The sequence below is a fragment of the Candidatus Thiodictyon syntrophicum genome (assembly GCF_002813775.1).
Lineage (GTDB): Bacteria > Pseudomonadota > Gammaproteobacteria > Chromatiales > Chromatiaceae > Thiodictyon > Thiodictyon syntrophicum.
The window spans coordinates 3,260,809-3,722,181 of the sequence record NZ_CP020370.1; the positions used below are offsets into that span (position 1 = coordinate 3,260,809).

Sequence of the window (461,373 nt, forward strand, 5' to 3'; positions counted from 1 at the left end):
GTGCGGATTCAGATCGTCCAGGAAATTCCCGCCGCCCGCCCCCGGCACCGCGACACTGCACAGCCGGTCATAGAGCCGCACCTCGCAGGGCACCCCCAAGGCGGCGGCGACCCAGTGGATGACACCCTTGACCTTGCGCCCCTCCGGGTTGCGGCCCAGGGTGTCCAGGTCCGCGGTGGCGCGCAGCTCAATGACTTGCCCGTCGGCGTCCTTGATGACCCGCTCGCAGCGGATCACATAGGCGTTGCGCAGCCGCACCTCGCCCCCCGGGACCAGGCGCTTGAACCCCTTGGGCGGCTGCTCGGCGAAGTCGTTGCGGTCGATGACGATTTCGCGTGCGAAGGGGACCTGGCGCGTCCCCAGCTCCGCGATCTTGGGGTGGTTGTCGGCCGCCATCTCCTGGACCTCAGCCTCCGGGACGTTCTCGATGACGACCGTGAGCGGGCGCAGGACCGCCATGCGCCGGGGCACACTGGCGTCCAGGTCGTCGCGGATGGCGCTCTCCAGGAGCGCCATCTCCACCCGGTTGTCGGCCTTGGTCACCCCGATCCGCTCGCAGAAGTCGCGGATGGAGGCGGGGGTGTAGCCGCGGCGGCGCAGGCCGGCGATGGTCGGCATCCGCGGGTCATCCCAGCCGTTGACGTGCCCCTCGCTGACGAGTTGGGTCAGGAGCCGCTTGCTCATCACCGTGTATTCCAGATTCAGCCGGGAGAACTCGATCTGGCGCGGTTTGCAGGGGACCGAGACGTGGTCCACGCACCAGTCGTAGAGCGGGCGATGGTCCTCGAACTCGAGCGTGCAGATGGAGTGGGTGATGCACTCCAGGGCGTCGGAGATGGGGTGGGTGTAGTCGTAGGTCGGGTACAGACACCACTCGCTGCCGGTCTGGTGATGGATCACCCCGTGGCGGATGCGGTAGAGCACCGGGTCGCGCAGGTTGATGTTGGGGGAGGCCATGTCGATGCGGGCGCGCAGGCTGCGGGCGCCGTCCGGGAACTCACCGGCGCGCATGCGCGTGAACAGATCCAGGTTCTCCGCGATCGGGCGGTCGCGCCAGGGGCTCGCCCGGCCCGGCTCGGTCAGGGTGCCGCGGTGCTGCCGGACCTCCTCCGCGTCGAGATCACAGACGTAGGCGAGCCCCTTGCCGATCAGCTCGATCGCAAAGCCGTAGAGCTGCTCGAAATAGTCCGAGGCGAAATAGAGCCGGTCCCCCCAGTCGTACCCCAGCCAGCGCACGTCCGCCTGGATACTGTCGACGAACTCCTCGTCTTCCTTGCTCGGGTTGGTGTCATCGAAGCGCAGGTTGCAGGTCCCCGGGTAGTCCTGGGCCAGGCCGAAGTTCAGACAAATCGACTTGGCGTGCCCGATGTGCAGGTACCCGTTGGGCTCCGGTGGGAAACGGGTCGCGATGCGCTGGTGGCGGCCGGCGGCCAGGTCCTCCTCAATGATCTGACGGATGAAATTGCTGCGGGGTGAATCGACGGGGTCAGTCATGATGCTCGCGGTCCGCGGGGGGAGGGGAGGGCCAAGGGGTAGTCCGGTGGACCTGTAGGCTGCCATTCTAACGCCCCGGGGCACAACGTGGGTAAGCGCGGGGCAATCCCATGGAATCCAGTGCGGCCGGCGCGACTTTGCTAGAGTAGCCGGGCGGCCGCACCGGCCGCGACCGATGATCCGGGAGGCTCCCATGCTCGTGACCTTTGAAACCCAGGCCCATGCCAACATCACCATGTTCGGCGAGGTGGCGGTCACCCTGCTGAAGCTCATGGGCTTGAGCGGCACCGTGCCCGGGGCCCTGCTGGCGGCCGACGTGCCGGCCGCCCTGGAGCGGCTGCGCCAGGCCGTCGCCGAGCAGTCGGACGTACCGCTCGACCCCGCGCGCGAGCCCGCCGCCAAGGACACCGGGGAGGAGCGCCATGTGAGCCTGGGCCACCGCGCCCTGCCGCTGATCAAACTCCTGGAAGACGCCGCGGCGGCCGGTCAGAACGTGATGTGGGACAACCCGTAGGGCGGATGCCCGCAGGGAGCGGTGATCCTAAGAAGAGCATTTAGCCGCAAATCAACGCAAATAAGCGCAAATAAATCTGCTGGTTAGCATCGTCGCGGGCGTCACCCGGACGGTGAACACGCAGTAAAGGCCAAGTCTCTGATTATTTCCGTCAATTTGCGTTCATTTGCGGCTAAACTGCTTTTTCTGTGGTGATCCGCCCCAAGGAGGCACCCCCCCATGCGCAACCAGGTCTTCATCAGCTACCGCCAGGAGACCCCCCAGCACGCCCAGGCGGTCCGGCGCCTGGGCGAACTCCTGCGTCAGGCCGGGTTGGCCGTGGCGCTGGATCAGTTCCTGCTGGAAGACCAGCCCGGCGGACCGGACCAGGGCTGGCCCAAGTGGTGCGAGGACTGCGCCCGCGACTGCGCCTGCGTGCTGGTCATCGCCTCCGCCGGTTGGTTTACCGCCTATGAGGCATCAGGCCCGCGCGGGTCTGGCCGCGGGTCGGCCGCGGAGGCGCGGCTGTTGCGGCAATACCTCTACGACGAGCCGGGCCGCAACGCCCGCATCCGCCTGGTCCTTCTCGACGACCTGGACCCGGAGGCGGTCCCGGCGGGGCTGCGCGCCTGGCATCGGTTCCGGCCGTTTGCGAGCGACACCGAGCGGGGGCAACTGGTCCGGTGGGCGGCGCAATGCCTCGCGGCCCCGGTCGCGCCTGACCCGAACCCGGCGCCGGCGACTCCAAACGCGGCGACGCCATCGACCCCATCGACCGCGAGGCCAGCCATGGACGCCGCGGCCTGGGAGCGACAGCGCTCGCCGCTGCGCGACCTGCTGGTGGCCCTGCCCGATTGGGACCTGCTGGCGGTCCGGCGGGGGTTCGTGGCCGCGGCCTTGGGCGAGCACCCCGCCGCGCGACTCACCTGGGAAGGCGACGGCTTCACCGTGGCCGGCGAACTCGTGTCGAAACTCAAGTATTACAGCGCGGCCCCCTTGCCCGACGTCCGCCATGCCGTCTGCGCCCTGTTGGCCGAGGCCCGCACGCGCAAGTGGGACCAGGCCCCGGCGATTGGTGACGCGGTGCGGCGGCTCGCGGCCGCGTTCGGGTGCGAATTGAACGCCGACGCGGCCGGGGCCGGCAATGGAATCGAGTAACGGCAGCACCGCTGGGGACGCAATGCGCACCGCCCTGCGCGACCTGTTGGTGAAACTTCCGGCCTGCTCGCCTACGACTGGGGCCGCGACCGCGAGCGCGCCCGCCTCTTCTTCGGCCGCGAGGAGGAGACCGCGGCCCTCATCGAGACCCTGCGCGACCTGGCCCCCGGCAACCTGCTGGTGGTCTCCGGCCCCTCCGGGTCCGGCAAGTCGTCACTGGTCAAGGCCGGACTCTGGCGCGCCCTGAACGAACCGCCGGACGGGAAGGATCCCATCGCCGGCTGTCGCGACTGGGCCATCAGCGCCATGACCCCGAATTTCCACGGCAACGCCTTTTTCAGCCTGGTCCAGAGCGCCCACGACTGCGGGCCGAGCGCGGCTTTCGCGTCCTGGCCGATGAGATCGGCCTGGAACGCGCCGCGGCCGAGACCCTGGCGCGAACGTCGCCTGGATGGAGGCCATGGCCTATTGCCGCTGGCTGACCGCCCGCTACCTGGCGGCGGGTATGATCGACGCGCGCTCGGTCATCCGCCTGCCCACCGAGGCCGAGTGGGAACGCGCCGCCCGGGGCACGCGGGCGCACCTCTATCCCTCGGGGGAGGACTACCGCAAGGGCTACGCCAATATCGACGAGACGCCCGCGGACCCGGATGGGCTCTGTCTGCGCGAGACCACCGCCGTGGGACTCTACCCCCGCGACGCCTCCCCGGACGGCCTGCTCGACTGCGCGGGTAATGTCTCGGAGTGGTGCCTCAACAAATTCGCGGACCCGGACGATACTGACACGACCGGTGATGCAGGCCGTTCTTTGCGCGGCGGGTCTTGGTACTACAGTCCAGCCGTCGCGCGCGCGGTCGGCCGCAACTGGAACATCCCAGTCAACCGCAACTACTCCGTTGGCTTTCGTCTGATGTGTACGTGCCCCATTCCTCTGACCACTGATCCACTGATCCACTGATCCACTGAACACTGATCTTCTGCTCACTGGCCGCCGCCTCGGGCAGGTCGAGGCCCACCGCGAAAGGCAGGCCGCCACCCGGTGGGAGCGGCTTCAGCCGCGACGCGACCTCGCGAGCCGCTGCGGCCTCGTCGCGGCTGAAGCCGCTCCCACAGCGTCGCTGCGCGACCTTCACCCCAGAAAGAGCAGTTCTCTCACAGAGACACAAAGATCACATAGATTTTCAACACGATATGTCGGTCGATGAGGTCGGCCTTGATCATAATCCCGGCCAAGCCGCACCAGCGAGCGCACGCGCTTAAGCCCGCTCGGATGCTGGGAGCGCCGCACCCCAGTGTGGCGCGGCCTCGCGAGCGACCGCAGCGTTGCGTTCTGCGGATAGGCCGCGCCGCACTGGGGTGCGGCGGTCCCAGTAGCCGCTGCGGCTCAACTCAATGGCAGTTCGTCGTTCGTAGCCTGGATGGAGCGCAGCGCAATCCAGGTCCCCGCGGCGGCCGTGATCATAACTCCGGCCACACGCCCTTGCGGCAACCCGTCGCGGCCTGGGGGCCGCTCCTACGGCGTAGGAGCGGCCCCCAGGCCGCGACAGATGTCACCCTCGAGGTGGCCGGAATAATGACCAAGGTCCCCGCGGCAACCCGCTGATTCCTCATGTATCTGCGAGGCCGGCCCCGGATTGCGCTGCGCTCCATCCGGGCTACGGGGGCGTGCTGAGGTCATTATCGGTATCGACGAACAGGCCCGGTTTCATCGTGACCGGGCGCCCAGGTATTCGTCGTGCGCAAACGAACCGTCAGGGCGGGCCGACACGACACCGATCAGGTCGTCGAACACACCCGGGTCCAGTTCCCTCTTGTCCGGTTGCTCTTCGTCCAACAGGGTGACGATCGCTCGGGCCCGCTTCACGCGCGGTATCTGTTCGAGCAGGGTCACCTTGCCGTCTTCATAGATCGCATTGACCGATAACATGCTGTACTCCGCCGATTGATCTGCATCCGCAAGGCGCCCGGGATTGAAATCCAGGCGGCGCCGGTTTGTAAAGGCCTCAGCCATCCAGGCGCCGGCCTTCGGTCAAGGCGCGATACAACAGCGACGAGCGTACCGGGTTGATCCGTTCAAGTTCGGCCCGGGTGCGCACGCGGATATCGCAGGGCACGGCAAGCCCCCGCAAGGCCCGGTGTGCGCGCACGGCACGCCGGTGGGGCGACTCGTCCGAATCGGCGAGAATGACCAGCAGATCGAGGTCGCTGTCCGCCGTCGGGGTACGCCAGGCATGGGAGCCGAACAGGATGATCTGCTCCGGAGCGAGGGCCGCGCTGATCCGTCCGGCGATCTCATCGAGCGTCTGCGGTGTCGGGAGGCTGTCCATCATGATCCCCGGTGGCGGGGGTGCGGCCTCCGAATAATGTGCCTAACCGTAGCACTCAGCCCCAAACTGGTCGATCTTCTGCCAGAACTGTGCCCATCGTCCGGTGGTCTGCGTCAGTGCGCGTAGGCTGAGCACAATCTTGGCCCCTTTGTTCTTCCAGCGCATCCCGGAGGCACATAGCCGTTGCTTGACCAAGGTCTTGCAGGCGGCCTCGGTGACGCCCGATCCGATCGGCAGTCCCGCGGCGACGAAGCCCGGGTAGTCCATTTGATGGCGATGGTTGGTGAAGTAGGTCCAAGCGCTGAGAACGTCGTCGCGCAGCGTCTGCGAGAGGGTGTGCCGCTGCGACAGGCGCGCGGCCTCGCCGATGAGCAGGTCAAGGGCGGCGGGGTCGTGCTTGAGCGTCGTGCAGTGCGCGCTCTGCCACTGCGCGCGCGGGCCCTCGGCGTGGCGCTGCGGATGGGTCGCTTGGGCGATTTTGCCCACGTATTCCGTTGCATGGAAAAAATCGATCAACTGGCGGTCGGTGTGTTGCTCGAGGAACCGCCAGTTGCTTGCCGCCCCGTCGGCGATGCCCAGGTACAGTGCCTCGGGGAGGTGCCGCTTGACGCGTTGGATCTCGCGCTCCATGCGTTGCCGGAACTCCTGCTTGCCGTACTCGGGTGCCGCAGCGAGGTAGATGGTGTGCTGGCGCTCGCCCTCGCCGTCGTAAAGCGAGAGGGTTCCGACCATGGCTTCGCGCCAGCCCGCACTGTCGGCCATGGGGATCATGGCGCCGTCGAGGCTGACCACGACGGTCGCGATGGGCGTCTCAAGCGCCGGCATCGCGTACTCCCAGTCCTCCTCTTTGGCCGTGGCGATGGTGCCTACCCACTCCGCAACATTTTGAATATACGAGGTAGCGATCGTCCGACCGTGGTTCTGCTCAAGGTCAGTCTGCACCGCGCGCACGTTGAGCTGCGCATACTTGTGGCTGAGTTGACTGGCGAATCGGGGGGTCGCCCCGCGCACGATCCGCGCCTGGTGCTCGAGCGGACAGTAGATCCGCCCGCCGCGCGAGCTTTGGTAGACATAACGCTCGACCTCGACCGGCCCGTAAGGCGTCTGGTACTCCTTCGGATCGCGCCCGCGCGCGGTCAGCTTGATCGCGCCGACACGGATCGCACTGCCGTCGGTGTCGAAACGCTGCAGCGCCTCCTCGGTGGCGCAGCGCCCCACCGCGTTGGTGGCCTCCTGGATGGCTCCTTCCATGTCCAGCAGGCTACCGCTGAGCCGCACCGTTACCTCGACCGTCACCTCGTCACCCGAGATCCTGACTACCTTCGCCACGACTGCACCTTCTCGTCTAGTCACAGAAGGTTACGAAATACTCCTCAAAGGCACATCATGTCAAGGCCGCACCCGGTGGCGGAGGGTTGAAGTTCTGGGACCGGTCCGCCGACGGGCGGTGATTCGGCAATTCGGTCCGCTTGCGCGGACGTGACGGTTAGGATTGTGCCTCTATTCGGGTCGGCAACGGTACCCGGACGGCCGGCGCCTCACCGGCTCGGGCGTTGCGCACCGGCGGTCGAGGCGCTACCGTGAAAGTCAGGCCGGGACCCGGTGGGAGCGGCTTCAGCCGCGACTGGGCCGCGACGGCTTGCGCCGCCGCGTCGCGGCTGAAGCCGCTCCCACAGCGTCGCTGCGCGACCCTCACGGTTGAGCCGCTCCCACGCGCGCCTTGCAGCCAGTCCGGCCCGGCCTGGGAGCGCCGCACCCCAGTGCGGCGCGCTCTCGCGGATAACTCCGGCGGTGCGGGCTGGGCCGAGGCCGCGCCGCACTGGGGTGCGGCGCTCCCAGTAGCCGCGGCGGCTTGACGCAATGGCAGTGACGCCGGCGGGTGGGAACGAGAAGCGGTCGAGGCCCTTGACCGAGCGCGTCCCGGGCTGTAATAGCATAAAAAAATTATGAATTGGCGCGCGGCGGCGCTTCGCGCCGCGACGACCGCCGCCGGGGGCGGCGGTCGTGAGTGAGCAGAAGGTCAGTGATCAGTGTTCAGTGGTTCAGTGGTCAGAGGAATGGGGCACGCACACACCAGACGAAAGCCCACGGAGAGGTTGCGGAAGCCTGGGTCGCTCCGGGGGCGGAAGACCGCGCGCGCGAGGGCTGGATCGTAGCGCCAAGACCCGCCGCGCAAAGAACGGCCTGCCTTGCCCGAGGTATCGGTGTCCTCCGGGGTGTCGAATTTGTTGAGGCACCACTCCCAGACATTGCCGGCGCAGTCGAGCAGCCCTGATGGGGAGACGCCCTGGGGGTAAAGACCGACCGCGGTGGTCTGCCCCAGGTGGTGTGGACCGTCTTTACGGGAAGTCTCATCAACATTGGCATGGCCGACCCGGTACCCGTCGCCCCAGGGGTATTCCCGCCCGGTCCCGGCGCGCACGGCCCCTTCCCACTCCACCTCGGTCGGCAGGCGGATCTGATCCCCGGCCGCGATCAGGCCCGCCGCCCGGCAGCGGGCGGTGAGCCAGCGGCAATAGGCCATGGCCTCGACCCAGGCGACCCAGACGCGCGGTCGGTTGGGCTGGGTCCAGGGGGCCGGCAGCGGATCGGGCGCCTTGATGCCCCGCCACCACTGCGGGCTTCCGTAGTCCGGGGCCTGGGCGAAGGCCAGGTACTGGGCGTTAGTCACCGGGTAACGGGCGATGCGCTCGACCCGGCCGATGGCACCGCGTCCGGCGCCCCTGAGCGCACGGCCGATCCGCGCCAGGAGACCGGGGGTGCGCCGGCCCGCGGAGACGCCGCCCGGCGTCTGCCACGCGGGGGTCCCCGGCGCGACCGGCACCCAGTCGATCGCCGGCAGTCCGTCCGGGCCCAGCCCGACACCGGGCCGGTCGTCGCCCAGCGCGGCCAGCAGGTCGCCGATCCCGAGCCGGCGGCGGTGCTAGCTCAGGGCGTCCTCATGGCCCAGCAGGACGAGCACCTCGGTGAGCCCGGCGCGCAGCCAGGCGGCCAACTCCGGCACTTGCCCCAAGGCCCAGTGGCCCAGGGCCTCGCTGGTCTCCCAGGTCCGCCCGGGCCTGGTCAGGTCCGCCAACAGGGGCAGCGCCGCCAAGGCCCCGGCCTGCCCATGGCGGCGAAAGGCCTCCAGCGTCAGACCGCCCAGGTCCGCCGGGTCGTCCTGGGCGAGGAACCAGGCGATGCGCTCCTCCCGGCGCAGGTCATCCCAGAGCCCGGCGGCGGCGAGCCGGGCGCGGACCTCGGCCAGCAGTTCCGGGTGGGGCAGCAGGTGGTCCGGGCGACCGCGCTCGTCCCAGCGGGCGGCGTCGCGGCGCACCTCGTCGCGGCGGATCAGGGCCTCGCGCCGGGTGCGGATCCAGACCGCCAGGCGCGGCCATTCGCGCAGCAGGGCCTCGTGGGCGACCTCCACCGTCGCCTGGCCGCCCTGTTCGCCGCAGACCAGCAGGCGCACGGCGTCGCGGGAGAAGACCTCGATCAGGCGGCGCTCGCTGCCCTGCGGCGGCCACCGGTCGAGCGGTACCCGGCGGCGGGTGGCGGCCCCGGTCTCCGCGTCCACATGGATCAACTGGCCGAAGACCCGCGGCAGGGCCGCGCGCCCCTGCGGCCACAGGAGCGCCAGGCCGCGCCGACCGCGCCGGCTGAGGACACCCTTGATACCGCCGACGGCCCGGGCATAGTGGTCGAGCCGCAGGGTCCCCTCGTCCTGGCCGGCGAGCCAGGTGTCCTGCAGGGCCGCGGCCAGTAGCGCCAGGCCGCCGGGCTCGCGGTCCGCCTCGGACACCAGTTGGGCGGTCAGGGCCGGTTCGACGGCGAGGCCGACCGCCTGGGCCGGGCCCTCGATCATGCGCGCCAGGGCGAGCGGCCCCGGGGCGCCGACATAATAGCTCCCGCCGCCGTTGAGCACCGCGCACAGCCCGGGGTGGGCGATGACCTGGGGCTGGAAGTCCGCCCGGAGGGTGGCGATGACCCGGCAGCCCGGTTCGGCCGCGGCGCGCAGCAGCAGGGCGATGAAGGCGTCGCGGTGGGCCTCGGCCCCCGGGGTGAAGACCTCCTCGAACTGGTCCAGGATCAACAGCCAGGCGGGGCGGCCGTTCAGCAGCCGGTGCAGGAAGCCGGGGAAGGCGGCCGGGTCGGTGCGCAGCCGCTCGGCCTCCTCCCGCGCGCGCAGGCGCCCGTCCTGCCAGTGGCCGGCGACGCTATTGACCAGGTCTCCGGTTCACGGCCGAAAAAGAGTTCGGCCAGGCCCGGGTCCCGGCCCCAGTCGTAGGCCATGAGACTGGGGTAGGGGGAACCCGCGCGCGTGACCCGGGGCGGCGGGTCGCAGCCGAAGAAGCGGGCCAGGACGGCGCCGCGCGCGGCCGTGTCGGGGTTGCCGTGCTCCCCGCGGGTGCGCAGTTCGCGGAGCAGGGCGCAGACGGGGTGGGTGCCGGTGGCGAGCGCCGCGTAGCCGTGATGCTGAAGGCGCGTCACCAGTTCACAGGCGACGGTCAGGGGCTGACCGTCATGCCGGAAGTCGGCCAGCGCCGGGTGGCCCGCCAGGGCGAACTCCAGCAAGGCGCGCCGGTCGCGCTCCTGCTGCCAGAGCGGGAGGCGCGCCAGCAGGTCGCGCAGGGTCTCGGCCACCGGCAGGTCGGCGTGGCCCTGGCTAGGCATGGTCGCGGCGGGTCATTGGCTCGGGATCACAGGGGGGAATCCAAGGCGTCGGCACCCGGGGAGTCTAAGGCTGCAACCCCATCGGAGTCCAAGGCTTCAGCCTTGGGGGGGTGAGCGAGGTCGAGGCTTACCGTGAAAGTCGCGCAGCGACGCTGTGGGAGCGGCTTCAGCCGCGACGCGACCGCGCAAGCCGCCGCGGCCTCGTCGGGGCTGAAGCCGCTCCCACGCACGCCTGGCGCTGTGTCGGAGGCAAAACTGGTGTAGATTCACGCGGCACCCGCGGTCGGCTCAACCCGACCGGCTGAAGCCTCGACCTCCGGTCCATCTGCGGCAGTGTCCGGGGGCCGGGCCTGCACCAGCCCGCGCGCCTGCCGCCGACCGCACCCAACACCAGGCCACCCGCGCCAGGAGCCCCATGCAGCAGATCACGCAACCCCGTCTCGCCTCCACCCCAGCGCGGTCGGCCGGACCGTCCGTCGCCGCCCTGGTCGCCTTGCTCATCGCCCACCCGGGAGTCGCCATGGCCGCCGCCGACACCAACGTGAAACCCCAGGAACAGCGCATCGACGACTCGGCCCAACGCGCCCTGGCCGTGACCATCTACAACGAGGACCTGGCCCTGGTGAAGGACCTGCGCGCCCTCACCCTGACCCAGGGCGAGAACCGGCTCGCCTGGCGCAGTGTCTCGGCCCAGATCCGCCCCGAGACCGCCCTGTTGTCGGAGACCTCCGGGGCCCTGCCGATCGGCCTCTTGGAGCAGAACTTCGACTTCGACCTGCTCACCCCGACGAGCCTGCTCAAGAAATACCTGGGGCGCAAGGTCCAGGTGATCCGTGCCAACGACGCGGGGGAGCGCACCACGGAGGACGCCACCGTCCTCGCCGCCAACGACGGCGTGGTGCTGCGCTATGCCGACCGCATCGAGACCGGCGTGGTCGGGCACCTGGCCTTCCCCGACCTGCCCGCGGACCTGCGCGACCAGCCCACGCTGGTCCTGCACCTGGAGTCGGAGAAGGCCGGCAGCGGCAACTTCGAGCTGTCCTATCTGACCGGCGGCCTGGGCTGGAGGGCCGACTATGTGGCCGACCTGGCGGCCGACGGCAAGAGCATGGATCTCAGCGGCTGGGTGACCCTGACCAACGCCAGCGGGGTGGCCTATCGGCGCGCGCAGGTGCAACTGGTGGCGGGGGAGGTCAACCAGGTCCAGCCGCTCCCGCAGGCCAGGATGATGCGGGCGGACATGGCGATGGCGGCCCCGGCCCCGATGCCGCAGGAGGAGGCCCTGGACCAATACCACCTCTATACCCTGCCGCGCCCCACCGACATCGGCAACAACCAGACCAAGCAGGTGGCGCTGCTCTCGGCCCCGCTGGTGCCGGTGACGCGCGAGCTGTTGGTGCGGGGCCAGCCCTATTTCTATCAGGCGCAGTCCAGCGACGGCTGGACCAAGCTCGCGGTCGCCTCCACCATGGGTTTCCTCAATAAGGGCGGCAGCCTGGGTATTCCCCTGCCCAAGGGCGTGGTGCGCGTCTATTCCAAGGACAGCCGCGGCAATGCCCAGTTCATCGGTGAAGACGCGATCGACCACACCCCCAAGAACGAGACCGTCACCCTCAAGCTGGGCGAGAGCTTCGACGTCACCGCCCGGCGCAAGCAGACCGAATTCAACAAGCTCTCGGGTACCGGCCCCTACAACTATGCCTATGAGGCGTCCTTCGCCATGGAGTTGAAGAACGCCAAGTCCGACCCGGTGACCGTCAAGGTGCTGGAGGAGATCCCCGGCGACTGGAAGATCGTCCAGGAGAGCCAGCCCCACACCAAAGAGGCGTCGAATCTCGCCTCCTGGCAGGTCCAGGTCCCGGCCGAGGGGGCGGTCAGTCTCACCTGGCGGACGCAGGTGCGGCGCTGAGTCGCTGTCCTTCGTTCCCAGGCGCCGAGACTCCCGTAGGATGGGCAGAGCGCAGCGATGCCCATCATCCGCCGCCGCGGTGACAGGATGGGCATCGTTCAGCCTTGGAGCCCGCCAAGGCTGAAGCCTTGGACTCCGGGCGGGACGGGGCATTCGCCCCGTCCCAGCGGTTTATTGCGTCGTCGGTCAGTGCGGCGGGTCCGCAAGTCCGGGGAAAACGTTTCGGACGGGGCGCATTCCCCGTCCGGCTGAGTGCCGACAGCGCTTAACTTGTCCCCAATCCGCCCCGCACGGACTACGCTTGGAGTGACACACGAGAAGGAGAACCGTCATGACCCCATTGCGGTCCCGCCGCTGGTTTCTGGTACCGGTGGCCTTAACCCTGCTGGCCGTTGCGGCGCTGCCCGCGTTCGCCGGGAAGGCCCCCCCGCCGGACACCCAGGTCATCGCCCTGATCGCCCCGGACCCGGGCAGCCCGGCGGCGCAGGCCGCCGCCGGGCCGCCCCTCGACAGCGCCGCGGCCGCGGCGGCGCAGCCGCGGCCGAGCGTGCCGGACCGGCTCCTGGGGGTCCTGCGTGACCCCAATGTCGCCTATGTCCTGCTCCTGCTCGGGGTTTACGGGCTGGTCTTCGAGCTGGCCAACCCGGGCACGGTGCTGCCCGGGACCCTGGGGGCCGTCAGTCTGGTGTTGGCCCTTTATGCCTTTGCACTGCTGCCGGTCAACTGGGCGGGGCTGGCCCTGATCGGGCTGGGGCTGGGGCTGATGATCGCGGAGGCCTTCACGCCCAGCTTCGGCGCCCTGGGTCTGGGGGGGATCCTGACCTTCGTGATCGGCTCGGTGATCCTGATCGACAGCGAGGCCCCCGGCGGTGCGGTCTCGCTGCCGCTGATCGCGGGGTTTGCGGTGGCGAGCGCGGTGCTTCTGGCGCTGGTGGCGGGCCTGGCGGTCCGCACCCACCGGCGCCCGGTGGTGACCGGCGGCGAGCAACTGATCGGTGCCGGCGGCACCGCCGTGGCGGGCTTTCCGGGCGCGGGCACCGTCCACCTGCATGGGGAGGTCTGGGGCGCCCGCTGTCCCCAACCCATACCCCCGGGCGCGGCCATCCGGGTCCTGGCCCGCGACGGGCTGACCCTCGTCGTCGAACCCTTATCCCAGGAGGAGCAGTCAAACCGCAAATAAACCCAGAAAAAGCAGTTTAGCCGCAAATGAACGCAAATCGACGCAAATCGACGCAAATAATCAGAGAACCGGCCTTTACTGCATCGCCACCATCCGGGTAGCGCCCGCGACGATGCTGACCAGCCGACTTATTTGCGCTTATTCGCGTTCATTTGCGGCCAAATACTCTTTTTTCGGCATCGCCGATCCCTTGAGGAGCCCAAATCATGCTTTTCGCCGGTTACCTGGTCCCGCTGATCATCCTCGCCGTCCTGCTCGTCTCCGCGGTGCGCATCCTGCGCGAATACGAGCGCGCGGTCGTCTTCACCCTGGGGCGCTTCACCGGGATCAAGGGCCCGGGGATCTTCCTGCTCATCCCGCTGGCGCAGAAGATGGTCAAGGTGGACCTGCGCGTGCAGGTCCTGGACGTGCCGAGTCAGGACGTGATCTCGCGCGACAATGTCTCGGTGAAGGTCAACGCGGTGATGTACTTCCGGGTGATGGACCCGGAGCGCGCCATCATCCAGGTGGAAGACTATCAGATGGCCACCAGCCAACTCGCCCAGACGACGCTGCGCTCGGTCCTGGGCCAGCACGACCTGGACCAGATGCTCGCCGAGCGTGACAAGCTCAACGATGCCATCCGCACCATCCTGGACGCCCAGACCGACGCCTGGGGGATCAAGGTCGCCAACGTGGAGATCAAGCGTGTGGACTTAGACGAGTCCATGGTCCGCGCCATCGCCCGCCAGGCCGAGGCGGAGCGCTCGCGCCGCGCCAAGGTGATCCACGCCGAGGGCGAGATGCAGGCCGCCGAGAAGCTCGCCGAGGCGGCCGAAATCCTGGGCCGCCAGCCCCAGGCGCTGCAATTGCGCTATCTGGAGACCCTGACCGCCATCGCCGGGGACAAGACCACGACGATCGTCTTTCCACTGCCCTTGGACCTGGTGGAGCCGCTGCTGCGGCGCCATGCGGCGGGGTGAAGGCGCGGCCTTGACCATAACGCCGACCAGCGCGTGGGCGCAGTCGGGCGGAATGCGATAGCGGTTGCGCCATTGCGGTGGGTGGGGATGGCGGGGGGATGGCGGATCGCCCCGCGGGCATCCGCCCTAAGGTGACGTTCCTGAGCCGGTCCAGGGCACCGCGTTGCGGCTTACCGCCGCCACATCGACCCAGGCCGGATCGGGGCGCCAGGCGGCCGACCAACCGGGGAGGTCGGCGGCCGGCATGGGGTGGGCGATGCCGTAGCCTTGGGCCAGCTCGCAGCCGAGTTGCAGCAGCCGCGTGCCTTGGGCCACGGTCTCCACCCCCTCGGCGATGACCTGGCGACGGAAGGCGGCGGCCAGGCCGAGCACGCCCTCCACAATGGCCAGGTCATCCGCGTCATCGAGCATGCCGCGTACAAAGCTCTGGTCGATCTTGATCCGGGCGACCCGCAGGCGCCTGAGATAGGTGAGCGAGGAATACCCCGTGCCGAAGTCATCCAGGGCGAAGGTCACCCCGAGTTCCCGGCAGGCGTCGATGGCCTGGGCGGCCCCGGCCAGTTCCAGCGCACTGGTCTCCAGCACTTCCAGTTCCAGATGGCCCGGCGGGACCGCCGGATGCGCTGCCAGAATCGTGCGCAGGCGGTCGGGAAAGCCCGCCTGCTGCAACTGCCGGGCGCCCACGTTGACGCTGACCGGCAGCGCCAGCCCGCCGGCCTGCCAGCGCTCGATCTGGGTCAGGGCGGTGTCGATCACCCACTCGCCGAGGTCGACGGCCAGCGGATGATCCTCGATCAGGGGCAGGAATACCCCCGGCGGCAGGAGCCCCCGTTGCGGGTGTTGCCACCGGACCAAGGCCTCGGCGCCGCTGACGGTCCCGCTGCGCATATTGACCTTGGGCTGGTAATACAGCACAAATTCATGTGCCATGAGGGCCTGGTGGAGACGCTCCAGGCCCTCGTGATGGCCGCGCAGGCGGCGATCATGCTCGGCGTCGAAAAAGTGGTAGCGGCCCTTGCCGGCCAGCTTGGCCTGATACATGGCCTGGTCGGCCTGGCGCAGCAGTTGCTCGGCATCGATGTCATCCGCCTGCGGATAGAAGGTGACACCGAGACTGGCCGACACCTGGAGCACCAGATCGCCGGCCTGGACCGGTTGGGCCGCGGCCGCGAGCAGTCGGGTGATCATCGGCACGCCGGCCTGGGTGTCGGCCAAATCAGGCAGCACCGCCACAAACTCGTCACCACCCAGCCGGGCAAAGGTGTCGCTTTCGCGCAGCGTCTGCCGCATGCGGGCCGCCGCGGCGATCAGAAACTGGTCCCCGGCGTCATGCCCATGAAGGTCGTTGATGACCTTGAATCCATCGAGATCAAGCAGGACCACTGCCACCGGGTGCGCGTGCCGTTGCGCCTGCGCCATGGCCTGCTGCAGGCGGTCGGCCAGCAGCACGCGGTTGGGCAGTCCGGTCAGCGCGTCATAGTGTGCGACGCGCTCCAACGCGCGTTCGTGCTCCTTGATCGGGGTGATGTCGGAGAACAAGGCCACGAACTGCTGGGGTTGGCCCTGGGCATCCGGGACGGCGCTGATGGTCTCCATCACGGCATAGACCTCGCCGTTCTTGCGGCGGTTCCAGAGTTCACCCCGCCATTGGCCGTGCGCGATCAGGTTGCGCCACAGCTCGGCGTAGAACGCCGGTCCCTGGCAGGGGTCGCTGAGCAGGCGCGGAGTCTGGCCCAGAACTTCATCACGGCGGTAACCGGTGATGTGGCTGAAGGCGTCATTGACATCGATGATGGTGCCATCGGCGGCGGTGATCATGATGCCCTCGCTGGCATGGGTGAAGACGTTTGCGGCGAGGCGCAACTGTGCCTCGGATTCCTTGAGGTCCTGGATGTCGGTGCAGGTGCCGAACCAATTGATGACCTGGCCGTTGGCTGCGTGCAGCGACGCACCCCGGATCAACCACCAGCGGTACACGCCATCGGCGCGGCGCAACCGACACTCCAGCGAGTATCGGCCATCGGTTTGGACGGCGTGCTGCCAGGCCTCCCAGGAACGCTGCTGGTCATCGGGATGGAAGGGGAGGTTCCAACCGTGGCCGTAGCTCTCCTCCAGCGTCAACCCCGTGTAATCGACCCACTGCTGATTGAAATAGATGTTCCAACCGTCGGCCCTGGTCATCCAGACAATTTGCGGCAAAGATTCGGCCAGGATGTGGAATTTTTCTTCACTGGCGTGCAGGGACTCTTCGGCCAACAGCCGTTCCAATTCCCCGGCGGCGCGCAGGGCCACCAGCTTCAATGCGGATTCGGCGAACGGGCGGTTGCGCAGCGGTTGGCGGCCGATCACGGCAATCAGGCCGATTGGTCGGCCATCGTGGCTCCATAGCGTCGTGCCGATGTAGCTCTCCGCCCCCAAGTCCTGGAGTACCTGATCACGCGGGAAGGACTGGCAGACACCGGCGGCAAAGCAGCAGACCTGTTTGCCGACGACATCGCCGCAGGGTGTGTCCTTGAGGGCATAGCTTAAGTCGTCCTCGAAATGCCCGTCGCACCACACCGCGAGGGTGCGGGCGGTCAGTCCATCCCCTTCCAGGCGATCGATGCAGACGTAAAACATGTCGAGCGTTTCAGCGAGGTAGCGCGCCAGCGCATGGAAAAATGTCTCTTCCCGAGAGCGCCCGCTGGTGCGCGCCAGAAAGGCCTGAACATCGCCGGCCTGCTTGCGCTCGGTAATGTCCAGACTGATACCGATATACTTGACAATCGTGCCGGTAACATCGCGTTGCGGCGTCGCCAGCCCTTGAACCCAGGTAATGATACCTCCGGGGGTCCGCAAGCGGTATTCCTGTTCCCAACGCTCCCCAGACGCGACCGTCCCTTGCCAGTGCGCGGCAACGGATGCGCGATCCGCCGGATGCAGTGCTGATAACCATCCGTTACCGAGCGCCTGCGTCGGGGCCATCCCCGCCATTTCACACCAGCGTTGGTTGGCATACAGGCAGTTGCCGGTGGGTGATGCCAGATAGATGCCGACCGGTGCCAGCGCCGCCAAGGTGCGGAACCGCTCCTCGCTATCGCGCAATGCCTCCTCCATCTGCTTGCGCGCACTGATGTCGATACAAATACCGATCATGCGCAGGGGCTGACCCTGCGCATCGTACGTCGTGTCGCCCCTGGCGTAGATCCAGCGCGACTTTCCCGCTCCCGGGATGATGCGATATTCGTTGACCAGTGGGACATGGTCACGAATCGCGTCGTCGATACGCGCTTCTGCCGCCGCCAGGTCCGCGGGATGCAGCGCGGACCGCCAGGTGTCGAAGCTCGCCGGCGTGGTGGCCGGATCGAGATCGAGCAGATGAAAGAATTCATCCGACCATGACAGTTTGCCGCTTACGATGTCCCAGTCCCACACGCCCGCCTGGGCGGCGCTTTGCGCCAAGGTCAGCCGCGCATTGGCCTCCCGCAGGGCAATCTCCTGCTGCTTACGGTCGGTGATGTCATGGATGACGGAAAAGAGCAGCGGCTTGCCGCTGACGCCGACCGGCGTTGAAAAGACCTCGACGTCGCGCACCTCGCCGGTTGCGATCCGGTGTCGGAAATTGAAATAATTGCGCTCCTCGCGCAGCGCCCGTTGCCGCTCCAGCGCCACCTCGTCCGGGGGCAGGGTGTTGATCGCGCTGATGAGCATGCCGACCAGGTCTTGCGGCGGGTAGCCGTAATAGCGCACCGCCGCCTGATTGGCGGCGATGATGGCTCCGCCGGCGGGATCGATGAGCAACATCACCGATGACGTCTTCTCAAAGAAGTCACGGAAGCGGGTCTCGCTCACCCTCAGACGTTCACGGCCGCGGCGCCGGGTCCAGACCCAGCTACCGAACAACATCAACATCACGCCCAGCCCGCCGCCTAGCCAGGCCGACAATTTCAGCGGGAACGGTGACGGCTCGCGGCCCAACGCGGCGGGCAGCTTCTCGGCAAGCGCCCGGTCACTGGTGAAACCCCGGTCGGCGAGGGCGTGGCGGCCGACATCCGCGGGTGGGACACCGCTTTCGGAACCGGCAGGGAGTGGGCGCGGCGCGTCGCATCTTGCGTCGGCGGGGGCAAGCAGGCAGAGCAGCGCAACACCCCAGGCGGCGATTGTCGGGACGCTACCGCGGGGTCTGCCAAGAAGTACCGACATGGGGCGGGAACTCCGACTCATGTGACGATGGTCGGCGAAACGCGCCGGCAGCATGGCATGACGATCTTCTGCAAGCCGTTCATCCGGGCGCCCGTCAACTATTTCGATCATGTCGACCTGCCGCAGGCGTACGCCTGGTTGGTCGAGGCGTAGCGCTCGCGCCGCGCCAAGGTGATCCACCCCGGGGGCGGGATGCAGGCGGCGCAGAAGCATTAAACGTAACGCGCCGATTATCGCTTGCTCGGGGGACAAGCGATCCCCGCGCCCTGAGCGCGGGCGACCGCCGCCCTTCAGGCCAGCACCGGATTCAGATTGACCCACCGCATGACGCGCGAGACCAGGTCCTTCGGGAATACGATGTCGCTCGCGCGGGCGTAGCGCCGGGACTCGGTGAGGTCGCGCTCGAACTGCTCGGCGAGCGTGACCGCCAGGGCCTCGTCCAGGATGTAATGGGCGCCTTCCACCTCGAGGCGCAGCGAGCGGGTATGGATGTTGAGGCTGGCGACCTGGCAGAATTGCCGATCCACCACCATGAACTTACTGTGCAGGGTGTCGGCGTTGCTCAAGTTGGGGTGGAGCTTGTTACGCACATAGACCTGACAGCCGTCCGGCGCGCTTCCGGCGGCCTCGGCATCAGTGAGCAGGCAATACAGACCCTTCAAGATCGGCACGACCACGACCGCCTCGTCCACCGAGTCGCCGGAGTTGGTGAGCACCCGCACGCAAACGCCGCGCTGCACCGCGTCCACCAGTGCCTTGCAAATCGCCGGGACGTCCATGAAATAGGCATTTTCGATGTCAATCGTGCGGCGTGCCGCCCGGATCGCGCGCAGCATGGCGAGCGTGACCCCTTGGCGGCTCTGGGGTCCGGGTTCGTCGATTACGGTGAGGATGCGGGCGGTCCCGCGTGCGGCCGGTACGGGCAGCGTCGCCGGCACCGCGATCGGGGTCAAGATCTGCCCGAAGGGCTCCACGGCGTTCGTGGCCGCGGCCCGCTCATTCCAGATCCCGACATAGCGCTGATAGTCATCGCGCACATTGGGGCCCGCGATGCGGACATCGGTATCGCGCCACTGCCGCCGGTTCGGGTCGGCGGCGGCGGGCGTGCCGAAGGCGTGGCTGTATTCATCCCCGATGTTCATGCCGCCGGTGATGCTGATCGGCTGGGCACCGGCGCCGTCGATGATCAGCTCCTTGTAATGGAAGCCGTCGAACGGCCGCTCGTCGTGATGATAGAGCAGCACCGGTATCCCGCCCTCGACCAGGCGGCACAACAGTGCGATCGACGTGGGATCGCCGGCGGCGATATTGCCGTCGACCATGACGCGAATCTCGATTGCGGGTTCCCGGCGGCGCCGGGCGAGCAGGGCGTCCACGGTCTTCTGTCCGGTGTGGTCGCCGTACAGCTTCCAGGTGGCGAGCAGGATGCTTGACTGGGCCGCAGCGATGAGTTCATAGCGCTGCGCGAAGGAGGCCGGACCATTGATCAAGGGCACCACGGCATTACCCGCACTGAAGCGCTCTCCCACCAGTTGTTCCAGGCCCTCGGCGAACGCGGCCTCCGAGACGCCGCTGCCGGCGGGTATCCGGGATGTCTCATCATACAGGCGGGCATTGAGCGAATCCCATTGCGGATAGCGGTTGGCCCCGCGTCCGCGGGAGATATACCCCTCGACTAGCAGCCGCGCGTAGATGCTGCGTTTGATCAGGGCGACGGTGCGCGCCTGGGTTTCGGAGAGTGGCCCCGGGGCGTGCTTGACGAGCAGGCCGAGGACCAGGTCCAGGGTCCGGTCCAGTACCTTGTAGGTCGCGCGCAGGACCGCGGGCTCGGCGCTCGTCAGCGGCCGCGTCAGACCGGACTGATGGGCCTGTGGGGTCGCCGCGGTGAGGTTTGAATATGCTGACTGATGGTCGTCTTGCGGCATGGTCACACCCTCCAAAACGTATAGAAAACGCAAACACCCGGCGGTGATCGTCGTTCCGGCCACTGGAGGTCGAGGCTTTGGCCGGTCCGGCGTGCAGGCGCCGGTGATTTCCATTGGATCGGTCGGAAACCGCCACCGGCGAAAGCCTCGACCTCCGGTTGTCGACGGACCGCCACTGGCCGAAACGATGACCAGGGTCAAGCCCCCGACCACGAGTCTAGCATCGATCCGCGCCCTTGTTGCGGATGCCGGCTCCGGCGTACCCGTTCGGGAGGCACCGGCGCGTTCGCCATCAGCGGCCACCCCGCGGCTATGATACCGCCCGCGGCACTGACGCCGCATCGACCTCTGGGGCACCCCGATGAGACGCCTGTTGTTGCTGCTCTTGCTCTGCTGTGTGACGCTGCCCGGGATGGCCCGGGACCTGGCCCACCCGCGTATCGGTCTGGTCTTGAGCGGCGGCGGAGCCCGCGGGGCGGCCCATGTGGGTGTGCTCAAGGTCCTGGAGGAGTTGCATATCCCCATCAGTGCCGTGGCCGGGACCAGCATGGGCGCCCTGGTGGGCGGGGTCTACGCCGGCGGTATGGCACCGGCGGAGATGCAGCGCCGTCTGACCGGCGTGAACTGGGCCGAACTGCTGTTGGATGACCCGCCGCGCCAGGAGTGGCCCATCCGCCGCAAACAGCGCGACGTTCAGACCCCCGTCGACCTGAGCTTCGGCGTCCGGCAGGGGAAACTCAGACTGCCGGGCGGGGCCCTCGCCGGACAGCAGGTGGAGGTCTTCTTCAGCGATCTGGTCAAGGGCGTCGAGGCGCGGCGCGGCTTCGACGACCTGCCGATCCCCTTCCGTGCGGTGGCGACCAATCTCGAGAACGGGGCCATGAAGGTCTTCGCTGCGGGACCGCTCCCGGAGGTGATGCGCGCGAGCATGTCGGTGCCCGGGGTCTTTGCCCCGGTGGAGATCGACGACCATCTCTACGTGGACGGTGGCCTGGTGCGCAACCTGCCGGTCGATGTGGCGCGACGCATGGGGGTGGATATCGTGATCGCCGTCAACCTGGGGGGTTCCTATCTCCCCCGCGATCAATTGCACTCGGTGGTCGGGGTCATGGCGCAGATGTTGGCGATCCTCACCGAACAGAACGTCGAACGCTCACTCAAGGAACTGCGCCCCCACCGGGACATCCTGATCGCGCCGGATTTGGGCACCATCGGTGCCGCCGACTTCACGCGCGTCGCCGAGGCCATCCGCGCCGGGGAGCAGGCCGCCCGCGCCGTCGCTCCGCGGCTGCGGCACCTGGGTCTGAGCCCCGCCGACTATGCCGCCTGGCGGGCGCGCCGGTCGCTGCCGGCCACCGACGAGGCTCCGGTCGCACAGGTCGAGATCAGGGGCCTGGAGCGGGTCGCCCCGGCGCTCTTCGCCCCCCTGGCGGCCCATCAGCAGGGCCACCCGCTGGAGCGCGAGCGCCTCAAGGCAGACCTGCGGACCCTCTATGCCCGCAGCGACTTCACCAACCTGAACTATGATCTGGACCCGCTGGGAAGCGCCAATCGGTTGGTCATCCGGGCCCATGAGAAGCCCTGGGGACCCGGGTATTTCAGCTTTGGGCTCGGCCTGTCGTCCGACTTCAAGGGCGACGAACGCTTCGGTCTGCGCGGGACCTATCGCCGGACCTGGGTCAATCCGCTGGGTGCCGAATGGCTCACGAGTGCCCAGTTCGGCAACGTGATGGGTCTCTATACCGAGTTTTTCCAACCCTTTGCGGTCGATCGCAGCACCTTCGTCGTGCCCAGCCTGGGCCTGGGTTCGACCCCGCTCGGGGTCTTTCGCGACGGTACCCGCATCGCGCGCTATGACGTGCTGCGCGCTAGCGCCGGCCTGGATGTCGGCGCCACCCTCTTCGGCGGCAATGCGGAACTGCGCCTGGGCCTGGCGCTGGGCACCGCCACGCCCAAACGCGATACGGGTGAACCAATTCTATTCGAGGGCACGCGCAACGAGAGCGGGCCGCGCGCCTCATTGCGCTACGACACCCTCGACAGCCCCGAGCTGCCGCGGCAGGGCAACCGGGTGGTGCTGGAACTGCGCGCCCCGGAGCCGGCCCTGGGCGCGGACCTGAGTTACCGGCGGGCACTGGGTCAGTGGATCGGTGCCTACAGTATCGGCGACCACACCCTGGTCGGCCGGGCCGAGGTCGGCCGCGGCTTCGGGGAGACCATGCCCTATTATGACCAGTTTGCGCTGGGCGGTTTCCTGCACCTGTCCGGCTACGCCAACGACGAATTGCGCGGCAATGAGGTCGCCTTCGGCGCGCTCGCCTATTACCGTCGGCTGCCCACCCTGACCCCTTCCTGGGCGCGCGGCGTCTATCTCGGCGGCTCTCTGGAGGTCGGATCGGTCACGCAGACCAACCCGCTCCTGACGCCGCCCGGCACCCGCTTCGGCAGCAGCTTGTTCCTCGGCATCGACACCCTGATCGGACCCGCCTATCTGGGCCTGGGGATGGCTGGGGACGGCGACGGCACGGGCTACCTGATGATTGGATTCCCGTAAGAGGAGCCGGGGCGTCCCGCCCCGGCGCATCGGTAAGCATGCGGTGGGACGCACGATGCGTTTCAAAGGGTTGCGGGGCGTCACACATGGCCCCCTGCGAAGGCTGGACAGGGGGGGTACCGTACAGTAGGATCGGGAAATATGCCGTGACCGTTGTCAACTCTTTAAATCAGGAGACAGGCTTTGGATTTATTCATGATTGGCTTTGTGGTTTTCGTGGTAATTATTTTCGTTGTGGGGTTATCCCGTGGCAGCCGCCGCGACGGTGGTGGTGACGGTGGTGGTGGTGGCGGTGGCGGTGGCGGTGGCGGTGGCGGCGGCGGTGGTGGTGACGGCGGTGATGGTGGCTGAGAAGCGCTGTAGCCTACGGCGGTCGGCCGGTTCGATGGGCGCCGTTTTATACGGCGCCGGGCCGCCGCGTTGATTGGTGTCGGAGACCTCAATGAATTACGGGGCAGCCTCGATCATAGGCTCGGCCGCGCGGCATCCGCGCGGCATCGTGGGGTCGACAAGCGCAGCGCAGTCCACCAACGGCAGCGCGGGATTCGGTGGACTGCGCTAGCCTTTGTCCACCCTACGGCCGAGGTGATCATCAAGACCTGCCGGGCTGGGGCGGCCCGCGCGACCTTGCTTGTACTCGCCTTGGTCCTTGGGCCGGCGAGCGCCTGTGACGCGCAGTCAGGGCCCAGTCAGGCCGCGCTGTCCGAGCGCAATTTTTCCCGCGTCGTGGACCTGGACGGCCAGCCGACACTGCGCGTCAGTTGCGAATACGTCGGCAAGACGCCGGGCGATCCCGCCGACTATATCAGCGGTCACGATTATCGCCGGGTCGATACGGATTTCTATCGGCTCACGCTGGAAAACCTGTCGGCCAATCCGCTGATCATCGAGCGTGTCGACTACCGGTTGGAAACGGGGTCGATAACAGGGGAACAGGCGGCCGATGCGACCTCGCTGCGCCGCACCTGGGGGACCAACGTCATCGCGCCGGGGGCCCGCATCAGCCGCGGCAACAATATGGTCTGGTCCAAAGCCAGTCGCAACCGCCTGTGGAAGACCTACCAATTCCGCATTGATGATGAAGATAAGTCCAATCGGACCTTTGCCGTCGCTGTCTCCCTCGTCTACCGCCGTTGAGTCCGCTGGGTTCGACGCGCGGCTCGTCATCGTGCCGCAGCACCCCAGCGGTGCCTTTCTGGTCGAGTTTGCACGCGCCTGCTACGTTGAAGGCGATTTTCGCTCGCCGGGTGGTCGGGCCAATGCCTGGTTGCTCGATTGCCGCCGACGCCTTGGTGACGGGCCGACGCTGCGGGCGGTGGCCGCCGAACTCGCGCGCCTGATCCAGGCCCAGGGGAGCGACCAGGTCGCCGGCACCGGGTTCGGCGCCTATCTACTGGTCGGCGGGATTCTGGCGTTACATACGCAGGTCGCCCGCGGCGTCCTGATTCGCCCTCAGGCCAAGCGCTATGGAACTGCAACGATGATCGAGGGCAGCCTCGACATCCGCACGCCGGTCTGTCTGGTGGACGATATCTTGAACTCCGGGGCCAGCGCGCTGGACGCCGTGAACAAGTTGCGTGCTTACGGATGCACCGACATTCGTCACCTGAGCGTGTTCTGCTTCGACTGGGGGAGCGGCCGGCGGCGCTTGAACGAGGTCGGCGTCTCGTGCGAGTGCCTCGCCGTGGTCGGCAAGGCTGGACCCGACAGGGCCCGGATGTCGCCTGCCCGGGCTGGATGCCTGTGGTTAGCCCGCTCCTGGCGTCGGGGCCTGGGACGGTTTCGTTAGTCCCTTACCCGGGAACCCCTGGACCACACAAGATGCGGTCGTCGGGTTCGGTTTGGTGCAAGCAACGACGAGCACCCGCCTGATGCAGCATCAATGCAACACCCCGCTTGGTGCCTCTCCCGACTCCGGCTCCGGCAACAGATGCACGAAGCGCCCCTGCGCCTCGGTGAAGAGCTCGAACGCGGGCTCGCCAAAGGTGCGCCGCTTCTTCGAGACGCCCTTGGGCTTGACCTGCATCTGGGCGACCCAGAGTCCGTGGCGGGTCTCCAGGGTGAAGGAGACGATGTCGACGCGGTAGGGGGAGGCGCCGATCGAGCCGTAGCGCTCCAGGATCTCCTTGTAGCGGTGCATCTTCTCGCGCGGCAGGCCCCAGGCGTCCATGATGACGAAGACGAAGTCGGCCTCATGCAGCGCGGCCAGGTGCCGGACCAGTTCGGCCGACTCGTCCTTGGCGCTCTCGGAGGCCGCGCTCATCATCACCTGATGCGTCTGCCCGTTCGTCAGGTTGCCGACGAAGGCGACCGGCACCAGGTGCTCGCCGGACTCCAGGATGCCCCGGGCGACGTCGATCAGGGGGTCGATGAGGGTGCGATAGGTGGTGGGAATCATGCTCATGGGTGCGCCTCGCTGCCTGGGTCGGCGCGGCCCGCGCCCCCCGTGGGCACCGCCGCGCCGTGCGGCGGCTAGTGTGGCAGCGTCAGCGCCGGTTCGCTAGCCGCGGACTGGACATCCGGACATTTGTGCCCTAATGTCAGGTTCGTGAAAGCCAGACAATTCATCAAGCTCCTGAAGGCTGCCGGCGCCGACATCATCAAACATCGCGGCAAGGGGGGTCACTATCTGGTGACGCTCAACGGCAGGCAGACGACCGTGCCGATGCACGGTGATGCCGACTATGATCCTGAGTTTCTGGACGACATCTGCAAGCAACTCGAGACCCGCCTGAGAGACCTGGCATGAACATGGCCTACCCCGTCACCTTCAAGACTTACGCGAACGGTCAGGTCGGCGCCTTCTTCGCTGACGTGCCGGAGGCGATCACGGTGGGCGCAACTGCGGCCCAAGCCCTCGACCGCGCCCACGACGCCCTGGTGGTTGCCCTGTCCGGATACCTGGATCACGGCCGGCCGCTCCCCGCTGCCAGTAAGGCACGACGTGGTCAGGCACTGGTGTCACTGCCGCCGCGCGTCGCACTCAAGCTGGCCATTCATGTGGCGCTAGGCGAACAGGGCTTGACCCAGGCACAACTGGGTGAGCGGATCGGCGCGGACGGGCGGCAGGTGCGGCGCATTCTCGACCTTGACTACGAATCGACACTGGCGCAACTGGATGCCGCCCTGGCGGCCCTTGGATTGCGTGCGACAGTGAGCGTGGTGAAGGCGCTGCCGGGAATGCCCCGCGTGGCGGCCTGACTGGTCCCGGGCGCCCACTTCAGGGTGCGCACCGCCTTGTGCCCTGGGTGCGCACTCGATCGAGGCGGGGTTCAGTAACGCGGCCCGGCCTCACCATAGCCCAGTCCCGCCTCCGCCCCCTGTTTGCGCACCGTGTTCCAGAGCTGGTGGTCGAGTGAGTCCTTGGCCCCCCCGGCGGCCTCCACCTTCTCCTTGAGATAGCCGGCCCGCTGGGTCGAGAGGTCCTGCACCTCCTTCTTGATGGTCTCGCGCCGGGCGGCGGTTGCGGCGACTACCTTGGCCAGCTCGGGTGCATCAAGCTTCGCCAGGGGGGCCGGCAGGGCCGCGGCCGGGAGCTTGTCGAGGTCCACCCGGCCGCTGCGCACCGCGTCCACCAGCTCCTGGTCGGCGGTCAGGCTCGCCGCGCCGCTCGGGGACGCGACGAACTCGGCACGCCGCGCCAGCGCGGCCGGGGCAGCGGCGGACTTGGCGGCGCCGGCCTTGGCCACCTCAGCGGCGCGCCGCTCCCGTTCGTCCGCGCTGCCGTAGAAGATGCGGGTGTCGTCCAACTCGGCGGAGAGTTTGGCCAGCCGGGCGTCATAGGGGGTGGCGATGGCCACGGCGCCGCCCGCCTGGTCCACCTGGAGATAGGCGCCGTTGCCGAGTTGGGCGATGCGTTGCCACTCGCCGCGGGTGTCTGCCTGGTGGCCGCACTGGATGGCGTTGACACGGATGCCGCGTTGCTGCGCCTGCGCCAGTGACTGGGCGTAGGGGACGTCGTCCTGGTAATCCAGGTGGGGCGGGGCGTCGCCCACCAGGAAGACCACCCGGTAGGCGCCCGGGTCGCGGCTCCAATTGATCCGCGTAAGCGCCTCATGGATGGCCTGGTTGACGCTCTCGGGCCCGTCCCCGCCGCCCTGCGCCTGGAGTTGGAACAACTCGGCCTGGAGCCGGTCCAGATCGGGGGAGAGGTCGACCACCCGGGTCACATAGTCGTCCCCGCGGTCGCGGTAGGCGACCAGGCCCATGCGGATAATGGGCGCCGGCTGGGCGCCGGCAAGCGTCGAGGCGATGGCCCAGATTTTGTCCTTGGCCGCCTGGATCAGCCCGCCCATGCTGCCGGTGGTGTCCAGCACGAAGACCGCCTCCACCGCCGGGCGTTGCCCCGGCGGGGGTTGGGGAACGGCGATCGCGAGCGGCTGCCCCGCGGTCTGCACCGGCAGGGGTGTCGGCGCGGATGCAGTCAGCAGGGGGTAATAGGCCACCGCGGCGGCGGTGAGTCCGAACAGGCCGAGGCCGATGAGCTTGGTGTTCATGAGAGTCTTCTCTATTGGCAATCGTGCAGTTGAACCGCGGGCGGGACGCCCGCGCTCCTATGGATGGTCGGCGATCCGGCGCAAGGCCCCCTCCGCCGCCCGGCGCGCCAGGTCGAAGGGCTCCGCCGGTGCAGTCGGCCCCAGGGTCCGGTCGGGGCCGAGCCCAGTCCGGACGGGAATGGCCGCGAACAGGGCCTGGACCAGGAACAGGCACCAGACGGCGAGGAACAGGCTGCCGCTGTGAACGGCGGCCCAGAGGGCGGCGGCGCCCCCGCCGAGGATCAGGCCCAGGTCCAGCAGGGCGGCCGTGGGTGTGCCATGGAAGTTCCAGACGCGCGCCACCCAGATGAAACCGAGCTGGATCAACACCTGGCCCCAGACCCCGGGCAGCAGGCCCAGCGCGGCGGCGCTGACCGCGATCCACGCGAGCACCAGCAGCACGCGGCCGACCCGCTCGCCGCTGCGCCCGAGCAGATACAGCAGGTACCCCAGGCCCAGGGCGGCGACCGTCAGGGCTAGGGCCGCGTCGGGCAGGAGCGCCAGGCGCAGCCCGGTGTAGAGCACCGAACCCCCGAGCGCGGCGCCGAGTGCGACCAGCGCACCCTCAAGGAAACTCGGGCGGTTCATGACCCGCCCCCCTGGCGGCGCAGCCGCAGCAGTTCCAGTTCCACCTCGGCGTCCGAGACCGCGGGGTCCGCACCGGACCAGGCAGGGCCCCAACCCTCATCGGCGGCGCCGGCCGCGGGCGCCTGCTCAGTGTCGTCGAGGTACAGGGCGGCGCGGGCGCGCAGGTCGGCGAGCCGGGCGGCCCGGGACTCCAGTTGCGCGGCCAGGCGCCCCCGCTCGCCCGCGTGCTCAGCGCGGCGGGTCTTGAGGGCGGCGCGGCGGCGACCGGTCTCCAGGCGGCGGCGGATCAGGGGCCGCGCCAGGGCCTCGCGGCCCTCCTGCAGCCCTTCCGCCAAGGCCGCGGTGGTGCCTTCCTCCTCCTCGGCCAGGGCGGTATCGCGCAGCGCCAGGCGGGCCAGTTCCCGGTCCAGCGCGGCGAGGCCGCGCCGCTCCTGGTCCAATGCCTGCTCCATCTCCCGCACCGCCTGTGCGAGCACCAACTCAGGCGCCTCCAGTCGGTCCAGGACGGCGTTGAGATCGGCGCGCACCAGTCGCGCCAGACGGGTCATCAGTGCCATGGTCGTCACCTCCAGGTTGACCGCGGTGGGTCGGTGCTTGCAGTCTAGGCAGGCGGCGGGGTGGGGCCTAGGCAGGTCTTGGTAAAACCGCAGGGCATCGTTTTACGTGCAATTTACGTCCGCGGGGCGGACTTGCGGTTAAACTGGAATTGCACCGCCTAATTCCCATCGGACGGACAATCGTTCTCGTTGTCGTTGTCGTAATCGTTGTCGTAATCGGACAAGCGATGCAATTTGAGTGCGAGAGAATCCGTGGCGCTACGATAAACCCGATTACGACAACGACAACGACAACGGTGCGAAACGTAATCTCTAATGGACTTGCGTAACTTATCAATGAACCGTGCCTAAGCGGAGTCACTGACCACGATGCCCAAACGCCCCCGCCTGCTGCTGATCGAGGACGAGGAGCCGATCCGGGTCGGGCTCACGGACCTCTTCGTCTTTCACGGCTACGAGGTCCAGGGTGCCGCGGACGGCCCGAGCGGGTTGCAGCTCGCCCTCTCCGGGACCTTCGATATCATCCTGTTGGACGTGATGCTGCCGGGCCTGGACGGCTTCACCATCTGCGACCGGATCAGGGCCGTGGACCGGGTGCAGCCCATCATCCTGCTGACCGCCCTGGGGGCGGACGAGGACATCATCCGCGGGCTCAGTCTCGGCGCGGACGACTATGTCGCCAAGCCCTTCTCGGTCGCGGAACTGGTGCTGCGCGTCCAGGCCGTGCTGCGCCGCGCCCCGGGCGGCGCGGCCCGGGCCGCGACCCTGCGGCTCGGCGATCTCACCCTCGACACCGTCAATCTGCTCGGGCGGCGCGGCGCCCTGGAGGTCCCCTTCACCCGCCGGGAGGTCGAGATCCTGCACTACCTGGCGGCCCATGCGGACCGCCCGGTCCCCCGCGACGAGCTCTTGACCAAGGTCTGGGGCTACTCCCGGGGCTGCGGCATCGAGACCCGTACCGTCGACATCCATATCGCCAAGCTGCGCCGCAAGATCGAGCCGGACCCGGCCGCCCCGCGGGTGTTGGTCACGGTGCGGGGCGTGGGGTATCGGCTCTTGGTCGGGGCTGGCGCCGTGCCGCAATGAAGGGCGAAGACGCCGATCGCGCACGCCGGCGCCTGCGCCTGTGGCTCGGGGCCTTTTTCATCGCGCTGGCCCTGCCCAGCGCGGTCCTGGTCTACCAGGCCTATGACCAGCTCAAATGGGAGTCCTTCCGGGCGCAGCAGTTGGTCGCCGAGGACTTCGCCGCCCGGGTCGATCAGCGCTTGAGTGACCTCGTGCGGGTGGAGGACGCCCGGCCGGTGGCGGACTACGCCTTTCTGGTCGGCGAGTCGGCGCCCGCGGACCATCGCTCACCGCTGGCGGAGCTGCCGGTGCGGGCCGGCCCCCCCGGTCTGATGGGCTGGTTCCAGGTGGCGGAGGACGGCCGCTTCAGCACCCCGCTGGTCCCCGAGGGCGCAGCCGCCGCGGCGATGGCGCCGGCGGATCTGGCGCAGCGCCAGGCGCTCGCCGCGCGTATCGAAGGGATATTGATCGGCAACCGGCTGGTCGAACGCGGGCGCCCCGCGGGCGGGCCGACGGGGCCGGCGCCGCCGCCCATCGCCGCGGGGTCCGACGCGGCGGCGAACCAGTCTTCGGTCGACTCGGTGGTGGGTGCGGGCGGGCAGTTGCCGTCCGGGCTGCCGCCGCAGGCCAAGTCGGCGGCCTCTGCCAAGGCGCAACTGCCCCGGGAACGCCTGTCCCAGCGCGCCTTCGAGCAACTCGGCAGCCGGCGGGCGGACCCCGCAGCGCCTGCCATGGCCGATTCCGCCGCTGACCTGGACGCGCCGGCCGTCCCGGTCCAGGGGCTCGGGCGGGTCGATGAGCTGACCCTGGACGCGGCCCTGGCCAAGCGCACCGCGCCGGTCCCGGCGACGCCCCGCGCCCAGGGGCCGGCAGCGTCGGCGCCCGCCGGGGGCGGCCGGGGCGAGGCGGCCTCAGTCCAGTCCCAACGCGGTCTCGCCGCGTCGGCCGCGCGCCCGGAGGCCCTCGCCGAGACCGCCCGCGCACCCGTGGCGGCGGACAAGACCAAGGATGAACGCGCCCGGGCGCCCCTGGCACTCTTTGCCAACCGGGTGGAGCCCTTTGAAGTGGGTTTGCTCGGCAGTGGCCATTTCGTCCTGTTCCGGGCCGTGCGGCAGGGCGGGGGGCGCATCATCCAGGGTCTCCTGATCGAGCAGGGGCCATTCCTTACTGCGGTCTTGGGCGAGCCCTTGCGGTCCAGCGCGCTCGGGCGCACCACCGACCTGATCGTCGCCTTGCGCGACACGGTCCTGACCGCGTTGCGCACCGCGTCGGGGCGCGACTATGTCGCCAGCGCCCGGGAACTGACCGGGGCCCTGCTCTATCGCACCCGGATGCGCGAACCCTTCGGCGGTCTGGAGCTCATCTTCAGCGTAGGCCGGCTGCCGGTCCCGGCGGGGGCCCTGGTGATCGGCTGGGTGGGCGGGCTGCTGGCCCTGGTGCTGGTGGCCGGGACCTGGCTCATGTACCGGCTGGGACTCAAGCAGATCGCGCTGGTGCGCCAGCAGCAGGCCTTCGTCTCCGCGGTGAGCCACGAGCTCAAGACCCCGCTGACCTCCATCCGCCTCTATGCGGAGATGCTGCGCGCCGGCTTCGCAGACGAGGACCGCCGTCAGGTCTATTACCGCTATATCCAAGAGGAGAGTGAGCGCCTCTCGCGGCTGATCGCCAATGTGCTGGCCCTGTCGCGGATCGGGCGCGACGCACTCACCGTCTCCCCCCAGGCGCTGGATCTCGCCGAGCTGATGGCCCTGGTGCGCGAGCGCCTCGCGTCCCAGGTCGAGCGGGCCGGGTTCCGGTTGGTCGTTCAGTGCCCGGCTGGCGGGACCGTCCAGGCCGATCCGGATGCCTTCGTCCAGATCCTGATCAATCTGGTGGACAACGCACTCAAGTTCGCCGCTCAGGAGGCCGAGCGGACGGTGGAGATCCGCTGCGAATGGCCCCGGGACGGCTGGGTGCGCATCGCCGTGCGCGACTTCGGCCCCGGGGTGCCGCGTGAGTTGCGCCGCCGCGTCTTCCAACTCTTCTACCGCGGCCCCGAGGCCGGGGCGCGCGCCATCCCCGGCACCGGCATCGGGCTTGCCCTCGTTGAGCGTCTGACGCTCGCCATGGGCGGGCGGGTGGAGGTGGTGGAGCGGGAGCCGGGGGCGGAGTTTCGGGTCGAGTTGCCTTCAGGGCATTCGTGCGGGTCTTGACCTCCCCTGCGCCCTGTGAGATCGCACACTCTGTCGGTCCGGCTATACTTGACTTGACGGCCGGGCGCCGTTCGTCCCGGTGTGCCAGTTGAATTGTCGCCATCGAGCGGAGGCCCCATGTCCATCCAGCCGCCTGTCATCCTCTTGGTCTGCGCCAACGATCGCATCGACCCGTCGCGCCACCTGCGCAACCTGTATGCGGAGCTCACCCAGATCCACGATGCCCTGCGGCCAGCCGAGCAGGCCGGGCTCTGCGAGGTTCTGACCGAGGCCAATGCCGACGCGGACCGGATCTTCTCGGTCTTCCAGGACGCGGGTTACCGCCACCGCATTGCCATCCTGCACTACGCCGGACACGCCGATGAGTCCCTACTGGAATTAGAGTCCGCATCCGGTGGCCATGGTCCGGCCTACGCGGCGGGCCTGGCGGCCTTCCTGCGTGAGCAAGGCGGGCTGCAACTGGTATTCCTCAACGGCTGCTCCACTGCGCCGCAGGTTCAGGGTCTGATCGATGCCAATTGTCCCGCGGTCATCGCCACCTCCCAGGCAATCGACGACGAATTGGCCCTGAACTTCGCCAAGGGCTTCTATAAGGCGCTCGCTGGCGGTGCAGGACTCAAGTCGGCCTTCCGACAGGCCGAGGCCGAAGCCAGGACCAAGTATGGCGACAGCACCCGCGGCCTCTACTGGAACGGTGCAACCGAGCGCACACAAGTCGCCCAGCCTCCGTTCCCTTGGGAGCTGGCGACCGCGCCCGACGCCGATGACTGGAAGCTCCTGAAGGATCCCCTGCTCGGCCTGCCCAAGCTGCCCGACGATATCGTTCCACCCGAGTCGGGGCCTTTTCGCCGCCTGAATTCGTTCGAGCGCTCGGACGCCCTGGTCTTCTTTGGCCGCTCCCGGGAGATCCGCGATGGTTACGACCTAATCACCGCCGCAGACAGCTCACCGATCCTCCTCCTCTACGGTCAATCCGGTGTGGGCAAGTCCTCGCTGTTGGCGGCGGGTCTGTTGCCCCGGCTGGAGTTCAGTCACGATGTGCACTATCTGCGCCGGGACCGAAGCCTGGGGCTGCTGGGCACCCTGTTGCAATACTTGCAGCCAGGGAATGATCCGCCGGAAATGGCATGGCGCCGGATCGAAGCGGCCGAGGGTCGCCCGTTGGTGCTGGTCCTGGATCAGGCGGAAGAAGCCTTTACCCGACCGGTCCCCGACCTGCCGGACGAGATCAAGATATTTGCGAACGGCTTGCGCCAGATCTTCACTCAACCGGACGCTCGGCCGCAGGGGCGCTTGATCCTGGGCTTCTGCAAGGAATGGTTGGCTGAGATCGCAACGGCGTTGAATGATCAAGGACTCCGCTGGGAGCACCAGTTCCTGAAAGCTCTGGATCGCAACGGAATCATTGATGCCGTGACCGGACCCACTAGGAGTGAGCGACTCTGCCGGAAGTACCGACTCGGGATCGAGGAGGGACTGGCCGAGGAGATTGCCGATGACCTGCTCGTGGACCCGGATTCGCCTGTCGCTCCCACCCTTCAGATCCTGCTGACCAAACTGTGGGAAGAGGCGAAAGAGCGAAATCGCGAGGACCCGCGATTCGACCGCGCGCTGTATCAGAAACTCCGCAAGGGCAGCGCACTGGGTCCCTTCATCGACGAGCAGCTTGCCGGCCTTGAGAAGGTGCGGGCCGGGGACCTGAGGTCCGGGCTGGCCCTTGATCTGCTCGCCTATCACACCACGCCCAAGGGGACCGCGGAACAACACACCGATGAGGACCTGCAGCAACACTACTGCCACATCAAGGACCGGGTCGCCGAGATCGTGCAGTGGTTCAAAGGCGGCTTTGTCCTTACGGATCTTCACACCGAACAAGCCCCCATCAAGGGTAGCCGCCTGGCTCATGATACCCTGGCGCCGTTCGTGCGGGAGCGGTTCGACAGATCGGATTGGCCTGGGCAACGGGCGCGGCGCATCCTGGAGAACAGGGCAGTCGATTGGGGCAAGGGGCAGACGGGACCGGTGCTCGACGATACGGACCTGGACCTGGTCGAGAAAGGAGCCGCGGGCATGCGGTGCCTTGAACCGGATGAAGAGCGGCTGATTGCGGCGAGCCGCCGGGCGCGCAATTGGCGACGTGCGCTGAGCGGCTTCTTCGTGGCGGCCCTCGTTGTTGCTGCGGTTTCCGTACTGTACCAGTGGCAGCAGACAGAGAGTCAGAAGCGGATAGCAATCGCCCGGCTCCAGACCTACGAGGCGGTGAAAGTAGCAGAAAAAAATCCGATCCGCGCGCTACTTCTGGCCGCAGAGGCCGTCAAGCGACCTTTTGATGCTAGTGGTATTCGGTTTGGCGACGCTGAAACCGTATTGCGCGAGCGGATCGCTGCAACCGGTGGAATACCCTTCGGCGGGGATGGGCTCGCGTTGGGTTTCGACCACCAAGGCCTTTGGCTCGCAACCGGGCGGGCCGACCACGCCGTGCTCTTGTGGGATCTTCGGAGCCTGGCATCCAAGCCCCAGGTGCGACTCGGCCATCAAGCTAGCATTCAGGCCCTGGCCTTCTCCCCCGACGGCAAATGGCTCGCCACCATTGGCTTGGACGATGTTGCCTTGCTGTGGGATATCCAGAACCCCAAGACCGAACCGCGCCGACTGGGGGGGCAGGATGGCCGGATTTCGAGCCTCGCCTTCCACCCCGCGGGTGGCTGGCTCGCCACCGGGGCTGTGGATGGGACCATCTGCGTGTTGGACTTGGGTAACCCCGACGCCAAGCCCATCCGTCGGGACGGTGACGGTATTCCGATTGCCGCTATAGCCTTCGACGGCAAGAGTCGCTGGTTGGCCGCCGGCAGTCTTAACAGCATCGTCTACCTGTGGGACTTATGGGACCCCGGATACAAAATGTATAAACTGCCGGGGTACGCCGGTCCGCTAAAGTCGCTCTCCTTCGATCCCCAAGGCCACTGGCTCGCCACCAATGAGAACGTGGTCGCGCGCCTGTGGGACCTCCAGCACCCCGAGGTTGAACCACGGGTGCTGCGCGGGCACGAGGGTTTTGTGACGAGCCTCGCCTTCGACCTCCAAGGTCGTTGGGTCGCCACCGGGAGCGACAACAGTTCCGTGTTCTTGTGGGATCTCCAGAACCCCGAGGGCGAGCCCCGTGAGGTGAAGGGACATAGGAGCTCGGTCGTGAGCCTTGCCTTCGATCCCCAGGGTCGTTGGTTTGGCTCCGGGAGCGAGGACCGGACCGCGCGTCTGTGGGACCTCCAGGACTTTGAGACCGAGCCCAGGGTTTTGCGCGGGCATGAGGGCTCAGTGCAGAGCCTTGTCTTCGACCCCGCGGGACACTGGCTTGCGACCGGTGGCAAAGAGGATACCGCGCGCCTGTGGGACCTCGACCAGCCGGAAAGCGAGCCGCGGGTGCTGATTGGGAACGAGAACCGGCTGAGACATCCTTCCTTCGATCCTCTGGGTCGCTGGCTCGCCGCCCGGAGCGACGATCGGACCATCCACCTGTGGAATCTTGAACAGCCGGGGACTCCGCCTCGGGTCCTGCATGGCCAGGAGACCGGGCTCGATGACTATGCCTTCGATCCCAGCGGCCGTTGGCTTGCCGCTCGCGGCGAGGACAGGACCGTCAGCCTGTGGGACCTCCAGCAATCAGATGCCGAGCCGCGCATTCTGAGGCTAAAAGACGGGGAGATTGGTTCCTTCGTCTTCGATCCATTCGGCCAATGGCTCGTCACTCGAACCGACAAACAGGAGGCTCGTCTCTGGAACCTTCAGCACTCCGACTCCGAACCCCGCGTGTTACCGGGAACCGACGGCTCTATACTGGATGCTCCCTTCGCCTTCGGCCTCAACGATGGCTGGCTCGCCAGCGGGGGCCGAAACAACGCTGCACTCCTGTGGGATCTCCGCCAACCGGAGGTCGGTCCCCGTCAGTTGGACGGGCATACCAAGGAGATTGATGACCTCGCCATAGACCCCCAGGGCCGATGGCTTGTGAGCGGAAGTTGGGATAAGACTGCGCGCATCTGGGACCTCCACGACCGCGAAACCACCTCGATCCAGTTGACCGTTAACGACGGCGGAATTGAATCATTCGTCTTAGCCCCTGATGGCCGCTGGCTCGTCACCTGGGCCGAGGGAAAGGATGCCCGCCTGTGGGACCTGGAACATCTGCGGGCCGAGCCTCGTGTTCTCCCGGGGCATAAACTCGGCACGTGGAGTGTAGCGTTCGATCCCAAGGGCCGCTGGGTCGCTAACGAGGGTCTTGGCGAGACCGTGCTGCTGTGGGACCTTCAGCACCCATCCCCCGCCGTCCCGTTGGGTGGGCACAATCGGGTTGGGTTACTCGTCTTTGATCCTGATGGCCGGTGGTTCGTGACGACTGATTCGGCAACTGCCCGCCTGTGGGATCTCCAACATCTCGAGAGCGGTGCTCGGGTGCTTCACGGTGGTGCGGGCGGGATGAAATCTGTCGCGTTCGATCCCGGTGGTCGCTGGCTCGCCACCGAGAGTGCAGACGGCATCGTGCGGCTCTGGCGACTGCACCTTGTTCCCCTGCTGGACTTGGCCTGCCGAACCGCCGGACGTAACTTGACCCTTGGTGAGTGGCAACAACATGTCGGTGGCATAGACTACCAGGTGACCTGCACCCAATTCCCAAGTGGTGAGATATTGGCCGAAAAGGCAGCCTCAGGGTCGCCTTGATGCGGGATGTGGATCGCCGACATCCTGTTGGCGATCACCCCAAGCACCGGCCGCGCTGATCAGGCAGAGACCGGCGCACGCTTGACCGCGATTTGCTAGCCGCCGGGCATCAGTTGACCGGCAACAGATAAGCGCGCGCAGGGACGAACGGTACATTCATTCCCGCGCGGCGAAATCGCGCAAGCATCGGCTGCCCCTTCCTGGATCGAGCACGGCGAAACTCCGAGGCAGCTTTGCAGAGAAGCGAAGAATCACGGGCCTGCACCGAAGACGTAGTTTCCACCGAGTTCCATCCAGGCTCTCATAGCCTACCAATCCAGCCCCGTGAGTGCGCGGAGCCCCGCCTCCGAGACAAAGTAATTCAGGTGATGACAGTCCACCACCTGCCGCACCGCGACCGGCTGACGCGGTTCCGGCACGCCCTCGATACTGACGGTACTCACCGCGATGTCATGCCCGGCCTCATGGTAAAGGGCATCGAACAGCGGCCCCTTGCCAAGCTTGGCGGTGAGCCGCGCGAGCAGCGGGTCGGCCCCCTCCTGGTAGCCACGGATATCCCCGGCCAGGATGCTGTAGCGCACGCCGGGGTCCTCACCCGCGTTGAGTGCGTTGATGAAGGGCGACCCCGGGTCCATCTGTTCCAGGGTGGGGGAGATCTTCTTGGAGCGTCCCAGCACCGTCAGCAGTCCGGTACCGAAGGGGGCAAAGGCCGGGAAGACATTGATGGCCCAGGTGGTCAGCAGGCCGGTAAGGCTGCGCGCGCTGTCGATCTTGCCGAAGGGCGAGCCCTGGTTGGGGGTGCCGCACATGACCAGGTGATCGACGATGCGGTTGCCGCCCTCCCGCTCGATCAGCCAGCGGGCGATCAGGCCGCCCATGGAGTGGACCAGGAGGGTCAGGCGCTTGTCATCCTGTGGGTGCAGGCCGGCGTCGCGCAGGCGGCCCTTGAGGGTCCGCGCCTTCTCTTCGATGCTGCCGCTCAGGTTCTCATAGTCGTAGGTCAGCACCAGGTCGAAGCGGGCGTCGAGACCGCGCCCGTCCCCGTCGCGGGCCAGGCGCAGGCCCTGTGCCATGCCCTCGGTGTCGCCGATGATGCCGTGGATCAGAAGAATGAGGTTGCGGGCCGCGGCGACCTTATCGACCAGGCCCTCTGCGTGACGAGCGATGGTGCCGTCCGGCCGATACTCGACCCAACAGAGCTGGTCCACGTCGGTACGCTTGAGATAGGTCTTGAAGAAATAGAGCTTGAGCGCCTTGCCGAGGCTGCGGCGGTTGTCCGGGATACCGTCCGGAATACGGTCGATGGTGACCCGCGTGCGGCCTTGCGCGTCGCGCTCCGGCTCACCCGCCAGTAGGATGTCCTCGCCGTCGAAGGTGAGCGGCAGGAGCTGCTCGTCCGCGCCGAGGCCCAGGTCGAGCGTCAGTTCCAGCGGTTGGGCCGCCAGGGACTCGGGGTTCGCAATATCCGTCAGTTCCAGGACGCAGGGGGACTCTCCGCGGGTGTCGGCAAAGCGCAGCAGTTCGAGCCCCTGACGTTCCAGGGCCAGCGAAAAGTCGGCGCCGTCGCCCGCCCCGCGGCTGGCGGCCGGGGGCGTGCCAAAACTGACGCCGGCCTGGAATGCAGGGTGCCCCTTGATGCCGATCCGCCCGCCGACCAGGCTGAGATCGCGCGTGCCCACCCGGTCGGCCCGGCGCACCAGGCGGACCCGGATGGTCTTGGTGAACCACTCGTTCTCGTGGACCAACTTGGCGCGCGGCGCGCCGAAGGTGATCCCGCGGGCCTCGCCGCCCCCGCCGCGCGTGACGCGATGGACCTTGCCGATCTCCACCGGGTCCTGCACCAGCAGGAAGTCGTCGATGCGCTCGGTGCTGACGATGAGCTTGAAGAGGTGGACGGCCTCGTCGCCTTCCTCCGGTTTCAGGTCCAGGGTGAAGGTCGATGCGCCGCCGACGATCAGGTCGAAGGGTGTGTCCGCGGGCTCGATCCGCTCGTTGTAGACGACCTGCATGGCGAAGGTGTTGGCGAGATAGGCCAGCGCGAAATGCAGCGGCTGGGCGCTGCGATTGGCGGCGCTCAGGCGGGCCTTGATGTCCCGCCAGGTAGCGCCCTCGCGGGTGATGTCGATGGTGAGGTCGTCGCCGGGGTAGACGTAGGCGTCCGGGTTGCCGGGGAGGACCTCGACGAACTGGAAGGCGACCGCGTCCTGATCCATCCGCGTGGCCCGGTTCTGCAGCGCTGCCGCCCGCTCCCAGTCGGCGATGGCCTTGAGCGCCGGGAAGAGCAGGTCGCTTGAGCAGTAGTCGGTGCCCTGGATCAGGCGGCCGGTCGCGGTTTGCGTGAGCCTGGATGAGCCACCCTGGGCACTCAGGCAGTAGGACTCGCCGCCCGCCCCCCCGGTACTGAACGCAAACCCCAGTGCCTGCCGATCCTGCGCCTTGGCCAGGGCCTCCTGGGCGGCCGCGATGCCGGCCGCGTCGCCGTCCAGGCGCACCAGCAGCGGCGGCACCGGCAGGCTGGTGACCTGGGCCTGGAAGCGCGCCGCGGGGGCGGGCGCCAGGTCCAGGAGGCGCAGTTCGCTTTTCTGGGCGCCGACCTGGGTGGTCGCGGCATGGCCGGCCAGGACCGCGGGGTCGGATTCCGGATAGAGGGCCAGTTCGACGACCTGGTCCGGGTCCGTGGGCAGCCCGTGCAAGGCGCCGCAGTTCGCCTGCCAGGCGCCCCGGTCGAAATAGACGCTGTAGCGGCCCCCGGACGGCGCCCCGGTGCCGCCCAGGAATCCGTTATAGGCATCGAACCCGGCGTAGGTCTCGAACTGCGGGGTCTGATTGTCCGCATAGCGGTGCACTGCCGCGCGTGCGCGCACGAACAGGTCCGCGTAGGCGATGCCGGGGCCGGACTGGCCGAGGACGTCGATCAGGGTACTGGTGAAGACCCCGCGGTGGTCCTTGGACTCCCAGGCCTTCTGTACCCGCTCGCAGGCGGCGAGCAGGATGTGCCGGCTGGTCGGAATTTCCAGGGGCTCACCGCGCGCCTGGCGCTCCGCGTACCAGCCGTCCAGATAGGTCTCCAGGGGGCGCTCCTCGAAGACCTCGTGGGTGTAACGGGCGCGGGCCTGGGTGAAGTCGTCGGCGCCGCGGGTGGCCGAGCCGGAATGACAGCAGTCGAGCAGCACCGCGAGGTGCGGGCCCCGGGCGGCGACCTCTTGCAGCAGCACCGCCAGTTCCTTGTCCGCCAGGTCGAAACCGCCGGGCTCCCGGCTGTCGACGCACACCAGGCCCTCGTCGCGCCCGTCCGGGTACAGGCGCTTGAAGGCGGCCGCGGAACAGGAGCGGGCGCCGTGACCCGAGTAGTGGAACAGGACGGTATCCTCCGGCCCGGCCTGGCCCAGGTGGGTGCGAAAGCGTTCAATCAGATTGCCGCGGGTCGCCTGCGCGTCCGTGAGACATTCGAGTGCGAGCCGCCCCGGGTAGGCCCGGCCGAGCCAATCCGCGACGGCCCCCACATCGTTCACGCAGCCTTGCAGCCGGCCGACCGACTGGGGATAGTCGTTGATCCCGACGAGCAGGGCATAGATTCGATTCGTGTTGTTTGGCATCGCGAATGGTCCTGTGGCTGGGTTTGGATCGGGTACCCTCAAGCATCGTTCCCGCCGGGCGTTCTTGCAAGCCGGCCGTCAAGGTGCGCCGACAGAAGCCTTTGCCGCGCCGCGGGTCGCACGCCGTGCTGCGCGATGCGGGCGGTATTCCCGCCGCTGCGCATCCTGCCGCCGCTCTCCGCCGCCATCAAGCGGCGCTTCGGCCACCGCACCGTCACTCAGCCGACAGGACGCGCAACTCTATCCAGCACCTGCCTGCAGTGTGCGGTATATTTCCCGTACCGACGCAGTAGCGCCAACCGGGGGGAGGGGCCGACCCGCATGACCGCCGTCAAAACCAATCCTTAAGGACCAGGCAACACCATGGACCACATCGCGCACCCGCTCGCGATCTCCGCATGAGCGCATCACTCGAAGATGCCAGTCCCTTGGCGATCCCACCGCACGCAACCGGTTTCGGGTTCTCGCTGCGCCGCTCGGGTGGCCACCTGTCGCGCTCGATGATGCTGCCCGAGCTGCGTCTGCTCTTTGCGGCCGTCCCTGCCACCGCCGGCCGCGCGGACTACCGTACCGCCATCCTGGAGGGCAACGTACTGGGCAAGCGCACCTTTTCCAGCCGCCAGAAGAGCGAGAAGCACCTCTACGAGTTGTACGGGCTCGCCCCCGCGCTCGCCCTGTTCCGGCTGCTGCGCCGCTTCGCCGCCGAGGCCCCCGACTCGCTTCCCCTCCTGGCCCTGACCTGCGTCTTCTGCCGTGACCCCCAACTGCGGGCCAGCTTTACCCTGATCGAGGCCCTGAAGCCGGGCGAGGTCCTGCTCCGCGCTCGGACGGAGGCACACCTGGAGTCGGTCTTCCCGGAGCGCTTCAGCCCGATCATGCTCGCTGGCTTAGCCACCCGGGTCAGCGTCACCTGGGCGGCCACCGGCCATCTGAAGGGCCGAGCGACGCGGATACGAACCCTGCCGATCCCCACCCCTGCCGCATCGACCTACGCCATGTTCGCCGGCTACCTCCTGGGCCTGCGCGGGGATTGTCTGGTGTCATCCGTCTTTGCGCGTCTGGTGGGGGCCGATCCAGCGCTCATCCTGTCACACCTCGCCCTGGGCTCGCAGCGGGGCTGGCTGCGCCTGCGCCACGGCGGCGGGGTGATCGAGATCGACTTCTCCGCCCTGTTACTGCCCGCCGAGGAGGCAATCCTGAATGGCTCGCGCTGACCAACTCCTGGCGAGCTACCGCCGCCACGTCTCCCTGACCCCGCGCACCAACCTGCCGCTGAGTCAGCGGGTGTGGTTCATCGTCTATCCCCCGGAAGACGAGCGCCGTATGGTCAACCGCATCCCCGAGTTCGAGATCGCCACCCGCGAGCACGGACTGCGCTGGCACCACCTGGACCTCAAAGGGGCCTTCGCCGACTGGATCGACACCTTCGACCCGGACGAGCGCGACGCCTGCCTGGCCGAGCCCGCCATCGTCGAGGACTACGCCGATCCCGGGCTGCTCGACTATCTGGGGGAGCGCCTGCGTACCGCCATGACCGCGGTCCCGCCGCAGATCGCCACCACCACCGTCTTCGCCGTCTCCGGGCTCATGGACCTCTACGACTTCGCCCACGTCTCCGGCGTGCTGGAAACCCTGGAGGCCGACCGGCTGCCGGGCATCCTGGCGCTCTTTTTCCCTGGCGATCGGGAGGGCAACACCTACCGCTTTCTCGGCGCCCGCACCGGCTGGAATTACCTCGCCACCCCCATCCTCACGGAAGGCTGACCATGTCCGACTCGCCCCCCTCATTCCCAAGAAATCGGGACCTCTTCGTCAAAGACCCCCTGACCTGGACCATCGCCAATGAGGGCGTCTCCAGCAACAACGTCGAAGACCTGGACACCCTGCGCTACGAGCTGACCACCTTCGTCTGCGAGGGCGAGTATCGGACCGGACTGGCCAAGATCCTCCAGGGCTTCCTGGACAATCTGGACCGAGAGCAGAAGGCGGCCTGGGTCAGCGGCTTCTATGGCTGCGGCAAATCCCATCTGGTCAAGGTTGCGCGTCACCTGTGGACCGACTCCCCGCTTCCAGGCGGCCACACCGCCCGCACCCTGGCGAACCTCCCGGACGACATCCGCGACCTGCTCCGCGAGCTATCGACCCGCGGCAAACAGGGCGCGGGGCTGCACAGCGCGGGCGGCACCATGAAGGCCGGGGCCGGCAGCGTGCGCCTGCGGCTGCTCGGCATCCTGCTCGCCTCGGTCGGTCTGCCGCCCAAGCCCTCGCGCGCCCGCCTGATCATGGACCTGCGCGACGATGGCAAGCTGGACGAGGTGCGCGGGCACATCACCGCGGCCGGCAAGGACCCAGCGCTGGAGGTGGCCCACGCCCATACGTCAAAGCCCCTCCACGAAGCCTATCTTGCCAGCTACCCGCATTACGGTAACCCGGCTCAGGCGGCCCAAGCGCTGCGGGCGGAGTATCCGAGCAAGGTCGACGACATCAGCATCGCCGATATGCTCGCCATCAGCCGCCGCGCCCTGGAGCGCGGGCGTCCCGCCCGCGATTCCCGGCCGGGACGGCCGGGCTCCTTTCTGCCCTGCACTGTCATCGTCCTGGACGAGATCCAGCAATACATCGCCAATAACGCCGACCTCGCCCACGACGTGCAGGAGGTGGTCGAGGCACTCTCCAAAGAGATGGACGGCCGCGTCCTGGTGATCGGCACCGGCCAAAGCGCCCTGACCGACACCCCCGCACTCCAACGCCTGATGGGCCGCTTCACCACCAAGGTCCACCTGAAGGACAACGACGTGGAGCGTGTGGTCCGCACCGTCGTGCTGCAGAAGAAGGAAGAGGCCAAACCGGTCATCGCCGACCTGGTGTCCAGACGCTCCGGGGAGATCGCCCGCCAGCTCAAATCCACCCGCATCGCGACCCGCGCGGACGACGATCAGGGCTATGTCCCCGACTACCCGCTCCTGCCCGTGCGGCGGCGCTTCTGGGAGCAGGTGCTGCACAGTTGCGACCCCAGCGGCACCGCCGCCCAGATGCGCACCCAACTGCGCGTCACCCATGAGGCGTGCCGCCTGGTGGCGGAGCAGCCCCTGGGAACCATCATCCCCGCCGACTTCATCTACGATCAACTCGCTAACGAACTGGTCACCACCGGCGAGTTGCAAAAGCGCTTCCAGGAGCTGGTCGAGGAGCAGAAGCGTCAACCGGACGGCCCCCTGCGCTCGCGCATCTGCGCCCTGGTCTTCCTGATCGGCAAGCTCGCGCGCGCAGGCGTCGACACCGGCGTGCGCGCCAACCCGGAGCACCTGGCCGACCTGCTCACCGAGGATCTCAGCGACTCCGCCACGCAGTTGCGAGCCAGCGTCCCCGCCCTGGTACAGGCCCTGACGGACGAGGGTGTCCTGATGGAGATCGAGGGCGAAGTCCACCTCCAGACCACCGAGGGGGCCGCCTGGGAGTCCGAATACCGCAAGCGCCGCGCCTCCCTGCTGAACAACGAGCCCCAACTCGCCGCCGAGCGCGGCCAGTTGCTCTCCAAGTCCATCCAGGCCGCGCTCGCGGGGGTCTGCGTCCTGCACGGCGCGGCCAAGGAGAAGCGTAAGGTCAGCATCCACCACGGGATGAGCCCGCCGGCCCAAGACGAGGGTCTGGTGGTCTGGGTACGCGACGGCTTCCAGGAGTCGGAGGGCGCCGTCATCCAGGACATCCAGGCCCGCAGCACCCTGGATGCCACCATCCACGTCCTCATCCCCAAGACCAAGGCGGACCCGCTCAAGAACGCCCTGGCCGCCGCCCGGGCCGCCGCGGACACCCGCAGCTTCAAGGGCGAGCCAGGCAGTGACGAGGGGCGCGCCGCCCGCGCCGCGATGACCAGCCGCCAGGCCGGGGAGGAGTCCAAGATTGCCGCGCTGATGGGCGACATCGTGCGCGGCGCCCGACTGTTTCTCTCCGGCGGCCAGGAGTTGAACATCACCAGTCTCAAGGAGGGGGTGGAAGAGGCCGCCAAATCCGTGCTCGACCGACTCTATCCCCAGTTCCACCTCGCCGACTCGCCCAACTGGCCCACGGTCTGGAAGAAGGCCAAGGAGGGCAATGCCAATGCACTGGCCGCCGTCAATTACCAGGGCGACCCCCACCGACACCCTGTCACCGCGGCCATCCTCGCCGAGGTCGGGGCCGGCAAGAAGGGGTCCGACCTGGTGTCGCGCTTCACCGCCGGTCCCTATGGATGGCCCAAGGACGCGGTGGACGCCGGCGCGGCCGTGCTGCTCGTCAGTGGCCACCTGGGCGCCCGTCTCCAGGCCCAGCCGGTGAAGATCGCCGACCTGGACCAGCGCAAGATCGGCCAGGCCGATCTGCGCGTGGAGCAACCGGTCCTCACCGCTGTCCAGAAGCTCAAAATCAAGAAGCTCTTCCAAAGCGCCGGCTACAAGTTCCAGCCCGGCGACGAGGCCGCCGTTGCCCCCGCGTTCGTCGGACTGCTCAAACAGCAGGCCCAGGCCGCCGGGGGCGAGGCTCCGGCACCGGCCGCGCCCAACCCGCCGGTACTGGCGGAGTTGCACGGCCTCTCCGGCAACGACCTACTCTACAAGCTCCACGACCGCGCCGACGACCTCACCCAATCCCTGGCGGACTGGCGGTCGGTCGCCGACAAGATCGACGACCGTGGCCCCAACTACGCCCTGGCCGGTCAACTGCTGGCCCAGGCCCGCGACCTGCCGGACATGGACGCACTGACCCAGACCCTGGAGGCCATCCGCACCAACCGCAGCCTGCTGGACGACCCGGACCCCACCGCCACCGTCCTCCAGGCCGTCAGCAGTGCCCTGCGCGGCGCCCTGGCCCAGGCCCAGACCGACCATGCCGACACCCTGGCCGCCGAGCTGGCCCGGCTCGCCGCCCATCCCGTCTGGGCCGCCCTGCGCGACACCGATCGCGCCGCCCTGCTCCGGGAAGCGGGCGCCGTGGCCCCGACCCTGCCGGCCGCCTCGACCGACACCGAACTGCTGGAGTCACTGAAGCGGCGCGACCTGCGCGGCTGGCGGGACCTCACCGACGCCCTGCCGACCCGCTGCGACCTGGCCCTGGCCGCCGCCATCAAGGCCGCCGAGCCCAAGGCCCGGCGTGTCAGCCTGCCGGGAGCCACCATCCACGACGGGACCGAACTGGACGACTGGCTCACTGAGGCCCGCGCCAAGATCGAAGCAGCGTTGGAGCAAGGGCCGGTGATTTTGTAGAACGGAGCCGGGGCGTCCCGCCCCGGCGCAACCCCAATGTAAGGCAGAGAGCATCCAGCAAGACATGGCACAGACTTTGGACCAACAGTGCAACTTCTGCGGCAACCGGAACCTCAGTGCCACGCACACCCGCTACATCCACCAACAGGATGGGGAGATGCTGATCGTCGAGGACGTACCCTGTATCGAGTGCGACTACTGCGGAGAACAGTATTTCGAGATCAAGACCTTAAAGAAGATCGAGGCCGATCACCTGGCCTTGGCCGCGCATCAGAAGCAACCTCGCCGCACTCTCAGGGTTGCAGTTGAGGATTTTCATGCACTCTGATCGATTCGGACTCGCCTCGTGTCCAGACGCCGCGAGCACGGAAATGGACCGGCCGCAGGGCGCCTGCGAGCCGGCGAACCGGACCATCCTCGACCAGCGGACGTTTCAGGTGTCCGGCGACCAGTATCAGGCACTGCTCGACCTGCTGGACCGCCCCGCCCGGGACAACCCCGGTTTGAGCGACCTGTTCTCCCGTCCCGATCCCTGGGAGCTCGGGTGAGCTGACGCTCCCGAACGCACAGAACACATCGCAAGGACCCGAACATGCCCAGCACCCTGACCAAGGACCAGCGCACGGCGCTGGAGAAGCTCACCCTCAAGGCCCGCGAGGCGGCAGAGGTCGCGGCCCGTGCCGCCCTGGATAACCTCGCCGTCCATGAAGAACGGCCGCGCGCCCACCTGGACGAGGACCAGCGCCGCCTGCGTAACCGCCTGCGCGCCCGCGGCCGGGCGTTGGGGGACCGGCTGGACCCGGGCGGCACCCAGTCCATCGACCAACTCGCCGAGGCCGCCGCCTACGAGCACTGGCACCGGCTGCTCTTCACCCGTTTCCTGGCCGATAACCACCTGCTGCACACCGGCGTCGAGCATGGCAGCGTCCCCGTCACCCTGAAAGAGTGCGACGAACTGGCCCCAGAGCTTGGCGCCCGCGACGGCTTCGATCTGGCCTGCCGCTTCGCCTCAGAGACCCTGCCCGGCATCTTCCGCCGGGATGACCCGGTGCTGGACCTGCGTCTGGCGCCCAACCACGAGGTCCAACTGCGCCGCCTGCTGGACGAACTGCCCGCCGAGACCTTCCGTACCGACGACGCACTGGGCTGGACCTACCAGTTCTGGCAGGCCAAGCGCAAAGACGAGGTGAACAAGTCCGGGGTCAAGATCGGCGCCCGCGAGTTGCCTGCGGTCACCCAGCTCTTCACCGAGGACTACATGGTGGAGTTCCTGCTCCACAACTCGCTGGGCGCCTGGTGGGCGGGAAAGGAGCGCGGGCGTCCCGCCCGCGATTGCACCACCGAGCAGGAAGCCCGCCAAGCCGCCGCGCTGCCGCCCAAAGACGGCTTACCCGGAATCGACTGGACCTACCTGCGTTTCATCGAAAGGAGCGTGGCCGTCCCGGCCGCGAACGGAAGCGCGGGCGTCTCGCCCGCGAATCCCGGCCGAGACGGCCGGGCTCCTTTCTTCGACCCTCATCGCGATATCGACATCACCGAGCACAACCTCCCCCACTGGCGCCAGGGTGAGGCTTGGATCTTCGTCACCTGGCGCTTAGCCGATTCACTCCCCGCCGACAAGCTTCGTCAATGGCAGGGAGAAAAGGCGTCGTGGCTGGTCCTTCACCCTCAGCCCTGGGATGCGGCCACCACGCGCGAATACCACGAGCGCTTTACCCAACGCATTGAAGACTGGCTCGATGCTGGTCACGGCGCCTGCATCCTGCGCGAGCCAAAGGTGCGTTGCATCGTCACGGATGCGCTGGCCTTCTTCGCTGGTAAGCGTTATGAACTTGGCGCCTGGGTCGTCATGCCCAACCACCTCCACGTGTTGTTCCGGCCCTTGGGCGAGCATCGGCTGCCCGACATCCTGCATTCCTGGAAGAGCTTCACCGCCAAGGAAATCAACAAACTCCTTGGGCACAGCGGCCCGGTTTGGCAGGAAGAGTACTGGGATCGGCTGATCCGCAACGAACGCCACCTGGACGCCTGCCAACACTACATTGCCGAGAATCCCGTAAAGGCCCATCTCCCCGATGGCGAGTGGAGCGGGAGCGTGGGCGTCCCGCCCGCGAATAGGAGCGTGGGCGTCCCGCCCGCGAATAGGAGCGTGGGCGTCCCGCCCGCGAATGAGAGCCCGACCGTTCCCGCCGGGAATCGCGGGCGGGACGCCCGCGCTCCTTTTACCCCCGCCGCCGGCACCTTCGAGGGTTGGCCCAAACACGCCGCCGAGATCCGCTTCCTGGACCCCTGCATGGGCAGCGGGCACTTCCTGGTCTTCGCCCTGCCCATCCTCGCCCGGCTGCGGATGGAGGAGGAGGGTTTGAGCGCCGCCACGGCCATCGCCGCCGCGCTGCGGGACAACCTGCATGGGTTGGAGATCGATGAGCGTTGTACTCAGATTGCGGCGTTTAATGTGGCATTGACGGCGTGGCGGTTGGGTGGGTATCAGGCGTTGCCGGTGCTGCATCTGGCCTGCTCGGGGCTTGCGCCGAATACACCAGAGGAGACCTGGATTGCCTTGGCGGGGGAGGACGATCGGTTGCAGCGCGGGATGGCTCGACTTTATGCGCTGTTTCAGGATGCGCCGGTGCTTGGGAGCCTTATCGATCCGCGGAGTATTGAGGCGGATCTCATCGACGCGGGTTTTGGCGAACTGGAGCCTTTGTTGGTGCAGGCTTTGGACGGGGGGCGCGATCAGGATGACGAGGGGCGGGAGTTGGGGGTGGTGGCGCAGGGGGTGGCGAAGGCGGCGGAACTTTTGGCGGGGCGCTATACGTTGGTGGCGACGAATGTTCCGTATTTGGGGAGGGGGAAGCAGGATGCGGTTTTGAAGGACTATAGCGAGAAGGTCTATCCGCAGGGAAAAGCCGACCTTGCCACCTGCTTCATATGTCGGTGTATAGACTTTGCCTCGCCCGGAGCTACAATCGCGCTCGTCACTCCGCAGAATTGGTGGTTTCTGGGAAGCTATTTCAAGTTAAGAAAGGCACTCCTAACAGAGAGATCCTTTAATTTTATCGCAGCTCTCGGGGAGGAAGCTTGGCGGAGTTTTGGCGACCGTGGGCCGGTTGCGTCACTTGTTGGAATTACCAATGCCGTGCTCAAGGAAGAACAGTCGATGATGGGGATTGATGCTATTTCCCTAAAGCAATTGAATGATAAGCTCTTTGAGCTGCGTGCTGGAACGGTTCGTAGGCTTAAGCAATTTGACCAATACCGCAATCCTGATTCACGACTCGTCTTGGACACTCTCGCGGCAGGAGCGTTACTTTCTCAGCTTGCCGATTATGGCAAAGGGAGCACCACCGGCGATAGGCTGAGATTCGTGCGTGGATTCTGGGAGGTCGCATCTCTGGGCTCATCTAACCAGTTATGGCTCGATTCGCCATCAACCAATGAATTGTGGGGCGGGCGTGAGCACGTGACAACCGTTTCATTAGAAGACTCGAGCCTAATAGAGCAACTGGGTTGCTGGATTCGAGGTCAAGAGGTTTTTGCTCGCGCCGGTGTCGCAGTAAACAAGATGCGCGATATGCAGCCCTTCCTCTATGCGGGCGAGGTGTTTGACGACAATATAGGTATCGTTGCCCCGAGTGATCCTAATGACGTTCTGCCGCTTTGGGCCTTTATCGAGTCAGGAAGCTATCTTCAAGAAATCCGCAAGATTGACAAGAAGCGAAATGTCACAGCCGCGACACTCGTGAAAGTCCCTTTCGACCTCGCCCACTGGCAACAAGTCGCCGCCGAACAATACCCCAACGGCCTCCCCAAACCCCACTCCGACGACCCGACACAATGGCTCTTTGATGGCTATCCGTTCCAAAGGAGCGCGGGCGTCCCGCCCGCGAATCGCGGCCAGGATGGCCGCGCTCCTGTCCGCGCTCCTTTCCACGCCCCTCTCCAAGTCGCCGTCGCACGGCTGCTCGGGTACCGCTGGCCGCGGCAGACCGGCTCTGAGTTTCCGGACTGTCCGGCCTTGGGTCCGGACGGGCTGGAGGTCCATGCGGACGCGGACGGGATCGTCTGCCTGACGGCCATCAATCGGGAACTACCCGCGGCGGTGCGGCTGCGGGCGCTGCTTGCCGGGAGCGCGGGCGTCCCGCCCGCGATTGAAGGGAGCCCGGCCGTCCCGGCCGAGACTCGCGGGCGAGACGCCCGCGCTCCTTTGGACGAACAAGCCCTGCTGGCCGCCGCCGGGGCTACGTCGAGGACCCTGGAGGATTGGCTGCGCGACGAGTTTTTCGAGCAGCACTGCAAGCTCTTCCACCACCGCCCCTTCATCTGGCACCTCTGGGACGGTCGCAAGGACGGCTTCCATGCCCTGGTAAACTACCACCGGCTGGACCGGGCCAATCTGGAGAAGCTCACCTACAGCTATCTGGGCGACTGGATTCGCCAGCAGGACGCGGACGCGAAGGCCGACAAGCCCGGCGCCGCCGAGCGCCTGGGCGCCGCCCGTGTGCTGGAGGCCGAACTCGTCGCGATCCTGGAGGGCGAACCGCCCTATGACCTCTTCATCCGTTGGAAGCCGCTCGCCGAGCAGCCCCTGGGCTGGCAGCCGGACATCAACGACGGCGTGCGCCTCAACATCCGCCCCTTCATGCAGGCCCGGGACCTGGGTAAGAAGGGCGCCGGCATCCTGCGCGCCAAGCCCAACATCAAATGGGACAAGGACCGCGGGACCGAGCCCCAGCGCGACAAGTCCGACTACCCCTGGTTTTGGCACGCCGAGGAACCCCCGCTCGCCTGCCCCGGCGGCCCCGAGTTCACCGGCAACCGCTGGAACCTTGTTCATCTGACCCTGGCCCGGAAGCGCGCAGCCCACAAGCAATCCTCGCGCCCCGGACCAACGCAAGACACGGCTGGACCCGCGGAACTTTCTTGATTGCCGGCTTTGCCGGTGCCACCATTTGTCTGCTCCGGTACGTTTTCCCGATCAGGCACAAGGAGCCAACCCAATGAGCACCTCGTCGATACTGCGAGTCAAGAGCATCCAGGTTGATGGCCTCTTTGACACATTCGATCACCGAGTCGACCTGAATCTGGACGAGCGCGTGACAATCCTGCACGGCCCCAACGGGGTTGGCAAGACCATGCTACTGCGGATGACGAATGCCATGCTCAATGGCCGGTACGGCCTGTTCCACGAAGTGCCGTTTCGCCGTTTCGCTCTGGATTTCACGGACGACACAAGCCTTGATCTGGTTGCGAGCGGCTTCGATGCTCACAATGACAAGAGCGTGGTGCCTGTATTGGATCTGAGGCTATGGCGTCAAGGCAAGCAAGCGGAAACATACAGACTTCCGCTAGATGAGATCTGGTGGCGTAAGTATTCAAACAAAGGGCGCGCCGACACTTCAAGCGCGAAAGTACCTGCTTGGGTATTGGCCGCGAGGCTGGCTGAGCGAGAGTCATTGAGCGACGGCATTAACGAAAGTCTATCGGCTGCTATCGCCAGCGCGCGGACCCTATTGAGCCAAGGCACAGAAGAGGATGAACCAGCGTGGCTCAAAGAGGCGAGAAATCGGATGCGCGTGCATGTAATCGAAGCTCAGCGTCTGCTGCGTGTTGCATTCAATGATTTCCGAAACGACGCTGCCGATCCGAAAACCACTCTGACCGTTGTCAATTACGCTAAGGATATGAGTGCCCTCGTCAAGGAGACGATGGCGCGCTATGGCCAGCAATCGCAAAGCCTTGACCAGTCTCTTCCCCAGCGATTATTGAATGCTCGGGCAGCCCCCTTTCCCCGAGAAGCCCTTAAGCAGCGTATGCGGGATCTAGATACCCGCCGTGCCGAATTGAAGGAAATCGGACTGCTCGACGAATCGGATAATCATCCGCTTGACAGTGGGGCACTTGATGGGCTGGATGAGTACCAGGAAAGCGTACTCAACCTATACGCAAACGATACCGAGCAAAAGCTCTCCGTCCTCGATGACCTTGCCAGGCGCACGCGATTGCTTTTGAATAATGTCAACCAGAAATTCCAGCATAAACATATCCGAATCGATCCGGATCGAGGGATCGTTGCACAAGGTCGCAAGGGCGAGCGCCTGGAACTTGAACAGTTGTCCTCAGGCGAGCAGCACGAGTTGGTCCTGCATTACGACCTGCTGTTTCGAGTGCGGCCAAACACCTTGGTCTTGATTGACGAGCCTGAGCTGTCACTGCATGTTGCCTGGCAGAAGCGCTTCCTCCCGGACCTCTTGGAGATCGTTGCAACCGCTCAGTTCGATGTGCTGATGGCGACTCACTCGCCCTTTATCGTGGGCGATCGATCAGACCTGATGATCGGCTTGGGCGCGGAGTCGGTATGACGCTGATCGACTACAAGGACGCCGGGGTAGTCGCCACCGAGGTCATCATGACGCGCCAACTCCACGCCGGCAGCTTCCTGATAGTGGAGGGCGAAGACGACCATAAATTCTGGAGCCCGCGTGTTTTACCTGGTCATTGCGAACTCGTCATCGGCAATGGCAAGCCGAACGTAGAGGGGGCACTGGCGCGTTTGGACAGGGACCACTTCCGCGGCGCTCTCGGCGTCGTGGACGACGATTTCGATGGTCTGGAGGGGCGTCCCCGCCCTTCGCCTAATCTGATCGGTACGGATACCCACGACCTCGAGTGCATGTTGATTCGCTCGCCCGCTTTGGAGCGCGTTCTGGCGGAGCTTGCTGCTCCTGCCAAGATCCGGGATCTGGAGGCACGGCAGGGTCATTCTGTGCGGGATGCCCTATTGGAGCGTGGCTTGGAGTTCGGCCGGCTGCGTTGGGTGGCGCAGCGTCGGGCCTGGGAGATTCCGTTTCACAAGCTCGGACCCGAACGGTTCCTCAACCGCGACACTTGGTTGGTCTCCCGGGACGATTTTCATGATGCAGCGGTAAGAACGGGCGCAGTCCCATCGATCGACGATCTGCATGCTGAGCTGGAAGCGTTACCGGCCGCCGATCCTTGGTCAATCTGCCAGGGTCACGACTTGGTGAGTATCCTGCGTATCGGTCTGACCAGGGTGTTGGGTAGTCTTAAGGCGAGCAAGGGAGTAGACGATATCGCGGCCATGTTGCGCAGCGCTTTCGACGATCAACAGCTTCACGGCGGCCATCTTGGCGCGGCGATTCGCGGCTGGGAGCAAGCGAACAAGCCTTATCTGGTGCTCTAGAGGCGAACCTGAAAACACGTCCAGTCGCTGGACGGGACTTACACACTTGGAGGTTTCGACGATGAGCACGGCGTACGAAAACGGCATGTGGCTCAAAGACCCGGACGCTCGCATCACCGTCCATTCGGACCTCTGCAACGGGCGTCCGACGATCCACGGCCTGCGGATCACCGTCGAGACGATCCTCGGATTCCTGAGCGCCGGCGAATCCCCGGATGAAATCCTACGCCAGTACCCGTCCCTTGAGTCCGCGGACCTCGACGCCTGTGTGCGGTTCGCCGCGGACTACAAGGCCCTAAGGCGCGAGGAGTCTTGACGTGACTGAGACCACATCATGAGCACGACCGTCCTTGAACAGTTGATCGACCGACTCCGCGCCGCGGCGATCTATAACCGCCACGACCTGGCTGCACCGTCCGTGGTGTTGTGGACGGACGGGGAGGGGCTCTGGTCCCGGGCCATCCCGCTGCTGCGCGACGCCATGCCTGAGCTTTTTGTGCTGGCGCCGGAGATTGTCGATGAGAGGACTGGGCCGTCGACTTGGCTCCGTTACCAGCTCGCGCGGTCGGGCGGGTACCTGGCACGCACGGGCGGGACGCCCTCGCTCCTTTATCTGCCGGGTGTGGCGCGGTCTGCCTTTCGCGGCGCCGCCGGGTTTCCGGAGGCGGCGCGGCATTTGTTCGCACTCCAGTTCCAGGGGCAGTTCTGGGGCCAGCAGAACGGGAAGGACTGGACGCCCTTTGCTTTCCTGTCGTCCAAGGAGGGTGGGCTCGGGCTCGACCTGGCCCGTGATCGGGCCACGCAGGATGCGGTCGGCGCCCAATTGACCCAGGTGCTGCGCGCGCCGGTTGCGAGCCTTACCGGCCGGCGCCTGGAGGCGGCGGACTTCCATGGGCTGGCCGCCGCTGATCCGGTGGGCCTGCTGCTGGAGTGGATGGCCACCGGCGACGGTCGCCATGGCGACTGGTCTGCCGAGCGCTGGACCGGGTTCAGGGCGCTGTGCAAGCCGACCTTCGGCCTGGACCCTGACAAGGACGGCATCATCACGGCGGTAGACAAGCTGGTGGCGGGGGGCGGGGTTTGGGATCAGGTCTGGACGCGCTACCGCCAGGCACACAAGGCCTTTGCCGGGGTGCGCAAGGCGCTGGACCTGGCACACCCCAAGGACCTGCTCGATGATGCCAACGACCGGATGCCGGTGACCAATCGCAAGCTGGAGGCTGCCTTGCGCGCTGGGCTCCTGGGGCTCCAGGCGCTCCCGCGGGCGCAGGCGCTGACGCGGCTCACGCAACTCTGCGCCCAGCACGCCCGGCGTGCCGATGCGCTGTGGGCGGATCTGGGCGAGGCGTCCCTGGCACGGGCGGCCGTGCAGTTGAAGGCTCTGGCGGAAGGTATCACCGCGGGCGTCTGCGGGCACGATTGGGACACGCTGGCCGCCGCCTACCTGGAGCGCGGCTGGACGATCGACGCCGCCGCCTGGCGCGCGTTTGCCATGGTGCGCGATGCCCCGGACCTGGAGGCCGTAACGGCGGCGCTGCGGGCCGTCTATCTCCCGTGGCTGACGGGTCTCGCGGAGCAGGTGCAGGGTTGGGCCTTGGGCTACCCCGGAGCGCGGGCGTCCCGCCCGCGAGTCAAAGGAGCCCCGCCGCCGGGGCCGGGACTCACGGGCCGGACGCCCTCGCTCCCATTCGCGGGCGGGACGCCCGCGCTCCAGACGGTCCTGGTGTTCGTCGATGGCCTGCGGTGCGACCTCGGCCTGGAGTTGGCCCGGCTGCTCCAGGCCGACGGACTCACGGTGGAGACGGCAAGGCGCTGGTCCGCCCTGCCGACGGTGACGGCGACGGCCAAACCCGCCTGGCGTCCGCTGGCAGACGCCTTGATCGGCAACAGCCTGCCGGAAGGGTTCGAGCCGCAGCTCGCCGAGACCGGCAAGAATCTTACGACTCAAGCCTTCCGAAACCTGCTGGCGACCCGGGGGTGGACCTGGCTGGAGGCGGCGTCCACCGGGGACCCGACCGGCGCCGCCTGGACCGAGATCGGCACCTTCGACCACGACGGCCACGCCCAGGGGGCGCGCCTGGCCTGGCGGCTGGACGAGGAACTGCGGGCGGTCGCCTTGCGGGTGCGGGACCTGCTCGCGGCCGGCTGGCAGCGGGCCGTCCTGGTGACGGACCATGGGTGGCTGCTGCTGCCAGGCGGCTTACCCAAGGCGGACCTGCCGGGACATCTGACCCAATCGCGCTGGCCGCGCTGCGCCGTGCCCCAGCCCGGCGCCCAACATGGGTTCCAGGAACTGCCCTGGTTCTGGGGCGGCGGCCACTCGGTGGTCTACGCCCCGGGGGTCTCGGCCTTCAAGTCCGGTGTCGAATACGCCCATGGGGGTCTGAGCCTGCAAGAGGCACTGACCCTGACACTGACGGTCACGGCCGAAGGGCAAACCACCCAGGCCGCCGTAACGATCGGCAGCGCCGACTGGAAGGGTCTGCGGCTGCGGGTGCAATTGCAGGGCGGATTCGCGGGGACCCTGCTCGACATCCGCACCAAGCCGGCGGATGCGGGGTCAAGCGTGCTCGACCCGGACCGACGGATGCAACCGCCCGACGCGGACGGCGCCGCCGCGCTGCTGGTGACCGACGACCAACACGAAGGCGCGGCGGCGGTGCTGGTGGCGGTTCGTGAGGATCAGGTCGTTGCCAAGCGGTCCTTGGTGATCGGAATGGAGCGGGGGCGTCCCGCCCCCGACACCGGGGCGGGACGCCCCGGCTCCTTTGAGGGAGATTGATCCATGCAACTCGACGCACTCGACCAGCTCGCCGCCCAGGCCTTCGATGGCTTCATCGTCCGCAAGGACCTGGTGCGCCGGTTCAAGGGCCAGTATCCGGTACCGACCTATGTGGGCGAGTTCCTGCTCGGGCGCTACTGCTCCAGCACCAACGAGGCGGAGATCCAGGAGGGCCTGGACATCGTGCAGCGCCAGCTCGCCAGCCGCACGGTGCGCGCCGGGGAGGAGGAGCTGTTCAAGGCCCGCGCCAAAGAGCAGGGCCGGGTGAAGCTGATCGACCTGATCACCGCCCGACTGGATGCCAAGAACGATTGCTTCGTGGCGGAGTTGCCGAGCCTGCGGCTCAAGGAGGTCCGCATCGACGATGCCCTGGTCCACACCCACGAGCGGATGCTCACCGGCGGCTTCTATGCCGAGCTGGATCTCAGCTACGACCCGAGTATCGCCGAGGAGAAGAACGGGCGGCCCTTCGGCATCGAGTCGCTGCGCGAGATCCAGCTCTCCAAACGCGATGCCCTGGAGACCATGGCCCGCGGGCGCGCCGCGTTCAGCTTCGAGCAGTGGCAGGCGTTTCTGCTGCGCAGTGTCGGCCTTGAACCTGAGAACTTGTCGCCGCGCACCCGCGACGTGATGTTGCTGCGCATGGTCCCCTTCGTCGAGAACAACTACAACGCGGTGGAACTGGGGCCGCGCGGGACCGGTAAGAGCCATTTGTTCCAGCAGGTGTCGCCCTACGCGCACCTGGTCTCGGGCGGCAAGGCATCGGTGGCGCGCATGTTCGTCAACAACAGCACCGGGCAACGGGGGCTGGTGTGTCAGTACGACGTGGTGTGCTTCGATGAGGTCTCGGGGATCAGCTTCGACCAGAAGGACGGGGTCAACATCATGAAGGGCTACATGGAGTCCGGCGAGTTCAGCCGCGGCAAAGAGAGCATCCGCGGCTTCGGCAGCATCGTCATGGTCGGCAACTTCGAGGTGGATGTCGTCCACCAGCAGCGCGTCGGCCACCTGTTCGGACCCATGCCGCCGGAGATGCGCGACGACACCGCCTTCATGGACCGCATCCACGCCTACATGCCGGGTTGGGACATCCCCAAGGTCAACCGTGACCAGCTCACGGACCATTTCGGCCAGCGGATCGGCTCCGCGGAGTTTCGCAACACCCACTTCAGCTTCCAGATGGGCCTGGACGGGGTGGAACAGTTCGTCTCCACCCCAGAGCTGCAAAGCGAGGACAGTATCGGGGACGACCCGCTGCCGCCCGGGCAGGTCTGGGTCCTCTCGCCCGGGGGGCTGGAAGAGCATCCGGGGCTCTATCGCCTGGACGTGACCCAGGGGCCGGGCTCCGGGGTGAAGATCCTCAACCAGCCGCCGCCCGCACCCTTCAAGGAAAGCCTGCGCTGTGCCGAGCAGAACCTCTACACGCGGGCGAAAAACCTGGTCGGTGACCGGGACCCGCGGGCGCACGAGTTCTCAGTCCAACTGCGTGCCTTCGACGCCGGCAAGTCCGGCAGCGCCACCGGGGTGGGGGCCTTACTGGCGCTGTGTTCGGCTCTGCTGGAGAAGAGCCTCAAGGGCGGACTGATCGTGGTCGGCGGGCTGAACCTGGGCGGGTCCATCGAGCCCGTCTACAACGTGGTCAGCGTGGTCGAGGCCGCCGCGGACAAGGGGGCCAAGACGATTCTCCTGCCGGTGACGACGCGCAAGCAGCTCATAGAGTTGGATGACGAGATCGCCACGCGGGTCACCGTGGTGTTCTATTCGGACGCCCGGGATGCGTTGCTCAAGGCGCTGATCGAATAAGCTATTCAACTGGCATAGCTTCCGGGTCGGGGAGGGACGCCAGGGCCTCAGGGTCAAGTGGTTTGCGCGGCCCTGTCGCGGCCGCAGGCCGCTCCCACAGTGTCGCTGCGCGGCGTTCACGGTAAAGCCGCTCCCACGGGGACTTTCATCGCCCGGGGTGGCTGGTCTTGCTGCCATGGCTTCAGTGCGCGGGCCGCCCGCTGAAGCGTCGGCCTCCAGTTGGATTCGACCTTACGGGTGCTCGGCACCCCACAACCAGGCCGCGCCGCGCACGCCGCTGGAGTCGCCGTGGACCGGGGGGAGGATGCGGGTGGCCAGACCGTCGCAGAAGAGCCAGGGGCGGATCAGGGCGGGGAGGGCCTCGTAAAGGTGGGGGAGGTTGGACAGGCCCCCGCCCAGGACGATGACCGCGGGGTCGAGCAGGTTGATGACGGTCGCGAGGCTGCGCGCCAGGCGCTCGGCGTGGCGCGCGAGTGTGGCCGCGGCGGCCGGCTCGCCGCGGGCGGCGGCGGCCCGGATCTCCGGCGGCGTGCGCGTGAGACCAGTATGGCGCTGATGGTCGGCGGCCAGTCCCGGTCCGGACAGGAAGGTCTCGATGCATCCGTGTTTGCCGCAGTAGCAGGGCGGGCCGGGCGACTCGTCGGGCTGCGGCCAGGGCAGGGGGTTGTGGCCCCATTCGCCGGCGATGGCGTTGGGTCCGGCCAGGAGTCGGCCCCCGACCACGATCCCGCCGCCGGTCCCGGTGCCGATGATGACCCCGAAGACGCAGGCAGCCCCGCGGCCGGCGCCGTCGGTGGCCTCGGAGAGGGCGAAGCAGTCGGCGTCGTTGGCCAGGCGCACCGGCCGCCCCAGGCGCTCGGCCAGGTCCAGGTCCAGGGGCCGGTCGTTGAGCCAGACGGAGTTGGCGTTGCGCAGCCGCCCGGTGAAGGGTGAGAGTGCCCCGGGGGTACCGATGCCGATGCTGCCCGGTTGACCGGCCGCCGACTCGATGGCAGCGATCAGCCCGGTGATCGCCCCCAGGGTCGCGCCGTAGTCGCCCCGGGGCGCCGCGATCCGGTGCCGGGCCAAGACCCGGCCCTCGGAGTCAAGGGCGATGGCCTCGATCTTGGTTCCGCCCAGGTCCACGCCGATACGCATCCGGTTGACTCCCACTCGAAGGCTTCAGACCGAGAAAGAGGACTTGTCCGCAAATGAACGCAAATAAACGCAAATAGGACCAAAATCCGTTCCTCTTGATTTGCGTTTATTTGCGTTCATTTGCGGACCGAATCTTCTTGCGGTGTTGGGACCTTGCCTGGACGCTCAGCCCTGGGGGCCGAAGGGGCTCTCGGAGCCGGACGGGTTGGTGAAGCGGTCATTGAGCGTCTGGACATAGGCATCGCAGTTCTGCAACACCTGCTCGACGCGCCGCCGTGCCTCGGGGCCCCAGCCGGCGGGGGTGGCGGCGAGGACGGTCCGCCAGGGCGTGGTGTTGTACGCAAAGGCGCCCGCCAGGTTGCCCTCCACATTGGACGCCGCGGCCCGCAGGCGCACCCAGTCCACCAGGCCCTTGGTGGCCAGGCGGCGGATCCCGAAGTGAGCGGCCAGGGCCAGCCCGGCCAGGATGCCGAACAGGGCCTTGGGTCCCCAACTGACCTGCTCGAGGACGGTGTACCAGGGCGGATCGTAGGTCAGACCCTGCCAGTGCCCGGCACCGATGCTCCAGAACAGAAACATGACCCCGACGATCGCCAGGAGGATCGCATCGGCGGTCAGGACCCGCCGGCGCCAGCGCGACAGGGCCTGCGTCAGGATGGGTGCGGCGCCCTCGCCGATGTCGTTGGCGGTCTTGTCCAGGGCGCCGACGATGCGGTAGGCGCGCTCCACCTCCACCGAGTGCATCCGGCCGTGGATCTCGGCCAGATCCGTGTCGCGCTTGCTTTCATAGCGGCGGCGCAGGGCTGGCTCCTCGATCGGGCTGGCCGCCTCCGGGCAATAAATGGTATAGAAGCGCCCGGCGGTCAGGCCCTCTTCCCCCAGTGCCCGTTGCCAGGCGGCCACGACGTCCTCCGGATTGTCCTCGCGGGCGGTCATGTCGATCTGGTTCAGGATGAACATGAACTTGCCGGGGTCGGCGCGGTGGATGGTCTTGCCCACCAGGTGGTGCAGGGTGTCGCGCATGGCGCCCGGCTCCGGGTGGCGGGCGTCGAAGAAGACCAGGACCAGGTCGGAGAGGTCGATGATGTGGTCGACGATGCGCAGCGTTGCGGTCCGCTGCTTGTCGGCGTCGAAGCCGGGGGAGTCGATCAGGATCTTGCCGCGCAGGACCTCGCTCGGGCAGGCCTTCAGTTGCAGATAGGCGTCGATGCGCGCCCCCTCACCGCTGGCCACCTGATTGATGCTGCTGGAGATCCGATACAGCGGGAAGCGCGGGTCCGCGTCCAGGGCAACCCCGGGCAGGGCCTGGGTGGTCGCGGCACGGCTGTAGCAGATGACGGTGAAGCGATCATCCACCGCCTGATTGCCGGTGCGCTGGACCTTCTGCCCCAGGTAGTGGTTGATGAAGGTGGACTTGCCGGAGGAGAAGGTCCCCAGGACCGAGATCAGGGGCCACCAGGGGATCTGGGTGGCGTAGGACTCGCCGGTCGGCAACAGCCCCATGGCGTGGGCGACCTTGTCCAGTTCCCGGAAGCTCTGCACGGCGCTCAGGAGCACCGGGTTTTCCTGCTCCAAATGACGTTCCAGGTTGATCAGGCGCTGGGACACGACCTCTTCTGACGGCATGGGAGATTCCTTATGAAAAGAATGAACTGCGAATGCTCAGGCGCGCCTGCCAGGGGCCGGCGGGCGAGGCCGCGTCCGCCTGCCGGCCGGGCTGCGCGAGCGGCGGCCGGCCTCGTGGTGGCGTTTTAATTGACCGCGGATGGTATACCGATCGACCTTGGCGCGGTAGTCTGGCGCTCGCCCGGGTCCCGTCCCAGGGGTAGCGGCGCCGGTCAGGGCCTTGTGCGGTCACTGGCAGGCGCGCCGGTGGTCGTGCGAGCGGCGCGGCGGGGGTTCTCGGACGCCCCCGGGGAGGTCCCGATTCCCCGCTGCTTTTTCCTCTGTTCTCCGCGCGTTGCTTGAATGCGTACGGGGCGCGCGTGCATACTGTCCGGCGAACAGTGTCGCGGCGGTCGCGGCCGCCCTCGCCGGCCGATATTTCGATCCGGACTATAGCGTTTCGTGTGCGATACGATGGGAACTATGACTAGAAGTAAGCTCGGTGCCTGTTTTCTTGTCCTTGCCGCCTGGGTCGGAGCCGGCGCTGCCGCGCCGCCGCCCGCGGACCTTGGCGAGTCGGTCGTGGTCCAGCAGGCCCAGGGGGCGCCCAGCGTCTCCTTGGGCGGGACCGTGATCCCCTACAAGGAGGTGGTCCTGTCGGCCCAGTTGCCGGGCCGGGTCGCCTATCTGGCCGGGATCGAGGGCGATAACTTCAAGGCGTCCGACCTCCTGGTGGGGATCGACGACGCCGAACTGCTCGCCAAGCGGCGCGCCATGGTCGCCCAGATGGCGAGCGCCGACGCCCAGTTGCGCAACGCCGGGGTGCAGTACAACCGGGAGATGTTCTCGCCGCGTACCAACGCCTCCCCGGGCGGCATGGGCGTGCCCAATCTGTTCGACCAGATGTTCACCCGGCCGATGGAGGGACTCGTCGGTGATCGGGAGCGCGGCGCCGAGCGCGGCGCGGACCTCTTCGCCTCCGGCATCCAGGTGCAGGAGGCCCAGAATACGATCATGCGTCTCCAGGCCGAACTCCAGGCCTTAGATACCAAGATCCGCGACGCGCGCAGCATCGCCCCCTTCGCCGGGGTCATCGTGAAGAAGCTCGTCGAGGTGGGGGACACCGTCCAGCCCGGCCAGCCGCTGCTCAACTACGCCGATGTGGAGTATCTCCAGGTGGAGGTGGACGTGCCGGCGCGCCTGCGCCCGGGGCTGCGCGAGGGCATGGTGGTCACCGCGGAGTTGGACCTGCATAACCGCCGGGTGCCGGTGCGGGTGGCCCAGATCTTCCCCGTGGCCGACAGCCAGCGCCATACGGTCAAGGTCAAGTTCGATCTGCCCCAAGGCGTCTCCGCGCCTGGCATGTATGCCAAGGTGCTGATCCCCGACAGCAGCGACAGCGGCGCCGCGGCGCGTGCCAATCCGGTGATCCCGCGCAGCGCGATCCGCTACAACGGCAGCCTGCCCGGGGTCTACGTCCTGGGTGACGGCGGCGAACCCCAGTTGCGGCTGATCCGCATCGGCGAGGACCAGAGCGACGGCTTCGTCACCGTGCTGAGCGGCCTGGCGGCGGGTGAGCGGGTGCTCGTGAACCCGGGGCCGCGCGTGACCGCGGGCTGGGCCAAAGAGGGTGTTCCGTCCCGGTAGCAGCGTCACCGCGGCTGAGAATAATTCGTAGCGAGTCACGAACAGGTTAAACGCAGTCGTTGTCGTTGTCGTTGTCGTAATCGGAGAAGCGATGCAATTTGGGGTGCGCGATCCAGTGCGCTGCGATAACCTCGATTACGACAACGACAACGACAACGACAACGACAACGACGACAATGACGTTGGCGCAAGAAACGTTCCCTAATGGACTCGTTTAACTTAACAGTGAACCGTTCCTTACCAACTGGCCGGCGCCCTTTTCCGCCAGCCTTTTCCATCCGATGTGCGGCAGCGGGCCCGCGCCCGACCTGAACGACGCCGCGCCGCAGCGGATTGACTGGAAATCTCATGAGCCAAGAAGTGACTGTTGCCCCCGACCACCAAGAGCCGCCCGTGGCCGAGGAGCACCTGGGGATCGCCGGGCGCACCGCCCGGTTTTTCATCCGCTCCCCACTCTCCCCGCTCTTCTATGTCGCCATGCTGCTCATGGGGCTCCTGGGGCTGATCCTGACGCCGCGCCAGGAGGACCCGCAGATCTCGGTGCCCATGATCGACATCATGGTGCAGTACCCGGGGGCCTCGGCCCAGCAGGTCGCCAATATGGCGATGCAGCCCCTGGAGCGGATCATGAGCGAGATCCCCGGGGTCAAGCACGTCTACTCCGCCTCCCAGCGCGGCCGGGGCTTCGTCACCGTCGAATTCGACGTGGGCCAGCCGATGGGGCCCTCGCTCGTGAAGGTGAACGACAAGCTCGCCTCCAACATGGACAAGATCCCCCCGGGGGTCCTGCCGCCGCTCGTGAAGAGCAAGGGTGTGGATGACGTGCCGATCGTTACCCTGACCCTGTGGTCCAAGGACCTGGACCAAAACGGCGCCCCGGATGTCGATGACGGGCAGTTGCGCCTGCTCGCCCAGGACGTGCTCCAGGCGATCGGTCAGGTCAAGAACACGGGGCCCGGCATGATCACCGGCGGGCGGCGCGAGCAGGTTACCGTCGATGTCTATCCGGAGCGCCTGTCCGGCTATCAGATCAGCCTGGACCAGGTGGCACAGACGCTCAAGACCGCTAATGCCGAGGCCTCCGCCGGCGGCCTGGAGACCAGTGGTTCACACTTCACCCTCACCAGCGGCTCCTTCCTGACGGGTGTGGATGACATCAACCGGCTGGTGGTCGGCACCTTCAACAAGGCGCCGGTCTATATCCGTGATCTGGCACGGGTCACCCTGGGGCCCGAGGATGCGACCCAGTTGGTGGCCTATTACACGGGGCCGGCGGCGGCGCGGCAGGACGCACCCCAGGGCCGTCCGGCGGTGACTATCGCCGTGGCCAAGAAGGAATTGACCAATGGCGTGACGGTCGCGAACGCCATCATGGACCGGGTGGAGGAGTTGAAGGGCAGCCGCATCCCCAACAATGTCGAGGTCAGCGTCACCCGCAACTACGGTCAGACGGCGGACCAAAAGGTCACAGAGCTGATCCTCAAGCTGATCAAGGCGACCTTCTTCGTCTTCGTGCTGGTGCTCTTTGCCTTCCGCGCGCTGCGCCCCGCTATCGTGGTCATGCTGGTGATCCCGGTGGTGCTCTTCATGACGGTCTTCGTGGCCTGGATCTGGGGCATCACGATCGACCGGGTGAGTCTGTTCGCGCTCATCTTCTCGATCGGCATCCTGGTGGACGATGCCATCGTCGTGATCGAGAACATCTACCGGCGCTGGCTGGCGGACGGCCGCACCGACGACGCGACCGCGGTGGACGCGGTGCGCGAGGTCGGCAATCCCACCATCCTCGCCACCTTCACCGTCATCGCCGCCCTGCTGCCCATGGGCTTCGTGAGCGGCATGATGGGGCCCTATATGGCGCCGATCCCCAAGCTCGGGTCGGTGGCGATGTTCATCTCACTGTTCGCGGCCTTTGTCTTCACCCCCTATCTCGCCATCTCCAAGTGGCTGCGTCCCTCGCTTGCGTACCTGGCCGCGGCGGAGAAGCGCGAGCACCGGGACGCCGAATATATCGAGCGCTTCTTCCGCGCCATCCTGACGCCCCTGATCGAGAGCCCGAAAAAGCGGCGCATCTTCCGCCTGGCCCTGTGGGGGAGTTTCCTGCTCGCCTGCTCCCTGTTCTATTTCCAATGGGTGGCGGTGAAGATGATGCCGCTCGACAACAAGCCCGAGTTCTCGGTCGTCATCGACATGCCCCAGGGCACGGCCCTGCCGGTGACGGCGAACCTGGCCGACACCCTGGCGCAGAAGCTGCGGGAGCTGCCCGAGGTGACCGCCCTGCAGGTCTATGCCGGGACCGCGCGTCCCTTCGACTTCAACGGCATGGTCCGGCACTATTACATGCGCACCGAGCCCTGGCAGGCGGAGATCCAGGTGCAACTCACCGACAAGCACGAGCGTCACCGCACCAGTCACGAGATCGCGGTCGCGGCGCGCGAGACCCTGGACGCCCTGGTGGCGGACCTCAAACCGGCGCTGCGGCCGACGCTCGCGGTGGTGGAGATGCCCCCCGGGCCCCCGGTCCTGCAGTCGGTGGTGGCCGAGATCCATGGGCCTACGCCCGCCCTGCGGCGGCAGTTCGCCCAGGATCTCACCGATTTTTTCCGCAAAGCGGAGAGCGCCCGCGACGTGGACAATTATCTGCGCGGTGGCTATGACTATTGGCGCTTCGATGTGGACACCGAGAAGGCGGTGCGGCGCGGCATCTCGGTGGACACGATCAACCGCAATCTGACCATGGCCCTGGGCGGGGCCCCCATCGGGGACATCAAACAGGGGGCGGGCCAGCAGAGCGGCCACGAGCCCACCCAGATCGTCCTGCAGGTCCCGCTGGCGGAGCGCTCCCGGGTCGACGCCCTGGGCGACCTGCCGATCTCATCGAACCAGGGGTTCACGGTCCCCTTGCGTGAACTGGGCCAGTTGCGTCTCGCCAAGGAAGAGGATGTTATCTACAACAAGGACTTGCGGGGGGTGGAATATGTGGTGGCGGATGTCGGCGGACGCCTCGCGGCGCCGGTCTATGCCATGTTCCAGGTGCAGGACCTGATGGCGGCGGCCGCCTACCGGGCCCCGGACGGCACCAGCCCCGCCGCCGGTGGGGGCTTGGACGACGCCTTTTACTGGCTGGGGCCCCCGCCGGCCTCCGACCGGCTGTCCCTGGCGTGGGCGGGGGAGTGGACCGTGACCTTCGAGACCTTCCGCGATATGGGCGGGGCCTTCATTGTCGCCCTGCTGCTGATCTATATCCTGGTGGTCTGGGAGTTCGGCAACTTCCGTATCCCGCTCGTGATCATGGCGCCGATCCCGCTCACCCTGCTGGGCATCATCCCGGCCCATTTCATCATGTTCGAGATGGGCCTGGGGGGGGCCTTCACGGCCACCTCGATGATCGGCTGGATCGCGCTGGCCGGTATCATCGTGCGCAACTCGATCCTGCTGGTCGATTTCTCCATCCACGAGATACGCCAAGGCACCCCGGTGGCCGAGGCCGTGATCCGCGCCTGCAAGGTCCGCACGCGGCCCATCCTCATCACCGCCCTGGCGCTGGTCGCCGGCTCCAGCGTCATCATCACCGACCCGATCTTCCAAGGCATGGCGATTTCGCTGCTGGCCGGTACCGTCGTCTCCACGGTCCTGACGCTGATCGTCATCCCCTTGGGCTGCGTGGCCAAGAGTCGCGATATGTGCGCGGTGGCCGCCGCCACGGCGCTGCATCTGCCGGCCGGCGGGCTGCCGTGCCAGGCCGAGGCGGCCGCGCTCGATGCCGCGCGGCGGGAATCCCGCACGGGCGGCGGGTCCGGGCTCCCGGCGAAGGTCGGGGAGGTCTTGATCCTGGTCTTCTACGCCGTGCGGGGCATCTTCATCCTGCTGTTCGAGTTGGCGAAAAACGCCTTCAGGCCCAAGCCGCCGCCGCGCGCGCGGACGCTGCGGCCGGGCGGCACGCCGTCGGCCGCGGCGCCTGAACGCCCGGCCGCACCGCCGCCGCGCCGCGGTATCCTGTCCGTGGTCCTGGAGAAGCTCTGGGAGGTGCTCACACTGGTCTTCTACGGGGTGCGCGGGATCTTTATCCTGCTGATCGACGTCGCGAAGAACACCTTCAGACCCAAGCCGCCGCCGCGTCCCAGGCGCCCCAGGCCGGGACCGACGGCGGCGGCCGATGGCGGTTCCGGGACGGGCGCGGCTGGGGCCGGCTCTGCCGCGCCGGCCGGTCCGCTGCCCGCGGCGCCCGCGACCATGGACGCGGCGGTGACGGCCGCCGCCGCTCCCAAACCGCGCTCCGCCCTGGTGCTGCGTCCTCCTGCCGCGGCGACACCGGACGCGGACACGCAGGACCCGACACCGCCGTCAGCGCCGGCCCCGGGGACGCACCCCGCGGCACGCCCAGCCGGGAGTGCGCCGACCCGAACCACGGCGACTGGGGCCGCGGGCAGGACCGGCAGCGCCAAGAAGACCGTCGCCAAGCCATCGACCCGGGCGGGCACGGTCGCGCCCAAGGCCGAGGCACCGAAGGCCCAACCGGCACCGACGCGCTCCCCGCGGCGCGGCATCCGGCTGAAGAAGAGCGATGACGAACCCGGCGGGGACGCGTCTTGACCCCCGGGGGTATCCCGGCCCTGGCATGGACGGCGCACTGGGACCCTGGCGGCGACCCGCGCGGCGCGGGGTCTGGCCGTCGGCCGGCGCCGCTGCTCGTTGCGGCGGGGCTTCTGGCCTATCTTCAGTTGGCGCAGGGCAATCCCTGGGGGTTGCCGGTGGACAATGAGGCCAATCAAAGCGGCAGCGCGCGGGACCAGCGCCCCCCTGGCCCCGACTGGATCCAGGGCACCAATACCCCGACCGGGGCCGCTCGCGGTGCGGGGCCGGGTGAGTTGCCCCGCGCCCGGTTTGGGCAGTCGCCGGACCCTGGTCGCGCCGCGGACCAGCCACCCGCATGGAATGGCGGCTGGTCCGGCGCCGGCGGGCCACCGCAAGGAGCGGGCGCCGGCGCCGATCGTTTTCGTTCCGATGTCGACGCGACCGATGCGTCGGCGGACCCCCGGGCCTGGCCGCCCGGGTCGGCGCCCGCCGCCGCGGGTTATCGTTATCGCGGCGACCCGCCGCAACCGGCCGGCAGTGCGGGTGGGTGGGCGGACCCCGGGGCTTACCGTTTCCGTCCCTTGACGGAACGCGAGCAGGCGCGTCAGGGGGCGCGTGGGCGCCCGCTGGACGCAGGCCAGGGAGCGCCCCACCCGTCCGGCACCCTGCCGGCCTGGCCCCCGGGCGCCGCCCCCGACGACGAGGCCGGCCCCTGGGGGTCGCGTTGATCCGGACATCCCGATGTTGTGACTGCTAGAGACAGACGAGGAAAGACGACATGAAAATCGACAAGCGCATGGTTTCGGCGGCACTGCTGGGCGCCGTGATGGTCGCCGCCGGGGCGGCCCGGGCCGATGAGGCAGGGGCCCAGTTTGCGGCGGACATGGTGCGGCGCGCCCCGGACGGTCAGGTCGTCGGGGGCAAGATGTTCGTCGGCGACGCGCGCACCCGCATGGAGATGTCCCAGAAGGGTCGGGATGTGGTGCGAATCTCCGACCAGAAGCGCGGCCAGGAATGGATCCTGTTCCCGGCGGAGAAGAGCTATCTGGAGCGCGCCACCCCCCCGGGGGCCGCGGCGCCCGTCCCGGCCGCGCCGTCCGCCGAGAGCGATCCCTGCGTCGGTATGGCGGGGCTGACCTGTCGCCGGGTCGGGATCGAGGACGTGAACGGGCGCCCCGCGGTGAAGTGGGAGATGTCCATGACCGACAAGGGTCAGACCCTGACCGCCACGCAGTGGCTGGACGTGCAGCGGGGCCTGCCCTTGAAGCATGTGCTGCCCAATGGTCAGACGATGGAACTGACGCTGCTCGGCAATGAAACCCTCGACGGCCGCGCGACCGAGAAGTGGCAGATGACGACGGCGGTGCCCAGCCAGCCGCCGGCGGTCAGTCTCCAATGGTATGACCCGCAACTGAAGCTGGCGGTACGCGAGGAGTTTCCCGGCGGCTACGTAAGCGAGCTCAAGGCCATCCGCGTCGGCCCCCAGCCCGACGACCTGTTTACGGTCCCGGCCGACTATACCAAAAAGGCCCCGCCCCAGGGGGGGCCGACCCCGGCCGACGCGCCCAAGCCGGGCGCGCAATAGCACCTGCATCGGGTAGACAAGCCGCATGATCACGCTGGTGGCCAGTCTCAAGGGCGGATCGGGCAAGAGCACGGTCGCATTCAATCTCGGGGTCTGGCTGGCGCAGGGGGCGCTCGCCTGCCGCTTGGTGGACATCGACCCCCAGGCGACCCTGACGGACGTGCTCGAGGTCCGGCGCGAGGAAGGTTACACGCCGCCCCTGCAGGTCCTTGATAAGCGGGCACTGACCCGCGAGCAACTGACCGAGGTGGAGCAGGTCGTCATCGACGCCGGCACGGCGGACATGGACAGCCTGCGCCTGGCGCTCGCCTTGTGTGATCGGGTGGTCGTGCCGGTGCAGCCGTCGCAGGCGGACATCTGGTCGGTCCAGCGCTTCATCCGCCTGGTGGCGACGGTGGCGCGGGAACGCCCCCCGGAGATCATCGGCTTCATCAACCGCGGCGACACCCATCACGCGGTGCGTGAGACCGACGAGGCCGCCGCCGCCCTGGTCGCGGCCCCCGGCATCCGTTTCATCAAGCCGCGCCTGTCGCAGCGAACCGTCTTCCGGCGCTCCTTCAGCGAGGGCCTCGCGGTCTTTGAACTGGAGTCCAAGGGCAAGGCCGCCCGCGAGTTTCTGGGCCTGGCGGCGGTGCTCTATGCCGATCTCGTGCGTTGAGGCCGGCGCGCGGGAAGGCCCGCACCAGCGCGCCGGGTCGGTAGACGGGATTATCCTAAAGAAGAGTATTTGGCCGCAAATGAACGCAAATGAGCGCAAATAGACCTGCTGGTTGGGATCGTCGCGGGCGTCGCCCGGCCGGCGAACATGCAGAAAAAACCATGTTTCTGATTATTTGCGTTAATTTGCGTTCAATTGCGGCAAAACTGTTTCCCCCGGGATTACCGGTTATCCGTCGGAGACTTGTCCGGGGGATTTTCTGTTAAGCTCCGGGGTCTAAGACCGAGCAACTTCCGAACCCTTCCGGTGATTACACATGGCGGCTCCCGAGACATCCAATGGCACGCCGACCCCTGCCGAACCGCTTCACGATGGGGGCGACGGCGTGAGCGGGCCGGTCAGCATCCCGTCGGATTTGACCGAGGCCCGGGTCAATGCCTTCGCCATCGACCGCCTGTCCCAGTCGTTCGAGGCCAGCGCCAAGCGCTGGGAACTGATCGTCTATCCCTCGCTCTTCGCCTTCATCATCCTGGCCGCCTACGGATTTTATCTGGTGTTCAGCCTGGCCAAGGACGTCCATTACCTGGCCATCAGCGTTGATTCAAACATGACGGTGCTCGCAAGCAACATGCAATCCATCTCGGAGAACATGGGGCAGATCAGCACCAATGTCCGCAACATGTCCAACAGCGTGGATTCCATGTCCCGCGACGTGAAGACCCTGGAGCCCATGCTCGCCAGTATCGTGAACATGGACAGGTCGATGCAGGAGATGACGCACAACACCGCCGTCATGCGCGACGACATGTCGAACATGAACCAGAACATCGGCCGCCCCATGCACTTCATGAACTCCTTCATGCCCTGGTAGGTTGAACGCGACGAGAGCAACGCCGCTCATGACCCCCGCGGCCCCGCCGGCGGTGCGTCTCATCGTCGCCATCTCCTCGCGCGCCCTGTTCGACTTGAGCGAGTCCCATCGCGTCTTCGAGACCGCCGGCGTCGATGCCTACCGCGCCTACCAGGTCGCCCACGAGAACGACACCCTGGAACCCGGGGTGGCCTTTCCCCTGGTCCGCAAGCTGATGAACCTCAACGCCACCCTGGGCGAGCGCGGCCGGGTGGAGGTGATCCTGCTGTCGCGCAACAGCTCCGACACGGGGCTGCGGGTGTTGACCTCCGCCCACCGCCACGGGCTCGACATCACCCGTGCCGCCTTCACCGGCGGCGCCAGCCCCTACCGCTATATCGCCGCCTTCGGGGCCCACCTCTTCCTGTCCGCCGACCCCAATGACGTGCGCCTGGCGCTGAGCGCCGGCTGTGCCGCCGCCACCGTGCTGCCGGCGGCGTCCGCCGACCGCGCGGCGGACGACGGGCAGGTGCGCATCGCCTTCGACGGCGACGCCGTACTGTTCTCCGACGATGCGGAGCGTCTCTATCGGGAGGAGGGACTGGCCGTGTTCAACGCCAGCGAGAGTGCATCCGCCTACGAGCCGCTCCCCGGCGGTCCCTTCAAGGGGCTCCTGGTCGCCATCGCGCAACTCCAGGCCCTGTTCCCCACCGACGCCTCACCGCTGCGCACCGCGCTCGTGACCGCCCGCGGCGTACCCTCCCACGAGCGTGTGGTACGGACCCTGCGCGCCTGGGACATCCGCATTGACGAGGCCCTGTTTCTAGGCGGACTCTCCAAGGCCAGCTTCCTCGCCGCCTTCGACGCCGACATCTTCTTCGACGACCAGGAGGTCCACTGCGACGAGGCCCGGCTGCATGTGGCCACCGGGCATGTGCCGCATGGGGTTGCGAATCAGTCCGCGCCGTAAACGTCGCGCACCGACACTGTGGGAGCGGCTTCAGCCGCGCCGGGCCGCGCCGGGAGCGCAGCCTTGGGTTGGCAGGACCGGTGGGAGCGTGGACTCAAGGAGATTCGGCGGATCGCCATGCGGGCATCCGCTCTGCGGTGCGTCCGACGCTGTCGGCGCCATCCGCGTCAGGTCGCCAACCTCAATGCCGATGGCTGTGCATAGTTTCACCAGGACTTCGAGGGTTACGTTCTTCTCGCTACGCTCGATCTGGCCAACGTAGCTCTGGCCGATCCCGACCAGCGCCCCGAGTTCGGTTTGCGTCAGACCCGCAAGCTTGCGCGCCCGGCGCAGGTTGCGGCCGATGAGCCGTATTTTTTCAGCGTTGTTCATGATTTAACCTCTCTGATCGCTGTGATCTCCAACCTAAGAAGCTCTTTCGGTGATTATTATAAAATACCAAAAGAGCCTTTTCCTCATGAAATCGCCAATGGTGAAAATTGAAAACCCATGTCCGAACTCAATACTACCCGTCTCCGTCTCGCCCGCGAACGGCGCGGGCTCAACCAAATCGAGCTGTCAGCCCTCCTCGGCACTGCTGCGGGACTTGCGGGGCAGTGGGAGCGCGGCAGTAAGGAGCCGTCGCTCAAGAAGCTCAAGCAACTGGCAAAAGCCCTGGAAGTCCGCATCGGCTGGTTACTCGGCGAGGGCGAGGCCGAGGGCGAAGACGAGGGCGATCCGCTCGCCGTGGTGCAGGAACAGGCGCACGGATATACGCGGCGACGAGCCGACAAGTACAACTCGCGTGATGCCGTGTTGTCCGACTACAAGGCCCCGGTTGGACTGCGCGATCTGGCGAGCGATGCGGTTTTGGTCCAGGCCCTCGGGATCACCGCCTGCGAGTGGACGGCGCTCGGCTCCTTCGAGTTCTCCGACGGGCTGACGAAAGAAGGCTACTGCGCGGTCATCATGATCCTGCGAACATGCAGCGTCGATGCGCGGCGGCGGGAACTGGACAGCAAACCAGGGCGTCATGTTGCTACCCCCGCGAATTCGGCATCCAGCGTGAACCTGTGACGCCAGTGTGACGCACTCCGGTCGTTCCCGGGTCGACGATGACATCAGGAGTCATGCGGCCCGGGTAGGGCGGAGCGCTGCCGGCGGTTCCGCCGCTATGCTCATAGCGCAGTCGCGGATTGCCCTGCGGGCATCCGCCCCACCATGCCTGCCCGTCGGCGGGCGCGCGCCCGCAAGGCGAACGCCAAGGCCGGCAGGGCGAGGGGCCAGGGGTTCGGCTCCGGCACCAGGCTGAGGTACAGGTTGTCCGGCGTCAGGGCGATTGGGCCGGTGTCGCCGCCAAGATCGCCGACACCCTGAAAGGTCCCCAGATCGTCCCGGCTGAGACCAAAGCCGGGGGTAAAGTCGATGCTGTCGCCGTCCTTGCTGCCGCTCAGGTCCAAGCCAACGAAGAGGTCCGGTTCGAGTGCGACATTGTCCCCGTAGAACCAGGCCCCTTGACCGGTCACATCGGCCACCGCAAAGAGGCTCCCGTCAAAACTGAAGTGAAAGTTCAGGAATTTGTCCAGTGCCAGGACGCCGCCGTCCACCGCGTGATCGGCGCCCCAAACGATGTCGACATCATCGAAGGCAAAGGCGCCTGATCCATAGGGACCCAGATTCAGTTCATAGTTCTGGACCGTGGCCCCGGCCGGGGCGGTCAGGATGACCGCCAGTACCAGGGCGGTTGGAAAGCAGTGACGTGGTAAGGGGCGCATGGGCCTGTACTCCGATTGTGTGGGCTATATGGGGTGGCGCGGCTTGCGGGCCGGTCGCCCGGGCCCGGCGGGGCCCGGGGACCTTTTCGCGAACCTCATCAGAAGTTGAAGTTCGCCCGCTCGCACAGGGTCGCCGACCTGACCCCCGGTCCCTTCACCAGTGCATAAACGGTCGCCGCGCCCCCGCCGGGCCCGTCCCTGTCGAGCTTCAGATAGGCCCCGCCGGTCACGGTGTCGCACAGCAGGCGGCCGTCGGCGAGTGGGTTAGCCCCGGGGTAACCCACCACGGCGAGGACGCCGCGGAGATCCAGCCGGTCTACCCCGAGCTCGAAGTCGTTGATCACGTCGCTGTCGGGGTAATAGAGCCAGACCACGACGTCACGACCGGCACCCAGGGTGATCACCTGACGCCCGGGTGCGGACAGGATGACATCGTCCCCGGCCCCGGCCAGGACGCTGGTATTGCTGCGCTGGGTTACGATGGTGTCGGCGCCGTTGGTCCCGGGGACGGTGGCCGCACTCGCCAGGGTCTGCTCATAGGCCCCCATATCGACGGTACCCTGCTGGGTGCGCGGGGCGGCGCCCAGGTCGGTGGTCGACCCGGCCCCCTGGGCGGCGGCATTGCTGCCGGCATTGACCGCCGCGGATGCGGCACTGCCCAGGCGCAGATCGCCCTTGGCCGCATCGAGATAGAGCGGGTCCGCATCGCGGTTGTTGCCGCCGTCGCCCCCGGCACTCCCGTTCCAGGCCGCGCCGCCGGACCCCTTGACCAGGCTGTAACGGAAGGTCGCGTTCCCGGCCAAGACGGCGACCTCGTTCGGGCCGTCGCCCCACAGGACCGCGTTGGCAAACTCGGCCGTGCCGCCGTCCACCACCAAGGCCCCACCCGTGTCGCTGGCATTGTTGGCCCCAAAGCTCAGATGGACGGCGGTGGCGCCGGCGCCCGTAAGGTACAGTGCCCCACCCTGGCGGGCCGCACTGCCGGCAAAGGCGCTGTCGGTAATCCGCGGCGCCCCGTCGCTCCACAGGGCGCCGCCCAAGTCGGCCCGGTTGCCGAGGAACAGCAGGTGCCCGAGTACGGGGGCACCGCCCCCGGTGTCCAGCCAGCCGCCGCCGTGCTCCCCGGCCGCGTCGCCCGCGGTGATGACGAAGCCGTCCAGCGCCGTGTAACCGTCGGCCGCCTGGGTCCGCAGCACATGGGCGCTGTTGCCCCCACGGATCTGAGCGGCAGCCTCGGCCACGCGGTTGCCATCGGCATTGGCGTCGTCCTGACGGAGGTCGCCGCTCAGCACCGTCCGGTTCAGGTACCAGTTGCGCCCGACGAGCGCGGTCTCGTCACCGGCGAAGCCGCCCCAGACCCGCACGCCGGAGGGGATGACAAAGCTGTCGGCCGGGTCGTCGGTATCAGTGCCGCCGCGCTGGTCGGGGTAGTAGACCCCCTTTGCCACCCACAGGTCGTCACCGGCGTCGGCGGTCTCCAAGGCGTCCGCCAGGCTCGCGTAGGCATTCGCCCAGTCGCTGCCGTCGCCCGTGCCGCCGACCACCGCCACGTTGACATAGAGTCGCCGCTCGCAGGCGTCGCCGACGGTATCGGCATCCGCGTCCGACTGGTTGGGATTAGCGATCAGCGGACAGTTGTCGGTGCCGTCCGCGACATCGTCGCCGTCGTCGTCCGGATCGGCGTTGTCCCCGATACCGTCATGGTCACTATCGATCTGCTCGTTCGCGTCCAGCGGGAAGGCGTCCGCGCTATCCGGCGTGCCGTCACCGTCGTCGTCCAGGTCGGCGTTATTGCCGATCCCGTCGTGGTCGGTGTCCAGCGACTCGGCGGGGTCGAGGGGGAAGGCGTCCTGGGCGTCGGCGACGCCATCGTTGTCGTCGTCGGGGTCGCAGGCGTCGCCGAGGGCGTCCGTGTCGTGGTTCGCCTGGTCGACATTGGCGATCAGCGGACAGTTGTCGGCCACATCGGGGATCGTGTCGAAGTCGGCATCGGGGTAGGCGCCCGGGATACCACGGATCATCAGTCTGCCATGGTCCGTGGTATAGACATAGCCCCCGGCGACCGCGACCTTGTCGGCAAAGACCGCGGTGTCATCGCCGCCCACGCGTACCGGGGCGGCGGGGTTGCGGATGTCGATAATCTGCACGCCGCAGTCTCCCACGAGATAGATATAGCCGTCCAAGACCGCGATGCCCCAGGGAGACCCCAACGAGGTCTCGTAGCCGCCGATCTGCACCGGGGCGGCCGGATTGCGGACATCGACCACCTGCAGGCCGACATCCGAGTCCGATTCCCAGACCGCGACATAGGCATAGCCCCCAGCGACCGCCACGGCATAGGCATAGCCATCGGTGTTGTAGCGCCCCACCCACACCGGAGCAGCCGGGTTGCTGACATTGATGATTTGAAGGCCGGAGCTGTCGTCAGCGACATAGGCATAACCCCCCATGATCGCGACGTCGTTAGCAGTCCCCGATGTGTTGAAGCCACCCACTCGCACGGGAGCGGCCGGGTTGCGGACATCGATCACCTGAAGGCCAGCGTCGTAGTCTGCCACATAGGCATAGCCGCCCACGACCGCCACGTCAAAGGCATAGCCCGACGTGTTGTAGCTACCCACCAAGACCGGCGTGGCGGGGTTGCGGACATCGATCACTTGTAAGCCAGCGTCGTCGTCCGCGACGTAGGCATAGTTTCCATCGACCGCGACGCCGGAGGCATAACCAGCGGTGTCGTAGCTCCCCACTGGAAGCGGTGCGACGGGGTTGCTGACATCAAGGATCAGCAGCCCGCCGACGCCATCCGCGATATACGCATACTTTCCAGCGATGGTAACGTCATAGGGTTCTCCTGAGCGGTCATAGCCTCCCGCGCGCACTGGGGCGGCCGTGTTGGTGACATCAATGACCTGCAGTCCCGCGTAGACGTCTGCAACATAGGCGTAGCCACCCACCACCGCAACCGCTGAGGCGTATCCGGAGGTGTCATAGCCGCCGACTCGCGCCGGGGCAGCCGGATTGGCGACATTGATGACTTGGAGGCCCGCGTCATCGTCAGCAACGTAGGCGAAACCTCCGGCAAACGCAACACCCGCCGCTTGACCGACCGTATTGTAGACACCGACCCATACCGGAGCGGCGGCATTACGGATATTGATCACCTGCAATCCGGCGGAGCCATCCGCAACATAGGCATAATCCCCCGCGACCGCGACACCATAGGCAATTCCCGCGGTATTGTAGACGCCCACCCAGACGGGAGCAGCGGGGTTGCTGACATCGATGACCTGGAGGCCGGCAGCGTCGTCTGCCACATAGGCATAGCTGCCCACAACCGCCACGTTATGGGCAAGGCCGGCCGTGTCGTAGCGACCAATCAACACCGGCGCAGCGGGATTACGGACATCAATGATCTGCAAGCCCGCAGACAAGCACGCAACGTAGGCATAGCCCCCAACGACTGCCACGCCGAGGGCTTCCCTCGAGGTGTAGTAGCCGCCTACCCGCACCGGCGCAGCAGGATTCCGGACATCAATGACCTGCAACCCAGACAAGCCATCGGCAACGTAGGCATAGCCCCCCGCGACTGCCACGCCCGTGGCGTTTCCCCCGGTGTCGTAAAGCCCTATCCGCATGGGGGACCCTGGGTCTCGAACGTCGAAAATGTCCAAACCCGTGCGGCCTGCGGCAGCGTAGGCATAGTTCCCTTCCAGCGCGATCGAGTGGTAAAGACCCGAGCCCCACTGCCCAATCGTGGTCAAGGTCTTGGGGTCCTTGCAGTCCGGAATCTGGTCGCGGTCGATGTCGAGCGTGTCATGCGCCCCGGGGCACTGATCCGCGACGTCCGGAACCCCGTCGTTGTCGTCGTCGGGGTCGGCGTTGTTGCCGATGCCGTCGCCGTCGGTGTCCAGGGTTTCGGCCGGGTCTAGGGGCAGGGCATCCGCAGCGTCCGGGGTACCGTCGCCATCGTCGTCATCGTCACAGGCATTGCCAAGGCTGTCGCCATCAGTATTCAATTGCTCCGCATTGGAGATAACCGGACAATTGTCTACTGCATCGACAATGCCGTCGTTGTCGTCGTCAGGGTCGGCGTTGTTGCCGATGGCGTCGTTGTCGGTGTCGACCGACTCGGCGGGGTCGAGGGGGAAGGCGTCCTGGGCGTCGGCTACGCCATCGTTGTCGTCGTCCGGATCGGCGTTGTTGCCGATCCCATCGTTGTCCGTGTCCACTGACTCGGCCGGGTCGAGGGGGAAGGCATCCTGGGCATCGGCAACGCCGTCGTTGTCGTCGTCCGAGTCGCAGGCATCGCCCAGGGCGTCCGTGTCGTGGTTGGCTTGGTCGGGATTAGAAACGGCGGAACAGTTATCGAAGGTGTCGGGGATGCCGTCCGCGTCGGCATCGGCATCGGCGTCGAGGTCTGGGACACCCAGGACCACCAGTCGGCCATGGGAGTCTGCGACGTAGGCATAGTCCCCCGCGACCTCAACATCGCTGCCATAACCCTCGGTGTCATAGCCCCCCACCCGCACAGGGGCAGCGGGGTTTCTGATGTCGATGACGTGCAGACCGGCGGTGTAGTCCGCGACATAGGCATAGTTACCCATGACCACGATGTCCCAGGCAGATCCCGCGGTATCGTAGCTGCCGACCCGCACCGGGGCTGAGGGGTTTCTGATGTCGATCACCTGCATGCCAGCGGTGGCATCCGCGATATACGCATAGCCCTCCGCAAGCGCGACGCCAAAGGCGTATCCCGCGGTGTTGTAACCCCCAACCCGCACCGGGGTGCCGGGGTTGCGGACATCAATGATTAAGAGGCCCGCGGTGTCGTCCGCGACGTAGGCATAGCCGCCAGCAACGGCGACGCCCCTGGCATACACGGTGTCGTAGCCTCCCGTCCGCACCGGGGCGGCGGGGTTACTGATGTCGATCACCTGAAGACCAGCGCTACCGTCCGCGACATAGGCATAGCTCCCTGATACCACGACACCAACAGCATTACCCGCAGTGCGATAACCTCCCGTCCGCACCGGGGCGGCGGGGTTGCGGACGTCGATGACCTGCAGGCCCGACCAACTGTCCGCCACATAGGCATAGCCCCCCGCGATCGCAATGCCCACGGCAGACCCCGTGGTGTCGTAGCGCCCCACCCTGACCGGGGCGGTGGGGTCGCGGACGTCGATCACCTGTAGGCCGGCGCGTTCGTCCGCGAGATAGGCATAGCCCCCCGTGACGGCAATGCCCTCGGCAAACCCCGAGATACTGTAGAATCCCACGCGCACCGGGGCAGCCGGGTTGCTGATGTCGTTGATCTGCAGGCCAGTGCTGGCAGCCGCGGTATAGGCATAGCGCCCAACGACCGCGACGCCAGAAGCAAAGTCTCCGGTATCGTAGCCCCCTACCCGCACCGGGGCGGCTGGGTTACTGATGTCGATTACCTGCTGACCACCGTAACCATCCGAAACGTAGGCAAAGCCCCCGGCGACTGCGACGTCGGAGGCAGAGTCCGCAGTGTCGTAGCTTCCCACCCGCACCGGTGCGGCCGGGTTGCTGATGTCGATCACCAGTAGGCCGCCACTGCCAGCCGCGACATAGGCATAGCTCCCCATGGTCGCGACACCGTAGTAAGAAAATTCCTGAGAGTAGTGCTGCCCTACCCGCACCGGAGCTGCGGGGTTGCTGATGGCGATAACTTGAAGGCCCGTGCTACCGTCCGCGACATAGGCATAGCCTCCCGCAACCGCAACGCCTTGGGCGTATCCGCCAGTGTTGTAGCCCCCGACCCGCGCCGGAGCGGCGGGATTGCTCAGATCAATGATCTGCAGACCGGCGTCGTAGTCCGCGACGTAGGCATAGCGTCCGGCCACGGCGACCGCATAGGCGCTCCCCACCGTGTCGTAGCCCCCAACCCGTACCGGGGTGGCGGGGTCGCTGACATCAATGATCTGTAGGCCGGAGGATCCGTCAGCGACATAGGCATAGCCCCCGATGACCGCGACGCCGCCGGCCGCCCCTGATGTGTCGTAGCCCCCAACCCGCGCCGGGGCGGTAGGATTAGAGATGTCGATAATGTCCAACCCGGTGAGACCAGCGGCGGCATAGGCATAGTTGCCATCCACTGCCACAGCATAGTAACGCCCGGAGCCCCATTTCCCGACCGGGGAAAGGGTCACATCGGCGAGTAGGTTCGCAGCGAAACAGAAGGCCAAGAGGCCCCAGACATGCGTCAGGTGTCGCAACCGACGATGGACGAGGCCGCCAGACGCCCCGTTGTCAGGTATCGCGCCCCCATGGGGCGACCGGGTCGACGCCTCAGTCAGAAGCGCCGTTCTTCGCGGGGGGGGGGGGGGGGGGGGGGGGTAACAAAAAGTGTAAAGCCGCCCCTTGGCAGGACATCGGGACCCGGCACCGCCCGCGCGAGCAGGTGCCACAGGGTTTGGACAAGCGAGCGACCGGTCATGGCGTGATCTCCTTAGCTGCAATCGGACCCAGGGACAGGCTGCCGCTTGGCTCGGGCGGGGAGACACCCCAGGGTCCGAACACGCGCGGCGGTCATTCCTTCAGCACCGCTGTGCCTGGGTGTGGTCTGAGTCACACCAGGATGGGGTCGAGGGACTTGACAATCGACTGTTTACCGGATTTCAAGCCTTACGTCAACAGAGTTTCTCGGTCGGGTTTCGTGTCCGCGCGCCTGCTCGACCGGGCTTTCCGCGGAACCAGAAAGTGACGACAGGCCGAGATCACTACCCCGTTCCGGGGCCAGACGGTTCCGGCTGGTCCGCGAGCAAGCGCTTCAGCCGCTCGTTCTCGGCCAATGCTTCGTCCTTGGCAGCCCGCTCTTGCTCCTTAGCGGCCCGCTCCTGCTCCTTCGCCGCCCGCTCCTGCTCCGCGTACGCCTGCGCCTGCTCCTTGGCGGCTCGTTCCTGCTCCGCGTCCGTCCGTGCCTGCTCCTTCGCCGCCCGCTCTTGCTCCACGTCCGCCCGCGCCTGCTCGACCTCCGCGCGCAGGTCCTCGAATTCGAGCTGGATGCTCTGCTGTTCGCGCAGATAGTCCTGCCGCGCCTGGTAGGCGTGGTAGGCGTGCTCTTTCTCGGAAAATGCCCTCAGCGTGTTCATGGCTCGCCTCATCTCTGGGGTCTGCATCCAGGCCGGCAGGGCGTCCTCGTCCAGGCACTCTGCCTCGTTGAAGAATTTCAGCCAGCGCTGCCGCTCGGTTTCGACCGTGTCGGCGGCGAACTTGCTCAGTTCCAGCAGCCAGATACCGCCGTGGTCCAGAAAGACGCGACCGTGCTGGTCGCGCAGCCGGAACTCGTGGGCATACTCCGGGTCATCCGCCAGCAGCGTCTGACCCAGCAGCCAGATGGCGTAGGTGGGGCGCAGCTTGCGGTAGCTCTCACCCTCCTTGATCTGGCTGCGATAAAGGTTCGCCCAGCCGTAGAGGATACGCGCCGGCAGGTCGCGGTGATTGAGCAGCTGGACCTCGACCTGGAACATCTGCCCGGTCGCGTCGCGGGCCTTGACATCGACGACGGTCAGCTTGTCGTCCAGGAATTCCTTCTCGTTGTAGGGGTTCTGGATCTCCACGGCGACGATCGGCCGCGGCAGGTCCGCGCCCAAGACGGCGTTGAGGAAATGGATCAACAGGTCGCGATTGGACTCGGCCCCCAGCAGGGCCTTGAAGACGCAGTCGACTTTGGGATCGATGGGATGGCGCATGTTTAAAGTGTAGGCAGGCGAAGCCGGTGCGACAAGGGGCGCGTCCCCCGGGGGAACCGCGCCCGGCGGGAGCAGGAAACCAGGGACCAGGGACCAGGAAACCAGGGGCAGGCTACAGTGCGGGCTGCGCGGCGGTGACCCAGGGATTCCGACGACAGTTTACTCAATGACTGTCGTGCGCGACTGTCATCCGGCCTCCCATGCGGAAAGACAAACGCGGTTTCTGCCCCCGGCCTTGGCCGCGTAGAGTGCATCGTCGGTCCGCTTGATCCAGGCATTATCGCTTTCGTGAGGCTGGTATTCTGCAGCGCCGATACTCACGGTGACCGCGCCGACCGCGGGGAAGGCTCGATCCGCAACGAGGGCACGCAGCCTTTCCGCCGCGCCCCGCGCCTCGTTCGCCTCGCAGTGAGGCATCAGGATCACGAATTCCTCACCGCCCCAACGGGCCAGGACGTCGACCTCCCGCAGATGGTGTGCGAGACGACGGGTAACCTCGATCAGGATCCGGTCACCGACGAGATGGCCATAGGTGTCGTTGATCGCCTTGAAGTGATCGATATCGAGCATCAGCAGCGACACTGGAGCTTTGACGCGCGCGGCGCGCGCGATCTCGGTCGCGACGGCCTCCTCGAAATAGGCCCGGTTCCAAATGCCGGTGAGGCGGTCCGTGAGGGCGAGACGCTGGAGCTCCGCGTTGGCCTTGCGGAGCGCTCTATTCGCCATTTCAGCCGCATTCCGCGCCTGATCCAACTCTGCCTCGATGCGCTTGTGCTCGCTGATGTCGACGAAGGAGCAGATCAGCCGGTCGTCGATGACCGTACCGCCGATGATGATATCCTTAACCCGTCCGTCCCGGCTTGTCACACGATATTCGTGCGGCGTCACCTGCCCCTGCTGCTCGGCTGCCTGTGCGATCGCCGCGTTCCATTCGTCGAGCACGGCGCGGCGATAGTCTTCGTTCGGGTAGGCCCGCACGAACCAATCCTCGTGGGTCGGGATCTCCTCCGGTGTCCAGCCGAAGAGCTGATCGAACTTGGTATTGCGATGAAGAATCCGTTGGTCCGGCTGCAAGCTCGCCGCCGCGATGCCGACCGGCAGATGCTGCAGCGTCTTGCGGATGCGTTCCTCGCTGCGCTTCGCCTCGCTCTGCGCCCGTTTCACGGCGGTGATGTCCCGCGACATCCCGAGTAATTCCACCGGAATCCCGTCCGCGGAGTAAACCGGCAATACGTGGACATCGCACCAGATGGTCGAGCCGTCCTTGCAGCGATATTCGAGCTCGTTGCGTGCTCGCTCCAGAGGGAGTTCGGCTTGGAGAAGACCCGCCAAGCGCGAGAAATAGTCCACTGTGATCGCCTGAGACTCGGGCGTCAGGATCTCCTCGAGTGGCTGCTGCATGGCCTCCTGCGGAGTGAATCCGCGCTGTCGCTCCACTGACGGACTGACGTAGGTGGTCCGGCCGTCCAGCGACATGGTCCAGATGACATCCGATGCGTTCTCGGCCAGCAGACGACACCGCGCTTCGGTGACCCGCAGCCGCAGTTCGGTCTGCTGCCGCGCCTGTTCGATCGACATCGGCTGGTCTTGGGTGTTGTCGAGCCCGTCCATCACACTCCCATTTCGTGCTCCCAGAACCGGGGAATCCAGCGCGAAATCCCCGGTGCCATAATATTTAAGGTGGATGCGGTGCCGTCGGGTCGATCACCGTGCACGTCGCAACGGGCGTAGTCGACGCGCCCCGCGGTTGCCGCAGTAACGCTGCGCGGGGGGGGCCGTCGCGCGGCTCGCGGCTCCGCGTGGCTCCGCGGGTTTTGCGATCAAGGCGTTAAGACTGAAGATTACGAAATTTGCGGACCGCGGGCAAGCTGTCAAGCGCCACCGCAGCCCGCGGGAGGCGAGCCGGATAGGGTCCGCTGAGCGGACCCTTTGCCGACGGAGTTGACGCGCGGGTCGGCCCGCAAAGCGGACCCTGCCCGGCTATCCCGGGAAGGTGGCGAACGCACCGTGCGAGGCGGATCGCCCGAACGAAAAGCCACCCTACGGTTCGGTGAGATAGACCTCGATGCGCCGGTTGCGTCCGCGTCCTTCCGCGGTGCCGTTGTCGGCGACCGGGCGTGCTACGCCCATCCCGCGGGACTGGATGCGCTCCGGGGCACTGCCGAGTTTGACCAAGGCCGCCTTGACCGCCTTGGCGCGCTGGGCGGAGAGGGTCAGGTTAGCCGCGGCCGTACCGCGATTGTCCGTGTAGCCCTCGATCTGGACCAAGAGACTGGGTTCCTGCGCCAAGAGGGCCGCTAAGGCGGTCAGGCCGGCGGGCAGCGGACTCGGCAGGGTGGACTTGCCGGCGCCGAATTGCAGTTCAGGCTCGCCCAGCGTGACGAGGATGCCCTGCCCGGTAAAGTGTGCACCAAGTGTTGAATATGCCAGGTGTTTCGCCTGGAGGCCGGCGACGGTCCGCTCCAGGTCTGCAATGCGCTGCCGGGCGGCGGCAAGTTCCGCGGCGGGGCTCGGCGCCGGCGCCAGGGACTTGGCGGCGGTCGGCGCGCGTGGCGCCAGGTGCGGTGGGTTGACGACATAGACGAGCAGGACGCCGGCGCCAAAGAGCAGGACCAGGCCGAAGGGGAGCAGGCGGGCGAGCATCCGGCTGGTCGCCGAGGGGACCGGCATGGGGTCGGGCATGGGGTCTGACATGGGAACTCCTGAGGCGACCCGCGGGTCGCGGACGATGGCGGTAAAGGGTGCGCTGGGGTCCGGCCCGGGAGGCTTGGATGGATGCCGACCGGGGCGGGCCGCGGCGCCCCGCCGGCCGCCCCCGGCGGGCGGCGGCGTGGCGCAGGTGGCCGCGGATCCGGTTGGCGGCTAGTCTACGGGACCCGGCGCGCGGCGGCATCGATAAACGTCGCGGTCGGACCCTCGGATATTCTCTCCTGGCTGGCTGCGTCGGCGCGCGGTTGGCCGGGTGGTTGCTTCCCTGCCGAACCCCTACAATGGGCGGCAATCCGCGGCAAGCCCTCAGTCGAACGACCCCGGCCGCCGCCTCACCACCGCATCCCGCCATCAAGTCTCCGCTATGACCGCTGACACCGATTCACCCATCCGCATTTGCATCCCGCTGCCCCGGGAGCTGGATACCCGTCTGCCTCTGGCCGTGCGCCCCTTGGCCGGCGGTCCCCGATGACCGACGACGCGGCCCGGGAACGCCACCGCCGACGCATGCAGCGTCAGAAGGAGATCGTGGACGCGCGGGTGGCCGGCGCCACGCTGGAGCGCGGGGTGCTGGTGGTCAACACCGGCAACGGCAAGGGTAAGAGTTCCGCTGCCTTCGGGATGGTGGCGCGGGCGCTCGGCCACGGTATGAAGGTGGGCGTGGTCCAGTTTATCAAAGGTAGTCATGCCACCGGTGAGGAGGCCTTCTTCCGGCGCTTCCCCGAACTCGCATACCATGTGATGGGGGAGGGCTTCACCTGGGAGACCCAGGACCCGGACCTGGATCGACGCGCCGCCCTCGCCGCCTGGGGTCAGGCGGCGGAGTTGCTGGCCGATCCCGCCTTCCAACTGGTGGTCCTGGATGAACTCAACATCGCGCTGAAGCTGGGTCTGGTGCCCCTGGACCGGGTGCTGGAGGCGCTCGAGGGTCGCCCCGCCCACCAGCACGTGGTGGTGACCGGGCGCGGCGCCCCGGCGGCGCTGATCGAGATCGCCGATACCGTGACCGAGATGCGCCCCATCAAGCACGCCTTCGACGCCGGGGTCAAGGCCCAGAAGGGCGTCGAGCTGTGAATCCAACCGTGGCGCCGCGCACTCTGGTCCTGGGCGGGGTGCGCTCCGGCAAGAGCCGGTTCGCCGAGGGGCTGGCCCGGGTCGCGGCCCTTCCCGTCACCTATATCGCCACCGCTCGGGGCGCGGACGGGGAGATGGCGCGCCGGATCGCGGACCACCAGCGCCGCCGTCCTGCCGCTTGGGACCTGGTGGAGGAACCCCTGGCCCTGGCCGCGGCGCTGGCGGCGGCGGCTGCCCCGGGGCGTTGCGTCCTGGTCGAGTGCCTGACCCTGTGGATTACCAACCTCTTGGTGGATGAGACACCGGAGCGGATCGAGCACGCGTTCGAGGCCCTGCTCGGGGTCGTGGAGCGCAGCCCGGGGCGGGTGATCCTGGTCGGCAATGAGACCAACATGGGCGTAACCCCGCTGGGGGAACTGTCGCGGCGCTACTGCGACCTGGCCGGCGGCCTGCACCAGGCGCTGGCCGAACGCTGCGACCAGGTCATCCTGGTAGTCGCCGGCCTGCCGCTGGTCCTGAAGGGGCCGGCACCGATCGCATTACCCAACTGAGTAATCAGCCAAGTACAAGCTAAACACAACACAATCGTTGCGATGCTTGCAAAGCCCGGACGGCGAAACGACGAGGTGCGAAAGAATCCTCGCGGGTATCGTAACCTCGATTACGACAACGGCGCCGACGGCATTCCCTAATTGACTTTTTGGGTGATTGGCGAACCGTTCCGAACTCCGAACTCCGAACTCCGAACTCCGAACTCCGAACTCCGAACCCCGAACCCCGAACCCCGAACCCCCGGACTCTGACCACTCGCCCATGACCGATTCGCTCGACTGGCTCGCCAACCCCTGTCCCGCCCCCTCGCACGCCGCCGCCGCGGCGGCGCGGCTGCGCCAGGACCAACTCACCAAGCCGCGGGGCGCGCTGGGCCGGCTGGAGTCCCTGGCGATCCGCCTGGCGGCCCTCCAGGACAGCCCGAGTCCGCGGGTGGACCCGGTGCAGATCTGCCTCTTTGCTGGTGATCACGGGGTGGTGGCGGAGGCCGTCTCCGCCTACCCCCAGTCGGTCACGGTGGCGATGGTGCGCAATATCGCCGGCGGCGGGGCGGCCATCTCGGTCCTGGCACGGGCCCTGGGCGCGGGGCTGGAGGTGATCGACTGCGGCACCCTGGGGGATCTGCGCGACGTACCCGGGGTGCGGTGTGAGGGCGTCGGCCCCGGCACCGCCAATCTGGCCCAGGGGCCGGCCATGACCAGGGGGCAAGTCGCCGGGGCCCTCGGGATCGGCCGGGCCGCCGCCGCCCGCGCCGCCGGGCAGGGCGTGCGCCTTCTGATCGGCGGGGAGATGGGGATCGGCAATACCACCGCCGCGGCGGCGCTCGCCTGTGCTTTGCTCGGACTGCCGGCCGCCGACCTGGTGGGTCCCGGGACCGGACTCGACGGGGCCGGTGTCCGGCACAAGGCGCAGGTGGTGGCCCGGGCCTTGGCCCTGCACGCGCAAGGGCAGGGCGATCCCCTGGTCCTCCTGGAGCGCCTCGGCGGTTTCGAGATCGCGGCCCTGGTGGGGTGTTACCTCGCGTGCGGCCAAGGGCGCATCCTGGTCCTCGTCGATGGCTTCATCGCCACCGCGGCGGCCCTGTGTGCCTGCCGGATCAATCCCGGACTGCGCGACTGGCTGCTGTTCTCCCACGGCTCGGCGGAACCGGGTCATCGCGCCCTGCTCGCCGCCCTGGACGCGGAGCCATTACTCGACCTGGGGATGCGGTTGGGGGAGGGCAGCGGCGCGGCCATGGCCCTGCCCCTGGTGCGCCTCGCCTGCGAACTGCACAACACGATGGCGACCTTCGCGGAGGCGGGGGTTGCGGGCTGACTGTCAGTGAACCCGCCGACCCCGCGCCGCCAACAGCAACCCGGGGAGCAGCAAGAGCATGATCGGCGGCTCCGGGATCAGACCGGCGAGGTCTGCCAGGGTCGCGGCGCTGGCCTGGGTGACCTTGTAGGCGAAGCCGTAGTCCAGTCGGTCCGCGGTGTCAGTGGTCTTGTGATAGTAGGGATTGGAATTGCTCCAGATATCCGTTGCGGTATCCTCGATTCCAAACAGCGAGGACGAGCCCGGATATCGACTTGAATGGAAGTAGTAATGGTCGCTGCCGTAATAGTCGCCGTACCAGGCCTGGGTCAAGAGCCCGGGCACATAGGTCGCCGCATCGGCGATGAAGCGGTCCACCAGCCACTTATCCCCCATGACCTCCAGGTCCTGCGTGGCGAGGCCGGCGGTGTAGGCGATCATGTCCAGATTCAGCATCCCGACGATCGTGTCACCCCTGACCTGGGCGGCGGCAGCATAGGCGTTGCTGCCGATCAGTCCCTGCTCCTCGGCGTTGAAGCCAATGAAACGGATGGTGGACGCGAACTGGTACTGACTCAGAACGCTTGCGATCTCCAGCATGGCGGCGGTGCCGCTGGCGTTGTCGTCCGCGCCCGGGGCATTGGTCTGCGGGTCATTGGAGGTAGAGTCGAAGTGGGCGCCGATGATGAAGATCTGGTTGGGGGTAACCAGGCCCGGCAAGGTCGCCTCCACGTTGTAGCGCGTGCCCCCGTAGTCGAAGGCGTCTTGGCGTACACTCAGGCCGAATGAGTTCAGGGTGTCGGCGAGATAGTTGGTCGCCTTGACATTACCCTGGGTGTTGAAATAACGGGTGCCGAAAGCCTGCAGGTTCCCGACATAGTCCTGGTAGTCGAACTGCGAGAGTTGCCCCAGCAGATTGGTCATCGGGCTGGCCGCGAGCCACCCGCTGAACAAGGCGAGACCAAGGGCGAGCGGCGGACGGATCAGCGATTTGCGCATGGCGGACTCCAGTTGAAGTTTGGGATGGGGCGATGGTCCGGGTGGCGGCGGGTGGCGGATCGCCCTGCGGGCATCCGCCCGACGGTCCTGCTTGCGGAGCATCGGTCCGGCGCGCGCTCTGGTCAATCAGATTGCGCCGGACGGTGGCGGTTGCAGTCGCGCCCACCGGCGCCCCATCATGTCGGGTCGGCGTCTTGCGCCCCCGGCGCGACCGCCGCCGCTGGGGTCTGCCCCTTGCGAGGCCCAGTTCAATACGCCCGCTGCTGCCCGCGTGCCTCCCCCTTCACCACACCCAGGACCCCCCATGCCGAAAAAGAAGCCAACCCCAGCCGCCGATCTCGTCGTTGCCTGTGAGCGCCCCGCGGGTTGGGCCGAGCCGCTGCGCGTCCACTTCTGGGACCAGTCGCCGGGTGGGGCAGGGAGCGCCTGGCCCGGCATCCCCATGACCCCGGACCCGGAGCACCCGGGGTGGTGGTCGTATCGCTTTCCGGCGACCCGCTCGGTGCGCCTGCTGTTCACCGACGCCGCGGGCCGCCAGACCCCGGACCTGACGCGCGAGCGCACCGGTTGGCTGGACGCCGCCGGGCACTGGCACGACCAGCGGCCCGCGCCCGGCACGGCGGCGCCCGCACCACCCCCGCCGCCGCGCCCGCGCCCGCCGGTCCCCGAACAGTTGGCACCGGTCGCGCAGCGTACGGACTTCCGGGCGGAGACCATCTATTTTTTGATCACCACCCGCTTCTATGACGGCGACCCGAGCAACAACTTTTTCTGTCGCGACCGTATCCGCTTCGACGGCAACGGCCAGGCGATCGATCCCCATTGGCGCGGCGACTTCAAGGGTCTGATGGAGCGCCTGGACTACATCCGGGACTTAGGGTTCACAGCCATCTGGATCACCCCGCCGGTGGAAAACCGCTCCGGGCTCGACTACCACGGCTATCACCCCTACGACTGGACGCGCATCGACCCGCGCCTGGAGTCCCCCGGCGCAACCTATCAGGATCTCATCGACGCCGCCCACGCCCGCGGGCTCAAAATCATCCAGGACGTGGTGGTCAACCACTCCTGCCAGTATGGCATCCGCGGCCAGGTCCACATCGACCACCTGCCGATCAAATACTATTGCCCCCAGGGTTCGGCGCCGGGCGCGGTCGATCACGGTCCCTATCAGGGCAGCCTGGGCAATTACGCCTGGCCCAACCGCGATGACATCGACAACCCCCTGGCCCCCGACTGGTGGCGGGAGCGGCACGCCCGCGACCCGGAGGGCCTCGAACCCCTGGTCGACCCCAAGACCGGGGAAACAGTTCCCAAACCCGGCTACAACCCGGGGCGCTTCTTCGGTGTCGATGCCAACCACCTGGACCCCAACTGGTACCACCAGGAGGGCTTCATCTGCGGCGGCGACTGGGAGAGCGCCTGGCCGCTCCAGCACAAGCACCTGGCCGGGGACTGCATCGATCTGGCCACGGACCGGCAGAATGTGAAGGACTATCTCATCGGCGCCATCAATCGGTATCTCGACATGGGTGTGGATGCACTGCGCATCGACACCGTCAAGCATGTGGAACGTGACAACCTGCTCGAATACGTCAACGCCTGGAAGGCGCACAAACCGGGGCTCTTCGTCTTCGGTGAAAACCTGGTCAAGGGGTACGGCTGGGGGGACTTGGGCGGCGGTGACAATGGCCCGAGCCAGATCCGGCCCTGGTGGTACACGCGCCTGGGTCATGACCCGCGCGACCCCACGTCGGGCGGTGACTCCGGTTTCTCCGTACTCGACTTCGGGCTCTTCTCCACCTTCCGCGACACGGTGAGCAAGGGCACCTATGGCGGCACCGCCCAGATCCTCTCCATGGATTGGATCTACGGCGATGCGACGCGCCTGGTGACCTTCCTGCAGAACCACGACGTAGGCCCGGACAACGACTTCAAATACCGCTTCAAGGGCGACCAATGGATGGCGGCGGCGGCCTATAATCTGATCTGGACCGCGCGCGGTATTCCCTGCCTCTATTATGGGGAGGAGATCGAATTCATGAAGGGCGCCCCCCAGGATGTCGAGGGCGAAAGGGACACCCTGGACCAGACCGGGCGCGCCTATTTCGGCGACCACCTGACCGCGGAGGCCATCGGCGCCACCCAGGCCCATCCGCTCTACCAGCACATCCGGCGTCTGAACCAGATCCGCCGCGCCGTGCCCGCCCTGCAGCAGGCCCCTATGACCCAGGTCGCGGAGTGGGGCAGCGGCATGAGCTTCGTGCGTGATCTCTCTGACCAGGGTGACTATGCCGTCATTGGTCTTGCCATCGGCTCCGATCAGCAGATCAGCGTCGGCGGCGTGCGCGACGGCACCTACCGTGACGCCGTGACCGGCCGCGAGGTCCAGGTCAGCGGCGGGCACCTGAGCTTCAGCGTGCGCGCCAACTCTGCCGGCATCTATGTCCTCGACGGTCCCGGCAAGGTGGGCGAGGACGGCGCCTATCTGCGGTAGGGTCGCCCCAAGTTGAGCCTCTTCTCGTTCCCACGCTCCGCGTGGGAATGCCGTGCGGGCGCTCCGCGTCCGGTCTTGGCACTGGACGCGGAGCGCCCGCACTGGCTCCCACGCGGGAGCCGGAAGGCGAGGCCAAGTCCGCTTGCGAGGTCGCGTCGCGGCTGAAGCCGCTCCCACCGGGTCCCAGTCGGCCGGACGGGGGCGCCATCGAGAGCCGATTACATCAATGAAACTATCGATCCGACAAATCAGAAAGGCGTTGGCCGAGAGAAGCCAGGCGCCGGGGATGCTCGAACAGCTGGGAGTGAAATACTATCGCTATCTCGGCCGCACCGCCGGCACCGCCGCGCTGCGCAACGTCACCATCGACGAATTACCCGATGATGCGACGCTGCAGGCCCTGGCCGGCAATATCACGACCTTCGCCGTAATCATCGCCTTCGCCGTCGGCGCCCTGACCACCTTTGCCACGATCTGGGTCGATGCGACCTATAGAGAGTCCATGGCGGCAGTGCCCTATTGGCTGCTGTACGGCGGTGTGCTGACCGCCATGTTGGTCATCGAAGTGGCCGCGCTGTATTGGCTGGGCCTCAAGACGGTCTACAGTCTGGCGTGCCTGACCGGCCAGCATCAGGCAGTCGAGGATTATTTTCTGCCCGTCAATGATTCTGTGCCCAATATCCTGGCCCGGGCCGCGCTGGAGGTGCCGGACCCGGTGATTCATTATCTCGGGATCGACCCGCTCAAGCACCTGTCGAAATCGCGGCTCTTCCTGGTCGCCGCCCTCTACAAGCTCAAGGTCATACTGAGCAGCCTGGTAGTCAAGTTCCTGTTGCTGCGCATGGTCGGCAAGGGCGGGTCGCGCACGGCGTTCAATTGGGTGGCCATTCCGATCACCGGCCTGTGGGACGCCGTCACCCTCCTCCGGGTCGCGCGCGATGCGCGGCTGCGGCTATTCGGGCTCAAGCTGACCGAGCATATCGTCACCGCGATTCTGACCGACGACCGGCTGGCACGGTTGAGCCCGGCCGCGCGTGAGGGCGCGGTCAGGGCGGTCGCCACCATGATGGTGCTGTCGCAACATTATCATCCCAATCTTCTGGTCCTGATCATCAGACTCTGCACGGCCTTCAACATCAGGGAAGGTCATGGATACGACAACTGGGATGATTTTCTGGCCCTGCTCGATCGGGTGTCCGCCACGGAACGGTACTTCCTGCTGGATCTCCTCAGCGTCGCCGCGGCCTTCGATGGTCAGGTCTCGCGTCTGGAGAAACACCATCTGCCGGAAGCCTTCAAGGAGTTGACCGACATCTATATGCTGCGCACCAACCGCTTGACGCGGATGCTGGCGGCCGGGCAACTGCACGCCGCGAAGGCGCTTTGTACCTTGGATTTTCAGCCGGGGTGAGTGCTCAGCGACCGGTCATTTGCTCCAGCCGTTCAGAAAAGTCCGCCGCCGACGGCGTCAGTTACTCCAATGCTTCCCTTCTTCATCCCTGACGCTGTACGGATCTCACATAGTCTTTCAGTACCTCGTCCATACGCGTCTGCCATCCTTTACCTGTCGCCTTGAAATAAGTCACCACCTCCTCGGAGAGGCGGACGGAGACGGATTGCTTGGTCGACTCTGGCTGCGGATGACTCATGGGGTGCAGGCGCTGGAGTTCTTCGTCCGACAACTCGCAAACGTCTGGATCGTCCACCATGCCCGCGCGAATCTCAGTCTCTTCGTGCGGCGTCGGCAGATCGAAGATGCGTCCGGTTCTAGATCTTACGTGCATAATCTCTCACCTCTTTCGGCAGGGCCTTGCGCAAGCTGATGATACGATAGACATCCTCATCTTCCACGAACACCACGCAATAGACTGTCCGCCCGATAGGCGCAAAGCCGACCATGCGAATTTCGCCATAGGTCTCACGTGTATCCTCCTCGGCCCGGAGCAGATCCCATTCGAGCGCCTCCGCCAGCGTCAGCGACAAACCGCGTTTGGCGATGTTCTTGGCGTCCTTGGCAGGGTCGAAGGTGATCTTCATGGACATGCCGAGCGGTTCAGTGGGGCGTGCGTCGTGCCGGCGACATTACGGAATCTCCGCCTGCGAGGCAAGGACAGCGCCACCTTCTGCCGCCCCTGGTCCCCAAGCGGAGCTTGAGGACGAGGAATTCCCCATGCGCCGGCGGCGCTCCCGTCCGGCTGAAACCTCGACCTCCAGTGCGGGCGTGGGCGCCCAGGCGGTCGAGGTTTAAGCCGGTCTTGTGCCCGCTTGCGGGTCTGCCGGCGTTGTACCAGTCGGCGACCCATTCATAGACATTGCCTGCCATGTCGTGACGGCCAGAGGGACTCTCGCCTGCGGGGTAGGTGCCCACCGGGGGTGTGCCGCGACCGCCGAGGTTGCAGCGGGTCCCGTCCCAGCGCTCGCCCCGGGGGCGCGCCGCCCGTTGGTGCCCGTGCCGCCTTCTCCCACTCGGCCTCGGTGGGCAGGCGTTTGCCGCACCGCTGGGCATAGGCGTCGGCATCCTCCCAGGAGCAATAGACGACCGGGTGCCGCTCCTTGCCGGGCTGGAAGGCCGTGCGCCAGTCGTTCCGGCTGAAAAGACCTGTCAGGACCAGCGTGCCCTAGCGGAGAGATTGTGAGAGTATTCGCCGCACGTCGGGCCGAGGAAGGAGGCCCAACTGTGCTCCAGAATCGTTGATGGGCTGAAGGTGCCCATGCCATGGCCACCCACGCCCTCATCGTCGGTATCAACTGTTACGACGCGGCTGCGCCCCTGTACCTGCCCGCGGCGGATGCGCAGGCCATCGCACAGCGCTTATCCGAGTTCGGCGAATTCCGGAAAATCAGCCGCCTACCGGAGCGGATCAGCCCGGATCGCAGCGGTCTTTGTGTCGATCCCGAGGGTCGGGTCACGGCGGTGCAACTGGAGCGGGCGATTTGCGACCTGTTCCTGCCGATTGGCGGCGGCGCGCCGGATACGGCACTGCTGTTTGTCGCCGGGCATGGTTTGCGCAAAGAGGCAGGCGTCCCGGAGAGCTTTCTGGCCGCGAGTGACACCGACGCGGCGCGGGGTAACTGGGTGCTGTCCCTGCTGTGGTTGCACCGCATCCTCGCCGCCAGCCCGGTACCCAATCAGATCGTCTGGCTCGATACCTGCCACAGTGGCGCCCTGCTCGATTTCCAACAGGTAGACCCCGGTCGCGGCACACGCTGTCTGATCGCCGCCTCCCGCCCCTTTGAATATGCCTACGAGGAGTTTGCGCGCAGCACGGCGGAACGCCCCCGGCATGGCGTCCTCACCGGCGCCCTGCTGCGCGCCCTGGACCCCGCCGGGACCCCGGACGGTCGGGTCACCAACCTGACCCTGGCCGAGCGCGTCCAGCGCGCCCTGGCGGCGGAGCCCCAGCACCCCCTGATCGCCAATTCCGGCGAGCCCATCGTACTCACCCGCGCTGCGGCCCGGTCGGCGCCGGTGGCCGCCGCCAGCGGTCGCTGCCCCTACAAAGGGCTGGCCTTCTTTCAGCGTGACAACGAAGACCCGGACGACTTCTTCGGCCGCACCCGGCTTACCGACGAGTTGCTGGAGCGGCTGCGCACCGGTGCCTTCCTCGCCCTGGTCGGGGTCTCCGGCAGCGGCAAGTCCTCGGTGGTGCGGGCCGGCCTGCTGCACCAGTTGCGGCTCGGCCAGCGTGTCGGCGGCAGCCGGGACTGGCCACAGGTCATCATGGTGCCGGGCGCCGATCCCTTTGTGAATCTGGCCGCCGCCCTGATCGAGCAGACCGCCGCGGATCGCGCCGCCGCCATCGCCGTGGGTCGTTGCGGCACAGCGCAACAGCTTGTCACACTGGTCGATGGTCTGACTGCCGACCCGCCCGGCACCCGCCTGATCCTGCTGATCGACCAATTCGAGGAACTGTTCACCCAGAGCCCGCCCGCGGTCGTCGCGCCCTTCCTTGCCACCCTGCTCGACGCCCTGGACCTGAGCCAGGGGCGGTTGACGCTCATCCTCACCCTGCGGGCGGACTTCTACGCCAAGTGCGCGGAGCAGGACTATTCGGGGCTGGCCCGCCGTATCCAGGGCGGACAAGTCATCGTCCAGCCGATGGACGGCACCGAACTGACCCAGGCCATCTGTGCCCCCGCGTAACGGGTGGGCCTCACCGTGGACCCGAACCTGCTCGGCGCGCTGCTCGCCGACGTCCGCGACGCCCCCGGCCACCTGCCGCTGCTGGAGGACTGTCTCACCGAGCTATGGACTCGCGAGCGTGACCGCCCCGACCAACGCCTGACCCTGGCCGGCTACCAGGCCCTGGGCGGCCTCCATGGGACCCTGGCGCGGCGCGCCGACGCGCTGTTCGCGACGCTGTCGATGCAAGAGCAGGCCGCCGTGCGCTGGATATTGGTGCAGCTCACCCGCATGGGCGAAGGCACCGAAGACACCCGCCGCCGCGTCGTTCAAGCCGATTTGGTCAATGACCGCTATCCAGCCGAACTGATCGCCCGCACCCTGGTCCGGCTCGCCGATGCCCGGTTGGCGGTCAGTTCCGCACTCCAGGCCCGCCGAGTGGCGACTGGCGACGGTGCGGGCGCTGCCGGTGAAGGGGAGGGCGCGGCGGCCCCGCCGGAGGCACTCACTATCCCAACGGTCGAGGTTGCACACGAAGCGCTGATCCGCCACTGGCCGCGGCTGCGCGACTGGCTGGACCGTGACCGGGCCTTTCAGACCTGGCTGCGCCGCATCCAGCCCGAGGCTCAGGACTGGGGTGGCCCGGACGGTGACCAGGACCCCGAGCGCCTGCCCCGCGGCGCCCGTCTCGCCGTCGCCTTGGAGCAGCGCGCGGCCAATCCGGGGCTGCTGGACCCAGTGACGCAGTCATTTATCGATACGGCCGTTCAGCGACGGGACCAGGAGCGTACAGCCGAACAGGAGCGGCAGGAGCGGGAGTTCTGGGAGGAAGCCGCGCGTCGGGAGGCGCAACGTCGAGCCGAGCTACAGGCGCACGAGGATCGCCAGCGGACCCGTCTCAAACGGACCCGGCTGGCCGCCGCCCTGACCTCGATTGGCCTCGTCGTCTCGATTTGGCTCGGCTACCTCATTTCCGCGGCGCGTGACCAGGCCCAAGCCGCGCGCAACCAAGCCCAGGCCGCCGCCCAGACGAGCAAGGAGGACCTGTTCGAGGCGCGCCTTACTCAGGCTGCGCTCCTCGCCCGGGAGGAGGACTACGCCGGGGCCTGGCGGGTGCTCGGACAGAGCGCCGACCTCGACCCAGCCATCCGTCCCGATCGCCGCCACGCCCGCAACCTGCTGGCGGGCCTGGTGAACCTGTATCGCGGTGTGTCGGATCAGGTCTATCGGGGGCCAGGGGCGGCCCTGATGGCACTGGCTGTCAGCCCCGATGGGCATTGGCTCGCGGCTGGCGGGGAGCGCGGCACCCTGGTGGCCTTCGATAGGACGGGCGGCGAGCAGCCCGCGCCTCTGGCGACCCATGACCCGGCGGCCGGGGCCGTTGGTGCCGTGACGGCGGTCGCGTTCTCGCCGGACGGGGGGCGTCTCTACAGTGCCGGCGAGGACGGCCGCATCCTTGCCTGGTCCGTGCCGGATTGGCAGCCGCAGGAGCTTGGGAAGACCCGGGACGGCGTGCGATCCATGGCCCTGAGCCCAAAGGGTGAGGTCCTCGCCAGCGCCGGTCAGGGCGCTGGGATCACCCTGTGGTCGACGGCCTCCGGTGCGGTGCTCGGCGAGTTGGTTGGTGAAAGCAGCGCGGTCGCGCTGGGTACGAACCTCGCATGGTTTTCCGATGGCGTTCGGCTGGTGAGTGAGGGACGCAACGGCAAGGTCGGCATTTGGGACACCGCGACCCGCAAGGAGCGACTCTTGGCCGGGGAGCATAGCCCGGCCCTGTCCGGTCTGGCCACTGGCGGTGTCGCGATCAGTCCTGGCGGGGCTCTGGTTGCCAGCGACGGGGAGGACGGTCTGATCGTGCTGGCCGACACCGTTACCGGCAAGACGGTCCGGGTACTCAAGGCGCAGGACACGGACGTCTCCAGCCTCGTATTCGATGGTTCGGACCAGCGCCTGATCGCGGTCGACAAAGACCAGAGCGTCAAGGTTTGGGACACGCCGACCGGCACGACACTGCGGGTCTATCAGGGACACGACGCCGGCATCGGGCCCATTGTGTTGCACGATGGGGTCTTCTACACCGCCTCCAATGACGGCACCGTCCAGCGCTGGCCCTTGGGGCTACCCGACCAATGGGCCTGGGACCTGGACGACGCCGTGCCCTGGTCGGTGGCCTTGGACCCTGACCGGGGCTTGGTCCTGGTGGGCCTGGCGGAGGGCTCCATCCGCGCCTATGCCTTGCCGGGGCCGGGGTCCCGCGATACCGCCGACGTCGCCGACTCATCGTCGGATACCGCCAGTGGGTCCGCGCCGAAAGGCGAAGCCAGCCGGGTGATCGACAGCCTGCGGTGGCCCTCATTGGCTACGTCGCTCCTTGGTGTCATCGCACCCGTGAATACGGCATTGGCTCAATCGTGGGTTCTTGGGCCGGAGCGGGATGCGCGGGGCGTGGAGGAGGCGCGGGTGAGGGCGCGCACGGCGGAGGATGCGCGGGTGCGGGCGCGCATGGCGCTGGAGGCGGAGCAGAAGGCGGGGGGGCCGGAGCGGGATGCGCGGAAGGCGGAGGCGGCGCGCATGACGCTGAAGGCGAAGAGGGCGGCGGAGTCGGAGCGGTCGGAACATCCTCGGCGGCCCCCGCGTTCTAACGTGTCCGGCTTCTCGGCGGGCGCTAATAAGGATCTACAGAGCGCAAAGGAGCGGCTCGGGCGGATCGAGCCGCCCGATAACCCCCCCGAGGGAATGCCGGAGCCGAGAGGGTTGGAACAGCCCGCGCATCTGATGCCCCGGAATGTCGCGGCGACACAAGGCCCCGCCCCCCAAGTGACTCTGCTGCGGCCCACACTCGGCGGCGCGTTCAGCAGCTTTGCATTGAGTCCGGACGGCCGAATCCTGGCGATTGCCGGTGACGATCATCGCGTCCGTCTCTGGGCAATCGTCGGCGCATCCGGCGATGCCCAGATCAAGCCCTTGGACCGCCCGATGAAGGACCATCAAGGTGCGGTCCGCGCGGTTGCGTTCTCACCGGACGGACGCCGGCTCGTCACGGCGAGCGATGATCGTCAGGTGGGCATCTTCGACGTAGCGAGCGGGACCGGCGAGTTCTACCCGGTCGATGAGCCTGGGCAGTTCGAGTCGGTCCAGATCGACGGCTCGGGCACGCGCGTCGTCACGGCGAATCTGGAGGAGCGTACCGTCCAACTCTGGCACCTGGACGGCCGGCGGCTCGTCAAGGGTCAACCCATCGCCACCTTTGCGGACAAGCCCCTCTGGGCCACCCTCAACCCCGATGGCCGCCAGATCGCCGCGGTCGGACGCGGCTCCAATGTCACCCTCATCGACCTGGACGCCGCGGACCGCCCCATGCATTCGCGCCGACTCCGCGGCCACCAGGATACCGTCTACCGGGCCATCTACAGCCCGGACGGCGGTCTGCTCGCCACCGTGAGCGCCGATAGGACGCTGCGCGTCTGGGACCTGAAGACCGATGCGGCCCTGTTCACCCTGCATCTGCCGGCCGAGAATCTCGACCCAGGTCCGCTCTGGGACTTCGACTTCCGCTGCACCCAAAACCAGCGCACCTGCTGGATCGCGGTGCCGCTGACCATGGGGCGCCTCGCGCTCTACCGCCTTCCTTATGCCGACCCGCCGCCCGCGATGCACTAGCCCGGGACGTCAAGGCTGGTCGTTGGAAGCTGCCGACAACCCAACCCTGAAATCATGGGCGCGGGGCGGTGCTTTTCTCGTACCCGGCGAGCGTTCCGGGGGCGCGGCCCGCGCCGCGGGCTTATACTCGCGCCCATGTCCCGACATCCCGCAGTAGCCCCCATGGAACAACCCCCAGTCCCCCGCAAACGTCCCCGCGGCATCTATCTGCTGCCCAATCTGTTCACGACCGCGGCCCTCTTCGCCGGGTTCTACGCCATCCTGGCGGCGACGCAAGGGCGCTTCGAGGCGTCGTCCATCGCCATCTTCGCGGCCATGCTGCTGGACGGGTTCGACGGGCGGGTGGCGCGCATGACCCACACCCAGACCGCCTTCGGGGCCGAGTACGACAGCCTCTCGGACATGGTCGCCTTCGGCGTGGCGCCGGCGCTGGTGGCCTATCACTGGGCCCTGGGCGGGCTCGGCAAGCTGGGCTGGCTGGTCGCCTTCGTCTACTGCGCGGCGGCGGCCCTACGTCTGGCGCGCTTCAACACCCAGGTGGGCACGGCCGACAAGCGCTTTTTCCAGGGCCTACCCAGCCCGTCGGCGGCGGCCCTGGTGGCGGGCGGGGTCTGGATCGGGGCGGATCAGGGGATAGACCCGTCCTACGTCTCCTGGATCGCCGCGGCCGTGACCGCGGGGGCCGGGTTGCTCATGGTCAGTAACTTCAGGTATTACAGCTTCAAGCAACTCGATCTGCATGGGCGGGTGCCCTTCATGCTGGCCGTGGCGGTGATGCTCGGAGTCGCCCTGATCCTGATCCAACCGCCGATCGTCCTGTTCCTGGGCTTCCTGGGCTACGCCATCTCGGGCCCGGTCTGGACCCTGATCAGCCTGCGCGACCGGCGCGCCTCCCGGCGCCGGGGCCGGACCGGCGGCGGGGTCTAGGGTTGCGCTTAGAGCTTGCCCAGTAAGACCAGGATCAGCAGGATCAACAGGACCAGCCCGACCCCGCCGCTGGGGGCATAGCCCCAGGATTGGCTATGGGGCCAGGTCGGCAGGACCCCCAGCAGGATCAGAATCAGAACGACGACCAGAATGGTACCGAGTGACATGGTGTTTCTCCGGATTGGGGCAGTGGGTCAAGGGTGGGAACTGCGCCGCGCGCGCCTGACCGGTGGGTTGGCAGGCGCGGACCGCCGCTGTCATCGGGTATTGGCTCAGGGCCAAGACCCGGCCGACAGGGCTTTCGATGGAGTAGCCGCGGGTCGGTTCGCACCTGCTCCATTACACCCGAGTCTAGCCCCGATCGTCGTGCCGTTCGGTGCGTTGGCGTACATAGCCTGGGCCTTGATCATAAACAACGGTTCACTGATAGGTTAAACAAGTCCAGCAGAGACTGCTCTTGGCGTCGTTGTCGTTGTCGTTGTCGTTGTCGTCATCAAGGTTACCATCGCGCCCCGGATTCCCTCCCACCCCAAATCGCATCGCTTCTTCGATTACGACAACGACAACGATTGCGTCTGTGTTTAACTTGTTCTTGACTCGTCACTAACTCCGGCAACACCCGTACGGCCGCGATGGCTGGGTGATGTCCCAGGTTCCCGACCGATCCAGCCGCAGGACGCGATCATGATATTGGATCAAGGTGGTGCGGTGGCCGACGCTGATGAAGCCGATACCGGAGTCCTTGAGCATTGAATAAAACCGCTCCTGATTGTCTTCATCGAGTGCACTGGTGGCCTCGTCCAGGAAGGCAAAGGCGGGGCCGTGGAGGAAGAGTCGCGCGAAGGCCACGCGCTGCTGCTCCCCGATCGAGAGTACGTTGGTCCAGTCCAGCACGCGCCCCAGATCACTGTCGACGCGCTCCAGCACGTCCGCCAGATTGACCTTGCCTACCACCGCGATGATCTGTTCGTCGCTGAGGTCGCTGGCGGGATAGGGATAGAGCAACTGATCGCGCAGATTGCCGTCGATCATGTAGGGGCGCTGGGGGAGGAACATCATGTCGCGCAGCGGCGGGCGTTCGATCGTACCGGAGCCGATAGGCCAGAGCCCGGCGATGGTGCGCAGCACCGAGCTTTTGCCCGTGCCGCTGGCGCCCATGATCAGCAGGCTCTGACGGCGGCGCAGTTCCAGGGAGAGTCCGATCACCAGGGTCTTTGCGTCATCCGGGGTGCGCACCGTGAGATTGTCCAGCTTTACCATGCGGCCGTCGTCCGCGGGTGCCGGGTCGCCCGCCGGCGCCGCGCGCTCCTCATCGGCGTCGAACTCATCCAGCTCGTCCCATAACATGCCAAGCCGCCGGACGCCCGCCAGGTAGGCGCTCAAGCGTTCAAACTGGGTAATGATCAATGAGACAGCCGCCAGCACCTGGGCGAAGGCCCCGGCCGACTGGGTGACGACGCCGAACTCGACCTTCCCGGCCATGAATAAGGGCGCCACGATCACCACCGGCAGGATGATGGCGGCATAGTTGTAGCCGGTGACGAAGAATGCCAGGTTGCGATTCCAGCCGATAATACTCAGCATGTTCAGGACCGCCGCCCCCAGACGCCCCACCAGGTCGCGCTGTTCGCGCCCCTCTCCGCGATAGAAGGCGATGGATTCGGCGTTATCGCGAACCCGCACCAGGCCATAGCGGAAATCTGCTTCCTTCTGATACTGCAAATAATTCAGCCCGATCAGGCGCCGGCCGATCAGGATGCTGAAGCCGGTGCCCGCGATGGCATAACACAACAGCACGCCCACCAGGGTTGCAGAGATCGACCACAGCACGCCGACGAAGGCGATCAAGGTTACCGTGGCGTTGAGGGTGATGAGCAGGAAGGACAAGGAGGTACCGGTAAAGTTGCGCACATCCTCACTGATACGCTGGTCCGGGTTGTCGATGCTCGATGACCCGCGCAACCGGTAGTAGGCACGGTTGTTGAAATAGCGTCGGATCAGGTGTTGTGCCATCCATTCCCGCCACAGCAGGGCGAGGCGCTCCTCCGTCCACCGGTAATAGACCCCCAGCGGGATAGCCAGCACGAAGGTGCCGAGATACCACCAGAGCCATTGCCGGTAGGCCGGCACATCCTTGTCGGCGATGGCGGTCATGAAGTATCTCGCCACATAGCTCATGAGCACCTGCACGCCGCCGACCGACAGGGCCAAGGCGAGCAGAATGACGACGAAAACAAGCGCCTTGTAGCGGATCTGCGAGCCGAAAAAGAACGCCTTGGAGATGATCCACAACTGCCGCACGAGTCCGCGGTCAGACCCCTGTCTCTCTGCGTTCTGATCGGTAGCTTTGACCATTGCTGCTCGGGGGCATAAGGCGGTGAGAAGAGGTCAGATCGACCTGAGTCCGGCAGTTGCTCACGCCAAGATTACCGTGCAGTCTAGTGCCAAGGCGCCGCGCGCTCTGTCTGTTACCGCACCGACGGGCCTGGTCCTTTCGCCTATTCTCAAGACGATGGCGGTACCCCGCTCTCGCGACGCCAAGCAATTGGTCGCCGTCCCCTGAGCGCCGGCCGCCGCTATCGCCTCCCAAATCCTGGAGATATCAAGACATGTCCATGAAATATTCGATCATTAGCGGGGCCGGGGCGATCGCCATCGCTTTGTCGGGCGTGCTCTGCGCGCAGCTCGTGGTGGATCAGGTGCCGAGTGACAGCGCCGACCAGTACAAGCAGTTGAAGGTGGACGAGGCCACCGCCGCGGATGCCAGGTATCACGCCAATCGTACCGAACCCAACCGCCAGGCCCGCGACCAGGCCGAAGCGCAGGCCGGGGCTGCGATCGAGCGGGCCAACGGGCCGGCGCCGCAACAAAGCCCGCGCTGAAAGGCTCAACCCCGGTACGACGCCGCACTCGCGACGCGGTAGCGGGCCACTAAACCTGTGAGAGAGAGAACGCAATGAACGCAATGAAATTGGTAGCAGTCGCGCTGATCGTCGCCGGCGCCCTGGGACTGGCGTATGGCCGTTTCAGCTATACCAAGGAGACGCAACAAGCCCAGATCGGGCCGCTGGAGCTGACGGTCAGCGATCAGCAGACCATCAATATCCCGGTGTGGGCCGGCGCGGCCGCCATTGCCGCGGGCCTGTTGTTGCTGGTGATACCCAAGAGCGCTTGATGGGATGGGATGGCGAGCGCCGAAACAACCTCGGGTCTTGCGGAGAACGACGCTGAACGCACCGAAAATCGTCGCCATCGCCCTGATCATCACCGGGGGGCTGGGCCTGACATCCGGCGGCCTCCCTTCATCCAGTGAGATACCCGGCACGACCTTGGGTCCGGTCGTCAAGTGTCAAGGTGCCTGTCGCATCGCCGACGACCCGGGGCCGTCGCTCCATTCATCGGCGCTATTGGGCATCAGTGCGGCAACGAACAGACCTGGCTTGTGCCTTCTGACAGACTGCTCCTGACCTCAGAAAGAGCAGTTATCCACAGATGAACACAGATGAATACAGATTAATAAATTGACTTACGCCTGGTCAGGGACTCACCTTGCCGGTGATGATGACAATAGCGATAAGCGCTTGACATTTCAAATAGCATCTGTGTTCATCTGTGTCCATCTGTGGATTGCAGGATTAGATGAAAGGCAGGAAGCCTTGCCCGCAGTCGCTCGTTTCCTCGCTTGGAGACTGAGCGGACCAACCCCAACCCGGCCAGCGGCCGGATGACCGATCAACCACCGGAGATATCAGCATGTCGACCAAAGACGACTATATTGCGAAGATGAAATCCCAACTCGACTCATGGAGCGCGGAGATCGACGCACTCGAGGCGAAGGCGAATGACGTCAGGGAGGATGCCAAGATGAAATACGCCGAGCAACTCGCCGCGCTGCGCGTCAAGCGCGAAGAGGGCGAGCAGAAGCTGGTCGAGATGCGGGAGGCCGGCGAAAGCGCCTGGGAGCAGGTGAAGGCCGAATCGGAAAAGGCCTGGGCGGCGTTCAAGGACTCGGTGCAGGCTTTTCAAGCGCACTACAAGGCCTAAGCGGCCGGCGCCCGCCGCGGTGGGCGCCGTCCCGGAACGCGCGGTCGGAGTCTGAACTCCGGTCGCCGTGAGGGTAGAGGCGGGGCGTCAATAACCCGCCGTCGTGCTCAAGCAGGTTTGTGCTTGAGGAAGCTGGCGAGCCAGATCACCAGCACGGCCCCGAGCAGCGCGGTGACGATACTGCCGACCAGCCACACGAAGTTGGCCAGATCCCCGATCAGGGCGAGCAGGATACCGCCCACGGCGCCCCCGGCCATGCCGAGGAGCACATCCCCGATGGTTCCGAAGGGCGGGTTTCCGCCGATCAGCTTGCGGGTGACCAGTCCGGCAAAGGCGCCGATCAGCATCCAGATCAGGATTGTTGTAGAGAACATAACGGGAAGCTCCGAAGGTTGCAGGGAGTCCGATGAGGGACTGCTGGACAAGGTGTGATGCGCCTGGTCGGCACGCGGTCATGCCGCCGGCGATGAGACTGGCCCCACCGCCGCCGTGACGGCGTCTCACTGGCAGGGGCACCCTACTGAAGTTTAGCCCACCCATCGCGCTGCCTCTGTTCGGTACCGCACGGCAGGCCGGGCCTGCGCCGGGCGAGAAGCCGGGACCCCTGGTGCAACCCACCGGGATCGGCGCCCGGAAACCTGGCTACCTATGTGTCTCGCCGCACCGAGTCCCGCGCGGCAGGCGGTTAGCCTGCCGCTGGAGCAATCGGGATCATCATCCCTCGTTCGCACCGGCGGCGGGCAAGGCACCCGGGTCACCGGTGCCCGGGGCTCCACGGAGTCGCGGCGCACCCCACCGGGTGCAGCCGGCGCGCCGAGCGCATTTACATAATCCAACCCAACCCAACCCAACCCAACTGAGCAATCCCAATGACGGCCGATGGCAATGGGCCCCAGGGCGCGACAAGCAGCGCGAGCAATACGCTCAATCCGTCGACCCTGGTGATCGGCAACGAGGGCAACGCGACCGGCATCGTCACCCTGCAGTGGTCCGGGATCCAAGACCTCGACTTCACCGACGGCGGCGCCTTGGGAATCTACGTGGCCTTCCTGAATCCCATCGACCACAACCTGACGATCATCTTCGACGTCGTCGATGATCTGGTGACGTCGACAGTGGCCCGAACCTTCCCGAACCTCTCCCAGGGCGGCGGCTTCTTCCCGTTCTTGAGCTTCAGCGATCCCAGCGTGTTCACGAGCGTGAACAGCGTCAAGGCGGTCTTCAGCAGCACGGCTGCCAACTGGGACGCCGGTATCGACTTCATCGAAACCACCGACGTCCCGGTCCCCGGGGTCTTGGCCCTCATGGCCCTCATGGCCCTGGGCCTGACGGGCCTGCGGGTCACCCGTCGTCGCCCGGTCTGATGTCTCAGTCCGCCGCCAGGCGTTCGGTCCCGGCGGCGGTCTCAGTGGCTGCCCCGGGCCGCCCGGCGCACTCGCGGAAGATGCGCGCGGTACAGGTGCGGCAGGTCTCCGGATCGAGGCGCGCGACCACCGTGGCGATGGCCTCGGTCTTGCCTTTGAACAGATTTTCCCGTCCGATCGCGTCGATATAACCGCCTCGGTTGAGCGGCTCGCAGACCCCGGGCTTGAGCCGGATCAGATAGAGCCCGCCCCCCTCGGCGCGGCGGCGTGTCGCCTGCTCCACCAGGAATTCGGCCCCGGCCACGTCGATGAAGTTGATGCCGGTGGCGGAGATGATCAGGTGGCGTTGCGCGGGGCGTGCCTCCTCCAGGCGGTGCAGGGTCTCGGCGACAAAGTTGACCGCGCCGAAGAAGAGTGAACCGTCGAGCCGTGCGATCTTGATCTGGGGGCACTCCGGCAGGGCCGGGTCGGTCACGAAGTCGCGCCCCGGGGTGCGTGGGTCCGGCACCCGGGAGATCAGCTTGGGGCGCGAGGTGCGATTCAGATAGAGCCCGAGCGACAGGAGCACCCCGGCCAGGATGGCGAATTCCAACTGGAGAAACAGGGTGCTGAAGAAGGTCACTCCCAGCACCGTCGTCTCCGAGCGGCTGGTGCGCAGGATGTTGCGCACGGCGTGAAAATCGATCAGTCCCCAGGCGACCAGGAACAGGATGGCCGCCATGGCGGCGTTGGGCAGATAGGCGGCCATGGGGGCGACCAGCACCACCACCCCGACCAGGAAGGCCCCGGCCAGGACCGCCGCCAGCGGCGTCTTGGCCCCGGCCTGGTAGTTGAGCCCGCTGCGGTTGAAGGACCCGGTGGCCACATAGCCGGAGAAGAAGGCGCCGCCGATGTTGGACAGCCCCTGGCCGATGAACTCCTGATTGCCGTCGATGTGCTGGTGGGCGCGCGAGCCCAGTGAGCGGGCGATGGAGACCGCCTCGGTCAGGGCGAAGAGGCTCACCGCCAGGGCTGCCGGGGCGAGCTGGCGGATGGTGTCCAGCGAGAAGTCGGGCATGGACAGGGGCGGCAGCCCGGACGGCAGGGCGCCCACGGTGCTGATGCCGGTGGTCTGCACGCCCAGCACCTGATTCAGGCCGTAGGCGATCAGGCTGCCGCCGACCATGGCCGCGATCATGTACGGGAACCTGGGGAAGAACTGCCGCACGGCCAGGCCCAGCGCCAGGGTCGCCACCGCGACCCCGGTCACGAATGGATTCACATGCTCGACATTCAGCAGCAGGGTCCCGACGACCTCGTGCAGTCCCAGGCCGCGGGCGATGTCCAGTCCGAAGAAGTTCTTCACCTGGTTGCCGGCGATCAGGAAGGCCGCCCCGGCGGTGAAGCCGACCACCACCGAGTGCGAGATGAAGTTGACCAGGGTTCCGAGCCGTGCGAGCCCCATGGCCAGTTCCAGGATGCCGACCATGAAGGTCAGGGTCAGCGCCAGGCGCACATAGTCGGCCGTGCCGGGCTCGGCGAAGACGCTGAGCGTGGAGAAGAGCACGATGGAGGCCGCCGTGGTCGGACCCGAGACCAGGTGCCAGGAGGACCCCCAGAGGGCGGCGATGACGGCCGGGACCATGCCGGCGTAGAGCCCGTATTCCGGCGGCATCCCGGCGATGGTCGCGAAGGCTACACCCTGGGGCAGCACCACCACGGCGCCGGTGAGACCGGCGATCAGGTCGAACCTGAGGGTGTGTCGGTCGACCCGCTTCCACCAGCGCAGAAAGGGGAACAGGATCAGCAGCCAGGGCGGCAGACCGGGCGGCTTGGCGTGGTGGGCGGGCAGGGCGCCCGGGGCCGGACGGGAAGACATCGTGATACCTCTGGCGGGTCTGTCGGTCCCCCGCTGACGCGGGGCGGGTCAAGCGAGCCGATCCCCATCATCCGGCGCCCGGCGCCCGGCAGGGGTGTCGCCCGAGCAGTGCGAGGCAGTGGGACAGGCCGCACTCAATGAGTCTTTAACGATATGCTAATATATTCCCCCTTCAGATTCCAGCTTTCATGCCGATTCCTGTGCGATCATAGGGGGACTTGTCAACCCGCGGAGACCCTGAACCCATGAACGCAAACCCCTCCCTGCAACGCTACAACCTGCTCTCCCAACTCTTTCACTGGTCGGTGGTGGCCCTGATGATCGGCCTCGTGGTCACCGACAAGCTGCGCGCGGGCGCCCTCAAGGACACCCCGGAGCGCCTGGAGTGGCTGAACCTGCACATGTCGCTCGGCATCCTGCTGTTTCTGATCGTGATCGCCCGCATCGTCTGGACCCGCCTGAGCCCCCAGCCGGCACCGCTGCCCGGCGCCCAGTGGACCCTGATCACCGCCACGCTGACCCACGGGCTGCTCAATCTCGCGACGCTCCTGGTCCCGATCTTCGGCTACCTGCGCGCCGCCTCCAAGCCGCGGATGAGCGACTTCTTCGGCATCCAGATCCCGTCGGTGACCGGCGAACTCCCCTGGCTCAACGACGCCATGCACATCTTCCACGGTGAGCCAATGGAAGTCTTCTTTTACGCGGTGATCGCACTGCACGTCGCCGCGGCCCTCTGGCACCAGTACTACAAGCACGACGGGGCCTTGACGCGGATGCTGCCCTGGGGGGCGAGCGACCGGACGGTTTAGCCTGCATTGATCACCAACCCGATGCGTGATCAAGGCGGGGCGCAACGACCGCCCAGCGATCCCAGGCCGGTCGAGGACCCGGCGACCGCCGCGCAACGGATTGCGCGTGAGGGCCTGGCCTTCAATCGCCTGATCCTGGACTCGGTCAGCGCCGAGATCGCCGTACTGGACGGTAACGGGGTCATCCTGGCGGTCAACCAACCCTGGCAGCGGGTCGCGCTGGAGAACGGCAGCGAGCCCGCCCAGCCGGCCGCGGGAACCGGCGTCGGCGCCAATTACCTGGCGGTCTGCTGTGCCGTGGCCGACGCCGACGCGCAATCCAATGAGGCCGCGGTCGGTGCCGGCAACGGCATCCGGGCGGTGCTGACCGGCCAGATCGCCGACTTCCAGATGGAACTGCCCTGCCATTCACCGCACCGACAGCGCTGGTTCAGCATGAGTGTCACCCCGCTGGGATGCGCCGGCGCCGGCGTGGTCGTCGCGCATACCGACATCACCAACAAGCGCAAGCAGGCGGAGATCGCGCTGCAAAAATCCAACGAACTGTTCCAGTCCGTCTTGGACAATGTGCCGGCCCGCGTCTTCTGGAAGGATCGGCAGTCGTGCTATCTTGGCTGTAACAAATTGTTTGCGAACGATGCCGGGTGCGCCGACCCGGACGCTCTGAGCGGCAGGACCGACCTCGACCTGGCGTGGGCAGATCAGGCTGAATTATATCGCGCCGACGATCAGGCGGTGATGGACTCCGGCCGTCCCAGGCTGAATTACGAGGAGCCGCAGACGACGCCGGACGGTGACCTGATCTGGCTGCGCACCTCCAAGGTGCCGATGCGTGATGAAGACCATCAGGTCATCGGCATCCTGGGGGTCTACGAGGATATCACCGACGCGAAGCGCAGCGCCGATGAACTGGATCGACATCGCCACCACCTGGAGGAACTGGTTGAGACCCGCACCTGCGACCTGGAGGCCGCCAGGACCGCGGCGGATCGAGCTAACCGCGCCAAGACTGAATTCATTTCCACGATGAGCCATGAACTGCGCAGCCCGCTCAATGCGATCCTTGGATTCGCCCAACTACTGGAGTTCGAGGCCCCCCCGCCGACCCCCACGCAGCAGGATAGCATCACCCAGATCGTGCAGGCGGGTTGGCACTTGCTGACCCTGATCAACGACATCCTCGATCTCGGGAAGGTGGAGTCCGGTCGGACGCCGCTGACGCTGACGGCGGTGCCCCTGACCGAAATTGCAGGCGAATGCTGCGACATGATCGAACCGCAGGCGCAACAGCAGGGCATCCGGGTGACCAGGCAGCGGATCAGCACACCCCAGTGGGTGCGTGCCGACCGCACCAGGGTCAAGCAGGTGCTCATCAACCTGTTGTCGAACGCGGTTAAATATAACAGCCAGCCGGGGACGATCGAGGTGGACTGTGCCGCGAGCACCGCGGGACGCATCCGCGTGAGCGTCACGGACAGCGGCGCGGGATTGTCGCCGGAGCAACTGACACAGATCTTCCAACCGTTCAATCGTCTCGGCCAGGAGAAGAGCGGTAAGGAAGGTACCGGCATCGGGCTGGTGCTGGCCAAGCGGCTGGTCGAACTGATGGGGGGCGTCGTCGGCGTGGACAGCACCGTCGGGGTGGGCAGCGTATTTTGGTTTGAACTCGTCGCGACCGATGAACCGCTGACGCTGCCGCAGCCGGCGACGGAAGATTCAAAAGAGGGCGACGACGTGCCAATCGAGGGGATTGCTGGATATTATGATTGACCAAACTGCAATTCTTGACGCACGCATTTTGATCGTTGACGATCTGGAAGTGAATGTCAAGTTGCTGGCACGCATACTGGGCTCGGCCAAGTATCGCTGCGTCAGTTCGACCATGGACCCGGGCGCGGTCTGTTCGCTTCATCGCCGGCACCGCTACGACCTCATCGTGCTCGATCTGCTGATGCCGGATATGGACGGATTCCAGGTGATGGAAGGGCTCAAGGAGATCGAGCCGGACGGCTATCTGCCGGTGCTGGTCATCAGTGCTCAACCGGGGCACAAGCTGCGGGCGCTCAAGGCCGGCGCGCGCGATTTCATCAGCAAGCCATTTGAATTGCCCGAGGTGCTGGCGCGCGTCCACAACCAACTGGAAATGCACTTGATGCACAAGGAGTTACGTGATTTCAACGGCATTCTGGAGCAACGCGTTGCGGACCGCACCAGGGCCCTGAAGGACAGCTATCTGGAGACCATCTTCACGATGACGCGCGCGGCCGAGCACAAGGACGAGGACCTCGGTTCCCATGTGCAGCGCATCAGTCATTACAGCCGCGCGCTCGCCGTGCAGCTCGGCCTGGATAAAGAGTTCGTCGACCTGATTTTTTTCGCCAGCCCGATGCACGACATCGGCAAGATCGGTATCCCCGACCAGCTCCTGCTCAAGCCGGGCGCCTTGACGCCGGACGAGTGGGAGATCATGAAGCGGCACACCACGATGGGCGCTCGGATCCTCGGCCAGGGGACCTCGCCCTATCTCAGGATGGGTGCCGAGATCGCACGCAGTCACCACGAGCGGTGGGACGGCGGTGGTTATCCGCACGGCACGCGTGGTGAGGCGATTCCACTGGCGGCGCGCATCATGAATATCTGTGACATCTACGACGCCCTGCGCAGCAAGCGACCCTATAAGCCCGCCTTCGATCATCACCAGGCGTGCGAGATCATCATTCGGGGCGATAACCGCATCCAGCCCGAACATTTCGATCCGGCGATTCTGGCGGCGTTTACGCAGCACCAGCAGGTATTCGGCGACATTTTCGAGGAATGCACCACATAGCGGTGTTGATGGACCTGCCGATGCCGCTCATGGCCGGACTCGCTAATGATCCTCAAGGCCCGGTGAAGAACCGTCTGCACCGCCGACCGCTGGTCGGTGCGTCAACTCATCGCCGGCGACACGACTCCCGACCGCTGGTCTATCAGCACCAATCTTTGCTGTGTTTCGGCGCTGACTGTTCGCAGCCATTCCCAATATTTGGGGCATCTTGCAGAATCCTTTTGGAGGACAAAAGGGGCCGGGCCGGAATGGCGCTAAGTTAATCACGCGACCACATGAAAACAGCGACTGACGCGGCCAGCCGGCTGGCCGAAACGCTCCCATACCAGGCGGAACCCGGAAGAACCCGGATGAAAGGCGCGCGTGGGAGCGGCTTCAGCCGCGACGGGGCCAGGGCGGCTTGCGCGGTCGCGTCGCGGCTAACGTGGCATTGCAACTGTGTCATCGGGGCGCCATTCAGATTCAGACCCCGAGCGGTCCCTCGTTGGTGAACAGTTGCCCCAGGCGTTCGATTTCGGCGGGGGGGACGTGGCGCGGGTGGCCGGCGAGGATGCCGGTGACGTTGCGGAAGGGGGCGCCGATATGCATGCCGGCGCCGTCGATGGTGAAGGCGCGGATGTCCTTGTCGTGGGCGGAGCCGCGCATCTTGAGCACCGTCAGGCCGCGCTTCATCTCGCCGAACATCTCCACATAGCGCAACAGGATGATGGCGTCGGTGATGGTGGAGATGTGGGTTTCGGTGACCGACTCGCCGCCCATCAGGCTGCTGGTGGTGGCGGTGAAGAGGCCGGCGATCTCCTGGTGCTTGATGAAGCTCGTGAGGCTGATCACGAACTCGCGAAAGCCCTTGATGGAGCTGACCCGCTCCAGGGCGGAGAGGCTGTCCACCGCGACCCGGTTGGGTTTGAACGACTCGATCTCGCGCTTGATGCGGATCAAATGGTCTTCCAGCCCGGCGGCCTCCGGATAGACGGCGACCACCCGCAGCAGGCCTTCGCGCTCGTAGCGGTCGAAGTCGCGGCCCCAGCCGGAGGCATTGCGGCTCAATTGGTCGCGACTCTCCTCAAACGCCATCAGCAGTGAGCGCTCGCCCTGGGCCACGCCCCCGGCGATGAATTCGGTGGAGGTCAGGGTCTTGCCGCAGCCGGTGGCCCCGGATACCAGGATGACCGAATCGCGGAAGAAGCCGCCCCCGCACATGGCGTCGAGTTCGACATTGCCGGAGGTGATGCGCGTATAGGAGGAGCGCTGGTCCAACTCGATGGCGGAGAGCGGGATCACCACGATGCCCTGGTCGGGCATGATGGTGAAGGGGTACTCGCCCTTCTGGTGGACGGTGCCGCGGAACTTCAGGACCTCCATGGTGCGGCGGCGCTTCTCGCCCTCCAGGACGTTGCGCAGGATCAGCACGTTGTCGGTGACGAATTCCTCCACCCCGTGGCGGCTGATCTCGCCGTATTCATGGGTGCGCTCGGCCGTCATCACCGAGGTGACGCCCATGGCCTTGAGCGCGGAGGCGAGCCGGAACAGCTCGGCGCGGACGATGACCTCGTTCTCGAAGCGGGAGAACACGGCCCCCAGTGAGTCGATGGCCACCCGCGTGGCCCCGACCCGGCGCACCGCCGCCTCCACCCGGACCACCAGCGCGCCCAGGTCGAAGGCCCCGCTCACCACCACCTCGTCCCCCGGCTGGGGGGCGGCATCGACAAAGGTCCACTTGCCGGCCGCCTCCCAGGCGGCGACGTCCCAGCCGAGCGAGCCGACGTTGGCGCGGATGTCCGCGCCGGACTCCTCGAAGGTGACGAAGACCCCGGACTGGTCGAATTGGCGGATGCCCTCGGCCAGGAACTGGGCGGCGAAGATGGTCTTGGCGCTCCCGGCGGTGCCGGCCACCAGGGTGGTGCGGCCGGCGGGGATGCCGCCCAGGCCGATGTGGTCGAAGCCGTCGATGCCGGTGGCCAGCTTGGTGACGGAGGGAAGCTTGCCGGGTTCAGTCATGATGGTCTCCAACCAGATCGTCCGGACCGCTGAGGTCCAGACCGACCAGTACCTTGTCTTTGTTCGAGAGGTCTCCGATGATGCGCCGCAGCGGCGGGGGCAGGGCCTTGATCAGGGTCGGGGTGGCGATGATGCGCGCGTCCTCGGCCGCCTGGGGGTCCTCGATCACGTCGATGACCTCCATCTCGTAGCGCCCCGCCAGTTCCGTCTGGCAGATGCGCTGCAGGTTGGCGATGGCCCGGTTGCCCTGGGGCGTCCGGCCGGTGATATAGAGCCTCAAGAGGTACTTACCCATGATGCGGTGCGATCCGATCGTGTGTGGCGATGATGGCGCCCATGATTGACCTGGGGTCAGCCTGGTTGCGGTTCGGCGCTGAGCGACATGCGGCTCAGATAATAGCGGCGATAGTAGCCCGCCAGATAGCCCATGAGTTCCAGGACGACGATGCGGCCCTCCAGGGCGATGTGGCGCTCCTGCGTCGGGCTGATGCGTTGGCTGAGGCGCCGCAGGGCTTCGGTGTGCAACTCAATCACGTCGCGCGGCCCGGCCCCCATGAACCCCAGCCGTTCGGCCAGGGGGCGGGCGCTGCGCTCCTCCCCCGGTCGCAGGCGGAAGACCTGGCCGGCGGCGGTTTGTTCGATCAGGCCCTGGTAGTCCGTCAGCAATTCCTCGAACAGCCCGGGGTCGCTGTCGCGCAGGTTCGCCGCCCCGTAAAGGCGCGCCGTCTCCCCGGCCCGCCCGGTTTGCGAGAGCAGGCGCCCGACCCCGCGCTGCTCGCTCTCGCGCTGGTCGACCAGGTCCGCGGCCTCCGCCCGGCGCCGCTGCTGGCCGCGCAGCCGGTGGCGCTCCACCGCGTGGCGCAGGGCGCGGGCGAGTTGTCGGGCGTCCTGGTCGGCCGGGGACAGGTAATCCTCGGCGCCCGCCGCGATCAGGGTGCGGCCCAGGGACTCGTCCTCACTGGCGCCGCAGACCAGGATCGGCAGGTCCGGCGCCAGGGCGCGCAACTCGACCAGGGTCGGCGCCCATTGCTGCGCCGGCGGCTCCAGGCTCAGCAGGATGCAGTCGAACGGCCCGGCGGCCAGGCACTCGCGCCCGGCGGCCAGGCTCGCGGCCAGGGTCAACCGGAGCAAGCCGCCGCCGGGGCCATCCAAGAGCCGCCCGAGCGCGCGGCCGCGAGCCGGATCGGCCGCGATCAGCAGGACGGCGAGGCCCGGGTCGACCAGGCCGCCAGGGCAGCACGCCGACGGCGGCAGCGCGGCGGCCGGCGCGGTCTCCAACTCGGTCATGGTGCGGGGCACTCGGGGGTCGGTGAAGGAGGCTGATCCGAGTTGCGCGGGGTCGCGTCGGTCGGTGCAGCGGCAAGGATACCCGATCGCGCGGCGGGCGCGTCGGCCCAGGCGTCATGATCATCGCCCCCGGGTTGCCCGGCAGCGCGATCGGCGTGCCGCGCCAGCCACCGCGGGAGTTCCTGCGCGGCCATCGGCCGGCCGAAGAAGTAGCCCTGGGCCAGGTCGCAGCCCATGTCGCGCAAGGCCGCGGCGGCGGCCGCCGTCTCCACCCCCTCGGCGATCACCTGTTTGCCGTTGCCGTGGGCCAGGGTCAGGATCGCGCTGACCAGGGCGGCATTGCCGGCGTCGCCGACCAGGTCGTGGATAAAGCGCCCGTCGATCTTGATGGCCGCGATCGGCAGACGCCGCAGCGCCGGCAGCGAGGAATAGCCGGTCCCGAAGTCGTCCACATGCAGTGCCACCCCCAGGTCGGCGAAGCGTTGCAGCAGCGTGGGCGCGCGGTTGGTATAGGCGAACAGGGCGCCCTCGGCGATCTCCAGCACCAGCCGCCAGGGCGGGACCCGGTAGAGATCCAGGGCGGAAGCGACCAAGGCGAACAGGTCCCCCTGGGCGGACTGGATCGGCGAGAGGTTAACCGCCAGGGTGAAGGGCTCGGCCCCAGTGTCCAACCACTCACGCAACTGGCGGCACGCCTGGTCGATCACCCAGCGCCCGACATCGACGATCAGTCCGGTGCTCTCCAGCAGGGGCAGGAAATCGGCCGGACCGACGCGTCCGCACCCCGGGCGCTCCCAGCGCAGCAGGGCCTCGAAGCCAACGCAGCGCCCGGAATCGAGCGCCACCTGGGGCTGATAGTGCAGCACCAACTCGGAGTGGAGCAGTGCCTTGCGCAGGTCCCGCTCGATCTGCAGCCGGGATTCGGCGACCTGTGCGGTATCGCGGTCGAAGACCCGGAAGGCGTTGCCGCCCTCGCGTTTGGCCTCGTACATGGCGGAGTCGGCGCGGCGCACCAGTTCGTCCGCGTCCAGTGTCCCTCCCTGAAACAGGCTGATGCCGATGCTCGGGGTCACATAGAGTTCGTGTCCCTGCGGGTTGAAGGGCAGCAGGAATGAATCCAGCAAGCGCCGCCCGACCCGCTCCGCGCCCTGTTGGTCGGCCACATCGTAGAACACGGCCGTGAACTCGTCCCCGCCCCAGCGGGCCACCGTATCGGAGGTGCGCGGCAGGGCCTGCAGGCGCTCGGCCACCGCGCGCAGCACGGCATCGCCCATCTCGTGGCCCAGGGTGTCGTTGATCTCCTTGAAATGATCCAGGTCCATGAACAAGACCGCCAGGCCCTTGTGTTCCCGGATGGCGAGGGTGCGTGCATGCGCGAGGCGGTCGAAGAACAGGTCGCGGTTGGCGAGGCCCGTCAGGCGGTCCTCGAAGGCGAGGCGCTGGATGCGGGTCTCCTCGACCTTGCGCTCGGTGACGTCATGGAGCATGACCAGAAAGGCGGACTGTCCCTGCCAGCGCGTCTCCGTGACCCCCATGGCGGCTACCCCGGCGCTGCCGTCGTGGCGCACGATGCGGATCTCGGTCTGACTGATATCAGCGGAGTCCTGGGTAACGGGGATGCCGAACGGCTGCCCGATGAGGCCGCCCGGCGCCGCGTCCAACAGCGTCTCGGCCGCCCGATTGGCGAACCGGATACTGCCCAGGGCGTCCAGGATCAGGATGCCGGTGCGGTTGTCTTGGATCAGGCTGTGGAAATTCTGGCGGGTCTCGTCCAGGTCGCGCGCCATCGCCGTGCGCTCGGTATGGTCGCGCATCAGTGCGATGGCGTGCCAGGACTGGTCCAGCCACAGCGGCAGTACCGACAGTTCCACGGCAACCCGGCTGCCGTCGTAGCGCAGGGCGGTCTGGGTGACGGTCTTACCGAGCACCTCCCCGCGGCCGTCCCGGGCGAAACTCTCCAGGCCCCGCCGACAGCGCTCCTGGAGCTCCGGCGGCGCCAGGGTGGCGTGGGCGTCGCGCCCGATCAGGGTGCCGGGGGGATAGCCGAGCAGGTGTTCCGCCGCGGGGTTGGCATAGGCGATCCGCCCCCGGTCGTCGGTCAGAAAGACCCCGTCCAGGGCGGTGTCGGCGACCGCGCGCAGGGTCCCCCGCTGGGCCTCCAGGGCGGTACCGGGGGCCGCCGTGGGTGCTGCCTGACCGACTGCGGTCGGGGTCGCCCGGTGGGCGCCGCGCAGCCGCCAGCCCAGCACGAGCCCGACTATCAGCAGGGCGACGAGGGCCAGGGCGTGCGAGCGCGCCGCGCGTGGTGCGGCGCTCGTGCCGGGCGGCAGTCCCGACGGGGCGAGGGACCGGTCCACCGGCTGGCCGGAGGTCGGGATCGTCCCGTGCGTCGGCGCCTGCGGGGCCTCTCCCGCGGCGGCCTGATCAGGGCGCGCCGCGCCCAGCGCCGCCGCGGGCGCGCAGAGCACGGCCAGGGTCAAGGTCAACAGCAGGGTCCGCGCCAGGGACCGGGTCGGTCCCAGGTCGCGCGACGGAATCGCCTCAGCCATGGTGGTCTGCGCGGGTCTTGCAGGGTGTAGGGACCATGGGTCTGACCCGCGTCGCGACAGGGTTGAAGGGGTGCCGACGCCGCATGATATGGGTGCGGCTAGGCGGCCGGTTCGAGCAAAAAAATGCGTGCATGGCGGGTGCGTCCGCCGACGCGCAGTACGGTTGTCCACCTCTCAATGGTAGCCGATTTCTCCCGGTTTTAGCACGGACCCTGGCCGCTCGATCCTGCACAATAAAAGACCCCCGATGCCGGGGGGAGGCAACGGGGGTTTCGGGCAGGTCGGGCCGCACCGGTGGAGGGGACACCAGGCACCGCTCAACCTGCTTGAAGTCTAGGCCGGCGCGGGCTCATGGCGTGTGTCCGCCGTCACAGGTTCGACACCGGCGGTCGGCGGTCGGCGGTCGCGTCGGATCGGGGCGGGCGTTAGAATCACCCGGACCCCACCACCCACGGACGCCACCCATGCCGCATCGCCCCCTCCCCACCGGCTCGCACCGCTACCGGCTTCCCGTCCTCGCGCTGGCCTGCGCGGGTGCCTTGGGCCTGCTCCAAGGTTGCGGGTCGGACACCATGCCCGCGGCCCCGGCGGCCGCCCCCCCGGCGGTGGTGGTGGTCGCGGCCAAACAGGCCCCGGTGGAAGAGCAGGTCCAGTTTATCGGTCGGGTGGTGGCGGTGGACCGCGTGGACCTCCAGGCTCGGGTGCAGGGGTTCCTGAAGGAGCGCAAATTCTCCGAGGGGCAGGACGTCAAGGTTGGTGAACTGCTCTTTGTGATCGAGCCCGAGCAGTATCAGGCGGTGGTGACCCAGCGCGAGGCGGACCTGACCAAGGCGGTGGCCGACGAGCAGAACGCCCGCGCCCAGTTGGCCCGCGGTATGGAGTTGGTCAAGCAGAAGAATATCGCCCAGTCCGAGGTGGATAAACTCCAGGCGGCCCAGTCCATCGCCAAGGCCGGTATCGCCCAGGCCCAGGCGGCCCTGGACGCGGCCAAACTGGATCTCAACTACACGCGCATCATCGCCCCCGTCGCCGGGCGTATCGGGCTCGCCAAATATAGTGTGGGCACCCTGGTGGGGCCCGCCAGCGGTACCCTCGCCACCATCGTGAGCAGCAACCCGATCGACGTGAAGTTCCCCGTGACCCAGCGCGAACTCCTGCAGGCGCGCCGCGATATCGAGGCGGGGGGCGGGGACCCGTCGAAGGTCGTGGTACTGGCGCGGCTTTCCGACGACTCGCTCTATGAGCATCAGGGCAAACTCAATTTCATCGACGTCACCACCGACCGGGGCACCGACAGCGTGACCCTGCGCGCGGTCTTCCCCAACCCCAAGGGCATCCTGGTGGACGGCCAGTATGTCGGGGTCCTGGTCCAGGACGATACCCCGACGCTGGCGATTCTGGTGCCGCAGTCGGCCCTGCAGTTGGACCAACAGGGGACCTTCGTGCTGATCGTCGCCGCGGACCAGAAGGCGCAACTGCGCCGTATCCAGACCGGCCCCTCGGTGGGCGCCGACGTGGTGGTGCGCGCGGGCCTGAGCGCGGGCGAGCTCGTGATCACCGAGGGTCTCCAGAAGGTCCGGCCCGGCATCCTGGTGACCGCGGCCCCGGCCCAGAGTGCGACCCAAGCGCCCGCGGGCCTGGTGGCGCCATGATCTCGGACGTCTTCATCGACCGCCCGCGCCTCTCGATCGTCATCTCGGTCGTCATCCTGCTCGCCGGTATCATCAGTATCGGCGCCATCCCGGTCGCCCAGCTCCCCGACATAGTCCCGCCCCAGGTGACGGTGACCGGCGCCTACCCGGGGGCCAGCGCCGCGGTGGTGGAGTCCACCGTGGCCCAGCCGGTGGAGTCCAAGGTCAACGGCGTCGACAATATGCTCTATATGGGCTCGACCAGCGGCAATGACGGCAGCTATTCGCTCAACGTCACCTTCGCCCTGGGCACGGACCCGGATCTGAATACCGTCAACGTCCAGAATCGGGTGAACCTGGCCTTGCCCCAGCTCCCGGAGGAGCTCAAGCGCACCGGGCTCACGGTGCAGAAGCAGTCCACCGCGATGCTCCAGGTGGTCTCTCTTTACTCCCCCAAGGGGACCTATGACAGCCTCTTTCTGAGCAACTACGCCACCATCAATGTGGTCGACACCCTGGCCCGGGTGCCCGGGGTGGGCCGGGTCAACCAGTTCGGTGCGCTCGATTACAGCATGCGCATCTGGCTGGACTCCGCGCGCCTGACCGCGCTCGGGATCACGCCGACGGACGTCATGGCGGCGATCAAGAGCCAGAACATCCAGGCGGCGGTCGGGCGCATCGGCGCCCAGCCCATGTCCAACGACGCCCAGTTCCAGATCACGCTCCAGACCAAGGGGCGGCTCTCGGAGGTCAAGGAGTTCGAGTCCATCGTGGTGCGTGCCAACCCGGACGGTTCCACCGTGCGGGTGAAGGATTTGGGCCGGGTCGAGTTGGGTTCCAAACAGTCCGACTCCACCAGCCGACTGGACGGGGCGCCCTGCGCCAGCGTGGCCATCTATCTCGCCCCCGGGGCCAATGCCGTGAAGGTGGCGCAGGCGATCGACAAAGCGATGGTGCGCCTGGCGGAGCGGTTCCCGGACGGCCTCACCTATGCGGTCGTCTATGACACCACCGAGTTCGTCAATGCGAGCCTGGAGAAGGTGATCCACACCCTCCTGGAGGCCTTCGTGCTGGTGATCATCGTGGTCTTTCTCTTCCTGGGCAGTTGGCGCGCCACCCTGATTCCGTTGGTCGCGGTGCCGGTGGCCCTGGTGGGCACCTTCGCCGGGCTGCTCGCCATCGGCTTTTCGGCCAATACGGTGTCACTGCTCGCGGTGGTGCTCGCCATCGGGATCGTGGTGGACGACGCCATCGTGGTGGTGGAGAACGTCGAGCGCATCATGGAAGAGGACCAACTGCCGCCGCGGGAGGCGGCCAAGAAGGCGATGGGGCAGATCACCGGGCCCATCCTCGCCATCACGCTGGTGCTGCTCTCGGTCTTTCTGCCGGTCGCCTTCATCCCCGGCATCACCGGGCAGCTCTTCCAGCAGTTCGCCGCGGTGGTTGCCTTCTCTATGCTGATCTCGGCGGTCAATGCGCTCACCCTGTCGCCGGCCCTGTGCGCGGTGCTGCTCAAACCGGGCCACCAGCGGCGCGGCCTCATGGGGCGGATGATGAACGGGATCGACGCGGTGCGCGATGGTTATGCCGGCATCGTTACGCGCCTGGTACGCATTGCGATGCTGGTGGTGGTACTGATCATCGGGATCGGCCTTGCGACCGGCTGGCTGTTCAAGACCACGCCCACGGGTTTTCTGCCGGTCGAGGACCAGGGCGCCTTCATGGCCGAGATCCAACTCCCGCAGGGGGCCTCGCTCAACCGGACGCTCGAGGTGGTCAAACAGGTCGAGACCATCATCGCGGCCGACCCCGCGGTGGCCCATGTGCTCGCCATCCCCGGCTTCAGCATCATGGACGGCGTGGTGCAGTCCAACAGCGCCTTTGCCATCGGGCGGCTCAAGCCATTCGCCGAGCGCACCACGCCGGACCTGACGGTGGACGCGGCCATCGCGCGCATTCGCGCCCAGACCAACGCCATCGCCGCCGCCATGATCATCCCCTTCAACCTCCCGCCGATCATCGGGCTCGGCACCGGCAGCGGGTTCGAGTACAAGCTCCAGGACCTGCAGGGCCGCACCCCGGAGGAACTGTCGGCGGCGATGCGCGCCCTGGTCCTGGCCGCCAATCAGGACCAGCGCCTGCAAGGCGTCTTCTCGACCTGGGCGACCAACAACCCCCAGGTCTTCCTCGACATCGACCGCGAGAAGGCGCAGACCCTAGGCGTTACGATCAGCGACCTCTTCACCGCCCTGCAGGCCACGCTCGGCGGCTACTATGTCAACGATTTCAATAAATTCGGACGCATCTGGCAGGTCAATATCCAGGGCGACACGAGTGACCGCAACCGCTTCGATGACGTCTATCGTATCCATGTGCGCAACAGCCAGGGGGATATGGTCCCGATCCGCGCCCTGATGACACCCAAACTGATCCTGGGACCCCAGTTGATCCAGCGCTACAACAACTACCGCAGTGTCACCATTCAGGGCGGACCGGCCCCCGGGCGCTCCACCGGCGAGGCCCTGGCGGCGATGGCGAGCCTCTCCGCCACCACCCTGCCGAGCGGCTTCGGCTATGAGTGGACCGGCACCGCCTTCCAGGAGTTGGAGGCGGGGGGCAAGACCACTGCCGTGCTGGGGCTCGCGGTGCTTTTCGCCTATCTCTTCCTGGTCGGGCTCTATGAGAGTTGGTCGATGCCGGCGGCGGTGCTGCTCTCGGTCATCGTCGGCGTGCTGGGCGCCATGATCGCCCTGCGCCTCACCGGCCTGCCCAATGACCTCTATGCCCAGGTGGGCCTGGTGGTATTGATCGGACTGGCGAGCAAGAATGCCATTCTCATCGTCGAATTCGCCATGGAACAGCGCCGCCACGGCAAATCCATCCTGGAGGCCGCCACCACCGCCGCCCGCCTGCGTATTCGCGCCGTCCTCATGACCAGCTTCGCCTTCATCCTCGGCCTGATCCCGCTGGTCATTGCCGATGGTGCCGGTCAGGCCAGCCAGCGGGCCGTGGGTACCGCCGTGTTCGGCGGCATGTTGGCCGCGTCCATCCTCGGCATCTTCCTCATCCCCATGCTCTATGTCGTCTTCCAGCGCCTGCGGGAACTGGTCCACGGCCAGCCCGCCGCGGCTGCCCGCAGTGCCGGTCAACCAGAGGGCGCCGGGCACCCGCCGGGCCTTTGACCCCAGAAAAAGCGGTTTAGCCGCAAATGAACGCTAATGGACGCAAATAATCAGAGACTTGGCCTTTACTGCATGTTTACCGACCGGGTGACGCCCACGACGATGCTAACCAGCAGATTTATTTGCGCTTATTTGCGTTTATTTGCGGCCAAATACTCTTTTTGGGTTGACGCGACCGGCCCGCCGGGGGGCCAGGAACCGCCGGCCCGGCGCCGGGCTGGGATCAGTGCTCGCCGAATTTCTGCCGATGTTGCAGGACGAGCGGTCGAACAGGGGCTATGATTGGTACTGCACGTTGGGGTTCTTTCCGACAGGCAATGTATGACCTGCCTGACCCCGGCGCGCGCGCCAGTGAGTCGCCCGACTCCGCCCCGAACTCGCCCTTGTCCCGCCCGCCGCGGCCCCGGTCGAGCCCGGAACACAATAATAGCGCCGCGGACCCTTGCAAATCGGTCCCGCGGCGAAATACCGGAGGATGATTACCATGCCCATGAACGTCTCGTTCGTCCCGGAGGAGGCCCTGCTCGACCTGTCCTTCGACGGCAACCTCGATCTTACCGTCACCCACGCGGTGTGCGGGGTCGTGCCCCAACTCCAAAGCCGGCTCAAGACCTGCATCATGGACCTGACCCGGGTCGATCGGGTCTTCGATTCCGGGATCGCGCTCCTGCGGATGCTGAGCCGGGACCTGCACCAGGTCGGCGCCACCGTGGTGGTCCTGGGTGATCAGCCCGAGGTCCGGCGGCAACTGTCCCTGATCCAGGGCGATGCCTCCTACCCATCGCGTCGACACCTGGCGGCCGCCGGCGCGGCCTGATCGCGCCAGAGGCAATTTCACGATCGCGGAGGTTGACGATTGGGCGCGCCCGGTCGGCGCTGGAGTGGATCATCCGCAGCGACCGACGAGCGCTGAGCTACCACCCCGCCCCATGTCCTACCTGGAAGGCCACCGGCAGCGACTCCGGGACCGCTTCAACGCAAGCGGTCTCGGGGCGTTCGAGGACCACGAGGTCCTTGAGTTGCTGCTGACCCACGAGAACCAGGTGCTGCGGGCGCTGCCGCTCCACGAGGGCAGCATCGCCAGTGCCCCCGTGTACCCGCGCCTGTTCAGCGATGCCGCCCTGCGTCACCACGCTGCAGGTGAGGCGATCCGCATGGCCCAGTCGATGGGTGGCGAGGTGGCGAGTTCAACGAACTCGTCGCCGACAAGGGCGTGCTCAACATGAACGGCAACAAGGTGAATCGTAAAGGTCCACTTAACCGAGGTGTTTCCGGACGCCGAGATTGTGGCCGCAGTGCGGCCACAATTGAGCTGGACCCACCTGCGGGAACTGATAGCGATCGAGGATCAGTTGAAGCGGAGTTTCTAGACTGAGCTCTGTCGCATCGAGCGCTGGAGCACGCGCACGCTCAAGGCCAAAATGGACGGGCTGCTGTTTGAGCGCACGGCTATCGCCAAACAGCCCACAGCCGTGGTCGCACAGACGCTTGATGCGCGGCGTGACGAGGGGCTGGTCACGCCCGACCTGGTATTCCGCGACCCCTACGTCCTCGACTTCCTGCACCTGCCCGCAGATTTCAGTGAGGCCGCTCTGGAAGCCTCGATCCTACGGGAACTTGAGACCTTCCTGCTGGAGCTGGGTTCGGGCTTCACCTTCGTCGCCCGCCAGAAACGGATGTCGATCGGCGCGGACGACTATTATCTCGATCTCCTGTTCTTCCACCGCGCGTTGCGGGCGCTGGTCGCCATCGACCTCAAGCTGGGCCGTTTCGATGCCCGCGACAAGGGGCAGATGGAGATCTATCTGCGCTGGCTGGACCGCTACGAACGCCAGCCCGGCGAGAACCCGCCGCTCGGGCTGATCCTCTGCGCCGACAAGAATGAGGAGCAGATCGAGCTGCTGGAGCTGGCCGAGGGGTCGATCCGGGTGGCCAGCTACCTCACCGAGCTGCCGCCCCGCGAGTTGCTGGAACGTAAACTGTTGGAGAGCATCGCGCACGCCCGCGCACTGAACCGTCCGTCATCTAAGCGACATCGCCGATAGTGCGGGGAACAAGCTCGTGGTCATGCCGCCCGAGCGCATGGGGGGATCGACGGCCTCCTCGATGGCTCGGTTCGCCAGTGGTGGCCTTTGGCCCCCGTTGGGGGAGGGGGGCCTTGATCATCGCTCCGGCCACCCCGGGTCGGAGTCCAAGGCTTCAGCCTTGGAGGGACAAGACCAAGGCTGAAGCCTTGGACTCCAAGAGGTGGCTGCCGGCCGGAACGACGATCAAGGCGGGGAGGGGCCACGCACCCCCAAGCACCGAGTGTTCAGCCGGTCGGGACCGCGGGCCTGACGCGGAAAACGCCGCGTCGTTCACCGTCCTCGCCCCAATCCCGGTATCCTGTGCCGATAGCGCTGCCCTGGGGCGAAAATCGCCCCTCGGAGGATCAGCCCCCGCAAGACCTGTGAGTAGAGCCCGATGTCGATCAAACACCCCATCGTCGCCGTGACCGGATCGTCCGGCGCCGGCACCAGTACCGTCAAGAATGCCCTGGAGCATATCTTCCATCGGATCGGCGCCCGCGCCGCGGTGGTCGAGGGCGACAGCTTCCATCGCTACAACCGCCGGGAAATGAAGGAAGAACTCGCCAAGGCGAAGGCCGAGGGCCGCACCCTGAGCCACTTCGGACCCGAGGGCAATCTGTTCGACAAGCAGTTGGAACTGTTCCAGAGCTACAGCCGCTCCGGCACCGGGGAGCGGCGGCACTATGTCCACGACGCGGACGAGGCGCAGCGCTACGGCCACGAGCCCGGGACCTTCACCCCCTGGGAGCCGCTCCCGCAGGACACCGACCTGCTGTTCTACGAGGGCCTGCACGGCGGCGTGGTGGCGGGCGAAATCGACCTGTCCAAGGAGGTGGACCTGCTGATCGGCGTCTGTCCCACCATCAATCTGGAGTGGGTGCAGAAGATCCACCGCGACACCCGCGAGCGCGGCTACAGCCACGAGGACGTGCAGTACACCATCTACCGGCGCATGTACGACTACATGCACTACATCCTGCCCCAGTTCTCCGCCACCCACATCAATTTCCAGCGCATCCCCCTGACCGATACCTCCAACCCCTTCTGTGTCAACAATATCCCGACCTTCGACCAGAGTCTGGTGATGATCCACTTCCTGACTCCCAAGCCCAGCGTGGAGTACAAGCTCAACCTCAAGGGCCTGATCGACGGGACCAGGATCACCGGCTTCAACACGCTCGTGATCCCCGGCGGCAAGATGATGTACGCGCTGGAGCTGATCCTGACCGAGCGCATCGTGAACCTGATGAAACGGCGCGGGCAACTGGGACCCGTGGCGGACTGAGCGGCCCCGCGGCCCGCGCCCACCGCGGCGGCGCCGCGGCGCCGATCCGGTGTAGAATCACCGGGCGACACCCAAGTCCATTCTCAGCGCGGATGGCGGAATTGGTAGACGCCCTGGATTTAGGTTCCAGTGGGGCAACCCGTGGGGGTTCGAGTCCCCCTCCGCGCACCATTTTGCCTCTGAAAGAGCAGTTATAGGGCGTAGGGTGCGCCGTGCGCACCTTCCAAGGCTGCGGTGGAACGAAACGTCGTGAGCCTGGGCCGGCGCCCCGGTGCGCGCGGCGCACCCTACGGGTACACGCTTTTTCCAAAGGTCCGGGCATTTCCGTCCGGGTGTACCAGATCAATCGGCCGCCCGTTGCGGGCGCGCAATGCCGTAGCGCTTCATCTTCTGCCACAGCGTCTTGCGGCTGACGCCCAAGGCCGCCGCGGTGGTCGCCATGGCATAGCCCTGCGCCGCGAGCTCGGCCAGGATCGCCGCGCGTTCGCCCGACTGGGCCTGGGCCTTGAGACCAGCGCTCAGAGACAGGTCCGGCCCCGGGGGTCCCAGTGCCGACTCCAGATCGAGGGCCAGCGCGTCCCCCTAGCCCATGATGCAGGCGCGCTCCAGGGCGTGGTGCAGTTCGCGCACATTGCCCGGCCAGGGGTAACGCAGCAGCCGGTCGCGGTCGGCGCCGTGCAGGGTGCGGCGCTCCTGCGGGAACCGCCGGCCATGCTCGGCAACGAAGCGCTCCGCGAGCCACAGGACGTCCTCCGGGCGCTCGCGCAGTGGCGGCAGGCGCAGATCCAGGACCCTGATCCGGTAATACAGGTCCTCCCGGAAGCGGCCGGCCCGTACCAGGGCGCCCAGATCCTGGTGCGTCGCGCAGACCACACGGGCCGGGACGCTCACGCTCTGGGTGCCGCCGATCCGGGTCAGGCTGCGCGATTGCAGCACCCGCAGCAGTCGCGATTGCAGGGCGAGCGGCATGTCGCCGATCTCGTCCAGGAACAGGATGCCCATCCCCGCGCGCTCGAAGACCCCGGCGCGGCGGCGCTCCGCGCCGGTGTAGGCGCCCTTCTCATGGCCGGCGAGATCCCCAGCGATGCCCCGCGCGCGCCCGCATCCGGCGCCGGCCCCGCCGCCGCGTCGGGCGTCTCCCGGGACCGCGCCTGATCCGTCTCCCGGACCAGGATGCGCAGCTTGTCCACCAGCGCCGTCGGGTCCAGCGGTTTGGTCAGGTAGTCCGCGGCGCCGAGCTTCAGCAGCCGCACCGTGTCCTCGATGTTCCCGCAGCCGGTGATGAAGACGCACGGCGGGGTCCGGTGCGCCTCCCGGCCGATGCGCTCGAAGAGCGTCATCCCGGAGCAGTCGGGCAGGTGGATGTCATAGCCGGAATTCGAGTCCGGGTCGGACCAGGCGAAGAGCCCGCCTTTCAGGTCTGCCAGGGGGGTGAGGCCCAAGCGCAGGGGGGGCGCTTGCCCCCGTGCCCTTGGCGGGCGCGGGCTCCACACGGACAGCCCGACCGGCACCCAAGGCGAAGAGGGCGCCGAGCAGTTCGCGACGGGAGATCATGGTCAGGCGTGTCCCTGTGTAGCGGTGAACCCCGCCCTGGAAGACAGGTTCAGGGTTTGGTGTTACCCTTTTGTAACATGGCGCCCACTCGCGTGGCTAGGAGCCCAAGCCCTATGACGCAACATTCTCCCAACGACACCGCGGGTCGGAGAAGGTGCGATCAGAACTGATGTGGTGACCGAGATCCCGGGTACGCTGTCGTTGTCGTTGTCGTAATCGAATAATCCGACCACGATTACGACAACGACAACGACAACGACGCCCGGTCCGTGAGAGCGTCCGGTAGCTGTAGGGTACGCATCGAGTACCCGGCTCCGGCGGTCGTGGCAGCTTGGCGGGTACGCGATGCGTACCCTACGACTAAGGATAGGCGGACTGTCATGGGCGGGGGTGAGCGAGCCGATCATGACCGTTGGGGTGAAGAACGAACCCCAACAGTCTCGTGGTCGTGTCTCATCTCAACCATAGACTACCAAGCTGATTTGATCGGAACGCCGGGAGTATCGCCATGCATATTCATGTTCAAGTCCCCCCCAATCTGCCGGACGCCTTGCAGTGTACGCCCGAGGCGTTCGCTCAGGAAGCCAAGATGGCTATGGCCGTCAAGCTCTATGAAATGAAGCGGCTCTCATCCGGCATGGCGGCAACGCTGGTCGGTGTCAGCCGGGTCGCCTTTCTCATGCAGTTGCACCGCTATGGTGTTGCGGTGATCGACCTGAGTCCGGAAGACCTGGCATCGGATATTGCCAATGCCTGATATAGTACATTCACTCGTCACCAATACTACGCCATTGATTGCCTTAGCGGTCGGTGTTGGCAATCTCGATATCCTGCGCACGCTTTATGACCGGGTGGTCGTGCCTCTGGAGGTCTGTGAAGAGATCGTCGGTGTCCTGATCAAGGCCCGGCAGAGTGGCTACGATGTTTCTGTTCCCGAGGCCATCGAGCGGATGCGTGAACACGGGATCTGGCTGAGTAATGAGGTCGTACGCTACGCCTTGGCTCAGCAAGTCTGACTGTCGATCCGGCCAGCAGGCCAAAGCCTCGTTACCGTTCGGTAACGCACGAAGGGACTGTCATCGACCCGCGGCGGGCAGATGGCGAGCGTCATGTACAGCGGCGAGGGGTCCTCCCGCCAGCGCCTCTCCTATCCCAAGCTCTTTACCGGCGACGACTGGGTGGAGACCAATTCGGATCATGCCCTCAAGGATGAGGATTCCGAGGTCGCCGACACCCTGTTTCGGTGCCAACGGCTACGAGACCCAGACCAACTACTTCCTCGCCCACGCCATGCCCAACATGACCGGGCTCAGTATCAAGAAGAAACAGGAATCGCGGCCCACACCAGCGGCTTCGACACGGCCCTGGCCGCCAACCGTTTGAGCCTGAAGGATTGCAGCAAGATCACCGGGGTGCCGGTCGCCGGTCTTCAGAAGGCCGCCGACTGGGCCTATGCCCCCAAGGCCGATGGCACGCGCAAGCGCACCATGCACGGAGCACCGCGGCGGGCTCTTCGTGGTCAACATCGATCTCTACCACCAAGCGGCGGCGGTTCCTGACGACCTGAGTCATCGGACCCGGCCGCCGGTCGCGGCCGGGGGTCGCCCCTACGGCGTAGGAGCGGCCCCCCGGCCGCGACGGGTTGTCGCACGGGCGCGTGGCCGCAGTTATGATCGAGGCCGGGCCGCCGCCCCGTCCGCAACGTTCAACCAGCGAGAGGCAAGTCGATGAAAAGACCAGCGCCATGACGACCGAGCCGATGACCGAACCCTTGACCGACCCCTTCGGCCGCCGGATCGCCTATCTGCGCCTCTCCGTCACCGACCGCTGCGACCTGCGCTGCGGTTACTGCCTGCCCAAAGGCTTCAAGGGCTTCGAGGAGCCCGAACACTGGCTCGATTTCGCCGAGATCACGCGCGTGGTGGGCGTCTTCACCCGGCTCGGCGTCCGCCATGTCCGCCTGACCGGCGGCGAACCCCTGGTGCGGCGCGACCTGCCGCGGCTCGCCGCGCGCCTGGCCGCCCTGCCGGGCCTGGACGATCTGTCCCTGTCCAGCAACTGCACCCGGATGGAGGCCTTGGCCGAACCCCTCTATCAGGCCGGCGTGCGGCGCCTGAATGCCAGCCTCGACAGCCTGCGGCCCGAGGTCTTTGCCCAGGTGACCGGGGGGCGGCTCGACCAGGTATTGCGCGGTCTTGCCGCCGCCCGCCGGGCGGGATTCAAGCCGATCCGCATCAACACCGTCGTCATGGCGGGGGTCAACGACGGGGAGGTCGAGCAGCTCCTAGAGTTCTGCGCCCAGCATGGCTTCACCCTGCGTCTCATCGAGACCATGCCCATGGGCAGTACCGGCCAGGCCGCCCAAAACCAGTATGTCGACCTGCGCCGGATCAAGGAACGCCTGGAGCGTCGCTACCCACTGATCCCGGACCTGCTGCCCGGCGGCGGCCCGGCACGCTATTACCGCCTCGGTGCGAGCGACACCCGCGTCGGCTTCATCACCCCGCTGTCCCAACATTTCTGCGCGACCTGCAACCGGGTCCGACTCACCGTGGACGGCACCCTGCATCTGTGCCTGGGCCAGGAGAACAGCTATCCCTTGCGGGCCCTGCTGCGCGCCGGCGTCACGGACGAGGACCTGGCCGCGCACCTGCGCGAAGCGATCACGCGCAAACCCGAGCGCCACGAATTCAATGAACGGCCCGCGCAGGTTGTTCGCTTTATGGCCCAGACCGGGGGTTGACCAATGTCGGCGGGTCGTCCCGGCGGACGGGATGCCCGGCCTCGGTCATAATCCCGACCGATCAGCCAACGGCGAGGTCTGCGGTCCGCACAGCGGACCCTACGGCCCCGCCCCCGTAGGGTCCGCTGTGCGGACCAGAGCACTCATGTACGAAGGATCGGGGCTTGTGTTTAATCGGGGAAAATCCCAAGAGAAGGTAAGCCATGAGCGAAGAGAAAGCCTCTCTATCCGACGGCTCCGACTACTCCTGCGGGTGGTGGCAAGGCGCGTCGCAGCCAGTCTTGGTCAGTGCGACGATCGATTTTGGCCAGGTCGCGGATGCTGCACGGGACGAAACCGCGTTGAAGACCTGTCGCACGCTCATCGAGCGGGCGGCTCGGCTCGCCGAGCAGGGCGATCCGGAGTCGCTCGCCGCCGCGGTGGCGGCCTACGACGAGGTGATTGTGCTGGGTGCTGTGCTCGACTTGTCGGCGCCTGAGGAGCGGCGGGAACTGGCGGTGGCCCACAACGGAAAAGGCATCGCACTCGGGAAGCTTGCGACCCCGGCCACGCTGGGGGTGGCGGTAGACGCCTATGACGAGGCGATCAGGCTGCTCCGGAGGCTCGACCTCTCGGTGGCCCAGTACCGCAACGACCTGGCCACGGCCTGCTCGAACAAGGGCACCGTGCTCGCAGCCCAGGGCACTCCGGCTGCGTTGGCGGCGGCGGTGGACGCCCATGACGAGGCGATCGGGCTGCGCCGGGGGCTTGACCTCTCGGTGGCCAAGTACCGCAACGCCCTGGCCGCGGCCTGCTCAAACAAAGGCAACGCGCTCGCAGCCCAGGGTACTCCGGCCGCGCTGGCGGCGGCGGTGGCCGCCCATGACGAGGCGATCGGGCTGCGCCGGGGGCTCGACCTCTCGGTGGCCGAGTACCGCAGCGACCTGGCCGGGGCCCACACGAACAAGGGCATCGCGCTCGCAGCCCAGGGCACCCCGGCTGCGCTGGCGGCGGCGGTGGCCGCCCATGACGAGGCGATCGGGCTCTTCCAGGGACTCGATCTCTCGGTGGCCGAGTACCGCAACGCCCTGGCCGCGGCCTACACCAACAAGGGCATCGCGCTCGCAGCCCAGGGCACCCCGGCTGCGCTGGCGGCGGCGGTGGACGCCCATAACGAGGCGATCGGCCTGCGTCGGGGGCTCGACCCGTCGGTGGCCGAGTACCACAACGCCCTGGCCACGGCCTGCTCGAACAAGGGCAACGCGCTCGCAGCCCAGGGCAGCCCGGCCGCGCTGGCGGCGGCGGTGGACGCCTATGACGAGTCGATCGGGCTGCGCCGGGGGCTCGACCTCTCGGTGGCGGAGTACCGCAACGACCTGGCCAAGGCCTGCTCGAACAAGGGCAACGCGCTCCAAGCCCAAGGCACCCCGGCCGCGCTGGCGGCGGCGGTGGACGCCCATGACGAGGCGATCGGGCTGCGCCGGGGGCTCGACCTCTCGGTGGCCGAGTACCGCAGCGACCTGGCCGCGGCCTGCTTGAACAAGGGCAACGCGCTTCGAGCCCAGGGCACCCCGGCCGCGCTGGCGGCGGCGGTGGACGTCTATGACGAGGCGATCGGGCTTGCAGCCGTTCCGGAAGATCGCCCGGAAGATGCGCTACGGATCGACCGCGCCGAGGCTGAAGCAAAGGCTTTCAACAACAAGGCCATCGCCTTGCTCCATCTCGACGACCCGATGGCCGCCCAGGACTCGGCCGACGAGGGACTGAGCCGTCTGCGTGAGCTGGAATCCCATGGGCTCTATACGCTGAGACCACTGCGCGAAATCCTGTTCGGAGTGACCCTCACCTGCTCCCTCGCCGCCCGCCAACCCCAGTTCCTCCCCGAGATCATCCTGGAGCACCTGGACCCCGACCAGCCCGGCAGCGCCCCCGCCTCGGCCGCCATGCACCGCTCCGCCGTGAACGCGCTGCAACAGGGCATGGCCCAGTATCTCCAAACCCCGCGCCAATCGCACCGCGCCGCCGAGTTGGTCCCGGCCGCCCAACGCCTCGCCGAGATCCGCGCGCTCTATTTCGGCGGCACCGCCGAGAGCGCGCGCATGCAAGCCGAGGACCTGGAGCGGCGCGGCGACCCGGACGGGGCCCGGCGCGTGCTCCAGGACTATCTCGCCGCCCGCCCGCTGGACCCCGAGGGCCGGCTTGCGTTCGCGCAGTTCCATGCCCGCCGCCGCGACTGGACTGCGGCCGGGCTCTGCCGGCAGGACGCCGCCGCGCTCCTGGTGCAGCAGGCGCCAACGGATGCCGACCGCGCTGGGATCGCCACCCGGGTCGGCTGGATCGCCGGCCTGCTGCTCGACCGCAAGCTCATGACCCTCGCGTTCGACTCGCCGCGGGGGGCGGCCGACACCCGGGGGCTGCTGGCGCAGAGCGATGCACTGCACGCCTGGCTGATGCGCGACTTCCGCGACCGGCTCTTCGCACCGATCCCGGGCGCGCCGGCCGATCCTCCCGACCGGGACGGCTGGCTTCCGGTGCTGGACGCTGAGCTTGACGCGGTCTGGGTGCCCTTCGCCGAGCACCGCCAGGGGACCCTGGACGCCTGGCTCGCCCGGGCCGACCGGCAGGCGCGCGAGCAGGCCGGGCAAGACCTCGAGTCGATGACACTCGCGATGCAGCGCACCCTGGTCGCGGGTCTGCCGGTCCGCTGGTCGGGGTTCGCCGAAGCGCTCGCCCATACCTGGACCGAGATCTGGTCTGCGCGCAGCCAAGCCTGGCGCGCGGCCGACCCCGCCGGGCGCGAGCGCATCGAGTCCGAGATCGGCACCGCGCTCGCCTACCGGGTGGCCGAGGAGAGCGGCAAGGTCGCCGACGGCGAGCTGGCCGAGGCCTGCGGCCGGCTGCGCGACCTGCTCGGGCGGGTCTGGGACCAGGCGCTCGCGGACCCGGAGCGGCGCTTCCTGGCCATGGCCCTGCGCTGTCTGGGCGAGGACGGGCTCGCGCGCTATGCCGGGCTGGAACTGGGGCTCGCGGTGGAGTGGAGCCTGGGCCACCGGCTCTTCGCGCCGCTGCGGGCGCACTGGCGGGCGGGCGCACCCGAGCGCGGCGCGGTCAAGGCCGCCGAGTATTTCGGACTGGCGCAGGCCAAGCGCGACATCGCGGTCCCGCTCCTGGGCTTTCTCGACGGCCAGCGGGGCCAGCTCGACCTGGGGCCCATGGTCGCCTGGCTCCAGAAGGCGATCACGGGCCTGTCACCGGGTGAAACCCCAGCCGAACGGCAACTGCGCGAATTCGTCCGCGGGGTCATGGCCGCGCTGCTTCCCAACCCCGCGCCCCTGCTCGCGCCCGCGCCCTTGGTCCGGGTGCCCCGCGCCCAGGCACTGGAGGATCTCAGAAAGCTGCGCAACGACTGCGCTCACCCCAACGAGGTGCCGACCCGTGAGCGGCTCGACGGTGCCTGGGCGAGCGTGGTCGCGGACGAGGCGGATGCCTTCTACCGCTATTTCGGTCTGGCACTGCTGGCCCCGGACGCCTGGGGGTAGTGCCGCCGTACCGAGGCCCTGAACCCGCTGCCATTGAGTCAAGCCGCACGCGCGGACCGCGTTCCGGCCTCGATCATAATCCCGGCCACTGGGAGCACCGCACCCCAGTGCGGCGCGATCTCGCTGGCGACCGCTGCGTTGCATGCTGCGGACAGGCCGGGCCGCACTGGGGTGCGGCGCTCCCAGTCGGTCGGCCTGAAGGCCGACCGACACACCGCGGTGGCCGGAACGCTGATCGAGGCCCGCGTTCCCGGCGACTGGAGTCCAAGGCTTCAGCCTTGGCGCCCCTCCAAGGCTGAAGCCTTGGACTCCAGGAGGTAGCGTGCGTTGCGTGCTCGAACCGCATCTGAGTGCGAACGCTGCGGTTCATTCGTCACCGCGTCCCGCGGACTCCCGTCAGGCCGCCAGTTCGATGCGAATATGCCGCCCCAACGCCTTGGCGGCCTTCTCCAGCGTCAGCAGGGTCACGGAGGTATTGTCCGGGTCCAGTAGGCGATCCAGGGCGCTGCGGCTGGTACCCATGCGCCGCGCCAGGTCGGCCTTGGTCAACTGCTGTTGCGCCATTTCCTGCTCCAGCCGGAAGGCGATGACGCGCTTGATGGCGATGGCTTCGGATTGTGCAAGCAGTTGTTCCTCGCCAAGAAAGGAATCGAGGCTGCTACCCATGTGCTCGTTCATTGATGCACCGCTTGTTCAGGGGTCAAGCGCCGCTCTGCGGTGCCTGGCCAGGTCGAGGTCACTGGCCGGGGTCTTCTGGGATTTCTTGATGAATCCATGCAGCAGAACCATGCGGCGGTCGGACACGGTAAAGATGATGCGTGCGATTCGCTGATCCAGTCGCGAACGCACCTCCCACAACCCCGGCTCAAGCTTGCGGACGACCGGCATTCCGACCGGCCAACCGAACTGGACGGTCTTCAGGTCCGCACCGATGGCACCCTTGTCGTTCCTGGATAAGCTCTTGAGCCAGTCACGCACGGGTTCCGTGCCGACGTCGGCCCGGAAAAAGACGACATCAAGGATCGGCTCAAGCGGCATGGTTGCTAGCGTACCATTTTTGGTGCGCCGTGCAAATCGGCGGCACAAGGGGCCAGGGTCGGCCGCTTTGCCTGGTTCCAGATCCGTTTCTGGAAGAGGAGGATATCTTTGCGGCCCTGGAATATGCTGCCGTTCAGACTCAACACCCGATCCTGATCGCGGCATGAGAGTGTTATCGAGATTCGCTGACTCAGGAGACGCACGCCCATGGCGGGCTAGAGGTCGCGTCGCGGCTGAAGCCGCTCCCACCGGGTCCCGGACTGACTTTCACGGTAATGCCTCGACTCCCTGTCTCCTTGCAGCCGAAACGATGCGACCGGTCGAGCTTGCGTTGCCGTCAATATTTCGATAATGTTGGAAACATGGAAAGCAACACCGCCGTCTCCGCCCTCGCCGCCCTGGCCCAGGACAGCCGCCTGGCCGTCTTCCGCCTATTGGTTCAGAACGGCCCCGAGGGACTGACCGCCGGTGTCATCGGCGAGCAACTCGGCCTGCCGGCGCCGACCCTGTCCTTTCACCTCAAGACCTTGGCGCAGGCAGGACTGGTGAGCGCGGTCCAGGAGGGCCGGTTCGTGCGCTACCGGGCCGAGGTCACCGCGATCCACGCCCTGGTCGCCTTCCTGACCGAAAACTGCTGCGGCGGCGATCTCAACCGCTGCCTCCCGAAGGAGTAATCGATGACTGACCCCGTTGCGCTCAATCTCCTGGTGCTCTGCACCGGCAATTCCGCCCGCTCGATCCTGGGCGAGGCCCTGTTCAACCACTTGGGGGCGGGGCGGGTGCGCGCCTGGTCCGCCGGCAGCCAGCCGTCCGGGCGGGTCAATCCGGTCGCCCTGGAGACGCTCGCGGCCCACGGCGTACCGCTACCGGAGGCGCGCAGCAAGTCCTGGGACGAGTTCGCCGCCCCCGATGCGCCGCAGTTCGACCTGATCATCACCGTCTGCGGCAGTGCCGCGGGCGAGACCTGCCCGGTGTGGCCCGGTCACCCGGTAACCGCCCATTGGGGCATTGACGACCCGGCCCATGTGGAGCCCATGGAGGCGCGCCGCGCCGCCTTCGAGGTCGCCTACAGCGAATTGGAATGCCGTATCCGCGCCCTGCTTGCCGAGCCATTGGAAGCCATGACCCCGGATGACCGGCGGTCCGCGGCGCGGCGCATCCATGCGGAGTGCGCCCAGTGAGCGCGCAATGTGACGGCCAGGCCCGCGCCGCGGCCGGCAAGCGGCTGAGCGTCTTCGAGCGCTATCTGACGGTCTGGGTCGCGCTCTGCATCCTGGTCGGCATCGGGCTGGGCCAGGTGTTTCCGGGCGTCTTTCAGGCCATCGGGCGTCTGGAAGTCGCTCAGGTCAATCTGCCGGTGGGCCTGCTCATCTGGGTGATGATCATCCCGATGCTGATGAAGATCGACTTCGGGGCCTTGCATCAGGTCAAGTCCCATTGGAAGGGCATCGGTGTCACCCTGTTCGTGAACTGGGCGGTCAAGCCCTTCTCCATGGCGCTGCTGGCGTGGCTCCTGATCCGCGGGGTCTTCGCCCAATGGCTGCCGGCGGAGCAACTCGACAGCTACGTGGCCGGACTCATCCTGCTGGCCGCGGCGCCCTGCACCGCGATGGTCTTCGTCTGGAGTCGGCTGTGCGATGGCGATCCCTACTTCACGCTGTCTCAGGTCGCGCTCAACGACAGCATCATGATCTTCGCCTTCGCGCCGATCGTGGCGCTGCTGCTCGGGCTCTCGGCCATCGTCGTGCCCTGGGATACCTTACTCACCTCGGTCGTGCTCTATATCGTGATCCCCGTGGCACTGGCCCAGGCGTGGCGCTGGTTTCTGCTCAAACAGGGACAGGAGCGGTTCGACCTGACCCTGGCCACCCTCGGGCACGCCTCCATCCTCGCCCTGCTCGCCACCCTGGTGCTGCTGTTCGCCTTCCAGGGCCAGGCGATTATCGAGCAACCGCTGGTGATCGCCATCCTGGCGGTGCCCATCCTGATCCAGGTCTTCTTCAATTCCGGGCTGGCCTACGGGCTCAACCGGCTGGTCGGCGAGAAGCACTCGGTCGCCGGCCCCTCGGCCCTGATCGGTGCCTCCAACTTCTTTGAATTGGCAGTGGCGGCGGCGATCAGCCTGTTCGGCTTCAAGTCCGGCGCCGCGCTGGCGACCGTGGTCGGCGTGCTGATCGAAGTGCCGGTGATGCTGCTGGTGGTCCGGGTGGTCAATGCCAGCAAGGGGTGGTACGAGGCTGACACACGAGGAAATGTTGCCGCAAATTAACGCAAATGAACGCGAATAAGAAGCCGCAACGATGATTGCGGCCGCGATGCACTTGTCGGCATCCGGATTATTTGCGTTTATTAGCGTTCATTTGCGGCTAAATTCTTAATCTGTTGAACCAGAGTGAGTTTCATGAAAAAGCTCGAAATCTACGATCCCGCCATGTGTTGTTCCACCGGCGTCTGCGGTGTCGAGGTCGATCCCGTCCTGGTCGCCTTCAATGCCGACCTGCAATGGCTGGCAGGGCAGGGGGTCGCGGTCAGCCGCCACAACCTGTCGCAGGAACCCCAGGCGTTCGCTGCGAACCCGGCGGTACTCAAGGAACTGGAGGCGGGGATGGAGCGCCTGCCGGTGACCCTGGTCGACGGCCGCGTGGTCGCCACCGGGGCCTACCTCTCGCGCGCCCAGTTGGTGCAGAAGTTGGCGCTGGACACGGCGGCCACCCAGGCGCCGACGGACCCGTTGCGCGTCCAGGTTGGCGGCGGTTGCTGCACGCCCAGCGGCGGGTGCTGCTGATGGCCCTCCCCGCGCTTGCGACCCGCCACCTGTTCTTTACCGGCAAGGGCGGGGTGGGCAAGACCTCGCTTGCCTGCGCCACCGGTCTCGCATTGGCCGACAGCGGGCGGCGCGTGCTGATCGTCAGCACCGACCCCGCGTCCAATCTCGATGAGGTCCTGGGGGTCGCGCTGGGGCAGACGCCGACGGCGGTCCCAGGTGCCGCGGGGCTCTGCGCGCTCAACATCGACCCCGAGGCGGCGGCCCACGACTACCGGGAACGCATGGTCGCCCCCTACCGCGGCCTCCTGCCGGCGGCGGCCATCGCCAGCATGGAGGAGCAATTCTCCGGCGCCTGCACGGTCGAGATCGCCGCCTTCGACGAGTTCTCGAAGCTCCTGGGTGAGCCCGCCGCGACGGTCCAGTTCGATCATGTGATCTTCGACACCGCCCCCACCGGCCATACCCTGCGCCTGCTGACCCTGCCCTCGGCTTGGAGTGAGTTCATCGACTCCTCCACCGGCGGGGCCTCCTGTCTCGGCCCGCTGGCCGGGCTGGAGAAACAGAAGGCGCTCTATGCCGCGACCGTCGCGCGCCTGGCCGACCCCGCGGAGACGACGGTGGTGCTGGTCAGCCGGCCGGATGTCTCCGCCCTGCGCGAGGCCGAACGCACCCGCGAGGAACTGGCGGCGCTCGGCGTGCGCAACCTGCAACTCGCGCTCAACGGCGTCCTGGCCGTCGCCGCGACCGATGACCCGATCGCGCGGGCGATGATGGCGCGCGGGGCCGCGGCCCTGGCCGGGATGCCGGTCGACCTGGCGGCGTTGCCGGTCAGCAGCACGCCGCTGCTCGCACTGGGGACCGTCGGGCTCAAGGCCCTGCGCCTGATGGCAGACCCCGCGCGGGCCGCGCCGCCCGCGTTGACGATCGAAACCGAAACCGCCTTGCCGGCCGGGCTCTCGACCCTGGTGGACGAGTTGGCCCAAGCCGGCCGCGGCGTCATCCTGACCATGGGCAAGGGCGGGGTGGGCAAGACCACCGTGGCGGCGGCCATCGCCGTCGCGCTCGCCCGGCGCGGGCACGCGGTGCAGTTGTCCACCACCGATCCGGCCGCCCATGTCGCCGCGGCGATCCAAGCGTCGGTCCCGGGCTTGAGCGTCGGCCGGATCGACCCGGCGGCCGAGGTCGCCCGCTACCAGGCCGAGGTGCTCGCCAAGGCCGGCCCCACCCTGGACGCCAACGGCCGGGCCATGCTGGAGGAGGACCTGCGCTCCCCCTGCACGGAGGAGATCGCCGTCTTCCGCGCCTTCGCCCGCGCCGTGGACGCCGGCCAGGACAGCTTCGTCGTGCTCGACACCGCCCCCACCGGGCACACCATCCTGCTGCTCGACGCCGCCGAGGCCTACCATCGGGAGGTCTCGCGCACCCAGGGCGAGATGCCCGAAGCGGTGCGGCAACTGCTCCCGCGGCTGCGCGACCCGGCGCTCACGCGCGTGCTCATCGTCACCCTGGCGGAGGCCACGCCGGTACACGAGGCCGAACGCCTGCAGGCCGACCTGGCGCGCGCCGGCATCGCGCCCTTCGCCTGGGTGATCAACCAGAGCCTGCTGGCCAGCGGTACCCGGCACCCGCTGTTGCGCGAACGCGGCGCCGCGGAGATCCCCTTCATCCGCCGGGTCGCCGACCAACTCAGCCCGCGTTGCGCCCTGGTCCCGTGGCTGCCCGAGGCGCCGGTGGGTGTCGACGGACTGTCGCAGTTGACACGGTGATCGCGTGTCCTGCCTGATGACCGCCTGGGGCCGGCACGAGTGCGCAACGCAAGGGCCTGACCCTGCCCGGCGCCAAGTCGCGGGTGCAGCGGGCGCGCAAACGTCTGCGCGAACACCTGTCCACCGCCTGCCAGGTGCGCCTGGACGAGACCGGGCGGGTGTGCTGCTTCGTACCGCGGCCACCGGCGGTTATCCCGCCTTGATACGGCGGGATGGCCTCGCTCCCTGCCCGAACCGCCCACCCCCGACCTCGCACCAAGACACAAAGAACACCAAAAAAACCAGATCGATGAAAGTGCAGGGCCAGCCTTGATCATCATCCCGGCCAAGCCGCACCGGCGAGCGCACGCGCTCAAGCCCGCTGGGACGCTGGGAGCGCCGCACCCCAGTGCGGCCCGGTCTCGCGAGCGACCGCCGGCCGTAGGGTGGATAAGGCGCGCCGCGCGGTGCCCCAGACTGGGCACTGCCCCCGCGCGCGCCGCATCCACCGACTCCAGCGCCGCGGTGGATGCGGCTCGCGCTTATCCACCCGCCGGTTTGGAGACCACATCCGAGAACTGGTATCGTCAGGGTATTGCGCATAACGTCCCCCCGCCGAGCCACCCGCAGGGACCCCGGAGCCGACCCGCCATGTCCAAGGTTTTTCTCTCGCACAGTTCGCACGACGACCCGACGGTGCGCGCGCTCCAGCAGGCGTTGGCCGATCTGGGCCAGGAACTGTGGATCGATTCGCGCGAGCTGCGCGGCGGCGACCCGCTGGGGCCTTCGATCCGCACCGCCATCGACTCGGCCGCCGGGTTCGCGGTGCTGGTCAGTCCCAAGGCCCTGGAATCGAAATGGGTGCTGGCCGAACTGCGCCACGCCATCCAGGTGCAGCGCGGTCGTCGGGGCGCCAAGGCCCCGGGCTGGCTGGACCGGCTGACCGCCGGTCTCGTCAAGCGCCGCGCCCAGGACCGCCCGCCGCCCGCACCCGACCCTTATCCAATAGTCCCGCTCGCACTCGACGGCACCCGGCTCGGCGCGCTGGAGACCGAACTCGGCCACGAGCCGATCTATATCCTCCTCGACAGCCGCCCGGGCGGGATCGAATCGGCCCTGAACGCGATCCTGGTCGCGCTGCACAAGCGCGCACCGGCCGACCGTCTTCCCGCGCCCCGACTCGAGACCGGCCCGCTCGAAGAACTGGTCCTGGAACTGACCGACCTGGGGTTCGACGAGTCCGAGCCGGGCGTGCGCCGGGCCAGCGCGACCGCCCGGTTGATCTACGAGCCCGCTGGGCTTGATGCTCGGGCGGATGCGCGCGAGGCCGCTGGTGGGAAGGTCCGCATAGCGGACCCTACGGCGGCACGGGCCGCGACGGCGACGCCTATGGTCCGCACAGCGGACCCTACCGGCGCGGGGCCATCCCGTAGGGTCCGCTGTGCGGACCAAACGCCGCCCGACCAAACGCCAATCGCGGCCCCAGTCACCTGGCGCCTGGTCGCCCCATTAGGCCCCATCGAGACCGAGGAACTGCGTTGGTATCTGGAGAAATACGCCGTCTGGCCGAGCACCTATTTCCAGGACCGGGCACGCCGGGTCGAGCAAAGCCTGGTCGAATGGGGCCAAGCACTCCACCAGGCCGCATTGCCGCCCGCGCAGACCCGGGAGGTCTTGCGCGCCTGGTCCGCCGCTGACCCCCATGCCGGGCGACGCTTTTCGGTAGAGGAGCGCGGGCGTCCCGCCCGCGAGGCCCCGGGGCGGGACGCCCCGGCTCCTTATACCGCCCTGCTGGCCCTCCCCTGGGAACTGCTCCACGACGGCCAAGGATTCCTCTTCCAAGGCGCCCGCCCGACCCGGGTCCGCCGCCGCCTGCCGGGCCCGCAAGACCAAGACCCGGCACCGACTGAAGGCCAGCCCCTCGCCGCCGCCCCCATCCGCATCCTGCTGATCGTCGCCCGCCCGGAAGACGAGGCCTGCGGCTATATCGACCACCGCGCGAGCAGCCTACCGCTGGTCGAGACCATGGAGCACCTGGGCGGCCTGGTCGATCTGCGCCTCCTTGAGCCCCCGACCTTCCCGGCCCTGAGCGCGGAACTCAAACGCGCCTTCGATGCGGGCACCCCCTACCACTGCGTCCATTTCGACGGCCACGGGATCTACGACCGCCGGGTGGGCCTGGGCGGTCTCTGCTTCGAGGACCCGCGCGACCGCGACCGCCCGGACGGGCGCCGGCATCTCTTGGTGCACACCGACACCCTGGGTCCGATGCTGCGCGACCACCGCATCCCGCTGGTCTTTCTGGATGCCTGCCAGAGCGCCCAGGCCCAGGACGCCTCCGAATCCGTCGCCGCGGGGCTGCTCAAGGTCGGGGTCGGCTCGGTGGTCGCCATGAGCCACTCGGTGCTGGTCGAGACCGCCAGGCGCTTCGTACACGCCTTCTACGGGGCGCTCGCCGCGGGCCGCCGGGTCGGCGACGCCATGCTGGAGGGCCAGCGCGGGCTCAAGGACGACGACTTCCGCGGCCAGGTCTTGGGCACCGGTGACCTGCGCCTCGCCGACTGGTTCGTCCCGGTCCTCTACCAGGGCCAGGCCGACCCGCCGCTCTTCGCGCCTGCCGACCTCTCGCGGCTCGCCCCCCAGGTGCGCGAGGACCTGCGGACCATCCTCAAGTCCCGACTCGGCGCGCTCCCCGAGCCGCCCGAGACCGGCTTCGTCGGGCGCAGCAGGGATCTGCTGGCCCTGGAGCGGATGCTCCGCCCGCGGGCCGCCGGCGCCTCCAAGCCGGAGCGCTGGGCCCTGATCCGCGGCCAGGGCGGGGAGGGCAAGACCGCGCTCGCCTGCGAACTCGCCCGCTGGCTGGTGCGCTCCGGCCAGATCCGCCGCACCGCCTTCGTCTCGGTCGAGACCCATAGCCACGCCGCCGCCGTGCTCGACGCCCTCGGCCGCCAACTGGCCGGCCAAGGCTATTCCGTCGCCGCCCTGGGGCCGCCGCACCCCAGTGCGGCAACCGCCCGCGACCCGCTACCGGACCTCGAGCAAGCCATCCTCCCCCTCGAACGCGCCCTGGCCGAGCAGCCGACCCCTGGTCATCGACAACCTGGAGACCATCCTGCCCCCGCCCTATCTGGCGGAGCAGACCCCGGAGGCCCTGCGCGACGACGCCCGCGACGCGCTCGCGGCCATCCTCGCCCTCTGCGACCGGCTGCTCGGGACCGGCGACACCCGGCTGATCTTCACCAGCCGCGAGACCCTGCCCGCACCCTTCGCGGCCGAGCGGCGCTGCCGGGAACTGGAGCGGCTCGCGCCCGAGGACGCGGTGCGGCTGGTCGAGCGGGCGCTGGAGGGCGCCCGCGACCACCGCCCGGGTGCCGCGGACGCAGCGACCCGCGAGTCGATCGACGCGCTGGTCGAGGCGGTCCACGGACATGCCCGCACGCTCGCCCTGCTCGCGCCCTCGCTGCGCGCGCTCGGGGTCGAGCGCACCCGCGCGCGCCTGACAGAGCTGATGGCCGAGATGGACCGCCGTTACCCGGGCAGCCGCGAGCGCTCGGTCTATGCGAGCGTCGAGCTGTCCTTGGAGCGGCTGGCGCCGGTCAACCGGGAGCGGGCGGCGGTGCTGGGCGTCTTTCATGGCGGCCTCCATCCGGCCGTGTTGCAAGTCATGACCGGCTGGGAGATGAACGACTGCCAGGCGCTCGCCGAGGACCTGTCCCGCACCGGGCTCGCCACCGCCGATCCCTACAACTATCTGACCCTGAACCCGGCGCTCTGCCCCTATCTGCGCGGACGGTTGGCGCCGGACGAGCGGGAGACGCTCGCCGGGCGCTGGGCGGAGTCGATGGGGCAGTATGTCGAGTTTCTGGTCCAGCAGAGCAGTCGGCAGGCCGCGATGGCCGCGACCCTGACGGTGATGGAGATCCCCAACCTGTTCGCGCTGCTTGATTGGGTGCAGGGGGCCGGGGATGCCGAGGCGACCATCGACCTCACCACGTCACTGTATCAATTGCTGCAATTCACCGGCCGACCGCGGCTACTCGAGCGGGTCGGGCAGGCGCGCGATGCCGCGGCGCAGGCGCTCGCGCGGCAACCAGGCGACGACTGGACCCATGCCCGGTTTCTTGCGGAGGGGCCCCGTATCGAGCAACAACGGGCCGGCGGACGGCTGCGCGAGGCGCTCGCCGGGGCCGAGGCCCTGCTGCGGCGCGCCCGGGCGGCGGGCGAGTCGGCCTATCCGGACGCCGATTACGATCTGGCCATGGCCCGCATGTTGCTGGCCCAGGTACACAACACTGATGGCGGATCTGAGCGGGCGCTGCCGCTGCTGGACGAGGCGCGGCAGCGGTTCAGGACCATCGTGCGAAATCGCCAGAGCCGCGCGGCCGATTGGATGGCGTCCGTCTGCCTCTCCGAGCGGGGCGGCTGCCTTCTGCACCTGGGTCGGCTCGACGAGTCGGCGGCGACCTACGAGGAATCCATCGCACTCGACGAGCGGCGCGGCGACGAGCGCGCTGTCGCGCTCGGTAAGTGCCAACTCGGTACGGTCCGGTTGCAGCAGCGCTGTTACCCGGAGGCGGTCGCGGCCTACGCCGTGGCCCGCGAGCGCTTCGTCCGGTTGGACGAGCCGGGCAGCGTCGCAACGAGCTGGCATCGGACCGGCATGGCCTATCAGGCGTCGGGCAATCCGGAGTCGGCCGAGGATGCCTACCGGCGATCACTGGCGCTCAACGTGCGGATCGGCGATACCGCCGCGCAAGCGGACACGTTGAATAACCAAGGTAATCTGTACCAAGATGTCCTGAGCCGCCCCGAGGACGCGGCGGCCTTCTACCGGCAGTCCGCGGACCTCTATGTCCGAACCGGCAATACGGCGGGCGAGGGCCGCGCCAGGAGCAATCTCGGCGCGACGTTGCGCTGGCTGCGGCGACTCGACGAGGCGCGCGGGGAGATCCAACGGGCGATCGAGTGCAAGGCCCAGTTCGGCGATGCCGCGGAGCCCTGGAAGACCTGGGCCATCCTCGCCGCTATCGAGACCGACGCCAACAACCCCGATGCCGCCGCCTCGGCCAGGTCCAAGGCACTCTCCGCCTATCTCGACTACCGCCGCGCCGGCGGCGAGAACCACTTTACCGACGGCCGCATCGTGCTCGCCGTCGCGGAGCGGCTGCGCGCCCGCGACCCGGCCCAGGCCCACGCACTGCTCACCGAGCTTGCCCAGGCCCCGAACCTGCCGGAGCAGTTCGGCCCATTTCTCGATGCGCTCAATGCCATCTGCACCGGCAGCCGCGACCCCGCCCTCGCCCAGACCCCGGGGCTCGACTACGCCATGTCCGGCGAGCTCCTGCTCCTGATCGAGACCCTGCCGCCTTAGGTCGGCCGCCGCGCGCGCCACGCCTTGCCGTGAAAGTCCGCCCCCGCCCCGGTGGGAGCGGCTTCAGCCGCGACAAGCCCGCGCAGATTCCCCGAGCGCCGCGGATGACCGCCGCCTGGCATCGCGGCTGACGGCCACGGCAGGAACCCCAGCCACCCCGCAAGAAAAAAGTCGCCCGTGAGAGCGGCCTCCGGCCGCGCTGCGACGCCGCGGCAACCCTCGACGCCGCGGCATTTTGCACGGCCTAGTCTCGTTCCCACGCTCCAGCGTGGGAATGCCGTGCGGGCGCTCCCGCGTCCGGTGTTGGGACTGGGCGCAGAGCGCCCGCACTTGCTCCCACGCTGGAGCGCGGGAGCCAGGAGCAAAGTCCGCCCCCACCCCGGTGGGGTGATCTGCGAGATCGCGCCGCACTGGGGTGCGGCGCGGCACTGGTTCAGTATAATTCCTGTTTACAAGACATTGAAATATATGTAATATATCTAGTTCGGCGCGGGTTTCCGTCACTTTTTGAATAAGTGAGAACTTCTTGAACGGACAATGGACATGCCCTCATTGCAATTCACAGAATTGTCGGCATCACAAGACGTATCAAACCGGTCATAACGGTACGCGTTTGCTGTGGCGATGTCAAAGTTGCAATAGGCTCTTTTCCGAGACCAAAGCCACCCTTATCGAGGGGCTCAGGAAACCGACCAGCTTCATCATTCAAGTGCTCAAAACGCGCACTGAGGGGATCGGCTTGAACGCCGCCTGCCGGGCCTTCGCGATTGCGAAGAATACGTTGCTCCTATGGGAGCGTCGCCTGGCCGATTGCAAGGATGTGCTGGTCATATATGCCCTGACGCACACCTTTATTGAGCAACTGATCGAAGGTGATGAGCTTTATACGAAAGTGAATAGGAATGTCCCCCCGGAGGATTGTGAAGGCTGGACGATCGTACTGATGGAAAGGGCAAGTCGATTTATCTGGGCGCTTCAGTGCGGGAAAAAGGATCGCAGTCTATTTTCATATGCAATACAAATACTTAGAGATGTCATTCTGCGTACTGGCGATGTCACTCTAGTCACCGACGGGGAACGTCGGTATGGCAATCTCCTGTTTGAAATTTGCCACGAAGTATTGCGAACCGGAAAACGCGGCCGCCCACCGAAAGTGCTTCGTCGCGGTGTGAAGGTGCGCCTTAAGAATAAAGGGAAAGGAACTGATAGAACGGGGCACTCGCGTCCCAAATACGAAACCCCTCATCCGGAGCATCCAGAAACCGATCAAGATGTGACGCCAGCCGATATTCATGCTAATCATTTGGAAGCATCGAACGCTTCATTTCGGCGAAAGAATTCTGCTTATCGCCGCCGAACGAATACGTACGCGAAGAGCATTTCTGGTTTGCAAAGAACATTGGATATGTTGTGGATTGTCCATAACTTTATTCGCAGCCACTTCACGACGAAACAGGTTCCTGCGGTGGCTCTGGGGATTCTCCAGCAGGGACTCTCGTGGGAGGAGGTCCTTAGAGTTCGACAGCCCAGGTTATAAAAATACTACAAAAACATAAGGATAAGGAAGAACCAAACTGAACCAGTGCCCGACAAGCCGATCCTGGACAATCTCACCCGCCCGGAGGCGGCCCGGGAGATGCGTGACGGGCTGCGCAATCTCTATTCGGTGCTCAAGGACAACGATGCCCATCTGCGTTTTGTCTTCCTGACCGGGGTCAGTAAGCCCAGCTTGGTCAGCATCTTCTCCGGGCTCAACAACCTCAACGACATTACAGTCGATGCCCGCTACTCGGCCCTGTGCGGCTACACGCAAGCCGATGTGGATCAGGTCTTCGCGCCGGAACTCCCGGGGCTCGACCGCGCCGAGGTGCGCCGCTGGTACAACGGCTACAACTGGACCGGCGAGGTGGTCTACAACCCCTTCGACCTGCTGTTGCTCTTTCAGGATCGGGTCTTCCGGTCGTACTGGTTCGAGACCGGCACCCCGACCTTCCTGGTCGACCTGCTCACCGCGCGCGGCTTCTTCACCCCGGACCTGGCCCGGCTGCACAGTTCCGAGGCACTGCTCTCGGCCTTCGACGTGGAGCACATCGCCCCCGAGGCCCTGCTGTGGCAGACCGGCTACCTGACCTTCCACGGCTCGCGGCGCACCGGGGCGCGCATCGAGCACACCCTGGGCTACCCGAACCTGGAGGTGCAGACCGCGCTCAACGACGCGCTGCTCAAGGGCCTGATGGGCGATCCCATGGCGGCCGAGCGGGCGCAGAGCCGACTCTACGACACCCTGGTCGGCGGCGATTTCGCGGCCCTGCGCGCCCATGTGCAGGCCCTGTTCGAAGCGATCCCCCACCACTGGCACGACAACAACCCCATCGCCCGGTATGAGGGCTTTTACGCGAGTGTCTTCTACAGCCACATCGCCGCGCTGGGCCTGGACCTGACGCCGGAGGACGCCACCGCGCACGGGCGCATCGACCTGACGCTGCGCTTCGAGGCCCAGGTCTGGCTGTTCGAGTTCAAGGTGGTGGAACTCGCCCCCGCGGGTCGGGCCTTGCAGCAACTCAAGGACCGCGGCTATGCCGACAAATACCGCGCCCTGAGCCAGCCGATTCATCTCATCGGCATCGAGTTCAGCCGCGAGCAACGGACCCTGGTCGGCTTCGAGGTCGAAACCCTGGCGCCGGCCTGAGTCGGCGCGGGGCGGGCTGCCCCCCGGTGGGAGCGGCTTTACCGTGACAGTGCGTAGTCAGGCCATCCTGGCCTGACGGTGTCGGGGCTGGAACAGTCAGGGCTGGAAGCCCTGACTACGCCGCCCCGCACGCTGGCCATCGAGCTAGCGGTCGAGAGGACGTTCAGGTTCCGGGGCGACGGACAGGCCTTCATGCCCGTCAGCCGCGACGCGAGGCCGCGGTGACCGGCGACGCTCGGGCAACCCGCGACGCCCCGTCGCGGCTGAAGCCGCTCCCACAGCGTCGCGGCGCGACGCGACTTGCAAAGCGCCGTCGCAACGGCTACAACCGCAAGCGCCACGCCCACCAAGGAAACCGCCATGCCCGGTCCGGATCACGCGCGCCCGTTCGAGCTCTTCATCAGCTATTCGCACCAGAGCGAAGCGGTCAAGGACCGGCTGCTGACCAACCTGCGCGTGCTGGAGCGGCTGGGGCTGGTCTCTACCTGGACCGACCGCGCCATCCCGCCCGGCGCGGCCTGGCGCGCGGAGATCGCGGCGGCCATCGAACGGGCCGACGCCGCGCTCTTCGTGGTCTGCGAGCATTTCCTCGCGTCCGGGTTCTGCATGGACACTGAGCTTGCCGCCTTCCTGCGCCGCCGGCGTGAGGACGGCGTGCTGATCCTCTTCGTGCTCGCCGACCACTGCTACTGGAAGGCGATCCCCGCCATCGCCGAGCATCAACTGGTCCCGCGCGACGCCAAGCCCATTGTCGCCCACAACCCGCGCTCCCGGGCCTATACCGCCGTGGTGCAGGAGATCCACGCAGTCCTGGACGAGCACCGCGAGAAGCACGGCCTGCGCGCCCGCGCCCCTGATCCTGATCAGGCCCAGACCCCGGACCCGTCGGACCCGTCGGTCGCGCCGCCCGACCGCACCCAGGACGCGCTCGCCGCCCTGCTCGCCGAACTCCCCGGCGCCACGCCCCGGCTCTTCGGCCGCGAGACGGAACTCGCCCGCATGGACACCCAACTCGGCGACGGCCCGGCCGGCGGCCCGGGCGGCGTCCTGCTCTGGGTCGCCCCCGGCGGTGTCGGCAAGTCCGCGCTCACCCGCCAGTGGCTCGCCGGCCGCGACTGGCCGCCCGGCACCCGCTTCATCGGCCATTCGTTCTATTCCCAGGGCAGCCGCGACCAGAGCGTCAGCGCCCGCGCCTTTCTGCTGCGCGCACTCGCGGCGCTCGGCGAGCACCCGGAGCCGACCACCGCGGACGCCGACCTGGGCCGCCTGCTCGCCCGGTGCGCGGCCGGCGCCCCCACCGTGCTCGCCCTCGACGGGCTGGAGCCGCTCCAGCAGGCCGCCGACGACCCCAAGCTCGACGGCCGGCTCAAGGACCTGGGCCTGGCCGCCCTGCTCGAAGGGCTCGGGCGCGCCCCGGGCCAGGCGGTGTGTCTCGCCAGTTCCCGACTGCCGATCCCGGACCCGCTCATCGAGTCCCAGCCGCACTATCGCCGCGTCCGGCTCGACGTGCTGCCGCGTGCGGGGTCGGTCGCGTTGCTCGAGGCCCGCGGGCTCGCCGGCACCCCGGCCGAGTTGGACGTGATGGCCGGGCGCTGCGCCGACCACCCGCTGGCCCTGGTCCTGGCCGCGGAACTGACCCATAGCTTTCTCGACAACCGGGCGGCGGTCTTCCTCGCCCGCGACTGGCCGGTGCTTGCGGGCGAGGGCCCCGACCGGCACGCGCGGACCGTCATGGGCTGGCTGGACGCGGCCCTGCGCGACGAGCACGCGGCCCTGGATCGCGCCCTGGTGCGGGTGCTCGGGCTCTTCGACCGCCCGGCGCCCTGGGCAGCCGTCCTGGCGCTCAAGGACCAGGACCCGCCGCTCGCCGGGCTCACCGAGCCGCTGCACGCGGCGGGCGAGGCGGAGCTTGAGGAATCGCTGGCGCGGCTGCGGCAGTGGGGGTTGGCGGCGCCGGTCGGGGGTGGTGGCGGCGGCTGGGCGGAGGGGGATTGCGGGCGGGACGCCCGCGCTCCTTTGGACGTCCACCCGCTGGTGCGCGAGCACTTCGGCCGCGCGCTGGAGCAGGAGTCGCCCGCGGCCTGGCGCGCGGCCCATGGTGTGCTGTTCGACTGGTTCCGGGCACAGCCCGGGGAGGCGCGGCCGGAGACGCTGGAGGGGCTGGAGCCGCTCTACCGGGCGGTCGGGCATGGGTGTCGGGCGGGGCGGTATGCGCAGGCGAAGCGCGAGGTCTACCAGGACCGCATCCTGCGCGGCGACCAGCACTACAGCCTGTTCCAACTCGGCGCCATTTCCGCGGACCTCTCGGCCCTGGCGGGCTTCTTCCCCGAGGGCTGGTCGCGGCCGCCCGTGACCGGGGACCTGAGCGAGTCCGACCGCTCCTGGCTGATCTCCGTGGTCGCCTTCTGTCTCATGTCGCTCGGCCGACTCGACGAGGCGCTCGGGCCGCGGCGGATGGAGCGCGAACGGTGGCGCGAGGCCGCAGATTGGAACAACTTCTGTATCTCCTCGAACAACCTCGTCGACCTGCTGACCCCGCTCGGGTACTGGGGCGAGGCCGAGTCCGTGGCGCGCGAGGCGGCGGAGGCAGCAGGGCGTGTCGCGGACCAGGACAAGGCCCGGCAGCGCCGACTCGCGGCCTTGGTTAGACTCGGCCGCGCGCTGCACGGGCAGGGCCGATCCGGCGATGCCGCACAGGCATTTGCCGAGGCCGAGTCCGTGTGGGCGGACCTCGCCCCGCACGTGCCGACGCTCGTGAGTCTACGCGGCTTCGACTACGCCTAACTCCTGCTGGAGCAGGCCCTGACCCGGGACGCGCGGCGCGCGGTGCTGGAGCGGGCGCGGGCGTCGTTGGCGGTGGTCGAGCCGGCAGGCCACCTGCTGTCCATCGCACTCGACCACTGCACCATCGGCCAGGCACTCGCCGAACCGGACGGAGCGGCGGCCGGGCCCGACGGCGAGGCCCGGGAGGCCGGCGCCGCGCTGGACCTGGCCATCGAGACCATGCACCGGGCCAACGGCATGGACGACCTGCCGAAGCTGTACCTCGCCCGCGCCCGCCACCGCCGCACCCGGGGCGACCCGAGCGGCGCCCGCGCCGACCTGGAGTCCGCGGAGTGCCTGGCCACCCCGTCCGGCATGAGGACTTATCTTGCCGAGTGCGCCTTGCTGGCCGGGCAACTGGATCTGGACGGGGCCCCGGCCGGGACCGGAGCCGGCCCCGCCGCGGCGCCCGGTACGCTGGACGCCATCCCCCGGGCCGCCGCCCACTGGACCCAGGCCGACGGCCTGATCCGCGAGACCGGCTACCAACGTCGCGAGGCCGAACTGCACCTGCTGGAGGCGCGCCTGCAGCACCACCAGGCCCGCCCCGCGCAGGCCCGCGCCGCCCGCGCCCGCGCCGAGTCGGCCCTACGCGCCCGCGGCCAGTGGGGCCTGTGGCCGACGCTCCGCCAGGTCGCCGCCGAGCTTGGCCTGCCCGCGCCGGACCTGGACCCCTGAGGCCGTGCCTCCGACCGGAGTCCAAGGCTTCAGCCTTGGCGCCCCTCCAAGGCTGAAGCCTTGAACTCCAGGAGGTGCTGCGGCGCTAAAGGCGAACGCCGGACAACGTTGTACCCAGCCCACAAACCGGAGGTCGAGGCTTCAGCCGGACGCGGCGCCGCCCGCGCGGCATTCCCCTGCCTGCGCGTCACTGCCATTAGGTAAAGCCTGATTTGCAGTCCGGCCCGGCCCTGGGAGCGCCGCACCCCAGTGCGGCGCGATCTCGCAGATCACCCCGCCGGTGTGGGTTGAGCAGAGGACGCGCCGCACTGGGGTGCGGCGCTCCCAGTAGCCGTTGCGGCCTAACTTAGCGGCAGTGCTGCCTCCGCGTGGGAACGAGAAGCCCCGCGGTCGGCGCTACGAATCCCGCGTCGCCGCGGCGGTGTTCGGTCCGCACAGCGGACCCTACGGCTCCCAGGGGCCAGCCGCTTTCGGTCCCGCTATTTCTTCGTTTGGTCCTTGTTGAACAAGCCCATCTCATATTCCAGGTCGTACCGGCCGAACACCAGGTTGGCCTCGCGCAGGAGCTCCTCGAAGAGACTCTGCGGGTCCTCCCCGTCGGCAATCCGCTGACCGACCAAGGTTTCGAGCGCCTCTTTGAAGCTGGTAGCCATAAATACCTCCACAGGTTTTGTCGTGCACCCACAGTATAGTCGGCCGGGTAGGCAGGACAACGCTGGCCGGCCCCTTTGTTCGCTGTCCGCAGGTCGGCGCCTTCGCCCGGTCGGGTCAGGCGCGCGCGGTACCGACGAGGTCGCGTTTTAGCTCAGCGGCTTATCGCGCGCCGTAACCCGACGACGCCGCCTGTCGGGTTACGGCGCGCGCCGACACCGCGCTCTGACGCGATACCATCGGGGCGCGCCTGACCCGACCTACCCGGCTATGGTGGCGGCATTTCGGTGCGACAACCAACAGACATGCGCACCGCTGCGCACCGAACATGAGGGATCGCTGAGCAAGCCCGGCGGATTGGCCAAGGGACGGCCGCGCCCAGCGGCTGACCTACCGGGGCCGCCCCGCAACGCACCCGCGGTTCGCCGGGGTGCATCCTTTTGCCGTCGCCTGCGTCTCCTTCCATGTCGCGGGCCATCCGCCGCTTTCCATGACCCGTGTCGAGGATGTCTCACCCATGACCGTGCTCGTCATCGCCGGGCTGCTGACCTTCGCCCTGACCACGCTCTTCAGCATGGCCGGGGTGGGTGCGGCCCTGATCCTGATCCCGGTCTTTCTGGCCTTCGGGATCGAACTGCAGACGGCCATGGCGACGGCCTTGCTGCTCAACGCGGTGGGGATGACGGTCGCCTCCGTCACCTTCGTGCGCAAGGGACTGGTGGAGTGGCGACTGGTCCTGCCGATGCTGGTGCTGGCGGTCGGGCTGTCGCCGGTCGGGGTCTGGGCCGCCCACGGCATGGACCGCAACCTGCTGCTGTGGCTGTTCGTGGGCTTTCTGGTCTTTGCCGCGGCGATGATGGTGTGGTACCAGCCCACACCGCGCGCGTCCCGCGCGTCGCTCGCGGCGACCCTGGCGCTGGGCCTGCCGGTGGGTGGGGCGGCCGGCTTCATCGGCGGTCTGCTCGGGGTGGGCGGCGGCAACATCATACTGCCGGCCCTGGTGGCGTCCGGTATGGAGCCGAAACGGGCCTCGGCCAGCGCCTCATTCGTCGTGATCTTTGCCTCCATCAGCGGCTTTCTGGCCCATGTCCAGGTCGCCCGGATCGACACGGCACTGCTCGTCGTCACCGCGCTGGCGACGATGGCCGGCGCGGCCTTGGGCGCGTGGCTGGCGACCGAACACCTGTCGGCCGCGCAGTTGAAGCGCGCCATTGCCCTGGTCCTGATCGCGGTCGCCCTCAAGACGGCGTGGGACCTGCTGCGGCCCTGATACGGCCCTGGTGCGATAGGGCATATTGACCCTTGCTCTGAACGATTCACCCCTGAATCAGGAACCCGAACATGAACGATGACCGTCAGAAGCAGATCGGCGCCTCCGCCTTCATGACCAAGCGCGGCCAGGGCAGCGAGCCGGACGACATCCCGGAGGCCGAGCAATTGGAACTGGTGGACCCGATATCGATTCGCTTGACATGACCGACAACACCGCACGTACGACCGCGCCCGCGGCGCTAACCCCCTGGCTCTGGGGCCTGCCCCTGGCCGCCGCCCTCTGGGTAGCCATCTATTGGCATCTCTCCGACCTGGCCGACCTGCTGGTGTCGGCCGTGGGCCTGTCGCGCGCCACGCACTGGGGCGAGGCGGCGCATTTCTTCCTCTACGACACCCCCAAGGTCCTGCTCCTGCTGACCGGCATCGTCTTCCTGATGGGGGTGATCCAGACCTTCTTCGCCCCGGAGCGCACCCGGGCGCTGTTGGCCGGGCGGCGGCTGGGGACCGGCAACGCCATGGCGGCGACTCTGGGTATCGTCACGCCCTTCTGCTCCTGCTCGGCGGTGCCGCTGTTCATCGGCTTTCTCTCGGCCGGGGTCCCGCTGGGAATCACCTTTTCCTTTCTGATCGCCGCGCCGATGATCAACGAGATTGCGCTCGCCCTGCTGCTGGGCCTGTTCGGCTGGAAGGTGGCGGCGTTCTATCTGGGGATGGGGCTCCTGATCGCGATCGTGGCCGGGCTCATCATCGGCCGGCTCAAGATGGAGCGCTATCTGGAGGACTGGGTGCGCGCCATTCACCAGGGTACGGCGGCGGCCCCCAGCGGCACGGCTTACACCTGGGTCGAGCGCTTCGAGGCAGGTTGGCGCCATGTGCGCGAGATCGTCGGCAAGGTCTGGCCCTATGTGCTGGTGGGCATCGGGCTCGGCGCGGCCATCCACGGCTTCGTGCCGCAAGACTTCATGGCGAGCTTCATGGGCCGCGATGTCTGGTGGGCGGTGCCGGCGGCGGTGGTGCTCGGGGTGCCCATGTACACCAATGCCGCCGGCATCCTGCCGATCGTCGAGGCCCTGATCGGCAAGGGGGCGGCGCTCGGCACCACGCTCGCCTTCATGATGAGCGTCATCGCGCTCTCGGCGCCGGAGATGCTGATCCTGCGCAAGGTGCTCAAATGGCCGCTGATCGCCACCTTCGCCGGGGTGGTGGCAGCGGGTATCCTGTTGGTCGGTTATGTCTTCAATCTCGTTCTGTGAGGGGTTCCACCATGAAAATCATCAAGGTCCTGGGTTCCGGCTGCCGCAACTGCCAGACCACGGCGCAATTGATCGCGGAGATCGCCAAGGCCAAGGGGGTCGACATCGCGTTGGAGAAGATCGAGTCGATGGCCGAGATTGCGGGCTTTGGGGTCATGTCCACCCCTGGCGTGGTGATCGATGGGCAGGTGGTCCATGCGGGCGGCGTGCCCGACCGCAAGAAGATCGAGAGTTGGCTCGGCTGATGCCCGTTGCCAACCTTTATCCACCACGCCCTTTCCACCTATCACTTTCGCGAAGCCCTGGTAGATACCGTTGTCGTAATCGGCATGATGGCCTCGACAACGACAGTGTCAGGTCATCTCGACCTCATCATGAAGTTTTCCCAGCAACCGCCCTCTGTACGATGCCGCACGGAGTGCACCCGCGCTTGTGCTTAGAGTGTCGTGGCAGTGCTGGAAGACTGCTTCTTCGCCGTGCCGCCGCCAGCCACCTTGGCGGCGCGCGGTCGCTATAACTGACCATGGCACGACCATGGCAAGACCCCGGAGTTAGACGATGACACACCCTATCCGTACCCTTTCACTCGGCGCGACCCTGGTCATGGCGTGTGCCACCTGGTCCATGGGCGGGGCGGCGCAGCCTGCGCCGCCGGGCCCCATGAGTTTCTCCGCGATGGACAAGAACGGCGACGGCGCCGTGACCGCGCCGGAGTTCGCCACCGCCCACGGCGAGCAGATGGCGGCCCGCGCGGCCCAAGGCGCCCCGATGCGCGGCGCGGCCAACGCCCCGGGCTTCGCCGACTTCGACCAGAATGGTGACGGCAAGATGACCCCGGCCGAGTTCGACGCCGGGCGTCAGACACGGATGCAGGGCCGCCCGGGGATGGGCATGGGGTCCGGCATGGGCGCTGGTCCTGGTTCAGGTAACGGCCCCGGTCGGGGTAACTAGGTCGCCCATCCGGTGCTTTGATGACCGACTCGACGAATGACACTACGCAAGGTTTGACGGCCGCCACCGCCGCCGACCGCCTCACTGCGGATGGCCCCAATGCCCTGCCCGGGGGCCAGCGGCGCAGCCTGTTGACCATCGTCTGGGAGACGGCGCGGGAGCCGATGTTTCTGCTGCTGCTCACCGCCGGTACGCTGTACCTCATCTTCGGCGAGTTGCAGGAAGGCTTGATCCTGTTCGGCTTCGTCCTGGTCACGCTCAGCCTCACCCTGTACCAGGAAGGCAAGACCGAACGGGCGATCGAGGCCTTGCGCGACCTCACCAGCCCCGCGCCTTGGTCCTACGCGATGGTACGGCCCAACGCATCGCCGGGCGTGAGGTGGTCCGCGACGATCTGGTGATGCTCGCCGAGGGCGACCGGGTGCCGGCCGACGCGGTGCTGGTCGCGGGCAGCGGGGCTACAGGTGGACGAGTCCCTGCTCACCGGCGAGGCGGTGCCGGTGACCAAGGTCATCGCCACCGGGGAGACCCCGGCCGCCCGGCCCGGCGGCGACGACACGCCCTTCGTCTATTCCGGGACGCTGGTCGTGGCGGGGCAGGGCACGGCCCGGGTCACGGCCACCGGCCCCCGCAGCGAGATCGGCCGCATCGGCACTGCCCTGGGAACGCTGAAGCCCGAGCGCTCGCCGCTGCAAAAGCAAACCGCCCGCCTGATCACCACACTGGCGCTGCTGGCGCTCGGCATGAGCCTGCTGTTGATCCTGGTCCACGGTATGATGCGCAGGGACTGGTTACAGGCGGTGTTGGCCGGCATCGCCCTGGCGATGGCCATGCTGCCGGAAGAATACCCGGTGGTCCTGACAGTGTTTCCGGCCCTGGGCGCCTGGCGGCTCTCCAAAGAGAAGGTGCTGACGCGGCGCGTCACGGCGATCGAGACCCTGGGCGCCACCTCGGTGTTGTGCGTGGACAAGACCGGCACCCTCACCGAGAACCGGATGACGGTGACCCGGCTCCTGGTCGGGGCGGACGCCTTTACGGTGGACGAGGCCGCGCCAGACGCGCCGCCCGACGCGCTGCCCGAGGTGTTTCATCTGCTGGTGGAGTTCTCGATCCTCGCCAGTGCGATCGACCCCTTCGACCCGATGGAGCAGGCCTTCCAGCGCCTGGGCCAGCGCTTTCTCGCCAATACCGAACATCTGCATCATGACTGGACTCTGGTGCAGGAATACGGCCTGACGCCCGAGCTGCGCGCCATGTCGCAGGTCTGGAAGGCCGTCGATGGCGCCGCCCACGTGGTCGCCGCCAAGGGTGCGCCGGAGGCGATCATCGATCTGTGCCATCTCGACCCGGACGCCAAGGCGCGGATCGCGGCCGATGTGGAGACCCTGGCCGCCGAGGGCCTGCGGGTGCTCGGGGTGGCCCAGGCGCAGTTTGTCGGCGAGGATTGGCCAGCGCTCGAGCACGCATTCGACTTCACCTTCATTGGCTTGCTGGGCCTCTCCGACCCCCTGCGCGCGGAGATCCCCGCGGCCGTCGCCCAATGCCGTGAGGCCGGCATCCGGGTGGTGATGATCACCGGCGATTACCCCGCCACCGCCCGCACCATCGCCCGCCAGGCCGGACTGGCGGCGGATGACCTGCTCTCCGGCGACGACCTCACGGCGCTGAGTGACGCGCAGTTGCAGGCGCGCATGAAGACGGTGAGCGTCTGCGCCCGGATTGCGCCGGAACAGAAACTGCGCATCGTCCAGGCGCTCAAGGCCGACGGTGAGATCACCGCCATGACCGGCGACGGCGTCAACGACGCCCCCGCGCTCAAGGCCGCCCACGTCGGCATCGCCATGGGCGGACGCGGCACGGACGTGGCCCGTGAGGCCGCCTCGCTGGTGCTGCTGGACGACAACTTTGCCTCCATCGTGCGCGCGGTGCGCCTGGGTCGGCGCATCTTCGAGAACATGCGCAAGTCCATGTCCTACATCCTGGCGGTCCATGTGCCGATCGCCGGCATGGCCCTGTTCCCGGTCCTGCTGGGCTATCCCGCCATGCTGTTTCCGATGCACATCGCCTTTCTCGAACCTGTGGATCGTCACCGGGCTGGCGCTGGGGTTGCTGGCCTTGGCGCTCTACCTGCCGGGTCTGTCCGGCGTCTTTCGCTTCGCGCCCTTGCCGCCGGCTGAACTGGCGATGCCCGTTGGGTTGGGACTGGCCAGCGTGCTCTGGTTCCAGTTGCTCAAGCTCGGCCCGCTCACCCCGCGCCTGGTGTGGGGCGGCGTGGCCTTCGTCGGCGCGGCGGCGGTGGTTGCGAGCCTCGCCCTGACCCCTTGGCTCAACCTGGTGCCCTGCCACCTGTGCGTCTTCCAGCGCCTGCTGTTCATGGTTATCGCCGTGTTGGCCCTCATCGCGGTCGTCCCGGCCAACGTGCGGGGGCGCTGGCTCCCGGCCGTCCTGACCCTGGCGGTCGCGGCCCTGGGTCTGGCCGTCGCCGGCTACCAGAGCTGGCTCCAGTTCCAGCCCGCGAACACCCTCTCCTGCAGCGCCGGCCAACTCTCCCGGATCGATGACCTGGTGGAATGGCTCGGCCAGCAGGTCCCGACCCTGTTCCTCGCCGGCGGTTCCAGCGACGAAACGCAATGGCTCGTCCTTGGCCTGTCGCTGGCCAATTGGGCGATGATCGCCTTCGCGGGCGGCCTGGCAGTTGGTGGCTGGGCACTGGTGCATGAGTACCGGGCGCAGCGGCTGCCCAGCGTCGGACCCCGCGACCGTCGGATCGCTGAGCGCCGCACCCATGACCGGCGGGCCCACACCGGATAGATACCACCCGCGATGGCCACGATCCTTCTGCAGGGCCGGATGCGCACGCGCACAACTCCATCGGGCTACCCGCGGAACAGGCTTGCAGGTCGGGTTAGGCGCGCGATATGCCTCTAAGCGAAAACGCGAAATCCTGGCGAACTCGCCTAACCCGACCGACCGGGTTGCGAGGCGTCGTCGCGGCTGAAGCCGCTCCCACAGCGTCGCTGCGCGACTTGCACGGTAACCCGACCGGCACCGCAGGCCTGGCCCGAGCCCTGCCAGGTACCGACGTTGGCGTGCGCCGACCGCTATACTGCGCTCGCGCGCAGTGCAACACCGGACCGCCAGGCACCGGCAATCGACCGCCGCTCGGAGTCGTCCCATGAAAACCGACTGCGAGATCTATACCCTGCTCGGTGCCGACGCCGAGACCCTGGCGATCCTCACCGACGGCATCCGGGTGCGCGGACCCTATCGTTTCGAGGCGCTGGAGGTCAAAGGTCTCGACCGGCGCACCGACGGCGTCCTGCTGCCGGAGGCGCCCGGGGAACCGATGTGGGTGATCGAGTCGCCGATCGGGAGCGTCTGCGCCGGGAGGGACCGCAAGCCCACGAGCGGATCGCCACCGCGGCGCTGCCGCAACCCGTGCGCGAGAGCCTGACTGACGTCTTTTTTTCCTGGCTGACGGTCCGCTTCAGCCACATGAGCTATCGGGAGATAGTGACCATGTTCGGCATCCAGACACCGTTCGAGCAGACCCGGGCCTGCAAGGAACTGGTAGCCATCGGCCACGGGAAAGGGCTCGAGGAGGGCCGCGAGGAGGGCCGCGAGGAGGGTCGGCAGGAGGAAGCCGCCGCCTTGCTGCTACGCCAAGCCAGGCGCCGCTTCGGTCCGCTGGCCTCGGAGCTCGAGGTCCGCCTCGATCGGTTGCCGCTTGCGCGCCTCGAAGCCCTGTCCGAGGCCATCTTCGACCTGGACAGCCAGTCGGACCTGCGGGACTGGCTGGGCCGGCCCTGAGCCTTGTCGGTCGGCGTGGGAGCGGCCTGCGGCTGCGGCCGGACGGCGTCCGCAGGTCGGGTGTCCCCCTGAAGGCCATTTTTTCTCTCTCAGGCTGCATCCTTTTGGCCGGGTCTTCGTCTCCACCTGCGAGCAACGCATTTCCAAACGGAGCAACCTATGAAAAACGTCAAGATCCTCGGCCCCGGCTGCCGCAACTGCCAGACCACGCTGACCCTGGTCGGTGAGGTCGCCCGCGCCAAGGGTGTCGAGATCCAGTTGGAAAAGGTGGATCAGATCGCGGAGATCGCGCGCTACGGAATCATGTCCACCCCCGGCGTGGTGATCGATGAGCAGGTCGTCCACGCCGGGGGCATACCGGATCGCAAGAAGGTGGAAAGCTGGTTCGCCCCGGCCGCCTGAACGCGGCGGTTCACGCCCGGCCGTTTACCGTGAAGGCCGCGCAGCGGCACTGTGGGAGCGGCTTCAGCCGCGACCGGGCCTCGCAAGCGCCCGCAACATCGCAGGTTAGCGCGGCCTCGCAGCGCCGCCGCCAGCCGCCCCCAGGCAAGCCTTGCATCGCTCGGGGTGGCTGATGTTCCTTGCCACGGCCGGCAGCCGCGACCCGAGGCCGCCGAAACCCGTGATGTTCGGACCACCCGCGACGTCCCGTCGCGGCTGAAGCCGCTCCCACAGCGTCGGTGCAGGAGATCCACAGGGTGCTGAAGGAGCACAGTCCTTCGCCGAGGCCGAGTCCGTGATGGCGGAGCGAACCCTGCACCGGCCGGTGCTCTTAGGTCTGCCCGGCTTCGATCACGCCCAACTCCTGCTGGAGCAGGCCCGCGCCCGCCACCGCCGCACCCCGGGGCGACCCGACCGGCGCCCGCGGCGACCTGGAGGCCGCGGAGTGCCTGGCCACCCTATCCGGCATGAGGACTTCTCTCGCCGAGTGCGCCTTGCTGGCCGGGCAGCTTGATTCGGACCTGGCCTTGGGGCAGTCGGCCATGGCGGATCGCTTGGCGGGGGGTGCAATGGCGGATCGCTTTGGGGGCATTCAGTGCGCGCCTGACCCGACCGACGCCACTGACAATCCAGGGTCGCCGTGTAGCCCTCTCGTTCCCACGCTCCCGCGTCACTGTCATTAAGTCAAGCCGCAGCGGCTGCTGGGAGCGCCGCACCCCAGTGCGGCGCGGCCTCTGCTAAACCCACACCGGCGGGGTGATCTGCGAGATCGCGCCGCACTGGGGTGCGGCGCTCCCAGGCCGGGCCGGACTGGACGCCCGGTCGATCGGGTTAGGCACGCACCGCACGATCTCGCGTTCTGGTTCAGAGGCTTATCGCGCGCCGTAACCCGATGGCGGTACTGACCCGACCTACCCGACTGCACTCTCAAGGTTGAGCGAAGGGACAGGGCACCGGCCCTGATCGGGCGGTCCCCCGGGAATACCCCGGAGGCCTTGATCATCGTCCCGGCCCCCCCGGGCGGGACCGTCAGGCGGACTGAAGTGGGCAGGTGCCCACCGGAAAGTTGACGGCCGCGGGTGTCCGTCTGGAACTCCTGGCGCCGCGGACGAAACAGGCAGAAGATCCGGGACACCGGTTTGGATATGGGAAGTACCTGGTCGGAAAACGATGAACGCGGCATCGAATCCTGTCTTTGGGGCGGGTGGTCGGCAGCTCGGGCTCTTTGACGTGTTCGCGGCCATCCAGTCCGGCGAGTCGTTGGAACTCACCCGCCTGCAACCACACCAGCGCGGCCCGGCGGTCATGGTCCTGGCGATCATGATGGTCGCGCTGCGGCGCTATGCCGTTGCCCCACCCCAATCGGCGGCGGACTGGGAAGGGGAATGGCTGCGGCAGGTTGGCGCCGACGCCCTGCGGCTCATTGCCCCCGAGGACGAGGTCGGGTTCTTTCAGCCCCCGCTCGACCCCGGCAAGAACCGCTCGGCGATGACCCTGAGCGACATCGATTTAACCTTTGCGAAGCTCGCCCATGCGGCCAAGCCGGTCGCCGACGGCACGGCGGAGGAGGCGGTCTTTGCACTCTGGGGCGGCCTGTGGGGATTGTCGGTCGCCAACTGGAGGCCCGGCCCTGCCACCTGGTGTCCGCCGGTCCCGGCCGCTTCGCCGGGGTCGGCCAGCACTCGGTGCCGTCCCGCCTGGCCGGCAAGGGGCACGCGGATGATCCGCAGGTCCCATCGTCGACGGCAAAGCGTTCCGCCTCTGGGCCGGGCGGGTCTGGTCGATGCGCACGCGCCACGCCATGTTGTTCGGTTCAGCAGACGTCACCCGGCCGCCGAGCATGGGGATGCCGGGCTATCGGGTCGTGCGCGTTTGCGGGCTCGGCGTCGACCAGGGCAAGACCCGCGGCTACTGGGAGGCGCTCGAAGCCGCGGGCGGCATCGGCCACAGCTACCGGACCGCGCTGGTCGGGGAGCGACTGCTGCGGCCCGCGCTGGAACAGGCGCAGCTTCCCGAGGCCGCGGCCTGGGCCGATGCCGTGATGGCCCTGTGGCGCAAGGAGGTGACGGATGCGCGCGCCGCCGACGCGGACGAGACCGCCGCACCCCTGATCGTCGGGGAGCAGGAGGTGCGTCTCTTCGTCGCCGTCGCCACGACCTGTGCCGCCGCGGGCATCGCCCCCGGCGGACTGCGTGCCCTGGTGGAGCGGAGGCCGCCGAGCGACACAGCTCCCGCGGTCGTGCAGGCGATCGAGGCACTGTGCACCACGCGCGGCTCGGTCGGCTTCGACGGCGCACTCTTCGGCCGGATGGCGACGGGAATCGCGGTGGCGACCGTGGACCGCGCGGTGCGGTTCGGCGATGCCCTGACCACCCATGCCATCACGCCGGTCGTCGACTTCTTCCTGGTCACCGATGACCTCAAGGACCGCGCGGCGGGCGAGGCCGGCGGGTCGCATATCAACACCCGGGAGGAGGCGGCCGGGCTCTTCTACCGCCATGTCCTCATCGACACCGCCCAACTGCAAAGCAACGGGGTCGCGCCGGCCGCGGTCATAGCGCCGCTGCTCGCCGTCCTGCTCACCGTCTCGCCCATCGGCAACCGGTCACCGGCGCGGGTGATCGAGACATTGGTCGAGGTCGGCGGGCAGGTCCGTTCGCTGATGGACGCCTATGCCGCGCCGGTTTCCCGGCAGGACCAGGCGGTGACGCGCCTGCGCGAGACCGCCGCGGCGGACGCGGAGACCTACGGCAGACCGGCGGCGGCACTGTGCCTCTCCGAGCAGTCGGCGCAGCCGGTATCGCGTGTGCAGTCGCTGGCCGCTGCCGCCCTGGCCGCATGGGTGAAGTGATGCAAGCCCAGGTGATGCGCTGGCGCGGACCCCTGATGTCGCTCGGCGGGTCGCGGATCGACGGCTATGCGCAGCAGATGCCGATCCCCTCGCTGACCATGGTCGCCGGGATGCTCGGCGCCGCGCTCGGGTACCGGCGCGGCGACGAGCGGTTGGGCGCGCTGGCCGAGGCCCTGCGCTATGGCGTCGTGGTCCACCGGCCGGGGACGCCGCTCGTGGACTTCCAGACCGCGGACCTGGCGGCCATCGGCATGAAGTGCGCGGTGGTGGATCGGCACGGCGCGTTACAGGTGATCAGGCGCGAGGGCAGCGGCGGCGCCAAGGAGCGTCAGATGCAGTATCGCCCGCTGCTCGCCGACGCCGATATGAGCGTGGTCGCGGCGGTCGATCCGCCCTGGACCGCGCCGCAACTCATCGAGGCACTGCGCGACCCGGTCTTTCCGCTGTGTCTCGGTCGCCAGTCGTGCCCGCCCGGCGGCCAGGTGGGTGAGCGTGTCCTTGAAGCCTCGTCGCTCGGTGATGCCTTGGACTTGGTGAAGTCGGAGCGCGGTGGAACCCTCTACCGGCCGGTGGCGGGGCTGGTCGATGGGCTGGTGGTGTCGGTGCCGTCGCGGGGGCGAGGGGCGATGCTGTTTGCGGTGGGGTGATGGTTTTGGCCGTTTTGCGATGGAGATTAAGTTGTTATGTGCGAGGTCTCTTCCCCGTGCGCGGGGGTTCACCGGCCAACATCGCACGCTGGAACGCGATGCTTACGTCGCTTCCCCGTGTGCGAGGGTTCACCCGCCAACGAGCTCGCGAAGGTCGACCAGGCCGAGTCTCTTCCCCGTCCGCGGGGGTTTACGCCCAATTGCGGCATCGTTGCGGAGAAAGCCAATGGCGAATCTCGAACACTACCGCTTCGTCCTGCTCGATTCGGTCGAGCGTTTGCGTCGCGACGCCAAGGCGCCAAGAGGACAGGGAGTCCAAGGCTTCAGCCTTGGCGCTGCCCATCCAAGGCTGAAGCCTTGGACTCCAGGTCGCGCGGCGCTCGCGAATCGATGGCGGAAACTCGCCTTGAGCGGGGTTTCTGGCTCCTACGCTCCAGCGTGGGAGCAAGTGCCGACGCTCCAGCGTCGCGTGCCTGGACGGGCCGCTGGAGCAGCCTTGATCATTATTCCGGCCACCTCGAGGGTAACATCCGTCGCGGCCTGGGGGCCGCTCCTACGGCGTAGGAGCGGCCCCCAGGCCGCGACGGGTTGCCGCAAGGGCCGCTGGCCGGGTTATCATCAAGGCCGCCGGAGCGGCCGGACCGTATTGCCACACCGCTCCTTGCTAACGAGCGAACGAGAGGAATGACCAAATGATCTGGACACTGCAAATCAAACTCCTGTCAGGGCATTGGGCGGAAAAGGACTGGGCGGCGACCATCGCCCTCGACGCCGCGACGACGCTGGAGGACCTGCACTACATCATCCAGCGAGCCGTCGCTTTCGGTGACGACCACCTCTATAGCTTCTTTATTGCCCGGACGCAGCGGAGCCGGGACCGCGTCCGCTATGATAACGACCCCGACAACGAGGCGGACGATCGTCTGTATACCACGACGCTGGAGAGCCTGTTCCCCCTGCCGAAGGGTCGAAAGCTGTTCTACCTGTTCGATTACGGTGACTACTGGATCTTCCAGATCAGCCGGACCAGGAGCAAACCATTCGCGGCGCAGCCCGGTGTCGCTTACCCCAGCCTGATCGATGAGAGCGGCGAGAAGCCCGAGCAATTCCCAGCGTTCGAGTAACGCATCCGCCACAAAAAATCTTGGCGCCTCGGCGTCTTGGCGTGAGCATTCTTCTTGCAGTGTACAGGGCTTCCCGTGACCGCTATCGCCAAGACTGACCGTAAGACCGGCGCGCGCCGTTCCCTGATCGGGCACTCGCTCGATATCGCGCTGGCGGCCGCGCGCCTGCTCGCCGCGCCGGTCCTGCGCAGTCGTCTGGAGACGACGTGCGGGCATAGGCTTACCGAGGTCCAACTCGCCAGGCTCACCTGTCTCGCCGGGCTGCACGACTGCGGCAAGGCACTGGTCGGTTTCCAGGCAAACATCTCGGTCGCGCTGGCACAGGTCAGGACGCAGGTCGCGGCCACGTCGGCCTATGACCCGATCGCCGAGATGGACGAACTGGCCGCCGAGTTGCTGCGGCGCTTTCCGACGGCGCTCGGGGAGGCGGCGCCGATCCAGTGGACCTGCTCCTTGGACCATCTCTTTGCGGGGCTCACGATGCTGGCCGACTGGCTCGGCTCCAGTCTGCCGGTGGCGGGTGACGACTGGCGGCCGTCGCGTCGCTGCTTGACTCGCTGCCCTGGTCCGGTTGGCACTCGGGGGCGCCCGCGGTCCACGGGCGCATCGCGCGGCTGGCGCGCACCCATTCGCCCGCGCTCGCGAGCCGGGTGGTGCGGGCATTGGCCGGGAATCTCGGCACGGACGGCGTCGCACGGGCAGTCTCCGGCGTGCCCGACCCGGACCAGTGGCAGCAGACCGGGTCCTGGGCCATCGCCTGCCCCAAGCGGGTGATGGCCGCGCCCATCGCGGTCGGCACCATCGATCAGGCGATGCTGTCGGTGCTGCGCACCCGGCACGCCTATCGTGAACTGCTGGCGGCCGGTGTGCCGACGATGCTGCACCACTCGCGCTACGTGGACCTGGACCGGCAGACGCTCGACGCGCTGCTGGTCGGCGTCATCGGCAAGGGCGGCACCCGGATGCCGCTCGCCATCGTCGCCACCCAGACCGCGGAGCAGTCGTTGGACATCGACGCCGACCTGCTGGTGTCCGATCCGGCGCCCGCGGACGTGCTGCTGCAACGGCGCGGGCGCTTGGGCCGGCATCGGCCGACCGAGGTCCTGCCGATGCTGGTGCTCGAACCGCAGGCGGTGGAGGAGACCGCCGCGGTCGCGCTGCGGCGGGCTCTGGGGCAACACGGCCAGATGCCGGCCGGCAGCGAGTGGGCCTATGTCTATGACGTCCTGGCGACGCTCGCGACACTGGAGGCGTTGCGCGGGAGGGACTGCATCGCGGTCCCAGACGATGTGCGGCAGTTGGTGGAGACGGCGACGCATCCCGATGCGCTTGCGGCGTTCGCCGGTCTACGAGGCTGGTCGCCGTTGTGGCAGGAGACTTGGGGCCGCCGGCTGGCCCAGCGGCAACTGGCCCAGGGCGGGTTGCTGGACTGGTCGCGACCCTATGCGGAGCAGCCGATGACCGAGGCCGTGCCGACCCGGCTGGGTGAGGGCACGGTGACGGTCGAACTGAGCGTGGCGATGGCGTCGCCATTCACAGGCTCGGCTATCCAGGCGCTGCCGGTACCGGCGCGTTGGCTGCGCGATGTCGCACCCGGGACGATTGGCGTCCCGACACCGGATGGCGCGGGCGGCTACCGGGTCGATGTCGGCGCGTGCCGACTCCGCTATGACTCGATCGGACTGCGCCGCCTTTGACGTTCTTCGCCCAAGCCGACGCTGGGCGGAACGCGATAGCGGTTCCGCTATCTCGGTGCATGGGACGATAGCAGACCGCCCTGCGGGCATCCGCCTGACCACGCTGACGGCGCTTGCCGCGAGAGAAATCTCTGTGTGATGCCGCACGGAGTGTGCCCGCGTTTGTGATTAGTGTGTCGTGGCAGTGCTGCAAGACTGCCCCTTGGCCGCGCCGCCGACTACCCTGGCGGGGCACGGTCGTCATGACTGACCATGGCTCGACCATGGCACAACCCTGGAGTTAGACGATGACATACCACATCCGTACCCTTTCACTCGGCGCAACCCTGGTCATCGCGTGTACCGCCTGGGCCGGGGTCGTGGCGGCGCAGCCCGCGCCGCCGCCGGGCCCAATGAGCTTCTCCGCGATGGACAAGAACGGCGACGGCGCCGTGACCGCGCAGGAGTTCGCCACCGGCCACGGTGAGCAGATGGCGGCCCGCGCGGCCCAGGGCGCCGCCATGCGCGGCGCGGCCACGGCCCCGAGCTTCGCCGACTTCGATCAGAATGGTGACGGCAAGATGACCCCGGCCGAATTCGACGCCGGGCGTCAGGCACGGATGCAGGACCGCCCGGGGATGGGTATGGGACCCGGCATGGGCGCGGGTCCCGGGGCGGGTCCTGGTCCCGGCAAGGGGCCAGGCGCGGGCAACTAGGGGGCAAACCATTCTGCTGGACGGAAGATCGCTGGTCCGCACAGCGGACCCTACGGGCGCGGCGCCGTAGGGTCCGCTGTGCGGACCATAGACCTCGCTGTTGGCTATGACGGTTTTCATGACCCGCCGGTACACCCACTCCACCGGCTCGGAAACAGGCTCTCGATGATGCCGGAGCGGTGCAGTATGGCGACCCCCAGGACGGCGCCGCGATAGCTCACCACCACCTGGCCCGGCGGGTTGGCGGCGGCCTGCGCGGGGGTGGGGTCGAATTGCTCCCGGCGCAGATAGCGTTCGCGCTGGTCCTGCGTCAGGGCCAGGTGGAAGCGGGTCGCGGCGGGGCCGAAGAGCAGCGCCGCGCTGGTGGTGGGCTTGGGCGGGCGGACATTGGTGCGGTGGAAGAAGAGCCCGCTGCCCTCGGCCCGGGGCAGGGCGGGGGGGCAGTGGTCGGCGGCCATCAGGTGCAGCCCGCGGCGGGTCTGACGGTGGGCGCGCAGGTGGCGGAACCAGTCGGTGGGCAGGCCGTAGTGGTCGCTCAGGTCGGGCAGCCAGTCGGCGCCGTCGGAGGGGTCCAGGGGCGCGGGCAGCGGGTCCGGCTCGGCGGCCGTGCGGGCGTCTTTTTCCAGCACGGCGATGAAGAAGCCGCCGCTGTCGTTGTGGTGGGGCCAGATGCGCAGGGCCAGGGCCAACTCGGCGGGCAGGTCGCGCCCCTCCCAGTGGGTGATGCCGGGCGTGCCGATGAGACCGGGCAGGGCGATCGGTACCAGGCGCAACTGCCCCGGGTACTCGGCCATGACCGCGGCCACCGTACACTCGTTCTCCTCCGGGGCGAAGGTACAGGTGGAATAGACGAGGCGCCCGCCGGGTTTGAGACGCTGCACCGCCTTGCGCAGCAGGGCACGCTGACGGGGCGCCAGGCGCGCCGGGCTGCCGGGGTCCAGGCGCTCCAACAGCGGCGGGCTGCGGCGTAGCGTGCCCTCGCTGGAGCAGGGGGCGTCGACCAGGATGCGGTCGAACTGGCCGGCGGCGGCGGGCCAGTTGGCCCCGTCGGTGCAGGTGGTGGAGCAGTTGAGGATGCCGAGCCGGTCCAGGTTGCCTTGCAGGGCCTTGATACGGGCGGCGGCGATGTCATTGGCGATCAAGGTGCCGCGGTTGCCCAGGGCCAGCGCGATCTGGGCGGTCTTGCCGCCGGGGGCGGCGCACAGGTCCAGCACCCGCTGACCCGGGACCAGGTCCAGCAGCAGGGCCGGGAGCTGGGACACCTCCTCCTGGGCATGGGCGAGCCCGGCGCAGTACCACCAGTGCTGGCCGGCGCGCGTCTCGACCGGCAGGCGCAGGGCCCCCGGCAGCCAGGGGATGGTCACGGCCGCGATCCCTTCCGCCGCCAGCAGTTCGATGAGGTCGGCGACCGCGATGCGGCTGGGATTGGCCCAGATGCAGGGGGCCAGCGGGCGGCACAGGGCCGCGGCGAAGGCGTCCCAGTCGTCCAGGAGGTCGCGGTAACGCCCGAGCGGCGAGGCCGCCACCTGCTGCGGGGTCGGCAAAGAGGCGGCGCTGCCGCGGGATGCGCGTGGGTTCATAGGGTCCGGTCCATTAGGCAATGCCTCTAACTCCGTCGTCGTTGTCGTTGTCGTAATCGAAAAAGCGATGCACTTTGGGGTACGAGAGAATCCGGGACACTCGAATAACCTCGATTACGACAACGACAACGACAACGACCCGCTGCGGCGACGGCTTCACCGAGTGCCGCCCAGTTCATCGATGAAGGCCGCCGCCTGGGCGCGCATCCGGTCCAATGCCTGGTCGTCCAGCGGCGGGGCGGTCAGGGCGCGGTGATCGACCTCAAGGCCGTTGAGCAGGTCATCCAGCCAGCGGGCCGCCCGCGTTGCCGCCGGGCGGTCGCCGCCGCGGGCGATGGCCGTCTCCAGGGCCTGGAGGTAGCGGTAGTCGTCGATCGCCTCGCCGAAGCGCGCCAGGTCCTGGGTCGGGATCAGGACGCCGGGTTGATCCGTGGGGAAGGCGGCGGCGAAGTCGTCCTCGCGCCCGTCCAGTGCATAGTAGGGGTCGACGTGGGTGGCGTTGAAGGCGAACTGAAAATAGCCGGCGCGGCAGCCCAGGCGGTGCAGCCGATACTGGTAGAGCCCGCGGGCATAGCGCCCGCCCAGGTTGTAGGTGCCGCACTGGCCGTCGGCCGCACGGATCTGCCCCAGGGCCCAGGCGTTGTGGTGGGTGAGAAAGACCTGATCCACCCGGCCCACCAGGGCCGCGGCGGGCGATTTCGCGTCGGTGATGCTGGTGAAGACCGAACTGCGGGCGCCGGCCGCGCGCAGCGCGTCGGCCAGGGCGGCGCTCTGGGCGATGCCGGCGCCGCTGGGCTCGTCGCCGACGGTGTAGATGGGCTCCAAACGGTCGGCGCCGGCCAGATGGGCGCGGGTGGCCGCCAGGACGCGCGCCAGGACCTCCGGGTAGGGGGCGCCGAAGGCGTGTTGGGTGTCGCCGACCTGGTAGCGCTCGAAACCGATGCCGCGCGGGGCCAGGCCGCCATAGCTGTGGGGCGGGAAGGGGAAGGGGGCGCCCTGGGTCAGTACCGCGTCCAGGGTGGAGAAGTCGATGGCGAGTCCCGACGCGCCCTTGGTCGGCAGGACGCCGCCGATGCCACCGGTGAAGGCGGTCATGCCGTGGCGGCGGACCAGTTCCAGGGCCGGGGCTATGTCGGCCGCCCGCTTGGCGGCCAGGGCGGCGGGGAAGGCGCTCTCGGTGTAGACCGGGACACTGCCGAGCCAGCCGAAGGGCTGGTTGGCGACGGGCAGGGGCCAGGGCCGCACCGTGGCGGCGACCGGCAGGCTCAGGCGGCGGCCGTCGCCAAGGGTCAGTCGCAGCGTTCCCTCATGGGTCCCGGCCGGGCAGTCCGCCTGCGGGCTGACGCTGAACCAGAGGCGCCGACTCTGTCCGGCGGGGAGTTGCAGCGGCAGGGTCAGGGGGTCGAGCAGGCGCGGGAGCATGGCATAGCGGGCGCCGTCGTCGGTGGTGCGGGTGAGCTTGTGGCGGACCTGGTAGGGGTCGGCACGCAGCCCCGGCAGGTCCAGTTCGGCGGCAGTCAGGGTCAGCCCGGCCAGGGCGTACAGGTCGAGCGTCAGGGGCTCCAACTCGCCCTGGGCGAGTGTGATCTCGATGCGCGCGACCGATTCGTCCGGGCGCGGGCGGTCGGCGGCCTTGAGGTCCTGGCCCCAATGGCGATGGAAGACGCGCAGTTCCGGGATCGGCCCCGGCGCGGGCGCCACCGTGGCGCCGGCCGCGGCGGGTGACGGCTCGCGGTCCTCCGCATACTCGTTGCGGTACTGCTCATGCAGCCGCTCCCATAGCTCCTCGATGAAGGCGCGCGCCTGCCGATCCTCCGTCATCGGCCAGATCAACAGTGCGGACAGGGTGTTGGCGAAGGTCTTGGCGGCGCCGGCGGTGAAGTCCAGGCGCAGTTGGCCGTCGGTGACGCGGACCTGGAACTCGATCGGCCGGTAGCGGCCGCGGATGTAGCGGGTCCAGATGTCGTTCCCGGGCAGGTCCTCGGTGTGCTGGTGGGCGAAGATGCGCGCGAGCAGGGACTCGGGCGTCATCCGGTCGGTGTAGACCTCGGTGCCCTGGGCCAGCACGGCGCGTCGGTCGTAGTTCTGCACATACTCCCAATAGCCTGGGTCCTCCAGCATCAGCCAGACGCCGTAGTCTCCGTCCGGCAGGTCGAAGCGCAGGCCCCCGGAGGCGATGGAGAGCCAGTCGCGCAGCAGGTTGTCCGGGTGGCGGCGGTCCTCGCTCTTGGGGATGCGCGTGGCCGGGTCGAAGCCGTAGCCGCGCCCGGGGCGATAGCCCAGGTCGGCGGTCAGGGGGCTGAAGCCGCCCATGACCGGGCTGGTCTCGGTACCGCCGTCGAGCTTGAGCAGGCGCGCGAAGTCATTGCGGTACGGCGGGTCCGAGGTCAATCGGGCGTCCATGACCTGGACCTGGCCGGCGCCGCTCACACTGATGAAGAGCCGGGTGATGGCGTCGAGTGCCAGGCGGCGGCGCTCCTTGATCACCGACTTTTCGCCGACGAAGACCTGGAGCGGGATGCGCAGCCGCTGCTCGCCCGGCAGGAAGCGGGTGTACCAGTTGACCCGGGACCAGTAGTTGGCGGTGCGCGCGTCGCGGATCTCCACCAGGCCGTCGACGGGCCGCGCGCCCGGGTTCCTGATCTGGAGGTCCAGATAGTCATAACCGGACCAGTCCGTCGGCAGGCCCTTGCCGGGGGTCAGATCCACATGACCGGCACCGTCGCCGATCGAGCGCGGCGGGTCGAAGGCGGCCAGCACCCGCGGCCCTGGGTGACGCGGCGGGATCAGGGCCGCCCGATCCGCCGCGGCCAGGCGGCGGCAGTGGGGGCGCGCGGCCTGCTCCGGGTCGGCGCAGTAGCCCGCGAGCAGCAAGTCCGCCGCGACCAGGGGCGGGGTGAAGCGCAGGGGTTCGCGGCTCGCCGCGGCCGGCTGCACGCCCGTGGGACTGGGGTCGTCGGGGGCGAGCGCGGTCAGCCGCACCTCGTCGAGCCACAGGTCCCCGGGGCCGTAGAGGAAGCAGTAGAGGGTGCTGTCGGTCTCCTTGGTTACCTCGAAGACCAGGTCCACCGGGGTCCAATCCTGATCCCCCTGGGGCAGCTTCACCATCGCCGGGCGGCTGCCCGGCAGTTCCAGGAGCAGGCGGCCGCCCAGATTGTCGCGGCCGGGGCGCAGCCCCCAGGAGGCCGCGAGCGCGCTCAGCCGGTAGCGGCCGGGCACCAGATGGAGGCGCTGATGGATGGCCGCCTTGCCCGGGGCCGTGCCGTGCAGGTGGACCGTGGTGCCCCCGGACGGGCGCGCCTCCCGATCCGGCGCCGCCTGCGCGGCGCCGTCCCAGGAGAAGAAGGTCCAGCCGGGGAAGGGGGCGCTCGCGCTGCCGCCGGCCTGCTCAAAGTCCCCGTTGACCACCAGGTCGGGGCCTTGGATAGATGCGGGGGCGGACGCGGGCGCCGCGGCGGGGCAGGGTTGGCCCAGGGCCAGCGCGATGAGGCACAGGGGGCCGAAGACCAATCGCAGGACCGGTCGTGGGACGGGGCTTGGGGCGGGCGGGGTGGGGCGCATGGGCTGGTTGCTCCTGGGGCCGCACGGCGGCGGCCAAATGGGTATCGGAACCTTAACAATTTGCGGCGCGCCAGCGTAGAATTTTGCGCGTCAACCCATCAGGTCTGATTGCACCCAAAGATAGCCCCTGGAGTAATCCCATGACCATCCTTGCGGGCATCTTCTCGCCCGGCGGCTGGACGGCGCAAGACCAGCAACTCGCCGACGAGATCCGCACCCATATCTCGCGCACCGACAGCGATGTGCGCGAGCAGTTTTTCGACGGGACCCTGTTCGCGTGCAAGGTGGACATCGGGGCCTATGGCGAACCCGCCTGGCATGACGACGAGGCCTGGTTCGCCACCCTCACCGGGCGCCCCCTGCTGGGCGGGGCCGATCGCCGGTCCGATCTCAGGTCACTGTGCGGCCCGGACCCCGGGCGGGTGATCGCCGCGGGTGGTCACGGCGTCTTCTGCGCCCTGGTCTACGACAAGGCGGCGCGGCAGTTGCGGCTCCTGACCGATCCCCTGGGACTGCGCCCCTTCTATGTGTGCGAACAGGCCGGGCGCTGGCTCTTCAGCACCAGTCTGCGCGTCATCGCGGCCCTGTCCATCGACCTCACCCTGGACCTGGACGGGGTCAGCGAGGTGGCCACACTCGGCTATTTCCTGCTCGACCACACCCCCTATGGCGAGGTCCGGGGGGCCGCGCCGGGCGCCTGCTGGACCCTGGACAGCAGCGGTCTGCAGCGGGCCTCCTACCTGCCGTGGCAGGACCTGAACGGCGAGCCGCTGGGGCTGGAGGAGGGCGCGGCGGCGGTCCACGCGGCCTTCGAGGCGGCCCTGACCGCCGGCCTTGCCGGGGGTGACGGGCGGGCCTTGATCATAAATCCGGCCAAGACCTAGCGTAGGGCTTGGTTAACCCCCACTGGAGAGCGGCAGGACCCGCGAAATTGTGTACCCTTGGAAGTGCAAACAAACCGAGGGAGAAGCACGATGTTCGAAGGTCCTGCCGGGATCGACTTTAGCGCAGACATCGGGTCGACGCCATCGGGCGTGGTCCGGCGGTCGGCCGGCGGTGGGTCGTGAAGCACCGCTCGCGCCTGGAGCGAGCCGAACAGCGCGGGGCGGCCGTGGCCCGCTTGGCGACGGGGCAGCCGCAACGCCACGTCGCCGCCGAACTGGGCGTGGCGCGCAGCACCTTGCAGGACTGGTGCAAGCCGACCCCGGTCGGCGCGGCCCCGGCGGTGTTGGCAGCCTTCGTGGCGACCCCTGAGGGCGTGCAGTGGCTGCACCAAGTGGTGGTGGCGGCGCACTTCGTCATCACGCTGCACGGCGGTGCCGGGGTGCGGATGGTGTGTGAATTCTTGAAGTTGAGTGGGTTGTCGGCGTTCGTCGGCGCGAGCTATGGCACCCACCAGGCCCTCAATGCGGCCTTGGAGGAGATGGTGGTCGCCGTGGCGCGTGAGCAACGGGCGGCGTTGGCGGTGGGCATGCCGCACCGCGCGATCACGGCGTGCGAGGATGAGACCTTTCATCCGCAGATTTTGTTGGTCATGTTGGAGCCGGTGTCGAACTTTCTGCTGCGCGAACAGTACGCCGCCGATCGCACGGCGGCCACCTGGACGCAGGCGTTGCGCGCGGGTCTGGACGGCTTGAACGTGACCGTGATCCAGGGCACCAGCGACGAGGCCACAGCGTTGCGCCGCCATATCCAGACGGATTGTGCGGCCCATCATTCCCCGGACCTGTTTCATGTGCAACAGGAGGTGTCCAAGGGCACCAGCCTACACTTGGTCCGCCACGTGAAACAGGCGGGCGCCAGCGTCGCGGCCGCCCAGACGTCGCTGGACGCTGAGCGGGCGACCGCGCAGGCCTATGACGCCCAATCCCCGCGTCCGCGCGGGCGCCCACCGGCGTTCGCGCCCCGCATTGAAGCCGCCCTGGCGGTCGTGGTGCAGGCCGAAGCCGATCAGGTACAGGCGCAAGCGCGTCAGGCCGAGGCCCGTGAACTGGTGCGTGAGTTGGGGACCCTCTATCACCCCTATGAGTTGGAGCAGGGACAGGCGCAGCCCGTGGCGCGCATCGCGCAACGCTTTGCCGACGTGTGGACGCGGCTGCAACAGCTGGCCGACGCGGCCGATCTGCCAACGCGCGCCCGTGAGCGCCTGGCCAAGGCGCAGCGCCTGACGATTCAGTTCCTTGCCACCATTACCTTTTTCTTTGCGACCGTGCAGGCCAAGGTCGAGGCGCTGAATCTGCCGCCCGCCGTGGAACTGGCGTTGCTCACGCAGCTGATTCCGGCGCTCTACCTCGAGCGCGTCGCCAATCGCAGCACGCTCGCTGAACCGCGCCACCGTCTGCACGCCCTGAGCCGGCAGTTGCTCGAACCGCTGCGCCAACGCGATCATCCGCTCCAGGCCCTCCCAGAGGCCGAGCGCGCGCGCCTCGAACAGGTGGCCGGTGACTGCGCCGACCTGTTCCAGCGCAGCAGTTCCAGCGTGGAGGGGCGCAACGGCCAACTGTCCCTACATCACCATGGCCGACATCGCCTGAGCGACCGCAAGCTCGAGGCACTGACCGCCGTACATAACTTCCACCTCCGTCGCCCCGACGGGACCACTGCCGCTGAGCGCTTCTTCGGCCGGGCCCACGAAACGCTGTTCGCGCAGGTGCTCCAGCGCATGCCGTTGCCCCCGCCGCCAGCGCGCCGACGACCGCGCCCGCCCAAGCCGCCCGCGCTCCTGCCGGTAGCGGCGTAACGGGGGTGGCCGGAACGATGATCAAGGCCAACCGGCGCGAGGCGGTCAGTCTCAGCGGGTCGCTGAACTCGCGCCTGATCGCCGTGGCGCTCAAGCAACGCGGGGTGCAGGTGGAGGGACTCGCCATCGCCGCGGCGGACCCGGTGAGCCGCTATTGCACGAGCACCTTCGCCCGCGAACAGGGTATCGCCCTGTCCCTGGTGGACGTGGAAGGCCACACCATGAGCCTGGAAGAGCGTGTCGGTCACCACTGGCGCCACGCCGGGGCCGACCTCTGCGGGGAACTGGCGCGCCCCCGGGTGGTGTGGACCGGCAAGGGCGGCAGCGTCGGCATGGGCGTGCTCCCCATCGACGAGACCGACGTGGAACTGGCGCGCTGGGGGGACGCGACCAGGCTCGCGGACCGCTTCATCCGCCGCACGGCGGTCGCCCTGCCGCCGCGGATCATCTGCAACTACCGGGTCCTGGAACAGAATCTGCGTACCAGCCTGATCGCCAGCCTGGGCGCCTTCCCGGGGCTGTCGCAGGAGCGCGCCCTGATGCTCTTTCTGACGATCCAGCACCAGCGCCGCCACTTCATCCTCCAGCGCGAGGAGGTCGACCGGCACCGGGTGGAACTGCACCTGCCCTTCTGCTCACCCCTGGTCGCCTGGGCGGCCCTGGCCCTGGCCATCGAGGATATGCGCGACTACCAGGCCTATCGGCACCTGATCGAGCGCTACTACCCGGAGGTCATGGCGAGCCCCTGGCGCAGTTCGCCCGGCCACCTGCCGTGCCCGCTGCCCATCCCGGTCAAGCTCAAGGGACGCCTGTTTCGCCGCAAGCCGGACCCCGCGCGCCGCGCCACCTTGAAGCGCGCCTGGCGCCTGGTGCGCGAGTGGCAGCTACCGGCGGGCGTGTTGGATCGCCAGGGTCTCGCCCTGACCTGTGCCCTGACCCAGGCCCGTCTGCGCGAGGGCATCTACAGCCTGCGACTGGCCGCGACCTTCGCCCGGTGGTTGCAGCGCGAATGAACCGCTCCTGAGTTTCACCAGATACCCGTCACCCCGAGGCCCGGCATGACCGCTACCCTGCTCGTGTGTACCGCTGCCGCCATCCTCGTGCTGGCCCTGCTGACGCTGGCCGCCCGCGCGCCTTGGTGGCTATCGCTGCCCGCGCTGATCCTGGGCGTGCCGAGTCTGCTGGTGATCGTTGCCGAGGGACCCCATGCCGCCGCCGAGGTCTGGGGCGAGCGGCTCGTCGGCGTGGTGGCCGCCACCCAGGAATCCGTCCGGGTCGAGTCGGCACGGGCCGGCGGCGCGCGCGCCAGTCACACGGTGGTGCGTCATCGCTTCGGGGCCATCGTCTGCTACCGCGCACCGCAGGCGCCGGGGTTGGGGGCGGGTGCCCCGATCGACCCGGCGATCCTGGCCGCGGTCGGCGAGACCGAGACGGCGGCCGACCGGCGCTGCCGCCAGGCGCCCGGCAGCGGCATCCTGCGACAGACGCAGGTGCGGCTCGATGAGGCGTCGTTCGACGCGGCGCAGCCCGGCCAGACCCTGATGCTGCGGCGGCTGCGTCCGTTCGGGCTCTTGGAATGGACCTGGCCGGTCGACGCCCCCCTGCTGCCCATGTTGCCCCGCCCCCGACTCGGCGGCGGCGGGCCGCGGGTCGCGATCCCGGCCCAGGTCACCGCCATCACCGTCGATCGGCGCGGCCGCGGCTTGCTGAGCCGCCGGGCCTATGACTATGCCGTGCCGGTCGCCTATGTCCGGCTGCGTTACGCGCCCCCCGGCTACCCCACGGGCGTGGAAGGCGTGGATACGGCCGACGCGCCCTCGGTGAGCGCGCTGGCGGTGGGCAGCCCGGCGCTCGTCTCGGTCGCGGCCCAGGCGCCGCGTCAACCGCGGCTGCTGGGCGTGGAGCGGACCTATTGGTGGCGCAACGTCCTGGTGGAGGCACTGACGCTCGTCGGGCTCATCGTGACCGTCCTGATCATCCTCGGCGTTCGGCAGCGCCGTCGTCGCGACGCGCGGCCGGGGTCGCGTTGAGGCGATGTCGGTCGACCCGGGTCAGGGGTTGGATTCTTCTGCCGAGCCGCCCGCCAGCGGCATCAGTTCCAAGGTCAGCCACTGCTCCCGCGGCGGCAACTGCGCCCGCGCCACCGCGGCGATGTGCCCGGGGGCGGGGATGCAGTGCATGACCTGCGGTACCTGGGCGCCGGGTTCGCGCGGGCGAAACAGGCCGCGTCCGTCGGCCTTGGCGTCGGCCTCCAGGGCGGTCCAGGCGCGGTAGAAGAACGCCAGCCGCTCGGCCTGGGGGGTCGCCAGCAGGGCGCGTACCTGCGCTGGGCTGAACATGCGCCGGGCAATGGCCTCGAGGTCGCGGCGCGGGCGCAGCCATTCGCAATCGATGCCGACCTCGCCCCCGCGCGAGATCGCCACCAGGGCCAGGTCCGCGGTGGTAGTGAGATTGAATTCGAGCGCACCCAGGGCCTGGGCGGCGGCCGGCTTGCCGGCGGGGCCATAGGTGAAGCCCACGGCCCGCGGCGGCAGGCCCAGATACAGCCCCAGGACCCGGCGCAGGCCGGCCTGGGCGCGGATATAGCGCTCCCGGTAGCCCTGGTGGGTCATGCCCAGGGCGCGGCGGCGCTGGCGCTCACCGAGCAGCGCCAGGGCGCTCTCAAGGTCATCGCCGCGCGCGTCCGCGTGCAGGTGCCACAGATGCAACCCGCCAGGGGCGATGGCGGGGGCGGCCGCGGCCGGGTGCCAGTGGAGCGGGGCGTCCGTCATCTGGCTGGCGCAGCCAAGGCGCAAGCCTTGCGCGCCCGCGCGCTGCCCCGGCGCTCATGCCGGCCGGCTCGCTGCGCCCCCCGGGCGAGAAATTGGTAAGCTGTACCGCTGATTTTTCACTCCTCCGCGTCTTTTTCGTTCAGTTCCAGAACGCCAATCCAAGCAGGACCGCTCGCCCCATGCAGACCATCACCCAGACCATCAGCCAGGAAATCCAGGCCCGCGCCGACCAGGTGGAGGCGGCCGTCCGGCTGTTGGACGAGGGCGCTACGGTGCCCTTTATCGCCCGCTACCGCAAGGAGGTCACCGGCGGCCTCGACGATATCCAACTGCGCCACCTGGAGGAACGCCTGGTCTATCTGCGCGACCTCAACGAGCGGCGCGCGGCGGTACTGGCGAGCATCGAGGAACAGGGCAAGCTGACCCCGGACCTGCGCGCCGCGCTGGAAGGTGCGGACACCAAGCAGCGTTTGGAAGACCTGTATCTGCCCTACAAGCCCAAGCGCCGCACCAAGGCGCAGATCGCCCGTGAGGCAGGGCTCGAACCCCTGGCCGACGGGCTGCTGGCCGATCCCACCCAGGACCCGGGCCTGCTGGCCGCGGCCTATGTCGATGCCGGCAAGGGTGTGGCCGATGTCGCCGCCGCCCTGGAGGGCGCGCGCCAGATCCTCATGGAGCGCTTCGCGGAGGACCCGGAACTCACCGGACGGCTGCGCGACCGACTCTGGGAGGAGGGCGTCCTGGCGGCCAAGGTCGTCGATGGCAAGGAGCAGGAGGGCAACAAATTCTCCGACTATTTCGACTACCGCGAGGCCATTGCGAAGGTTCCCTCGCACCGCGCCCTGGCGCTCTTTCGTGGGCGCAATGTCGGGGTCCTGAACCTGGACCTGATCCCCGGTGAGGGGGAGGAGCCGGACCTGCCCTATCGCGCCCTGATCGCGGCGCGCTTCGGCCTGCGCCATCAGGGCCGGGCGGCCGACGACTGGCTGGCCGAGACGGTGCGCAAGACCTGGCGCATCAAGCTCCTGACCCGGCTCGACCTGGATCTCAAGGGGCGGGTGATGGAGGCGGCCGAGGCCGAGGCGATCCGGGTCTTCGGGCTCAATCTCAAGGCCCTGCTGCTCGCCGCCCCCGCCGGGCGCCTGCCCACCCTGGGGCTGGACCCGGGTCTGCGCACCGGGGTCAAGGTCGCCATCGTCGATGCCACCGGGCGGGTCGCCGCCACCGATACCATCTATCCGCATCAACCCAAGAACCAGTGGGACGCATCCATCGCCCGGCTGGCGCTGCTCTGTGCCGCCCATCAGGTGCGCCTCATCAGTATCGGCAACGGCACCGCCTCGCGCGAGACCGACAAGCTCGCCCGGGAACTGATCAAACGCCATCCGGACCTGGGCCTGCGCTCACTGGTGGTGAGCGAGGCCGGGGCCTCGGTCTATTCGGCCTCCGAATTCGCCTCCAAGGAACTGCCGGATCTCGACGTATCGCTGCGCGGTGCGGTCTCTATTGCGCGCCGGCTCCAGGACCCCCTGGCGGAACTGGTCAAGATCGAGCCCAAGGCGATCGGTGTCGGTCAATACCAGCACGACGTGAACCAGGGCCGGCTCGCCCGCACCCTGGAGGCGGTGGTGGAGGACTGCGTGAACGCCGTCGGGGTCGATCTCAATACCGCCTCGGTGCCGTTGCTGACCCAGGTTTCGGGGCTCAATCGCGGTCTCGCCGAGCATATCGTCGCCTTCCGCGAGGCCAATGGCGCCTTCACCAACCGCAAGCGACTCATGGCCGTGCCGCGCTTCGGCGACAAGGCCTTCCAATTGAGCGCCGGCTTCCTGCGCGTGCCGGACGGGGACGAACCGCTGGACGCCTCCGCCGTCCATCCGGAGGCCTATCCGGTGGTGCGCCGTATCTGTGAGCGGGCGGGCAAGGGCATCCGCGACCTGATCGGCGATGTCGCCACCCTGCGTCGTCTGGAGCCCAAGGACTTCATCGATGAGTCCTTCGGGCTGCCGACCGTCCAGGATATCCTGAGTGAACTGCAGAAGCCCGGTCGCGACCCCCGCCCCGAATTCAAGGCGGCCGAGTTCAAAGAGGGCGTGGAGACGCTCAAAGACCTGGAACCCGGGATGATCCTGGAGGGCGCCGTGACCAACGTCACCAACTTCGGCGCCTTCGTCGACATCGGCGTCCACCAGGACGGCCTGGTGCACATCTCCATGCTCGCCGATCGCTTCGTAAAAGACCCCCACGAGGTGGTCAAGTCCGGCGACCTGGTCAAGGTCAAGGTGCTGGAGGTCGATTTGCCGCGCAAGCGGATTGCGCTCTCCATGCGCCTGTCGGAGCCCACGCCGCAGCGTGCCGAGGCCGGCGCCGGGGAGCGCCCGGAGCGCACCGCACCACGGCGTGATCAGCCGCGGCAGGGGGAGCAGGCGCGCCGCCCGCGCGACGACCGGCGTGCGCCGACTCAGCGTCAGCCGTTAGAGCAACAGCAGCCGCCCGCCAACAGTGCTTTCGCGGCGGCCTTTGAGAAGGCGAAGAAGGGGTGAGATTGAGGCTAACGGCGATGTGGGGTTGTCAGTCACCCCCGAAACATGAAAGCCCCCGGCGGGAGCGGCTTTCACGGTAACCCGACTTACGCGATTCTTCTCTGCGTCTCCGCGTCTCTACGTCGCGACCAGAAGCCCTGAAGGGGCGTAACATACCAGCCCAGGGCAACGCCCTGGGTTGGTCGGTTAAGGACGATCAGCCCTGAAAGGGCGTGACATTCAATGTTAATGCAGGAGTACCGTTCACCCATGCAAGTCACCACTGGTACGGTCGTAGCCGGGAAAATCGTCGTCGAGGGCCTTTGCCTTGCAGAGGGTTCCGTCGTCGCCGTCATCTCCCGAGAACCCGATGAGTCCTTTAACCTATCGGCTGAGGACGAAAATGAACTGCTCGCTGCCATGGCGGAGATTGAGCGGGGTGAATTCATTTCGCAAGACCAACTTCTTGATAGCCTGCGTAATGATCATTGATCGCGAGTTGGCGACCAAGTCCTCAAGGGAGGGCTTTCGGAATTGATCGCGGTTGCCTACGACGATGCGGTCCTTCTGGCGGCGCGCGAGACGGGGCTTGCCGAGGCCGCGTTTCCGGCCTCCTGCCCCTGGACATTTCAGGAAATGATGGACGACGGATTCCGGCCCGACCCGTCGGCTTGACTCCACCGGACCCTTAAGGCAGGTTCAGCGGTTTGACGTCGCACCCTTAAGCCATGGACCCGACCCCCCCCGATCTCCCGGCCCTCCCGCGCCCCCTGCCCGCCCTGCGTCACGATAGCGCGCGTCGGCGCCGCGTGGACCTGCGCGCCGTCGTGGCACTGGCCGCCCCGCTGTTCCTGAACAGCGGCATCCAGGCGGTGCTCAATCTGACCGACACCTGGTTCCTGGGCCGCATCTCCACCGACGCTATCGCCGCGGTTGGCGGGGTCTACTGGTTCGTCATCGTACTGATCCTGCTGTTCGGCGGGGTGGCCATCGCGGTCCAGACCCTGGTCGCCCAGGCCTACGGCGCCGGTGACCGCCTGGGGGTGGCGCAGACGGTCTGGAGCGGGCTCTGGGTCGTGCTGGCCACCAGTCCGCTCTTCGTGCTCGCGGGGTTGGCGGGCGGCTGGCTCCTGGCCCCGGTGCAACTCCCGCCGGCGGTCGAGACCCTGGCCCTGGACTTCTGGTTTCCGCGCGTCGCCGGGGCCATGGGCGGGGTGGCACTCTGGTGCATCACCAGTTTCTTCAACGGGATCGGGCGCACCGGGGTCACCCTGGCCCTGATGGTCTTAGTCGGTGTGACCAATGCCGTATTGAATCAGGTCCTGGCGCTCGGCCTCGGGTTCGGGGTGGCTGGGGTCGCCTGGGCCACCACCACGGCCCAGGTGGTCGGCTTTATCGCCGGACTCTGGATCTTCCTGGGTCCGCGTGTGCGCCGCGAATTCGCGAGCCATCGTTGCTGGCGGCCCCGGTGGGTCCCCATGGGTCGCGCCCTGGCGCTGGGGCTGCCCATGGGCCTGCTGCCGGCCGCCGACCTGATCGCCACCGGGTGCTTCCAACTCATGATGGTCGAACTGGGCTCGGTCGCCGGGGCGGCGACCCAGATCACCATCATGATGACCTCCATCGCCTACATGCCGGCGATCGGTATCGCCAGCGCGGGCACCACCCTGGTCGCCCAGTCCATCGGGGCCGGGGATCGGGACTGGGCGCGGCGCGTCGGCAACACGGCGATCGGGCTCACGGTGGCCTACATGGGCCTGATCAGCCTGGTGCTGGCCCTCGCCGGACCCTGGTCCATGCCGCTCTTCGTCAACCCGGCGGACGCCGATGCCGCGGCCGTGGTGCAGACCGCCGCCCTCCTGATCTGGCTCGGGGCCGCCTACCAGGTCTTCGACGGGCTGAACCTCGGCTGCGGCTTTGCGCTGCGCGGGGCCGGGGACGTGCGGGTGCCGGCCCTGCTGACGGTGCTCCTGTCCTGGCTCGGCTTCCTGCCGCTCGTGCATATGCTGGCCTTCGCCCCCGGCGCGGGCTGGGTGCCGGGCCTGCCCCAATTCGGCCTCGGCGCCCTGGGCGGCTGGATCGGCCTCCTGGCCTATGTCGCTGTGCTGGGCAGCATGATGGCGTGGCGCTGGCGTTCGGGGGCCTGGCGGCGCATCGAGCTGCGGTAGGTTGTGCCGCAACACAAGGGGCGAAGCCATCAAGGCGGGACGGGGCTCGAGCCGGACGGGGTATGCCCCATCCACCGCGGCGGGACGGGGCATTCGCCCCGTCCCGAACGTTTGATCCGTGGCCGACCGTTGATTGGAACCGGCAGGTTCGGAGAAAACGTTTCGGACGGGGCGAATGCCCCGTCCGGCCCATGATTGAACGTCCGTCGCCCAAGCCGGAATCCGTCCCGCCATGTGTCCAACCATCTGGCGTATCATCCCCCAAGACGTGGGCTGATACCGGGGACCTTGATCATCGTTCCGGCCTTCAGCCTCGCCGACGTTGCCCGCCGAGCCCGCCCGTGCAACACTTCGGACCAGCCCGTCCCGTCAATTCATCGGCCTGTGCGCCCCACCGCCATGCCCCGCCCCCCACGCCGACGTCCACGCCCGCGCCCCTCCGCCCGGCGGGCGCGGGCGCCGCAGGACGGCTCCTACAAACACCTGTTCTCCCACCCCGAGATGGTCGAGGGCCTGCTGCGCGACTTCGTGCAAGAGGACTGGCTGGCGCTGATCGACTTCAGCACCCTGGAGAAACAGGGCGGCAGCTATGTCACCGACGACCCGCGCGAGCGCGAGGATGACATCATCTGGCGGGTGCGCGTGGCCGGGGAATGGCTCTATGTGTACCTGCTGATCGAATTCCAGAGCCAGGTGGACCCCTGGATGGCGGTGCGGGTGATGGTCTACACCGGGTTGCTGTATCAGGACCTGATCAAGAGCGGGGCTGTGGCGGCGGGCCAACACCTGCCCCCGGTGTTCCCGCTGACGGTCTGGTTCGCGCGGGTCTTGCTGAGGCGCCTGCTGCCGGGCGAGAATTTGCCGCAACTGCACGATTTAAGGGAGGTCGAGACGATGCTTTCCGAACACGTTGATGAGTGGACGCAGAAGTGGAAGCGGGAAGGCTTGCGGGAAGGCAAGCGGGAAGGTGAGCTGACGGGCAAGCTGGAAGGCAAGCGCGATGCGCTGAAACGCCTGCTCCGGGTCCGTTTTGGTGATCTGCCGCCCTGGGCGCAGGCGCGTATCGACGCGGCGACCTTGGGCCAGTTGGACGCCTGGCTGGACGGCCTCTTCCAGGCCGCGACCCTGGATGTCCTGCTCGGCGCCCAGCCGCCGCAGTCGCGCCCACCCGCGGGTTGAGTGGTATCGGCGCGGTCTGGTCCGGTGCTTCGGGCCGGACGGGGCGAATGCCCAATGCCGTTAAGTTCAGCGCTGCCGGCTCCCAGGCTCCGGCGTCACTGCTATTGAGTTAAGCCGCAATGGCTACTGGGGGCGCCGCACCCTAGTGCGGCGCCGCCTCTGCTCAACCCACACTGGCGGGGCTGTCGGCGAGAGCGCGCCGCACTGGGGTGCGGCGCTCCCAGGCCGGGCCGCCCCGCGGGGCGGGCGGCCGGTCGGACATCACCCGTCTACCGACTCGGTCCCTGAACCATCCGGCGCCGCGGCGCGGCGCAGGCAATGGATGGTGACCTCCGGCGGGCAGTTGAAGCGTGCCGCGATGATGCTGCTGCCGGCCCCGCGGGAGGTGTAGCCCTGCATCCGGCGCCAGCGCCAGGCGCCGGCACGCACGCGCTGCGGGGCGCGGGAGTGGCTGATCAGGGCGAAACCGCCGGGCAGACAGATCTGGCCGCCGTGGGTGTGGCCGCAGAGCATGAGGGCGAACCCCAGGCTGGCCGCCGCGCGAAAGGGCTCCGGGGCATGGGCCAGCAGGATCGCGGGGGCGTCGGGCGGGATGGCGGCGGCGGCGGCCTCCAGGTTGTGGGTGCGGTAGCGGTTGGGGTCGTCGATCCCGGCGAGGAAGACCCGCTCGCCGCCGCGCTCGATGGGCAGGGACTCGTTGATCAGCAGGCGGATGCCCAGGGCCTCGATCGGCGGAACCATCTCGATGCTGTCGTTGTTGCCCAGGACGGCATAAATGGGTCCGTGCAGGTGGGGGCGCAACTGGGCCAGGGCGGCGAGGGCCGGCTCGCAGGGGCCGGCGGCCGAGGCGCAATAGTCGCCGGTCACGACGCACAGGTCATAGCTGAGGGGGCGCACGCGCGCGATGATGGCCTGGAGGATCGCCGCGTCCAGGTCGAGGTGCAGATCGGAGAGGTGCAGGATACGCAGGCCGTCAAAGGGGCCGGGCAGGGCGGCGATGGGCACCGTGCGTTCGACCAAGGCAAGCGTGGTGGCGTTACGCCGGCCGCGGGCGGACAGGCCGCTGCCGCGCACGCCCAACTCGATCAGGAGGTGGGTCAGGCGGTAGCGCTCCAGACCCAGGAAGCGGTAGCGATGCGCCCCGATGCTGTCGCGATAGTCCTGCTCCAGGCCCCGGCGCATCCTCACCAGGCAGGCGCCGAGGCGTCCGGCCAACGGGTCGGGGGCCCGGTTCGGGCCGGTCGGGGCCGGCGGATCGACCGGCGCGGCCGGCTCCGACGGATGGTGGACGGTGGCGATCGGCCCCCCCGGGGTCGTGGCCGCGGATGCTGCTCGGTTCATGGCGTGGGTCCTGTCATGGGGTCATGCACATCATTTCCCGGGCCTGCCCCAATTCGGCCTCGGCGCCCTGGGCGGCTGGATCGGTTTGCTCGCCTATGTCGCGGTGCTCGGCAGTATGATGGCATGGCGCTGGCGTTCGGGGGCCTGGCGGCGTATTGAACTGCGGTAAGTCGCGCATCGACACCCTTACCGAACGTTCCCACGGACCGAGCGTCGTTGTCGTGGTCGTGGTCGTGGTCGGATTGTTCGATAACGACAACGACAACGACAACGTACCCGGGATCTCGGTCACCACATCAGTTCTGATCGCACCCCACGAGGTGGCTACGATTGTCCAAGCAAGTTCACCGCACTACACTCTACAGGGCCTTGCCATCAGCGGTAGAGGGTGCAGCATGAAAGAAAACGGTTTCGCGGCGATGTCTTCTCCCGGCTCAGCGACCGACGTCCCCCCCCGCAACCCGCAATGAACCAGGGGCGTGCGCAGTGGGTCGTCGGCATCGGCTCATCGGCCGGCGGGCTGGAGGCGATGCGGCCGCTGGTGCGCGAACTGCGGCCGGCCGGCCTGGCGACCTACATCGTCGCCCAGCACTTTCCGCGCGCCAGCGCGGACAACCTGACCGAGATCCTCGGTCGCGACTGTCCGCTGCGGGTCAAACGGATCGAGGACGGGGAGCCGCTGCGGCCGGACCAGGTGTTCGTGACGCCCCCGGGGCGTCATGTCGAGGTTCGGGACGGACGGCTGCGTCTGTTGGAGCCGGGCGCCGACGCCGGCGTGGTGCCCTCGATCGACACCCTGTTCGAGTCTCTGGCACAAGGCTACGGTGTCCACGCGGTCGGGGTGCTCCTCTCCGGCACCGGCCATGACGGGACGCGCGGCGCCGAGGCCATTCGCCGCGCCGGGGGCCGGGTCCTGGTGCAGCGCCCGGATAGCGCCGCCCAGGGCGGCATGGCCCAATCCGCGCTCACCGCGGGCCTCGCCAACGATTCACTGGCCCCGCAAGACCTCGCCGCCTGGCTCAATACCATCGACGAGGAACCGGCGGGGGACCAACCCGCGGCGACGGCCCTGACCGAGATCGATGACCAGACCCTGAAGGAACTGCTGACGCTGGTCGCCGCGGCGAGCCAGACCGACTTCAGCCGTTACAAGGAGGCCACGCTGCGGCGACAAGTCCTGCGCCGCATGGGCGCCCTGCGTCTCGCCTGCCCGTCGGACTATCTGAGGTTCATGCGCGCCAATCCGGACGAGGCGCTGGTCCTGCGGCAGCACTTCATGATCTCGGTCAGCGCCTTCTTTCGCGACCCCGGGGTCTTTGCCGCCTTGCGCGGCGTCCTTGGTGCCCTGGTCGCGGCCGCCCGGCCGCCGGGGCCGATCCGCGTCTGGGTGCCCGGCTGCGCGGGCGGCGAGGAGGCCTATTCCATCGCGGCCATCCTGGCCGATCTGCTGGGGGAGCGTCTACCGCAGGTGGGGGCCCAGGTCTTTGCGACCGATCTCGATGCGCAGGCGATTGCGGCGGCGCGCGCCGGGGTCTATCCGCGGACCCGCCTCGAGGGCCTGGACGCCGGGCTGTGCGAGCGGTTCTTTGTCGAGGGACGCGATGCGCTGCGGGTGTCCAAGACGCTGCGCGAACTGTGTGTGTTCGCCGAGCACGACCTGCTGCGTCACCCGCCCTTCACCCACATGGACCTGGTGAGTTGCCGTAATGTACTGATCTATTTCAGTGCCGCGCTTCAGGAGGAGTTGTATGCCAAGTTTCACTATGCCCTGAACCCGGGCGGGCTGTTGCTGCTGGGCAAAGCCGAGTGCGGCGAGACCGTCAGCCGGCTGTTTGAGCCGGTGGACCTGGAGAGTCGCATCTACCGCCGGCGCGACCTACCCACGCCGCCCCTGGCGCACCGACACTGGGGCGGCGCGGCGTCCCGGTTCGCGGAGCCGTCCCGGCCCCCTGCGGAGGTGCGAACCAGGGACACCGAGGGCACGATGCACGCGCTGCTGGTGCAGCACTACGCCCCCCCCAGCGTGCTGGTCAATGAGCGCTTGCAGGCCTTGCACTTCCACGGCCAGGTCCAGCGGTATCTGAACCTGGTCCAGGGGCAGGCCGATCTATCCGTAGTAGCGCTCAGTCTGCCGGCCCTGCGCAGTGAGGTGCGCACGACGGCGCACCTTGCCCTCCTGCAGGGCGAGGGCGAGGTGCGTGGCCGACCCACGCCGGTAACAATCGACGGACAGACGGTGATGGTGCAGGTGGTGGTGCGTCGCACTGAGCCGCGGGCAGCGGTACTCACCTTGAGTTTCGAGGAGCAACCGGTACCGGGGGTCCCGGCGGCGGAGCCGAATGGGACCGGGCCGTCCATCGCCGATGAATTACTCCTCGAACTGCAGGCGACGCGCGGCCATCTGCACGCCATCATCGGCGAGTTGGAGTCGTCCAACACCGACCTGCAATCACTGAACGAGGAGCTGCAGGTCTCCACCGAGGAACTCCAGTCGACCAATGAGGAGTTGCAGGCCGGCAACGAGGAGCTCAGCACCCTCAACGACGAACTGCAGTTCAAGACCAACGAGTTGGCCAGTGTCAACGACCTCCTGGACAGCATCCAGAACTCGATTCAACTCGCGTTGGTGGTGGTGGACGAGCAGTTCCGGGTCCGACGCTTCAATGCCCTGGCCGTGCGTATCTTCGGGTTGGTGCCCGACGACCTGGGTCATAGTCTGGCCGGGATTCCGTGCACCCTCACCCTGCCGAGGCTGCGCCAACAGGTGGAGACCGTGGTCGCCGGCGGGTCGCCGCTGGTGCAGCGGGTCAGCCAGCAGGGGCGGGACTACCTGATGCAGATCGCACCCCATCTCGATGCGGCCGGTCAACGTATCGGTGCCGTCCTCACCTTCGCGGACATCTCCGAGCTGACCCGCGCCGAGGCCCAGCGGATCGAGGCCGAGGAGCGCTTCCGGCTCTTCATGGACCACAGCCCGGCGATCGCCTGGATCAAGGACGCCGACGGGCGTCACATCTATCTCAGCCGGACCTTCGAGCAGCGTTTCGGCGTCCGGTTGGAGAACTGGCGCGGCAAGACGGATGCCGAGCTCGGGACGGCGTCCGCGGCAGACACCTTGTGGCGGGCGGATCGGGAGGCGCTGGCGGCCGGTCTGCCGGTCGAGCGGGAAGACGAAACCCTGGACCCGGATGGTCGGGTCCGCATCTGGCACAGCATCAGCATCCCCTTCTGCGATGCGGCCGGGCGCTCTTACGTGGGTGGTATCGGCATCGATATGACCGAGCGCAAGCGTGCCGAGTTGGCGCTCGCCGCCAGTGAGGCCCGCTACCGTGCCCTGGTGGAGACCAGTTTCGACTGGATGTGGGAGGTCGACACGCAGGGGGTCTATACCTTTGCCAGCGGCCAGGTCGAGGAGATCCTGGGCTATGGGCCGGATGAGATCATCGGCCGCACGCCCTTCGATCTGATGCCGCCGCAAGAGGTGGCGCGCGTGCGGGAGGGCTTCGCCGGGATTGCCGCGCAGCGGGGTGCCTTCCAACGTCTGGAGAACCGCAATCTGCGCAAGGACGGCCGCGAGGTCATCATGGAATCCAGCGGGGGACCTATCTATGCCCCGGACGGCACCTGGAGCGGCTACCGCGGCTTTGACCGGGACGTGACGGCCTTGAAGGCGGCGCGCGAGGTATTGGAGCGCAGCCAACGTCAGTTGGAGGAACTGGTCGCCGCGCGCACCGCCGACCTGGCGGCAAGCGAGGACAAGCTGCGCCTGATCCTCGAATCCAGTGGGGATGGACTCATCGGCCTGGACGCCCGCGGTGCCGTGACCTTCACCAATCCCGCGGCGGAGGCGATGCTGGGTTACGCGGCCGGGGCCTTGATCGGGCAGGACCTGCACGCCGCCATTCACCAGTTCCGCGCCGACGCTACCCCAGAGCCCGCGGACCTTTGCCCGATCCTCGCGGCCCTGCGGACGGGGCTCCCCGCGCGCGTGGAAAACGACACCTTCCGGCGTGCCGACGGGACCGACCTCGCGGTCGCCTTCTCGACCCACCCCATGCGGCGCGACGCGGCCATCGTCGGGGCCGTCGTGGTCTTCTCCGATGCCACGCTACGCCGGCAGGCGGAGCAGGCCCGTGAGCAGGCGCGGGCCGAGGCGGAGCGGCTGGCGCGCATCAAGAGCGAGTTCCTGGCCAATATGAGCCATGAGATCCGCACCCCGCTCAATGGCGTGCTGGGCATGGCCCAGGTCGGCTACCGCGCGAGTCACGCCGACCCGAAGCTGCATGAGACCTTCGCGCGCATCCTCGAATCCGGCCGGCTCTTGCTCTGCGTCGTCAATGACATCCTCGACTTCTCGAGGATCGAGGCCGGGAAGCTGCGGATTGAATCGGTTCCGATCGCCCCTGGCGCCATCGCCGATGAGGTCGCAGCGACCTTCCAGGAGTCGGCCCGGACCAAGGGCATCGCCTTGCATGTGGTCAAGTCCTCGGCGCTGCCGACGACCTGCCTGGGTGACCCGGTGCGACTGTCCCAGATCCTGCATAACCTGCTTGGTAATGGAATCAAATTCACCCACCGGGGCGCCGTGACCTTGAGCGCCGGCCACGTCGGCGAGAAACTGCTGTTTACGGTCGATGACACCGGCATCGGCATGACCGAGGATCAATTGACGCGCCTGTTTACGCCCTTCGAGCAGGCCGATGCGAGTACGGTGCGCAACTTCGGCGGCACCGGGCTCGGGTTGGCCATCACCCGCCGCCTCGTGGAGCTGATGTCCGGTGACATCCGGGTAACCAGCCAGCCGGGGCAGGGCACAAGCGTCCGGGTTTGCCTCCCCGGCGCGGCAACCGGCGACGCACCCACGGTGGGCGCCGCGGCTTGGACCGCCCCGACCGGTCGGCCGCGCCTTGCCGGCCTGCGCATCCTGGTCGCGGAAGACAATGAGATCAATCGCCTGGTGTTGGAACAGATGCTGACGGCCGAGGGCGCCCAGGTCGGCCTGGCGGAAAATGGCCGCGGTGCCCTGGAGGCGGTCGGCGCCGACGGTGTCGCCTGGGATGCGGTCTTGATGGATGTGCAGATGCCGGAGATGGACGGACTGGAGGCCAGCCGACGGATCCTGGAACGGGCACCAGAGCTGCCGATCATCGGCCAAACCGCCCATGCGATGGCGGAGGAACTCGATCAATGCCGCGCTGCCGGGATGGTGGGTCAGGTGTCGAAACCGATCGCGTATGAGGACCTGGTGGCCACGGTGCTGCTCCATGCGCGGCACCGCGGCCGGGAGCCGGGAGCCCAGGCTGACACCGACGCAACCCACGGTGACTTCGGCCGGAGTGGGGCGCCGGGTGACAGTGTGGATTGGGCGGGGCTCGCGGAGCGCTATCAGGGAAGAACCGCCTTTGTCGATCGTCTCGCGGCACTTGCCATCACCAACTATAGCGGGATGCCGGCGAGCCTGCGCCAATGGGCCGCCGCCGGCAACCTGGCGGAGATCGGCGCCGCCGCGCACACCCTCAAATCCGTGGCCGGGAACCTGCGGGCAGACGCCACCGCCGCACTGGCCGAGTCGACGCAGCGGGCCGCCCGGACCGGAAATCCCGATGCCGCACTGTTGGCCCTGCAACTCGCCGACTCACTGGACTGGTTTATCGGGTCACTCGTGGCTCATCGCGCTGATCCCAAGCGGCCTTGATTTCAAGGATGCGCGGCAGACAGGTCTCCAAAGCCGCGATCAAGGCCGGATCGAACTGCTTGCCGGCACCCGCGCGCAGGGTGGCGAGCGCCCGCTCGACCGGCCAGGCCGCCTGGTCGGGCTCGGTCATGGTGAGCGCGGCCAAGGCATCGGCGATGGCGACGATGCGTGCCGCTTGCGGAATGGCCTCCCCGGCCAGCCCCATCAGGTACCCGCTGCCATCCCATCTTTCGTGATGATAGAGGGCAATCTCGGCCGCCAACTGAAAGAGGGGCGCGGCGCTGCCGGATAGGATCTCAAACCCGGCAGCACTGTGCTCCTGCATGACGGCCCACTGCCGGGCATCCAAGGCGCCGGGTTTGCGCAAGATGGTTCCGGGGATACCGATCTTGCCGGTATCGCGCATCGCCGCCGCCAGTTCGAGCAGTTCGCAACGCGCCGTTGACCAATGCCGCGCCACGGCCAGTTGGCGGGCAAAGGCGGCCATCCGCCAGATATGGGTACCGGTATCGGCATCATTGTAATGTGCGGCCCTGGCGAGCATGACCACCGCATCCCGCCAACTCGCCTCCAACGCCGTAGCCTGCACCAGCGACAGGTGATTGCGCACCCGCGCCCGCACGATCTCCGCCGACACCGGCTTGCTCAGATAATCGACACAGCCGGCCGCGAAGCCGATTCCCTCATCAGCCAGGTCCGACAGCGAGGCGATGAGAATGGGGTCGGGCATCATGGCGTCACTCCTCAATCGCAGTTGTCCGGACAGACAGCGGCGCTGTTGTCAATGACTCGGCGGCGGGAAGATCAAAATCGGTCAAAGGGTGCAGGGGCATACCCGGTGCGGCCCCATCAGGGTCATCGCCCCGCACGACGGTCCCGGTTGGGACCTGGGGTCCACGCGCACGCGCTCTGGCGCGCGCCGGCTTGAGTGTAACACCAGACCCGCCGGGCCCGCCGTCGCGTACCCAGGGTGAGGCCCTGGCTGGACGGCCTCTTCCAGGCCGCGACCCTGGATGTCCTGCTCGGCGGCCAGCCGCCGCAGTCGCGCCCACCCGCGGGTTGAGTGGTATCGGCGCGGCCTGGCCCAGTGCCGCGGGCTGGACGGGGCGAATGCTCAATGCCGTTGGGTTGAGCGCTGCCGGCTCCCAGGCTCCGCCGTCACTGCCACTAAGTTGAGCCGCAATGGCTACTGGGAGCGCCGCACCCCAGTGCGGCGCGGCCTCTGCTCAACCCACACCGGCGAGATTGTTTGCGAGAGCGCGCCGCACTGGGGTGCGGCGCTCCCAGGCCGGGCCGCCCCGCGGGGCGGGCGGCGGCCGGTCGGACATCACCCGTCTACCGACTCGGTCCCTGAACCATCCGGCGCCGCGGCGCGGCGCAGGCAATGGATGGTGACCTCCGGCGGGCAGTTGAAGCGTGCCGCGATGATGCTGCTGCCGGCCCCGCGGGAGGTGTAGCCCTGCATCCGGCGCCAGCGCCAGGCGCCGGCACGCACGCGCTGCGGGGCGCGGGAGTGGCTGATCAGGGCGAAACCGCCGGGCAGACAGATCTGGCCGCCGTGGGTGTGGCCGCAGAGCATGAGGGCGAACCCCAGGCTGGCCGCCGCGCGAAAGGGCTCCGGGGCATGGGCCAGCAGGATCGCGGGGGCGTCGGGCGGGATGGCGGCGGCGGCGGCCTCCAGGTTGTGGGTGCGGTAGCGGTTGGGGTCGTCGATCCCGGCGAGGAAGACCCGCTCGCCGCCGCGCTCGATGGGCAGGGACTCGTTGATCAGCAGGCGGATGCCCAGGGCCTCGATCGGCGGGACCATCTCGATGCTGTCGTTGTTGCCCAGGACGGCATAGACGGGTCCGTGCAGGTGGGGGCGCAACTGGGCCAGGGCGGCGAGGGCCGGCTCGCAGGGGCCGACGGCCGAGGCGCAATAGTCGCCGGTCAGGACGCACAGGTCATAGCTGAGGGGGCGCACGCGCGCGATGATGGCCTGGAGGATCGCCGCGTCCAGGTCGAGGTGCAGATCGGAGAGGTGCAGGATACGCAGGCCGTCAAAGGGGCCGGGCAGGGCGGCGATGGGCACCGTCCGTTCGACCAAGGCAAGCGTGGTGGCGTTACGCCGGCCGCGGGCGGACAGACCGCTGGCGCGCACGCCCAGTTCGATCAGGAGGTGGGTCAGGCGGCCGCGCTCCAGACCCAGGAAGCGGTAGCGATGCGCCTCAATGCTGTCGCGATAGTCCTGCTCCAGGCCCCGGCGCATCCGCACCAGGGCGGCCCCGAGGCGGCCGGCCAACGGGTCGGGCGCCCGGTCCGGGCCGGTCGGGGCCGGCGGCGCAACCGGCGCGGCCGGCTCCGACGGATGGTGGACGGTGGCGATCGGCCCCCCCGGGGTCGTGGCCGCGGATGCTGCTCGGTTCATGGCGTGGGTCCTATGATGGGGTCGGGACCCGGCCGCGCCCCGTCCGGCTCAGGACGGCGGACCTCCTGGGCCGCGACCGTCTCAGCGGCCCCGGGGTCCGCCCGGTCATCAGGGCGCCGGTCCTGCCGGTGTCACGGCCGGCGGTGCGGGCTCATGGGTCGCGGCGTCCTGATGGCGCCGTGCAATGGCGGCAAAGGCGTCGAACCCGGCGACGAAGGCATCCACCGCGTCCGGATCGAAGTGGGTGCCGCGGCCCTTGGCGATGATCTCGCGGGCCTCCGCGAAGGGCAGGGCACTCTTGTAGACCCGTGCCGAGACCAGCGCGTCGAAGACGTCGGCGAGCGCCATGAGTCGGGCCGCCAGCGGGATCTGCTCACCGCTCAGACCGTCGGGATAGCCCTGGCCGTCCCACCGCTCGTGGTGCCAGCGGGCGATCTCCCGGGCCAGGGTGAGAAACTCCAACTGCCTGGGGATACTGCGCTCGGCCCAGGCAATCGCCTCGGCACCCAGGGCGGCGTGGGTCTTCATCACCGCCCACTCCTGCGGGTCGAGCGGGCCGGGTTTGAGCAGGATCTGGTCCGGGATGCCGACCTTGCCGATGTCGTGCAGGGGCGCGGAGCGGACCAGGACCTCGATGAAGTGGTTGGTCAGCACCGCGCTGAAGCGCGGATGGTGACGCAGCCGGCCCGCCAACTCCAGCACATAGCCCTGGGTCCGCAGGATGTGGTTGCCGGTTTCCAGATCGCGAATCTCGGCCAGGTGCGCCAGGGCGCGGATGCTGACCTCCTGGATCATGGTGTTCTCCTCCATGCGCCGACTGACCTCCTGCTCCAGCCAGGTATTCTGGTCGCGCAGGCGGTCGCGCGCCCACTTCAACTCCAGGTGGGTCCGCACCCGTGCCTGCACCACCGCCGGGATGAAGGGCTTGCTGATATAGTCCACCGCCCCGGCCGTCAAGCCCTGGACCTCGGAGCGGGTGTCGTCCAGGGCGGTGACGAAGATGACCGGGATCGCCCGCGTGAGGGGGTTCGCGCGCAGGCGCTCCAGGACCTCGAAGCCGTCCATCCCGGGCATCATGATATCCAACAGCACCAGGTCCGGGCGCGGTGGCGAGGCGGCGACCCGCAGGGCCTGGAGGCCGGAGCGCGCCGCCCGCACCCGATGGTGGTCACTGAGGATCTCCGCCAACACCGCCAGGTTTTCCGGCTGGTCATCGACGATCAGCAGCGTCGCCCCCGGGGCGTCGTCGCTGCGGCGAACGGTTGCCGGGGGCGGCGGCGTGGGGTCACTCATCTGGGGTCACTCATTGAGATCGCCGCTGCCGGCGGGGCGCGCAAGGGGCCGCGTCGCGCGGCTTGATGGTCTTGATGACATGCTCCAGGGTGGTCCCGGGTGTGTGACGATGTACCATGCTGCGGGTTTTGCGTCGGCAGTTCAACGCCAGGGTGCGCGACTTGACAAGTCGCGCCGCCGCCGGTCCTGTCCCCGGGGGCGGTTGTGCACACCCGGGACCCTCGGTGAAAAACGCACCAGGCGCGGCGGTCTTTCCCGTCAAGCAATTGAAATAGGATCATAACAGATTATTATATAAGAACTTTTGCTGCCGGTTGCGGCTGCGCCCCAAGGAAAATGACGTCTGAAATGAGCGACTTGCCCGCCTGCCGCGGGCCTTCGTCCACAGAGTTATCCACAGGTTTGCCGGGCGCGCCCGGCGCTGCCGGCCACGGCCGCCGCGCAGGCTGGCGATGGCGGCCAGCCCATGGTCTAATCCGCCAGCCTTCGCGTCAGTTGCGTTGCGCGCGGACTCATTGTCGTTTCAGGCCAAGCCGAGGTGCCCGATGCCGATGGCCCTGTTCGCCACCCCCCTGGGTCCCATCGGCCTGCGCTGGACGGGGGAGACCTTGCTCGCGGTCGACCTGGAGCCGCCGTCCGCAGTGGCCGATGCGGCGGCGGTGCCGCCCGCGCTCGGCCGCCAACTCAGCGCCTACTTTGCGGACGGCGCGGCGCGCTTCGAGGTGCCCCTGCAACTGTGCGGTACGTCCTTCCAGCGGCGGGTCTGGGCGGCCATCCGGGCCATCCCGGCCGGGACGACCCGCACCTACGCCGACCTGGCGCGCGACCTGGGCAGCGCCCCGCGGGCCGTGGGTCAGGCCTGCCGGGCCAACCCTTGCCCCATCGTCGTGCCGTGCCACCGGGTGGTGGCGGTGCGCGGTCTGGGCGGCTTCGCCGGGGAGCGTGCGGGACACAAGCTCGCGCTCAAGCGTCAGTTGCTCCGGCATGAGGGGGTGGCGGTGGACGCCGGGGGTGACTGATGGCGGATGACCGCGCCGTCATCGAGGGCTTCGCCGACATCCTGTGGATGGAACGGGGCCTGAGTCAGAACACGCTGGCGGCCTATCAGTCGGACCTGCGGGCCTTCGCCGTCTGGATCGAACGCGAGCGCGGGCGCTGTCTGCTCGAGGCGCAGCGGCTCGATTTGCTCGACTACCTGGCGGTCCTGTCGGTGGCGGGGCGCAAGCCGCGTTCCGCGGCGCGCCTGCTGTCCTGTCTGCGTCAGTTCTATCAGCACCAGGTGCGACAGGGCGAGATCCAGGCGGACCCGAGCGCCCGGGTGGACGCCCCCAAGCTGGGCCGGCCCTTGCCGAAGAGCCTGACCGAGGCGGAGGTCGAGGCCCTGTTGGGGGCCCCTGACCCCACGGACGCGCGCGGCCATCGTGACCGCACCATGCTGGAGGTCCTTTATGCCGGGGGGCTGCGCGTGACCGAGCTCGTCACCCTCGGTTCCGGCCAGGTGAGCCTGACCCAAGGGGTGGTGCGGGTCGCGGGCAAGGGGGGCAAGGAGCGGTTGGTGCCGCTCGGTGAGGACGCCGTGGACTGGCTCGCGCAGTTCGTGCGTGGGCCCCGCCAGGACCTGCTGGGCGGGCGCACGAGCGACTTCCTGTTTCCTACCAGCCGCAGCGACTGCATGACCCGCCAGGCCTTTTGGCAACTGATCAAGCGTTATGCGATCCAGGCCGGGGTTGTGAAGCCACTCTCGCCCCACACCTTACGCCATGCCTTCGCGACGCACCTGTTGAACCACGGCGCGGACCTGCGCGTGGTGCAGATGTTGCTGGGCCACAGCAGCCTCTCGACCACCCAGATCTACACGCACGTCGCGCGCGAGCGCCTGAAACAACTGCACGCGCGGCATCATCCTAGGGGTTGAGCTGGCGTGACCCGGCGCCGCCCGCCGCCGGGCCGCGGCGCAGCCCTGAAGCATAACCGCGCCACCCCAGTCACGGCGCGGGCTGGCGGGGGTTAGAGAAAGTTAATGTTCGCACAAGGGGGTAGACACCGCGCGGCGACTCTGGCAGGATTAATGGCAGGGTAATCGGTCTGCCGTTCCGCCGGGGGGTGGCGATGGGTGCGATGAGTCCAGGACCGTGGGTGCACTGTGGTCGCGTCTTCAGCGTCGAGGAGATCGCCGGTATCCGCCAGACGGTGGCGTGGCTGCCGCGGTTGGGGCGGCGCGAGTTGGCGGCGACGCTGTGCGAGCATTTGCAGTGGTATACCGTGACGGGGGCGGCGAAGGTTCACGCCTGTCGGGAGTTTCTGGAACGTCTGGAGGCGGCCGGGTTGGTGGCGCTGCCCCCGTTGCAGGTCGCGCGGCGTCCCCGCCCGGTCCCCCCGGCGCCGGTGGTGGCGGCGCCGATGCCGATTCACGGCCCCTTGGCCGCGCTCGGCCCGGTGCGCCTGGCGCCGGTGCGCGCCGACGCCGCGGCGGTGGCGCAATGGAATGCGGCGGTCGCGCGTTGGCACCCCTTGGGCTACAAGGGTGCCTTCGGCTACCGGCTGCGCTACTTCATCACCGCGGGCGAGCAGCACCTGGGCTGCCTCCTGCTGGCGGGCGCGGCGCGCGCGCTGGCGGTGCGTGACCACTGGATCGGGTGGGACGCCCAGACGCGCCGGGCCAACCAGGTGCGGGTGCTCAACAACAGCCGCTTTCTGATCTTTCCCCACGTCCAGGTGCCGCACCTGGCCAGCCATGTGCTGGGACAACTGGCGCGGCGGGTGCGCGCCGATTGGCTCGAACACTGGGGGTTTGCGCCGCTGTTGCTGGAGACCTTCGTCGACCCGCGCCACTACGCCGGCACCTGTTACCGTGCCGCCGGGTGGGAACTGCTGGGGGAGACCAGCGGGAGCGGGCTGGCGCGACCGGGCCGGACCTATCACAGCGCCCCGCGCCAAGTCTGGGTCAAGCCCTTGAGTGCACAGTGGCGCGAGCGCTTGTGCGCCGCGTCCGGGGGGACGACGCCATGAGCAAACCCTGCCGCCGCCTGTCACGCGCGGCCATCAAGGAGCAACGCGCGCACAAGAAACAGCAGGAACAGGCGCTACGCCAACAGCAGCGCCAGGACGGACTGATCCCCCGCGTACCCGCGCCGTTACCCAATCGCTGCTCGGCGTACGCCACGCTCGCCGAGGAACAGCAGGCCCGCGAGGCGGCGGTCAGCGGCCAGGTGCGCGTCCTGCGCCGGGAACTGCCCGCGTTGCTCGCCGCCCTGGGACAGATTCCCGAGCCCCGCAACCCCAAGAAGTGTCGGCATCGGCTCACCGTGCTGCTGCTCTACGGGCTGCTGATGTTCGTCTTTCAGTTCGCCTCCCGGCGCGCGGTCAACCGCGAACTGACGCACCCCCAGTTCGAGGCCAACCTACGGCTCCTGTTCCCCGAACTGGAGACCCTCCCGCACGCCGACACCCTGTTTCGGCTGCTGCGCGACATCGACGTGACCCACCTCGAACAGGCGCACATCGACCTGGTACGCCGCCTGATCCGCGCCAAGACCTTCCGCCGCTACCTGATCAACCACGCCTATCCCATCGCCATCGACGGCTCCCAGAAATTCACCCGTGACCACCTCTGGGATGAGAATCTCCTGGAACGTCAGGTCGGGGCCGAGGACGCGCGCCACACCCAGTACTTCGTCTACGTCCTGGAGGCCAGTCTGGCCTTTCACAACGGGCTGGTGATCCCCTTGCTGAGCGAATTCCTCGAATATGCCAAGGGCGATACCAAGGCCGACAAACAAGACTGCGAACGGCGCGCCTTCACGCGGCTCAGCGCCCGGATCAAGACGCTGTTCCCGCGCCTGCCGATCTTGCTGTTGCTCGACGGTCTCTATGCCGACGGACCGGTGATGCAGTGCTGCCATCAGTACCACTGGCAGTTCATGATCGTTTTCAAGGACAAGGACTTGCCTACGGTCTGGGAGGAATTCCACGCGCTGCACGCGGTGCAGCCAGCGGGTTGTCAGCGCGACTGGGGGGAGCGCCACCAGCGCTTTTCCTGGGTCAACGCGATCGACTATGCCTTCTCAAACAACACGCGCCGCCACCTCAGTCTGCATGTGGTGGTCTGTGAGGAGACCTGGGAGACGATCGATGAACAAGGCGCGCGCCTGACCAAGACCGCGCGCCATGCCTGGCTCTCCAGCCAACCACTCAGCCGCGCTAATGCGCATGAGCGCTGCAACCTAGGGGCCCGTTACCGCTGGGGCATCGAGGCCGGCTTCCTGGTGGAGAAACATCAGGGTTACCACTACGAGCACGCCTTTGCCCTGAACTGGAACGCCATGAAGGGCTATCACTACCTGATGCGCCTGGCGCACCTGTTCAACACCCTGGCACGCTTTGCCCGCCATCTGCGCGAGCTTTATCGCACCCTGGGCGTGCGTGGCGCCATCGCCTTCATCCGCGCGTCCTGTGCCGGCCCCTGGCTCGACCCCGCGCGGATGCGCCGCCTGCTCGCCCAGCCGCTGCAGCTTCAGCTCGAATAACCGCCGCCGGGAACGGCGCCCGACCCCGGCACGCCGGCGACCACCGGTGCTGGCAACCGCTGGCCTGGCGAGCGTGACGCATGCCCGAGTACCGGTCCGACAACCCTCCCGGCACCTGCCAAACCTTCTGCCGCAACCCCCGGTCAGGGCCAACGCACCCCGCAGCGGCCAACGCCAGCGCCCAACGGCGCCGACGCCGCCCAATGTCAGCCGGCGGCAGGGTTATGCTTCAGGGCTGGCCGCGGCGCGTAGTCCTGGCAGCCGGGCTCGGCTTGCTTTATCGTATGCGGTTGGACGAGGTGGCTCGAGGCGCCTCGCCGGTCAGTGTCCATGCGTTCTCGAAAAATCTATTTCAAGTTCTTAATTAAGGTTTTAAGTGAATGCCTTCGTTTGACATCGTATCCGAGATCGACCTTCAGGAGGTCCGTAACGCGGTCGATCAAGCCAACCGGGAGATTGCGACCCGGTTCGACTTCAAGGGCGTCAAGGCGCATTTCGAGCTATCCGACGAACAGATCATGATGACTGCCGAGCAGGAGTTCCAACTCCAGCAGATGATGGATATTCTGCGTCAGAAGCTGGTCAAGCGCGCGGTCGACCTCAAGGCCCTGGACCCCCAGGACCCTGCGGTGACACTCAGTACCGCGCGCCAGGAGGTCCGCCTCAAACAGGGCGTGGACACTGAAACCGCCAAGTCGATGGTCAAGCGTGTCAAGGGCAGCAAACTCAAGGTCCAGGCGCAGATCCAAGGGGACCAGGTGCGGATCACCGGAAAAAACCGCGATGACCTCCAGGAGGCTATCGCCCTGTTGCGTGCAGAGGACTGGGGGTTGCCGATAAAAGTCAGCAATTTTAGAGACTGAAAGCGCGTCCCCCACGGCGACCGGCGCGACGCGGCAGCGTCCCCGGCGTCCACCGATTCCGCAGACCCGAGGAACCACCATGCACAGCCCCCGCTTGATCGTCGCCGCCGTCCTGTGGCTTGCCGCCGGCAGCCTGCTCGCCGCGCCTGAAGACAATATTCGCGCCGCCCTGACCAAGGTCATCCCCGGTATCAAGATCACGAGTATCGCGCCGTCGCCGGTGAAGGGTCTCTTCGAGGTCCTGGTCGGAACCCAGATGATGTATGTCACGGCAGACGGCCGCTATTTCGTGGACGGGCGCATCGTCGACCTCACCAGCCGGGAGGACCTAACCGAGCCCCGCCTGTCCGGCGCGCGCAAGCAACTGGTGGACGGCCTGGGCGAGTCCCAGATGGTGATCTTCGAGCCCGCGGGCGAGGCCAAGCACACGGTCACGGTCTTCACGGACATCGAGTGCGGCTACTGCCGCAAACTCCACGGTCAGATCGCGGAGTACGGCAAGGAGGGCATCCGCGTGCGCTATCTCTTCTTCCCGCGCGCCGGTAAGGGCAGCCCGGCCTACCAGGAGGCCGTCTCGGTGTGGTGTGCGGGCGATGCGGCGGCGCGCCGCGCCGCCCTGACGGACGCCAAGGCCGGCAAGAGCGTCGAAGAAAAGACCTGTGACAACCCGGTGGATGCCCACATGGCGGCGGGCGAGGAACTCGGCCTGCGCGGTACCCCGGCCATCCTCACCGACACCGGCGAATTGATTCCGGGCTATGTGGAGCCCAAGCGGCTGGCCGCGCAGTTGGCTGCCGGGCCCGCGAGCGGCGCCGGCACGGCAAGCGGCAACGTCCGCTGAGCGGGAACGGGGGCCTGGCCCACCGCACCCTGGTCTGAGGTCGACACGGAGGCGGTCGCGATGTGGGCCTATAAGCTGGAATATGCCTGGCGAACTGATCGCGGGCGCGTGCGCACGCGCAATGAAGACGCGGTCACCGTCCACGCCGACATGGGTCTGGTGGTGGTGGCCGACGGGGTCGGCGGGGCCAGCGCCGGGGAGGTCGCGAGCCGGCTCGCCGCCGACACGATTCGCGAGCGTTTCAAACGCCAGGCCCTGCCGCGGACCGATGCCGACAAGGCGCGGTTGCTGACCGAGGCGGCGGTGGAGGAGGCCAATCGGGCCGTCTGGCAATTGTCCCAGACCAAGACCGATTGTGTCGGCATGGGGACCACCGTGGTCTTGGGCTTTGCCGGTGCGGACTGGCTGGCCTATGCCAACGTGGGCGATTCGCGCCTGTACCGCCTGCGCGGTGAACGCCTGGAGCAACTCTCCCATGACCACTCGTTCATTCAGGAGGTGGTCGACCAAGGTTTCTTCCGCACCCTGGAGGACGCCCGGCACTACGGCATCGGGGACAACATCCTGACCCGCGCCCTGGGTTCGTCCGCCGAGGTCCGTGTGTACTCGGGCGTCTCGGATCTGCAGACCGGCGACATCTACCTCTTCTGCACCGACGGACTCACCGGCATGGTGCCGGTGGATTGGCTTCGGCAGATCCTGGTCGCCGCCGGCAAGAGCGAACTGGGTCCCGCCGCCGAGGCCTTGGTCCGACTCGCCAACGAGCGTGGCGGGACCGACAACATCACGCTGGCCCTGTTGCGGGTCGGCGAGCGGCCTGCTGAAGATGCGCCGGATGGCCCGGTACCGGTGGGGGCGCCTTAGAGCGAACCATTGCGCGCGGATGAGGCTTTTCCTCGATCAACATTGGTACCAAGCCGACCGTCTTGTTTGATCCCCCCAGTTAAGATTTCAGGTGCCAGATAATACGGCAATCGGGGGCTGACGAAAGGAAGGCCAAAGCGTTACCCTGGTTTCACGGCGCTGCCGCGTCCACTGACGCACCATTGCTCAACCGGTCGAAATAGTCGATACACAAATCAACTGACCGCTCCGCATCGGCCGCCGCCAACAAGGCCTGTAGCGCGGCCTCCCGCTCGTGCGTTTCCGCAAGCGCTTTGCGCTCCCAGATATTCACTTCGATATCGTGAATCAAGCGCCCGACGTACCTGAGCTTCGGGTCAGTAAGCCGGTGATGTTCAAGCAGCGTCTCGAATGTCGATTTGTTATGGTAACGCCGAAATTTCGCGTCGGGCGTGTCGAACGCAATGCCTTCGTCGATCGTCACACCGTGCGGATAAAAGCGAAAGATGGCACGCGCATCGATATGCCGCTTGATGAGCCAGATGGATGCGCACTTGTCAGGCTCCAAGGTATCCCAGGTGCTATAGACCTGGCCCGCGGCGCGCAGCGGCGCCGCAGCGGTGCACCAGACCACCAGAGCGCAGGTCAAGAATACACTTCGGCTGCAACGCACGCTTCGTACCATTTGAGCAAGTCCGGCTGAGTGAGAGAGGCAACCTGTTCCTGATTCAATGCACCCACCGCGCGACCCCGACTCATGAGCAGGATCCGATCCCCCAGTGCAAGCGCCTCGTCCAGGTTGTGTGTCACGTAGAGCACACCCAGCCCAAGGCTCGCCCGCAGGTCCTTCAATAAGCTGATCATCTGCCGCTTCAGCAAGGGATCAAGGCTGCTGAACGGCTCGTCCATCAACAGGTAAGGCGGACTCCCCGCCAGTGCCCGCGCAATGGCAAGGCGCTGGCGCTCGCCCCCCGACAGTTGGTGGGGATAACGCTTCCGGTGCCCGGACAGAGCCACCCGGTCCAGCGCCTCTGACACCGTTGCGCAGACCGCCGCACGCGACTGCCCGTGACCCTGCAGACCAAAGGCGACGTTGCCGAAGGCACTCAGGTGAGGCCATAGCGCCAGGTCCTGAAAAATCATGCTTAGGCCCCTGCGGTGGGGCTCCACCAGATGGCAGGAGGAACTCACACGGGCCCCGTTGATCGCAATCTCCCCCTCATCCGGCGCCTCCAGCCCCGCGATGAGCCGCAGCAGCGTCGACTTACCGCCGCCGGAAGGCCCCAACACAACGAGCGTCTCGGACCGGTCGAGCACGAGCGATATGCCGTCGGCCGCCGGCACTTGCCCGAACCGCTTCGTAACCGCCGCAACCCGGATCATCGGCTAGCCCCGCGCTTCCAGCCCACGACGGCAAGTGCGAGCAGACACAGGACCAGTTGCGTCGCCAGCAGGATGAGGCTCAGCGCGGCTACCGCATCTTCCGCCCCATAGTGCATCAGGTTGTAGATACGCACGGGCAAGGTCTCGACACCCGGGGGAACGACCAGCAAGGTCACGCCCAACTCCCCCATCGCCAGCACGAACACAATGAGAAAGCCCGCCGCCAGACCGCCACGGACCAAAGGCAGTATGATAAGCCGCGTAATCCGCATCCGACCGGGGATCGCCAGCCAGGCAGCCTCCTCCAGGCGCTGGTCAAACTGTTGCAGACCGGCATGGACCACGCAGATCGCAAAAGGGAGGAAGTGGGCCACATAACCCAGGACAACCATCGCGACGCTGTCATACAGCCACCCGGTTGCCGGACGATTCCACAACCCGATGAGTGCAATACCGAGCAGGATTGGCGGCACCGCAAAGGGCACCTGCGTCAGGTAGTGTAACCCTGCGCGCGGTCCCTGCCGCGCCCGCAGCAGCGAGTGGGCGATGACGAAAGCGAGCAAGGCCGTGAGACCCGCCGCCGTCAAGGCGAGGAGCAGGCTCATCCCCAGCGAACCCAGCGCCGGTTCCAGGACGCGCGCATACGTTCCCGGCGCCCCCGCGGCAATGGCCAGGGTCACAACCGGCACCAACACCGACAGGGCCAGGATCAGCCAGCAGCACAGCAGCGCCGGAAATCGGGCCTGGCCGAGTGCATAGCGCCGCACCCCGGCAACACCATGGGAAAGGCTCACGTAGGCGCGTCCCCGCATGAGCCGTGCCTGCACGCCGACGAGCACCAGGGTCGCAACCAGAAGGGGCAGCGCCAACACCACAGCGCCCCGCTGGTCGTAAAGGGCACTGAACTGGATGAAGATTTCCACCGCATAGACCCTGACACGGAGGATGTCCGGTACGCCGAAGTCGATGATCGCAAAGACGAAGACCAGGATCGCACCGGCCAAGACATGCGGTGCCACCAAGGGCAGAGTGACCCCGGCGATAGCCCGTCGCGGACCCTGACGTAGCAGAGCGGCTTCCTCCAGAGACGGGTCGACCGCCCTCAGTCCGGCCTTGGTCAGCAGGGCAACCAACGGAAACCAGGCAAGCCCGAGCACGCAGACCACGCCGGTGATGTTGAACATGCTCAAAGGCGCCGATCCCAGCCCGAGCGTCGCCTGCACCAACCGATTGACCGACCCGTTCTGCGCGAGCAGCCGCGACCACACGATAGCGTGCAGGTACGGCGGGATCAGGAGCGGGACCAGGTAGGCAAGGCCGAGGAGTCGGCGTCCCGGCAAATCCGTGCGTTCGCTGACGAACGCGAAGGGTACGCCGATGGCCACCGCCAAGCCGCTGGCACCGCCCGCGACCAGCAGGCTGTTAGCGAACAACCGTTGCTGGCTCTCGGTGAGCAACAGAGCCTGAACCGGCGCCAAGTCCCAGCTACCATCCCCACGCAGGCCGTCCCACGCGAGTTGCCCCAGCGGCAGCAGCGCCGTGAGGGCGAACGTCATCCAGGCCGCCGCAACGACCCACCGTGGCAGACGCATTCCTACCGGGCGAACAGCGCACGGCTGAAGCGAGTGGCTCGCTCCAGATTATCGGCGATCGCCCGGTAGTCCACCTCCATCGCTCGAATGGAATCGAAACCCGGCACCTGCGCAGGCTTATCAACCCCGTTGCGCACCGGAATCTGCATCGAATCCGAGAAGGCGAGCTTACTCTCGACCTCGCGCGAGAGCAGGAAGTCGATCAGGCGCCTGGCCTCCTGTGGGTGCGGCGCCCCCGCTACCAAAGCGACGGTGTTAGGGATCATCAAGGTCCCCAGTCCTTCGCGGTCCGGGAAGATCATGCCCACGGGCTTGCCTGCCTGGATGGCGACATATACGTCATCGGTGTCCGTGAACCCCAGCGGGACCTCGCCCTGTACGACGACATCCCGCGTCATCGCGTTGCCATCGACAAGGCGCACATCATTGTCCTTGAGTGCCCGCAGATAAGCCTCGGCCTGCTCCGCCCCCATGACCGCATACCAGGCTGCGACCTGCGTCGCAGTGGTCCCGAAGAGCGGATAGCCCATCGTGACCCGGCCGCGCCACGCCGGTGCCGTCAGCTCGAAGACGGACTGCGGAAGCTCGGCGGACGCCAGCAGGTCCTTGTTGTAGATAAGCACCCGCGCGCGAGCCGCAAAACCTGTCCAGTAGCCTTCCGCATCCTTGAAGCGGACCGGAATGTCCTCGGCCGACGGGGACCGGTAGGGCGCGAGTACCCCCTTATCCTTTAGTACCAGGGTCCGGCCAACCTCTGAATTCCAGAAAACATCGGCCCGCGGCCGGTCCCGCTCCGCAATGAGCCGGTTTACAAGCCCCGTCGTCTTGGATACTTCCACGTCGAAAACAGCCTTGACCTCGATGCCGGTGCGGGCCTGGAAATCCCGCAGGATCGGCTCCGAAAAGACCTGATCAAGAGACGTATAGATCACGACGTCCGCAGCCCCAGCCGCAACGCACAGCGAGAGTAGGGCGCCGAGAGCGAACAATAACTGTTGTTTCATAGATTTACCTGTCAGCCTCGCGTTATCGGTCTTGCGAAACGGTCTTGTGGCGGGGACCGATGTCCACTCGCTGTCGATCGTCATCCAACCCACCGACCGCAGGTCCACCCCACCCAGTCGTCACCTTGCGGCCCGGTTGGACTGCCCCCGACGAGCCGCCACCCGGAACCCGGGCCCCCTACGGCTGCGGCAGCATGGACTCCAGTGCTCCTCGGGCACCGCCGCGCGACTGGTGGGAAAGGTTAGCAAACTTTCTACGGCCTGCGAACCCCATCGCAACGCATCACACGCCGGATTGATCTGGATCAATATTTCGATCGAAATTTTCGGACAACGTCGATCCGGTCTGCTAGCCTAACTAAAACTGAAATTTTCCCGATTCTCCGAACGCGCCAGCGGCACCGGCGGTACGCCGCGCGTTTGCACAACATCGAGAAACCTGACTTGATCGAGCAACCGAGCTTCGGCATAACGCGCGGAAAATCGCGTCGACAGTCACTGAACGGCAGGCGCAGCCGGAGTTTGCTTTGCGTCCAGGTTATTGCATTCATGTTATCGGCTTCTGCAAGGCGGGGGAGTGATCATGAGAGCGCCGAAGGTCCGGCCGAACGTCCGATGGTTGACGATTCTATCTTTTTTATGGCTGTTCGCCGATGCTCGCCTATCGCTTGCGCAGATCGATTTCTCCAGCCTGACATCGCTCAGCGAACAACAGGTAAGCGCTGAATTTTCTAGGGCTTTTTTTGATCGTCGAACTGGGGAGCAAAGCTACACCGTAACACTGCGGAACAGGTCGGGCGCCCCGATTGGGAGCAGGGATGGCCTCATCTACCTTGCCGTTGAAGGTATCAACCCCGCGTCGATCCCCTTGGTCAACGCGCTCGATCTGAGCGTCCAGGGCATACCCTATCTCACGGCGAACGCAAACGCGCTGTCCCCCGGGACCGCGGTCGACCTGACACTGCGCTTCAGCAATCCGACCCGTGGCCGCTTCACGTTCACGGCCCGCACATACATCGCAGCGGCGCCCGCGAACAACCCACCGATCGCGAACGCGGGCCCGGATGTCAACGCCGTTTCTGCTACCCTCTTCAGGCTCAACGGCAGCGCCAGTTACGACCCTGATGCCGATCTCATTACCTACGCCTGGTCCACGCAGTCGATCCCCTCCGGCAGTGTTGCGGCACTGGCTCAAACAGACCAGTACAACCCGAGCTTTACACCAGACCAGCCCGGCAACTACATCTTTCAACTGATCACCAACGATGGCTTGCAGAATAGCTCGCCAGATTACGTCACCGTCCTGGTAACCACACCCACTGCACCTCCGAGTGCCAATGCCGGTCCGGATCGGGAAGCTCGGGTGAGCGTCCCGATCTCCTTGGACGGCAAAGCAAGCTCAGACCCCCAGGGCTCCACTCTCGCCTATCATTGGACCTTCGCGCAAAAGCCGCCCGGCAGTGTTCTCGGCGATGGAGCCATTTCCAACAGTGCGGGCGCTGTCGCCACCTTCACGCCCGACGTCGCCGGTACCTTCCTGCTGCTTCTTACGGTGAACAACGGAGTGTCCAACGGAACCGACACGACTCAGGTCGTTGTCGTCCCAAGCAATGCGAAACCGATCGCGGACGCCGGCGCCGACCAAGCCACGAGGGTGAATGTCGCCATCACTCTCGACGGAAGCCGAAGCAGCGACCCGGACACCCCAACAGGCGCACTCGTCTATCAGTGGGCATTGGTGAGCAGGCCGACCGCGAGCAACCTGACCACGGCGAATATCACCAGTGCATCAGCCGCGGTTGCCGGGCTTGCCCCGGATGCGCTCGGTCGCTACGTTTTACGGCTGACCGTGGGCGACGGCAGCCACACCGACAGCGATAACACCGTTATCCATGTGGAGAACACCCCGCCACAAGTCACCATCACCAAGCCAATCAACGGCGGCTCCGTCAATACCGCCAGGCCGGAGATAGGCGTCGTCTTCAGCGATAACGAATCGGGCATCGACACATCATCCTTCCGCGCCACCATCAATGGCGTCGATCGGACCACGGCCTTTGCCATAGACGATACCGGTGCGCTATCACAACCGACCTTCGATCTGCCCGCTGGAAATAACCGCGTCTTCGCATCCGTGAAAGACCGTGCCGGCAACCAGGGCGAACACCAGTCGAGTTTTACTGTCGGGTTTCTGAGAGCCATTGCCAGTGCCACGCCTGCCGTCGGCACCGCACCCCTGACCGTGAGGTTCACCACCGCAGGTGATGACCCCGTGGGGACCATCCAATGGTACCGTTGGGACTTCGACGGCAACGGCACCTATGACAGCAACGACACTGTTGCCAATGATTACTCGCGCACCTACACAGCCCCTGGGGTCTATAATGCGAAGCTGCATGTCGACAGCAGCACCGGAAATTCCGCGGAGACCATAGTCCCAATCACCGTCCGCAACAACCCGCCTACCGCTTCCGCCGACGTGACGCCGTCGAACGGGCCGGTCCCCCTCATCGTCACACTGAGAGGTTCGGGGTCCGACACCGATGGCAGTATTGTAAAGTACGAATGGGATTTCGAGGGCGACGGAACCTATGATTACGCGAGCACGACCACCGGCAACACCAACCACGAATACGCGTCAGTCGCGACCTACACCGCGGTCTTTCGCGTAACGGACAACTCCGGAAACACCGCAACCGCCGTCGCGACCACGACCACAGTGCGCACCGGGCCCCCAGGGTCACCGACCGCTGTCGCGACGGTCTCACCCGCCAGCGGCAACTCGCCGCTCACCGTCACACTCACCGGAGCCGCGACCGATCCGAACAACGATATCGCCCTATATGAGTGGGACTTTGAGAACGACGGGGTCTTTGATTTCTCGTCCTCAAACGGCGGCAACACCAGCCATGTGTACAGTCAAGGCGGAACCCATATCGCCACCCTGCGGGTCACCGACGCCACCGGGCTGACGGGAATCGACCAGGTATTGGTGAGGGTGAACCTGACCGCGGGCCTTGCAGTCTCACCGAATACGATCGGATTCTTTGGCGGCGTCACGGCTGCGGCGAACGCGAGCAGCGTTTACAGTGCCGGTTATCCGGCAACGCTTCTGTTTGACGGCAACACCGGCGGAACGCCCTGGTACACCGCAGCCAACCAGACCGCCGCGTCCTGGTTTGAGGTTATCTATTCCGGCCCGCGAATAGTCACAGCTGTAACAGTCTTTTGGAACAGCTATTATTATATGCAAAGCGCCACCATCGAGTTATTCGATCAAGATGGCTTACGCCTGTATCAGCAGAATGCAACCTTTACCGGGGGAGCCAGCAGGGTCCCATTGCCCAATGTCGAGAATGTCTATCGCTTGCGGGTGACGAGCATCACGGCGAATTCCGCCAGCTATGTGTCAGCTTTCGAGGTCGTCACCGAGAGCATTCCCTTCGGACCGCCAGTGCCCAGGGGTGCTAACATTCTGACCACCCTTTCTGCCGGCGCGGCAGTGACCTTGACGATCAAGGACGCTGCTGATCAGGTCGTTCGCACCCTCGTGGCGAACCAATACCGCGCGGGCGGCAGTTATGCGGACTACTGGAATGCCGCCGACGACCGTGGCGTTCCGGTCCCCGACGGCTCATATTTCGCTATCCTCGAGTACCTTGAGGACGGACAGCGAAAAGTGATCGATTACACCGATTCAACCGGCGGTACCCGCTATAGCGTGCCGACCGGGACTGCCTGCGATCAGCGCGAGACCGTACGCAGCAGCTTCAGCCCATACGCCGATGATTTACTGCCGATGGTATTCCGAAGCTGCAAGGCCTCTGAGTGGACCGTCTTTATCGGCCCTCTGAACGCAGGCGGTAGTGAGGGGCGCACACGCACCATCGTGAACCGAAAGGTTTTTCCCGCCGGGACGAACACTGTTTACTGGGATGGACTGGACGACCAAGGCAACCTAGCCCATCCGCCCGCTGGAGATGCGCTGATCACAGGCTTCTGGCGTTATGACCTTCCGACCAACGCCATGGTCATGACCGGGAGTGCCCCGACGCTCACCGGCGTCACTGCGACCCCGAACTATTTCAATCCCTTATCCAAGGTCTGCCGACCAAGCGAGTTGTCCGTCGATGTCACTTACACCGTAAATGAAGACGTCGCCGCGGTTGAACTCCGGGTGATCGACTTGAAGACCAAAGAGACTATTCACATCGTGCGGACGACCAATGTCGTGGCAGGCGCGAATGTTATCCGCTGGCGCGGCACCAATTCGGTCGGCGACTACGTGGACGCGGGTGACTATCAGTTGCAACTGTCGGCCGCCGACTCCGCGGGCAACGCGACTCCGTTAGTCTCTGCAACCCTCGTGCGAGTCTACCAGTGATCCGCACGACGCTGCAGCGGTCCTTCGGGGGCTCCGGGTACCGGCGCGGCAGGCCGTGCCTTGCCTTGCCTGATCTGATGACCTGGAGCGCACTGGGTGATCATTCGCTATTTTGTCACCACGCCGCCATATCAATCGGTCATTACCATCATCTCTGAAACGGCTGAAGGAAGAGCGAAGATGCGCAACGCTGAAACTGCAAGATACCCATTAAGTGCATTGGCCGACCTGTTAGTGGTGGGTGCATTATTGGTGTCGGCCTCCTTGTATGCCTACAACAAACCCTGGGATCAGGGACACGACGGCACCAACCCGAGCAACCCCAACAATCCCAACAATCCCCCGAATCCGCCGAACAATCCACATGGCGGCTCCGGATCCCCGGTCTATATCAAGTCCGGCAGTTTCATGCAGGTTCACATTGATCTGACTGTTCAGGCGTGCGGCAAGCCGATGAAGATCACCCGTTTCTACAACAGTGCTGACGAAAGCAGCGGCATCTTCGGTAATGGTTGGACCCTGGGCTACGGCATGCGACTCCTGCCGACTCAGGAATCAGATGGCACCGAGTATGTGCTGGCACTCATGTCCAATGGACAACGCTACCGCTTTACGCGGAACTCCGACGGCACCTTCACCCCCCCCCCGGGCACGATCTTCACCCTGACAATGGACCGTGGGGACTATGTTCTTAAAGATAACCTTGAATTGAGCTATCGCTTCGGCAGCGATGGCTTTCTAACCCACATGAGCGATCGGGGCGGCAGCACTTTGTCGTTCTCTTATCAGCTCTTTGGCGGCTGTTTCGACAAGATCAGTGACGAATCCAATCGTGTATTCCAGTTCACGTTCGGAGCGAACGGTAAGGTGGCGAGTATCTCCGATCCCGTCGGCAACAGTGTCATCTACGAATATGACCAAAGCGGAAATCTGATTGTATTCACCGACTCCGAAGGTGGACGCTGGCAATATGGATACGACGCGACGAATAAGTTGACGTCGGTCAAGAATCCCAACAATGAGACCGTTACTACGGTTACCTACGAGGCCGGGGAATTGCATCGCGTGCTGACCTACTCAGATCGCGGCGAGACCTTCAGGCTGACCTATCAGTCGGCCAACCAGACTAACAAGCAAAACAGTCTGAATCGCACCGTTCAGTACCAATTTCTTGACAACGGCCTGATCACTAAGAAGACTTCCCCATTGGGGTTCGCCATTCAGCACGGCTATGACGCGAGTTACAACTACACATCCTTTACCGATCAGAACAATCACGTCACTGCGTTCTCGTATGACGCTGCCAAGAATCTGACGGGCGTGCGGGACGCCTCTTCGGCTGCGACGACGCTGATATATGACAGCGACGGCAACGTCCTCAGCATCTCTGATCCACTAGGCCGAACAGCACAGTTTGTCTACTCTTCAACTTCCTCCGATCTGACCCAGATCGCGCGGGCCGGATCAGGCGATATCGCTATTACCTATGATGGCAAGGGGTACCTGCAGTCCATCAATTATCCGGGGGGGGAGAGCCTGGCGTTTGAGCGCGATATGATATGCAATCTCAAGCGTATCCTGTCATCCTCGGGTAAGGAGATAGCAATCGCCTATGATGGTCTCGGCAATCCGACCTCGATTACATCGCCATCCGGGACTCAGTTGATCGGATACAATAAGACCAGTCATATCACATCGGTCACAGATGGGACCGGTACGACCCACATCGGCTACGATGCGACCGGGCGTATTACCCAGGTGGTCGAACCTGATGGCACCACGTTCCAGATGAGTCACAACGGTACACTGCAAAAGATTACCCAGACCAAGTATCCCGATAACAGCACATTTTCGTATGACTATTATTCGTTTGATCGGCTCAAGACGCTTACATTCGCACCCGGTAGCGGTCCCGGCACGAGTTGGGCGAAGCAGTTTGGGTATGATGCCGATGAGCGGTTGACCACCGTTACCCTACCCTCGGCGGCAACCATTACCTATTCCTACGATCCAGCCGGCAATGTCACGGGCATCCAGGATTCCAGTCTGGGCGTCGCTATTACTCTCGGGTATAACGCGGCAAATCGGGTTTCAAGCATCGACAGCGCCAACTACACGGACTCGTTTTTTTATAACGAGATCGGTAACCGGATTAAGAAGCGCGATAACGCGGGAGTCGAGACAGTATATAACTATGACGCTCGGGATGGTTTGACCGGCGTGAGCACGCTGGGAGTCACCACAACCTTCCCGGCACCCGTGCGGAAACTGCCATCGACGATCATGCTCAGTGACGTCATCGGCTTGTACAACTCGCGTCAGAACCTGCGCCTCCTGTCTTATCTGGTTGCCTTTACGCCGGACGAATTGATCGCGATGTTGCGCTACGATCTTCAGTACCATCGTCTGGCGCTTAACGGCATTGAAGAGCGGCAGTTGACGGGCTTCCGCCACGCGGTGCTGCCCCAGGCTGACACCTTCGCAGTTCCACAGATTCTGACGATCTTCAATTTCGTCGATCAGTATCGACGCCTGGGTGCGGTTTGGCAACCATAGCGGATGAGGAGCCTACGATGATCAAACGACACCACTGGGAATTGATTGCGGTACTGGTGTTGGCAGCCGTACCGACGTCGTCACCCCTGGCCTTTGAACTCAAATACCTCGATCAAACGGGGACGGTATTGGATTATTCGCTGAAGATAACGCGAGACAATGAGGCAACGTCCGTCGATGTCCAGCGTAGAGTAGACAGTAACCAAGGTGGCGTGTTGACGATCACGACGGCGTTCGCGAATGGCCAAAGCAGTCGTGGCGGAATTGTGACGCTGATCCCGGGCATGGATGGGACGAATCTGCGAACCGTCATGGATGAGCATGGCGTGGTCAGTTCAGTTACGCCCTTGGGTGACTTCGCGGCAACCTTGAATTCGTTGAATCTGGCGGTCGATCGCGACCTCTGGCATTCGCTGGGGATCTCCAGCTTTCCGGCGGGTGATCGGGCGGTCGGTGATTCCTGGACCAAGTCGGCCAGCGGCGGCAATCTGTTTACCTATCGTATCGCGGAGGAGGGACTGAGTTTGTCCGGCTACAGTTCGGTCGTACGCATTCATATCACCTCGACCATCGAACTGGACAACCGCCAAGAGGTGTTCAAGGCGCGCAAGAGCTTTTATTCCCGTGGACGCATTGGGTTCACCGGGGACATCTATTTCGATGTCGATGTCGGGCGCATCGTTCGACAGGCGGTGTCGCTGAACACGCATGTGCTTACGGTCGTCGTCGATCTGGACGGTACCCCGCAGATATCCCACGACGAAGGTGTCACGAACGTCGAGTTAACGATTCAATAGACGGCACCCATGACGACTCCGGTGTTTACTGACAGGGCCTTGCTGCGAAAGCGGATAGGTCAACTCTTCGCGATTCACCGCTACCTTATCCCTTTTTGGGGTAAGCAGGGACTGATGCTCCTGTGCTCCCTCGGTTTTATTTCCTTCGGCCTGATCACGCCCTTCCTCTCAAAGGTCGCTATCGACTACGGGCTGAATCGGGGCGATGCGGTGGTCTTCCACGCAGTTCTCGCCGCCGGCGCTATCTCTTTTCTGTTTTCTGCGCTGATTGGAATCATTCAGAAATACCTCGGATTCCACGTCAGTGTCTTGCTCGGGCTTGCCGTGCGCATGGACTATTATGAACGACTATGTCGCCAGCCGCTCTCTTTTTTTGATTCCCATTCGCCCGGCGAATTATTTCATCGCTTGACCAACGACACTGCGTCCGTAGTAGGGTTGGTTACCGGCACGATTCCGAACGTGCTGCTGACGCTTTTCCGGCTGGTCCTCGTTGGTGTCATATGCGTAATGTTGAGCTGGCAGGTCACACTGTTCGTCGCGGGGGGCGCTTGCCTGCATTACGCGCTGAATCACTATTTCGGATTGCGCGGGCTGCGCATCACCACGGCGCTCGCGGAGAAGGGGCAGCGCATCAGTGGGCTGTGGCAGGACACGCTGTCGAGGATTGTGCTGTTCAAGGCATTCTATCGGGAGCGGCAGGGGCTCAATGCCTATCGGCGAGAGGCCCTCGCGCAGTCCCGCATCCTGGCCGAGTCCTTTTGGCTGACGGCTGCAAGTGGCGGAACGCAGCAGGCCTTGAGCAGCGGGTTCGCACTGTTGCTTTCCTTATACCTGGGAACCCTTGTAATCAGTGGGCAACTCACGCTGGGTGCGTTCGTAGCACTTGCGATGTACCTGAGCCAGCTTTCCGGACTGCTACGCTCTCTCGGCGGGGTCTATCAGGGGTTGATTTCTCAGTTCGTCTATGTGGACAGGTTTTTCGAGGTCTACGGACCGGGGGAAGGGGCGCGCGCGCAGTCCAGGCCGGGGTCGCAACCGGGGTTAAGTGACTTTTCAGAGACAAGTAGTTCAGGTCCAGCGAGGCTCCGGCCAAGAACCAACTGTCGGCACGCCGAGGAGGTACCGGTAGTGCCTGAACCTTTACCAAGTGACGTACCTGCCATTGCGTTTGAAGACGTTTCGTACAGCTACCCAAACGGCCACTTGGTACTTGAGGGCCTCAATTTGTCGGTGTGGCCTGGTGAAACACTCTTAGTCCTGGGCAACAGCGGTGTGGGTAAGAGCACCTTTGCGAAGCTGCTGATGGGACTACTGGGGCCTGCAACCGGGCGAATCGTGATTTTCGGTAGAGCCCTGGACGGGCTGAGCGACCGGGAGCGGCGTCGTACCCTGGGGATTGCCTTACAGGATAGTCCCCTGCTCAACGCGAGCATGAGGGAGAACGTCACCTTCGGTCGGCGCAGCATCGCGGAGGAAGATTATCGACAGGTCCTATCGATTTGCGGCTTGGAAGGGGTTTTCGCTGGGTCGGCATCGCGTGCGGACGCACGACTTGGAGACGCCGGTGGAACTGTATCCGTGGGTCAGCGCCAGCGAATCGCCATCGCCATGGCATTGTTGAAACAGCCGAGGATTCTCGTGTTGGACGAGGCCACCAATCAAGTGGAGACGCAACTGGAGGAGCAGATCGTCGCAAGGATTCATCGGTTTTATCCAAAGATGACGGTAATCGTTCTTTCCTGCAGGCATAGGTCTGGGTTTAGATCTGATCGTGTGCTTGAGCTTGTTGGCCTGGATCATGACCGGACCTTGGCGCCATCAACGGCCGCACCGCGATTGGCGTCGCGAATGTCGGCAGCGCTCGCGTCTGCTGCGGCGTGACAGAGGAGAGCGAAATGAACAGCGTTAGCGCCGCGAATCGCATTCACACTTGGGAATGGTGGTTTCTGCGCGTCATGCGTGACAGTCGGCTGGTCGCGCTGACCATGGTTATCTTGTTCGCCGGGCTCGGGGCCAGTCTGTGGATGCTGGCGGTCAGTACCCGGGTCGCCGAGGACTTTCCGCTCGTTGGCCGATTTGTGCTTGACGCATTTCCCGTCGAGCCAGAGGGAACTTCCAGCGATTCGCGAGACTCCTTAGTTGCAGTGCTGTCGTTCGTCCGCGATGACGCGGCTCGCGCTGCCTTGGAGCGGGTGGACCGTGCCGAGATCCGTGTGACCTCGGGCGGTCTCACCCAATCCCTTCCGCTGTCGCTCCGGGGGCCGGTGGAAATGACCGGCGACGGGACCGGGTTTCTCGGCTATCGCGTGGCGGTAGATGGGATCGGGACCGCGCCTGCGGTAGTTGCCCATGGCCAGGTCGGTCTCATGAGTTTCGTGCTGCGTGTTCGCCGGAAGACACTTTGGCAGGTCTTGCGGGGCGGGGAAGCCCGCTGATATGAACACGCCGCGACAGTGGTTAACAGGCACGCTGCCGGTCCGCGGGCTCCTTCTTCGGATCACAGCGTGTTGGTTGGGGGTAGGCATTGCAGCGGCGGGCGAGGGCGCGGCCCCCTATATGACCCGCTGCGAAGGACTTACCCGCACGTCCTTTGACTTCATCACGGCCTATGCTGATGGGGCACTTCGCGGTGATTTCCGTTACGGGCACTTGCGGTTCCGCTTTCCACCGGGGCTCGTCGCAACAGCCGACCTCCGCCAGTTGGCGCAGGAGTGTGAGTCGGCATATCAGGACATCAATCGTCGCTTTGACATGGCCTATCAGAAGGTCATCGAGATTTTCCTTTACCCGCTTGAGCATGAGGGGCGGGTCTGGTACGCACTACCCTGCCTGGGGCGCGCACACCGCGACCAGATCCATGTGGCGTATCGTAACCGGTTAGAGCACGGGCATATCCAGCACGAGATGGTGCATCTCATGGTCGAACCGTTACATCAGTTTGCGCCGCCCGACAGCATTCCCGCACTGCTCATTGAAGGCCTGGCTGAATATGTGGTCGATGCCCCCTGGGGAATCGATCTGGATGCCTGGGTCACTGGCAGCATCGCGCTCGGGCGGTTCGTCGGGTTGGACTCGCTGCTGCGGGACTCCTCCTTCCGATCGGCCAATCCGATCGTGGCTTACACGGAGGCGGGGTCATTCGTACGCTACCTCGTCACGCGCTACGGTCTCGAAGCCTTAAAGGGTCTCATGGCCAAGCCCTCTTTCTCGGCGACCTATGGGAAGACACTCGGAACGCTTGAAGCGGATTGGCTTAACGTCATCAGCGGCGCCGTTGCAAAGGGGGACCAGCAGGGTCTGATTGAGTACCGCATCGCACTGGGCGATCGAGTGCTGTCACCTGAAGCACTTGCCCGAACGCCTTGGATTGGTCTGGAATTGGCGGACGCGACAGATCATCTCGTCGTTGAGCGCGTCGCGCCGGGAAGCCCCGCGGCCGACGTCGACGTGCGGTCTGGCGACGCGGTTCTTGCCGTGAACGAAGAGCCGCTGTCCGCTGGCGACGCGTGGAAGATCGGCCGGGCTCTCGAAGACCGCGCGCCCGGAGAACGACTGTCACTTTTGGTCGGCCGGGAAGATGACATATGGCGTCTGCAACTGGTCGTGAGGACCAATCCGACTTGGGTAATACACTAATGCAAAGGCAAACAGTCCATCAGTTTCTGACCGCCCAGACCCTTTCGCTGTTTGGGCCTGGGTCTGATTCCGGAGCACCCGATCAGCCTGGTTGTCCTCTGCCCCATGGGGAACTCCGCCAGACCCTGTTTGAACGCATCGAGCGTCAGTACGGCATTTGCCTGGCCGATGCGGTCGGTGATCGAGACCTCAGCCTCGGCGAACTCAATGGTCTTGTGATCTCCGAGATCAAGCGGCGGTCGCGTCTTACGGTAGACTCCAAGACCGTGTTTGAGAATTTCATTTTTGCAGGCCGCTGCAGGAAACTGTCAAGTCCATACGAGATCAATCTCGATCTGACCTTCAGATGCAATTATAGATGCGTCTTCTGTTATGCCTCGGCAGTGGATAGCGACGACCAACACAAGGAGTTGTCCACTGACGAGGTATTTGATATTCTCGATTCCTTCGCGAGTATGAACGGAGCCTTTGTGCTGTTCGGCGGCGGTGAGCCTTTTCTGCGCGACGACTTCCTGGAGATCCTCCGGTATACCAAGAGCAAGGGACTGTGGACCTATATCATCACCAACGGCTCACTAATCACTGCGCAGGTCGCTGAGCAATATGCCCGGCTGACTGACTCGCGCCATGACAAGATTCAAGTGAGTCTCGATGGGTCCTGTGCCGCGATACATGACAAGCAGAGGGGTGTCAAAGGGGCCTTTGATATGACCCTAAAGGGGATTCGCAACCTTACCGGAAACGGCATTCGTCCATTGATCAACACGGTTGCGACCCAACTCAATTTCAGCGACATTCCCGAAATCCTGGATCTCGCAGCCCGCGAGAACGCGCTCACCTATCGCTGCCTCATGCTCCACAAGATCGGACGCGGGGCCAAGGATAAGCTTTATGCCCGCCTTGAACTCAATCAGGAGCAGAACGACTGGCTATATGGCTTTCTCGATGCCAAGCGTGATGAGCTGATGGGTCTGATCGGCATCGCCAGCGATAACGCCTGTGTGTTTCCAATGAGCACAGCGGCCATTCGCGTGCAGATTCCTCCGATGCCCGGTGCCGTCCCGAGCAGCTATTCCTGCGCTGCCGGAACCACCAAGCTGGCTATTTCGCCGGAGGGCGGAGTCGTCCCGTGTTCCTATTTCTACGATTTCCCAGGTTTCTATCTCGCGTCTCTCAGAGAGCGCAGTCTTAAGGAAATTTGGGAAGACGATACCTTGTGGCGGGATTTCCGGGAACCACTCGAACCAGAGGGAAAGTGCCGCGATTGCGATTACCTCTACACCTGCAAGACCGGATGCCGGATCATGTCCTATGTTGGATGCGGCTCCTTTGGTGGTCCGGACATCGGCTGTACCTATGATCCCAGGGAAACCATCTCGGTTGGGGACCCAAGCACCGGAGGACCAGACCGTGAACACGTTTGAACGCTGCGATCTCGAAAAGATCGATTTTGCGGGCTGCCCCTGTGCCCCTTGCGGCGCAGCCGCCTGCGCGGCTGACGCCTGTGGGGGCGCCGCCTGTGGGGGGGATGCCTGCGGCGGCGCTGCCTGCGGCGGGGATGCCTGCGCGGGCGCCGCCTGCGGACTCGCCGGATGCGGAGGCGCTGCCTGTGGCGGCGCTGCCTGCGGCGGAGCCGGCTGCGCCGTGGACGCCTGCGGCGAGGCGATTTGTGGCGGTGACGCCTGCGGCGGTGCCGCGTGCGGTCTCGACGCGTGCGGCGCCGCCGCCTGCGGCGGCGCGGCCTGTGCGGCGAACGCCACGGTTGATGGCAAGCCCTGTGGCGCTGACGCCTGTCTGGTAAACTGCCCGGTAGTGGACGCCTGCTTGGCCGACGCCTGCTTAGTCGACCTCCTCCCGATCGTCCCGGGTATCTCGACGCCGGGCTCCGGCGGCATTCCGTACTCGTTCAGTTCGACGGCGGAGAGCGGCGCGATCATTTACGGTGACGCGCTTGCAGGGACCTTTGCGCTTCTTCGCGATACGATCGAGGATTGATGCGTGGCCATTCACACCAAACAGGATGTCATAGAACGTATTGTTTATGTGAAAAAAGAAATGCCGGAGGTGCTGTTTCGTGAAGAGATCCTCAATGGCGAGTCCGTCGCGATCATTTACGATTCCATCACGAAGACGATGTTCCATGTCAAGGGAAATGGCGGCGCGATCTGGAAGCTCCTAGACGGCCGGCGCACCATACGCATGGTCAGCGAGGATCTTGCGCGCGCCAGCCCCGGCCTCGACGAGAGCGATGCCCTTGCTGACGTCACGCGGTTCGTCGTCCAGCTTGGCGAGCAACGGCTGATTCGCTTTGCCTACGAGGTTTGACAAAGGCAAGGTCGCCCATTTCTTCTACAACCTTATCCGGTGGAGAAAGACATGCCCCGCGCTACTTCTACATCCGCACTGGCAACTCTGCTGGCGCTTGTCGTGCTTACGCTTGCGGCAGTGTCGGCGTTCGGCGATGGAAAGCGTTTCTCTGAAATAGCTGAGATCAAGCTCACAGGACAAAACCTCCCGGCAGGCTGGGCGCTGGTGGAAGAGGTCATTGCAGACGAAGCGGCCCTCGCCAAGTTCAAGACGATCTATGGCGTCAAGGCCGAATCCATTGTCAACCAGATTTTCAACGCTGCGGGCCAGCGGGTGCAGCTCAACTATTGCCTGTTTTCGGATGCGCCGCTCGCCGAGTTGGCGGCGGCGAAGATCTCGGTATTCACGCGCTCGCAGAATCCCATCGTTCAATCCGGCAACAGTGTCGTAGAGATTATTACGGGTGACCCTTGGAAGAAACAATCCGTTCTGACAGCTCTCGGCCTTCCCGGATTAGAGGGGGTGCTGCTTACCGAACAAAGCACGCCTAAGGATTGGGCGCTGAGCGCCGTCGTACTCGTCGATCGCGCGCAGTTGCCGATCTTTCGCACCAAACTTGATGCCCCTGTCGAGATATTGTTCAACCAGGTGTTCAAAGTGAATGGGACCATAGTTAAAATCAATTATATCGGAATGCCGGACGAAGCGGCGGCGGAGCGTCTGCGTTCGGTTATGGCAGGCACCGCCACCGAAGGCCGCGTCGTGCTCCGGCGGGGCCAGGTAGTCATCGAGATTCTCTCAACGGATCCGGATTTGGTGAGCAGAGCTGCCGCCGCATTGGGCTGAAGCACAGATTTCCGGATCAGGGCACCCGCGGACGGGTCACGCTGGAACGAGTCTGCGGGTTATATAGGCGAACACATTGCCGCGTCTTCGCGCTGGGGGTGAAGTATGGGTGCATTGCATTGACGGACTATCGCCTGGCGTTTCGGTTACTCAACGAAGACCTGTTTGGGCTTGCCGAGCAGAAGATGGATCTGATCACTGAACTGCGGATGAACGACTCCGTGATCGATGGAAATCGCAAGATCATCTGCTTCGTTGGGCCACGTGGGGCGGGTAAGAGATCACTTGCTGCCACGCTTGCCCGCGCCTTGGGCCAGAAATTCCTCACCATAAGAATCGGCCAGGACGATGATTGCGGAGCGCCGAGATATGGCAGGAGCAAGGCGGGTGAACTTGCGGGAAATCTGCTTCACCTGATGGACCGGAACCGCGGGCAACGGCTTTTGATTCTGCTTGATGGTATTGAATACATCAACCCGATCTTTCAGAATAGGACAGTTACCAGCTTTCGTGAAGTTCTGACGATCTCTCACGAACATTCCTTGCGCCTTGGGCATATCGACCAACCGCTGAATTTCGCTGACGTGGTCTTCGTGGCGACGGCACGGGAGGCGCGGGGGATTACCCGAGAGATGCTGGACGAGCTAAAGTTGATTCAGTTCACGGGATATTGTGATGACGAAAAGGTCGAGATCGTCAAGCGCTGGATGATCCAGCCGAATCACTCAAGCAACGCGTGTTGCGGCGCGGCGCAGATCGACGATGACGGTATCTTTGATCTGATCCGGTGCTACACGAACGAACTCGGCGTTTTTGAGCTCAGGGCGGTCTTCGATCGCCTTCAGCGGCAGTTGGTCTTTGAGTCTACGGTCGCAGGAGCGGCCCCGCAACAGCGTTTGGGGCGACAGGACCTGAGTCGCTATCTGGGGCCTCCACTGTATGACGCGGCCAGCGTGCGCAACGGTCTTCAGGTCGGCGCTGTTGCTATGCTTGGCCGTTGCGACGGACGGGGAGTGATTTCAGAGATCGAAGTGCTCACTATCCCGGATCCCCGGGCGAATCTGGTCCTCACCGGCAATCTCGACGCACTGTTCAGGGAGGTCGTCATGGTGGCCCTTTCATGCCTGAGAAAGCGGAGCGCTGAGTATGGGATCTCCCCGGAGTTCCTGTCCCGGCATACGGTTCATGTTAATGCAATTCCCGGCGGCGTCCTCAAGTCCGGCGTATCGTCCGGGCTTGCGGTTCTGCTCGCCCTGTTCTCGGAGATCAAGGGTCTGCCGCTGCGCGCCGATCTCAGTGCGATCGGCGAGGTCACCCTCCGGGGCGGCATACGCAGGGTCATTGGCGTACCTGAGAAGATCCTTGGCGCTCACCGCCTCGGTATTAGGACGCTGTGCTACCCAAACGAGAACCAGGGCGATATCGATCGCTTGCCAAGGGAGTTGGTTGGGGGATTGGAACTGATCGGTGTGGATTCGGTCGATCAGGCGCTGATGGCCGTGTTCGGGGATAAGTTTCATTCTCCGACAGCGCCTCGGGCCCGATCATGAGTACCCTATCTCTCATCTGGCTTCTTATTGGACTCTCGGTTGCTGTCTTCGCCGGGGTCTTATGGGCGATTCGGCGTCAGCGGTTTCTGGTGCCGAATGACGCAGTTAATGCTGTGCAGACGCTCGCCTTCAGCACGCGCGATGTCGGTGCATGTGGCGCGACTTGTGCGCCACTCGCTATCTGGGAAGAAGTCGCGCTCCTGGATGATGACGATGGACAGCATCTTACGCTCACCTTCGGTCGGACTCCGGCGGAGGTCGTAGCGATCCGATGGTCGGATTCCGCTCGCGCTGCTGCTCAATGGAGCAACTATTACCGGCGAACTTACTATGATAAAGTTCGGCAACTGGCCCTCAGCAACACCGTGTTCAAACCCTATTTCATCGTTGGCCGATTTGGTTTGAAACCGGCGTGGGATTTAGCGGCTTGGTCGCAAGGCCGGTGGTTTTTCGCGGTCATCGTCCCAACGACAATCCCTGCTGCACATCGGGTCAGGCTGGAGATCGAGCGTCGTCTGCTGACCCACCTCGCTCATCTTGGTTGCGTGCGAGATTGACGCCGGAGGAGACTCGGATGCAAAGCGCGCTTGTCTTTCCGCCGTTCCTGGTCAGTTACCAACCTTATTCCAGCCTGCCCGCGCTTGCTGGTTTCCTCCGGGGGCAGGGCTTTACTGTCGCCCTGCTCGATGAGAATATCGAGTACCAAGCGCAGAGGCTGAGGCGGATTCATTTCGACGCCATTGAGGCCGGCGTTCAAACCCTGCGAGCGGATTGTGCGAGGCTCGACTCCGACGATGGCAGGAGCCTGGGCCGCTATCTTGACAGTTGTTTCAGGCCAGAGTACTTTGCCGCCGTCGCTGCCGGACTGGAAGATGCAATTGCGGGTTTACGTAATTCACATATCCTTGCCGATGTGTGCAAGGCCGATCAGGCACGGAGCGTCTTGAATCGCGCGCAAAATCTCGTCCACCAATTCAACAAAGTATTTGAACTCTCGGTATTGGGCTATGGAAAGAGGCAAGGCGGTCTCACCTGGCAAGACATCGCACTGCTAAGCGCACATCGCGCTAATCCCTACACATCTTTTCTGCGCAGCGAGACGATTCCCCGCCTGTCCTTGGCTCGACCTGCTCTGATCGGGATTTCGTTGGTGTTTGAAGACCAACTGGTTGCCGCCTTTACGCTTGTCCGGGAGATCAGGAGAGAGCCTGCACTTGCCGACGTTCACATTGTGATTGGCGGGCCGGTGGTCACCATCTTACAGGACGAGATCCGCAACTCGCCTGAACTCTTCGATGCGGTCGACTCATTCGTTGTATACGAGGGGGAGTGGGCCTTGGTGAATTTGCTTAGAGCGGTCGAGTCGGGCGCTCCGCTGGACGCCGTGCCGAATTTGATCTATCGCGTCGCTGACGTTGTCAAGAGTAACGACATTGCGGTCATTCCGGACCTCGATGTGCTGCCAACGCCGGATTACCACGGACTTCCACTTGAAAAGTACTTTTCGCCGCGCATGGTTCCGGTATTGCAGACAACACGCGGCTGCTATTGGGGAAAATGCACGTTCTGTAACAGCAGCTTCCTCAACGCCGGACCCCGCTATCGCAGCAGGTCGGCCGCGAAAATTTATGAGGATTTCGTAGGATTGCATGAGCGCTTCGGGCTGTCTGAATTTGCACTCTGGGAAGAGGCGGCCGTACCCAGAGTTCTGCGGGATCTTGCCGTATTGATCGCGGGCGGCGCTTATCGCTTCAAGTGGTTCGCGGAAGTGCGCCTGGACAAAGTGTTTTCTTACGATCTGCTTTCAACCCTCTATCGTGGGGGCTGTCGGGCCTTTGTCTTCGGCTTCGAGTCCGGCAGCGTCCGGGTTCAGGGTCTGATGAACAAGGGTTATGATCTGGCTGTCAGTAGCCAGGTGATCCGCGACTGCAGAAAGGTCGGGATCCGCGTCTATCTCACAAACATGGTTGGCTTCCCGTCGGAGGCTTCGCGGGATGTTTTCGATACGCTCGCGTTTCTCAAGGCCAACGCGCGCTATATTTATCACGCCGGCGTTTCGCACTTTGGTTTACGCAGGTACACCGATACCTGGCGGTTCCCCGAACGCTTCGGCATTTGCGTGGATTCGTCGGCGCCGACGCTCTCTGCGGGCGGAGATCTCTCTTATCAGGTTGACCCTGAACGCTGTATGTCGCTCAACCATTCGTTGGCCTTTTATGATCTCGTTCGCAGAGAAATCAAGCGGATGGGGCTCGAGGGGGGGGAGCCGGAGGCGCATTATCTGATCCGTTGTCATTGACGGTATCACGGGCTGCATAATCGCCGACAAGGTCGTTGGCAAGGGGTTTTATGTCAAACTCTATGGCCAGGAGATCGAGATGAAAGCAAATGATATCAGGGCTTGCGTCGGGGCGCGAAAATCCCAGGTGGTGGCGGCTATCATGGGGTTATTTTTCAGTACGGCAGTATTGGCACTTACCCCCTTCGCGTATATTCAACTAACCGCCGAGATGATGCAGCATCGCGCCCAGGAGTACGAGCGCTTTGCCGTACTTGCGGTTAGGTTTCGGGACTCTCCCGCGGGCTGGCGGACAATGGAGACTGACCTCCACAGGCAGTCGGACGCGGAGATTGGGAAGCTCTATAGCCGTTACGGAGTCGACGAGAGGGAGTTCCTCTCTTATTACTCGGCGAATCCGCAGATTGTCGGAGCCTATCTGGACGCGAATCCGGACCAGCAAGAGCGTCTCCATGGCCTCCAGGAGCGCATGGAAAAGGCTTTGGCGGATTTCGAAGCGCAGAAAGCCAAGATCGGACCCGAGGCATTGCGTTGATGGGATTCTCCGGCGCGATCGGCAACGCGATGGTCGTCCGTAAGCCATTTGCTGCAGGTCCCGGGTCCAGACCTTGGGAGGCCCACGGGTTGGCTGCGCGCCGTTGGCGGGTGCTTTGCCGGTTCTTGATCGCTTCGTTGCTCGTCGGTTCAGTTGACTGTGCCACGGCTCAGGGTCTCAGCGTCGAGCCGAACCCGGTGGATATGGGTCCGGTAGCCGCAGGATCCCGGCTTCAGGCGCGCCTTTCGGTGCGCAATGAGAGTGATCGGGTGCTCACTATCCTCGATTTGGAAAAAGGCTGCCACGTCATGGTCGATCTGCCGGACAGTGCAAAGCTCGCACCCGGAGCCGCGATGGTGCTGACCGTGACATGGGACGCGGATATGTCACTCGGGGTGAAGCAAACGCGCCTGTTCCTTCGGACTGACAGTCTCAGCGACCCGGAAGTCCCGGTGAATATAGTACACGATGTGCGAGACAGCGCTGCGCTGTTCCCGGCATCAGCGGTCCTGCGCGGCGGCGCCTGTCAGCGGGGAGAGCCCGTCTTTGTAGAACTCAGGCTGATAGGAGAAGCAGAGACGGACCTGAAAGAGATCAACGTCAGTGGGGTAGGGCTGCGGGCCTGGAGTGAGCCGTTGGACTCGCCAGGTAGACGGGGTTACCGCATCGGTGTGGCGCTTGAGAAGCTACGGTCTTTTGATGTGTCGATGGAGGTGGTCACTCTGGAGATTGTTACGGCGGCGCACCGGCACTCTCTTGACCTGCCGGTTCTGGTGCTCTGCGAATCCCGTGAGCCCAGGCGCCCCGCTATTCTGCCAGAGCGGGAGAGAGTGCCCGCTGCGAATCGAGCACTCACGGATGGCGCCGTGTCTGCCGGCCGGGGGATCACGCCATGAGTTTACCGTTGGGGGCGATGTTTCAAGCGGTTCAACATAGGTCGAGTCAGGTTCGCAAGAACGTTTTCGCAGCGGGTATGCGACGGATTGCGTTTATTCTCTTGCTCGTCTCAGGCGCGATGGCGCACGGCGAGACCAGTCAAATGCCGCTGGCCGGGCTGTTTGCGTTTACGGCCTACCCGGTGGACAACTGGGAACTGTTCGTCTGGGAACCGGCGTCACGGAAACCCCCTCGACAACTGACACACACACCGTTCGACGAGAAGTCCCCGGCGATTTCGGTTGATCGTAAACATATTGCTTTTGCAACCACGGAAGGTGAAATTTTGGTCCATGCACTGGATACCGGGGACACAGTGCGCATCTCACCACGGATGCCCGGGGCCTGGGATTCCCCGAGCTACGCCCCGGATGGCCGGCGACTGGCCGCGGTCTATCTTCCGCCCGGCAGCGCGGATCGGGCGGAGTTGGCCATTCTGTCCCTCGGGGGGGAACCGCCGCAATTTCCGCTGAAGCAGTTCGGTCCTCAGTACGCGCCGTCCTGGTCTCCCGACGGTCGACAACTCGCTTTTGGCTACGGGCACTGCTCCAATGCGTGCGGGCGTGTCATTCAAGAGCCCTGGACTTTGGACATGGTTCGCGGCAATGCCCGGCAGGTACTGCTGGGCGGGGCCTACGCTTATGATTTTAACTGGAGTCCTGACAGCAACCGGCTCGTTTTTGCCCGCAACGAAGAGCTTAGTCATATCCTGATGTACTACGATTTCACTGCTCAGAGGGTAACGCCTCTTGCCGCCGGTGATGAGCTGAGCGATTCGCCCTGCTTTAGCCCGGACGGGCGAAGCATTGCCTTTCTGTCCAGCCGTGATGGTTCCCGTGCGCTATGGGTATTCGATCTGACTTCCGGCGTCAGCGTGCGTATCACCCCCCCTCTGAACACACAGTACGGCTTTCAAGACTTCGCTTGGCGTTGATTAAGAGAGGAGACCCGATTATGTCTGCCGGCTTTACTATCTCACTGTTCGCGTCGCTGGTGTTATCAGGCTGGATGCTGAGTGCACCCGCGCCCGCCGCGTCGCAATCACTTCCTGCCGGGGATGCTGGGCAGATCTTTGGTTCCCTCAGCATCGGGAAGCCTGTTTTTAATCCCGCGGCGGGAGAGGCGATGGACCTGTCCCTAGGGCTAAAGAGATCGGGCAGAGTGACGCTGCGTGTCTTCGATGCGCAATGGCGCGAGGTTGCGGTCCCCGTCCAGGACGCTGACTTGGGGGCAGGACCACACAAGTTGTCCTGGGACGGGCACGACGCCGATGCCGCCATCGTGCCCAACGAAGCTTACTTTTTTACAGTTGAGGTTGTCGGTGCCGATGGAAGCACCGAGATCTACGACCCGACGGCCTTCTCGGGGGGGATAGAGAGCGATATCTCAGAGGCGGAGTTGGACCGCCTTCAAGGCACATTTCACTATCGGCTTCCTGGACCCGCGCGGGTCAATATCCGGATTGGGCTTGAATCTGGCCCCCTTCTACTCACTCTCGTTGACTGGGAGCCCCGGACCTCCGGGCAGATCAGCGAATATTGGGATGGGCGAGATCGAGACGGGCTGCTTGACCTGTACGAACATCCAAAACGCAAGATCATCATCACCTGTTTTACCTTGCCCGACAACAGCGTCATTACGATTGGCAACGCCGATCGCGCCGTCGTGAACGATGTCCCGGCCAGCCCCCGGGCGCTGAAGCCCGACCGGACAATCATCAATGCGCGTTCCGGAAAGGAATCGCCTCATTATCGTCTGAGTCGACAGCTCGACCGGTCCCCGAACCTGCGGGTAGAGTTCAAGAGCCTTGAGGAAGTGATAAACGGGGTGTCGGTCATCACGGGCCGCACGATCGTGAATCTGGATATGGACGAACGTAGCAAACGCGATTTCGTTAATTCAAAATTCGAGATTGTGTTCTTCTTGGACGGTCAATTCCTGGCGGAAGAAGAGGCCGGCTTTATACCCTATAATTGGACTTGGGACACGACGCAGCACGCGCCTGGCGATCACCATCTTACCGTGAACCTGTCAACCGTCACCGACCAGATCGGCGTGGCCAGCAAACGCATACGCATCGTTCGCTGATCGAAGCCGTGACGCGCGGCCTTGCTCGTACCCGGGCGTCGCCATCCGGATGCGGCGAACCCGTCGGTGCGCCGCGGTCGTGCCTGGCGGCCCCGCATTCACGGCCTTGATCATTATTCCGGCCACCTCGAGCAAGGGCCGGTGGCCGGAGTTATGATCAAGGTCGCATTCACCTCCTGGATATCCCAGTGATTTCCAGGAGTGTCGTGTCGCCGGCACGGCGCAGCTGTATACCGCGAGCATCGATACCAGTAACACGCCAGCCGGCGACCCAATCGCTCAACTCCACAGTCCAATCGCGCCCAGTCTCGGCATCATGCAGGCGCGCCTGAGCGATACCTGGAGCAACGACCACATAACGCAGCGTGATCGCCGTGGGGAAGTTCTTCAACCGAGCGTCCATGGCGCGTGTTGCAGACGCGGGCGAAGCCTCGGGGCGACGCGAGGGTGCGAACAGCGGCTTTGCTGCAACCTGTTCAAACAACTCGGCGGGAGGCATTTTCGGGAGGGACACAATGTTCGTCGCACGCGGGGGGGGCAGAAGGGTCGCCGGCATCACACAAGGCTCCGTCATCATGCGACAGGGCCATAGCCAGCATTCCGCTGCAACCAGAAGCGCCAACCATCCACAGGTGATGACGAGGGCGCGGCGGGTCATGGCTTTATCCAATAGCCGACGAGATCCATCTGGATGGCGAGCATGCGTCTTGGTTGTTCTGTCCCCGTTCCCGGTCGGCTGTCGGCAGCACTTACGATCAGGTTCTCGACCGTTACCGGGGGACTGCCCCACTCGATGCTCCTTAATATCGAGACAAGTGCCTGCTCGTCACCCCTGACGTCTGCACGCAGTACGAGCCGAAGTTGCTCCCCCTCTGCAACACTCGGAAGTGACTGGGTTCTCGTCAGCTCAGCCTGAGCGCGCAGGACAGATTGCTTCAGTGCCTCGACCAGCCAGAGCGCAGCCCCGTCCGACGTATCCGCATCAAGGAAGAGACCGCTTGCCTGCAGTCGCTTCTGTGTCTCCTGCCAGCGTTGCTCCAGATACGGCCGTTCTGCATTTATCTGCACGGCGCATGCCAATTCACTTCCCTTACTCAGGATAGCTGCACGCAACGCTGCCATTTCATCCAACCACAATAGCATCAGCCCAGCAGCAATCATCAGCGTCAAGGTGACACCGATTCGCAACATATACACCGACGGCGTAGTCCTACTCGCCCCCATGGTACTCGAAGTCGGCAATAAAATGGATACTTGAATAGGGGGAGTCACGGGTCGGTAGTAACGGCGCATATAATGATACGCGGGCGAACATTGCTGAATATTCCAAGCGGTCGCGTAGACCAAGAGGATTCCGAGCCCGCCCCTGAAGGACCAATGTGTCTCGCTGGATCGTCAGCGTCTGGAGCCAGGCATCGTCGGGAAACAGGTCAGTGAGTTCCAGCAGGGTCTCAGCGCGGGTTCGCATGGCGGAGCGCTCGATAAGCCGATTCGTAATCAGTTGTTCGCGCTCGCCGAGGCGCTTGGCGAGAGTCTGCACAGTTTGTGTCTCGGGGGCTAAGATCGCCGCCCGGGCGGATAACGCGTGGAGAGTCGACTGTAGCCGGATCAGCGGAAGCACCAAGGCGAGAACGAACAGGGAGGTGGCCAGCAACCCAAAAACGAGGTTGATTGCCCAGTCTCGGGATCGCCGCTGCGATGCACCCGGAGGTTCGGACACGCAAGGACGATTCATCAAGAACAGTGCAAACTGGTGCCGCTCAAGCCATCGCGTTACACAAGTCTGTAACGTATTGATCTAACGAGGAGATCATTACCTGGCGTGTCGTAGACAATGCTAACGGCTTACGGACTTGTGTGGCGCGATGCGTTCAAGCGGTTCGTGGTGCGCGGGCTATCAATGTCAGCGGCGGCGTGGATGACGCAGGCCGAATATCAGCCAGGGAGCAATAAGTAACCAAGGCAGTGGTGCGGGGATGGCTCGTTCTTCGGTTCGTACGTTGGCCACGGTGACGACGGAGGTGACGTCGCTATCAGCGGGTAGAGCCGCAAGTTGAAACTGCAGACCCAAGGTCAAGCCGGACAGCGAGGTTAAGTCAAACGCAATAGTACCGGACCCGGCATTCCCGGTGTAGAACTCGAAGGGTGCGCTGCTCAAACCCGTTACGGCATTAAAGACGAAGGCGCCGAATTCATCGTCGTTGCCTGAAGGCTCCGTGAACTGGTAATCGAAGACCAAGAACACCTGGTTGCCGGGGACGATCAAGTCAGGACCGCCCGTTACTGGGTCGTTGTACAGTAGAACAGGGGACAGCGACGGGTCTTCTCTCATCACGGCTGAGACTCCGCCACTTAGGATATCCACCGATGCGTCTTTGGTGAAATCGGACAGCGAGATCGGCCCAGCCACCACGCTTGGGACCAACACGAAAAGTGACGCAGCGCACACGCAACCAAGGACGGCGTCAACACCAACATTCCTTCTAGACATCACTTTGATCTCCGAAAAAATAGGCTATGTCCGCGTTGGCTATTGGTCACCAACAGCAAGTTTGAACGCTCCCAACCGGCGCCCAGCTTACGATACTCGTCAAACTCGTCGATGGCAATACTCGGCTAGGTGGAGTCGCCCCCAGGCGGGACCGGTTCACCCTGCAGCGCCGCGAGGCTCTTCAGGCGCAGGTGCAGGGCCGCCTTCGCCAGCAGGTGCGCGCTGACCGGGGCGGTGATGAAGAGGAACAGGGTAACCAACACTTCGTGCAGGCTCAGTCCCGTACCGCGGGTGCTGAACCAGAGGGCGGAGGCCAGGAGCAGGCTGCCCACACCCAGGGTAGTGGCCTTGGTGGGTGCGTGCAGGCGCGTATAGAAGTCCGGGAGACGCAGCAGCCCCAGGGCGCCGATGAAGGTGAAGAGGGCGCCGGCGAGGATCAGGATGGAGACCAGGAGTTCAATCACGTCTTGCGCACCTATTCGATGATGTCGCCGCGCAGCAGGTATTTGCACAGGGCGACGGTCCCGACGAAGCCCATCAGGGCAATCAGGATAGCGGCCTCGAAATACAATGCGCTGCCCTGCTGGATACCGAACAGCACCAGCATCGCGATGGCCGTCACGGCGAGGGTATCGAGTGCCAGGATGCGGTCCGGGGCACTGGGGCCGATCAGCAGCCGCCACAGGGTGAGGGCGAAGGCACCGCCGACCAGTGCGAAGGCGATGGGGATGGCGATGGCGATGCTCAGCATGGGTCGAATACCTGTCGCAACGGGGCCTCGTAACGGGCCTTGATGGTGGCGATCAGCGCGGCCGGGTCGTCCAGGTCCAGGGCGTGGACCAGCAGGGTGCGCCGGTCCGGGCTGAGCAGGGCGGAAACCGTGCCCGGGGTCAAGCAGATGGTGTTGGCCAACAGGCTGATGGCCAGCTCGGAGCTGAGATCGAGTGGAATTGCGACGAATCCGGGCCTCAAGCGCGTCGGCCCGCGCAGGATCAGCCAGGCCACCACCAGGTTGGCGGCGAGGATGTCATAGAGCACCAGGGCGCCGAAGCGCAGCAGGGTCAGCGGGCGGCGCATCGGCGAGCGCTCCGGCCAGAAGCGCCGACTGAAGAGCGGGATCGTAAAGCCCAGGAAGATCCCCAGCAGGACCTGACCCGGGGCCAGGCCGTTCACCAGCAGGAGCCAGACCGCGGTCAGGGTGAGGGTCAGGATGGGGTGGGGCAGGAGTCGGGGTATCACGTCAATAGACCCGCGGCTGAAACCCATCGGGGACATCGAGCGTGAAGACCTGATCCTGAATGCGTGCGACATAGAAGCCCTCGCGCAGGACCCGCTCGCGCAGCGCGGGCGTCAGGTCCACCGCCGCCAGGATGCCGTATAGCCGCTTGTCGCGATGCTCGGGAAAGAACTCGCGAAACCGCCGTAACAGGTCCCGTAACTGCGTAATCGCCTCCTCGCGCAAATGGCTCTTCACCTCGACCACATAGGCGGCATTGACGGGACCGTTGGCGTAGGCCAGGACGTCGAGTTCCAGATGTCGGCCCTCTTTGGTGACGCGCACACTCGGGCTTACGACCTCCATGCCGAAGCGTTCGTGCAGCAGCCGCTCCATCGAGGGTAACGCCAGCCCCTCGGTGAAGCTGCCGAATTTCTCGCCCAGGCCGCCGATCTGTTTGCCCAGTTCCTTGATCTGCTTGTCGGTCTTGCGCCGCTCGCGGGCGGCCTCCTGAAACAGGCGCGCCGTCTCCTGAGACCGTCGCTCGGTCTCCTGAGACCGTCGCTCGGCCTCCTGGGACCGTCGCTCGGCCTCCTGGGACCATCGCTCGGCCTCCTGGGACCTTCGTTCGGCTTCTTCTTGTGCCTTCTTTTGGGCCTCCTTTTGTGCCGCGACCAGTTCGTGCAACAAGGCCCATACGTCGTCGGGAGTCGTGACCATGGGTTGGTCCCTCCGGTGATGTCGATGACGAGAGTATAGAGGCTGCGCAACCATTGCGATGATCAAGACCGCGGTCCCATGACCGCCTGCACATAGTCAGCCGGTTGCAGCAATTGCCTGGCCACGGCGGTGGTGTAATCGCTGAGCGGCCCCGCCCAGACCGTCATGGCCACCCCCAGGGCCAGCAATCCGGCGACCAGGCCCAGGGCCGCCCCCGAGGGCGGCGGTGTCTGAGCACCGGGGTCGAACTCCTGTTCGGTCGCCCGGTAGAACAGCAGGCTGCCCCCGCGCGCGAGCGTCATCAGCGCCAGGAGCCCGCCGGCCAGCACCACCGCCAACAGGCACCAGGGTACCCAGGCGGCGAGCCCCGGGTCCAGGGCCGCCCGCAGGATGAGGAACTTGCCGATGAAGCCCGACAGCGGCGGCAGTCCGCTGATGGCGATAGCGCACAGAAAGAACAGCACCCCCAGCACCCAGTGACGCCCCATCACCGGCCCCGGCGCCAGCCGGTCGGCCAGGTCCCCGCGGCCCCGGGCGATCAGGTCCGCGAGCAGGAACAGGGCCGCCGCCGCAAAGCAACTGTGGGGCAGGTACCAGAGCCCGGCGCCGATCCCGGCGGCGGTCCCCAGTCCAAAGGCGGCGAGCAGGGTACCGACCGAGGCCAGCACCAGATAGGCGGTCTGAACCCGCAGCCGGTCGCTCCCCGCCGCCCCCAGCATCCCCAGGGCCAGGGTCAGCAGGGCGAGCGGCAGCAGCCAGTCCGCCATCAGGTCCGCCGCCGGTCCGGCCCCGGGCCCGAACACCAGGGTCGATACCCGCAGGATGGCGTAGGCCCCGACCTTGGTCATGATGGCGAAGAGCGCCGCCACTGGCGCGCTGGTGTTGGCATAGGCGGCGGGCAGCCAGAGGTAGAGCGGTACCAGGGCCGCCTTCAGGGCGAAGACGCCGAACAGCAGCAGCCCCGCCGCACGCACCAGCGGGAGGTTCTCGGGCCGGATGGCCGCCACCTTTACCGCCAGGTCCGCCAGGTTGAGGGTGCCGAGCACGCCGTAGAAGATGCCGGCCGCGATCAGGAACAGCGCCGAGCCGGCCAGATTGATGACCACATAGTGCAGCCCGGCACGGGTGCGCCGCCGCCCGCCGCCGTGCAGCAGCAGGCCATAGGAGGCGATCAGCAGGACCTCGAAGAAGACGAACAGGTTGAACAGGTCCCCGGTCAGGAAGGCCCCGCTGAGACCGAACAGTTCCAGTTGAAAGAGGACATGGAAGTGCCGCCCCTCGCGGTCCGTTCCCAGGCAGGCATAGGCAAGGGCGAAGAGTGCGAGGACGGCCGTGGCAACTAGCATCCAGGCGGCCAGCCGGTCCGCTGCCAGGACGATGCCGAAGGGCGCCGGCCAGTGCCCCAGCGCATAGACCAGGATGGTCCCGTCCGCCACCGCCCGGGTCAGCACCAGGGCCAGCGCGATCTGCCCGACCACCGAGACCAATGCCAGACCCCGCCGCCACCGGAGATCCAGGCCGCGGAACAAGAGCAGGACAATGCCCGTCAGCAGGGGCACCAGGACCGGGGCAATCACCAGCTCATTCATCCACATTTGCGTTTACTTGCCGACCGCTCCAGGTCATCGTTACCCATAGGAAGAGTCTCACGCAAAGACGCAAAGACGCAAAGGGGATAAGCACTTGGTCTTCTTTGCGTCTTTGCGTCTTTGCGTGAAATCTCTTCAAGACATGGTTCAAGGCTCATGGGTACCGTCCACATGGTCGTTACCCAATTCCGCCCTGGCCTTGAGCGCCAGCATGATGACGAACGCGGTCATGGCGAAGCCGATGACGATGGCGGTGAGCACCAGGGCCTGGGGCAGGGGATCGGTATAGCCCGCCGCGCCCGGGGTGATGATCGGTGCGCGACCGATCGCGAGCCGCCCCATGGCGAACAGAAAGAGATTGACCGCGTAGGACAGCAGGCTCAGGCCCAGCACCACCGGGAAGGTCCGGGCGCGCAGCAGCAGATAGATACCGCAGGCGGTGAGCAGGCCGATGATCAGGCTGAGCAGGGCCTCCATCAGCCGTGTTCCCGCTCGCGCGTGGGTTCGGCGTCGTCGCTCACGTCATGAACCAATCCCAGGTGGATCAGGATCAGGAGTGTCGCGCCCACCACCACCAGATAGACCCCCAGGTCGAAGGCCATCGCCGAGGCCAGTTCAATGTCGCCCACCAGCGGCCAATGGAAATGGCCGAAGGCGGAGGTCAGGAAGGGGAAGCCGAAGGCCAGGCTGCCCAGGCCCGTCAGGGTGGCGATCAGCAGCCCCGCGCCGATCAGCGGGTGCAGGTCCCGGGGCAGTCGCGCCTGGGTCCAGGCGACCCCGTTGGCCAGGTATTGCATGATGAGCGCGACCGCCGTGACCAGCCCGGCGATGAAGCCGCCGCCGGGCAGTTGATGACCGCGCAGCAGCAGATAGACCGCCACCAGCAGGGCCAGCGGCAGCAGCAGCCGCACCAGGGAGGCCATGATCAGCGGGTGGCTGTCCGGGTCCCAGGCCCGCCCCTCCGCCCGGGGCGCGGTGAGCCGAAGCCCCTCGAGCATGGCATAGATGCCCAGGGCCGCCAGGGCCAGCACCGTGATCTCGCCCAGGGTGTCGTAGCCGCGAAAATCCACCAGGATCACGTTCACCACATTGGCCCCGCCGCCGCCCGGCAGGCTCTGCGTCAGAAACCAGTCGGCGATGGACTCATAGGGCCGGGTCAGCACCGCCCAGGCCAGGGTCCCGACCCCACCGCCGGCCGCCGCCGCCAGGCTGAGATCCCGGATTTGGCGCCCGCGGCTCGACTCGGCCGGGGTCGTCTGGGGCAGGAAAAAGAGCGCCAGGAGCAGCAGGACGATGGTCACCACCTCCACCGACAACTGGGTGAGCGCCAAATCCGGGGCGGAGAACTTGACGAAGATCAGTGCGACGATCAGCCCGACCGCCCCCAGCAGCATCACTGCGGTGAGACGCTGGCGGTGCATCACGACCACGAACACCGCGCAGACCATCAGCCCCAGCGCGGCCAGCCCGCTCATCGGGTCCACCGGCAGCAAGGCACGCGGACCGGTCAGCGGCACCTGCTCCGACCAGAGCCCGGCCACCCCAAGCACCAGGGTCCAGAGGACGAAGAGCGCCAGCATCCGCTGGAGCGAGCCCCGATCCAGCCCCGCCGTGACCCAGCGCGCCGCGGCAAAGACCATGGCCGCCAGCCGGTCGTAGACCCGGCGCGCCTCCCAGCGGCCCTCCCAGCGCGCCGCCAGAGCGAACAGCGGCCGCCGCCCCAGATAGATGAGCCCGCCCCCGGTGAGCGCGCCCAGGCTCATCCACAAGGCCGGGGTGACACCGTGCCAGATGGCGATACTGTGTTCCGGCAGCGGCCCTTGCAGGACCCCGGTCGCCGCCGCGGCCAGCAGCGGCTCCACCGTCAGGGCCGGCAGCATCCCCACCAGCAGGCACAGGGCCACCAGGACCTCGACCGGGACCTTCATCCAGCGCGGCGGCTCGTGCGGGGTGCGCGGCAGGTCGACCGCTTCCCCGTTGAAGAAGACGTCGTGGATGAAACGAATCGAATAGGCGACCGCGAAGGCACCCGCCACCGTGACCGCGAACGGCACCAGCCAGCCGAAGCGATAGCGCGTGACCAGTTCCACCGTCTCGGCAAAGAACAGCTCCTTGGACAGGAAGCCGTTGAACAGCGGCACCCCCGCCATGGCCGCCGCCGCCACCATGGCGAGCGTGGCCGTATAGGGCATGGCACCGAAGAGCCCGTTGATGCGGCGCATGTCGCGGGTGCCGGTCTCGTGGTCGATGATGCCCGCGGCCATGAAGAGCGAGGCCTTGAAGGTGGCGTGATTGATGATGTGGAAGACCCCCGCCAGCGCGGCCAAGGGGGTGCCGATGCCGAACAGCAGGGTGATCAGCCCCAGGTGGCTGATGGTCGAATAGGCCAGCAGCCCCTTGAGATCGTGCTTGAAAAGCGCAAAGACGGCGCCGATCAGGAGCGTCGTGAGCCCGGTCAGGCCCACCAGCCAGGACCATTCCGGGGTCCCGGACAGGGCCGGGAAGAGCCGCGCCAGGAGAAAGACCCCGGCCTTCACCATGGTCGCCGAGTGCAGATAGGCCGACACCGGGGTGGGCGCCGCCATGGCATTGGGCAGCCAGAAATGAAAGGGAAACTGCGCCGACTTGGTGAAGGCCCCGAGCAGGATCAGGATCAGCGTCGGCAGATAGAGCGGGTGGGCGCGGATCGCATCCCCGGCGGCCAGGACCACATTCAGGTCATAACTGCCGGTGATCTCACCGAGCAGCAGGATACCCCCGAGCAGCGCCAGCCCCCCCATCCCGGTCACGGTCAGGGCCATCCGCGCCCCCAGGCGCGCCTCCTCGCGCTGCTGCCAATAGCTGATGAGCAGAAAGGACGACAGGCTGGTCAGTTCCCAGAAGATCAGCAGTTGGATCAGGTTCTGCGACAGCACCACCCCCAGCATCGAGCCCATGAAGAGCATCATGCAGGAGTAAAAACGCCCCAGCGGGTCGCGCTCGGAGAAATACCAGCGGGCATAAAGGACCACCAGGAGCCCGATCCCCAGGATCATCAACGCGAACAGCAGGCCCAGGCCGTCCAGCCGGAAGCTGAGATCCAGCCCCTGATGCGGCATCCAGGCGTGCCGCTCGAGCGCCGTCGCCCCGCCGAAGGTCGCCCCGACCAGCGGCGCCAGCCAGCCGCCGGCCGCGAGCGTCACCGCGCCCGCCGCCCAGGCCGAGGCCCGGGTCCCCAGGCGCGGGGCCCAGGCGACCAGGGCGGCGCCCAGGAAGGGCGTGATGACGCACAGCAGCAGATTCATGGGCGACCAGGGTTCGGGACCGAGCCCGCATTGTGCGCGATGATCCCGGCGCGGTCACTAGCCGCTGCCCCCGGTCGCGCGGCGACGCTGTGGGAGCGGCTTCAGCCGCGACGAGGCCGCGCCGGCGCCCCGGCCTCGTCGCGGCTGACGGCTATGAAGCAAAATCCGGCAATTGCTCTCACAAAGACACAGAGACACAAAAAAATTGCTCTCACAAAGACACAAAGACACAAAGAAAAACAGATCATTCAAGCCGTTGGGCCGATCAGCGCCCAGGTGACCTCCGCGACCGACATATCGCTTTGAAAATCTTTGTGATCTTTGTGTCTCTGTGAGAGAACTGTCTTTTCGAGGGTTAGCCGGTCCCGCACCGGGCGCGATCGAAACTGATCAGAAATAACAATCTTTGCTACTATCTGTTACCAGTAACCGCTGCAGAGGCCCCAAGACCATGAATATCTCCCTGACCCCCCATCTCGAAAACCTGGTGAAGGGCAAGGTCGAGAGCGGACGCTACAATTCCGCGAGCGAGGTGATGCGCGACGCGCTGCGTCTCCTGGAGGAACGCGACCAGTTGCGCGACCTGCGGCTTGAGGAACTGAGGCGCGAGATTCAGCAAGGAATCGACAGCGGTGCGGCAACCCCCCTGGATATCCGGGAAATCAAGGCGCGCGGCCGTCGGCGGCTTGCCGCCCAAGACGGGCAGGGATGATCGAGCGATGGCGCTGGTACTGAAACGGTCGGCGGCCGAAGGCGACCTCGACGACATCTGGTGGTATATCGCGCAGGACAGTCCGCAGAATGCCGACCGGTTTCTCGATCGTATCGAGCGACTCTTTTAGTCTCGACCTCCGGTTCGGGCGAGTGCAGTCCGCGGCCTGCCCCATCCAAGGCACAAGCCCGGGACCGCTTCCGCCGCCGCCGGTCTTCGGTTAACCTGTACCGAAGCAACACCGGGAATCAGGGATATGCCGTCCACCACCGCGCCCGTCGGCCACCCGCCGCCGCCCCATCCGTTCCGGATCTTCCTCGCCTCGCCCGGCGACGTAGGCCATGAGCGCACGATCGTGCGCGAGGTCGTCGAGCAGGTGCGCGCCTATGGCCGCTTCCGCGGCCGGCTGGCCCTGGAATTGATCGGCTGGGACCAGCCGGGCGCCGCCGTCGCCATGCAGGCTGGCCTGACCCCGCAGGAGGCGATCGACCGCGGGCTGCCGCGGCCCTGCGACTGCGACCTGGTCATCGCCGTCTTCTGGGGGCGGATGGGCACGCCCCTGCCGCCCGAGTATCACAAACCCGACGGTTCGCCCTATGCCTCCGGCAGCGAATGGGAGTACCGCAACGCGCTGGACGGCTTCCACGCGAACGGTCGGCCCGCGGTGTGGCTGTTCCGCCGGACTGAGCAGCCGAGCGTCCCACTCGGCGACCCCAACCTGGAGCGGCACCTGGACCAGTGGCGCGCGGTCGAGCGCTTCCTTGCCGCGGAATGCGACAACCCGGACGGCTCCATCGCCAGCGGCATCAACCAGTACCGCGCCCCCGACGACTTTCGGGTCCAACTCGAAGGGTTGCTGCGCGAGCACCTGGAACGCCTGGTCATCAGGCTCGATCAGGCCGCGCCGGCCGTCCGGGAGGACCCGCCCGCCCCCGACGCACCGGCCGCACCGCCCGCGCAACCGGCCTACCGCGGCGACCCCTACCCGGGCCTGGCCGCCTTCACCCCGGAGCAGGCGCCCATCTACTTCGGCCGCGGCCCGGAGATCGACCAACTCCTCGCCCTGTTCACGGACCCGCGGACCCGCTTCGCCGCCGTCGTCGGGCTGTCCGGGGCCGGCAAGTCGTCCCTGGTCGCGGCGGGCCTGATCCCGCGGCTGCGCGAGGGGCTGATCGGCGGCGCGCCCTGGCTGGACTGCCGCTGCACCCCGGCGGAGCGCGGACCCGACCCCTTCCTCGCGCTCGCCACCGTGCTCAAGGGGCTGCTGCCGGGCGACGGCGGCACCGTCGCCGACCTGGCGCGCGACCTGCAAACCGACCCGAACCGCTTCGGCGCCGCCGCTGCCGCCCTGCTCGCGGGCCGCCCGGCGGGGGCCGAACTGCTGCTTTATATCGACCAGTTGGAAGAGCTGTTCGTCCAGACCGACCCCGCACTCACCCCGGGGTTCGTCGCCCTCCTGGCCCGCGCCGCGGACACCCCGCGGGTGCGCTGCCTGGCGACCCTGCGCGGGGACTTCTACGCCGCCGCCTGTGAGCAACCCGGACTGGCCTTCCTGCTGCGCCGCGACCGCGGCACCCTGCCGCTCGACCCACCGGGCCGCCCGGCCATGGCGCGGATGATCGCGGGCCCCGCCCGCGCGGTCGGGCTCGACCTGGAGGAGGGCTTGAGCGATCGCATCCTGGAGGACGCCGGCGGGTCCGCGGCCGGTCCCGGGACCCTGGCCCTGACCGCCTTCGCACTCAATGAGCTGTATCGACTGGGCGGGGCCGCCGGGCGCCTGACCCTGGCCGACTACCGCGCCATTGGCGGCATCGACGGCGCCGTCTGTCGGCGCGCGGAGGAGACCCTCAGGCGCCTGGGCCCGGGTCCGGGCCAGTCCCCGGACGCGGCCCTGGGCGATCTCTTCGAGCGCCTGGTGGAGGTCGATGAACAAGAGGTCGCCGCCCGCCGCCGCGCCGCCTGGTCCGACCTGCCGCCCGGCTCCCGGCCCCTGGCCGCTGAACTGACCAAGGCGCGCCTGCTCACCGCCGGTCATGGCGCGGATGAGGCACCGACGCTGGAACTCGCCCACGAGAGCCTGCTGCGCGCCTGGCCGCGCCTCGCCGACTGGGTGCGGGACCACGCCGAGGCCCTGCGCGCCCGCCGTGATCTCCAGCGCGCCGCCGCCGAGTGGCAGGCCGCCGGCCGCCCCGCCGCCGCCCTGCGGGTCGGTCCCTTACTCAAACGCTACCGGGCCGCCCCGCCGCCGCGCTCCGACCTGGCCGCGGACTATCTGCGCGCCTGCGGCCGGCGGGTCTGGCGCGGCCGGGCGCTCGGGGCCATGGGGCTCATGCTGCTCGCCCTGGTGGGCTGGGTCTGGAACCGCATCAACCAGCCTACCGGCTATCCGCCCGTCCTGATGGCGAAGGGCCTGGCCGTCGAACTCGGACTGGGGCGCCTGCCCGGGCCCCTGCGCCTCCTGCACGAGCCGGACCTGGTGCCCATCCCAGGGGGGCGCTTTCAGATGGGCGACAGCGTCGGCGACGGCTACGACGATGAACGGCCGGTCCACGAGCGTACCATCGCCCCCTTCGAACTCGGCCGCACCGAGGTCACCTTCGACGACTACGACCTGTTCGCCGCCGCCACCGGCCGCCCCCGGCCGGGCGACGAGGGCTGGGGCCGCGGTCAACGGCCGGTGATCAACGTCTCCTGGGAGGAGGCGAGCGCCTATGCCGCCTGGCTCGCCAGGATCACCGACCGCCCCTGGCGGCTGCCGAGCGAGGCCGAGTGGGAGTATGCCGCCCGGGCCGGGACCACGACGGCCCGCTGGTATGAGGAGACCGAAGGGGCGGATATGGAACCTTGTCGGTACATGAACGGGCAGGATCAAAGCCTCGATCGCTCGAGCTATTTCACCGAGGGCACCAAGAAGGCATACGCGAGTCAGGGTCTGTGGAAGCCGTTTGAGTGCGACGACCATTTCGTCTACACCGCCCCGGTCGGCAGCTTCCCGCCCAATCCCTGGGGGCTGCACGACATGCTGGGCAATGTCTGGGAATGGGTGGCCGACTGCCAGTACGGGTACGCGGAGGCCCCCAAAGACGGCACGGCGGTTACGGAGGATAGCGTTTCTATTAGCAAGAAATGTGCCACCCGGGTGTTGCGCGGCGGGTCTTGGCTCAACGACGGCCGTTTCCTGCGCGCCGCGGTCCGTTTCAGGCCCGCGCCGGCCTACCGGCTCAACAATCTCGGTCTGCGTCTCGCCAGATCACTTTGACTTTTTTCTCTTGACTTTTTTCACTTTTCATCTTTCTCTTTTTTCTTCGTTTCCACGCTCTGACACTCTTAATTCCCGGCGCGCCTTCGGAGCCGGTCCGGCTGAAGCCTCGACCTCCAGTTTGGGCGTAATCGCCCACGAGATCGAGGCTTACCGTGACGGTCGCGCAGCGACGCTGTGGGAGCGGCTTCAGCCGCGACGGGACCGCGCAAGCCGTCGTGGCCTCGTCGCGGCTGAAGCCGCTCCCACGGGGGACTTGCCCGCACCGCCCCTGCGGCGCAAGGCCCCACTGCCCAGCGCCGCGCGCCCGCGCCATGAGCTAAGCTGCAAGGCACGGACATCGATCCGCGCGCTGTCGTCCCTGCCCCCCCAGGAGCCACCATGGCCCAGCCCACCAACACCCTCCCATCCGCCGTCCAGCGCTGCCACGAACTGCTCGCCTGGTTGATCCCACTGCTCGATCAATTTCCCCGCAGCCGCCGCTTCACCCTGGGTGAACGGTTGGAAAGCGGGCTGCTGTTCGTGCTCGAAAACCTGGTGGACGCGACCTATTCCCGCGACAAGCGCGAGGCCCTGGCCCGCGCCAACCGGCGCTTGGCCGTTACGCGGCACCTGTGGCGTCTGTGTCTGGAACTGGAGGTCATCGGGCTCAAGCGCTACGAGTACGGGGCCAAGCTGATGTTGGCGCTGGGCGGGGAGATCGGCGCCTGGCTGCGCGCGCGCAGCGCGCCGCCGCCGCCCGCGGAGTCCGGTCCGGCCGGCGCACCGACGGCACCGGCATGAAGCGTCTCGGGGACCTGTGGCCGCGGCTCGTGGCCTTCGAGAACCTCTGGTTCGCCTGGCGGCGCGCCCGCCGCGGCAAGTCGCGCTCCCAGGGCACCGCGCTCTTCGAACTGGATCTGGAGCACAACCTGGTCGGGCTGCAGCGCGAACTCACGCAGGGCACCTGGACCCCGGGTCCCTTTCGGCTCTTCACCATCTACGAGCAGAAGGCGCGGCTGATCGCGGCGGCGCCCTTCCGCGACCGCGTGGTCCATCACGCGGTGATGCGGGTCATCGAGCCGCCGCTGGACGCCCGCTTCATCTCCGACAGCTATGCCTGCCGCCGCGGCAAGGGTACCCATCGGGCGGTGGCGCGCTACCAGGAATGGGCGCGCCGCTACCGCTACGCGATGAAGCTCGATGTCCGGCGCTACTTTCCGTCCATCGACCGGCTACTGCTGCGGGATTGTCTGGCGCGCCGAATCAAGGATCGGCGGGTCCTGGCCCTGCTCGAGCAGATCATCGATTCGGGACCTGACTACAGCGAGCGGCCCGCGCCCTTTCCCGGCGATGACCTGTTGACCCCGCTGGAGCGCCCGCTCGGCATCCCGATCGGGAATCTCACCAGCCAGTTTTTCGCCAACCTGTACCTGGATGATTTCGACCACTGGGTCAAGGAGTCCCTGCGCTGTCCCGCCTATCTGCGCTATGTCGATGACATGGTGCTGCTGGCCGATGACAAGCAGCAACTGGCGGACTGGCGCGCGGCCATCGGTGAGCGGATGGCGGCGCTGCGCCTGCGTCTGCATCCCGAGCGCGGGCAGATCGAGCGCACCGCCGACGGCTTCACCCTCTTGGGTTACCGGGTGTTCCCCGGCTTTTGCCGACTGCGCAGCGAAAACCCCATTCGCTGCGGGCGCCGCCTGCGGGGTCTGGCCGCGGCCCTGGCCGCGGGGCGGATCGGCTGGGAGCCGATCGACGCCTCGATCCACGCCTGGGTCGGTCATGCCTGCCAGGCCGATACGCTCGGACTGCGCACGGCGGTGCTGGGTAGGCTAGTATTCAGTCGTGGGGGCGGCGCCTGAGCGCACCCGGGTGTTGCGCGGCGGGTCTTGGAACAACGACGGCCGTAACCTGCGCGCCGCGGTCCGTAACAGGAACGCGCCGGACAACCGGAACAACAATCTCGGTCTGCGTCTCGCCAGCCCGCCCGTGCGTCCCAGGGCCGCCATGTCTCAGTCGAGGGAGCGCGGATATGGCGGGTGCGGCGACGGGTGATCATGAGCGCCGTTCCGGGTTCGGCAGGGTCGCCGGGCCGAACAGCTTGCCAAGGTCGGCGGAAACGGGGGTGAGTAGCCCACGCGCGAAAGTCCCCGTTTCACTTCTGCAACCGGTCGCTCGCCGACTCCCGCGACTGCCGTGCCCGGGACCGGGCTGGTGTCCATTCACCCCGCGTCCGCTGTAAGCCTCGACCGCCGGTCGCGCAGCGACGCTGTGGGAGCGGCTTCAGCCGCGACGAGTCCGCGGGAACTTGCGCGGTCCCGCGCTAACCCGCGCGTGGCCTTCACGCGAAGGGCACGGCAGTGTGCGAGGTCGCGTCGCGGCTGAAGCCGCTCCCACGGGGGGTCAAACGGCCGGAGTCCAAGGCTTCAGCCTTGGCGCCCGCTCCAAGGCGTAAGCCTGGGACTCCGGCAAGGAACCCGAGCGGCGCGGCCTCAGCCGGTCATGCCGAAGAACCAGGCCCGATGGTCCATGCGGGCGGTCTGCTTGGCACGGCTGTGGGCGATGCGGCCCCGGTCGAGTGCGTGCAGGCAGGGGCCTACCGGGTGCTTGAGTGAGCGGAAACCGCGCAGATCCGCGCTGGTGCGGATACCGGCTGAGGTCTGTACCCTGATCATGTTGTGATACCTCTAACGATGAAGAACGGCCTTGGATACGGCCGGGACCGGGGGAGGGCATACCACACCCCGCGGCGTCCGACCACACCCGATAGCATACGCCATCGGGGCGCGAATGCTGTGATCCGATGCCGGGCAGGGGTGCGATCAGAACTGATGCCGTGACCGAGATCCCGGGCACGCCGTCCGGGTCGTTGTCGTTGTCGTTGTCGTTGTCGTGATCGGATTGTTCGATTTCGACAACGACAACGACAACGATGCCCGGTTCCTGAGAAGCTCCGGTCGCTGTAGGGTACGCATCGCGTGCCCGGCCCCAGAGGCTGCCGTGGCTCGGTGGGTAAGCGTCGCTGCGCGACCTTTACCGTAGCGGCTCAGTCCCCATCCGCCGCCTGGTCACGAAATTGCAGCGAGGCGAGCCGCGCATAGAGCCCACCCTGGCCCATCAGGTCCTCGTGGGTGCCGCTCGCGACCAGGTGCCCGTGTTCCAGGACCAGGATGCGGTCGACCTTGCGCACCGTGGCCAGGCGGTGGGCGATGACGATGCTGGTGCGGCCCTTCATCAATTCCTCCAGGGCGAGTTGCACCAGCCGCTCGCTCTCGGCGTCCAGGGCGCTGGTCGCCTCGTCCAGCAGCAGCAGGGCGGGGTCGCGCAGGATGGCGCGGGCGATGGCGATGCGCTGGCGCTGGCCGCCCGACAGCCGTACCCCGCGCTCGCCCAGGAAGGTATCGAACCCCTGCGGCAGGCGGTCCAGGAACTCGGTGGCGTGGGCGGCCTGCGCGGCGTCGCGCACCTGTGCATCGGTCACCCCGGTCAGGCCATAGCGGATGTTCTCCCAGGCGTCGGCACCGAAGATCACCGGGTCTTGCGGAACCACGGCGATGTTCCCGCGCAGTTGCCGCGGGTCCAGGTCGCGCAGGTCGATGCCGTCGAAACGGATGGCGCCCCGTTGCGGGTCATAGAAGCGCAGCAGCAGTTGGAACAGGGTGGTCTTGCCGGCACCCGAGGGGCCGACCAGTGCGACCTTCTCGCCCGGTTCGATCACCAGCGCCAGGTCACTGAGGACCGGGATCTCGGGATGGGCGGGGTAGGCGAAGCCGAGGTCCTGGAATTGGATCTGACCGCGTACCGGCTCGGGCAGGGGCAGCGGGTGCGCGGGCGGGCTGATCAGGGTCGGCGTGGCGAGCAGTTCCATCAGCCGCTCGCTGGCCCCGGCCCCGCGCAGCAGTTCGCCGACGATCTCGCTTAAGCTGCCCACGGAACTGGCGACCAGCACCGCATAGAACAGAAAGGCGGACAGCTCCCCGCCGGTGAGACGCCCCGCCAGCACCTCGCGGCCCCCGACCCACAGGACCACGCCGATGGCGCCGAAGGTCAGGGCCGTGGCGATGGACCCCAGGGCCGCGCTCAGCCGGGCGCGGCGCCGCGCGGTCTCGAAGGCGGCCTCCACCCGCTCCCCGTAGCGCGCCCGGTCGATCGCCTCGTGGCAGAACGACTGGACGGTGCGGATGGCGTGCAGCACCTCGTCCACATAGGCCCCGACATCGGCGATGCGGTCCTGGCTGGCGCGCGCCAGGCGCCGCAGCCGGTAGCCGATCAGCCACAGCGGCAGGACCACGACCGGCACGCCCAGCAGCACCAGGCCGGTCAGGTGGGGGCTGGTCAGGGCCAGCATGATGAGGCCCCCGAGCACCAGCAGCGAGGTGCGCAGGGCCATCGCCAGGGTCGAGCCCACCACCGTCTGGAGCAGCGTCGTGTCCGAGGTCAGGCGCGAGATGATTTCACCGGTGCGGGTGGTCTCGAAGAAGCCCACGTCCAGGCCCAGGACCCGGCTGAAGACCGCCGTACGCACGTCGGCGACGACCCGCTCACCGATCCAGGCGAGCAGATAGGAGCGCATCAGGATGGCCCCGGCCATCGCCAGGACCACCACCAGGAACAGCAGGAGCGAGCGGTTGAGCGCGGCCTCCGACCCGGTCTTGAGCCCGGAGTCGACCACCTCCCGGATCACCTGCCCGAAGGCGAGCACTGCCCCCGCCGCGACCATCAGGGCCAGGGCGGCGAGCAGCACACGCCCCAGGTAGGGCCGCACGAACCCGAGCAGCCGCAGCAGCGGTCCCAGGTTGCGGGTGGTCGGGCGTTGGGAGGGTGGAGGCGGGGTAGGGCGCATTAAGTTCTCGGCTTAACCTCAGGAAAAGAATCTGTCCGCAAATGAACGCAAATAAGAAATAAATCTGAAATCCACAGATGAACACAGATGAACACAGATGTTCTTCAAATTGTCATACGCTTATCGCTGATGCCGCAATCACCGGCAAGATGAGTTCCGGCCACGCGTAAGTCAATGAATAATTTGTTTTCATCTGTGTTCATCTGTGTTCATCTGTGGACAAATCTTCTTTATCTGCCTCAGATATCCGACGCCGCCGCGGGCTCCCGCGGTACCGCCTTACGCCGCACCTTGCGGGGCTTGAGATCCGCCGGCGGCCCGCCCGCAGCGCGGCCCCGCGGCGGCTTGGCGGGACGCCCCGGCGCGCCGTCCGAGATCGCCAGCAACAGCCCGCTGGCCGCAAAGGCGGTGAGCAGGCTGGCGCCGCCGTGGCTGATGAAGGGCAGGGTGGTGCCGGTCAACGGGATCGACTTGGTGACGCCGCCGATATTGAGCAGCGTCTGCACGGCCAGCACGGTGGTGAGCCCGGCCGCGAGCAGCCGGCCGAAGAGGGGGCGCCCCGGACCGGCGAGCGCGATCCCGCGGCTCAACAGGATCAGGAAGAAGAGCACCAGCACCACGCAGCCGAGAAACCCCAGTTCCTCCCCGATCACCGAATAGATGAAGTCGGCGGCGGCGATCGGCGTGTACTCGGGGCTGCCGATGCCGAAGCCCTCGCCCCAGAGCCCCCCGGCGTACATGCCGGAGAGGCCCTGGAGGATCTGCCAGCCCTCGCCGGTCGGGTCCTGGAAGGGGTCCAGCCAGGCGTCGAGGCGGCGCTGTCCGTGCTCGAAGACGGTCAGCAGCAGGGCCCCCAGCCCGGCCCCGGCCAGGAGTCCGTACACCAGATAGCCGATCCGCCCGGTGCCGCTCGCCAGCACCACCAGGCCGGCCAGGCCCAGGATCAGCATCATCCCCAGGTCCCGTTGCAGCGCCAGGAGCCCGATCAGCACCGCAAAGAAGGCGAGCAGCGGCCAGAGGGCGCGCCAGGGCGGCAGCGGCAGGCGCGGGTGCCAGCGCGCCAGCGCCTGTCCCTGACGTTCCAGGTAGGCGGCCAGGGCCAGGGGGATCGTGACCTTCAGCACCTCGGTCGGTGTCGTGAAGCCCAGGGCGTAGACGGCGCCGCGAAAGCGCTGTCCGGTCAGGAGCAACACGACGACCAGGACCAGCGAGAGCCCGGCCCAGACCCACAGGCCCCGGGCCAGCACCCGGTAACGCCCGTTGGCGAAGGCCAGGGCGCCGACCGTCATGACGAGGAATCCCGCCGGTACCAGTCCCAAGGTCAGGGCCCCGGGGCCATTATGAAAGTCCCCCATCCGATATTGGGCCAGCAGGCCGAAGCCGGAGAGGAAGGCGACCGTCGCCGTCAGGACCTGGTCGCCGCGAAAACCAGCGGCGACCAGGGACAGATGCACCCCGGCCAGCGCGAGCGCGTAGAGCGCCAGCGGCAGCAGGTCCAGGGCGCCGAGTTGCCGCCCCGACGCCGCGTCCGCCCCCAGGATCAGCACGAACCCCAGGGCCATGCAGCCCAGACAGCCCAGCAGCAGTTCACGCTCGGCCCGGCGCCGGAGCCAGGCCGCGGCGAAGCCGGTGTCGGCGGACGCGGCGCTCAAGGTCCCGCCCCCAGTTCCAGGGCCTTCACCAGCAGGTCGCGGGCGATGGGCGCCGCCACGCTCGACCCGAAGCCGCCGTGCTCCACCAGCACCGCCACCGCGAGCTTGGGGTCCGCGGCCGGCGCAAAACCGATGAACCAGCTATGGGCCGCCCCGCGCGGGTTCTCCGCGGTGCCGGTCTTGCCGGCGATGGCCAGTCCCGCGTCATTGATGCCGCGGCCGGTCCCCTGCGTGACCACCTTGCGCATCATTCCCGCCAGACGGGCGGCGGTCGGCGCTGTCATGTATTGGCCCAGGGGTGCGGCGGGTTCCTGCACGAGCAGGCGCGGGCGCATGGCGAGCCCCCGGTTGGCCACCGCCGCGGCGATGGTCGCCAGGTGCGTGGGGGAGGCGAGCACCCGCCCCTGGCCGATGGACGCCTGGGCCAGCCCGTACTGATCCGAGGCGGCCAGGCGCGGCAGGCGTCCGGTACTCAGGCTCCCGTACCGGTCGGTCCCCGGATAGAGCCGCACCTGGCGGTCGAAGGCGAAGCGCTCCCCGGTGCGGGCAAAGGCGTCCCGGCCGTAGCGCACCCCGAGTTGGGCGAAGAACACATTGGACGACTCGGCAAAGGCGGTCGTCAGGTCCAGATTGCCGAAGCCGGCCCAGGCACGCCCGGCCTTCTGGGCGCTGTAATAGTCGTGGTCGCGGATCGGCGGGTAGCGGCGCGAGGTGGTAAAGCCCCCCGCCGGGCAGTGCAGGGTGCCGCTGAAGCCGGCCTCGATCGCCTGCGCGGCCATCACTATCTTGAACACCGAGCCGGGCGGATAGAGCCCCTGGGTCGCCCGGTTCAGGAGCGGCGTGCCCGGCGCCGGCCCGCGGAACAGCTCCGGCCCCAGGCGGTTGGGGTCGAAGGCCGGGCTGGTCGCCAGCACCAGCACCGCGCCGTCCTGGGGCCGCAGCAGCACCACGGCCCCCCGGCGCTCGCCCAACTGCTGCAAGGCCAGCAGTTGCAGGTCGCTGTCGAGCGTCAGCGTCAGGTCCTGACCGCGCGGCTGCTTGGTCTTGGTCAGCAGTTGCCGGCCCAGTTCACCCCAGGACGCCAGCGTCTGCGGTGTGGCCCCGTTGAGCTGGGCGTTGGCCGCCGCCTCGGCCCCGATCGCCCCGAACCGCGGATCACTGTAGCCCACCGTGTGGGCGAAGGCCGGACCGAAGGGATAGACCCGCCGGACCCGCCCCTCGATCTCCCGGCTCTGCGCCAGCACCCGGCCGCGCCGGTCGAGGATGCGCCCGCGCAGGATGCGGTGGGCCGGGTTGAACTCGCGCCGGTCGTGCGACTGCATGAAGGCGACGAACCGCGGCCGAAAGAGCCCGGTCAACTGCCAACTCGCCTGGTAGCCCAGCACCGCCAGGAAGGCCGCCGCCAGGACCAGCAGCGGCCACGGGAACCAGCCGCCCGCGCCCACCGCCGACCGTGGCTCGGTGAGGCGCAGCCAGGCCCAGGCGCGCCACAGGACCACACAGGCGGCGAGAAAAAAGGCCAGGTGCAGGACCAGGCGCAGCGCCGGCCAGGCGGCGGAACCGACCAGGGAACCGAAGAGGTGCAGCGGATCGACAGCGGTCACCCTGGGGGCGGTCCTGGTTGGGGAGGAGACGGCCATTATCCAGGAAAATGCGGCGGGGCGTCCCGTTCCGACAGGTCGGCGGTCCGCGCGGCCCCCGCGCCCGTAGGGTCCGCTGTGCGGACCAGCGACCTACCGCCCAGCAGGTGGCCGGAGTTATGATCGAGACCGCCGCTTGACGTCCGGGGCGCGCCCGACTCCGGCCCACGATATCCAGCACCTTCGCCAACTGGCGGCCCGACCCTGAGACCAGCCGATGCACGCACCCGCACGTCCCTGCCCCAGCCTCTACGACCAGCTCGAAGCCTTACCCCAAGGGTTGACGGGGGAGATCCTCGACGGCCGACTCTATGTCCATCCGCGCCCGAGCGGGCCCCATGGGTTTACCTCCTCGGCGCTCGGCTACGACTTGATCGGACCCTTCCAACGGGGGCGCGACGGCCCCGGCGGCTGGTGGATCATCGACGAACCGGAACTGCACTTCATCCGCAACGCCGAGGTCGATGTCCCCGACCTGGCCGGTTGGCGACGCGAACGGATGCCGCTTATTCCGCAGGAACACCGCTATACCGTGGTCCCCGATTGGGTGTGCGAGGTCCTGTCGAAGTCGAGCGCGGACACCGACCGGAATGTGAAGATGCCGATCTACGCGCGCTTCGGCGTGGCCTATGCCTGGTTGATCGATCCGCAGGCGCACACCCTGGAGGCCTATGCCCTGGAAGCCGGCGCCTGGCGCGCGCTCGGGCGCTTCGCCGGCGCCGCGCCGGTCTGCGTCGCACCCTTCAATGCCGTGACCATCCAATTGGACGATCTGTGGGCGCCGACGGCATAGCGACTGGGAGTGAGTTTTCACTCAACCTCAAGGGTGGGAGCGGCTTTAGCCGCGACCAGCCTCGATCAGAATCCCGGCCTATCAGCCAACGGTGAGGTCTGCGGTCCGCACAGCGGACCCTAGGGCCCCGCGCCCGTAGGGTCCGCTGTGCGGACCAGCGACCTCCCGTTTAGCAGGATGGCCAGCGAGCTTAATGCATGTGGCAATTCGGATGAACAATCTTTACGAGGCCGATTTCGCGCAATGGGCACAAGAACAGGCCGAGCTGTGCCGCCAAGGCCGCTATAGCGAATTGGATGTCGAGCATCTGTCGGAGGAACTGGAAGGCATGAGCGCGCGTGAACGCCGCGAACTCGTCAGCCGCCTGGGCATTCTGCTGGCGCATCTGCTGAAATGGCAGTACCAGCCGCAGCGACGCGGCAACCGTTGGCGTCTGACCATCAAGATTCAGCGGTTCGATGTTGCAGCGCTGCTACACCAGAACCCCAGTCTGCGGGCACGCTTTGAAGAGTTCCTGAGCGATGCCTATGCGCGAGCCATCCTGCAGGCCGCTGGTGAAACCGGCCTGGACGAAAACGTATTTCCTGAGGCTTGTCCCTTTTCCGCCGGGCAGGTGCTTGGCGATCATTGGCCGGACGCGGTTTCCTAGAAGAATCATCGCTTGGGGTTGGATCACCGCCGCCGCGGGGTCGCGGCGGCGGCTGGGCCTTACTCGCAGAGGCCGTGGGGGTTGGAGGCGGTGGCGCCGACCATCAGGCCGACGGGGTTGCCACTGATGTCGGTGCTGGACTGCCAGAAGGTCGCATTGCCCGGCGACGGTGTGGTGGCGCTCGTGTCGATGGCGGGGCCGCCCAGGTAGTTCGGGATGCAGGCGCAGCCGATGTCGAACTCCGCCCCGTTGCCGTCGTCGCTCGCGGGTGCCTTGGTCAGCGCGACGATCACGCCGCCGGTGGCCTCAAGGTCGTTGGTACACAGGGAGTAGGGCATCGCGGGCGGCCCTTGCTCACATCCGAGCACGCCGACGGCCTTCTCGGCGGTCTGCCCCCCCATCGGATACAGGTACAGGTTCGCGGCGGAGCCCTCGGCACAGGTCGTAAGATCGAGACTGAGCCCGCTAACGGCATTGCTGAACGTCCGGTTGGTTGGGGCCGCGCTGGTGCCCGAGGAGTTGTCGTAACCCTGGTAGCCGGTCACCGTGAGCAAGCCCGTGCTGGCGTCGTAGCCGATATGCTCGGCGGCCGGTGGCGCAAAGCCGATACCGTGGTTCGGCGGGATCGCACTCGCCAGCACAAGGTTCACCGCTGGTCTGGCCGCCGGGGCGATGCCGCCAGCGCCGCCGACCAGCCTGCCGCCGCCCGTATCGCAGGATAGGGCGCCTTCCATCGTGTCGAAGCCGGTGGGGGTGGCGGTGATCACTACCGTAGCCCCGGCTAAACACTGCTTGGTGTCAAGGGTTTGCGGGCCATTGTCGAACGCCTGGCCGTAGGCTCCCCAAGTACCTCCGTTTGGAGACGGTCCTGACCCGATCCAGATGCCGTTGACGGTGACGACCCCCGTTGTGGCGTTGTAGGCCCATTGGCCGACTGTAGCAGTGCCGCCCGTAACGTACTGTGGGACTTGGACCGGCGGCTTCGCCCATTCGGTTACGCTCCAGTCACCCGCCTGCTCCAGGTCCAGGTTTGGTGCATAGAGGGACGGCGTCGATACCCCAGTGCCACTCACTGAATAGCCCGCGACGGCTATCATCCCGGTGTCCTGCGCAAAGCCGGGGTTGACCTGGCCCACGTGGTTTACGCCGACCCGGTTTATGATCTGTGTGGGTGGTAGGAAGGCGGAGACCGGGGAGCCTACCTGCGGGTAACCACTCTGTGCGCTGACGTCGGCTCCAGTCAGGATCGCGCTCCAGATGTTGAGTTGGGAGTTGCTGTAGGATTGCGGATACAGGCTCAGCACGTTGTCGTAGGTCGGTGCCGTCCCGGATTTCGGGCCGCAGCCCAGATCCTTGGCGAACAGATTGCTGCTGAGGGTGATGTTGCTGCAGGTGGTTGCAGTGTGGAGCGAGTAGTTCGAGTACAGCGCAAGGCCGCTCGGATTACCCAGGCCCATTTGGTTGTTGATCTCGGCCTGCAGGAAGCTGTTGTTCAGGAGCATTCCGAACAGGTTCGACGCCGTATAGGTCATGTTGCTCGACGGGGGAGCGTTCTGGGAGACGGGCGCGGGCTCGCTTACCGTGTTTGTGAAGCCTGTGTCGATGGCAGATACCGCCATCTTGGCGAGGCCGCCAAACGCTTCGTTGGAAACGGTGCCGGTAACCACCTTGGCCGCTGCGCCTGTTACGCCATACAAACCTGGGACGGCCATGCCAATTGCCTTGAGCATCGTTCTGTCGATAACGTCAAACACGTGGCCCCAAATAGATTCCTTCTCGATCGGCTTGCTCGCCGCTTCGTTCATCGCGTTGATGGCAGTGACCGCATTGGCCGGCGAGTCCATGAGCCAGCGCGCGTACTTGCTGGAGGTGGAGGAGGCAACGAAGACGCCGTCCGCGCCGGCTGGTGCGATGCGGTCCCTGATGTCATCGAGGTCCTGGGTGCTCAGGCTGTCGTTGCTCAGGCCGTAACCGATGTCGGTGACCAGATGCCAGAGCATCTTGGCGGCGTAACTGTTGATCAGGAAGGGGTCGCCGATGGCGAGCGTGAAGTGGCCGCCATAGATCGGCGCCGCGGTCTGACTGCCGGACTTGGGGTTGCTCACGACATACGCGGACAGGTTCACCGGATACATCGGAAGGTTCACGGTGTCGACTGCGAGTCCTTGGGGGTTGAGGTTATTCAACCCCATCCAAAGTCCCCCGGTCGCGACATAGCCGGAATCAGTATGGCTGATGTTGAAGTTGAGAGAGTTGGCGGTAAAACCGGGTGCCAGGGGGTTCTTGTCCTGGGTGCTCACACCGCTGACGGGGCTTGTCACCTGATCGCTTGAGACCAATCCCGTCGGCTCGATGTCGGCGTTGAACCAGAGTCCTTTCTTTGTCCCGCAGTACGGGTAGGCTTCGGCACTGCTGCCATCGCCGTTTACGCCCGAGATGAACATGTTCGACGCCGAGGCGAGCGCAGAAAGCACGATTAGGTTTCCGCTGTCCGACGAGTAGAGTTGCCAACTGTCGCCCAGCGCCGCCGGGTTCAAGTGCGAGCTGAATGAGCTGCTGTACTCGATCTGAGTGCCGGAGTTGCTGGTGCCAGGTGGCAACGTAAACGCGCTGTTGGGAATGACCGGGTCACCATCCTCGTTGTAGAAGACGTAGTTGTCCTTCACCTGGTCGGATGGCTTGTTGCAGCTCCCCCCCGAGATGTTTACGTTGTTGAAGAACCCAACGTAACCGCTTGCGTTTCCCCAACCGGTAACCTCGGACGGATTCCAGTGCCCGGCAGGATTGGCGTCGCCACCAAAGGGTATCATCTCGTACGAGCTGTCGCTGAGGTTAAAGAATTGATAAGACAGGGCGCCGGTCTTCGGCTGATACTCGTAGCCCCAGGCGACCGGGGCCGCGGCGAGCAGGACGAGGGCGGTGATGGTGCGGTTCATCGTTACTTACCCCGCAGGTTGAAGCTGGCGTTGCGGACGACGACGGGGCTGTTGATGGCGTGCCCCGCCATGCCGGTCTTGGTGTGGAGGTTGTCGAGCCCGAAGTAGGTGCCGGCGTTGAGGCGGAAGCCGGTCAGGGTGCCGGCTGGGTCGAATTGACACTGCGACAGCAACAGCCGCGGCGGGATGCCTTCAACGTGGAGCGAGACGCCGCAGTCGGCGCCGCTGCCGACCTTGAACGGGAACACGAAATGGAAGCCGGGCGGCCCTGAGAGCACCAGCCCGCTGACGCGCGCAGAGCTTGGCATGTGGATGCCCTGGTAGGACTGGAAGCGCGGCAAGATGCCGATGGAGGTGACGTTGAAGAGTTGCGGGTCCACGGAGGTCAGCGCGGCCCCGCCGGAGCGATAGGTGTAGGTGTTGGCGGGGGTCAGTGGGCTTTCGACCGCGGTGCCGGTGCGTAGCGTGAGCCCCTCGCCCGGGCCGGCGAAGAACGCCACGCCGCCGCGCTCGCAGGTGGGTGGGTCTTCCTCAGCGGAGGCGACCAGGGTGGCCTGGTAGAGGCCGGGCAGCAGGGCATGCACGCCGGCGTTGCCGATCTCGGCCTCGCAGCCGGCGCCGTCGATGCCATCGGTACTCTGCCAGTGTTGGAGCTTGATCAAGCGACCGGGGCCATTCTGAAACTTGACCGTCGTGGTCTGGACGGTCGTGATCTTGCCCGCGGTGACGGTGAAATAGTGGGGGCGATAGCGGTCCAGGCCACTCTGCTGGTAGAGGATGTAGTCGCCGGGCGCCAGCGCGATGTTGGTGTTGAGCGGCACCGGGGGGTCATCCTCGGCGGGGGCGCCGGCACCGACCCGGAAGTCGCCAATGGCCGCGGGCCGGGTGGCGCCGAGCAGGCACAGGCCGGTGACGGCCGCGCCCGCGCAGGCGGTCGGATAGGTGGCGAGGAACTGGTCGGCGAAGACGCGGGACTCGGCCGCGGCGCCCGGCGCGAAGCCGGCCAGACCGAGCGCGACCAGCAACGCGCCGGCGGCCGGCGCGGTTGTCAACGCGGTGTTCGGTTTCATCGGATGATTCTCTTGGCTGAGGTTGCGAGTGTTCATGCGGAGCCCCCTACCCGCTGCCGACGGAGCCCGAGCAGGCCCGCGGCCAGTAGCGCAAGGGTCGCGGGGACGGGCACGTCGCCGTGGTGCACGGCCCAGGCGACGAAGAGCGAATCGTCCTGATAGGCGAGCTGGCTGCCGTCGTAGAAGTCGAAGCTCCAGGCGTAGCCGGGGTTGGCGTCGTCGGGCGTGGCGGTCCAGTAAAGGACGTCGCCGAGGTTCAGGAACAGGTCGAAGGAGGCGTTGTGGCTGGCGGTGATGGGGGTACCATAGGTGCCGCCCAGGCCGGTGTAGAACAGGCTGCCCAGCTCCGCGGTCGGGCACGCGTCGCCGGCGCAGGTCGGGTCCGCCGTCGGCAGGCGCCAGCCCTCGGCACCGGCAAAGATCAGGGCCTCGGCCCAGGCCTTGGCGTCGGCCCAGTCGAACAGGCCGCCGTCGGCGCCCGCGCTGCCGCCGCCGGCGCTGTACTGGGTGGCCGCGTAGTTGGCATCGGCGAGCCAGGTGAGGTTCTGGTCGCTGTCGTAGACGAGGCCGCCGGGGCGGGCGAACAGGCCGGCCTCGGCGGCGCCGGTGAAGCTCAGCGCCGCGAGCAGCACCGCCGGGAGAACAGGTTTGTGCATCGAATACCTCCGCTGGTGAACGCGGCGGGCCACGGACCGGGCCGAACCCGCGACAGACCGCAGGTTTGAGGATAGGGGAGAAGCCCGCGGGCGATGCTCTCAAATGCTCTCAAAACGAGAGCAAAGGAGCGGCGGGTGCGCACCGGCGCGGTGGGTGGCAGCCTGAGACCGGTCGCGGCGGCGGCCGGCGGGTCAGGGTGCCGTGGCGTCGGGGTCGGCGGGGGGCGGCACGAGGGGCAGGCGCAGCAGGAACACCGCGCCCTGTGGCTGATGGTCCTGCACCAGCAGATCGCCGCCGTGCAGACGCGCGATGCGCCGGGCGATGGACAGCCCGAGGCCGCTGCTGCGGCTGCCTGCGCCGTGTTCGAAGCGCTCGAAGATGCGCGCCTTGTCGGCGTCCGCGACGCCGACGCCGGTATCGGCCACGGCCAGCTCCAGCAGGGCGCCGTCCCGGCGCAGCCGCAGTTGCGGCGGCTGCTCGCCGGCACCGTGGACCAGGGCGTTGTCGATCAGGTTCTGCAGCAGGATGCGCAGCAGGTCGGTGTCTGCCGGCAGCGGCGGCAGCCCTGACGGGACCACGCAGGGCACCGGCGGGGTGTAGGCGCCGGCGACCTCGGCGGCGAGGGCGCCCAGGTCCAGCGGCAGGCAGCGCAGCGTAAGACTCGGGGCGCTGAGCCGATCCCGACAGAGCAACACCGTGGCCAGGCGCGACAGGCGGCGGGCGGCCAGCGCGATGTTGTCGAGGCGGGTGGCGACCGCCGGGGGAATGTCGTCGCGCAGATAGCGCAGCGAGTCGAGCGAGGCCTGGATCATCGCCGCCGGGGTGCGGAACTCGTGCGAGGCCATCGACAGCAGATTGCGCTGCTCGGCCTCGGCGGCGGCGGTGCGGGCGTGGGCACGCGCCAGGCGCACGTCCTCCTGCTGCAAGGCGATCAGCAGGAAGCCATAGCCATTGAGCACGACGATGACGACGGCGGTGAGCCACAGCGCGGTGGTCGGCAGCGTCGGCGAGACCGGATCGAGCCCGCCGACCAGGGCGCCCCAGACGGCGCGGGCCAGGAACACCGCGGCGAGGATCAGGTTGGTCGTGCCGACCAGCCGCAGCAACAGGCTGGGATGGGGCTGGCGCAGCAGCACACCCCCCATCGCCGCGTACAGGCCGCCCATCGCGGACGAAAAGTACACCGGTGCCAGGCCCGGCGGCAGCCCGAGCGGGTGCCACGCCAGGCGGATCAGCAACAACAGGGCGGTGACCAGTGCCAGTGGGCGGCGCCAGCCCTGCGTCCCGAGCAACGCGGCGAAGGCGGCGAGTTCCAGCGCGCTGCCGGCGAGCATCAGCAGGTGGGACAGCGTCGGCAGCCCGGTGACCGGCAGCAGCGAACGCGCCCAGATCAGCAACAGCCCGATGCCGACCAGGGCGCGGCCCCACCACCAGAACGCCAGCGCCGGGTTGGGCTTGGGCGCGGTGGTGAAATACACTGTGGCCGCCGCGGCCAGCGCCAGGTCGGTCAACCCTAAAACCAGCGCAACCGTTGGGATGTCAATCATGCACGAACCTTCCACCGACATGTCGCGGGACCCGACCGCGACGATTGCGATCGTCGAGGACGAGCCCGTGCTGCGTACCGAGCTGGCGTTCCAGCTCGAACGCCAGGGCTTTGCCGTTGCGACGTTCGAGAACGCGGAGCAATTCTACCGGCACCTCGCGGTGCAGCCGGTGCAGATCGCGTTGCTCGATATCGGCCTTACCGGCGAGGATGGGTTGTCGATCTGCCGGCACCTGCGGTCGCACGATCCGCGCTTCGGCATTGTCTTTATGACCGCCCGCGCGATGCGCGATGATCGGCTCGCGGGACTGCAGGCCGGCGGCGACGCCTATCTGGTCAAACCGGTGGACCTGGACGAGCTGGTGCTGATCCTAAACCGATTGATCGAGCGCATCATGCCGCCGCCGCAGGCGCGCGTGGAGACCCGCAACGACTGGCGCCTGGAGCCGGACCGCGGCTTGCTGCTGAGCCCGGCGGGGCAGCGCCTGCACCTGTCCGCCGGTGAAATCCAGGTCCTGGGGGTGTTGCTGCGCGAAGGCGACCGGGCCTGTTCTCACGGCACGCTGGCCGTGGCCATGGGGCTGATGCCCCAGGAGTACAACAGGCACCGCGTGGAGGTGATCCTGAGTCGGTTGCGGGCGCGGGTGCTGCGCGAGACCGGACAGGCACTGCCGATCGTCGCGGTGCGTGGTTACGGCTACCGGTTCGGGTGTTGATGCCGCGTCGGCGTGGGCGCGTGAGCCGGATCAGACCGGGCGGAAGCCGTCCGCCGTGGAAGTCACCCGCGCGGTGATCGGCCCAACACCGTGCCTACTTGAAGGCACGGGCTCGATCGTCGTGATTGTCGCCGGCGGGTCACTGCCATTAAGTCAAACCGCAACGACTACTGGGAGCGCCGCACCCCAGTGCGGCGCGGCCTCCGCTCAACCCATGAAACCCAAATCGTCCGCGGCAAAGCGGGCGATGTTGGGGGCGACATAGTCGAGGCCGTCGGTACCGACGCCGAACCACAGGGCCAGGGTCGCGGCGACCTGGTCCACCGCGGTGGTGGGGATGAAGCGGCCCTGGTTGCCCATGTCGTCCGGGCCGCCGAGGGTCTGGTCCGGCATGGTTCCGTAGAGACCGCCCGCGACGGCCCCGCCGAGCACGAACTGGACGCCGCCCCAGGCGTGGTCGGTCCCCTGGTTGCCGTTCATGGCGAAGGTCCGGGCGAACTCCGAGGCGGTGAAGGTGGTGACCTGTTCGGCCATCCCGGCCGCCCCGGCGTGCTGGTGGAAGCTGGCCATGGCCTCGGCCAGGGTGCGCAGCAGGCCGGGGTGGCTGTCGTTCTGGTCGGAGTGGGTGTCGAAGCCGCCCATGGAGCAGAAGAAGGTCTGGCGCCGGATGCCGAGCGTCGGGGCCACCGCCATGACCTGGGCCACGGTCTGGAGCTGGCGCCCCAGATCGCTGTTCGGGAAACCGGGCGGCGGGGCCGTCCCGGCCAGGGCCTCGGCCAGCGCGGCGTTGCCGGCCAGGGCGCGCTCCTTGGTCTCGCCGTAGGCGCGGGCCAGGACGTGGGGGGAGGCATAGAGCGCGCGCAGGACCCCGCGGCGCAGCCGGGCCTCCAGATCGCCGCCCGCGTAGCGGCTGACGGGCAGGTCCAGGTTGCCCTGGTTGTCGACGGTGTAGGGCCGCACGCTTTGGCCGACCTGGATGAAGTTGCCGCCCGCGAGCGAGACGTTGGCGAAGGTGGAGAGCCCGCCGTTAGCGGCCTCGAAGAGGTCGGCGGCGCGGCCGTGCCAGCCGGTGTAGCCGGGCTCCTGCTCGAAGATGCCGCAGGTCTGGGTCTGGAACTGCTGATCGGAGTGCGACTCCAGGCTCGGCGGGCGCGGGACCGAGCCGTCGCGCAACTGCGCCTTGGTCAGGGGGGCGACCAGGGGGCCGACGTTGAAGGTGACGGCGAGTCGCCGTTCGGTCTCGAAGATGCCGTGCAGCGCGGACATTGCCGGATTGAGGCCGAAGCCCCGGCCCAGGGGGTCCTGGTGGGCCGGGTCGGTCAAGGGCAACAGGGCCGCCCGCGGGACCGCGAGCCCGCGGCGTGCCAGTGCATAGGTGTCGTAGCCGGCCGTATCGGCAGGGATCACACAGTTGTAGGAGTCGTTGCCGCCGAACAGGAAGATGCACACCATCGCCTTGTAGTCGGACGGCAGTTCGGCGGCGGCCGCGACCCGGCTCCAGTCGAGCAACCCCAGGGTGTAGCCGGCGCCGCCGAGACCGGCGACACCCCCGATGCTGCCCAGTTGCTCGAGGAAGCGACGCCGCGAGGCATTGATGAGGCTGGTCATGGCGCTTTACCTCTGGGTCTGGAATTCGGGTGAGGTGAGGATCAGATAGACCGCGCCCAGGGCGCGCTCCGTCTGCCGCTGGTCGCCGACCGCGCAGGTCCCGCCGCCGCCGCTGCCGAGGAGTTCGTCCTTGAGGGTCTGACGCAGGATTTCGCTCATGCGCCCGCCGAGGAACAGGAGATTCAGGTGGTCGGCCGCCTTGTCGCCGCCGGCGGCGGTGAAGGCGAGTTCCATGGTCAGGTCATAGTGCGCGGCGGCGCCCAGGGTCCAGTCGTCGATGACGGTGGCGGCCCCGATCACCTGCTTCTCGTCGATCGCCTCGAACTCCGGTGAATAGAGCCCCAGGTCCGCGATCTCGCCCGGGTGCTGATGATCGGGCTTGAAGAAGTTGAAGACCGAGGGCGCGGACAGGGGCACCTGGCCGAGCGGGGTGAGCTGGTCGAGCCGCAGCCGGATGGCGGCAGGATCAATCCCGAGCCCGCGCCAGAGCGCGGTGAGTGCGAGCAGCGGCTCGCGCACCTTGCCGTAGGCGGGGCCGGGCGAGGCCAGTTCGGGGTTGGCGGCGGCCAGGCCGTCGAGCGGGTCCGGCGTGCCGTCGCGGGCCTCCGGGTCCAGCAGCAGGGTCCGGAGCGTCTCGCCCAGGTTGCCGCCGCTGTCCGCGAAGGCCGCGGCCACCCGTCCGACATAGGCCGGGCTCGGGTTGCTGGTCACCAGCCGCTGGATCAGTTGGCGGGCGATGAAGGGCGGCAGGTTGGGGTGGGCGGCGATGTTGTCGAGCGCCTGTTCCAGGTCCGCGGCCCCGCCCTGCGCCGCCGGCAGCGACTCGCCGCCGAGCAGGGTCTTGGGCCCGTCCTCGTGCTGCGCCGGGTCGAGGACCAAGGGCCGCCGGTACTTATCGGCACCAGACTGGACGGCGAAGTCCCACCCGGTGAAGACCCGGGCGAACTGCATCACCTCGGCCTGGGTGTAGCTCGGGACCGGGTTGCCCTCGGCGTCCAGGACCCGGGTGCCGTCCGGCCCCAGTTGCCAGAGCCCGAGGGCGAAGAGCTGGAGGATCTCGCGGGCGAAGTTTTCGTCCGGGACCGTGCCCAGGACCGGATCGGCCTTGCGGTTGCCGGCCATGTTGAGGTACTGGCCCATGACCGGGTGCAGGGTGACCGCACCCAGCAGGTCGCGGTAGGTCCCGAAGGCCCCGCGCACCAGGAGGTCGTAATAATCGACCAGGCCGAGCTCGCCCTCGTTGGTGGCGAGCGCGGGCTGGGTGTCGGAGACCACGAGGATCTCCGAGAGCGCGAAGGCGACCCGCTGGCGGAGCTGGTCGGGCGCCGTCACCGCCCGGTCGAGCCAGGCGCGCACACGCAGTTCGCGGTTGCCGGGGGTTCCAGAGGCACCGCGCACGGTCGCGAGCGCGTCCGCATGGGTGGTCGGCGCGGCCCCGAGCTGGGCGTCGATCCAGGCCGTCTGGCCTTGCAGCATCACCTGGGCCAGGTCCGGCTTGGTCGGCCCGAAGGTCGCCTGGGTCAGCAGCCGCACGGCCTCGGCCGCACTGGTCCGCGGGGCGGCACCGGCGCCCACCTGCACCACCAACTCGCCCTGGCCGACACCGCCGCGGCGGTCGCTCAGGCTGTAGGTCACCCGGTCCTCGCCGACGAAGCCGAGCGGCGGGACATAGACCAGACGCCCGCCGGCCGCATCCGTGAGCACGGCACCCGTGGCACCGGCCGCGCCGGCGCCGGCGAGCACCAGGATGTCTCCATCCGGGTCGGTATCGTTACCCAGGACCGCGACCGCGACCGACTGACCGGCGCCGATGCCGGTGCCGGCCGTGTCGGTGCCGGCCACCGGGGCCCGATTGGCGGCCGGGTCGGTCGGCCCCTCCGGTGCCCCCGGGTCGCCGGGGTCGCCGTTGCCGGCGGGATCGAGCCGGAACAGGACCGCGGGCGTGACCGGGGTGCGGCCGAAGCGCGGACCGGCGTAGTGCACGCTGAGGGTGTCATCGCCGTCGCGCTCGAAGAAGTCCACCTGGATCTGATGCCGGCCGCGCTCCAGCCCGATGCGCCCGGAACGCTCGCGGGCACTGTGCAGGCCGTCGTTGTCGACCACCACCCGGCCGCCGATCGAGAGCCGGCTGCCGTCGTCCGAGGTGGTGTAGAAGCTGTAGTAACCGTACTCGGGGATGTCGATGTAGCCGCTGAAGCGGAAGGCGTAGCGGTCGTTGCGCCGCCGCGGCTCCAGGGTGAAGCCGGGGAGGGTGCCGGTCGCGACCGGGGTCAGGGACCCGAAGTCAGGCAGCACCTTGAAGGCACCCTCGTAATAGGCGTACTGGATACCGCCGACCAGGGCGCCGCGGGCGGCATCGGCGGGCTCCAGGGTCGGCAGGACGGCCGGGTCATAGACCAGGGCCGCGGCCGGGACCGGGACCCGTAGCCCGTCGGGGCCGCGCCAGGTAAGTTCCAGGACGGCGTCGCCCCAGCGTTCAAAATAGTCCACCCGCAGCGGGTGCCAGCCGGCGGCGAGCCCGATATTGCCGGCCCTGTCCTCGGCGCCGTGCAGCCCGTCGTGGTCCGTCACCAGCCGGTCGCCGATCCAGAGCCGACTGCCGTCGTCCGAACGCAGCCCCAGGTCGTAGAAGCCGTCGGCCGGGACCTGGACATACCCCTGGAAGGAGAAACCGAAGTTGTCGGCGGCGGCGGCGCGCTCCAGCCCGAGGGCGGTGACGGCCCCGAGTCCGACCGGGGTCAGGGCAGGGAAGTCCGGGAGTCGCGACCAGGCGCCCTCGTAGTAGCGGTAGGCGAGCCCGGAGCGGGCCCCGGCGGGCGGGGTCACGGCGGGCTCCAGGGCCGGCAACTGGCCGGCGGTGTGACTGAGATCGCCCGCCGCGAGCGGGGTACGCCGGCCCTGCGGGTCCTCGATCAGGAGTTCGAACGGCTGGTCGCCCCAGCCCTGGAAGTACTCGATGCGGATCGGCTGGGGTCCGGCCGCGAGCCCGAGCGCGCCGAAATAGGTCTGCCAGGAGCGGCCGGGGTTCTCGACCACCAGGGTGTCGCCGATGTAGAGCCGGGTCGCGCCGCCGGTGCGCAACTGGACGCGGTAGAAGCCGGGCTCACGGATATTCAGATAGCCGTCCAGGCGCAGGGCGAACTTGTAGTTGCGCCGGGCCGGGGCCAGGCTGGCCTGCGGCGTCACGCCGTGGGCGAGGGCCGTCAGGGCCCCGAAGTCCGGGAAGGCGCTGAAGGACCCTTCGTAATAGGCATAGGCGAGCCCCGGGAGCGTCGGCGCACCCGGGTCGGCGGGCGCGGCGAGCGGCGGCAACTGGTCCTGGGTATGGTGCAGGGCCGCGCTCTGGACCTCGACCTGAGCCCCATCCGGAGAGCGGTAGCCGACGCGCAGGATCTGGTCGCTGCCGCGGTCGAAATAGGCGACCCGGATGGGGTGCAGACCGGCCTTGAGACCAATGCTCCCGTAGGCGGTCCGCAGGGCGTGCTGGCCGTCGTTATCGACCACCAGGGTGTCGCCGATCCAGAGGCGGCTGCCGTCGTCCGAGGCGCTCTGGAAGCGGTAGAGACCGTCCTCGAAGACCTCGATGTAACCGCGATAGTCGAAGCCGAAGCGGTCCTCGCGCGCCCGCGGGGCCAGGTCGAAGCCGGCCGTCTCGCCATGGGCGCGCGGGGCCGTCGCCAGCATGGCGTCGAGGGTGCCGAAGTCGCCCTCGTGATAGGCATAGGCGAGCCCGCCTTTGAGCGGGGCCGCGGGCGCCGTCGGCGCACGCAGGGCCGGGAGCTGGTCGGCGGTGTGGAAGAGATCCGCGACCGGGACGGCGCCGGTCTCACCCGTCGGGGTGCGGTACTCGAGCGCGAGCACCGGGCTGCCCCAGCGCAGGAAATAGTCCGCGCGCACCGCGTGGAGCCCGGCCTTGAGTGCCACCGCCCCCATGGCCCGCCGCACCCCGCGCTCGCCGTCGTTGTCCACCACCAGGGTATCCCCGATCCACAGGCGGCTGCCGTCGTCCGAAGTGGTGTAGAAGCGGTAGATGCCGTCGGTCGGGACGCGCAGATACCCCTTGAAGCTGAACCCGAAGCGGTCTCCGCGGATCGCCTGCGTCAGATCGAATCCCGCTGCAACGCCTTGCGTCGCCGGGGTCAGGGTGTCGAAGTCCGGCAGGGCGCGCCAGTCGCCAAGGTAGTGACGGAAGGCGAGCCCGGGATTGGTCGCACCCGCGGGGAGGTCCGGCTCCTTGAGCGGCGGGAGCAGGTCGAGCGTATGGGTCAGGCGCTCCGCGGGGATCGCGGTGCGTGCGAGGTCCGGGCCGGACCAGTCGAGCACCAGCCGGTCCTCGCCGGTCTTCTGGAAGAAGGTCAGCGTGACGCGATGAGTCCCGGCGCGCAGCGCGGCCATGCCGGCGCGCTCACGCATGGCGTGCAGGCCGTCGTTGTCCACGACCTTGCGGTCACCGATGAAGAGCGCGGCACCGTCGTCCGAGCCCAGATGGAAGGTATAGACCCCGTCCTGCGGGACCTCCAGATAGCCCTGGAAGCGGAAGGCGTAGCGGTCATCGCGCAGGCGCTCGGTGAGCGTGAAGCCATCCGCGACCCCCTCGAAGAGCGGCGTCAGGCCGTCGAAGGCGGGGAGGGCGGACCAGTCGCCCTGGTGGTATTCGTAGGCGAGGCCGGCGTAGACGGCCCCGGTGGGTTGGTCCGGGTCGCGCGGCTCCGGGAGCAGGTCGGGGTCATAGGCGAGCGCGGCGGGCGCAATCGGCCTCAGGGTGCCGGCCGGGTCCCGATACCCGACGTCCAGCAGCCGCGAGCCGCCGCGCTGGAAGAACTCCACCCGCAGCGCATGGGTCCCGGGCGTCAGGGTGACATTACCCCAGCGGGTGGCGGCGCCGTGCAGCCCGTCGTTCGCCACGACCCGCTGGTCGTCGACGTAGAGCGCGCTGCCGTCGTCCGAGCGGGTGTAGAACCGGTACTGGCCGCCGACGGGGACCTCGATCCAACCCCGATAGCGCACCGCGAAGTCCTGCTGCGCGGGCACCGGGTCCAGGACCGGACCGGGGGCGATCCCGGTCCCGGCCGGGATCAGGGTCTCGAAGTCGGGGAGTTGGTTCCACTCACCCGTGTAAAGATCGAAGACCAGGCCCCCGGGTACCGCCGCCCGTGCGCCGGCCGCCGAGAGCGCCAGGACCAGGGCGAAGCCCAGGCCGCCCAACCACCGAGTCGATCCGGATCGCCGCACTGCCAGCCCTCCCCAAGAGTCTGGATGGAACCTATCGGCGGATTATGACTGAAATCGCGATCCATCGCCTGGCGCACAACTGCCTTGATCTGGAGCGCAGGCTCAAGGGCCAGGATCCGGACCATCGGCTCCGAGAGCCCCGCGACCTTTCCCAGCGGTCCGGCCAGGGTCGCCACCCGCTCCATCGGTCCCGCTAGCGCCCCGAGGCTGACCATCGGTACCTCGAGACTCGCGACCTGCGCCAAGGGCCCTGACAGGTCCGCGACCCGCACCAGCGGACCCGAGAGCTCCGCGACCTTCGCACGAATCCTTCGCTGCGCAACATGGCCGAGAGCCGACGGCGCTGTCCACGCCGCCGCTTGCAGGTTCTTCCCGGCGCCCGCCGACGGCCCCTCCCGCGGCGATGCCCCATCCGTATGCGTATCGGCAGGAAACCGAAGAGCGTATAGACCACAACGCGCCCACGCCACTCCCCGGCCTTCTTCAACACGACGATCAGGTCGACGGGGATCGCCAGACACAGGATCAGCAGGATCAGCAGGATCAGGAGGGCGGCAATGAGCACCAACATGCCGCCCCGGTCACTTGTCGGCGTTACTGAGCTTGCTCTCGACCAAGCGTGTATTCACCCAGGGTCACCGGATCGCCGACGACGCTCTTCGCGTGCAGCAGTGTCTCGATCCCGTCCAGTGCCGACTTGATCATGGCGTCGAGGTCTTGGGTCATAGTCCTGAACCGGTTGTTTACGATCGATGGAAAATTAAGTTCGCAGGGTGGATAAGCGTAGCGCATCCACCGGAAATTCGCTGCCTTCTCACGACCTCTCAGACGGCCCGCCGTCACCGCGGATCAGGCCGCATCGGCAACCCCGCGAGCCCGCGCGCATTGAAGCTCCGGGCCGCGAGCACGCCGCAATAGACGAAGCCCAGGTCATGGTCCATGGTCTGCAAGGGCATACCCGGCAGACCGGTAACGGCACCATCGAAGCCGAGCCAGGCGACCTGCCGGCGGTCGAGCCCGCGCGCACGCATCCGCCGCACCAGGTTCTCGGCATTGCCCGCGCCATAGGGTGGGGGGACGGTGCCATAGCCGGCGGGGAGCGGGTAGCCGCGTGAAGCGAAGGGCACCACGGCATCCTGGATGACCCCCAGCACATAGATCGGGGCCTTCGGCGTCCAGTCCAGGTTGTCGTTGTCGGCCCACAGGCGGATGGTCGGATCGCTGCGGTCGCCGGTCGTGAGCGCGTCGAGGAACGCCGGCTGCATCAGCCGCCGCGGTTGCGGGGCCAGGTCGGGCAGGCGCAGGTAGTCCATGTCGAGGATGGCCGCACCGAGCAGCTGGGCCTCGACGGCTTCGTCGGAGTCCGGGTTGGCCAGGGCGGCGGTGGTCTCGTGGGCGAACTCGGGCCGCAGCATGGTCGCGAGCGGCCGGCCGGTGACCCCGGCGGCGCCCACCGCCGCGAAGCCGATGAAGAAGGGTTTGTCGATCAGGTTGTCGACATAGGCCGGCTGGGGTTCCAGGAAGGAGTGCGCGGTGGCCCCGGTGATGTCGTAGGGGCCGGACATGGCGGTGATGAGGGTCGGGCGCAGGGTCGGGTCGCCGGTCTCCTCCAGGAAGCGACCGAGCCAGAGTGCATTGCCGCCGCCCTCGCTGTAGCCGGTCACGTACAGGGCCGGTCCTGCGGTGCGTCCGAGCCGGGTCAGCAGTTCACGGGTGGCGAGGATCAGGTCCCGCCCCGCCGGGGCATTCAGCCGGCCCAGGGCGAAGGGGTGGGTGTCGCGGTTCACGCCGTAGCCGAGATAGTCCGGCATCGCCAGGACCCGGTTGCCGCCCGCGAAGAGGGTCAGGGCGCCCTGGGCCTCGAGCGAGCCGTTGGCACTCGGGGGGTTGCGGCGCTCCGCGGTGGTCGCGTGCATGTAAACGACGAGGCCACCGGCGGCGTCGGACGCCGGCACCGCCACCAGCCCGCTGACCTGGGTGGGCCGCCCGGCCGCGTTCACCGAGCGGTAGACGACCCGGTAGAGGTCCGCCCCCTGGGTAGGCGCCGGCAACCCCGCGAGGGTCGACCCGTCCGGCAGGCGAGTGGGGCTCGCCAGCAGAACGGCGTTGACCAGGTCCCGGGAGGAGGCAAAGCGGTCGCGGTCGACACCCTCGATGAGCGCACTCGATACGAGCACGTGCGTGTCCGCGTAGGCCTGCGCCGGCTCGGCGTGAACGCGCGCCGCACCGTGCCAGGCCGGCGCCCAAGGGCTTGAGCGCTCCTTCGCCGTGGCGGCGTTGCCGGCCGCGAGCCCGAGACCGATGACGATGAGACCGAAGAGGAGGGTGTTGGTGCGCGTCAGGACCATGGCGTTCTCTCCACGAACAGGCCGGGTGTGCTCGACCGAAGGCCGCGGGGCGGCGGGACTCTGGGGGGCGCCGATCCACCCGCGGCAGGATCATTGTAGACCGCGCGCTCGGTGCCGTATGCCATCGCCTTAGTCCCCGACCCTGCACGGGCTGCCGGTGGGCAAGGATAGGGACGGGCGGGCCTTGGTGCAGGCGCCGGCGGCCCCCCATGTGTCGGCGCCGATCCCGTCCTGGGACCAGGAACCCGGCGAGGATGGGCGCCACCCCAAGGATGTGCGCATCGCCCCGGTGGATGAAGTGAATCCGCGACCGCGGTTCACGGCAGTGCAGGGCGGCGTTGATGAACAGCACGTCATCGGGCTTCTTGCATTTCTTCAGCACCAGGATGCACACCGGGATGCCGGTGGAGAAAAACAGGTTCGCGGGCAGGCCGATGACGGTGTCGATGTTCCCGTCTTTCAGCAGCTTGGTGCGGATGCGCTCCTCCGCGCCGCCGCGGAACAGCACGCCGTGGGGCAGGATGATGGCCATCACGCCCTCGGACTTCAGGTAATGAAAGCCGTGCAGCAGAAAGGCGAAGTCGGCGGCGGACTTGGGCGCCAAGCCATAGTTCTTGAAGCGCATGTCCTGGCTTAAGCTTTCGGTCGGCTCCCAGCGGTAGCTGAACGGCGGGTTGGCCACCACGGCATCGAACCTGGGGCTGCGGGCCGGGTTCATCTCGCGCAGCATGTCCCAGTCGTTGGTCAGGGTGTCGCCGTGATGAATCGCGAACTCGGAGTCCTTCACCCCGTGCAGCAGCATATTCATGCGCGCCAGGTTGTAGGTGGTGATGTTCTTTTCCTGGCCGTAGATCTTGCCGATGCCGTGCGAACCCATGCGCTGGCGCACATTGAGCAGCAGCGAGCCCGAGCCGCAGGCAAAGTCGAGCACGCTTTCCAGTTGCCTCTTCCTGCCGGTGGCGGGTTCCTGACTGTCCAGCGTGACCAGACCTGACAAGATGCTGGAAATCTGTTGCGGCGTGTAGAACTCGCCCGCCTTCTTGCCGCTGCCCGCCGCGAACTGGCCGATCAGGTATTCATAGGCGTCGCCCAGCGTGTCCTTGTCGGTGGAGAACTTCTCCAGTCCCTCGGCAATCGCCTTGATTACGGTGCAGAGCTTGGCATTGCGCGCCCGGTAGTCCTTGCCCAGTTTGTCCGAATTCAGGTTGATCTCGGAGAAGAGCCCGCCGAAGGTGCTGGCGAATGATTCATTCTCGATGTAGTCGAAGCCTTTTTGCAGGGTGTGCAGCAATCCCCCGTTCTGGGTCCGCGCCAGCTCCGCGATGCTGCCCCAGAGATAGTCCGGCTCGATCACGTAATGCGTCTTGCGGCGCATCTGCTGTTCAAATTCGACAGTGTCGTTCGGGTTCTGCGCGTACCACACCGCCAGCGGCGTGCGACGGTCGCCCGCGGCCAGCTTCGGGTAATCCGGCCCCAGTTCCTTGTGCGCGGCCGTCTCGTAGTTGTCCGACAGATAGCGCAGGAACAGGAAGGACAGCATGTAATCGCGGAAGTCGTCCGCGTTCATCGCCCCGCGCAGTTGGTCGGCAATGCCCCAGAGGGTGGTGCCCAGTTGTTTTTGATCTTGTTCGGTCATTTTTGTCTTATTTGCTTACATGAACTGCCGAGTGCGCATGATCAGACGCAAGTGGCTCCAGCTTAAATCTCTACACGCTGTGTAGAGAATCGCCTGGTCGGGGAAGGTCAAGTAGAACTGGCGGCAGTTGTACAGATTGGCATAAGAAAAGCCCTTGCCGAGATCAACCGTCAATGCTGTAGAAAGGTCTTCAATCAGGCGGACGCCGTATTCCGCTTTGTGCTTCCCGCGCTGCTCTTCTTCAACAATCCGCCGACCAATCAACCAGTAGGCTTCGACCATGGCGGAATTCACCGCTGAACGCGCTTTGCTGCGTGCCTGTTCGAGAATGTCTTTAATGTCCGCGTGAAATGAGGTCAATGCGCTCATGCCGACACCTCATCCAGCACGGGGAAAAGCTGCTGCATCAAGCCTTTCTTTTGGGTTCTTAGGACGGCGAGTTGCTGGGTTTGGGCGGTAATGAGGTTATCAAGGGAAGTGACGCAATCGGCGATGCGCTGTTGTTCCTCTCTTTTCTGAGGAACGTAAAGTAAACATTCCAGAACACTCCCTTTGCTAAGGTGCGTCTGACTGAGGCCGTCATCAAATGCTAAAAGATGGGGATTACGGTTGAGTATGTAGAAGAGAAACTTTGCATCGACTCTATCTGCTTTGAGTCTGCAAACCCGCTGATTTACCCCATATCTCTCATTAACTTCAACAAAGTAGCATTTCGCCAGAGCTTTGCCTTTCGGCAGGTCACTCAGGACCATTAAAACATCCCCAGCTTCCGCAATAAGATATTCAGCATTTGTATATTTCCGTACAGAACCATCGGTGGAAATGAATCGCGAATTCACGACAATATATTTTCCGTTATCCGTGATGTCCTGTTCGTAAGCTTTGCCGTTTTCGTAACTGGAGAGTTTTCCTAAAGGTTCCTCCACCCACTCCCCCGCATCCCGAAACTCGGGGAAGCGCAGTTTGGGCAGGGTTTCGCCTTCGGCGGGGAAAAGCTGCTGCATCAGCCCTTTTTTATGGGTCTTGAGCGTGTCGAGCTTTTGCGACTCCAGGGCGATCAGTTCATCAAGGGAAGCAAGGCAGTCGGCAATTTTATGTTGTTCAGCGGAATTTGGGATGGCAATTGGTATATCAGCCAAGTCTGACGAGTTGATTGCGGGGTAGTTTGAACCCGTGCACTTTGCAATGACGCGCTCGACAAAATCGTCAGTGTGAACTATTTGAAACAGAAAATCCGCTGATTCATTTGCTCTAAGTTGCGCATAGCCGGTCGATGCGACGTAGTAAACGTCCCCGTCGATTTTGAAGTGAAAATTATTGCGTTGGTATGGACGAACAATCTGAAAAATCACGTCACCATGACGCAATAACCTTTGCGCTCTACTCGGCGCCTCGTCTCGATTGATGATCTTGCGCGCCTTTAGCTCCCCAGCTTCGACTGACTCCAAATCGATATACGCAAATTTCTCCGGGAGCTCAGAGTTCAATGGATTTACGTCGCAACCATCATTCAGCTTCATCGCAATCCACTCGCCCGCCTCCCGAAACTCAGGAAAGCGCAGCTTGGGCGCCAACTTCTGCTTTTCCCTCATTTCAACAAGCTCCTTCCCTTGTCAGTCAGCCGGTATTGCTGCAAGCGGCTGTTGGGTTTATCGGGGATAGTTGGCTCAATCCATCCTTGCTCCAAGGCGGGCAGCAAGTAGGCTTTGCGGAAGTGCTCGCGATCGGCAAGACCCAGCAGGGCTTGCAGCTCTTGCCGTGCGTGCTCCCCTGACATGGCGCGCAGCAGTTGCCTAACTTGCGGGGTAACTTGCGGGATGACTTGCGGGGTGACTTGCGGGGTGACTTGCCCTGTGACTGGCGCCTCGACTTGCCCTGTGACCGGATCGGTGACACCTTCCCACTGCGGCGCTGGCCGCCACACCTGGGCGGTAAACTGATTGCCGCGAACGTCGTCGATAAATTCAATCTGCGGCCATTCCTCCAGCGCACGCGGTATGCCGCTGCCAAGCCCACGGTAGGGCAGCACCTTGAAAGCGTGCTCGGTCAACGTGGGGTTGCGTCGGTTGGTCTTGCCCTGCCGCACATCCTCGACGCTCAGGCTGTCCGGCAGATGGCCGGGGCTGATGATCTCGATGCGGTCGGTAAAAATCAGGATGCGAATGGAGGCGCTGGTGAAGTAATCGCGGTGTATCAGGGCGTTGACCAGCAACTCCTGCAAGACCACTTCGGGCACTTCCAGCACGCCGAGCGAGTTGAACCCCTGGTCGCCCTGCACCCGGTGCAGGTTGCGCTTGAGAAAGGCCAGCGCTTCGGTGTATTGGCTGGGCAGGGGGCCGCTGATGTCCTGACTGTCCAGATAGCGGCTGTCGGCAATGCTGGTGCCGGGAAAGGCCACGGCCTTGATCGAAAACGCGGGCCGCCAGCGCTGCGGGTTACGGCCAAAGAGCATGAGACCGGCAAGATTAAGTTCGCGCCCGTCACCTAGCCCCAGGTTTTGCAAAATCGCGTCCAAAGGACGCTCGGCATAGGGACTGTCGGCGCCGTAACGCTGCTCGAAGTAGCGGCGAAATGCGGCTTCATCCAGATCGTCGCTGGTGGTATCGGCAACCGGAACGACATCGGCATAGACCAGCCCCGCGCGCTGGAACATGCGCTGCATTTCTTCGCGGGCCGTGACATGGCGCTTGTCGGCTCCCTGCTTGACCCAGATGCGACCCTGATGATCCAGATAGGGTTTGGAGAGTCCATCCGGAATGCTGACCACGATCACCAACCCATGTTGGGTATGAACATTTTCGGTGAGCGGATGCACTGGCGGGCGCAGATGCTGGGAGGCGGCGTTGCTCAGCAGTTGGTTGATGCGGCGCACTTCGATGGCATTGAGCCCGGCGATCGAGCCATCGTCATTGACGCCAATCAAGAGGGTGCCGCCGCCGCTGTTGGAAAAGGCCACCAATTCGGCGGCCAAGGCATCCGGGTGGTTGACGGTGCGCTTGAATTGGTGGCGGCTGTCTTCGCCCAGGGCAATTTGCTGCAAAAGCTCCGATTCCGTCATGCCTTTATTGCTCATACGCCCCCAGCCCCGAAATCTCCCGCCCCTGGGCGAGTTTGTGCAGCAGCGGAATCAGGTCTTCCATCAGCGCCAGTTCCGCCTTGGTACGCGCCTTCCAGCCCAGTTGCAGCGGGGCCAACAGGTCATTGAGCAGCTCGCCGTCGAAGATCATGCGGCGCAGGATGGCGTCCACAAAGCCCTGCAGGGCGGCGGCGGACAGGCCGTGCCTCTTGGCCAGGTCAGCGATGGCCTGGGCGGTCTTGGCGACCTTGTATTGGGCGTATTGCTCACGCACACCTTCGACGGTGTGGGGCTTGCCGGTGTCGAGGCTATCGATGTAGTCGGTGAGGGCGTCCCGATCATCGATGAGTTTGGCATCGGAGTGAATCAGGCCTATCAACTCGGCACGGCTCATCCTCTGCTTGCCCGGCGCCTGGCCGGCGTAGCGGGTAATCAGCGCCATGATGTAGTCGTAGTCGATGAGGCTCGATGCGAACAGCACGAACTCGAAATCGAGCTGTTGGACTGCGGGATCGATCTTCTCGCCGCCCTTGTCCTGTTTCGCCTTCAGGCGCTGGGCGGTGTCCAGATAGACGCCCTTGAAGCCCAGCAACTGGTCCTTGGGCAGGATCTGTTCGATGGCTTGGCGGTTGTCGTCGGTGAGGTCGGTGTATTGGTCGAGCTGGGTCTTGAGGCGTTGTACCTCCTTGAACAGGTTGATGAACTGGCCGCGCGCGGCGTCGCCCTTGAGGTTGGGCACCGCGTCGGGGGTGTTGGCCAGGCCTTGCGACTGCATGAAGTCGCTTAAGTTTTGGACGGCGGCTTGCAGCTTGTCGATGACCACTGGGGCCTTGTCCACCAGCCAGATTTCGCGGGCCTGCTTGCCGGTCTGGCCGGAGAAGAGGCCGATGGCGGTGTCCACGGCGTCTTGTTGCTGGCGAAAGTCGAGGATGTTGCCGTAGGGCTTGGTGTCGTTGAGCACGTGGTTGGTGCGCGAAAACGCCTGGATCAGGCCGTGGTGTTTGAGGTTCTTATCGACGTAGAGGGTGTTCAGATACTTGGAATCGAAGCCGGTGAGCAGCATGTCCACCACCAGGGTGATGTCGATCTTCTGCGCGTGGGGGACGTCGGCATTGGGGTATTGCTGGTCCTTGATGCGCTTTTGGATGTCCTGATAGTAGAGATCGAACTCGCCGATGCTATGATTGCTGCCGTACTGGGCGTTGTAGTCGGCGATGATAAACTTGAGGGCCTCCTTCTTCTTGTCGGGTTCCTGTTGATTGTCGGCCTTTTCCTGCGGCAGGTCCTCCTGAATCTGCTGCACGTCCTTGTTGCCCTCGGCTGGCGGGGAGAAGACGCAGGCGATGTTGAGCGGCTGGAAGTCGGCGTCCGCTGCCTGTTGCTCGCTCAGCTTTTGGGCCTGAACGGCTTTGAACAGCGCGTGGTATTCGATGGCGTCGTTGATGGAGGCGGTGGCCAGCAGGGCATTGAACTTGCGCCCGTTGGTCGCGGCCTCGTGTTTGGCCAGAATCGCCTCGATGATGGCCCTTTTCGCCAGCGCCTCACCCGGCTTGGGCTGCTTCTGGCCATCGGCCTTGTAGTAGTCCACATGGAAGCGCAGCACGTTGCGGTCTTCGATGGCGTGGGTGATGGTGTAGGCGTGCAATTGCTGCTGGAAGATGTCGGCCGTGGTGCGGTAGGACGCCTGTTGGCCTTGGATCTGCTGGTAGCCGGCGTTCTGCTCGAAGATGGGCGTGCCGGTGAAGCCGAATAGTTGCGCCTTGGGGAAGAACTCCTTGATGGCCTGGTGGTTCTCACCGAATTGCGAGCGGTGGCATTCGTCGAAGATGAAGACCATGCGTTGGCGGCGCAGCGGTTCAAGACGTTCTTTGTAGTTACGTTTGTTCGTTCCATCCAGCGCCAGGCCGAGCTTCTGGATGGTGGTGACGATGACCTTGTCGGCGTAGTCGTCGGAGAGCAGCCGGCGCACCAGGGTTTCGGTGTTGGTGTTCTCCTCGACGCAGCCTTCCTGGAACTTGTTGAATTCCTCCCGCGTCTGCCGGTCCAGGTCTTTTCGATCCACCACGAACAGGCACTTGTCGATATCCGGATTGTCCTTGAGCAGGGTGGCTGCCTTGAATGAGGTGAGCGTCTTGCCGCTGCCGGTGGTATGCCAGACGTAGCCGTTGCCGCAGTGCTGGTGGATGGAATCGACGATCGCCTTGACGGCGTAGATTTGATAGGGCTGCATCATCAGGAGCTTCTGCTCGCCGGCGACCAGCACCATGTAACGGCTGATCATCTCGGCAAGCTGGCACTTGGCGAGGAAGGCGTCGGCGAAGCTGTCCAGATGGGTGATCTTGGTGTTGTCGACGTCCGCGAACTGGTACAGCGGCAGGAAGCGCTCGTCGGCGTTGAAGCTGAAGTGGCGGCTGTTGTTGTTGGCGAAGTACCAGGTGTCGCTGCGGTTGCTGACGATGAAGATCTGCAGGAAACAGAGCAGCGTCCTGGTGTAGCCGTTGCCGGGGTCGTTCTTGTAATCGACGATCTGCTGCATGGCCCGGCGTGGGCTTAGGCCCAAGGTCTTCAGCTCGATCTGGACGGCTGGGATGCCGTTGATGACCAGGATCGTGTCGTAACGGTGATGGCTGTAATCAGTGCTGATCCGCAACTGATTGACCACCTCGAAACTGTTCTTGCACCAGTCGTTGAGGTTGACCAGGGTGTAGTAGAGCGGGGTGCCGTCATCGCGTTCGAAGCTGTTACGGCTGCGCAGGTGGCGGGCGGCGGCGAAGACGTCGGAGGTAATAATCGAGTCCAGCAGGCGGTGGAACTCGCCGTCGGTCAGATGGACGCGGTTCAGGGTCTCGAACTTCTCGCGGAAGTTCTGCTCCAGTGCGGCACGGTCGCGGATGTCGGGGCGGTAGCTGTATTTCAGATCGCCCAGTTTCTCGATCAGGGCCTGCTCGATTTCTTTTTCTGTCATCGATGATGCTCGTGCGATTCTGAACTAAGGCTAACTCATCAATGCGGCTCGCCGAAGATATCGTCGAGCCTGTCGGCGGTCAGGACGCGCCCGCACCAATGCGACAGGGTCTCGATGTCGGCGGATTCCATCCGCGCGCGCAGTGCCGCGGAAGGTGGGCCGAGTTTGGCGGAAAGAAGTTGAGCGAGGATCTCGATCGAGGCTTGCCGACGGCCTTCCTCCCGTCCCTCCTCTCGCCCTTCCTCTCGCCCCTCGCCGAAGACCTCCTGATAAAAGCGGGTCTTCGTAAGCTCTGTTTCGGGCAGGTGCAACATAACTCTAACCTCCTCGCGGGTGAGGGCCGGAAATTTGTAGACCAAGATGGTCTCGACCAGGTCCAGGATCTCCAGCCGGTCCTCGGCCGGATCGGGATTGCACACCAGGTCGCGCGCCTCGGCAGGTGTCGCCGCAGGCTCCATGACGATCAGGCGCAACAGCCTCAGATCGAGGCTTAGTCCCTTCAAATGCCTTCATCCGGTAGTCCGCGGTCTCGGGCTCTCCGACCCCGGCGAGCGCGAGCGCGAGCCGCGGGCGCTCTTGGAAGAGCCGATACATCAGGGTATCGGTCTGCATGGATTGGACTCCCGGAGCCGGGGCGACGGCTCCAGTGTAGCGAGGAAACCTGAGGAGTTCCGGAGACAGTTCTGGCGATGCTCGAACAGTAGCGGTCGTGGAGGGTAGCCGAGCTCGTCCATGACTGGGCAGGCTAATGCGTCTGCGTTCGTGGGGCAAGTGCCTCAGGCATCGGCTGCGCGATGCCCGCAGCGTACCGGTGGCCAGTCGCCGCGGCCCGACGCCCTCCGAACCCATGGCCGTATTTGCCGATAATGTATATTATGTAAAGTCATGCCAGGCGGGACACCTGGTGCACTGGGATTCTTGTTCGTTCGGACACTTTGCACTATCCGAACTGGCCTTCTGGGGTCAGTCACTCCAAGGGACCCGGCGACGCGCCGCGGACGGCCGCAGTTGCGGACACCAGGTCGCGGACACTGTCCGGTTGGGCTAAGCTACCTGACCGACCACCGACCACCGATGCGGGTCTTGATGATAATTCCGGCCATCGGGAGCGCCGCACCCCAGTGCGGCGCGGCGTATCCGCAGAACGCAACGCTGCGGTCGCTCGCGAGGCCGCGCCGCACTGGGGTGCGGCGCTCCCATCGTCCGAGCGGGCTTAAGCGCGTGCGCTCGCCGGTGCGGCTTGGCCGGAGTTATGATCAAGGCCCGCCAAGTCAACCAAGTCCATTCGCGAACGCTGTTGCGCCGTTGTCGTGGTCGTGGTCGTAATCGAGGTTATCGTAGTGCCCCGGATTCTCTCGCACCCCGGATTGCATCGCTTTTTCGATTACGACAACGACAACGACAACGATTAGGTTTTTGAGCGACCCCGGGAAACAGGACATGGCAAAGGCGGACACCATGAGGCTCACCGGTCGGCGGGACCCCTGGCGGGCACACCGGCCCGCGGCCGCGGCCTTGGTCCTGGGCCTGCTGGTCAGCATCACGGCCTGGTGGCTGGTCCGCGGCTGGGAGGCCCGGCAGCGGGCGCCGCAGGTCAGTGAGCAGGTCGCGGTGAGCGCGCACGCGCTGGCGAAGACGCTTGCGCACCTGGTGGACGATGTGCAGGTGCTGGCCCAGTTCTGTGACGCCGCGGACGCGGTGAGCGCGGACGCCTTCGCCCGTTTCACCCATCCGTTTCTGGCACGGCATCCGGGCCTGCAGGCACTGGAATGGGTGCCGCGGGTGCAGGAGCGCGAGCGCGACGCCTTCGAGGCCCAGGTGCGGGCCGAGGGGCTCGCGGGGTTCAGGATACTGGAACGGGTCGGCGGGGAACCGCGGCCGGCGGGCGCGCGCCCCGAGTGGTTCCCGGTGTTGCGGGTCGCACCCCTGCCCGGCAATGCCGCGGCGCTGGGACTCGACCAGGGCGCGGACCCGCTGCGGCGGCCGGCCTTAGAGCAGGCGCGTGACACCGGGCAGCCGGCGGCCAGCGCGCCCTTGATCCTGGCGCGGGAGACCGCCGGTCAGCACAGCCTGCTCGTCTATGTGCCCCAGGGTCCGGCGCGCGTCCCGGGCGAGACCCCACAGGCCCGGCGGGACCGGGTGCGCGGCTTTGCCGTAGGCGTGCTGCGCCTGGGCGACCTCATGGGCGGGGTGATCGCCCAACTGCCGCCGAACACCGTCGATCTGGTCCTGTTGGACCCGCACACCCCCGGCGTCGCCGGGGTGCTGGAGACCCATCCCGCCCGCGCGCGGCCGGCCGGGGCGCCCACCCTGGACCCGGCGGCCGTCATCCGCGACCCCCTGGGCCAGGAGGTCCCGATCAGCGTCGCCGGACGCACCCTGGTGCTGCGCGGCGCTCCCGCGCCCGGGACCACACCCACTCCCCTGCTGTCACTCACCCTGCTGGGCGGCGGACTGATCATCAGTCTCGGCCTGGCCTGGCTCGTCGGCTACCGGCGGACGGCGCAGACCCGGTTGCGCAAGAGCGAGAAGCGGCTGCGCTTGGCCCTGGAGGCCGGCCATCTGGGCATCTATGACTGGGATACCACGGACAACCGTATCGTCTGGACCCGCGAACACGAGCGCCTCTGGGGCTTCGCGCCCGGCGAATTCGACGGCACCTATGCGTCCTTTCAAAGCCGCGTCCATCCGGACGATCTGGCGCAGATCGATGCCGGGCTGGCGCGTGCCATGGCACGACGTGACCCTTATGCCGCTGAATTTCGGGTGGTCTGGCCCGACGGCAGCGTCCATTGGGTGGCCGGCCGCGGTGAGTTCATCTTCGACGCAACGGATCGCCAGGCGCGTATGTACGGTACCGTTACTGAAATCACCGAACGCAAACGGACCGAGGCCGCACTGCGGGAGAGCGAGGCCCGCCTGCGCCTGGTGATCGAACACGCCCCGGCAGCACTGGCCGTGTTCGACCGGGAGCTGCGCTATATCGCCGCCAGCCGCCGTTGGCTCGCGGACTACGGACTGAGCGGGCGCGAGCTGACCGGCCTGTCCCACTATGCCGTCTTCCCCGAGATCACGGATGCCTTGAAGGCTGTCCACCGCCGCGCACTGGCCGGCGAGTCGGTGCGCGCGGAGGAGGACCGCTTCGAGCGCGCGGACGGTTCGGTACAGTGGTTGCGCTGGGAGGTCTGTCCGTGGCACGACGACCAGGACCAGGTGGGCGGCATCGGCATCTTTTCCGAGGACATCACCGCCTACAAAGAGGCGGAACTCGCCCTGCGCGCCCAGCACGCCCGGCTCGAGGCCGTTTTTGCGGCCATCCCCGATGTCGTCATCGAATACGACGCGCAGTTGCGGCTGGTGCGCTGTAACGCCGCCGCGCTGCGGATTCTCGGGCAGACGAGCACGGACTTCACCCGGGATCAGGCGAGCAGCGGGTTGAACTTCAGGCCCCTGGAAGGGGGCGCGCTGCCGACTGAACGCCTGCCGACCAGCCGGGCCCTGCGGGGTGAGCTGGTCACCGGTGAGCTCTTCGTGATGACGACGGCCGCGGGTGAGGAGCGCGTGGTCTCGGCCTATGCCGTCCCCCTCTGCCACGGCGAGCGGATCGATGGGGTGCTCGCCCTCTCGCACGACATGACGGAACGCTACCGGGCGGAGCGGGCACTGCGCCGCTATCGGCAGATCGTCGAGACCTCCAGCGAAATGCTGATCTTTCTGGACCGCGAACTGTGCCTGCAGGTGGTCAATCCGGCCTATGCCGCCTTCTACGGTAAGACCCCCGAGGAACTGCAAGGCCGGCGTGTTCAGGATGTGGTAGGTCCGGCAGTCTGGTCGCGGATCGCCGCGCACCTGCATGCGAGTCTGGCGGGTGAGATACAGCGCTTGACGCTTGACGGGACCAATCCGCAGGGCCGGCGGTGGTGGCTCGCGGCCGAGCAGCGGCCATTCCACGAGGGCGGCGCCGTGCAGGGCATCGTGGTGAGTCTCCATGACCTCACCGGCATTCGCGAGGCGCAGGCGGCCCTGGAGGCCGAGCGGGCGCTCCTGGAGGAGCGGGTCATGGCACGGACCGCCGATCTGCACGCCTCGCAGGCGAAGCTGCGCACCATCTACGACCTGGTGCCGGTCGGCATCTCCATCACTGACCCCGCGGGCCGCCTGATCGACTGCAACCGGGCCTCCGAAAGCCTCCTGGGCCTGACGCGGGACGCGCAACTGCAGCGGACCTATGACGACCCGCAATGGCCGCTGGTGCGCCCGGACGGGACACCCATGCCGCCGGACGAATTCGCCAGCGTGCGCGCCATGCGCGAAGGCCAGCCGGTGCAGGAGGTGGAAATGGGCGTGGTGCGCCCCGACGGGACCACCTGGCTCTCGGTCAGTGCCATGCCGGCGCGGCACCCCGATTACGGTGTGGTCATCGCCTTTGTGGACATCACCGAGCGCCGACGGGCCGCGCAGGCCTTACAGACCCTCACCGACCGGCTGCAACTGGCCACCGAGGCCGGCGGTATCGGGGTCTGGGAGTGGGACTTGGCCGACAGCCGGCTCACCTGGGACGAACGGATGTATCGCCTGTATGGGCAGCCGCCACGCGCCGGCGCCCTCTCTTACGCGGATTGGACCGCGGCGATCGCTCCTGCGGACCTGCCCAGGATTCAGGCGGTCCTCGCAGCGATCATGACCGGGCATGAAACGACTTTTCGCGACAGCTTCCAGGTACTCTGGCCGGGCGGCTCACTGCACTATATCGCCTCTTCCGGCAGGGTTATCCGGGATGCCGCCGGGGCGGCCCAGCGCCTGATCGGGGTCAATTGGGACATCACGGCCGAACGTCAGGCGCACTTGGCCCTGGAGGCCAGCGAGGCCCGCGCCCGGGCGGTGATCGACGCCTCGCCGGTACCCCTGGTGCTCGCACATGAAACCGGCACCGTGACCTATATCAATGCCGCCTTTACCGAGGCCTTCGGCTACACCCTGGCCGATATCCCCACCTGGACGGACTTGGGACTGAAGGCCGCACCGGACCCCGCGTATCGGCAATGGGTGCTGGAGACCCGCCGGGAACGCCTGGACCAGGCCAGACGCGACGGTGGACTGTTCGAGCCCATGGAGGTCAACATCTGCTGCAAGGACGGCACGACTCGCACCGTCATGGCACGCGCTACGCCCCTGGCGGGGGATGAGTGCCTCAACACCGTCTACGACATCACCGACCTCAAGCAGGCGCGGGAACAGGCAGAACAGGCGGCACGCAGCAAGGCCGAGTTTCTCGCCCACATGAGCCACGAGATCCGCACGCCGATGAACGGGATCATCGGTCTGTCCGAACTGGCGCTGCGGCTAGGATGTTCAATCTGACCCAAAAAGGCGCTGAAAAGCCCATGCAAGAAGCGTGTTGCCGGGAAGGCCCGGCTGTCGGTTCTGTGCTCGGGTGGGTACGATGACGGTGCGACACTAGCTCATGCCCAGCCCTTGACAAACGGCGAACGGTTGGCCAGCCTACTGGCGCGGTGATCTGACCGCCTTGCCGGAGCGCGCACGACGTGATGAACGCATTCAAGAGCCCAGTGAGCCGTCTGGCCAACCTGTTCCAGCGGTCACGTGATGCCTGGAAGGCGAAAGCGTTGGAGCGGCAGCAGCGCCTGCGGGCCGCGGAGGTCAAGATTCGGGATCTGGAGCACAGCCGCGCGCAGTGGAAGGCGCGTGCGCTAAAGGCGGAGCGTGGGCGAACGGGCGCCGAAGAGGCCGCGGCGCCGGCGGCTGACGAACCAGTGGATGAGCCACCACAGCTTGCGCTGTCCCCGCCGGTCGGCCATCACTATTCGGTCATGGTCATGCAGTTGACCATGCGGCTGTATCTGCACGCGGGGCTTGGCAGTCGCGGCGTGGCGCGGGTCTTGAATCTGTTCGGCGCGACATTCCCGGTGGCGGCGCCAGCCCACACCACGGTGCTGAACTGGATCTATCGCTGCGGTCTCGCGATCCTCAATCGCCAACCGGAATGGCGCACGGATTGGATCTACGTCGCTGATCATACCATCGCCTTGGGGGCATCCAAGTGCCTGGTAATCCTGGGTATTCCGGTGAATGCACTGGCTCGGAGCGGTTACAGTCCGGGTCACGGCGCCATGCAGGTGCTGGCCGTGGAGATCACCACACACAGCACGGGGGCGTGGGTCGCGAACGTGCTCAGGCGCGTTGCGCAACGCACCGGTCCCCCGGTCCAGATCGTTGCCGACCACGGCAGCGACCTGCGCAAGGGCATCGCCTTGTTTCAGGAGCACGCCACTGCCTGCGTCTATACTTATGATATTTCTCATCTGATCGCGACGCTGCTCAAGGCCGAGATGGGCCGGGACGCGCGCTGGGAGTCCTTGCTGGCGCACTGTCGCAACGCCTGGTCAGCCTTGCAGCAGACCGATCTGGCCTTCTTGCTGCCGCCTCGGCAGCGCCTCAAGGCGCGTTTCATGAATCTGGATGTCCAGGTGCGGTGGGCACAACGGCTCCTCGCCTACCATGATCGCGGCGACTTCAGCGCGATCCGCGCGCAATACGTCCTGAAGTGGCCGGCATGGGAGCACCTGTGCGCGCGGTTCGGCGCCGCCCGGGCGCACCCATTGCGGGCCATCGTCGGCATTCGCTATCCCGACCGGGCGGCTTTTTGCCAGGCACTGCAGACACACTCAGACCTCGAGAGTGATACGCTCGACGATGTGTTCTGGCAGCAAGCGGACGCTGGGTACAGCCGCTTCCTTGACGGCTTTGCCTGGCTACTGTCCTACCGGGATGACCTGGTGGATTACGCGCAAATGATGGCGCAATCCAAGCTGATTCAGTCGCACCTCAAATCCAAGGGCCTCCAGCGGGGCTCCCAGGAATCACTCCAGGCCACGCTGCCACCGCAGTCAACGCTCACCCCACGCACGGCGGCCTTTACCCAACAGATGCTCGCGAAGGTGGCAGTGGAAGCCGCCAAGATCCCGACTGATAATGTCTGGCTGGCATCCTCCGATATCATCGAATCGGTCTTCGGGAAATACAAATGCTTCACCGCCAGGGGGCCACTCAAGGAGATCGGCAAGCTGCTGCTTGCGATTCCTGCCTTCATCGCCGACCTGGCGACTCCGTTGATTCGGGAGGCGATGGAATCGGTGCGTACGATTGATGTCGAGCACTGGGCGCAAGCGCATATCGGTGCGTCGATGCTGGCCCGGCGTCGGCATGCTCTCATTGATTCGTTATCAAACACTAAAACTGTATGAAGATAATTTGTGAAATAGGTCCGATATTGAACACCCTACGCTGCGGCAATCCCTGGACCCGCAGTCGCGCGATTACCTGGAGAAGCTCAATCAGTCCGGCCGCAGCCTGCTGCGGATATTGAACGACATCCTGGACCACTCCCGGATCGAAGCGGGACACCTGAGCCTCAACATCGCCCCCTTTGAACTGGCCGACCTGCTGGCGACCATGCACACCCTGTTCGCCCACGCCGCGCAGATCCAGGGGCTCGGGTTTACGATCGAGACCGGCGCGCAGGTGCCCCGCTACCTGCTGGGGGATGCGCTGCGGCTGCAGCAGGTCTTGTCCAACCTGCTGGGCAACGCACTCAAATTCACCCACCAGGGCCAGGTCCGGCTGCAAGTCGATTGTCTCGGGTACGAAGGGTCCTGGGCACGGCTGCGCTGGACGGTGCAGGACACCGGGATCGGGATGGATGCGGCGACCCGCGCCCGCCTGTTCGAGCCCTTCGTCCAGGGTGACGCCTCGATTGCCCGGCGCTATGGGGGCTCGGGGCTGGGGCTGGCCATCAGCCGGAACCTGGCGCAGTTGATGGGCGGGCACCTGGACGTGGAGAGCACCGCGGGGGCGGGGAGCACCTTCACCCTCGACCTGCGCCTGCAGGTGGCGGCAACCGCGCCCGAGGCGAGCGGGACGGCCCCGCGGCCCGGCGCCCGCCTGGTTGGGGCCCGGGTCCTGGTCGCGGAGGACCAGCCGATCAACCGGCAGGTGATCGGCGACATGCTGCGCCTGCTGGGGGTGCGCGTCACCTTGGCAGCCGACGGCCGCGAGGCACTGGGGCACCTGGCCGAGGCGGACTTCGACGCCGTGCTGATGGATATCCAGATGCCCGAGATGGACGGCCTGACCGCCACCCGGCTGATCCGCGAAAACCCGGCCTGGGTGGACCTGCCGGTCATCGCCCTGACCGCCGGGGTGACCGTGGACGAGCGCGCCCGGATCACGGACAGCGGGATGACCGACCTGCTGCCCAAGCCGGTGACCCTGGAGACCCTCGGGGCCACGTTGGGGCGCTGGATCGACCTGCCGGGCGCGGATACCCTGCCCGCCCCGCCGGGGCCGGCCCCCGATAACTGGGAGCGCGGCGCCGCGCCGGTGGAGTCCCTGACGGTCCCCGGTTTCGACTTGGGTTCGCTCCTGCAAACCGGGGGCGGCCAGGCCGAGGTGATCGAACTGCTGCACCGGTTCGCCGTCGCGGTCCGCAACGATGCCCAGGTCATCGCCGCCGCCCTGGCCGGCGGCGACCGCGCCCAGGCGGACCGGGCGATCCACCGCCTTAAAGGGATTGCGGGTAATCTCGGGGCCGTCGACCTGCACCGGGCCGCCGCCCGGCTGGAGGCCGAGCTGCGGGCCGGACATGATCCGGCACCGGCCCTGGAGTTGTTGTCGGAGGCCCACGGCCGCGCCCTGGACCGGATCGCGGAACTCCCGCCGACTGCCGCCGCGCGGCCCGTGACCGCCGCCGACCCCGCGGCCGTGCGCGAGCTGCTGACCGAGATCCAGGCCCTGCTCGTCAAGGGACTGGTGGTTCCGCGCAGCCTGTCGGACGACTTGCAGGCGGCGCTGTCCGCCGCCGATCAGGCACTGTATCTCGCCCTGAAAGACCGGCTCGACCGCTTCGACTACCCGGCCGCCGCACGTTTGCTGGAACCGTACCTGTCCGCATCCCCTGCCCCTCCCCTACTCCCACCACCCACCCAGGTATCTGACGATGAACGATGATCGCCCTGTCGTATTGATCGTGGACGATGAGCCGCTCAATCTCCAGGTCCTGGCCGACGCCCTGCAGGCCGACTACCGGATCAAGGTGGCCACCAAGGGGCCGGCCGCGCTGGAACTGGCGCGCCGGGACCCCTATCCCGACCTGATTCTGCTCGACGTCATGATGCCGGGCATGGACGGCTATGCGGTCTGTGCCGCCCTGAAGCGCGAGGCACTCACGGCCGCGATCCCGGTCATCTTCATCACCGCGCGCACCGACCCGGAGAGCGAGGCACTGGCCCTGACCGGCGGCGCGGTGGATTTCATCCACAAGCCGGTCAATCCGCCGGTGGTCCGCTCCCGGGTGCGCCTGCACCACGAACTGGCGCAGCACCGCAACCGCCTGGAAGACCTGGTGCAGTCCCGGACGCTGGAACTGGCCCAGGCGCGCGATGCGGCGGAGAGCGCCAACCGCGCCAAGGACGCCTTTCTAGCCAATATCAGCCACGAATTTCGCACCCCGCTCAACGGCATCACGGGGATGGCCTATCTGCTGCACAAGGAGGTCCAAGGTGAGCGGGGCCGCGGTTTTCTCGCCAGGATCGACGAGTCGGCGCGGCGCCTGCTGGACCTCGTCAACGATGTCATCGACCTCTCCCGGCTGGAGGCGGGTTCAATCGAGATCGCGATGCAGGAGTTCGACCTGGGGCAGATGCTCCAGCAGTTCGTGCAGGACAGTGGAAGCCTCGCCACCGCCAAGGGGCTGACCCTGGTCCCGGAGATCGCCGCGGGTCTGCCCGCCGTCGTCGCCGCAGACCCCGCCCGCCTGCGCCAGGTCCTGGGCCAACTCCTGAGCAATGCGCTCAAGTTCTCCGAGCGGGGGTCAGTGACGCTGCGGGTCCAACCCGTCGCGACTCAGGGCGGGCAACGCTGGGTGCGCTTCGAGGTGCAGGACCAGGGGATCGGTATCACCCCCGAGGTCCAGTCCGGGCTCTTTGCCTTGTTCAACCAGGGCGACAACTCGCCCGCCCGCCGCTACGGCGGCACCGGCCTGGGGCTGGCGCTCTGCCTCCGCCTGGTGGCCGCGATGGGAGGCGAGATCGATCTCAAAAGCACCCCGGGCCAGGGCACCACCATCGGCTTCCAGGTGCCCATGAGCGTTCGCCCGGCACCGCAGACCGGCGCTTTACCCTGAGAGTCGCGCAGCGACGCTGCCTGGAGTCCAAGGCTTCAGCCTGGCACGCTCCAAGGCTGAAGCCTTGGACTCCAGGCGCTTGGGCTGCCGCGCTTAACCTCACGGCAGTAACCTCCGGGCTGCGGCGACGTGACAGGTGCGAACGGCGCACCAGAAGCGCCAGAGCCCCGAAGGGGCGTGACATACCAGCCCAGGGCAACGCCCTGGGACAGGTCCGTTCAACCGGTTAGCCCTGAAAGGGCGTGACATGAGGTGCCCCGCGATATGTCATGCCCTTTCAGGGCCGGGCTATACTAACCCAAGGCGTTGCCCTGGGCTGGTCTGTCCGACCCCGTTGGGGTCAGAATGCATGACCAAGGCGGAACTGGGGGGCGGAATGACACCCGGGCGCGGCGGTACGCGACGGGTGCGATCCAGACCGATGTGGTCACGCGCACGCCGTGGATGGGCAAAGCCCGCGCGCAATGGTCCGGATCTGTCGTCGCGTCGCTCGGGCGTGCCCATCCGGGCCGCGTCGAGGTCTGGGGGGTGGGCACGCTGTGCTTTGCCGATCCTACGCTCGACGATCACGTCTGGAGGATGGGCACGCTGCGCTTTGCCCATCCTACCCTCTGCTCAGCGCACGTTTCGACACCGCCCTGGCGTCAGGCGCGGGCCTGTCGGCCTACTGCAAAAATGGCCAAAGTCGAATGTTACTGATATCCTCATTATTTCGCTATGGTGTGACCTCATGACAACTCGCCTCAGCACCCTGGCTCTGACCTCCTGCCTCGTGTCGATGTTATTCGCTCCAGGCGCGAATGCATCCCGCTTCGGCATGATGCATATGAGCGACGCTCAGGAGCGGGAACTCGCCACCTGGGTGGAAAGCCTGGAGCTTTACGCTGCCCCGACTGCCTATGCTCCGGTTACTGGTTCGGTCTCGGTGCTCGATCATTTTCATTACACGCCGGAGCTGCGCGATCAGACCCCGACCGGCACCTGTTGGATCTGGGCCAGTACTGCCATAATGTCGATGTATTTCGACAAGCAGTTCAGCGGCAACCCGGTACTGCAAGACGGCCTGTCGGTTCAATTCCTGGCATCAAACGCCTGGATGGTCGGTTCGAACCTGAACGCCGGCGGTCATTTCGGAATGACCAAGGCATTTTACGACATGATCGGGTATGCCATTCCTTACTCGAATATCGGCGCGGCCTGGGATACGACCTTCAGCGTCGGCGAGGTACGCCCATCGCTGATTGCATCCGGAACCTCGTGGAGCGCCTCCGGCAACACGGCATTTCCTATCGCCGGCATTGACATATCCAAGGTAGACACATGGGACATCAGTCAGGCCGATGCAATCCGTAACCTCAAGAGCGTGCTCGATGCCGGGTATCCAGTCGGCCTGCTCTACTTCCTGCCGACAACAGCGGACTGGGATATCTTCGACGCCTTTTGGGCGAATGAACCGGCGACCAGCATCATCAACATGGACTATGCCAAGGACCATACCTGGGATAAAGGCGGATGCGGTCACTGGACAGTACTCGTGGGTTACAACGATACGGACAGCGATCCGGCCAAGCATTATTGGACCATGCTCAATACCCACGGCACGGTGGACGGCACGCGGCCGGACGTCACGTTCCGGATGGCGATGAATATCGACTACAGCGCCCAGTTCACGGGAAACCCCGATCCGATTCCCTACCTGTATTCTTGGTTCGTCATGGACACCACCTTCGCCCCGAAGAACAGTCCACTTCCAGCCAAGGGACTGGAGAGTGTGGCGCTGACCGTCGATAACTCGCTGTCCTCGGCCATGAGCAGCGCAGTCGTCAGCGGCGTGGGTTTCTCCGCGGTGCCTGCCGCGATTGTGTTGGGTAAGCTCACGCTGAATCTCCTTGAGATACCTGTTAATGCAGACACCGGGTCCTGGGGCCAGACCTCATCCGAGTTCCGCTTCGTCTCAAAGAGCGGGGCGGACCCCTACGTCACCCTCTCGATCAACAGGCTCACCAGGAAGTGGTCGGCATCGGTGCGGGGCACAACCCTTGCACGCAAGATCAACTCCTCCGACGGATTGGTCGCCAAGTTCGAGTATGCGGTCGCCCCTGGGGGCGACTTTACCCTGCTCAGCCAGAGCGCGGCTGTCGCCGATCAGGTGAAGACCAAGGCGAGCGCCGCCGTCAAGGGTCCCTAGAGGCTCTCAGGCCCTCTACGAATTATCGCGAAGGCCGGGCGACCCCCACGACCCCTGATATCCCGAGCATTGCCGATCCATGAGCAAGACGCACTATTACCTCCTCGCCTCGGTGCTCGCCATCGCACCGGGCGTCCGCGCCGCGCAAACCACCTGGCAGGGCGACGTGTTTGCCACCGACTGGAGCACGCCGGCAAATTGGTCGAACGGCGTGCCCGACAGCACCACGGATGTGATCATCCCAGATGTTCCCAGCGGCATCCTGGTGATCGGGTCAGATACAAATGCACTTTCGATCACGGTGCAGCCTGACGCCTCACCACTTTCGATTATGGCATCCAGCGACGCGCTGAATCTCTACGGAGACTTCACCAACTCCGCCACAACTGGCATCGATGTTTCAGCAGACGTGAACTTCAAGCACTCGATGACGCTTAATGGGCAGGGGGCACCAATCACTTTCCGCGGGGTCTCAAGTACGGTACTCAACACCGTTATCATCCAAGGATTGATCAATTTCGGAAACACGATCGTCTTGGGATTGGACTCCGCCGCCGCTTACGGCCGCTTTCTTGTGGATTCCGCCGCGTCATTGGACCTGTCCGGAGTCACCACGATTGCCTTCTCGGCCTCACCTTATACTGGGGCAAACAACAATCGATTCCAGCTTTTTGACCTCACCGACGGCTTCTGGACCGGCGCATCGGTATTGAGTATCGACCAGAACACCCTGCCAACCCTCACCGGAGGGCTTGCCTGGGACCTGACGCGGTTTGAAATCGACGGTTCGATTTCCGTAGTCCCCGGACCTTCGACGATCACCTTACTTTCGATAGGTGCCGCGCTGGCTAGCCTGGTCCGGCGCAGAAACAGACGCGGTACGCTCCCCGTCGCGCCTTGAGCGTGTAGCCAGACATGTGTACGACAAGTTTCTGAAAAGATGACGAGAATTCATTGTCGGTCGCTATCGCCCACCTCCGCCAACGACGGACCTTCAGTCCCGCACCCCCCGCGCCATCGACCCGAAGAACAACACCGTCAGGACCAGCAAGGCCGCGAGCGCGGTCGTGACACTGCTGCGATAGACCAGGCGCCAGCCGGTGTTGGCCTTGCGCGTGATCTCGAAGGCCTCAAGGTAGACGGTCTCGCAGGCGCCGTTGCCCTGATCGGTGCGGCTGGTGCTGGTGCCGCGCTGGAAGCCGCCGGCATGGGAGTAGCGCGCCAGTTTGCCGCGCAAGCGCACCTGGTCGCCGAGCTCGGCGGACTTGAGCGCCCGCCGGATCAGTGGGTCCTGCGTCAGCAGGTGGTTGTTGGAGAGTTGATCCGTGGCGAAGGCCGCCGCGGACCCGGTGCCGCGGCTCGCGACCCAGCAGGTCCAGGTGGTGTTGTGGTAGGACATGGCACGGAAGGCCCCGGCCTGCGCCTCGGACAGCTTGAGTGCCGCGGCCAGCGCCGCAACTGCGGCCGTCCGCTCGGCGCCCGGCAGCAGGTCACCGGTGAGCGTCAGGCAGTAATGCTTCATCGGACCTGGCGTCCATCTGCCCCATGATGCGGTCCAATAGATAGGGAAAGAACGGATTGGACGACATCCGGATCAGCGCGTCGAGGCTGACGATCAGGATGCCCCGCTCGCCGCGCACCGCCATAGCGCCCAGGTGAACGCCGAAGTCTTCGGAGCGGTCAGGCTCCATCCCGTAGAGCGAATCGGTCACGGGGAATGGCAGCGCCACATGGGAGAGTGAAAACACATCGCTGGGATAGGTCAATCCCAGGGGGCGCACCACCTCGGTCGTCGCCCCCGCCGCGATCGTGCGTTCCACCACGTCCGCGGAGCGGTCATCGCGGTTGGTGATGATCGTGGTGCGATAGTTGCGCGGGGGCTGCGGCAGCAGCCGGGCGAGCATGGTCTCGGTACTGGGGCGCAGCAAGGGACCGAATTCGGTGTGACGATTGAGGTCGAAGAGGACCAGTTCGCTGCCGTTCGCCGGCAACCGGGCATAGAGGGCGTTGACGATCGCCGCGGTGCTGACGGTGAAATCGGTGAGCGATTGGAAGGTGAGGATGGGCGGCAGGGTGCCCAGCCGACCCTCGCGCGCAAAGCGGGCCAGCCGCGGCTGCAGGGCGCGGGTCAAGAGCGAGGATTGGCGCGCGGCGTTGACGGGGAAGGAATTGTACTTGAATGGATTGAATTCCGGCAGAATCGAGAGCCAGGCGGCCTTGGCGAAACGGGGGAAGAGGGCCGGCAGACCGGCGAACCCGGCGAAGCGCGCCAAATCCGTGACGCCGATCATGGGCGAGATCAGGATGATCCGTTCGGCGCGCGGCAGCCCGGGGTCGTCGATGGCATCCAGGGCATATTTCATCGCGAGTGCCCCGCCGTTGGAGTATCCCACGATGTGCAGGGGCAGGTCCGGGCCGACCCGCCGCCGCGCCTCGCGCACCGCCAGGCGGGTGGCGGCGGTCCAGTCCTCCCAATGGACCGCCGCGAGCCCGGCGGGCACGCTGCCGTGACCCGGCAACCGCGGTGCGACGGCCACAAAGCCGCGCTCCTGATAGCGTTGGGCGATATGGCGCATGCTATAGGGTGAATCGGTCAGGCCGTGGAGCAGGACGACGACGCCGACCGGGGGGCCGGCGGGCTCCAGGGTATAGGAACGATTCCAGTCCTTGACGAAGCGCCCGGGGTAGACCGGGCTGCCCTCGAAATAGCGGTTGGCGGGGATTCGCTCATCCGCGTCCAGGCGCCGCGTGACGTGCTCGCGGATCTCCTCGAAGATGGCCTTTTCCGCCTCGAGATACCGGCCCCAGTCGGCGCGCTCCAGTTCATCGGCCGACAATTCATGGGGAACGAAGGTATGCCAGGGCTCCAGCGGCGCACCGCGTTGCGACTCGAAGGCCCGTACGCCGAGGAAGGTCACGGCGCCGCCCAGGATCAGCAGGGCGGCGACTTTCAATAACTTGATCAATTTGGAACCCATTGCACCGCCCTCCCCTGTTGCCCTGGTCTACAGTCACCGCTACCGACACAATCGTTGTCGTTGTCGTGGTCGTAATCGAGGTTATCGTCGCGCCCCGGAGTCTCTCGCACCCCACAGTGCATCGCTGCTCCGACTACGATCACGACAACGATAACGACAACGAGGTGGACCGGCGTAGCCCAGTCCTTTCTACGCGGCTACGCGGACTCGGGGAACTCGCCCGCGCACTGCGAGGTACGGAACATGAGCCAGAGACCGAGCACCAGGGTGATCACCTCGGCGGCGAGCGTCAGCAGCAGGGCCATCAGGCTGACCAGATCGACCGCGGAGACCCAACTGGCGGTGGTGCCGACGGTCGTCGTCTGCAGGGTCGGGATGCCCGCCTGGGGCGCGGAGAGGAAATAGAACAGGAGTTGCGCCACGTCCAACAGCATGACCAGCATAGCAAACAGGATGCCCAGACTGCTTGCGACCAGACCGGTCCAGACGGTCGCGATGACCGCCGACTCGGTCGGGCGCGTCTGGGGGTCGGCGATCCGCTTGCCGAGACCGACGTAGCGATAAAACCAGACGATGGTGAACAGGAGCACCAGCAGATTGGCCGTGCTCAGGAACTCCACGATCGGCAGGCCGTTGCGCGGGCCTGATAAACTGCCAGAAAAGACAAAGATATAGAACATCAGCACGACCGGAATCGACCCCAGCAGCAACTGGAGCCAAAAACCGCTCCACCCCAGGCGGGTGAAGGTCCTGGCCAGCCCCTCGATCTTGGACCCATGCAGGCCGTCAACAATATTCTTTAGTATACTCATCTACTTAACCTCTATAGCACGGTGCGGTCAGGCGGGCGGGGTGGGCGCAGCGGGGCCGGGAGGCACCGCTGCGGGTGACGGCAGGGCCATGGTCGAGCGCTCGTCGCGCGGGCAACAACCATGATATGACATGGGGTTAAGGATAGCCCAGTCACCGGCCGACGGCAAGGACTCCCGCAGTCGCCATCGGCATGGTGATCGGCAGCCTGCTCGCACTGCCGGCGGTCATCGGCCTGGGGTTCGCCTTCGGGTCCTTCCAGACAACGAGTACCATCGTTGTCGTTGTCGTTGTCGTTGTCGTAATCGGATACGATAATCTCGACAACGACAACGACCACGACGCTGACACCAGTCCCCGATGGACTTGCTTAACCTATTAGCGAACCCGCGTTTATGTGCGGCCGAACTGCCCTTTCCGGAATACCGGCATCTCAGATGGCATACCGCAGAATCGCGGCCAGCGGCTGGCCCCGGGGGATGTCCCCCTGGCGCACGCTCAGCACCTGGCCGCCGGACAGGAGCACCCGGCGGGCGATCTCGTCCACTACGCCATAGGTGCTCGCGCCGGCACCATCTGCCAGGGTAAGGGTCCCGTCGGTCTCGTCGATCGTGCCGGGTATCACCTGGTCCATGTCCACCAGCAGGCTCTGCACGGCGCCGAAGGTCGCCGCCCGCGCCACCTGGGCGAGGTCGGTGCCGGCGCGGCCCTCGTTGGCGCGTTGGTTGAAGAGCGCGGTCCACTTGGCGATCTGATCGCGGTAGAGACCATCGAGCACCGTGCGTGCGGCCGTCGCCAGTTCCGCCTCGCTCTGTTCCTCCGGACTGCCGGTGATCCCCTGGTCGGCCAGGTGCGGATAGGTGTTGACCGAGCGGTAGATGGCGGCCAGGCCCTGGACCGCGGCCAGCACCAGCGGGATATCGCTGCCCGCGAGCAGACCGCGCAGGGCGCTGTCGACCTGGCGGGCATACTGCCGCAGCAGGACCTTCTGCCCCTCGCTGCCGACCAGCCGCCCGCTGTGGGAGCGATCCGCGATGCTCGCCTTGCCGACCGCGGAGGCGACATCCTTCGGCATCCCGATCACCTTCACCTCGCCCGCCGGCAGATCGGCCGAGACCTCGATCAGACGCACGCCGCCCTCGGCCAGCGCCAGCACATAGCAGGCGTTGCAGAAGGTGATCGAGCGCAGCAGGGGCTTGAGATGAAAGCGGTCGGACACCTCCACCAACGGCTCCAGGGCGTTGGGCACCCGGAAGGTCCGCAGGTTGTCCGGGGTGGCGTAGATGGCCAGACCATGGGCCTGATAGCGCCAGAACTCGCCGTCGTCGATCAGGTCGTCCAGTTCCTCGGCCAGGGCGCCGATCCGGCGCTTGTCCGCACCCGCCGCCTCCAACTGCGCCACGGCCTCCTTGGCCAGGTTTTTCAGCGCAATCCGGTCTGCATCGGTCTCGGTGCTGATGGGCGTCGTCGGCAGAAAAATCGATACGGCGATGTCCGTGCGCGCGGTGGCGAGGTCGAGGAGTTCGGCGCTGGTGGGGAGGTCGAGATGGAGCATGGATGGACTCGCTGCGATGGTTGTGGGGTGCGATCGGAACTGATGTAGTGACCGGGATCCCGGGTACGCTGTCGTTGTCGTTGTCGCTGTCGTTGTCGTAATCGAATAATCCGACCACGATTACGACAACCACAACGACGCCCGGTCCGTGAGAACTTCCGGTAGCTGTCGCTGGTGGAAACCGGGTTCTGCGGCCCGGACGATCAGGCGCGGGGTGCCACGATTGTAGCGGACCCGGCCGGCGCAGAGCCGCAAGAGATGGGGTTCAGGCTCGAGAAATACCAAACCGGCCGTCGCCGTGACGCGGAATTCGGGTGCGTTTGCGAACAAGATATCTTCTGCGGATGGTCCAAAGAGGAGTATTTGGCCGCAAATGAACGCTAATAAGCGCAAATAATTCTCTGGTTAACGTCGTCGCGAACGTCACCCGGACGGTGAACATGCAGGAAAGGCCAGGTCTCTGATTATTTGCGTTAATTTGCGTTCATTTGCGGCTAAACTTCTGTTTCCAGATGATCGGTTGACGCCATGCCCACACTGAAGATTACGCGGATCGAAGCGATCCGCCAACGCCTGCGTGACCACGGCGCCAAGCCCTGTCACGAACAGCGCGTGCTGCAGGCTTGGGCGCGGGTGCAGTCCGTGGACACGCGCCGCCGCCGGGCCGAGGACTTCCTGCCCCTGCGGGTGCGCGCACTGCTGCCGGCCCTGACCGCGGAGCTTGGCGCACTGGCGCGCCTGCGCGCCGAACACCCCGGCGCGGATGGCTCCGCGCGCCTCCTGGTCGAGCTGGCCGACGGCCAGACGGTGGAGAGCGTGCTGCTGCCCCAAGGCGGACTCTGCGTCTCCACCCAGGTCGGCTGCGCGGTGGGCTGCGTCTTCTGCATGACCGGGCGCACCGGCCTGCGGCGCCAACTCGGCAGCGCCGAGATCGTCGCCCAGGTGGTGTTGGCCCGTGGCCTGCGCGCCGTCGCGCGGGTGGTGTTCATGGGAATGGGCGAGCCGGCCCATAATCTAACAAACGTGCTCGCGGCCATCGAACTGCTCGGCACCAGCGGCGCCATCGGGCACAAGGACCTGGTCGTCTCCACCGTCGGCGACCGCCGGGTCTTCGAGCGCCTGCCGCTCGGCCCCGTCAAGCCGGCGCTCGCCATCTCCCTGCACAGCACCAGGGCGCAACTGCGCGCCCAGTTGCTGCCCCGGGCGCCGCGCATCGACCCCGCGGAACTGGTCGAACTGGGCGAGCGCTACGCCCGCGCCACCGGCTATCCGATCCAATACCAATGGACCCTGCTGGCCGGCATCAACGACACCGATGCCGAATTGGACGGCATCGCGAGCCTCCTTGCCGGCAAATACGCGATGATGAATTTCATCCCCTACAACAGCAATGACGGGCTCCCCTTCACCCGCACCGCCCGGGAGCGCGCCGCCGCGCTGGCCGGCGCCTTGCAGCGGCGCGGCATCGTCACCCGGCTGCGCAACTCCGCCGGGCAGGACATCGACGGCGGCTGCGGTCAGTTGCGGGCGCGCGCGCTGCCGCCGGACGCCGCTTGAGTCCGTCGGCCCACCGCGGCGCTTTACAGTCGCGTCGCCACGGGGTAGTTTTCCATCGCCCCGGGGCTGCGTTACGGCCGCACGCGGGCAGTTCACCGACTGCGCTGCCCACGCTGGGCAGACACCGGTGCCGGGGGCCCGCCGCGGCGTTCCGGTGCGCTGAGGTCGACCCGCGGCCGCTGCGCTACTTCAACACCCATTACCGAGGTCACCCCATGGCTGTCCTGCGTAACAAACCGATCCTGCAAGGCTTAGGGTCCGCCGTGGCCTCGGCCCTGGCCGTGTTGGTCCTCACCGCCGGGTCCGCTGCCGCCGCCGATGCGGCGCTCGAGCAGGCGCGTGCGGATTGGCAGGCGGGGCGCCTTATTCCCGCCGCCACGGCACTCAAGGGCCTGCTCCAGCGGGACCCGTCCGCGGGCGAGGCGCGCGCCTTGCTCGCCCAGGTCTATCTGGACGGCAACGACCCTGTCGCGGCCGAGCAGGAGGCCGATCGGGCGCTCCGGCAGGGCGTGGCGCGGCTGGCGCTGCTGGAGGTCCGGGGACGGGCGCTGGTGGCTGAAGGCAAGTTCGATCGGGTCATCGCCGAACTGATCCCGGACGCCGACCAGCCGGCCGAGCTCCGGGCCGAGGTGCTGGCCCTGCGCGGGGACGCCTACCTGGGGCGCGATGAGCCGCAGGCCGCCGATGAGGCTTACACCCAAGCCCTGGAGGCGAGCCCAACCAACAGCCGCGCCCTGATCGGCCAGGCCAGGCGCGCGACGGCGCGCGGCGATCTTGCTGCCGCGCGGCAACTCCTGACCAGCGCCGCCACTGCGGGCAGCGACCCGGGCGCAGCCTGGCTGGCCTTGGGGTTCCTGGAGTACCGGCAACACCGCTATGCCGAGGCGCAGGCCGCGTATACGCGCGCGGCCGAGTCCTCCGCGGGCCGCTGGCAGGCCTACCTGCGGCGTGCCGAGGCCCGGCTCGACGGCGGCGACCCGCAGGGCGCCCGGGCCGACGTCGCGGCTGCCCGCGAGCTGTTTCCCGCGAGTGCGGAACTCGACTATCTGGAGGGCCTCATCGCCTTCCAGGCCGGCGACTACCCTAAGGCCAAGGACCTCCTGGAGGCCTATGTGCACCGCCAGCCCACCCAGGGCCGGGCGCTGTACTGCCTGGGGGCCATCTCCTACCAGTTGGGCGAGTACCAACGGGCCGAGGAGTACCTCGACGCCTATCTCAAATCCGATCCGCAGGCCTTGATGGCGGTCAAGGTCCTGGCCGCGGCCCGGCTCGCGCGCGGCAGTAACCAGGCGGCCGCGGACCTGCTGGCGCCCTGGGTGGGGCCCGAGCAGCAGGACCGCGAGGTGCTCGAGCTGCAGGCCCGCGCCCTCATCGGGCTGGATCAGCAGGCCGCCGCCCTCGAGCAGTTGCGCATCGCCGCGCGGCTCGCGGGGACGGACGTGCCGACGGCGATGCGGTTGGCCGCGCTGATGATCCAGGCACAGGGGCCGGCGGCGGCACAGGAGACCCTGCGCCAGACCCTGGCCGCCGCGCCCGACCGGCTGGAGGTCCGGTTGCAGCTGATCGACGCCTATCTCACCGATGGGCAGGCCGCGGCCGCACTGCGCGAGGCGCAGGAGGCGGTGACCCAGGCCCCGCGGGACCCGCGGGCCGCCGCGGCGCAGGGGCTCGCACACCTGGCGGCCAAGCAGCCGGAGGCGGCCCAGGCCGCCTTCCGCAAGGCACTGGAGTTGCAGCCCGGGTTCCCGGGCGCTGCCCTGAACCTCGGCCGGTTGATCGCGGCGGGAGGCGATCCGGCGGGGGCGCGTCGGCTGTATGAGCAGGCGCTCGTGGCCGAGCCCGGCAACACCCAGGCGCTTCTGCTCCTGGCCCAACTCGACGCCGATGCCGGTGCGACCGCGGCGGCGCTTGAGCGCCTGCGGGCGGGGCTGGCCGCCGCCCCGGCCAATGCGGCGCTGCGCGCGGCACTGGCGCGGCTCCTGATCCTCACCAAAGACCCCGGTGCGGCGCTCCACCTGTTGCAGGAGGCCCCGCCGGGGGGCAACGCGGACCCCAACCTGCTCTTGGTCCGCGGCCAGGCGGAGCTGGCCTCCGGGCAGGCCTATACCGCCGTGGAGACGCTCCAGGACCTGGTCGCTGCGCAACCCCAGTCCGCGGCGGCGCACCTACTGTTGGCGCAGGCGGCACTGGCGGCGAAGGACACCAGCACCATGGTGGAACATGCGGCGCGGGGCCTGGAGCTCGAGCCTGGGCGTCCGCAGGCCCTGGCGACCGCCCTGCTGGTCCTGGCGGCCGTCTCGGACCCAACCACCAAAGCGACCCTCGTGGCCAGGCTCCAGGCGGTGGCGCCGGACAACGTGGAACTCGCCGTGGCCGCGGCGCAGACCCTGGGTGTCGGCGGCGATCCGGAGGCCGAACGGCGGCGCCTGGTGGACCTGCATCGGGACCTCCCGACCAACCAAGCCGCCTACCGTGCCCTCGTGTTGGCCGAAGAGAAGGTGGGGAACCTGCCGGAGGCGACGCGCATCATCCGGGAATGGTTGGTCGCACACCCGGACGAGGTCGAGTCGATGATGATGCTGGCGCAGCTCTACCGGCAAGCGTCACGCCCGGACGAGGAGCGCCAAGCCTACGTCGAGGTCCTCGCCAGGCAGCCACAGCACCGCGCGGCGCTCAACAATCTGGCCTGGCTGCTGCGCCAGAGCGACCCGGCGACGGCGCTGCGCTATGCGGAGCAGGCGCTTGCCCTGGACCCGCAGGATGCGGCGGCAACCGACACCCTGGGCGTCTTGCTGCTCGCCAAGGGCGAGCGCGCACGGGCACTGGAACTGCTCGGTAAGGCAAGCGCCGCCCTGCCGGACGACGCGAGCATCGCCTTCCACTACGCCTCGGCCCAGGCCGCCGCCGGGGACCGGGGCGCGGCGCGGGGCACGCTACGCCCGCTCCTGCAGCGATCCTTCCCCGAGCAAAACGAGGCGTGGGCGTTGTTCCAGTCCCTTGCGCCCTGAAGCGGGAGGCGGCGGATCAGTCGCCGCCCCGACCCACGCTCACCCCATCAGCGCCCGCATCTTCTCCAGCGTCGGCGCCAGCACCACCCCCCGCTCGGTGACGATGGCATCGACCAGGGCGGCGGGGGTCACGTCGAACACCGGGTTACGGGCGGCGCAGCCGGCCGGGGCCAGGCGCCGGCCGCCGCAGGACAGCAGTTCCTCCGGGTCGCGCTCCTCGATGGGGATGTCGCCACCGCAGCTCAGGTCCATGTCCACCGTCGAGGTGGGTGCGGCGACCATCACCTTGACCCCGTGATAGCGGGCCAGGATCGCGAGCCCATAGGTACCGATCTTGTTGGCCACGTCCCCGTTGGCGGCGATGCGGTCCGAGCCGACGATCACCCACCCTACCCCGCCGCCCGCCATCAGGCTGGCCGCGGCGCCGTCCGCCTGCAGGGTCACAGGAATCCCTGAGTCCATCAGCTCCCAGGCGGTGAGGCGCGCACCCTGCATCCAGGGGCGGGTCTCGTCGGCGTAGACGCGGCGGACCTTCCCGACGGCGTAGGCACTGCGGATCACCCCCAGGGCGGTCCCGTAGCCGCCGGTCGCGATGGCGCCGGCGTTACAGTGGGTAATGACATCGGTCGGCCCGGTGATCAACCCGGCGCCGAGATCGCCCATGCGGCGGTTGGCGGCCCGATCTTCCGCGTGGATCGACAGGGCCTCTGCCAGCAGGGCCGGTTCCGGGTCGGCGGCGTCCAGACGCGCGATGAGCCCCGCCATCCGCCGCACCGCCCAGGCCAGATTGACGGCGGTGGGCCGCGCCTGGGCGAGCAGGTCCAGGTCGGGGGTGATCGCGTCGTGCCAGGCCGGGCCGGCCGCACGGTAGGCGGTCCGGGCGGCCAAGACCACCCCGTAGGCGGCGGCGACCCCGATGGCCGGGGCCCCGCGTACCACCATGGCGCGGATCGCCTCGGCCACTCCCGGCGCGTCATCCAGGGCCAGGAACTCGGCCCGGTCGGGCAGCAGCCGTTGATCGGCCAGATAGAGTCGGCCACCGTGCCACAGGGCGGCGTCGTCCGGGGTAGGGACAGCGGGAAGCGTGGTTTGCATGGGGGGCTCCGGGTGGGAAAATGGCCATCCAATGATATCATTTTATGATACCATTTTCCTTGATGAAAGCGAAGCACACGAAAACCTTGCACGCCATCTTTGCCTTGCCGACAGGGGCATCCATCCCTTTTGGCGAGATCGAAGCCCTGCTGACTGCGCTGGGCGTGGACAGGACCGAGCGCGAGGGTTCGCGAGTGAAGTTCACCCTGCGCGGCGTGGAGTGGCACGCCCATCGTCCGCACCCTGCCAAGGAGGCGAAAAAGTATCAAGTCGAACAGGTGCGCGAGTTCCTGCTCAAGCTGGAGATCAAGCCATGAACATCATGACCTACAAAGGCTATACGGCCCGTATCGAATTCGACGAGCGCGACAATCTCTTTGTGGGGCGCGTACTGGGGGTAAAGGCCATTATCGGCTTTCACGGCGAAACCGTGGCCGAATTGCGCACCGACTTTGAAGCCGCCATCGACTTCATGATCGAGGATTGCAGAATCCGTGGCGAAACGCCCGCCAGACCCTATTCCGGAAAGCTGATGTTGCGCCTGCCGCCGGACGTCCATGCCCATGCCGCGATGATGGCCGAAGTCCATGGCAAGAGTTTGAACCAGTGGGCGGCAGAGGTGCTGGAAAGTGCCCGTTGACAGCGTGGCCCTACCCTGGCCGTGAGCGGGACGGCCTGGACGATGATCTTAACCGTTCGGCCGTCCGCCCAACCTCATGAAACGCGCAGATGGCGGAGACTATGATCGACGCCGATCACTTCCGGCACCACCCACGACCGGTTGCTCCATCTCTGTCAGGCGCGTGATCGATTGTTCCAATCGCTGGTCTTCATGCTGCAGCGCGTTGAGGGTCTGTTCGTATTGCGCCCGCTGCGGCGCGGCCAGCTTGCCCGCAAGCTCCCGGCGATCCGCCATGGCGCGCTGTACCGCCTGACGGTTCTGTCTGGCCTCCTTCAACTTGGCGCTCGCGATCTGTCCACGCATGGCCTTATCCTTGCTTTTCAAACCCGCAATCTCCCGCTCGAGCTGCTGGTTGTATTGAGCCACCGCCTGGTTGCGTTGCTGGGCAGTCTGCAACAGGGCCGCGAGGCGCCGATTGTCCATCTGGTAGTCATGGAGAGTCCGGACCTGCGCCTCGGCCGTCATCCGCCCAATGATAGCCCCAGCAACTGCACCGGCGAGCCCACCAACCAGCGCCCCCGTCGCACGACGCCCTTTTCCAGCCACGGCGTATCCGGCGGCAGCACCGACCCCGGCACCCACCGCAGCCCCGGCCATCATTGCCTGAATAAAGATCTCGCGCTCCGGGTTGTTTCTACCTCCCGCCGGTAGCGTAGCGCAACCCGTGAGGATCGCGGCAACCAGGACGGCAGTGACGACAGGACGAATGCGATTCATCATCATGTTCCCCTCCTCAAAGCTTCTCGTTAAGATATTTCAGGCGATTCTCCTTCTCGTCGATCTGGCGTCGCGCCTGGTCGATCTTGGATTGAATCCGTGTCAACTTCACTTGCTCGCCGGAGGTGCGGTGAGCCGCCGGAACCATGGCGATTTTCGCGCGCCTCACCTCCAGCGAGGACAGCGTCCGCTTGTGCGCTGCGAGCGTGCGGCGCAGACCGTCCCGCTCATCCTGCAAAGCGGGCGTCTTGCTCTGTTCACTTTGTACCGCGGCGTTCGTCAACGCCAACTCTTGGTTCATCGCCGAACGATTTGCCTCGGCCTTCGCCATTTCCCTGGTATAGGCACAACCGTTGACATTGATGGCGGCGACCAGCACACTGGTCGCGATGTTTAGCAGAGAACCTGGGGTGCGCATGGCTTGAGCCTCCAAGGCTTAGGTCGAAAAAATGGCGGGTCTAATTCATCTCGGGAGCGTTGGAAAAGGACTTGACCAGCTCCTCCAGGCGCAGCGGGCGGCCGGTGCGGAGCTCATGCAGATGACGCTCCAAAAGGTCCAGGGTCTTGCGCTGCTGGGGCTTGTCGCGAGCTAGGAGCCAGGCGGATAATTCTGCCTTCACTTCCGGAAAGAGCTCGGGCATCGTCTCGTCGGCGAGCTGTTGGACCAGCGTCAGATAATCGGCGACATAGCGTTCCCCGGCGTCGAAAACCTGCCGCTTCAGTACGGGATCACGGCGGTCGCTCGCGGTATATTCATGATTCCAGCGAGCAAGCCTTTCCCAACCAAAGGACGCGTTCGCGCTGGCCTGACGCATCAGGGCCTCGATATAGCGCTTCTCGACAGCCCGGACCCGTCCCGCGTTTTTCGCGAGCTCGTGGTCGAATTGCAGGATGCGCCGCCGCAGATCGGCGATTTCTTCCTCCTTGCGGTTGGCATCACCCTCGGAAACCGGGCACTTGGCGGGTGGGATGTCCCGGGCTTCAAGCACCGCGACCCGCGCCATAAGCGTCTGTCGTTCGGCCGTGGCGCGATCCAGATCGAGGCGCGCGTTGCGCTCACGATCATTGATACTCGTCAAGTCGAGCTGACAGCGCGTCAGACCCTCTGCGCATTGGCGACCGGTCGCACTGCTATCAACAAACCTTTTCTGGTCGGAAACACAGCGGTCGGTCTCGGCCCGCAGTTCCTTCGCTCTGACCGCGAGCGCAATCCCGCTGACTTCCAACTCACGGTTACGTGCCTCCAGCCCCGCGAGGCGCTGCGCCGACTCGGTGCTGACCCGGGTATCGTCGGCCGCGAGTGATTTCAGTTCAGCCGTGCAGCGCTCAAAGTCCGATTCCAGGCGACGGCCCTGGTCGCTCAGAAATTGGCACTTGTCCTGCTCGGCCTGGGTCGCTGGACTGTTCTGTCCGACGAGGCCGGGGCGGGTCAAGGCGCTGCGCCCCTGATAGTCGCTGAACTCCCGGTCCAACTCATCCGGGGTCGCCCGCACCGAGGAGATGCGCGTGGTCAAGGCGAGTCGTAGCCCAACCTTCGCGGGACGCACCAGGTGCCCCTGATCATCGTGGGAGATGGCCTCGGTGCGCAGTGCGGCGGAGAGATCGGACGCTTTGACGCTGAAATTGCCGCCGCAGATAGCCAACTGTCCGAAGCGCCCCTGTTGGTACTCCGGACCGAACAGGCTCAAGGTGAGTTCCTCGGCATTGCCGATGAGGTCATAGAGCCCTAAGGCGTTCGGCTTAAGGCTGCCGGCGTCCTGCAGGCGATTGCCCGCGGTCTCGCGGTACCATTCATGATTGCTCAGGGTGTCGGCATAGGGGTGGGGGCGGTCGAAGACATCAGGGTTGTTCTCCAGGGTGGGCAGACCGCCCCTGGCCGCAAAGACCCACTCCGCCTCGGTGGGGAGGCGGGCGAATGCGTCAGCGCCGCGCCAGCGTGGCAGTTGCGCCCGCTCATTGGTCAGCATCCAGGTGTTGAGGGCCTCAATGAACTGCTGGACCTCGGCCAGGGTGACGGCGGTCTTGGGCAGCTTGGATATCACCGCGGGTCGCGGGGGCCTTTGCTCCTGCTGATCCAGCCAGCGCATCACGACGCTCCACTGCCCTTCGGTCACCTCGGTTTCGGCCAGATAATAGAACCAATCCGGCTTAGCGTTCCGGCTGCCGACGAACCCCCCGGAGAGCAGGGTCTCGACCAGACGCTCCTTGTATTTCGGACTCGGCTCCCGCGAACCGAGTTTGATCGTGCGAGCGGCGAACAGATGGCCGCCGTCAATCCCGAGCCAAACGGCGCGAAACGCCATCGCCTGACCCTCGGGCAGGCGCAGTTCAAACCGTTCCGGGACCTGGTCTGGTGCGGGCGCGGCAGCGACTGCACCGCCGCAGATGGCCGCCAGGCAAAGCAGGCACCGCGACAACCATCCCGCACGCCGGCTCGCGCGCGGCAATGAAGACTTGGCAACGCTGGGGATTTTCATTCGCGCAGGTACTCCGCCGGATCAATCCGGGCAATCGCCGCCGCCGCGAGCACGGAGGCCGCCGCGGCGGCACCAAGGATGCCGGACACCAGCCACAGGGCGTCGTAAACGCCAAGCCGGGTGAGCGCACCAGCGGTGCCCCCCCCCAGACCAGCGAACAGAGACCCTGAGGCAAAGGCGAAGGCGGCATAGGCGCACAGCGCCGCGACCAAGCCGCCGGCCACCAGGATCAGACTCTTGAGCGTGGTAATGAACAACAGGGTCCCGCGGCGCAGACCAAGGAGTTGGAGATAGGCAAGGTCGCGGCGCTTGCGCTGCACGCCGGCATAGACATTCGCGGCGATGGCGAAGAAGCCTGATACCCCGGTGACGGCAACGATCAGGACATACAGGGTCTGCATGTGCCGGCTCAAGGTGCGAACTTGACGGACCTCGGCCTCCCGCGACACCGGTTCCTTCAGGCCCGGATCGCCGGTGGCCTCCCCGCGCTGCCGCAGCCAGGTCGCAAGCCCCTCGACGGCGTCGATCGAGGGGGCATAGGCGCGGAAGAAGCGGTCGCCGTCGGGGGCGGGGAAGACCTCGCCGGTTGCGGGATCGAAGACCGCGGCCTGTCGGCGGGCGGCGTTCATCTTCCCTGCCAGGACTTTGGGAACCGCTGCAAATCCGGCGTGCAACGCCTTCGTGGGGACCGGCCTCACGGGAATCTCGATCGCGCTGCCGCTGACTGAAGTGAAGCTGAGCTTCGCAGGTTCCGCGGTGGAGACTGCCTCGTCGGTGGATACCCAGACCGGCGGCAGGCCATCCGACCCGGCCTCGCCGGGGCCTGCAATCGGCTCCTCGGGCAGCACCACGAGGTTGAGCGCCACAGAGTGTTGCCCGGACTCCAGGCTCAAGCGGAAGCGGTCGAGGTAGGGGATGACCTCGGCTTCGTATCCGCGTTCGAGGTGACGATTACGCAGCTTGGGTCGATCGTCCTCAAAGACCCTGCTGTTGACGGGCGACCAGAGCCGCGCCCTCAGGCCAGTTGGCAAGTCCCAGCCGAGGGCGTCGATTGCTTGAGGCATTTGGCTGAAGCCGCCTCTGCCGGTCAGCATCCGGCGATAATCCCCATCCGACGGAACCCGCGCGAGAAGGGTCACGAACCCGTCGTATTCCGGCACGAGGCCGCCCCCCGCCCCGGCCAACCCCAGCGCCGGGACCGGCAGGCCCCGCCGCCAATCGCTGAACCACCGGAAGACGCTGTCGGGTATCCAGAGCTTCGGCTCGACACCGATCGACTGCGGCAGGACCCCGGCGACCGGCAATCCCACCGCAACCTCCTGCCCTTGAGGCGTCGAGCGCTTGAGCACGACCGACAGGACATCCCCCGGGCCCTTGCCGGTGTCCTGTGCCAGGCGCGCAGAGAGCACGACCCAAGGCCCCGCGGTTGGCAGGGTCAAGCCGTGACCGCGCAGCAGTGGGTCCGCAACGGCGGTGGGAAGCGCGTTGAGCGGCTCTTTCAGGCCCTCGATGTCCAAGAGCAAGAAGGGGACCGGCGATTGGATCAAGACCTCTGATCGCGCCTTGAGCGCGGCCACAAATGCATGGTCGAGGGGCGCCTGTAAGGGGTATTTGGGCATGATCAAACGGCTCAAGGGGTCCTGGTCGAGCCGATCGAGCATGGTCCCGATGATCCCCACCCGCAGTCCGAGCAGGATGAAGAGGGGGGCGAAGACGGCCCCCAACGCCAAGACCATGCACAGGGACAGGATCCATTCATAGCGCAGATCCGCCCAGGCCAGGTCCACCGTATGCCGCCAGTCGCCGATCGGCATCAGGGGGCTCTACCATCAGCTCAGAACGGACGCGAACCCAGGATGGGGTATCATCGCCGCTACGTCGTACTGTGGTACAGGCTCCTGATGAACCGCAATGCCTGTGGTAATGTCGGTCGCAGACCGCTTGGGCGTGCGGTCCGCATGGGGCGATCTCGACTCCAGCGTGGAAACGGAAACCCCATGACCAGCTGGTCGGCTTACAAAGCGATAAATCGCATCCGCCCGGCCATGCACCAATGCCTCGTCATGGGTCACCATGAGTACACTGGTGGCATAGCTCCGCGCCAGTTCCCGAAAGGCATCCAGCACAATGCGAGCGCTTGCGGAATCGAGGTCCGCGGTAGGCTCGTCGGCGAGTAGAATCCGTGGCTCCTGTACCAGTGCCCGGGCCAGGGCGGCGCGCCGCCGCTGCCCACCGGAGACCTGTCCCGGATGCATGGCGAGCAGGCCCTGGAGGCCCAGGCTGGCCGTCACCTCGTCAATCCGGCGCGGCGACTTGCCGCTCAAACGGGCGGCGAAGCGGATGTTCTCGCCAACGGTGAGAAAGTCCAGGAGACCGCCGGTCTGCAGGACATAGGCAAAGTAACGCCGCCGGATCAGTGCCCCCTGCTGGCGGGAAACCGCGCACAGATTGAGCGTACGCTCGCCGTCATAGAGGTCGAAGCGGTCCACGCGATCCGATGACAGGATCAGCGCCAGCATGTCGAACAGGGTGCTCTTGCCGCTGCCGTTGGGACCAAGAACGACCGCCAGGCTGCCGTGCTGGAGACGAAGCTCCGGGACCCGGATCTGGACCTCCTGCCCGAGCCCCTTACGTCGCAGATGCATTTCCTGCACCCACAGCCGCAGACCACCAGTCCCCAATCCATTCGCAATGCCCTCGGTTGTCATGGGAGGTGATTGAGTTCAACGCCGACCACGCGCTCCTTGGCGCCAGTGCTCAAGCGCCGCCAGACCTGCGGATCGCCGCGGGCGCGGCGCAAGTCTTCATAGGTGGCGAGCTTGGTCTTCAGTGATGCCACGAAGCCTTGGACCCGGTCCGGGTTCTGGAACTCGTCCCGGGTCATGGACATGATGTCACTGTCGTAGGGGAGTTGGTCGATGCCGAGGGGAATGGCAAAGGCATCGCGGAAGTTGACCGCCGTCGGGTCGACCATGGTGATACGGGTGTTGCGCGCCACCAAGTCGAAAAAGTCCAGGGTCGTGCCACTCTCGCCGCGCAGGGCGATCTCCCCGACGTCCTTTAACTCCCGCACCCGCGCTTCGAGTTCGTCGAGTTCGGCCTCGGTGAATAGCACCATCGGTGCCAGTGCCTCCTGACCCGGATTCGTGAGCACCTTGTCCGAAACCCAGCCGCGTACTTCGTTACGAGGCATGTTCGGACCCGCGAGGGTTAGGGCTGCATGCTGAAAAATCAGTTCAGACAGGGTGCCGGACTGAACGCTCTGGAGGCATTCGGACCCCTGACCACCCGCGGCGCAACGCCGGGCCTGCGCAATGGCCGTCTCCCCCTCATGTAAGCGATCAAGGACGAGTTGTTTGAATCCCTTGGACTCCGCATCGACGGCGTAGACATAGCTGGTCTCGCCGCTCGTCCCAAAGGAGCCCTGGTAGGCCGAGGCGAGTTCGCGGTACTGCCGTTCCGTGACCTGATCTAATCCCTTGGATATTTTTGAGTTCTTGATGGGGAAGGCAACCAGTTTCACCCGAGCGACATCGGCCTTGCGGCGCAGCGCCTCGATCGTATACAGGGTGTCCTTGCCCGGGGCATCCCCCACCAGAAATAGCAGCTTCAGGGCCTCGGGGCGCCACTGCTCGCTCTTGATCGCGAGTTGCAGACCCTCGAACACGGACTCAGGGATGTCGTCGCCGCTCACCGCGACCGGCTGTGCTCGGATTCCCTTAAGCGTGCGGACGAAGTCCCTCGCCGACTGCATTGCGCTGGTAAACTCGCGCGCCTGATACTCGAAGCGCGGGTCCAGGTCCCGATAACCGACGAAGCCAAACCGCAGGCTGTCGTCGGGACTGGAGACGGCGAACGCTTCCACTGCCGCCAGGACCTCGCGCAGATAGGGCCCCATCGACTCGGTCGTATCCATGACGAACAGGATATCGACGGGCGCAACGGTACCCCCGGCCGCCCCATCTGTTCCGGTGCGGGCAGCGACCTCAAGGACCCGTGCCGTCTTGCCGTCGATACGCAGGTCGGCATTGCGACCACGGCCGTAGAAGTCCAAGACCGGATACATCACGGCACGATCCTGGTTTGGGTTCACCCGCGGCTCGACGGCAATCACGTCGCCGCCACCCGTGCGGCGTTCGACCGCGGCACTCAGGTCCGCGACCCGGTTCCGGCGTTGCGCCGGGTCCAAGTCCATGAGGGCCAGGAGGGGCTCCGGCTTGGCGAACAAGAGTGACTGTTCGCGCTGTAGCGGATTGGTGAAGCGCATGACCACGGCACGTCGCCACGGGATACACTCGTCCTGCGCAATCCAGCCCAGGCCCTTGGGCGACCAGTCCGGCGGCTTGACCTTGGGAACATGGTCCTCGGTGATCTGATACCACAAGCGTCCTTGGCCGTCTTTGGTGCTATCAACCACGCCGAAGGACTCATATTGTTGGACATTATCCCGGGTGACCGCGCTTAGCGGGTCCGCTCGTTCGTGGATCCGCGCGCCCTGAAGGGCCAGGACGCGGGCGACTGGGGTCTTGCGCGGATCCGGCGGGCGGCCATCCCACCAAGTGGTCTCATCCTCTGAGAGACGCACCTCGCGCAGCACCCCCGGGCGATAGCGCTCCACGTAACGCACGGCGCGCTGCCGCCCGATCTCATCCGGCGCGAGATTCAGATCCCGTCCCATCAGCCCGTGCAAAGCCGTGCGGTTGCGGTTCTCGTCCTCCGCCAATGCGCGTGCCTCGGGTGGGCAGTTGTGATTGATCTCCAAGAGCCCATCCAGGCGCTCACCGAGACAATGGCGCGGCTGACCCAGTTCGGACTCCAGGCCGGTCTGACGCCCCTGCATGGAGACCAGGATACTCTGATAGTCGTCCGGCCCCGGGGACGGGGCGGCACCGGCGAGTGAAGACCACAGCAGCAAGCCGACGGCCCCGGCGATGGCAACTGGCAATATCGCGCGAGATCCGATCATGGCTTCTTCGACAGGATGGTCGAGGTGGATTCCAGGCGATCATAGACCCACCAGGGATCGCGGCTCACCATCAGCAGAACCTTCCTGGGGGAGTTTGAATCATTACTGCGTAGTGTCAGGGTCCCCTCGCCGGGGCTCGCTGGGCCGGCGGCATAGTGGATGGTCACATCAGTTGATTCCCCCGGAGGGATGCGCGAAGTCGGCAGCGGGGCGGTAAAGCTCGCCGGACTTAGGTCGATCCCCGCGATGTTCAAATCCCCGCTCCCGTCATTGCGGATACGCAGGGTACCAATGGTTTCTTCCGAACCACCCTGGGAGAAAACAACGGGCTCGCTGACGATGACCAACCGCGGCTCGTCAGCCGTGAATAGCCAAATCGCCGCGGCCCCCAAGGCGAGGACCCCGAGTGCGGCGCCGCCGAATATAGCGATCCGCGCCCAGGGCCAGCCCTGCTTCAATGGGAAGGGACCGACCAGCGGTTTGCCGCAGGTGGCCCCGGACAAGGTCTTCCCCGGGCACTTGGGAATCCCACCGTCCAATGCTGGTGGGAGATCTTGCTCGGCAATAACTCGGTTGCCCCGCGCAAATTCGCAGGGGTCCGATCCGAACTCGTTCTCGCAACGGTAGCAGCGCTTGGCCATGGCTTAGACCGACGACCGATCCGCCAAGCGCCGGGCCAACTCCCCGGCCTCCTTCGCCTTCTGGTCGAAGAACTTGTAGGTCGCGTCGTCCTCCCGGCGGCCGGAAAGCAAAAAGCACTGTCCGCTCATATCGCCGAAGCGCGCCAGGACCCGGGTCAGGTCGAGCCCGCGGTCTTGTTGGACCTTGTCGGTAACGAGCTTGGAAACCGCCGCCAGACTGTCTTCGGTGAAACGATCCAGATACAAGAGATAGAGCACAATCACGTCCACCGGGATGGCGTGACCGAACCGGCTTTCGCTCTCGGCCGCGGTTTCGCGGACGGCGGCGGTCATGACCATGCCGGTCTCGACCTTCTGCTGAACACGCCCAAAGGTATCGACGACCCCAAACAGGACTTGCTCCCCGTCTTGCTTTGGGACGACCATCAGATCCAGCGCCGTGGCGAGCAGGATGGGCGCAAGGTGCTGTCGGCGTACTTCCCGCACGTCCGACTTCATCAGATCCGGCAGGGGCGGTTCGTGACTCTCCGTATGAACCTCGAAACAGGCGCGCCGCGATTCACGATCATCCTTATGGGTCAGCCGCTTGCGGTATTCTGTCCGCAGCCCGTGGGCGACCCGGGTGGTACGGGCCGAGAAAAAGAAGGCGACCGAGATGACGACGATCTCCCCGGGGTTGCGATCCTCGGGTACGTCAAGATAGAGGGTTTCCGCCGTCTTACAGCCGCCCCGCGCACCGGTGATGGACTCGATCCTGTTGCGCAATTGCTGGGCGAACTCAGCGGGGACCGCCTTGCAGCGGGGAACGAAGACACAGCGCCTGAGGACAGGTCCGCTTACGCCCGGCAGGTCCATGGGCTCTTCGTTGGGATCGAAGGAGATCATCGGCATGGACTTGTCGATGAGCTCACGAAGCCAGATCTCGAGGTCGCCATCGGCACGCCCGCCATAATCCGTATAGAGCTTGCGAACGATATTGTGCCCCAGGATGCCCTCGAAATTGGCATCGTCCTCGCCCATCTTTCGGTGGGCCTCCACGGCGTTATGCTCGGCGACCCGGCGCAATTCGTCCAAGAGGCCCCCACCCACCCGATCGGTTTCTCCGACCGGCATCCGCTCATTGTAGGCTGAAAATTCGATACGATCACCGCGTAACGGCACCAGTGCGGCGATAGCGGCATTGGCCTGACGATCTTGAATCGACTTGTCGCTCTCAAAGCGTTTGGCAATGCTCTCGTTCACGTAGCGAGCATCAACCAGGTATAGCGTATCCTCGGCCCCGTCCTTCGGAGCGACCTCCTGGATGCGGGCGGCGATCTCCTCGTCGAAACTCTTGGCGAGGAGTTTGAGACGGGTATCGAAGAGGCTGACCTCCTGTTGGAGACCCTTGAGTTCGGCGATCAGGACGGCACAGAGGTCCTGGCCATATTCCGCCGCCAACTGGATCGTTCGCCAGTAATAGGTCCGGACGCAGGCATCGCGATAATTCTGGAAGATCCGGTCCTGTTTGCGCTTCGCCAACCATCCGCATTTCGCATACTCATTGCGCATCTCATCGCGCAGGTGATCCGTCTCTTCGATCTGCTGCACCGCTTCCGGGGCCTGCCTGCCGAACGCGATCCGATCGTCTTCGATGCGTGCGATGAGAAACTCGACCGCGGCCGGCAGATAGTGCAGCGGGTAGTCGAGGTTCAATCGTTCAAGGTTCGTCAGCAGATCCCGCTCGACATTGGCACGGATCGCCTTGGCCCGCTGGCGGATCTCCACCGGCTCGCGGCGTATGCGGAAATAGTCGCTGCCGCCCCCACCCTCGCCGCGGGAGCGAAAACCGCTCTCCCAGTAGCGTGCAACCCGTCGGTCAAGATCCGCCAGCCACTCCTTCCGCCCGGCGACTTCATCTCCGAGCTGCTGGCGGACGCGATCCGCCTGGCGCCGGACCTCCTCGCGCCAATCAGTCTCGTAATTCGCAAATCCCGGCTGTCCGCTCGCGTCATCGACGAGGTCCAGGCACAGATGGTCACGGGTGATATGCCACAGGCCCCGGCGGCTATCGACAAAGCCATCACGGGCGAACGACCGCGGGCTCTCCCGGTAGCGACTGTCCCAGTTATGATAGAGGACCTTCAGAACGAATTGGCGCGCGAAGGAGTAGGATAGCTTCTCCCGGATCTCACGCTCCGGAATCGCCACCCGCTGCACACCGTAGCCGATGAAGGCAGTCGATCGGCTCCCGCCGTTGACATCAGCAGGATGAGGACGGTCTTCCAGCGTAAGGGCGTCGCGTAGCGGCTTCGGCACATCGCCCAGCTGCCGCACCGCGAGTTGGAACAGAAACTCAGCGGCATTCTCGACCTGCTGCGACAATGGGACGTCACGCCCGCCCTCAGTGGTATCCGAAATCAAGGCCACTGATTTAAAGGTTCCCTGCAGGTCTCCGGTGGGTTCCCCGGTGCGCGGTACCGCCAGGCGCCGCGCACCGCCTCCCGCGGTCGGAGCAATATCCCAGGGGGAGTAAATTGCCAGGCGGAAGGCATTCAGTTCCAACAGTGCCGCGTATTGATTGGCGTAAAAGTTACCGGCATTGACACTCCCGACGTCCTTGGCGGTGACGAAGCCGTGAATAAAGAGGTTGAAGGTGCCTGGTTGACTGCGCAAATGGCGCTGGACCTGGCTGACGACATCAATGAGTGAACCGCTGCCGGTACCCGCGGCGAGGGTGCATGCCAAGTGGATCTCGGCGCCGACCTGCCCGCCCCGGCTCAGTTCCTGTAGGCGATTGGCCACTGCCGCGACGACATTGGTGATCCCGTTGCCGTTGGCCAGGGCGAGCCGACCCATACGGCGGATCTGATTGCACCCCTTGGGCTCGGTGCTGCCGCGGGTGATGTCAGTGACGAAGTCGAGTTCATGGCGAATCCATGGCTCGATGCCGGGGTAGCGCTCCACGCTGGAGAGGATGCGACCGATCCCGCTGGGATCAAGGAGTACCTTTTCCCGATCCCCCAGGCGCAACGTATCGCCAAACACCCGCCAGCCGCGCAGTCTCTCCCCGGCACCCTCCAGGTCATCTCTATTAGAGTCGATGCTGAGGGTGGCAATCCTGGACTCGATACGCTCCCCGGCCACGGTGTCCATAAAGGGGTAGATTTCGGGATAGGGGCCGCTATTTCCCCGGGAGCGCCACTCGATATAGAGGCGCTTCTTCAACTCCCGAACGACGGCACAACCAGTGCCGCCCAGCCCAATGAGCAGATAGTTGTGCTGGGACATGTCAGCGACCTCCGCGGGGTGGTGCCGCCCGCCGGACCTTGATATCGGCAAGCGCGGCGTGGATCAGCAGGAAGAAGGTGATTCCCTGGACAATCAGGAAGGCGATCACCAAGGCGATGCGGGACAACAGGACGATCCTTGGAACCTGCTGCTCGAGGCCTCGGCGTATCTCCCCGCCGGCCAGGCGAGCCGCATCCTTTGCGTCATAATTCGGACTGCCGGCGCCGAAGACGCGATGCATGTCGGCGTAAATCTCATCCTGCGCAATCTTTGGCCGCGCCCACAAGATCTTGCTCAGCACCGGGTGCTGGATGCGGAAATGGGTGACAGCGGCCTCGGCATAGATATCGGCGGCCTTGAGCTTCGAGGCTTCCTGAGTTGTGGGAATCGAGGTCGGCAGCCCGGTTTTCGGGTCCGGCCGCTTGGAAAAGTCCTCCAATGGTTTGCCCATTGGAGTGTGCAGCGCGCGGACGCCCTCGTAGGCGCGCTGGAAGGTGTCGTCGGCCCATGGCTGGTCGACCTGGATGCCGACTTCCCAAGCGGACACCATTACCTTAGCCACGTCTGCGGTATAGTGCAGAGCAAAAAAGACGATGGAAAAAAAGAAGGTAACTGTCGCAGCTACGCCACAGTAGAAATAGTGCTCGGGGCGAAAGGAAAACTGGCGATTGAAACTGAAGGAGACAAAATACGCGAGCCACCACGAAAAGGCAGCCAGGATGATGCCGACCGCAGCGGCGGCGAAGAATTCGCCACGACTGTTCAGCCAGAGTTCGGTTATGAGCCCGGCGAGCAGCGATACGAGATCAAGCAATGCGTCCATAACAAGCAACCCGCCTGAAGATTTTTTTATTTAGTGCGAGCACAACGTCCGCAGCCCGGTGGAGACCAAATCCAAAGGGGCCAGGAACCCGGAAAGGCCTAGTCCCAGCGGTTGAGAAAACCGCCACGGCCCTCGCTCAAGGATATTGAACGACAGCGATGTCGGCGGCGACGTTTTGTGCAAAATGGCGAGCCGGACGGCCTGCCGATCCGCCTACGTGCGACTGCCGAAGGTCTCCTGCAACTCCATAAACTTGCGGCGAAACTCAATGGGATTCGAGATGCCGGGCACCGGCGCCTGCGGATTCCCCGCGCCGGCGACAATGACTGAGCCATAGTCGAGCATACGGCCGACAAGGGATTGATTGACCTGAATACTCTCGACCTTCGGCAGCAGCAATTCAATGGTGTGGCGCGAGATGAATCCGAACTTTGCCACGATTTTCTTATTTGTAATGACCAGCTCGGTGCTGATGTAGCGCAGATAGGCGACAACCCAGAAGAGTACGCCGATACCATACAGGGGTAGCAGGACGAGGCCGAGGACGAACAGCGGCAGCATCGCCCAGAGGCTCACGCTGGCAGTGTATTCAACCTTTTCATTGGCACTCAGAACACTTTCGACATAGGATGACATTCTTATCTATCTCCGATCATCTGTGCTTCGGGAAGGCAATGCCGGCAACTGGCATTACCCGACAATCCAGCGGACTTGCGGTCAGGTCGGCGCCGTGGCGGCGCTCACAATGGCCCATACCCATACGATGAAAACAATTGGCACCCCGATAATACCCCCAATGCCGGTCCATGCCAGGATGACCCCGATCGCCCCGAGCACGATCTGAAAAAATGCCTGCCACCACTTCTTAACCAGCAGGGTACCGATGCCGGGAAAGAAGACGTTGACGATGATTGCGAGTGCCTTCATGTGAGTATTCTTCTCTTCCATTAATTCAAGATGGCCACCGTGGCACGCGATTGATAGTGCAGTTGCTATATCGTCACGGACGTCCGTCCCGGTGCGGAAAACGAGCCAACCTCACGGCCGCTCACATAGATTTTCGCTGTGCCTTTTGATGAGTGCGAGATCTCCGCGCACCCAGAACTGTCGGTAACCGCGTCGGCCATTCCACCACCCGATATTGAGATCGCGACCCGCTTGTGCTGCACGGGTTTCCCATCTCGATTATACAGGCATACAGTGCTGTTCATTCATTTCACCGTTGAGTTCAATGCAGACAGCGCATGCGGAAAAACCCACGCCGACTGAAAGGCGATAAAGAATATAACTTTTTTCCTCTGTGCTTGAAATGTAGCCGTTCAGAGACCCAGCATTGGAGCCGGCAGCGGAGCGGCGGCGCGACCGGCGCGGCGCTCAGCGATCACGCCGGCCAGATAGGACCACGGCACATGGCCGCGCTGGCGACAGGTTTCAATCACGCTGGCGAGCAGGGTGAAGGTGCGCGACCCGGCATCACAACGCGTGCCCATCATGATCCGCCGCGCGATTACCCAATGGCGCAGCGCCCGCTCGGCGGCGTTGTTGGTGAGCGGCCACTGGGGATTCTCCAGCACCCGAAAGATGGCGTCCCAGTCGTTCCACAACTCGACGGCCAAGGCGCGCGTCTTGACGTGCCGGTGCCCGAGCAGCTGCACGCAGGCCGCATGCAACTCGGCCAGCAACTTGGCGTGGATGTGCGGCAGCTCGGCCGGCGGCCCCGCGCGCGCCGCATGGATGGCGCCAATCAGGGTGTCGAAAGTGGTTTGGACTTGGTGCCCAAAGGCTTGCCCCTCGCGATCGAAACTCTCGATCAACCCCTGCGCCTTGCGCGTGAGGTGTGCCCAACAGCGCAGCCGTTGCGGCAGGTGGCGATACGCCTGCCAGCCGTCGCTCATCAGCCAGCCGGCGAAGCCCGGCAGGAGGCGATCAAGCACCTCACGCCCGCGCTTGGCCACCACGAACAAGGTGACGGTGGCACTGGTGAACACCCACAGCCACAGCAAGTCGGCGCCTTGCGGCCAGGAGGTTTCATCGGCGTGCAGCAGGTCGCTGGCCACCACCGCCGCGATCAATTCTTGTTCCAGCGGGAGCGCCGCGGCGGCGGCCTCGCGTAGGGTGCGATCCAGGGTGCCGACGCTCAGGCTCAACCCCAGCCAGTCGTGCAGAAACTCCCGTATCCGTCGGTACGACATCCGAAAGCGCAGATGCAGCGCCACGATCAGGGTCGCCAGCCCCGCCCCGACCACCCGCCATTCGCTCAAGGCCACCGGATCTAACGTTGAGTCATCCACCAGACCTTCGCCGGGACGCGCGCGCGTGTGATGACCGCAGCCGCACAGACTGTCATAAAAACGATGGTCGGTGACCCGCAGGTGCAGGCCCGGTTGCGCGGGATCACCCCACACCAGATCGACCGACTGGAAGCCGGCGTAGGCGACACTGGGCGCGTCTCCCGCCAGCGCTTGGGCGCAGGCCGCACAGGCGCTGGGACGGTGGTGGAGCGTCTCCTGCGCCTTGAACACCTGGGTGCGCCCGCAGCCTGGCGCGCCGGGTTGCTTGCCGGCGTTGCGTTTAGGCTTCTCGGTCGCGCGCCCAGCGCGCGCTGGCGCGGGCGTCTCGGGGGTGCCGGGCGAATCTTCCGGGGGCGTGCTCGCCTCGTCCGGCGACTCGTCGTCCTGCCTCGCCGTGAGCGCGTCGGCGTCCGCCGCCTCGATCGCCTCCGCGTCCCCCGCCGACGGGCGCTCCCAGGGCGCACGGCTGCTGGGCGGACGAGAACTGTTGGTCGGATTCTGCCGCAACCGCTCGCGCGCTTCCTTCAGATCCTCCAACAGCCGCAGCGACAGACCACGCAACGCACCCTCGTCCAGGGTCTGGACATAGGCTTCGTCAAGCTGGTCAAGGCTGTGGTCGCTCAGGTGCATCGGTCAGTGGCGCGGTATCATCGGGCAACGTAGGGGGACATCCTGATCGGGCTGGAGGCAGCGGTCAAGGGGTCTCTGAACGGCTACCTTGAAATTTAGTTTCGCAAAAAAAAAAAAAGATAAATCAAGGACAATTTTCGTTGATTTTGCGAGGATCATCACAACTCTTGTCGGACGGTTTCCCTATGGAAGGCAGATACTTTGGGCGTCGACCGGACCCGGCCGTTAGGGCGAGGTTGTCGGCCCGCGTTGGAGACCCCGTGATCTTGGGGCCACGGCGTCGCGGCCGGGGCGTGGCGGGTTACCGCGGCCTCGCAGTGCGGCTGCGAGCCGCTCCTGCGCAGCCGTTCATTGTCCGGGTGACTGACGGTCCCACCATGGCCGTTAGCCTTGTGCGACCTGCGCCAAGGCTGAAGCCTTGGACTCCAGGAACGACTCAGAGATTGCGGAACTCGAAGTACAGGGTCCCGGCGGCGTTCTTGTAGAGGGTCGAGAAGCGGACCCGGGTTTCCTGCTCGGTGCTCAGCGGCTCCCATTGATTGTCGGCATCCAGATAGAGCACGGTGTTGCCCGCCAAGGCCTGGATGAAGACCCCGAGCCGGTCGGCGCGCAGCCGGGCCAGGGCGCCGCCGGCGGCGCGGCGTAACTGGAAGTCGCTGGTGATATGGATGCGGGCGTCGCGGTAGAAGCCGCTGCGTGCGCCCTTTTGGGAGCGGATGTTGAATGGATAGCCCTCGTCCATGTCGGCCTCCGGGGAGAGGATCACGGCCAGGGGACGCGGGAAGCGGGCCGGTCGCAGGATGCCGTAGAGGATGAATGCGCCCAGCAGTGCCAGCAGGATGGCGACGATGACCGGCCACCAGCAGCGCAGCCAGTGGTCCGGAATGATCTCCACCCGGATCGGGACCGCGGCCCGCAGCGTCTGGCCGTGACCGTCCAGTGTCTCTACTACCAGGGACCCGGCCTGGTCCGGGCGGCAGGCCGCCGGACAGGCAGCGACCCGCAGCCGCACCGGATAGCGCTGCTGCCCGCTGCCGTCGAAGCCAAGGACCAGCGGGCGCCCGCCCAGTTGCTTGTAGCCTTCCCCCAGGTCGATTTCCAGTACGGCGCCGGACTGTGCGAAGTCGCTCGTGAGCTTCAGATCGAAGCGGCCCCGGGCCTGGATGAAACCCAGATCGAGCGGTGCCTCGCCCTGGGAGCGGCCGGTGAGTCGCCCATAGTCCAGCACCCCGGGCGGTCCAAAGGCGATGGTGCCCTTGACGTCCACCGGCCCCTGGGCGGTGGCGGAGTCGGTGCCCCCCTCGGCCCGGTACTCGACCATCAGGACCCCGACCTGCCCCGGCGTCCAGTCACGGGCATAGACACCGTCCCCGGCCGTTCGATCGCCATCGCGGCCGTCGTCGCGCAGCGCCAGGGTGCGGCCGTCGGGGAGTTTTGCACTCACCCGCTCCGGCGTGCGCAGCGCCTGGCGCGCGCCCAGGGCCTTGAGCCGGACGGCGACGGCGATGGTATCGCCGATGAAGGCCTGGCTCGGGGTCTGTACCTCGAGCACCCAGGCGGCCGGCGCGACCTGGATCTGTTGGCGCTGCTCGTCCTGGAGATAGCGGCTCGCCAGCCGCACCGGGAAGGTTACGGGCCCGGTCCCCATGAAGCGCACCCGGGCGGTCATGAGCCCGTCGTCGGCACTCTGGTCGCCCTCCTGGCCGTCATCGCGAAAGGCGATCTCCTTGCCATCCACCAGGGCCGTCACCGCGAGCCCCGGGATCTCCCCGGGCCGCTCGATGCGTTGCCCGGTCCGGTCGTCGATCAACTGCGCCGTCACCAGGGTGTCCTCCCCTTGCGCCGCCTTGGCGGGTGTGACGACCCGCAGACTGATCGAGAAGTCCTGGATCAGGTACCAGCCGGCCTCCCCCGTCAGGCCGGTCACCTCGAAGCGCCAGGTGCCGGCCTGCGGTCGGCGCAGGCGCAGGATGCGATAGCCGCGCGTCAGGTCGTCGATACCGCGGGTCTCGCCGGCGCGATAGTCGGGCTCGAGCGCCTCCGCGGCCGGGTTGCCCGCGGCGGGCGCGATGCCGCCTACCGGACCCTGCGCCGCGACCAGCAGGAAGGCCTCGTCCACGAAGGGGGCGAGCCTGGTCTCGATCAGGGTGGAGGTCGGCGACAGTTGACCGGAGTCCGGGGCCTTGGCGCCCAGGAAGCGCTGGTAGATCTCGCCGATGGCGGACAGCAGTTCGGTGGGGTTCTGTGCCGCGGTGTGGATGTCGTATTCGCTGTGGACCGGCCGCCCCCGATTGCCAAGGCCAACGATCGCGGTATGGACCCCGGCGGCGCGCAACTCGCCCAGGACCCGGTTGCTGTCCCCCCGGCACAGGTCACGGCCGGCATCGGAGATGACGATCAGCAGCCGCTCCTTCCCCGTGGCGCCGTCCAGCGCCTCCTTGACGGTCAAGAGGGGTACGATGAAATTGGTCGGTGCGCCATAGAGCGCCCGCTGATCCACCGCCTGTTTGAAGCCGGCGAGATCCCCCGCGTCGCGGTCCAGGCGCCGCCCCGGGTCCGGCTGCAGGACGCACTCCGGACTGTCCGGCATCCAGGCCAGCGTCAGGTCATCCGCGGGGCCGAGCAGGTCGGCCAGGATCTTGATGGCCTGGATGGCGAGGCGCGGCTGATCGTTCTCGGGGGCCCGCATCGAGGTGGAGGTGTCCAGGACTACCGCGACGTGGCGCGGGGGGCGTGCCAGGGGGGCGGACTGGGGCTCGGGCGCGGCTTGAATGGGGAGCGACACCAGGATCGCCAGGTAGAGCAACGTCGGCGGCAGGGGATGAAAGGCCTGTGCCAGGGGTGCGAGCGCCTTGACGAATGCGCGGGCGGCGGTCCGCGCAGCGGCCTCGATCATAATCCCGGCCACTGGGAGCGCCGCACCCCAGTGCGGCGCGATCTCGCGAGCGACCGCGGCGTTGCGTGCTGCGGACAGGGCGGGCCGCACTGGGGTGCGGCGCTCCCAGTAGGTCGGCCTGAAGGCCGACCGACACACCGCGATGGCCGGAACGATGATCCAGGCCCGCGCAGCGGACCCGACGTTCGGGTTGATGTTCATAGGAATTGCATCCGCAACCAGAGGTGGTCCTCGCCGCTGCTCAGGCGATAGGGTTTGTGGACTTCGAGCAGCAACAAGCCGGCGGCGGTGGGCTCGATCTCGCCCCCGTCACGGTCGCACAGTGTGACACCGCGCGCCAGCCGCAGGGCATAGAGGGTCTCCCCTTGCGGCCGGACCCAGCCCAGCAGGGCGCCCTGGTTATCGACCACCTGGCGCTCCGCCCGGCGCGAGAAGAGCCGCCGCAGGGGTGAGGCGGGCGGCAGGGCCCGGGCGGTGAAGCGATGCGGCTGGGCGCTGCCCGCCACGCCATAGCCCAGGTCGCGCGGCAAGGCGGCGCGGGCGCGCAGCAGCAGCAGCGCCAGGGGCAGCCCCAGCAGTAACAGGACCAGGGGCAGCAACGACCACCAACGCAGGCCCGGGGCGCGGGCCACCAGCACCTCCGCCTGGAGGGATTTGACCACGTCGAAGTGGTCGTAGGGCGGGTGATCGAGGATGAACTTCACCCGCAGGGCCGGCGGTGTGAGCGGGTCCCCGTCCGCATAGGGGCCGAGGGTCACGCAGAGTTCATGCCGGCCGCCGGTCCCGTTGCGCTGCACCAACTCGTCAAGCCGCCGCTGCTTGCCCTTGGACCACTCCGGCCCCGGTTGAGAGGCCGGTTGCGATGGGTCGGACTGGAAACCGATGCTCTCACCATCCAGGCGGAAGCGGGCGTCGCGCAAAGGTCCGGCGAGCGCCTGACGATCCGCGATCAGGAAGGCCCTGACATTGATGCCCGCGCCGCCCTGGCTCCCCTGCGCACTCTCCAACCGGGTCCCGAAGTCCTCGGTCAGGGTGAAGGCGGTGCAGGCCTCCTGTCGGCGCCCCAGTGCCCCGCTGGTGGGATTCATGATCTTGACGGCCGGCGGCTGCGGCGACAGGCCGAGCCGTGGATAGACCAGGGCCACGAATGGATCGTCGGCGCCGCGCACCGCGACGGTCCGGTTCTCCAGATCGACCTTCACCGTCACATGCGCCTGATAGGGGGTATCCGCACCATCGGGCAACTGGTTTTTGGTGAACTGCGTTTGCGAGTAATAGCGCCGCCCGCCCGCGGCCAGGTCCTCCCAATTGTGCGTATCGGCAATACCGGCGCCATCGGCATCATTGATGTTCCAATAGCCGGCGGCGCCCGGCCGCGGCTGTTTGATCCAATAGCGCAGCGTCAACTTGGGCGGTATGCCGGCGGTACCGGCGGCCGAGGCCACGAGAAAATCCAGCCGACAGGGCCGATCCGCCATGGTCACCAGTGATCCCGGGGCGAAACAGGACGGCACCGCGTCCTGCCGCGTACCCCCGCCGGGCGGCTCCTGATGCTCACGCAGGGCGACCGTGAGGTTGGTCGGGCGCAGGACGAAGACCGACTCGTCGCTCCCCTGGTCGATGCGCAATGAATAGTCGCCGGGCGAGGGTTTCAGTTCCCAGCGCAGCGAAAAGCTTCCGCCCGGCTCGCGCCCCTCCAGCAGGTGTTGGAGGTTGACACTGCCGCCGGCGGGCGGGGAGAGTGTCAGCTTGGGCGCCGCGGGGGTGGAGCGCCGCCCCGGGTCCAGCCGCAGGGCCACGATCGCCGCCTCCGTCGGGCCCACGCCCCGGTGCAGATCGAGCCCGAGCGCGCCGGTGCCGACCCGGTCCTTGCGGTCGTCGGGCAGGTGCAGATACCCGAAGCCCTGCGAGAACAGCCGGATCATGGTGGCGGGCAGTTCCTCGCCGGTACGCACGATGAAGAAATCGGGAAAGACGTGCTGCGCATACCTGCCGGCGCGCACATTGGCCGCGTCGGCCGCCTTGATGTCGGCAAAGAAGGCCTCGCCGCGGCTCGTTGCATCCGGACCGAACAGGATCGCATAGAGGCGCGTCTGTTTGGCCGCGAGCGCGGGCAGGAGTTGCGTCTCGATATAGGCCTGGTCGGCCTGCGGATTGACCGAGAGCCCGTCGGTAATGAGGACGATGGTTCTGGTCATCGCCGCGCTGTCCGTGCCCGACAAGGGGGGCAGGTCCGCCAGGGCCTGGATGATGCCCGGTGAATAATAGGTATTCATCACATCCAGGGGCAGTTGCGCCGGGCTCAACGCGGTGATGAACTGTGCCCGCGCGGCCATCCCCTTGGCCCGCCGGGGCGTCACCGTGGCGGGCGGCGGCAGCTCGGCGGTCCATTTCGCGTGGTCGAACGGGATCACCGCGAAGCTGTCCGGATTCTCCGCCTTGTTGGGGTCTGGCTTGAGCAGATCGTGCAGCAGCAGCGTCGACAGGACCGCCAGTCGGCCCGGATCATTCGGCGGGTCCTGCCAGCCGCAGGCGGCGCCGCACATGGACTTGGAGGTATCCAGGATCACGCGCACATGGTCCCCGGTGGAGCCCAGATCCAGCGCGGCCGGGCGGGCGGCGCCGGCCGCGAGCAGGAGGGCGCAGATGAGGGCCCCCCGGGTCCGCAGCGCGTTCCGACTGAGGAGACGCTCAGGCAAAGACGTAACTGCCAACTGTCTTACCGCTGGACCGGGTCAGGCACCGGCACTGACTCGACCTGCACCGTCAACACCACTGGGGTGCCCACCGGCGGACAGACCGCGGGATCTCCCCCAACCGCTCCCCAGTGTCCAAGCCCCAGCCCGGTGCGGTGCTCGATGATGCTCGCCGGGGAGTGGACGAAGCCGATCAGGGTCCCGTCGAGCGCGGCCAGATAGCGGCGGTCCGGCAAGAAGACCGAACCCGTATAGACCCATTCCGGGGCCTCGACGGGTTGCCCCTCCAGCCGCAACAGGCGCGAGGCCTCGACCTCCTGGTCCTTGCCGTCGACCTGCCAACGAACCCGCACCCCCACCCGATCGCCCCCGACCGGGGATTTCTCCGATTGGAAGGCCGGATGGGTCGCCTGGTTTTGGGTCAGGCCGATGAGGATGCACGCCGTATTGAACTCGACCGCGGTGGCGTCCAACTCGATCAGGCTCTCGTAGCCCTTGTCGCCGTTGCGCTTGATGGCCAGGAACTCGAGCGGGGGGTCCAGGCGGATCACCTTACCCGGGACTTCGAGCCGGTGCGCCCGGCGGTCCACCAGAACCCGGCCGATGCGCGCCTCATGCTCGCTGATCCGCTCGACCGTCGGCGCCGCCTCCGCATACTCACTGTTCCGGACCCCCGCCGGCGGCGCCGGCTGCGACGGCGGACCCTCGGCGGTGGTGGGCAGGGCGATGAGCGTCAGCAGCAGGGCCAGCCAGACGCCCGGCCCGGTGGGACTGGTCTCGGTCAACGTTGTCAATTGAACCTCCGAAGGTGTCATTCACCGCTCTGGTCGGCCAGCCAACGCTCCCCACGCGCTCCCCCGACCTGTGCCAGGGCGCGCGCATAGGCCGCGAGCTGGTCGGGCGCCTGGGCCTTGGCACAGGCGGCGATGATCTCGTCGGCGGTCCCAGACTGCAAGTCGAGAGGAATCCTGTTGATCGTGTCTATTTTTGAAGCGCACGGCCATGCTCGATATGGTATCAGGATCTGCGATACTAGCCCCCCTAAGGGGTCGGGTCAGACTCCCGCGGTCAGCCTCCCCGAGGCGGCGCCGCACCCGCGCAATCTTCCGGTTACCCCAGGACAATGAGTATCCAGCGCCGCTTTCTCGCCCCCCTGCTCGTGGTCGTCGCCGCCACCGCCCTGTGCGCCTGGGCGCTGGGCAATGGCCTCTACTCGGGCATCCTGGAGCAGCGCCTGCAGGCGCAGCTTGGACGCGCCGTGTACTGGCGGCTCCCGGAGCCGGCCCCGGGACGCCGCGACCGGGCACTGGTCCTGATCGCCGACCTGTCCGACCTGACCGCCGCCTCGCGTCGCGCCGCGGTCTCGCTCGCCAGGGTCGCGACCCTGGGCAGTCTGTAAATTATATTAATCTCGTCATCTGTCCCGATCTTAACGCCTTGGCATGACCAGTGCTCTATACTATCCAGCACCGCCCCCTCCCGGTGCCCCGGGGAGCGCCCCCTCAGCGACTCCCCACGGCGGATCGAGTGCCCGCTTGGCACCGGTCCAGACTCCCGACGCGTCCGCGGTGTGATCCAATGGCCGACCCCGATTACCCATGACACCCACTGAGGCCGCGCCCATCGGCGTCTGGATCATCGGCGCCCGCGGCGACATTGCCGCAACCCTGATGGTGGGTGCACGCGCCCTGACCCGCGCTCTGGTGTCGGACACCGGGCTGATCACGGCGCGCGCGCCGCTCGCGCGCTTGCCGCTGGCGGCCCCCGCCGCGCTGCGCTTCGGCGGCATCGACACCGGTACCCGCCGCCTGACCGAGGCGGCCCTGTCGCTCTACCGGGTTTCCCGGACGATCAGTCGCGAGACGCTGGACGCCGTCAGTGCGGACCTCGACGCCATCGACGAGGACATCGCCCTGGGGTCGGATATGGCTTGGGACCCGGGCGAGCCTGATGCCGCCCTACCCCCCCTGGACCTGCTGGTGGAGCGATTGCGCGGCCATTTGCGAGGCTTTCGCCAACGCCACGACCTGAGTCGCGTCGTGGTGGTGAATCTCATGTCCTGCCTGCCGGGGCCAGCCCCGTCCCCGTTGCGCGACGACCTGGCCGGCCTGGAGCGGATGATCGCCGACGACCGCAAGGACCTGATGAGCCCCGCCGCCTGCTACGCCTGGGCGGCCATCTCAGAGGGCTGCCCCTACATCAATTTCACGCCCAACGCGGGCTGTGATTGGGGCGGGATCGGCGCGCTCGCCGCCGCCCGCCAGGTGCCCTTTTACGGCGATGACGGCAAGACCGGAGAGACCCTGCTCAAGACGGCACTCGCCCACCTGTTCGCCTACCGCAACCTGCAAGTCCTCAGCTGGGAAGGCGTCAACCTGCTCGGCAACAATGACGGGCGCGCACTCGCTGACCCGCGCAACCGCGCGGCCAAGCTCGGCAACAAGGAACGGGTGCTCACTGACATCCTGGGCTATGCACCCCACGCGGGGGTGACCATCAACTATGTCCCCTCGCTCGGGGACTGGAAGACCGCCTGGGACCTGATCCACTTCACGGGCTTTCTGGATGTCCCCATGACCATGCAGTTCACCTGGCAGGGCTGTGACTCCATCCTTGCGGCCCCGCTGGTGCTGGACCTGGTGAGGCTTGCCGACCTCGCCCAGCGCCGCGGCGAGAGCGGGCCCATGACCCACCTTGCGGGTTTCTTCAAGAACCCGCTCGGGGTGCGGGAGATGGATTTCCACCGTCAGTTCGAGGCCTTGCTCGGCTATGCCGAAGCCTGTCTGACAGACCTGGGGCAGGCCGACGCGCGATGAGACGGGGCAGGCAACGATCGGCAGTGGGCCGGGTGAACCGGCACCAGCCCAACCCATCCATCATCACCGCTGCCGGCGGCCGCGGCGCGCGCGGGCCTCGTGGCTAGTCCGCAAGACCCGCGGGCGCGCCTGGTCCGCCCGCCCGCGCCTTGGCGAGGCCCGGCCCTGGCGGCGGTCCTGAGCCTGCCGCTGGCCTACCTGATTGCCGGACGCCTCGAATCGCTCGCGAGCCGCGGTCTGGTGCCGCTGACCGATCGCGCGGCGGCCCTGATCGCCGTCTGCCTGCTGGTGCTGCCGACGGCTCTGGCCGCGGGCCCGCGCCCCTTGCGCGGGGTGGTCCTGGCGACGGCGGCGGCCGGGCTCGCGGCCCTGGCGCTGCCGGTTCTCCTGGGCCGGCCCGCCCCGATCGCCCAGGGCCTGCTGGCCGGGGCCCTGATGGTGGCGGTCTCGACCTTCGTGATCGGCGCGTGCGCCGGGCTCCTGATGCGGTTTACCCGGGACCCGTCAAGCGCCCTGGGTTGGGTACTCGCGGTGGTCCTGGTGCTGGCCGCCGCCCCCCTGTGGCTGGCCGGCCCCCTGGACCGGGGGGCGCCGCTTGCCGGGTGGCTGGTCGCGGTGAACCCGCTGACCGCCCTGGGGCTCGCCGGGGCCGTCGACTATCCGCGCGACGACTGGCTCTATCGGCAGTCGCCCCTGGGCAGCATCCGCTACACGTACCCCTCACTGGCGGTCCTGTGCCTGGCCTACCTGTCCATCGGCAGCGCCGCGCTCGCCGCCGCCCACCGGCTGGGTGATCGCGCGCGCCGGGCGGCGACCGGGCCGGATTCATCCCTTGCCAACCAATTGGAGTCCCCCGCATGAGCCCTGTCTCCGGCCCAGTCCGTCATCGTTCCCGCCGCCTCCTGGTAGTGGCGGCGCTCGCGGCCCTGATGGTCGCAAGCCCTCTGACACGCGGGGCCGATCAACCGGCCGCCGCGGTCCCGGCTGCGCTACCGACAGCCGACGCCGCGCAGCCCCCCGCGGCGGCGCCGACGGCGCAGACACCGGCCAAGCCCGTCGCCGCGACCGGGCTCGATCCCGCCCTGGTCGAGCCCGCCAGGCGCGCCGTCGACGAGGGACTCCACTACCTGCGCGGCACCCAGGCACAGGACGGCTCCTGGTCCAAGTCGGTGGGGATCACCGCGCTGGCCGTGCGCGCCTATCTCGAGAGCTATCGCCACTACACCGAGGCCGACGGGGCCTTCATCACCCGCCCGATCAAGTTCCTGCTCGATCACGTCAATGCCGATGGATCGATCAGCGAGAGCAACCAAAACCGCGCCTACAACACCGCGGTCGCCATGCAGGCGCTCAAGGCGACCGGGGAGCCGGCCCACGCCAGGATCATCGCCAACGCCCAACAGTTCCTCAAGGGTCATCAGATCGATGCGGGTGAGGGCTACGACCCCGGCCATCCCTACTACGGCGGCATCGGTTACGGCGGGGACGAGCGCCCGGACCTCTCCAACCTCTATATGTCGGTGGAGGCCCTGCACGCCACCGATTTCGACCCCAAGGACCCGCTGTGGGACAAGGCCCTGACCTTCATCTCGCGCTGCCAGAACAACAGCGAGACCAATGACCAGACCTGGGCGGCCAATGACGGCGGCTTCGCCTACATGCCCGGGTCCAGTCCCCACGGGGGCGCGGTGTCCTACGGCAGTATGACCAGCGCCGGGCTCCTGAGCCTGCTGTTCTCCGGCGCCGATAAGAACGACCCGCGGGTCCAGGCTGCCCACGACTGGATCCGTGCCAATTACTCGGTGGAGAAGAACCCCGGGGCCAAGGACAATCAGGGGCTCTTCTATTATTACGACGTCTTCGCCAAGGCCATGGCGGCCTATGGCGAGCCCACCCTGACCGACACCCAAGGTACCCCCCACAACTGGCGCGACGACCTGACGCGTCAGCTCATCAGCCTGAAGCGGCCGGACGGCTCCTGGATCAACACCGAGTCCAGCCGCTGGTGGGAGGGCGACCCCAATCTGGTCACCGCCTGGAGCGTCATCGCCCTGGATCGGGTCCTGCGCAAGGACTGACGACAAGCCCCTGACACGTGGTGCGTTTGAGCCGGACCCGGCCCGCGGCGCCGGGAGCAGTGAGCCGGGTGCAGAGTGAAATGAAAAGGGGGCATCGTCACGGCTTACCCTTCACCCTTCACCCTTCACCCTGGCGATCCCCGGCGCTGTCCGCCCTATGCCTGATGCTGATGTCGGCACTGGGCTGGCCGGGCGGGGCGGCGGTGGCCGGTCTCCCGGACGCGCCTGCGTTCACCGCCCGGCCACTCTGGGGGGGGCTGTTCGTCCCCGGCGGGACCACCGAGATCCGCATCGCGCTGCGCAGCGAGACGGGCGGCGGCGCTCAGGTGAGTATCCACAGCGGGACTTTCAGCCTGACCGCCGAGGTCGAGGTCCCGGCTGAGCGGACCCGCACCCTCGCCCTGCCCCTGCGCCCCGCCCCCGACGGCCGAGTGACCCTGTCCGCCCGGTGGCCGGACGGCACATCGGTGCGGGCGTCTCTGACACTGCGCCCGGTTCCCGCTCGGGCGCCCCTGATGGCATCGTCCCGACCGGACCGGTCAGACCTGGGGCCAACGACAGCGATCTTTGATACTGCAGACCTGCCGCGGACAACCGACGGTTACGGCCCGATCGGCGCCCTGAGACTCTCGCCGGGGGACTTGGCGAGCCTCGACCCGGCGCAGACCCAGGCCCTGGCCCTGTATCTGGGCGAATGCCGCCCACTTCACCTGTTCGAGGCCGTGGAGCGGGACCGCGACCGTATCCGCGCCGCCAGCGGGTGCGGCGGACGAGGCGTAACCGCCGACCCGGATCAGGTGGGTAGTCCGCGCGACGCACCCTCAGTCGATTGGCCCGATGCTGCACTCCAGATCGGGCGGGTCTGGCCCCTCAGGGACGGCCAAGACAGCGAGCGAGGCCGGGCGGGACTGCTCCTGCTGCCTTACGCGATGCTGCTGACTGGCCTGCTCCTGATGCGCCGCCCCGGTTCCTGGGTGCTCGCCGTTCCCGGCGCCGCCACGGTCCTGGTGTGGCTCACCCTGCCCCAAGTCCTGGGCCCCGCCCGGTCGCTGACCTGGGTGGAATCGGAGTCGGGGGACCCGGTCGCGCGGTTCGTGACCCTCATCCAGACCCGCGGGCAGGGCCGCACGCCTGAGCCGATCCGGCTGTCGGCAGGCGCTGCCATCCCAACGGCCCTGGATGAGGGGCCGATGCAATTGCACCTGACCGAGGCCGGGACTACCCTGCCGGGCTCCGGCCCTCTGTTTCAACGCCGGCGTTACCTCCTGCGCGGGGTCGCCCGAGCACCGCTGGACCTGGGACTGCGCGTCACCGAGCGCGGCTACGCAATCCGCAAGCCCGGCGACGTGACGCCGACCGGGGTCTGGCTGCTCGACCGCGGCTGTGCCTGGCCCGTGAGGGGTCTCCCAATCGGCGAGGCCCACTGGGACGCGCCGACCGGGACCCCACCGAACCCCAGGCGGCCAGGCGATCCGGTCCCATTCTGCCCGGCGCCACCGTCGTTCTCCCCCCCGGCGGGCTCGACCCCCGCCCTGTTGGTCAACCTGACACCCGACCTCTGGCCCGCCCTGGTGGCGAGCGCGCCGGGTCCAGCCTGGTTGGTGATCCGTCCTGCCGCGAGGGCGCCATGACCGGCCCGCGGGTCGGGATCGCCGCCGGATTGCTGTATGGCATCCCGTTCACGTTCTGGCTGCTCGGACAGGCACAACCCGGCACCCTGGCCCCGGACCTGTCCGCCGTGGTGCCGGTGCTGGCCGGTTGTCAAGCGCTGATCCTCCTGGTCCTCATGCCCATGGGCGGGTGCGCGGACACCCCTGGGTATCGTCTGAGTCAGGCACTCGCCGCCGCGGCCATGCTGATCATGGTGCCCTGGCCCGTCCCGCTCCTGGCCCTGGGTACCGGCACCGTCAACTTGACCGAGTTGGGCTGGACGCAGGCGGCAGTCGCCCTGTGGGCGCTGCTGTTGGAGGGGACCGGTCGGCTGACCCGGCGCCTCCCCGACTCCCTGAGTCCAAGCGCGGTCGCGACCTTGCGGGGGCTGGCCCTACTGGTCCTGCTCGCCCTGTTCGACCTGTACCGAACCCTCCCGGGCGACGCGTCCCCACCATTCGCGTCGGGGTCCTGACCATGGACGGACCCGTGCGCATCCTGGGACTGGTAGCGCGGGTGCGTGCCCGTCTGTGGCGCCAGGAGTCGGTGCGCCTGCTGCGGCTTGGGCTCTATGGGTCGGCCGCAGTGCTGTCCGTCGGTGGCGGGCTGCGCCTCTGGCTGGGCAGCCCTGTTGCCGGCTATGGTCTGGGGGCCATCATGCCCTGGCTGCCGGGGCTGCTCGGCACCGCTGCGGTGCTCGCGGCGGGGGCACTGGCCGCGCGCCGCCGCCCGAGTGCCGCGATGGCCGCCCGCACCGCGGACGCCTGGGCGCACGCCGCGCAACTCTTGATCACCGCTTGGGAGATCGTCCACCGGGGGGAGCCAGCGACCGCGGCCGGGCTGATCGTGGTCCGCCAGGCCGAACGGGCGCTGCCGCAATGGGAGGCCCGGGTGCGCGCCCGGCACCCCCAACCGACCCCCGTCGGTCTGCTGCCGCCCCTGCTGCTCTGCGGGGCGACCATCCTCTGGTGCATCCTGTCTGCGTCCGCGGGACAGGCCCCCCGAGCCGCCAACACCGCGTCGCCCCCGCCCATCGAAGCCGCGCCGGGAGTCGGGCTGGCCGCGGCCATTGCTGACCTGAGCCCACCGGCCGACTCCGCCACGGCCCCCGTGGCGCCCGTGGCGCCAGGTTCCAAGTTCCCGCGAGGCGATCAGACCGGGCACGGGCGATTAGAGTCGATCCGGGATGAGGACCGCGACGGGGGACCGACAAGCGCCGCTGACCTGGGACCCGGGGCCGTCGTCCCCAACCACCCCGCGTCCGTGCAACCAACCGGGAGCGCCCAGGCCGGGGCACCGCAGGGTCGGCCGGTCACGCCGGTGACAGACGCCGGGACCAGCCCAAGCACCCAGGCGGGCGGGGCGGCCGGCGCCCAGGGTGCCGGGACCCAGGTCGCCCCCCGCCACGAGGACCATGCGGCAGCGGATCAAGGGGTAGCCCCGGCGATACCGTCAGTTGCCTTCGGTCGCCAGCCCCTGGATCGGACCGGCGCCCCCAGCGCCGATCCCAGGCGGGCGGGACACCCATTCGACCCGGTAGCCCCCGGCCTGGCCGCTGCTCCCGCACCAAGCCCGGCACGGACGGCACCGGCCGCCGCACCGGCACCCCGGCTCGACGCGGGTCTGGGGGCCGCCCAACGCGCCCTGCTCGCCCGCTATCGAACTGAACTCTCTTCGCGCTCAATGACGGGTGAATAGCCATTACACGATGACCACCTTGACATCCCTATCCACTGAGCAGGCCTTAGCCGACGCCGCCGCCCTGCTCGGCCAACTGGATCGCTCGATTCAGTCGGCCATCGTGGGCCAGCCGACCCTGGTCGGCGAGGTCTTGTGGGCCCTGCTGGCGGGCGGGCATGTCCTGCTGGAGGGCCTGCCGGGGCTCGGCAAGACCCATCTGGTCAAGGCACTGGCCCGGGTCCTGGGGGTGGACCTCTCACGCGTACAATGCACACCGGACCTGATGCCGTCGGACATCACCGGCAGCGAGATCCTGCTGCATGAGGACACCGGCGGCGATCACCCCGGTGCCCAGCGGGGCCGACTGGTCTTCATGCCTGGCCCCGTCTTCGGCAACCTGGTGCTGGTCGACGAGCTCAACCGCGCTACCCCCAAGACCCAGTCGGCCCTGCTCGAAGCGATGCAGGAGCGCCAGGTGACCCAGGGGGGGCGCACCCACCCCTTGCCACGGCCATTCTGGGTGATCGCTACCCAAAATCCCATCGAGGTGGAGGGAACTTACCCGCTCCCCGAGGCCCAACTCGACCGGTTCTCAATGAAGCTCCGCGTGGGATTTCCGGACGCGGCCGGGCTGCTCGCCATGGTCGACCTGACCCTGGACGGCGAGCCGTCCGAGCATTTGCAGCCCCTGCTGGACGCAACCGGGGTCGAGCGGTTGATGCACCTCGCCGGCCAGGTGGTGATCGCCGATCATCTGAAGCGCGCAGCGGTGGACCTGGTGCTCGCCACCCACCCGGATCATGCTGATCCGCAGACCCGCGGGTTGGTCCGGTACGGCGCCAGCCCGCGAGCCCTCCAGGCCCTGTTGCGGACCGCCCGGGTCCGTGCCCTGGCCCGGACCCGCGCCCATGTGACGCTGGACGACCTGGCGGCGGTCGCCCCCGGCTGCCTGCGACATCGCGTCCTCTTGAGTATGGACGCTGAACTGGCGGGCGAGGACCCGGAGGCATTGATCGGCCGCATCCTGACCGGTTGGCGGAAACGCTGGTGACGGAGCGCCACCAGCCTGATCGCTCCACCGGGCCGATTCCGGGCCTCGACCTCGGGCGTCTGGAGCGACTCACGCGGGCGGTAGCTGCCATCCGGGGCGGTAAGCCGCTGGCCCATGGGGGGGGGCTGCACCATCCGCGGGCGGTGGCCGATGGGCTGGAATTTCAGGAGCACCGCCCCTTGCTGCCGGGGGACGACCCGCGTCGGGTGGACTGGCGTGCCAGCGCCCGCTCCCGTCACCCGCTGGTGCGGCGCTACCGTGACGAGCGCGCCGGCGAGTGGGTGATTTGCCTGGACCGCAGCGCTTCCATGGCGCTGGTACCCGACCTGTGGCCGCGGGCGCTCCAACTCGCAGCGGGTCTCGCCTACCTGATCATGCACTTTGAGCATCGGGTGGGGCTCGCCCTGTTCAGCGCGCGGCTGGACCACCTGGTCCAGCCCGGACGCGGCCAACACGCGTTTCTGGCCTTGGTCCGGGCCCTGGGTCAGGCCCAACCGGAGGGTGCAGGTGGCGCCTCTGAACCGGAGCGCTGTCGGCCGCTCCTGGACCCTGGGCGGCGGGCCATCCTGATCAGCGATTACCTGCGTCCGGACGGGATGATCCCCGCCCTGAACCAGTTGAGCGCCACCAGCGGCGGGGTAGAGGTACTGCACCTGGCGCCCGCCCCGCCGACCTTGCCACTGGGGGAGCAGGTCATCGCCGACGTGGAGGACGGCGGGCGACGGCCCCTGATCGTCACCGTCGAGTCCAGGGCGGCAGCGCTCGCTCGGTGGCAAGCGCTCAACCGGGACCTGGAGCGCCACTGCCGGGCTCGCCACATCCCTTATACCCGGTGGAACCTCGGCACGGGGCTCGTTGGGAACCGTGCGAATGGGGCGAATGGGACCGCTGAGGGTTGGGAGCGGACACTGCTGCGGCACCTGACCGGGCGGGCGGAAGCGCTTGATTGAGATCGTCTCACCCGCCTGGCTCGCGGGGCTGACCCTGGTCCCGCTGATCCGCGTTCTGCACCAGTGGCGCGGCGCCGGCCCATTGCGGGTCGTACCCGCGGCCTTTCTGTGGCGGGATACACCGATACGCGGTGAGACCGGGGCGCGGTTTGGCCCGCCGGACCCGGCCTGGCGCCGGCGCGCCCTGGCCGCCGCACTCCTGATCTTGACCCTGGCCGACCCGGGGTGGCGGACGCGCGACCTGAGGCCCGTAGAGGTCGTGGTGGACAACCGCCCCAGTCTGCTGACCCAGGAGGCTAACGGTCAACGGCGGGTCGACCAGGCGGCACTGGCGCTACACCAGGCATTGGTTCTCGAGCAAGACCCCCGGATGCGGTTGATCCCAGCCGCCGGGCACGACCCGCCGCCGGACCTGGACGCCAGGGACCTGGCTGGTTTGACCCGCGCATTGGAGCAATTGGCGGTCGAGGCGCTGGACGCGGGGGCGGCCCTGGCGCCATTGCCGGGGTCCTCCGGCCCCCGACGCTGGTTGGTCAGCGATGGCAGCGCGGATTCGGCCGGACTTGCGGGTTTGGGTCCATTCGAGCGGGTCTTCCGACTCGGCCGCGTCACCGAAAACCAGGGGATCACGCGGCTCGCGGCGCGCCCGGCCCTGGATGCGTTGGCGAGTCTGGACACCCTGGTGACGGTCGTCAACCGCGGAGAACAGGCCGCCGAGCGCACCCTCACGCTGATCGCGGGGGGACGCACCCTGGGACAGGCAGTGCTGCAAGTCCCAGCCGGGGCGACGGTCAGCCGCACCTGGCGAGTCCCGTGGAGCGGACCAGGTACACTGGCGGCGAACCTGACACCGGCGGATGCCCTGGCTTCCGACGACCGGCTCCTGGTTGACCTGGACCCACTGGTACCGCTCCGGGTCCAGGTCGCGGGGCCGTGCGCGACCACCGTCATGGCCTTGCTCGTCGCCCACCCGGCACTGCGACCAGACCCCGCCCAAGACCCTCAGGAACCCGCCGCGTTGCGGGCCTGGTGCCGGGCGGAGGAGCCTCCGACACCAGGCCCACCAACCCTTTGGTTGCCGCCGGGCCAGTTGATCGAGGCCCCGGCCGGGTCGGTTCGCTGGTCGGTCCCCGGTCCCCATCCCCAACTTCCGGCGGCGGAGCCTTGGTCCCCGCTGGTCCTGGACCCTGGCCCGGCCGGGACCATCCTGCTCGCCGCGGGCGGATACCCGCTGATCATCGAACAGCCCGCGGCGCACCGCCTGGTCGGCCTGTTCGACACCCGGCCAGACGCCGTCGGGGCGGGTGGGCTACCCCTGCTACTCGACTGGATGCTGGCGCGGTTGAGTGGGCGCGACCTCCTTGATCCGGTCGCCAGCGTCGTCCGACCGCCGGCGGCGGTGCGGGTCGCGCCGGGTCCGCTCCCGCCGGCCACCCCGGTGGTCCACCGGGACTCCAGCCAGGCCCCGCCCAGGCCCCTGTGGCCCTTAGCCCTGATCGCCGCCATCGCCCTGCTGGGGCTCGATGTGCCGCGCCTGGGGTCCCGGCGCCCAGGGGCCCGGGAACTGGCAGTAGCCCCGCATATGAACGCCAATAGACCAGGATGAAGCACTGGTCTGCACCATTGCCGGTCCGGTCCGGGGTCTGGTTTCGGCTCGCCGCCATCGCGTTGGCCATAGGGGCCTTGATCACCGCCTATCTGCCTGCGATCAGGGGGCCGGTCCACCTGCTGGTACTACTCGACGAGTCGGCGAGTATGCCGCGTGCCTGGATGGATGAGGCCTGGTCGGACCTCATCCCCAGGCTCGCCGAACTGCCCCCGGACAGCCGCCTGTCGGTCGTCCGCATCGGCTCCAGGCCGGTGGTGGAGATCCGGGGGCGGGCGCTCGATCGGGTGGGGCCGCTGTCCGGCGATCACACCGAACGGTTGCCGCGCCATCTCCCGCTGAACGACACGGGCACGGCCATTGCCGCGGCACTGACCCAGGCCCGGGAACTGCTGGGCCGCGGGGAGTCGGGGTTGGTACTCCTGATCTCCGACGGACGTGAGACCCTGGGCCATGCCGCGCCGGTCCTGCGCCGGTTTGTGCCAGCGGGGATCCCGGTCTTATGGTGGGACCCCAGCCGCGGCCGGACGCTTACCGACGCCGGCGTCACCTCACTGGAGGTCAAATCGGGAACCGACGGGGTCATCGTCGCTACAGTCGGCATCTCGGCTGGCACCCTGCAGGACGCCCAGGTCCTTGTAATGCGCGACGGTCGCCCTGCGCTGCAACGCCAGGTCGCGCTGGAGCAGGATCAGATTCGTCTCGTTGAGCTGGGTCTGGGGCACGACCGACTAGCCCCCGGGTTCCATCAGGTGACGGCGCAGGTGCGCGCCACCGGGGACCTGCTTGCCGGCAACGACCGCCGTGGCCTGATCTTGAACGTGGCGGGCCCGCCGCGCCTGGGGTTGGTGGCACGACGCCCCGCGGAGTCCCCCGTCACGCGCTCATTGACGGCCGGCGGCTGGGCGGTCGAGGTGACTGACGCGGCCGGGTTCGACCCCAAGCGCCTGGACTCGCTCGGCGTCCTGATCCTGGAGGGCATCAGTCCCGCCGAACTGAGCCCCGCGGCCTGGACGAGCATTGAACGGGCGGTCACCCGCGGCGGCACCGGCCTGATCCTGCTTGGCGGACCCGGCACCTTCGGCGCCGGCGGTTACCGGCACTCGACCCTGGAGGCGCTGCTCCCGGTCACCGCGCAGGCCCCGGATCGGACCCCCGCCGCCGCGGTGATCTACGCGGTCGACACGTCCGGCAGTATGGCCCAGCCGACCCGGCTTGGGACCACCCGTCTGGAGTTGGCACGCGCGGCCGTGGCTGCCTCCGTTGGCGAGTTGGGGAGCAAGGACCAGAGCGCCGTCCTGGTCTTCGATGTCCAGGCCAGAGTCGTGTTGCCACTCGCCGTCCGCGGGGCGGGCACGCGGGACGTGGCCGAGGCTTGGCACCCCAGCCCTGGGGGCGGCACCCGGCTCGCCCCGGTGATCGACCGGACCCTGGGCCTGCTCGCCGCGCCGGTCCCGGATCAACGGCTCCTGGTGCTGGTGAGCGACGGCCAGGTCACCGATCCAGAGCGCGCCGTTGACCTCGGCGGTCGGATCAAGACGGCCGGGGTCAAACTCAGCGTCCTGGCGGTGGGAGATGCGGCGGCGGGCGCGAACCTGCGCGCACTGGCCCAGGCCGCGGGGGGGCGCTACCAGGAGGTGGCCGATCTCCTGGAACTGCCGCGCCTCATGGAGGCCGAGGTGGAGCGGCGACGCGACCCGATCGAGTCAGGCCCGATCCGGCCGCAGGCCCTGGAGCCCCTGCCGTTCGCCGCCGCGCCGGTGGCCCCCTGGCCGGAGCTCGCGGCCTATCCCGTGACCCGCGCGCGGGAGGGGGCGCGGGTCTATCTGGCAGCGCCCAATGGCGACCCCCTGCTCGCCGCCCATCGCGCCGGGGCTGGCTGGGTCCTGGCCCTACCGGCCGGGCTCGGCGACTGGGCGCCCGATTGGCCAACCTGGTCACATTGGGGGACCGTCCTGGGCGGTCTGGTCGACTGGGCGGCCGGCGGCGGTGAGCCCATGGCGGCCCGGCTGGACCTGCAACCGGATGGCAGTCGTCGGCTCCAGATCGACCGGGTTGAACCGGCGGGCACTTGGTCCCCGGCCACACCCCTGGCACTGCGGGTCCAGGACCCGGAAGGACGTGAGATCCAGGTCCAGGCTGAGCCCGCGGCCCCTGGTCGTTACACCGCCCGGCTGCCCGATGGGCCGGTCGGACACTATCGCATCCTGGCGACCGAGGCCGGGGCTGGGGCCGCGGACCTGTGGTATCAGCCAGACCTGGAATTCACCCCCGGTCACGGCCTGGGTGAAGGACCGGGGGGCGCCGTCGCGGCCGGGCTCCTGGTACCCTGGTCGGCCCAGGACGGGGGCCTTCCCCTGCCCCGCCTGACCGGCCGCCTGCCGCGCGCACTGGTGCTCGCCGCACTCCTGGTGTTCCTCGCTGGGCTGTTCTGCGAGCGATTCCCCTTCTCCCGTATCGCTGCCACCGATAGGCCGACAGCGCCGACGTGCATCGGTCGGGGACCGGGATGCCGCCGTGAACGACGGTTCCGCCGCGGCTGGGGCAGCGCCATACCGCTGCGATGAACGTCGGCACGACAGCTGAAATTCGATGGAAAGCTGTCCTGGACATGGGGTTCACTTTATGTCAGGCTAATGCGCGTGAAAAAAATCAACCTTCGATCCTGTGGGGCTGAGACCGACTAACACCGCGGTGCGTTTTTGATCAGCGGGCAACTGTGCCCGGAAGCTGTCAGCTTTTTTTACACTTGCTCTCCGTCATCTATCCGTCGTGTTGTGCAACTATTTGAGAAATAATAGAAATATCTAATCTTCGAGTAAGGGTACGAGATTTGCTTAGCTCCTAGATAAAGCGTATAGACCTGGGGTTGACGTGATGAAGGCGAAGGCTAGATGCGTGGTGGCGGCGATCACCCTGTTGCTCGCGAGCCGATGGGCGACGGCAGCCACGGTCGATCTGGCCGACTGGGCGCTGAAGAAAGATGCCGATCTCTACGGCATCGGCGGTACCCTCCCCGCCAACGTTATGACCACTGGGTTCGATTTCGGAACCGGGCTCGGAACCTTGACAACCATCATAACCGGCGCCGGTGACCATTTTGTTGGCTGGTTTCTGGACCACGAGATCGATGAGTTGGCAAATCTTTGGTACAACGAAACGGGCAGTGCCTCCGGCAGTCCCTCAGTCGGCCAGACCTGGGAGATCGATGAACCGGGCTTCGGCCAAAGTGGCGGCTCCGGACCTTACGTTGGCGATATCTACAACCATTTGGAGCTATCGGACCCCCACGATAGCCTACTCGACAACCTTGTATTCACGAGTGGGAACGACACCATCACCGGCCCGGACGACGTTTCGATGGCCTTGGGCTGGCGTTTCCTCCTCGGCACTGGGGATGAGGCGTCGATCAGCCTGACGGTCAGCGCGGTGCGGCCAGCGGATGGATTCTATCTGACCCAAACTGACCCGGACTCGAACGCAAGTATCTTCATGTACGGGATTTTGAGCAGTCGTGGCGTCACGGTGCCCACCCCGGCGCCCCTGCTGCTGATCGCCCCGGTATTACTTGGTTTCAGCAGGATCGCGCGGCAGACGCAGCGGATGCGCGTTGCTAAAGACGATGCCGATCTGCGGCAGATCTTTGCCAAAAGATGACTTGACGCGCGGTATGTGGGTGCCTGTGTTTTAGACTCTCGGAAGCGAATATACTTCGGTGGTCTGCCGTGAGCCTTCACGGGTATTTTCGCAACCGTTCAAGCACGGGTACAGGTTGATAGTCTAGGGTAATAGTCAGGGTGAGAGGCCCGTTGCAATTCCTGGAGGTGGCCGCGTGCAGTTCGGTTCACGATGCCGATTTGTGCGCAGCCCCCCGGATGCCGGATCCTCCCACCCACGTCAAGTGGAGGGGGTGGAACGTGGATACGCGACTGAGAAGCTGCTGGCGCCGTCTTTCCTACCCTGCACTGGCCATCCTGTTTTTGGCTGTCCCTTTATCGGTTGCCGCATTCGAGGACCAAAGCCCGACACGACTCCCCGCTGCCATCGACGACAGTTACGTCCTGGCTCAAGGCGATGTCGATCATGACGGCGATGCGGACCTCATCGTCGGCAACGGCGGATCGCCCCTCATGCTGCTTAACGATGCCGCGAACGGCGGCGACGGCGCCTTTACCGCAAGCGCCGGTCTGCCTGCTTTGGATTCCAGGACCCTGGGCGTCGTGCTGGCCGACCTGGATGGAGACGGGGATCTCGACCTCTTCCTTGCGAACGCATCGGGGCAGGACCGCCTCCTTATCAATAATGGCACCGGCGCCTACCTGGACGCCACCGCCTCCCGCCTGCCACCGGATGCCGATATCGGCACGGCCGCCGTCGCCGCCGACCTCGACGACGATGACGACCTCGATCTTGTCGTCGCCAACCGGGGCACGCGCAACCGCCTCCTGTTCAATGACGGCAGCGGCCATTTCACCGACCTGAGCGACGGGCGCCTGGCCGCCGATACCGATCCCACCACGTCGGTGGCCGTGGCCGATATCAACGGCGACGGCGCGGTCGATCTCTTCTTCGCCAACGACGACGCCCAAAATCGCCTGCATCGTAACAACGGTCTGGGCTTTTTCTCCGACGCGACCGCGGGCAGCCTGCCGACAGTCATCAGCGAGAGTTTGGGTGCGTTCTTCGCGGACCTGGACGGCGACGGGGATGCGGACCTGGTGCTGGCCAACGGTTCCGCGGGTCCGGCCGTCCTGCTGAACAACGGCGGCCTGTTCACGAACGAGAGCGCAGCACGGCTCCCGGCCGGTGCGCAATACGCCATCGGCGTCGCCGTCGGCGACATCGATTTCAATGGTTCTATCGACCTGGTCATCGCCAATGCCGGCCAGGACGACCTGTTGCTGAACAACGGCAGTGGCACCTTCTCTGCCTCCACACTCCCGGCGGACCTGAGACGCAGCTTCGCGGCGCTCCTGGTGGACGCCGACCGCGATTTCGACCTGGACCTGGTCCTGGCCACCCCGGCCGGGCAAAACCGGTTTTTAGTCAACGACCTCGCGTTCCCCCGCATCCGCCTGAGCTGGGCGCCTACCTACGTTGAGGTCACCGACCCGGTGACCTTTGCCGTCGAGGTCTTCGACGAGGACGGGGTGGCGGCTACCGAGATGAAGATCCGCAAACCGGACACATCTGAAGAAACGCTCAGCCTATCCGGTGGCTCAGCCAGCTTCGTACCCACGTTGGCCGGTGTCCATCTGGCGACGGTAACGGCACAGGACTCGCTCGGCAATGTCGGGACGCGCAGTGTTCCTTTCACGGTGCTGGTGCAGGACACCACGGCCCCATCGGTGACGACGACCGTCACCCCCACCGCGATCCTGGTCGGGCAGTCCGTGCAGATCCAGGTTGCGGCGACAGACAATCGCGGCGTCATGGACCGGCGGCTCGAGGTCGGCGGGGTTCCGGTCCCGCTGGACACGACCGGACGGGCCACCTATGTCGCGGTCGCAACGGGTCTACAGACGGCCATCGGCTATGCTGCCGACGCCGCCGGCAACGAGGGTACTGCCTCGGCTACGTTCACGGTCTCGCCTGATACGGTGGCGCCGACCGTCGCCCTCTCCCTCTCGGCAGGCACCGTCGATCTCCTCAACCCAGTCACCATCACCGCCAGTGCGACCGACAACGTGGCCGTTTCCGGCCTCACCCTGACAGTCACCGGCCCGACCGACCCGGGCGGCACCGTCCTGAGGCTGGACGCCGCCGGTCAGGCGTCCTACACGCCTTATGTGCCCGGCACCCATACCGTCACGGCGCGGGCGACCGACCCCGCCGGCAATCTGACTACCCGGACTGCCTCATTCGAGGCGGTCGGCACACCGGATACGACTCCGCCTACGGTGACGCTCACGGTCGCACCCCGCACGGTGGTCATTGGCAATACGGTGACCATCACCGTGGCGGCGACGGATGCCGTGGCCGTGGCGACGCGCGGCCTGACCGTCAATGGCACGCCGCTGCCCTTGAACGCGGCCGGCACGGCGACCTATCTGCCACCGCTCATCGGCACCTATACAGCCGTGGCCCGGGTCACTGATCCCACCGGGAACGAGACCGTCGAGACCACCAGCTTCCGCGCCATCGACCCCGCGAGCGACAACACCCCGCCGACGGTGTCGATCACCGCCCCCACGGACAGCGCCGAGGTCTCCGGTACCGTCACCATCACGGGTACGGCAGACGACCCGACGCTGGTGCAGTACAGCCTGGCCTTCGCCCCGCTGGAATCCAGCACCTTCACGACCTTCGCAACCGGCGATGCCGCGGTCGTCGGCGCTACTCTGGGTACACTCGACACCAGCCTGTTGCAGAACGGCTACTACCAGGTCCGGCTGGCGGCGTCGGATGCCAATGGCCGCACCGCCAGCGTGACCACCCTGATCAACGTGGTCGGCCAACTCAAACTTGGGGTATTCACGGTGTCCTTCCAGGACAAGACGATCCCCGTCGGCAAGCTGCCGGTCTCGGTGACCCGCACCTATGACAGTCGCAAGCGCGGTACGGTTGGCGACTTCGGCTATGGTTGGAGCGTTGAACTGAGCCGGGCCGAGTTGGTCGCCAACCGGATCGGCGGCACGGCTTGGGAGCAAGTCTCCTTAGGCGGCTTCATCCCCAGTTATCAGTTGGTGCCAACTCAACCTCATTTCGTAACCATCCGGCTTGGGGATAACAAAGAGGTCAAGTTCAGCGCCAGACCGGACCCGCAGACCCGGCAACTCTACCCGTTTACCACCTACGGACCGACTGGCATGCGCTACGAGCCGGTGGGCGACTCCGATGTCGGCACCTTGACCCCGAGCGGCAAGGACCCCCTCTGGTTCCTCGGGGACGAGATCCTGGATGAAGACTTCGATGTCTATAACCCGTCTGGCTTTAGCTATCGGGCGCCCGATGGCTATCAGTACAACTTCACCAGCACCCAGCAGGCGTCGGTGCGCTACAAGCTCACCAGTGTGATCGATCCCTCGGGGCTGCGAATCGATATCACCCCCAGCGGCTTCACCCGCTCCGATGGGCTTGGCGTGACCTTCGTCCGCGACGGCCAGAACCGGATCACGTCGATCACCGACGCCGCCGGGCGCACCGTCACCTACCAGTATGACTCGGCAGGGAATCTCGCCGCCGTGATCGACGCGGAGAACAACCGCGCCGAGATCGCCTATAACGCCCAGCATTACCTCACCGAGATCCGCGATCCGGCAGGGAACCCCGTTCAGCGCAACGAGTACGACGACGACGGTCGTTTGACCGCGATCACCGATGCGGCCGGGAACCGGATTGCGATGGAGTATGATCTCGACGCCAATACGCAAATTACCCGCGATCGGCGTAACAACCCGACGATCCACCGTTACGACAATGCGGGTAATGTGGTCGCCGAGACCCGTTTCCCGAGCGTCAACGGCGTGGTGCAGGCCGCGGTGACCCTACGCCAGTTCGATGCCAACCAACAGGTCACGCGCGAGACGCTGCCAGATGGGACCGTCAATACGTTCGAGTATGACCGTTTCGGCAATGTCACCCGGGAGGTCAAGGATCTCGGCGGCCTGAATCTGACCACGACCTCGACCTACAATACCAGCGGCAAACTGCTGACCCAACAGGATGCCCGCGGGAATACCGCGAGTTTCACCTACGACCTCCAGGGTCACCGCGACTCCGCCACCGATCATGAAGGCAAGATCACGCTGTATGCCTACAGCGCTGGCCGGCTGGCAAAACAGACCGACCCAACGGGCGATTACACCCTCTTTGAGTACGATGGCGTCGGTAATCTGGTCGCCGAGGCGCGCTGGAACGGCAACCAGACCGTCAACACGTCGGACGACACCCTGGTGCGGCGCACCGAGTATGACTACGACACGGTCGGCAACAAGCTCGCCGAGACGGTCCTGGTCGATGTCGGTGGGGCCTTCGAGGACGCAACCACCAGCTTCACCTATGACAAGAACGCCCGCGTGCTGACCGAGACCGACCCCGTCGGCAACGTCAAACGCTTCGTCTACGACCGGGTCGGCCAACGGACGGCCGAGATCGACGCGCTGGGCAATCGTACCGCCTATACGCATGACGCGCTCGGCAACCTGATCCGCGTCGATTATCCCGACGGCGGCTTCAAACTCATCGGTTACGATGCGGATGGCAACCGCAACGCGGTTACCGATGAAAACGGACACACGGTCCGCTATACCTTCGACGCGCTCAACCGGGCAATCGCCATCCAGTTCCCCGACGCGACACTCCCCGACGGGGGCACCCAGACCAGCAGTCGGGTGAACCTCTATGACGCGGTCGGCAACCTGATCGGCGAGATCGACGAGCTCGGCAACCGCACCGACCACCAATATGACCGCGTCGGCCGCCGCATCGCCACGCAGCAGCCAGAGGTCTTCAATGCGGCCACCGGCGCCATGGTTCGGCCGATGACGGCCTACGGCTACGACGGTAACGGTAACCGGACCACGGTCATGGATGCCAATGGGCATCGAACCGATTACGTCTTCGACAAGGAAAACCGCCCGGTCCAGACGCAGTTTGCAGACGGCCGGTCAACCAGTCGCGGCTATGATGCACTGGGGCGGGAGACTTCGCGGACCGATGCCGCCGGTCAGACCACCCGCTTCAGCTACGACGCACTCGGCCGTCAGACCAAGGTCTCGTTACCACCAACCACGGTTGGCAACCCACGCCCGGAGACCCTGTTCACCTATAACGAACTGGGCAAGGTGCTGACGCAGACCGATGCCAACGGCCACCAGACCAGTTTCACCTATGATCTGGCGGGTAACCGGTTGTCGCACACCTTGCCGGGGCTGGAGACCGAGACCTTCGGGTACGACGCGGCCAACCGCATGGTGAGCCACACCGACTTCAACGGCGTCACCACTGGATTCGTCTATGACGCCATGGGCCGCCGCGTGCGGGAGAACTATCCCGGCGGCACCCATACCGACACCGCCTGGTTCCCCGGTGGTCAGCGCTTGAGCGTCACCGATGCCACGGGCACCACCAGCTTCGTCTATGACGAGCGTGATCGGTTGGTCCGCCGCACTGACGCCGACGGGCTTACAATCACTTACGGTTACACGGCAACCGGCAAGGTAGGCACGGTGACGACCGCCTCAGGTGCGACCACCTACACCTACGATGCGCTTGACCGGCTGTCCAGTGTGACCGACCCCGATGGCAATGCCGCGACCCACGGCTACGACCTGGTGGGCAACCTGGCCGATGTGGATCACGCCAACGGCACCCGCACCCACTATAGCTATAACAGCCGCAACCAGTTGACGGCCGTCGAGCAGTTTGAGATCGGCGGGAACCGGTTTGCCATGCAGGCCTATACGCTCGACGCGAATGGCCTGCGCACCCGGATCGACGAACTGTCGATGGGCAATGCAGTCAACTTCGTCTATGACGGCAACGCCCGCCTGGTGCGCGAGACGCGCCTGGGGTCCACACCCTATGACATTCAATATGCCTATGACCCGGTGGGGAACCGGATTCGGATGGATCGCAATGGTGTCGTCACCACCTATGTCTACGACAGCAACGACCGTCTGAACAGTTCCGGTGCCGGCGTTTACAGCTACGACGACAATGGGAACCTCACCCGCGTCGCGGCCGGTACCCAAGTGACCACGCTCGCCTACGACGCCAATAACCGCCTGGTGCGTAGTGTCGGGCCCGCGGGCACCAACAACTACGGCTACGACGCGGACGGCAACCGGATACTCAAGTCCGGGGCGGGCGGTCAAGTCCGCTACTTGCTCGATATCCGCAACAACACCGGCCTGGTCCAGGTACTGGAGGAACGTGGCGACAGCGGTTTGCTGGCCCGCTATACCTATGGCCTGAGCCGCCTGACGCAGGACCGGGCCGGCGCACTCAGTCACTACCACCCCGACGGCCTGGGCAGCATCCGCGCCCTGACCGACGCCTACGGGGCGCTGACCGATACCTATGTCTACGATGGCTACGGTAACGAGATCGCCAGTACGGGCTCGACCGAGAACCCCTACCGTTTCGCGGGCGAGCCGTTTGATCCGAATCTGGGCTTCTACTACCTGCGTGCGCGCTATTATGACCCGGCGACCGGGCGGTTCATCTCGATGGACCCGGCGGCCGGCGATCCACAGAGCCCGCAGAGCCTGCACCGGTATCTGTACGCCAACGACAACCCGATCAACTTCGTTGACCCGACCGGGCAGTTCACCCTGATCGAGATCAATATCAGCATTTCCATCCAGAGTACGATCCAGTCCGCCTACACCAGCAACCTGGTGAAGTTCTTCTTCACCGCGGCCAAGATCGCCTTCTGTACGATTGAACCGGCATACCGGATGCAGGACATCGGGCTGGATATGATGTTCAAGGGGCTGCCCGGCGGGGAGTTGCTGATCGAGCAATCGCGAGACCAGATTGCCGCGGGATACAAGGCGATCGGCCAGGCAGCGCAACAGGTCTATATCGACACCTTTAACGATGTCGTCGACTTCAAGATCGAGTTCAAGGGCGTCCTGAAAGATGTCTACGACTGGGCCAGCGGGGACGGCGACATCTCCTCCTTGGTGCCGATTCCCGATGAGGTCGCTAAGGTAATGGAGTTCTACGATGAACTGTCCGGTTGGTTCGACAAGTTCGAGAATGCCTACCGGAAGGTAAAGGATGGCTACGGTGCAGCAACGAGCGGCGATCCCTGCCAGCAATTCACCTTCCTGGAGGAGAATGCCGACACCATCCTGGGCCTCATGCCGGACTTCTGATCGGGGTGCGCAGAGATGAACATCCGCAGGCACGTAAGCCAACTGATCGCCCCAACAACGGCATCGGACGGTTCTGGCAGGCACGACGGGGGTGGCCAAATGATTCGGCAGACGGAATCGCGGCAGGCGCGGGGTTTTACTAAACCGGTAGATCCGTCTCCAGCGTCGGACCGGCGCGCACCGGTCTGGCGGGCGCTGGGATTGCTGGCATTCGGCTGGTTGGGCGCGGTGAGCGGCGGGGGGGCACTGGCAGCCACCTCCACCATCGGTGGCGCCGACGGCAGTTTCGAGACCGGACTGACCGGCACCGTGACTGCCGGTGTGGTCAGGCTGGTGCCGCGCGTCGGTGTCTTGACCCCGACCCAGGGCGTCCAGGCCTTGCTGATGACCACGGAGCCGGATTCGGGCTCGCAACCCGCGGATGCGAATCAGGCCAGCCTGCGGATCGAGAATTTCGCGATCCCGGCCGGCACCGGGAGCCTGCGGCTCGATTACAGCTTTCTCACCGACGAGACAGTCCCCAGCCGCACGAATGATCGGTTCACCGTCACACTGGTACTGATCAGCGCCGGGGGTCAGGAAACCCTGCTCGCCCAGGACACCTTTGATTCCTTCTACCCTGCACCCTGGACCGGCTACACGCAGCAGACCGGCTTGCGCAAACTGGTTGCTGACGTCTCGGCCCATGCCGGTACAACGGGCCGCTTCACCCTGGAACTTCGCGTCAAGGACACCGGTGACGGCCGCGCCGATTCGGCGGTCTTCGTGGACAATCTGCTCTTCGCCAATGCCGGAGAGCCCGTCGCCAAGGTCGCTACGCCCTATCTGCACGTCCCGCTCGGCCAAGAGGTCGGACTGGATGGATCGGGTTCGAGCGATAACGGCAGCATCACCGAGTACCGGTGGGACCTGGGGAATGGTTGGTCCGGTATCGGACCGATCATCCCATACACCTACACGGAAGAAGGCGTCCATCGGGCGCGACTGCAAGTCAAGGACGATGCAGGAAACACCAGTACCCAGGACGTGACCATCATCGTCGGGGACCTGAACCACGGCCCCACCATCGTCACCGCCCCCGTCACCGCCGCCGCCCAGAACGTCGCTTACCGCTATCAGGTCCGCGCCGATGACCCCGAGTTGGTCTATGGCGATGTGCTGTCCTACGCATTGGTCGCGGGACCGGCCAGTATGACCATCGACCCCGCGTCGGGACTCATCGCCTGGGTGCCGACCGAGACCGATCCGCGCAAATCCGCTGTCACCGTGCGCGTCACGGACAGCGAGGGGCTGTTCACCACCCAGAATTTCTCCGTAACCATCGGTCCGGAGAGCTATGTCATCGCGACCCAGGACAACGGCTGGGTCTACTATTCGCGCAGTTTCGGCGACGGCACCTGGACCCCGCCCAAGCTGATCGATGACCTGGGCGAAAATACCCGCGGTGTGGCCATTGCGGACTTCGACGGCGATGGCGACTTCGACTTCGTGTCCGGCCACTACATCTCCAGCACCGTGCTTGGACTCGATTATTACGAGCGCCAAGGCAATCTGTTCCAGCCCCCGGTCACCATCGGTACCATCGGTGATTCCGCATTCAGCGCGGGTAGTTGGCTGGAAGACCTGGCGGCGGAGGACTTCGACAATGACGGTGCCATGGACTTCGCGGTCAATGGCGACAGCGCCCATACCTGGGTCTTCATGAACCGGGGTCGCCTGCAGTTTGAGGCGACACGGCTGCTCCGGACAGACTTCGAGGACGGCGCTGCTGACGGCTGGGCCTCAGCGGTGGGCGGTACCACCGTGTCCGTTGACGCAGGCACATCCAATCCGGTCTCGGGCAGTACCAAATCACTCAGGATTGCCGCGACCGTCAATAACAACCGGCTCTCTGCGCGCTTGAACGCCAGCGGGTGGGACCTGGCTGCCGGACCGACCCTGCGCTTCGCTTACAAGGTCCCCGCGGGCGTGCCGGTCGGAGTCTATGTCTATGTCAACGGCAAGGGCTGGCTCTACCTTGGCGGCAGCCCCACGGCTATCCCGGACGCATCGACCCCCAACGACGTCATCGATCTGATCGCCGACGGCACCTGGCGCACGCTGGAACTGGATCTCTACCATGCGGTGAAAGACATCTGGGCGGATGCGCGCGGACCCATTACCCAAGTCCTGTTCTGGACCAAAGATAATGCCCAGAATGGCCAAGCCTTCTGGATCGACGACTTTGAGACCGTGGGGCGTCAGTATATCTCCGGCTTCGAGATGCGCCGGTTGCCCAGCACCGGCGGCAACGGGCGAGGGATGGATGCGGGCGACGTGAACGGCGACGGTGACCAGGATTTGGTGCGGGCACGCTACAGCGACGGCTTGATCTATCTCTACACCAACGACGGGAAGGCTAACTTCACCCCGTCGAGCGCCGGTGTCGCCGACCCGGGGAACGATCCCTACGGTGTACTTATGGCGGACTTCGACAACGACGCTGCGACCGATATCATCGCCAACTACGCCAGCAATGGCGACAGCTCTTTCTTTAAGGGCAACCGCAGCGGCAGTTTCCTGTCCGGGATCGCGATCCCCTCGCTGGACACCGGTACCTACGCATCGTTCGGCGCCTACGACTTCAATAACGACGGCAACCAGGATGTCGTTGCCGCCAATTATACGTCGCGCCAGATGCTCTACTACCCGGGCAATGGCAACGCCACCTTCGCCTCGCCGGTCGTCATCGGCAACACGGCAAGCAACGCTCTGGCAATTGCCGCGCCCGCCGGTCGTGTGATCGGCCAGCCCTTCGCGGCTGTGCAGGCCGACACCGAGGCCATTGCCGTCGACGGAACCGTCAACTTCGATGCCTCGGCATCTTTTGACGATGGTGTGATCGCAGAGTACCGATGGGACTTCGGTGACGGCACCACGGCAACCGGCGTGGCGCCCAGTCACACCTACACCCGGGAAGGCGACTTCACGGTGATCGTCACTGCCGTCGATAACGAGGCCAAGATCGACCGCCGCCCCATCCACGTCAAGGTCACCGGTGCCCCCCCGGTCGCGGTAGCGGGCGACTACGCGCTTGAAGAGGGCAGCGCCCTGAACGGCAAGTGGCATGGGTTCCTGAATGGCGGCGGATCGACCGACGACAGCGTGATCGTGCTCTACGAGTGGGATCTCGACGCATCCGACGGTTTGGACCCGCAGCCAATGGGCCAGACCCCGTCGGTTTCATACACCGCACCAGGCCACTACACTGTCACCCTAAGGGTCACCGACAGCGTCGGCCAAACAGCAACCGGCACGGGCACGGTGACTGTCAGTGCCGCTGGCCAGCCCAGGGCCGCCCTGACCGGACCGGGGGCGCTCGACGAGACCGCGGCCAGCCAGGGCGATTGGACCGGATGGTATGACGCGGCCGGCTCCTCCGACGATCTGAGCATTGCCGCCTATACCGTTGCCTGGGGCGACGGCACGACCTTCAGCATTGCGCCACTGGCGGACGACTTCGATGACGGTAATTTTACCGGCTGGACCGTCAATGGCGGCAGTTGGAGTGTCGTCAATGGGGTGGTTCAGCAGTCTGACCTGGGGGAGAATTGGCGCTGGCTGCAAGACCTGACCCGAAGCTACCGTGACTTCATGCTGGAAGTGGATTTCCGGGGCATCGAGGGCCCGAGCGACGGCTATGTCGGCATCGCGTTCCGCAATGCCAACGGTGCCGGCAGCACCGATAGCTTCCTGCTCTATTCCCGCGCCAGTTGGAATCTTTGGAGCTTCTACGATTGGAGCACCAATACCACGCTCGGCCAAGGTGGTTCGGGGTGGGACTTCAATACCTGGTATCACCTGAAGCTCGTCGTCGTCGGCGACCGGGTGCGCCTGTGGGTCACGCCCCAAGGGCAGCCGGAGTCGGTCAATCCGATACTGGATATGTCCAACGCCGCGCATCCGCGGGGCGGCATCGGACTGCTCTCCTGGGGCCAGCAAACCTATTTCGATAACGTCAAGGTTACGCCGCTGGACGCAAACTGGACCTGGAGCGGCGCCGGACTACACGACCTGGCGCATACCTTTGGCACGGTTGGTGAGTACGGTATCGGCCTGACCACCACCGACCATGCGGGCCAGCAAGCCCTGTTCACCCTGCCCGTCTCGGTCAGCTCCGGCGCGGCGCCAGTTGCCAGCGCGGGCGGCCCCTATGTGCTCGGCGAGCGCGACGCCTGGGACGGCCGCTGGGATTTCATCGCCAATTTCACGGCGTCCACGGATGACACCGCCATCGAACGCTTCCGCATCGACTTCGGCGATGGCACCAGCTATACGACGAGTGCCGCAAGCGGTGCCGCGACCGGCTATTTTATGACCGGCACGGACCTGTACGGCTACGCTGTGCCAAACGCCACATTGCAACGGATCATCGCGACTGAGGATGGTACCAAGGTCGATCTCGTCAATCTCGCCACCATGCAGATCATCGCGTCCACCACACTCAATCGCCTGCAGAGTTGGAATGGCGTGTCCCCCGGCGACGGGGTCTTTTTCAAGGTCAAGGCCAGCAAGCCGGTGGTTGCCTATCTGACCAACCTCGCAAACCATTCCGCCTTCATGCCGTCGCTCGATGGCCAACCGGTCGGCAAGGAGTTTGTCATCCATCGGGATGTCAACCAGGGATTCTATGTCTTCGCCTATGAAGACGCCCGGGTGAGTTTCTATGCGACCAACGGCACCTTGGCGGCCGAGCGCTATGTCCATGCCGGAACCTACTGGTCGACCGGCAGCCCGCTCGGCGACACCACCTACCGGGTGCTCTCCACCGGCCGTATCGCCATGCAGACCGACGGCGCCAACGGCTACACGACGGTACCGTCGGACAACGGCAGTCCGGTGGGTCGGCTCTTTTATGGCGCGACCTATACCCACTCCACTGCGGCCTTTGCCGTGTTTGCCTATGACCTCCCCGCCAATGTGCAGGTGTATGACCTGGACAGCGGTGCGCTGCTGTATAACAAGTTGCTCACGGAGGAGATGTGGTACCAGAACGAGGTCGGCACCCGCCGCATCCGCGTGGTCAGCGACGCCGATATGGAGCTATGGGCGGGCGGCACCGAGTACAGCACCGGCATCGTCGATCTGGGCGACGATATCTCGGAGACGACGGGCCGCAATGGTACCGAGTTTGTGCTCCATGAACTGCGCGACGGCATCGTCATCTTCTCGCCGAACGAGGGGACGACCATCGACATCGATGGCGGACTGTTGAACCGCACGCTGCACCGCGATGGCTACCTGCTGCTCACACCGAGCGACCTGCAGCCGCTCGACGTGCATCGCATCACCGCGAGCAAACCGGTCGTGATCCAGACGCTGGGCCGTGCCAATGCATTCAACGACCTGGGCACCTATCTGGGCGGGGTCTCGGCACGCAACTGGTACAAGGCACCGGGAACCTATACCCTCAGCCTTACCGCGATCGACCGCGCCGGGCAAGAGAGTGCGCCCGCGACCACGACGGTGCAGGTCACCCAGGGCGATCCGCCGGTGCCCGTCATCGTGGCCCCGCCCGAGGCCGGCGAGGCAGTCGCCCATGGCGGACGCTGGCCCGTCCACTTCGACGCCACCGCGTCGACCGACGATTCCGAGATCATCCGCTACGAGTGGACCTTTGGCGACGGCGACAGCGCGACCGGTGCGGTGGTGGACCATGACTATGACGCCGTTGGCGAGTATGAGGTCACGCTGACCACGACCGACCGCGCCGGCCAGCGCACAAGCACGACTTGGACCGTGAATGTCACGCAAGGATCGCCGCCGGTCGCGGATACGGGCGGACCCTATACCTTCGGAGAAGAATCGGCCAGCTATGGGGTCTGGACGGCCCCCATCGACGCGACCGGCTCAACCGATGACGCGGCGATCTACGACTATCTCTGGACGCTCGATCCGATCACACTTGGTGGTCTCGGGGGCGCCGAGATCGATAGCGCCATCTGGCAATACCAAAACGTCACCGTCAGTGGCGGTGTTGCAACCGTGTCACCCACCAGCAGTTGGGGCAGCACCTATCTGGTGACCAATCAGGCCTATCGCCGTGGACCCGGAACCCGCTTTACCGCGGTTATCAGGTCGAACAACACCGGCGAGAACCTGATGTGGGGCCTGAAGAACCTTGGCGCCAACGCCTCCTATACCCAATTCCCCTATGCGATCTATTTCGCTGGCGGCACCTTCCACATCTATGAAAATGGCACGAGCCGCGGCTCCTTCGGTAGCTATAACAGGAACCAGGACTACGAGGTCCGGATCGATCTCAAGCAGCCCGCGGGCGCCATCTATTACGTCCGGGTGCTCGGCGCGGCGGACTGGACCAAGTTGTACGAGTCGTCGAACGCCTCCGACCCCTACCTGCGGGTTGGACTGACCGGCTACAGCGGAATCTTTCAAGCCAGTCGGTTCGTGGTTCAACAGACCGACGAGCGGCCCATCACCAGCCTCTCCTTCAAACAGCCGGGGGTCTATAACCTGACGCTGCGGGTGCGCGACAACGCGCTGCAAGAGGGTATCGAGACCACCACGCTGACGATCAGCGACGGCGCCGCTCCAGTCGCCAAGGCCGGCGGCAGCTACCAGACCGAGGTGGGGTCTATGCTCACCCTCAACGGCAGCGCCTCCACTGACGACGTTGCGATCCAATCCTTTGACTGGGTATTCGGCGACAGCACCGTCGGTCCAGCCGTCCTGCCCTACACCGGCAAGGGGGCGCGGACACAGCACGTCTACCGTGAGGAAGGGACCTACACCGCAGAGCTCACCGTGACGGACAACACGGGCAAGCGCGCGACCGATACGGCTGAGGTAACGGTCGTCACCGGCGCTGCTCCGGTCGCCGACGCGGGTGGCCCCTATGTGGGCGGCGTCAACGGACCGCCCGTCTATTTCGACGGCACGGCATCGACCGATGACTTCGGCATCGTCGAGTACCGTTGGGACCTCGATTCGTCCGTTGACCGGGACGGCGATGGCAATCCGACGAACGACATCGACGCGGTGGGACCGCGGCCCATCTACAGCTATCCCTACGCAACTGGCTTGGTCGGTTTGTTGGATGATTTCCAGGCGGCGCAAATCAATTCCGGACTGTGGACGGTCGCGCGGGCGGTGCAGCAAAACGGGGTATTGACCGTGTCCGGCACCAACTCTTGGGCCAGCGGCTATGCCTTTGCGGTTCCCATCAAACGCGACGGGCAGTCCATTCAGGGCCGCTTCCGGGTGCCCGCCGGGCAGGGCGAGAATGCGATGTGGGGGGTCAAGAATACCAGTACCGACTTCAGCTACACCCAGATGCCCCATGCGATCTACTTGGCCAACGGGCGCTTCAATGTCTATGAGGGGGGAAGCTACCGCGGGCAATTCCAGACATATTCCGAGGGTGTCTGGTACGATCTGCGCATCGACCTGAAGGGCACCGGTGCAACCTACTATTACCGGCAAACGGGGGCCGCGGGTTGGACGCAGATGTACGATTCTGCCTATTCCTCCGAGGCCGCCTTGCGTATTGGCATGAGCCTCAACTCCGGCTCGGTGGAATTTGACGATGTGACGATCATTGGCGGCTCGGCTGACCCGATTCTCACGACCTTGACCGTCGAGGATGGCGCTGGCCAGACGGCGACGGCGACGGTACCCGTCTCGGTGGCGGTCAATCTGGCCCCGGACGTGATTACTGTACCCTGGGTTGCCGGCGACCTGCTGACCCCCCACGAGACCTACAACGGCAAGCAGATCCATCTGAAGGGTATCGTGCGCGACGGCAACCCGACGGAGTTCGAGTGGGACTTCGGCGACGGGACCAAATCCGGGCGCCTGCCGGTCACGAACCCCTATGACCTGTCGGTCACCCATACCTATCCGGACTCACCGGACAAGACGCCCTTCACGGCGACCCTGACCGTCTGGGATTCGGCGGGACTGAGCGGACAGGACCTCTACCGTGTCATCGTCAAGCGCAAGAACCTGACCGTCGAGATCAATGTCGCCATCGACGAGGGCCTGTGGTTCCTGCACCAGCGCCAGACCCGCACCACCAGCGACGGCTACCCGTCCGGTTGGTGGCAAACCACCACCTATGCCGGCTACTATGCCAGCCCGACCGCCTCGGCGCTCCAAGCGTTTGAGATTAACGGCCATTTCGAACATGGCGACAACAGTACCAATCCCTACGCGGAAACGGTGGGCCGAGGTTTGAAATACCTGTTTACGCAAGTCAACAAGAACACGATCACCGCCCAGACCTATGGCGAGCCCGACACGAACGGCAATGGCATCGGTATTACGGTAAGCAGCGGTAGACCAATTTACGAGGGCGGACCGGTGATGGATGCGATCGCCTCCAGCCGCACCCCCTTGGCCCGAACACTGACCGGCAGCGACCAAATCAAGCGCCGTAGCTATTACGACATCCTCACCGATATGGCCGACCAGTATGCCTGGGGTCAGTACGATAACGCATCGGTCGGCGGCGGATGGCGGTACAACTGGAACGAGCATCCGGATAACTCGGCCGCCCAATGGGGCGCCATCGGGCTGCAAGCGGCGGAGGAGACCTTCGGCATCCCCTTACCGCCTTGGGTCAAGGAGCGCAATAACCTCTGGCTCAACTACAGCCACGATGGAACCGGCTTTGGCTATTCCGGCGCGGGCAACGGACCGGCGACGACGCCATCGGGGATGGTCCAACTCGCCTTCGACGACAAGTTGATGGATGATCCACGCTGGCAGATGGCCGAGGCCTACATCGCTGGCCAGTGGTCACGCACCGACACCGACAGCGTGATCTACGAGTGGTCTTGCAGCGTACCCAATGCCGGCACCGAAACCTGCCGCGACTACTATTCCATGTACGCACTCACCAAGGCGATGCGCCTGGCGCTGCCGAGCCAGGTGGTCACCTTCCAGTCGACCGGTCTGGACTGGTTCGATGATCCGGAGAATGGCATCGCGCGGGTGCTGATCGGCGACCAACTCGCGACCGGACGCTTCCAGGGAGCCAATTGGACGAGTTGGGATATGCGCTCCGCCTGGGCGGTCATCATGCTCTCGCGCACGCTGTTCGTGGAGCGGCCGGTGGCCGACGCGGGCGATGGTGGTGTTTGGGCCGTGAACGTGCCCTACACCTTCGATGGCTCCAACTCCTACCACCCGGACCCGTTCCGCAGCATTGTTCGTTATGAGTGGGACTTCGACGGTGACGGTGCCTTCGACTACTCCAGCAGCGAACCGACGGCGCAGCACACCTTTGCGGACCCGGTGGACCAACTGCCCAAGACCTATACGGCCACCCTGCGCGTGACGGATAACAACATTCCGTCCATGACGGCCACCGATACGGTCCAGTTGACGCTGAGTATCCCGCCGCGCCCGCCCATCGCCGATGCCGGCGGACCCTATGTGTGTACTCAAGGGGTCCCCTGTCGGCTGGATGGGTCCCGCTCCCATGACTTGGACGAACCCTTCGACCAGATCACCACCTACGGCTGGGAGTTGGATTTCGCGGAGTTCCCGCGCGACTTCAACGATGCCGTCGGGGCGCAACCGACCTATATCTTCTCCGCGCTCGGCTCCTTCGATGTGGGCCTCACGGTCTGGGACAACGGTTTCCTCAACGATCTCAACGGCGACGGCGTGGCGGACGCGGACGAGCGCAAGACCGGGCAGGACTTTTCCCGGGTGCGCGTCGTACAGAATGGGCCGCCCGGCGCATCGGTCAACGGCCCCTTCACCATCAACGAGGGCGACCAGGTCACTGTCGATGGCTCCGGCTCGTCGGACCCGAACGGCGATGGGCTCACCCTCCTGTGGGACCTGAATGGCGATGGCATCTATGACGATGGTACCGGTCCAACCGTCAGTTTCACCGGCGCCGACAACGGGCTCTATCGCATCAGCCTCAAGGCGACCGACAGTGTGCTGGAAGGAACGGCAGGCACCACGGTCACCGTCAGTAATGTCGCACCGGCGGTCAACGCCGGCGCCGACCAGGGTGTGGTCGAGGGCGGGACCTTCAGCGGCCTCGGCGGCTTCACCGATCCGGGTGCGGACACCTGGGGCGCGACGGTCGACTACGGGGACGGCAGCGGCGTGCGGCCCCTGGTTCTCAACGCCGACAAGAGCTTCGCGCTCAGCCACGCCTTCACGGCGAACGGCAGCTATACCGTCAAGGTCACCGTGACCGACGACGACGGTGGCGTGGGCCTCGATACCCTGCGGGTTATCGTCACCGACGGCGCGCCCACCGCCCGCCTGAGTGGTGATGCGAGCCGCACCGAGGGCCAAACCGGGGCCTATGACGCCAGTGCGTCCACCTCCAGCCCCGATGCCATCGCCGGCTACGAATGGGATTGGGGCTACGACGGCAGCTTCGACCCGTCGGGCGACACCGGTGCCGCCGCAAGCCATACCTGGGTCCAGAACGGCACCGCTACCGTGGCGGTCCGCGTCACCGACAGCGACGGCAGCGCGGCCATCGCCACTCTCCAGGTGACGGTCGCCAACCTCGCCCCGGTGGTTGCGGCCGGACCCGACCAGAGTGCGGGTACCGGCCAGACCGTCGCCTTGGCCCCCGCGACCTTCAGCGATGCCGGCATTGCGGACCGCCACAGTGCCGGCATCGACTGGGGCGACGGCAGTCCAGTCCAGACGGGAATAGTCAGTGAGGCCAACGGGAGCGGCAGCGTGGCCGGCAGTCACGGGTACGCCGTGCCTGGGTCCTACACCGTCACTATCACGGTCACGGACGATGCGGGTGGCAGCGGACAAGACAGCCTCCAGGTCCAGGTGACCGCGGGCAACCTCGCCCCCATCGCCGACCCTGGCGGGCCCTACAGCGTCGCTGAAGGCACGCCGCTCACGCTGGACGGCAGTGGCTCCCGTGACCCGGATAGCGCGCCCTCACCGCTCAGCTACGCCTGGGACCTCGATCAGGATGGCGCGTACGACGATGCCACCGGCGCCACGGTCAATTTCCCGACCGCCGATGATCGTCAATTGAGTGTCGGGTTGAGGGTCAGCGATGGAGTGCTTGCCAACAGCGCCGCCACGACGGTCACCGTCAGCAATGTCGCGCCCGTAGTCGAGGCTGGATCCAACCAGACCACCGACCTGGGTCAGAGTGTTGCCCTGACCCCAGCGACCTTCAGCGACGCCGGAACCGGGGATACCCACGGTGCCATTATCGACTGGGGCGATGGGACCGTTGCCGCGGGCACCGTCAGTGAGGCCAACGGCAGCGGTAGCGTGGCCGGCAGCCATGCTTACGCCGCCGCCGGCACCTACACCGTCACTGTCACGCTCACCGACGACGATGGCGGGATCGGCAGCGACAGCCTGACCGTGCAGGTCCAGGCAACGGCGCCGGAGCAGACCATCTTCGACCTCAGTGCTGCCGTCAAGAGCGGCAAGGTGGGGCTGAGCTGGCACTCGGTAGTGGGCGTCAGTAGCTACACGATCTACCGTGCCACCGTCGCAGGAGGCCCCTACGACCGCCTTGCCACGGGCCATCGCTGCGCCGCCAACCCCTGCGTCTACCTCGACGGGGCAATCACCAATGGCCGAACCTACTATTATGTGGTGACCTCGGTCAACGGCGGGGTGGAGTCGCTACGCTCTAACGAGGTGCGCTCCACCCCAACCGTGAGGCGCTAGATGGGTCACAGCAACCAGGGGCGATTGGCTTGTGTCGGCGGGGTGCGATCAGCAGTGATGAGGCTTATTGGGAGCCGACTGATCAGGTGGATGGGCACAGCGAGGGCGATGCCCATCCCCAAGCGTCGCGGTGGCCGGATGGGCATCACCCCTCGGCCCTGCCAATTCTGCGTACTGCTGGTGACGCTCACCTGCGCCCTGTTCAGCGCCGGTTGTGGGCAGGGATCGCCGACTGATCCCAAGGGCCAAGCGGCGGGGGGTCGGGAGCGATCAGCCGGCCCGACCACGGCTGATCAGTTCGCCGGTATCGACGCCGCAAAAGTCCCCGCGATCCGCCGGGTCGAGGACCCCGCGATGGCAGGCGCAGCGTCCGGACAAGTGCTCGCGGACGGGGTGGCTCGCGAAGGCGTCCCGGAGCCGCGGACGGCCCCGCCGGGGGAGGTGTTGGTGGCCGTCCCGGTGCCCGAGCCCTCGACCTTTACCATCGACGCCACCACCCAGCGGGTCTTTCTCCCTGGGCGTGGTTGGAAGACGGCAGCGGAGTTCTGGGACCTTTACTATAACCGCCCCCAGGAACTCCCCGGGAATATCGATCATCACGCATTGGCGACGCTCAAGCAGGGGCCGAGGTAGCCCCGGTTCGGCACCTGCCGCACGGACCCTGAACGACCAGGTTGCACTGCCATGCCGCTCGCCTACAGCACCAACGCCTATACCCGCCACGGTCTCGCGGAGGCGATCGAGAGCATCGCCGCACTGGGTTTCGACGGTGTAGAGATCCTCTGCGACCAACCCCACTGGTTCCTGGATCGTGACCTGGGGGAGGAGGCGCGGCACCTGCGTGCCCGATTGGACCGGCTGGGCCTGGCGGTCAGCAACCTCAACTGCAATACCGCTAACGGCTTTTTCGACCCCCGGCCCCCGGAGAACGTCTTCGAGCCGTCCCTCGCCAGCGCGAACCCCGATTGGCGGCGCTGGCGCCTGGACTACAGCCGCCGCGCCCTGGACCTGGCCCGCATCCTGGGCGCCGGCAACATCAGCGTGACCTCCGGGCGCCCCGACACGGGCGGCACCCCGCAACAGAGTCAGGACCTGCTGGTGGACAGCCTGTGCCGCCTGTGCGAGTCGGCGCAGCGGTATGGGGTGCGGGTGGGGGTGGAGTATGAGCCGGGCCTGCTGGTGGAGCGGGCGGACGAATTGGCGGAGGTCATCACCCGCGTCGGGTCCCCGCTGCTCGGCGCGAACCTGGACCTCGGGCACTCCTGGCTGGACGGCGAGTCGCCGGAACACGCGGTCTCGCGGCTCGCCGGGCGGATCTGGAACACCCATGTCGAGGACATCCAGGGGCGCAAGCACTACCATTTGATCCCGGGCGAGGGCGAGTTGCCGTTTCAGCGCTATTTCGACGCCCTGACGGCATCCGGCTACAGCGGCTTCCACACCGTCGAACTCTATACCTATCCGCACATGGCGCAGGAGGCGGGGCGCCGCTCGCTCACCTACCTGCGTGACCTGATCGGGGGGCCGCGGTGAGGAGCGCTTCGTGCGTCAGGGACTATCTGCAACTGGTGCGGCTGCCGGCAACCTTCTCGGCCTGGTCCAATATCATCGCCGCCCACCTGATCGCGACCGGGGCCCAGCCCCAGTGGCGGGTGCTGTGGCTGCAACTCGCCGCGAGCACGGCGCTCTACTGGTCCGGTATGATCCTCAATGACTGCTTCGACCTGGCCCTGGATCGCCGGGAACGACCGCACCGCCCACTGCCCGCGGGACGGATCCCGGTGCGGCGCGCCTGGGTCTTGGGCGGCGGGCTCATGGTTGCGGGCCTCGGGCTCGCCGCCCGCATCGGCGCGCCGGCCTTCCTGGTCGCGCTGGCCCTGGCGCTGGCCATCCTGGCCTACGACGGACTGCTCAAGGGCGGCGGCCTCGGACCCCTCACCATGGGCACCTGCCGGGCGCTGAACTGGCTGCTGGGGCTGTCCGTGGTGCCGATGGCGGCGGGCAGCGCCGCGTTGGTGCTGCCGGTCTTGCTCTACACGATGGCGGTGACCGTCCTGTCGGGCAGCGAGGCGCGCGGCGCCGATGCGCGGACCAACGGGATCACAGCCGCGCTGCTGGGGTTGGTGGCCCTCTCGTTCATCGCGCTGGTGGGCGCCGGGCGCCTGGGCGAGCCGCTGGTTCTGGCCGCACTCGCCCTTGCTGTGGTCCCGCTGGCCGGGCGGCTGCGGCGGATGGCCGAGGACGGCAGCCCGGCGGCGGTGCAGCGCATGATGCGGTTCCTGCTGCTCGGTATGATCCCCCTGGACGCCCTGTTGCTGCTGGGCAGCGGGCATTGGCCGCTGGCCGCGGCCCTGCTGTTGTTGCTGGTACCCGGGCGCCTGCTGGCGCGCCGACTCTATGTCACCTGAGGCCGTCGGCCCGTCATTCTCACCCCCGGAGTCCAGGCGACCATGAGCGAACCCTCCACGGCCACCGCGGCACTCCTCGCCCTGGGTGCGCTCCTGCGCATCCGCTGCCCCGGCGCCCCCGTCGCCTGGCTCGACCAGGCGATCGAGCGCATCCAGACCGCCGCACGGCCCCAGGCGCCGCTGGCGCAGTCCTTCGCCGCCGCCGCCCGCCACCTGGGCATGGACCCCCTGGGTGCAGCAGCCGCCCGGTTCGACACCCCCTGCGGACCGCTGGACGCCAGCCGTTGGCAACCGGGCGACGCGGGTCGGGCCCTGCTGTTGGCGGCGGCGATCCGGCAGGTTGGGGACGCCTGGGTCGACCTGATCGAGGCCCTGTATCGCGACGGCGACGAGGGGGAGCGGGCCTCCCTGGTCCGTGCCCTGTGTCTGACGCCGCAGCCGTGCCGCCTGCTGGAGCTGGCCCGCGCGGCCGGGCGCATCACCAGCCTGCGCCTCTATGCCGCACTCGCCCTGGACAACCCCTTTCCCGCCGCCTGTTACCCGGAGCACGACTTCAACGGGATGGTCGTCAAGTGCCTGTTCAACGGCCTGCCAGTCGGGCGGATCAGCGGACTCGCCGGGCGCGCCAATCCGGACCTCTCGCGGATGTGCGAGGATTATCGTGAGGAGCGTCGGCTGGCCGCACGCGCAATCCCCGCGGATATCTGGCTGCCCCTGGTCCCCTACGCGAGCCCCGGCGGACTCGTCCTGGCCCTGGAGCAGACCGGCTGCGCCGACCCGGAGCACCGCTACTACGCGGTCCTGGCCCTGTCGGCCCGGCGCTCCGAGCCGCGGATCGCGCAGGCCCTGGCGGCCCGACGCGGGGTCGAACCCGACCCGCGGGTCGCCGCGCTGCTGCACCCGGCTTAGACGATGGCGACGAGTTCCCGGGTCCGCAGGACCTTATGGAACGGTTCACCAATTCTTGATTCGCTACCGAACCCCTTGGAGACCGATTCCCCATGCGCCTCTTCGACTCCCACATCCACATGCTGTCGCGTACCACGGACGACTACGAACGCATGGCCGCGGCCGGCATCGTCGGCGTCGTGGAACCCTCCTTCTGGCAGGGACAACCACGTACCCAGGTCGGCAGCTTCATCGACTATTTCAATAGTATGATCGGCTGGGAGCGCTTCCGCGCCAGCCAGTTCGGCATCCGTCACTACTGCACCATCGGCCTGGACCCCAAGGAGGCCAACGACGTACCCATGGCCGAGGAGGTCATGCAACTGCTCCCGCGCTTTCTGGAAAAGGACGGGGTGGTGGCGGTCGGGGAGATGGGCTACGACGACATCACCCCGGCCGAGGAGCGCTTCTTCGCCGCTCAACTGGAACTCGCCAAGGCGCTGCAACTGCCGGCCCTGGTCCACACCCCCCACCGGGACAAGCTGTCCGGCACCAAACGCACCTTGGCACTGGTGAAGGAGGTGGGGATCGATGAGGGTCTGGTGGTGGTGGACCACTTGAACGAGCAGACCCTGCCCCTGGTGATGGAGACCGGCTGCTGGCGCGGCCACTCGATCTATCCCGACACCAAGATGACTGAAGAGCGGATGGTCGCCCTGCTGCGTCAATACGGCACCGAGCGCATGATCGTCAACAGTGCGGCGGACTGGGGCCGCAGCGACCCCCTCAAGGTGCCCAAGACCGCGGCGGCAATGCTGGCGGGGGGCTTCTCCGCGGCCGATGTGGATCTGGTCCTGTTCGTCAACCCGATCACGTACTACGCGCAGAGCGGGCGCATTTCCCTGGACGAGATGACCCGCCCGCGCGTCGACCAGACCCGGTTGTGGGAAGACAACTCGGTGCTGCGTGGACAGACCCCCGTCGTCGAGGGCTGACGGGAGCGGGCCGTCCCGCTGGGCGCGCGCCGACCTGGCCTATTGCAGCAACGTCCACCCCGGCGCCGACCTGGAGTCGGTCCTCGGCCACCTGGCGGGACCAGTACGGGCGGTGCGGGAGCGGCGCGGGATCGACCGGATGGGCGCCGGGCTCTGGCTCAGCGCCCAGGCCGCCGCCCGCCTGGACGGGGCCTGCCGACCCTTGGCCGCGGCACTCGCCGCCGCCGGCATCGAACTCTTCACACTCAACGGCTTCCCCCACGGGGACTTCCACCATGCACGGGTCAAGGAGGGGGTCTACGCCCCCGCCTGGGACGCCCCGGAGCGCCTGCGCTATACGCTCAGCCTCGCGCGCATCCTCACCGATTGCCTGGCGCCGGGGGCCGCGTGCGGGACCATCTCCACCCTGCCGCTGGGCTTCGCACCCACTTGGAATGCCGTGCGCCAGGCGCGCGCACTGACCCAATTGTGTTTGCTGGCCGAGGGGTTGGCGCGGCTCGCCGCGCACAGCGGGCGCGCGATCCGCGTCTGTCTCGAGCCGGAACCCGGGTGCGTGCTGGAGTCCACCACGGACGCCCTGACCCTGTTCGAGCGCGACCTGCCCGCGGCTGCCCGTGCGGCCGGCGTCGCGCGCGAGGCGATCGGCAACCACCTGGGTCTGTGCTACGACATCTGTCATCAGGCGGTACAATTCGAGGATTGCGCAGGGTCACTGGCGCGGCTGGCGGACGCGGGGGTGAAGGTGGGCAAGATCCAGGTCTCCTGCGCCCTCCAGATCGACCACCCGAGTCCGGCGGTCCTGGCCGGGGTCGCGCGTGACTTTTCCGAGCCGCGTTATCTGCACCAGGTGCGCACGCTGGTCCCGGCCGGGTCCGGACCCGCGGCCCTGACCGGCCGGATGGACCTGCCGGAGGCCCTGGGGGACCCTGGCTTCCCGCGCACCCACCCGTGGCGGGTCCATTTCCATGTGCCGATCAACACCCGGGCCCTGGCCCAGCCCGGCCTCTCCACCACCCAGGCCGCCATCGGCGCCGCACTCGACTGGTTGGCCGGGACCACTGGACCAGGACCCCACCTGGAGGTGGAGACCTATACCTGGCAGGTCCTGCCCGCGGGGCTGCGCCCGAGCGACCCCGCGGCCCTGACCGGGGGCCTCGTCGCGGAGCTGCAATGGCTGGAGGCGCAATTGCACCGGCGCGGGATGCTCTCCTGACACTTGAGGTCGGCCTTCGGGCCGATCCGACCGGCAACCACTCCAACCAGGACGCCCCATGACTGCAACGCCAACCAGACCCCTGGTGATCATCGACGTGGTGGGCCTGACCCCGGCCCTGCTCGGTGTCCACACCCCCAACCTCAACCGGCTCGCTGCGGATGGATTCCTGGCCACCATGGACGGCGTCTTTCCGGCGCTCACCACCACCGCCCAGGCCTCCATGCTCACCGGCACCCAACCGACCCGGCACGGCATCGTCGGCAATGGCTGGTATTTCCGTGACTTCGCCGAGGTCTTTTTCTGGCGCCAGTCCAACCAACTGGTGCTGGGCGAGAAGGTCTGGGAGGGGTTGCGGCGCGAGCGCCCCGGCTTCACCTGCGCCAAGCTCTTCTGGTGGTACAACATGTACTCCAGCGCGGATTGGTCGGTCACCCCCAGGCCCATCTATCCCGCCGACGGGCGCAAGATCCCCGCCCTCTACTCCCATCCGCTGGACCTGGACCGCGAACTGGAAGAGACGCTGGGCAAGTTCCCCTTTTTCAACTTCTGGGGACCCAAGGCGGATCTGCGTTCCTCCGCCTGGATCGGCCGCGCCGCGGCCGAGGTCTTTCGCCGCCGGCGACCGGACCTGAGCCTGGTCTATCTCCCGCACCTGGATTACAACCTGCAACGGCTGGGACCGGACGCCCCGGCCATCTGGACGGATGTCGCCGCCATCGACCGGGTGGCGGGCACCCTGATCGATCAGGTACGGGGGGCGGGGGCCGAGGTCCTGGTGGTGTCCGAATATGGCGTTACCCAAGCCCGGCACCCGGTCCATATCAACCGGGTCCTGCGCGAGCAGGGGCTGCTCGCGGTCCGCGAAACGCTGGGCTGGGAGCTCCTGGACCCGGGCGCCAGCCGCGCCTTCGCGGTCGCCGACCATCAGGTCGCCCATGTCTATGTGGCGGACCCGGCGGACCTGGCCATGGTGGCGCGCCTGTTGGGCAGGACGCAGGGGGTCGGCGAGGTATTGGACCAGGCGGGCAAGGCCGCCTGGGGGGTCGACCACCCCCGCAGCGGTGACCTGGTGGCCGTGGCCGAGCCCGGCGCCTGGTTCACCTACTATTACTGGTTGGACGAGGCCCGGGCGCCGGACTTCGCCCGCACCGTCGATATCCACCGCAAGCCTGGCTATGACCCGGTCGAACTCTTTATCGACCCGCGCCTGCGCCTGCCGCAACTCAAGGTCGCCTGGCGGCTGCTGCAAAAGCATCTGGGCCAGCGGATGCTGATGGACCTGATCCCCTTGCGGCCCGACCTGGTGCGCGGGACCCATGGGCGCCCCGCAGCCAACCCGGAGCAAGGCCCGCTGGTCATCGGCTCAAACCGGGCGCTCGCCCGTGATCGCCTGGCCATGACCGACCTCGCCGAATTGATCCGGCGCCACTGCGGTGGCGCGGCGGCTTGAATTGCGCAGTCCGGCGAAGGCCGCGCTGCTACGGCTGGAAGTTCCCCGAGGTCGTGACCGCGCCGCCGGCGGGGGTCACCAGGATGTTGTTGTTCCCCGGCTGCCAGACGACCGGCTGGGCCCCGCCCTCCGGACGCTTCAGACACTTCCAGGCGAGTTGCTTGCCCGCGGGCAGGTTGGCGAGGGTGCCGGTCCAGCGCGGGTAGGTCGTGGGGCTGAGCTTGACCGCCTTGCTCGGGTCCCAGTTGCCGAGGCGGTCGCCGGCGCCCGCGACATAGACCGACTGGCCCCAGGTGGTGGTGCCGTTGTCGCACACGAAGTTGGCCGCTACCGGGCTCGGACCGCCCTTGAAGTCGCCGCTGGTCACCCCGGCATCGCCGACCGCCGGGGTCTGGAGCGTATTGTTGTCACCCGGTTGCCAGAGGTCGACCTGGCTGATGTCGCCGGTCTCGGCGCGCTTGATACATTTCCATTCGACGTTGGTGCCGGGCGGCAGCGTGACCTTACCGCTGGTCCAGACCGGATAGGGGCCGTTGGGGGTGAGCGCCAGGGCCTGGGCGGCATTCCAGTTGCCCAGGGCCGGGACATTGCCGACCGCATAGACCGACTGGCGCCAGACGGTGGTGCCGTTGCGGCACTGGAAGGCGGCCGTGACCTCCTCCGGCGCGGGCTTGAGGGCGAAGACGAAGGTCCTGGCCGCCGTGACCGGGCCGGACCCGGACTTGGCGAGGATCAGGTTGCCGCCGGCATTGACCCAACCGCTCGCGGCCGTGTCCAGCGCGGCGGGTGTAGCCAGGGCCGGCAGCGGGCTGCCGTTGAGGCTGACACCGGTGGCCTGCTGCCCGTGGGTCACCAGTTCCACGACCGCGGCGCGCGCCTCCGGGGCGCCCTGGTAGTTGCCCTCAGCGGCGGCGATGGTCACCGCGGCGCTGCTGCCGTCGGCGGCGAGCTGCTGCGACAGCCTGGTGGTGCGCACCGCCCCGCCGAGATAGGCCTGGGTCTGCCCGTCGTCCTCGTAGAGCGTGAAGCCGCTCGGCAGGGGCGCCGCATAGGCGCGCAGGATCAGCTCGTCACGGGTCGAGCCGTCACTGCGTTTGCCGAAGACGTTCATGGTCTTCTCGTCCACGTACATCTTCGGGATCAGGGCCCCGGCGCGGGCGAAGACGGGCAGGCTGAAGACCCCGTTGTGCATCAGCGGGCGTTTGGTGAAGGTCTCGCCGGTGCTGTGGAGCCACTCGTTGGTCCGGTAGTCGACCCAGTCCCCGGCCGGCAGATAGACATCGCGGGTCTGGGGCGCGCTGCGGTCGGCCACCAGCGCGACCAGCAGGTCGCGCCCGAGCATCTTCTCGCTGCCCAGACGCCGCACGTTCGGGTCCGCCTGGTAGTAGTAGACGAGCGGCGGGACCACCGGCTCACCGGCCAGCCAGGCGCGGTGCGCCAGCGAATACAGGTAGGGGCTCATCGCATAGCGCTGGCGCAGGTTCGCGAGGTTGCTCGCCCGGTCCCCGACCCGGTCGGGCACCGTCTCATGGCAGTTGCCGGACGGCTGGCCCTGGCCATAGGGGCAAGCGCTGTTGTTGGCATGGGGCCGGGCCGGGATATCGGTCAGCAGGCCGTCGGCGAACCACTGGGTATAGACCATGCCCAGGTCCTCGCCGTTGAGTGCGCTGCGATGAAAGCCGCCGATGTCCGAACCGAAATAGTCGAGCCCCGAGAGCGACATGTGCAGTTGGGCGTTCATGTGGGCGGCGAGGTTCTCCAGATTCGAGCCGATGTCGGCGGACCACATGCTGGTGCCGAAGCGCTGGATACCGGAGGCCCCGGAGCGGGCCATCATGAAGGGCCGGCGGACCACATTGTTGCGCTCATAGCCGCGGGCGATGCTCTGCGCCCACTTGAAGTTATAGAGGTTGTGATACTCGGCATGGGCGTGCTTGCCCGGCACCACCCCGGCGGTCCAATCGGGCTGGCCGAACTGAAGGCTATATTGCTCCGGCTCGCCCAAGTCGATCCAGTGGCCGATGACCCCGTCCGCGATCAGGGGTTGACGCTTCTCGTCGTGCCAGTAGTCGCCGGCCAGGTCCTGGGTCCAGTCGAGCATACCGCCGGTGCCCCACCAGGGGTTCTGGCTCAGGAAGACCGGCGGGCACACCGCCGCCGGGCAGGGCTGGGTCGCCTCGCAGGCCCCGCCCACGCCGTTCTTGCACTGCTTGACCAGGAACTCGCGCGTCGCCAGGTCCGTGTGCTCCGGCAGGCTCTTGTCGATATAGGACTCCTCGATCGTCATGACACCGAGGCCCTGGTCCGCATACTGCGCGAGCTTCTTGGCGGGGTCCGGGAACTTGCCCAGGTCCCAGGTCAGGCTCCCCATGCGGCTGGGGTTGGTGCCGATGGCCGGGACCCCGCCGAACCACTGAAGGTCCAGCACGAAGCCGTCCACCGGAAAGCCGCCGCCGCGCAGGGCCGCGAGTTTGTCGTCGATCTCCTGCCAGTTGTCGAAGCCGTATTCCGAGACCCAGAGACCGAACATCTTCTTCGGCGGCACCGGCGGGCGGCCGGTCAGTTCCATATAGTCCTGGCGCAGATTGGGCAGGTCGGCACCGGTCATGAGATAGCCGCGGAGCTGGTCGCCCCAGGTCTCGACCTGCCAGGGGTTGCCGGAGAAGTCCCAGCGCTGTTTGTAGACCTGGTCCAGGAACAGCGCATAGTTCGCACTCCCGGCCCCCAGGGCATAGAGGATCGGGAACTGGGCATTGCCGGCCGCGCCGCCGTTGAAGCCGATCATCTGATTGCCGTAGTTGTCCCCCGGCTGGCGGACCTGATGATTGGCCGTGGTCCAATTACCGTCGGGATTGCCGGGGGTGATCAACTGCTCACCCAGGCCGTAGGCATCCTGCATACTGCCGGGGGCCAGCGTCAGCCCCTTCCAGTCCTGGGCGAGATTGAGCGGGCACAGGGTGGTCAGGGCCAGCCCCCGGACCTTGTCGGTCACGGCCAGACAGAGGTTGCCCGGGTCCACGACGACCTTCATCTCGGCCGTGTTGAGGGTCGTGCCGCCGGGCCCCGACTTGGTGAAGCTCGCGGGACCCGCGTAATTGGTCTTGGCGACCTGGGGCGAGGTCGCGAGCGCCGTCGCGGCGTCGGGTCCCGGTCCCTTGGCCGAGACCTCGAAGTGGACCAGGTCATCGCGCAGGAACTCCAGGATCAGATACTGGTTCCCGGACTGGAACTTGACCCGCTCGACCGCCGCAAGGGCGCTCGAGGGCAGGCACCAGGCCAGGGCCAGCAGGGCGGTGCCGGCGGCGGCCTGGGGCAGTTTGAAACGCTCGGGTCGCCGGTTGGTCGGCCGGGTTTGCGTGGCGGATGGTTGCGGGCGCGGCGCGGGCCGCGGCCGATGGCGCCGGTCGGGCCGGTCGCCGGGGGCAGGAATTTTCATGTCGTCAGCTCCTCGTCGGGCGCACGGGCGCCCCGTCTTGGGTCGATGGCAAGACCACGCGGGATGCGTCGTCTGCGGGTTCCGTGCGGCCAGCAACCGCGTCCATGACTGCAATCGCGGCGCCCTCATGGCGGGCGCCGGTTCTTTGACTTCCCTGGGCGGGGGCGGCGTCCCGGCACCGGATACCGGAGCGGGACGGCGCGCCCTGGGGGTGACTATCGCAGCCTCGGTTGCGCCTGAAAATACGCTGAGGCACCCGGGCGTCTGTCGGATTTTTCTCAAGCTGTTGCCGGGGGTGCTGATCGTTGTCCACGGGCCAAGGCGGCGCAGGGCCTCGATCATTATTCCGGCCGCCTCTGAGGGCGATATCCGTCGCGGCCTGGGGGCCGCTCCTACGCCGTAGGAGCGGCCCCCAGGCCGCGACGGGTTGCCGCAAGGCCGTGTGGCCGGCGTTATGATCAAGGCCGCGGCGCAGTGCAGACGGGCCTATAGGTAGTAGAGCCTTTCGTCTTCTTTTGTGCGATCCCCAAGCCCCGAAGGGGCGCGACATACCAGCCCAGGGCAACGCCCTGGGATAGCGTTGTTTATTCGGCCTGGCCCTGAAAGGGCGTGACATCAGGAGCCATGCCGTTATGTCACGCCCTTTCAGGGCTAAGCTCCGCGGATAACCCATACCCAGGGCGTTGCCCTGGGCTGGTATGTCCGACCCCGTTGGGGTCAGTCGCCAAGAAGCTGGAGGCGGCCGGGCTTCCGACACCCCAGGCCGAGGCCATCGCCGACGCCTTCCGCGAGGCCACCAGTGAGGAAGTGGTGACGCGCGACTACCTCGACGCCCGCCTGGAGGCCGCCAAGGGGGACCTCATCAAATGGGTGGCCGGGCTACTGATGGCCCAGGCGGTCTTGATTGCGGCCCTGGTCAAGCTGCTCTGAGGCTTGACTTACAGGCAGGGAGGCGGCGTGTGGGACCGGTGAAAGCCTCGCGCGCCCATGCAGAGGACTCCCGCTACGCGCCCCTTGACCTTCACGCCAAGCGGTCGGACCATGCCGGAAAGCGTTATTGGAGCCCACCATGCCGCCGCTCGCCGAACCGATCCCCGCGGGACGCGACTCCCGCACCGCGCGCGTGCCTGCAATTGAAGCCGCGATGATCCGCGAAGTGACGGGTCGGCTGGTCGCCGCCCTGGCGCCGGAACGGGTGCTGCTGTTTGGCTCCTACGCCTGGGGCTCGCCCGATGCGGACAGCGACCTGGACCTGTACCTGATCGTTGCCGACGATGCGGAACCCGCCCACCGGATCGCCCGGCGCGGGCATCTGGCGCTACGCGGCCTGAAGGTACCGGTTGACCTGATCGTGCGCACGCACTCGGAATCGGCGCGCAACGCACTGGCCGTCTCCAGTCTCGACTACGAGGTGTTGCAGCGCGGAGTTCCGCTCTATGGTTGACCCGGGGGCAGATCGGGGGGCTGAACCGGCCGCGTTGTTGTCCGTGCAGTGGATGGAGAAGGCGCGGCGCGACCTGGCGTCCGCCATTCGATTGCTCGACGGTGAGCCCCCTTACCTCGATACCGCCGTTTACCACTGTCAGCAGGCCGCCGAGAAGGCGCTCAAGGGCTACCTGGCCGGGCGGGGCCAGCCGCTGCGCCGGGTGCATGATTTGATCCTTCTGCTGGACGAATGCACGGGGCTCGATCCGTCGTTCGATCGACTGGCCGATGGGGCGGCCATGCTCACCCCGTACGGGACCGCATTTCGGTATCCAGGCAATGTTAAGGAGCCGACCCTGTCCGAGGCGCGAGAGGCGGTGGAGGCGGCGCGATCGATCCTCGATCTGGCTGCGCTGCGGATGGTCCGGTAGACGACCTAAACCGTCCCGCGGATTGCCGCGGTGTTACCCCCTCGTGACACCGTTGTGCGGTGTCACGAGAGGACGAGAGGAAGGTGGTCGGCGCTCCTCAGTGCGCATAGCTGAACACGCGGAACGCCAAGGCGACGGCGAGCCCCGCGTACAGCAGGCCAATCAAGGTATCTCGCGTCTGGCGGGACAGCACCAGCGCCGGCCACAGGTGCAGCAAGTGCATCAGGGCCAGAAGGGCGTGACAAACGATCTCGTAGGCGATCAGAATAAGGGTTAGCGACAACATGGTAGACCTCGGCGGTTGGGGTTGGATGCGTCTCCAGTGTGGACGTCTGCGGTCGCTAAGATCACGGCACATATAGAGTTTTCTGGAAGGCCGAATAGCTGCGGCCGGGGGCATTTTCGGGGCGTTTTGGCGGCGCCGTGCCGCCGACCGGGCAGTCCGGGGGCAACGGCAGGGCATTGGCCCGACAGTCCCGCTTTCTGCGGCATTCCGGAATCCGTTCGGTCGCGATGACCGATGCACGACGGCCAACCGCGAGGCCCATTGGTGCCGCGAGTCCGCCAGTCCGCGCAGCGGACCCTACGGGCGGCCCGCGCAGGGTCCGGCGTGCGGACCGGGGTCCGGGGGTTGGCCGCGTAGGTCCGCGCAGCGGACCCTACGGGCGGCCTGCACAGGGTCCGGTGTACGGACCGGGGTCCAGGGGCTGGCCGCGTAGGGTCCGCTGCGCGGACCGGCGTCGGCTCAGGTTCGCGGCTTAGCCGCTCATTAGGGAAGGCACATGACCCACGAGGCGCGGTTCAATCTCGACTTGTTCAAGCGCCTGCTGAAGCGTAAGGGCTGGTCTATGGACCAATTCGTCCAAGCGTTCCCTTCTGACGAAAAGTTCGATCGACGCAATCTCGGCCGCATTTGCAGCGGCAAGCAACGGCCGCACCCGTCCACGTTCGCGCGCATGGTCAAAGTCTTAGCCATTGATGGGCTCCGGGCCGACGATCTCTGGGAGTTCCCCGACGCCCCGACCGGCGTCCTGGCCCAGCCGGACCCGACGCTCCCATCGACCGGGACCCTAGCCAATCTGCTCGATCCGGAGGCCACCCACCCCTTCGACCCCTGGGCCATCGCCCTGCCGCCGGTCTTTGTCGGGCGCACCGCCGCCCTGCGCGACCTGGAGCGGGCGGCCTGGGACGGGCGCGGGGTGTCGCTGCTCGGGGAGTGGCGGATCGGCAAGACCTCGCTCCTGCACACTTGGGGCCAGCGGGCGCGGGAACTGGGGTTTGCGGTGCGGCTGCTGTCCGGTCAGGGGCGGGAGCGGCAGGGGCATCGGGCCTTGGTCGACGCGGTGATCGACGCGGCGCCGGCGGACTCCCGGACGGCGGCGACCGGGACCGCGACGGGTGCGGCCGGCGAGTCGGCGGCGCCCGAATCCCCCGACGCCGCCGCGGATCGGCTCGGCGACTGGTGCAGGGCGCAGCGCCAGACGTGCGGCGGGCTGCCGCCGCTCCTGCTGCTCGATGAGGCCGAGGGCCTACTCGAACACTGCGAGCCGGGCTTTCTGGAGCGGCTGCGGGGCTTGCTGACCCAGCGCCGGCTGTCGCTGGTCTTCGCCACCCGCCGCACCCTGCCCGAGGTCTACGCCGACCTGGGCCGCGTCTCGCCCTTCGCGAACATGCTGGAATCGGTGCGGATCGGGCTCCTGGAGCCCGGCGCTGCGGCGGCCCTGCTCGCCCGCGGCGCGGCGGGGCTGGCGCCGGACGACCCGGCGTGGCTCTTGGACCAGGCCGGCCGGCACCCGTTCTTTCTCACTCTGCTCGCGCAGCGCCTGTTCGATGCCCGCGCGGACGGGCTGGACCCGGACGGGGGCGACCCCCGCGCCCAGGCGCTCGCGCGGTTTCGCGACGAGGCCGGGCAGCAGTTTGAACTCTGGTGGGCGGGGCTCGCCGAGCGCGACCGCCAACGGCTGCGCCGCGCCGTCGCCGGGGGGACGGCGACCGACGCGGACCACGACGATGACAACCTGTGCCGACGCGGGCTGCTCACCGACGACCACCAACCCTTTGCGCGGGTGCTGAGCGAATGGCTGAACCGGAAGGATTGACGGGCGGTACGCCTGGCCCGGGGCAGGAGCCGACGCCGGGTGCCGCACCGGACCCGGCATCGGGGACGGTGGCGGAGCGGCTGGCTCAACTGCCTGGGACCTGGGAACTGGGCTGGCGGATGCTGATGCGGCCGATCAGTCTGCATCGTCGGCTGTGCGCGATCGGTATCGACACCCGCGCGCCCGGATGGCGACTGTGGCGGGGCGATGCGGTAAACAGGGCCTGTCTGTCGCGGATGGCGCTGCTGTTACTGATGGCGGCGCCCGCCATCGCGGCCGCGGTCGGGTTGGTGCTCGCGATGGTTGGTGCTAATGTCGATTGGATGCACTTGGCCGTCGGTGTTGCCCTCGGTATGGCCTGGGGCGTTGCCGTTGGCGTGGCCGGGATAGTTGCCCTCGGCGCGGCCGTCTGCGTGGCAAGCGGCGCGACCTGGGGCGTTCTCTGGGACCTGGCATTCGGCGCCGCTGCCGGCATGGCCAGCGCTGTGGCCGTGGGCACTGTCTGCGGCGCTGTCTATGGCGCTGCCATTAGCTCGTTCCTCAGCGCGGTTGTCGGGGTGACCCTCAGCGTGGTCGTCAGCGTGGTCTTCAGCGTCACTTTCGGCGCAACTCTCGGCCTGGTCGTCGGCGTGATAAGTGGCGTGAGCAACGGCGTGGCTATGGGGGCGGCGCTCATCGCGGTTAGCGGCGCGACGTTCTTGAGGGTCCCGCTCTACCTATTCGAGTACCCCTGGCAGATTATCGCGTTCACCATCCAACGCAGCACCGCCCGCATCACACTCGCCGCCAGCCCGGTCCTGCACCACGAACTGAGCTATCTCCCGCTGCCGACCCTTGCTGCGCACATCCACGACACCGCCGCCCGCGACCCAGCCCTGGCCCGCCGCGCCCTGGCCGCCTGCGCCATCGCCCCCGGTCAGCGCCGCGCCGGCCGTCGCGCACTGGCCCTGCTGCGTGCCGACGAGCTGGCGACCCTCGCCCACACCCGCCGCTTCCAAGCCCTGCGCGACCTGAGCGGCGAATGGCTCCCGGACCCGGCCAGCGCCGACGGCACCTTCGCCGCCCTGCAACAGATCGGCCGCTATCTGCGCGCCGCCGAACTGACCCTGATCGCCCGCCAGCGCCAGGAGCTATTGACCGCCGCCGCGGACCGCCTGCGCGGGCTCGACAACGCCTTGCTCGGCAGCCGCGACCTGGAGGCGCCCATCTATCGCGCCGCCCTCCCCGACTGGCAGCGCCTGGTCGCCGACTGGCTCGCCCAGACCAAAACCGCAGCGGCGCAGGAGGTCCCGAACCCCTTCCGCCCGCTGGTCCCGCTGGAGCCCGAATTCGGCCGCGAGGTCTTCCGCGGGCGCGAGCCCTTGGTGGCGGAGATCGAGTCCATCCTGGGCGACCCGGGCCAGGGGGCGGCGCTCGCCCTGATCGGGCCGCGGCGCTGCGGCAAGACCTCGCTGCTCAACATGCTGCCGCTGAAGCTGCCGGATGCGCTGGTGGTCTTCTTCGACACCCAGAACAATCCGATCGACTCCACCGGGTCGCTGGTCAAGGCGCTGGTCGGGCAGGCGCAGGAACAGGCACGGCGGGAGCGCCGACTGACCCTGCCGGACGCCCCGCCGGGGCCGCCGATGGAGGCCCTGGCTGCCTGGTTCGAGCGGTTGGAGCGGGTGACGGAGGTCGGGCGGATTTTGTTGTGCATCGACGAGTTCGAGCGCTGGGAGGGGCTCTTCCCCGGCGACCGGCGGGCGCTGCTGCAACTCTTGGGGCTCTTGCGCGCCACCATCCAGCACCGCCGCCGGCTGCGGGTGCTGATCGCCGGGGCCGCCTATATGGACGAGTTGGACCCGATGTGGGCCGACCATCTGGTGAACCTGCGGGAACTGGCCATCGGTCCGCTGACCCGACCGGTGACGCTCGATCTGCTGATGCGCCCGAGCGACGACTTCCCGCCCGACGCCATCCCGCCCGCGGTGGCGGAGGCGGTCTGGTCCCGCACCCTGGGCCAGCCCTATCTGACCCAACTGTACGGCTCGCTGCTGGTGACACATCTCAACGATGGCCTGATTGATACGGGGCGGCGCCAGGCGACAGTGGCGGACTGCGCGGCGCTCGACCCGGCGGTGCTGGACAAGGCCAACACCTATCTGACCAACCTGGTGCAGGCGACCCCGGCCGCGGCGCTGGCGGTCCTGGAGCGGCTTGCCCGCGGCGAGGCGGTGGACCTGACCGCCCAGGACCGCGCGACGCGGCGCTATCTGCGCCGCCGGGGCCTGGTGAGCGCGGACGGGGGCTTAGGCGTTCCGGTGCTTGGGGGCTTTTTGCGGCGGGAGGCCTAGGGTGCGGTCAGGAACGAACCGCACCGCGCGCGGATGACATTGAGATTGCTCGTTCCGACGCTCCGGCGTCACTGCCGTTAAGTTTAGCCGCAACGGCTACTGGGAGCGCCGCACCCCAGTGCGGCGCGGCCTCTGCTCAACCCGCACCGTCGGGGTTGTCGGCGAGACCGCGCCGCACTGGGGTGCGGCGCTCCCAGGCGCGCTTGGCGCCTTGGCGTGATCATTCCTTGTCTTCTTTTCTTCTCCGTGTCTTTGTGCCTTTGTGAGAGCATTCTTATACTTCCTCGCGTCTTGGTGTGATCGTGACCGCGATCGTGGTGGGCGCCGGCCGTCACCCCGGGCCGCACATCGGCCAACACAGGGGTGACACCGCCGCAGCGGTGTCACCAGCGGGTCCTCTGCGTGGGAGCCGGAAGATCGCGGGACCGACGCCCAAAGGGGCGATCGAGCGGCATTGAGTGCCGGCGGTTTTCGGCGTATCGTGTCTACAAAGTAGATACCAGAGGGACTGCCATGCGCGTCGTAGTGAAGAAATGGGGCAACAGCGCGGCCGTGCGCATCCCGGTCGGGGTCATGGCCGCCGCGCGGGTGAGCCTGGATGAGGAGGTGGACATTCGCGAGGAAGGCGGGCGGATCCTGATCGAGCCGATCCGGTCGCACGCCTACGACCTGGCGGAACTGCTGTCCGGGATCACGCCGGAGAATCGGCACGCCGAGGTGGATTTCGGTACCCCGGTCGGGCGTGAGGCGCTGTGACCGTGCCGCGGTATGTGCCGGACGCCGGCGACATCGTGTGGCTGCATTTCGACCCTCAGGCCGGTCATGAGCAGGCCGGTCACCGACCAGCCCTGGTCATCAGCCCGGCGGCCTACAACGGTAAGACCGATTTGATGCTGTGTTGTCCGATGACGACGCACATCAAAGGCTATCCGTTCGAGGTCCCCATTGTCGGCGACCGCCCCGGCGCGGTGCTCGCCGATCAGGTGAAGAGCCTGGATTGGGTGGCCCGCAAGGCGCTCCGCAAGGGTCGCGTCACCACCGCTGAATTGGCGCAAGTGCAGGGAAAGATCCTGGCCCTGATCGGCCCCTGACGGCCTGCCGCACCCTACCTGGCCGAGCGCGGATAGACCCAACCGGCAATCCGACCGCCGTCCGCGTTCTTGACCTGCGTCGGCGAGACATCGATGAGCGTATAACGGCCGCCGACCTCGAACAGGCGAATCCGGCGTGCATGATCGGTGGGGTCTTCCCAAGGGGCATTGCTGTAGTTCTGCTCGGCGAGCGAGACGCTGCCGCGTTCCTGATCGACGCCGATCACCACGGCGACATGCCCCCAGCGCCACTCGGGGTCCTGGCGGTCCGGATAATAGACGACCAGATCGCCCCGCCGCGGCGGGCGTTGCGCCGCGCCATTGATCGAGCGGGCCAGCGCAATGGACTGGTGGGTGCGGATATCCTCTGCGGTGGTCAGATAGATGATATCGACGGCGCCGGGGACGTCACCGAAGGCGATACCCAGGTTCTTCATCCACCACCGGCGCGCGTATTCGACACACTGATAGATGAGGCCGACATAGCGCAGATTCGGTTGTTGCGGGTCCCGGGCCTGGACTGAGATCGCCCCGGTATCCAAATCGAGATACGAATACTCCGGGTGAATACAGGTGGGAGTACAATTGGACTGAGCAGGGACGCCATCCGCTGCGCCGAGCACAGTCCCGAAGCTGGTCGCACAACCGACGGTACAGGCATCCTTGCCGATGGAAAAATAGTGCTTGATATCCGCCAGCTCGAAGGCCGGCGGTTGGCGCAGCAGGCCGTCGCCGTCGGTATCGGGCAGGGGCCTGGCCAAGGCGGGCGCCGGCGCCTGAGACGGCGGTTCGGTCGCCGTGGCCCTGTCCTGCGCAGTCCAGGCGAGGCCGACGGCCGTTTGGCACAGCAGCCCTATCAGCACCAATATCGGGACCCATGAATGGCGGACCCGGCGTGAAACGGCAAGAGCAGCCGAAAACATCAGGGTTAGGGAGACTGCCAGGACCGGGCGAGTACCCTGCTGCTCGTGCCCCGCCGTCGGGTCGAGCGACACGAGCCGGAGATCGCCGCGCTCCATTACAATCACTCGCGGCCGACCGGGCGGTCGTCGAGCCAGGCGCGATCCTCGTCGCCGGCCTCGGCCGATGGGTTGCATTGGGCCAACAACTGGTCCAGGCTGGAGCGCGGGGTCCGGGTCGGCTCGATCACCAGAGGACCGCCATCGACGGTCACGCCGACGGTCTCGCCGGCCCGCAGGTGCAGCAGCCCCAGGATGGCGGGGGGCACGGTCGACATGACCGAACCGCCGACCTTGCGCAGCGTCGTCGTCAGCATGGTGTCTCTCGATGGGGCTTGGGTCATACCGAAGTATAACGTCGGCGGCCCGCCATTGTCCTGATCGCCAAGCCTCTGGATGCCGCGTGAGCGTTGCGCCTGCCCTACGCTGTTCGATGGAGTCCGGCATTGCGGTGACACTTGGAGTCCAAGGCTTCAGCCTTGGAATGCGCCAAGGCTGAAGCCTTGGACTCCAGGCAGAGGCGACGCGGTCGGCGAGTGCGCCTTGACTTAATGGCAGTGAGGCTCGGGCGTGGGAGTGCCGTGCGGGCGCTCCGCGTCCGGTCTTGGCGCCGGACGCAGAGCGCCCGCACTTGCTCCGACGCGGAAGCGTGGGAGCCAGAAAAGCGTGGGGGCCGGAAGAGCCGGAGGAGTGGCGGCGAGTGCCGGGCACGGCGCGCCGAGCGGTCCATCAGGGCCTGGCGGGCGCCTTTGCCCATTTTACCCACTTGGCAATTGGAGTGATGCATTGGCAACGATGAACACGGCACCCACCGTCTCGCTCGTCCTCGGCAGCGGCGGCGCCCGCGGCTTCGCACATATCGGTGTCATTCGCTGGCTGGAGTCGCACGGATTCGCGATCCGCTCCGTGGCCGGGTCCTCCGTGGGCGCACTGATCGGCGGAGTCTATGCCGCCGGCGAATTGGACGCCTTCGAGAACTGGGTGCGGGCGCTGACTCAGACCGACGTGCTGCGGCTATTGGATGTCGCCTGGAGCCCGTCCGGGCTATTCAAGGGCGAGCGCGTCATGGAGACCCTCAAGGAGCTGATCGGCAACCGCAATATCGAGGATCTACCCATCACCTTCACCGCGGTGGCGTCCGACGTGGAGGCGCAGAAAGAGGTCTGGCTCAACCGCGGCCCGCTGTTCGACGCGATTCGCGCCTCCATCGCCGTACCCACCGTCTTCACCCCATTCGCGATCGCTGGCCGGCGGCTGCTGGACGGCGGCCTGGTCAATCCGATCCCCATTGCCCCGACCCTGGGTGACGGCACGGATCTGACCATTGCGGTCGATGTGGCCGGCCCGCGGGGTCAGGCGCCGGCTCCGGCAGTGGCGGCCACGGCCGCCGTGACACCCCCGCCTGCCTCGACGGAGCCGGCGGGCGCGCTCGCCGGCTACCAGAGCCGCATCATTGCCTTCATCGACGAGGTGCAGGCCAAGCTCGGGGGTGAGCCCCAGCCGGCGGAGCAATGGGGCCTGGGGGACGTGCTTCAGGGGTCATTCGAGACCATGCAGGGCATCATCTCGCGCTTCAAACTCGCCGCCTATTCGCCCGACGCCATCGTCACCATCCCGCGCGACGCCGCCCGCAGCTTTGAGTTCTACCGTGCCGATGAGCTGATCGAGCGCGGTCGGCGGGAGGCGGAGCTGGCGCTCGCCCGTCTGATCGAACCGCCGCCGGGTGCGGGCTAGACGGGGCCTTGGTTGCCCGGCAGCGCCGAGGGTCGCGGAGACGGCGGCGCGGCCCCGCGCGGTCACTGCGCTTGGCCTAGGCCCACAGCTCGGCCACCTGGATGCGCATTTCAGGCAGCAGCACCGGGGCGATGAACTGCGCCCGGTCAGGCAGCAGGACCTGGCGATAGCCGTCCGGTCCCGGGTCCCGGTGCAGCTCGATCCGGCGCCGCTTGAGGTCGATGAGCCAGGTCTCCGGAACTCCATGTGCGGCATAGAGCGGGAGCTTGGTATTGCGGTCGTACCGCAACGAGGTGTCCGCAATCTCGACGACCAGCAGGGTATCGGCCGGGGTGGGGTTGGTGCCTTCGTAGAAGTCGTCGCGGGGACGCAGCAACATCAGGTCCGGCTCGGGCTCCGAGTGCTCCGGCAGTGTCAAGGGGTCCTGGACGGCGACGATGGCCAGGTCCTGGGCACGGCGTGAAAAGAGTTGGTTCAGGCGCTTGTTCTTGCCGGCGTGGCCGGCATTGATGGGCGGCATGGCGCGCAGTTCCCCCTCGATCAGCTCGACGCGGTCGTCCTCGGCGAAGATGCCGGCCTCGATCATGCGGTGATAGGCAGCGACCGTCAGGCGGTAGGCGGCCGGCTCGAGAGCTTGCTCGCGGTTTGGTTGGATGGCGTTCATCTGCGTTGGTCTGCCCACGGGAATTCGGAACCCCGGCTCAGATTACTTCACTTCAGGGTTGTGCGTCATCCGCTGCGTTGTCGAGGCCTTGTTTCACCGCCCCGTGAGCCCCTCCTGGCGGTACTTCACATCGCACAGCAGCCGTGCCAGTTCGGTCTTCACCACGTCGTAGCACTCGCAGGCGCGGGTCGCGAGCCCCTCGCGATCGAGCACGGTGATGTGGCCGCGGCGATAGCGGATGTAGCCCAACTGTTGCAGCTTGCTAGCGGCGGCGGTGACGCTTTCGCGGCGCACGCCCAACATGCTGGCGACCAGCTCCTGGGTCATGACCAGTTCGCGGCCCGGCGCCCGGTCGAGCGTCAGCAGCAGCCAGCGGCTCAATTGCTGCTCCACGCAATGGTGACGGTTGCAGGCCGCGGTCTGCGCCAACTGTGTGATCAGGGCCTGGGTATAGCGCAGCAGCAGGCGCGGCAGCAGGCCGGGGCCGTCGAAGGCCTGCTTGAGGCGGCGGCGCTCCAGGCGGTAGGCGTGGCCCGCGATCTGCACGACGGCGGAACTGGGCGTGGGGTCCCCGCCCATGAAGAGCGACACGCCGACCATGCCCTCGTTACCCACCCCGGCGGTTTCGGCCGCCGCGCCGCTCTCGGTGACATAGTGCAGCGAGACGACCGCGCTGGTGGGGAAGTAGGCGTGATGCAACTGCCGGCCCGGCTCGTAGAGCATCTCCCCCAGGGGCAGCGGGAAGAGCTCGAGGTGCGGAGACAGGGCCGCGAACTCGGCGTCCGGCAGGGCCGCGAGCAGGTGGTTCTGGTTCGGACTGTGGCACACCTGATGCATCGGACGTCAGCCCTCCGGGGCCGGGAGCGACGGCGGCCCGGGCGTGGTTTCAACGCCGATGCCGCGATAGCCGATGAAACGGCACGCCGGGGTGAAGATCGGCTCGCCGCTGACCCGGTACTGCTGCCGCGAACCGTCGGCATTGACACGACTGAAGGGGAGGTCGATGAACGGCTGGCGGGCCGCGATGGCGGCGCGTATCACGGCGCGCTCGGTTTCGTTCCAACTGCCTGAGCGTTCTTCTTCGGCGAGGTCCGCGGCCCCATCGCCCTGGAGGCCGAGCATCTCGCTCACCGGACCTGAGACTCTGGTGAAGCGGCCGTGCTCGTCCTCTTCCCAGTACCAGTCCGACGCCAGTTCAGTCAGGCGGCGGTAGCGGGCCTCGCTTTCGCGCAGTTGCGTGGTGCGCTCCTGCACGGCCTGCTCCAGCAGCAGGTTGTGTACTTCGAGCCGGCGGTACAGCAGCCGCACCTCCAGCATGTTATGGATGCGCGTCTTGACCTCCAGCAGGTCGAAGGGTTTGCTGATGAAGTCCTTGGCGCCGGCCTGCAAGGCGCGCAGTTTGTGCGCCGGCTGTGCGGTGAGCACCAGGACGGGCTGGTAGCCCGCGGCGTTCTGCGCCTGCAGCGCGGCCAGCACCTGGAAGCCGTCCATGCCGGGCATCTGCAGGTCGAGCAGGATCAGGTCATAGTCGTGGTCGCGATGCAGCGCGCACACGCCCACCGGGTCCATGGTCGCGGTCACGCCGGTATAGCCCGCGTCGCCCAGCAGGCGCTGCAGCAGGCGCACATTGGCCTCCTGGTCATCGACGATCAGGATGCGGGCGGCGAGGATCTCCTCTTCTGGTAATTTCATCTGATTTTTATAGGCTTGCGGGTTGACTGGCGGCCAGGGCGTGCTTGAACGCCAGGTCCAGGGTGTCCATGAACTCACCCACCTTGATGGGCTTGGTCAGGTAATGAAAAAAGCCGGCCTGTTTGCCCTTCTCGATGTCGCGCGGCATGGCATTGGCGCTCAACGCGATCACCGGGATCAGGGCGGTCGCCGGGTCCTCGGCCAGGATGTGCAGGGCCGTGATGCCGCTGATGCCGGGCAGGTTGATGTCCATCAGGATGACCTCGGGCCTGAAGGCGCGCGCCATCTCCACGCCGCGCCGGCCGTCGCGCGCCGAGAGCAGCCGGATGTCGGGGCGGCGCTCCAGCAGCCGTTGCACCAGCATCAGGTTGGCCGGGTTGTCCTCCACGCACAGGAGCGTCCGCAGGGTGCTGCCCGGGACCGCCGGGGCCGGCGCGGCCAACTGGGTATCGGCCGGTTCGGCCGTCAGGTGCGGCGCGGCCGTCGCGTCCAGTTCGATCCAGAAGGTGCTGCCCACGCCGACCGTGCTGTCGACCCCGATGCTGCCGTTCATCAACTCCACCAGGCGCTTGCAGACCACGAGCCCGATGCCGGTGCCCTCCTGGGCCCCGGCCTCCTGCCCCAGGCGGTTGAAGGGCTGGAACAGTTGCACCAGCTTGTCGGCCGCCAGGCCCTCGCCCGTGTCCTGCAGGCTGATGCGGGTGCGCCCGTCGGCCGCCGCGCCAACCCGCAGGTCCACACGGCCCCCGACCCGATTGTACTTGATGGCGTTGGACAGCAGGTTGACCAGCACCTGCTTGACGCGGGTGCGGTCGGCGCGCACCAGCCAGGGTCCGTCCAGGTCCGGGAAATAGACCCGGATGCCGCCCTTCTGCGCCTGCGGCTCGATCATCGCCTGGCAGTCGGCCAGGACCTCGGCGAGCGACATGGGCTCGGGCGACAGCGACAGCCTGCCCGATTCGATCAGCGACAGGTCCAGGATCTCGTTGATCAGGTCCAACAGGTACCAGCCGGCCTGCAGGATCTGGTCGATCGAGTCCTTCTGCCCGGGCGTGGGCGGCGGGGCGCCGGTCTCCATCAATTGGGCGAAGCCGAGGATGGCGTTCAGCGGTGAGCGCAACTCGTGGCTCATGCTGGAGAGGAAGTCCGACTTCGCGAGATTCGCCTCCTCGGCCGCCACCTTGGCCTTCTTCAGTTCCACGTGACTCTCCTTCAACACCGCGTCCAGGCGCAGGCGCTCGGCCTCCACCTGCTGACGGGCGGTGTTGTCGGTGCCGATCAGCAGGTAACCGATGATGGCGTCGGCCGCGTCCTGCAGCGCCGTCACCGACACCACGGCCGGCAGGCGGCTGCCGTCCTTGCGGATGTAGGTCAGCTCATAGACGTCCTCGATGCGGCGCCGCGCCTTGAACACCATGGCCTCGAAGCCCGCCGTGATGGGCGTGCCCAGTTCGATGCTCAGCGCCAGGGCGCGCGCCTGCAGTTCCTGGGGGTCGGAGATGTCCGCGGGGGTGATGCGATCGACCACGTCGGCGGCGGCGTAACCCAGCATGCGCTCGGCACCCACGTTGAAGATCTGGATGATGCCGTGCTCGTCCGTGGCGATGCTGGAGAAGTTGGCACTGTTCAGGATCGCGGTCTGCAGCGCACCGGTCTTGAGCAGCCCCCGCTGGCGCTGATCCTCGCTGACGGCCTTCGCAGTACCGCCCGCGCCCACGTCGGGCGCACCGTTTCCGTCTTCACGCATGAGCAATGTCCGATTCGATGCAAGTTGGGCCGCGCGGCGCGGGGTACACAAGGGGCCAGAAGGGAGGGTACCACCCCGGGCGGCGGGCATCGGTGCGGTAGCGCACGCCGGGCGACGCCCCTGACGCAAGATCCGGCGGTTGCTCACGCGAAGCTCGCCAAGAATACAGTAGGGCAGCTCCACCATCCAGAGCATCCGCCTCCTGAATCGCCCCAGGTCGAGAAGGCACTGAAAATGCCGGATAGCCAATGCGCGTCACCGTACAGATAAACGCCTCCGTTTGGGTGATACTGACAATCAGACATCGCGATGAGATGTCGGGTACCGTACAGACAGGCGGCGCCGTGCGGGTGATGCTGGCAGTCAAGCAGCGACAGCGCCACCGTGCTTTCAGTAGGCTGAACTCCTGAAACCAACTTCAAACAGGTAACGACAAATGAAGAACATATCTACCATTGCCCTTCTCTGCACCATTACTTTGGTGCTGGTGCTCGCGGCTTGCAGCACCGCCTCGAAGCATGAGCCGGCGCCGGCCGCCGCCGCTCCGTCGTATCAGCAGCCGAAAGCGGATCGCAATTGATAACTGCCCGGTCTCGATAGTATTTGCCGTCAACTTTGAATAAGTCCGCTCACCCCACCCTCGTGACACCGCTCCAGCGGTGTCACGCGTGTGTCGGGCGCTCTGCGCCCCGAGGCCAATGGGCGGAATTATGATCAAGGCCAACCGGCACCATTGTAGTGACTCTTATGCCTTTGCGGTCCGCTGTGATCGGTTTCTTCGCGATATTCGTCAGCCATGCCGGTGTGGTCGGTGCCGCCTCGTCAGAGCCGATTTTTTATGACACGCCGGGACCATCGGTGTCGCGGCCGCTGCCGCCGGAGTACGTGATCCACCGGGACGGGTCCGTAACGCTGCGCATCTGCTTTAACTGGTCGTGTGCGCGCAGACAGACCATGACCTTTACTCCCAACGATATGGCCCTGCTGAAAAACCATCTTGCACTTTGTCTGGGCCCAAGTGTCGACGATAGATTACAGCATGTGCGTATCGGCATCTGGCAAATGCAATTGCTGGCACAAAAGTATCAGCCGTTGTTGGCCAACGACCTTGCCATCAACGAGTTAGAGACGGGAATTGCGGGACGGATGGATTGCGTCGACAGCGCCAGCAACACCACTACCTATCTGCATATTCTTCGGGATATCAGAGAACTGGCCGGGTGGACGGTGTCAGCGCCCAAGGTGCGCAGTCGTTTCGATCTCACCGCGGTTCACTGGACGGCCGTCATCAGCGATACGGAAACGGGACAGCCCTGGAGCGTCGACTCGTGGTTTCGCCCGAACGGCCATCTGCCGTTGGTCATGCCATTGCAGAGCTGGAGCGACAGGAAGAAGGCCTGGGAACCGCCCTTTGCACGTATCAATTCCGCCCCGCACTCGATCGCCGAGCTATGTGATACGCGGCCGCTCGGCGTCTTGGGGGCGGCGGCGCTTTCTTTTCAGTAAGGCAGTTGGCGTCGGTTCTTCACGCCCGCATCCGGTGACTCGCGCGATCGAGTCTTACATGTCGGCAGGTTGGTCGCGTATTCCGGATCATGATTATCTGACTCGTCTGGCTTCCGGCAATACATAAACAATGCCGGCCGTGCCGGAAAAGATGCGATGTATCATGTTCTTGAAGAAGTTCACTGGAACATTGATGCAGCCATACGAAATACGGTTATCAAGCGGCGATGGAGTGTCCAGACGTTGCGCCCGGCGCTCTGCGGGTCGACCCGCAACGACCGGATGCATGGAGATGGCATTTTCGTAGTCCACCCAGAGCACTTCCTTGCCATGGGCATTGCGGCCCATTGCCGCCACGAAACGACCCGCCGGCGTCGTACGCTCCGCGGGGGAGATATGCGACATCCGCATGTTACCCACGCCGGGGGTGGAGTGATCACCTTGCGCCAGTCCCAGCAGCACCGGCGCAGCCCCGTGCAGCCGTCCGTCCATGCCAAATACATAGACCTTGGTGTTTACTTTATCGACAATCGCGAACGGCAGGTTGAGATTGTCTCTTGAACCGACAACCCAATCGACCATGTCCCGGGTCCTGCGCGATGCGCTCTCCGACGCGAAGTTGGCTGGCCTGGAAACATCAGTCATGGCCGTTTTCAGCGCTATGACGAACGGGACCTCTGCGTCTTCGGAATAATCTGCATTATGCATCGGGTTTGGCATCTGAGCGGCATGGTCCGCCTTCGTTGCCAGGCGCGTCCCGCAACCGGCGCCCGACAGACCGAGGCAAATGGCTAGCGCCATGCCGGTCAGATTCGGCTTGATCCGGCCGCGGGCGCTCACCGGGTGCCGCTGCGGGTGGCTGTCTGCGCTTGCAGTGTGGCTTTCGTCATTTTCTACTCGTAGCGCCTGGGCTGCCTGACTAATTGGTCAGACAGTATAGGTTCGGCCTCGCGCGCCGGTCTGTTCGCTGGACCACTCAGATGGTAGGTTATTGGCGTGAAAAATGCGTTTCTTGGGCCTTGATCATCATTCCGGCCGCCCCGGGCCGGAGTCCAAGGCTTCAGCCTTGGATTAACAGGAGCAAGGCTGAAGCCTTGGACTCCAGAAGGTGGAAGCAGCGGACGCCGGGGGCGAAAAATTGGTCTTCTGTGCGTTGGCGTACAGCGTTGGGCGGCTCGGCGGCATACCTTAGGAGCGAATCCTTGACGACCCCTGCCCGGACGCCCGACCGGACCGGCATGGTCGAGCCGCGAATGCACGCAACCGGACGCAGACAACATGATGACTCCAGCAATCAAGAAGGGCCTGATCGCGGCCGGGGTGCTCGCCGCCGCCGTGGGCGCGGTACTGGCCTGGACGGCACTGCGACCGGCCGGCCTCGGGGCCGGCTTCGTCAGCGGCAACGGGCGGATCGAGGCGACCGAGATCGACGTCGCCACCCGACTCGCCGGGCGCGTGCAGGACATCATGGTCAACGAGGGCGACTTCGTCGCGATCGGCCAGCCCCTGGCACAGATGCAGGTCGACGTGCTCGACGCGCAGCGTGACGAGGCGCGCGCCCAGTCCGAGCAGGCCGTCACCGCGGTCGCCAGCGCGACCGCCCAGGTCGCGGTGCGCCGCAGCGACACGGCCGCGGCCGAGGCCCTGGTGGCGCAGCGCGAGAGTGAGCTGGACGCGGCACGGCGGCGCTTGGCGCGCTCCGAGACCCTCGCCAAGAAGGGGATGACGTCGCGCCAGACGCTCGACGACGACCGCGCCGCCGTGCACGGTGCCCGGGCGACCCTGGCCGGAGCCGAGGCCCAGGTAGCCGCCGCGTCCGCGGCGATCACGGCCGCGCAGGCGCAGGTCGTCGGGGCCGACTCCGCGGTGACGGCGAGCGAGGCGACCATTGCCCGGGTCGCGGCCGACATCGCGGACAGCCGGCTCAAGTCCCCGCGCGACGGGCGCGTGCAATACCGCATCGCGCAGCCGGGAGAGGTCCTGGCGGCCGGCGGCCGGGTCCTCAACCTGGTGGATCTCGGTGATGTCTATATGACCTTTTTCCTGCCCGAGACCGTCGTCGGGCGGGTCGCGCTGGGCAGCGAGGTCCACCTCGTGCTCGACGCGGCCCCGCAGTATGTGATCCCGGCGCGGGTGTCCTATGTCGCCAGCACCGCCCAGTTCACCCCCAAGACCGTGGAGACGGCCAGCGAGCGACAGAAGCTGATGTTCCGGGTCAAGGCGCAGATCGACCGTGAGCTGCTGCACAAGCATCTGAAGATGGTCAAGACCGGGCTGCCGGGCATGGCCTGGCTCAAGCTCGATGGGTCGGTACCCTGGCCGGACAAGCTGGCGATCAGGCTGCCGGAATGACCGCGGTGCCTGCCCAAAGGAGCCCGGGCGTCCCGCCCGGGCGTGCCGGCTATCCCGGGCGGGACGCCCAGGCTCCCGTGGCGAGCCTGGCGAACGTCAGTCTGCACTACGGCAAGGTCGTGGCCCTGGACGACGTGACGTTAGACATCCCGGCCGGGCTCATGGTCGGACTGCTGGGCCCCGACGGTGTGGGCAAGTCCAGCCTGCTGGCGCTGCTCGCGGGCGCCCGCGCCGTGCAGCAGGGAGACGTGCAGGCCCTGGGCGGCGACATGGCCCGCGCCCGCCATCGCACCAAGGTCTGCCCCCATATCGCCTATATGCCCCAGGGGCTGGGCAAGAACCTCTATCCGACCCTGTCGGTGGAGGAGAACCTCCAGTTCTTCGGCCGCCTGTTCGGCCATGAGGCCGGCGAGCGCCGCCGCCGCATCGACGAGCTGACCGGCGGTACCGGACTCACCCCCTTCCTGGCGCGCCCGGCCGGCAAGCTGTCCGGCGGGATGAAACAGAAGCTGGGCCTGTGCTGCGCCCTGATCCACGACCCGGACCTGCTGATCCTCGATGAGCCCACCACCGGGGTCGATCCGCTGGCGCGCGCCCAGTTCTGGGACCTGATCAGCCACATCCGCACCGAGCGCACCGGCATGAGCGTGATCGTCGCGACCGCCTACATGGACGAGGCGCAGCGCTTCGACTGGCTGGTGGCCATGGACGCCGGCCGCGTGCTCGCCACCGGCACCCCGGCCGAGTTGCTCGAGCGCACCGGCACCGACTCGCTCGACGCCGCCTTTATCGCGCTCCTGCCGGAGGCGCAGCGGCGCGGCTACCAGGCCGTGACCATACCGCCGTTGGTCGACAGCGGCGAGATCGCCATCGAGGCCACGGGGCTCACCATGCGCTTCGGTGACTTCGTCGCCGTCGACCATGTCGATCTCTCCATCCGCCGCGGCGAGATCTTCGGCTTCATCGGCTCCAACGGTTGCGGCAAGTCCACCACCATGAAGATGCTGACCGGCCTGCTGCCGGCCAGCGAAGGTCAGGCCTCCCTGCTCGGGCAGGCCGTCGACCCCAAGGACATCGCCACCCGGCGCCGCGTCGGCTATATGTCGCAGGCGTTCTCGCTCTATTCGGAACTGACGGTGCACCAGAACCTGGTGCTGCACGCCCGCCTGTTCCAGTGGCCCGCGGCGGACATCCCGGCGCGGGTGGACGAGATGGTTCGGCGCTTCGGGCTGGCTGAGGTCCTCGATGCCCTGCCGGACACCCTGCCGCTGGGTATCCGCCAGCGCCTGTCGCTGGCCGTGGCGATGGTGCACAAGCCGGAACTGCTGATCCTGGACGAGCCGACCTCGGGCGTGGACCCGATCGCGCGCGACCGCCTGTGGCAGTTGATGATCGACCTGGCGCGCAATGATCAGGTGACCATCTTCATCTCCACCCACTTCATGAACGAGGCGGCGCGCTGCGACCGCATCTCGCTGATGCACGCCGGGCGGGTGCTGGTGACCGAGGCGCCGGCCGAACTGGTGCGCCAACGCGGGGCGGCCACCCTGGAGGAGGCCTTCATCGGGTACTTGAAGGACGCCGGGGCGGGGGGCGAGGGGGTGGGGCCGGCGTCGGTGCTTGAAGCGGTTCCGGCGGCGGGGTCGAGGCTTCCCGTGACGCCTCGCGGGCGGGACGCCCACGCTCCTTTTAGCCCCGCCCGCGCCTGGAGCTACTGCCTGCGCGAGACCCTGGAACTGCAACGCGACCCGGTACGCGCCACCATGGCCCTCCTGGGCAGCGCCATCCTGATGTTCGTCTTCGGGTATGGCATCAGCCTGGACGTGGAGAACCTGACCTTCGCGGTGCTCGACCGCGACCAGACCACGCGCAGCCTCGACTATTCCCTGAACCTGTCCGGCTCGCGCTATTTCGTCGAACGCCCGCCGATCACGGACTACGCCGAGCTCGACCGGCGGATGCGCGGCGGCGAGCTGGCGCTCGCCATCGAGATCCCCTCGGGCTTCGCGCGCGACCTCGCGCGCGGCCATCAGGTCCAGATCGGCGCCTGGGTGGACGGCGCCATGCCGGTACGGGCCGAAACGGTGCGGGGCTATGTGCAGGGGATGCACCAGGGCTGGCTGCTCGACCAGGCGCAGCGCCAACTCGGCCAGGATGGCGCGACCGGTGCCGCCGCCATCGCGACCCGCTTTCGCTACAACCCCGATGTGCGCAGCCTGCCGGCCATGGTGCCGGCGGTCATCCCGATGCTGCTCCTGATGATCCCGGCGATGCTGACCGCGCTGTCGGTGGTGCGCGAAAAGGAACTGGGCTCGATCATCAATCTCTATGTCACCCCGGTCACCCGCAGCGAATTCCTGCTCGGCAAGCAGTTACCCTATATCGTACTCGCGATGCTCAACTTCGTGGTGCTCACCCTGCTCGCCGTCACCGTCTTCGGCGTCCCGGTCAAGGGCAGCCTGCTGACCCTGACGGCCGGGGCACTGCTCTTTGTCATCTTCTCCACCGGCTTCGGGCTCTTCGCCTCGACCTTCACCCGCAGCCAGATCGCGGCGATGTTCGTCGCGATGATCGGCACCATGATCCCGGCCATCCAATTCGCGGGCATGTTGAACCCGGTATCCTCACTGGAAGGTCTGGGGTATGTCATCGGCCGTATCTACCCGGCCTCGCATTTTCTTACCATCAGCCGCGGTGTGTTCAACAAGGGCCTGGGATTCGCGCAACTGCAGGACTCCTTCTGGCCGCTTGCGCTGGCAGTGCCGGTGATCCTCATCCTGTCGATCGTCTTGTTGAAGAAGCAGGAGAAATGAGGATGCCGCACCTCGCCACCATCTACCGCCTGGGCCTCAAGGAACTGTGGAGCCTGGCGCGTGACCCGACGATGCTGGTCCTGATCGCCTATACCTTCACGGTATCGATCTATGTCGCGGCCACGGCCATGCCGGAAACCCTGCACAAGGCGCCGATCGCCATCGTGGATGAGGACGGCTCCCCGCTCTCGGCGCGGATCGGCACGGCCTTCTACCCACCGCACTTCCTGCCCCCCGTGATGATCGGGCTGCCCGCTATCGACACCGGGATGGATGCCGGGGACTATACCTTCGTACTGGACATACCGCCTAACTTTCAACGCGATGTCCTGGCCGGACGCACGCCCGCGATCCAACTCAACGTCGACGCTACGCGCATGAGCCAGGCCTTTACCGGCAGCAGCTATGTCCAGCAGATCGTAATGGGCGAGGTTACCGAATTCGTTACGCGTTACCGCGCCGCCGCCGCCCTGCCGGTGGACCTGGCCCTGCGCGCGCGCTTCAACCCCAACCTGGAGCAGTCCTGGTTCGGCTCACTGATGGAGATCATCAACAACGTCACGCTGCTGTCGATCATCCTGACCGGGGCCGCCCTGATCCGCGAGCGCGAGCACGGCACCATCGAGCACCTGCTGGCCATGCCGGTCACGCCCGCCGAGATCATGCTCTCCAAGGTCTGGTCCATGGGCCTGGTGGTCCTGCTGGCCGCCGCGGTGGCCCTGGTGTTCGTGGTACAGGGAGTGCTGCGGGTGCCGATCGAGGGCCTGGTGAGCCTGTTTCTGGCCGGTGCCGCGCTGCACCTGTTCGCCACCACCTCATTGGGCATCTTCATGGCGACGCTGGCGCGCTCGATGCCGCAGTTCGGGATGCTCGCGGTGCTGATCCTGCTGCCGCTGCAACTGCTCTCGGGCAACTCCACGCCGCGCGAGAGTATGCCGGAGCTGGTCCAATATGTCATGCTGGCCGCGCCGACCACCCATTTCGTCGCACTCGGTCAGGCCATCCTGTACCGCGGGGCCGACATCCGGGTGGTCTGGCCGCAGTTCCTCGCCCTGGCCGCCATCGGCGCGGTGTTCTTCACGATCGCGCTCAATCGCTTCCGCAGGACCATCAGTCAGATGGCATAAGAGAAGACCTCTCACGGAGACACGGATGTCGTCGTTGTCGTTGTCGTTGTCGTAATCGAGGTTATCGAAGAACCCCGGATTCTCTCGCACCCTAATTGCCTCGCTTCTCCGATTACGACAACGATTACGACAACGACAACGACAACGATTGCGACAACGACAACGACAACGACAATGACTACGATACCGACAGAAATCAGCGATTCCGACGTACCCGCCCCCGCGGCGGAGTCCATCGTCGAGGTCAAACGCCAGGATGCCCTGCTGAAGACCGGGGCCTTGCAGGCCGCGATCTTCAACAGCGCCAACTTCTCGATCATCGCGACCGATGCGCACGGCGTCATTCAGATCTTCAATGTCGGCGCGGAGCGGATGCTGGGTTACGCGGCCGCTGACGTGATCAATAAGATCACACCGGCCGACATCTCCGATCCGGAAGAAGTCATCACCCGTGCGCAGGGGTTGAGCGTGGAGCTTGCCACCCCCATCACACCGGGCTTCGAGGCCTTGGTGTTCAAAGCGTCACGCGGCATCGAGGACATCTATGAACTGACCTATATCCGCAAAGATGGCAGCCGGTTCCCGGCGGTCGTTTCGGTAACTGCACTGCGTGACGATCACAATGACATCATCGGTTACCTCCTGATCGGTACTGACAATACCGCCCGCCAGGAAGCCGAGGATGCCCTGCTGCGGGCCGGCGCCCTGCAGACCGCGATTTTCAACAGCGCCAACTTCTCGAGCATCGCCACTGACGCGAAGGGCGTCATTCAGATCTTCAATGTCGGCGCGGAACGGATGCTGGGCTACGCGGCCGCTGACCTGGTCAACCAGATTACCCCGGCCGACATCTCCGATCCCGGGGAAGTGATTGCGCGCGCCGAGGCGCTGAGTCTGGAACTCGATACCCCGATCACGCCGGGTTTCGAGGCCTTGGTCTTCAAGGCCTCACGCGGCATCGAGGACATCTATGAACTGACCTACATCCGCAAGGATGGCAGCCGCTTCCCGGCGGTCGTCTCAGTCACCGCGTTGCGCGACACTTCCCATGATATCATCGGTTATCTGCTGATCGGCACTGACAATACCGCGCGCAAAGAGATCGAGGCCGAGCAACGCCTGCTGGGTCAGCGCCTGCGCGACCATCAGTTCTACACGAGGTCGCTCTTTGAATCCAACATCGACGCCCTGATGATTACCGACCCGTCAGGGATTATCACCGATGTCAACAACCAGATGGAGGCGCTCAGCGGGTGCACACGCGACGAACTGATCGGCGCGCCGTTCAAGAACTATTTTACTGAACCGCAGCGCGCCGAGGCGGCCATGAAGGTGGTGCTGCTGAAGAAAAAGGTAACCAACTTCGAGCTGACCGCGCGCGACCGGGACGGCAAGGAAACCGCGGTGTCCTACAATGCGACGACCCTCTATGACCGGGACCGCAAGCTACAGGGGGTGTTCGCCGCGGCGCGTGACATCACGCAACATAAGGAGGCACAGGCGCAAATTCTCAGTCTGGCCTTGCATGACTCACTGACCCAGCTCCCCAATCGCCGCCTGACCAACGAGCGCCTGCGGCAAGCGATGGCGAGCAGCACGCGCAATCATCGCTATGCCGCGCTGATGTTCATGGATCTCGACAATTTCAAGTCGCTCAATGACACCCAAGGGCATCACGTCGGCGATCTACTGTTGATCGAGGCGTCACGACGTATCTCCAATTGCGTGCGGGAGGAGGACCTGGTCGCGCGCTTCGGCGGCGATGAGTTCGTGGTGATACTCACGGAACTCAGTGCCGATAAACAGCAATGCATGGCCGAGTCCGGCATGGTCGCAGAAAAGATCCGCGCCGCTCTGGCCAAACCCTATGCGCTGACATTCACCCAGGAGGGAAAGGCTGAAACCACCGTCGAGCATCGCTGCACCGCCAGCATCGGCGTGGTCCTGTTCGTAGACCACGACGGCAGCCCGGATGACATCCTGAGGTGGGCCGACGCGGCGATGTACGAGGCCAAAGGGGCCGGACGCAATCTGATCAGGTTCTATGATTCCGGCCCCGGATCGACTGTGCCGGGATTGTAAGCGGCCGGCCTTGATCATCACTCCGGCCACACATACCCTTGCGGCTACCCGTCGCGGCCTGGGGGCCGCTCCTACGCCGGCAGGAGCGGCCCCCAGGCCGCGACGCATGTCACCCTGTTAAGCTGGTTGGAATAATGATCAAGGCCGCACGGCTTCTGCTCGACACCATCGCCTGTTTGCCGGTACTTATTTGCTTCCATTCACCCATTTTCCGTTCAGACGAACTATACTTGCCTTAGGCTCAGCCGAATCATTGTTGCGACCCTGAGATCGCGGCAGCGGGACCGGACCAGCCGCGTCGGCAGATGGCGTCGGCTCTGCACCTACCGACCACGATGAATTGGAGCCGGTTCTTTCCCTCCCGTTTTTGGAGAATAGCATGTCGATCGAAACAGATGCCGCCAGAAGATCCGCTGAAGTGGCTGAAAGTGATGCCCGTGCCGCTGAGGCCCATGCCCATGAGGCGGAGTTCAACGCGCTCGAGGCGGAGGCCCGCGCCAGGGAGGAAACCGCACTGCGAGGTATCGACGGCGAGGAAGTCGTGGTCCTGGTAGCGAGCAGCTAGTACCCGGTTGCAGGCTATCTCGCATAGCGACCCCAACGGGGTCGAACATACCAGCCCAGGGCAAGGCCCTGGGTATGGGTTATCCGCAGCGCTTAGCCCTGAAAGGGCGTGACATAACGCCGTGGCGCCTTATGTCACGCCCTTTCAGGGCTGGGCCGAATAAACAACGCTATCCCAGGGCGTTGCCCTGGGCTGGTATATCGCGCCCCTTCGGGGCTTGAGACAAGAGATGGGTTTCGCTGCGCTCTACCCATGCTACGACTCACTGCCATTAAGTTGCGGCGCACTCGCCGACCGCGTCGGCTCTGCCTGGAGTCCAAGGCTTCAGCCTTGGCGCGCTCCAAGGCTGAAGCCTTGGACTCCAAAGGCCCGGCCGCCAAGCCCACCGGCCGCGCCGGGCGGCGCGGTCGGTGGACGGCCCGGCGGCCTACTTGACCACCGGGGTCACGTCCTTGTTGGTGCTGAAATCAAAGAGCCCGTAGGCCGGGCAGAAGCGGAAATAGGCGGTCGCGATCAGGACCGCGCCGATAATGGCCGCCACCCAGCTGCCGCCGCGCACCGCGCCGAGGAGCAGGAGGACGGCAACGCCGATGCGGATCATGCGGTCGGTGGTGCCGATGTTGTTTTTGCTGATGTCGAAGTTCATAGCGAATGCTCCAGTTGAGGATGATAGACCTTGGCCTCCGTGCCGGAGCGGTCCGCGGCGTTCCCGGATGGGACGGCGCCGCGGTACCGGTCCTTCCCGTCCGCGTCATTACGGATGGGAAGCCTTGAGATAATTCAATTCATGGCGACTCGACGCCTCGCCGGTACCATTACCGGGCAGGCGGGTGATAAAGCGGGCCGTCGGCGGCGGGCTGGGGGCCAGCCACCGGGCCAGCGCCTTCTCCACCTCGACCAGCAGGAAGATCGCGAGGCCGACGCCGATCGGCAGCAGCCACTCGCGCGCGGCCAGCGGGGCGGTATGGAACCAGAGGTTCATGACCGGCACATAGACGAAGAGCCCCTGCAGCACGATGAGCAGCCCGACCGACAGCCAGACCGCCGGATTGGTAAACCACAGGCGCGGCCGCAGGCTCGACTCAGTCAGTGAACGGCAATTGAACAGGAAGCCGGCCTGCGCCAGCACCAGGGTCGTGACGGCCATGGTCTGCGCCGAGGCCATCGCGAGGCCTTGGCCGCGCTCGAACAGGAAGACGGCAATGGTCGCCCCGCCGATCAGGAGCGACACCAGCGCGATGCGCCAGAGGAGCCGGGCCCCGAGGATGGGCGCATCCGGGCGGCGCGGGGGGCGCTGCATCAGGCCGGTCTCGGCGGGCTCGAAGGCGAGCGCGAGCGACAGGGTCACCGCGACCACCATATTCACCCACAGGATCTGCACCGGCGCGAGCGGCAGGGCCAGGCCGAACAGGACCGCCACCAGGATGACCAGCGCCTGGGCGCCGTTGGTCGGCAGCAGGAACACGATCGATTTGCGCAGGTTGTCGTAGATGGTGCGACCCTGTTCCACCGCGTGCTCGATCGAGGCGAAGTTGTCGTCGGCCAGCACGATCGCCGCCGCCTCCTTGGTCGCCTCGGTGCCCTTGATGCCCATGGCCACGCCGACGTCGGCACGCTTGAGCGCCGGGGCATCGTTCACCCCGTCGCCGGTCATGGCGACGACCTCGCCGTTGGCCTGCAGCGCCTGCACCAGGCGCAGCTTGTGCTCGGGGCTGGTGCGGGCGAAGACGTCGTAGTTCTGCACGATCTGGCGCAAGGCCGCGTCGTCGGCCGCCTCCAGTTCGGCCCCGGTCACGGCGCGGCTGCCATCCCCGATACCCATTTCGCGCCCGATGGCGATGGCGGTGCCGGGATGGTCGCCGGTGATCATCTTGACGCGGATGCCGGCCTGCCGGAAGGCGGCGATGGCCGCCACCGCCTCCGGGCGCGGCGGGTCGACGATGCCGACCAGACCCAGGAACACCAGACCCCCGTCGAGATCGGCGGGGCTGAGATCCGTTTTGCCGTCCGGGGGCGTGCCGGCGGCGGCGGCCAGCACCCGCAGCCCCTGGGCGCCGAGCGCGTCGACCTGACCCACCCAGTAGGCGGTGTCCAGCGGCTCGTCGCGGCCGTCGGCGGCACGCTGGCTGGTGCAGCGCTCAAGCACGGGGCCGGGCGCCCCCTTCACGAGCAGCCGCAACCCAGTGCGCGGTATCTGATGGAGCGTGGCCATGATCTTGGCCGTCGAATCGAATGGAATGACCGCCAGCCGCCTGGCCTTGCCGGGCGTGAAACCGGCCTTGCGCGCCAGGGTGCACAGCGCCCCCTCCGTCGGCTCACCGATGACCTTCCAGTGGCCGTCGTCCTCGGCGATTCCCGCGTCGTTGCACAGGGCCGCCACCTCGATCAAGGCCAGGAGGTCCGGGGTTTCGGCGAGCGTGATGGTTTGGCCCGCGTGCCGCACCAGACCGTCCGGGGCATACCCGATCCCGGACACCTGGTACTGGCGGACGCGGGTGACGACGTGGCGCACCGTCATCTCGTTGCGGGTCAGGGTGCCGGTCTTGTCCGTGCAGATGACGGTCACCGACCCCAGGGTCTCGACCGCCGGGAGGCGACGGGTGATGGCATTGCGTTGCGCCATCCGCTGCACCCCGAGCGCCAGGGTGATGGTCAGAATGGCCGGCAGGCCCTCCGGGATGGCGGCGACGGCGAAGGCGATCGCGGCCATGGCCAGGTCGCCCAGCGGGAACTCGTGTAACTGCCAGCCGATCAGGAACATCCCTGCCGCCATGGCGACGATCACGAGCGCCAGCACCCGGCCGAAGGCGGCCATCTGCCGGGTGAGCGGGGTGTCGAGCGTCTGCACCTGCGCGATCAGTTGGCCGATGCGTCCCAACTCGGTGCGCGCCCCGGTGCCGGTGACAACCCCCAACCCGGAGCCGCCGGCGACAAGGGTGCCGGCATAGGCCACGCCGCCGCGGTCGCCGATTCCCGCCGACTGGTCCACCGGGTCGGTGCCCTTGTCGGCGGGTATCGACTCGCCGGTCAGCGCGGACTCGTCGATGCGAAGACTGGCGGCCTCACTCAGGCGCAGATCGGCGGGCACCCGGTCGCCGGCAACCAGCCGCACGGTGTCACCCGGCACCAGGTCGGCCGCGTCGAGCCGTACCCATTGGCCGTCGCGCCGACAGTGGGTGCGCAACGCGAGCATGGTGCGGATGCCCGCCAACGCCTGCTCGGCCTTGCCCTCCTGGATGAAGCCGATGACGGCATTGATGAGGGTGACGGCGAGGATCACCCCGGTATCGACCCATTGCCCCAACAGTGCCGTCACGAGTGCGCCGGCGAGCAGGATATAGATGAGGCTATCATTGAAATGCTTGAAGAAGCGCAGGATCGGCCCGGTCTTGGGGGCGGCCTGCAGCCGATTGGGGCCGACGGCTGCCAGGCGCTTGGCGGCCTCCGCAGTGGCGAGCCCCGCGGGCCCACTGTGCAGGGCTGCGAAGACCTCGGCAACGGGCAGCGCGTGCGGGGCGCCGACGCCGAGTCCGGCGAGCGGGACTGCCGGCGCACGCCTCGGCGCGCGCTCGTCGTGGAAATCGAAGCGATAGAGCAGCAGCAGTGCGATCGACACCCCGCCCAAGAACCAGTCCGGTCCGATCAGCCACAATACGAAGGGCAGGGCCAGGATAAATACCCGCGTGCCGCTGTTATAGTAGCCGCCGGCACGATCCAGCGTATCGGCAATGGGTTGGGCCGGGGGACCGCTGAAGAACCCGTCCGGCAGATTGATGACGAAGCCGCCTTGGTTGTAGTAGCGCAACGCCAGCAGGAACAGCATGAATCCGGAAAAAAAGACTGCCGCGAGCAGCAACAGCTTGACGCGCACGGCGTCCGCCTGGCTCGGCACCCAGCTCAGCGCCTGCGACAGATCGGCCAGATCGAGCCCCCCGAAGGTCAGGCCCATGATACCCAGGCCGATCAGGATACAGGTCGACGCAAACATGGTTGTGGACATCACCCAGTTGCGCAGCGTCGCGATCGCCAGCATGTCCTTGCCGTCGGCCCGCACACTCTCGACCCAGGCCCGGCGCAGCCGGTTGGAACGGCCCCGGTGGGTGCATTCGGGGTGGCGGCGAAAGACGCCGCTCGCATAGAGCTGGTAGCCGACCAGGAGCGCCAGGCCCAGGGCATCCAGACCCCAGACCCAGTGTAGCCGGGCGAATTCCAGGAGCGGCGTCACATCTCGCTCTTGACATGATTGGCCGTATTGGTCACGGCCTGGCCGCCGCGTTGGATATCCCTGCCGGCGCCCGCCATGGTATTGCAGCCGAGCAACCCGCCGACCGCGATCAGCAACATCAGCATCAGGAGCTTGTTCATAACCATTACCTCTTTCTTGCAGTCAGTGGCCGGGAGGGAGCGGGAAGGCCATCCGGGCCCCTCAATGAAGCGCCGGATGGTCCGACCTCGCGCCGACGCCGGTCGGCGATGACGGCTCTAACCCCCCACCCATTAACGGGTGTAGTAGGTGGAGTCTCGCGACACGGTGGTCGTTCTGGTCGCGCGCCCCGGCGCGCTCGTCACGGTTTCGGTGGTCCTGGTTACCGGACGGGCCGCGGGCATGATCAGGGTTTCAGTGGTCCCCGAACGGGCCGGGGTCACGATCACCTGATCGACGCTGGTCCGCCCGGTCTGTCCGGTCGGACCCTGAACCCCCGAGGGCCCTTGCGGTCCGGTACAGGCGCACACACCGAGTGCCGCCACTAACGCGACCGACAATGTTTGATAGTTCATGATTTAACTCTTCTTGTGGCAGAAAGTTCGGCGCGCCGTTGCAGGCGGACCGGAGCAGGGTCACCGACGCCGACGGTTACCCGCGGCACAGGCCTCGCCGGGCGCTGCATCGTGATATCAGCAAGCATAGGCCGCAGCCCCCCTGGCGTCGGTGCGCCAGCGTACAAAGGCGGCGGGCGCGACCTGACGGACCCTTACTTGGCTGCCTTGAGGTCTTCCTTCAGGTCGGCAGCGCCGGCCCCGACCTTGCCCTTGTTCTTTTGGATATTTCCCTCGACTTCCAGGTCCTTGTTGCCGACCACGTGGCCGGCGACTTCCTTGATCTTGCCCTTCGCCTCTTCGACGCGGCCTTTCACTTGCTCTTTGTTCATGACAATCTCCTGCTGGGACGTTTAAGCCATGACCACGCTGGTCATGACCCGGGCGAGGAATGATCGATTCCATCGCTACAGCGGCACTCTAGGGCTCATTGCGAATACCGTCGGTGCGGTGGCGAACCCTGGTGACTGCCCGCGGTGGCCTTGGTCCCATACCCGGCCACGCGGCATCTTAGGCGGCGTCCGGTCCGCGTAGCGGACCCTACGGCGTTCATCCGTGTGCCAACGTACCGACGGCGACGCGCGCGGGCCTTATCGTACTCATCAGGGTTGCGATTCGGCCTGTTCTGCCTTGCGTGCCATCAGCGCAGCAGCGCGACACGGCCTGGACGCCCGGCATCCCGATATTGTCGGGCAACCCTTCATCTCCTCACCCACCACCGACCGGTACCGCATATGAAAAATCTTCAAATGTCCGCCATCGCGCTTGCCATCGGCTTTGTCGTCAGCGCCGGCGTGTCGGCGCAAGCACTGACGAAGGACCAGTACAAGGCCGGCGAGGCCCGCATCGCGGAGCAATACACGGCCGACAAGGTCAAGTGTGAAGCCCTGTCGGGGAACGCCAAGGACATCTGCTTCGCCCAGGCCAAGGGCAAAGAAAAGGTCGCGGAGGCCGAGCTCGAGGCCAGTTATGAACCCACCGCCAAGCACCGCTACGACCTGCTGGTGACCAAGGCGAAGGCCGACTACGCGATCGCCAATCAAAAGTGCGATGACCGGACCGGCAATGACCAGGAGGTCTGCGTGAAGGAGGCCAAGGCGGTCGAAACCCGTATCCGGGCCGACGCCGAGGCGCAATTGAAGATCTGGGAGGCGGACCAGACGGCGATCGAAAAGACTGCCGCAACGGAAACCAAGGCGAAGGAGGAAGGCACCGCGGCCCGCCAGAATGCAACGGCGGAAAAGCGTGAGGCGAATTACGCGGTGGCTCAGGCCAAGTGCGGCGCCTTGACGGGTGCCGACAGCGATCGTTGCCTGCAGGATGCCAAGACGAAATACGGCATGTAATCAGGCCCGGCGGGCAGGGAAGGCCCAGTTCAATCGCGTCGCTGCACGGGCACCCCGGTGCCGCCGCCGCGACGACCTTTCAAACCTGGAGAATATCTCATGAATCGTTCGATACTGTTGGCCGCGCTACTTGCCGGCTTGACCCTGGCCGCCTGTGAAAAGACCCCCACCGTGGTCAATGTCCCCGCCGCGGCGCCCGGCCCCGCCGGCCCGCAGGGCGCCACCGGCGATCAAGGCGCCAAGGGTACGGCCGGCCGCCAGGGCGAGACCGGCAAGTCCGGTGAAAGCGCCCCGGCCGAGCCTGCCAAGTAATTGTCTGGAAGGCGCGGACCGATGGTCGCCGGGAAGTAGCCGGCAACCAGGGACCGCGCTGCGACCCCGCACGAGGCCTGGTTCGGCTTCGTCGCGGGGCCCTTCACCGCCGATATCGCCCAAGCAAACGGGCGTCCGGCTGATCGGTTCGATGCTGCACAGACCGCAACGGCCCCCGACGCTACCCTTACTACTTCGGGTCGCGCCATGCCGCGACCGTCGGCAGCTTCAAAATCAATGAATTGTAGGCGAACCATCATGCGTTCAGGAACCTCCAAGGCCCCACTCGTGCGGGGAAATCTCCTGCCGCACAGCCCGCTTGGTGCGGCAGTGGCGCAGCGTGCCCTGCAGGTTGGCGAGCTGGTCGTCAGACGCAGACGCACCGCGCTGGACTACCGGCGGGAGCAAAGCGAGGACCTGCGCATTGCGCTCGCGCACCTCGATGATGAATTGGCCCGGTACAATATCAATATCCCCGCTATTCAAAGACTAACCAAGCGGCAGTCGCAGGCAGCGTCGACCAGGCATGGGCAAGGAACGGTTAACTAATAAGTTCAAGAAGTCCTTTAGCGCACGCTTTTCGCGTCGTTGTCGCTGTCGTTGTCGTTGTCGTTGTCGTTGTCGTAATCGAGGTTATCGTAATGGACCGGATTCTCTCGCACCCTAAATCGCATCGGTTCTCCGATTTCGACAACGATTACGACAACGACAACGACAACGACGCCGATTAGATTTGCGTTCTTGACTCGATACTGAGCGCCGCCAGGACCCGATGCATCCAATCGTAAACCCCGGCCTCGCGGGCGCCCTGCTGCTCGCACTATGCGGTTGCGCGACGGTTGGGGTACCGCCCGGCGCCGCGGTCGCGGTACCGGCCGCCTGGTCCGGCGACCCGGCCGCGGTTCGGACCGGCGGAACATCGCTCGCGCACTGGTGGTCGCGCTTCGACGACCCGCTGCTTAGCACCCTCGTGACGGACGCCCTGCGGGCGAACACCGATGTCCAAGGGGCCCAGGCGGCGCTGCGGCAGGCCCGGGCGCTGCGCGATGTCGCGGCGGGCGCGCTGTGGCCCACGGTGGACGGCGCGGCCTCGGCCCAGCACGGCAATGTCGGCGGCAAGAGTACCGGCGAGCGATTCCAGGTCGGACTGGACGCGAGTTGGGAGCTCGACATCTTCGGCGTCAACCGCAGTGCCCTGGCGGCCGCCGCGGCGACTGCCCGCGCCAGTGCCGCGAGCCTGGGCGACGTGCAGGTGTCGATCGCCGCGGAGGTGGCGCTCGCCTACATCCAACTGCGTAACGCCCAAGCCCTGCTCGCGATTGCGGATGACAACCTGGCGACCCAACGCGAGACCCTGCAGATCACGCGCTGGCGCCTGCAGGCCGGTTTGACCACCTCGCTGGAGGCCGAGCAGGCGCTCACCCAGACCGAGCAGACCAGCGCCCTCGTGCCGACCATCCAGACCGGCATCGCACAGTCCCGGTACGCTCTGGCGGTGCTGACCGGCCGCCCGCCCGCGGCCTTGGCAGCGGTGCTGGCCGCGGTGGGTCCGGTGCCGCAGGCCGCGCCGGGCCTGGTCCTGAGCTTTCCGGCCGAAACCCTGCGGCAAAGGCCCGATGTCCGGGCCGCGGAGGAGGCGATGCGCTCGGCCATGGCGCGGGTGGCGCAGGCCAACGCGGCGCGCGCGCCCAACTTCACGATCAGCGGCTCGCTGGGGCTCGACGCCCTGACCCTGGCCGGGCTGACCCATGGCGCCTCGGTGGTCAGCGTACTGCTGGCCGCCGTGACCCTGCCGATCTTCGACGGCGGGACCCTGCGCGCCCAGGTGCGGGCCCAGCAGGCGGCGCTGGATCAGGCGGGTTCGACCTACAAGGCGGCGGTGCTCAACGCACTCAAGGACGTGGAGGACGCGCTGGTCGCGCTCGCTGGTGATCGCGAGCGCCTGACCCACCTGCAACTCGCCGCGGCGGCGGCCGGCAACGCCGCGCTGCTGGCGCGCCAGCGCTATAGCGGCGGGGTGGTCGACTTCCAGACCGTACTCGACACCCAGCGCACCCAGCTCACGGCCCAGGAAGGCCTGGCCGCAGGCGGGGCGGATCTCAGCGCCGACCATGTTCGCCTGTACAAGGCGCTCGGCGGCGGTTGGCAGCCAGACTGACGGTCAGAGAGACAAGCGAAACACAGGCACAATCGTTGTCGTTGTCGTAATCGTTGTCGCAATCGGAAAAGCGAAGCGATTTGGGGTGCGAGAGAATCCGGGGCACGACGATAAGCTCGATTACGACAACGACAACGACAACGGCGCAAGCCGGACCCCAGGCCCCGATCATGAACACCCCTCCCCCATCCACCAGCGTCATGCCGCCGCTCGGCCCGGACCGCGAAAGCGAATCCGCGATCGACCTCGCCACCCTGCTCGACGAGCCCGCGGCGCCGCCCTGGTACCGCCGCCGCGCGCTTTGGGCCGGCGTCCTGTTGCTCGCCCTGGCGGGCGCCGGGGTCTGGTATTGGCAGGCGCACAAGGAGGCGAGCGCGGCCCCCGGTTACACCACTGAGCCGGTCACGCGCGGTAACCTGACGCTGACCGTCACCGCCAACGGCACCCTGCAGCCGACCCGCTCGATCAACATCGGCAGCGAACTCTCGGGCACCGTTCTCAAGGTCAATGTCGATGTCAATGACCAGGTCAAGAAGGGCCAGGTGCTGGTCGAACTGGACACCGCCAAGGCCCGGGACCAGGTCCTGCGCGCGCGGGCCGCGCTGGCCGTGACGATTGCGAAGGTCGCGCAGACGGCGGCGACAGTGAAGGAGGCACAGGCGAGCCTGACCCGACTTCAGGAGGTCGCCCGGCTGTCCGGCGGCAAGGTGCCGTCCAAGACCGAACTGGAGGTCGCCCAGGCGACCCTGGAGCGGGCGCTCGCCGACGCCGCCAGCGCCCGCGCCAGTGTCGATGACGCCCAGGCGGCCCTGTCTACCGACGGCATCAATCTGTCGAAGGCATCCATCAGAGCCCCGACCGACGGCGTGGTGCTGACGCGCAACGTCGACCCCGGCAACGCCGTGGCCGCCTCGCTCCAGGCCGTCACCCTGTTCACCCTGGCCGAGGACCTGGCGCAACTGCGCCTTCAGGTCTATGTCGACGAGGCCGACGTGGGTTCGGTCAAGGTGAACCAGGACGCCACCTTCACCGTCAGTGCCTACCCGACGCGCAAGTATCCGGCGCGGATCACCCGCGTCGCCTTCGGCTCGACCATCACCGACAATGTCGTCACCTATCTCACCTATCTGGCGGTGGACAACGCCGATCTCAGCCTGCGCCCGGGCATGACGGCCACCGCCACCATCACCGCGACCGAGCGTAACGACGTGCTGCTGGTACCCAACAGCGCGCTGCGCTTCACCCCGACCGCCGCGGGTGCCGGCCGGGCCGCGCCTGCTACCGGCATTGTCGCCAGCCTGATCCCGCGCGGACCGGCCAGGACCGCCCGCAAGTCCGCGGCGCTCGGCGCCAGCACCGCCGCGGCCCGCCAGGTCTGGGTGCTGCCGTCCGGCGGCGACGGCACCGCCGTGGCGGTGGCGGTGACGCCGGGCATCAGCAACGGCCGCCTGACCGAGATCACCGGGGGTGACCTGCAGGCCGGGATGCAGGTAATCACCGACCAGAAGGCGGTGACCGCGAAATGAGCGCGTCACCAGGACCGGCACGCACCGCGGCCCCGATCGCCGCCGGCGCCCCGCTGATCCACCTGCGCGGCGTGACCAAGGTCTACGGGACCGGCGCGGTCGCGCTGCTGGCGCTCAAGGGCATCACACTCGACATCCGGGCCGGCGAGTTCGTCGCGATCATGGGGCCCAGCGGGTCGGGCAAGTCGACCGCGATGAACATCCTGGGTTGTCTGGACACCCCCAGTTCCGGCCAATACCTGTTCCTGGGCGCCCATGTCGAGGACCTGTCGCGCGACCAGCGGGCGCGGCTGCGCCGCCGCTACCTGGGCTTCGTGTTCCAGGGCTTCAACCTGCTGGCGCGCACCTCGGCGCAGGAGAACGTGGAACTGCCGCTGGTCTATCGCGGCGACAGCGCCGCGGTGCGCCACGCGGCCGCCGCCCGGGCCCTGCGCTCCGTCGGCCTGGGCGGCTGGGAGCACCACACCCCGGCGGAACTCTCCGGCGGGCAGCAGCAGCGCGTCGCCATCGCCCGCGCCATCGTCACCGAACCGGCCGTGCTCCTGGCCGACGAACCCACCGGCAACCTCGACACCCAGCGCAGCCAGGAGATCATGGACCTGCTGCGCGCCCTGAACACGGACCACGGCATCACGGTCCTGATGGTCACGCACGAGCCCGACATGGCCGCCTATGCGCGGCGCCTGGTGCACTTCGTCGATGGGCGGATCGACAGTGATGCACCCAACCCGCACCCGGTCGCACCGAACCCATCACCCCGGAAAGAGCAGTCATCCACAGATGAACACAGATGAACACCGATTCTTCGGTGACTTAGAGATAAGCGCATGACAGTTCAAACGACATCTGTGTTCATCTGTGTCCATCTGTGGATCTTGGAATCACCGCAGGCGCGCCGCTGATGCTGCTGTCCAACACCCTGGGGCTCGCCCTGCGCTCGATCCGCCGCAACCTGCTGCGCTCCTTCCTGACCATCCTGGGGATCGTCATCGGGGTCGCCGCCGTCATCACCATGGTCACACTCGGCAACGGCGCCACTCAGGCGGTACAGACCCAGATCGCGGGACTGGGCAGCAACCTGCTGATGATCCGGCTCGGCCAGCGCCAGGGGCCCGGCGGCGGCGGCGGCGCCGGTATCCCTGGATTCAAGGAGGGCGATGCGCAGGCGATCATGGCGGAGCTCGGCGGCATCGCCGCGGCGGCCCCGGAGGGCCGCGCCGGCGTCACCGTGATCGGCAACGGACGCAACTGGGCCACCAACGTCACCGGCAGCACCAACGCCTGGTTCACCACCGGCAATTGGAAGCTCGCGAGCGGGCGCACCTTCACGGACGAGGACCAGAGCGCGGGCTCCGCCGTCTGCATCATCGGCGAGACGGTCAGGCGCGAGATCTTCGGCGGGGCGGTCGGCGCCGGCGGCCTGGGCGAGCAACTGCGTATCAAGCAGTTCTCCTGCGAGGTCATCGGTGTGCTCGCCTCCAAGGGCCAGGCGGCGATGGGCAACGACCAGGACGACACGGTGCTGGTGCCGCTGCACACGCTTCAGCGGCGCGTCACCGGCAGCCTCAAGGTCTCCACCCTGCTGGTGTCGATGCAGGACGGCACCGACAGCACGCGGCTCAAGGCGAGCCTCACCCAACTGCTGCGCGAGCGCCGCAAACTCACCGCGGGTGACGACGACAACTTCAACGTGCTCGACACCCAGCAGCTCGCCGAGACCCTGTCCGGCACCACCCGGGTCATGACCACCCTGCTGGGCGCCGTCGCCGCGGTGAGCCTGCTGGTGGGCGGCATCGGCATCATGAACATCATGCTGGTCAGCGTCACCGAGCGCACCCGCGAGATCGGTCTGCGCCTGGCCATCGGCGCCCTGGAGCGCGAGGTCCTCCTGCAATTCCTGATCGAGGCGGTGGTCCTGGCCGCACTCGGCGGGCTCATCGGCATCGTCATCGCCACCGGCGCCTCCATCGCCCTGGCCGGCGCGATGGGCGTCCCCTATCTGTTCAATCCCACCATCAATGTGCTCTCATTCGTCTTCGCCGCCGCCATCGGCGTGCTGTTCGGCTATTTCCCGGCCCGACGCGCGGCGCGGATGGACCCGATCGAGGCGCTGCGGCACGAATAAACCTCTCGGCTGATCACGCTTCCGGTCACTCCAGGGTGCCATCCGTCGCGACGGGTTGCCGCCTTGGGTTCGTAACCAGGCGCCTGGAAGTATAGGAATTCTCTCACAAAGGCGCAAAGACACGAAGAAGAATAGGAGATGCTATGCGTGCAACCGTACCGACCACCGCCCGTCCCGCGCGATAAGCTGTCTTTCAGGCCAAGCGACGGCCCACTGCATCGTCACCCTTGATGAGCCGCCGTATCTTGAGAACGCCTGCCGGGGCGCCTTGAATCGCCGATTCAATCGGCCTGCCCCGGCAGTCCGATCCCCCGCACGCAATAAGAGCACATCACATGAGAGCGCAACAGAGATTCGTCCGCGGCCTGGCAGCCGTCGCCGCACTGATCGGTTTGGCCGGCTGTGCCGGTATGTCCCAGCAGGACCAGAACACCCTGGCGGGCGCCGGCATCGGCGGCGTCGCCGGCGCGGCGCTCACGAATGGGGGTCTGGGCGGCACCCTGGGCGGGGCCGCGGCCGGCGGGCTCATCGGGCGGATCATCACCCCGAACAATGACAACAATGGCAACCGTTACTACAACGACAACGGCCGCAACAACAGCAACGGCTATTACAACAATAATCGCCAAAACTACGATAACGGTTACTACAACAGCAACCGACAGAATAACGGCAACGGCTACTACAACAGCAACCGCCGTAGCGACTACAACAACGCCAACCGCTGGAGCAACAACGTCGGCTGGTTCGGAAATTAGTACACCCGGATGGAAATACGCGGCCCTTTGGCAAAAGCGTGTACCCGTAGGGTGCGCCGCGCGCACCGGGGCGTCGGCCCAGGCTCGAGACGTTTCGCTCAACCGCAGCGTTGGAAGGTGCGCACAGCGCACCCTACGGGCGCGCTGCGCCCAATGGTCGGAGCATTTTCATCTTGCGGTACCAGGCCCGCCGCGGGCGGGCCGGCCGCAGGGTTGACAAGCGACAGCGCAGCCGGCCAACCGGGGCGACATCCCCCGCGCAATCCTGGAATACGCACGCCCGGGGCACCGTGTCGCACCCCGGACGCGAACCACGGGGTTACCGGCAGTCAGGCATAGGCGCATCGACGATCGAGGCGTAACGCCCGTTGGTGGTGCGAACGATGACGCACTGGGAGCCCTTGCGCCAGTTGGTGTAGGAACTGCCGCCGCCCTTTTCGCCCTTGACATATTTGTAGCCGCGCTGCCCCAACTCCGTCTCGCCGCTGCTCCCGCGCGCCCCGACCAGGTCCTGCAGCGATTTGGCGCCGCCCGCCCCAGCGGTGGTCTGACTGGAAGCCCCGTGCTTGTTCATCTCGTTGACGGCGACCCCGCCGGCGACCACCGCGGCGGCGCCGATGGCGAGCTTCTCGGCCGTCCCCAGGCCCTTGGGTCTAGGCCCGCTGTACTCGGCGGCGGTCACATGGCGGTTCTTGACCTCGCAGGTCCAGGGGTGTTTGTCCCCGTCGACCTTGGTGAGCCCCCGCACCTTGAAGTGCAGCGCGGTGTCGCTCAGACGTTCCGCGCTGGCGTCGCGCAGGTCGCTCAACTTGTATTCGCTGCGGATGCGGCTCTCGCAGTCGCGGATCGCGTCCTTCTCACCGTAGGCGAAGGCCGCCCCGGGCAGCGCGAGCGCCACGGCGAGCAGCAGATGGGAAGAGGCTCGGGGGGCATGGGTCCGATGCATATCAATGGGCTCCGGTTGTGGATGGGCGTGAGGGAGGACTGGACAAGGCCCCCGAAGCTGGGGGCAGCCCCGCGCACCTCAAGCGCCAGGGTCCAGGTGCCCCCGTCCCCTCCATGATCAAGCCCAGGACCGCGACAGTCGCCCAGCGACCCTGTGGGAGCGGCTTCAGCCGCGACGGGTCGCGCGGGGACCTGAACATGGTCCGCACAGCGGACCCTACGACCCCAGCACCGCGGTTGCTCCCGTAGGGTCCGCTGTGCGGACCGATGCACCCACCGACCCCGCGCGGGCACGAGCGCACGACCAGTCAGGGCCGGGCCGAACCGTACTGCTCGCTGAGACAGGCGATGATGCGGTCGGATTCGTAGATGAAACGGGTCGGTCCGGGCTCATCGATACGCAAACAGGTTGGTTGCGCAATGCCGTGACCGGACGGCGCGCCAATACCGTGCCCGCGCCGGAAGGGTCACTTCGGAGCGTTCGCCCGGCACCGGCCGCTCCTGATTGCGGTCGCTCAGGCCTCGTTCGGCTTGGGCGGAAACAGCGGCGCGAGCGACTTGACGATCATCTCCGAGAGAATCTTGCCGGGGCAGATCCGCGTGATGACGGCAAAGGTGAACGAGATCGGGGGAATATACAGCACCCAATGCACCACACCGAACCCGGTGAGCCAGATGCCCGTCCACAAGATGGTCCCGGACACGGCAAAAAAGAGGCGCAGGCCGGGACCCAGCCGTTCAACGCCTCTGAAATAGTTGACGATCGCGCTGAAAAACCCGTTCATATCGATGGCTCCTGTTAACGATGATCATCAAGGCCCTTCGATCAACCCGTCCCCGTTCCGACCGCCGGCGGCGCCAGCAGGTGGCGCACCAGCGGCGGCTGGGGACCGCGATGCAGGGCCCAGATACGCCCCTGGAGCAGTCGGTCCGCCCCACTGACCCGCTCGTGGTGGCGCAGGTGGCTGAGCCAGGTGCCCTCGACGAAATACTCGACGTAAAGACCGGGCGCGGTGACGTCCTCCATGATCCACCAGTGGACGGCCCCGAGACGGCGCCGCGCCTGGGCCTGCTCCGCCATCAGGGTCAGGAAGGTCGCAACGGCCGCGGGCTCGATATGGTATTGGATCATCGTCATGACCGGGCCGCGCTCCTGCGGCGTGTCCAGCCGGACCAGGGGCGCGGGCCAATGCATCGATGGCGCCAGGTCCAAGGCTTCACCCTGCCCCACCCTGACCCGCCAGGTGGCGGCCAGCGTCAGCAGGGCCAGTCCGGCGGCGATCAGCAGGGCCTCGTCGACCCCGTGCTCCGAGGCAATCAGGCCCCAGATCACCGAGCCCAGGGCCATGGTGCCGAAGAACAGGGTCAGGAACAGCGACAAACCGCGCGCCCGCACCCAGTTGGGTAGCGCCAGTTGGGCCGCGACCTGGAGGCTCGACAGCACGAAGATCCAGGAGACGCCCGCGAGCAGGGACGCGGCCGCCGCCGCATAGGGATTGGCGATCAGCGAAAAGGCGGCCAGCACCAGGGCGGTCCCCAGGCTGCCGGCGGTGACGGTGCCGTCGGGGCCCAGGCGCGGCTGCACCCGCGGCAGCAGCAGGGCACCGAGCACTGCCCCGGCCCCCACGCAGCCCATCAGCACACCATAGAGGCTGGCGCCGCCCCCAAGTGAGGTCTTGGCGATGACCGGCAGGAGCGCCCAATAGGCGCTGGCGGAGAGAAAAAAGGCGACCCCGCGCACCAGGGCCGCCCGCAGCGGCGCGCTGTGCAGGGCGTAGCGCAGGCCGTTACGCAGGGCCTCCCCCAGGCCCTCGGCCGGCAGGGCCGAGCCGGCCGCGGCGGCCGGCCGCCACCAGGCCAGGGCCGCGACGATCACCAGGAAGCTCAGGGCATTGCCGGTGAAGGGTGCGGCAAAGCCCAGCCAGACGATCAGGGCCCCCGCCACGGCCGGACCGATGGCGCGGCTGACATTGACCCCCATGGAATTGAGTGCGATGGCCGGACCCAGGATCGCCCGCGGCACCAGTTGCGGGACTATGGCCAGCCAGGCCGGGGTGATGAAGGCCGCGCCCGCGCCCAGCAGGAAGGTGAAGCACAGGAGCAGCACGGCGTTCATCCGCCCGAGCCCGACCAGGACCGCCAGGACGGCCGCCACCAGGGCCATGGCGGCGTTGACCGCGAGCAAGAGCTTGCGGCGGTCGAAGATGTCCGCCAGGGCCCCGGAGGGCAGCGCCAGCAGAAAGGCCGGGGCCGTGGTCGCCACCTGCACCAGGGCCACCGTCAAGGGGTCCGGGGCCAGGGTCGTCATCAGCCAGCCGGCGCCCACGGTGTTCATCCCGGTGCCGATGTTGGAGACCACCGTGGCGGCCCAGAGCAGGGTAAAGGCGCGGTGCCTGAAGGGGTCCCAGGCCGCGGGGCCGGGACTGGGTCGGATTGCCATGGATGGGTCTGCCGGTCAGGTCGCGTCGCGCCGGGCGTGCCGCGGAAATACCGGGCCCCAGGGCCCGGTCAGGGCGCGAGTCTCCCCGGTCCGGCGCCGTGCGGCAAGTGTTTTCAGGGTATGACGGGTGCCCGTCAACGGGGCGGATCGGCCTCTGAGCCATGATCGCGCGGCTGCTCGTGGGCTATGCCGAGGGCCATGGCATCGACCACATCGTCGGCCACCGCGGACGCACCCTGTTCTAGCGCTGGCTGGTCGGCTCCATCGCCCGCCGGGTACTCGCCTATGCCCCCTGCGCGGTGACCGTGGTGCGCCCGCGGGCCTGATCGCGGCCGACCGACGCCTTGGCCTGCTGATACTGTCCGGCAGCCCCTGGCCTGCGAATCAAGTGCACTGTCCCCGGAACCGCGTGGACCACCCGTAGGGTCCGCTGCGCGGACCATAGAACTTGCAAATCCGGCATCGCACTCCACAATTGCAACCATGATCCCCCGCATACTTCAGAACCGCCTGGAACAGCGCCTGTGCCAATTCCCCGCGGTTGCCCTGCTCGGACCCCGCCAGGTCGGCAAGACCACCCTGGCCCGCGCCTGCCCGGCCGCCGCGGGCGCACTCTAGGTCTATGTCCGCGACAGCGGCCTGGTCCACACCCTCCTGCGCCTGGACGACCTGGACGACCTGCTTGGCCACCCGGTGTGCGGGGCCAGTTGGGAAGGCTTCGTCATCGAGACCCTGCTGCGCGCCGCCCCCGAGCGCTCCCAACCGAGCTTCTATCGGACCGCCACCGGCGCCGAGGTCGACCTGGTACTGGAACTGCCCGGCAACCGCCTCTGGGCCATCGAGATCAAACGCGGCCTGGCCCCCAAGGTCGAACCCGGCCTGCGCACCGCCCTGGCCGATCTGAATCCGGACCGCGCCTTCCTGGTCTACGCCGGGCAGGAGCGCTACCCCAAGGGCGACGGGATCGAGGCCATCGGGGTGGGGGAACTGGCGCAGGAACTCACTGCCCTGGATGACTGAGCCGGCGGCACGGGGGCGACGTCCAGCGCAGTCGAATTCGGGTTATTATGGAGACTGATACACAGGGTAGTTCCCGCCATCGCATGTGTCAGCCGCATGGGGGTGATGGACACCTGGACGCGCAGCAGTGGACTTGACGGATCGAGGACCGACATGAGCGAAGACGATCATCGGGGTCGAGTAGCCCCCGCCGGCTTTCCGGCAATAGCGCGCTTGCGCTTCCGGTTGCGTGCCCTGGACCCCATCGAACTGCCGGAGTACGCGGGCTCCGCCTGGCGCGGGCTACTCGGCCACGGGCTGCGCCGCACCGTCTGTGTCACCCGCCAGCCGACCTGTGCCGGGTGCCTCCTGACCCATGCCTGCTGCTACTCCCTCCTGTTCGAGACCCCGCCCCCGCCCGGTCATGACAGCGCCGGATTCAGCGCCCTGCCCCACCCCTATGTGCTCGACATCGACCCCCGGGCGCCCCGGCACCACGCGACGGGCGACCACCTCGACCTCGGCATCACCCTGCTCGGCACGGCCATCGACCAGGCCCCCTACCTGATTCACGCCCTGGCGAACGCCGGTCAGCTTGGGATCGGCCGGGATCATGGCCGCTTCGCGGTGGCCGCCCTGCACCGGGAGTCTGCCCCCGGGTCGGACACCTGGGTCCAGGTCTACGACCCCGGAACCGGTCAGTACCAGCAGCAACCAGCGGCCCCCCTCACCCCCCCAGCGCCGCCGGCCCCGGGTGCGGTCCGAATGCACATCAGCACCCCCCTGCGCATCAAACGCGACGGCCATTTCATCGCACCCCGCGACTTCACCCTGACCGACCTGTGCCACCCGCTCCACATTCGCTTGCAGCGTCTCGCGGCCCTCTATGGCGGCCAGCCGCAGCCCTTCGAGTGGTCGCGGGCCGCACCCCTCATGGACGGCCTGGCCCTGCACGACTGCCGCCTGCGCTGGCACGACTGGACCCGCTACTCCTCCCGCCAGGGCAGCCTGATGCAACTGGGCGGCCTGCTCGGGGAACTGACCATCCAAGGCCCCGCCCTGGCCGAGGTCTGGCCCGTGCTCTGGGCCGGCCAATGGACCCATGTCGGCAAGGGCACTGCGTTTGGGCTTGGGGCCTATCGGCTCGCGGCGGTGGACGACGCCGCGTGAGGACCCGGCCCGCCGAAAAGCTTTCCGATCGCCCACCCGCCGGCGGGCCATGCCATCATGCGGCCCGCACCCGGCGACCACTCGCCCCCGGTAGGAGCGGCCCCCCGGCCGCGACGAGCCCCGCAACGATCCCGTCGGCCGCGTCCGCACATCCCGTCCGTCTCGGCCGGGGCCGCCCCTATCCGACACGCCCGTGGGGCACGACCAGCACAGTTGAGGAACCCGTGTCATGAACCGACTCGCCTATCGCATCCGCTTCCAACGCCGGCCTTCCTCGGCAACGCCGAGCAGGCGGGACAGTGGCGCACCCCGCCGATCAAGGCACTGTTGCGGCAATGGTGGCGGGCGGTGTACGCGGCGGGACGGCATGGCGAGTCTGGCCTCGTGGCGACGATGCGGGCCGACGAGGGTCAGCTCTTCGGGGCCGCGGCCGATGGTGGAGATTCTTGCCGCAGTCTGCTGCGACTGCGCCTGGATCAATGGACAGAAGGAAAGCTGAGATCCTGGCAAGGGCTTGAGCAGCAGCCGGTAAACCACCCGGAAGTGAAACAGACTGGCTTTCAAGTCGGTCCCCACGCCTATCTGGGATTCGGGCCTCTGGATGGCAGGGGCGGAACCAAGCTGGCCGGAAAGCGAACCGCGATTGCGGCAGGCGATTTTACCGTCCTGAGGATGGCGTTAGACGGACAGCGGAACGCCGGCCTTGCCGAGCGTGAGGCTCCACGCCTCGCAACGGCGCTCGTCCTGATGAACCATTACGGCACCCTCGGTGGCCGCAGCCGTAACGGCTGGGGCTCTTTCTCGCTGGTGCCTGCCGACGACGCGACACCTATCATTGATGCCGCGCTGGATCCGAGCCTGGTCCGCCCCTGGCGTGAAGCACTCGCGCTCGACTGGCCCCACGCCATCGGCCGGGATGCGTCCGGTCCGCTCATTTGGCAGACGGAAGCCTGCCAAGACTGGAAGACGGTCATGCGGCACTTGGCGGAGATCAAGATCGGCCTGCGCACCCTGTTCAAGTTCACCACCGGCAAGGGCGCCCGGCAGCCCGAGTCTCGCCATTGGCTGAGCTACCCGGTCACCAACCACTCGGTTTCCAGTTGGGGCAACGCCCGTCTCCCCAACAGCCTGCGCTTCAAGGTCCGCCCCTGCGCAGATGGCAAACTGCGCGGCCTGATCTTCCATGTGCCCTGTCTCCCGCCGGATACCGCGACGGCCCGCTTCCGCCCCGACCGGGCGGCTATCGAAGATGTCTGGCAGCGCGTCCACACCTTTCTGGACCAGCAGCCGGCCACAACCCTCACCCGCACCTCAGTCTGAGAGCGAACCCATGGACGACAATACCTTCTGGCAACTGAAACTCCACGCCCGTCTGCATGACCCGGCGGAGAAGTCTCTCGTGCTCCTGCGTGATCCGGCCGGGCACGAGGGCGGTACCTGCCGCGCCCTGCAACGATTCCTCAGCCGGGCCCCCCTCGCCGCCGAGGCCATCGGCTCCGCGGACAGCCCGGCGCTGCACGGCGCGGTCTTTACCCAGGGCGTCCCGCGAGAGCAATACGAAACCCTGCGCCGCGCGGACTGGTGGGCCGCGGCGGCGGATCGTCCCCAGTGGCCCTTGGAAGAAATCAGCGTGACGACCCGCTCCGGCGTCCAGAAAACGCTCAAGGTCGCTGATTGGGCTCAGGTGAATTGGGCCAAGTATCCGGTGTTGATCCATCCGCTGACCGGCGCCGAATTCGACCTCGGGCGACACGGCGGCCTTAAGGACACGGACCTCAAAGACATCAAGTCGCGCAGTCTCCAGCACTTCGCCAGCCTGGTGCTGCGGCACGGCGATCAGGTGGACTGGCAACGCACCCTGCTCGCCTGCTGGCGCTTCGGCCCGGAACTGCGGGAGGAGGAGGACTTCGGCAAGCTGGGCGAGTTGTGGAAGGTGCTCCCGGCCGACACCCGGGTGCCCGACCACAGCATCTGGGACCACCTGGACCTCACCTCGGCCTTCGCCGGCGCCTTTGGTGCCGACCCGGACGGTGAGGCGGCACTCCTCACCCTGTCGATCGGTCCGGTCCAGCCCTTCATCGCCGCCGCGCGTTCGACCTCCGACCTGTGGGCTGGCTCGCACCTGCTCGCGCGCCTGGCCTGGGAGGCGATGCGGCCCCTGTGTGAGGAACTGGGACCCGATGCCATCCTGTTCCCGCGACTGCGCGGTGTGCCCCAGGTAGACCTGTGGCTACGCGATGACTGTGGCCTGCCGCCGGCCCTTTTTACCGATTGCGACTGGACCCGCGGCGCCACCGACGGCAACCCGCTCTTCACCGCCGCCCTGCCCAATCGCTTCGTGGCGGTGGTGCCGCGCGCCCGGGCCGAGGCCCTGGCGCGGCAGGTGGAGGAACGGGTGCGGAGTTGGCTGCTCGGATGCGGCAAGACTGTTGTGGATCGGCTGCTGACAGAGGCCGGACTTGAAACACCCGGCGAGGCCCATTGCCATCGGCAACTGCGGGATCAACTTGCGGGCTTCCCGGAAGTCCATTGGGCCGTGGTGCCATTCTCCCTGATCCGCCCCCGCAACCCGGCGCGCCAGACCGACCTGGACACGACGGCCCTCTCCGCGGCCATGGCACCCTTTTTCGGTGTCGAGCCGGGCCAACCCTGCGGCTTCCTGGCCAGCCCCGCCTGGCAGGTGCTTCAGCGGGAAACCGTCTGGGCGGACAACACCACCTTCTTTTCACCGAATCCGGGGGTCCTCTACCCGGCCGTCTATGACCTGGCCGAACGGGTGCTGGCAGCGGCCAAGTCCGTCCGTTCATTCGACCAGACCGAGCAGACGGGATGGCGCTGCTCGCTTACCGGTGAGACCGAGTGGCTCACCACTGAGCCGGCTCAGTTGTGCCAGTCCTACCGGCGTCAGACCGACACCTTGTGGGCGAAGATCGCCGAGCGGCAGCCGGCCTGGGCGAAAAAGGGTGAGCATCTCGGTGCCTTGTCCGCGATCAAGCGCCTCTGGCCGACCCTGTTCGCCGAGGAAGTGGCGCGGGCCCTGGGTGGGAAGGGTTTCCGGCGCTTCGTGGTTTCCACCCACACCATGGCGCTCAGCCATCAACTCGACCGGTGGCTGCACAACGGCGCCTGTCTGGCAGACGGCTGCGCCGACGCGCTCGCCAGGTATGACCCGGAACCGGTCGCGCTGCCGCGCCGGCTCTTGCGCGACCACCAGGGAAAGCCGGCACTCGCCATCGCCAGGCGGCTGGCCGGGCTGCTGGAGCGGGCCGCAGACCTGGATGAGCCGCAGGAGGCCGAACGGCTGCGCCGTCTGGTGAAAGACACGTTACTGGGCCGGAGCGGCCGGCTGGAGACCTACTATTCCTTGCTGCTCCTGGACGGCGACCGCATGGGCGCCTGGCTGTCGGGGGACGGACCGAAGGGTCTTGATCCCGATTCCGGACAGCCGCCTTTGCCAGGCCCCGTCGCGGCCGGGGGCCGCTCCTACCGGGACGGCTTCCACCCCCGGGTGCGCGCCGGGTTCGACGCGCACGCCAGCCGCCAACCGCTCCTGCAAGCCTATGCTGGAGCCCCGCGCGCCCTTTCGCCCAACCGTCACCTGGCGATCTCGGGGGCGCTGAACGACTTCTCGCTCACTTTGGTGCCCCAGGTCATCGAGACGGAATTTCGCGGCCGGGTGATCTATGCCGGCGGGGACGACGTGCTGGCTATGCTGCCGGTGGCCGACCTGTTTCCGGCCATGCAGCGTCTGCGGTGGGCCTACTCCGGCAACGATCCCGATCAAGTCTCCGGTGATCGGACCGGATTGGTATTGCGCGATGGTTTCGCCTTGCTGCGCGGCCGGCTGATGCGCCTGATGGGCACGGCGGCCACGGCCAGTGCCGGTGCGGTCATCGCACACCACCAGGCACCGCTGGGCGCCGTCCTGCGGGAACTGCGATTGGCCGAGTCCCGGGCGAAGAACGAGGGCGGACGCGATGCCTTCTGTCTCTCCCTGATCAAGCGTTCCGGCGGGACGCGCCAGTTCACAGCCAAATGGGGCGAGGGCGAGCCGGTCGCGCTGCTGTGTGCACTACGGGACTTCCTGGCCGACCCGGCGGTTTCGCGCCGCGCCGTCTACAACAGCCTGGAATGGCTCAAGGACCTGCCGGAGCCGGACGGCAACGGCGCCATGCTGGAGCAACTCTTGGCCTACCAACTGACGCGCCAAAGCGAGGGCAAGACCGCAACCAACCACGATGTTCCCGACCTGGCGCGACGGCTCACGGCGCTCGCCCTGCTGCAACCCAAGGACCGCATCGACTGGTTGGAAAACGCGCTCGCCGTCGCGGAATTCCTGGCGCGGCAGGGACGTACCGCAGGCGAATGAATCCGGGAGAAACACCATGAACCCTCTGATTGAAAGCCACCGTGAACAACTAAGGTCGATTGCCGCTCGCTACGGCATCGAGCGGGTCAGGGTCTTCGGCTCTATGGCACGCGACGATGCCGATACCGACAGCGACATCGACCTCCTGGTCTCGCTGCCCCCGGGAACGAGCGGCCTTGCGCTCGGCAGCCTGCTGATGGACGTCCAGGACCTGATGCAGCGCAAGGTCGACGTCGTCACCGAGGCCGGACTGCATCCCGCCGTGCGTGAGGGGATCTTACGGGAGGCAACGCTGCTATGAAGCCCGCCCGCGACGCGGACCGCGTGCTGCTTGCCCACATCCGCGAGTGCATTGAGCGGATCGTGGAATATACCGGCGGTGACCGGTCCATCTTTATCGCCTCCCGGCTGGTGCAGGACGCGGTTGTCCGCAACCTGCAAACGCTCGCAGAGTCGACGCAACGCCTGAGCGATTCGCTCAAGACAGCGGAACCGGGGGTGCCCTGGCGCGCCATCGCCGGCTTCCGAAACGTACTCACCCACGGATACCTGGGGCCTGACTATTACCCACATCTCGGCTGGCCGGCGCGCGGCGCCGGTGCTGGACACAGAGCAGCAAAGCTGGTGAAATTCGTTCCCATCGCGAGCGATGGGGCAAAGGTAGATGACCGAGGCACGTGTTGGCAAGCTGTGCGGACGGCCGCTGAGTGCGGCGGACCTGGAGACGATTCGGCGGGCCATCGACGCCGCCGCCCCGCCGTTGCGCGCCGAGGTGGCGCGACGGGTCTGTGCGGCGCTGGGGTGGCATGACACCCTGGGCCGCCCGAAGCTGATGAGTTGCCGGGTGGGACTGCTGCGCCTGCACCGTGCGGGGCTGATCGAACTGCCGGCGGCGCGCAACGGCAACGGTAACGGTCGCGGCCTGGTGAAGCAACCGAGTGCCTGGCCGAGCGAGCAGCCGCTGGCGGGATCGGTCGGGCAACTGAGCGGTCTGCGCCTGGCGCCGGTCGCCGATCGGAGCGCCTCGCGGCTGTGGAACGGGCTGATCGAGCGCTGGCACTACCTGGGCTACACGCCGCTGCCCGGTGCGCAACTGCGCTATCTGATCCAGTCGGATCACGGGCTCTTGGGTGCGCTCGGCTTCGGGGCGGCGGCCTGGAAGGTCGCGGCGCGCGACCGCTGGATCGGCTGGGAGCGCCCCGCCCGTGAGGCCCATCTGGGACGCGTGCTCAACAACGCCCGCTTTCTCATCCTGCCCTGGGTGCAGGTGAAGAACCTCGCCTCCAAGGTCTTGGCACTGGCCGCCGCGCGGGTCGGCGAGGACTTCGCCGCGCGCTATGGCGAGCGCCCGGTCCTGTTGGAGACCTTTGTGGAGACGCCCCGGTTTCGTGGTACCTGCTACCGCGCGGCCAACTGGCGCTATCTTGGCGAGACCGCGGGGCGCGGCAAATGCGACCGCACCCACCAGGCGGCGCTGCCGCGCAAGGCGCTCTATGTCTATCCGCTGGCGGCGGATTTCCGCGCCCTGCTGGGGGTCGCATGAGCGCCCTGGCCGCCGAGCTCGACGGCATCGACTTGGGCGATCAACGTCTGAACCGGCGCGCGCGCCGGGTGTTGGCCAAGCTCGGGGAGAAACCCACGGTGAGCATTCCCGCCGCCTGCGGTGGCTGGCGCGAAACCCGCGCGGCCTATCGCCTGTTCGACCATGATGCGGTCACCGCCGAGGCCGTACTCGCCCCGCACATCGCCTGCACCGTCGCGCGGATGGGCGCGCACCCGCGGGTGCTATGTATCGAGGACACCAGCGAGCTCGACTATACCGGCAGACCTTCCATGCAGGGCCTGGGGCCGCTCAACCTGGAGACCCGCCAGGGCCTGTATCTGCATCCGACGTTGGCGGTGACTCCCGAGCGGCTGTGCCTCGGGCTGCTCAATGTCCACCGGTGGGTCCGTGAGCCCGGCAGCCTGGGGCAGGACAAAGATCCCAAGCGCGCCCTGGAAGAGAAGGAAAGTGTGCGCTGGGTGGACGGTTACCGGCAGGTCGACGAACTGGCCGAGCAACTTCCGAACACCCGCCTGACCTATGTGGCCGACCGTGAGGCCGACATCTATGACCTGTTTGTCGAGGCCCCCTGTCCCGACACCGCCGCCGACTGGCTGGTCCGCGGCCAGCACGACCGGGTACTGGCCGATGGCAAGACCCTGCGTCAACAGGTGGCCGAAGCGCCGGTGCTGGCCGCAACCACCTTCGAGCGACCCGCCAGCCATGGGTGCACGGCCCGCACGGTCCATCAAGAACTGCGGGCTGTGCGGATCACGCTCCCGGCCCCGCGCCGCCCCGATCGCACCCTGCCCGCGGTGGAAATCACCGCGCTCCTGGCCAGCGAGCCGGCGCCGCCGACGGGCGAGGAGCCGGTGGTGTGGCTGTTGCTCACCAACCTGCCCGTGGATACCCCCGCGCAGGCCCTGGAGAAGCTGCAATGGTACCTGTGCCGGTGGCAAATCGAGGTCTATTTCCGCATCCTGAAGAGCGGCTGCCGGATCGAGAAGCTGCAACTGGAAAAACGCGAACGTCTGGAACCGGCGCTCGCCTGCTACATGATCGTCGCCTGGCGAGTACTGTTCCTCACGATGCTCGGACGTGAATGCCCCGACATGCCTTGCGACGTGGTCTTCGAGACCGCCGAGTGGCACGCCGTCTACATCGTCACCGAGCGCAAGCCCCCGCCCGACACCCCACCCACGCTGGATCGAATGGTGCGCATGATCGCCGGCCTCGGCGGCTTCCTCAACCGCAAGTCCGACGGTTTCCCCGGCCCGCAAACCCTCTGGATCGGACTCCAGCGCGCGGCCGACTTCGTGCTGGCGATGGAGGCCCAGCGCGGCGTCGGGGATGGGAGATATGGTTAATAGTCAGGGCCGAGGCGGCGCGCCTGGACATCCGGGAGGTTACCGCCGTGGGCGCGCGGGCCGTCGGTGCCATGACCAATGCCTTTTTTCACCAGCGCATGACGAGTATCCGTGAGCAATTGGAGGAGTCCCTGGGGCCGCTGGCCGAGGTCTATGCCATCCAGGCGGTGAGCCCGGGCCGTCCCGCCGGTTATGGCCTGGCGCTGGAGCCGGAGCATATTCGTATTCTGGCGGAAGGCTGCCGCCAGGGGCCGAACGGCTTGCCATAACGGGCCTTGATCATCACTGCGGCCACGCGCCCTTGCGGCTACCCGTCGCGGCCTGGGGGCCGCTCCTACGGCGAACGCTATCGCCGTCATCCACCACTGGCATGGGGGAGAGACGGTGTCTCATCTATCCGAAGGGTTGATTATGATGTGGGATTGGTTCGACAAGACAGCGACGCTCCTGGGCTTCATCAGCCTGATCCCGATCTTCTGGACCTGGTATGAAATCGCCTGGGGCAGCAAGCGTCGTTATAAGGCGTGGTTCGAGGCGGTGCGGCAAACGCCGGGGCGGCGTCCCGGGGTACTGATCGTGGACCTGCTGCCGGCCAAGGAGATGCGGGCTCAGGTTGAGAACTTTTTGAAGGGGTCGCCGGACCTGAAGGCGATCCCGGCAGAGCGCATCCTGTCTGTCAATCACCTCAAACGCACCAAGGCGGAGGACCTGCCGTCGCTGGTCCTGGAGGTGCGGCAACAGATCGCACTGCTGATGCGCCAAGGCGTCGATGCCATCCACCTCTTCTATGGCGGACCCTGTGCCGTGGCAGCGATCATCGGGGCGGAGTTGCGCAATGGCTGCCGCGTTCAGTTGTATAACCACGAACAGGGCACCTATGTGACCTTCGGCCCGCTGTTGCATCTCGAGGGTTGAGGCGATGACCATCTATCTGCTCAATACGCCCATTCTCACCGCCTACGGCGACTATCGCTTTTCCGGTCCCATCACACCCGCGCAGGCGCGGGAACGGCTGGCCGGCGGCTTTGTGTCGGCGGTCGGGCATGGTGCCGCGGCGGTCTTTCTCAGTCGACTTCTAGGGCTTGAGGTAGCGACCAACCGTATCACGATCGCCATGCAGCCGGGCGATACGGCCTTGGTGCTGCGTCTCACGACACGGCTGGCAGAGGGGATGATGCTGACGCCGGAGGAGATGGCGGAGGTGGAGTTTGAACTGGGCTGGCTGGAGCGACTGGCCTGAGGAGAACGGGCGCACCCGCATGCTTGGCGGCGGCGCTCGGGCTGCTCTGGAAGCCCTGGGTGAGTATTCAGCCCGGACCCGCTCCAGGCCCGATCTGTAGGCCGATGCCGTTGAGTTAAATGCTGCCGGTTCCCCACGCGCAAGCAGGGGAGCAAGAGCGGGCGCTCCGAGTTCAGTAACCAGACCGGACGCGGAGCGCCCGCACTGCATTCCCACGCTGGAGCGTGGGAACGAGAGAATCGACCAGAACCGACGCCGTCATACTCCCCATTCCGTGGCTCGGAGGTCGCGCACCCACGCGGTGCTATCGGCCATGTCTTTGCGGTCCTGCCACATTCCGACGAAAGGATCGTCACGCAGGGGTCCGAACGGCCGCGCGCGCGCCTGCCCGGAATGACGAGCACCGAGAAACTCGATAAAATTCCGGACCTCCACCTGCTGTTCCGGGGGAAGGGCTGTCAGCTTGTCGATCGTCTCTTGGATATTCATTTCTCAAACCGGCCGGGATCCCAACGGCCGCAACGGCACGACTTCATGGAGACGGTGAGCTCGTCGCCGGCCTGGATGGGGTCGGGGTAGTCGCGGTCCATGGCCGGGGGCTCGGGGGTGTGGTGGGTACGGCTATGCTATCCGGCGGGGGGAGCGGGCTGCAATGCGGGCGGCGCGCCTATTGCCTGCCGCAGCACGATCGGCCGCGATTGTTCGTTCGGCCACCTCCAGTACCACCTGACGCCATTGCGCGGACCAGTGGCGTAGGGTGCGCCGTGCGCACCTTGAGAGGCCGCGTTTGATCGCCGCGGCAAGGGTTTCGGTTGGCGCCGTGGTGCGCGCGGCGCACCCTACGGTCGCGGTGCGGTCGGTGGTCCGCGCCTTTCCATCGTGCGGAACCAGGGTGATATCCGTCGCAGCGCGGGCTTCGGTGGACGTCGCCCGCGCTCGTCCATCCGACCGACTCCGCTGCACTAGCGATAGGCGCGCATCTGCCCCACCAGCACGCCCTGGATCTCGACCTCCTGCGGCGTGAAGTGCAGCGGTTGGAGGGCGGCGTTGGCCGGGAACAGGGTGACCTGCCCGGGTTCTTGGAGGATGCGCTTGAGGGTGGTGTCCTCGCCGCGGATCAGCGCGACCACGATGGCGCCGTTGTCGGCGCTGCGGCGATGCTCGATGACGACATAGTCGCCGTCCAGGATGCCGGCCTCGCACATGGAATCGCCCGTGACCTGCAGGACGTAGCAGGGCGCGGCGGTGCGCAGGTGGGGCGGGACCTGGATGGTTTCGGCCTGCGGCAGGGCGTCGATCGGGCGGCCGGCGGCGATCCGCCCGAGAAAGGGCAGCGTGTCGGCGGGGGGCTCTTGCGCGATCAGGCGGATGCCGGGGTGACGCGGGTCGAGCGGCTCCACCAGGCCCGCCGCGATCAGGGCCCGGATGTGCTTGTGCAGCGATCCGGGCGAGCGCAGGCCGAGCAGCGCGCAGAGTCCGACCAGGGTCGGCGGCCGGGCCTGGGCGGCGGCCTCGGCCCGCAGGGCGTCCAGGACCGCCTGTTGGCGTGGGGTGAGTCGCATGGGGCTGAAGTTCTCTTGCTGTTCTCTGAATCTCTGCTAGTCTGACGGAGAACAGATCGAGAACGACCGCCCCCACACCGAGCCCCCGCACCGAGGTAGCCGCCCATGCATCCGAATGTTGCCTACATCCTGCCGAAGCCCCGCCACGCGACCTGGAACCCCGCCCTGGAGCCGCTGGTGCTGGCCTGCGAGCCTGGCGTCGAGATCCCGCTCCTGGGCTATGTCGCCGCCGGGCAGCCGGTGGATGTCCCGCAGGATTGTGCAACGGTCACGGTGCCGCGCCACATGGTGCGCAAGAACAGCTACGCCTTGCGGGTGCGCGGCCACTCGATGATCGACGACCATATCCAGGACGGGGATATTATCATCATCGAGAAGCGCGAGACCGCTGAGAACGGGGAGTCCGTGGTCGCTATGATCAACGGTGAGCGCGTGACCCTCAAGCGCTTTTATGTGGAGGCGGACGGGATCAGGCTGCAGCCGGCCAATCCGGCCATGAAGCCGATCTATCTGCGGCACGAGGAGTTGCAGATCCTGGGGATCGTCTCGGGGGTCATCCGGCGCGGGGGCTGACGCGGCCCGGTCGGGGCGTGCACCCATGGGTGATGCGCCCGGCGCGGCATCGCTGTCCCGGAGATGGCGCGGGCCGCGGCGGGGCAACGGGAAATGGACAGGATTAACAGGACTTCGCAGGATTCACCGGGTCTGCCGTTACTGCAATGCCCCGGCCGAACATCCGATGAATCCTAAAAAATCCTGTTAATCCTGTCCAATTCGCGGACGGGTTGTGCTGATCAGGCGCCCTTGGGCGCCCTCCCCGCTCCCTTGACCGGCGCTTTGTGTTGGGTCGGGGGCTGGTGCCAGGTCTTGGGTGCCGTGTCGCTCTTCGCCCGGGCTGGGGGCGGGGCGGCGGAGGTCGAGGCCGCGCCGCGCCAGGCTTGGCGGCCTGCACTGCGCTCCCCGGCGAGGTCGTTCACCAGCGTGACCGTCTGGCGCTGGAGGTCGGCGACGGTGCCGCCGAGTTGGGCCAGGAAGGCGTTGCGATCGGCCCGTGCGGCCTGTGCCATGTCGGCATGGGTCGCGCGGAAATTGGTCTGCAGGGTCTCGACACTGCTCTTCAAATCACTGATGAAGGCGTGTGCGGCGTCCGTCACTTCTTGGCGGGTGTCGGCGATCAGGGTTTGGCGGGCCATGCGCTCGGATTCGATCTCGTCGCGCAGCCGCCCCATGTCTTCGGTAAAGCGGCCCATTGTCTACACCTCGTGTCAGGTTGCGAAAGCGCACCGGGCGCGGGTGGTCCGCGTCCAGCCGCTACCGCGGGTTCGGCGCGGTACGCCACCGCAACCGGCACCGGATGCCGCCGTGCGAGGCTGGTCAGCGCAGCGCGGCGGCATCCATCGGGGCGAAGGGTTCGCCCAAGACCTCGATCAGGCAGGGGATCAGGCCGGGGCCGCCGCCGGGGCGGTGAGGCCGATCGCTTCGGCATACTTCAGGTAGGTCTCGACGGAGGCGATCACCACGCGGGCCTCAACGGCGAGCAGCTCGATACCGACCAGGGAGACCTTCAACCACGCATCGATCACGATGCCCTTGTCCAGGATGCGGTCAACGACTTCGGCCAGGCTGGAGGAATCGGTGGAGTTGGCGACTTTTGCCATTTTCTTAACCCTCTGAACGTCTAAACGAATGCACATGACGTGCGTTTGAAGCGTACCTACCGGACCTGCATGACGGTGCGCGTGGTTGCGCATCCGGCCCCGCCACCCGTGTCACCCGACCCGCGCACCAGGACTGGTGCTTGGGGGGCTTCCCGGTGCGGCGTCCTGCCGGCTCGGTCGCTTGACTGAGATAGAGCATGGGGCGTGCCAGTTGTGAGCACCGCCGACCGCCATTATAGCATCGCTATAAATCAGTGACTTGGCGCTTCGCGCCCGCTCCGGCGCCAGCGTTTACCAGGCAAGTGCGATTTTTTCCTATGGAATGGTTTCCATGTCTGTGGTGTCGGCGCCCTAGTACCTTACTGCCGTTAAGTTAAGCGCCGCGGCCCAAGCCCCTGGAGTCCAAGGCTTCAGCCTTGGAGCGCGCCAAGGCTGAAGCCTTGGACTCCAGGCCGCGACGAGGCCACGGCGGCTTGCGCGGGCTCGTCGCGGCGCAAGCCACTCCCACAGCGCCGCTGCGCGACTTTCGCGGTGAAGCCGCGAACTGCGGTGTACTGCTTCGCAGAATCGGGGGCATTCCTGGAATGCATCTGCCCAAATGGGCACATCGATAATCCAACTAACTGTTATATAACTAGTTACAACTATGGCACGGGCATTGCTTTTACTGTTGCAAGCCAAGTCCCGGCGAATCTGCAAAGAGCACACATCATGGGCCCCAAATACCTTCTCTGGATCGCCTTCAGCGTCGTCTCCTCCACCTGGTATGCACTGGACCCCGCCGCCCATCCGTTGGGCGATACGTTTGCGCAGAAGGCGCCGGTCGAGATTCAGCAACTCGCCCAGGGGCCGCTCCAGGAGGTCGGGCCGCGGACCGCGATGCGCTAGTGGAGGCGATCGAGTTCAAGGCGATAGCCCCCGCGGCCGACGCCGACTGGAACGCTGTCCGGGCGCTCGGCCTGGCGGCCCTGGCGCCCCGGGCCGCCGCGGCACTATGAAGACCCGCCCCCCGCTCCTCGCCCGGCTGTCCTTTCGCGTCAAGACGGTGCTGGGCATCGCCCTGATCGAGCTGGTGCTGCTCGCGGTGCTGGTGGGCTTGAGCCTGGATTACCTCGCCTCCACCAAGGCGCAGGCGCTGGCGGAGCGGGCGCACTCGACCGCCGATCTGTTCGCCACCCTGGCCAAAGACGCGGTCCTGGCCGACGACCTGGCCTCACTGGAGACCTTCGCCGACGCCGTGATGCGCAACCCGGACGTGGTCTATCTGCGGGTCACCGGCAACGGACGGCTGCTGGTCGCACGCGGTGAGGGCACGGCGGCGCCGGCCGGGGCCGCTGGCGTGCTCCATGCCCATGCCGAGATCCGCGAGGCCGGCGCAGGCTTCGGCCGCATCGCGATCGGCCTCTCCACCGCCGGGCAGGTCCAACTCGTCGGCCAGGCGCGCGGGCGTCTGCTGGGCATCGCGCTCCTGGAGATCGGGCTGGTCGCCCTGTTCTCGCTGCTGCTCGGCAGCTATCTCACCCGTTCGTTGCGCGCGCTGAAAATGGCCGCCCAGGAGATCGCCGCCACCGGGATCGCCGGCGGGGGGCTGGATCATCGGGTCCCGGTTGCGGGCGGCGATGAACTGGCCGAGACGGCGCGCGCCTTCAACCGCATGGCCGAGCGCCTCAAGGCCAGCTACGAGGCCTTGGACCAGGCGCGCCAGGCCGCCGAAACCGCCGCCGCCCAGGCGCGCGCCGCGTCCGCGGCGGCCGAGGCGGCCAACGCCGCCAAGTCGCGCTTCCTCGCGCACATGAGCCATGAACTGCGCACACCGCTCAACGCCGTCCTGGGCTCCCTGGACCTGACGCGCGACTGGACCCTGTTGCCCGACCAGCGCGACCAACTCGCCATGGCGGACGAGGCGGGCCAGGCCCTGCTGCAACTGATCGACAATGTGCTCGATCTCTCCCGCATCGAGGCGGGCGAGCTGACCCTGCATCCGGAGCCCACGGCGCTGAGCGAAGTGGCCGCCCGGGCGGTCGCCGTGGTGCGCCCGCTCGCCCGCGCCAAGGGGCTCGATCTCCAGATCGAACTGGGGGCCGAGATCCCCGACCGGGTACTGCTCGACCCCCTGCGGCTGCGCCAGGTGCTGGTCAATCTGGCCGGCAACGCGGTCAAGTTCACCGACAGCGGCCAGGTGCGCCTGCGGGTGGAGGCCCTGTCCCCAGGCGCGGCGTGCCGACGGTTGCGCTTCTCGGTCGAGGACACCGGCATCGGCATTGCCAAGGACCGCCAGGCCCGGCTCTTCGACGAGTTCAGTCAGGTCCAGGACCAGGCCGCCTGCCGCCACGGGGGTGCCGGGCTCGGGCTCGCCATCTCCCAGCGCATTGTCCACCTGCTCGGGGGTCGGATCACAATCGACAGCGAGCCGGGGCGCGGCAGCCGCTTCTCGTTTGAACTTGAGGTCCAGGCGGGAGCACCCAGACTTGCGCCGGTCGCTGCGGCACAGGTGCGCCCGACGCGGCTGCCGGGGGCGGCGGCCCGCCGCGACCTGCCCGTCCTGCTGGTCGATGATGTCAAGACCAACCGGCTGGTGGCCGCCGCCGCGCTCGCCAAGGCCGGTTACTCGGTCCGCAACGCCGCCAACGGCCTGGAGGCACTGGAGGCGGTGCGCCGCGAGCCGATCGGCAGCGTGCTCATGGACGTCTCCATGCCGGTCATGTGCGGGCTGGAGGCGTCACGCCGTATCCGCGCCCTGGCCGGGTCCGTGGGCGAGGTGCCGATCATTGCCTTGACCGCCCATGCGCTCAAAGAGGAAGAGGAGCGCTGCCGCGCCGCAGGCATGGACGACTTCATCACCAAGCCCTTCGCCCGCGAGCACCTGTTGTCCGTGGTGGGGTTTTGGCACGGGGGCAGCCATGGGGATGACGCAGTCGCGCCGACCCCGATATCACTGTAGGAGCGGCCCCCAGGCCGCGACGGGTTGCCGCAAGGGCCTGTGGTCTGAGATATGATCGGGGCCGAGCCGGGCCTCGATCAGGATCCCAGCCACTCCCGGCCACTCTAAGCCGCGACGCCCTCGCGACACCGCTCCCCGGCCTGAAGCGAGCGCCGACACTGGGAGCGCCGCACCCCAGTGCGGCCAGCCTCTCCGCCATACGCGACGCCGCAGTCGTTTGCGAGATCGCGCGGTATCACTTATCACTACCGGACAAGGTAAAAAGTCAGAGCCACCATGCCAAACGTCGAAAAAATCAGCATTGCCCTACCGCCGGAAATAACCGCGCTGGTGCGCAAAGTCGTGATGGCCGGCGAGTATGCTTCAACCAGTCGATAGCGTGAGCATCGAGCGCAACGCACTCAAGCGCTACTTTCCCGACTTCCTCGCCTTCTTCTTTCCCGCCGCCCACGTCGGCGTCGACTGGACCCAGGGCTACACGATGCTGGACAAGGAGTTGCAGAAGGCCGTCCGGGACGCGACCCTGGGCCGTCGGTGGACCGACTCCCTGGTGCGGGTCACCGCCCGGGATGGCAAGGAAGACTGGATTCTGGCCCATGTCGAGATCCAGGGTCAGAACCAGCCGGACTTCCCCAAGCGGATGTTCGTGTACAACTACCCCAAAATAGTGGACCCCCGCACCTGACCTCAGCGCCCCATGAGCCAACCGATCCCAAGCGAACCATCCCCGTCCGCCATCTCACGCGACGACTACGACTCGCCTTGGAAAGACGTGCTCGACCGCTGGCACCGGCAGTTTCTCGTGTTGATCCACACCGAGGTCCAAGGCGAGCGGGAGACGCACTTCGAGCGGCGCCTCTACACCTACCACTCGCGGCTGACAGACCGGTGGTGCTCACCGATGACCGGCCCGACTGGCGACCCGCGCGTTACGAGCAAGCCCTGTGGGGATGCCGGGCGCTCTTGGAGTTTCCCAGTGTCAAGCTGCTGGACTACCGGGACCGGGTGGCAGCGCTGGAGGCCAGCGACAATCCCTTCGCGCTGGTCGTCTTGGCCCAGTTGGCCGCGACCGCAACCCGCCGCGATCCGGCCACCCGGCTCGAGCACAAGATCGGCCTGACACGCCGGCTGTATCGCCGGGGGCTGGAGCGCGAGGACATCCTGAGCCTCTACGCCTCTATCGACTGGGTGCTGGCGTTGCCGGACGCCCTGGAAGAAGACTACCATCGCTGTATCCAAACCATCGAGGAGGCAGAGCACATGCAATACGTGACCACTGCTGAGCGCATCGGAATGAAAAAAGGTCGGCAAGAGGGCCGCCAAGAAACGCAACGTGAACTGCTGGAGCAACTGCTCGCGGTGCGGTTTGGACCCTTGCCGGACCTGGTGGAGACGCGGTTGGCGGAAGCCGAGTCGGTCCAGTTGGCCGCTTGGTTCCAGCGGGGGTTGACCGCATCGACGCTGGAGGCGGTGTTCGAGCCGACCTGAACCGGGGCTCATCCCTTCCCTGCACGACCTGGTCGAGCCGCGGCCCGACTGATTTCCTGGTGCCGCACGGTAGCGCAACACAGCCTCGGTCGTCGTTCCGGCAGGCGAGGCCGTAGGGTGCGCCGCGCGCACCCGTGCCGACGCGATGCCATTGCGTCCCTGCGCACCCTACGCCGATCGCCGAACGCGGCCGGAACGACGATCGAGGCCCGCAACACCGGCGACTCGAGGGTAACATCCGTCGCGGCCTGGGGGCCGCTCCTACGCCGTAGGAGCGGACCCCAAGGCCGCGACGGGTTGCCGCAAGGGCGCGTGGCCGGAGTTAAGATCAAGGCCCTCGTCAACCTCACGGCGGATCGCCCGGCTGGCATCCGCCTGTTGCAGTACAACCAGTTCCCGGCGAAGATCGCGTCGGCGTCCAAGGAAACCTTGGCGGGTTTCAAGGCGACCGCGGAAGCCACTCGGAGGCGCCATGACCGACTACGACTCCCCCTGGAAAAACGCGCTCAAGCGCTACTTCCCCGACTTTCTCGCCTTTTTCTTCCCCTCCGCCCACGCCGGAATCGACTGGGCGAAGGGTTACACGATGCTGGACAAGGAGTTGCAGAAGGCGGTCCGGGACGCGACCCTGGGCCGTCGGCTGGCCGACTCCCTGGTGCGGGTCACCGCCCGGAATGGCAAGGAAGACTGGATTCTGGCCCATGTCGAGATCCAGGGTCAGAACCAGCCGGATTTTCCCAAGCGGATGTTCGTGTACAACTACCGGATCTACGATGTCCACGACCGGCCGGTGGTCAGCCTGGCCGTGCTCGCCGAGCCGTTTTCCGCCGACTTCGGTGAGTTTGCCTACGAGCGCTGGGGGTGCCGTATGGGCCTGCGCTATCCGGTGGTCAGCCTTGCCGCCTATCGGGGAAACCTGGCGGCGCTCGAGGCCTCGCCCAACCCCTTCGCGGTTATCACCCAGGCACACCTCCAGGCCCAAGAAACTGCCGACTCTGCCACCGCGCGTTACCGGGTCAAACTGGCCCTGATCCGCAGCCTGTATCGGCGCGGATACCAACGGACGGATATACTTGAGTTGCTGCGGTTCATCGACTGGGTCCTGACCCTGCCGCCCGGTCTGGAAGACCAGTTGTGGACGGAAATACAGAATTTTGAGGAGGAAAAGCGTATGCGCTATCTTGCCAGCTTCGAGCGGGTCGCTCAAAAAAAGGGGATCACGCAAGGGATCAAACAGGGGATCAAACGCGGCATCGGTCAAGGCCAGGCACGACTGCTGATGCGACTGCTTGAAGAACGCTTCGGTCCCATGCCCGAACCACAGGCGAAGCGCGTCCAGTCAGCCACCCCGGAACAACTGGAAACCTGGGCCCTGCGCCTGCTCGACGCCGCGAGCCTGGACGACGTGTTCGGACGCGACGGCCAGCACTGAACGCGAAAAAGACACCCGCGCGTCGGCGTCCGGCGGCCATGGAGCACCGGATAGTAATCACCGTCCCCGACGAAGATCGCGCAAGCGTTCAAGGAGACCTTGGCAGGGTTCAAGGCGACCGCGCAAGCCACGGGGAAGGCGGCGGCGGAACCGCCTGCGGCGTTCTCCCACCGCGGCTTTGGGAATTAAGTATACTGTCCCCGGAATTGTCCACGGAATTCCCAGCTTTTCAAACCCGGAAACGTCAGTTATTTGGTCAGCCTCGGCGAGTATTTGTGTCATCTAACCTCGCCCACTTTCACTTCCGGATTACGCCACAACCAAAATCAGGAAATATGCACGATGGCATTGCTGGACTTATGGAATACGTCGCCTCATCAAGTGCGCGACAAGCAACTACAGCAACTGATCGCGTTCGCCGGTCTCGGTAAACTGATAGACGGAAGCGACTGTTCCCACGAACTAAGAGCATTCCTAATCTGACGCAATCGCTCGGACCATTGCCGTAGGGTGCGCCGAGCGCACCTTGAGAGGCTGCGGTTGATCGCCGCGGCCAGGGTTTCGGTCGGCGCCATGGTGCGCACGGCGCACCCTACGGTCGCGGTGCGGTCAATGGTCCGAGACAATCGCTCCGCACAGCGGACGGGCGCCAAGAAATCTCACGCGGAGACGCAGAGATGGAGGCAGGATTCTCTGCGTCTCTGCGTCTCTGCGTGAGAAAAGCCGGTCCATGTGCGTACCTTGCCGGGGCTGTGTGCCCGCAACGATGATCGAGGCCGGCGGCGCGGGTCCTGTCCCCGTCGCCGCGCGGTAACCTTCTTCTTCGGCCCAGGGGCCCGCTCCAATGCCAGTTCGGGCGTCGCCTCCACGGGTGGCCGCGGCGGTCTGCGACGCGCGCCCGCAAGGCCGCAACGATGGCGCGCAGATCCGCGACCTGGGGCGCCCGCGCAGCCAGCCACCCGCCGCCGGGCAGGGACCGACACCGCCCAGGGTCCGCACCGACCCACCAGGCCCGCCCGTAGCCCCAGCATAACAGTCTGATATTAAACCGCTTGCCCGCTCGCCACCCACCCTGGGTGGGTTCCGCTTGACCCACCCAAGGTCCGTCAGCCGCCGATGAATATCTTATAAATCAATCGCCTGGATAAGTGTGCCCGGCTGGCACGCCGCATGCTCCCTCGTCTCCCATGAGACCCCGTCCACCCAGCGAAGACCTGTGCACCTGCGGCGCGACCGATGTCGATGCCTTGGCGGATGAAATTCTTCGCTATCTGCGCGGGCATGGTCACGCGGCCGATACGCCGGAGGGGATCGCACGGTGGTGGATCAAGCGCCAGCGGCTGGAGGACTCGCTGGTGCGGGTGCAGCGCGCGCTGGATCTGCTGGTGTCGCGCTCCCTGGTGGACGTGCGCCGGACCCCGGCGGGCGTCACGCTCTATTCCCGGCACCCGGACGCCGACCCCCGGACTGACCCCGCGGCCGTGACCGATCCGGCCGACGGTGCCGGGACCCACGACGACGCCGGGGCGGGCATCTGACGCCATGGCCGGTTTTGCCTCCATCGCCGCGGCCGGCCAGAGCATCGTGCGGGTGCTCAATCTGGGCTTCGAGACCGAGCCGCCGATCGAGGGTCGGCGCACCCAGGCGGTCCTGGTCCGCACCAACGACTTCCAGGACTCCCAGGTCGCCGTCGTCATGGGGGCCAATGCGCTGTCGGTCTTCCTCTACCGGGTCGATTTCAACAAGGCGATGCGCGCCGCCTGGTCGGCCGCCGCGGCGGTGGACGGGCGCGCCCGCCTGGCCCTGGACCTGCATTATCTGCTGACCCCCTGGTCGGACAACGCGGCGCACGAGCACCGCATCCTGGGCCGGGCCATGCAGTGCCTGGAGGAGACCCCGGTCCTGGCCGGGCCCCTGCTGGACGCGGGGGGCGGCTGGGCGCTCAACGAGGGGCTGCAACTGGTCATGGAGGAGGTGCCGACCGAGGCCCTGATGCGCACCTTCGACTCGCTGCCCACGGATTACCGGCTCTCGGTGCCCTACATCGCCCGCGTCTTGCGGGTCGATGGGCGCGAGCCCCACCCGGAGCCCCCGGTGCGCACCGCGGTGCGCGGTCTGGTCCCGGAGCCGAGGCCATGAGCAACCTGTTCCTTCCGGCCCGCTTCTCGGAGCGCATCCACCGCCTGGCCCTGGGGGTGGAGCCGCTGGACGCTGCCGGCGGTGCCCGGCTGGGTCACCCCATCCAGATCCTGGTCGAACCGCCCGCCCCCGGCCTGCCCCGCCCACGGCTGGTGCGGCACCTCTCCGGGCTCTTCGTGATGGTCCAGGACCCCGGGGTCCCGACGACCTTGACCCTGCGCCTCTGCGACCTGGGCGCACCGAAGGATGTCCCCGGCTTCCAGGCCCGGACCAACCGCCGCCGGCTGGTCCCGCGTCGGCTGCGCGTTACGATCCCGGCGGCGGACCTGGCCGATACCCTGCCGCTCGCGCAACGGGCGCGCCGCCCCGCGCTCTTCCCCGGCGCTGCCTATGCGGTGACGGACTCGGTGACCGGCCTGCGCGGGCGCGTGGAGCGCGCCGGGGTGCCGGTGCGCTGGGCGCGGGTGGAGGCCAGACGCCCCGGCGCGGGCCCGGCGGACCCGCCGGTGGGCCGCGCCCATGGCGACGACCGCGGCGAGTTCCTGCTGCTGGTGGAGTCCAATGCCGCGCCCATGACCACCCTGGAGCGTCCCTTTGAACTGGACCTGGTGGCCTACCCGCCCATCCCCCCGGCCCCCTGCCGCCGCGGCCCGTGCGCGACACGGACGGGCTCTGGGACCTGCCGGTGGAGACCCTGTCCGCGCCCGGTGCCCCGGACCCGGTGGCCGCGGGCGCCTTTCCACCCGCGGGCTGGGGCGCCGCCGCGCCCCCGGTGCGCGTCGTGCTGGTCTACGGCCGGCTGCTGACCGGCCTGGCACCACTCACCCTATGAATACCGCCTTGATCACCGCCTTGATCACCGCCCGGATCACCCAAGAGGACCGACCAATGGAGGCCACCGATGCCTGAATATCTCGCCCCCGGCGTCTACGTCGAGGAAGTCAGCTTCCGCTCCAAATCGATCGAGGGCGTGCCCACCAGCACGACCGGTATGGTCGGCCTGGCCCACTTCGGCCCGACCTGGTTCGCCGGCGGACCGCTCGCCGTGGAGCCGCGTCTGGTGACGAGCTACACCGAGTTCGAGCGCATCTACGGCGGACTGGAGCGGCTTCAGGTGTCCGACTCCCGCGACCGGGAGTGCTACCTGGCCCACGCGGTGCGCGCCTTCTTTGCCAACGGCGGCAAGCGGGTCTATGTCGCGCGCGTCTTCAGCGCCAACGCCGTCAACGACTCGGGGGTCGCCTCCGTTACCGTCAACGTGCCCGGCAGCGACCCCGCCACCTGGCGGGCGCGCTGGCCGGGCGCCATGGGCAACGTGCACGTACAGACCCTGGTGCGGCGCAGCAAGAATCTGGCCGTCAACTTTCCCGACCTTTACCCCGCGCCCGACCCGCGTCAGACCTGGGGCATCCAGGCGCCCCGGGTACGTGCCGGGGCGCTGGTGGAGGTCATCCCCAACGGCGATCCCATCCCGCTGGGCAATGCACCGCTGGCGCTCGGCCGGCTCGCGGTGGTGGAGGTGGACCAGGACGGGCGCCAGACCTTCCGCGGCGACGGGGCCGCTGTAAACCCCGCGGCCGGGGACACCATCGCACTCATCGAACTCCAGGTGCAGGTGCGGGTGAGCGCGGACCGGATCGATGTCTACGACGAGCTGGCCACGGACCCGGGGCAGAAGCGCTACATCGGCCGCATCCTGCACCCGGCGGACCCCGAGGACGAAAACGCCGTGGTGTGGCTGGACTGGGATCCGGCGCCGGCTGCGGCCACCGTGGATCAACGCCGCTTCCTGCCCGCCCGCCTGGCCGTGGCGCTGCAGGCCAACCAGACCCCGCGCCTCACCAACGGCAACGACGGACGCATGCCCGGGGTCGACGGGGGCCGCGACAGCCTGGAGGGGATGGAGGCCCACCCCGACCATGTGGAACTCAAGGCCACCGGCATCTTCGCCCTGGACGAGATCGACGACATCGCCATCGTCGCCATGCCGGACGGGGCCACCCTGGAGGACCCGGACGCGCGCTTCGTCGCCATGTCGCGCCTGATCCAGCACTGCGAGCAGCTGCACTACCGCATCGCCGTGGTGGACGGCCCGCTCAACAGCTCCATGACCGAGATCCGCGAGTTCCGCGGCAAGTTCGACAGCAAATACGGGGCCCTCTACCACCCCTGGATCGAGATCCTGGACCCCAACGAGCGGGCCGCCCAGGGCGCCCCCCAGCGGCGCATCCTGCTCCCGCCCTCGGGCTTCGTCGCCGGTATCTATGCCCGCAGCGATATCGAGCGCGGCGTCCACAAGGCCCCCGCCAACGAGGTGGTCCAGGGGCTCACCCGGTTCGAGATCAACATCAACAAGGGCCGCCAGGACGTGCTGAACCCGGAGGGGATCAATGCCCTGCGCTTCTTCGAGGGGCGCGGCAACCGGGTCTGGGGCGCCCGCTGCATGACCTCGGACCCGGAATGGAAGTATGTCAACGTCCGCCGGCTCTTCATCTTCGTGGGGCACTCCATCGACAAGGGCTCCCAGTGGGCGGTCTTCGAGCCCAACGGACCCCGGCTCTGGGCCAACATCCGGCGCATGGTCGAGGACTTCCTGCTGGTGCTGTGGCGCGACGGCGCCCTCCTGGGCGACAAGCCGGAGGACGCCTATTTCGTGCGCTGCGACCGCACCACCATGACCCAGAACGACCTGGACAACGGCCGGATGATCTGCCTGATCGGCATGGCACCGGTGAAGCCCGCTGAGTTCGTGATCTTCCGCGTCGGTCAGTGGACCGCGGATTCCAAGGCGTAACCGGAGGCAGCAATGGCAACTTACCGCGACAACCCCTACGGCGCCTTCAATTTCCTGGTCTCCCTGGGCGGCCGGCAGGGGTCCGGGGACCCCGGCGTCATCATCGGCGGCTTCTCGGACGCCAGCGGGCTCGGCTTCGATATCAGCTATTCCGAGTACCGCAACGGTAACGAGAAGTTCAACACCGTGCGCAAGGTCCCCAACACCCACAAGGTGGACGACGTGACGCTCAAGCGCGGGCTGGTCGGCTCCACCGACATCTTCGAGTGGATCAAAGGGGTGCGCGACGGTGTCGCCGACCCCCGGCAGGTCACCATCACCCTGCTCGACGAGGCGCGCCAAGAGGTGGCGACCTTCGCCTTGCGTAATGCCCAGCCCAAGAAATACACCGGCCCCACCCTGGCGGCCAAGGGCGGGGGCGAGGTCGCCATGGAAGAACTGCACCTGGTCCACGAAGGCATCGAGTACCAGTAGGCGGACCACGGCCATGTCGGCACTCGCCCGCCTCCCGCTCGGTGCCCCCGGGGTCTACCCCTACCCGGGGCCCGCCCTGCGCAGCCTCACCGGGGTGCGCCTGGATCTGTGCGCCTTCGCCGGCGTCGCCCCGCGGGGGCCGGCGCGGGTGCCGGTGGTGGAGGACGAGGCCGACGGGCACTTCTGGCGCGGCGATGTCCCCTGGGTGGAGCCGCAGCGCCCGCGGCGGCGCACCGTCGCGGTCCCCATCGAGAGCTTCGAGGATTATCGGCGCATCTTCGGCGGTTTCGAGGGACCGGGGCGGCTCCCCTATGCGGTGGCCGCCTATTTCGACAACGGCGGGCGGCGCGCCCTGGTGGCGCGCATCGTCCACGACTACGGACCCGGGGACCCGCGCAACGACCAGGGCGTGGCCCGCGCCCTGCTCGCCGGGGTCAAGCCCGCCATCGGTCTGCGGGCGCGCAGCGAGGGGACCTGGGGGGCGGCCATGACGGCGAGCCTGGTCTTCAGCGCCAGCCCCGTCGAGCTGACCCCGGAGGCGGGCGGCCTGCGGCTCGGACCCGGGGCGACGCTGGCCGCCGGGGCCCTGCTGCGGGTCGCCAACGGCGACGGGACCCGGGTGCTGCGCTTCGTCTCCCAACTGATCGAGGTCCCCGACGGGGACCGCCCGGTCCACAAGACCCTGGCCCTGACCGACTCGCCCCTGCCGCCCGCCGCCGTCGGGTCGGTGCCCAGTTTCGAGCAAGTAGAGGCGGACCTGACCCTGGACGACGGCGACGGGCGCATCGAGCGGCACACCGGCCTGGGGCTCGCCTTCGGTCACCCCCGCTGGCTGGCCCAGGTGCTGTGCGACGCCTCGAGCCTCGCCTGGCCGGAGCCGGACTGGGCGCGCGCCCAGGTCGAGCCGCTCGACGCGGACCTGCGCCCGCCCCCAATGGTGCGCTTCGACGCGGGCGGCGACCTCAGCGACCGCTGGGCGGACATCGACCACGAGGACTTTTTCGACCCCAGTTGGGCCCCCGAGTCCGGTGAGCCCGGCAGCGGCGTCTGCTGCTTCGCCGGAGCACGGGAAGCGGCGGGCCACGCGGGGCTGCGGCCCGCCTCGCTGGTGGTGCCGGACCTCTATTCGCATCGGCCCTTGATCGTTGCCGAGCCGGTCGCGCCGGTGGTGACCCTCGCCGGCGCCGGCTTCGCCCGTTGCGTGCGGGTCGACGCACCCGCGAGCCAGGAGCCGGCCGCCAACGACCTGCCCGGGCTGCACCTGGACCCGCTCCTGGACCTGGATCAGATCCTGGGGCTGCAGCAGCGCCTGATCGGATTCGCCGAGTCGCTGCGCGACCTGGTCGTCCTGCTCGACGTGCCCCCCGGGCTCGACCCCGCGCGCACCCGCCGTTGGCGCGGTGCGCTGGCGTCGTCCTACGCCGCCGCCTATCACCCCTGGCTTGCGGTCGCCCGCCTGGACGACGCGCGCGACGCCCTGATCGAGGTGCCGCCCGCGGCCCTGGCGGCCGGCATCCTGGCCGGCCGGGAGCTGACCTTCGGCGTCCCCCACGGACCGGCCAATCAACTGGCCGTCGGGGCTGTGAGCGCGCTGGCCGCCCTCTCCCCGGATTTGCACGGGCAACTGCACCAGGCCGGGATCAACTGCTATGTGCGCGACCGCGACGGCCTGCGGCTCACCGGGGCGCGCACCCTGTCCGCGGACCCGGCCTACCGCCAGTTGAGCGTCCGGCGGCTCATGATCCTGCTGCGCCGGGTGCTGCTCGAACAGATGCAGTGGGCGGTCTTCGAGCCCAACGGCCCGGCCCTGTGGCGTGAGGTCCGGCTGCTGCTCGACGCCTATCTGCGCCAGCTCTACCAGCACGGTGCCTTCCGGGGCGCGACCGAGGAGGAGGCCTGGTTCGTGCGCTGCGACGAGGGGCTGAACCCGGCCTTTGAGCGCGACCAGGGCCGCATGACGGCGCAGGTCGGCGTGGCCCCGGCGGAGCCCCTGGAGTTCATCGTGCTGCACCTTACCCGCACGGGCGACGGCGTACTGAGCATCAGCGAATGACGGACCAACCCTCACCGTTGCTGCGCGCCTTCCGCTTCCGGGTGCAACTGCGCCTGGCGCCCCAGGCGGTCTCCGGGGCGCCGGCACCGGCGGGGGCCCCGGCCGGGGCCGCCTTGGGCGACGGGGGCTTTCAGGAGTGCAGCGGGCTGGAGGTGGACATGGACGTGCAGGAATACCTGGAGGGCGGGCGCAACGACGGGGTCATCCGCCGGGTCGGGCGCGGCAAATACAGCAACCTCGTGCTCAGGCGGGGCATGTTCTACGGTGACGGCCGGGTCAACCGGGAACTGTGGACCTGGCTCCAGTCGGTCATCTCCGGGGAGCGGCCGGTGCGCCGCTACAACGGGTCAGTGGAGGTGATGAGCGTGCGCGACGAGGTGGTCGCCGTCTGGACCTTCGATCGGGGCCTGCCGGCCAAGATCAAGGGACCCGAACTCAACGCCAAGACCGGGGAGATCGCCATTGAGGAATTGACCATCGCCCACGAGGGCCTGCGCTTAGTCAATCCATGACCGTAAAAAGGGCAATTGTCCACAGATGAACACAGATGAACACAGATAATTCATTGACTTACGCCTGGCCGGGGATTCACCTTGGCGGTGATCGTGAGAATAGCGATAAGCGTATGACAACTGAAAGAAAATCTGCATTTATCTGTGTTCATCTGTGTTCATCTGTGGATTCTTTTTCTGTGTTCATCTGTGTTCATCCGTGGATTCTTTCATCTGTGTTCATCTGTGTTCATCTGTGGATTCTTTCTCTGTATTCCTCTGCAGATCTTAGGATAAGCGCATGACAATAATCACAGACTCTTCTTTCATTCATGTTCATCTGTGGATTCTTGGATGACAAGCCGGAGCACCTGATATGCCCACGCTGGAAAAGGCCAAGCTTACCGAGATCAGCGCCGATCCCAAGAATCCGCGCGATCTCTCCGCGCCCATGGACGTGCAGTTCAATCCCACCACCATGAAGCTCGCACTCTCCAATCAGGCCGAGGGCGGCAGCGCCCAGACGCGGCCCCAGCGCCAATACCTGGGTTCGGGCTCGCGCACCCTGTCGCTCGACCTGGTGTTCGACACTGCCGACGAGGGCGAGACCGGGGCCCCCCGCTCGGTGCGCGAGCGCACGGCGCTGGTGGAGCGCTTCGCCCTGCCGCGCAAGCTCGGCGACAACAAACAGGCCCCGCCCAAGGCGCGCTTCGAGTGGGGACCGCTGGTGGTGGAGGGGATCATCGAGGGTGTCAACATCGACCTCGACCACTTCGCCGCGGACGGCACCCCCCTGCGCGCCAAGGTCTCGCTGACGCTCAAGGAGCAGGACGCCAGCTTCGAGCTGCTGGAGTCCGGGGCCGGGGCCAACCCGGCGGGCAGCGCGCCCACCCCGACCGCCGCCGCGAGCGGGGCGCCCGGCACCTCCGGCAGCGGCACCGAGCGGGTGGGCGTGGCGCTCGCCGGGGAGAGTGCGGCGGACTTCGCCGTGCGCATGGGGCTGGACCCGGGGGCCTGGCGGGGGCTCGCGGCGGGGCTCGATGCCACCCTGTCCCTGGAGGCAGGACTTCAGATCGGGTTCAGCGCCTCGCTGGGGGCGGGCCTGGGGGTCGGACTCACGGCCGGTCTGGCGGCCGGGGTCGGCGCCTCGCTCGGCGCGAGCTTCGGGCTCACGGCGGATCTGAATCTGGGGCTCGAACTCGCGGCCGGCGGCCAGTTCGGCGCCCAGGTCGGGACCGACCTGGGCGGCGGTCGCGCCGCGGCCGGTCAACCCGGGACCGCGGCGGCGGTCGCGAATGGTGGGCGCCCGCCCGCCGCCGGGTTCAGCCTGGCCGCCGCCGGCGGACTGGGAGCGGCCATCGAGTCGGTCAAGTCGGCCCAGGCGGACGCCGGCCAGCGGGCCGCCCGGGCCGCCTTCGCGGACCCGGCGGGCAGCGGCGGCGCCTCGGCTACGACTGCCGCGGCCGGGACCACTACCGGCAGTGCCGGGCGCGGCCCGGGGACCGGACTCGCCCGCGGCATGACCGGCACCGGCCAGTCCGCCAGCCCGCTCGCCACCAGCGCCGCCCCGGGTACCGCGCCCGCGCCGGTGCGCCCCGGGATGCCCCAACAACCCCGTCCGCCCCTGACCCAGACCGGGTTCCCGACCCCCGGGACCCGGGCGGGCGCCGCCCCGCCCGCGCCCCAGGCGGACCCCCGCGCAGCCGGCTTCGGCCGCGGGGTGCCGCTGCGGCCCACCTACGGGGAGGCGGCGCGCCGCCGCGCCCAGGGCGACCTGGGCCTGCCCCCGACCACGGACGACCCGCAGGTGCCGCGCTGGCGCGCGCTGGCCGTCGTCGGCAGCGCCCCAGGGTTCGCGCCCGGCGGCGCCGGGACGGGCGGCTGCGCCTGTGCCTGCCGGCCGCGCGTTTCCCGAACCGGACGCTAAGACCATGGGCACCCATGTGGACGAGTTGACCAGCGAGGTCTCGGTCGAGCCCGCACCCGACCAGGGTCCGGCCGCCGGTCCGCTGCCGGAATGGGAGGCCCTGGCGCGCCTGCGCGAGCAGCGCCGCCGCCTGGATCAGGATCAGTGGCGCACGGCGGCGGAGGGGTTCGATGACTGAGTCGCTCTTCACCGCCACGGTCCCGGTCTTCAAGGTCGACGGCCAGGTCCACGGGGAACTGGCCCGGGACCTGCTGCGCCTGGAGATCGCCGAGGACAGCAGCGGGCTCAAGACCTGCGCGGCGCGGTTCATCGCCCAGGGTCCGATCCCCGGCGGGGAGGACCAGGGCCTGCTGTATCTGGACGGCAAGGTGCTGGACTTCGGCAAGGGATTCGAGGTCTCCATCGGCCCGGCGTCGAATGACCGCACGGTCTTCACGGGGTCGGTGAGCGCCATCGAGGCCTGCTTCCGCGAGGAGGGCGAGCCGCAGGTGCTGGTCCTGGCGGAGGACCGGCTCATGGACCTGCGCATGACCCGGCGCATGAAGACCTACGAGGAGCAGAGCGACGCGGACATCGCCCGGGCCATCGCCGCCGAGCACGGTATCCCGGTCGAGGCGCAGGCCCAGGGTCCGACCTACGACCGGGTCCAGCAATGGAACCAGAGCGATCTGGCCTTCCTGCGCGAGCGCGCCCGGCTGATCCGGGCGGAGGTCTGGATCGCGGACGGCACCCTGCACTTCAAGACCCGCGACCAGCGCACCGGCACCGAGCTCACCCTGGTGCGCGGCAACCGGCTGCTGTCGCTGGACGCCCGCGCCGACCTGGCCCATCAGCGCACCAAGGTCAAGGTCAGCGGCTACGACGCCGCCGCCCGCGACACGATCGACGAAGAGGCCACCGGCGACGCCATCCAGGCCGAGATCGCCGGGGGCCGCACCGGCCCCGAGATCCTGGCCCAGGCCTTCGGGGAGCGGGTCTCCTACCGGGTGCGCGAGGCGCCGCTCAAGAGCGCGGAGGCGACCGACTGGGCGCGCGCCGAACTGCTGCGGCGTGCCCGCGGATTCGTCCAGGTACGGGGGGTCACGGACGGCGCCGCGGACCTGATCGTGGGTTCCAGGCTGTGCCTGGAGCGGGTGGGCAATCCCTTCGAGGGGGGCGGCTATTACGTGACCCAGGTCTGTCACACCTACGACCTGACCGAGGGCTTTCGCACCCGGTTCGCCGCCGAGCGCCCCACCGTCGGCAACGCGGTGGCCAGGCCATGAGCAACGATTTTCGCCCGGACGGGGACGCCCCGCGCTATTTCGGCCTCTACCCGGCCATCGTCACCAACCTGGTGGACCAGGACGGTCTGGGCCGTATCGAGGTCAGCTTCCCCTGGCTGGGGGCGGACGGCGCCACGGTGCGCGCCTGGGCCACGCTGCTCTCACCCTACGCCGACCAGGATCAGGGGTTCCAGGTGCTGCCGGAGCGCGACACCCAGGTGGTGGTGGGCTTCGAGGCCGGGAGCCTGCGCCGTCCCTATATCGTCGGCAGCGCCTGGAACGGCAAGGAGTCCCTGCCGGTGAGCCCGGAGAAGGCCAACAACAAGCGCATCATCAAGACCCGCTCCGGCTCCATCCTGGAGTTCGACGACACCGGCGGCGCGGTCAAGGTGACCCTGTCCACCAAGAGCGGGCACAAGCTGATCCTGAAGGACAGTCCCCAGGAGGTCAGCCTGGAACATCAGAACGGCTGCAAGATCACCATGAACGCCGCGGGCCAGGTGAAGATCGATGCCACCAGCACGGTGGATATCACCGCCTCCGTCATGAACGTGCACGCGCCCATGGCGCTCTTCGACGGCACCATCAAGTGCACCACACTGATCACGACCTCGGTCGTGTCGTCCTCCTATACACCCGGCGCGGGGAACATCTGGTGAGCGCACATCCCTGGGTATTGGTCGCCCCCTGGTACCGCTGGGACCGCCCCGCGGTGCCCGGCGCCGGGCGCGGCACCGCGCCGGCCTTCCAGAAGTTCTCCTCGGACACCTATGTCCTGGATTTCTTGGCCAACCCCCAGCGCTCACTGCGCTTCGAGCCCGGGGTGGACGAAGTCCAGGAACTGCACTACACGGCGGCGCCCAAGATCCTGCCGCCCGCGGCCCTGGCCGGGAAGATCACCAGCCTCTTCCCCACCGGCAAGAAGGGGCAGCCCGGCCCTTTCCTGACCAGTCTGCGCCCCACCGGTCTGCGCAAGATTTATCTCGACACCCACAGCCGTCACTATCTGGTGGTGTGCGAGCTGCACTGCGATCTCGCCGGATTCCCCTCCCCGGACGCCCGCGAGGTCTGCCAGGCGGGCCTGGTGGTGCGCCGCCGACACCTGTCCTATCCGGATTCGGCCCGGGCCGAGGCCCAGGCGATCGTCAAGGACCTGGTGGCAGTGGACCGCGCCATCGCCGCACTGCGCGGCGCGGCCCCGGGCGCGGACTGCGGCTGCGGCCCCAGTCGCAATCAGACCTTGGCGACGCGGCTGCGCTCACTGTTCAAGACCGCGGCGCCGGGGCTCCCGGCCTTGGAGGAGACGCGCGCCGGGCTCAATGCCAGGCTCGCCGCCTGGCGGGGCCGCGCCGGCGCCCACTGGCTGCTCGAGGGCTGGATCCCCGGGGACCGGGACCGGATCGGGGCCTGGGGCCTGGTGGAGGACGAGCCGCAGGACCTGGTGGAGGCCTGGTCGCCCATGTGGGCACTGTTCGCGGACCCGGCCCGGCCCGACCACGATGCCGCCGGGCGGACCATCTTCTACGGGGTCCTGCCGAGCGCGAGCTTCGACACCGACCTGGCCGGCAAGGCGCGCTTCGACGACCACACCACCTACGAGGTCCGCTGCTTCGTGCGCCGGCACGACCCCCGCTGCCCGCGGGGCGCGGCCCCGGACTGCCGCGGCGAGCTGGTGTGGAGCCGCGCAAGCGAACGCTACCGGCTGGCCGCCCCGTTCGACCTGCTGGGGACCTCCAACAGGCCCGTCACCATCCAACTGCCGAACCTGGCCGAGCTGGCCGCCCAGGCGACCCAACTGCCCATCGGCAAGTTCTCGCCGGTCAAGATCATCCAGCCCCAGAGCCTGAGCCCGAAGGTGAAGGATGGGGTCTGCACGTCCGGCACCATGGGCGGCCCGGCCATCTGTTTCATCTCCATCCCCCTGATCACCATCGTCGCCTATTTCGTCTTCAGCATCTTTCTGCCGATCGTGGTGTTCGTCTTCGGGCTCTGGTTCCTGCTCGCATTCAAGTTCTGCATCCCCCCGCAAATCGATTTCGACGTCGGTCTGGAGCTCAAGCTCGAGGCCGTGGGTGAGTTGGGGCTGGATCTGGATGCGGACTTCAGTATCAACGTCGAGGTCGCGGGGGTGCTGACACCGGTGAGCGCCGCCTCCCTCAACGCGGAACTCAAGACGACGCTCGCCGGCGGCTTCGCCGACGCCTACGGGTTCGACCCCGGGGACGTCGGGGACGGGCTCGCCGACTTCTCCAGCACACCGCTCAAGGGGCTGGCGGACCTGGGCCTGGAGATCGAGGCCCTGCCGGGCGACGTCGCCGCCGACCCCCCGGTGCGCGGCAACATCGAGGCGGATGTGCACTTCGAGACCCCGGTGACACGCATGGGTACACCCGCATGATCGACACCCGCAAACTCCTGGGGCGCGGCTGGTCCCTGCCCCTGGCCCCGGATCGCACCGGCCGGCTCGTTTATGAGGATGGTCCGGAGAAGGTCCGTCAGGCGATCGGCATCGTCCTGCAGACCGAGCCCGGGGAGCGCCTGATGCGCCCGGACTTCGGCTGCGGGCTGCGCCGCTTCCTGATGAAGCCCAACACCACCGCCACCCGCGCCCTGATCCAGCGTGAGGTGGAGCGCGCCCTGGCCAACTGGGAGCCGCGCATCCGGCTCGAGTCCGTGGGCGTGACCCCCGGGGAGGACCCGGCCCTGGTCCTGGTAACCATCGCCTATGTCCAGGTCCTGGACGGGCGTCGCGACAACCTCGTCTATCCCTTCTACCTGGAGTGATGTCATGCCGTTGCCCAGCCCCATCCTGGATGACCGCTCCTATGCGCAGTTGCGCGACGAACTGGTCCGGCGCATCCCGGTCTATACGCCGGAGTGGACGGACCACAACGCGAGCGACCCCGGCATCACGCTCCTGGAGCTCTTCGCCTTCCTGGGCGAGAACCTGCTCTATCGGTTCAACCAGATCCCCGAGGCGACCAAGCTCGAGTTTCTGCGCCGACTGGACGTCCCGCTGCGCCCGGCACTGCCCGCCCAGGGGCTGCTGCGCCTGAGCACCGAGCGCCCCGCCGGGGTCCTGGCCCCCATCGGCACCGAGGCGCGCGCCGGCGACCTCGCCTTCGAGACCCTGACCGAGACCCTGGTCTGGCCGCTGTCCGCCATCGGCGCCGGCCGGGTGCGCACTGCGGCGCCGGACCAGGCCAGCGAGCCCGAGGTCTACGACCTGGCCGTGCGGGCCGCCCAGGCCCTGGACGACCTGCCGGCGGGGGCCAGGCTCGACTATTACCGCACCGAGTTGATCCCCACCGCGGCCGACGGGGTCCCCGCGGACCTGCCGGGTACGGTTGACAGCACCCTGTGGATCGCGCTGGTCAGGGAGAAGGGGTTCGACGCCGCCAGACTCGGGGGCGCCGTCCTCAACCTGGCCTTTGTCCCGGCGACCGACTATCCGTCCGCGCAGTCGGTCCCGGCCTGTCCCGGTGAGGGCCCGGTACCCCGCGGGCCCGCGATCGAGTGGCAGATATCGCAGACCGCACTGCTTGGCGGCGAGCCCGACTACCGGCCCGTCCAGGTGGTTGGCGACAGCAGCTCCGGACTCTCCCGGGAGGGCGTGGTGCGCCTGCGCCTGCCCAAAGACCTGGCCCCCGTGGGTCCGCCGCAACTCCCCGACCCGGACCGCGCCGGGACCGGGTCGCGCCCCCCCACCCTGGATGAGGAGACCCAGGCGCGGGTCTTCTGTTGGCTGCGCGCCTTCCGCGTCGACCAGGGCGACCTGCCGCGCTGCGCCCTCCTGGTCGCCAACGCCGCCCAGGCGCGCCAGTGCGTGCGCGCCCGACCCGAATATCTGGGCACCGGGACCGGCCAGGCGGGGCAGCGCTATGCGTTGGTCAAGCGGCCGGTGCTGGCCGGCAGCGCCCGGATCGAGGTGGAGGAGCCCGCGGGCTGGACCGCCTGGACCGAGATCGACGGATTTCACTTGAGCGGCCCGGACGACCGCCACTTCCGCTGCGACCCGGAGACCGGCGAGGTCCGTTTCGGCAACGGGGAACAGGGTCGGCCGCCCCAGATCGGGGAGCGCATCCGCGCCCTGGAGTACCGCTACGGCGGCGGCACCCGCGGCAACCTGCCGCCCGGGAGCCTCTCCAAGGTCCTGCTGGACGGACTCAAGGTGGACAATCCGCTGCGCACCCGCGGCGGCGCCGACCCCGAGCCCATCGAGCGCGCCCTGGAGCGCATCCCCGGCGAACTGCGCCGCCGTGACCGGGCGGTCACCGCCGCCGACTTCAAGGAACTGGCCCTGGCCACCCCGGGCGCCGGGGTGGGCCGCGCCGAGTGTCTGCCCCGTTTCCATGCACCCAGCCTGACCCCGGGGCGGGCCGGGGTGGTCACGGTGGTGGTGTGGCCGACCGAGGACCCCCGGCAACCGGAGGCCCCGCTGCCGGATCGCTATCTCGTGGCGCAGGTCTGCGCCTGGCTCGACGAGCGTCGGCTGGTGACCACCGAGCTCTATGTCGTCCCGCCCACCTATCATCAGGTCGCGGTCTCGGTCGCCCTGGCGGTCAAACCCGGCTACGGGATCGAGGCGGTGCGCCGCTGGGTGGAACTGTTGCTGCGCCAATATCTGGCCCCCCTGCCCCCCTACGGCCCCACCGGCGAGGGCTGGCCGCTCGGTCGGCGCGTGCACGGACCCGAGTTGGAGGCGGCGGCGCTCCAGGTCGAGGGGGTGGAATACCTGGAGGGCCTAGCCCTGGCCGGTCGCGACCCCAAGACTGGGCTCTGGTCCGCCACGGTAACCACGGTCACGCTGGAACCCTATGAGGTCCCCTGGCTGACCGATATCCTGGTGGTCGCGGACCTGCCCCTGCCGCCCCCGCGGACGGCCTTGACGCCGGCGCCCGGCGGCACGCCGGAGGGGCCGGGTGGGCCCGAAACGCCGGAAGTGCCAGTGCCGGTGCCGCTGCCCATCGAGCGGGAGCGCTGCTGATGGCCATCCTGCCCGCCGCCGCGGCCCTGGACCCCGGCTTCGCGCTGGTGCGCGGCGCGGATCAATGGGTGCGGGCATCCTTCGCCGACTGCGCCCTGGTCGCGGGCGCCGTCCAACTCGCCTGGGAGGACGTGCCGGAGGGGGGCCAGGTGCCGGGCGCGGCGCCGCCGCGCGGGGCCGGTCTCGCTTTCGACGGGCAGTGCCGGCTCTACCACAGCCGGCCGGACGCGGGCAGCGTGGAGCGCCTGCCCTGGGCCGCCCAGGACGCGCTGCGCCCCGCCCAGCCCGGGCCGGCCCCCACCCCGCTCTTCGCCGCCGTCGCGCAGACCTTCGGCGACTTCGCGCCACGGCAGGCCGCCCTGCCCCTGGCCGCCCCGCGCGGACTCGCGGTGGACGCCGAGGACCGGCTCTTCATCGCGGCTCACGGCTCCCGCACCTTGCTGGTCCTCGAGGGCCAGGGTGAGCGGCGCGGCCGGCGTATCCTGCGCCGGGCGGTCTTCCCCGGCCGTCCGCTGGATCTCGCGACGGACCCGAGCGGCCAGGGTCGCGAGGTCCTGGTGGTCACCGAGTCCCCCCTGGCGCTCTACCGCATGACCGCGCGCGGGACCCCGAGGCCGCTGGAACTGCCGGCCGGGGTCCAGGCCCCAGCCCGGCTGGCGGTCAGCCCCGCCGGGGCGTGCGTGCTGCTGAGCGCGGCCGGCAGTGCCGCCGCCCGGGTGCTTGAACTCGCGGCGCCCCAGCGGGACCGCGCCGTTCCCTGGGCGACCGACATCGCCTTCTACAGCCCCACTGCGACCGTCCACGGCGACCAGAACCCCGATCCAGGCGCCGCGGGCGGGGACGAGGGTGCGGTCCTGGCCGTGGCCCGCCGGCCGGGGGAACTGTTCCTGCGCCTGCGCCTCACCGCGGTCGGTCTCGAAGAACTGCCCGGGCTCGCGGCCCCCGGCTATGACGGGCTGGGCATCGTCGCCACGCCCGACCAGCGCATCGCCTTCTGGAGCGCCCGCGGCCTGCGCTATGCCGTGGCGGCGCGCCGCACCTACCGCCGCACCGGGCAGGTGGTCGGCTTCCGGCTCGACAGCGGTGACTTCCAGACCCAGTGGGGCCGGCTCTTCGTGGACGCCTGCATCCCCCGGGAGACGGACCTGCGGGTCTACTGCATCGCCGCGGACGAACTGCCCGAGGTCCCGCTGGTCCCGCGCCTGGCACCGGTCAACCTGCGCGACCCGGGCGCCCCGCCGGCACCCCCACACGACACGCTGTCCCCGCCCTTGCCGGCCCAGGCCTGGGTGCCGGACCCCGGGACCGCGGCCAGTCGCCTGCACCGGCGCGCCGAGGGCCTCGAACTGCCCTGGGCGCGGCGTGCGCCAAATGATGCCTTCGCCACCTACGAGACGCCGACCACGGACCGCCGCGGGCGCTATCTCTGGGTCATCCTGGAACTCGCCGGGAACGGCCGCAACAGCCCCCGGGTGCGGGCCTTGCGCGCCGGGTATCCGGCCCATGACCTGCTCCAGCGGCTGCCGCGGGTACTCGGCGCGGACGCGGACGCCGAGCGCTTCCTGGGTCGCTTCCTCGCCCCCCTGGCCGGGCTCACCGGCGACCTGGACGCCCGCGCCCGCTTGCGTCACGCTCTCCTGGACCCGCGCTCGGCCCCGGACGAGGCGCTCCCCTGGCTCGCCGACTTCTTCGGCTTGGTGTTGGACGAGCGCTGGTCGGCCGCGGTGCGGCGGGCGCTGATTGCCGAGGTCATGGAACTGTTCCGCTACCGCGGGACCCTACGCGGGCTCAAGCGCTTTCTGCGCATCGTGACCGGGGTGGAACCCATCATCATCGAGCGTTACCGCATGCGCGGCGGGGCTGTGATCGGCGAGCCGACGGCGCGCGGCTCCCGGGCCGTCCTGGGGGCCGGGATGCGGGTCGGCGGACAGGTGGGGACCAGCGCGCAGACGCCCCTGGGGGCGGGGTCCGCGGCGGACGCCTTCGAGACCCACGCCCACCGCTTCACGGTCATGCTGCCCGCCCTGCTGTCGGAGGAGACCCTGGCCCTGGCCGCCCGGGTCCTGGAAGTCCACCGCCCGGCGCACACCCTCTACGACCTCTGCACCGTGACCGCCGGCAGCCGGGTGGGGCGCGGGCTCCATGTCGGTCTGAGCGCGGTCATCGGCCGCGGAAGCGGCTGGGAGCCGCTGCGGATCGGCTCCAGTACCCTGGGCCGCGGGGGACTCCTGGGTCGACCCGCACCCGGTACCCGCACCGATGGGGCGCGGGTCGGATTGGATACGCGGGTGGGCTAAGGGGCGGATCACTACAGTGGAAAACGTGACGATAAAGCGGATGCACATGCGCTACCGACTGCCGGCCCGGGCGGCCGACGGCCTGCTGCGGGCGCGCCTCACCGCGGTCCAGTCGCTGCTGCTGGACGAGGCCCTGGCGGCGGCCCTGGAGCAGGCCGGCGCCCGCCCCGAGGAGGAGATCTGTGTCCGCCGGCTGCGGGTGCCGGTGCGGCTGCGCGGCGTACGCGGCGACGCGGCCCTGGCGGCGGACTGGGCGCAGGCGATCGCCGCCGCCCTGACCGAGACCTTGGCCCGGGACGGACCTGAGCAGGCAGTGCGCTATGGGTCGCGGATGCACGCCTGGATCGATTGCGCCCTGGGTGTCGCCCGCGGCGATCTGGGCCGCGCCTGGGCCTGGCGCCGGCTGGGCCTGTGGCGGGCCGCCGGGGATCTGGCCCCCGCGGATGGCGCCGCCGAGCTGGTGCGGGGCCTGGCCTTCGCCCCGGACGCGGTGGTGCCGGTGCTGCTGGGGCTCGCCGCGCAGGGGGCCCTGAGCCCGTTGGCCCGGCGGCTGGATCTACCCTCCTGGACCCTGCTGGCGGCCGCCGCCCTGGACGCCCATGCGGCACCGCGGGAGCTCCTGGAGCGGCCCGCACCACCCGACGGGGCTGTCCCGGCGACGGCCCCTGGCGCGACCGCGGCGCCGACGGCCCTTACCCACGCGGAGGCGCCCGGCGGCCCAACTGCAACGGCCCCCTGGGACGACTCACCCCTGCTGCCCCTGCGCGAGGTCGCGGCACCCGGCAACGCCCGCGCGCTCGCCGTGCTGATCCTGCTCGCGGCCGACCCGGCCCTGGGCCGCCGGGGACTCCCGGGGGCCGGCCGCCAGGTCGATGGCCTGGTCCAAGACCTGCTGGATGCGGCATCCGCCGATCCGGGGCGATCGGAGCGGCCCGCGACCCCCAGGGTCCAAGGGCCGGACTCACCCGGCTCACCCGCGGCGGCCGATCGGCCGCGGCCGACGGCGGACCCGGCGCCCACACCCGCGACCACGGACCCCCGGGGTTCCGAACCCAACCCGGGGCCCGTCGGCGGCGAGCCGCCCGTGCCCGCGGCAGACGACGCCGCGACGCCCGCGGCCCCGTCCGGGGCCCGGCCGGAGGAGCGCCACGCGCACGCAGAGCCGGCCGCCGCCCGGCCCCCGAGCGGCCCGGACCCATGGCGCGAGAAGGCCGATCGGTCCCGCGGCACCAACCAGACCTTGCCCGGGACCGGCCCCGCCGGGGCCGCTCGCCCGCCCGACCCGGGGTCGACGCCAGCGGAGCCTGCGCCCGGGTCCGGTCTGCGCCAAGCCACCCCGACGCGGCCGACCGAGCCGGTCGCGGGGGACGACCCACGGGCCGCGAGTGCGCCGGGCCGGGAGCCGGATCGGGAGCCGGACCGGCAGCCCGCTTCCCCGCTGGTCCTGCGACGGGAGGGCCGCACCGATTGGGGCGGTCTGCTGCTCCTGCTCAACGTTCTGGAGCCGGCGGGCCTGCTGGACCCGCAGGCGCCCCTGCCCCCCGGGCGGACTTTGCGCTGGACCCTGCACCACCTGGCCCAGGCACTGGCCCCGGTGACGGCGGACGACCCGGCGGCGCTGGCCTTCGCCGGGCTGGCCCCGGGCACCCGCCCGCCGTCGCTGCACGGCCCCGCGGCGAGCGGTCCGGAGTGCTACGCCATCGCCGAACTGCGCGCCCGGGTCGTGCGCTGCCTGCACCGGGTCCTGGAGGCCGACACGGAGCACCCGGAGGCGGTCCTCACCCGGATCTGCCGTCGACCCGCCATGATCCTGGCGGACCCGGGCTGGATCGAGGTGCGCTTCGCGCTCGCCTCCCTGTCCACGCAACTGCGCCGCGCCCGGCTGGATCTGAACCCAAATTGGCTCCCCTGGTTGGGCACGGTGGTGAGGTTCAGCTATGAATAGCGCAGCCGAGCGGATGTCGCGCGAGACCGGCATCCTGGCGGGGCGGCTGGCCGCCCTGCTGGAGACGCTCCTGCCGGGTACCGGCGGCGCCGGTCCCCTGGCCGCGGGTCAGGCCTTCCTGGAGTCGTCCTTCACCGCCGTAGCGCAGGACCAGGACCTGGCCCAGTTCCCGGGCTCGGCCCTGACCCGCCCGGCGGCTGACGGTCCCCACCCCATCGACCGCCTGGCCCTGGCACTGGGCCTGCACGCCCCCGCGGACGACCGGATGGTGGACTTGATCCTGCTCGCCGGGCTGCCTGAGCAGCACGAGGGCTACGCCTCGGTGCTGCGCGCCCTGCACCCCCGGGGTGAGCCCTGGCTCCCGGTGGGGCTGGCCGCCCAGCTCCTGTTTCCCGCCGACACGCAGCGGCTCGACCTGCGCGCGGCGCTGGAGACCGGTCCCCTGGTCCGCCACGGGGTGCTGCGTCTCCTCGGGGAGGGCCCCTTCGGCGAGCGCTCGATCGGTCTCGGGGAAGGCCTGTGGTCCTGCCTGCTGGGACTGGACACGACCCCGGCGCGCCTGGAGCGCTTCGACGTGAGGCCGGACCCGGGCGTCCCCCTGGCGTGCCTGGCCGAATGGCTGGCGCAGCCCCCGACCCAGCGCGCGGCCGCCACCCTGGCGGCCCGCACCCCCTGCACCCTCATGGTCTGCGGCGACGCGGACGAGACCCTGCACTGGCGCGGCTGCGCCCTGGTGCGGTCCGCCGGACGGGATGCCTTCGGTCTGCTGCTGCCGGCCGGGGCGGATGCGGACCTCCAGCGGCTCGCCCAGGCGCACGCGCTGGTGCGCGGGGCCGTCCCGGTGGTGCGGGTGCTGGAGTCCGTCCGGGAGCCCGACCCCGCCGGCGCGCCGCCGACCCTGCTCCCGGACTTTCCGGACACCCTGGTCCTGTGCGCCCGACCGGGGTCCGCGCCGGCGCGTCCGGACCTGCCCCTGATCGGGGTCCCGGTCCCGGCCCTGAGCGCGGCGGCCCGGCGCGCGATGTGGCAGGCGGCCCTGCCGGCCCTGTCCGCGGACGCCGCCGAGCTGGCCGCCCGCTTCCCGGTGGAGCCCCCAGTGGCCGCCCAGGTCGCCCGCGATCTCAAGGCGCTGGAGGACGCCGGGGCCGCGGCGCCGACCCCCGACGACCTGGCGAGCAGTCTGCGCGCCCGGGCCGGGCTCAACCTCAGCAGCGCGGTCAAACTCCTGCGCCCGACCGCCACCTGGTCCGACCTGGTGCTGCCCCCCGATCGCCGCGAGCAACTGCGCGAGGCAGTGGATCGACTCAGGCTCCAGTCCCGGGTGTTGGACGACTGGGGCTTCCTGCCCGGCCGGGCCGGAGTGCGCGGGGTGCGCCTGCTCTTCAGCGGTCCGCCCGGGACCGGCAAGACCCTGTCCGCGGAGGCGATGGCGAGCGCACTGAGCACCGATCTGCTGGTGGTGGACCTGTCGCGGGTCATGTCCAAGTGGATCGGCGAGACCGAGAAGAACCTGGCGGCGGTCTTCGACAGCGCCGAGCGCGCCCAGGCCGTGCTCTTTTTCGACGAGGCGGACGCGCTCTTCGGGCGCCGCACCGAGGTCTCCGACGCCCACGACCGCTACGCCAACCTGGAGACCGCCTATCTGCTGCAGCGCCTGGAGCGCTTCGACGGACTGGCCGTGCTCGCCACCAACCTGCGCCAGAACATCGATGCCGCCTTCAGCCGCCGACTGGAGTTCGCCATCGAGTTCGAGGAGCCGGACCGGGAGAGTCGGGAGGCGATCTGGCGCGCCCACATCCCGGCCGCCGCCCCGCTGGCGCCCGAGGTCAACCTCTACGAGCTGGCGGCCCTGTACCCGGTCGTCGGCGGGCTGATCCGCAACGCCGCGGTGGCGGCCGCCTTCCTGGCCGCGGCCGACGGCACCCCGATCGGCCGCGAGCATCTGGTGCGCGCCATGCGGCGCGAGTACGACAAGGCGGGGCGCGCCTTCCCGGGCCTGCCCCTGGGACTCACCCTCTGACCCAACCCAGCCACTGTAACCGAACGCCCAACCACGCGACCCAGGAGCCCATCACCATGGCCGACCCAACCACCCTCAAGGACCTCGCGCATGCCAACCTGACCGCCTGGCAGGACCGGGCCGCCGCTGCCCGTGCCGACGCGACCACCGCGCAGGCCGCGGTGAGCACCGCCGTCACCCGCCTGGCCGACGCCACCCAGGCACTCGCCACCGCCAGGTCCGAAGGTCAGCGCATCCGCACCGCGCTGGCGGCCGTCCCCACCACCGCGGACGCGGACCCGCTCCTGCGGCAGCTCGACACGGCCACCATCGCCCAACGGGCGGCGGAGGCGGGCATCCTCGCGCAGGAGCGGCAACTGGCCCGGGCCCGCGCCCAGCTGGACCGCGCGGCGCTCACCCTGCGCTCCACCGAGACCGCCCGGCTGCGCGCCCAGGCCGAGTCGAATGCCGCCGACCTGGAGGCGGCGCGGGTCGCGGCCCTGGTCGCCGCCCTGGCCCAACCGCCCCTGCACACCTTGGACCAGGACGCGAGCGATCTGCTCGGCTCGACCCTCACCGCCGCGGCCCAGACCGCGGCGGAAAAGGACATCCCGGCCCCCCTGCTGCAGCGGGCCACGGAGCGCCGGGACCTCGCCCGCGAGCGCATCGAGGGTGCCGCGGCTGACCGCAAGACCCTCGCCGACCTGATCCAGGCCCAGGTCCTGGCCACCGGCAACACCGAGGACCGGCTCCTGGTGCCCCGGACCGCCTATGCCGCCGCCCTTGGCGCGCTGGAGTCCTATGTCAGCGGCGCCAAACAGCGACTGGATCGCGCCCAGGGTGCACTGACCCGGCTCGCCGACCCGGCCCGCAAGACGCTGCTCACCGAGGCCCAGAAGAAGCGCCTCAACACGCCCACCCCGGCCACTCTGACCACGGAACGGGAGACTGCAGCCGGTCACGAGAAGGCGCTGGACGAGGCGCGATGGGCGCTGGAGCAGGCCGAACAGAAACGCGATCTGGCGCAGGTCAAGGAGACGGTCGGGGCCGGGGCGCCCGGCGGCTTGGCCGCAGCCGCGGCGGCCCTGGTTACCGCGGCCGGCAAGGAGACGGCGGCGGACACGGCTTATCCGCCGAGCGAGCGCACCCTGTTGAGCGAATGGGAGGCGGCGCTACCGGACGCGATCTGGGCGGACCTGGCCGACTACCTGGACGCCAAGACCAGCCTGACCGACCTGGCGGGGACCCCGACCGGCACCCTGGAGACGACCCTGGACACGGCCGAGGAAACGCTGGTGCACGACCTGGTCGCACTGGGCAAGGAGCAGGCGGCCCGCGACCTCTACGCCGCCGAACTCGCCGGTCGCACCGCCGCCGCCGAGTTCGCCGCCGGGGCCGCGGGACGCATCGTCTTTTCCGCGTTGCGCGGCGACGCCTAGGACGGCGCCCACGGGAGCCGCGATCACCACGAACCCACCTTAAGGAGTCCCCATGGCCGACACCCCCACCCTGGCAAACTGCGCCGGCGTAACCGCTGACCAGGCCGGTTGCGCCGCCGACGCCCTGCTGCCGGTCAGCCCCTTCTATGCGCTGAATTACCACTTCGGCATGCTCCTCGGGGTCGAGGACTTCGACACCGAGCAGGCCTACCACCGGGGCAAGTCCAGGCTGCACAACGCCTGGCTGCATCGTGAGGGGGTCCTGTGGGGCCTGGCGGTGGTCGTGGACCCCGAACACGACGAGATCCGCGTGACCCGCGGCCTGGCCCTGGACCCGGCCGGGCGGGAGCTGCACCTGGACGAGGACCTGTGCCTGAGCCTGCCGGCCTGGCTCGCCGCGCTCCCGGCGGAAGAGCGTGTGCGTCTGGCCGGGGCGGACGGCACCACGCCCTTCGCGGCCCATTGCACGATCCGCCACCGCGCCTGTCTGAGCCGCCAGGTACCGGCCCTGATGGAGCCGTGCGACGGGTCCGGGCGCGATACCGCCTATTCCCGGGTCTTCGAGACGGTGGAGATCCGGCTCCTGCCCGGGTTGGCCCCGGCGCCCCCGGTCCCACCCTATCACCGGGTGCGCCTGCTCCTGGGGCTGGCGGCCGCCCGCACCGAGGCCGCCGACGGCAAGCCGGCCGCGCAGGAGGACGCCGCGATCCTCAAGGCGCGCGACGACCTGCTCGCCAAACCCCGGCCGGAGCGCCTGACCCTGGCCTTGGAGCGGCTGCGCGATTGCGCCGCCTGGGACACGGCGGAGCTTACACCCCCCAAGACCGCCGCCGGCGAGGACTGGCTGCTCTTCCCCGGTCCGGACGCTGCCGGCCTGGTGCTGGCGAACCTGGAGGGACTGACCTTGACCCGGTCCGGCGAGGCGCTGCACCTGAGGTCCGGGACCCCGAACTACGCCCCCCGCCCCTCCCACCTGGCGACCCGTACCATCCAGGAACTGGCCGCGGCGGCCTTCTTCTGCTGCACCGCACCCGCCGCCGCGTCCGGCCCGGAATCCGCCACCAGCGTGGCGGCTGCGTCGGCGCCGGCCACGCCGGGCGGACCCCAGGCCGACCCGCGACAAGTCATCTTCGACGGCCAGCAGGTGCGCTTGCAGGTCACCGCCGACCTGCACCCGGACAGCGTCAAACCCGCGGCCTTCACCGTCTCGGGTTTCACCGCCGGGTTCGGCTGGAAGGTCCACAAGGTGTCCGATGCGCTCTTCGAGCCATCGGACCGCTCCGTCACCCTGTCGCTGTCGACCAAGGTCACCGGCGAGCTCTTGCGCTTGGTCGCACTGGGTACGGGTCCAACCCCGCTCCTGGGGGCGGACCTGAAGCCCTTTGCGGGCGCCGTCGGCGACCCGCCGGCGCCCACCGGGCGTGACTTTGTCCACATGCAGAAGGGGAGCTGACCATGGCCGTGCCCACTAACTCCACGAGCCCCCTGGTGCTGATCACCGGCGCCGACGGCATCAACCTGATCCCGGCCGCGACCCCACTCACCCGGCTCAACTATTTCGACGGCAAGTTCCTGCGTGCCCAGGACCTGGAGTCCGAGCAGCGCTACCTGCGCCAGTTGACGGCGCTGGGCAACCAGGCCGGCGGGGCCGGGGTGGTGCATGGCCTGGAACTGCGCCTCATCGGCGGGGACCAGCTCCAGGTCCTGCCCGGGCTCGCCATCGACCCGGCCGGCCGGGTGCTGCTGCTGCCCCAGGACTATGCCCTGTCGGTCTCCGCCCTGATCGAGGCCTCGCGCGGCCTGGCGGCGACCGGGGCGGCGACGGCCGCCGGGAGCGCCGCTTTCAATCCCTGCGCCAAGACGGCCGTCGGCACCGCGACCGTGGTCCCCGAGCGGTCCTGGTACCTGATAACCATCGGCTTCGCCGAGGCCCTGTGCGGGGAGGAGGACGTCTACGGCGCCCTGTGCGAACAGGCCTGCGTCACCACGACCGACCGACCCTACAAGGTCGAGGGCGTGGTCCTGCGGGCACGTCCGCTGACCCTGTCCACCCCGCTGCCGACCGCCGCGGCGCTCGCCCTGACCGGTGTCCACCTGCGCTCACGGCTCGCCAGCGCCTGGTTTGCGGACGAGGCCCTGGGGCTCGGCGAGCCGATCTCCGCCGATCGCCTGCGCGCCGCCCTGTGGTGCGGGGGCGCGGTGGGGTCCGGCGCGGGCGAGGTCCCGCTCGGCATCCTGGTGCGCGAGGGCACCGTAAGCCGCTTCGTGGACCAGTGGACGGCGCGGCGCGAGCGCATGGAGACCCCGCCCAAGCGCTACTGGCAGTGGCAACTGGCCATGCGCCCCTGGGCCGTCTTCATGGCCCAGATCCTCCAGTTCCAGTGCCAGCTCCGGGACAGCGTGAGCGGCATCCCGGCCGGCGGCGGGGCGACGGACGACCCCTGCAGTCAGGCCAAGGCCCTGATGGCGGAGGCGGTGGATCAGGTGGAGCGGATCGCGGTCTTCTACAAAGAGACCACGGCAGGCCTTGCCGCCCTGACGGCCGAGACCCGCAAGTCGATTTTGACCGCCAAGCCGGATTTGGCCGAACTCACCCGCTTCCAGGACCGGCTCAAGACGGCGCAGGCGGTCTTCTCCCTCCTGCCCCAGGAGCGTCAACTCATCCATTGGGGCCTGGTCGAGCTGCCGAGCGCCGGTTATCTCCCGGTGGTCCCGGGCGACAGCCTCTCGGTCAACGCCCAGGTGCGCCGACTCTTGGGCGAGGGGCTGGACCTGCGCTTCTGCATCGTGCGCCCGGACTTCGTGCCCCATGCACTGGAGGAGGCCCAGCACATGGAGCGGATCTCGCTCCTGGAGGGGCTGGATCACCCGGAGCGCAAACCGCGGGTCGATATCCTGGTGCCCAACGGGCGCGTCGCCCCCGGCCGCGATGAGACCGGGCGCTATTACGAGATGCGTGTCAACCTGATCCCGGACAACTTCACCGCGCTCGCGGTCTCCGCCGCCCTGGGCGAGCGGTTGGAGCAATCCAAATTGGCTCTGCTGGACGCGGGCAAGGGGCAGACCAAGGCGACCCTGGCCAACCAGCTCGACCCCGCGATCTTCGAGCGGACGGGCGAGACCTACCACTATCAGGGCGTGGGGCGCGGCGAGGCGATCCCCGGCCGGGGCCTCGCCTTCCACTACGCGGGCCTCACCGACACCTTTGAATTGGAGCCGGTCAAGCCCGCGGCGGCGACCGCAGTCGCCAACGTGGCCGCGGAAGACGCGCAGGCCAACCTCCACCTGCTGCGCGACACCCCGGCGGCCGAGACCGCCGACCCCGCGGCGACCCCGAAGGCCGAGCTGTCCGGCGCGGTGGGTATCGAGACCGGGGGCGTGCGGCTCGATGACACCCTCTACACCATGGACCCACGGCGTTACTGGATCGGCGAGCGGGAGCGGGTCACGGGGCTGCGCTCCTCACTGTGGGTGTCGCTGACCCTGGCGGAGGACCCGACCGGGCTTGCCCGCGGCGCCCAGACGCGGGCCACTGGGGAGGTCTATCTGCTGGTGGTGCGGCCGGAGAAGGTCGCGGCCACCCGGCCGACCAAGGCCGAGACCCTCGGCACCAGCCGCCTGCTGCTGCGCGCCACCTTCACCGGGGACCTGCGGGTGGACAAGGTCCTGGCGCGGGGCGCCGGGTCCGAGACCATCCAGGTGGACGGGGAGCTCGCCGGCGAGGTCTCGATCACCATGCAGGTGGGGACCAGCGAGCAAGTGGGTAAGGTCTCGGAGGTGGTGAGCCTGCACCTCTCGGAGGCGGTCAGCATCCTGCGGTCCCCCACGGCGTTGGGGCCGACCTACCTGATCGAACTGAAATCACCCGCGGCCCTGGGACCGCTGGTCGCCGAGGTCCAGGTGCAACGGGAATGGACCGCAGCCGACACCGCCGAGGTGCGCGGCACCGTCGCCCTGCGGATGCCGACCGGCCGCAGCGCGGGGCAGACCAAGGCGGAGGCCTTGGACCTCGCGCGCGCCATGAACATCAACACCAATGTCGGCGCGGCAGCGGCCACCAAAGTTCAGGATCGCCAACTCTGGCGCGCCTGGCAGACCGTCAATGCCGCGGTGGCGCAGCCCGCCCACCCGGCGCACGAGCGCGCCATCCGCGCCATTCGGGCGATCGGCACCGCGCTCGGCGGTACCCGCTTCGCGGACCTGAAGGCCGCCGCGCTCTTCCCGCCGCCGCCGCCCACGACCGACGGGCTCACCGTGCTCGGGTCCCTGGACTGGGTGCTGTTCCACCGGCGGCGCGACAAGACCTGCCGGGACGACACCCCGGCCGCCCCGGTGGCGACCCGCGGTTACGCCCTCTACCAGGTCACCCTGGAGAACGCGGAGCAGGTCAACGAGGTTCAGCGGGCCATGGCGGCCAACGCGACGGCGACCCTTGAGCGGCTGAAACCCGACTTTCTCCAGGTGGTGGAGTTCGCGGCCGGGGTCCAGAGCCTGCTCACGCCCCAGACGCAGGTCCGCGCCACCTGGCGCCAGGACGTAGGCGCGGCGGCCGGCCCTATCGTCGGCGGTGCCATCGCAAGCAGCGGGCCAGCCGTCGCTGAAGGTGAGGCGCTGGCCCTGGAGCGCCTGGAGTCCCTGGTCGACGTGGTGCGACCCGAGTCCGGGCTCACTGCGGCCCCCGATTATGTCGCCCTGGAGCGGGTGCCCGACCTGTTCGGCAGCGCGCGGCAGGATGGGGCCATCCTGCTGATGACGGTCCCGGTCAAGGTAGAGACGACCTGCCATCGGGTCTATTGGCTGACGCCGATCCCCAGCAAGAACCTCGACGGGCAACTCGCTGCCGGCAACCTGGCAGGGCTGCCTGGGATCGATGGCTGGGTCCCGCCGGTGACCCATGTAGTGCAACTGGTGGTCAAACCACTCGGCACCCTGAGCTTCCAGGGCGAGGACCCACAGGTCATTGTCGGCACGGAGTCGGCGACGGTCCTGACCAACTGGATGGCCCTGGCCCCGGACTGCCCGCCGGCCCAGGTCTGGAGCTTCCGGCGCGCGGACGCGAGCGCGACGGGAGACGCCTTGATCGGTCAACGTGGCCTTGCCATTGCCGGGCTCCTGGGCACCGATGATCTTGAATCCAAGGTGGCCATCAGCAGCGATATCCCAGGAATCTGCCCGGTCATCACCCTCGTGCGACCGCTCGCGGTCTGCCTCCAGGCACGCCGGCTGCTGGGCAACCTGGAGCAGATCCTCGAGATGATCCGCAAGCCGGACATCGGCGGCCTGGTGCTGGGGCCGGACTCCACCCGGCTCGGGAACCTGATGGTTTGCCTGAAATCCGGCAAGGTCTTCGGCGAATCAGTCGAGGCACTTGGCCCGAACGCCTTGCCCGCGGGCATCTGGTTCGCGGTCAAACCAGGCGACAAGCGGGTCCCGGCGGGGCTGGCCGAGGCCGTCATCAAGGACGCACTGATCGATAGGCTGGGCCCCGCGGCCGCGGGGATCGACGTGACTGAACTGCATCCGGAAACCGCCGCGGACTGGCCGAGTGACTGCCCCATCCTGGCATTTGTCGTGCTCCGGGAGGGTTGACCGGTGTGAGACGCATTGACCGGTCCGGCAAACGAGCGGTTCACGCGATTGAGACACCCGGTTGCCCCCCAAGGCCGCCGATGGCGAAGGAGGCAAGACCAATGAGCGTGAGACAGGCAGCGAAGGCGGCCCCGGCCGTCGACGGGCCAGAGCCGGAGTTCAGGCCATGAAGGCCGTCGCCGGCCAGGTTGCCGTTGCGCCCAAGTCCGTCGCGCCCGTCGACCAGCGCAGCCGCTCGGCCGGGCACACGGTGTCGGCGGCACCGCTCAATCCGCTCTGGCAGCGACTGGCCACGCGCGTGGGCGAGCGCCCCGGCCCGGCCCGGCCCCCGGCGGCCCGTCCGGTCGCGTCCCTGACCCAAGGGTTTGGCATTCAGCGCCGGTGCGAGGCCTGCGCGCAGGAGTCGGCCGACGACGAACGACTGAGGGTTCAGGCGAAGCTCAGCATCGGCCCGGCCGACGATCTGTTCGAGCGCGAGGCCGACGCGGTCGCCGAACGGGTGATGGGGATTCCTGAGGGGCCGCAGACCGCGGCGCCCCCCGAGGGAGGCGGGACCCGGTCGGCACGAATGGGCCTGGACTTGAGCCGCCGCCCGGTCGCGTCGATCGCGGCCGGCCGCGTCCAACGCGATCCGCAGGCCGACACCGAGGAGGAGCAAGCGCAGGACGCCGAGCGCGAGAGCGTCGTGCAGCGTGCGCCCGTCATGACGGCCGCGGACGCCGGGGCCGACGAAGACGACGCGGATGAGTTGGACGCGACGGTGCAGCCTAAGGCGGAAAACGGCCGCGCCGGCGCAGATGCAAGCGGCATCGAGTCGCGGATACTGGGCCTGCGGGGCACCGGCCAGCCGCTCCCGGACGCCTCCCGGTCCTTCTTCGAGACCCGCTTTGGTCATGACTTCGGCCAGGTGCGGGTCCACCACGGGGACACCGCGGCACAGACCGCGCACGCACTCGGCGCACGCGCCTACACCCTCGGCCACGACGTCGTCTTCGGCGCGGGTCAGTATGCGCCGGACCGCGCGGAGGGCAGACGGCTCATCGCCCACGAACTGACCCACGTCGTCCAACAGGGCGCGGCACCCCCGGCAAGGACGGCCGGCGGATCACTCCAGGCCCAATTCCTACCCCGGATCGGTGCCCGCGGCGCCCCCGGTCTGGTGCAGCGTGCCCCCCTCAAGGAGGGCGGGACCTACCTCATCCAAACGCCCAAGGGCGGCAATCTGCGCCTGCGGGTGCAGCCGTCGCACGCGCTGGACCTCAAGGGCCGCGACACCTGCGGCGGTCAGGCCGACACCTGCCCGAACAGCGTCGGCAACGTGGCCTCCGGCACCAAGGTCGTCATCAAGGAGGTCCGGCTCTTCGATTGGTACGTGGTCGAGGCCCCGATGGTGGAAGGCGGCACCCGGATCGGCTTCGTCCACCAGGATCATCTCAAGGAGGTACCGCCGCCCCCCGCCGGGTCGGCGGCGGCGCCGTCGGCGGCCGTGCCCGCGGCGCCGGAGCCGCCGATCCCGGTCGAGGAGCCGGACACCCCGGTCTTTGAGACCGGCACCGCGACAATCGAGACCATGGAGGAAGGTGCCCCGGTCGAGCAGCTCGGCGTCGTCCAGACCGAGGACGGGACCAAGCTATGGCCCGCGGCCAACCGCGACCAGCCGGAACTGGGCCTGTTGCCGCTCAACACCCGCGTCTTTGTCGATCGCAATCTGACCGGCGGTTGGTCATCGGTCTATGTGGACCGCCACCAGCAGGGAAGCTCGCTTCCGGTCGGCGAGGGCACCCACGGCTATGTCGCCACGGGCCGCGTCAGCACCGATATGCCGGACCCGGATGCCCGGCTGCACCGGATCACGCAGGAGGGACAGGGTGCCCTGGCGTTGGCCGGCGAGCTCTATCCCAACTACAACGTACAGTGCGCCGCCGTTGCCTTTGCCTGCCGGGACTATCGCTATCTGGTGAACGTGCTCGTCGCCGTCAATGAGGCGAAGGGCCGTAAGTTCATCTACAAGGAGCACCCTGACGACGCCTGGGACAAGGCGAAGACGATGAAGGCATCCAAGTCCGGGGCGGGCGCGGTCGGCGGCCAGATCTGGGTACCGGGCATGGCCCTGGTCAAGGCCCTGGAGGGTCAGGTCAGCTCCGGCTCCATCAGCCTGGCGATTCTGTCGACGCTCGCGGATGTCACGATCGGCGTCGCCGCCTTCATCGTCGGTCTGCTGCACGGCGCCGTGATGTCGGTCGTCGATGTGCTGATCGGTCTGGTGGACCTGGTCAAGCTCGTCGTCTCACTGGTCGAGAAACTGATCAATGGGACACTGCTTGCGGATGCCAAGGCGTTCTGGGAGGACATCAGCAACATCAAGCTGAGCGACATCAAGGAGATGATCAGCGCCAAATGGAACCATGCGAACACCTGGGACCGCTGGCACTTTCGCGGCTATGCGATCGGCTACGCGATCGTCGAGATCCTGATGCTGATCTTCTCCGGGGGGGCCGCGACCGCGGTCAAGTGGGCGGGCAAGGTCGGCAAGTTCGGTAAGCTCGGTGAGTACCTGGGTAAGCTGCCCAAGGTCGCCAAGCTGATCGAGTCCGCCAAGGCGCTCAAGGGCGAGGGCGTCGCCAAGCTGAGGACGGCCCTGAAGGGCGCCCTGGCACTCTCCGAGAGTCATGTCTGGGCGGCCCAGGTGCTGCGTATCCCGCTCGGGATATTGAAGCTGCTGGAGAAGGCCCAGATCGACGAGTTGAAGAAGCTGCCGCAATGGCTGAAGGAGCGCTTCGCGCGCCTGTCCGAGGCGGTGATGAAGCGGTTGCTGCGGTGCAGCTCGCCGTGCCAGGTCGACGTCCACAAGATCGCCGAGGCCCTGAAGCTCGCCGGGAAGGGCGGTACCGTGCTCAACGACGCAGCGGACGTGCTGCGGGTCCTCAAGGTCCTGGCTCCCAACCTGAAGACCGCCAAGATCTCGCGCAAGCTGCGCAAGGCCGACTCGGCCCTGATGACGGTGATCAAGGAGGCCAAGCTGACCGATACCGACTTCGCGAAGCTCGCCGATTACTTGGAAAACGTGGAGAGCCCAGCCCAGGCCTACAAGACCTTCGTGCGCTACCTGTCGAGCGTCGTGCCGGCAAAAACGGGACCGGACATCAAGTCGCTCAACGCGATCCTGAGCAAGATGATGGCCGCCGAGCGGGGGCGCGGCGCGGCCCTCAAGGGGCCGATGTTCGAGCAATGGGCCGCCTTGCATGTCCCGCAGCTCTCCTCGCGCACCTTCAGCCGGACCACCTTCGACGTGAAGAAGCTGCTGGGCAAGAAGAGCCCGCCGTTCAAACGCCAGGTCGACACCTGGGTCCCGGACAAGGGCGAGATCTGGGACATGAAGCACCGCTTCGGCAAGGTCGACCCGGACCAGGCCGCCGACTACAGCAAGCTGATCGGCCAAGCGGCACCCGACGGCAAGGCGGTGCAGACGATCAACTATCTGTTCCCCAACCAGACCGCGGCGGAGCTCAACCGGCACCTGCGGACGACCTATAAGTTCGGCGTCTACTACATCGACGAAGCAACCAATACGATGAAGCTGCTGCCTTAATGAACTTGTTTGACTTACTGAACCGCTCCCTAAGTACGTAAGAACGATGGTGGCACCTATGAACCTCCTCTGGAGTGCGGCGACCCGTCACCACGATTGGCTTGCCGAGGATCGGGCCGTCGCCCGCCGTCTGGTCGCGCAGGTCAAGGCGGCGGGACTGATCGGCGAGGCGTCCTGGTACTCGATCGGCGATGCCGACCGCCGGGTGCCCAAGCCCGGCATGGACGTACTGCGGCACCTCCTGGACCAACCGATCAAGCGCCGCTTGCCGTTGGTGTTGGGTGCCGGCGGCGACTCGCCCTTTGCGTGGGAGCTGGCGATGCTCCTGTCCCCGCCGGACGACGATGGCGAGGTGCGCGGTCACAACCGGCTGAACCTCTGGACGCCCATTGAGCCATTTGCCGGTCGGTCGGGCTCGGACCGGTTGGTCGCCCTGTTTCGCGGGATTCATGGCCCGGCCGAGACCGAGTTCGCCTACCTGCATCCCCACCCGCGCAGTTCGCAGCTCGAAGACGTGATCGACGGCGCCTATGGTGCGCCCTTGACCTACGGGACCATGTTCACGGGGGTCTTCTGGGCGACCCTCCTGGGCAAGGATCACCTCGCCCTGTTCGATCTCGCCCGACTCCAGGGGCTCGACGCCTATCGGGTCGAATGGACTGGGGACGAGGCCCTCTTGCTGCAGGTGTCCGCGGATGTGGCGGACGCGACGACCGCCGCGGTGGAGTCCCGGATGCTCCGGCTGACCGAGGTCTTTCGCGCGGCGCGGCTGCCGCCCTGAAGACCCGGTGAACCCCCCCGCCGCCCAGTCGCCGGCCAAGGCCAAGTCGAACGGGTCCGTTCCCACGCGGCCCGGTGCCGCAGAGCCCCCTGAGCGGGCCAGGCCCAATCCGGTCTGGACCCAACTCGCGCTCGCGGGCATCCGCCCCAAGCTCGCGGTCGGTGCGCCGGATGACCCCTTGGAGCGGGAGGCCGACCAGGTGGCGGAGGCCCTGGCGAGGCCCCCCGCCAAGGCCGGGGTCAGGGTGACGCCGGTCACCGACCGGGCCCTGCGTCGCGTCGGCACCGGGGACGCCGTCGGCGGTGTCGCGGACGGGGGGCCGCTCGAGGAACGCATCCGCTCCCCGCACGGCGGCACGCCGCTGCCGCCGGGGTTACGGGCGGACATGGAGGCTGGACTCGGTGCCGATCTCTCGCCGGTGCGGGTGCATGACTCCGGTGCCGACCAGCAGACCGCCGCCGACCTGAATGCGCGGGCCTTCACCCATGGGGCGCACATCTGGCTCGGGTCCGGCTCTTCGGTCGCGGACCGCAGGCTGATGGCCCATGAACTCACCCATGTGGTCCAGCAGGGGGGCGTCGCACGGACCGACGGGGAGGCCGTGGATGACCCGGAGCGCACGCGCCCCGCCAATGACCTGCTCCAGCGATCCCCCACTCAGGACCAGGCAGCCGACCAGCCGACCCAAACACAGGACCACCCAGGACAGCGCCATCCCGCCCCGGCGGGGTCGGCGCCCGCCGCCGGCCGGGACCCGGACCCGGGCCCGGACCAGGCCACCAAGGGTGCTGCCGAACCGGCGCTGCCGTTCGCCACGGCGATCACACTGTCGCCCGAACCCCAGGGTGATGACACCCAGGGGCAGGGCCTGACCGCACCGGAGCCGCTCCCGGAAGCGGACCCGGGAGATCACGCCGCGGCCGCGTCTGCGGGAACCGCCGACGACACCGAACCCGGCGGGTCCGCCGACGGGGAGGACCAAGCGCTGCCGGACCAGGCAGCGCCCGACACCGAGCCCGCCGCGACCGCAGACCTGGGACCGCCGGCGGGGGGACCCGCGGGCAGCACTCAGCGGGGTTCAGGTCCGCCCACCCTGGTACAACGCGAGGCAGACGGCTCCCCGGGGCTCCTGGAGCGAGCGGGTGGTTTCGTGCGCGGCCTGGGCGCTCGCGTCGTCGATGCCGGTACTGACCTGGTCGCGGGGGCACGCGAGCGGATTCACGGGCTGGTTGCGGGTCTGAGCGCCGGGTGGACTGGCCTGACCAGTCAGGCCCAGGCCGCATTCGCCTCGCTGCGCGCTGGATTCGGCGGATTCATGAACGGCCTGAGCAGGACGGCGCGCGGCGTCGCGGCGGCCGTGCAAGGCGGCTGGACCGCCCTGAGTCAGGTCACCCGGCGTCTCACCTCCGGACTGACAGGCCGTCTGACGGGGGTGGTCGGCACCGTGTTCGGCTCGGCCCGCGCCGTGGCGGCTGCCATCGCACGCCTGGACGCCGAGGGCGCACGGGCCGCCTGGCAACGGCTCATCGGGTCCATTGGCGGGGTGGACCGCTGGCTGCGTGCCGCGGCCCAGGGGATCGCCGCGCGGCTCGCCGGGCTGTGGCGGCGCCTGGGCGAGCGCTTCGCCAGCCTGTCCGCCCGTCTGGCGGGCCAGGCGCGCGGGCTCTTCAACCGGCTGCAAAGTGCCGCCGCCGGGTTGCGCAACCGTTTGGCGTCGGCCTGGGATGCACTGCAGCGTCGGGCCTCCGGATTGAGCACGCTCGTTGCCGGCCTGCCGGGTCCCATCCGGTCCCTGCTTGCCACGCTGGCCTCGTGGGGCCAAGGGATCTGGAACGGGATACGGCAGGGTTGGCTGCGTCTGTCAGAGACCATCGGCACGGTCGTCGCCGCCATCCGTCAACGGCTCTCCGCGCTGTGGCAACGAGTGCAACAACAGGCAGCCGCCTGGTGGGGCCGCATCCGCCGATTGTGGGGCGATCTGCAACGCTGGTCGCAGCGGTTGGTGCAACGCCTGACGGATGGCGTGCGTTCGATCTGGGGCCGTCTGCGCAATCTGTCGATCGCGACCTTGCTCAGGGGCCTCGCGGCCCTGGCGCAGGTCATCCACTTCGGACGCCGGATCGTCGACGGCTTGCGGGAGTTCCTGTCGCCCATTGCCGCCGCGGCTACGAACAGGGTCTACGCGGCCATGCCGAACCGCGCCCTGGGCTACGTCGGGGAGCAGATCGAACGGCTGGGGGGCGCGCGCGCCGTGGTGGGTCCGCTGCCCGCGGCCGGGGTAGCCGGCACGGCGGCGCCGGTCATCCAGCGCCTGCCGCGCGACACGGTCGGTTGGGCGGACATCAAGACCGGCGTCTGGGGCGCCTTGAAGGGGATTTGGGAGCGCCTGAGCTGGTCGAGCGTCTTCTCCATGGTCCTGGATGCCCTGCTGGAGCAAGTCGTGCCGGTGGTGGCCATCTACCGCCAGGGGCGGGACTTCGTGACCCAGGACATTCCGATGATCATCGCCGGCCTGTTCCGGCCGCGCAATCTCCTGACCCATCCGCTTGATGCGCTGCACGACATCTACAGCAACATACTCAACCTTTTCAACAATTTTTTATTGGCGGTACTGCGCCGGATCGTCAACATCCTCATGGCCTTCATGCTGTGGATCACCATCATCCTGACGGTGATTGGCCTCGTCGGCGGCAGTGTGGCGGTCGGTATACTGGCGGGCGTCCTGGGCGGCCTGGCCACCTTGGGGATCGGTGCCGGGCCGGCCGCCGCGGCCGGGGCGGGCGCCGGCGGTGCCGCCGGGGCCGGCGTGGGCTTCGGGGTGGCCGCCCTGGTCAACGAGGCCATCTTCTTCGCCTTCCTCGCGGTCAATGGCGCGACGATCCTGGCGCTCTTGCTCGGCCTCGCCACCGCCCGTCAAACCGATGAGGAGCGGCGGCATCAGTACGCGCAGGTGGCCGAGAGTGGTATCGCGGTAGGCGTCGGCCTCGCGCTCCTGGCCCTGGCCTGGCTGGCCGGGGTGGTCGCCAAGGGGGTGGCGGCACTGCTGCGGCGCCTGCGCTTAGTGCCGCCGATCGCCCTGCCCCCCCGGTTGTCACGATTCCTGCGCGGCGCGGGCTCAGTGCGCAAGCCAAGACCCGGCGCCGAACCGGTGGAGTCGGTCGCCGAGCGCCTGGTGGCGGAGCAGCGCCTGGCGCCCCAGGTCGGCGGTGCCCTGGCCGCCCGACTGGTGGCGGAACTGGGCCCGCGCGCCGCCCTGGAACTCGTCGAGCACTTGGGCGCGAACAACGTCAGGCGGCTGGGCGCGGAGCTCGGACCGCGGGCCATTCAGACCATTGGCCGAAGCCTCGAAGCGGCCCTGGTGGAACGCCTGCTGGATGCGGGTCTGCGGCCCAGCGCCATCGACACCGCCGTCAGCGCCGGACAGTCCGCCCGGCTGGCGGCGCTCCGCACCCCCCAGGCGGTCGCCCTGGCCAGTCTCTCCGAGGGCGGCTTCCGCCGCATCATCGGGCTGGCGGAGCCGCAGTATCAGCGCTTCATCGCGTTGGGGCCAGAGCAGTTGCGCACCTTTGCCGGTATGGATCGGGGCGCCTTCGAGCGCTTCGCCGCCTTGAGCGATACCAGCTTCGAGCGCTTCCGCCCCCTGTCCGCCGACAAGCTGCGGGCCTTGGCCGGGGTCAGCGACCAGGCATTCAATCGCTATGCGGTCCTCGCCCCCGCCGATTTCACCAAGTTCGAGGCGTTGGGGGCCGCGGCATTGGAGCGCTTCGCGGGTCTGGGCGATGCCGCGTTCAACCGCTTCGCCGCGCTGGCCCCCGCGGAGCTTCAGAAATTTGCCACCCTGCCCGGGACGGCATTGGAGCGGTTCGGCGTCATGGATCAGGCGCGTTTCGACGTCTTTGCCCGCGAGGCCCAACCCGCCACGATCGCGCGCTTTGCCGCCTTGAGCGACGCGGCCTTCAACCGCTATGCGGCCATTCGCTATACCGGTGCAGAACTCAACAAGCTCGGTCTGGTCGACGTCGGCGCCCTGCAAAACCTGGCGACCGTGACGAGCGACGGTCACTTGACCTTCCTCACCAAGCGCCTGGACGCCACGACGCTCGGCAACCTGGGGGGCCTCTCGGGTCCCGAGATCGATGGCCTGGTGACCCGGGTCGGTACCGATCCGCAGCGCTTGACCACCCTGGGCTCCCTTAGCGCCGGCGAGGTCCGCGGTTTTCTGGCCATTGCCGATGATCCGCTCCTGCAGCGCTTTGCCGGACTCCCGGCGGGTGAGATTGCCGCATTCCGCGGACTCGCGACGCCGGAGTTGGAGCGTTTCGCGCAGGTGGCGGGCGGCGACCTGCGCAAATTCGGGCGACTCGACCCGGCCGCGGTGCGTCGGCTCGCGAGCCTTTCGCCCGACCGACTGGCCAGGTTCGGCACCCTGACCGAGGCGCAACTGGCCGTGTGGGGCGGCGTTCCACCGGGGACCCTGGCGCGGTTCGCGGCCGAGGACGCACTCACCCTCGGCAAGCTCGCCGACGGGGCCGGCAGCGCGGGTTTGAACCGCCTGGCGCTGCTGCCCGGTCGTTTCGTCGCCGAATTCGCCCTGCTCGAGGTCGCGGCCATGGACCGTTATCTGCGCCTGCCCGGTGCCCGGTTGGCCAAGTTCGAGGGGATGACCGCATTCAATATGCAGCAGTTGGCGAATCGCCCGCCGGGCGAGTTGGAGCGGTTGGCGGCGACCCGCAGTCCGGCCGAACTGCTGGCAGACGCCGGCGACACCGCCGCGGATCGGGCGGCCAATGCCGCCCGCGTTGCCGCCCTCGACGACCCGGCCCGGAACCCACACACCGGCCGGCCCCTGGGACATGCCTCGGAGCACTCGGCCGCGATGGCGAGGAGTCCGGCGCCGGGGGTCATGTCCCCGGTGGAGCGGCGGCTGCGCACCGGGGCAGTACCCGCGGCCGGCGGCGGGGTCATCATCGGGCCGCGCCCGCCGGAGGTCAGCGTCTTTGCCTCCGACGCCGCGCAACTCGAGGCGGTCCGGCTCGGACGGGCGCAATTGCAGACGGAGATCGCCGCGGGCCGGGCCATCGGTCCCGGGCCGGGCGGGCGCCACAGCTTCGCCACGGCCGACGGCACGGCACCGGCCTTGAGTGGGGCGGGCTACAGTTACCGCATCGAGGGGGGTACGCTGGATGCCCATGGCAACCTGACGGGGGGCACCCTGGTGCGGCGCCAGGTGGCAGGCTTTAGAATCATCTTCGATCCGACGACCGCGCACCCCGGCACCCCGGCGGATTATCGTGTCGTGACCACGTTCCCGGAGTAGCCGACGATGAGCCCGAGCGACGAACTGGCCGACCTGTTTACGGCGCTGACCGGCGCGCCCCCCGGCGCCCGGACGCGGGCGGCGTTCGCCGACCTGTGCGTCCTTGCGGGGCGCGAGGACGAGGCCTTCCCGCCGTACCTCAGGGCCATGGTGCAGGCCTTGCGCGCCGGGCAGCCGCATGGCCCCCGCCCGGTGCCGGAGCGTGATCGCGGCTATTCCTGGCTGTTGCGGGAGCTTCAGCCCGCCCTGCCGGACAGCGAGTTCATCGCCGCGGGTCACCGTGAGTATCTGGTGCTGCACCGGATCGCGCTGGCGGGGGTGGTCGATCTGCGCGACCCCGAGACTTACGCGATCGTGCCCTGGCCCGAACCCTCCGAAGCGGCCACCCGCGTGCTTGGCACCTTCGACCCCACCGACGAGCAGATTCGCCGATGGGCCTATGCACCGGACCTGCGGCTCACCGATCAGGACGAGCACGCCGCGCTCAGCCAGCCGCGCCTGCTGCCCTTGCTGATCACGCTGGCCGCCGACCCGCGGTGCCCCAAGCGGGACTATCTGATCGCCATTGTCGACGAGTACGTCAGCGCGGCGCAGCGCGGACGCTACGATCGACAACTCCTGGAACAGGTCCGCGCCCAGGCCGCCGCCGCGGGCCCGGCGGATCTGCGCGCCTGGGCCAATGATCTTGCGTATCTGCTCGATTATCTGGACGGCCAGGGTCCGGTCTGCCTGGCCGCCGCCCGCGAGATCGCGCGACTCACCATGTCAGGCCGCTACCGCCCGGGCATCGCGTTGCTTGAAGGCCAGGTCGGCGATTGGTGGGCCTTCACGGCCGCGTTCACGGCCGACGGTTGGGAGATCGACCACCTTTATATCTATCCGGCAACCGGCGCCCTGCGATGGTCCGGCAAACGTCAATCTGCCAACGAGCTTGCTGCCTACACGCATCCCGTCAGCCGCGACGACGCGCTGCGCGGCGAGACGCCGGATAGAGGGCCTGCACAATGATCGCTCCGGCTCGCAAAGAGACAACCAGCGTCAAGACGGGAGGCACCCGCGCCCCGGTCGCCGCGCCGCGCCCTGCCGTTGGTGTTGGCGTCCGGTCCAGGTCGGCCGTGCTCCCGACCCGGAATCCCCAGTGGGAGCGGTTGGCGCTGCGCCCGGCGACGACTGGGGTACCCGCGATTCAGGCGCGCCTCGCGGTGGGGCGCACCGACGACCCCCTGGAGCGGGAGGCGGACGCGGCCGCGCAGCGGCTGCTGCGGATGCCGGACCCGGCAACGCCGGTCGCCGCCCCGGCGCCCTCCCCGCCCATTGTGCGCCGGGTCTGCGACGACTGCGCCCGGGAGGACGAGACGGTGCGGCGCCGGACCCCGGACGGCGACGCGCCAGGGGTCGACTCACGGGAGGCCCCGCCGGGCGTCCACGCCGTCCTGAACGCGCCCGGACAGCCCTTGGACCGCGGGGCCCGGGCCTTCTTCGAGTCCCGGCTCGACCGCGACCTGGGCGAGGTGCGCATCCACACGGACGGTGCGGCCGGTCGGTCGGCCCTGGCGGTCGGCGCCCAGGCCTATGCCGTCGGGCGGCATATCGCCTTCGCCCCCGGCCGCTATGCCCCGAACACCCAGGCCGGCCGGTACCTCCTGGGCCATGAACTGCCCCACACCATCCAGCAGGGGACCAACCCCCGGACCCTGCGCCGCGCCCCGCCGCCGA

General features: G+C 67.2%; 347 protein-coding genes, 1 tRNA gene and 9 pseudogenes (2 of these 357 cut by a window edge). 232 read left to right on the plus strand and 125 right to left on the minus strand.

The features are described 5' to 3' along the window. Window positions 1-1,494, minus strand: partial view of a glutamine--tRNA ligase/YqeY domain fusion protein gene (locus tag THSYN_RS13740; protein ID WP_100919649.1) — the 5' portion only. Its footprint begins 180 nt before the window's first position; the window shows 1,494 of its 1,674 coding nt (coding positions 1-1,494); it begins with the start codon at window positions 1,492-1,494; its stop codon lies beyond the left edge, outside the window. Between the two features lie 193 nt (window positions 1,495-1,687). Between THSYN_RS13740 and THSYN_RS13745 the strand changes: the two genes are divergently transcribed. The 4 genes and pseudogenes from THSYN_RS13745 (at window position 1,688) to THSYN_RS13760 (ending at window position 4,103) form a co-directional block, all read left to right on the plus strand. After that, on the plus strand, window positions 1,688-2,008 hold the full coding sequence (locus tag THSYN_RS13745) for a DUF1840 domain-containing protein (RefSeq protein ID WP_100919650.1): 321 nt from the start codon (window positions 1,688-1,690) through the stop codon (window positions 2,006-2,008). Window positions 2,009-2,227: 219 nt separating this feature from the next. Next, window positions 2,228-3,145: a TIR domain-containing protein gene (locus THSYN_RS13750; RefSeq protein ID WP_100919651.1), complete on the plus strand. Its 918-nt coding sequence runs from the start codon at window positions 2,228-2,230 to the stop codon at window positions 3,143-3,145. A 150-nt stretch (window positions 3,146-3,295) separates the two neighbouring features. Beyond that, a pseudogene (locus THSYN_RS37280) lies at window positions 3,296-3,409 on the plus strand (nSTAND1 domain-containing NTPase); the annotation flags it as partial. 196 nt (window positions 3,410-3,605) lie between these two features. After that, window positions 3,606-4,103 carry a formylglycine-generating enzyme family protein gene (locus THSYN_RS13760; protein ID WP_236848897.1) on the plus strand — a complete coding sequence of 166 codons (498 nt, stop codon included), beginning with the start codon at window positions 3,606-3,608 and terminating at the stop codon, window positions 4,101-4,103. A gap of 747 nt (window positions 4,104-4,850) precedes the next feature. Here the strand turns inward: THSYN_RS13760 and THSYN_RS13765 are convergent. The 6 genes from THSYN_RS13765 to THSYN_RS13790 form a co-directional block, all read right to left on the minus strand. Further along, window positions 4,851-5,156, minus strand: coding sequence for a hypothetical protein (locus THSYN_RS13765; RefSeq protein ID WP_100919654.1), 306 nt, complete (start codon window positions 5,154-5,156; stop codon window positions 4,851-4,853). Next, window positions 5,149-5,475, minus strand: coding sequence for a nucleotidyltransferase domain-containing protein (locus THSYN_RS13770; protein WP_216644759.1), 327 nt, complete (start codon window positions 5,473-5,475; stop codon window positions 5,149-5,151). Before THSYN_RS13770 ends, THSYN_RS13765 begins: the two co-directional genes overlap by 8 nt. A 39-nt stretch (window positions 5,476-5,514) precedes the next feature. Further along, window positions 5,515-6,801: an ISKra4 family transposase gene (locus THSYN_RS13775; RefSeq protein ID WP_100917720.1), complete on the minus strand. Its 1,287-nt coding sequence runs from the start codon at window positions 6,799-6,801 to the stop codon at window positions 5,515-5,517. A gap of 691 nt (window positions 6,802-7,492) precedes the next feature. Next, entirely contained in the window at window positions 7,493-8,296 is an 804-nt protein-coding gene (locus tag THSYN_RS13780; RefSeq protein WP_157817655.1) for a formylglycine-generating enzyme family protein, read from the minus strand. A gap of 99 nt (window positions 8,297-8,395) precedes the next feature. Further along, entirely contained in the window at window positions 8,396-9,679 is a 1,284-nt protein-coding gene (locus tag THSYN_RS13785) for an nSTAND1 domain-containing NTPase (protein ID WP_335582516.1), read from the minus strand. Then, window positions 9,565-10,125, minus strand: a complete 561-nt coding sequence (locus THSYN_RS13790) for a hypothetical protein (protein ID WP_100919657.1) — start codon at window positions 10,123-10,125, stop codon at window positions 9,565-9,567. Before THSYN_RS13790 ends, THSYN_RS13785 begins: the two co-directional genes overlap by 115 nt. 415 nt (window positions 10,126-10,540) lie before the next feature. Here THSYN_RS13790 and THSYN_RS13795 point away from each other — a divergent pair, with 415 nt between their 5' ends. The 3 genes from THSYN_RS13795 to THSYN_RS13805 all read left to right on the plus strand — a co-directional run bounded on the left by THSYN_RS13795 (window position 10,541) and on the right by THSYN_RS13805 (window position 14,176). Further along, window positions 10,541-12,034, plus strand: a complete 1,494-nt coding sequence (locus tag THSYN_RS13795) for a DUF4139 domain-containing protein (protein WP_100919658.1) — start codon at window positions 10,541-10,543, stop codon at window positions 12,032-12,034. 331 nt (window positions 12,035-12,365) lie between these two features. Further along, window positions 12,366-13,214, plus strand: a complete 849-nt coding sequence (locus THSYN_RS13800; protein WP_216644760.1) for an NfeD family protein — start codon at window positions 12,366-12,368, stop codon at window positions 13,212-13,214. A gap of 206 nt (window positions 13,215-13,420) precedes the next feature. After that, window positions 13,421-14,176: a slipin family protein gene (locus tag THSYN_RS13805; RefSeq protein ID WP_100919659.1), complete on the plus strand. Its 756-nt coding sequence runs from the start codon at window positions 13,421-13,423 to the stop codon at window positions 14,174-14,176. 126 nt (window positions 14,177-14,302) lie between these two features. On the opposite strand, the gene THSYN_RS13810 is transcribed toward THSYN_RS13805, so the two are convergent. Then, window positions 14,303-18,358, minus strand: a complete 4,056-nt coding sequence (locus THSYN_RS13810) for a PAS domain S-box protein (protein WP_172965279.1) — start codon at window positions 18,356-18,358, stop codon at window positions 14,303-14,305. Between the two features lie 27 nt (window positions 18,359-18,385). On the opposite strand from THSYN_RS13810, the gene THSYN_RS36885 reads away from it, so the two are divergent. Beyond that, window positions 18,386-18,511: a SpoIIAA family protein gene (locus THSYN_RS36885; RefSeq protein ID WP_418219921.1), complete on the plus strand. Its 126-nt coding sequence runs from the start codon at window positions 18,386-18,388 to the stop codon at window positions 18,509-18,511. 137 nt (window positions 18,512-18,648) lie between these two features. Here THSYN_RS36885 and THSYN_RS13815 read toward each other — a convergent pair whose 3' ends face one another. Beyond that, window positions 18,649-20,283, minus strand: a complete 1,635-nt coding sequence (locus THSYN_RS13815) for a phospholipase D-like domain-containing protein (protein ID WP_172965280.1) — start codon at window positions 20,281-20,283, stop codon at window positions 18,649-18,651. Window positions 20,284-20,644: 361 nt separating this feature from the next. Between THSYN_RS13815 and THSYN_RS13820 the strand changes: the two genes are divergently transcribed. From THSYN_RS13820 to THSYN_RS13830, 4 genes are all read left to right on the plus strand, one after another. Beyond that, entirely contained in the window at window positions 20,645-22,837 is a 2,193-nt protein-coding gene (locus THSYN_RS13820) for a patatin-like phospholipase family protein (RefSeq protein WP_100919662.1), read from the plus strand. A gap of 232 nt (window positions 22,838-23,069) precedes the next feature. Continuing rightward, a complete protein-coding gene (locus tag THSYN_RS34860) occupies window positions 23,070-23,261 on the plus strand; it encodes a hypothetical protein (protein ID WP_172965202.1) in 192 nt (63 codons plus the stop codon). A gap of 302 nt (window positions 23,262-23,563) precedes the next feature. Continuing rightward, complete coding sequence (locus THSYN_RS33870; protein WP_157817658.1) at window positions 23,564-23,974, plus strand: hypothetical protein; 411 nt, start codon at window positions 23,564-23,566, stop codon at window positions 23,972-23,974. Between the two features lie 31 nt (window positions 23,975-24,005). Then, window positions 24,006-24,626: an orotate phosphoribosyltransferase gene (locus THSYN_RS13830; RefSeq protein ID WP_100919664.1), complete on the plus strand. Its 621-nt coding sequence runs from the start codon at window positions 24,006-24,008 to the stop codon at window positions 24,624-24,626. 90 nt (window positions 24,627-24,716) lie between these two features. Here THSYN_RS13830 and THSYN_RS13835 read toward each other — a convergent pair whose 3' ends face one another. Continuing rightward, on the minus strand, window positions 24,717-25,241 hold the full coding sequence (locus THSYN_RS13835) for a hypothetical protein (protein ID WP_100919665.1): 525 nt from the start codon (window positions 25,239-25,241) through the stop codon (window positions 24,717-24,719). Between the two features lie 144 nt (window positions 25,242-25,385). Between THSYN_RS13835 and THSYN_RS13840 the strand changes: the two genes are divergently transcribed. Next, window positions 25,386-25,586, plus strand: coding sequence for a type II toxin-antitoxin system HicA family toxin (locus THSYN_RS13840; protein WP_157817659.1), 201 nt, complete (start codon window positions 25,386-25,388; stop codon window positions 25,584-25,586). Then, on the plus strand, window positions 25,583-26,038 hold the full coding sequence (locus THSYN_RS13845; protein ID WP_100919667.1) for a type II toxin-antitoxin system HicB family antitoxin: 456 nt from the start codon (window positions 25,583-25,585) through the stop codon (window positions 26,036-26,038). The genes THSYN_RS13840 and THSYN_RS13845 overlap by 4 nt, the downstream gene beginning before the upstream one ends. Before the next feature lie 71 nt (window positions 26,039-26,109). Here the strand turns inward: THSYN_RS13845 and THSYN_RS13850 are convergent, their stop codons facing one another. From THSYN_RS13850 to THSYN_RS13860, 3 genes are read right to left on the minus strand one after another with little or no spacing between them, the layout of a single operon-like run. Further along, complete coding sequence (locus THSYN_RS13850; protein ID WP_100919668.1) at window positions 26,110-27,333, minus strand: vWA domain-containing protein; 1,224 nt, start codon at window positions 27,331-27,333, stop codon at window positions 26,110-26,112. Window positions 27,334-27,390: 57 nt separating this feature from the next. Next, window positions 27,391-27,960 (minus strand): hypothetical protein, encoded by a 570-nt coding sequence (locus THSYN_RS13855; protein ID WP_100919669.1) that lies wholly within the window; start codon window positions 27,958-27,960, stop codon window positions 27,391-27,393. Further along, window positions 27,957-28,517 (minus strand): PspA/IM30 family protein, encoded by a 561-nt coding sequence (locus THSYN_RS13860; RefSeq protein WP_100919670.1) that lies wholly within the window; start codon window positions 28,515-28,517, stop codon window positions 27,957-27,959. The genes THSYN_RS13855 and THSYN_RS13860 overlap by 4 nt, the downstream gene beginning before the upstream one ends. Before the next feature lie 369 nt (window positions 28,518-28,886). Between THSYN_RS13860 and THSYN_RS13865 the strand changes: the two genes are divergently transcribed. The 3 genes from THSYN_RS13865 to THSYN_RS13875 all read left to right on the plus strand — a co-directional run bounded on the left by THSYN_RS13865 (window position 28,887) and on the right by THSYN_RS13875 (window position 36,490). Continuing rightward, window positions 28,887-29,603 (plus strand): response regulator transcription factor, encoded by a 717-nt coding sequence (locus THSYN_RS13865; RefSeq protein ID WP_100919671.1) that lies wholly within the window; start codon window positions 28,887-28,889, stop codon window positions 29,601-29,603. Continuing rightward, on the plus strand, window positions 29,600-31,774 hold the full coding sequence (locus THSYN_RS36835) for a sensor histidine kinase (RefSeq protein ID WP_100919672.1): 2,175 nt from the start codon (window positions 29,600-29,602) through the stop codon (window positions 31,772-31,774). Before THSYN_RS13865 ends, THSYN_RS36835 begins: the two co-directional genes overlap by 4 nt. Before the next feature lie 117 nt (window positions 31,775-31,891). Then, the gene (locus THSYN_RS13875; protein WP_100919673.1) at window positions 31,892-36,490 is read left to right on the plus strand and encodes an nSTAND1 domain-containing NTPase; all 4,599 of its coding nucleotides are present in this window, start codon (window positions 31,892-31,894) and stop codon (window positions 36,488-36,490) included. Between the two features lie 308 nt (window positions 36,491-36,798). Here THSYN_RS13875 and THSYN_RS13880 read toward each other — a convergent pair whose 3' ends face one another. Next, window positions 36,799-40,086, minus strand: a complete 3,288-nt coding sequence (locus THSYN_RS13880; RefSeq protein WP_100919674.1) for a caspase family protein — start codon at window positions 40,084-40,086, stop codon at window positions 36,799-36,801. Between the two features lie 398 nt (window positions 40,087-40,484). On the opposite strand from THSYN_RS13880, the gene THSYN_RS13885 reads away from it, so the two are divergent. The 11 genes from THSYN_RS13885 (at window position 40,485) to brxL (ending at window position 57,112) form a co-directional block, all read left to right on the plus strand. Then, on the plus strand, window positions 40,485-41,300 hold the full coding sequence (locus THSYN_RS13885) for a hypothetical protein (protein ID WP_100919675.1): 816 nt from the start codon (window positions 40,485-40,487) through the stop codon (window positions 41,298-41,300). Continuing rightward, on the plus strand, window positions 41,287-41,850 hold the full coding sequence (locus THSYN_RS13890) for a hypothetical protein (RefSeq protein WP_100919676.1): 564 nt from the start codon (window positions 41,287-41,289) through the stop codon (window positions 41,848-41,850). Before THSYN_RS13885 ends, THSYN_RS13890 begins: the two co-directional genes overlap by 14 nt. Before the next feature lie 2 nt (window positions 41,851-41,852). Then, window positions 41,853-45,323, plus strand: coding sequence for a BREX system P-loop protein BrxC (gene brxC / locus THSYN_RS13895; RefSeq protein ID WP_100919677.1), 3,471 nt, complete (start codon window positions 41,853-41,855; stop codon window positions 45,321-45,323). A 64-nt stretch (window positions 45,324-45,387) separates the two neighbouring features. Then, complete coding sequence (locus tag THSYN_RS13900; RefSeq protein ID WP_100919678.1) at window positions 45,388-45,651, plus strand: type II toxin-antitoxin system MqsA family antitoxin; 264 nt, start codon at window positions 45,388-45,390, stop codon at window positions 45,649-45,651. A gap of 43 nt (window positions 45,652-45,694) precedes the next feature. After that, entirely contained in the window at window positions 45,695-45,871 is a 177-nt protein-coding gene (locus THSYN_RS13905) for a type II toxin-antitoxin system TacA family antitoxin (RefSeq protein WP_236848898.1), read from the plus strand. A 44-nt stretch (window positions 45,872-45,915) separates the two neighbouring features. Further along, window positions 45,916-50,250, plus strand: coding sequence for an Eco57I restriction-modification methylase domain-containing protein (locus THSYN_RS36660; protein WP_257791246.1), 4,335 nt, complete (start codon window positions 45,916-45,918; stop codon window positions 50,248-50,250). Window positions 50,251-50,323: 73 nt separating this feature from the next. Further along, entirely contained in the window at window positions 50,324-51,685 is a 1,362-nt protein-coding gene (locus THSYN_RS13915) for an AAA family ATPase (RefSeq protein ID WP_100919680.1), read from the plus strand. Next, on the plus strand, window positions 51,682-52,527 hold the full coding sequence (locus THSYN_RS13920; RefSeq protein ID WP_100919681.1) for a DUF4435 domain-containing protein: 846 nt from the start codon (window positions 51,682-51,684) through the stop codon (window positions 52,525-52,527). The genes THSYN_RS13915 and THSYN_RS13920 overlap by 4 nt, the downstream gene beginning before the upstream one ends. Window positions 52,528-52,588: 61 nt before the next feature. Beyond that, entirely contained in the window at window positions 52,589-52,843 is a 255-nt protein-coding gene (locus THSYN_RS13925) for a DUF433 domain-containing protein (protein ID WP_236848899.1), read from the plus strand. Window positions 52,844-52,861: 18 nt separating this feature from the next. Continuing rightward, window positions 52,862-55,309 carry a BREX-1 system phosphatase PglZ type B gene (pglZ, locus tag THSYN_RS13930; protein ID WP_100919682.1) on the plus strand — a complete coding sequence of 816 codons (2,448 nt, stop codon included), beginning with the start codon at window positions 52,862-52,864 and terminating at the stop codon, window positions 55,307-55,309. Window positions 55,310-55,312: 3 nt separating this feature from the next. Continuing rightward, window positions 55,313-57,112, plus strand: a complete 1,800-nt coding sequence (gene brxL / locus THSYN_RS13935) for a BREX system Lon protease-like protein BrxL (protein ID WP_100919683.1) — start codon at window positions 55,313-55,315, stop codon at window positions 57,110-57,112. A gap of 231 nt (window positions 57,113-57,343) precedes the next feature. On the opposite strand, the gene THSYN_RS13940 is transcribed toward brxL, so the two are convergent. Together THSYN_RS13940 and THSYN_RS13945 are read right to left on the minus strand one after the other, a co-directional pair. Further along, window positions 57,344-58,249 (minus strand): ROK family protein, encoded by a 906-nt coding sequence (locus THSYN_RS13940; protein ID WP_100919684.1) that lies wholly within the window; start codon window positions 58,247-58,249, stop codon window positions 57,344-57,346. A 165-nt stretch (window positions 58,250-58,414) separates the two neighbouring features. Continuing rightward, the gene (locus tag THSYN_RS13945) at window positions 58,415-59,875 is read right to left on the minus strand and encodes a dynamin family protein (protein WP_100919685.1); all 1,461 of its coding nucleotides are present in this window, start codon (window positions 59,873-59,875) and stop codon (window positions 58,415-58,417) included. Window positions 59,876-60,328: 453 nt separating this feature from the next. On the opposite strand from THSYN_RS13945, the gene THSYN_RS13950 reads away from it, so the two are divergent. The 7 genes from THSYN_RS13950 (at window position 60,329) to THSYN_RS13980 (ending at window position 70,139) form a co-directional block, all read left to right on the plus strand. Beyond that, the gene (locus tag THSYN_RS13950; RefSeq protein ID WP_418219922.1) at window positions 60,329-61,501 is read left to right on the plus strand and encodes an efflux RND transporter periplasmic adaptor subunit; all 1,173 of its coding nucleotides are present in this window, start codon (window positions 60,329-60,331) and stop codon (window positions 61,499-61,501) included. 348 nt (window positions 61,502-61,849) lie between these two features. Next, window positions 61,850-66,094, plus strand: a complete 4,245-nt coding sequence (locus THSYN_RS13955; protein WP_100919687.1) for an efflux RND transporter permease subunit — start codon at window positions 61,850-61,852, stop codon at window positions 66,092-66,094. Next, window positions 66,091-66,804: a hypothetical protein gene (locus THSYN_RS13960; RefSeq protein WP_100919688.1), complete on the plus strand. Its 714-nt coding sequence runs from the start codon at window positions 66,091-66,093 to the stop codon at window positions 66,802-66,804. The genes THSYN_RS13955 and THSYN_RS13960 overlap by 4 nt, the downstream gene beginning before the upstream one ends. Window positions 66,805-66,854: 50 nt before the next feature. Further along, complete coding sequence (locus tag THSYN_RS13965; protein ID WP_172965281.1) at window positions 66,855-67,661, plus strand: hypothetical protein; 807 nt, start codon at window positions 66,855-66,857, stop codon at window positions 67,659-67,661. A gap of 25 nt (window positions 67,662-67,686) precedes the next feature. Next, window positions 67,687-68,319, plus strand: a complete 633-nt coding sequence (locus THSYN_RS13970; RefSeq protein ID WP_100919689.1) for a nucleotide-binding protein — start codon at window positions 67,687-67,689, stop codon at window positions 68,317-68,319. A 316-nt stretch (window positions 68,320-68,635) separates the two neighbouring features. Further along, on the plus strand, window positions 68,636-69,190 hold the full coding sequence (locus tag THSYN_RS13975; RefSeq protein ID WP_236848900.1) for a hypothetical protein: 555 nt from the start codon (window positions 68,636-68,638) through the stop codon (window positions 69,188-69,190). 28 nt (window positions 69,191-69,218) lie between these two features. Further along, on the plus strand, window positions 69,219-70,139 hold the full coding sequence (locus THSYN_RS13980; RefSeq protein ID WP_100919690.1) for a 5'-nucleotidase: 921 nt from the start codon (window positions 69,219-69,221) through the stop codon (window positions 70,137-70,139). Between the two features lie 30 nt (window positions 70,140-70,169). Here THSYN_RS13980 and THSYN_RS13985 read toward each other — a convergent pair whose 3' ends face one another. Continuing rightward, window positions 70,170-70,511, minus strand: coding sequence for a helix-turn-helix domain-containing protein (locus THSYN_RS13985; RefSeq protein WP_100919691.1), 342 nt, complete (start codon window positions 70,509-70,511; stop codon window positions 70,170-70,172). A gap of 117 nt (window positions 70,512-70,628) precedes the next feature. Between THSYN_RS13985 and THSYN_RS13990 the strand changes: the two genes are divergently transcribed. Beyond that, on the plus strand, window positions 70,629-71,195 hold the full coding sequence (locus tag THSYN_RS13990; protein WP_100919692.1) for a helix-turn-helix domain-containing protein: 567 nt from the start codon (window positions 70,629-70,631) through the stop codon (window positions 71,193-71,195). A 101-nt stretch (window positions 71,196-71,296) separates the two neighbouring features. Here THSYN_RS13990 and THSYN_RS13995 read toward each other — a convergent pair whose 3' ends face one another. From THSYN_RS13995 to THSYN_RS14080, 5 genes are all read right to left on the minus strand, one after another. Then, window positions 71,297-71,893 carry a hypothetical protein gene (locus tag THSYN_RS13995; RefSeq protein WP_100919693.1) on the minus strand — a complete coding sequence of 199 codons (597 nt, stop codon included), beginning with the start codon at window positions 71,891-71,893 and terminating at the stop codon, window positions 71,297-71,299. Between the two features lie 98 nt (window positions 71,894-71,991). Continuing rightward, complete coding sequence (locus THSYN_RS35310) at window positions 71,992-78,132, minus strand: thrombospondin type 3 repeat-containing protein (protein WP_216644761.1); 6,141 nt, start codon at window positions 78,130-78,132, stop codon at window positions 71,992-71,994. Between the two features lie 504 nt (window positions 78,133-78,636). Continuing rightward, entirely contained in the window at window positions 78,637-79,608 is a 972-nt protein-coding gene (locus THSYN_RS14070) for an Rpn family recombination-promoting nuclease/putative transposase (RefSeq protein ID WP_100919694.1), read from the minus strand. A gap of 186 nt (window positions 79,609-79,794) precedes the next feature. Continuing rightward, window positions 79,795-81,219 (minus strand): sensor domain-containing diguanylate cyclase, encoded by a 1,425-nt coding sequence (locus THSYN_RS14075; protein WP_100919695.1) that lies wholly within the window; start codon window positions 81,217-81,219, stop codon window positions 79,795-79,797. A 429-nt stretch (window positions 81,220-81,648) separates the two neighbouring features. Beyond that, window positions 81,649-82,302 (minus strand): OmpA family protein, encoded by a 654-nt coding sequence (locus tag THSYN_RS14080; RefSeq protein ID WP_100919696.1) that lies wholly within the window; start codon window positions 82,300-82,302, stop codon window positions 81,649-81,651. Window positions 82,303-82,785: 483 nt separating this feature from the next. Between THSYN_RS14080 and cobO the strand changes: the two genes are divergently transcribed. From cobO to cobT, 3 genes are all read left to right on the plus strand, one after another. Continuing rightward, window positions 82,786-83,391, plus strand: a complete 606-nt coding sequence (gene cobO / locus THSYN_RS14085; RefSeq protein WP_100919697.1) for a cob(I)yrinic acid a,c-diamide adenosyltransferase — start codon at window positions 82,786-82,788, stop codon at window positions 83,389-83,391. Continuing rightward, a complete protein-coding gene (gene cobU / locus THSYN_RS14090; RefSeq protein WP_236848901.1) occupies window positions 83,388-83,942 on the plus strand; it encodes a bifunctional adenosylcobinamide kinase/adenosylcobinamide-phosphate guanylyltransferase in 555 nt (184 codons plus the stop codon). Before cobO ends, cobU begins: the two co-directional genes overlap by 4 nt. A 262-nt stretch (window positions 83,943-84,204) precedes the next feature. Next, on the plus strand, window positions 84,205-85,257 hold the full coding sequence (cobT, locus tag THSYN_RS14095) for a nicotinate-nucleotide--dimethylbenzimidazole phosphoribosyltransferase (protein WP_100919698.1): 1,053 nt from the start codon (window positions 84,205-84,207) through the stop codon (window positions 85,255-85,257). A 3-nt stretch (window positions 85,258-85,260) separates the two neighbouring features. Here cobT and THSYN_RS14100 read toward each other — a convergent pair whose 3' ends face one another. Next, window positions 85,261-86,235, minus strand: a complete 975-nt coding sequence (locus THSYN_RS14100; protein ID WP_157817660.1) for a M28 family metallopeptidase — start codon at window positions 86,233-86,235, stop codon at window positions 85,261-85,263. A gap of 304 nt (window positions 86,236-86,539) precedes the next feature. Here THSYN_RS14100 and THSYN_RS14105 point away from each other — a divergent pair, with 304 nt between their 5' ends. Together THSYN_RS14105 and THSYN_RS14110 are read left to right on the plus strand one after the other, a co-directional pair. Beyond that, window positions 86,540-88,732 (plus strand): alpha-amylase family glycosyl hydrolase, encoded by a 2,193-nt coding sequence (locus THSYN_RS14105; RefSeq protein WP_100919700.1) that lies wholly within the window; start codon window positions 86,540-86,542, stop codon window positions 88,730-88,732. Between the two features lie 286 nt (window positions 88,733-89,018). Further along, window positions 89,019-90,143, plus strand: a complete 1,125-nt coding sequence (locus THSYN_RS14110; RefSeq protein WP_216644762.1) for an LBF_2804 family protein — start codon at window positions 89,019-89,021, stop codon at window positions 90,141-90,143. 82 nt (window positions 90,144-90,225) lie between these two features. Here THSYN_RS14110 and THSYN_RS14115 read toward each other — a convergent pair whose 3' ends face one another. The 4 genes from THSYN_RS14115 to THSYN_RS14130 are packed head-to-tail and all read right to left on the minus strand — an operon-like array spanning window position 90,226 to window position 91,344. Then, complete coding sequence (locus THSYN_RS14115) at window positions 90,226-90,516, minus strand: BrnA antitoxin family protein (protein ID WP_100919702.1); 291 nt, start codon at window positions 90,514-90,516, stop codon at window positions 90,226-90,228. Further along, window positions 90,500-90,775 carry a BrnT family toxin gene (locus THSYN_RS14120; RefSeq protein ID WP_418219923.1) on the minus strand — a complete coding sequence of 92 codons (276 nt, stop codon included), beginning with the start codon at window positions 90,773-90,775 and terminating at the stop codon, window positions 90,500-90,502. Before THSYN_RS14120 ends, THSYN_RS14115 begins: the two co-directional genes overlap by 17 nt. A 10-nt stretch (window positions 90,776-90,785) precedes the next feature. Further along, complete coding sequence (locus THSYN_RS37285) at window positions 90,786-91,100, minus strand: SUMF1/EgtB/PvdO family nonheme iron enzyme (protein WP_100919703.1); 315 nt, start codon at window positions 91,098-91,100, stop codon at window positions 90,786-90,788. Continuing rightward, window positions 91,036-91,344, minus strand: a complete 309-nt coding sequence (locus THSYN_RS14130; RefSeq protein ID WP_100922432.1) for a formylglycine-generating enzyme family protein — start codon at window positions 91,342-91,344, stop codon at window positions 91,036-91,038. Before THSYN_RS14130 ends, THSYN_RS37285 begins: the two co-directional genes overlap by 65 nt. 104 nt (window positions 91,345-91,448) lie before the next feature. On the opposite strand from THSYN_RS14130, the pseudogene THSYN_RS37290 reads away from it, so the two are divergent. The 3 genes and pseudogenes from THSYN_RS37290 to pssA all read left to right on the plus strand — a co-directional run. Further along, window positions 91,449-94,283, plus strand: a pseudogene (locus THSYN_RS37290) (nSTAND1 domain-containing NTPase); the annotation flags it as partial. Between the two features lie 93 nt (window positions 94,284-94,376). Continuing rightward, window positions 94,377-96,515, plus strand: coding sequence for a WD40 repeat domain-containing protein (locus THSYN_RS37295; RefSeq protein WP_418219938.1), 2,139 nt, complete (start codon window positions 94,377-94,379; stop codon window positions 96,513-96,515). 162 nt (window positions 96,516-96,677) lie between these two features. Next, on the plus strand, window positions 96,678-97,442 hold the full coding sequence (gene pssA, locus THSYN_RS14145) for a CDP-diacylglycerol--serine O-phosphatidyltransferase (protein WP_100919706.1): 765 nt from the start codon (window positions 96,678-96,680) through the stop codon (window positions 97,440-97,442). A gap of 8 nt (window positions 97,443-97,450) precedes the next feature. On the opposite strand, the gene THSYN_RS14150 is transcribed toward pssA, so the two are convergent. Continuing rightward, complete coding sequence (locus THSYN_RS14150; protein ID WP_100919707.1) at window positions 97,451-97,609, minus strand: DUF3309 family protein; 159 nt, start codon at window positions 97,607-97,609, stop codon at window positions 97,451-97,453. Between the two features lie 436 nt (window positions 97,610-98,045). Further along, entirely contained in the window at window positions 98,046-99,797 is a 1,752-nt protein-coding gene (locus THSYN_RS14155; RefSeq protein ID WP_236848902.1) for an ABC transporter ATP-binding protein/permease, read from the minus strand. 260 nt (window positions 99,798-100,057) lie between these two features. Here THSYN_RS14155 and THSYN_RS14160 point away from each other — a divergent pair, with 260 nt between their 5' ends. From THSYN_RS14160 to THSYN_RS14170, 3 genes are all read left to right on the plus strand, one after another. Further along, the gene (locus tag THSYN_RS14160; RefSeq protein ID WP_216644763.1) at window positions 100,058-100,324 is read left to right on the plus strand and encodes a hypothetical protein; all 267 of its coding nucleotides are present in this window, start codon (window positions 100,058-100,060) and stop codon (window positions 100,322-100,324) included. Window positions 100,325-100,398: 74 nt separating this feature from the next. Beyond that, window positions 100,399-100,617: a hypothetical protein gene (locus THSYN_RS14165; protein WP_100919709.1), complete on the plus strand. Its 219-nt coding sequence runs from the start codon at window positions 100,399-100,401 to the stop codon at window positions 100,615-100,617. A gap of 578 nt (window positions 100,618-101,195) precedes the next feature. Further along, entirely contained in the window at window positions 101,196-101,486 is a 291-nt protein-coding gene (locus THSYN_RS14170) for a sll1863 family stress response protein (RefSeq protein WP_100919710.1), read from the plus strand. Between the two features lie 107 nt (window positions 101,487-101,593). Here the strand turns inward: THSYN_RS14170 and THSYN_RS14175 are convergent, their stop codons facing one another. Then, entirely contained in the window at window positions 101,594-101,860 is a 267-nt protein-coding gene (locus THSYN_RS14175; RefSeq protein ID WP_157817662.1) for a GlsB/YeaQ/YmgE family stress response membrane protein, read from the minus strand. Window positions 101,861-102,355: 495 nt separating this feature from the next. Between THSYN_RS14175 and THSYN_RS14180 the strand changes: the two genes are divergently transcribed. Continuing rightward, window positions 102,356-102,850 carry a hypothetical protein gene (locus THSYN_RS14180; protein ID WP_100919712.1) on the plus strand — a complete coding sequence of 165 codons (495 nt, stop codon included), beginning with the start codon at window positions 102,356-102,358 and terminating at the stop codon, window positions 102,848-102,850. A 4-nt stretch (window positions 102,851-102,854) separates the two neighbouring features. On the opposite strand, the gene THSYN_RS14185 is transcribed toward THSYN_RS14180, so the two are convergent. After that, on the minus strand, window positions 102,855-104,708 hold the full coding sequence (locus tag THSYN_RS14185; protein ID WP_100919713.1) for a SulP family inorganic anion transporter: 1,854 nt from the start codon (window positions 104,706-104,708) through the stop codon (window positions 102,855-102,857). A 245-nt stretch (window positions 104,709-104,953) separates the two neighbouring features. On the opposite strand from THSYN_RS14185, the gene THSYN_RS14190 reads away from it, so the two are divergent. The 3 genes from THSYN_RS14190 to THSYN_RS14200 are packed head-to-tail and all read left to right on the plus strand — an operon-like array spanning window position 104,954 to window position 108,344. Next, window positions 104,954-105,517 (plus strand): cytochrome b, encoded by a 564-nt coding sequence (locus THSYN_RS14190; RefSeq protein WP_100919714.1) that lies wholly within the window; start codon window positions 104,954-104,956, stop codon window positions 105,515-105,517. 21 nt (window positions 105,518-105,538) lie between these two features. After that, window positions 105,539-107,287, plus strand: a complete 1,749-nt coding sequence (locus tag THSYN_RS35315) for a PAS domain-containing sensor histidine kinase (RefSeq protein ID WP_100919715.1) — start codon at window positions 105,539-105,541, stop codon at window positions 107,285-107,287. Next, window positions 107,280-108,344 carry an HD domain-containing phosphohydrolase gene (locus THSYN_RS14200; RefSeq protein WP_100919716.1) on the plus strand — a complete coding sequence of 355 codons (1,065 nt, stop codon included), beginning with the start codon at window positions 107,280-107,282 and terminating at the stop codon, window positions 108,342-108,344. Before THSYN_RS35315 ends, THSYN_RS14200 begins: the two co-directional genes overlap by 8 nt. Window positions 108,345-108,806: 462 nt before the next feature. Here the strand turns inward: THSYN_RS14200 and kaiC are convergent, their stop codons facing one another. Genes kaiC through THSYN_RS14220 form a run of 4 tightly spaced genes read right to left on the minus strand, consistent with a single transcriptional unit; the run spans window position 108,807 to window position 114,178 of the window. Continuing rightward, window positions 108,807-110,342: a circadian clock protein KaiC gene (gene kaiC, locus THSYN_RS14205; protein ID WP_100919717.1), complete on the minus strand. Its 1,536-nt coding sequence runs from the start codon at window positions 110,340-110,342 to the stop codon at window positions 108,807-108,809. After that, the gene (gene kaiB, locus THSYN_RS14210) at window positions 110,335-110,640 is read right to left on the minus strand and encodes a circadian clock protein KaiB (RefSeq protein ID WP_216644788.1); all 306 of its coding nucleotides are present in this window, start codon (window positions 110,638-110,640) and stop codon (window positions 110,335-110,337) included. The genes kaiC and kaiB overlap by 8 nt, the downstream gene beginning before the upstream one ends. A gap of 53 nt (window positions 110,641-110,693) precedes the next feature. Next, window positions 110,694-111,641 carry a DNA-binding transcriptional response regulator gene (locus tag THSYN_RS14215; RefSeq protein ID WP_157817663.1) on the minus strand — a complete coding sequence of 316 codons (948 nt, stop codon included), beginning with the start codon at window positions 111,639-111,641 and terminating at the stop codon, window positions 110,694-110,696. Continuing rightward, window positions 111,626-114,178, minus strand: a complete 2,553-nt coding sequence (locus THSYN_RS14220; RefSeq protein ID WP_100919720.1) for a putative bifunctional diguanylate cyclase/phosphodiesterase — start codon at window positions 114,176-114,178, stop codon at window positions 111,626-111,628. The genes THSYN_RS14215 and THSYN_RS14220 overlap by 16 nt, the downstream gene beginning before the upstream one ends. A 464-nt stretch (window positions 114,179-114,642) precedes the next feature. Here THSYN_RS14220 and THSYN_RS14225 point away from each other — a divergent pair, with 464 nt between their 5' ends. The 7 genes from THSYN_RS14225 (at window position 114,643) to THSYN_RS14255 (ending at window position 122,516) form a co-directional block, all read left to right on the plus strand. Continuing rightward, window positions 114,643-115,830: an efflux RND transporter periplasmic adaptor subunit gene (locus THSYN_RS14225; protein ID WP_100919721.1), complete on the plus strand. Its 1,188-nt coding sequence runs from the start codon at window positions 114,643-114,645 to the stop codon at window positions 115,828-115,830. Further along, entirely contained in the window at window positions 115,827-118,991 is a 3,165-nt protein-coding gene (locus tag THSYN_RS14230) for an efflux RND transporter permease subunit (RefSeq protein WP_100919722.1), read from the plus strand. Before THSYN_RS14225 ends, THSYN_RS14230 begins: the two co-directional genes overlap by 4 nt. Before the next feature lie 484 nt (window positions 118,992-119,475). Then, on the plus strand, window positions 119,476-119,808 hold the full coding sequence (locus THSYN_RS14235; protein WP_157817664.1) for an STAS domain-containing protein: 333 nt from the start codon (window positions 119,476-119,478) through the stop codon (window positions 119,806-119,808). Between the two features lie 112 nt (window positions 119,809-119,920). After that, the gene (locus THSYN_RS14240) at window positions 119,921-120,217 is read left to right on the plus strand and encodes a JAB domain-containing protein (protein WP_100919724.1); all 297 of its coding nucleotides are present in this window, start codon (window positions 119,921-119,923) and stop codon (window positions 120,215-120,217) included. A 195-nt stretch (window positions 120,218-120,412) separates the two neighbouring features. Beyond that, window positions 120,413-121,036, plus strand: coding sequence for a PDDEXK nuclease domain-containing protein (locus THSYN_RS14245; protein WP_100919725.1), 624 nt, complete (start codon window positions 120,413-120,415; stop codon window positions 121,034-121,036). Window positions 121,037-121,454: 418 nt separating this feature from the next. Next, complete coding sequence (locus THSYN_RS14250; RefSeq protein ID WP_100919726.1) at window positions 121,455-122,345, plus strand: phosphoribulokinase; 891 nt, start codon at window positions 121,455-121,457, stop codon at window positions 122,343-122,345. 86 nt (window positions 122,346-122,431) lie between these two features. Then, a tRNA-Leu gene (locus THSYN_RS14255) sits at window positions 122,432-122,516 on the plus strand. A gap of 171 nt (window positions 122,517-122,687) precedes the next feature. On the opposite strand, the gene THSYN_RS37300 is transcribed toward THSYN_RS14255, so the two are convergent. From THSYN_RS37300 to THSYN_RS37305, 3 genes and pseudogenes are all read right to left on the minus strand, one after another. Beyond that, window positions 122,688-122,786, minus strand: a complete 99-nt coding sequence (locus THSYN_RS37300; RefSeq protein ID WP_418219924.1) for a helix-turn-helix domain-containing protein — start codon at window positions 122,784-122,786, stop codon at window positions 122,688-122,690. A 141-nt stretch (window positions 122,787-122,927) separates the two neighbouring features. Continuing rightward, window positions 122,928-123,620: a sigma 54-interacting transcriptional regulator gene (locus tag THSYN_RS34880; protein WP_418219939.1), complete on the minus strand. Its 693-nt coding sequence runs from the start codon at window positions 123,618-123,620 to the stop codon at window positions 122,928-122,930. After that, window positions 123,584-123,685, minus strand: a pseudogene (locus THSYN_RS37305) (hypothetical protein); the annotation flags it as partial. The pseudogene THSYN_RS37305 and the gene THSYN_RS34880, both read right to left, overlap by 37 nt. Before the next feature lie 722 nt (window positions 123,686-124,407). On the opposite strand from THSYN_RS37305, the gene THSYN_RS14275 reads away from it, so the two are divergent. The 5 genes from THSYN_RS14275 (at window position 124,408) to THSYN_RS14295 (ending at window position 130,160) form a co-directional block, all read left to right on the plus strand. Then, window positions 124,408-124,656, plus strand: a complete 249-nt coding sequence (locus THSYN_RS14275) for a UPF0175 family protein (protein ID WP_100919729.1) — start codon at window positions 124,408-124,410, stop codon at window positions 124,654-124,656. Then, on the plus strand, window positions 124,649-124,915 hold the full coding sequence (locus THSYN_RS14280; protein ID WP_100919730.1) for a DUF3368 domain-containing protein: 267 nt from the start codon (window positions 124,649-124,651) through the stop codon (window positions 124,913-124,915). The genes THSYN_RS14275 and THSYN_RS14280 overlap by 8 nt, the downstream gene beginning before the upstream one ends. An 81-nt stretch (window positions 124,916-124,996) precedes the next feature. Beyond that, a complete protein-coding gene (locus THSYN_RS14285; protein ID WP_216644764.1) occupies window positions 124,997-125,458 on the plus strand; it encodes a hypothetical protein in 462 nt (153 codons plus the stop codon). Between the two features lie 185 nt (window positions 125,459-125,643). Beyond that, window positions 125,644-126,642, plus strand: a complete 999-nt coding sequence (gene moaA / locus THSYN_RS14290; RefSeq protein ID WP_236848903.1) for a GTP 3',8-cyclase MoaA — start codon at window positions 125,644-125,646, stop codon at window positions 126,640-126,642. 203 nt (window positions 126,643-126,845) lie between these two features. Further along, entirely contained in the window at window positions 126,846-130,160 is a 3,315-nt protein-coding gene (locus tag THSYN_RS14295) for a tetratricopeptide repeat protein (protein ID WP_157817665.1), read from the plus strand. Window positions 130,161-130,556: 396 nt separating this feature from the next. On the opposite strand, the gene THSYN_RS14300 is transcribed toward THSYN_RS14295, so the two are convergent. Further along, window positions 130,557-130,838: a helix-turn-helix domain-containing protein gene (locus THSYN_RS14300; protein ID WP_100919732.1), complete on the minus strand. Its 282-nt coding sequence runs from the start codon at window positions 130,836-130,838 to the stop codon at window positions 130,557-130,559. A gap of 15 nt (window positions 130,839-130,853) precedes the next feature. Further along, window positions 130,854-131,198: a type II toxin-antitoxin system RelE/ParE family toxin gene (locus tag THSYN_RS14305; RefSeq protein WP_100919733.1), complete on the minus strand. Its 345-nt coding sequence runs from the start codon at window positions 131,196-131,198 to the stop codon at window positions 130,854-130,856. Between the two features lie 362 nt (window positions 131,199-131,560). Here THSYN_RS14305 and THSYN_RS14310 point away from each other — a divergent pair, with 362 nt between their 5' ends. The 11 genes and pseudogenes from THSYN_RS14310 (at window position 131,561) to THSYN_RS14370 (ending at window position 147,271) form a co-directional block, all read left to right on the plus strand. Next, window positions 131,561-131,872, plus strand: coding sequence for an ArsR/SmtB family transcription factor (locus tag THSYN_RS14310; protein WP_100919734.1), 312 nt, complete (start codon window positions 131,561-131,563; stop codon window positions 131,870-131,872). Window positions 131,873-131,875: 3 nt separating this feature from the next. Then, window positions 131,876-132,379: an arsenate reductase ArsC gene (locus THSYN_RS14315; protein ID WP_100919735.1), complete on the plus strand. Its 504-nt coding sequence runs from the start codon at window positions 131,876-131,878 to the stop codon at window positions 132,377-132,379. After that, complete coding sequence (gene arsB, locus THSYN_RS14320; protein WP_100919736.1) at window positions 132,376-133,467, plus strand: ACR3 family arsenite efflux transporter; 1,092 nt, start codon at window positions 132,376-132,378, stop codon at window positions 133,465-133,467. The genes THSYN_RS14315 and arsB overlap by 4 nt, the downstream gene beginning before the upstream one ends. Before the next feature lie 132 nt (window positions 133,468-133,599). Further along, window positions 133,600-133,983 carry an arsenite efflux transporter metallochaperone ArsD gene (gene arsD, locus THSYN_RS14325; RefSeq protein ID WP_100919737.1) on the plus strand — a complete coding sequence of 128 codons (384 nt, stop codon included), beginning with the start codon at window positions 133,600-133,602 and terminating at the stop codon, window positions 133,981-133,983. After that, on the plus strand, window positions 133,953-135,731 hold the full coding sequence (gene arsA, locus THSYN_RS14330) for an arsenical pump-driving ATPase (RefSeq protein ID WP_472297477.1): 1,779 nt from the start codon (window positions 133,953-133,955) through the stop codon (window positions 135,729-135,731). The genes arsD and arsA overlap by 31 nt, the downstream gene beginning before the upstream one ends. Before the next feature lie 630 nt (window positions 135,732-136,361). Further along, window positions 136,362-138,164, plus strand: a pseudogene (locus THSYN_RS37310) (CHAT domain-containing protein); the annotation flags it as partial. A 547-nt stretch (window positions 138,165-138,711) separates the two neighbouring features. Further along, on the plus strand, window positions 138,712-141,081 hold the full coding sequence (locus THSYN_RS35955; protein ID WP_100919738.1) for a tetratricopeptide repeat protein: 2,370 nt from the start codon (window positions 138,712-138,714) through the stop codon (window positions 141,079-141,081). Window positions 141,082-141,607: 526 nt separating this feature from the next. Then, complete coding sequence (locus THSYN_RS14355; protein ID WP_100919739.1) at window positions 141,608-142,618, plus strand: IS1 family transposase; 1,011 nt, start codon at window positions 141,608-141,610, stop codon at window positions 142,616-142,618. Window positions 142,619-142,669: 51 nt separating this feature from the next. Next, window positions 142,670-143,770 (plus strand): annotated as a pseudogene (locus THSYN_RS14360) (PD-(D/E)XK nuclease domain-containing protein); the annotation flags it as partial. A gap of 360 nt (window positions 143,771-144,130) precedes the next feature. Further along, window positions 144,131-146,554: a TIR domain-containing protein gene (locus THSYN_RS14365; protein ID WP_100919740.1), complete on the plus strand. Its 2,424-nt coding sequence runs from the start codon at window positions 144,131-144,133 to the stop codon at window positions 146,552-146,554. Between the two features lie 72 nt (window positions 146,555-146,626). Next, the gene (locus tag THSYN_RS14370) at window positions 146,627-147,271 is read left to right on the plus strand and encodes a hypothetical protein (RefSeq protein ID WP_157817668.1); all 645 of its coding nucleotides are present in this window, start codon (window positions 146,627-146,629) and stop codon (window positions 147,269-147,271) included. A 479-nt stretch (window positions 147,272-147,750) separates the two neighbouring features. Here THSYN_RS14370 and THSYN_RS33885 read toward each other — a convergent pair whose 3' ends face one another. Further along, window positions 147,751-147,924: a hypothetical protein gene (locus THSYN_RS33885; protein WP_157817669.1), complete on the minus strand. Its 174-nt coding sequence runs from the start codon at window positions 147,922-147,924 to the stop codon at window positions 147,751-147,753. Window positions 147,925-148,439: 515 nt separating this feature from the next. On the opposite strand from THSYN_RS33885, the gene THSYN_RS14375 reads away from it, so the two are divergent. From THSYN_RS14375 to THSYN_RS14410, 12 genes and pseudogenes are all read left to right on the plus strand, one after another. Further along, complete coding sequence (locus THSYN_RS14375; protein WP_236848906.1) at window positions 148,440-149,192, plus strand: sulfite exporter TauE/SafE family protein; 753 nt, start codon at window positions 148,440-148,442, stop codon at window positions 149,190-149,192. 71 nt (window positions 149,193-149,263) lie between these two features. Beyond that, window positions 149,264-149,398 carry a hypothetical protein gene (locus THSYN_RS36675; RefSeq protein WP_257791247.1) on the plus strand — a complete coding sequence of 45 codons (135 nt, stop codon included), beginning with the start codon at window positions 149,264-149,266 and terminating at the stop codon, window positions 149,396-149,398. After that, a complete protein-coding gene (locus THSYN_RS14380) occupies window positions 149,395-150,447 on the plus strand; it encodes a permease (protein WP_100919743.1) in 1,053 nt (350 codons plus the stop codon). The genes THSYN_RS36675 and THSYN_RS14380 overlap by 4 nt, the downstream gene beginning before the upstream one ends. Before the next feature lie 11 nt (window positions 150,448-150,458). Continuing rightward, entirely contained in the window at window positions 150,459-150,692 is a 234-nt protein-coding gene (locus THSYN_RS14385; protein ID WP_100919744.1) for a thioredoxin family protein, read from the plus strand. 313 nt (window positions 150,693-151,005) lie between these two features. Next, a complete protein-coding gene (locus THSYN_RS14390) occupies window positions 151,006-151,398 on the plus strand; it encodes an EF-hand domain-containing protein (protein ID WP_100919745.1) in 393 nt (130 codons plus the stop codon). Window positions 151,399-151,418: 20 nt separating this feature from the next. Beyond that, window positions 151,419-151,535, plus strand: a pseudogene (locus THSYN_RS36560) (cation-transporting P-type ATPase); the annotation flags it as partial. Between the two features lie 363 nt (window positions 151,536-151,898). After that, window positions 151,899-153,359 (plus strand): annotated as a pseudogene (locus THSYN_RS35325) (cation-translocating P-type ATPase); the annotation flags it as partial. 28 nt (window positions 153,360-153,387) lie between these two features. Then, a pseudogene (locus THSYN_RS35960) lies at window positions 153,388-153,576 on the plus strand (hypothetical protein); the annotation flags it as partial. Between the two features lie 6 nt (window positions 153,577-153,582). Continuing rightward, the gene (locus THSYN_RS35330) at window positions 153,583-154,209 is read left to right on the plus strand and encodes a disulfide bond formation protein B (protein ID WP_216644767.1); all 627 of its coding nucleotides are present in this window, start codon (window positions 153,583-153,585) and stop codon (window positions 154,207-154,209) included. Window positions 154,210-154,573: 364 nt separating this feature from the next. Next, on the plus strand, window positions 154,574-154,852 hold the full coding sequence (locus THSYN_RS14400) for a DUF2887 domain-containing protein (protein ID WP_100919746.1): 279 nt from the start codon (window positions 154,574-154,576) through the stop codon (window positions 154,850-154,852). Beyond that, window positions 154,837-155,208, plus strand: coding sequence for a DUF4351 domain-containing protein (locus tag THSYN_RS14405; protein WP_100919747.1), 372 nt, complete (start codon window positions 154,837-154,839; stop codon window positions 155,206-155,208). The genes THSYN_RS14400 and THSYN_RS14405 overlap by 16 nt, the downstream gene beginning before the upstream one ends. Window positions 155,209-155,367: 159 nt before the next feature. Further along, window positions 155,368-155,610, plus strand: a complete 243-nt coding sequence (locus THSYN_RS14410) for a thioredoxin family protein (protein WP_100919748.1) — start codon at window positions 155,368-155,370, stop codon at window positions 155,608-155,610. 370 nt (window positions 155,611-155,980) lie between these two features. Here THSYN_RS14410 and THSYN_RS33890 read toward each other — a convergent pair whose 3' ends face one another. Continuing rightward, the gene (locus THSYN_RS33890) at window positions 155,981-156,118 is read right to left on the minus strand and encodes a hypothetical protein (RefSeq protein ID WP_157817670.1); all 138 of its coding nucleotides are present in this window, start codon (window positions 156,116-156,118) and stop codon (window positions 155,981-155,983) included. Window positions 156,119-157,432: 1,314 nt separating this feature from the next. Here THSYN_RS33890 and THSYN_RS14425 point away from each other — a divergent pair. From THSYN_RS14425 to THSYN_RS14450, 6 genes are all read left to right on the plus strand, one after another. Continuing rightward, the gene (locus THSYN_RS14425; RefSeq protein WP_100919751.1) at window positions 157,433-158,500 is read left to right on the plus strand and encodes a type I-E CRISPR-associated protein Cas7/Cse4/CasC; all 1,068 of its coding nucleotides are present in this window, start codon (window positions 157,433-157,435) and stop codon (window positions 158,498-158,500) included. Then, a complete protein-coding gene (gene cas5e, locus THSYN_RS14430) occupies window positions 158,500-159,147 on the plus strand; it encodes a type I-E CRISPR-associated protein Cas5/CasD (RefSeq protein WP_157817671.1) in 648 nt (215 codons plus the stop codon). Before THSYN_RS14425 ends, cas5e begins: the two co-directional genes overlap by 1 nt. A gap of 692 nt (window positions 159,148-159,839) precedes the next feature. Beyond that, window positions 159,840-160,271, plus strand: a complete 432-nt coding sequence (locus THSYN_RS14435; RefSeq protein ID WP_100919753.1) for an IS1096 element passenger TnpR family protein — start codon at window positions 159,840-159,842, stop codon at window positions 160,269-160,271. A gap of 75 nt (window positions 160,272-160,346) precedes the next feature. After that, the gene (locus THSYN_RS14440) at window positions 160,347-161,045 is read left to right on the plus strand and encodes an HD domain-containing protein (protein WP_100919754.1); all 699 of its coding nucleotides are present in this window, start codon (window positions 160,347-160,349) and stop codon (window positions 161,043-161,045) included. After that, window positions 160,982-161,968 carry a hypothetical protein gene (locus THSYN_RS14445; protein ID WP_100919755.1) on the plus strand — a complete coding sequence of 329 codons (987 nt, stop codon included), beginning with the start codon at window positions 160,982-160,984 and terminating at the stop codon, window positions 161,966-161,968. Before THSYN_RS14440 ends, THSYN_RS14445 begins: the two co-directional genes overlap by 64 nt. A 287-nt stretch (window positions 161,969-162,255) precedes the next feature. Further along, window positions 162,256-162,663 (plus strand): EF-hand domain-containing protein, encoded by a 408-nt coding sequence (locus THSYN_RS14450; RefSeq protein WP_100919756.1) that lies wholly within the window; start codon window positions 162,256-162,258, stop codon window positions 162,661-162,663. 116 nt (window positions 162,664-162,779) lie between these two features. On the opposite strand, the gene THSYN_RS14455 is transcribed toward THSYN_RS14450, so the two are convergent. Together THSYN_RS14455 and THSYN_RS14460 are read right to left on the minus strand one after the other, a co-directional pair. Beyond that, complete coding sequence (locus THSYN_RS14455) at window positions 162,780-164,243, minus strand: RsmB/NOP family class I SAM-dependent RNA methyltransferase (RefSeq protein WP_100919757.1); 1,464 nt, start codon at window positions 164,241-164,243, stop codon at window positions 162,780-162,782. A 156-nt stretch (window positions 164,244-164,399) separates the two neighbouring features. Next, window positions 164,400-167,804: a hypothetical protein gene (locus tag THSYN_RS14460; RefSeq protein ID WP_100919758.1), complete on the minus strand. Its 3,405-nt coding sequence runs from the start codon at window positions 167,802-167,804 to the stop codon at window positions 164,400-164,402. A gap of 140 nt (window positions 167,805-167,944) precedes the next feature. Between THSYN_RS14460 and THSYN_RS14465 the strand changes: the two genes are divergently transcribed. The 4 genes from THSYN_RS14465 (at window position 167,945) to THSYN_RS14480 (ending at window position 172,574) form a co-directional block, all read left to right on the plus strand. After that, window positions 167,945-168,688: a class II glutamine amidotransferase domain-containing protein gene (locus tag THSYN_RS14465; RefSeq protein ID WP_100919759.1), complete on the plus strand. Its 744-nt coding sequence runs from the start codon at window positions 167,945-167,947 to the stop codon at window positions 168,686-168,688. 179 nt (window positions 168,689-168,867) lie between these two features. Then, entirely contained in the window at window positions 168,868-170,544 is a 1,677-nt protein-coding gene (locus THSYN_RS14470; protein WP_100918590.1) for a DUF6399 domain-containing protein, read from the plus strand. Between the two features lie 17 nt (window positions 170,545-170,561). Further along, a complete protein-coding gene (locus THSYN_RS14475) occupies window positions 170,562-171,557 on the plus strand; it encodes a hypothetical protein (protein ID WP_100919760.1) in 996 nt (331 codons plus the stop codon). A 45-nt stretch (window positions 171,558-171,602) separates the two neighbouring features. Next, window positions 171,603-172,574 (plus strand): hypothetical protein, encoded by a 972-nt coding sequence (locus THSYN_RS14480; RefSeq protein ID WP_100919761.1) that lies wholly within the window; start codon window positions 171,603-171,605, stop codon window positions 172,572-172,574. 21 nt (window positions 172,575-172,595) lie between these two features. Here THSYN_RS14480 and THSYN_RS14485 read toward each other — a convergent pair whose 3' ends face one another. Then, window positions 172,596-173,315 carry a 4'-phosphopantetheinyl transferase family protein gene (locus tag THSYN_RS14485; protein ID WP_100919762.1) on the minus strand — a complete coding sequence of 240 codons (720 nt, stop codon included), beginning with the start codon at window positions 173,313-173,315 and terminating at the stop codon, window positions 172,596-172,598. A 179-nt stretch (window positions 173,316-173,494) separates the two neighbouring features. Here THSYN_RS14485 and THSYN_RS14490 point away from each other — a divergent pair, with 179 nt between their 5' ends. The 5 genes from THSYN_RS14490 (at window position 173,495) to THSYN_RS14510 (ending at window position 179,184) form a co-directional block, all read left to right on the plus strand. Continuing rightward, window positions 173,495-175,858, plus strand: coding sequence for a Tex family protein (locus THSYN_RS14490; protein ID WP_100919763.1), 2,364 nt, complete (start codon window positions 173,495-173,497; stop codon window positions 175,856-175,858). Window positions 175,859-176,107: 249 nt separating this feature from the next. Beyond that, the gene (locus THSYN_RS14495; protein ID WP_100919764.1) at window positions 176,108-176,329 is read left to right on the plus strand and encodes a hypothetical protein; all 222 of its coding nucleotides are present in this window, start codon (window positions 176,108-176,110) and stop codon (window positions 176,327-176,329) included. Window positions 176,330-176,371: 42 nt separating this feature from the next. Beyond that, a complete protein-coding gene (locus tag THSYN_RS14500; RefSeq protein WP_100919765.1) occupies window positions 176,372-176,512 on the plus strand; it encodes a DUF29 family protein in 141 nt (46 codons plus the stop codon). A 53-nt stretch (window positions 176,513-176,565) separates the two neighbouring features. Next, on the plus strand, window positions 176,566-178,005 hold the full coding sequence (locus THSYN_RS14505; protein WP_100919766.1) for an MATE family efflux transporter: 1,440 nt from the start codon (window positions 176,566-176,568) through the stop codon (window positions 178,003-178,005). Between the two features lie 399 nt (window positions 178,006-178,404). Beyond that, window positions 178,405-179,184 carry an Rpn family recombination-promoting nuclease/putative transposase gene (locus tag THSYN_RS14510; RefSeq protein WP_236848565.1) on the plus strand — a complete coding sequence of 260 codons (780 nt, stop codon included), beginning with the start codon at window positions 178,405-178,407 and terminating at the stop codon, window positions 179,182-179,184. Window positions 179,185-179,445: 261 nt separating this feature from the next. Here the strand turns inward: THSYN_RS14510 and THSYN_RS14515 are convergent, their stop codons facing one another. Then, a complete protein-coding gene (locus tag THSYN_RS14515) occupies window positions 179,446-180,525 on the minus strand; it encodes a metallophosphoesterase (RefSeq protein WP_100919768.1) in 1,080 nt (359 codons plus the stop codon). On the opposite strand from THSYN_RS14515, the gene THSYN_RS33895 reads away from it, so the two are divergent. Both THSYN_RS33895 and THSYN_RS14520 read left to right on the plus strand, forming a co-directional pair. Beyond that, on the plus strand, window positions 180,524-180,694 hold the full coding sequence (locus THSYN_RS33895) for a hypothetical protein (protein WP_157817672.1): 171 nt from the start codon (window positions 180,524-180,526) through the stop codon (window positions 180,692-180,694). The two genes, THSYN_RS14515 and THSYN_RS33895, sit on opposite strands and share 2 nt — an antisense overlap. Before the next feature lie 297 nt (window positions 180,695-180,991). After that, window positions 180,992-186,220: a PAS domain S-box protein gene (locus THSYN_RS14520; protein ID WP_100919769.1), complete on the plus strand. Its 5,229-nt coding sequence runs from the start codon at window positions 180,992-180,994 to the stop codon at window positions 186,218-186,220. Here THSYN_RS14520 and THSYN_RS14525 read toward each other — a convergent pair. From THSYN_RS14525 to THSYN_RS14535, 3 genes are all read right to left on the minus strand, one after another. After that, on the minus strand, window positions 186,174-186,953 hold the full coding sequence (locus THSYN_RS14525; RefSeq protein ID WP_100919770.1) for an HD domain-containing phosphohydrolase: 780 nt from the start codon (window positions 186,951-186,953) through the stop codon (window positions 186,174-186,176). The genes THSYN_RS14520 and THSYN_RS14525 overlap by 47 nt on opposite strands. A 594-nt stretch (window positions 186,954-187,547) precedes the next feature. Next, a complete protein-coding gene (locus THSYN_RS14530) occupies window positions 187,548-188,627 on the minus strand; it encodes a metallophosphoesterase (RefSeq protein ID WP_100919771.1) in 1,080 nt (359 codons plus the stop codon). Between the two features lie 108 nt (window positions 188,628-188,735). After that, window positions 188,736-189,920, minus strand: coding sequence for a response regulator (locus THSYN_RS14535; RefSeq protein ID WP_100919772.1), 1,185 nt, complete (start codon window positions 189,918-189,920; stop codon window positions 188,736-188,738). Window positions 189,921-190,465: 545 nt separating this feature from the next. On the opposite strand from THSYN_RS14535, the gene THSYN_RS14540 reads away from it, so the two are divergent. The 7 genes from THSYN_RS14540 (at window position 190,466) to THSYN_RS14570 (ending at window position 197,014) form a co-directional block, all read left to right on the plus strand. Continuing rightward, window positions 190,466-190,939, plus strand: a complete 474-nt coding sequence (locus THSYN_RS14540; protein ID WP_100919773.1) for a methylated-DNA--[protein]-cysteine S-methyltransferase — start codon at window positions 190,466-190,468, stop codon at window positions 190,937-190,939. After that, window positions 190,939-191,835: a site-specific tyrosine recombinase XerD gene (xerD, locus tag THSYN_RS14545; RefSeq protein ID WP_100919774.1), complete on the plus strand. Its 897-nt coding sequence runs from the start codon at window positions 190,939-190,941 to the stop codon at window positions 191,833-191,835. Before THSYN_RS14540 ends, xerD begins: the two co-directional genes overlap by 1 nt. 203 nt (window positions 191,836-192,038) lie before the next feature. After that, a complete protein-coding gene (locus THSYN_RS14550; protein ID WP_157817396.1) occupies window positions 192,039-192,929 on the plus strand; it encodes a Druantia anti-phage system protein DruA in 891 nt (296 codons plus the stop codon). Next, window positions 192,926-194,446: a transposase family protein gene (locus THSYN_RS14555; protein ID WP_157817397.1), complete on the plus strand. Its 1,521-nt coding sequence runs from the start codon at window positions 192,926-192,928 to the stop codon at window positions 194,444-194,446. The genes THSYN_RS14550 and THSYN_RS14555 overlap by 4 nt, the downstream gene beginning before the upstream one ends. Before the next feature lie 380 nt (window positions 194,447-194,826). Then, window positions 194,827-195,309: a YajQ family cyclic di-GMP-binding protein gene (locus THSYN_RS14560; protein WP_100919775.1), complete on the plus strand. Its 483-nt coding sequence runs from the start codon at window positions 194,827-194,829 to the stop codon at window positions 195,307-195,309. A 79-nt stretch (window positions 195,310-195,388) separates the two neighbouring features. Further along, window positions 195,389-196,150 carry a DsbC family protein gene (locus tag THSYN_RS14565; protein ID WP_100919776.1) on the plus strand — a complete coding sequence of 254 codons (762 nt, stop codon included), beginning with the start codon at window positions 195,389-195,391 and terminating at the stop codon, window positions 196,148-196,150. 60 nt (window positions 196,151-196,210) lie between these two features. Then, window positions 196,211-197,014 (plus strand): PP2C family protein-serine/threonine phosphatase, encoded by an 804-nt coding sequence (locus THSYN_RS14570; RefSeq protein ID WP_100919777.1) that lies wholly within the window; start codon window positions 196,211-196,213, stop codon window positions 197,012-197,014. A 151-nt stretch (window positions 197,015-197,165) separates the two neighbouring features. On the opposite strand, the gene THSYN_RS14575 is transcribed toward THSYN_RS14570, so the two are convergent. From THSYN_RS14575 to THSYN_RS14590, 4 genes are read right to left on the minus strand one after another with little or no spacing between them, the layout of a single operon-like run. Then, window positions 197,166-197,642 (minus strand): chromate resistance protein ChrB domain-containing protein, encoded by a 477-nt coding sequence (locus THSYN_RS14575; RefSeq protein WP_157817673.1) that lies wholly within the window; start codon window positions 197,640-197,642, stop codon window positions 197,166-197,168. Then, on the minus strand, window positions 197,639-198,376 hold the full coding sequence (locus tag THSYN_RS14580; RefSeq protein ID WP_100919779.1) for an ABC transporter ATP-binding protein: 738 nt from the start codon (window positions 198,374-198,376) through the stop codon (window positions 197,639-197,641). Before THSYN_RS14580 ends, THSYN_RS14575 begins: the two co-directional genes overlap by 4 nt. Beyond that, window positions 198,373-199,932, minus strand: a complete 1,560-nt coding sequence (locus tag THSYN_RS14585; protein WP_172965284.1) for an ABC transporter permease — start codon at window positions 199,930-199,932, stop codon at window positions 198,373-198,375. Before THSYN_RS14585 ends, THSYN_RS14580 begins: the two co-directional genes overlap by 4 nt. Window positions 199,933-199,970: 38 nt before the next feature. Then, window positions 199,971-201,056, minus strand: coding sequence for an extracellular solute-binding protein (locus THSYN_RS14590; RefSeq protein WP_236848566.1), 1,086 nt, complete (start codon window positions 201,054-201,056; stop codon window positions 199,971-199,973). Window positions 201,057-201,555: 499 nt separating this feature from the next. Between THSYN_RS14590 and THSYN_RS14595 the strand changes: the two genes are divergently transcribed. The 17 genes from THSYN_RS14595 to THSYN_RS14670 all read left to right on the plus strand — a co-directional run bounded on the left by THSYN_RS14595 (window position 201,556) and on the right by THSYN_RS14670 (window position 222,909). After that, the gene (locus THSYN_RS14595; RefSeq protein WP_100919782.1) at window positions 201,556-205,356 is read left to right on the plus strand and encodes a PKD domain-containing protein; all 3,801 of its coding nucleotides are present in this window, start codon (window positions 201,556-201,558) and stop codon (window positions 205,354-205,356) included. A gap of 96 nt (window positions 205,357-205,452) precedes the next feature. Continuing rightward, the gene (locus tag THSYN_RS14600; protein WP_157817674.1) at window positions 205,453-207,912 is read left to right on the plus strand and encodes a DUF6531 domain-containing protein; all 2,460 of its coding nucleotides are present in this window, start codon (window positions 205,453-205,455) and stop codon (window positions 207,910-207,912) included. Window positions 207,913-207,929: 17 nt separating this feature from the next. After that, on the plus strand, window positions 207,930-208,709 hold the full coding sequence (locus tag THSYN_RS14605) for a hypothetical protein (RefSeq protein WP_157817675.1): 780 nt from the start codon (window positions 207,930-207,932) through the stop codon (window positions 208,707-208,709). Between the two features lie 9 nt (window positions 208,710-208,718). Then, the gene (locus THSYN_RS14610; protein WP_100919785.1) at window positions 208,719-210,593 is read left to right on the plus strand and encodes an ABC transporter ATP-binding protein; all 1,875 of its coding nucleotides are present in this window, start codon (window positions 208,719-208,721) and stop codon (window positions 210,591-210,593) included. A 14-nt stretch (window positions 210,594-210,607) separates the two neighbouring features. Further along, a complete protein-coding gene (locus THSYN_RS14615) occupies window positions 210,608-211,147 on the plus strand; it encodes a hypothetical protein (protein WP_100919786.1) in 540 nt (179 codons plus the stop codon). Between the two features lies 1 nt (window position 211,148). Beyond that, window positions 211,149-212,348, plus strand: a complete 1,200-nt coding sequence (locus THSYN_RS14620) for a PDZ domain-containing protein (RefSeq protein ID WP_100919787.1) — start codon at window positions 211,149-211,151, stop codon at window positions 212,346-212,348. Continuing rightward, a complete protein-coding gene (locus THSYN_RS14625) occupies window positions 212,348-213,772 on the plus strand; it encodes a radical SAM/SPASM domain-containing protein (protein WP_172965285.1) in 1,425 nt (474 codons plus the stop codon). Before THSYN_RS14620 ends, THSYN_RS14625 begins: the two co-directional genes overlap by 1 nt. Before the next feature lie 220 nt (window positions 213,773-213,992). Next, window positions 213,993-214,343 (plus strand): hypothetical protein, encoded by a 351-nt coding sequence (locus tag THSYN_RS14630; protein ID WP_100919789.1) that lies wholly within the window; start codon window positions 213,993-213,995, stop codon window positions 214,341-214,343. A gap of 3 nt (window positions 214,344-214,346) precedes the next feature. Further along, entirely contained in the window at window positions 214,347-214,673 is a 327-nt protein-coding gene (locus THSYN_RS14635) for a PqqD family protein (protein ID WP_157817676.1), read from the plus strand. Between the two features lie 51 nt (window positions 214,674-214,724). After that, the gene (locus tag THSYN_RS14640; RefSeq protein ID WP_100919791.1) at window positions 214,725-215,501 is read left to right on the plus strand and encodes a hypothetical protein; all 777 of its coding nucleotides are present in this window, start codon (window positions 214,725-214,727) and stop codon (window positions 215,499-215,501) included. Window positions 215,502-215,620: 119 nt separating this feature from the next. Beyond that, window positions 215,621-217,051 (plus strand): S16 family serine protease, encoded by a 1,431-nt coding sequence (locus THSYN_RS14645; protein WP_157817677.1) that lies wholly within the window; start codon window positions 215,621-215,623, stop codon window positions 217,049-217,051. Then, complete coding sequence (locus THSYN_RS33900) at window positions 217,048-217,608, plus strand: hypothetical protein (protein WP_157817678.1); 561 nt, start codon at window positions 217,048-217,050, stop codon at window positions 217,606-217,608. Before THSYN_RS14645 ends, THSYN_RS33900 begins: the two co-directional genes overlap by 4 nt. A gap of 17 nt (window positions 217,609-217,625) precedes the next feature. Next, complete coding sequence (locus THSYN_RS14650; protein WP_100919793.1) at window positions 217,626-219,350, plus strand: B12-binding domain-containing radical SAM protein; 1,725 nt, start codon at window positions 217,626-217,628, stop codon at window positions 219,348-219,350. A gap of 79 nt (window positions 219,351-219,429) precedes the next feature. Then, a complete protein-coding gene (locus THSYN_RS14655; protein ID WP_100919794.1) occupies window positions 219,430-219,885 on the plus strand; it encodes a hypothetical protein in 456 nt (151 codons plus the stop codon). An 89-nt stretch (window positions 219,886-219,974) separates the two neighbouring features. Further along, complete coding sequence (locus THSYN_RS14660) at window positions 219,975-220,781, plus strand: Ig-like domain-containing protein (protein WP_157817679.1); 807 nt, start codon at window positions 219,975-219,977, stop codon at window positions 220,779-220,781. Continuing rightward, window positions 220,778-221,755 carry a TolB family protein gene (locus THSYN_RS14665; RefSeq protein WP_100919796.1) on the plus strand — a complete coding sequence of 326 codons (978 nt, stop codon included), beginning with the start codon at window positions 220,778-220,780 and terminating at the stop codon, window positions 221,753-221,755. Before THSYN_RS14660 ends, THSYN_RS14665 begins: the two co-directional genes overlap by 4 nt. A 20-nt stretch (window positions 221,756-221,775) precedes the next feature. Then, a complete protein-coding gene (locus THSYN_RS14670; RefSeq protein ID WP_100919797.1) occupies window positions 221,776-222,909 on the plus strand; it encodes a hypothetical protein in 1,134 nt (377 codons plus the stop codon). Between the two features lie 169 nt (window positions 222,910-223,078). Here THSYN_RS14670 and THSYN_RS14675 read toward each other — a convergent pair whose 3' ends face one another. The 11 genes from THSYN_RS14675 to THSYN_RS14720 form a co-directional block, all read right to left on the minus strand. Further along, entirely contained in the window at window positions 223,079-223,567 is a 489-nt protein-coding gene (locus THSYN_RS14675; RefSeq protein ID WP_100919798.1) for a hypothetical protein, read from the minus strand. After that, window positions 223,564-224,100, minus strand: a complete 537-nt coding sequence (gspM, locus tag THSYN_RS14680) for a type II secretion system protein GspM (protein ID WP_236848952.1) — start codon at window positions 224,098-224,100, stop codon at window positions 223,564-223,566. The genes THSYN_RS14675 and gspM overlap by 4 nt, the downstream gene beginning before the upstream one ends. Window positions 224,101-224,119: 19 nt before the next feature. Further along, window positions 224,120-224,563 (minus strand): PilN domain-containing protein, encoded by a 444-nt coding sequence (locus THSYN_RS33905; protein WP_157817681.1) that lies wholly within the window; start codon window positions 224,561-224,563, stop codon window positions 224,120-224,122. Between the two features lie 249 nt (window positions 224,564-224,812). Next, the gene (locus THSYN_RS14685) at window positions 224,813-225,241 is read right to left on the minus strand and encodes a hypothetical protein (protein WP_157817682.1); all 429 of its coding nucleotides are present in this window, start codon (window positions 225,239-225,241) and stop codon (window positions 224,813-224,815) included. A gap of 284 nt (window positions 225,242-225,525) precedes the next feature. Then, entirely contained in the window at window positions 225,526-225,864 is a 339-nt protein-coding gene (locus THSYN_RS14690; protein WP_100919801.1) for a Na+/H+ antiporter subunit G, read from the minus strand. Between the two features lie 11 nt (window positions 225,865-225,875). Continuing rightward, on the minus strand, window positions 225,876-226,151 hold the full coding sequence (locus THSYN_RS14695) for a K+/H+ antiporter subunit F (RefSeq protein ID WP_100919802.1): 276 nt from the start codon (window positions 226,149-226,151) through the stop codon (window positions 225,876-225,878). After that, on the minus strand, window positions 226,145-226,636 hold the full coding sequence (locus tag THSYN_RS14700) for a Na+/H+ antiporter subunit E (protein WP_418219940.1): 492 nt from the start codon (window positions 226,634-226,636) through the stop codon (window positions 226,145-226,147). The genes THSYN_RS14695 and THSYN_RS14700 overlap by 7 nt, the downstream gene beginning before the upstream one ends. Before the next feature lie 4 nt (window positions 226,637-226,640). Beyond that, on the minus strand, window positions 226,641-227,336 hold the full coding sequence (locus THSYN_RS35965) for a DUF3782 domain-containing protein (RefSeq protein WP_100919804.1): 696 nt from the start codon (window positions 227,334-227,336) through the stop codon (window positions 226,641-226,643). A 62-nt stretch (window positions 227,337-227,398) separates the two neighbouring features. Further along, window positions 227,399-228,925, minus strand: a complete 1,527-nt coding sequence (locus tag THSYN_RS14710; RefSeq protein WP_100919805.1) for a monovalent cation/H+ antiporter subunit D — start codon at window positions 228,923-228,925, stop codon at window positions 227,399-227,401. A gap of 147 nt (window positions 228,926-229,072) precedes the next feature. Beyond that, the gene (locus THSYN_RS14715) at window positions 229,073-229,402 is read right to left on the minus strand and encodes a Na+/H+ antiporter subunit C (RefSeq protein WP_100919806.1); all 330 of its coding nucleotides are present in this window, start codon (window positions 229,400-229,402) and stop codon (window positions 229,073-229,075) included. Further along, complete coding sequence (locus THSYN_RS14720) at window positions 229,402-232,209, minus strand: monovalent cation/H+ antiporter subunit A (protein WP_100919807.1); 2,808 nt, start codon at window positions 232,207-232,209, stop codon at window positions 229,402-229,404. The genes THSYN_RS14715 and THSYN_RS14720 overlap by 1 nt, the downstream gene beginning before the upstream one ends. Window positions 232,210-232,660: 451 nt before the next feature. Here THSYN_RS14720 and THSYN_RS14725 point away from each other — a divergent pair, with 451 nt between their 5' ends. The 6 genes from THSYN_RS14725 (at window position 232,661) to THSYN_RS33910 (ending at window position 238,220) form a co-directional block, all read left to right on the plus strand. Further along, window positions 232,661-232,921 (plus strand): type II toxin-antitoxin system ParD family antitoxin, encoded by a 261-nt coding sequence (locus THSYN_RS14725; protein WP_100919808.1) that lies wholly within the window; start codon window positions 232,661-232,663, stop codon window positions 232,919-232,921. 7 nt (window positions 232,922-232,928) lie between these two features. Then, window positions 232,929-233,051: a type II toxin-antitoxin system RelE/ParE family toxin gene (locus THSYN_RS34890; protein WP_172965286.1), complete on the plus strand. Its 123-nt coding sequence runs from the start codon at window positions 232,929-232,931 to the stop codon at window positions 233,049-233,051. Between the two features lie 126 nt (window positions 233,052-233,177). Beyond that, a complete protein-coding gene (locus THSYN_RS14730; RefSeq protein WP_100919809.1) occupies window positions 233,178-236,180 on the plus strand; it encodes a formylglycine-generating enzyme family protein in 3,003 nt (1,000 codons plus the stop codon). 381 nt (window positions 236,181-236,561) lie between these two features. Further along, window positions 236,562-236,963 carry a diversity-generating retroelement protein Avd gene (gene avd / locus THSYN_RS14735; protein ID WP_100919810.1) on the plus strand — a complete coding sequence of 134 codons (402 nt, stop codon included), beginning with the start codon at window positions 236,562-236,564 and terminating at the stop codon, window positions 236,961-236,963. After that, window positions 236,960-238,027, plus strand: coding sequence for a reverse transcriptase/maturase family protein (locus THSYN_RS14740; protein ID WP_100919811.1), 1,068 nt, complete (start codon window positions 236,960-236,962; stop codon window positions 238,025-238,027). The genes avd and THSYN_RS14740 overlap by 4 nt, the downstream gene beginning before the upstream one ends. A gap of 10 nt (window positions 238,028-238,037) precedes the next feature. Beyond that, window positions 238,038-238,220 carry a hypothetical protein gene (locus THSYN_RS33910; RefSeq protein ID WP_236848953.1) on the plus strand — a complete coding sequence of 61 codons (183 nt, stop codon included), beginning with the start codon at window positions 238,038-238,040 and terminating at the stop codon, window positions 238,218-238,220. Between the two features lie 437 nt (window positions 238,221-238,657). On the opposite strand, the gene THSYN_RS14745 is transcribed toward THSYN_RS33910, so the two are convergent. From THSYN_RS14745 to THSYN_RS14760, 4 genes are all read right to left on the minus strand, one after another. Then, window positions 238,658-238,840: a hypothetical protein gene (locus THSYN_RS14745; protein WP_100919812.1), complete on the minus strand. Its 183-nt coding sequence runs from the start codon at window positions 238,838-238,840 to the stop codon at window positions 238,658-238,660. 371 nt (window positions 238,841-239,211) lie between these two features. Then, a complete protein-coding gene (locus THSYN_RS14750) occupies window positions 239,212-241,008 on the minus strand; it encodes an ABC transporter transmembrane domain-containing protein (protein WP_100919813.1) in 1,797 nt (598 codons plus the stop codon). Window positions 241,009-241,247: 239 nt separating this feature from the next. Continuing rightward, window positions 241,248-242,660, minus strand: coding sequence for an FtsW/RodA/SpoVE family cell cycle protein (locus tag THSYN_RS14755; RefSeq protein ID WP_100919814.1), 1,413 nt, complete (start codon window positions 242,658-242,660; stop codon window positions 241,248-241,250). Then, window positions 242,657-244,264: a peptidoglycan D,D-transpeptidase FtsI family protein gene (locus THSYN_RS14760; RefSeq protein WP_100919815.1), complete on the minus strand. Its 1,608-nt coding sequence runs from the start codon at window positions 244,262-244,264 to the stop codon at window positions 242,657-242,659. Before THSYN_RS14760 ends, THSYN_RS14755 begins: the two co-directional genes overlap by 4 nt. 253 nt (window positions 244,265-244,517) lie before the next feature. Between THSYN_RS14760 and THSYN_RS14765 the strand changes: the two genes are divergently transcribed. After that, the gene (locus tag THSYN_RS14765; RefSeq protein ID WP_100919816.1) at window positions 244,518-245,093 is read left to right on the plus strand and encodes a Uma2 family endonuclease; all 576 of its coding nucleotides are present in this window, start codon (window positions 244,518-244,520) and stop codon (window positions 245,091-245,093) included. A gap of 211 nt (window positions 245,094-245,304) precedes the next feature. After that, window positions 245,305-245,742: a DUF29 domain-containing protein gene (locus THSYN_RS14770; RefSeq protein WP_100919817.1), complete on the plus strand. Its 438-nt coding sequence runs from the start codon at window positions 245,305-245,307 to the stop codon at window positions 245,740-245,742. A 59-nt stretch (window positions 245,743-245,801) separates the two neighbouring features. On the opposite strand, the gene THSYN_RS14775 is transcribed toward THSYN_RS14770, so the two are convergent. From THSYN_RS14775 to THSYN_RS34895, 4 genes are all read right to left on the minus strand, one after another. Then, window positions 245,802-248,678, minus strand: a complete 2,877-nt coding sequence (locus THSYN_RS14775) for a hypothetical protein (RefSeq protein ID WP_100919818.1) — start codon at window positions 248,676-248,678, stop codon at window positions 245,802-245,804. 2 nt (window positions 248,679-248,680) lie between these two features. Next, entirely contained in the window at window positions 248,681-249,748 is a 1,068-nt protein-coding gene (locus THSYN_RS14780) for a hypothetical protein (RefSeq protein ID WP_100919819.1), read from the minus strand. 32 nt (window positions 249,749-249,780) lie between these two features. Then, complete coding sequence (locus THSYN_RS14785) at window positions 249,781-250,404, minus strand: Lcl C-terminal domain-containing protein (RefSeq protein ID WP_100919820.1); 624 nt, start codon at window positions 250,402-250,404, stop codon at window positions 249,781-249,783. 192 nt (window positions 250,405-250,596) lie between these two features. Then, on the minus strand, window positions 250,597-251,952 hold the full coding sequence (locus THSYN_RS34895; RefSeq protein WP_172965288.1) for a sensor histidine kinase: 1,356 nt from the start codon (window positions 251,950-251,952) through the stop codon (window positions 250,597-250,599). Between THSYN_RS34895 and THSYN_RS34900 the strand changes: the two genes are divergently transcribed. Next, on the plus strand, window positions 251,951-252,667 hold the full coding sequence (locus THSYN_RS34900; protein ID WP_172965289.1) for a response regulator transcription factor: 717 nt from the start codon (window positions 251,951-251,953) through the stop codon (window positions 252,665-252,667). The two genes, THSYN_RS34895 and THSYN_RS34900, sit on opposite strands and share 2 nt — an antisense overlap. A 207-nt stretch (window positions 252,668-252,874) precedes the next feature. On the opposite strand, the gene THSYN_RS14805 is transcribed toward THSYN_RS34900, so the two are convergent. From THSYN_RS14805 to THSYN_RS14845, 10 genes are all read right to left on the minus strand, one after another. Then, a complete protein-coding gene (locus THSYN_RS14805) occupies window positions 252,875-254,275 on the minus strand; it encodes a DUF1501 domain-containing protein (RefSeq protein WP_100919823.1) in 1,401 nt (466 codons plus the stop codon). A gap of 6 nt (window positions 254,276-254,281) precedes the next feature. Then, window positions 254,282-259,480: a DUF1800 family protein gene (locus THSYN_RS35340; protein WP_157817686.1), complete on the minus strand. Its 5,199-nt coding sequence runs from the start codon at window positions 259,478-259,480 to the stop codon at window positions 254,282-254,284. 621 nt (window positions 259,481-260,101) lie between these two features. Beyond that, complete coding sequence (locus THSYN_RS36680) at window positions 260,102-260,233, minus strand: hypothetical protein (RefSeq protein ID WP_257791183.1); 132 nt, start codon at window positions 260,231-260,233, stop codon at window positions 260,102-260,104. A 113-nt stretch (window positions 260,234-260,346) separates the two neighbouring features. After that, a complete protein-coding gene (locus THSYN_RS14815) occupies window positions 260,347-261,318 on the minus strand; it encodes a hypothetical protein (RefSeq protein WP_100919825.1) in 972 nt (323 codons plus the stop codon). Beyond that, window positions 261,215-263,422, minus strand: a complete 2,208-nt coding sequence (locus tag THSYN_RS35345) for a type I restriction-modification system subunit M (RefSeq protein ID WP_236848567.1) — start codon at window positions 263,420-263,422, stop codon at window positions 261,215-261,217. The genes THSYN_RS14815 and THSYN_RS35345 overlap by 104 nt, the downstream gene beginning before the upstream one ends. Before the next feature lie 84 nt (window positions 263,423-263,506). Further along, entirely contained in the window at window positions 263,507-263,860 is a 354-nt protein-coding gene (locus THSYN_RS14825) for a DUF1016 N-terminal domain-containing protein (protein ID WP_216644534.1), read from the minus strand. Then, entirely contained in the window at window positions 263,857-265,083 is a 1,227-nt protein-coding gene (locus tag THSYN_RS14830; RefSeq protein WP_100919826.1) for a restriction endonuclease subunit S, read from the minus strand. The genes THSYN_RS14825 and THSYN_RS14830 overlap by 4 nt, the downstream gene beginning before the upstream one ends. After that, entirely contained in the window at window positions 265,080-266,564 is a 1,485-nt protein-coding gene (locus THSYN_RS14835; RefSeq protein WP_236848568.1) for a Fic family protein, read from the minus strand. The genes THSYN_RS14830 and THSYN_RS14835 overlap by 4 nt, the downstream gene beginning before the upstream one ends. Next, on the minus strand, window positions 266,554-269,532 hold the full coding sequence (locus THSYN_RS14840; RefSeq protein WP_100919828.1) for a type I restriction endonuclease subunit R: 2,979 nt from the start codon (window positions 269,530-269,532) through the stop codon (window positions 266,554-266,556). Before THSYN_RS14840 ends, THSYN_RS14835 begins: the two co-directional genes overlap by 11 nt. 38 nt (window positions 269,533-269,570) lie before the next feature. Next, window positions 269,571-270,035: a DUF2887 domain-containing protein gene (locus THSYN_RS14845; RefSeq protein ID WP_100919829.1), complete on the minus strand. Its 465-nt coding sequence runs from the start codon at window positions 270,033-270,035 to the stop codon at window positions 269,571-269,573. A gap of 937 nt (window positions 270,036-270,972) precedes the next feature. Here THSYN_RS14845 and THSYN_RS14850 point away from each other — a divergent pair. From THSYN_RS14850 to THSYN_RS14875, 6 genes are all read left to right on the plus strand, one after another. Further along, entirely contained in the window at window positions 270,973-274,893 is a 3,921-nt protein-coding gene (locus THSYN_RS14850) for a PAS domain S-box protein (protein WP_100919830.1), read from the plus strand. Between the two features lie 188 nt (window positions 274,894-275,081). Next, window positions 275,082-276,797, plus strand: a complete 1,716-nt coding sequence (locus THSYN_RS14855; RefSeq protein ID WP_100918684.1) for a hypothetical protein — start codon at window positions 275,082-275,084, stop codon at window positions 276,795-276,797. 118 nt (window positions 276,798-276,915) lie between these two features. Further along, window positions 276,916-278,559, plus strand: coding sequence for an ATP-binding protein (locus THSYN_RS14860; RefSeq protein ID WP_100919831.1), 1,644 nt, complete (start codon window positions 276,916-276,918; stop codon window positions 278,557-278,559). Then, entirely contained in the window at window positions 278,549-279,733 is a 1,185-nt protein-coding gene (locus THSYN_RS14865; protein ID WP_100919832.1) for a hybrid sensor histidine kinase/response regulator, read from the plus strand. Before THSYN_RS14860 ends, THSYN_RS14865 begins: the two co-directional genes overlap by 11 nt. Window positions 279,734-280,463: 730 nt before the next feature. Next, a complete protein-coding gene (locus tag THSYN_RS14870; protein ID WP_157817688.1) occupies window positions 280,464-281,921 on the plus strand; it encodes a C1 family peptidase in 1,458 nt (485 codons plus the stop codon). 79 nt (window positions 281,922-282,000) lie between these two features. Beyond that, window positions 282,001-282,822, plus strand: a complete 822-nt coding sequence (locus tag THSYN_RS14875) for a hypothetical protein (RefSeq protein WP_100919834.1) — start codon at window positions 282,001-282,003, stop codon at window positions 282,820-282,822. 93 nt (window positions 282,823-282,915) lie between these two features. Here the strand turns inward: THSYN_RS14875 and THSYN_RS14880 are convergent, their stop codons facing one another. From THSYN_RS14880 to THSYN_RS14900, 4 genes are all read right to left on the minus strand, one after another. After that, window positions 282,916-283,443, minus strand: coding sequence for a hypothetical protein (locus THSYN_RS14880; RefSeq protein ID WP_100919835.1), 528 nt, complete (start codon window positions 283,441-283,443; stop codon window positions 282,916-282,918). Next, window positions 283,412-284,899, minus strand: coding sequence for an alpha/beta hydrolase (locus THSYN_RS14885; protein WP_100919836.1), 1,488 nt, complete (start codon window positions 284,897-284,899; stop codon window positions 283,412-283,414). The genes THSYN_RS14880 and THSYN_RS14885 overlap by 32 nt, the downstream gene beginning before the upstream one ends. A gap of 197 nt (window positions 284,900-285,096) precedes the next feature. Next, a complete protein-coding gene (locus tag THSYN_RS14890; RefSeq protein WP_236848569.1) occupies window positions 285,097-285,711 on the minus strand; it encodes a DUF3611 family protein in 615 nt (204 codons plus the stop codon). A gap of 431 nt (window positions 285,712-286,142) precedes the next feature. After that, window positions 286,143-287,264 carry a baeRF11 domain-containing protein gene (locus THSYN_RS14900; RefSeq protein WP_100919838.1) on the minus strand — a complete coding sequence of 374 codons (1,122 nt, stop codon included), beginning with the start codon at window positions 287,262-287,264 and terminating at the stop codon, window positions 286,143-286,145. Window positions 287,265-287,792: 528 nt separating this feature from the next. Between THSYN_RS14900 and THSYN_RS14910 the strand changes: the two genes are divergently transcribed. Together THSYN_RS14910 and prsT are read left to right on the plus strand one after the other, a co-directional pair. Further along, the gene (locus THSYN_RS14910) at window positions 287,793-288,821 is read left to right on the plus strand and encodes an RNA methyltransferase (protein ID WP_100919840.1); all 1,029 of its coding nucleotides are present in this window, start codon (window positions 287,793-287,795) and stop codon (window positions 288,819-288,821) included. Between the two features lie 215 nt (window positions 288,822-289,036). Next, window positions 289,037-291,829, plus strand: coding sequence for an XrtA/PEP-CTERM system TPR-repeat protein PrsT (prsT, locus tag THSYN_RS14915; protein WP_100919841.1), 2,793 nt, complete (start codon window positions 289,037-289,039; stop codon window positions 291,827-291,829). A 39-nt stretch (window positions 291,830-291,868) separates the two neighbouring features. Here the strand turns inward: prsT and mtnA are convergent, their stop codons facing one another. Continuing rightward, complete coding sequence (gene mtnA / locus THSYN_RS14920; RefSeq protein WP_100919842.1) at window positions 291,869-292,924, minus strand: S-methyl-5-thioribose-1-phosphate isomerase; 1,056 nt, start codon at window positions 292,922-292,924, stop codon at window positions 291,869-291,871. A gap of 62 nt (window positions 292,925-292,986) precedes the next feature. Between mtnA and THSYN_RS14925 the strand changes: the two genes are divergently transcribed. Then, window positions 292,987-293,241 carry a type II toxin-antitoxin system HicA family toxin gene (locus THSYN_RS14925; RefSeq protein ID WP_100922439.1) on the plus strand — a complete coding sequence of 85 codons (255 nt, stop codon included), beginning with the start codon at window positions 292,987-292,989 and terminating at the stop codon, window positions 293,239-293,241. Continuing rightward, window positions 293,238-293,564: a type II toxin-antitoxin system HicB family antitoxin gene (locus THSYN_RS14930; protein ID WP_100919843.1), complete on the plus strand. Its 327-nt coding sequence runs from the start codon at window positions 293,238-293,240 to the stop codon at window positions 293,562-293,564. The genes THSYN_RS14925 and THSYN_RS14930 overlap by 4 nt, the downstream gene beginning before the upstream one ends. A gap of 99 nt (window positions 293,565-293,663) precedes the next feature. On the opposite strand, the gene THSYN_RS14935 is transcribed toward THSYN_RS14930, so the two are convergent. From THSYN_RS14935 to THSYN_RS33925, 16 genes are all read right to left on the minus strand, one after another. Further along, the gene (locus THSYN_RS14935) at window positions 293,664-294,329 is read right to left on the minus strand and encodes a hypothetical protein (protein WP_100919844.1); all 666 of its coding nucleotides are present in this window, start codon (window positions 294,327-294,329) and stop codon (window positions 293,664-293,666) included. A 10-nt stretch (window positions 294,330-294,339) separates the two neighbouring features. Next, the gene (locus THSYN_RS14940) at window positions 294,340-294,741 is read right to left on the minus strand and encodes a hypothetical protein (RefSeq protein ID WP_100919845.1); all 402 of its coding nucleotides are present in this window, start codon (window positions 294,739-294,741) and stop codon (window positions 294,340-294,342) included. 40 nt (window positions 294,742-294,781) lie between these two features. Continuing rightward, window positions 294,782-296,800, minus strand: a complete 2,019-nt coding sequence (locus THSYN_RS14945; protein WP_100919846.1) for an SUMF1/EgtB/PvdO family nonheme iron enzyme — start codon at window positions 296,798-296,800, stop codon at window positions 294,782-294,784. Then, on the minus strand, window positions 296,797-298,614 hold the full coding sequence (locus THSYN_RS14950; protein WP_100919847.1) for a hypothetical protein: 1,818 nt from the start codon (window positions 298,612-298,614) through the stop codon (window positions 296,797-296,799). Before THSYN_RS14950 ends, THSYN_RS14945 begins: the two co-directional genes overlap by 4 nt. A 15-nt stretch (window positions 298,615-298,629) precedes the next feature. Beyond that, window positions 298,630-299,445, minus strand: coding sequence for an ATP-binding cassette domain-containing protein (locus tag THSYN_RS14955; RefSeq protein ID WP_157817689.1), 816 nt, complete (start codon window positions 299,443-299,445; stop codon window positions 298,630-298,632). Window positions 299,446-299,504: 59 nt separating this feature from the next. Further along, a complete protein-coding gene (locus tag THSYN_RS14960; protein ID WP_157817690.1) occupies window positions 299,505-301,766 on the minus strand; it encodes a VWA domain-containing protein in 2,262 nt (753 codons plus the stop codon). Next, window positions 301,763-302,269 carry a hypothetical protein gene (locus THSYN_RS14965; RefSeq protein WP_157817691.1) on the minus strand — a complete coding sequence of 169 codons (507 nt, stop codon included), beginning with the start codon at window positions 302,267-302,269 and terminating at the stop codon, window positions 301,763-301,765. The genes THSYN_RS14960 and THSYN_RS14965 overlap by 4 nt, the downstream gene beginning before the upstream one ends. A gap of 141 nt (window positions 302,270-302,410) precedes the next feature. Then, on the minus strand, window positions 302,411-305,677 hold the full coding sequence (locus tag THSYN_RS14970; protein ID WP_100919851.1) for a tubulin-like doman-containing protein: 3,267 nt from the start codon (window positions 305,675-305,677) through the stop codon (window positions 302,411-302,413). A 1-nt stretch (window position 305,678) separates the two neighbouring features. Further along, window positions 305,679-306,500: a hypothetical protein gene (locus tag THSYN_RS14975; RefSeq protein WP_100919852.1), complete on the minus strand. Its 822-nt coding sequence runs from the start codon at window positions 306,498-306,500 to the stop codon at window positions 305,679-305,681. 213 nt (window positions 306,501-306,713) lie between these two features. Beyond that, window positions 306,714-307,136, minus strand: coding sequence for a PH domain-containing protein (locus THSYN_RS14980; protein ID WP_100919853.1), 423 nt, complete (start codon window positions 307,134-307,136; stop codon window positions 306,714-306,716). A gap of 81 nt (window positions 307,137-307,217) precedes the next feature. Further along, entirely contained in the window at window positions 307,218-307,427 is a 210-nt protein-coding gene (locus tag THSYN_RS14985) for a hypothetical protein (protein WP_100922440.1), read from the minus strand. Between the two features lie 392 nt (window positions 307,428-307,819). Further along, entirely contained in the window at window positions 307,820-309,421 is a 1,602-nt protein-coding gene (tnpC, locus tag THSYN_RS14990; RefSeq protein ID WP_100918781.1) for an IS66 family transposase, read from the minus strand. Between the two features lie 436 nt (window positions 309,422-309,857). Then, window positions 309,858-312,518 carry a vWA domain-containing protein gene (locus tag THSYN_RS14995; RefSeq protein ID WP_100919854.1) on the minus strand — a complete coding sequence of 887 codons (2,661 nt, stop codon included), beginning with the start codon at window positions 312,516-312,518 and terminating at the stop codon, window positions 309,858-309,860. Continuing rightward, window positions 312,515-315,016 (minus strand): hypothetical protein, encoded by a 2,502-nt coding sequence (locus THSYN_RS15000; protein WP_100919855.1) that lies wholly within the window; start codon window positions 315,014-315,016, stop codon window positions 312,515-312,517. Before THSYN_RS15000 ends, THSYN_RS14995 begins: the two co-directional genes overlap by 4 nt. A 20-nt stretch (window positions 315,017-315,036) precedes the next feature. Continuing rightward, window positions 315,037-315,807, minus strand: coding sequence for a YdjY domain-containing protein (locus THSYN_RS15005; RefSeq protein ID WP_157817692.1), 771 nt, complete (start codon window positions 315,805-315,807; stop codon window positions 315,037-315,039). 17 nt (window positions 315,808-315,824) lie between these two features. Then, the gene (locus tag THSYN_RS33925) at window positions 315,825-315,968 is read right to left on the minus strand and encodes a hypothetical protein (protein ID WP_157817693.1); all 144 of its coding nucleotides are present in this window, start codon (window positions 315,966-315,968) and stop codon (window positions 315,825-315,827) included. Window positions 315,969-316,136: 168 nt separating this feature from the next. On the opposite strand from THSYN_RS33925, the gene THSYN_RS15010 reads away from it, so the two are divergent. The 21 genes from THSYN_RS15010 (at window position 316,137) to THSYN_RS15110 (ending at window position 356,318) form a co-directional block, all read left to right on the plus strand. After that, window positions 316,137-316,412, plus strand: coding sequence for a hypothetical protein (locus THSYN_RS15010; protein WP_100919857.1), 276 nt, complete (start codon window positions 316,137-316,139; stop codon window positions 316,410-316,412). 199 nt (window positions 316,413-316,611) lie between these two features. Then, window positions 316,612-317,829, plus strand: coding sequence for an inositol-3-phosphate synthase (locus tag THSYN_RS15015; RefSeq protein ID WP_100919858.1), 1,218 nt, complete (start codon window positions 316,612-316,614; stop codon window positions 317,827-317,829). Between the two features lie 99 nt (window positions 317,830-317,928). Next, complete coding sequence (locus THSYN_RS15020; RefSeq protein ID WP_100919859.1) at window positions 317,929-318,690, plus strand: hypothetical protein; 762 nt, start codon at window positions 317,929-317,931, stop codon at window positions 318,688-318,690. Then, complete coding sequence (locus THSYN_RS15025; protein ID WP_100919860.1) at window positions 318,687-319,907, plus strand: prenyltransferase/squalene oxidase repeat-containing protein; 1,221 nt, start codon at window positions 318,687-318,689, stop codon at window positions 319,905-319,907. The genes THSYN_RS15020 and THSYN_RS15025 overlap by 4 nt, the downstream gene beginning before the upstream one ends. Before the next feature lie 80 nt (window positions 319,908-319,987). After that, window positions 319,988-321,538 carry a hypothetical protein gene (locus THSYN_RS15030; RefSeq protein ID WP_157817694.1) on the plus strand — a complete coding sequence of 517 codons (1,551 nt, stop codon included), beginning with the start codon at window positions 319,988-319,990 and terminating at the stop codon, window positions 321,536-321,538. After that, on the plus strand, window positions 321,535-322,032 hold the full coding sequence (locus tag THSYN_RS15035) for a hypothetical protein (protein ID WP_100919862.1): 498 nt from the start codon (window positions 321,535-321,537) through the stop codon (window positions 322,030-322,032). The genes THSYN_RS15030 and THSYN_RS15035 overlap by 4 nt, the downstream gene beginning before the upstream one ends. 2 nt (window positions 322,033-322,034) lie before the next feature. Then, a complete protein-coding gene (locus THSYN_RS15040) occupies window positions 322,035-323,255 on the plus strand; it encodes a hypothetical protein (RefSeq protein WP_100919863.1) in 1,221 nt (406 codons plus the stop codon). A 10-nt stretch (window positions 323,256-323,265) separates the two neighbouring features. Then, entirely contained in the window at window positions 323,266-324,288 is a 1,023-nt protein-coding gene (locus THSYN_RS15045; protein WP_100919864.1) for an AAA family ATPase, read from the plus strand. Further along, the gene (locus tag THSYN_RS15050; protein WP_157817695.1) at window positions 324,285-325,238 is read left to right on the plus strand and encodes a DUF58 domain-containing protein; all 954 of its coding nucleotides are present in this window, start codon (window positions 324,285-324,287) and stop codon (window positions 325,236-325,238) included. The genes THSYN_RS15045 and THSYN_RS15050 overlap by 4 nt, the downstream gene beginning before the upstream one ends. Further along, the gene (locus THSYN_RS15055) at window positions 325,231-326,844 is read left to right on the plus strand and encodes a hypothetical protein (RefSeq protein ID WP_100919866.1); all 1,614 of its coding nucleotides are present in this window, start codon (window positions 325,231-325,233) and stop codon (window positions 326,842-326,844) included. The genes THSYN_RS15050 and THSYN_RS15055 overlap by 8 nt, the downstream gene beginning before the upstream one ends. After that, on the plus strand, window positions 326,841-329,411 hold the full coding sequence (locus THSYN_RS15060; RefSeq protein WP_100919867.1) for a VWA domain-containing protein: 2,571 nt from the start codon (window positions 326,841-326,843) through the stop codon (window positions 329,409-329,411). Before THSYN_RS15055 ends, THSYN_RS15060 begins: the two co-directional genes overlap by 4 nt. A gap of 310 nt (window positions 329,412-329,721) precedes the next feature. Next, complete coding sequence (locus THSYN_RS15065) at window positions 329,722-330,501, plus strand: hypothetical protein (protein WP_100919868.1); 780 nt, start codon at window positions 329,722-329,724, stop codon at window positions 330,499-330,501. A gap of 323 nt (window positions 330,502-330,824) precedes the next feature. Continuing rightward, entirely contained in the window at window positions 330,825-337,670 is a 6,846-nt protein-coding gene (locus tag THSYN_RS15070; RefSeq protein ID WP_172965290.1) for an FG-GAP-like repeat-containing protein, read from the plus strand. A gap of 201 nt (window positions 337,671-337,871) precedes the next feature. After that, on the plus strand, window positions 337,872-349,361 hold the full coding sequence (locus tag THSYN_RS15075; protein ID WP_172965291.1) for a PKD domain-containing protein: 11,490 nt from the start codon (window positions 337,872-337,874) through the stop codon (window positions 349,359-349,361). A gap of 138 nt (window positions 349,362-349,499) precedes the next feature. Then, window positions 349,500-349,994 carry a hypothetical protein gene (locus THSYN_RS15080; protein WP_157817697.1) on the plus strand — a complete coding sequence of 165 codons (495 nt, stop codon included), beginning with the start codon at window positions 349,500-349,502 and terminating at the stop codon, window positions 349,992-349,994. Window positions 349,995-350,045: 51 nt separating this feature from the next. Beyond that, the gene (locus THSYN_RS15085) at window positions 350,046-350,894 is read left to right on the plus strand and encodes a sugar phosphate isomerase/epimerase family protein (RefSeq protein ID WP_100919872.1); all 849 of its coding nucleotides are present in this window, start codon (window positions 350,046-350,048) and stop codon (window positions 350,892-350,894) included. Continuing rightward, a complete protein-coding gene (locus tag THSYN_RS15090; RefSeq protein WP_100919873.1) occupies window positions 350,891-351,769 on the plus strand; it encodes a UbiA family prenyltransferase in 879 nt (292 codons plus the stop codon). Before THSYN_RS15085 ends, THSYN_RS15090 begins: the two co-directional genes overlap by 4 nt. 42 nt (window positions 351,770-351,811) lie before the next feature. Beyond that, window positions 351,812-352,678 (plus strand): EboA domain-containing protein, encoded by an 867-nt coding sequence (locus THSYN_RS15095; RefSeq protein WP_100919874.1) that lies wholly within the window; start codon window positions 351,812-351,814, stop codon window positions 352,676-352,678. A 92-nt stretch (window positions 352,679-352,770) separates the two neighbouring features. Then, the gene (locus THSYN_RS15100) at window positions 352,771-353,652 is read left to right on the plus strand and encodes a TatD family hydrolase (protein WP_100919875.1); all 882 of its coding nucleotides are present in this window, start codon (window positions 352,771-352,773) and stop codon (window positions 353,650-353,652) included. Further along, on the plus strand, window positions 353,624-354,865 hold the full coding sequence (gene eboE / locus THSYN_RS15105; protein ID WP_100919876.1) for a metabolite traffic protein EboE: 1,242 nt from the start codon (window positions 353,624-353,626) through the stop codon (window positions 354,863-354,865). Before THSYN_RS15100 ends, eboE begins: the two co-directional genes overlap by 29 nt. 58 nt (window positions 354,866-354,923) lie before the next feature. Next, the gene (locus THSYN_RS15110) at window positions 354,924-356,318 is read left to right on the plus strand and encodes an alkaline phosphatase family protein (protein ID WP_100919877.1); all 1,395 of its coding nucleotides are present in this window, start codon (window positions 354,924-354,926) and stop codon (window positions 356,316-356,318) included. 28 nt (window positions 356,319-356,346) lie between these two features. Here the strand turns inward: THSYN_RS15110 and THSYN_RS15115 are convergent, their stop codons facing one another. Then, on the minus strand, window positions 356,347-359,754 hold the full coding sequence (locus THSYN_RS15115) for a TIM-barrel domain-containing protein (RefSeq protein WP_100919878.1): 3,408 nt from the start codon (window positions 359,752-359,754) through the stop codon (window positions 356,347-356,349). A gap of 711 nt (window positions 359,755-360,465) precedes the next feature. Here THSYN_RS15115 and THSYN_RS15120 point away from each other — a divergent pair. From THSYN_RS15120 to THSYN_RS15130, 3 genes are all read left to right on the plus strand, one after another. Continuing rightward, the gene (locus THSYN_RS15120; RefSeq protein WP_216644535.1) at window positions 360,466-360,684 is read left to right on the plus strand and encodes a CCDC90 family protein; all 219 of its coding nucleotides are present in this window, start codon (window positions 360,466-360,468) and stop codon (window positions 360,682-360,684) included. Between the two features lie 139 nt (window positions 360,685-360,823). Then, window positions 360,824-361,198, plus strand: coding sequence for a nucleotidyltransferase domain-containing protein (locus tag THSYN_RS15125; RefSeq protein ID WP_157817698.1), 375 nt, complete (start codon window positions 360,824-360,826; stop codon window positions 361,196-361,198). Beyond that, window positions 361,191-361,610: a HEPN domain-containing protein gene (locus tag THSYN_RS15130; protein WP_100919879.1), complete on the plus strand. Its 420-nt coding sequence runs from the start codon at window positions 361,191-361,193 to the stop codon at window positions 361,608-361,610. The genes THSYN_RS15125 and THSYN_RS15130 overlap by 8 nt, the downstream gene beginning before the upstream one ends. A gap of 97 nt (window positions 361,611-361,707) precedes the next feature. Here the strand turns inward: THSYN_RS15130 and THSYN_RS15135 are convergent, their stop codons facing one another. Continuing rightward, a complete protein-coding gene (locus THSYN_RS15135; RefSeq protein ID WP_100919880.1) occupies window positions 361,708-361,896 on the minus strand; it encodes a hypothetical protein in 189 nt (62 codons plus the stop codon). Between the two features lie 670 nt (window positions 361,897-362,566). Here THSYN_RS15135 and THSYN_RS15140 point away from each other — a divergent pair. From THSYN_RS15140 to mazF, 4 genes are all read left to right on the plus strand, one after another. After that, window positions 362,567-363,709 (plus strand): hypothetical protein, encoded by a 1,143-nt coding sequence (locus THSYN_RS15140; RefSeq protein WP_157817699.1) that lies wholly within the window; start codon window positions 362,567-362,569, stop codon window positions 363,707-363,709. Then, on the plus strand, window positions 363,688-366,042 hold the full coding sequence (locus tag THSYN_RS15150) for an AAA family ATPase (RefSeq protein WP_236848570.1): 2,355 nt from the start codon (window positions 363,688-363,690) through the stop codon (window positions 366,040-366,042). Before THSYN_RS15140 ends, THSYN_RS15150 begins: the two co-directional genes overlap by 22 nt. Before the next feature lie 513 nt (window positions 366,043-366,555). After that, window positions 366,556-366,798, plus strand: coding sequence for an AbrB/MazE/SpoVT family DNA-binding domain-containing protein (locus tag THSYN_RS15155; protein ID WP_100919883.1), 243 nt, complete (start codon window positions 366,556-366,558; stop codon window positions 366,796-366,798). Beyond that, window positions 366,795-367,133 (plus strand): endoribonuclease MazF, encoded by a 339-nt coding sequence (gene mazF / locus THSYN_RS15160; protein WP_335582456.1) that lies wholly within the window; start codon window positions 366,795-366,797, stop codon window positions 367,131-367,133. Before THSYN_RS15155 ends, mazF begins: the two co-directional genes overlap by 4 nt. Window positions 367,134-367,147: 14 nt before the next feature. On the opposite strand, the gene THSYN_RS15165 is transcribed toward mazF, so the two are convergent. The 3 genes and pseudogenes from THSYN_RS15165 to THSYN_RS15175 all read right to left on the minus strand — a co-directional run bounded on the left by THSYN_RS15165 (window position 367,148) and on the right by THSYN_RS15175 (window position 368,409). Beyond that, entirely contained in the window at window positions 367,148-367,894 is a 747-nt protein-coding gene (locus THSYN_RS15165) for a CHAP domain-containing protein (protein ID WP_236848954.1), read from the minus strand. A 201-nt stretch (window positions 367,895-368,095) separates the two neighbouring features. Beyond that, window positions 368,096-368,152, minus strand: a pseudogene (locus THSYN_RS37315) (type II toxin-antitoxin system toxin endoribonuclease PemK-mt); the annotation flags it as partial. 5 nt (window positions 368,153-368,157) lie between these two features. Beyond that, window positions 368,158-368,409 (minus strand): AbrB/MazE/SpoVT family DNA-binding domain-containing protein, encoded by a 252-nt coding sequence (locus tag THSYN_RS15175; protein ID WP_100919884.1) that lies wholly within the window; start codon window positions 368,407-368,409, stop codon window positions 368,158-368,160. A 478-nt stretch (window positions 368,410-368,887) separates the two neighbouring features. Between THSYN_RS15175 and THSYN_RS15180 the strand changes: the two genes are divergently transcribed. Beyond that, entirely contained in the window at window positions 368,888-369,826 is a 939-nt protein-coding gene (locus tag THSYN_RS15180; protein ID WP_100919885.1) for a patatin-like phospholipase family protein, read from the plus strand. Between the two features lie 76 nt (window positions 369,827-369,902). Here the strand turns inward: THSYN_RS15180 and THSYN_RS15185 are convergent, their stop codons facing one another. From THSYN_RS15185 to THSYN_RS15200, 4 genes are all read right to left on the minus strand, one after another. Continuing rightward, window positions 369,903-370,490, minus strand: coding sequence for a Uma2 family endonuclease (locus THSYN_RS15185; RefSeq protein WP_100919886.1), 588 nt, complete (start codon window positions 370,488-370,490; stop codon window positions 369,903-369,905). A 93-nt stretch (window positions 370,491-370,583) separates the two neighbouring features. Further along, a complete protein-coding gene (locus tag THSYN_RS15190; RefSeq protein WP_100919887.1) occupies window positions 370,584-371,327 on the minus strand; it encodes a Crp/Fnr family transcriptional regulator in 744 nt (247 codons plus the stop codon). A 6-nt stretch (window positions 371,328-371,333) separates the two neighbouring features. Continuing rightward, a complete protein-coding gene (locus THSYN_RS15195; protein WP_100919888.1) occupies window positions 371,334-372,182 on the minus strand; it encodes a response regulator in 849 nt (282 codons plus the stop codon). A gap of 7 nt (window positions 372,183-372,189) precedes the next feature. Beyond that, window positions 372,190-373,929: a hybrid sensor histidine kinase/response regulator gene (locus THSYN_RS15200; protein WP_100919889.1), complete on the minus strand. Its 1,740-nt coding sequence runs from the start codon at window positions 373,927-373,929 to the stop codon at window positions 372,190-372,192. Window positions 373,930-374,694: 765 nt separating this feature from the next. Between THSYN_RS15200 and THSYN_RS15205 the strand changes: the two genes are divergently transcribed. Next, window positions 374,695-375,435, plus strand: coding sequence for a hypothetical protein (locus THSYN_RS15205; protein ID WP_236848571.1), 741 nt, complete (start codon window positions 374,695-374,697; stop codon window positions 375,433-375,435). A 93-nt stretch (window positions 375,436-375,528) separates the two neighbouring features. On the opposite strand, the gene THSYN_RS15210 is transcribed toward THSYN_RS15205, so the two are convergent. Beyond that, a complete protein-coding gene (locus THSYN_RS15210; protein WP_236848572.1) occupies window positions 375,529-376,275 on the minus strand; it encodes a L,D-transpeptidase in 747 nt (248 codons plus the stop codon). A gap of 438 nt (window positions 376,276-376,713) precedes the next feature. Between THSYN_RS15210 and THSYN_RS15215 the strand changes: the two genes are divergently transcribed. From THSYN_RS15215 to THSYN_RS15235, 5 genes are all read left to right on the plus strand, one after another. After that, window positions 376,714-377,787 carry an HlyD family secretion protein gene (locus tag THSYN_RS15215; RefSeq protein WP_172965292.1) on the plus strand — a complete coding sequence of 358 codons (1,074 nt, stop codon included), beginning with the start codon at window positions 376,714-376,716 and terminating at the stop codon, window positions 377,785-377,787. Then, the gene (rbbA, locus tag THSYN_RS15220) at window positions 377,784-380,600 is read left to right on the plus strand and encodes a ribosome-associated ATPase/putative transporter RbbA (protein ID WP_100919890.1); all 2,817 of its coding nucleotides are present in this window, start codon (window positions 377,784-377,786) and stop codon (window positions 380,598-380,600) included. Before THSYN_RS15215 ends, rbbA begins: the two co-directional genes overlap by 4 nt. A gap of 2 nt (window positions 380,601-380,602) precedes the next feature. Beyond that, a complete protein-coding gene (locus THSYN_RS15225) occupies window positions 380,603-381,727 on the plus strand; it encodes an ABC transporter permease (RefSeq protein WP_100919891.1) in 1,125 nt (374 codons plus the stop codon). Between the two features lie 279 nt (window positions 381,728-382,006). Then, entirely contained in the window at window positions 382,007-383,809 is a 1,803-nt protein-coding gene (locus THSYN_RS15230; RefSeq protein WP_216644537.1) for a sensor domain-containing protein, read from the plus strand. Window positions 383,810-384,188: 379 nt separating this feature from the next. Then, window positions 384,189-384,374, plus strand: a complete 186-nt coding sequence (locus tag THSYN_RS15235) for a hypothetical protein (RefSeq protein ID WP_100919892.1) — start codon at window positions 384,189-384,191, stop codon at window positions 384,372-384,374. Between the two features lie 427 nt (window positions 384,375-384,801). On the opposite strand, the gene THSYN_RS15240 is transcribed toward THSYN_RS15235, so the two are convergent. From THSYN_RS15240 to THSYN_RS15255, 5 genes are all read right to left on the minus strand, one after another. Continuing rightward, window positions 384,802-385,020: a YgaP family membrane protein gene (locus THSYN_RS15240; RefSeq protein ID WP_100919893.1), complete on the minus strand. Its 219-nt coding sequence runs from the start codon at window positions 385,018-385,020 to the stop codon at window positions 384,802-384,804. A gap of 108 nt (window positions 385,021-385,128) precedes the next feature. Beyond that, window positions 385,129-388,599, minus strand: coding sequence for an HAD-IC family P-type ATPase (locus THSYN_RS15245; protein WP_100919894.1), 3,471 nt, complete (start codon window positions 388,597-388,599; stop codon window positions 385,129-385,131). Continuing rightward, a complete protein-coding gene (locus THSYN_RS15250) occupies window positions 388,596-388,739 on the minus strand; it encodes an entericidin A/B family lipoprotein (protein ID WP_100919895.1) in 144 nt (47 codons plus the stop codon). The genes THSYN_RS15245 and THSYN_RS15250 overlap by 4 nt, the downstream gene beginning before the upstream one ends. Before the next feature lie 132 nt (window positions 388,740-388,871). Continuing rightward, window positions 388,872-389,153 carry a hypothetical protein gene (locus THSYN_RS33935; RefSeq protein ID WP_157817702.1) on the minus strand — a complete coding sequence of 94 codons (282 nt, stop codon included), beginning with the start codon at window positions 389,151-389,153 and terminating at the stop codon, window positions 388,872-388,874. Between the two features lie 194 nt (window positions 389,154-389,347). Further along, entirely contained in the window at window positions 389,348-389,524 is a 177-nt protein-coding gene (locus tag THSYN_RS15255; protein ID WP_100919896.1) for a CsbD family protein, read from the minus strand. 417 nt (window positions 389,525-389,941) lie between these two features. Between THSYN_RS15255 and THSYN_RS15260 the strand changes: the two genes are divergently transcribed. The 8 genes from THSYN_RS15260 to THSYN_RS35350 all read left to right on the plus strand — a co-directional run bounded on the left by THSYN_RS15260 (window position 389,942) and on the right by THSYN_RS35350 (window position 397,417). After that, entirely contained in the window at window positions 389,942-390,538 is a 597-nt protein-coding gene (locus THSYN_RS15260; protein ID WP_236848573.1) for a hypothetical protein, read from the plus strand. Between the two features lie 99 nt (window positions 390,539-390,637). Then, complete coding sequence (locus THSYN_RS15265) at window positions 390,638-390,850, plus strand: hypothetical protein (protein ID WP_100919898.1); 213 nt, start codon at window positions 390,638-390,640, stop codon at window positions 390,848-390,850. 258 nt (window positions 390,851-391,108) lie between these two features. Beyond that, the gene (locus tag THSYN_RS15270; RefSeq protein ID WP_157817703.1) at window positions 391,109-391,399 is read left to right on the plus strand and encodes a hypothetical protein; all 291 of its coding nucleotides are present in this window, start codon (window positions 391,109-391,111) and stop codon (window positions 391,397-391,399) included. 223 nt (window positions 391,400-391,622) lie between these two features. Further along, the gene (locus THSYN_RS15275) at window positions 391,623-393,008 is read left to right on the plus strand and encodes an efflux transporter outer membrane subunit (protein ID WP_100919900.1); all 1,386 of its coding nucleotides are present in this window, start codon (window positions 391,623-391,625) and stop codon (window positions 393,006-393,008) included. 170 nt (window positions 393,009-393,178) lie between these two features. Then, window positions 393,179-394,534: an efflux RND transporter periplasmic adaptor subunit gene (locus THSYN_RS15280; protein ID WP_100919901.1), complete on the plus strand. Its 1,356-nt coding sequence runs from the start codon at window positions 393,179-393,181 to the stop codon at window positions 394,532-394,534. Then, entirely contained in the window at window positions 394,531-395,328 is a 798-nt protein-coding gene (locus tag THSYN_RS15285) for an ABC transporter ATP-binding protein (RefSeq protein ID WP_100919902.1), read from the plus strand. Before THSYN_RS15280 ends, THSYN_RS15285 begins: the two co-directional genes overlap by 4 nt. 107 nt (window positions 395,329-395,435) lie before the next feature. Further along, window positions 395,436-396,659 (plus strand): ABC transporter permease, encoded by a 1,224-nt coding sequence (locus THSYN_RS15290; RefSeq protein WP_100919903.1) that lies wholly within the window; start codon window positions 395,436-395,438, stop codon window positions 396,657-396,659. 335 nt (window positions 396,660-396,994) lie between these two features. After that, entirely contained in the window at window positions 396,995-397,417 is a 423-nt protein-coding gene (locus THSYN_RS35350) for a hypothetical protein (RefSeq protein WP_216644538.1), read from the plus strand. Between the two features lie 319 nt (window positions 397,418-397,736). Here THSYN_RS35350 and THSYN_RS15300 read toward each other — a convergent pair whose 3' ends face one another. From THSYN_RS15300 to THSYN_RS15310, 3 genes are all read right to left on the minus strand, one after another. Beyond that, a complete protein-coding gene (locus tag THSYN_RS15300; protein ID WP_100919904.1) occupies window positions 397,737-398,363 on the minus strand; it encodes a hypothetical protein in 627 nt (208 codons plus the stop codon). 514 nt (window positions 398,364-398,877) lie between these two features. After that, complete coding sequence (locus THSYN_RS15305; protein ID WP_100919905.1) at window positions 398,878-399,147, minus strand: hypothetical protein; 270 nt, start codon at window positions 399,145-399,147, stop codon at window positions 398,878-398,880. Between the two features lie 41 nt (window positions 399,148-399,188). After that, window positions 399,189-400,802, minus strand: coding sequence for an MFS transporter (locus THSYN_RS15310; protein WP_100919906.1), 1,614 nt, complete (start codon window positions 400,800-400,802; stop codon window positions 399,189-399,191). 483 nt (window positions 400,803-401,285) lie between these two features. Here THSYN_RS15310 and THSYN_RS36685 point away from each other — a divergent pair, with 483 nt between their 5' ends. From THSYN_RS36685 to THSYN_RS15370, 12 genes are all read left to right on the plus strand, one after another. Beyond that, a complete protein-coding gene (locus THSYN_RS36685) occupies window positions 401,286-401,420 on the plus strand; it encodes an ATP-binding protein (protein WP_172965293.1) in 135 nt (44 codons plus the stop codon). A gap of 60 nt (window positions 401,421-401,480) precedes the next feature. Beyond that, window positions 401,481-401,822: a DUF4143 domain-containing protein gene (locus THSYN_RS15320; protein ID WP_236848955.1), complete on the plus strand. Its 342-nt coding sequence runs from the start codon at window positions 401,481-401,483 to the stop codon at window positions 401,820-401,822. 153 nt (window positions 401,823-401,975) lie between these two features. Beyond that, window positions 401,976-402,971: a CRISPR system precrRNA processing endoribonuclease RAMP protein Cas6 gene (gene cas6, locus THSYN_RS15325; protein ID WP_157817704.1), complete on the plus strand. Its 996-nt coding sequence runs from the start codon at window positions 401,976-401,978 to the stop codon at window positions 402,969-402,971. Between the two features lie 384 nt (window positions 402,972-403,355). Then, a complete protein-coding gene (locus tag THSYN_RS33940) occupies window positions 403,356-404,291 on the plus strand; it encodes a DEAD/DEAH box helicase family protein (protein WP_157817705.1) in 936 nt (311 codons plus the stop codon). A 10-nt stretch (window positions 404,292-404,301) separates the two neighbouring features. Continuing rightward, window positions 404,302-407,340, plus strand: a complete 3,039-nt coding sequence (cas10, locus tag THSYN_RS15335; protein ID WP_100919910.1) for a type III-B CRISPR-associated protein Cas10/Cmr2 — start codon at window positions 404,302-404,304, stop codon at window positions 407,338-407,340. Window positions 407,341-407,356: 16 nt separating this feature from the next. Then, entirely contained in the window at window positions 407,357-407,641 is a 285-nt protein-coding gene (locus tag THSYN_RS15340; RefSeq protein WP_100919911.1) for a nucleotidyltransferase family protein, read from the plus strand. After that, a complete protein-coding gene (locus THSYN_RS37320) occupies window positions 407,638-408,150 on the plus strand; it encodes a HepT-like ribonuclease domain-containing protein (RefSeq protein WP_418219888.1) in 513 nt (170 codons plus the stop codon). Before THSYN_RS15340 ends, THSYN_RS37320 begins: the two co-directional genes overlap by 4 nt. Beyond that, complete coding sequence (locus THSYN_RS15350) at window positions 408,059-408,883, plus strand: DUF4338 domain-containing protein (RefSeq protein WP_418219941.1); 825 nt, start codon at window positions 408,059-408,061, stop codon at window positions 408,881-408,883. The genes THSYN_RS37320 and THSYN_RS15350 overlap by 92 nt, the downstream gene beginning before the upstream one ends. Continuing rightward, window positions 408,880-410,250 (plus strand): IS4 family transposase, encoded by a 1,371-nt coding sequence (locus THSYN_RS15355; RefSeq protein WP_100919912.1) that lies wholly within the window; start codon window positions 408,880-408,882, stop codon window positions 410,248-410,250. Before THSYN_RS15350 ends, THSYN_RS15355 begins: the two co-directional genes overlap by 4 nt. A 47-nt stretch (window positions 410,251-410,297) precedes the next feature. Beyond that, the gene (locus tag THSYN_RS15360) at window positions 410,298-410,519 is read left to right on the plus strand and encodes a hypothetical protein (RefSeq protein WP_100919913.1); all 222 of its coding nucleotides are present in this window, start codon (window positions 410,298-410,300) and stop codon (window positions 410,517-410,519) included. Window positions 410,520-410,634: 115 nt separating this feature from the next. Continuing rightward, window positions 410,635-411,165 carry an SAVED domain-containing protein gene (locus tag THSYN_RS15365; protein WP_157817706.1) on the plus strand — a complete coding sequence of 177 codons (531 nt, stop codon included), beginning with the start codon at window positions 410,635-410,637 and terminating at the stop codon, window positions 411,163-411,165. A 4-nt stretch (window positions 411,166-411,169) separates the two neighbouring features. Beyond that, window positions 411,170-411,490, plus strand: a complete 321-nt coding sequence (locus THSYN_RS15370) for an STIV orfB116 family protein (protein WP_100919915.1) — start codon at window positions 411,170-411,172, stop codon at window positions 411,488-411,490. Between the two features lie 258 nt (window positions 411,491-411,748). On the opposite strand, the gene THSYN_RS15375 is transcribed toward THSYN_RS15370, so the two are convergent. Both THSYN_RS15375 and lexA (THSYN_RS15380) read right to left on the minus strand, forming a co-directional pair. Further along, window positions 411,749-411,979: a DUF2281 domain-containing protein gene (locus THSYN_RS15375; RefSeq protein ID WP_100919916.1), complete on the minus strand. Its 231-nt coding sequence runs from the start codon at window positions 411,977-411,979 to the stop codon at window positions 411,749-411,751. Between the two features lie 473 nt (window positions 411,980-412,452). Continuing rightward, window positions 412,453-413,052, minus strand: coding sequence for a transcriptional repressor LexA (gene lexA, locus THSYN_RS15380; RefSeq protein WP_100919917.1), 600 nt, complete (start codon window positions 413,050-413,052; stop codon window positions 412,453-412,455). Between the two features lie 105 nt (window positions 413,053-413,157). On the opposite strand from lexA (THSYN_RS15380), the gene lexA (THSYN_RS15385) reads away from it, so the two are divergent. Continuing rightward, a complete protein-coding gene (gene lexA, locus THSYN_RS15385; RefSeq protein WP_100919918.1) occupies window positions 413,158-413,625 on the plus strand; it encodes a transcriptional repressor LexA in 468 nt (155 codons plus the stop codon). A gap of 221 nt (window positions 413,626-413,846) precedes the next feature. Here lexA (THSYN_RS15385) and THSYN_RS15390 read toward each other — a convergent pair whose 3' ends face one another. Beyond that, the gene (locus THSYN_RS15390) at window positions 413,847-414,302 is read right to left on the minus strand and encodes a hypothetical protein (RefSeq protein ID WP_236848574.1); all 456 of its coding nucleotides are present in this window, start codon (window positions 414,300-414,302) and stop codon (window positions 413,847-413,849) included. A gap of 189 nt (window positions 414,303-414,491) precedes the next feature. Further along, window positions 414,492-414,710: a gas vesicle structural protein GvpA gene (gene gvpA, locus THSYN_RS15395; RefSeq protein ID WP_020503491.1), complete on the minus strand. Its 219-nt coding sequence runs from the start codon at window positions 414,708-414,710 to the stop codon at window positions 414,492-414,494. 711 nt (window positions 414,711-415,421) lie between these two features. Between gvpA and THSYN_RS33945 the strand changes: the two genes are divergently transcribed. From THSYN_RS33945 to THSYN_RS37325, 30 genes are all read left to right on the plus strand, one after another. Next, window positions 415,422-415,598: a hypothetical protein gene (locus THSYN_RS33945; protein ID WP_157817707.1), complete on the plus strand. Its 177-nt coding sequence runs from the start codon at window positions 415,422-415,424 to the stop codon at window positions 415,596-415,598. 106 nt (window positions 415,599-415,704) lie between these two features. Then, window positions 415,705-417,651 (plus strand): ATP-binding protein, encoded by a 1,947-nt coding sequence (locus THSYN_RS15400; protein WP_100919919.1) that lies wholly within the window; start codon window positions 415,705-415,707, stop codon window positions 417,649-417,651. A 358-nt stretch (window positions 417,652-418,009) separates the two neighbouring features. Continuing rightward, window positions 418,010-418,336 carry an RpnC/YadD family protein gene (locus THSYN_RS15410; RefSeq protein WP_216644539.1) on the plus strand — a complete coding sequence of 109 codons (327 nt, stop codon included), beginning with the start codon at window positions 418,010-418,012 and terminating at the stop codon, window positions 418,334-418,336. A 206-nt stretch (window positions 418,337-418,542) separates the two neighbouring features. Further along, the gene (locus tag THSYN_RS15415) at window positions 418,543-419,139 is read left to right on the plus strand and encodes an RpnC/YadD family protein (protein ID WP_236848575.1); all 597 of its coding nucleotides are present in this window, start codon (window positions 418,543-418,545) and stop codon (window positions 419,137-419,139) included. Window positions 419,140-419,611: 472 nt separating this feature from the next. Then, window positions 419,612-420,571 carry a DUF4351 domain-containing protein gene (locus THSYN_RS15420; RefSeq protein ID WP_100919920.1) on the plus strand — a complete coding sequence of 320 codons (960 nt, stop codon included), beginning with the start codon at window positions 419,612-419,614 and terminating at the stop codon, window positions 420,569-420,571. 1,187 nt (window positions 420,572-421,758) lie between these two features. Beyond that, complete coding sequence (locus THSYN_RS33950) at window positions 421,759-422,109, plus strand: hypothetical protein (protein ID WP_157817708.1); 351 nt, start codon at window positions 421,759-421,761, stop codon at window positions 422,107-422,109. A gap of 4 nt (window positions 422,110-422,113) precedes the next feature. After that, window positions 422,114-422,710, plus strand: a complete 597-nt coding sequence (locus THSYN_RS15425) for a Pvc16 family protein (RefSeq protein ID WP_100919921.1) — start codon at window positions 422,114-422,116, stop codon at window positions 422,708-422,710. Then, a complete protein-coding gene (locus THSYN_RS15430) occupies window positions 422,707-423,516 on the plus strand; it encodes a hypothetical protein (protein ID WP_100919922.1) in 810 nt (269 codons plus the stop codon). The genes THSYN_RS15425 and THSYN_RS15430 overlap by 4 nt, the downstream gene beginning before the upstream one ends. 95 nt (window positions 423,517-423,611) lie before the next feature. Then, entirely contained in the window at window positions 423,612-425,504 is a 1,893-nt protein-coding gene (locus tag THSYN_RS15435; protein WP_100919923.1) for a phage tail sheath family protein, read from the plus strand. Window positions 425,505-425,516: 12 nt separating this feature from the next. Continuing rightward, entirely contained in the window at window positions 425,517-425,978 is a 462-nt protein-coding gene (locus THSYN_RS15440; protein ID WP_100919924.1) for a phage tail protein, read from the plus strand. Window positions 425,979-425,991: 13 nt separating this feature from the next. Further along, window positions 425,992-428,031, plus strand: coding sequence for a phage tail sheath C-terminal domain-containing protein (locus THSYN_RS15445; protein ID WP_100919925.1), 2,040 nt, complete (start codon window positions 425,992-425,994; stop codon window positions 428,029-428,031). Beyond that, the gene (locus tag THSYN_RS15450; RefSeq protein WP_100919926.1) at window positions 428,028-428,543 is read left to right on the plus strand and encodes a phage tail protein; all 516 of its coding nucleotides are present in this window, start codon (window positions 428,028-428,030) and stop codon (window positions 428,541-428,543) included. The genes THSYN_RS15445 and THSYN_RS15450 overlap by 4 nt, the downstream gene beginning before the upstream one ends. Window positions 428,544-428,898: 355 nt before the next feature. Beyond that, window positions 428,899-430,449, plus strand: coding sequence for a CIS tube protein (locus tag THSYN_RS15455; RefSeq protein WP_100919927.1), 1,551 nt, complete (start codon window positions 428,899-428,901; stop codon window positions 430,447-430,449). A gap of 4 nt (window positions 430,450-430,453) precedes the next feature. Continuing rightward, window positions 430,454-430,627, plus strand: coding sequence for a hypothetical protein (locus THSYN_RS33955; RefSeq protein WP_157817709.1), 174 nt, complete (start codon window positions 430,454-430,456; stop codon window positions 430,625-430,627). Beyond that, window positions 430,620-431,714 carry a phage late control D family protein gene (locus THSYN_RS15460; RefSeq protein WP_100919928.1) on the plus strand — a complete coding sequence of 365 codons (1,095 nt, stop codon included), beginning with the start codon at window positions 430,620-430,622 and terminating at the stop codon, window positions 431,712-431,714. Before THSYN_RS33955 ends, THSYN_RS15460 begins: the two co-directional genes overlap by 8 nt. Then, window positions 431,711-432,373 (plus strand): phage baseplate assembly protein V, encoded by a 663-nt coding sequence (locus THSYN_RS15465; protein ID WP_100919929.1) that lies wholly within the window; start codon window positions 431,711-431,713, stop codon window positions 432,371-432,373. Before THSYN_RS15460 ends, THSYN_RS15465 begins: the two co-directional genes overlap by 4 nt. Then, a complete protein-coding gene (locus tag THSYN_RS15470; RefSeq protein WP_100919930.1) occupies window positions 432,370-434,112 on the plus strand; it encodes a hypothetical protein in 1,743 nt (580 codons plus the stop codon). Before THSYN_RS15465 ends, THSYN_RS15470 begins: the two co-directional genes overlap by 4 nt. Beyond that, on the plus strand, window positions 434,109-434,498 hold the full coding sequence (locus tag THSYN_RS15475) for a GPW/gp25 family protein (protein ID WP_100919931.1): 390 nt from the start codon (window positions 434,109-434,111) through the stop codon (window positions 434,496-434,498). The genes THSYN_RS15470 and THSYN_RS15475 overlap by 4 nt, the downstream gene beginning before the upstream one ends. 4 nt (window positions 434,499-434,502) lie before the next feature. Then, entirely contained in the window at window positions 434,503-436,701 is a 2,199-nt protein-coding gene (locus tag THSYN_RS15480; RefSeq protein WP_100919932.1) for a putative baseplate assembly protein, read from the plus strand. Beyond that, window positions 436,701-438,998: a phage tail protein gene (locus THSYN_RS15485; RefSeq protein ID WP_100919933.1), complete on the plus strand. Its 2,298-nt coding sequence runs from the start codon at window positions 436,701-436,703 to the stop codon at window positions 438,996-438,998. The genes THSYN_RS15480 and THSYN_RS15485 overlap by 1 nt, the downstream gene beginning before the upstream one ends. 40 nt (window positions 438,999-439,038) lie before the next feature. After that, window positions 439,039-440,943: a hypothetical protein gene (locus THSYN_RS15490; protein WP_100919934.1), complete on the plus strand. Its 1,905-nt coding sequence runs from the start codon at window positions 439,039-439,041 to the stop codon at window positions 440,941-440,943. Further along, window positions 440,936-442,963, plus strand: coding sequence for an ATP-binding protein (locus THSYN_RS15495; protein ID WP_157817710.1), 2,028 nt, complete (start codon window positions 440,936-440,938; stop codon window positions 442,961-442,963). Before THSYN_RS15490 ends, THSYN_RS15495 begins: the two co-directional genes overlap by 8 nt. Before the next feature lie 56 nt (window positions 442,964-443,019). Further along, window positions 443,020-444,381 carry a coiled-coil domain-containing protein gene (locus THSYN_RS15500; RefSeq protein WP_100919936.1) on the plus strand — a complete coding sequence of 454 codons (1,362 nt, stop codon included), beginning with the start codon at window positions 443,020-443,022 and terminating at the stop codon, window positions 444,379-444,381. Window positions 444,382-444,433: 52 nt separating this feature from the next. Then, window positions 444,434-445,834 (plus strand): hypothetical protein, encoded by a 1,401-nt coding sequence (locus tag THSYN_RS15505; RefSeq protein WP_100919937.1) that lies wholly within the window; start codon window positions 444,434-444,436, stop codon window positions 445,832-445,834. Window positions 445,835-445,836: 2 nt separating this feature from the next. Beyond that, a complete protein-coding gene (locus THSYN_RS15510; RefSeq protein WP_100919938.1) occupies window positions 445,837-449,970 on the plus strand; it encodes a hypothetical protein in 4,134 nt (1,377 codons plus the stop codon). Between the two features lie 166 nt (window positions 449,971-450,136). Continuing rightward, complete coding sequence (locus tag THSYN_RS15515) at window positions 450,137-453,559, plus strand: eCIS core domain-containing protein (RefSeq protein ID WP_100919939.1); 3,423 nt, start codon at window positions 450,137-450,139, stop codon at window positions 453,557-453,559. Window positions 453,560-453,617: 58 nt separating this feature from the next. Continuing rightward, window positions 453,618-454,340 (plus strand): hypothetical protein, encoded by a 723-nt coding sequence (locus THSYN_RS15520; protein WP_100919940.1) that lies wholly within the window; start codon window positions 453,618-453,620, stop codon window positions 454,338-454,340. A gap of 7 nt (window positions 454,341-454,347) precedes the next feature. After that, complete coding sequence (locus THSYN_RS15525) at window positions 454,348-459,657, plus strand: eCIS core domain-containing protein (protein WP_100919941.1); 5,310 nt, start codon at window positions 454,348-454,350, stop codon at window positions 459,655-459,657. A 6-nt stretch (window positions 459,658-459,663) separates the two neighbouring features. Next, complete coding sequence (locus THSYN_RS15530; RefSeq protein ID WP_100919942.1) at window positions 459,664-460,665, plus strand: hypothetical protein; 1,002 nt, start codon at window positions 459,664-459,666, stop codon at window positions 460,663-460,665. Window positions 460,666-460,922: 257 nt separating this feature from the next. Continuing rightward, window positions 460,923-461,373, plus strand: the 5' end (the start) of a protein-coding gene (locus THSYN_RS37325) for an eCIS core domain-containing protein (protein WP_418219942.1). The gene runs 530 nt beyond the window's last position; the window shows 451 of its 981 coding nt (coding positions 1-451); the start codon lies at window positions 460,923-460,925; its stop codon lies off the right edge, out of view.

What these genes read in the sequence shown, in the direction of transcription:
- THSYN_RS13745 (WP_100919650.1), top strand. Translation starts at nt 1,688, where the DNA reads ATGCTCGTGACCTTTGAAACCCAGGCCCATGCCAACATCACCATGTTC.
- THSYN_RS13750 (WP_100919651.1), top strand. Translation starts at nt 2,228, where the DNA reads ATGCGCAACCAGGTCTTCATCAGCTACCGCCAGGAGACCCCCCAGCAC.
- THSYN_RS13760 (WP_236848897.1), top strand. Translation starts at nt 3,606, where the DNA reads ATGGCCTATTGCCGCTGGCTGACCGCCCGCTACCTGGCGGCGGGTATG.
- THSYN_RS13765 (WP_100919654.1), bottom strand. Translation starts at nt 5,156, where the DNA reads ATGGCTGAGGCCTTTACAAACCGGCGCCGCCTGGATTTCAATCCCGGG.
- THSYN_RS13770 (WP_216644759.1), bottom strand. Translation starts at nt 5,475, where the DNA reads ATGATGGACAGCCTCCCGACACCGCAGACGCTCGATGAGATCGCCGGA.
- THSYN_RS13790 (WP_100919657.1), bottom strand. Translation starts at nt 10,125, where the DNA reads ATGCCTAGCCAGGGCCACGCCGACCTGCCGGTGGCCGAGACCCTGCGC.
- THSYN_RS13795 (WP_100919658.1), top strand. Translation starts at nt 10,541, where the DNA reads ATGCAGCAGATCACGCAACCCCGTCTCGCCTCCACCCCAGCGCGGTCG.
- THSYN_RS13800 (WP_216644760.1), top strand. Translation starts at nt 12,366, where the DNA reads ATGACCCCATTGCGGTCCCGCCGCTGGTTTCTGGTACCGGTGGCCTTA.
- THSYN_RS13805 (WP_100919659.1), top strand. Translation starts at nt 13,421, where the DNA reads ATGCTTTTCGCCGGTTACCTGGTCCCGCTGATCATCCTCGCCGTCCTG.
- THSYN_RS13810 (WP_172965279.1), bottom strand. Translation starts at nt 18,358, where the DNA reads ATGTCGGTACTTCTTGGCAGACCCCGCGGTAGCGTCCCGACAATCGCC.
- THSYN_RS36885 (WP_418219921.1), top strand. Translation starts at nt 18,386, where the DNA reads ATGGTCGGCGAAACGCGCCGGCAGCATGGCATGACGATCTTCTGCAAG.
- THSYN_RS13815 (WP_172965280.1), bottom strand. Translation starts at nt 20,283, where the DNA reads ATGCCGCAAGACGACCATCAGTCAGCATATTCAAACCTCACCGCGGCG.
- THSYN_RS13820 (WP_100919662.1), top strand. Translation starts at nt 20,645, where the DNA reads ATGAGACGCCTGTTGTTGCTGCTCTTGCTCTGCTGTGTGACGCTGCCC.
- THSYN_RS13835 (WP_100919665.1), bottom strand. Translation starts at nt 25,241, where the DNA reads ATGAGCATGATTCCCACCACCTATCGCACCCTCATCGACCCCCTGATC.
- THSYN_RS13845 (WP_100919667.1), top strand. Translation starts at nt 25,583, where the DNA reads ATGAACATGGCCTACCCCGTCACCTTCAAGACTTACGCGAACGGTCAG.
- THSYN_RS13850 (WP_100919668.1), bottom strand. Translation starts at nt 27,333, where the DNA reads ATGAACACCAAGCTCATCGGCCTCGGCCTGTTCGGACTCACCGCCGCC.
- THSYN_RS13855 (WP_100919669.1), bottom strand. Translation starts at nt 27,960, where the DNA reads ATGAACCGCCCGAGTTTCCTTGAGGGTGCGCTGGTCGCACTCGGCGCC.
- THSYN_RS13860 (WP_100919670.1), bottom strand. Translation starts at nt 28,517, where the DNA reads ATGGCACTGATGACCCGTCTGGCGCGACTGGTGCGCGCCGATCTCAAC.
- THSYN_RS13865 (WP_100919671.1), top strand. Translation starts at nt 28,887, where the DNA reads ATGCCCAAACGCCCCCGCCTGCTGCTGATCGAGGACGAGGAGCCGATC.
- THSYN_RS36835 (WP_100919672.1), top strand. Translation starts at nt 29,600, where the DNA reads ATGAAGGGCGAAGACGCCGATCGCGCACGCCGGCGCCTGCGCCTGTGG.
- THSYN_RS13875 (WP_100919673.1), top strand. Translation starts at nt 31,892, where the DNA reads ATGTCCATCCAGCCGCCTGTCATCCTCTTGGTCTGCGCCAACGATCGC.
- THSYN_RS13880 (WP_100919674.1), bottom strand. Translation starts at nt 40,086, where the DNA reads ATGCCAAACAACACGAATCGAATCTATGCCCTGCTCGTCGGGATCAAC.
- THSYN_RS13885 (WP_100919675.1), top strand. Translation starts at nt 40,485, where the DNA reads ATGAGCGCATCACTCGAAGATGCCAGTCCCTTGGCGATCCCACCGCAC.
- THSYN_RS13890 (WP_100919676.1), top strand. Translation starts at nt 41,287, where the DNA reads ATGGCTCGCGCTGACCAACTCCTGGCGAGCTACCGCCGCCACGTCTCC.
- brxC (WP_100919677.1), top strand. Translation starts at nt 41,853, where the DNA reads ATGTCCGACTCGCCCCCCTCATTCCCAAGAAATCGGGACCTCTTCGTC.
- THSYN_RS13900 (WP_100919678.1), top strand. Translation starts at nt 45,388, where the DNA reads ATGGCACAGACTTTGGACCAACAGTGCAACTTCTGCGGCAACCGGAAC.
- THSYN_RS13905 (WP_236848898.1), top strand. Translation starts at nt 45,695, where the DNA reads ATGGACCGGCCGCAGGGCGCCTGCGAGCCGGCGAACCGGACCATCCTC.
- THSYN_RS36660 (WP_257791246.1), top strand. Translation starts at nt 45,916, where the DNA reads ATGCCCAGCACCCTGACCAAGGACCAGCGCACGGCGCTGGAGAAGCTC.
- THSYN_RS13915 (WP_100919680.1), top strand. Translation starts at nt 50,324, where the DNA reads ATGAGCACCTCGTCGATACTGCGAGTCAAGAGCATCCAGGTTGATGGC.
- THSYN_RS13920 (WP_100919681.1), top strand. Translation starts at nt 51,682, where the DNA reads ATGACGCTGATCGACTACAAGGACGCCGGGGTAGTCGCCACCGAGGTC.
- THSYN_RS13925 (WP_236848899.1), top strand. Translation starts at nt 52,589, where the DNA reads ATGAGCACGGCGTACGAAAACGGCATGTGGCTCAAAGACCCGGACGCT.
- pglZ (WP_100919682.1), top strand. Translation starts at nt 52,862, where the DNA reads ATGAGCACGACCGTCCTTGAACAGTTGATCGACCGACTCCGCGCCGCG.
- brxL (WP_100919683.1), top strand. Translation starts at nt 55,313, where the DNA reads ATGCAACTCGACGCACTCGACCAGCTCGCCGCCCAGGCCTTCGATGGC.
- THSYN_RS13940 (WP_100919684.1), bottom strand. Translation starts at nt 58,249, where the DNA reads ATGCGTATCGGCGTGGACCTGGGCGGAACCAAGATCGAGGCCATCGCC.
- THSYN_RS13945 (WP_100919685.1), bottom strand. Translation starts at nt 59,875, where the DNA reads ATGCCGTCAGAAGAGGTCGTGTCCCAGCGCCTGATCAACCTGGAACGT.
- THSYN_RS13950 (WP_418219922.1), top strand. Translation starts at nt 60,329, where the DNA reads ATGGGAACTATGACTAGAAGTAAGCTCGGTGCCTGTTTTCTTGTCCTT.
- THSYN_RS13955 (WP_100919687.1), top strand. Translation starts at nt 61,850, where the DNA reads ATGAGCCAAGAAGTGACTGTTGCCCCCGACCACCAAGAGCCGCCCGTG.
- THSYN_RS13965 (WP_172965281.1), top strand. Translation starts at nt 66,855, where the DNA reads ATGAAAATCGACAAGCGCATGGTTTCGGCGGCACTGCTGGGCGCCGTG.
- THSYN_RS13970 (WP_100919689.1), top strand. Translation starts at nt 67,687, where the DNA reads ATGATCACGCTGGTGGCCAGTCTCAAGGGCGGATCGGGCAAGAGCACG.
- THSYN_RS13975 (WP_236848900.1), top strand. Translation starts at nt 68,636, where the DNA reads ATGGCGGCTCCCGAGACATCCAATGGCACGCCGACCCCTGCCGAACCG.
- THSYN_RS13980 (WP_100919690.1), top strand. Translation starts at nt 69,219, where the DNA reads ATGACCCCCGCGGCCCCGCCGGCGGTGCGTCTCATCGTCGCCATCTCC.
- THSYN_RS13985 (WP_100919691.1), bottom strand. Translation starts at nt 70,511, where the DNA reads ATGAACAACGCTGAAAAAATACGGCTCATCGGCCGCAACCTGCGCCGG.
- THSYN_RS13990 (WP_100919692.1), top strand. Translation starts at nt 70,629, where the DNA reads ATGTCCGAACTCAATACTACCCGTCTCCGTCTCGCCCGCGAACGGCGC.
- THSYN_RS13995 (WP_100919693.1), bottom strand. Translation starts at nt 71,893, where the DNA reads ATGCGCCCCTTACCACGTCACTGCTTTCCAACCGCCCTGGTACTGGCG.
- THSYN_RS14070 (WP_100919694.1), bottom strand. Translation starts at nt 79,608, where the DNA reads ATGCGCCATCCCATCGATCCCAAAGTCGACTGCGTCTTCAAGGCCCTG.
- THSYN_RS14075 (WP_100919695.1), bottom strand. Translation starts at nt 81,219, where the DNA reads ATGGACGGGCTCGACAACACCCAAGACCAGCCGATGTCGATCGAACAG.
- THSYN_RS14080 (WP_100919696.1), bottom strand. Translation starts at nt 82,302, where the DNA reads ATGTCAGACCCCATGCCCGACCCCATGCCGGTCCCCTCGGCGACCAGC.
- cobO (WP_100919697.1), top strand. Translation starts at nt 82,786, where the DNA reads ATGACCGACGACGCGGCCCGGGAACGCCACCGCCGACGCATGCAGCGT.
- cobT (WP_100919698.1), top strand. Translation starts at nt 84,205, where the DNA reads ATGACCGATTCGCTCGACTGGCTCGCCAACCCCTGTCCCGCCCCCTCG.
- THSYN_RS14100 (WP_157817660.1), bottom strand. Translation starts at nt 86,235, where the DNA reads ATGCGCAAATCGCTGATCCGTCCGCCGCTCGCCCTTGGTCTCGCCTTG.
- THSYN_RS14105 (WP_100919700.1), top strand. Translation starts at nt 86,540, where the DNA reads ATGCCGAAAAAGAAGCCAACCCCAGCCGCCGATCTCGTCGTTGCCTGT.
- THSYN_RS14110 (WP_216644762.1), top strand. Translation starts at nt 89,019, where the DNA reads ATGCTCGAACAGCTGGGAGTGAAATACTATCGCTATCTCGGCCGCACC.
- THSYN_RS14115 (WP_100919702.1), bottom strand. Translation starts at nt 90,516, where the DNA reads ATGCACGTAAGATCTAGAACCGGACGCATCTTCGATCTGCCGACGCCG.
- THSYN_RS14120 (WP_418219923.1), bottom strand. Translation starts at nt 90,775, where the DNA reads ATGTCCATGAAGATCACCTTCGACCCTGCCAAGGACGCCAAGAACATC.
- THSYN_RS37295 (WP_418219938.1), top strand. Translation starts at nt 94,377, where the DNA reads ATGGCCCTGAGCCCAAAGGGTGAGGTCCTCGCCAGCGCCGGTCAGGGC.
- pssA (WP_100919706.1), top strand. Translation starts at nt 96,678, where the DNA reads ATGGAACAACCCCCAGTCCCCCGCAAACGTCCCCGCGGCATCTATCTG.
- THSYN_RS14150 (WP_100919707.1), bottom strand. Translation starts at nt 97,609, where the DNA reads ATGTCACTCGGTACCATTCTGGTCGTCGTTCTGATTCTGATCCTGCTG.
- THSYN_RS14155 (WP_236848902.1), bottom strand. Translation starts at nt 99,797, where the DNA reads ATGGTCAAAGCTACCGATCAGAACGCAGAGAGACAGGGGTCTGACCGC.
- THSYN_RS14160 (WP_216644763.1), top strand. Translation starts at nt 100,058, where the DNA reads ATGAAATATTCGATCATTAGCGGGGCCGGGGCGATCGCCATCGCTTTG.
- THSYN_RS14165 (WP_100919709.1), top strand. Translation starts at nt 100,399, where the DNA reads ATGAACGCAATGAAATTGGTAGCAGTCGCGCTGATCGTCGCCGGCGCC.
- THSYN_RS14170 (WP_100919710.1), top strand. Translation starts at nt 101,196, where the DNA reads ATGTCGACCAAAGACGACTATATTGCGAAGATGAAATCCCAACTCGAC.
- THSYN_RS14175 (WP_157817662.1), bottom strand. Translation starts at nt 101,860, where the DNA reads ATGTTCTCTACAACAATCCTGATCTGGATGCTGATCGGCGCCTTTGCC.
- THSYN_RS14180 (WP_100919712.1), top strand. Translation starts at nt 102,356, where the DNA reads ATGACGGCCGATGGCAATGGGCCCCAGGGCGCGACAAGCAGCGCGAGC.
- THSYN_RS14185 (WP_100919713.1), bottom strand. Translation starts at nt 104,708, where the DNA reads ATGTCTTCCCGTCCGGCCCCGGGCGCCCTGCCCGCCCACCACGCCAAG.
- THSYN_RS14190 (WP_100919714.1), top strand. Translation starts at nt 104,954, where the DNA reads ATGAACGCAAACCCCTCCCTGCAACGCTACAACCTGCTCTCCCAACTC.
- THSYN_RS35315 (WP_100919715.1), top strand. Translation starts at nt 105,539, where the DNA reads ATGCGTGATCAAGGCGGGGCGCAACGACCGCCCAGCGATCCCAGGCCG.
- THSYN_RS14200 (WP_100919716.1), top strand. Translation starts at nt 107,280, where the DNA reads ATGATTGACCAAACTGCAATTCTTGACGCACGCATTTTGATCGTTGAC.
- kaiC (WP_100919717.1), bottom strand. Translation starts at nt 110,342, where the DNA reads ATGACTGAACCCGGCAAGCTTCCCTCCGTCACCAAGCTGGCCACCGGC.
- THSYN_RS14220 (WP_100919720.1), bottom strand. Translation starts at nt 114,178, where the DNA reads ATGGCTGAGGCGATTCCGTCGCGCGACCTGGGACCGACCCGGTCCCTG.
- THSYN_RS14225 (WP_100919721.1), top strand. Translation starts at nt 114,643, where the DNA reads ATGCCGCATCGCCCCCTCCCCACCGGCTCGCACCGCTACCGGCTTCCC.
- THSYN_RS14230 (WP_100919722.1), top strand. Translation starts at nt 115,827, where the DNA reads ATGATCTCGGACGTCTTCATCGACCGCCCGCGCCTCTCGATCGTCATC.
- THSYN_RS14235 (WP_157817664.1), top strand. Translation starts at nt 119,476, where the DNA reads ATGCCCATGAACGTCTCGTTCGTCCCGGAGGAGGCCCTGCTCGACCTG.
- THSYN_RS14240 (WP_100919724.1), top strand. Translation starts at nt 119,921, where the DNA reads ATGTCCTACCTGGAAGGCCACCGGCAGCGACTCCGGGACCGCTTCAAC.
- THSYN_RS14245 (WP_100919725.1), top strand. Translation starts at nt 120,413, where the DNA reads ATGGACGGGCTGCTGTTTGAGCGCACGGCTATCGCCAAACAGCCCACA.
- THSYN_RS14250 (WP_100919726.1), top strand. Translation starts at nt 121,455, where the DNA reads ATGTCGATCAAACACCCCATCGTCGCCGTGACCGGATCGTCCGGCGCC.
- THSYN_RS37300 (WP_418219924.1), bottom strand. Translation starts at nt 122,786, where the DNA reads ATGGCGACCACCGCGGCGGCCTTGGGCGTCAGCCGCAAGACGCTGTGG.
- THSYN_RS14275 (WP_100919729.1), top strand. Translation starts at nt 124,408, where the DNA reads ATGCATATTCATGTTCAAGTCCCCCCCAATCTGCCGGACGCCTTGCAG.
- THSYN_RS14280 (WP_100919730.1), top strand. Translation starts at nt 124,649, where the DNA reads ATGCCTGATATAGTACATTCACTCGTCACCAATACTACGCCATTGATT.
- THSYN_RS14285 (WP_216644764.1), top strand. Translation starts at nt 124,997, where the DNA reads ATGGCGAGCGTCATGTACAGCGGCGAGGGGTCCTCCCGCCAGCGCCTC.
- moaA (WP_236848903.1), top strand. Translation starts at nt 125,644, where the DNA reads ATGACGACCGAGCCGATGACCGAACCCTTGACCGACCCCTTCGGCCGC.
- THSYN_RS14295 (WP_157817665.1), top strand. Translation starts at nt 126,846, where the DNA reads ATGAGCGAAGAGAAAGCCTCTCTATCCGACGGCTCCGACTACTCCTGC.
- THSYN_RS14300 (WP_100919732.1), bottom strand. Translation starts at nt 130,838, where the DNA reads ATGAACGAGCACATGGGTAGCAGCCTCGATTCCTTTCTTGGCGAGGAA.
- THSYN_RS14305 (WP_100919733.1), bottom strand. Translation starts at nt 131,198, where the DNA reads ATGCCGCTTGAGCCGATCCTTGATGTCGTCTTTTTCCGGGCCGACGTC.
- THSYN_RS14310 (WP_100919734.1), top strand. Translation starts at nt 131,561, where the DNA reads ATGGAAAGCAACACCGCCGTCTCCGCCCTCGCCGCCCTGGCCCAGGAC.
- THSYN_RS14315 (WP_100919735.1), top strand. Translation starts at nt 131,876, where the DNA reads ATGACTGACCCCGTTGCGCTCAATCTCCTGGTGCTCTGCACCGGCAAT.
- arsD (WP_100919737.1), top strand. Translation starts at nt 133,600, where the DNA reads ATGAAAAAGCTCGAAATCTACGATCCCGCCATGTGTTGTTCCACCGGC.
- THSYN_RS14365 (WP_100919740.1), top strand. Translation starts at nt 144,131, where the DNA reads ATGCCCGGTCCGGATCACGCGCGCCCGTTCGAGCTCTTCATCAGCTAT.
- THSYN_RS33885 (WP_157817669.1), bottom strand. Translation starts at nt 147,924, where the DNA reads ATGGCTACCAGCTTCAAAGAGGCGCTCGAAACCTTGGTCGGTCAGCGG.
- THSYN_RS14375 (WP_236848906.1), top strand. Translation starts at nt 148,440, where the DNA reads ATGACCGTGCTCGTCATCGCCGGGCTGCTGACCTTCGCCCTGACCACG.
- THSYN_RS36675 (WP_257791247.1), top strand. Translation starts at nt 149,264, where the DNA reads ATGAACGATGACCGTCAGAAGCAGATCGGCGCCTCCGCCTTCATGACC.
- THSYN_RS14380 (WP_100919743.1), top strand. Translation starts at nt 149,395, where the DNA reads ATGACCGACAACACCGCACGTACGACCGCGCCCGCGGCGCTAACCCCC.
- THSYN_RS14385 (WP_100919744.1), top strand. Translation starts at nt 150,459, where the DNA reads ATGAAAATCATCAAGGTCCTGGGTTCCGGCTGCCGCAACTGCCAGACC.
- THSYN_RS14390 (WP_100919745.1), top strand. Translation starts at nt 151,006, where the DNA reads ATGACACACCCTATCCGTACCCTTTCACTCGGCGCGACCCTGGTCATG.
- THSYN_RS35330 (WP_216644767.1), top strand. Translation starts at nt 153,583, where the DNA reads ATGCCCGTTGGGTTGGGACTGGCCAGCGTGCTCTGGTTCCAGTTGCTC.
- THSYN_RS14400 (WP_100919746.1), top strand. Translation starts at nt 154,574, where the DNA reads ATGAAAACCGACTGCGAGATCTATACCCTGCTCGGTGCCGACGCCGAG.
- THSYN_RS14410 (WP_100919748.1), top strand. Translation starts at nt 155,368, where the DNA reads ATGAAAAACGTCAAGATCCTCGGCCCCGGCTGCCGCAACTGCCAGACC.
- THSYN_RS33890 (WP_157817670.1), bottom strand. Translation starts at nt 156,118, where the DNA reads ATGCCGGATAGGGTGGCCAGGCACTCCGCGGCCTCCAGGTCGCCGCGG.
- THSYN_RS14425 (WP_100919751.1), top strand. Translation starts at nt 157,433, where the DNA reads ATGCGCACGCGCCACGCCATGTTGTTCGGTTCAGCAGACGTCACCCGG.
- cas5e (WP_157817671.1), top strand. Translation starts at nt 158,500, where the DNA reads ATGCAAGCCCAGGTGATGCGCTGGCGCGGACCCCTGATGTCGCTCGGC.
- THSYN_RS14435 (WP_100919753.1), top strand. Translation starts at nt 159,840, where the DNA reads ATGATCTGGACACTGCAAATCAAACTCCTGTCAGGGCATTGGGCGGAA.
- THSYN_RS14450 (WP_100919756.1), top strand. Translation starts at nt 162,256, where the DNA reads ATGACATACCACATCCGTACCCTTTCACTCGGCGCAACCCTGGTCATC.
- THSYN_RS14455 (WP_100919757.1), bottom strand. Translation starts at nt 164,243, where the DNA reads ATGAACCCACGCGCATCCCGCGGCAGCGCCGCCTCTTTGCCGACCCCG.
- THSYN_RS14460 (WP_100919758.1), bottom strand. Translation starts at nt 167,804, where the DNA reads ATGCGCCCCACCCCGCCCGCCCCAAGCCCCGTCCCACGACCGGTCCTG.
- THSYN_RS14465 (WP_100919759.1), top strand. Translation starts at nt 167,945, where the DNA reads ATGACCATCCTTGCGGGCATCTTCTCGCCCGGCGGCTGGACGGCGCAA.
- THSYN_RS14475 (WP_100919760.1), top strand. Translation starts at nt 170,562, where the DNA reads ATGATCAAGGCCAACCGGCGCGAGGCGGTCAGTCTCAGCGGGTCGCTG.
- THSYN_RS14480 (WP_100919761.1), top strand. Translation starts at nt 171,603, where the DNA reads ATGACCGCTACCCTGCTCGTGTGTACCGCTGCCGCCATCCTCGTGCTG.
- THSYN_RS14485 (WP_100919762.1), bottom strand. Translation starts at nt 173,315, where the DNA reads ATGACGGACGCCCCGCTCCACTGGCACCCGGCCGCGGCCGCCCCCGCC.
- THSYN_RS14490 (WP_100919763.1), top strand. Translation starts at nt 173,495, where the DNA reads ATGCAGACCATCACCCAGACCATCAGCCAGGAAATCCAGGCCCGCGCC.
- THSYN_RS14495 (WP_100919764.1), top strand. Translation starts at nt 176,108, where the DNA reads ATGCAAGTCACCACTGGTACGGTCGTAGCCGGGAAAATCGTCGTCGAG.
- THSYN_RS14505 (WP_100919766.1), top strand. Translation starts at nt 176,566, where the DNA reads ATGGACCCGACCCCCCCCGATCTCCCGGCCCTCCCGCGCCCCCTGCCC.
- THSYN_RS14510 (WP_236848565.1), top strand. Translation starts at nt 178,405, where the DNA reads ATGCCCCGCCCCCCACGCCGACGTCCACGCCCGCGCCCCTCCGCCCGG.
- THSYN_RS33895 (WP_157817672.1), top strand. Translation starts at nt 180,524, where the DNA reads ATGGCGTGGGTCCTGTCATGGGGTCATGCACATCATTTCCCGGGCCTG.
- THSYN_RS14515 (WP_100919768.1), bottom strand. Translation starts at nt 180,525, where the DNA reads ATGAACCGAGCAGCATCCGCGGCCACGACCCCGGGGGGGCCGATCGCC.
- THSYN_RS14520 (WP_100919769.1), top strand. Translation starts at nt 180,992, where the DNA reads ATGAACCAGGGGCGTGCGCAGTGGGTCGTCGGCATCGGCTCATCGGCC.
- THSYN_RS14525 (WP_100919770.1), bottom strand. Translation starts at nt 186,953, where the DNA reads ATGATGCCCGACCCCATTCTCATCGCCTCGCTGTCGGACCTGGCTGAT.
- THSYN_RS14530 (WP_100919771.1), bottom strand. Translation starts at nt 188,627, where the DNA reads ATGAACCGAGCAGCATCCGCGGCCACGACCCCGGGGGGGCCGATCGCC.
- THSYN_RS14535 (WP_100919772.1), bottom strand. Translation starts at nt 189,920, where the DNA reads ATGAGTGACCCCACGCCGCCGCCCCCGGCAACCGTTCGCCGCAGCGAC.
- THSYN_RS14540 (WP_100919773.1), top strand. Translation starts at nt 190,466, where the DNA reads ATGCCGATGGCCCTGTTCGCCACCCCCCTGGGTCCCATCGGCCTGCGC.
- xerD (WP_100919774.1), top strand. Translation starts at nt 190,939, where the DNA reads ATGGCGGATGACCGCGCCGTCATCGAGGGCTTCGCCGACATCCTGTGG.
- THSYN_RS14550 (WP_157817396.1), top strand. Translation starts at nt 192,039, where the DNA reads ATGAGTCCAGGACCGTGGGTGCACTGTGGTCGCGTCTTCAGCGTCGAG.
- THSYN_RS14555 (WP_157817397.1), top strand. Translation starts at nt 192,926, where the DNA reads ATGAGCAAACCCTGCCGCCGCCTGTCACGCGCGGCCATCAAGGAGCAA.
- THSYN_RS14560 (WP_100919775.1), top strand. Translation starts at nt 194,827, where the DNA reads ATGCCTTCGTTTGACATCGTATCCGAGATCGACCTTCAGGAGGTCCGT.
- THSYN_RS14565 (WP_100919776.1), top strand. Translation starts at nt 195,389, where the DNA reads ATGCACAGCCCCCGCTTGATCGTCGCCGCCGTCCTGTGGCTTGCCGCC.
- THSYN_RS14570 (WP_100919777.1), top strand. Translation starts at nt 196,211, where the DNA reads ATGTGGGCCTATAAGCTGGAATATGCCTGGCGAACTGATCGCGGGCGC.
- THSYN_RS14580 (WP_100919779.1), bottom strand. Translation starts at nt 198,376, where the DNA reads ATGATCCGGGTTGCGGCGGTTACGAAGCGGTTCGGGCAAGTGCCGGCG.
- THSYN_RS14585 (WP_172965284.1), bottom strand. Translation starts at nt 199,932, where the DNA reads ATGACGTTCGCCCTCACGGCGCTGCTGCCGCTGGGGCAACTCGCGTGG.
- THSYN_RS14590 (WP_236848566.1), bottom strand. Translation starts at nt 201,056, where the DNA reads ATGACGATCGACAGCGAGTGGACATCGGTCCCCGCCACAAGACCGTTT.
- THSYN_RS14595 (WP_100919782.1), top strand. Translation starts at nt 201,556, where the DNA reads ATGAGAGCGCCGAAGGTCCGGCCGAACGTCCGATGGTTGACGATTCTA.
- THSYN_RS14605 (WP_157817675.1), top strand. Translation starts at nt 207,930, where the DNA reads ATGATCAAACGACACCACTGGGAATTGATTGCGGTACTGGTGTTGGCA.
- THSYN_RS14610 (WP_100919785.1), top strand. Translation starts at nt 208,719, where the DNA reads ATGACGACTCCGGTGTTTACTGACAGGGCCTTGCTGCGAAAGCGGATA.
- THSYN_RS14615 (WP_100919786.1), top strand. Translation starts at nt 210,608, where the DNA reads ATGAACAGCGTTAGCGCCGCGAATCGCATTCACACTTGGGAATGGTGG.
- THSYN_RS14620 (WP_100919787.1), top strand. Translation starts at nt 211,149, where the DNA reads ATGAACACGCCGCGACAGTGGTTAACAGGCACGCTGCCGGTCCGCGGG.
- THSYN_RS14625 (WP_172965285.1), top strand. Translation starts at nt 212,348, where the DNA reads ATGCAAAGGCAAACAGTCCATCAGTTTCTGACCGCCCAGACCCTTTCG.
- THSYN_RS14640 (WP_100919791.1), top strand. Translation starts at nt 214,725, where the DNA reads ATGCCCCGCGCTACTTCTACATCCGCACTGGCAACTCTGCTGGCGCTT.
- THSYN_RS33900 (WP_157817678.1), top strand. Translation starts at nt 217,048, where the DNA reads ATGAGTACCCTATCTCTCATCTGGCTTCTTATTGGACTCTCGGTTGCT.
- THSYN_RS14650 (WP_100919793.1), top strand. Translation starts at nt 217,626, where the DNA reads ATGCAAAGCGCGCTTGTCTTTCCGCCGTTCCTGGTCAGTTACCAACCT.
- THSYN_RS14655 (WP_100919794.1), top strand. Translation starts at nt 219,430, where the DNA reads ATGAAAGCAAATGATATCAGGGCTTGCGTCGGGGCGCGAAAATCCCAG.
- THSYN_RS14665 (WP_100919796.1), top strand. Translation starts at nt 220,778, where the DNA reads ATGAGTTTACCGTTGGGGGCGATGTTTCAAGCGGTTCAACATAGGTCG.
- THSYN_RS14670 (WP_100919797.1), top strand. Translation starts at nt 221,776, where the DNA reads ATGTCTGCCGGCTTTACTATCTCACTGTTCGCGTCGCTGGTGTTATCA.
- THSYN_RS14675 (WP_100919798.1), bottom strand. Translation starts at nt 223,567, where the DNA reads ATGACCCGCCGCGCCCTCGTCATCACCTGTGGATGGTTGGCGCTTCTG.
- gspM (WP_236848952.1), bottom strand. Translation starts at nt 224,100, where the DNA reads ATGTTGCGAATCGGTGTCACCTTGACGCTGATGATTGCTGCTGGGCTG.
- THSYN_RS14685 (WP_157817682.1), bottom strand. Translation starts at nt 225,241, where the DNA reads ATGAGAGAAGACCCGTCGCTGTCCCCTGTTCTACTGTACAACGACCCA.
- THSYN_RS14695 (WP_100919802.1), bottom strand. Translation starts at nt 226,151, where the DNA reads ATGCTGAGCATCGCCATCGCCATCCCCATCGCCTTCGCACTGGTCGGC.
- THSYN_RS35965 (WP_100919804.1), bottom strand. Translation starts at nt 227,336, where the DNA reads ATGGTCACGACTCCCGACGACGTATGGGCCTTGTTGCACGAACTGGTC.
- THSYN_RS14710 (WP_100919805.1), bottom strand. Translation starts at nt 228,925, where the DNA reads ATGAATGAGCTGGTGATTGCCCCGGTCCTGGTGCCCCTGCTGACGGGC.
- THSYN_RS14715 (WP_100919806.1), bottom strand. Translation starts at nt 229,402, where the DNA reads ATGGAGGCCCTGCTCAGCCTGATCATCGGCCTGCTCACCGCCTGCGGT.
- THSYN_RS14720 (WP_100919807.1), bottom strand. Translation starts at nt 232,209, where the DNA reads ATGAATCTGCTGCTGTGCGTCATCACGCCCTTCCTGGGCGCCGCCCTG.
- THSYN_RS14725 (WP_100919808.1), top strand. Translation starts at nt 232,661, where the DNA reads ATGAATATCTCCCTGACCCCCCATCTCGAAAACCTGGTGAAGGGCAAG.
- THSYN_RS34890 (WP_172965286.1), top strand. Translation starts at nt 232,929, where the DNA reads ATGGCGCTGGTACTGAAACGGTCGGCGGCCGAAGGCGACCTCGACGAC.
- THSYN_RS14730 (WP_100919809.1), top strand. Translation starts at nt 233,178, where the DNA reads ATGCCGTCCACCACCGCGCCCGTCGGCCACCCGCCGCCGCCCCATCCG.
- avd (WP_100919810.1), top strand. Translation starts at nt 236,562, where the DNA reads ATGGCCCAGCCCACCAACACCCTCCCATCCGCCGTCCAGCGCTGCCAC.
- THSYN_RS14740 (WP_100919811.1), top strand. Translation starts at nt 236,960, where the DNA reads ATGAAGCGTCTCGGGGACCTGTGGCCGCGGCTCGTGGCCTTCGAGAAC.
- THSYN_RS14745 (WP_100919812.1), bottom strand. Translation starts at nt 238,840, where the DNA reads ATGATCAGGGTACAGACCTCAGCCGGTATCCGCACCAGCGCGGATCTG.
- THSYN_RS14750 (WP_100919813.1), bottom strand. Translation starts at nt 241,008, where the DNA reads ATGCGCCCTACCCCGCCTCCACCCTCCCAACGCCCGACCACCCGCAAC.
- THSYN_RS14765 (WP_100919816.1), top strand. Translation starts at nt 244,518, where the DNA reads ATGCACGCACCCGCACGTCCCTGCCCCAGCCTCTACGACCAGCTCGAA.
- THSYN_RS14770 (WP_100919817.1), top strand. Translation starts at nt 245,305, where the DNA reads ATGAACAATCTTTACGAGGCCGATTTCGCGCAATGGGCACAAGAACAG.
- THSYN_RS14775 (WP_100919818.1), bottom strand. Translation starts at nt 248,678, where the DNA reads ATGAACCGCACCATCACCGCCCTCGTCCTGCTCGCCGCGGCCCCGGTC.
- THSYN_RS14780 (WP_100919819.1), bottom strand. Translation starts at nt 249,748, where the DNA reads ATGAAACCGAACACCGCGTTGACAACCGCGCCGGCCGCCGGCGCGTTG.
- THSYN_RS14785 (WP_100919820.1), bottom strand. Translation starts at nt 250,404, where the DNA reads ATGCACAAACCTGTTCTCCCGGCGGTGCTGCTCGCGGCGCTGAGCTTC.
- THSYN_RS34900 (WP_172965289.1), top strand. Translation starts at nt 251,951, where the DNA reads ATGCACGAACCTTCCACCGACATGTCGCGGGACCCGACCGCGACGATT.
- THSYN_RS34895 (WP_172965288.1), bottom strand. Translation starts at nt 251,952, where the DNA reads ATGATTGACATCCCAACGGTTGCGCTGGTTTTAGGGTTGACCGACCTG.
- THSYN_RS14805 (WP_100919823.1), bottom strand. Translation starts at nt 254,275, where the DNA reads ATGACCAGCCTCATCAATGCCTCGCGGCGTCGCTTCCTCGAGCAACTG.
- THSYN_RS36680 (WP_257791183.1), bottom strand. Translation starts at nt 260,233, where the DNA reads ATGACCCAAGACCTCGACGCCATGATCAAGTCGGCACTGGACGGGATC.
- THSYN_RS14815 (WP_100919825.1), bottom strand. Translation starts at nt 261,318, where the DNA reads ATGCCGGACTATCTCGGCTACGGCGTGAACCGCGACACCCACCCCTTC.
- THSYN_RS35345 (WP_236848567.1), bottom strand. Translation starts at nt 263,422, where the DNA reads ATGAACGCGGACGACTTCCGCGATTACATGCTGTCCTTCCTGTTCCTG.
- THSYN_RS14825 (WP_216644534.1), bottom strand. Translation starts at nt 263,860, where the DNA reads ATGAGCGCATTGACCTCATTTCACGCGGACATTAAAGACATTCTCGAA.
- THSYN_RS14830 (WP_100919826.1), bottom strand. Translation starts at nt 265,083, where the DNA reads ATGAGGGAAAAGCAGAAGTTGGCGCCCAAGCTGCGCTTTCCTGAGTTT.
- THSYN_RS14835 (WP_236848568.1), bottom strand. Translation starts at nt 266,564, where the DNA reads ATGAGCAATAAAGGCATGACGGAATCGGAGCTTTTGCAGCAAATTGCC.
- THSYN_RS14840 (WP_100919828.1), bottom strand. Translation starts at nt 269,532, where the DNA reads ATGACAGAAAAAGAAATCGAGCAGGCCCTGATCGAGAAACTGGGCGAT.
- THSYN_RS14850 (WP_100919830.1), top strand. Translation starts at nt 270,973, where the DNA reads ATGGCAAAGGCGGACACCATGAGGCTCACCGGTCGGCGGGACCCCTGG.
- THSYN_RS14855 (WP_100918684.1), top strand. Translation starts at nt 275,082, where the DNA reads ATGAACGCATTCAAGAGCCCAGTGAGCCGTCTGGCCAACCTGTTCCAG.
- THSYN_RS14865 (WP_100919832.1), top strand. Translation starts at nt 278,549, where the DNA reads ATGAACGATGATCGCCCTGTCGTATTGATCGTGGACGATGAGCCGCTC.
- THSYN_RS14870 (WP_157817688.1), top strand. Translation starts at nt 280,464, where the DNA reads ATGACAACTCGCCTCAGCACCCTGGCTCTGACCTCCTGCCTCGTGTCG.
- THSYN_RS14875 (WP_100919834.1), top strand. Translation starts at nt 282,001, where the DNA reads ATGAGCAAGACGCACTATTACCTCCTCGCCTCGGTGCTCGCCATCGCA.
- THSYN_RS14880 (WP_100919835.1), bottom strand. Translation starts at nt 283,443, where the DNA reads ATGAAGCATTACTGCCTGACGCTCACCGGTGACCTGCTGCCGGGCGCC.
- THSYN_RS14885 (WP_100919836.1), bottom strand. Translation starts at nt 284,899, where the DNA reads ATGGGTTCCAAATTGATCAAGTTATTGAAAGTCGCCGCCCTGCTGATC.
- THSYN_RS14890 (WP_236848569.1), bottom strand. Translation starts at nt 285,711, where the DNA reads ATGAGTATACTAAAGAATATTGTTGACGGCCTGCATGGGTCCAAGATC.
- THSYN_RS14900 (WP_100919838.1), bottom strand. Translation starts at nt 287,264, where the DNA reads ATGCTCCATCTCGACCTCCCCACCAGCGCCGAACTCCTCGACCTCGCC.
- THSYN_RS14910 (WP_100919840.1), top strand. Translation starts at nt 287,793, where the DNA reads ATGCCCACACTGAAGATTACGCGGATCGAAGCGATCCGCCAACGCCTG.
- prsT (WP_100919841.1), top strand. Translation starts at nt 289,037, where the DNA reads ATGGCTGTCCTGCGTAACAAACCGATCCTGCAAGGCTTAGGGTCCGCC.
- mtnA (WP_100919842.1), bottom strand. Translation starts at nt 292,924, where the DNA reads ATGCAAACCACGCTTCCCGCTGTCCCTACCCCGGACGACGCCGCCCTG.
- THSYN_RS14925 (WP_100922439.1), top strand. Translation starts at nt 292,987, where the DNA reads ATGAAAGCGAAGCACACGAAAACCTTGCACGCCATCTTTGCCTTGCCG.
- THSYN_RS14930 (WP_100919843.1), top strand. Translation starts at nt 293,238, where the DNA reads ATGAACATCATGACCTACAAAGGCTATACGGCCCGTATCGAATTCGAC.
- THSYN_RS14935 (WP_100919844.1), bottom strand. Translation starts at nt 294,329, where the DNA reads ATGATGATGAATCGCATTCGTCCTGTCGTCACTGCCGTCCTGGTTGCC.
- THSYN_RS14940 (WP_100919845.1), bottom strand. Translation starts at nt 294,741, where the DNA reads ATGCGCACCCCAGGTTCTCTGCTAAACATCGCGACCAGTGTGCTGGTC.
- THSYN_RS14945 (WP_100919846.1), bottom strand. Translation starts at nt 296,800, where the DNA reads ATGAAAATCCCCAGCGTTGCCAAGTCTTCATTGCCGCGCGCGAGCCGG.
- THSYN_RS14950 (WP_100919847.1), bottom strand. Translation starts at nt 298,614, where the DNA reads ATGCCGATCGGCGACTGGCGGCATACGGTGGACCTGGCCTGGGCGGAT.
- THSYN_RS14955 (WP_157817689.1), bottom strand. Translation starts at nt 299,445, where the DNA reads ATGCATCTGCGACGTAAGGGGCTCGGGCAGGAGGTCCAGATCCGGGTC.
- THSYN_RS14960 (WP_157817690.1), bottom strand. Translation starts at nt 301,766, where the DNA reads ATGATCGGATCTCGCGCGATATTGCCAGTTGCCATCGCCGGGGCCGTC.
- THSYN_RS14970 (WP_100919851.1), bottom strand. Translation starts at nt 305,677, where the DNA reads ATGTCCCAGCACAACTATCTGCTCATTGGGCTGGGCGGCACTGGTTGT.
- THSYN_RS14975 (WP_100919852.1), bottom strand. Translation starts at nt 306,500, where the DNA reads ATGGACGCATTGCTTGATCTCGTATCGCTGCTCGCCGGGCTCATAACC.
- THSYN_RS14980 (WP_100919853.1), bottom strand. Translation starts at nt 307,136, where the DNA reads ATGTCATCCTATGTCGAAAGTGTTCTGAGTGCCAATGAAAAGGTTGAA.
- THSYN_RS14985 (WP_100922440.1), bottom strand. Translation starts at nt 307,427, where the DNA reads ATGAAGGCACTCGCAATCATCGTCAACGTCTTCTTTCCCGGCATCGGT.
- tnpC (WP_100918781.1), bottom strand. Translation starts at nt 309,421, where the DNA reads ATGCACCTGAGCGACCACAGCCTTGACCAGCTTGACGAAGCCTATGTC.
- THSYN_RS14995 (WP_100919854.1), bottom strand. Translation starts at nt 312,518, where the DNA reads ATGAACATCAACCCGAACGTCGGGTCCGCTGCGCGGGCCTGGATCATC.
- THSYN_RS15010 (WP_100919857.1), top strand. Translation starts at nt 316,137, where the DNA reads ATGAGTATCCAGCGCCGCTTTCTCGCCCCCCTGCTCGTGGTCGTCGCC.
- THSYN_RS15015 (WP_100919858.1), top strand. Translation starts at nt 316,612, where the DNA reads ATGACACCCACTGAGGCCGCGCCCATCGGCGTCTGGATCATCGGCGCC.
- THSYN_RS15025 (WP_100919860.1), top strand. Translation starts at nt 318,687, where the DNA reads ATGAGCCCTGTCTCCGGCCCAGTCCGTCATCGTTCCCGCCGCCTCCTG.
- THSYN_RS15030 (WP_157817694.1), top strand. Translation starts at nt 319,988, where the DNA reads ATGAAAAGGGGGCATCGTCACGGCTTACCCTTCACCCTTCACCCTTCA.
- THSYN_RS15035 (WP_100919862.1), top strand. Translation starts at nt 321,535, where the DNA reads ATGACCGGCCCGCGGGTCGGGATCGCCGCCGGATTGCTGTATGGCATC.
- THSYN_RS15040 (WP_100919863.1), top strand. Translation starts at nt 322,035, where the DNA reads ATGGACGGACCCGTGCGCATCCTGGGACTGGTAGCGCGGGTGCGTGCC.
- THSYN_RS15045 (WP_100919864.1), top strand. Translation starts at nt 323,266, where the DNA reads ATGACCACCTTGACATCCCTATCCACTGAGCAGGCCTTAGCCGACGCC.
- THSYN_RS15060 (WP_100919867.1), top strand. Translation starts at nt 326,841, where the DNA reads ATGAAGCACTGGTCTGCACCATTGCCGGTCCGGTCCGGGGTCTGGTTT.
- THSYN_RS15065 (WP_100919868.1), top strand. Translation starts at nt 329,722, where the DNA reads ATGAAGGCGAAGGCTAGATGCGTGGTGGCGGCGATCACCCTGTTGCTC.
- THSYN_RS15080 (WP_157817697.1), top strand. Translation starts at nt 349,500, where the DNA reads ATGGGCATCACCCCTCGGCCCTGCCAATTCTGCGTACTGCTGGTGACG.
- THSYN_RS15085 (WP_100919872.1), top strand. Translation starts at nt 350,046, where the DNA reads ATGCCGCTCGCCTACAGCACCAACGCCTATACCCGCCACGGTCTCGCG.
- THSYN_RS15095 (WP_100919874.1), top strand. Translation starts at nt 351,812, where the DNA reads ATGAGCGAACCCTCCACGGCCACCGCGGCACTCCTCGCCCTGGGTGCG.
- THSYN_RS15100 (WP_100919875.1), top strand. Translation starts at nt 352,771, where the DNA reads ATGCGCCTCTTCGACTCCCACATCCACATGCTGTCGCGTACCACGGAC.
- THSYN_RS15110 (WP_100919877.1), top strand. Translation starts at nt 354,924, where the DNA reads ATGACTGCAACGCCAACCAGACCCCTGGTGATCATCGACGTGGTGGGC.
- THSYN_RS15115 (WP_100919878.1), bottom strand. Translation starts at nt 359,754, where the DNA reads ATGAAAATTCCTGCCCCCGGCGACCGGCCCGACCGGCGCCATCGGCCG.
- THSYN_RS15125 (WP_157817698.1), top strand. Translation starts at nt 360,824, where the DNA reads ATGCCGCCGCTCGCCGAACCGATCCCCGCGGGACGCGACTCCCGCACC.
- THSYN_RS15130 (WP_100919879.1), top strand. Translation starts at nt 361,191, where the DNA reads ATGGTTGACCCGGGGGCAGATCGGGGGGCTGAACCGGCCGCGTTGTTG.
- THSYN_RS15135 (WP_100919880.1), bottom strand. Translation starts at nt 361,896, where the DNA reads ATGTTGTCGCTAACCCTTATTCTGATCGCCTACGAGATCGTTTGTCAC.
- THSYN_RS15140 (WP_157817699.1), top strand. Translation starts at nt 362,567, where the DNA reads ATGGTCAAAGTCTTAGCCATTGATGGGCTCCGGGCCGACGATCTCTGG.
- THSYN_RS15150 (WP_236848570.1), top strand. Translation starts at nt 363,688, where the DNA reads ATGGCTGAACCGGAAGGATTGACGGGCGGTACGCCTGGCCCGGGGCAG.
- THSYN_RS15155 (WP_100919883.1), top strand. Translation starts at nt 366,556, where the DNA reads ATGCGCGTCGTAGTGAAGAAATGGGGCAACAGCGCGGCCGTGCGCATC.
- THSYN_RS15175 (WP_100919884.1), bottom strand. Translation starts at nt 368,409, where the DNA reads ATGCTGACGACGACGCTGCGCAAGGTCGGCGGTTCGGTCATGTCGACC.
- THSYN_RS15180 (WP_100919885.1), top strand. Translation starts at nt 368,888, where the DNA reads ATGAACACGGCACCCACCGTCTCGCTCGTCCTCGGCAGCGGCGGCGCC.
- THSYN_RS15185 (WP_100919886.1), bottom strand. Translation starts at nt 370,490, where the DNA reads ATGAACGCCATCCAACCAAACCGCGAGCAAGCTCTCGAGCCGGCCGCC.
- THSYN_RS15190 (WP_100919887.1), bottom strand. Translation starts at nt 371,327, where the DNA reads ATGCATCAGGTGTGCCACAGTCCGAACCAGAACCACCTGCTCGCGGCC.
- THSYN_RS15195 (WP_100919888.1), bottom strand. Translation starts at nt 372,182, where the DNA reads ATGAAATTACCAGAAGAGGAGATCCTCGCCGCCCGCATCCTGATCGTC.
- THSYN_RS15200 (WP_100919889.1), bottom strand. Translation starts at nt 373,929, where the DNA reads ATGCGTGAAGACGGAAACGGTGCGCCCGACGTGGGCGCGGGCGGTACT.
- THSYN_RS15215 (WP_172965292.1), top strand. Translation starts at nt 376,714, where the DNA reads ATGATGACTCCAGCAATCAAGAAGGGCCTGATCGCGGCCGGGGTGCTC.
- rbbA (WP_100919890.1), top strand. Translation starts at nt 377,784, where the DNA reads ATGACCGCGGTGCCTGCCCAAAGGAGCCCGGGCGTCCCGCCCGGGCGT.
- THSYN_RS15225 (WP_100919891.1), top strand. Translation starts at nt 380,603, where the DNA reads ATGCCGCACCTCGCCACCATCTACCGCCTGGGCCTCAAGGAACTGTGG.
- THSYN_RS15235 (WP_100919892.1), top strand. Translation starts at nt 384,189, where the DNA reads ATGTCGATCGAAACAGATGCCGCCAGAAGATCCGCTGAAGTGGCTGAA.
- THSYN_RS15240 (WP_100919893.1), bottom strand. Translation starts at nt 385,020, where the DNA reads ATGAACTTCGACATCAGCAAAAACAACATCGGCACCACCGACCGCATG.
- THSYN_RS15250 (WP_100919895.1), bottom strand. Translation starts at nt 388,739, where the DNA reads ATGAACAAGCTCCTGATGCTGATGTTGCTGATCGCGGTCGGCGGGTTG.
- THSYN_RS33935 (WP_157817702.1), bottom strand. Translation starts at nt 389,153, where the DNA reads ATGAACTATCAAACATTGTCGGTCGCGTTAGTGGCGGCACTCGGTGTG.
- THSYN_RS15255 (WP_100919896.1), bottom strand. Translation starts at nt 389,524, where the DNA reads ATGAACAAAGAGCAAGTGAAAGGCCGCGTCGAAGAGGCGAAGGGCAAG.
- THSYN_RS15260 (WP_236848573.1), top strand. Translation starts at nt 389,942, where the DNA reads ATGTCCGCCATCGCGCTTGCCATCGGCTTTGTCGTCAGCGCCGGCGTG.
- THSYN_RS15265 (WP_100919898.1), top strand. Translation starts at nt 390,638, where the DNA reads ATGAATCGTTCGATACTGTTGGCCGCGCTACTTGCCGGCTTGACCCTG.
- THSYN_RS15270 (WP_157817703.1), top strand. Translation starts at nt 391,109, where the DNA reads ATGCGTTCAGGAACCTCCAAGGCCCCACTCGTGCGGGGAAATCTCCTG.
- THSYN_RS15275 (WP_100919900.1), top strand. Translation starts at nt 391,623, where the DNA reads ATGCATCCAATCGTAAACCCCGGCCTCGCGGGCGCCCTGCTGCTCGCA.
- THSYN_RS15280 (WP_100919901.1), top strand. Translation starts at nt 393,179, where the DNA reads ATGAACACCCCTCCCCCATCCACCAGCGTCATGCCGCCGCTCGGCCCG.
- THSYN_RS15285 (WP_100919902.1), top strand. Translation starts at nt 394,531, where the DNA reads ATGAGCGCGTCACCAGGACCGGCACGCACCGCGGCCCCGATCGCCGCC.
- THSYN_RS15290 (WP_100919903.1), top strand. Translation starts at nt 395,436, where the DNA reads ATGCTGCTGTCCAACACCCTGGGGCTCGCCCTGCGCTCGATCCGCCGC.
- THSYN_RS35350 (WP_216644538.1), top strand. Translation starts at nt 396,995, where the DNA reads ATGAGAGCGCAACAGAGATTCGTCCGCGGCCTGGCAGCCGTCGCCGCA.
- THSYN_RS15300 (WP_100919904.1), bottom strand. Translation starts at nt 398,363, where the DNA reads ATGCATCGGACCCATGCCCCCCGAGCCTCTTCCCATCTGCTGCTCGCC.
- THSYN_RS15305 (WP_100919905.1), bottom strand. Translation starts at nt 399,147, where the DNA reads ATGAACGGGTTTTTCAGCGCGATCGTCAACTATTTCAGAGGCGTTGAA.
- THSYN_RS15310 (WP_100919906.1), bottom strand. Translation starts at nt 400,802, where the DNA reads ATGGCAATCCGACCCAGTCCCGGCCCCGCGGCCTGGGACCCCTTCAGG.
- THSYN_RS36685 (WP_172965293.1), top strand. Translation starts at nt 401,286, where the DNA reads ATGATCCCCCGCATACTTCAGAACCGCCTGGAACAGCGCCTGTGCCAA.
- cas6 (WP_157817704.1), top strand. Translation starts at nt 401,976, where the DNA reads ATGAGCGAAGACGATCATCGGGGTCGAGTAGCCCCCGCCGGCTTTCCG.
- cas10 (WP_100919910.1), top strand. Translation starts at nt 404,302, where the DNA reads ATGGACGACAATACCTTCTGGCAACTGAAACTCCACGCCCGTCTGCAT.
- THSYN_RS15340 (WP_100919911.1), top strand. Translation starts at nt 407,357, where the DNA reads ATGAACCCTCTGATTGAAAGCCACCGTGAACAACTAAGGTCGATTGCC.
- THSYN_RS37320 (WP_418219888.1), top strand. Translation starts at nt 407,638, where the DNA reads ATGAAGCCCGCCCGCGACGCGGACCGCGTGCTGCTTGCCCACATCCGC.
- THSYN_RS15355 (WP_100919912.1), top strand. Translation starts at nt 408,880, where the DNA reads ATGAGCGCCCTGGCCGCCGAGCTCGACGGCATCGACTTGGGCGATCAA.
- THSYN_RS15370 (WP_100919915.1), top strand. Translation starts at nt 411,170, where the DNA reads ATGACCATCTATCTGCTCAATACGCCCATTCTCACCGCCTACGGCGAC.
- THSYN_RS15375 (WP_100919916.1), bottom strand. Translation starts at nt 411,979, where the DNA reads ATGAATATCCAAGAGACGATCGACAAGCTGACAGCCCTTCCCCCGGAA.
- lexA (WP_100919917.1), bottom strand. Translation starts at nt 413,052, where the DNA reads ATGCGACTCACCCCACGCCAACAGGCGGTCCTGGACGCCCTGCGGGCC.
- lexA (WP_100919918.1), top strand. Translation starts at nt 413,158, where the DNA reads ATGCATCCGAATGTTGCCTACATCCTGCCGAAGCCCCGCCACGCGACC.
- THSYN_RS15390 (WP_236848574.1), bottom strand. Translation starts at nt 414,302, where the DNA reads ATGGGCCGCTTTACCGAAGACATGGGGCGGCTGCGCGACGAGATCGAA.
- gvpA (WP_020503491.1), bottom strand. Translation starts at nt 414,710, where the DNA reads ATGGCAAAAGTCGCCAACTCCACCGATTCCTCCAGCCTGGCCGAAGTC.
- THSYN_RS33945 (WP_157817707.1), top strand. Translation starts at nt 415,422, where the DNA reads ATGGGCCCCAAATACCTTCTCTGGATCGCCTTCAGCGTCGTCTCCTCC.
- THSYN_RS15400 (WP_100919919.1), top strand. Translation starts at nt 415,705, where the DNA reads ATGAAGACCCGCCCCCCGCTCCTCGCCCGGCTGTCCTTTCGCGTCAAG.
- THSYN_RS15410 (WP_216644539.1), top strand. Translation starts at nt 418,010, where the DNA reads ATGCTTCAACCAGTCGATAGCGTGAGCATCGAGCGCAACGCACTCAAG.
- THSYN_RS15420 (WP_100919920.1), top strand. Translation starts at nt 419,612, where the DNA reads ATGACCGACTACGACTCCCCCTGGAAAAACGCGCTCAAGCGCTACTTC.
- THSYN_RS33950 (WP_157817708.1), top strand. Translation starts at nt 421,759, where the DNA reads ATGAGACCCCGTCCACCCAGCGAAGACCTGTGCACCTGCGGCGCGACC.
- THSYN_RS15425 (WP_100919921.1), top strand. Translation starts at nt 422,114, where the DNA reads ATGGCCGGTTTTGCCTCCATCGCCGCGGCCGGCCAGAGCATCGTGCGG.
- THSYN_RS15430 (WP_100919922.1), top strand. Translation starts at nt 422,707, where the DNA reads ATGAGCAACCTGTTCCTTCCGGCCCGCTTCTCGGAGCGCATCCACCGC.
- THSYN_RS15435 (WP_100919923.1), top strand. Translation starts at nt 423,612, where the DNA reads ATGCCTGAATATCTCGCCCCCGGCGTCTACGTCGAGGAAGTCAGCTTC.
- THSYN_RS15440 (WP_100919924.1), top strand. Translation starts at nt 425,517, where the DNA reads ATGGCAACTTACCGCGACAACCCCTACGGCGCCTTCAATTTCCTGGTC.
- THSYN_RS15445 (WP_100919925.1), top strand. Translation starts at nt 425,992, where the DNA reads ATGTCGGCACTCGCCCGCCTCCCGCTCGGTGCCCCCGGGGTCTACCCC.
- THSYN_RS15450 (WP_100919926.1), top strand. Translation starts at nt 428,028, where the DNA reads ATGACGGACCAACCCTCACCGTTGCTGCGCGCCTTCCGCTTCCGGGTG.
- THSYN_RS15455 (WP_100919927.1), top strand. Translation starts at nt 428,899, where the DNA reads ATGCCCACGCTGGAAAAGGCCAAGCTTACCGAGATCAGCGCCGATCCC.
- THSYN_RS33955 (WP_157817709.1), top strand. Translation starts at nt 430,454, where the DNA reads ATGGGCACCCATGTGGACGAGTTGACCAGCGAGGTCTCGGTCGAGCCC.
- THSYN_RS15460 (WP_100919928.1), top strand. Translation starts at nt 430,620, where the DNA reads ATGACTGAGTCGCTCTTCACCGCCACGGTCCCGGTCTTCAAGGTCGAC.
- THSYN_RS15465 (WP_100919929.1), top strand. Translation starts at nt 431,711, where the DNA reads ATGAGCAACGATTTTCGCCCGGACGGGGACGCCCCGCGCTATTTCGGC.
- THSYN_RS15475 (WP_100919931.1), top strand. Translation starts at nt 434,109, where the DNA reads ATGATCGACACCCGCAAACTCCTGGGGCGCGGCTGGTCCCTGCCCCTG.
- THSYN_RS15480 (WP_100919932.1), top strand. Translation starts at nt 434,503, where the DNA reads ATGCCGTTGCCCAGCCCCATCCTGGATGACCGCTCCTATGCGCAGTTG.
- THSYN_RS15485 (WP_100919933.1), top strand. Translation starts at nt 436,701, where the DNA reads ATGGCCATCCTGCCCGCCGCCGCGGCCCTGGACCCCGGCTTCGCGCTG.
- THSYN_RS15490 (WP_100919934.1), top strand. Translation starts at nt 439,039, where the DNA reads ATGCACATGCGCTACCGACTGCCGGCCCGGGCGGCCGACGGCCTGCTG.
- THSYN_RS15495 (WP_157817710.1), top strand. Translation starts at nt 440,936, where the DNA reads ATGAATAGCGCAGCCGAGCGGATGTCGCGCGAGACCGGCATCCTGGCG.
- THSYN_RS15500 (WP_100919936.1), top strand. Translation starts at nt 443,020, where the DNA reads ATGGCCGACCCAACCACCCTCAAGGACCTCGCGCATGCCAACCTGACC.
- THSYN_RS15505 (WP_100919937.1), top strand. Translation starts at nt 444,434, where the DNA reads ATGGCCGACACCCCCACCCTGGCAAACTGCGCCGGCGTAACCGCTGAC.
- THSYN_RS15510 (WP_100919938.1), top strand. Translation starts at nt 445,837, where the DNA reads ATGGCCGTGCCCACTAACTCCACGAGCCCCCTGGTGCTGATCACCGGC.
- THSYN_RS15515 (WP_100919939.1), top strand. Translation starts at nt 450,137, where the DNA reads ATGAAGGCCGTCGCCGGCCAGGTTGCCGTTGCGCCCAAGTCCGTCGCG.
- THSYN_RS15520 (WP_100919940.1), top strand. Translation starts at nt 453,618, where the DNA reads ATGAACCTCCTCTGGAGTGCGGCGACCCGTCACCACGATTGGCTTGCC.
- THSYN_RS15530 (WP_100919942.1), top strand. Translation starts at nt 459,664, where the DNA reads ATGAGCCCGAGCGACGAACTGGCCGACCTGTTTACGGCGCTGACCGGC.